The sequence below is a fragment of the Streptomyces nigra genome (assembly GCF_003074055.1).
Lineage (GTDB): Bacteria > Actinomycetota > Actinomycetes > Streptomycetales > Streptomycetaceae > Streptomyces > Streptomyces nigra.
This window is the reverse complement of record NZ_CP029043.1, coordinates 6,505,920-6,955,585: the sequence shown is the minus strand read 5'-3', so window position 1 is coordinate 6,955,585 and position 449,666 is coordinate 6,505,920. Positions and strand designations below refer to the sequence as shown.

Annotated in this window: 407 protein-coding genes, 2 tRNA genes, 13 pseudogenes and 1 riboswitch (2 of these 423 cut by a window edge); of the genes and pseudogenes, 195 read left to right on the top strand and 227 right to left on the bottom strand. The window is 73.0% G+C overall.

Annotation, left to right across the window (positions count from 1 at the left end):
* The 3 genes in view from treS to glgB are tightly spaced (at most 41 nt apart) and all read left to right on the top strand, a layout consistent with a single transcriptional unit that may run on beyond the window.
* Positions 1-1,199: the 3' portion of a maltose alpha-D-glucosyltransferase gene (treS, locus tag DC008_RS32005; protein WP_108709981.1), read on the top strand. Its footprint begins 520 nt before the window's first position; only the last 1,199 of its 1,719 coding nucleotides appear in the window; the start codon falls outside the window, past its left edge; the stop codon is at positions 1,197-1,199.
* 41 nt (positions 1,200-1,240) lie between these two features.
* On the top strand, positions 1,241-2,602 hold the full coding sequence (locus tag DC008_RS32000) for a maltokinase N-terminal cap-like domain-containing protein (protein ID WP_108709980.1): 1,362 nt from the start codon (positions 1,241-1,243) through the stop codon (positions 2,600-2,602).
* A 3-nt stretch (positions 2,603-2,605) separates the two neighbouring features.
* Complete coding sequence (gene glgB, locus DC008_RS31995; RefSeq protein ID WP_108709979.1) at positions 2,606-4,819, top strand: 1,4-alpha-glucan branching enzyme; 2,214 nt, start codon at positions 2,606-2,608, stop codon at positions 4,817-4,819.
* A gap of 16 nt (positions 4,820-4,835) precedes the next feature.
* On the opposite strand, the gene DC008_RS31990 is transcribed toward glgB, so the two are convergent.
* Positions 4,836-5,105, bottom strand: coding sequence for a DUF6480 family protein (locus DC008_RS31990; protein WP_108709978.1), 270 nt, complete (start codon positions 5,103-5,105; stop codon positions 4,836-4,838).
* A 151-nt stretch (positions 5,106-5,256) separates the two neighbouring features.
* On the opposite strand from DC008_RS31990, the gene DC008_RS31985 reads away from it, so the two are divergent.
* Positions 5,257-7,164, top strand: a complete 1,908-nt coding sequence (locus DC008_RS31985) for an AMP-dependent synthetase/ligase (RefSeq protein ID WP_108709977.1) — start codon at positions 5,257-5,259, stop codon at positions 7,162-7,164.
* Positions 7,165-7,182: 18 nt separating this feature from the next.
* On the opposite strand, the gene DC008_RS31980 is transcribed toward DC008_RS31985, so the two are convergent.
* Together DC008_RS31980 and DC008_RS31975 are read right to left on the bottom strand one after the other, a co-directional pair.
* On the bottom strand, positions 7,183-7,740 hold the full coding sequence (locus DC008_RS31980) for a fibronectin type III domain-containing protein (RefSeq protein ID WP_108709976.1): 558 nt from the start codon (positions 7,738-7,740) through the stop codon (positions 7,183-7,185).
* Between the two features lie 10 nt (positions 7,741-7,750).
* Positions 7,751-8,359, bottom strand: a complete 609-nt coding sequence (locus tag DC008_RS31975; RefSeq protein ID WP_108709975.1) for a hypothetical protein — start codon at positions 8,357-8,359, stop codon at positions 7,751-7,753.
* A 310-nt stretch (positions 8,360-8,669) separates the two neighbouring features.
* On the opposite strand from DC008_RS31975, the gene DC008_RS31970 reads away from it, so the two are divergent.
* The 4 genes from DC008_RS31970 to DC008_RS31955 all read left to right on the top strand — a co-directional run bounded on the left by DC008_RS31970 (position 8,670) and on the right by DC008_RS31955 (position 13,376).
* Positions 8,670-10,061: an NAD(P)/FAD-dependent oxidoreductase gene (locus DC008_RS31970; protein ID WP_164492403.1), complete on the top strand. Its 1,392-nt coding sequence runs from the start codon at positions 8,670-8,672 to the stop codon at positions 10,059-10,061.
* Positions 10,062-10,121: 60 nt separating this feature from the next.
* A complete protein-coding gene (locus DC008_RS31965; protein ID WP_108709973.1) occupies positions 10,122-12,365 on the top strand; it encodes an FUSC family protein in 2,244 nt (747 codons plus the stop codon).
* 33 nt (positions 12,366-12,398) lie between these two features.
* Positions 12,399-12,620, top strand: a complete 222-nt coding sequence (locus tag DC008_RS31960) for a hypothetical protein (RefSeq protein ID WP_108709972.1) — start codon at positions 12,399-12,401, stop codon at positions 12,618-12,620.
* Between the two features lie 300 nt (positions 12,621-12,920).
* Entirely contained in the window at positions 12,921-13,376 is a 456-nt protein-coding gene (locus DC008_RS31955) for a cyclic nucleotide-binding domain-containing protein (RefSeq protein ID WP_108709971.1), read from the top strand.
* Between the two features lie 3 nt (positions 13,377-13,379).
* Here the strand turns inward: DC008_RS31955 and DC008_RS31950 are convergent, their stop codons facing one another.
* Positions 13,380-14,678, bottom strand: coding sequence for an MFS transporter (locus DC008_RS31950; protein WP_108709970.1), 1,299 nt, complete (start codon positions 14,676-14,678; stop codon positions 13,380-13,382).
* Positions 14,679-14,757: 79 nt separating this feature from the next.
* Positions 14,758-15,372, bottom strand: a complete 615-nt coding sequence (locus tag DC008_RS31945) for a LysE/ArgO family amino acid transporter (protein ID WP_055624392.1) — start codon at positions 15,370-15,372, stop codon at positions 14,758-14,760.
* Between the two features lie 72 nt (positions 15,373-15,444).
* Between DC008_RS31945 and DC008_RS31940 the strand changes: the two genes are divergently transcribed.
* On the top strand, positions 15,445-16,347 hold the full coding sequence (locus DC008_RS31940; RefSeq protein WP_108709969.1) for a LysR family transcriptional regulator ArgP: 903 nt from the start codon (positions 15,445-15,447) through the stop codon (positions 16,345-16,347).
* Here the strand turns inward: DC008_RS31940 and DC008_RS31935 are convergent.
* Positions 16,344-17,054, bottom strand: coding sequence for a TetR/AcrR family transcriptional regulator (locus DC008_RS31935; protein WP_108709968.1), 711 nt, complete (start codon positions 17,052-17,054; stop codon positions 16,344-16,346). The genes DC008_RS31940 and DC008_RS31935 overlap by 4 nt on opposite strands.
* Positions 17,055-17,163: 109 nt before the next feature.
* Between DC008_RS31935 and DC008_RS31930 the strand changes: the two genes are divergently transcribed.
* Together DC008_RS31930 and DC008_RS31925 are read left to right on the top strand one after the other, a co-directional pair.
* On the top strand, positions 17,164-18,381 hold the full coding sequence (locus DC008_RS31930; protein ID WP_108709967.1) for a saccharopine dehydrogenase family protein: 1,218 nt from the start codon (positions 17,164-17,166) through the stop codon (positions 18,379-18,381).
* Between the two features lie 104 nt (positions 18,382-18,485).
* Positions 18,486-18,719: a WhiB family transcriptional regulator gene (locus tag DC008_RS31925; RefSeq protein ID WP_055624394.1), complete on the top strand. Its 234-nt coding sequence runs from the start codon at positions 18,486-18,488 to the stop codon at positions 18,717-18,719.
* 22 nt (positions 18,720-18,741) lie between these two features.
* Here the strand turns inward: DC008_RS31925 and DC008_RS31920 are convergent, their stop codons facing one another.
* From DC008_RS31920 to DC008_RS36125, 3 genes and pseudogenes are all read right to left on the bottom strand, one after another.
* Entirely contained in the window at positions 18,742-20,565 is a 1,824-nt protein-coding gene (locus DC008_RS31920) for a sensor histidine kinase (RefSeq protein WP_108709966.1), read from the bottom strand.
* Complete coding sequence (locus DC008_RS31915; RefSeq protein ID WP_108709965.1) at positions 20,562-21,266, bottom strand: response regulator transcription factor; 705 nt, start codon at positions 21,264-21,266, stop codon at positions 20,562-20,564. Before DC008_RS31915 ends, DC008_RS31920 begins: the two co-directional genes overlap by 4 nt.
* 44 nt (positions 21,267-21,310) lie before the next feature.
* Positions 21,311-22,047 (bottom strand): annotated as a pseudogene (locus DC008_RS36125) (L,D-transpeptidase family protein).
* An 89-nt stretch (positions 22,048-22,136) separates the two neighbouring features.
* Between DC008_RS36125 and DC008_RS31905 the strand changes: the two are divergent.
* The gene (locus tag DC008_RS31905) at positions 22,137-22,487 is read left to right on the top strand and encodes a DUF488 domain-containing protein (RefSeq protein WP_108709964.1); all 351 of its coding nucleotides are present in this window, start codon (positions 22,137-22,139) and stop codon (positions 22,485-22,487) included.
* Between the two features lie 55 nt (positions 22,488-22,542).
* Here the strand turns inward: DC008_RS31905 and DC008_RS31900 are convergent, their stop codons facing one another.
* A complete protein-coding gene (locus tag DC008_RS31900) occupies positions 22,543-24,216 on the bottom strand; it encodes an FAD-binding dehydrogenase (RefSeq protein WP_108709963.1) in 1,674 nt (557 codons plus the stop codon).
* A 16-nt stretch (positions 24,217-24,232) separates the two neighbouring features.
* Positions 24,233-24,874, bottom strand: a complete 642-nt coding sequence (locus DC008_RS31895) for a TetR/AcrR family transcriptional regulator (RefSeq protein ID WP_108709962.1) — start codon at positions 24,872-24,874, stop codon at positions 24,233-24,235.
* A 130-nt stretch (positions 24,875-25,004) separates the two neighbouring features.
* On the opposite strand from DC008_RS31895, the gene DC008_RS31890 reads away from it, so the two are divergent.
* The 4 genes from DC008_RS31890 to DC008_RS31875 all read left to right on the top strand — a co-directional run bounded on the left by DC008_RS31890 (position 25,005) and on the right by DC008_RS31875 (position 28,986).
* Complete coding sequence (locus DC008_RS31890) at positions 25,005-25,634, top strand: alpha-ketoglutarate-dependent dioxygenase AlkB (protein ID WP_108709961.1); 630 nt, start codon at positions 25,005-25,007, stop codon at positions 25,632-25,634.
* Positions 25,635-25,746: 112 nt separating this feature from the next.
* A complete protein-coding gene (locus tag DC008_RS31885) occupies positions 25,747-26,931 on the top strand; it encodes an acyltransferase family protein (RefSeq protein ID WP_108709960.1) in 1,185 nt (394 codons plus the stop codon).
* A 49-nt stretch (positions 26,932-26,980) separates the two neighbouring features.
* Positions 26,981-27,727, top strand: a complete 747-nt coding sequence (locus tag DC008_RS31880) for an MBL fold metallo-hydrolase (RefSeq protein WP_108709959.1) — start codon at positions 26,981-26,983, stop codon at positions 27,725-27,727.
* Between the two features lie 35 nt (positions 27,728-27,762).
* On the top strand, positions 27,763-28,986 hold the full coding sequence (locus DC008_RS31875) for a DUF4032 domain-containing protein (protein ID WP_108709958.1): 1,224 nt from the start codon (positions 27,763-27,765) through the stop codon (positions 28,984-28,986).
* Between the two features lies 1 nt (position 28,987).
* On the opposite strand, the gene DC008_RS31870 is transcribed toward DC008_RS31875, so the two are convergent.
* The gene (locus tag DC008_RS31870) at positions 28,988-29,860 is read right to left on the bottom strand and encodes a universal stress protein (protein ID WP_108709957.1); all 873 of its coding nucleotides are present in this window, start codon (positions 29,858-29,860) and stop codon (positions 28,988-28,990) included.
* A gap of 202 nt (positions 29,861-30,062) precedes the next feature.
* On the opposite strand from DC008_RS31870, the gene DC008_RS31865 reads away from it, so the two are divergent.
* From DC008_RS31865 to DC008_RS31850, 4 genes are read left to right on the top strand one after another with little or no spacing between them, the layout of a single operon-like run.
* Entirely contained in the window at positions 30,063-31,739 is a 1,677-nt protein-coding gene (locus tag DC008_RS31865) for an NAD(P)/FAD-dependent oxidoreductase (protein WP_108709956.1), read from the top strand.
* Positions 31,736-33,175, top strand: a complete 1,440-nt coding sequence (locus DC008_RS31860) for an ATP-binding protein (RefSeq protein WP_108709955.1) — start codon at positions 31,736-31,738, stop codon at positions 33,173-33,175. Before DC008_RS31865 ends, DC008_RS31860 begins: the two co-directional genes overlap by 4 nt.
* Positions 33,172-33,525, top strand: a complete 354-nt coding sequence (locus tag DC008_RS31855) for a UBP-type zinc finger domain-containing protein (protein WP_108709954.1) — start codon at positions 33,172-33,174, stop codon at positions 33,523-33,525. The genes DC008_RS31860 and DC008_RS31855 overlap by 4 nt, the downstream gene beginning before the upstream one ends.
* Before the next feature lie 54 nt (positions 33,526-33,579).
* Positions 33,580-36,519, top strand: a complete 2,940-nt coding sequence (locus DC008_RS31850) for an ATP-binding protein (RefSeq protein ID WP_108709953.1) — start codon at positions 33,580-33,582, stop codon at positions 36,517-36,519.
* Positions 36,520-36,554: 35 nt separating this feature from the next.
* Here the strand turns inward: DC008_RS31850 and DC008_RS31845 are convergent, their stop codons facing one another.
* From DC008_RS31845 to DC008_RS31830, 4 genes are read right to left on the bottom strand one after another with little or no spacing between them, the layout of a single operon-like run.
* Entirely contained in the window at positions 36,555-37,745 is a 1,191-nt protein-coding gene (locus DC008_RS31845; protein WP_108709952.1) for an SGNH/GDSL hydrolase family protein, read from the bottom strand.
* Positions 37,742-40,120 carry a glycosyl hydrolase family 95 catalytic domain-containing protein gene (locus DC008_RS31840; protein ID WP_108709951.1) on the bottom strand — a complete coding sequence of 793 codons (2,379 nt, stop codon included), beginning with the start codon at positions 40,118-40,120 and terminating at the stop codon, positions 37,742-37,744. Before DC008_RS31840 ends, DC008_RS31845 begins: the two co-directional genes overlap by 4 nt.
* Positions 40,121-40,179: 59 nt before the next feature.
* A complete protein-coding gene (locus tag DC008_RS31835; RefSeq protein WP_108709950.1) occupies positions 40,180-41,994 on the bottom strand; it encodes an alpha-galactosidase D in 1,815 nt (604 codons plus the stop codon).
* 24 nt (positions 41,995-42,018) lie between these two features.
* On the bottom strand, positions 42,019-43,206 hold the full coding sequence (locus DC008_RS31830) for an ROK family transcriptional regulator (RefSeq protein WP_108709949.1): 1,188 nt from the start codon (positions 43,204-43,206) through the stop codon (positions 42,019-42,021).
* Between the two features lie 217 nt (positions 43,207-43,423).
* On the opposite strand from DC008_RS31830, the gene DC008_RS31825 reads away from it, so the two are divergent.
* The 6 genes from DC008_RS31825 to DC008_RS31800 all read left to right on the top strand — a co-directional run bounded on the left by DC008_RS31825 (position 43,424) and on the right by DC008_RS31800 (position 50,649).
* Positions 43,424-44,656: a serine hydrolase domain-containing protein gene (locus tag DC008_RS31825; RefSeq protein WP_108710960.1), complete on the top strand. Its 1,233-nt coding sequence runs from the start codon at positions 43,424-43,426 to the stop codon at positions 44,654-44,656.
* A 111-nt stretch (positions 44,657-44,767) separates the two neighbouring features.
* Entirely contained in the window at positions 44,768-45,436 is a 669-nt protein-coding gene (locus tag DC008_RS31820) for an AIM24 family protein (RefSeq protein ID WP_108710959.1), read from the top strand.
* A 205-nt stretch (positions 45,437-45,641) separates the two neighbouring features.
* On the top strand, positions 45,642-46,811 hold the full coding sequence (locus DC008_RS31815; RefSeq protein WP_108709948.1) for a tetratricopeptide repeat protein: 1,170 nt from the start codon (positions 45,642-45,644) through the stop codon (positions 46,809-46,811).
* On the top strand, positions 46,808-47,851 hold the full coding sequence (locus DC008_RS31810) for a polyprenyl synthetase family protein (protein WP_108709947.1): 1,044 nt from the start codon (positions 46,808-46,810) through the stop codon (positions 47,849-47,851). Before DC008_RS31815 ends, DC008_RS31810 begins: the two co-directional genes overlap by 4 nt.
* Before the next feature lie 142 nt (positions 47,852-47,993).
* Entirely contained in the window at positions 47,994-48,953 is a 960-nt protein-coding gene (locus DC008_RS31805; protein WP_108710958.1) for a threonine/serine dehydratase family protein, read from the top strand.
* 157 nt (positions 48,954-49,110) lie between these two features.
* On the top strand, positions 49,111-50,649 hold the full coding sequence (locus DC008_RS31800) for a serine/threonine protein kinase (RefSeq protein ID WP_108709946.1): 1,539 nt from the start codon (positions 49,111-49,113) through the stop codon (positions 50,647-50,649).
* A gap of 4 nt (positions 50,650-50,653) precedes the next feature.
* Here DC008_RS31800 and DC008_RS31795 read toward each other — a convergent pair whose 3' ends face one another.
* The gene (locus DC008_RS31795; protein ID WP_108709945.1) at positions 50,654-52,078 is read right to left on the bottom strand and encodes a serine hydrolase domain-containing protein; all 1,425 of its coding nucleotides are present in this window, start codon (positions 52,076-52,078) and stop codon (positions 50,654-50,656) included.
* Between the two features lie 113 nt (positions 52,079-52,191).
* Here DC008_RS31795 and DC008_RS31790 point away from each other — a divergent pair, with 113 nt between their 5' ends.
* Positions 52,192-53,163 carry an LLM class F420-dependent oxidoreductase gene (locus DC008_RS31790; RefSeq protein ID WP_108709944.1) on the top strand — a complete coding sequence of 324 codons (972 nt, stop codon included), beginning with the start codon at positions 52,192-52,194 and terminating at the stop codon, positions 53,161-53,163.
* Between the two features lie 24 nt (positions 53,164-53,187).
* Here DC008_RS31790 and DC008_RS31785 read toward each other — a convergent pair whose 3' ends face one another.
* The 3 genes from DC008_RS31785 to DC008_RS31775 form a co-directional block, all read right to left on the bottom strand.
* The gene (locus DC008_RS31785; RefSeq protein WP_108709943.1) at positions 53,188-53,688 is read right to left on the bottom strand and encodes a DUF6328 family protein; all 501 of its coding nucleotides are present in this window, start codon (positions 53,686-53,688) and stop codon (positions 53,188-53,190) included.
* 90 nt (positions 53,689-53,778) lie between these two features.
* The gene (locus tag DC008_RS31780) at positions 53,779-54,762 is read right to left on the bottom strand and encodes an aldo/keto reductase (RefSeq protein ID WP_108709942.1); all 984 of its coding nucleotides are present in this window, start codon (positions 54,760-54,762) and stop codon (positions 53,779-53,781) included.
* A 23-nt stretch (positions 54,763-54,785) separates the two neighbouring features.
* Positions 54,786-56,018 (bottom strand): FAD-dependent monooxygenase, encoded by a 1,233-nt coding sequence (locus tag DC008_RS31775; RefSeq protein WP_425276570.1) that lies wholly within the window; start codon positions 56,016-56,018, stop codon positions 54,786-54,788.
* A gap of 358 nt (positions 56,019-56,376) precedes the next feature.
* On the opposite strand from DC008_RS31775, the gene melC1 reads away from it, so the two are divergent.
* A complete protein-coding gene (gene melC1 / locus DC008_RS31770) occupies positions 56,377-56,754 on the top strand; it encodes an apotyrosinase chaperone MelC1 (protein ID WP_108709940.1) in 378 nt (125 codons plus the stop codon).
* 34 nt (positions 56,755-56,788) lie between these two features.
* A complete protein-coding gene (gene melC2, locus DC008_RS31765) occupies positions 56,789-57,613 on the top strand; it encodes a tyrosinase MelC2 (protein ID WP_108709939.1) in 825 nt (274 codons plus the stop codon).
* A gap of 19 nt (positions 57,614-57,632) precedes the next feature.
* Here melC2 and DC008_RS31760 read toward each other — a convergent pair whose 3' ends face one another.
* Entirely contained in the window at positions 57,633-58,325 is a 693-nt protein-coding gene (locus DC008_RS31760) for a ribonuclease H family protein (protein ID WP_055624424.1), read from the bottom strand.
* A 41-nt stretch (positions 58,326-58,366) separates the two neighbouring features.
* Positions 58,367-59,167 carry a VOC family protein gene (locus tag DC008_RS31755; RefSeq protein WP_108709938.1) on the bottom strand — a complete coding sequence of 267 codons (801 nt, stop codon included), beginning with the start codon at positions 59,165-59,167 and terminating at the stop codon, positions 58,367-58,369.
* A gap of 152 nt (positions 59,168-59,319) precedes the next feature.
* Between DC008_RS31755 and DC008_RS31750 the strand changes: the two genes are divergently transcribed.
* A complete protein-coding gene (locus tag DC008_RS31750; RefSeq protein ID WP_208646138.1) occupies positions 59,320-60,324 on the top strand; it encodes a zinc-binding alcohol dehydrogenase family protein in 1,005 nt (334 codons plus the stop codon).
* 105 nt (positions 60,325-60,429) lie between these two features.
* On the top strand, positions 60,430-61,332 hold the full coding sequence (locus DC008_RS31745; protein WP_108709936.1) for an SGNH/GDSL hydrolase family protein: 903 nt from the start codon (positions 60,430-60,432) through the stop codon (positions 61,330-61,332).
* A gap of 7 nt (positions 61,333-61,339) precedes the next feature.
* On the opposite strand, the gene DC008_RS31740 is transcribed toward DC008_RS31745, so the two are convergent.
* A complete protein-coding gene (locus DC008_RS31740) occupies positions 61,340-61,822 on the bottom strand; it encodes a VOC family protein (RefSeq protein ID WP_108709935.1) in 483 nt (160 codons plus the stop codon).
* Between the two features lie 181 nt (positions 61,823-62,003).
* On the opposite strand from DC008_RS31740, the gene DC008_RS31735 reads away from it, so the two are divergent.
* Positions 62,004-62,726 (top strand): TetR family transcriptional regulator, encoded by a 723-nt coding sequence (locus DC008_RS31735; RefSeq protein ID WP_108709934.1) that lies wholly within the window; start codon positions 62,004-62,006, stop codon positions 62,724-62,726.
* A 178-nt stretch (positions 62,727-62,904) separates the two neighbouring features.
* Positions 62,905-63,318: a Zn-ribbon domain-containing OB-fold protein gene (locus DC008_RS31730; RefSeq protein WP_055624430.1), complete on the top strand. Its 414-nt coding sequence runs from the start codon at positions 62,905-62,907 to the stop codon at positions 63,316-63,318.
* Here the strand turns inward: DC008_RS31730 and DC008_RS31725 are convergent.
* Positions 63,300-63,716, bottom strand: coding sequence for a PPOX class F420-dependent oxidoreductase (locus tag DC008_RS31725; protein ID WP_108709933.1), 417 nt, complete (start codon positions 63,714-63,716; stop codon positions 63,300-63,302). The two genes, DC008_RS31730 and DC008_RS31725, sit on opposite strands and share 19 nt — an antisense overlap.
* A 148-nt stretch (positions 63,717-63,864) precedes the next feature.
* Here DC008_RS31725 and DC008_RS31720 point away from each other — a divergent pair, with 148 nt between their 5' ends.
* Positions 63,865-65,229, top strand: a complete 1,365-nt coding sequence (locus tag DC008_RS31720) for a S1 family peptidase (protein ID WP_108709932.1) — start codon at positions 63,865-63,867, stop codon at positions 65,227-65,229.
* Between the two features lie 79 nt (positions 65,230-65,308).
* On the opposite strand, the gene DC008_RS31715 is transcribed toward DC008_RS31720, so the two are convergent.
* Both DC008_RS31715 and DC008_RS31710 read right to left on the bottom strand, forming a co-directional pair.
* Positions 65,309-65,494 carry a hypothetical protein gene (locus DC008_RS31715; RefSeq protein WP_055624433.1) on the bottom strand — a complete coding sequence of 62 codons (186 nt, stop codon included), beginning with the start codon at positions 65,492-65,494 and terminating at the stop codon, positions 65,309-65,311.
* Positions 65,495-65,593: 99 nt separating this feature from the next.
* Positions 65,594-66,754, bottom strand: coding sequence for an ROK family transcriptional regulator (locus DC008_RS31710; RefSeq protein WP_108709931.1), 1,161 nt, complete (start codon positions 66,752-66,754; stop codon positions 65,594-65,596).
* 168 nt (positions 66,755-66,922) lie between these two features.
* On the opposite strand from DC008_RS31710, the gene DC008_RS31705 reads away from it, so the two are divergent.
* Genes DC008_RS31705 through DC008_RS31690 form a run of 4 tightly spaced genes read left to right on the top strand, consistent with a single transcriptional unit; the run spans position 66,923 to position 71,403 of the window.
* Complete coding sequence (locus tag DC008_RS31705) at positions 66,923-67,891, top strand: carbohydrate ABC transporter permease (RefSeq protein ID WP_108709930.1); 969 nt, start codon at positions 66,923-66,925, stop codon at positions 67,889-67,891.
* Positions 67,892-67,908: 17 nt separating this feature from the next.
* Positions 67,909-68,826, top strand: a complete 918-nt coding sequence (locus tag DC008_RS31700) for a carbohydrate ABC transporter permease (RefSeq protein ID WP_108709929.1) — start codon at positions 67,909-67,911, stop codon at positions 68,824-68,826.
* 10 nt (positions 68,827-68,836) lie between these two features.
* Positions 68,837-70,186, top strand: a complete 1,350-nt coding sequence (locus DC008_RS31695; protein ID WP_108709928.1) for an ABC transporter substrate-binding protein — start codon at positions 68,837-68,839, stop codon at positions 70,184-70,186.
* Positions 70,187-70,200: 14 nt separating this feature from the next.
* Positions 70,201-71,403 carry a Gfo/Idh/MocA family protein gene (locus tag DC008_RS31690; protein ID WP_108709927.1) on the top strand — a complete coding sequence of 401 codons (1,203 nt, stop codon included), beginning with the start codon at positions 70,201-70,203 and terminating at the stop codon, positions 71,401-71,403.
* Between the two features lie 43 nt (positions 71,404-71,446).
* Here DC008_RS31690 and DC008_RS31685 read toward each other — a convergent pair whose 3' ends face one another.
* The 6 genes and pseudogenes from DC008_RS31685 to DC008_RS36115 form a co-directional block, all read right to left on the bottom strand.
* On the bottom strand, positions 71,447-72,148 hold the full coding sequence (locus tag DC008_RS31685; protein WP_108709926.1) for a L,D-transpeptidase family protein: 702 nt from the start codon (positions 72,146-72,148) through the stop codon (positions 71,447-71,449).
* A gap of 129 nt (positions 72,149-72,277) precedes the next feature.
* Positions 72,278-73,075 carry an SDR family NAD(P)-dependent oxidoreductase gene (locus DC008_RS31680; RefSeq protein ID WP_108709925.1) on the bottom strand — a complete coding sequence of 266 codons (798 nt, stop codon included), beginning with the start codon at positions 73,073-73,075 and terminating at the stop codon, positions 72,278-72,280.
* Positions 73,076-73,587: 512 nt separating this feature from the next.
* A complete protein-coding gene (locus tag DC008_RS31670; RefSeq protein ID WP_108709924.1) occupies positions 73,588-74,502 on the bottom strand; it encodes an SDR family oxidoreductase in 915 nt (304 codons plus the stop codon).
* Positions 74,503-74,731: 229 nt separating this feature from the next.
* Complete coding sequence (locus tag DC008_RS31665; RefSeq protein WP_108709923.1) at positions 74,732-75,361, bottom strand: MBL fold metallo-hydrolase; 630 nt, start codon at positions 75,359-75,361, stop codon at positions 74,732-74,734.
* Positions 75,361-76,449: an S-(hydroxymethyl)mycothiol dehydrogenase gene (locus DC008_RS31660; RefSeq protein WP_108709922.1), complete on the bottom strand. Its 1,089-nt coding sequence runs from the start codon at positions 76,447-76,449 to the stop codon at positions 75,361-75,363. The genes DC008_RS31665 and DC008_RS31660 overlap by 1 nt, the downstream gene beginning before the upstream one ends.
* 103 nt (positions 76,450-76,552) lie before the next feature.
* A pseudogene (locus tag DC008_RS36115) lies at positions 76,553-76,870 on the bottom strand (MBL fold metallo-hydrolase); the annotation flags it as partial.
* On the opposite strand from DC008_RS36115, the pseudogene DC008_RS31650 reads away from it, so the two are divergent.
* Together DC008_RS31650 and DC008_RS31645 are read left to right on the top strand one after the other, a co-directional pair.
* A pseudogene (locus tag DC008_RS31650) lies at positions 76,859-77,015 on the top strand (MBL fold metallo-hydrolase); the annotation flags it as partial. The pseudogenes DC008_RS36115 and DC008_RS31650 sit on opposite strands and share 12 nt — an antisense overlap.
* A gap of 139 nt (positions 77,016-77,154) precedes the next feature.
* Positions 77,155-77,900 (top strand): annotated as a pseudogene (locus DC008_RS31645) (TSUP family transporter).
* A gap of 21 nt (positions 77,901-77,921) precedes the next feature.
* Here DC008_RS31645 and DC008_RS31640 read toward each other — a convergent pair.
* Positions 77,922-78,209, bottom strand: a complete 288-nt coding sequence (locus tag DC008_RS31640) for a metal-sensitive transcriptional regulator (RefSeq protein ID WP_055624445.1) — start codon at positions 78,207-78,209, stop codon at positions 77,922-77,924.
* Between the two features lie 62 nt (positions 78,210-78,271).
* Between DC008_RS31640 and DC008_RS31635 the strand changes: the two genes are divergently transcribed.
* A complete protein-coding gene (locus DC008_RS31635) occupies positions 78,272-78,859 on the top strand; it encodes a rhodanese-like domain-containing protein (RefSeq protein WP_108709921.1) in 588 nt (195 codons plus the stop codon).
* A gap of 33 nt (positions 78,860-78,892) precedes the next feature.
* A complete protein-coding gene (locus DC008_RS31630) occupies positions 78,893-80,647 on the top strand; it encodes an ABC transporter ATP-binding protein (RefSeq protein ID WP_108709920.1) in 1,755 nt (584 codons plus the stop codon).
* A gap of 52 nt (positions 80,648-80,699) precedes the next feature.
* Here the strand turns inward: DC008_RS31630 and DC008_RS31625 are convergent, their stop codons facing one another.
* Entirely contained in the window at positions 80,700-80,999 is a 300-nt protein-coding gene (locus DC008_RS31625; RefSeq protein ID WP_108709919.1) for a hypothetical protein, read from the bottom strand.
* A gap of 176 nt (positions 81,000-81,175) precedes the next feature.
* On the opposite strand from DC008_RS31625, the gene DC008_RS31620 reads away from it, so the two are divergent.
* Positions 81,176-81,541, top strand: coding sequence for a nuclear transport factor 2 family protein (locus tag DC008_RS31620; protein ID WP_108709918.1), 366 nt, complete (start codon positions 81,176-81,178; stop codon positions 81,539-81,541).
* Between the two features lie 49 nt (positions 81,542-81,590).
* Here the strand turns inward: DC008_RS31620 and DC008_RS31615 are convergent, their stop codons facing one another.
* Complete coding sequence (locus DC008_RS31615; RefSeq protein WP_108709917.1) at positions 81,591-82,763, bottom strand: alanine--tRNA ligase-related protein; 1,173 nt, start codon at positions 82,761-82,763, stop codon at positions 81,591-81,593.
* A 297-nt stretch (positions 82,764-83,060) separates the two neighbouring features.
* Between DC008_RS31615 and DC008_RS31610 the strand changes: the two genes are divergently transcribed.
* Positions 83,061-84,164 (top strand): YihY/virulence factor BrkB family protein, encoded by a 1,104-nt coding sequence (locus tag DC008_RS31610; protein ID WP_108709916.1) that lies wholly within the window; start codon positions 83,061-83,063, stop codon positions 84,162-84,164.
* Positions 84,165-84,174: 10 nt separating this feature from the next.
* Here DC008_RS31610 and DC008_RS31605 read toward each other — a convergent pair whose 3' ends face one another.
* Both DC008_RS31605 and DC008_RS31600 read right to left on the bottom strand, forming a co-directional pair.
* The gene (locus tag DC008_RS31605; RefSeq protein WP_108709915.1) at positions 84,175-85,173 is read right to left on the bottom strand and encodes a CU044_5270 family protein; all 999 of its coding nucleotides are present in this window, start codon (positions 85,171-85,173) and stop codon (positions 84,175-84,177) included.
* On the bottom strand, positions 85,166-85,714 hold the full coding sequence (locus DC008_RS31600) for an RNA polymerase sigma factor (RefSeq protein ID WP_108709914.1): 549 nt from the start codon (positions 85,712-85,714) through the stop codon (positions 85,166-85,168). The genes DC008_RS31605 and DC008_RS31600 overlap by 8 nt, the downstream gene beginning before the upstream one ends.
* A 106-nt stretch (positions 85,715-85,820) precedes the next feature.
* On the opposite strand from DC008_RS31600, the gene ctaD (DC008_RS31595) reads away from it, so the two are divergent.
* The 4 genes from ctaD (DC008_RS31595) to DC008_RS31580 all read left to right on the top strand — a co-directional run bounded on the left by ctaD (DC008_RS31595) (position 85,821) and on the right by DC008_RS31580 (position 91,076).
* Complete coding sequence (gene ctaD, locus DC008_RS31595; protein ID WP_108709913.1) at positions 85,821-87,452, top strand: aa3-type cytochrome oxidase subunit I; 1,632 nt, start codon at positions 85,821-85,823, stop codon at positions 87,450-87,452.
* On the top strand, positions 87,449-87,790 hold the full coding sequence (locus DC008_RS31590; RefSeq protein ID WP_108709912.1) for a hypothetical protein: 342 nt from the start codon (positions 87,449-87,451) through the stop codon (positions 87,788-87,790). Before ctaD (DC008_RS31595) ends, DC008_RS31590 begins: the two co-directional genes overlap by 4 nt.
* A 195-nt stretch (positions 87,791-87,985) precedes the next feature.
* Positions 87,986-89,218, top strand: coding sequence for a PP2C family protein-serine/threonine phosphatase (locus DC008_RS31585; RefSeq protein WP_108709911.1), 1,233 nt, complete (start codon positions 87,986-87,988; stop codon positions 89,216-89,218).
* Between the two features lie 244 nt (positions 89,219-89,462).
* Positions 89,463-91,076 carry an alpha/beta hydrolase gene (locus tag DC008_RS31580; protein ID WP_108710957.1) on the top strand — a complete coding sequence of 538 codons (1,614 nt, stop codon included), beginning with the start codon at positions 89,463-89,465 and terminating at the stop codon, positions 91,074-91,076.
* Positions 91,077-91,094: 18 nt separating this feature from the next.
* On the opposite strand, the gene DC008_RS31575 is transcribed toward DC008_RS31580, so the two are convergent.
* Positions 91,095-91,757 carry a TetR/AcrR family transcriptional regulator gene (locus DC008_RS31575; RefSeq protein WP_108709910.1) on the bottom strand — a complete coding sequence of 221 codons (663 nt, stop codon included), beginning with the start codon at positions 91,755-91,757 and terminating at the stop codon, positions 91,095-91,097.
* A 180-nt stretch (positions 91,758-91,937) separates the two neighbouring features.
* On the opposite strand from DC008_RS31575, the gene DC008_RS31570 reads away from it, so the two are divergent.
* Positions 91,938-93,191 carry a YncE family protein gene (locus DC008_RS31570; protein WP_108709909.1) on the top strand — a complete coding sequence of 418 codons (1,254 nt, stop codon included), beginning with the start codon at positions 91,938-91,940 and terminating at the stop codon, positions 93,189-93,191.
* Positions 93,192-93,231: 40 nt separating this feature from the next.
* Here the strand turns inward: DC008_RS31570 and DC008_RS31565 are convergent, their stop codons facing one another.
* Complete coding sequence (locus tag DC008_RS31565) at positions 93,232-95,223, bottom strand: elongation factor G (RefSeq protein WP_108709908.1); 1,992 nt, start codon at positions 95,221-95,223, stop codon at positions 93,232-93,234.
* 225 nt (positions 95,224-95,448) lie between these two features.
* Between DC008_RS31565 and DC008_RS31560 the strand changes: the two genes are divergently transcribed.
* The gene (locus DC008_RS31560) at positions 95,449-96,567 is read left to right on the top strand and encodes an XdhC family protein (RefSeq protein ID WP_108709907.1); all 1,119 of its coding nucleotides are present in this window, start codon (positions 95,449-95,451) and stop codon (positions 96,565-96,567) included.
* A 9-nt stretch (positions 96,568-96,576) separates the two neighbouring features.
* Here the strand turns inward: DC008_RS31560 and DC008_RS31555 are convergent, their stop codons facing one another.
* Positions 96,577-97,077, bottom strand: a complete 501-nt coding sequence (locus DC008_RS31555; RefSeq protein WP_108709906.1) for a metallophosphoesterase family protein — start codon at positions 97,075-97,077, stop codon at positions 96,577-96,579.
* Positions 97,078-97,401: 324 nt separating this feature from the next.
* Between DC008_RS31555 and DC008_RS31550 the strand changes: the two genes are divergently transcribed.
* Both DC008_RS31550 and rfbC read left to right on the top strand, forming a co-directional pair.
* Positions 97,402-99,324 carry a glycosyltransferase family 2 protein gene (locus tag DC008_RS31550; RefSeq protein ID WP_108709905.1) on the top strand — a complete coding sequence of 641 codons (1,923 nt, stop codon included), beginning with the start codon at positions 97,402-97,404 and terminating at the stop codon, positions 99,322-99,324.
* A gap of 3 nt (positions 99,325-99,327) precedes the next feature.
* Positions 99,328-99,933, top strand: coding sequence for a dTDP-4-dehydrorhamnose 3,5-epimerase (rfbC, locus tag DC008_RS31545; RefSeq protein WP_108709904.1), 606 nt, complete (start codon positions 99,328-99,330; stop codon positions 99,931-99,933).
* Positions 99,934-99,967: 34 nt separating this feature from the next.
* Here rfbC and DC008_RS31540 read toward each other — a convergent pair whose 3' ends face one another.
* The 6 genes from DC008_RS31540 to DC008_RS31515 all read right to left on the bottom strand — a co-directional run bounded on the left by DC008_RS31540 (position 99,968) and on the right by DC008_RS31515 (position 107,725).
* Entirely contained in the window at positions 99,968-100,771 is an 804-nt protein-coding gene (locus DC008_RS31540; protein WP_108709903.1) for a class I SAM-dependent methyltransferase, read from the bottom strand.
* Entirely contained in the window at positions 100,758-101,639 is an 882-nt protein-coding gene (rfbD, locus tag DC008_RS31535; protein ID WP_108709902.1) for a dTDP-4-dehydrorhamnose reductase, read from the bottom strand. Before rfbD ends, DC008_RS31540 begins: the two co-directional genes overlap by 14 nt.
* The gene (gene rfbB / locus DC008_RS31530; RefSeq protein WP_108709901.1) at positions 101,636-102,619 is read right to left on the bottom strand and encodes a dTDP-glucose 4,6-dehydratase; all 984 of its coding nucleotides are present in this window, start codon (positions 102,617-102,619) and stop codon (positions 101,636-101,638) included. The genes rfbD and rfbB overlap by 4 nt, the downstream gene beginning before the upstream one ends.
* Positions 102,616-103,683, bottom strand: a complete 1,068-nt coding sequence (locus tag DC008_RS31525; RefSeq protein WP_108710956.1) for a glucose-1-phosphate thymidylyltransferase — start codon at positions 103,681-103,683, stop codon at positions 102,616-102,618. Before DC008_RS31525 ends, rfbB begins: the two co-directional genes overlap by 4 nt.
* 84 nt (positions 103,684-103,767) lie before the next feature.
* Positions 103,768-106,224: a SpoIIE family protein phosphatase gene (locus DC008_RS31520; protein WP_108709900.1), complete on the bottom strand. Its 2,457-nt coding sequence runs from the start codon at positions 106,222-106,224 to the stop codon at positions 103,768-103,770.
* Between the two features lie 154 nt (positions 106,225-106,378).
* Positions 106,379-107,725, bottom strand: a complete 1,347-nt coding sequence (locus DC008_RS31515) for a S1 family peptidase (protein WP_108709899.1) — start codon at positions 107,723-107,725, stop codon at positions 106,379-106,381.
* Between the two features lie 757 nt (positions 107,726-108,482).
* Between DC008_RS31515 and DC008_RS31510 the strand changes: the two genes are divergently transcribed.
* From DC008_RS31510 to DC008_RS31490, 5 genes are all read left to right on the top strand, one after another.
* Positions 108,483-108,698, top strand: a complete 216-nt coding sequence (locus tag DC008_RS31510) for a hypothetical protein (protein WP_055624467.1) — start codon at positions 108,483-108,485, stop codon at positions 108,696-108,698.
* Positions 108,699-108,885: 187 nt separating this feature from the next.
* Complete coding sequence (locus DC008_RS31505) at positions 108,886-109,692, top strand: HlyD family efflux transporter periplasmic adaptor subunit (RefSeq protein ID WP_108709898.1); 807 nt, start codon at positions 108,886-108,888, stop codon at positions 109,690-109,692.
* Positions 109,689-111,914 (top strand): NHLP family bacteriocin export ABC transporter peptidase/permease/ATPase subunit, encoded by a 2,226-nt coding sequence (locus tag DC008_RS31500; protein WP_108709897.1) that lies wholly within the window; start codon positions 109,689-109,691, stop codon positions 111,912-111,914. The genes DC008_RS31505 and DC008_RS31500 overlap by 4 nt, the downstream gene beginning before the upstream one ends.
* A 1-nt stretch (position 111,915) precedes the next feature.
* On the top strand, positions 111,916-114,732 hold the full coding sequence (locus tag DC008_RS31495) for an NHLP bacteriocin export ABC transporter permease/ATPase subunit (protein ID WP_108709896.1): 2,817 nt from the start codon (positions 111,916-111,918) through the stop codon (positions 114,730-114,732).
* 71 nt (positions 114,733-114,803) lie between these two features.
* On the top strand, positions 114,804-115,817 hold the full coding sequence (locus DC008_RS31490) for a Ppx/GppA family phosphatase (protein WP_108709895.1): 1,014 nt from the start codon (positions 114,804-114,806) through the stop codon (positions 115,815-115,817).
* 142 nt (positions 115,818-115,959) lie between these two features.
* On the opposite strand, the gene DC008_RS31485 is transcribed toward DC008_RS31490, so the two are convergent.
* Positions 115,960-116,394 carry a protease inhibitor gene (locus DC008_RS31485; protein WP_108709894.1) on the bottom strand — a complete coding sequence of 145 codons (435 nt, stop codon included), beginning with the start codon at positions 116,392-116,394 and terminating at the stop codon, positions 115,960-115,962.
* 406 nt (positions 116,395-116,800) lie between these two features.
* Between DC008_RS31485 and DC008_RS31480 the strand changes: the two genes are divergently transcribed.
* On the top strand, positions 116,801-117,970 hold the full coding sequence (locus DC008_RS31480) for a lactate 2-monooxygenase (protein ID WP_108709893.1): 1,170 nt from the start codon (positions 116,801-116,803) through the stop codon (positions 117,968-117,970).
* On the top strand, positions 117,967-118,953 hold the full coding sequence (locus DC008_RS31475; RefSeq protein ID WP_108709892.1) for a 2-hydroxyacid dehydrogenase: 987 nt from the start codon (positions 117,967-117,969) through the stop codon (positions 118,951-118,953). Before DC008_RS31480 ends, DC008_RS31475 begins: the two co-directional genes overlap by 4 nt.
* A gap of 274 nt (positions 118,954-119,227) precedes the next feature.
* Here DC008_RS31475 and DC008_RS31470 read toward each other — a convergent pair whose 3' ends face one another.
* The 3 genes from DC008_RS31470 to DC008_RS31460 form a co-directional block, all read right to left on the bottom strand.
* The gene (locus DC008_RS31470; protein WP_108709891.1) at positions 119,228-120,838 is read right to left on the bottom strand and encodes an RICIN domain-containing protein; all 1,611 of its coding nucleotides are present in this window, start codon (positions 120,836-120,838) and stop codon (positions 119,228-119,230) included.
* A 293-nt stretch (positions 120,839-121,131) separates the two neighbouring features.
* Entirely contained in the window at positions 121,132-121,509 is a 378-nt protein-coding gene (locus tag DC008_RS31465) for a toxin Doc (protein ID WP_108709890.1), read from the bottom strand.
* Between the two features lie 3 nt (positions 121,510-121,512).
* On the bottom strand, positions 121,513-121,758 hold the full coding sequence (locus DC008_RS31460; RefSeq protein ID WP_055624477.1) for a hypothetical protein: 246 nt from the start codon (positions 121,756-121,758) through the stop codon (positions 121,513-121,515).
* A gap of 228 nt (positions 121,759-121,986) precedes the next feature.
* Here DC008_RS31460 and DC008_RS31455 point away from each other — a divergent pair, with 228 nt between their 5' ends.
* Together DC008_RS31455 and DC008_RS31450 are read left to right on the top strand one after the other, a co-directional pair.
* Positions 121,987-124,371, top strand: a complete 2,385-nt coding sequence (locus DC008_RS31455; protein ID WP_108709889.1) for a SpoIIE family protein phosphatase — start codon at positions 121,987-121,989, stop codon at positions 124,369-124,371.
* 82 nt (positions 124,372-124,453) lie between these two features.
* Positions 124,454-125,155, top strand: a complete 702-nt coding sequence (locus DC008_RS31450) for a DUF4232 domain-containing protein (protein WP_108709888.1) — start codon at positions 124,454-124,456, stop codon at positions 125,153-125,155.
* A gap of 9 nt (positions 125,156-125,164) precedes the next feature.
* On the opposite strand, the gene DC008_RS31445 is transcribed toward DC008_RS31450, so the two are convergent.
* The 5 genes from DC008_RS31445 to DC008_RS31425 all read right to left on the bottom strand — a co-directional run bounded on the left by DC008_RS31445 (position 125,165) and on the right by DC008_RS31425 (position 130,573).
* Positions 125,165-127,012, bottom strand: coding sequence for a ricin-type beta-trefoil lectin domain protein (locus DC008_RS31445; RefSeq protein ID WP_425276558.1), 1,848 nt, complete (start codon positions 127,010-127,012; stop codon positions 125,165-125,167).
* A gap of 449 nt (positions 127,013-127,461) precedes the next feature.
* Positions 127,462-128,430 carry an aldo/keto reductase gene (locus DC008_RS31440; protein ID WP_108709886.1) on the bottom strand — a complete coding sequence of 323 codons (969 nt, stop codon included), beginning with the start codon at positions 128,428-128,430 and terminating at the stop codon, positions 127,462-127,464.
* A gap of 40 nt (positions 128,431-128,470) precedes the next feature.
* Positions 128,471-129,052, bottom strand: coding sequence for a flavoprotein (locus tag DC008_RS31435; protein WP_108709885.1), 582 nt, complete (start codon positions 129,050-129,052; stop codon positions 128,471-128,473).
* Positions 129,053-129,097: 45 nt separating this feature from the next.
* Positions 129,098-129,352 (bottom strand): ferredoxin, encoded by a 255-nt coding sequence (locus DC008_RS31430; protein WP_108709884.1) that lies wholly within the window; start codon positions 129,350-129,352, stop codon positions 129,098-129,100.
* A 12-nt stretch (positions 129,353-129,364) separates the two neighbouring features.
* Positions 129,365-130,573 (bottom strand): cytochrome P450, encoded by a 1,209-nt coding sequence (locus tag DC008_RS31425; protein ID WP_108709883.1) that lies wholly within the window; start codon positions 130,571-130,573, stop codon positions 129,365-129,367.
* A 321-nt stretch (positions 130,574-130,894) separates the two neighbouring features.
* On the opposite strand from DC008_RS31425, the gene DC008_RS31420 reads away from it, so the two are divergent.
* Both DC008_RS31420 and DC008_RS31415 read left to right on the top strand, forming a co-directional pair.
* The gene (locus DC008_RS31420) at positions 130,895-131,518 is read left to right on the top strand and encodes a LysE family transporter (RefSeq protein WP_208646137.1); all 624 of its coding nucleotides are present in this window, start codon (positions 130,895-130,897) and stop codon (positions 131,516-131,518) included.
* An 88-nt stretch (positions 131,519-131,606) separates the two neighbouring features.
* The gene (locus DC008_RS31415; RefSeq protein ID WP_108710955.1) at positions 131,607-132,056 is read left to right on the top strand and encodes a nitroreductase family deazaflavin-dependent oxidoreductase; all 450 of its coding nucleotides are present in this window, start codon (positions 131,607-131,609) and stop codon (positions 132,054-132,056) included.
* Between the two features lie 63 nt (positions 132,057-132,119).
* On the opposite strand, the gene DC008_RS31410 is transcribed toward DC008_RS31415, so the two are convergent.
* Complete coding sequence (locus tag DC008_RS31410; RefSeq protein WP_235073730.1) at positions 132,120-133,091, bottom strand: cation diffusion facilitator family transporter; 972 nt, start codon at positions 133,089-133,091, stop codon at positions 132,120-132,122.
* A gap of 157 nt (positions 133,092-133,248) precedes the next feature.
* Here DC008_RS31410 and DC008_RS31405 point away from each other — a divergent pair, with 157 nt between their 5' ends.
* Together DC008_RS31405 and DC008_RS31400 are read left to right on the top strand one after the other, a co-directional pair.
* The gene (locus tag DC008_RS31405) at positions 133,249-134,262 is read left to right on the top strand and encodes a glutathione S-transferase family protein (RefSeq protein ID WP_108709881.1); all 1,014 of its coding nucleotides are present in this window, start codon (positions 133,249-133,251) and stop codon (positions 134,260-134,262) included.
* Positions 134,263-134,284: 22 nt separating this feature from the next.
* Entirely contained in the window at positions 134,285-134,587 is a 303-nt protein-coding gene (locus DC008_RS31400) for a DUF4235 domain-containing protein (RefSeq protein ID WP_055618843.1), read from the top strand.
* Positions 134,588-134,663: 76 nt separating this feature from the next.
* On the opposite strand, the gene DC008_RS31395 is transcribed toward DC008_RS31400, so the two are convergent.
* Positions 134,664-135,056, bottom strand: a complete 393-nt coding sequence (locus DC008_RS31395; protein WP_055618844.1) for a VOC family protein — start codon at positions 135,054-135,056, stop codon at positions 134,664-134,666.
* A gap of 90 nt (positions 135,057-135,146) precedes the next feature.
* Positions 135,147-136,118, bottom strand: coding sequence for a GlxA family transcriptional regulator (locus tag DC008_RS31390; RefSeq protein WP_208646039.1), 972 nt, complete (start codon positions 136,116-136,118; stop codon positions 135,147-135,149).
* 71 nt (positions 136,119-136,189) lie between these two features.
* On the opposite strand from DC008_RS31390, the gene DC008_RS31385 reads away from it, so the two are divergent.
* Positions 136,190-137,140, top strand: coding sequence for an NADP-dependent oxidoreductase (locus tag DC008_RS31385; RefSeq protein ID WP_108709880.1), 951 nt, complete (start codon positions 136,190-136,192; stop codon positions 137,138-137,140).
* A gap of 239 nt (positions 137,141-137,379) precedes the next feature.
* A complete protein-coding gene (locus DC008_RS31380; RefSeq protein ID WP_235073728.1) occupies positions 137,380-137,760 on the top strand; it encodes an anti-sigma factor antagonist in 381 nt (126 codons plus the stop codon).
* A gap of 9 nt (positions 137,761-137,769) precedes the next feature.
* On the opposite strand, the gene DC008_RS31375 is transcribed toward DC008_RS31380, so the two are convergent.
* Positions 137,770-138,720: a ribose-phosphate diphosphokinase gene (locus tag DC008_RS31375; RefSeq protein WP_108709878.1), complete on the bottom strand. Its 951-nt coding sequence runs from the start codon at positions 138,718-138,720 to the stop codon at positions 137,770-137,772.
* Between the two features lie 176 nt (positions 138,721-138,896).
* Between DC008_RS31375 and DC008_RS31370 the strand changes: the two genes are divergently transcribed.
* The 3 genes from DC008_RS31370 to DC008_RS31360 all read left to right on the top strand — a co-directional run bounded on the left by DC008_RS31370 (position 138,897) and on the right by DC008_RS31360 (position 141,673).
* The gene (locus tag DC008_RS31370) at positions 138,897-139,559 is read left to right on the top strand and encodes a DUF4230 domain-containing protein (protein ID WP_108709877.1); all 663 of its coding nucleotides are present in this window, start codon (positions 138,897-138,899) and stop codon (positions 139,557-139,559) included.
* A gap of 115 nt (positions 139,560-139,674) precedes the next feature.
* Positions 139,675-140,250, top strand: coding sequence for a VanZ family protein (locus tag DC008_RS31365; RefSeq protein WP_108709876.1), 576 nt, complete (start codon positions 139,675-139,677; stop codon positions 140,248-140,250).
* A gap of 190 nt (positions 140,251-140,440) precedes the next feature.
* Positions 140,441-141,673 carry a ricin-type beta-trefoil lectin domain protein gene (locus tag DC008_RS31360; RefSeq protein WP_108709875.1) on the top strand — a complete coding sequence of 411 codons (1,233 nt, stop codon included), beginning with the start codon at positions 140,441-140,443 and terminating at the stop codon, positions 141,671-141,673.
* 15 nt (positions 141,674-141,688) lie between these two features.
* Here the strand turns inward: DC008_RS31360 and DC008_RS31355 are convergent, their stop codons facing one another.
* Complete coding sequence (locus tag DC008_RS31355) at positions 141,689-141,925, bottom strand: hypothetical protein (RefSeq protein ID WP_108709874.1); 237 nt, start codon at positions 141,923-141,925, stop codon at positions 141,689-141,691.
* Between the two features lie 142 nt (positions 141,926-142,067).
* On the opposite strand from DC008_RS31355, the gene DC008_RS31350 reads away from it, so the two are divergent.
* From DC008_RS31350 to DC008_RS31340, 3 genes are all read left to right on the top strand, one after another.
* Complete coding sequence (locus DC008_RS31350) at positions 142,068-143,093, top strand: PHP domain-containing protein (protein ID WP_108710952.1); 1,026 nt, start codon at positions 142,068-142,070, stop codon at positions 143,091-143,093.
* Positions 143,094-143,418: 325 nt separating this feature from the next.
* Positions 143,419-144,381 carry an SDR family NAD(P)-dependent oxidoreductase gene (locus DC008_RS31345; RefSeq protein WP_108709873.1) on the top strand — a complete coding sequence of 321 codons (963 nt, stop codon included), beginning with the start codon at positions 143,419-143,421 and terminating at the stop codon, positions 144,379-144,381.
* Between the two features lie 84 nt (positions 144,382-144,465).
* Entirely contained in the window at positions 144,466-145,494 is a 1,029-nt protein-coding gene (locus tag DC008_RS31340) for an SDR family oxidoreductase (protein WP_108709872.1), read from the top strand.
* Positions 145,495-145,557: 63 nt separating this feature from the next.
* Here DC008_RS31340 and DC008_RS31335 read toward each other — a convergent pair whose 3' ends face one another.
* The gene (locus tag DC008_RS31335) at positions 145,558-145,803 is read right to left on the bottom strand and encodes a hypothetical protein (RefSeq protein ID WP_055618853.1); all 246 of its coding nucleotides are present in this window, start codon (positions 145,801-145,803) and stop codon (positions 145,558-145,560) included.
* Between the two features lie 56 nt (positions 145,804-145,859).
* A complete protein-coding gene (locus DC008_RS31330; RefSeq protein WP_108709871.1) occupies positions 145,860-147,134 on the bottom strand; it encodes an ROK family transcriptional regulator in 1,275 nt (424 codons plus the stop codon).
* A gap of 214 nt (positions 147,135-147,348) precedes the next feature.
* On the opposite strand from DC008_RS31330, the gene DC008_RS31325 reads away from it, so the two are divergent.
* The 3 genes from DC008_RS31325 to DC008_RS31315 all read left to right on the top strand — a co-directional run bounded on the left by DC008_RS31325 (position 147,349) and on the right by DC008_RS31315 (position 150,600).
* Complete coding sequence (locus tag DC008_RS31325; protein WP_108709870.1) at positions 147,349-147,843, top strand: FBP domain-containing protein; 495 nt, start codon at positions 147,349-147,351, stop codon at positions 147,841-147,843.
* Between the two features lie 186 nt (positions 147,844-148,029).
* Positions 148,030-149,280 (top strand): FUSC family protein, encoded by a 1,251-nt coding sequence (locus DC008_RS31320; RefSeq protein WP_208646037.1) that lies wholly within the window; start codon positions 148,030-148,032, stop codon positions 149,278-149,280.
* A gap of 108 nt (positions 149,281-149,388) precedes the next feature.
* Complete coding sequence (locus DC008_RS31315; protein WP_108710950.1) at positions 149,389-150,600, top strand: lactonase family protein; 1,212 nt, start codon at positions 149,389-149,391, stop codon at positions 150,598-150,600.
* Here the strand turns inward: DC008_RS31315 and DC008_RS31310 are convergent.
* Positions 150,568-151,290, bottom strand: coding sequence for a DUF2470 domain-containing protein (locus DC008_RS31310; RefSeq protein ID WP_108709869.1), 723 nt, complete (start codon positions 151,288-151,290; stop codon positions 150,568-150,570). The genes DC008_RS31315 and DC008_RS31310 overlap by 33 nt on opposite strands.
* 97 nt (positions 151,291-151,387) lie before the next feature.
* Positions 151,388-151,993, bottom strand: a complete 606-nt coding sequence (locus DC008_RS31305) for a TetR/AcrR family transcriptional regulator (protein ID WP_108709868.1) — start codon at positions 151,991-151,993, stop codon at positions 151,388-151,390.
* A gap of 108 nt (positions 151,994-152,101) precedes the next feature.
* Between DC008_RS31305 and DC008_RS31300 the strand changes: the two genes are divergently transcribed.
* On the top strand, positions 152,102-153,622 hold the full coding sequence (locus DC008_RS31300) for a cytochrome P450 (RefSeq protein WP_108709867.1): 1,521 nt from the start codon (positions 152,102-152,104) through the stop codon (positions 153,620-153,622).
* On the opposite strand, the gene DC008_RS31295 is transcribed toward DC008_RS31300, so the two are convergent.
* The 9 genes from DC008_RS31295 to DC008_RS31255 form a co-directional block, all read right to left on the bottom strand.
* Positions 153,584-154,414, bottom strand: a complete 831-nt coding sequence (locus tag DC008_RS31295) for a pentapeptide repeat-containing protein (protein ID WP_108709866.1) — start codon at positions 154,412-154,414, stop codon at positions 153,584-153,586. The genes DC008_RS31300 and DC008_RS31295 overlap by 39 nt on opposite strands.
* A 208-nt stretch (positions 154,415-154,622) precedes the next feature.
* A complete protein-coding gene (locus tag DC008_RS31290) occupies positions 154,623-155,369 on the bottom strand; it encodes a PIG-L deacetylase family protein (protein WP_108709865.1) in 747 nt (248 codons plus the stop codon).
* Positions 155,370-155,397: 28 nt separating this feature from the next.
* Complete coding sequence (locus DC008_RS31285) at positions 155,398-156,699, bottom strand: alpha/beta fold hydrolase (RefSeq protein ID WP_108709864.1); 1,302 nt, start codon at positions 156,697-156,699, stop codon at positions 155,398-155,400.
* A gap of 101 nt (positions 156,700-156,800) precedes the next feature.
* Positions 156,801-157,826 (bottom strand): LacI family DNA-binding transcriptional regulator, encoded by a 1,026-nt coding sequence (locus DC008_RS31280; RefSeq protein ID WP_108709863.1) that lies wholly within the window; start codon positions 157,824-157,826, stop codon positions 156,801-156,803.
* A 117-nt stretch (positions 157,827-157,943) separates the two neighbouring features.
* On the bottom strand, positions 157,944-158,264 hold the full coding sequence (locus tag DC008_RS31275) for an L-rhamnose mutarotase (RefSeq protein WP_108709862.1): 321 nt from the start codon (positions 158,262-158,264) through the stop codon (positions 157,944-157,946).
* A 15-nt stretch (positions 158,265-158,279) separates the two neighbouring features.
* Positions 158,280-159,362, bottom strand: coding sequence for a rhamnose ABC transporter substrate-binding protein (gene rhaS, locus DC008_RS31270; protein ID WP_108709861.1), 1,083 nt, complete (start codon positions 159,360-159,362; stop codon positions 158,280-158,282).
* Between the two features lie 32 nt (positions 159,363-159,394).
* The gene (locus tag DC008_RS31265; protein ID WP_108709860.1) at positions 159,395-160,387 is read right to left on the bottom strand and encodes an ABC transporter permease; all 993 of its coding nucleotides are present in this window, start codon (positions 160,385-160,387) and stop codon (positions 159,395-159,397) included.
* A complete protein-coding gene (locus DC008_RS31260; protein WP_108709859.1) occupies positions 160,380-161,420 on the bottom strand; it encodes an ABC transporter permease in 1,041 nt (346 codons plus the stop codon). The genes DC008_RS31265 and DC008_RS31260 overlap by 8 nt, the downstream gene beginning before the upstream one ends.
* Complete coding sequence (locus tag DC008_RS31255; RefSeq protein WP_108709858.1) at positions 161,417-162,934, bottom strand: sugar ABC transporter ATP-binding protein; 1,518 nt, start codon at positions 162,932-162,934, stop codon at positions 161,417-161,419. The genes DC008_RS31260 and DC008_RS31255 overlap by 4 nt, the downstream gene beginning before the upstream one ends.
* A 294-nt stretch (positions 162,935-163,228) precedes the next feature.
* On the opposite strand from DC008_RS31255, the pseudogene rhaI reads away from it, so the two are divergent.
* The 6 genes and pseudogenes from rhaI (at position 163,229) to DC008_RS31225 (ending at position 170,911) form a co-directional block, all read left to right on the top strand.
* Positions 163,229-164,388, top strand: a pseudogene (rhaI, locus tag DC008_RS31250) (L-rhamnose isomerase).
* Between the two features lie 110 nt (positions 164,389-164,498).
* Positions 164,499-166,535: a bifunctional aldolase/short-chain dehydrogenase gene (locus DC008_RS31245; protein WP_108709856.1), complete on the top strand. Its 2,037-nt coding sequence runs from the start codon at positions 164,499-164,501 to the stop codon at positions 166,533-166,535.
* Positions 166,532-167,980 (top strand): rhamnulokinase, encoded by a 1,449-nt coding sequence (locus DC008_RS31240; RefSeq protein WP_108709855.1) that lies wholly within the window; start codon positions 166,532-166,534, stop codon positions 167,978-167,980. The genes DC008_RS31245 and DC008_RS31240 overlap by 4 nt, the downstream gene beginning before the upstream one ends.
* Before the next feature lie 71 nt (positions 167,981-168,051).
* Entirely contained in the window at positions 168,052-168,807 is a 756-nt protein-coding gene (locus tag DC008_RS31235) for a (Fe-S)-binding protein (RefSeq protein WP_108709854.1), read from the top strand.
* The gene (locus DC008_RS31230) at positions 168,804-170,282 is read left to right on the top strand and encodes a LutB/LldF family L-lactate oxidation iron-sulfur protein (RefSeq protein ID WP_108709853.1); all 1,479 of its coding nucleotides are present in this window, start codon (positions 168,804-168,806) and stop codon (positions 170,280-170,282) included. The genes DC008_RS31235 and DC008_RS31230 overlap by 4 nt, the downstream gene beginning before the upstream one ends.
* Complete coding sequence (locus DC008_RS31225) at positions 170,279-170,911, top strand: LutC/YkgG family protein (protein ID WP_108709852.1); 633 nt, start codon at positions 170,279-170,281, stop codon at positions 170,909-170,911. Before DC008_RS31230 ends, DC008_RS31225 begins: the two co-directional genes overlap by 4 nt.
* 9 nt (positions 170,912-170,920) lie before the next feature.
* Here the strand turns inward: DC008_RS31225 and DC008_RS31220 are convergent, their stop codons facing one another.
* On the bottom strand, positions 170,921-171,490 hold the full coding sequence (locus DC008_RS31220; RefSeq protein ID WP_108709851.1) for a TetR/AcrR family transcriptional regulator: 570 nt from the start codon (positions 171,488-171,490) through the stop codon (positions 170,921-170,923).
* 124 nt (positions 171,491-171,614) lie between these two features.
* Between DC008_RS31220 and DC008_RS31215 the strand changes: the two genes are divergently transcribed.
* Positions 171,615-172,472, top strand: a complete 858-nt coding sequence (locus tag DC008_RS31215) for an AAA family ATPase (RefSeq protein WP_108709850.1) — start codon at positions 171,615-171,617, stop codon at positions 172,470-172,472.
* Positions 172,469-173,827, top strand: a complete 1,359-nt coding sequence (locus DC008_RS31210) for a vWA domain-containing protein (RefSeq protein WP_108709849.1) — start codon at positions 172,469-172,471, stop codon at positions 173,825-173,827. The genes DC008_RS31215 and DC008_RS31210 overlap by 4 nt, the downstream gene beginning before the upstream one ends.
* Here the strand turns inward: DC008_RS31210 and DC008_RS31205 are convergent, their stop codons facing one another.
* Positions 173,828-174,529, bottom strand: coding sequence for an SDR family oxidoreductase (locus DC008_RS31205; protein WP_055618876.1), 702 nt, complete (start codon positions 174,527-174,529; stop codon positions 173,828-173,830).
* 219 nt (positions 174,530-174,748) lie between these two features.
* On the opposite strand from DC008_RS31205, the gene DC008_RS31200 reads away from it, so the two are divergent.
* The gene (locus DC008_RS31200; RefSeq protein ID WP_108709848.1) at positions 174,749-175,726 is read left to right on the top strand and encodes an NAD(P)-dependent alcohol dehydrogenase; all 978 of its coding nucleotides are present in this window, start codon (positions 174,749-174,751) and stop codon (positions 175,724-175,726) included.
* A gap of 25 nt (positions 175,727-175,751) precedes the next feature.
* Here DC008_RS31200 and DC008_RS31195 read toward each other — a convergent pair whose 3' ends face one another.
* The 4 genes from DC008_RS31195 to DC008_RS31175 form a co-directional block, all read right to left on the bottom strand.
* A complete protein-coding gene (locus DC008_RS31195; protein WP_108709847.1) occupies positions 175,752-176,108 on the bottom strand; it encodes a cupin domain-containing protein in 357 nt (118 codons plus the stop codon).
* Positions 176,109-176,242: 134 nt separating this feature from the next.
* A complete protein-coding gene (locus tag DC008_RS31190) occupies positions 176,243-177,220 on the bottom strand; it encodes a threo-3-hydroxy-L-aspartate ammonia-lyase (protein WP_108709846.1) in 978 nt (325 codons plus the stop codon).
* Positions 177,221-177,269: 49 nt separating this feature from the next.
* A complete protein-coding gene (locus DC008_RS31185) occupies positions 177,270-178,010 on the bottom strand; it encodes an SOS response-associated peptidase (RefSeq protein ID WP_108709845.1) in 741 nt (246 codons plus the stop codon).
* Positions 178,011-178,602: 592 nt separating this feature from the next.
* Positions 178,603-179,559: a helix-turn-helix transcriptional regulator gene (locus DC008_RS31175; protein ID WP_108709843.1), complete on the bottom strand. Its 957-nt coding sequence runs from the start codon at positions 179,557-179,559 to the stop codon at positions 178,603-178,605.
* Positions 179,560-179,772: 213 nt separating this feature from the next.
* Here DC008_RS31175 and DC008_RS31170 point away from each other — a divergent pair, with 213 nt between their 5' ends.
* Positions 179,773-180,096, top strand: coding sequence for an ANTAR domain-containing protein (locus DC008_RS31170; protein ID WP_108709842.1), 324 nt, complete (start codon positions 179,773-179,775; stop codon positions 180,094-180,096).
* A 16-nt stretch (positions 180,097-180,112) separates the two neighbouring features.
* On the opposite strand, the gene DC008_RS31165 is transcribed toward DC008_RS31170, so the two are convergent.
* A complete protein-coding gene (locus DC008_RS31165) occupies positions 180,113-180,937 on the bottom strand; it encodes an SDR family oxidoreductase (protein ID WP_108709841.1) in 825 nt (274 codons plus the stop codon).
* A gap of 151 nt (positions 180,938-181,088) precedes the next feature.
* Between DC008_RS31165 and DC008_RS31160 the strand changes: the two genes are divergently transcribed.
* Together DC008_RS31160 and DC008_RS31155 are read left to right on the top strand one after the other, a co-directional pair.
* Positions 181,089-182,354 carry a cytochrome P450 gene (locus DC008_RS31160; RefSeq protein WP_108710949.1) on the top strand — a complete coding sequence of 422 codons (1,266 nt, stop codon included), beginning with the start codon at positions 181,089-181,091 and terminating at the stop codon, positions 182,352-182,354.
* A gap of 19 nt (positions 182,355-182,373) precedes the next feature.
* Complete coding sequence (locus DC008_RS31155) at positions 182,374-182,859, top strand: hypothetical protein (protein WP_108709840.1); 486 nt, start codon at positions 182,374-182,376, stop codon at positions 182,857-182,859.
* 16 nt (positions 182,860-182,875) lie between these two features.
* On the opposite strand, the gene DC008_RS31150 is transcribed toward DC008_RS31155, so the two are convergent.
* Positions 182,876-183,733: an MBL fold metallo-hydrolase gene (locus tag DC008_RS31150; protein WP_108709839.1), complete on the bottom strand. Its 858-nt coding sequence runs from the start codon at positions 183,731-183,733 to the stop codon at positions 182,876-182,878.
* Positions 183,734-183,975: 242 nt separating this feature from the next.
* Here DC008_RS31150 and DC008_RS31145 point away from each other — a divergent pair, with 242 nt between their 5' ends.
* From DC008_RS31145 to DC008_RS31130, 4 genes are all read left to right on the top strand, one after another.
* Positions 183,976-185,055, top strand: coding sequence for a carboxylate-amine ligase (locus DC008_RS31145; RefSeq protein WP_108709838.1), 1,080 nt, complete (start codon positions 183,976-183,978; stop codon positions 185,053-185,055).
* Positions 185,052-185,681 (top strand): hypothetical protein, encoded by a 630-nt coding sequence (locus DC008_RS31140; protein WP_108709837.1) that lies wholly within the window; start codon positions 185,052-185,054, stop codon positions 185,679-185,681. The genes DC008_RS31145 and DC008_RS31140 overlap by 4 nt, the downstream gene beginning before the upstream one ends.
* Before the next feature lie 192 nt (positions 185,682-185,873).
* Positions 185,874-187,586 carry an aa3-type cytochrome oxidase subunit I gene (gene ctaD, locus DC008_RS31135; RefSeq protein WP_108709836.1) on the top strand — a complete coding sequence of 571 codons (1,713 nt, stop codon included), beginning with the start codon at positions 185,874-185,876 and terminating at the stop codon, positions 187,584-187,586.
* A 32-nt stretch (positions 187,587-187,618) separates the two neighbouring features.
* Entirely contained in the window at positions 187,619-187,957 is a 339-nt protein-coding gene (locus tag DC008_RS31130; protein ID WP_108710948.1) for a hypothetical protein, read from the top strand.
* Positions 187,958-187,973: 16 nt separating this feature from the next.
* Here DC008_RS31130 and DC008_RS31125 read toward each other — a convergent pair whose 3' ends face one another.
* Positions 187,974-188,471, bottom strand: a complete 498-nt coding sequence (locus DC008_RS31125) for a hypothetical protein (protein WP_244221447.1) — start codon at positions 188,469-188,471, stop codon at positions 187,974-187,976.
* Between the two features lie 62 nt (positions 188,472-188,533).
* Here DC008_RS31125 and DC008_RS31120 point away from each other — a divergent pair, with 62 nt between their 5' ends.
* Positions 188,534-188,890, top strand: a complete 357-nt coding sequence (locus DC008_RS31120; RefSeq protein WP_108709835.1) for a hypothetical protein — start codon at positions 188,534-188,536, stop codon at positions 188,888-188,890.
* A gap of 10 nt (positions 188,891-188,900) precedes the next feature.
* Here the strand turns inward: DC008_RS31120 and DC008_RS31115 are convergent, their stop codons facing one another.
* From DC008_RS31115 to DC008_RS31105, 3 genes are all read right to left on the bottom strand, one after another.
* Positions 188,901-191,099 (bottom strand): S9 family peptidase, encoded by a 2,199-nt coding sequence (locus tag DC008_RS31115; protein ID WP_108709834.1) that lies wholly within the window; start codon positions 191,097-191,099, stop codon positions 188,901-188,903.
* The gene (locus DC008_RS31110; protein WP_108709833.1) at positions 191,072-192,856 is read right to left on the bottom strand and encodes an N-acetylglutaminylglutamine amidotransferase; all 1,785 of its coding nucleotides are present in this window, start codon (positions 192,854-192,856) and stop codon (positions 191,072-191,074) included. Before DC008_RS31110 ends, DC008_RS31115 begins: the two co-directional genes overlap by 28 nt.
* A gap of 273 nt (positions 192,857-193,129) precedes the next feature.
* Entirely contained in the window at positions 193,130-194,308 is a 1,179-nt protein-coding gene (locus tag DC008_RS31105; RefSeq protein ID WP_108709832.1) for a carboxylate-amine ligase, read from the bottom strand.
* Positions 194,309-194,656: 348 nt separating this feature from the next.
* On the opposite strand from DC008_RS31105, the gene DC008_RS31100 reads away from it, so the two are divergent.
* The gene (locus tag DC008_RS31100) at positions 194,657-194,965 is read left to right on the top strand and encodes a hypothetical protein (RefSeq protein ID WP_108709831.1); all 309 of its coding nucleotides are present in this window, start codon (positions 194,657-194,659) and stop codon (positions 194,963-194,965) included.
* A 15-nt stretch (positions 194,966-194,980) separates the two neighbouring features.
* On the opposite strand, the gene DC008_RS31095 is transcribed toward DC008_RS31100, so the two are convergent.
* The gene (locus DC008_RS31095) at positions 194,981-195,832 is read right to left on the bottom strand and encodes a universal stress protein (protein ID WP_108709830.1); all 852 of its coding nucleotides are present in this window, start codon (positions 195,830-195,832) and stop codon (positions 194,981-194,983) included.
* A gap of 648 nt (positions 195,833-196,480) precedes the next feature.
* The gene (locus DC008_RS31090) at positions 196,481-198,208 is read right to left on the bottom strand and encodes a sensor histidine kinase (RefSeq protein WP_108709829.1); all 1,728 of its coding nucleotides are present in this window, start codon (positions 198,206-198,208) and stop codon (positions 196,481-196,483) included.
* Between the two features lie 281 nt (positions 198,209-198,489).
* Between DC008_RS31090 and DC008_RS31085 the strand changes: the two genes are divergently transcribed.
* Positions 198,490-198,972, top strand: coding sequence for a pyridoxamine 5'-phosphate oxidase family protein (locus DC008_RS31085; protein ID WP_208646035.1), 483 nt, complete (start codon positions 198,490-198,492; stop codon positions 198,970-198,972).
* A gap of 21 nt (positions 198,973-198,993) precedes the next feature.
* Here the strand turns inward: DC008_RS31085 and DC008_RS31080 are convergent, their stop codons facing one another.
* Positions 198,994-200,067, bottom strand: coding sequence for an alcohol dehydrogenase catalytic domain-containing protein (locus DC008_RS31080; RefSeq protein ID WP_108709828.1), 1,074 nt, complete (start codon positions 200,065-200,067; stop codon positions 198,994-198,996).
* Positions 200,068-200,305: 238 nt separating this feature from the next.
* On the opposite strand from DC008_RS31080, the gene DC008_RS31075 reads away from it, so the two are divergent.
* Positions 200,306-200,719: an STAS domain-containing protein gene (locus DC008_RS31075; protein WP_108709827.1), complete on the top strand. Its 414-nt coding sequence runs from the start codon at positions 200,306-200,308 to the stop codon at positions 200,717-200,719.
* Between the two features lie 58 nt (positions 200,720-200,777).
* Here DC008_RS31075 and DC008_RS31070 read toward each other — a convergent pair whose 3' ends face one another.
* The 3 genes from DC008_RS31070 to DC008_RS31060 form a co-directional block, all read right to left on the bottom strand.
* A complete protein-coding gene (locus tag DC008_RS31070) occupies positions 200,778-203,159 on the bottom strand; it encodes a phosphoketolase family protein (RefSeq protein ID WP_108709826.1) in 2,382 nt (793 codons plus the stop codon).
* A gap of 114 nt (positions 203,160-203,273) precedes the next feature.
* Positions 203,274-204,146, bottom strand: coding sequence for a universal stress protein (locus tag DC008_RS31065; protein ID WP_108709825.1), 873 nt, complete (start codon positions 204,144-204,146; stop codon positions 203,274-203,276).
* 28 nt (positions 204,147-204,174) lie between these two features.
* Complete coding sequence (locus tag DC008_RS31060) at positions 204,175-204,999, bottom strand: universal stress protein (RefSeq protein WP_108709824.1); 825 nt, start codon at positions 204,997-204,999, stop codon at positions 204,175-204,177.
* Between the two features lie 479 nt (positions 205,000-205,478).
* Between DC008_RS31060 and DC008_RS31055 the strand changes: the two genes are divergently transcribed.
* Positions 205,479-205,943: a cyclic nucleotide-binding domain-containing protein gene (locus DC008_RS31055; RefSeq protein ID WP_108709823.1), complete on the top strand. Its 465-nt coding sequence runs from the start codon at positions 205,479-205,481 to the stop codon at positions 205,941-205,943.
* A 126-nt stretch (positions 205,944-206,069) separates the two neighbouring features.
* Positions 206,070-206,771: a response regulator gene (locus tag DC008_RS31050; RefSeq protein WP_108709822.1), complete on the top strand. Its 702-nt coding sequence runs from the start codon at positions 206,070-206,072 to the stop codon at positions 206,769-206,771.
* Between the two features lie 106 nt (positions 206,772-206,877).
* On the opposite strand, the gene DC008_RS31045 is transcribed toward DC008_RS31050, so the two are convergent.
* Positions 206,878-207,843: a pirin family protein gene (locus DC008_RS31045; protein WP_108709821.1), complete on the bottom strand. Its 966-nt coding sequence runs from the start codon at positions 207,841-207,843 to the stop codon at positions 206,878-206,880.
* Positions 207,844-208,020: 177 nt separating this feature from the next.
* On the opposite strand from DC008_RS31045, the gene DC008_RS31040 reads away from it, so the two are divergent.
* The 3 genes from DC008_RS31040 to DC008_RS31030 are packed head-to-tail and all read left to right on the top strand — an operon-like array spanning position 208,021 to position 209,388.
* Positions 208,021-208,530, top strand: coding sequence for a MarR family winged helix-turn-helix transcriptional regulator (locus DC008_RS31040; protein WP_108709820.1), 510 nt, complete (start codon positions 208,021-208,023; stop codon positions 208,528-208,530).
* Positions 208,527-208,991 (top strand): winged helix DNA-binding protein, encoded by a 465-nt coding sequence (locus DC008_RS31035; protein WP_108709819.1) that lies wholly within the window; start codon positions 208,527-208,529, stop codon positions 208,989-208,991. The genes DC008_RS31040 and DC008_RS31035 overlap by 4 nt, the downstream gene beginning before the upstream one ends.
* 49 nt (positions 208,992-209,040) lie before the next feature.
* On the top strand, positions 209,041-209,388 hold the full coding sequence (locus DC008_RS31030) for a tetratricopeptide repeat protein (protein WP_055618909.1): 348 nt from the start codon (positions 209,041-209,043) through the stop codon (positions 209,386-209,388).
* A 71-nt stretch (positions 209,389-209,459) separates the two neighbouring features.
* Here the strand turns inward: DC008_RS31030 and DC008_RS31025 are convergent, their stop codons facing one another.
* A complete protein-coding gene (locus DC008_RS31025; RefSeq protein WP_108709818.1) occupies positions 209,460-210,854 on the bottom strand; it encodes a PepSY-associated TM helix domain-containing protein in 1,395 nt (464 codons plus the stop codon).
* 142 nt (positions 210,855-210,996) lie between these two features.
* On the opposite strand from DC008_RS31025, the gene DC008_RS31020 reads away from it, so the two are divergent.
* Positions 210,997-211,644: a peptide deformylase gene (locus DC008_RS31020; RefSeq protein WP_108709817.1), complete on the top strand. Its 648-nt coding sequence runs from the start codon at positions 210,997-210,999 to the stop codon at positions 211,642-211,644.
* Positions 211,645-211,749: 105 nt separating this feature from the next.
* Here the strand turns inward: DC008_RS31020 and DC008_RS31015 are convergent, their stop codons facing one another.
* On the bottom strand, positions 211,750-213,183 hold the full coding sequence (locus tag DC008_RS31015; RefSeq protein WP_108709816.1) for a dihydrolipoyl dehydrogenase family protein: 1,434 nt from the start codon (positions 213,181-213,183) through the stop codon (positions 211,750-211,752).
* Positions 213,184-213,302: 119 nt separating this feature from the next.
* Between DC008_RS31015 and trxA the strand changes: the two genes are divergently transcribed.
* On the top strand, positions 213,303-213,689 hold the full coding sequence (trxA, locus tag DC008_RS31010) for a thioredoxin (protein ID WP_108709815.1): 387 nt from the start codon (positions 213,303-213,305) through the stop codon (positions 213,687-213,689).
* Positions 213,690-213,813: 124 nt separating this feature from the next.
* Here the strand turns inward: trxA and DC008_RS31005 are convergent, their stop codons facing one another.
* The 3 genes from DC008_RS31005 to DC008_RS30995 form a co-directional block, all read right to left on the bottom strand.
* Complete coding sequence (locus DC008_RS31005; RefSeq protein ID WP_108709814.1) at positions 213,814-215,250, bottom strand: aldehyde dehydrogenase family protein; 1,437 nt, start codon at positions 215,248-215,250, stop codon at positions 213,814-213,816.
* Positions 215,251-215,328: 78 nt separating this feature from the next.
* A complete protein-coding gene (locus tag DC008_RS31000; protein ID WP_108709813.1) occupies positions 215,329-216,507 on the bottom strand; it encodes a 4-hydroxybenzoate 3-monooxygenase in 1,179 nt (392 codons plus the stop codon).
* A gap of 211 nt (positions 216,508-216,718) precedes the next feature.
* Complete coding sequence (locus tag DC008_RS30995; RefSeq protein ID WP_208646034.1) at positions 216,719-217,393, bottom strand: TetR/AcrR family transcriptional regulator; 675 nt, start codon at positions 217,391-217,393, stop codon at positions 216,719-216,721.
* 99 nt (positions 217,394-217,492) lie between these two features.
* On the opposite strand from DC008_RS30995, the gene DC008_RS30990 reads away from it, so the two are divergent.
* Positions 217,493-218,056 (top strand): NADPH-dependent FMN reductase, encoded by a 564-nt coding sequence (locus DC008_RS30990; protein ID WP_108709812.1) that lies wholly within the window; start codon positions 217,493-217,495, stop codon positions 218,054-218,056.
* A gap of 73 nt (positions 218,057-218,129) precedes the next feature.
* Here DC008_RS30990 and DC008_RS30985 read toward each other — a convergent pair whose 3' ends face one another.
* Entirely contained in the window at positions 218,130-219,011 is an 882-nt protein-coding gene (locus tag DC008_RS30985; RefSeq protein ID WP_108709811.1) for an LLM class F420-dependent oxidoreductase, read from the bottom strand.
* A 205-nt stretch (positions 219,012-219,216) separates the two neighbouring features.
* Here DC008_RS30985 and DC008_RS30980 point away from each other — a divergent pair.
* Positions 219,217-219,674: pseudogene (locus tag DC008_RS30980) on the top strand (MarR family winged helix-turn-helix transcriptional regulator).
* A 61-nt stretch (positions 219,675-219,735) separates the two neighbouring features.
* The gene (locus DC008_RS30975) at positions 219,736-220,929 is read left to right on the top strand and encodes a CaiB/BaiF CoA transferase family protein (RefSeq protein ID WP_108709809.1); all 1,194 of its coding nucleotides are present in this window, start codon (positions 219,736-219,738) and stop codon (positions 220,927-220,929) included.
* Between the two features lie 21 nt (positions 220,930-220,950).
* Here the strand turns inward: DC008_RS30975 and DC008_RS30970 are convergent, their stop codons facing one another.
* Positions 220,951-221,658, bottom strand: a complete 708-nt coding sequence (locus tag DC008_RS30970) for an SDR family oxidoreductase (RefSeq protein WP_108709808.1) — start codon at positions 221,656-221,658, stop codon at positions 220,951-220,953.
* A 102-nt stretch (positions 221,659-221,760) separates the two neighbouring features.
* Between DC008_RS30970 and DC008_RS30965 the strand changes: the two genes are divergently transcribed.
* Complete coding sequence (locus tag DC008_RS30965) at positions 221,761-222,630, top strand: helix-turn-helix domain-containing protein (protein ID WP_108709807.1); 870 nt, start codon at positions 221,761-221,763, stop codon at positions 222,628-222,630.
* Here DC008_RS30965 and DC008_RS30960 read toward each other — a convergent pair.
* Positions 222,582-223,448, bottom strand: a complete 867-nt coding sequence (locus DC008_RS30960; RefSeq protein WP_108709806.1) for a fructosamine kinase family protein — start codon at positions 223,446-223,448, stop codon at positions 222,582-222,584. The genes DC008_RS30965 and DC008_RS30960 overlap by 49 nt on opposite strands.
* 131 nt (positions 223,449-223,579) lie before the next feature.
* Between DC008_RS30960 and DC008_RS30955 the strand changes: the two genes are divergently transcribed.
* Positions 223,580-224,167 (top strand): AMIN-like domain-containing (lipo)protein, encoded by a 588-nt coding sequence (locus tag DC008_RS30955; protein WP_234350706.1) that lies wholly within the window; start codon positions 223,580-223,582, stop codon positions 224,165-224,167.
* 330 nt (positions 224,168-224,497) lie between these two features.
* Positions 224,498-224,890, top strand: a complete 393-nt coding sequence (locus DC008_RS30950; protein ID WP_055618924.1) for a luciferase domain-containing protein — start codon at positions 224,498-224,500, stop codon at positions 224,888-224,890.
* 11 nt (positions 224,891-224,901) lie between these two features.
* Here the strand turns inward: DC008_RS30950 and DC008_RS30945 are convergent, their stop codons facing one another.
* The 5 genes from DC008_RS30945 to DC008_RS30925 form a co-directional block, all read right to left on the bottom strand.
* Positions 224,902-226,230, bottom strand: coding sequence for an enolase C-terminal domain-like protein (locus tag DC008_RS30945; protein WP_108709805.1), 1,329 nt, complete (start codon positions 226,228-226,230; stop codon positions 224,902-224,904).
* Between the two features lie 100 nt (positions 226,231-226,330).
* The gene (locus DC008_RS30940; protein WP_108709804.1) at positions 226,331-226,780 is read right to left on the bottom strand and encodes a TIGR03668 family PPOX class F420-dependent oxidoreductase; all 450 of its coding nucleotides are present in this window, start codon (positions 226,778-226,780) and stop codon (positions 226,331-226,333) included.
* A gap of 50 nt (positions 226,781-226,830) precedes the next feature.
* Entirely contained in the window at positions 226,831-227,097 is a 267-nt protein-coding gene (locus tag DC008_RS30935; protein ID WP_108709803.1) for a hypothetical protein, read from the bottom strand.
* Positions 227,098-227,271: 174 nt separating this feature from the next.
* Positions 227,272-228,162: an SDR family oxidoreductase gene (locus DC008_RS30930; RefSeq protein ID WP_108709802.1), complete on the bottom strand. Its 891-nt coding sequence runs from the start codon at positions 228,160-228,162 to the stop codon at positions 227,272-227,274.
* Positions 228,163-228,269: 107 nt separating this feature from the next.
* On the bottom strand, positions 228,270-228,665 hold the full coding sequence (locus DC008_RS30925) for an SseB family protein (protein WP_108709801.1): 396 nt from the start codon (positions 228,663-228,665) through the stop codon (positions 228,270-228,272).
* Between the two features lie 201 nt (positions 228,666-228,866).
* Between DC008_RS30925 and DC008_RS30920 the strand changes: the two genes are divergently transcribed.
* Together DC008_RS30920 and DC008_RS30915 are read left to right on the top strand one after the other, a co-directional pair.
* Positions 228,867-229,520 (top strand): phosphoribosyltransferase, encoded by a 654-nt coding sequence (locus DC008_RS30920; protein WP_108709800.1) that lies wholly within the window; start codon positions 228,867-228,869, stop codon positions 229,518-229,520.
* Between the two features lie 47 nt (positions 229,521-229,567).
* The gene (locus DC008_RS30915) at positions 229,568-230,149 is read left to right on the top strand and encodes a GNAT family N-acetyltransferase (RefSeq protein WP_108710945.1); all 582 of its coding nucleotides are present in this window, start codon (positions 229,568-229,570) and stop codon (positions 230,147-230,149) included.
* A 5-nt stretch (positions 230,150-230,154) separates the two neighbouring features.
* On the opposite strand, the gene DC008_RS30910 is transcribed toward DC008_RS30915, so the two are convergent.
* Positions 230,155-230,934, bottom strand: a complete 780-nt coding sequence (locus DC008_RS30910; RefSeq protein WP_108709799.1) for an SDR family NAD(P)-dependent oxidoreductase — start codon at positions 230,932-230,934, stop codon at positions 230,155-230,157.
* 101 nt (positions 230,935-231,035) lie between these two features.
* On the opposite strand from DC008_RS30910, the gene DC008_RS30905 reads away from it, so the two are divergent.
* A complete protein-coding gene (locus tag DC008_RS30905; protein ID WP_108710944.1) occupies positions 231,036-231,599 on the top strand; it encodes a hemerythrin domain-containing protein in 564 nt (187 codons plus the stop codon).
* 8 nt (positions 231,600-231,607) lie between these two features.
* Here the strand turns inward: DC008_RS30905 and DC008_RS30900 are convergent, their stop codons facing one another.
* The 3 genes from DC008_RS30900 to DC008_RS30890 form a co-directional block, all read right to left on the bottom strand.
* A complete protein-coding gene (locus tag DC008_RS30900) occupies positions 231,608-232,129 on the bottom strand; it encodes a hypothetical protein (RefSeq protein ID WP_055619519.1) in 522 nt (173 codons plus the stop codon).
* A 218-nt stretch (positions 232,130-232,347) separates the two neighbouring features.
* Positions 232,348-234,564 (bottom strand): catalase/peroxidase HPI, encoded by a 2,217-nt coding sequence (gene katG / locus DC008_RS30895; protein ID WP_108709798.1) that lies wholly within the window; start codon positions 234,562-234,564, stop codon positions 232,348-232,350.
* A gap of 30 nt (positions 234,565-234,594) precedes the next feature.
* Positions 234,595-235,041 (bottom strand): Fur family transcriptional regulator, encoded by a 447-nt coding sequence (locus DC008_RS30890; protein WP_108709797.1) that lies wholly within the window; start codon positions 235,039-235,041, stop codon positions 234,595-234,597.
* Between the two features lie 291 nt (positions 235,042-235,332).
* Here DC008_RS30890 and DC008_RS30885 point away from each other — a divergent pair, with 291 nt between their 5' ends.
* A complete protein-coding gene (locus tag DC008_RS30885; protein ID WP_108709796.1) occupies positions 235,333-236,706 on the top strand; it encodes an alpha-lytic protease prodomain-containing protein in 1,374 nt (457 codons plus the stop codon).
* Between the two features lie 61 nt (positions 236,707-236,767).
* On the opposite strand, the gene DC008_RS30880 is transcribed toward DC008_RS30885, so the two are convergent.
* From DC008_RS30880 to DC008_RS30860, 5 genes are read right to left on the bottom strand one after another with little or no spacing between them, the layout of a single operon-like run.
* Positions 236,768-237,841, bottom strand: a complete 1,074-nt coding sequence (locus DC008_RS30880; RefSeq protein ID WP_108709795.1) for a serine hydrolase domain-containing protein — start codon at positions 237,839-237,841, stop codon at positions 236,768-236,770.
* Positions 237,838-238,758, bottom strand: coding sequence for a DUF6895 family protein (locus tag DC008_RS30875; RefSeq protein ID WP_108709794.1), 921 nt, complete (start codon positions 238,756-238,758; stop codon positions 237,838-237,840). The genes DC008_RS30880 and DC008_RS30875 overlap by 4 nt, the downstream gene beginning before the upstream one ends.
* The gene (locus DC008_RS30870) at positions 238,755-239,729 is read right to left on the bottom strand and encodes a DUF6895 family protein (RefSeq protein ID WP_108709793.1); all 975 of its coding nucleotides are present in this window, start codon (positions 239,727-239,729) and stop codon (positions 238,755-238,757) included. Before DC008_RS30870 ends, DC008_RS30875 begins: the two co-directional genes overlap by 4 nt.
* Positions 239,726-240,433: a hypothetical protein gene (locus DC008_RS30865; RefSeq protein ID WP_108709792.1), complete on the bottom strand. Its 708-nt coding sequence runs from the start codon at positions 240,431-240,433 to the stop codon at positions 239,726-239,728. Before DC008_RS30865 ends, DC008_RS30870 begins: the two co-directional genes overlap by 4 nt.
* Before the next feature lie 29 nt (positions 240,434-240,462).
* On the bottom strand, positions 240,463-240,648 hold the full coding sequence (locus DC008_RS30860; RefSeq protein WP_086872279.1) for a hypothetical protein: 186 nt from the start codon (positions 240,646-240,648) through the stop codon (positions 240,463-240,465).
* A gap of 298 nt (positions 240,649-240,946) precedes the next feature.
* On the opposite strand from DC008_RS30860, the gene DC008_RS30855 reads away from it, so the two are divergent.
* The 4 genes from DC008_RS30855 to DC008_RS30840 all read left to right on the top strand — a co-directional run bounded on the left by DC008_RS30855 (position 240,947) and on the right by DC008_RS30840 (position 244,470).
* Positions 240,947-241,420 carry a carboxymuconolactone decarboxylase family protein gene (locus DC008_RS30855; protein ID WP_108709791.1) on the top strand — a complete coding sequence of 158 codons (474 nt, stop codon included), beginning with the start codon at positions 240,947-240,949 and terminating at the stop codon, positions 241,418-241,420.
* Between the two features lie 74 nt (positions 241,421-241,494).
* A complete protein-coding gene (locus DC008_RS30850; RefSeq protein ID WP_108709790.1) occupies positions 241,495-242,421 on the top strand; it encodes an RNA polymerase sigma-70 factor in 927 nt (308 codons plus the stop codon).
* A gap of 126 nt (positions 242,422-242,547) precedes the next feature.
* A complete protein-coding gene (locus tag DC008_RS30845; RefSeq protein ID WP_108709789.1) occupies positions 242,548-243,972 on the top strand; it encodes an amidase in 1,425 nt (474 codons plus the stop codon).
* A 51-nt stretch (positions 243,973-244,023) separates the two neighbouring features.
* Positions 244,024-244,470: a type II toxin-antitoxin system PemK/MazF family toxin gene (locus DC008_RS30840; protein WP_108709788.1), complete on the top strand. Its 447-nt coding sequence runs from the start codon at positions 244,024-244,026 to the stop codon at positions 244,468-244,470.
* Here DC008_RS30840 and DC008_RS30835 read toward each other — a convergent pair.
* Positions 244,455-245,279 carry a TIGR02452 family protein gene (locus DC008_RS30835; protein ID WP_164492401.1) on the bottom strand — a complete coding sequence of 275 codons (825 nt, stop codon included), beginning with the start codon at positions 245,277-245,279 and terminating at the stop codon, positions 244,455-244,457. The genes DC008_RS30840 and DC008_RS30835 overlap by 16 nt on opposite strands.
* A 313-nt stretch (positions 245,280-245,592) precedes the next feature.
* Between DC008_RS30835 and egtA the strand changes: the two genes are divergently transcribed.
* The 5 genes from egtA (at position 245,593) to DC008_RS30810 (ending at position 250,272) form a co-directional block, all read left to right on the top strand.
* The gene (gene egtA, locus DC008_RS30830; protein WP_108709786.1) at positions 245,593-246,924 is read left to right on the top strand and encodes an ergothioneine biosynthesis glutamate--cysteine ligase EgtA; all 1,332 of its coding nucleotides are present in this window, start codon (positions 245,593-245,595) and stop codon (positions 246,922-246,924) included.
* Positions 246,921-248,240 (top strand): ergothioneine biosynthesis protein EgtB, encoded by a 1,320-nt coding sequence (gene egtB, locus DC008_RS30825; protein ID WP_108709785.1) that lies wholly within the window; start codon positions 246,921-246,923, stop codon positions 248,238-248,240. Before egtA ends, egtB begins: the two co-directional genes overlap by 4 nt.
* Positions 248,240-249,031, top strand: coding sequence for an ergothioneine biosynthesis protein EgtC (egtC, locus tag DC008_RS30820; protein ID WP_108709784.1), 792 nt, complete (start codon positions 248,240-248,242; stop codon positions 249,029-249,031). The genes egtB and egtC overlap by 1 nt, the downstream gene beginning before the upstream one ends.
* Positions 249,028-249,990 carry an L-histidine N(alpha)-methyltransferase gene (gene egtD / locus DC008_RS30815; RefSeq protein ID WP_108709783.1) on the top strand — a complete coding sequence of 321 codons (963 nt, stop codon included), beginning with the start codon at positions 249,028-249,030 and terminating at the stop codon, positions 249,988-249,990. The genes egtC and egtD overlap by 4 nt, the downstream gene beginning before the upstream one ends.
* 66 nt (positions 249,991-250,056) lie before the next feature.
* The gene (locus tag DC008_RS30810) at positions 250,057-250,272 is read left to right on the top strand and encodes a dodecin (RefSeq protein ID WP_055618949.1); all 216 of its coding nucleotides are present in this window, start codon (positions 250,057-250,059) and stop codon (positions 250,270-250,272) included.
* Between the two features lie 12 nt (positions 250,273-250,284).
* On the opposite strand, the gene DC008_RS30805 is transcribed toward DC008_RS30810, so the two are convergent.
* Positions 250,285-250,776, bottom strand: coding sequence for a phosphatase domain-containing protein (locus DC008_RS30805; RefSeq protein WP_108709782.1), 492 nt, complete (start codon positions 250,774-250,776; stop codon positions 250,285-250,287).
* A 78-nt stretch (positions 250,777-250,854) separates the two neighbouring features.
* Between DC008_RS30805 and DC008_RS30800 the strand changes: the two genes are divergently transcribed.
* Complete coding sequence (locus tag DC008_RS30800) at positions 250,855-251,853, top strand: LLM class flavin-dependent oxidoreductase (RefSeq protein ID WP_108709781.1); 999 nt, start codon at positions 250,855-250,857, stop codon at positions 251,851-251,853.
* 55 nt (positions 251,854-251,908) lie between these two features.
* Positions 251,909-254,242, top strand: coding sequence for an ATP-binding cassette domain-containing protein (locus tag DC008_RS30795; RefSeq protein ID WP_108709780.1), 2,334 nt, complete (start codon positions 251,909-251,911; stop codon positions 254,240-254,242).
* On the opposite strand, the gene DC008_RS30790 is transcribed toward DC008_RS30795, so the two are convergent.
* Both DC008_RS30790 and DC008_RS30785 read right to left on the bottom strand, forming a co-directional pair.
* Complete coding sequence (locus tag DC008_RS30790) at positions 254,232-255,146, bottom strand: lysophospholipid acyltransferase family protein (RefSeq protein ID WP_108709779.1); 915 nt, start codon at positions 255,144-255,146, stop codon at positions 254,232-254,234. The genes DC008_RS30795 and DC008_RS30790 overlap by 11 nt on opposite strands.
* Positions 255,143-255,913, bottom strand: a complete 771-nt coding sequence (locus tag DC008_RS30785; RefSeq protein ID WP_108709778.1) for a GNAT family N-acetyltransferase — start codon at positions 255,911-255,913, stop codon at positions 255,143-255,145. The genes DC008_RS30790 and DC008_RS30785 overlap by 4 nt, the downstream gene beginning before the upstream one ends.
* A gap of 212 nt (positions 255,914-256,125) precedes the next feature.
* On the opposite strand from DC008_RS30785, the gene DC008_RS30780 reads away from it, so the two are divergent.
* The 8 genes from DC008_RS30780 to DC008_RS30745 are packed head-to-tail and all read left to right on the top strand — an operon-like array spanning position 256,126 to position 259,653.
* Positions 256,126-256,449, top strand: coding sequence for a gas vesicle protein GvpO (locus tag DC008_RS30780; protein WP_108709777.1), 324 nt, complete (start codon positions 256,126-256,128; stop codon positions 256,447-256,449).
* 37 nt (positions 256,450-256,486) lie between these two features.
* On the top strand, positions 256,487-256,963 hold the full coding sequence (locus DC008_RS30775) for a gas vesicle structural protein GvpA (protein ID WP_108709776.1): 477 nt from the start codon (positions 256,487-256,489) through the stop codon (positions 256,961-256,963).
* On the top strand, positions 256,960-257,718 hold the full coding sequence (locus DC008_RS30770) for a GvpL/GvpF family gas vesicle protein (protein ID WP_108709775.1): 759 nt from the start codon (positions 256,960-256,962) through the stop codon (positions 257,716-257,718). The genes DC008_RS30775 and DC008_RS30770 overlap by 4 nt, the downstream gene beginning before the upstream one ends.
* Positions 257,719-257,722: 4 nt before the next feature.
* A complete protein-coding gene (locus DC008_RS30765; RefSeq protein WP_108709774.1) occupies positions 257,723-257,986 on the top strand; it encodes a gas vesicle protein GvpG in 264 nt (87 codons plus the stop codon).
* Complete coding sequence (locus DC008_RS30760; protein WP_055618957.1) at positions 257,983-258,327, top strand: gas vesicle protein; 345 nt, start codon at positions 257,983-257,985, stop codon at positions 258,325-258,327. The genes DC008_RS30765 and DC008_RS30760 overlap by 4 nt, the downstream gene beginning before the upstream one ends.
* Positions 258,324-259,145 carry a GvpL/GvpF family gas vesicle protein gene (locus DC008_RS30755; RefSeq protein WP_108709773.1) on the top strand — a complete coding sequence of 274 codons (822 nt, stop codon included), beginning with the start codon at positions 258,324-258,326 and terminating at the stop codon, positions 259,143-259,145. Before DC008_RS30760 ends, DC008_RS30755 begins: the two co-directional genes overlap by 4 nt.
* Positions 259,142-259,363 carry a gas vesicle protein gene (locus DC008_RS30750; RefSeq protein ID WP_055618959.1) on the top strand — a complete coding sequence of 74 codons (222 nt, stop codon included), beginning with the start codon at positions 259,142-259,144 and terminating at the stop codon, positions 259,361-259,363. The genes DC008_RS30755 and DC008_RS30750 overlap by 4 nt, the downstream gene beginning before the upstream one ends.
* Positions 259,360-259,653 (top strand): gas vesicle protein K, encoded by a 294-nt coding sequence (locus DC008_RS30745; protein WP_108709772.1) that lies wholly within the window; start codon positions 259,360-259,362, stop codon positions 259,651-259,653. The genes DC008_RS30750 and DC008_RS30745 overlap by 4 nt, the downstream gene beginning before the upstream one ends.
* Positions 259,654-259,761: 108 nt before the next feature.
* Here the strand turns inward: DC008_RS30745 and DC008_RS30740 are convergent, their stop codons facing one another.
* From DC008_RS30740 to DC008_RS30730, 3 genes are read right to left on the bottom strand one after another with little or no spacing between them, the layout of a single operon-like run.
* Complete coding sequence (locus tag DC008_RS30740; protein WP_055618961.1) at positions 259,762-260,508, bottom strand: succinate dehydrogenase/fumarate reductase iron-sulfur subunit; 747 nt, start codon at positions 260,506-260,508, stop codon at positions 259,762-259,764.
* Positions 260,505-262,451, bottom strand: coding sequence for a fumarate reductase/succinate dehydrogenase flavoprotein subunit (locus DC008_RS30735; RefSeq protein ID WP_108709771.1), 1,947 nt, complete (start codon positions 262,449-262,451; stop codon positions 260,505-260,507). Before DC008_RS30735 ends, DC008_RS30740 begins: the two co-directional genes overlap by 4 nt.
* A 2-nt stretch (positions 262,452-262,453) precedes the next feature.
* On the bottom strand, positions 262,454-263,161 hold the full coding sequence (locus tag DC008_RS30730; RefSeq protein WP_108709770.1) for a succinate dehydrogenase: 708 nt from the start codon (positions 263,159-263,161) through the stop codon (positions 262,454-262,456).
* Positions 263,162-263,244: 83 nt separating this feature from the next.
* Between DC008_RS30730 and DC008_RS30725 the strand changes: the two genes are divergently transcribed.
* Entirely contained in the window at positions 263,245-264,132 is an 888-nt protein-coding gene (locus DC008_RS30725) for a LysR family transcriptional regulator (RefSeq protein ID WP_108709769.1), read from the top strand.
* 21 nt (positions 264,133-264,153) lie between these two features.
* Here the strand turns inward: DC008_RS30725 and DC008_RS30720 are convergent, their stop codons facing one another.
* From DC008_RS30720 to DC008_RS30680, 9 genes are all read right to left on the bottom strand, one after another.
* A complete protein-coding gene (locus DC008_RS30720; protein ID WP_108709768.1) occupies positions 264,154-264,933 on the bottom strand; it encodes an SDR family NAD(P)-dependent oxidoreductase in 780 nt (259 codons plus the stop codon).
* An 85-nt stretch (positions 264,934-265,018) separates the two neighbouring features.
* A complete protein-coding gene (locus tag DC008_RS30715; RefSeq protein WP_108709767.1) occupies positions 265,019-265,843 on the bottom strand; it encodes an alpha/beta hydrolase in 825 nt (274 codons plus the stop codon).
* A gap of 124 nt (positions 265,844-265,967) precedes the next feature.
* Entirely contained in the window at positions 265,968-268,655 is a 2,688-nt protein-coding gene (locus tag DC008_RS30710; protein ID WP_108709766.1) for an ATP-binding protein, read from the bottom strand.
* Between the two features lie 65 nt (positions 268,656-268,720).
* The gene (locus DC008_RS30705) at positions 268,721-269,599 is read right to left on the bottom strand and encodes an SDR family oxidoreductase (RefSeq protein WP_108709765.1); all 879 of its coding nucleotides are present in this window, start codon (positions 269,597-269,599) and stop codon (positions 268,721-268,723) included.
* 27 nt (positions 269,600-269,626) lie between these two features.
* Positions 269,627-270,634 (bottom strand): alcohol dehydrogenase catalytic domain-containing protein, encoded by a 1,008-nt coding sequence (locus DC008_RS30700; protein ID WP_108709764.1) that lies wholly within the window; start codon positions 270,632-270,634, stop codon positions 269,627-269,629.
* Positions 270,635-271,126: 492 nt separating this feature from the next.
* The gene (locus DC008_RS30695; RefSeq protein ID WP_235073662.1) at positions 271,127-272,029 is read right to left on the bottom strand and encodes a LysR family transcriptional regulator; all 903 of its coding nucleotides are present in this window, start codon (positions 272,027-272,029) and stop codon (positions 271,127-271,129) included.
* Positions 272,030-272,176: 147 nt separating this feature from the next.
* Complete coding sequence (locus DC008_RS30690) at positions 272,177-274,312, bottom strand: putative bifunctional diguanylate cyclase/phosphodiesterase (RefSeq protein WP_108710942.1); 2,136 nt, start codon at positions 274,310-274,312, stop codon at positions 272,177-272,179.
* Complete coding sequence (locus DC008_RS30685; RefSeq protein WP_108709763.1) at positions 274,309-275,121, bottom strand: SAM-dependent methyltransferase; 813 nt, start codon at positions 275,119-275,121, stop codon at positions 274,309-274,311. Before DC008_RS30685 ends, DC008_RS30690 begins: the two co-directional genes overlap by 4 nt.
* 248 nt (positions 275,122-275,369) lie before the next feature.
* Complete coding sequence (locus tag DC008_RS30680) at positions 275,370-276,350, bottom strand: SCO0930 family lipoprotein (RefSeq protein WP_108709762.1); 981 nt, start codon at positions 276,348-276,350, stop codon at positions 275,370-275,372.
* Positions 276,351-277,185: 835 nt separating this feature from the next.
* On the opposite strand from DC008_RS30680, the gene DC008_RS30670 reads away from it, so the two are divergent.
* Together DC008_RS30670 and DC008_RS30665 are read left to right on the top strand one after the other, a co-directional pair.
* A complete protein-coding gene (locus DC008_RS30670) occupies positions 277,186-277,950 on the top strand; it encodes a bestrophin-like domain (RefSeq protein WP_108709760.1) in 765 nt (254 codons plus the stop codon).
* Between the two features lie 197 nt (positions 277,951-278,147).
* A complete protein-coding gene (locus DC008_RS30665; RefSeq protein WP_108709759.1) occupies positions 278,148-278,678 on the top strand; it encodes a hypothetical protein in 531 nt (176 codons plus the stop codon).
* Between the two features lie 99 nt (positions 278,679-278,777).
* Here DC008_RS30665 and DC008_RS30660 read toward each other — a convergent pair whose 3' ends face one another.
* On the bottom strand, positions 278,778-279,266 hold the full coding sequence (locus tag DC008_RS30660; RefSeq protein WP_108709758.1) for a hypothetical protein: 489 nt from the start codon (positions 279,264-279,266) through the stop codon (positions 278,778-278,780).
* Between the two features lie 332 nt (positions 279,267-279,598).
* On the opposite strand from DC008_RS30660, the gene DC008_RS30655 reads away from it, so the two are divergent.
* On the top strand, positions 279,599-280,258 hold the full coding sequence (locus DC008_RS30655) for a class F sortase (protein WP_108709757.1): 660 nt from the start codon (positions 279,599-279,601) through the stop codon (positions 280,256-280,258).
* Between the two features lie 14 nt (positions 280,259-280,272).
* On the opposite strand, the gene DC008_RS30650 is transcribed toward DC008_RS30655, so the two are convergent.
* Entirely contained in the window at positions 280,273-281,124 is an 852-nt protein-coding gene (locus tag DC008_RS30650) for a polysaccharide deacetylase family protein (RefSeq protein WP_108709756.1), read from the bottom strand.
* Positions 281,125-281,233: 109 nt separating this feature from the next.
* The gene (gene lysX / locus DC008_RS30645) at positions 281,234-284,515 is read right to left on the bottom strand and encodes a bifunctional lysylphosphatidylglycerol synthetase/lysine--tRNA ligase LysX (protein ID WP_108709755.1); all 3,282 of its coding nucleotides are present in this window, start codon (positions 284,513-284,515) and stop codon (positions 281,234-281,236) included.
* A gap of 88 nt (positions 284,516-284,603) precedes the next feature.
* On the opposite strand from lysX, the gene DC008_RS30640 reads away from it, so the two are divergent.
* Positions 284,604-285,065 (top strand): universal stress protein, encoded by a 462-nt coding sequence (locus tag DC008_RS30640; RefSeq protein WP_108709754.1) that lies wholly within the window; start codon positions 284,604-284,606, stop codon positions 285,063-285,065.
* 46 nt (positions 285,066-285,111) lie between these two features.
* Here the strand turns inward: DC008_RS30640 and DC008_RS30635 are convergent, their stop codons facing one another.
* A complete protein-coding gene (locus tag DC008_RS30635; RefSeq protein ID WP_108709753.1) occupies positions 285,112-285,927 on the bottom strand; it encodes an alpha/beta fold hydrolase in 816 nt (271 codons plus the stop codon).
* Positions 285,928-285,984: 57 nt separating this feature from the next.
* Between DC008_RS30635 and DC008_RS30630 the strand changes: the two genes are divergently transcribed.
* Positions 285,985-286,458: a MarR family winged helix-turn-helix transcriptional regulator gene (locus tag DC008_RS30630; RefSeq protein ID WP_108709752.1), complete on the top strand. Its 474-nt coding sequence runs from the start codon at positions 285,985-285,987 to the stop codon at positions 286,456-286,458.
* Positions 286,459-286,540: 82 nt separating this feature from the next.
* Here DC008_RS30630 and DC008_RS30625 read toward each other — a convergent pair whose 3' ends face one another.
* The gene (locus tag DC008_RS30625; protein WP_108709751.1) at positions 286,541-287,686 is read right to left on the bottom strand and encodes a CapA family protein; all 1,146 of its coding nucleotides are present in this window, start codon (positions 287,684-287,686) and stop codon (positions 286,541-286,543) included.
* A gap of 212 nt (positions 287,687-287,898) precedes the next feature.
* Between DC008_RS30625 and DC008_RS30620 the strand changes: the two genes are divergently transcribed.
* From DC008_RS30620 to DC008_RS30600, 5 genes are all read left to right on the top strand, one after another.
* Entirely contained in the window at positions 287,899-288,444 is a 546-nt protein-coding gene (locus tag DC008_RS30620; RefSeq protein WP_055618981.1) for a sigma-70 family RNA polymerase sigma factor, read from the top strand.
* Positions 288,445-288,590: 146 nt separating this feature from the next.
* Positions 288,591-289,106, top strand: a complete 516-nt coding sequence (locus tag DC008_RS30615) for a hypothetical protein (RefSeq protein ID WP_108709750.1) — start codon at positions 288,591-288,593, stop codon at positions 289,104-289,106.
* Positions 289,107-289,257: 151 nt separating this feature from the next.
* Positions 289,258-289,911, top strand: a complete 654-nt coding sequence (locus DC008_RS30610; protein WP_108709749.1) for a zf-HC2 domain-containing protein — start codon at positions 289,258-289,260, stop codon at positions 289,909-289,911.
* 133 nt (positions 289,912-290,044) lie between these two features.
* Positions 290,045-290,455, top strand: a complete 411-nt coding sequence (locus tag DC008_RS30605) for a hypothetical protein (RefSeq protein WP_123954046.1) — start codon at positions 290,045-290,047, stop codon at positions 290,453-290,455.
* Positions 290,452-292,572 (top strand): caspase, EACC1-associated type, encoded by a 2,121-nt coding sequence (locus tag DC008_RS30600; RefSeq protein WP_108709747.1) that lies wholly within the window; start codon positions 290,452-290,454, stop codon positions 292,570-292,572. The genes DC008_RS30605 and DC008_RS30600 overlap by 4 nt, the downstream gene beginning before the upstream one ends.
* A gap of 8 nt (positions 292,573-292,580) precedes the next feature.
* Here the strand turns inward: DC008_RS30600 and DC008_RS30595 are convergent, their stop codons facing one another.
* Both DC008_RS30595 and DC008_RS30590 read right to left on the bottom strand, forming a co-directional pair.
* The gene (locus DC008_RS30595) at positions 292,581-293,444 is read right to left on the bottom strand and encodes an Fpg/Nei family DNA glycosylase (RefSeq protein ID WP_108709746.1); all 864 of its coding nucleotides are present in this window, start codon (positions 293,442-293,444) and stop codon (positions 292,581-292,583) included.
* Positions 293,445-293,478: 34 nt separating this feature from the next.
* On the bottom strand, positions 293,479-295,569 hold the full coding sequence (locus DC008_RS30590) for a SpoIIE family protein phosphatase (protein ID WP_108709745.1): 2,091 nt from the start codon (positions 295,567-295,569) through the stop codon (positions 293,479-293,481).
* Positions 295,570-295,736: 167 nt separating this feature from the next.
* Here DC008_RS30590 and DC008_RS30585 point away from each other — a divergent pair, with 167 nt between their 5' ends.
* A complete protein-coding gene (locus DC008_RS30585) occupies positions 295,737-297,158 on the top strand; it encodes a lipase maturation factor family protein (protein ID WP_108710941.1) in 1,422 nt (473 codons plus the stop codon).
* Here DC008_RS30585 and DC008_RS30580 read toward each other — a convergent pair.
* The 12 genes and pseudogenes from DC008_RS30580 to DC008_RS30525 form a co-directional block, all read right to left on the bottom strand.
* A pseudogene (locus DC008_RS30580) lies at positions 297,146-297,977 on the bottom strand (amidohydrolase family protein). The gene DC008_RS30585 and the pseudogene DC008_RS30580 overlap by 13 nt on opposite strands.
* On the bottom strand, positions 297,974-298,294 hold the full coding sequence (locus tag DC008_RS30575) for an L-rhamnose mutarotase (protein ID WP_108709744.1): 321 nt from the start codon (positions 298,292-298,294) through the stop codon (positions 297,974-297,976). Before DC008_RS30575 ends, DC008_RS30580 begins: the two are co-directional and overlap by 4 nt.
* On the bottom strand, positions 298,291-299,262 hold the full coding sequence (locus DC008_RS30570) for an aldo/keto reductase (protein WP_108709743.1): 972 nt from the start codon (positions 299,260-299,262) through the stop codon (positions 298,291-298,293). The genes DC008_RS30575 and DC008_RS30570 overlap by 4 nt, the downstream gene beginning before the upstream one ends.
* A complete protein-coding gene (locus tag DC008_RS30565) occupies positions 299,259-300,014 on the bottom strand; it encodes an SDR family NAD(P)-dependent oxidoreductase (protein ID WP_108709742.1) in 756 nt (251 codons plus the stop codon). Before DC008_RS30565 ends, DC008_RS30570 begins: the two co-directional genes overlap by 4 nt.
* Positions 300,011-300,334: pseudogene (locus DC008_RS30560) on the bottom strand (enolase C-terminal domain-like protein); the annotation flags it as partial. The pseudogene DC008_RS30560 and the gene DC008_RS30565, both read right to left, overlap by 4 nt.
* Positions 300,334-300,591 (bottom strand): annotated as a pseudogene (locus DC008_RS30555) (ATP-binding cassette domain-containing protein); the annotation flags it as partial. The pseudogenes DC008_RS30560 and DC008_RS30555, both read right to left, overlap by 1 nt.
* Positions 300,592-300,645: 54 nt before the next feature.
* Positions 300,646-303,654: an alpha-mannosidase gene (locus DC008_RS30550; RefSeq protein ID WP_108709741.1), complete on the bottom strand. Its 3,009-nt coding sequence runs from the start codon at positions 303,652-303,654 to the stop codon at positions 300,646-300,648.
* A gap of 36 nt (positions 303,655-303,690) precedes the next feature.
* Positions 303,691-305,691, bottom strand: a complete 2,001-nt coding sequence (locus DC008_RS30545; RefSeq protein WP_108709740.1) for an endo-beta-N-acetylglucosaminidase — start codon at positions 305,689-305,691, stop codon at positions 303,691-303,693.
* Complete coding sequence (locus DC008_RS30540; RefSeq protein ID WP_108709739.1) at positions 305,688-306,944, bottom strand: glycoside hydrolase 5 family protein; 1,257 nt, start codon at positions 306,942-306,944, stop codon at positions 305,688-305,690. Before DC008_RS30540 ends, DC008_RS30545 begins: the two co-directional genes overlap by 4 nt.
* A gap of 38 nt (positions 306,945-306,982) precedes the next feature.
* Positions 306,983-307,891, bottom strand: coding sequence for a carbohydrate ABC transporter permease (locus DC008_RS30535; protein ID WP_108709738.1), 909 nt, complete (start codon positions 307,889-307,891; stop codon positions 306,983-306,985).
* On the bottom strand, positions 307,888-308,781 hold the full coding sequence (locus DC008_RS30530; RefSeq protein ID WP_108709737.1) for a carbohydrate ABC transporter permease: 894 nt from the start codon (positions 308,779-308,781) through the stop codon (positions 307,888-307,890). The genes DC008_RS30535 and DC008_RS30530 overlap by 4 nt, the downstream gene beginning before the upstream one ends.
* A gap of 6 nt (positions 308,782-308,787) precedes the next feature.
* Positions 308,788-310,080 carry an ABC transporter substrate-binding protein gene (locus DC008_RS30525; protein WP_108709736.1) on the bottom strand — a complete coding sequence of 431 codons (1,293 nt, stop codon included), beginning with the start codon at positions 310,078-310,080 and terminating at the stop codon, positions 308,788-308,790.
* A gap of 267 nt (positions 310,081-310,347) precedes the next feature.
* Between DC008_RS30525 and DC008_RS30520 the strand changes: the two genes are divergently transcribed.
* Positions 310,348-311,358, top strand: a complete 1,011-nt coding sequence (locus DC008_RS30520) for a LacI family DNA-binding transcriptional regulator (protein ID WP_181890360.1) — start codon at positions 310,348-310,350, stop codon at positions 311,356-311,358.
* A gap of 1 nt (position 311,359) precedes the next feature.
* On the opposite strand, the gene DC008_RS30515 is transcribed toward DC008_RS30520, so the two are convergent.
* The 3 genes and pseudogenes from DC008_RS30515 to DC008_RS30505 all read right to left on the bottom strand — a co-directional run bounded on the left by DC008_RS30515 (position 311,360) and on the right by DC008_RS30505 (position 313,167).
* Positions 311,360-312,466: a serine hydrolase domain-containing protein gene (locus DC008_RS30515; RefSeq protein ID WP_108709734.1), complete on the bottom strand. Its 1,107-nt coding sequence runs from the start codon at positions 312,464-312,466 to the stop codon at positions 311,360-311,362.
* Between the two features lie 61 nt (positions 312,467-312,527).
* A pseudogene (locus DC008_RS30510) lies at positions 312,528-312,752 on the bottom strand (transcriptional regulator); the annotation flags it as partial.
* 88 nt (positions 312,753-312,840) lie between these two features.
* Positions 312,841-313,167 carry a glycoside hydrolase family 20 zincin-like fold domain-containing protein gene (locus tag DC008_RS30505; RefSeq protein WP_341867306.1) on the bottom strand — a complete coding sequence of 109 codons (327 nt, stop codon included), beginning with the start codon at positions 313,165-313,167 and terminating at the stop codon, positions 312,841-312,843.
* 353 nt (positions 313,168-313,520) lie between these two features.
* On the opposite strand from DC008_RS30505, the gene DC008_RS30500 reads away from it, so the two are divergent.
* Positions 313,521-314,864 carry an amidase gene (locus DC008_RS30500; protein WP_108709733.1) on the top strand — a complete coding sequence of 448 codons (1,344 nt, stop codon included), beginning with the start codon at positions 313,521-313,523 and terminating at the stop codon, positions 314,862-314,864.
* Between the two features lie 9 nt (positions 314,865-314,873).
* Here DC008_RS30500 and DC008_RS30495 read toward each other — a convergent pair whose 3' ends face one another.
* From DC008_RS30495 to DC008_RS30460, 8 genes are all read right to left on the bottom strand, one after another.
* On the bottom strand, positions 314,874-316,055 hold the full coding sequence (locus DC008_RS30495) for an SGNH/GDSL hydrolase family protein (protein WP_108709732.1): 1,182 nt from the start codon (positions 316,053-316,055) through the stop codon (positions 314,874-314,876).
* A 16-nt stretch (positions 316,056-316,071) separates the two neighbouring features.
* Complete coding sequence (locus tag DC008_RS30490; protein WP_055619014.1) at positions 316,072-316,650, bottom strand: TetR/AcrR family transcriptional regulator; 579 nt, start codon at positions 316,648-316,650, stop codon at positions 316,072-316,074.
* A 168-nt stretch (positions 316,651-316,818) separates the two neighbouring features.
* A complete protein-coding gene (locus DC008_RS30485) occupies positions 316,819-316,992 on the bottom strand; it encodes a hypothetical protein (RefSeq protein ID WP_108709731.1) in 174 nt (57 codons plus the stop codon).
* A 449-nt stretch (positions 316,993-317,441) separates the two neighbouring features.
* A complete protein-coding gene (locus DC008_RS30480) occupies positions 317,442-318,962 on the bottom strand; it encodes an SDR family NAD(P)-dependent oxidoreductase (RefSeq protein WP_108709730.1) in 1,521 nt (506 codons plus the stop codon).
* A 140-nt stretch (positions 318,963-319,102) separates the two neighbouring features.
* Positions 319,103-320,443 (bottom strand): wax ester/triacylglycerol synthase family O-acyltransferase, encoded by a 1,341-nt coding sequence (locus DC008_RS30475; RefSeq protein WP_108709729.1) that lies wholly within the window; start codon positions 320,441-320,443, stop codon positions 319,103-319,105.
* A gap of 237 nt (positions 320,444-320,680) precedes the next feature.
* Complete coding sequence (gene glgC, locus DC008_RS30470; protein WP_108709728.1) at positions 320,681-321,901, bottom strand: glucose-1-phosphate adenylyltransferase; 1,221 nt, start codon at positions 321,899-321,901, stop codon at positions 320,681-320,683.
* A 51-nt stretch (positions 321,902-321,952) separates the two neighbouring features.
* On the bottom strand, positions 321,953-323,104 hold the full coding sequence (glgA, locus tag DC008_RS30465) for a glycogen synthase (RefSeq protein WP_108709727.1): 1,152 nt from the start codon (positions 323,102-323,104) through the stop codon (positions 321,953-321,955).
* Positions 323,105-323,142: 38 nt separating this feature from the next.
* Positions 323,143-323,880: a (2Fe-2S)-binding protein gene (locus DC008_RS30460; protein ID WP_108709726.1), complete on the bottom strand. Its 738-nt coding sequence runs from the start codon at positions 323,878-323,880 to the stop codon at positions 323,143-323,145.
* A 221-nt stretch (positions 323,881-324,101) separates the two neighbouring features.
* Between DC008_RS30460 and DC008_RS30455 the strand changes: the two genes are divergently transcribed.
* Positions 324,102-325,130, top strand: a complete 1,029-nt coding sequence (locus DC008_RS30455; protein ID WP_108709725.1) for a DMT family transporter — start codon at positions 324,102-324,104, stop codon at positions 325,128-325,130.
* On the opposite strand, the gene DC008_RS30450 is transcribed toward DC008_RS30455, so the two are convergent.
* Complete coding sequence (locus DC008_RS30450; protein ID WP_108709724.1) at positions 325,120-326,322, bottom strand: transglycosylase family protein; 1,203 nt, start codon at positions 326,320-326,322, stop codon at positions 325,120-325,122. The two genes, DC008_RS30455 and DC008_RS30450, sit on opposite strands and share 11 nt — an antisense overlap.
* A gap of 290 nt (positions 326,323-326,612) precedes the next feature.
* Here DC008_RS30450 and gndA point away from each other — a divergent pair, with 290 nt between their 5' ends.
* The 3 genes from gndA to DC008_RS30435 all read left to right on the top strand — a co-directional run bounded on the left by gndA (position 326,613) and on the right by DC008_RS30435 (position 331,611).
* Entirely contained in the window at positions 326,613-328,052 is a 1,440-nt protein-coding gene (gene gndA, locus DC008_RS30445; RefSeq protein WP_108709723.1) for an NADP-dependent phosphogluconate dehydrogenase, read from the top strand.
* Between the two features lie 263 nt (positions 328,053-328,315).
* Positions 328,316-329,908: an alpha/beta fold hydrolase gene (locus DC008_RS30440; RefSeq protein WP_123954045.1), complete on the top strand. Its 1,593-nt coding sequence runs from the start codon at positions 328,316-328,318 to the stop codon at positions 329,906-329,908.
* Positions 329,909-330,000: 92 nt separating this feature from the next.
* The gene (locus tag DC008_RS30435; protein WP_108709722.1) at positions 330,001-331,611 is read left to right on the top strand and encodes an alpha/beta fold hydrolase; all 1,611 of its coding nucleotides are present in this window, start codon (positions 330,001-330,003) and stop codon (positions 331,609-331,611) included.
* A 407-nt stretch (positions 331,612-332,018) separates the two neighbouring features.
* Here DC008_RS30435 and DC008_RS30430 read toward each other — a convergent pair whose 3' ends face one another.
* The 10 genes and pseudogenes from DC008_RS30430 to DC008_RS30385 all read right to left on the bottom strand — a co-directional run bounded on the left by DC008_RS30430 (position 332,019) and on the right by DC008_RS30385 (position 342,197).
* Positions 332,019-332,363 (bottom strand): GNAT family N-acetyltransferase, encoded by a 345-nt coding sequence (locus DC008_RS30430; protein WP_108709721.1) that lies wholly within the window; start codon positions 332,361-332,363, stop codon positions 332,019-332,021.
* A gap of 28 nt (positions 332,364-332,391) precedes the next feature.
* Positions 332,392-332,814, bottom strand: coding sequence for an aspartate 1-decarboxylase (panD, locus tag DC008_RS30425; RefSeq protein ID WP_108709720.1), 423 nt, complete (start codon positions 332,812-332,814; stop codon positions 332,392-332,394).
* Positions 332,815-333,027: 213 nt separating this feature from the next.
* Entirely contained in the window at positions 333,028-334,722 is a 1,695-nt protein-coding gene (locus DC008_RS30420; RefSeq protein ID WP_244221446.1) for a SulP family inorganic anion transporter, read from the bottom strand.
* 11 nt (positions 334,723-334,733) lie between these two features.
* Positions 334,734-335,414, bottom strand: coding sequence for a GAP family protein (locus DC008_RS30415; RefSeq protein WP_108709718.1), 681 nt, complete (start codon positions 335,412-335,414; stop codon positions 334,734-334,736).
* A gap of 11 nt (positions 335,415-335,425) precedes the next feature.
* Positions 335,426-336,859 (bottom strand): DUF1254 domain-containing protein, encoded by a 1,434-nt coding sequence (locus DC008_RS30410; protein ID WP_208646032.1) that lies wholly within the window; start codon positions 336,857-336,859, stop codon positions 335,426-335,428.
* Positions 336,843-337,775, bottom strand: a complete 933-nt coding sequence (locus tag DC008_RS30405; protein WP_108709717.1) for an HAD family hydrolase — start codon at positions 337,773-337,775, stop codon at positions 336,843-336,845. Before DC008_RS30405 ends, DC008_RS30410 begins: the two co-directional genes overlap by 17 nt.
* Positions 337,776-337,823: 48 nt before the next feature.
* Positions 337,824-339,416, bottom strand: a complete 1,593-nt coding sequence (locus DC008_RS30400) for a DUF1254 domain-containing protein (RefSeq protein ID WP_244221445.1) — start codon at positions 339,414-339,416, stop codon at positions 337,824-337,826.
* Between the two features lie 222 nt (positions 339,417-339,638).
* Positions 339,639-340,060: pseudogene (locus DC008_RS30395) on the bottom strand (type VI secretion system ATPase TssH); the annotation flags it as partial.
* 2 nt (positions 340,061-340,062) lie between these two features.
* Positions 340,063-340,908 (bottom strand): aldo/keto reductase, encoded by an 846-nt coding sequence (locus DC008_RS30390; protein ID WP_108709715.1) that lies wholly within the window; start codon positions 340,906-340,908, stop codon positions 340,063-340,065.
* Positions 340,909-341,009: 101 nt separating this feature from the next.
* A complete protein-coding gene (locus DC008_RS30385; RefSeq protein ID WP_244221444.1) occupies positions 341,010-342,197 on the bottom strand; it encodes an MFS transporter in 1,188 nt (395 codons plus the stop codon).
* Between the two features lie 266 nt (positions 342,198-342,463).
* Between DC008_RS30385 and DC008_RS30380 the strand changes: the two genes are divergently transcribed.
* Complete coding sequence (locus DC008_RS30380) at positions 342,464-343,354, top strand: LysR substrate-binding domain-containing protein (protein ID WP_108709713.1); 891 nt, start codon at positions 342,464-342,466, stop codon at positions 343,352-343,354.
* A 63-nt stretch (positions 343,355-343,417) separates the two neighbouring features.
* Here DC008_RS30380 and DC008_RS30375 read toward each other — a convergent pair whose 3' ends face one another.
* Together DC008_RS30375 and uvrA are read right to left on the bottom strand one after the other, a co-directional pair.
* Positions 343,418-343,798, bottom strand: a complete 381-nt coding sequence (locus tag DC008_RS30375) for a DUF2267 domain-containing protein (protein WP_108709712.1) — start codon at positions 343,796-343,798, stop codon at positions 343,418-343,420.
* A 180-nt stretch (positions 343,799-343,978) separates the two neighbouring features.
* On the bottom strand, positions 343,979-346,447 hold the full coding sequence (gene uvrA / locus DC008_RS30370; RefSeq protein ID WP_108709711.1) for an excinuclease ABC subunit UvrA: 2,469 nt from the start codon (positions 346,445-346,447) through the stop codon (positions 343,979-343,981).
* 214 nt (positions 346,448-346,661) lie between these two features.
* On the opposite strand from uvrA, the gene DC008_RS30365 reads away from it, so the two are divergent.
* The gene (locus DC008_RS30365; RefSeq protein ID WP_208646030.1) at positions 346,662-347,783 is read left to right on the top strand and encodes a hypothetical protein; all 1,122 of its coding nucleotides are present in this window, start codon (positions 346,662-346,664) and stop codon (positions 347,781-347,783) included.
* A 229-nt stretch (positions 347,784-348,012) separates the two neighbouring features.
* On the top strand, positions 348,013-350,190 hold the full coding sequence (locus DC008_RS30360; RefSeq protein WP_108709710.1) for an FUSC family protein: 2,178 nt from the start codon (positions 348,013-348,015) through the stop codon (positions 350,188-350,190).
* 115 nt (positions 350,191-350,305) lie between these two features.
* Here the strand turns inward: DC008_RS30360 and DC008_RS30355 are convergent, their stop codons facing one another.
* Entirely contained in the window at positions 350,306-351,736 is a 1,431-nt protein-coding gene (locus DC008_RS30355; protein WP_108709709.1) for an endo-1,4-beta-xylanase, read from the bottom strand.
* A gap of 645 nt (positions 351,737-352,381) precedes the next feature.
* Between DC008_RS30355 and DC008_RS30350 the strand changes: the two genes are divergently transcribed.
* The gene (locus DC008_RS30350) at positions 352,382-353,863 is read left to right on the top strand and encodes a non-reducing end alpha-L-arabinofuranosidase family hydrolase (RefSeq protein WP_108709708.1); all 1,482 of its coding nucleotides are present in this window, start codon (positions 352,382-352,384) and stop codon (positions 353,861-353,863) included.
* Between the two features lie 243 nt (positions 353,864-354,106).
* Positions 354,107-354,919, top strand: coding sequence for an SAM-dependent methyltransferase (locus DC008_RS30345; protein WP_108709707.1), 813 nt, complete (start codon positions 354,107-354,109; stop codon positions 354,917-354,919).
* Between the two features lie 78 nt (positions 354,920-354,997).
* Here the strand turns inward: DC008_RS30345 and DC008_RS30340 are convergent, their stop codons facing one another.
* Positions 354,998-355,240, bottom strand: a complete 243-nt coding sequence (locus tag DC008_RS30340; protein ID WP_108709706.1) for a DUF5302 domain-containing protein — start codon at positions 355,238-355,240, stop codon at positions 354,998-355,000.
* A gap of 359 nt (positions 355,241-355,599) precedes the next feature.
* Between DC008_RS30340 and DC008_RS30335 the strand changes: the two genes are divergently transcribed.
* Positions 355,600-355,830, top strand: coding sequence for an SDR family NAD(P)-dependent oxidoreductase (locus DC008_RS30335; RefSeq protein ID WP_108709705.1), 231 nt, complete (start codon positions 355,600-355,602; stop codon positions 355,828-355,830).
* Between the two features lie 154 nt (positions 355,831-355,984).
* Here DC008_RS30335 and DC008_RS30330 read toward each other — a convergent pair whose 3' ends face one another.
* Positions 355,985-356,305 carry a deoxyxylulose-5-phosphate synthase gene (locus DC008_RS30330; RefSeq protein ID WP_108709704.1) on the bottom strand — a complete coding sequence of 107 codons (321 nt, stop codon included), beginning with the start codon at positions 356,303-356,305 and terminating at the stop codon, positions 355,985-355,987.
* A gap of 441 nt (positions 356,306-356,746) precedes the next feature.
* Here DC008_RS30330 and DC008_RS30325 point away from each other — a divergent pair, with 441 nt between their 5' ends.
* The gene (locus tag DC008_RS30325) at positions 356,747-359,722 is read left to right on the top strand and encodes a carbohydrate binding domain-containing protein (protein WP_108709703.1); all 2,976 of its coding nucleotides are present in this window, start codon (positions 356,747-356,749) and stop codon (positions 359,720-359,722) included.
* 43 nt (positions 359,723-359,765) lie between these two features.
* Here DC008_RS30325 and DC008_RS30320 read toward each other — a convergent pair whose 3' ends face one another.
* Together DC008_RS30320 and DC008_RS30315 are read right to left on the bottom strand one after the other, a co-directional pair.
* Positions 359,766-363,680 (bottom strand): glycoside hydrolase family 2 TIM barrel-domain containing protein, encoded by a 3,915-nt coding sequence (locus DC008_RS30320; protein ID WP_108709702.1) that lies wholly within the window; start codon positions 363,678-363,680, stop codon positions 359,766-359,768.
* 94 nt (positions 363,681-363,774) lie between these two features.
* Positions 363,775-365,712, bottom strand: a complete 1,938-nt coding sequence (locus DC008_RS30315; protein ID WP_167457960.1) for an ABC transporter ATP-binding protein — start codon at positions 365,710-365,712, stop codon at positions 363,775-363,777.
* 151 nt (positions 365,713-365,863) lie between these two features.
* On the opposite strand from DC008_RS30315, the gene DC008_RS30310 reads away from it, so the two are divergent.
* Entirely contained in the window at positions 365,864-366,628 is a 765-nt protein-coding gene (locus tag DC008_RS30310; protein ID WP_108709701.1) for a crotonase/enoyl-CoA hydratase family protein, read from the top strand.
* A 291-nt stretch (positions 366,629-366,919) separates the two neighbouring features.
* Positions 366,920-368,014, top strand: coding sequence for a mechanosensitive ion channel family protein (locus DC008_RS30305; protein WP_108709700.1), 1,095 nt, complete (start codon positions 366,920-366,922; stop codon positions 368,012-368,014).
* Positions 368,015-368,020: 6 nt separating this feature from the next.
* On the opposite strand, the gene DC008_RS30300 is transcribed toward DC008_RS30305, so the two are convergent.
* Entirely contained in the window at positions 368,021-369,586 is a 1,566-nt protein-coding gene (locus DC008_RS30300) for a M1 family metallopeptidase (RefSeq protein ID WP_108709699.1), read from the bottom strand.
* 245 nt (positions 369,587-369,831) lie between these two features.
* Here DC008_RS30300 and DC008_RS30295 point away from each other — a divergent pair, with 245 nt between their 5' ends.
* Together DC008_RS30295 and DC008_RS30290 are read left to right on the top strand one after the other, a co-directional pair.
* A complete protein-coding gene (locus DC008_RS30295) occupies positions 369,832-372,051 on the top strand; it encodes an NADP-dependent isocitrate dehydrogenase (RefSeq protein ID WP_108709698.1) in 2,220 nt (739 codons plus the stop codon).
* 203 nt (positions 372,052-372,254) lie between these two features.
* Positions 372,255-373,052: an N-formylglutamate amidohydrolase gene (locus tag DC008_RS30290; protein ID WP_108709697.1), complete on the top strand. Its 798-nt coding sequence runs from the start codon at positions 372,255-372,257 to the stop codon at positions 373,050-373,052.
* A gap of 9 nt (positions 373,053-373,061) precedes the next feature.
* On the opposite strand, the gene DC008_RS30285 is transcribed toward DC008_RS30290, so the two are convergent.
* From DC008_RS30285 to DC008_RS30275, 3 genes are read right to left on the bottom strand one after another with little or no spacing between them, the layout of a single operon-like run.
* On the bottom strand, positions 373,062-373,565 hold the full coding sequence (locus DC008_RS30285) for a hypothetical protein (RefSeq protein WP_108709696.1): 504 nt from the start codon (positions 373,563-373,565) through the stop codon (positions 373,062-373,064).
* Positions 373,562-374,200 carry an RNA polymerase sigma factor gene (locus DC008_RS30280; protein WP_108709695.1) on the bottom strand — a complete coding sequence of 213 codons (639 nt, stop codon included), beginning with the start codon at positions 374,198-374,200 and terminating at the stop codon, positions 373,562-373,564. Before DC008_RS30280 ends, DC008_RS30285 begins: the two co-directional genes overlap by 4 nt.
* The gene (locus DC008_RS30275) at positions 374,197-375,627 is read right to left on the bottom strand and encodes a S8/S53 family peptidase (protein ID WP_108709694.1); all 1,431 of its coding nucleotides are present in this window, start codon (positions 375,625-375,627) and stop codon (positions 374,197-374,199) included. Before DC008_RS30275 ends, DC008_RS30280 begins: the two co-directional genes overlap by 4 nt.
* A gap of 145 nt (positions 375,628-375,772) precedes the next feature.
* Between DC008_RS30275 and DC008_RS30270 the strand changes: the two genes are divergently transcribed.
* Positions 375,773-378,340 carry a CHAT domain-containing protein gene (locus DC008_RS30270; RefSeq protein ID WP_164492476.1) on the top strand — a complete coding sequence of 856 codons (2,568 nt, stop codon included), beginning with the start codon at positions 375,773-375,775 and terminating at the stop codon, positions 378,338-378,340.
* A 150-nt stretch (positions 378,341-378,490) separates the two neighbouring features.
* Positions 378,491-378,610 (top strand): annotated as a pseudogene (locus tag DC008_RS36500) (CHAT domain-containing protein); the annotation flags it as partial.
* Positions 378,611-378,623: 13 nt separating this feature from the next.
* Here DC008_RS36500 and DC008_RS30265 read toward each other — a convergent pair.
* Entirely contained in the window at positions 378,624-380,429 is a 1,806-nt protein-coding gene (locus DC008_RS30265; RefSeq protein ID WP_108709692.1) for a LuxR family transcriptional regulator AbsR2, read from the bottom strand.
* A gap of 96 nt (positions 380,430-380,525) precedes the next feature.
* Here DC008_RS30265 and absR1 point away from each other — a divergent pair, with 96 nt between their 5' ends.
* Complete coding sequence (absR1, locus tag DC008_RS30260) at positions 380,526-381,611, top strand: beta-glucuronidase AbsR1 (protein WP_108709691.1); 1,086 nt, start codon at positions 380,526-380,528, stop codon at positions 381,609-381,611.
* 97 nt (positions 381,612-381,708) lie between these two features.
* Here the strand turns inward: absR1 and DC008_RS30255 are convergent, their stop codons facing one another.
* The 8 genes from DC008_RS30255 to DC008_RS36370 all read right to left on the bottom strand — a co-directional run bounded on the left by DC008_RS30255 (position 381,709) and on the right by DC008_RS36370 (position 388,896).
* A complete protein-coding gene (locus DC008_RS30255) occupies positions 381,709-383,109 on the bottom strand; it encodes an NtaA/DmoA family FMN-dependent monooxygenase (protein ID WP_108709690.1) in 1,401 nt (466 codons plus the stop codon).
* A gap of 17 nt (positions 383,110-383,126) precedes the next feature.
* A complete protein-coding gene (locus tag DC008_RS30250) occupies positions 383,127-384,314 on the bottom strand; it encodes an LLM class flavin-dependent oxidoreductase (protein WP_108709689.1) in 1,188 nt (395 codons plus the stop codon).
* 87 nt (positions 384,315-384,401) lie between these two features.
* The gene (locus DC008_RS30245; protein ID WP_108709688.1) at positions 384,402-385,424 is read right to left on the bottom strand and encodes an ABC transporter substrate-binding protein; all 1,023 of its coding nucleotides are present in this window, start codon (positions 385,422-385,424) and stop codon (positions 384,402-384,404) included.
* A gap of 37 nt (positions 385,425-385,461) precedes the next feature.
* Positions 385,462-386,247, bottom strand: a complete 786-nt coding sequence (locus tag DC008_RS30240) for an amino acid ABC transporter ATP-binding protein (RefSeq protein WP_055619054.1) — start codon at positions 386,245-386,247, stop codon at positions 385,462-385,464.
* A complete protein-coding gene (locus tag DC008_RS30235) occupies positions 386,244-387,227 on the bottom strand; it encodes an amino acid ABC transporter permease (protein WP_108710936.1) in 984 nt (327 codons plus the stop codon). The genes DC008_RS30240 and DC008_RS30235 overlap by 4 nt, the downstream gene beginning before the upstream one ends.
* A 175-nt stretch (positions 387,228-387,402) precedes the next feature.
* The gene (locus tag DC008_RS35565) at positions 387,403-387,552 is read right to left on the bottom strand and encodes a hypothetical protein (protein WP_164492399.1); all 150 of its coding nucleotides are present in this window, start codon (positions 387,550-387,552) and stop codon (positions 387,403-387,405) included.
* Positions 387,553-387,582: 30 nt separating this feature from the next.
* Positions 387,583-387,690, bottom strand: a riboswitch (SAM riboswitch).
* A gap of 38 nt (positions 387,691-387,728) precedes the next feature.
* Complete coding sequence (locus DC008_RS30230) at positions 387,729-388,628, bottom strand: glutathione S-transferase C-terminal domain-containing protein (protein WP_108709687.1); 900 nt, start codon at positions 388,626-388,628, stop codon at positions 387,729-387,731.
* A gap of 169 nt (positions 388,629-388,797) precedes the next feature.
* Positions 388,798-388,896: a putative leader peptide gene (locus DC008_RS36370; RefSeq protein WP_333755522.1), complete on the bottom strand. Its 99-nt coding sequence runs from the start codon at positions 388,894-388,896 to the stop codon at positions 388,798-388,800.
* A gap of 152 nt (positions 388,897-389,048) precedes the next feature.
* Between DC008_RS36370 and DC008_RS30225 the strand changes: the two genes are divergently transcribed.
* Positions 389,049-389,789 (top strand): class I SAM-dependent DNA methyltransferase, encoded by a 741-nt coding sequence (locus DC008_RS30225; protein WP_108710935.1) that lies wholly within the window; start codon positions 389,049-389,051, stop codon positions 389,787-389,789.
* A 1-nt stretch (position 389,790) separates the two neighbouring features.
* Here DC008_RS30225 and DC008_RS30220 read toward each other — a convergent pair whose 3' ends face one another.
* The 9 genes and pseudogenes from DC008_RS30220 to DC008_RS30180 all read right to left on the bottom strand — a co-directional run bounded on the left by DC008_RS30220 (position 389,791) and on the right by DC008_RS30180 (position 397,692).
* Positions 389,791-390,249: an RrF2 family transcriptional regulator gene (locus tag DC008_RS30220; RefSeq protein WP_055619056.1), complete on the bottom strand. Its 459-nt coding sequence runs from the start codon at positions 390,247-390,249 to the stop codon at positions 389,791-389,793.
* Between the two features lie 72 nt (positions 390,250-390,321).
* Positions 390,322-391,578, bottom strand: coding sequence for an acyl-CoA dehydrogenase family protein (locus DC008_RS30215; protein WP_108709686.1), 1,257 nt, complete (start codon positions 391,576-391,578; stop codon positions 390,322-390,324).
* Between the two features lie 113 nt (positions 391,579-391,691).
* Positions 391,692-392,309: pseudogene (locus DC008_RS30210) on the bottom strand (LLM class flavin-dependent oxidoreductase); the annotation flags it as partial.
* Between the two features lie 44 nt (positions 392,310-392,353).
* Positions 392,354-392,911, bottom strand: a complete 558-nt coding sequence (gene ssuE, locus DC008_RS30205; protein WP_108709685.1) for an NADPH-dependent FMN reductase — start codon at positions 392,909-392,911, stop codon at positions 392,354-392,356.
* A 74-nt stretch (positions 392,912-392,985) separates the two neighbouring features.
* Positions 392,986-394,266, bottom strand: coding sequence for a sulfite oxidase (locus DC008_RS30200; RefSeq protein ID WP_108709684.1), 1,281 nt, complete (start codon positions 394,264-394,266; stop codon positions 392,986-392,988).
* Positions 394,267-394,301: 35 nt separating this feature from the next.
* Positions 394,302-395,066 carry an amino acid ABC transporter ATP-binding protein gene (locus tag DC008_RS30195; protein WP_108709683.1) on the bottom strand — a complete coding sequence of 255 codons (765 nt, stop codon included), beginning with the start codon at positions 395,064-395,066 and terminating at the stop codon, positions 394,302-394,304.
* 27 nt (positions 395,067-395,093) lie between these two features.
* A complete protein-coding gene (locus DC008_RS30190) occupies positions 395,094-396,044 on the bottom strand; it encodes an ABC transporter substrate-binding protein (protein ID WP_108709682.1) in 951 nt (316 codons plus the stop codon).
* Complete coding sequence (locus tag DC008_RS30185) at positions 396,041-396,568, bottom strand: GNAT family N-acetyltransferase (protein WP_108709681.1); 528 nt, start codon at positions 396,566-396,568, stop codon at positions 396,041-396,043. The genes DC008_RS30190 and DC008_RS30185 overlap by 4 nt, the downstream gene beginning before the upstream one ends.
* The gene (locus DC008_RS30180; protein WP_108709680.1) at positions 396,565-397,692 is read right to left on the bottom strand and encodes an LLM class flavin-dependent oxidoreductase; all 1,128 of its coding nucleotides are present in this window, start codon (positions 397,690-397,692) and stop codon (positions 396,565-396,567) included. Before DC008_RS30180 ends, DC008_RS30185 begins: the two co-directional genes overlap by 4 nt.
* A gap of 562 nt (positions 397,693-398,254) precedes the next feature.
* Between DC008_RS30180 and DC008_RS30175 the strand changes: the two genes are divergently transcribed.
* From DC008_RS30175 to DC008_RS30155, 6 genes are all read left to right on the top strand, one after another.
* The gene (locus tag DC008_RS30175; protein WP_108709679.1) at positions 398,255-399,259 is read left to right on the top strand and encodes an amino acid ABC transporter permease; all 1,005 of its coding nucleotides are present in this window, start codon (positions 398,255-398,257) and stop codon (positions 399,257-399,259) included.
* Positions 399,256-401,244, top strand: a complete 1,989-nt coding sequence (locus tag DC008_RS30170) for an FAD/NAD(P)-binding protein (protein WP_108709678.1) — start codon at positions 399,256-399,258, stop codon at positions 401,242-401,244. Before DC008_RS30175 ends, DC008_RS30170 begins: the two co-directional genes overlap by 4 nt.
* 85 nt (positions 401,245-401,329) lie before the next feature.
* Positions 401,330-401,431 (top strand): putative leader peptide, encoded by a 102-nt coding sequence (locus DC008_RS36365; RefSeq protein WP_309544710.1) that lies wholly within the window; start codon positions 401,330-401,332, stop codon positions 401,429-401,431.
* A 139-nt stretch (positions 401,432-401,570) separates the two neighbouring features.
* Positions 401,571-402,680, top strand: coding sequence for an ABC transporter substrate-binding protein (locus DC008_RS30165; protein WP_108709677.1), 1,110 nt, complete (start codon positions 401,571-401,573; stop codon positions 402,678-402,680).
* A gap of 42 nt (positions 402,681-402,722) precedes the next feature.
* Positions 402,723-403,520 carry an ABC transporter ATP-binding protein gene (locus tag DC008_RS30160; RefSeq protein WP_108709676.1) on the top strand — a complete coding sequence of 266 codons (798 nt, stop codon included), beginning with the start codon at positions 402,723-402,725 and terminating at the stop codon, positions 403,518-403,520.
* Entirely contained in the window at positions 403,507-404,418 is a 912-nt protein-coding gene (locus DC008_RS30155) for an ABC transporter permease (RefSeq protein WP_108709675.1), read from the top strand. The genes DC008_RS30160 and DC008_RS30155 overlap by 14 nt, the downstream gene beginning before the upstream one ends.
* On the opposite strand, the gene glpK is transcribed toward DC008_RS30155, so the two are convergent.
* Together glpK and DC008_RS30145 are read right to left on the bottom strand one after the other, a co-directional pair.
* Complete coding sequence (glpK, locus tag DC008_RS30150) at positions 404,408-405,949, bottom strand: glycerol kinase GlpK (protein ID WP_108709674.1); 1,542 nt, start codon at positions 405,947-405,949, stop codon at positions 404,408-404,410. The two genes, DC008_RS30155 and glpK, sit on opposite strands and share 11 nt — an antisense overlap.
* Positions 405,950-405,987: 38 nt before the next feature.
* Positions 405,988-406,755 carry an IclR family transcriptional regulator gene (locus DC008_RS30145; protein WP_108709673.1) on the bottom strand — a complete coding sequence of 256 codons (768 nt, stop codon included), beginning with the start codon at positions 406,753-406,755 and terminating at the stop codon, positions 405,988-405,990.
* A gap of 144 nt (positions 406,756-406,899) precedes the next feature.
* Here DC008_RS30145 and DC008_RS30140 point away from each other — a divergent pair, with 144 nt between their 5' ends.
* Positions 406,900-407,322, top strand: coding sequence for an ATP-binding protein (locus DC008_RS30140; protein ID WP_108709672.1), 423 nt, complete (start codon positions 406,900-406,902; stop codon positions 407,320-407,322).
* 87 nt (positions 407,323-407,409) lie between these two features.
* Here the strand turns inward: DC008_RS30140 and DC008_RS30135 are convergent.
* The 7 genes from DC008_RS30135 to DC008_RS30105 form a co-directional block, all read right to left on the bottom strand.
* Positions 407,410-407,483: transfer RNA gene (locus DC008_RS30135), tRNA-Pro, on the bottom strand.
* Between the two features lie 42 nt (positions 407,484-407,525).
* Complete coding sequence (locus tag DC008_RS30130; RefSeq protein WP_108709671.1) at positions 407,526-407,777, bottom strand: hypothetical protein; 252 nt, start codon at positions 407,775-407,777, stop codon at positions 407,526-407,528.
* A gap of 140 nt (positions 407,778-407,917) precedes the next feature.
* Complete coding sequence (locus tag DC008_RS30125) at positions 407,918-408,868, bottom strand: VOC family protein (protein ID WP_108709670.1); 951 nt, start codon at positions 408,866-408,868, stop codon at positions 407,918-407,920.
* A complete protein-coding gene (locus tag DC008_RS30120; RefSeq protein WP_108710934.1) occupies positions 408,865-409,920 on the bottom strand; it encodes a 4-oxalomesaconate tautomerase in 1,056 nt (351 codons plus the stop codon). The genes DC008_RS30125 and DC008_RS30120 overlap by 4 nt, the downstream gene beginning before the upstream one ends.
* A gap of 23 nt (positions 409,921-409,943) precedes the next feature.
* A complete protein-coding gene (locus DC008_RS30115) occupies positions 409,944-410,651 on the bottom strand; it encodes a 4-carboxy-4-hydroxy-2-oxoadipate aldolase/oxaloacetate decarboxylase (protein ID WP_108709669.1) in 708 nt (235 codons plus the stop codon).
* Positions 410,648-411,397 (bottom strand): PIG-L deacetylase family protein, encoded by a 750-nt coding sequence (locus DC008_RS30110; RefSeq protein ID WP_108709668.1) that lies wholly within the window; start codon positions 411,395-411,397, stop codon positions 410,648-410,650. The genes DC008_RS30115 and DC008_RS30110 overlap by 4 nt, the downstream gene beginning before the upstream one ends.
* A gap of 71 nt (positions 411,398-411,468) precedes the next feature.
* Positions 411,469-412,119 carry a GntR family transcriptional regulator gene (locus DC008_RS30105; protein WP_108709667.1) on the bottom strand — a complete coding sequence of 217 codons (651 nt, stop codon included), beginning with the start codon at positions 412,117-412,119 and terminating at the stop codon, positions 411,469-411,471.
* A 190-nt stretch (positions 412,120-412,309) separates the two neighbouring features.
* Between DC008_RS30105 and DC008_RS30100 the strand changes: the two genes are divergently transcribed.
* Positions 412,310-412,654, top strand: a complete 345-nt coding sequence (locus DC008_RS30100; protein ID WP_108709666.1) for a cupin domain-containing protein — start codon at positions 412,310-412,312, stop codon at positions 412,652-412,654.
* Here DC008_RS30100 and DC008_RS30095 read toward each other — a convergent pair.
* Positions 412,644-413,648, bottom strand: coding sequence for a LacI family DNA-binding transcriptional regulator (locus tag DC008_RS30095; protein ID WP_108709665.1), 1,005 nt, complete (start codon positions 413,646-413,648; stop codon positions 412,644-412,646). The genes DC008_RS30100 and DC008_RS30095 overlap by 11 nt on opposite strands.
* Before the next feature lie 133 nt (positions 413,649-413,781).
* Here DC008_RS30095 and DC008_RS30090 point away from each other — a divergent pair, with 133 nt between their 5' ends.
* On the top strand, positions 413,782-414,942 hold the full coding sequence (locus tag DC008_RS30090; protein WP_108709664.1) for a Gfo/Idh/MocA family protein: 1,161 nt from the start codon (positions 413,782-413,784) through the stop codon (positions 414,940-414,942).
* Between the two features lie 9 nt (positions 414,943-414,951).
* Here DC008_RS30090 and DC008_RS30085 read toward each other — a convergent pair whose 3' ends face one another.
* Both DC008_RS30085 and DC008_RS30080 read right to left on the bottom strand, forming a co-directional pair.
* Positions 414,952-415,563, bottom strand: coding sequence for a TMEM175 family protein (locus tag DC008_RS30085; protein ID WP_208646028.1), 612 nt, complete (start codon positions 415,561-415,563; stop codon positions 414,952-414,954).
* 75 nt (positions 415,564-415,638) lie between these two features.
* Positions 415,639-416,667, bottom strand: a complete 1,029-nt coding sequence (locus DC008_RS30080; RefSeq protein WP_055619079.1) for a LacI family DNA-binding transcriptional regulator — start codon at positions 416,665-416,667, stop codon at positions 415,639-415,641.
* Between the two features lie 106 nt (positions 416,668-416,773).
* Here DC008_RS30080 and DC008_RS30075 point away from each other — a divergent pair, with 106 nt between their 5' ends.
* Genes DC008_RS30075 through DC008_RS30060 form a run of 4 tightly spaced genes read left to right on the top strand, consistent with a single transcriptional unit; the run spans position 416,774 to position 420,810 of the window.
* Positions 416,774-417,940, top strand: a complete 1,167-nt coding sequence (locus DC008_RS30075; RefSeq protein WP_108709663.1) for a phytanoyl-CoA dioxygenase family protein — start codon at positions 416,774-416,776, stop codon at positions 417,938-417,940.
* 25 nt (positions 417,941-417,965) lie between these two features.
* On the top strand, positions 417,966-418,742 hold the full coding sequence (locus tag DC008_RS30070; RefSeq protein ID WP_108709662.1) for an SDR family oxidoreductase: 777 nt from the start codon (positions 417,966-417,968) through the stop codon (positions 418,740-418,742).
* A gap of 50 nt (positions 418,743-418,792) precedes the next feature.
* Positions 418,793-419,797, top strand: coding sequence for a Gfo/Idh/MocA family protein (locus DC008_RS30065; protein WP_108709661.1), 1,005 nt, complete (start codon positions 418,793-418,795; stop codon positions 419,795-419,797).
* Entirely contained in the window at positions 419,794-420,810 is a 1,017-nt protein-coding gene (locus tag DC008_RS30060; RefSeq protein WP_108709660.1) for a Gfo/Idh/MocA family protein, read from the top strand. Before DC008_RS30065 ends, DC008_RS30060 begins: the two co-directional genes overlap by 4 nt.
* A 31-nt stretch (positions 420,811-420,841) precedes the next feature.
* Here DC008_RS30060 and DC008_RS30055 read toward each other — a convergent pair whose 3' ends face one another.
* From DC008_RS30055 to DC008_RS30035, 5 genes are read right to left on the bottom strand one after another with little or no spacing between them, the layout of a single operon-like run.
* Positions 420,842-421,867: a Gfo/Idh/MocA family protein gene (locus DC008_RS30055; RefSeq protein WP_108709659.1), complete on the bottom strand. Its 1,026-nt coding sequence runs from the start codon at positions 421,865-421,867 to the stop codon at positions 420,842-420,844.
* 25 nt (positions 421,868-421,892) lie between these two features.
* Positions 421,893-422,795 (bottom strand): sugar phosphate isomerase/epimerase family protein, encoded by a 903-nt coding sequence (locus tag DC008_RS30050; RefSeq protein WP_108709658.1) that lies wholly within the window; start codon positions 422,793-422,795, stop codon positions 421,893-421,895.
* 1 nt (position 422,796) lies between these two features.
* A complete protein-coding gene (locus tag DC008_RS30045; protein ID WP_108710932.1) occupies positions 422,797-423,702 on the bottom strand; it encodes an ATP-binding cassette domain-containing protein in 906 nt (301 codons plus the stop codon).
* Positions 423,703-423,707: 5 nt separating this feature from the next.
* On the bottom strand, positions 423,708-424,787 hold the full coding sequence (locus DC008_RS30040; protein ID WP_108709657.1) for an ABC transporter permease: 1,080 nt from the start codon (positions 424,785-424,787) through the stop codon (positions 423,708-423,710).
* Positions 424,787-425,803, bottom strand: coding sequence for a sugar ABC transporter substrate-binding protein (locus DC008_RS30035; RefSeq protein ID WP_108709656.1), 1,017 nt, complete (start codon positions 425,801-425,803; stop codon positions 424,787-424,789). Before DC008_RS30035 ends, DC008_RS30040 begins: the two co-directional genes overlap by 1 nt.
* Positions 425,804-426,099: 296 nt before the next feature.
* Here DC008_RS30035 and iolC point away from each other — a divergent pair, with 296 nt between their 5' ends.
* The 11 genes from iolC (at position 426,100) to DC008_RS29975 (ending at position 438,588) form a co-directional block, all read left to right on the top strand.
* The gene (gene iolC / locus DC008_RS30030; RefSeq protein WP_108709655.1) at positions 426,100-427,059 is read left to right on the top strand and encodes a 5-dehydro-2-deoxygluconokinase; all 960 of its coding nucleotides are present in this window, start codon (positions 426,100-426,102) and stop codon (positions 427,057-427,059) included.
* A gap of 34 nt (positions 427,060-427,093) precedes the next feature.
* Positions 427,094-427,972, top strand: coding sequence for a Cgl0159 family (beta/alpha)8-fold protein (locus tag DC008_RS30025; protein ID WP_108709654.1), 879 nt, complete (start codon positions 427,094-427,096; stop codon positions 427,970-427,972).
* Positions 427,973-427,999: 27 nt separating this feature from the next.
* Positions 428,000-428,905, top strand: coding sequence for a 5-deoxy-glucuronate isomerase (gene iolB / locus DC008_RS30020; protein WP_108709653.1), 906 nt, complete (start codon positions 428,000-428,002; stop codon positions 428,903-428,905).
* An 8-nt stretch (positions 428,906-428,913) separates the two neighbouring features.
* Positions 428,914-430,791 (top strand): 3D-(3,5/4)-trihydroxycyclohexane-1,2-dione acylhydrolase (decyclizing), encoded by a 1,878-nt coding sequence (gene iolD, locus DC008_RS30015; protein ID WP_108709652.1) that lies wholly within the window; start codon positions 428,914-428,916, stop codon positions 430,789-430,791.
* A gap of 85 nt (positions 430,792-430,876) precedes the next feature.
* The gene (locus tag DC008_RS30010) at positions 430,877-432,370 is read left to right on the top strand and encodes a CoA-acylating methylmalonate-semialdehyde dehydrogenase (RefSeq protein ID WP_108710931.1); all 1,494 of its coding nucleotides are present in this window, start codon (positions 430,877-430,879) and stop codon (positions 432,368-432,370) included.
* Between the two features lie 36 nt (positions 432,371-432,406).
* A complete protein-coding gene (locus DC008_RS30005; RefSeq protein ID WP_108709651.1) occupies positions 432,407-433,192 on the top strand; it encodes a GntR family transcriptional regulator in 786 nt (261 codons plus the stop codon).
* 190 nt (positions 433,193-433,382) lie between these two features.
* Complete coding sequence (locus tag DC008_RS30000) at positions 433,383-434,183, top strand: glycosyltransferase family 2 protein (protein WP_108710930.1); 801 nt, start codon at positions 433,383-433,385, stop codon at positions 434,181-434,183.
* Positions 434,180-435,466: a glycosyltransferase family 2 protein gene (locus tag DC008_RS29995; protein WP_108709650.1), complete on the top strand. Its 1,287-nt coding sequence runs from the start codon at positions 434,180-434,182 to the stop codon at positions 435,464-435,466. The genes DC008_RS30000 and DC008_RS29995 overlap by 4 nt, the downstream gene beginning before the upstream one ends.
* A gap of 9 nt (positions 435,467-435,475) precedes the next feature.
* Positions 435,476-436,840 carry a lipopolysaccharide biosynthesis protein gene (locus tag DC008_RS29985; protein WP_123954044.1) on the top strand — a complete coding sequence of 455 codons (1,365 nt, stop codon included), beginning with the start codon at positions 435,476-435,478 and terminating at the stop codon, positions 436,838-436,840.
* Entirely contained in the window at positions 436,837-437,763 is a 927-nt protein-coding gene (locus DC008_RS29980; RefSeq protein WP_108709648.1) for a glycosyltransferase family 2 protein, read from the top strand. The genes DC008_RS29985 and DC008_RS29980 overlap by 4 nt, the downstream gene beginning before the upstream one ends.
* Before the next feature lie 6 nt (positions 437,764-437,769).
* On the top strand, positions 437,770-438,588 hold the full coding sequence (locus DC008_RS29975; protein ID WP_108709647.1) for a polysaccharide deacetylase family protein: 819 nt from the start codon (positions 437,770-437,772) through the stop codon (positions 438,586-438,588).
* 10 nt (positions 438,589-438,598) lie between these two features.
* Here the strand turns inward: DC008_RS29975 and DC008_RS29970 are convergent, their stop codons facing one another.
* The 3 genes from DC008_RS29970 to DC008_RS35560 are packed head-to-tail and all read right to left on the bottom strand — an operon-like array spanning position 438,599 to position 441,624.
* The gene (locus tag DC008_RS29970) at positions 438,599-439,411 is read right to left on the bottom strand and encodes a glycoside hydrolase family 16 protein (RefSeq protein WP_108709646.1); all 813 of its coding nucleotides are present in this window, start codon (positions 439,409-439,411) and stop codon (positions 438,599-438,601) included.
* Between the two features lie 3 nt (positions 439,412-439,414).
* Complete coding sequence (locus DC008_RS29965; RefSeq protein WP_108709645.1) at positions 439,415-439,798, bottom strand: hypothetical protein; 384 nt, start codon at positions 439,796-439,798, stop codon at positions 439,415-439,417.
* Complete coding sequence (locus tag DC008_RS35560; RefSeq protein WP_164492398.1) at positions 439,795-441,624, bottom strand: glycosyltransferase; 1,830 nt, start codon at positions 441,622-441,624, stop codon at positions 439,795-439,797. The genes DC008_RS29965 and DC008_RS35560 overlap by 4 nt, the downstream gene beginning before the upstream one ends.
* Positions 441,625-441,788: 164 nt before the next feature.
* Here DC008_RS35560 and DC008_RS29955 point away from each other — a divergent pair, with 164 nt between their 5' ends.
* Positions 441,789-442,673 carry an alkaline phosphatase family protein gene (locus DC008_RS29955; protein ID WP_244221443.1) on the top strand — a complete coding sequence of 295 codons (885 nt, stop codon included), beginning with the start codon at positions 441,789-441,791 and terminating at the stop codon, positions 442,671-442,673.
* A gap of 26 nt (positions 442,674-442,699) precedes the next feature.
* Here DC008_RS29955 and DC008_RS29950 read toward each other — a convergent pair whose 3' ends face one another.
* The 5 genes from DC008_RS29950 to DC008_RS29930 all read right to left on the bottom strand — a co-directional run bounded on the left by DC008_RS29950 (position 442,700) and on the right by DC008_RS29930 (position 446,634).
* The gene (locus DC008_RS29950) at positions 442,700-443,767 is read right to left on the bottom strand and encodes a GNAT family N-acetyltransferase (RefSeq protein ID WP_108709643.1); all 1,068 of its coding nucleotides are present in this window, start codon (positions 443,765-443,767) and stop codon (positions 442,700-442,702) included.
* 23 nt (positions 443,768-443,790) lie between these two features.
* Positions 443,791-444,822: an aminoglycoside phosphotransferase family protein gene (locus DC008_RS29945; RefSeq protein ID WP_108709642.1), complete on the bottom strand. Its 1,032-nt coding sequence runs from the start codon at positions 444,820-444,822 to the stop codon at positions 443,791-443,793.
* A 34-nt stretch (positions 444,823-444,856) separates the two neighbouring features.
* A complete protein-coding gene (locus DC008_RS29940; RefSeq protein ID WP_108709641.1) occupies positions 444,857-445,672 on the bottom strand; it encodes a DUF427 domain-containing protein in 816 nt (271 codons plus the stop codon).
* Positions 445,673-445,755: 83 nt separating this feature from the next.
* Entirely contained in the window at positions 445,756-446,418 is a 663-nt protein-coding gene (locus DC008_RS29935; RefSeq protein ID WP_115507282.1) for an NUDIX domain-containing protein, read from the bottom strand.
* Between the two features lie 142 nt (positions 446,419-446,560).
* Positions 446,561-446,634: transfer RNA gene (locus DC008_RS29930), tRNA-Pro, on the bottom strand.
* Positions 446,635-446,746: 112 nt separating this feature from the next.
* Between DC008_RS29930 and DC008_RS29925 the strand changes: the two genes are divergently transcribed.
* The 3 genes from DC008_RS29925 (at position 446,747) to DC008_RS29915 (ending at position 448,600) form a co-directional block, all read left to right on the top strand.
* Entirely contained in the window at positions 446,747-447,271 is a 525-nt protein-coding gene (locus DC008_RS29925) for a DUF309 domain-containing protein (protein ID WP_108709639.1), read from the top strand.
* Between the two features lie 75 nt (positions 447,272-447,346).
* A complete protein-coding gene (gene cobF, locus DC008_RS29920; RefSeq protein ID WP_108709638.1) occupies positions 447,347-448,120 on the top strand; it encodes a precorrin-6A synthase (deacetylating) in 774 nt (257 codons plus the stop codon).
* 108 nt (positions 448,121-448,228) lie between these two features.
* Positions 448,229-448,600 carry a hypothetical protein gene (locus tag DC008_RS29915; RefSeq protein WP_123954043.1) on the top strand — a complete coding sequence of 124 codons (372 nt, stop codon included), beginning with the start codon at positions 448,229-448,231 and terminating at the stop codon, positions 448,598-448,600.
* Positions 448,601-448,603: 3 nt separating this feature from the next.
* Here DC008_RS29915 and DC008_RS29910 read toward each other — a convergent pair whose 3' ends face one another.
* Positions 448,604-449,359, bottom strand: a complete 756-nt coding sequence (locus tag DC008_RS29910) for a cobalt-precorrin-6A reductase (RefSeq protein WP_108709636.1) — start codon at positions 449,357-449,359, stop codon at positions 448,604-448,606.
* A 105-nt stretch (positions 449,360-449,464) separates the two neighbouring features.
* On the bottom strand, positions 449,465-449,614 hold the full coding sequence (locus DC008_RS35555) for a hypothetical protein (RefSeq protein WP_164492234.1): 150 nt from the start codon (positions 449,612-449,614) through the stop codon (positions 449,465-449,467).
* Here DC008_RS35555 and DC008_RS29905 point away from each other — a divergent pair.
* Positions 449,604-449,666, top strand: the 5' end (the start) of a protein-coding gene (locus DC008_RS29905; RefSeq protein ID WP_244221442.1) for a hypothetical protein. The gene runs 1,359 nt beyond the window's last position; only the first 63 of its 1,422 coding nucleotides appear in the window; it begins with the start codon at positions 449,604-449,606; its stop codon lies off the right edge, out of view. The genes DC008_RS35555 and DC008_RS29905 overlap by 11 nt on opposite strands.

Below are 449,666 nucleotides of genomic sequence, written 5' to 3'. Positions count from 1 at the left end.
GCAAGCAGTACTACTTCCACCGCTTCTTCTCCCACCAGCCCGACCTCAACTACGAGAACCCGGCCGTGCAGGAGGAGATCCTCTCCGCCCTGAAGTTCTGGCTCGACCTCGGCATCGACGGCTTCCGCCTCGACGCCGTCCCCTACCTCTACGCCGAAGAGGGCACCAACTGCGAGAACCTCCCGGCCACACACGCCTTCCTCAAGCGGGTCCGGCGCGAGATCGACGCCATGTACCCCGACACGGTGCTGCTGGCGGAGGCGAACCAGTGGCCCGAGGACGTCGTCGACTACTTCGGCGACTACGCCTCCGGCGGCGACGAATGCCACATGGCCTTCCACTTCCCGGTCATGCCCCGCATCTTCATGGCCGTGCGCCGCGAGTCCCGCTACCCCGTCTCGGAAATCCTGGCGAAGACCCCGGCGATCCCGTCCGGCTGCCAGTGGGGCATCTTCCTGCGCAACCACGACGAGCTGACCCTGGAGATGGTCACCGACGAAGAGCGCGACTACATGTGGGCCGAGTACGCCAAGGACCCCCGCATGCGCGCCAACATCGGCATCCGGCGCAGACTCGCACCCCTGCTGGACAACGACCGGCACTCCATCGAGCTGTTCACCGCCCTGCTGCTCTCGCTGCCCGGTTCGCCGATCCTCTACTACGGCGACGAGATCGGCATGGGCGACAACATCTGGCTCGGCGACCGCGACGCCGTCCGCACCCCCATGCAGTGGACGCCCGACCGCAACGCCGGCTTCTCCACGTGTGACCCCGGACGGCTCTGCCTGCCGACGATCATGGACCCGGTCTACGGCTACCAGGTCACGAACGTCGAGGCGTCGATGTCCTCGCCGTCCTCGCTGCTGCACTGGACCCGGCGCATGATCGAGATCCGCAAGCAGAACCCCGCCTTCGGACTCGGCTCCTACACCGAGCTGAACTCCTCCAACCCGGCCGTCCTCGCCTTCCTGCGCGAGTACGAGGACGACCTGGTGCTGTGCGTGCACAACTTCGCCCGCTTCTCGCAGCCCACCGAACTCGATCTGCGTGAGTTCAGCGGACGCGTCCCCGTCGAACTGTTCGGCGGCGTCCGCTTCCCCGCCATCGGCGAGCTGCCGTATCTGCTGACCCTCGGGGGCCACGGCTTCTACTGGTTCCGGCTCACCCGAGTCGCATCCCGCATCGGCAGACGATCTTGAGTCTGAGCTTCGAGCGACTGCCGAGGAAAGGACGCGTCACCATGCAGAAGACCGCAATCGCCCGACCGGGCCGTACGGCCGACGCCGGCCCCATGGCGTCGCTCTCCGGCCTGCTGCGCGAATGGCTGCCGCGGCAGCGCTGGTTCGCCGGCAAGGACCGGCCGGTCACGGACCTCGCCCTGCTGTCCATGACCGAACTCTTCCCGGGCTGTCTGCACCTGCTGGTGCACGCCGGTCACTCGGCCGTCCCCTCCCCCGGCGGCGCCCCGCCGGCCGGTGACTGCTACCAGCTGCTGCTCGGCGTACGGCAGCACCCGTCGCCGCGGCTCGGCCGCGCGCTGATCGGCCGGGCGGAGGAAGGCCCGCTGGCCGGGATGACGGTCTTCGACGCGCTGCAGGACCCCCGCTCGGCACAGCTGCTCCTGGAGCGGCTGCGGCATCCCGGGGACGCGGGTCCGCTGCGCTTCGAGGGCGACCCGTCCGTGCCGGTGCCGGCCGGTCTCGTGCCCCGGCTGCTGGACGCGGAGCAGTCCAACTCCTCGCTGGTGTACGGCGACGCATTCATCCTGAAGCTGTTCCGGCGCATCCAGCCGGGCGTCAACCCCGATCTGGAGCTGTCCGGGGCGCTGGCCGGCCAGGGCTGCCGGCGGGTGCCGGCCCCGGTGGCCTGGTTCCGTACGACGCGCCCCTGGGAGGCCACGCTCGGGGTGCTCCAGCCGTTCCTGCGGGACGCCTCGGACGGCTGGACGCTCGCCCTCTCGGCGCTCGCCTCCGGTGACGACTTCACCGCCGAGGCGCGCCAGCTGGGCCGGGCGACGGCCGAGGTGCATCTGGCGCTGGCGTCGGCGTTCCCGTCCCGCGCGCACGGCGAGAACGGCCGGATGGCGGCGGCCATGACCGAGCGTCTGGAGCTCGCCGCGCACTTCGTGCCCGCGCTCCAGCCCCATGTCCCCGGACTGCGCACGGCCTTCGGCGCGCTCGCGGGCTGCGACCCGGGCCCGCCGGACCAGCGCATCCACGGCGACCTGCATCTCGGGCAAGTGCTGCGGGCAGGGCGGGAGTGGTTCGTCATCGACTTCGAGGGCGAGCCGTCCCGGCCGCTGGCCGAGCGGCGTGGTGTGCACTCCCCGGTGCGCGACATCGCCGGGATGCTGCGCTCCTTCGACTACGCCGCCCGGCAGCGCCGGCCGTGGCGTCCGGAGTGGGCGCGCCGCTGCCGCGAGGCCTACTGCGCGGGCTACGCGTCGCTCGCCGGATGGGACCCGCGCAAGAAGCACGGACTGCTCCGTGCCTATGAGACCGACCGCGCCGTGTACGAGGTGCTGTACGAGGCCCGGCACCGACCCGACTGGTTGCCCGTACCTATGGCGGCGATCGAACGCCTCGCCGTGAGAGGAGCCTGACCGATGGCCCTGCACGAGACCTCGCGCCCCGAGTCCGCCGGAGCGAGCCGGAGCCTGACCGCCCCGGCCCTGGATCCCGGCGACCGCGACCGCCTGCTGGCGGGCACCCACCACGATCCGCACGCCCTGCTCGGGGCGCATCCCGTCCCCGGCGGGATCGCGGTGCGCGCGCTGCGCCCGTTCGCGCGGGCGGTGAGCGTGCTGGTGGACGGCGAGCGCACCGCGCTGGTCTCGGAAGGCGGCGGGCTGTTCTCCACGGTGCTGCCGCTGCCGCGGATCCCCGCGTACACGCTGCTGGTGTCGTACCAGGAGGACGGCGGCGACGAGCACGAGACGCACGACCCGTACCGCTTCCTGCCGGCCCTGGGCGAGCTGGACCTCCATCTGATCCGGGAGGGCCGGCACGAGGAGCTGTGGAAGGCGCTCGGCGCCGAGCCCATGGAGCACCAGGGCGTGGCCGGCACCCGCTTCACCGTCTGGGCGCCGAACGCGCAGGGTGTGCGGGTCGCCGGGGACTTCTGCCACTGGGACGGGACGGCGTTCCCGATGCGGTCCCTCGGCGCGTCCGGGGTGTGGGAGCTGTTCCTGCCGGGCATCGGCGAGGGCACCCGGTACAAGTTCGAGATCACCTCCCGGTACGGCCACCGCTTTCTGAAGGCCGACCCGATGGCGCGGCGCGCGGAGGTGCCGCCGGACACGGCGTCGATCGTGCACGCCTCGCGCTACGAGTGGGGCGACGCGCGGTGGATGGCGCACCGCGGTGACGTCCCGGTGCACGAGGCCCCGTTCTCCGTGTACGAGGTGCATCTGCCGTCGTGGCGGCCGGGGCTGACGTACCGGCAGCTCGCCGAGGAGCTGCCCGCGTACGTCGCCGACCTCGGTTTCACGCATGTCGAGCTGATGCCGGTGGCGCAGCACCCGTTCGCGGGCTCGTGGGGCTACCAGGTCACCGGGTTCTACGCGCCCCTGTCCCGGCTCGGCGGTCCCGACGACTTCAAGTACCTGATCGACTCGCTGCACCGGGCCGGGATCGGCGTGATCATGGACTGGGTGCCGGCGCACTTCCCGAAGGACGACTGGGCGCTGGCCCGGTTCGACGGGGACCCGCTGTACGAGCCCGGGGACGCCCGGCGGGCCGAGCACCCGGACTGGGGGACCTTCGAGTTCGACTTCGGGCGGACCGAGGTGCGCAACTTCCTGGTGGCCAACGCGACGTACTGGTGCGAGGAGTTCCACATCGACGGCCTGCGGGTGGACGCCGTCGCCTCCATGCTCTACCTGGACTACTCGCGTGAATCCGGGGAGTGGGCGCCGAACGCCTACGGCGGTCGGGAGGACCTGGCCGCGATGACGTTCCTGCAGGAGATGAACGCGACCGTGTACCGGCGCAATCCGGGGGTCGTCACGATCGCGGAGGAGTCCACCGCGTGGGGCGGGGTGACCCGGCCGACGGACAGCGGCGGGCTGGGCTTCGGTCTGAAGTGGAACATGGGGTGGATGCACGACTCGCTGGAGTACATCGCCAAGGAGCCGGTGCACCGCAAGTACCACCACAACGAGATGACGTTCTCGATGGTGTACGCGTACAGCGAGAACTACGTCCTGCCGATCTCGCACGACGAGGTCGTGCACGGCAAGCAGGCGCTGGTGTCGAAGATGCCCGGCGACTGGTGGCAGCGGCGGGCGAACCACCGGGCCTACCTGGGCTTCATGTGGGCCCACCCGGGCAAGCAACTGCTGTTCATGGGGCAGGAGTTCGCGCAGGGCGCGGAGTGGTCGGAGGCGCACGGCCCGGAGTGGTGGCTGACGGACCCGGGGTACGCCTCGGCCGGCGACCACGTCGGGGTGCGCGATCTGGTCCGTGATCTCAACACCGTGTACCAGGCCACCCCGGCGCTGTGGCAGCGCGACACCGATCCCGCCGGCTTCCAGTGGTCGCTGGGGGACGCCGCCGACGACAACGTCTTCGCGTTCCTGCGGTACGACGCCGAGGGGGCGCCACTGTTCTGCGTCTCGAACTTCTCGCCCGTCGTCCGGCACGACTACGCCCTGTGGGTCCCGGACCACGTCACGGCGTGGCGCGAGACCCTGAACACGGACGCGGCGCGGTACGGCGGCAGCGATGTCACCAACCCCGGCCCGCTCAAGCCGGAGGACGGGCGGCTGCGGCTGACGCTGCCTCCGCTGGCCACGGTGTGGCTCACACCGGGTCTGTGACGGGCCCCGGTCCGGGTCAGAAGATCAGGATCAGGGCGTAGACGAGGAAGAACGCGGCGATCAGGGCCGTGCCGAGGAGGATCAGGGTCAGGGGGGCCTTGGCCCACCCGGTGGGCGGGTTGTGGGTCTCCCGGGGGCCCGCTCCGGACATGCTGCTCTCCGCGGGCGGGGTCTCGCCGGGCGGTACCGAGCCGCCCGGTTCGAGGCCGGTGGTGCGCTCGGGTTCCGGGTCGGGGTTGGGGGGCCGGCCCGGCTCTGGGTTCGGTTGGGGGGTCGCGTGTGTCATGCCCTCCGGGTTCCCCCATGCGGCCGAGATCACCGAACGACGTCAATTGTCAGATCAGGGCACCGCGCGCTCCCGGCTGGGCTAGATTCGGGCGACGCCGATAACAGAACTCATCGGTGGTGTCACACCCGGTACATACCAGGAGCAGCGCATGCGCGACCTCGGCCTCGCTCCCCCGCCCGTTCGCCCGCTGACTGGAGGGCTCGCCGACAGCCTCTTCGAGACGGCCGCCGCCGATCCCACGCTCCCGTTGCTCGCGCGCCGCCCCCACCCCTCCTCCTCCGTATGGGAGGAGGTGACCGCCGTGGAGGTGCGCGACGAGGTCACGGCTGTCGCCAAGGGCCTGATCGCGTCCGGGATCTCGCCGGGCCACCGGGTGGCCGTGATGGCCCGCACCCGCTACGAGTGGACGGTGTTCAGCTACGCGCTGTGGGCGGTGGGCGCCGAGGTGGTGCCGATCTATCCGACGTCGTCACGCGACCAGGTCGAGTGGATCCTCCGGGACGCCGAGTGCGTGGCCGTGGTGGTCGAGGACGAGCAGGCGATCATGACGGTCGGGTCGGTGTGCGGGACGCTGCCCCGGCTGCGGCATGTGTGGCAGCTGGACGCCGGCGGGCTCCAGCAACTGGTCGAGGCGGGCGAGTTCGTGCCGTTCGCGACGGTCGAGTCGCTGCGCCGGATCGTGCTGCCGGACTCCACCGCGGCGATCATGTACACCTCCGGCACGACGGGCCGCCCGCTGGGCTGCGCGCTCAGCCACCGGGGTCTCGCGAGCCCCTGCGACACGCTCCTCGCGGGCTGGGGCCACACGGTCGTGCCGCCCGGCGAGCGGCAGGGCTCGGTCCTCGCCTTTCTGCCGTTCTCCCATGTGTACGGGCTGCTGGTGCAGGGGCTGTGCATCCGCGGCGGGCTGCTGATGGGGCACGAGCCGGATCTCAGCGGGGAGGCGCTCGCCTCGGCGCTGCGGACGTTCCGCCCGACGTACTTCACGGCCGTCCCGTCGATCTTCGAGAAGATCTACAAGAACTTCCTGCGCACGGCGCAGCAGTCCGGCCGGGGCGCGCTGTTCGAGCGGGCCGCGGACACCGCGCGGGACTTCGCGGCGGCGCTGGAGCGCCACCGGCTGGGTGGCGGGCCCGGTCCCGGCTTCGATCTACGGCTGCAGCACGCCCTGTACGAGCGGACGGTGTACCGCAAGCTGCGGGAGGCGCTGGGCGGACGGATCTGCCGGGCGACGTCCGGCGGCTCCCCCCTCAACCGTGAACTGTCCCTGTTCTACGAGGGCATCGGCATCTATGTGAACGACGGCTACGGCCTGACCGAGACCTGCGGCGGGGTGACCGCGCAGCCGCTGGGCCGGGAGATGTCGGGCACGGTGGGCCAGGCGCTGCCGGGCGTGGACATCAGGGTGGCCGACGACGGGGAGATCCTGGTGCGCGGGCCCTCGGTGTTCCAGGGCTACGTCAACAACGAGGCCGCGACACGGGGCGCGCTGCGCGGCGGCTGGCTGGCGACCGGGGACCTCGGACGGCTGGACTCCGACGGCTATCTGACGATCACAGGCCGCAAGAAGGACGTCATCATCACGAGCAGCGGCAAGAGCGTCTCGCCGGCGCTCCTGGAGCAGCGGCTGCGGCAGCATCCGCTGGTCCACCAGGCCGTGGTGGTGGGTGACAACCGGCCCTGTATCGGGGCGCTGATCACCCTGGACCCGGAGTTCCTGGCGTTCTGGCGGGACTCCCTGGCGGCCCGCAGCGACGCGCGGGCCCGCGAGGCACGGGAGGAGAACGCGCTGCGGGAGGAGATCGGCCGGGCGGTGGCCGCCGCCAACAGCGCGGTGTCGCGCCCGGAGTCGATCCGGGTGTTCCGGGTGCTGCCGGAGCCGTTCGACGTGGCCAGCGGGCTTCTGACGCCGTCGATGAAGCTGCGCCGGGACGCGATCGTGCGGCACTACGAGGCGCAGATCGACGCGATGTACCAGGCGCGGTCGCGGATGCCCCGGGAGCATCTGTCGGACGACGTGGCGCACTGGGACGAGGGGGACAGCGTCTTCGGCTGAGTCCCGGTGGGCACGGGTTCACTCGCCCGTGGTCAGCCGGACGACGCCGGACCGCTCGCCGAGGACGAAGGCGCGGACGCGGTAGGCCGCGCCGCGCTCGCCCGGCAGCGGGAGGAAGTCGGTGGCCTCGGTGTCCGGGGCGAGCACGGCGACCGGGTCGTACCGGTCTCCGTCCCTGGGGCGCAGTTCCAGCAGGTAGCCGTCCTCGCCGCGTGCGCGGTCGGTCCAGGTGAGGTGCTGGGCGCCGTCCGGTCCCGGGGTCCGCTGAGGCCGGGTGGTGGGGCCCGTGTAGGGACGCAGCCGGTAGTGGAAGGTGGTGTGCGGCAGCAGGTCGGGGTGGCGGTAGGTGGTCACCTGCGGGGCCAGGTACTGGAGCACCGTCCAGGGACCGGCCTCCTCGGTGGCGAACTCCAGGACGTGGCCGGCGGCGCCGGGCCGGGTGTCCCGCCAGCGCAGGTCGACGTCGGTGGGGGTGGTGAGGGCGCCGGTCAGGGACAGGGCCGGGGGTGCGCCGGCGGAGCAGGCCGGCAGCGCCAGGATCAGCGCCGCCGGCACCGCGACGAGCCTTCCTCTCATACGGCGGCCGCTACTTGCGCCAGAAGCGGATGTTGCTCCACTCCACGGTGGCGGTGCCGTTGCCGCTGTTGGTGCGGTAGGCGCCGAACTTGTCGTAGAAGCTGCCGCCGGGGCTGGCGTAGGTGTGCTTGAGGGAGCCGTTGATGTAGGTGCGGTGCTGGGAGCCGACCTGGTGGACGGTGTTGACCCGGACGGTCGCGCCGACGGTCCCGGCGTTCGACAGGGTGGTGCCGCCGTGGACGGCGTACAGACGGCCGCCGCGTTCGACGGCGAGCATGAAGTACGGGCCGGAGGCGGATTCGTGGAACGTCTGCTTGAGGCTGATCCGGGTGCCGTTCAGGCCCGTGATGCGGAAGTAGCCCTCGAACTGGCGGGTGCCTCCGGTGTAGGTGGCGTAGCGGCGTTCAGCCCGTTGGTCGCCGCTCGCGGTGGAGCAGGTGAGCCGGAAGGTCAGGCCGTCGATCTGCCCGCAGCCCCGCTCCTGCTCGGTGAAGGTCGGTGACACGGACTGCCAGCCGCCGGGTTCGACCTCCGCGGCGGCGGGTGGTGCGGTGAGCAGCGCCGTGGCGCAGAGCGCGGGGGCGACGGCGAGGGTGAGGGTGCGCAGGCGTGGGAGCATCCTGCCTCCTGTCCGGGGTGGGGGGTGACCGCTCGGTCATGAGTGTGAACAGCGGTCCCGTATTTGGACGAGTGCTTCGGAAGGTAGGTCCGGACCAACGGACCGTCAAGAGGCCGCGCACGCACGTCTTTGCCGTCCGGACCGGTGTAGGCGGGAGCGAGCCGGGGCACAGTGGGCGGCGACGCGTTCATCTGCCTGCCGCGCCCGGCTGGCGGAAGACCCCGTGGCGCGATGGGATCGAGGCGTGCGAAGCAGCGATTCAGGGGCAGGCGAACGACATCGAGGCAGACCGCCTGGAGCCGCAGAAGGGATGATCAGCGTGACACGACCCAGGATCCTGGTGGTTGGCGCGGGCTTCGCGGGAGTCGGATGCGTGCGCCGGCTCGAACGCAGGCTCTCCCCCGACGAGGCCGAGATCACCTTGGTGACCCCGTCCTCCTTCCAGCTCTATCTGCCGCTGCTGCCCCAGGTGGCGTCCGGTGTACTGACCCCGCAGTCCATCGCCCTGTCCCTGCGCCGCAGCCGCAGGTACCGCACCCGGATCATCCCGGGCGGCGCCATCGGCGTGGACCTCGCGGCCAAGGTGTGCGTCGTACGCACCATCACCGACCGCATCGTCAACGAGCCGTACGACTACATCGTGCTGGCGCCCGGCAGTGTCACCCGCACCTTCGACATCCCGGGGCTCGTCGACCACGGGTTCGGGATGAAGACGCTGGCGGAGGCCGCCTATCTGCGCGACCACGTCATCTCGCAGCTCGACCTCGCCGACGCCTGCCAGGACCCCGCCGAGCGGGCCGCCCGGCTGCAGTTCGTCGTGGTCGGCGGCGGCTACGCCGGCACCGAGACCGCGGCCTGCCTGCAGATCCTCACTCACAACGCGGTCAAGCGGTATCCCCGGCTCGACCCGCGGCTGATCAAGTGGCATCTGATCGACATCGCGCCGAAGCTGATGCCCGAACTCGGCGACAAACTGGGCCGGGACGCGCAGGAGATCCTGCGCCGGCGCGGCATCGAGATCTCCCTCGGCGTGTCCATCGCGAAGGCCGGACCCGAGGAGGTCACCTTCACCGACGGCCGGGTGGTGCCCACGCACACGCTGATCTGGACCGCCGGTGTCGTCGCCAGCCCGCTGATCGGCACGCTCGGCGCGGAGACCGTCCGCGGCCGGCTCGCGGTGAACGCCGAGATGCGGCTGCCCGGGCACGACGGTGTCTTCGCGCTCGGCGACGCCGCCGCGGTGCCGGACGTGGCGAAGGACGAGGAGGGCGCGGTGTGCCCGCCGACCGCCCAGCACGCCATGCGCCAGGGCAAGGTCGCCGCCGACAACGTCATCGCGTCGATGCGCGGTCAGTCGCTGCGGCCGTACGAGCACAAGGACCTCGGGCTGGTCGTCGACCTCGGCGGGTTCGACGGGGTGTCCAAGCCGCTCGGCGTCGAGCTGAAGGGGCTGCCCGCGGTGGTCGTGGCCCGCGGCTACCACTGGTCGGCGCTGCGCACCAACGTCGCCAAGGCCCGCGTCATGACGAACTGGCTGCTCAACGCCGTCGCCGGGGACGATTTCGTGCGCACCGGGTTCCAGGCGCGCCGGCCCGCCAAGCTGAAGGACTTCGAGTTCACCAACGCCTATCTGACGCCGGAGCAGCTCAAGAAGCAGGTCGCCGCGCAGGGCGGGGGTGGGACCGCCGACGAGCCGGCGTAGCGGGGCGGCCGGGGCGCGGCCGACGACGGACCAGCGAGGCGGGGAAGTGAGCGGGACGGCGTGAGGACAGCGGAGGAGACGGTCCGGACGCGACTGAGGGACCGTGTCGCGGCCTCGGACCCCGGTCTGCTGAGACTGGCGGCGGCCCTGCGGACGGTGGGGTCGATCGCGCTGGCCGTCACGGTGCTCGCGGTGCTCGGCACCGATCTGCCGCACCTGGTGACCGGGGCGCTGGTGGCGATGGTGTCCACCTTCGCCATCCGTGAGAAGCAGCGATCCGGACAGGCGGTGACCCTGGCCCTGGGGCTGCCGGTGGCGCTGGCGTCGATGACGCTGGCGTCGCTGCTGCACCACCGGGTGCTGGCAGGTGACCTGGTCTTCGTGCTGCTGATCTTCTGTGCCGTGTACGGGCGCAGATTCGGCGACCGGGGCACCGGGCTCGGCCTGATCGGCTTCCAGATGTACTTCGTGGCCCTCTTCGTCGGTGCCACGCCCGGTCAGCTGCCCGAGCTGTACACCTCGGTCGCGGTGGGCTTCGGGTGCAGTGCGCTGATGCGGTTCGCGGTGATCCCGGAGACGCCGGTCGGGGTGCTCGAACGGCTGCGGGCCGCCTTCCGGGCCCGGATGGCGCAACTGCTGGCCGCGCAGATCGAGCTGCTGGACGCCGGTCCCGAGGAGGCGGACCGGGCGCTGCGGCGGGTGCGCGAGGGCACCGCGCGGCTGCACGAGACCGCGCTGCTGATCCAGGGGCGGCTGTCGGACGGCACCGCCGACGAGGCGGTGGCCCGGCTGGTCCAGCGGCGGATCGCGGACGCGGAGATCGCCGCCGAGCGGCTGGGCCTGTCGCTGCTGCGGGCGCGCGGCGCCGAGCGGGTGGACACGCTGGCGCTGCATCTGCCGGGCGCGCCGGTGCCCTCGGGCGGCCGGCAGCCGGTGCGGGAGGAGGCGACGGAGACGCTGCGCCGCGACCTGGACGCGCTGCGGGTCCTCGTGCTGCGGCCGGTCGAGGCGGCCGGCGGGACGGGCGTGGCCCAGCTGCGCAACCGGCTCCTCGGCTACCGCGACGAGGAGAACGTGCCCGTGGCGTCCCCGGCCGTGCAGGACGCGTTCCGCGCCGTCGGCGAGACCGCGCGGGCGGTGCTCGGGCTGCGGATCGCGCTGGGCGGGGCACAGGACGAGTCGGACGACTCCCCGGCGACGGCGCGTTCACGGGAGGAGCTGGACGCGGAGGACGCCGTCCTCGACGCGGACGAGGAGGAGGCCAAGGAGGAGCCGACCGGGCTGGAGCGGCGCACCACCCGGGCCGCCGTGCAGGTCGCCGTGGGGTCGCTGCTGGCCATGGTCGGCGGGGAGCTGCTGTCCCGGGACCGCTGGTACTGGGCGGTGCTGACCTGCTGGATCGTGTTCCTCAACACCGCCTCCACGGGCGAGATCCTGGTCAAGGGCTCACGCCGGCTGCTCGGCACGGTGCTGGGGGTCCTGGCGGGCATCGTGCTGGCGGGTGCCGTCGGACACCACACGTGGACGGCGTTCGCGGTGGTGCTGCTCTGCGTGTTCGCGATGTTCTACTCGGCGCCCCTGTCGTACACGCTGTCGTCGTTCTTCGTGACGGCGGCGCTCGGGCTGCTCTACACGCTGCTGCACACCTACAGCCTGTCGGTGCTGGTGCTGCGGATCGGGGAGACGGCGCTGGGCGCGGTGTGCGGGGTGATCGCGGCCGCGTTCGTGCTGCCGGTGCAGACGGACCGGCGGACCAACGACCTGCTCGCCACGGTGCTGCGCCGGCTCCGCGAGGTCACCGACAGCGCCGTGGAGCAGCTCAGCGGCGGGCCTCCCGGGGAGCTGATGGACCAGGCCCGCGACCTGGACCAGGCGCTGGCCGATCTGCGGGCCGCCGTGCAGCCGCTGACACATCCGGCGACGCCGCTGCGGGCCCGCAAGGAGACGGCCCGCTATGTCGTCGCGCTGCTCGAGACGTGCGCGTACCACGCGCGCACCCTGGCCGCGACGGCCGAGCTGCTGCTCAGCCGTCCCTCGGTCGTGCCCGACCCCAGGCTGCGCGCCGCGACCGGCCGGATCGGGCGGAATCTGGAGGCGATCGCCGCGCATGTCACCGAGGAGCACGCGGACGCGGCGATCGAGACCGGTTCGAGCATCGCCTCGCTGCTGGGTCCGAGTACTCCGCTCCCGCCTGGTCGGGGCCGGGTCACCGACCATGTGCTGCGCCATCTGCAGCGCCTGGACGAGGCGGTGACCGGTCTGGCCCGTCCGCTGGACGTACCGGTGAAGGCGTCGGAGGGATGAGCGCATCGGGCTTTCGCTGGGTAGGCGGTGTGCATGACCGATGTCGTGGACTCAGACGAACTGTTGCGGCGGATGCAGCGTGCCCGGGCGTGGGCCCGGCAGGAGGAGCGGACGTGGCGGGGGCGGAGCGAGCATCTGCGCGCCACCGACCCGGAGGGGGCGCGGGACGCCGCGGTACGGACGCTGACGTACGAGGCGGTGCTCACCGTGCTGGACGAGATCCTGACTCCGGGAAAGCACGCGGAGCAGCCGTGAGAGCGGGAGCCGAGTGAAACGGGTCACGTACCCCGGTCTCGATTTCCGAGACGCCGAAGAAATGGTTTACGGTTCATCCATACGTGGTCACGGGGTCGACCGCATCCGTCCCCCGTGAACCACCTCTGACAGCCCTGGCTGGCTTCCCCCGTCCAGCCAGGGCTTTTTCATGCCCTCGCACACGGTGCCCCAGGTCCGGGACCGGAAGGCCCGGCCGCCGAGGTGCCCACCGCCGCCGCAGCCGCTCCAATGGACGCAGGGAAACACCGGAATGCCGTTCGTCGGTGAGGAGCCCCTGCCATGACCAAAGCGATCAAACTGCTGACCGCCCTTCCGCCGCATCAGCGTGAGCGCCTGATGGCGCTGGCCCGGGAGACGTCCTTCGCGGAGGACACCCGGATCTTCGAGGCGGGCGGCACGGCCGACCGCTTCTGGGTCATCCGCTCGGGGGCCGTCACCCTGGACCAGAAGGTGTCGCACCTGCAGCGGATCACCGTGGCCAGCCTGGGCGCCGGCGACCTGCTGGGCTGGTCGTGGCTGTTCCCGCCGTACCGGTGGGACTTCGGCGCGGAGGCCTTCAGCCCGGTGCGCGCCTACGAGTTCGAGGCCGCGGCGGTGCTGCGGCTGTGCGACGAGGACACGGCGCTCGGGCTGACCCTGGTGCGGTACGTCGCCGAGATCCTCGCGCACCGTCTGGAGATGACCCGCGGGCAGCTCATGGAGCGGCACGCCCTGGCGCGGCGCAGCCTGTACTGAGCGTCAGACGCGGTAGCGGCGCAGCGCCGGCACCGCCGCGGCCAGGCCCAGCATGAGGAGGACGACCAGGAGGCCGCCGCCCGCCGTCGCGGCGCGCGGGCCGAACGCCGAGCCCGCCGTGCCGTGCAGGACGTCGGCCAGACGCGGGCCGCCCGCGACGACGACCGTGAAGACGCCCTGCATCCGTCCGCGCATCTCGTCGCTGGCGGCGGACAGCAGGATGGCCCCGCGGAACACCATGGACACCATGTCGGCGACCCCGGCCAGGGCGAGGAACACGACCGCGAGCCACAGGCTCCCGCTGAGCCCGAAGCCGGTGACGGCGACACCCCACGCGACGACCGAGCCGATCACCATCCAGCCGTGCCGGCGGGCCCGGGAGAAGGTGCCGGAGAACAGCCCGCCGGCCACCGCGCCGATCGGGATGGCCGCGAACAGCAGCCCGAGGGCGAGCCCTTCGCCGTACGAGCCGTATGTCTCGCTCGCGAGCTGCGGGAACAGCGCGCGGGGCATGCCGAAGACCATCGCGATGATGTCGGCGAGGAAGGACAGCAGCAGCACCTTGTGCAGCGAGATGTACCTGAAGCCCTCGGCGATCTCCCGGACCCCTGCGCGGCGTCTGACCGCGGCGGCCAGGGGCGGTAGCGCGGGCAGCCGGTACACCGCCCACACCGTGACGCACAGCGCCAGGGCGTCGAGGAGATACAGCTCGGGCAGGCCGACGACGGGGATCAGCACGCCGGCCAGCAGGGGTCCGACGACCTGGCCGGTCTGCATGACGGTCGAGCCGAGGGCGTTGGCGGCGGCCAGCTCGTCCTCCGGCACCAGCCGGGCGATCGAGGCGTTGCGAGCCGGGGAGTTGAGTCCCCAGAAGGCCTGCTGGAGCGCGAGCAGGACCATCAGCACCGCGACCGACTCCAGCCCGGCGGCGGCCTGGAGCCAGAACAGCACCGAGGTCACGGCTATCCCGATGTTGGTGATCAGCAGCAGCCGGCGCCGGTCCATGCTGTCCGCGATGGCGCCGCCCCACAGCGCGAACACCGTGAGCGGCACCAGCCCGGCCAGGCTCGCGGCGCCCACCCAGGCCGAGGAGCCGGTGATGTCGTAGACCTGCTTGGGCACGGCGACCGCGGTGAGCTGGCTGCCGACGGCCGTGACGATGGTCGAGGTCCACAGCCGCCGGTAGGCGGGGCGGCGCAGCGGCCGGGTGTCCATGGCCCAGCGGCGCCAGCCGCGGGGTGCGGCCGGGGCCTCGGAGGGTTCCTTCTCCTGCGGTGCGGTACTGCTCTCGCTGGTGTCCACGGGGTCCCTGGATGCTCGCTACATCTTTCTCGTCCGGGGATCACTATCGCAGCACCGGCCGGGCGGTCGGACGGGCGTCTCAGGTTCCGGCGATCAGGGAGGCGCCGAGGGCGATCATGGTGACGGCGATCACCGCGTCCAGCACCCGCCAGGCGCCCGGCCTCGCGAGGTGGCGGCTCAGCAGGCGGGCGCCGAAGCCGAGCGCGGCGAACCAGCACAGGCTGGCGACGGCGGCGCCGAGGCCGAACGTCCAGCGCAGCGGGCCCCGGTCGGCGGCGATGGTGCCGAGCAGGAAGACGGTGTCGAGGTAGACGTGCGGGTTGAGCCAGGTCATGGCGAGGCAGGTGAGCACCGCCCGCCGTCGTGAGCCCGCCGTGTCGCCGTCGGTGACGAGGGCGCCGGCCGGGCGCAGCACACGGCGGGCGGCCAGGACGCCGTAGCCGAGCAGGAACACCCCGCCGACCCAGGCGACCGCAGTCAGCACCCCGGGCCACGCCACGACCACCGCGCCGACGCCCGCCACGCCGAGGGTGATCAGGACCGCGTCGGACAGGGCGCAGATGCCGACGACGGCGAGGACCGCGTCACGGCGGACGCCCTGGCGCAGGACGAAGGCGTTCTGCGCGCCGATGGCGACGATCAGGGAGAGGCCGGTGCCGAATCCGGCGACGGCGGTGGTCAGGGCGCTTGTCATGCCGTCGACGGTAGGCAGACGATCTCCTGGCGTACAGCTAAAGATTCTTACGTATCCTTAGCCGTCGTGAAGATGGAGCTGACCGAGCTGCCGCTCGACCAGGTGCGGACCCTGCTGGCGGTGGTGGACGAGGGCACGTTCGACGCGGCCGCCGCCGCCCTGCATGTGACGCCGTCGGCGGTGAGCCAGCGGGTCAAGGCGCTGGAGCAGCGCACCGGGCGGGTGCTGCTGGTGCGGACCAAACCGGTGCGGCCGACCGAGTCGGGCCAGGTCGTCGTCAGGTTCGCCCGCCAGCTGGCCCGGCTGGAGCGCGACGCGCGGGCCGAGCTGGGCATGGACGGGACCGCCGAGGCGACGCGGGTGTCCATCGCGGTCAACGCGGACTCGCTGGCCACCTGGTTCCTGCCCGCCCTGACCCGGGTGCGCGAGGAGCCGCCGCTCTGCTTCGAGCTGCGCCGCGAGGACGAGAGCCGGACGGCGACCCTGCTGCGGGAGGGCCTGGTGATGGCCGCGGTGACCTCCTCGGCCGAGCCCGTCGCGGGCTGCTCCGTGCGGGCGCTGGGCCGGATGCGCTATCTGGCCGCCGCGAGCCCGGAGTTCACCGAGCGGTATCTGACCGGGCCACTGGCTCAGGCGCTGGCGCGGGCTCCCGTGATGACCTTCGACCGCAGCGACGACCTGCAGGACGCCTTCGTACGCGGGCTGCGGGACGGTGGCGCCGCGCACGCGGGGCCCACGCGGCACCGGATGCCGACCTCGGAGGGGTTCCTGACGGCCGTGCTCGCGGGACTCGGCTGGGGCCTGATCCCCGAGGTGCAGGCCGAGCCGCTGGTGGCGGAGGGGCGCCTGATCTCCCTGGCGCCGGACCGGCCGGTGGACGTCCCGCTGTACTGGCAGCAGTGGAAGCTGCACTCGCCCGCGCTGGTCACGGTGACGGAGGCGGTGCTGGACGCGGCGCGCGAGGCGCTGATCTAGGCGATGTGACAGGCGGCGAGGCGAGCCTCGGCCGCCTCCAGCAGCAGTTCCAGGGCCGTCGGATAGGCGCTGGTCACCATCTGCCGGGCCAGCAGCGGCGCCGCCTCGGCGATCCGGGGATGCGTCGAGCGGGGCAGCCGGGCGTACGTCGAACGCCACTTCTCCTCGTCGGCGCGCAGCGACGCGCTCGGCAGGGTCAGGGACGCCGCGTCCAGCGCGGCGAAGGCCAGCGTCTGGTCGATGAAGGCGTGGTAGAGGCGCACGGTGTCGGGCAGCGGGAACCCGGCGGTGCGCAGGATGTCCAGCACGGTCTCGTCGGCGGCGAGTTCGTTGGCCCGGCCCGTGACCCGGCTGGTGGTCAGCACGGCGGCGTGCGGGTGGGCGACGTATGCGGCGTGGATGCGGGTGCCGACGGCCCGCAGGTCGGCACGCCACTCCCCCGTGGGCTCCCAGCCCTCCAGCGCGCGGCCGATCAGGGCGTCCCCGATGGCCAGGGTCAGATCGTCCATGCCCCGGAAGTAGCGGTACAGCGTGCTCGGGTCGGCGTCCAGGGCCAGGCCGAGCCGGCGGGCGGTCAGTCCGGCGCTGCCGTGCTCGGCGAGCATCCGCAGCGCCGTGTCGACTATGAGGCCCTCCGACAGCACCGTGCCGCTCTTGGTGGGGCGACGCCTGCGCCGCTTCTCCTCCGGTACGACCGGTTTGGGCATGGCGTCCTCCATCCTTATGCCAACGGCATTGACCTTACGTGCCGGGGCGGCGTTGTATCCCACCCGGGGCCCCACCACGTCGTCCACCGTCAGTCGAGGGAGTCTTGTCATGCGTGTACTGCTCGTGGGAGCCGGCGGAGTGGGTACCGCCATCACCCGGATCGCCGCCCGGCGTCCCTTCTTCGAGGCGATGGTCGTCGCCGACTACGACCCGGCGCGCGCCGAGGCCGCCGTCGCCGCGCTCGACGGCGACGCCCGCTTCAGCGCCGAGCGCGTCGACGCGAGCGACGAGCCGGCCGTGGCCGCCCTGCTGGAGCGGCACTCCTGCGACGTGCTGCTCAACGCCACCGACCCGCGTTTCGTGATGCCGCTGTTCCAGGCCGCGCGCACCGCCGGGGCCACCTATGTCGACATGGCGATGTCGCTGTCGAAGCCGCACCCCGAGCGCCCGTACGAGGAGTGCGGCGTCAAGCTCGGGGACGCCCAGTTCGAGCAGGCGGCGGACTGGGAGAAGGCGGGCGCCCTCGCCCTGGTCGGCATGGGCGTGGAGCCCGGCCTGTCGGACGTGTTCGCCCGGTACGCGGCCGACGAACTCTTCGACGAGATCGACGAGATCGGGGTGCGCGACGGCGCGAACCTCACCGTCGAGGGCTATGACTTCGCGCCCTCCTTCAGCATCTGGACCACCATCGAGGAGTGCCTCAACCCGCCGGTCGTCTACGAGAAGGACCGCGGCTGGTTCACCACGGCGCCGTTCAGCGAGCCCGAGGTGTTCGACTTCCCGGAGGGCATCGGCCCGGTGGAGTGCGTGAACGTCGAGCACGAGGAGGTGCTGCTCATGCCGCGCTGGGTCGACGCGCGCCGGGTCACCTTCAAGTACGGGCTCGGCCAGGAGTTCATCGACACCCTGAAGACCCTGCATCGGCTGGGGCTCGACAGCACCGAGCCGGTGACCGTGCCGAGCGCCGACGGGCCGGTGCGGGTCTCCCCGCGGGACGTCGTGGCCGCCTGCCTGCCGGACCCGGCGACCCTGGGCGAGCGGATGCACGGCAAGACCTGCGCGGGCACCTGGGTGCGGGGCGTCAAGGACGGCAGGCCGCGCGAGGTGTACCTGTACCACGTGGTCGACAACCAGTGGTCGATGAGCGAGTACGGCTCCCAGGCCGTGGTGTGGCAGACGGCCGTCAACCCGGTCGTCGCCCTCGAACTCCTGGCCGGCGGCGCCTGGTCGGGGGCGGGCGTCCGGGGACCGGAGGCGTTCCCCGCCCGGCCGTTCCTGGATCTGCTCACCGAGTACGGCTCCCCGTGGGGCATGCGCGAACAGTGACCTGATTCCACGGGGTCCCGCCGGGTTTCACCGCGGGTCGACAGGCGACTCGAAACCGAGTAATTCCTCCACCGAGGGCACGTCGACGATCGCAGGTGACTTTGATGGACGACTGGCGAGACCACGCCGCCTGCCGCCATGAGGACCCCGACCTCTTCCATCCGATCGGCACGTCCGGGCCGACCCTGATGCAGACCGAGGAGGCGAAGGCCGTGTGCCGGCGCTGCCCGGTACGGGAGCCGTGTCTGCGCTTCGCGCTGGACATGGAGCAGTCCACCGGGATCTGGGGCGGCACGAGCGAGACGGACCGGCGGGCCCTGCGCCAGCGCGCCGGCTGAGCGGGGGGACCGCCCGGTCCCCTCACTCGGGCGGTTCCCCGGCGGGCAGCCGCAGCGTGAACACCGCGCCCTCCCCCGGCGCGCCGGCCGCCTCGACCGTGCCCCCGTGCGCGGCGGTCAGCTGCCGCACGATCGGCAGTCCGAGCCCGCTGCCTCCCGTACGGCGGCTGCGGGACTTCTCCGCGCGCCAGAACCGCTCGAAGACATGCGGCAGATCCTCCGGCACGATCCCGGTCCCGGTGTCGGCGACCTCCAGCACCGCCTCGTCGCCGTCCCGCCCGGCGGAGAGCGTGACCGTACCGCCGGACGGGGTGTGCCGCAGCGCGTTGGACACCAGGTTGCCCAGCGCCTGACGCATCCGGACGGGGTCGGCGTCCAGCCAGGGCGTTTCCCGCACGGCGGTGCGCAGCGTGACACCGGCCGTGTCGGCCGCGACCTGGTGGGCGGCGGCGACCTGGCCGAGGAGTTCGTCGGCGCGGACGGGCTCACGGTGCAGGCGCAGGGTGCCCGCGTCGGCGGCGGCGAGGTCCTGCAGGTCGTCGATGACCCGCTGCAGGACCAGCGCCTCCTCGTGCAGCGAGGCCAGCAGGGCGGGGTCCGGGTCGACGACGCCGTCCCGGGTGACCTCCAGCCAGCCCCGGATGTTGGTGAGCGGGCTGCGCAGCTCGTGCGCGATGTCGCTGACCATGGCCTTGCGCTGCGCCTCCAACCGCTCGCGGCGCTCGCTGAGTTCGTTGAAGGCGGCGGCGAGGACCCCCGTCTCGTCCCGGGTGGTGACGGGCACCCGCACATGCCGTTCGGGCGGCTCCTGGGCGGCGGCGGTCAGCGCGCGCAGCGGCCGGACCAGCCGCGTGGCGACCACCGCGGAGACCACGACGGTCACGGCGAGCACCAGCCCGGCGACGCCGACCACCTTCGCCTTGTTGACCGGTGACATGTCGAAGCGGACGGCGGTGGTGTCGCCACCGCCCAGGAACAGCTCCGCCACGGGAGCGACGTACGGGTCGAGTTGGGCCCGGCGGGCCTCGTCGACGCAGCGCTGTGCGGAGCCCTCGCCCCGCTGCTCGCCGCGGACGGACGGTTTGTTCGTGAGGTACCGGGGAGTGAGGCCGAGGCCGGTGACGTCGACGCCGATGGCATGCGGCGCCCGCCCCGCCGCGCCCTGCTTCCCCAGGCAGGCGGTGATACGGGTGGAGAGGTCGCCGAGGGCCTCGTCCTCGGTCGGGGTGGGGGTGTTGAGCCGTCCGTCGGCGCACTCCTCGGGGACCGTGCCGCCCGCGACGGGCCCGTCGTGGTCGGTGACGACCGGCCGGCCGCTCGGCGCGCGCACGATCACGGTGTCGTAGCCGTTGCGGGCGAAGCACTTCCGTCGCTGCCCGGCGAGCACGTCCAGCTTGGCCCGTTCGGCGGCGCTGAGCCGGTACGGGCCCACGGCCCGTGGGTCGACGCCGGTCCGCTGGGCGCCGCGCTCGGTGAAGGTGTCGACGCGCAGCGGGTCGACGGTGGCGGCGGCGCGCGGGGGCAGCGGGGTGCCGGATGCGGCCGAGTCCGCGACGACCGTACGGTCCCGGGTGGTCAGGGCGATCCGCCGGCCGGTGCGGTCGGCCAGCTCCCGTACGGTCCCTTCGACGCCCCGCCAGTCGGCGTGGGTCGCCGCGTATCCGCTGAGCCGGGCGAGGACGTCCATGTCCTCGGCGAGGACCTGCCCCTGCTCCTCGCGCAGCGCCCGGGTGGTGGTCGCCACCGCCAGCCAGGCGGTCGCCGCGACCGAGCAGACGGCGATCAGCACCGAGGCGACCAGCAGCCGGACCAGCAGGCGCTTGCGCCACGGGATGGGCCGGTTCATCCACGGCCCCCGCTGAGCTTGTAGCCGACGCCGAACACGGTCAGCAGGCGCGCGGGCCGGCGCGGGTCGGCCTCGATCTTCCTGCGCAGATTCATGATGTGGACGTCGACGGCCCGTTCGGTGGAGGCCCGGTCGGTGCCCCGGGTGCACTCCAGCAACTGCCGCCGGGAGAAGACCCGTTCGGGTTCGGCGGCCATGGCGAGCAGGATCTGGAACTCGGCCGGTGTGCACTCCACCGGCGTCCCGTCGCACCGCACCTCGTGCCGGACCGGGTCGACGCTGATCCCGGCGGCCCGGACGACGGGGTCCTCGCGCCGGCCGTCGGCGCGGCCGCCGCGCCGCAGGACGGTACGGATGCGGGCCATCAGCTCGCGGGGGCTGTACGGCTTGGTCATGTAGTCGTCGGCGCCGAGTTCCAGGCCGAGCAGGACGTCGTCCTCCGCGGACCGGGCCGTCAGCATCAGCACCGGGATGTCCGGGTCGTTGTCGCTCCGGCGCAGCACCCGGCAGACGCCGAAGCCGTCGATCACGGGCAGCATCAGGTCCAGGACGACGAGGTCGGGCCGCAGTCTGCGGGCGGCGTCGAGGGCGGCCGGCCCGTCGTGGACCACGGTCGCGGTGTGGCCCTCCGCGAGCAGGGAGCGCCGTATCAGCTCGGCCTGCATCGTGTCGTCCTCGGCCACCAGTACATGTGCGCACACGCGGCGGATCCTAAGCGGTCGGCGGGTACGGTCGGCGGGGGCGGTCAGCGGGCGAGCGAGGCGGCGTCGCCCATGACGACGACGGGGTGCCGGCCGGGGTCGAGCGTCCGCAGCAGGGCGCGCATGTGCGTGCGGGAGAGGCTGACGCAGCCCTGGGTGGGGCCGCCGTGGTCGACGTGCAGCCAGATCCCTCCGCCGCGCCCAGCGGCCGGGTCCAGTCGAGCGGGGTGGTGCCGGGCCGGCGGTTGTAGTCGATGGCGATGACGTAGTCGAAGGAGCCGGCGAGGGGTTCACCCTCGAAGCCGGTGCCGGTGGCGGTGAAGCCGCGCCCCTGGTCGTACGGCAGCCTCGTGCCGGGGTCGGGCCGCAGCCCCCCGGCGTCGCTGAGGGTGAACACGCCGACGGGTGAGCGCAGATCGCCGGCGCGGTGGTGGTCGGTCCAGCCGCGCAGCGCGTTGTGGGCCGGCCAGCGCTCGCCGGCCTTCCACCCGGTGCCGGTGCGTTCGTACAGGACGACGTCGGAGCGGGCGGAGTCCCTGCCGTGTCCCGTGACGACGACGGCCTGCCGGGCCTCGGCCGGGACCTGGGCCAGGGTCGTCGGGCCGAGGCCGGGGAGCTGCCGTGGGAGGGGGGTCGCCGTGGCGGTGGGCCGGGACGGGGCGGTCGTGGTGCGGTGGGGTGCCGGGGGCCTGTCGCCGGTCGTCGCCACCGCTCCGGTGCCGCATCCGGTCAGCAGCAGGGTGGTGGCCAGCAGGACGACTCGGGGCTTGTGCGGGATCATGTGACGACCCTGACGGACAGGTGTGAGGAACTCGTCAGGTCGCACACGGCGTGTCCGGCGCCGTCGCCCGTCCGAGAGAAAGGCCGGTCATGAGCGTTCGCGTCCGCCGCGTCCACGAGCCGCCCGAGCCGGGGGACGGTGTGCGGGTGCTGGTCGACCGGCTGTGGCCGCGCGGTCTGTCCAAGGAGGCGGCCGGGGTCGACGAGTGGCCCAAGGCCCTCACCCCGTCGACGGAGTTGCGCCGCTGGTACCACGCGGGCGAGGGCTCCTACGAGGAGTTCGCGGGCCGGTACGAGGCCGAGCTGGACGCGCCGGAGGCGGCCGATCTCCTGGCCCGGCTGCGCGAGACGGCGGGCGAGAAGGACGTGACGCTGCTGACGGCGTCGAAGACGCCGGAGACGAGTCACGCGGCCGTGCTGGCCCGCCTCCTGGAGGCGTGACGCCCGGGAGACGGGCCGGACCCAGCCCACTGCCGGGCCCAGCCCACTGCCAGGCTCAGCCCACCTGGCGGGCCGCCGCGCGTCCTGCCGCGCGTCCGGAGAAGAGGCAGCCCCCGAGGAAGGTCCCTTCCAGGGCGTTGTAGCCGTGGACACCGCCGCCGCCGAAGCCGGCGACCTCTCCGGCCGCGTACAGGCCGTCGATGGGGGTGCCGTCGGTGGCCAGGGCGCGTGAGTCCAGGTCGGTCTGGATGCCGCCGAGGGTCTTGCGGGTCAGGATGTGCAGCTTGACGCCGATGAGGGGGCCGGCCGCGGGGTCGAGGATGCGGTGCGGGGTGGCGACGCGGCCGAGGCGGTCGCCGATGTAGCGGCGGGCGTTGCGGATGCCCTGGATCTGGGCGTCCTTGCTGTAGGAGTTGCCGATCTGCAGATCGCGGGCCTCGATCTGGCGCCGGACGGTCTCCGCGTCGAGCAGCGGCTTGTCCGTCAGCTGGTTCATCTTGTCGACCAGTTGCTCCAGGGTCGGGGCGGTGACGAAGTCGGCGCCGTGGCGCAGGAAGGCGGCGACCGGGCCGGGGGCGCCCTTGCCGAGGACGCGCTCCTTGAGGAACCCGGCGCGGTCCTTGGCGGTGATGTCGGGGTTCTGCTCGGAGCCGGAGAGGGCGAACTCCTTCTCGACGATCTTCTGGGTGAGGATGAACCAGGAGTGGTCGTATCCGGCGATGTCCGCGTCGGTGCGCAGATGCCGGAGGGTGCCCAGGGTGTCGTAGCCGGGCAGGCAGGGGTCGGGCAGCCGGCGGCCCAGGGCGTCGAACCACAGGGAGGACGGGCCGGGCAGGATGCGGATGCCGTGGCCGGGCCAGATCGGGTCCCAGTTCTGGATGCCCTCGGTGTAGTGCCACATGCGGTCGCGGTTGACGAGGCGGACGCCGGCCTCGGCGCTGATGTCGAGCATGCGGCCGTCGACGTAGGCGGGGACGCCGGTGACCATCTCGGTGGGCGGGGTGCCGAGGCGCTCGGGCCAGTACCGGCGGACGATGTCGTGGTCGGCGCCGATGCCGCCGGTGGTGACGACGACGGCCTGGGCGGTCAGTTCGAACTCGCCGACGGCGTCGCGGTTGGAGGCGACTCCGCGCGGTGAGGTGTCGTCGGCCAGGACGGTTCCGCGCACGCCGCGTGCCGCGCCGCCCTCGACGACCAGCTCGTCCACCCGGTGGCGGTGGTGGAAGGTGAGCAGCCCGTCGCGCGCCGCCTGCTTCGCGTACCGCACGAAGGGCTCCACGACGCCGGTGCCGGTGCCCCAGGCGATGTGGAAGCGGGGCACCGAGTTGCCGTGTCCGTGGGCGCGCAGGTCGCCGCGCTCCGCCCAGCCGACGGTGGGCAGGAAGCTGATGCCGTGCCCGTCGAGCCAGCCGCGCTTCTCCCCGGCCGCCCACTCGACGTACGCGCGGGCCCAGCGCACCGCCCAGGAGTCCTCGTCCTCGAGCCGGTCGAAGCCCGCGCTGCCCTGCCAGTCGTTCCAGGCCAGGTCGAAGGAGTCCTTGATGCCGAGGCGCCGCTGCTCGGGCGAGTCGACGAGGAACAGCCCGCCGAAGGACCAGAAGGCCTGCCCGCCGAGGTTGGCGGCGTTCTCCTGGTCGACCAGGGCCACGCGGCGGCCCCGGCTGGTCAGCTCGTGCGCGGCGACGAGTCCGGCGAGTCCCGCTCCGACGACGATGACGTCGGCGTCCATGGCGACCGTCCCTTCCCTAGGCGGTGGTGCGCTGTCCGGTGGTGTCGCTGCCGTCGGTCAGCAGCGCGGTGAGCAGCCGGCCCAGCCAGGCGCGGGCGTGCTCGATGTCGCGGTCCAGCAGCAGCTGGGTCGTGACGCCGTCGTACGCGGCGACGACGGCGTGGGCGGCGCCGTCGGTGCCGCCGAGCACGGCGGGCAGTGCGGTATGGCCGCGGGCGCGGGCGAGCCGGTCGGCGATCGCGGCGCGCAGCCGGGCGCGGTGTTCGAGCAGGGTGGCGGCGACGGCGGGGTCCCGGGCGGCGTGCACCAGGAAGTCCGTCTTGACCAGCAGCCAGTCCCGGTCCAGGAGCAGCACCTCGGTGACCCGGTCCACGGCGGCGGGGACGTCGAGGCCGGGGCCGTCGACGGCGAGCGCCCCGGCGACCTGGTCGGCGATGAGGTCGGCGCGCTGCCGGTACAGGGCGAAGAACAGCTCGTCGAGGCTGTCGAAGTTGGAGTAGAAGGCGCCTCTGCTGTAGCCGGCGGCCTCACAGACCTCCTCGATGGAGACGTGTCCGAACCCCTTGGCGGCGAACACGGCGAACGCGGCGTCGAGCAGGTTGGCCCGGGTGCGGACACGGCGTCTGGTGACGCGCCTCGTCGTCTCCCCCACACCCATGCCGGACCTCCGTTCGATACGGGAATGTATCCGATACACCAACGTATCCAACAGGGGTGCGAAGCCGTCGCGGAGAAAGAGCGACCGCGCTATAGGAACAGATTTTCGATTAAGGGGTTACGCTGGATCCATGGCCACGCATCTCCAGGGCTCCCTGTTCGATCAGACCGACGAGCTGCGGCTCGGCTCCCTCGAAGGGATCCGCCGCACCCGGCTCACCCACGGCGCCTGGATCGACGTCCTGCCCGGCTGGCTCGGCGGGGCGGACGCCCTCTTCGAGCGGCTGGCCGCCGACGTCCCCTGGCGCGCCGAGCGGCGCACCATGTACGACCAGGTCGTCGACGTGCCCCGGCTGCTCTGCTTCTACGGCGCCGGCGACGCCCTCCCCCACCCCGTGCTGGACGAGGCGCGCGAGGCGCTGTCCGCGCACTACGCCGGGGAGCTGGGCGAGCCGTTCACCACGGCCGGGCTCTGCCACTACCGTGACGGCCGCGACAGCGTCGCCTGGCACGGGGACCGGATCGGGCGCGGCTCCCGGCAGGACACCATGGTCGCCATCCTGTCCGTGGGCGCGCCCCGGGACCTGCTGCTGCGGCCCGCGGGCGGCGGCGGCGAGACGGTCCGCCGGCCGCTCGGGCACGGCGACCTCATCGTGATGGGCGGCTCCTGCCAGCGGACCTGGGAGCACGCCGTCCCCAAGACGACCCGGGCCACGGGACCGCGCATCAGCGTGCAGTTCCGGCCGCACGGCGTGCGCTGAGGCGGAGAGGCGGCCGACCGAGGCGCACGCACGGGGGGCCGCCTCCGGCGGACGGTGCCGGAGGCGGCCCTTCCTCTGGGCGCGGGCAGGCCGGGTCGCCACACTGGGCCGGATGAGCGCCAAGCCGCCCGTGCCCGAAACCGCGTCCCGGCGCACCGAACTCGACACGCTCCGCGTGTGCGTCGTGCTCGGTCTCGTCCTCTTCCACTCCGCGCTCGTGTTCTCCCCGGACGACGACTTCTACGTCAAGAACGCGCGCACCACCGACGTGGTGACCGTGCTCGCCGGGTTCGGGGTCGTCTGGGCCATGCCCATGCTGTTCCTGGTCGCCGGGCTCGGCTCCCGGCACTCGATCCGGCGGCGCGGCCCCGCCCGGTTCACCCGGGAGCGGCTGCTGCGCCTCGGCGTCCCCCTGGTCTTCGGCACGCTCGTGCTGTGCCCTCTCCCCCAGTGGCTGCGGCTGCGGGCCGCCGACGCCGGCTACGACGAGCCGTACTGGCGTTTCTGGCCGCGCTTCCTCACCGTCCGCCCGGACCCGGCCGACTTCCCGTTCGTGCTCGACGGGGAGCACTTCGAGACCGGGCATCTGTGGTTCGTCGTGCTGCTGCTCACGTTCAGCCTGCTGCTCGCCCCGGTGGCGGCACCGCTGGCGGCCCGGAGCGGGCGCTGGGCGAGCGTGGTGGAGCGCCGCCCCGCGCTGCTTCTGCTGCCGGCGCTGCCGCTCGCCGCGATCGACGCCTTCCTCGGTATGGAGGAGGGCTTCGCGGGCTGGAACCGCTGGGCGTACCTGGTGTTCTTCCTGGCCGGCTTCACGCTCGCGGACGACCCGCGCGTGAGGGCCGCCCTGCGGCGGCTGGCCGCGCCGGTGGGGGTCTGCGGACTCGTCCTGTTCGCCGGGACCGCGCCCGGATTCCTCGGTCTGGACGAGCCGTTCACCGAGGCGAGCCCCTTCGCGTGGGCGACGCGGGCGCTGTTCGGGGCGGCGGGCTGGTGCTGGGTCCTGGCCCTGCTCGGCCTGCTGGACCGGCCCCGCACCGCCCGGCAGCCGTCGCGCGCGCTGGTGTATCTGGGGGTGGCCGCGCTGCCGGTCTATGTGCTGCACCAGCCCGTGGTGGTCGCCGCCGCCTACGGCGTGGTGGGCCTGCCGGGGCCGATCGCCGTCAAGTACGCGCTGATCGTGGCCGGTTCCCTCGTGGCGGTCCTCGCCCTGTACGAGCTGCTGGTGAGACGGACGCGGCCGACGCGGTTCCTCCTGGGCATGCGCACCGCCGCCCCTCGGCCCGGTTCGTCACCTTGATCTGCTTTGCTGTGCACGTCGGTCACGGACCTCACCACGCGGGACGATCATGCGGGCGGATGTACGGCACATCGCGGACGGCACCTATCTGGTGCACGGAAGCAACACCAACTGGGTCATCCTCACCGAGGGAGAGGCGGTCACCCTGATCGACACCGGGTACCCCGGGGACCGGGCGGCGCTCCTCGCCTCGCTCGCCGAGGTGGGCAGCGCGCCGGAGGCGGTCCAGGCGATCCTGATCACGCACGCGCACACCGACCATCTGGGCAACGCCGAGCATCTGCGCGCCACGTACGGCACGCCGGTGTATCTGCACGAGGCCGAAGTGCCGCACGCGCGCCGGGAGTTCCTGCACCAGGTCGGCGTCGGGACCGTGCTGCGCAACGGCTGGCGGCCGGGTGTGCTGCCGTGGGCCGTGCACGCGCTGCGCTCCGGCGGCACCGCGCACGTCCCGGTCGCCTGCCCCGAGCCGTTCCCGCGCTCCGGTCCGCTGGACCTGCCCGGCAGGCCGGTCCCCGTGCACACACCCGGCCACACCGACGGCCACAGCGCCTACCACCTGCCCCAGGCGGGCGTCGTGATCTCGGGCGACGCCCTGGCCACCGGTCACCCCACCTCACGGATCGAGGGCCCGCAGCTTCTGCCGGCGATGTTCGACCTCGACCGGGACCGGGCCCTGGCCTCGCTGGACGTGTTCGAGAAGCTCGACGGGGACGTCCTGCTGCCCGGCCACGGCCCGGCCCACACCGGTTCCGTCCGGGACGCGGCCCTTCAGGCGCGGGAGCGGGCGCTCTAAGGTGAGGTGATCGATCACCGGACCGAGGACGGCTCATGGCACTCCAGATCAGCGCGACGAATCCGGAGCACCCGGCCCTCCTGCTGGAGCTGCCCTGGCAGGTGCCGCTGGAGGAGTGGCCGGAGGACCTCCTGGTCCCGCTGCCGCGCGGCATCTCCCGGCACATCGTGCGCTACGCGCGCGCCGGCGACGAGGTGATCGCCGTCAAGGAGCTCGCCCACCGCCCCGCCCTGCGGGAGTACGAACTGCTCCGTGACCTGGACCGGTTGGGCATCCCGGCGGTCGATCCGCTGGCCGTGGTCACAGGCCGTACGGACGCCGCCGGCGACCCGCTGGAGTCCGTTCTGGTCACCCGGCATCTGGGCGGCTCGCAGCCGTACCGGTCGATGTTCGAGACGACGATGCGCCCGGCCACCATGCACCGGCTGATGGACGCGCTGGCCGTGCTGCTGGTCCGGCTCCATCTGGCCGGGTTCGCCTGGGGCGACTGCTCGCTGTCCAACACGCTCTTCCGGCGGGACGCCGGCGCCTACGCGGCGTATCTGGTGGACGCCGAGACCGGCGAGCTGCACCAGCGGCTCAGCGTCGGGCAGCGCGACTACGACCTGGATCTGGCCCGTGTCAACATCAGCGGCGAGCTGCTGGACCTGGAGGCGTCCGGGGCGCTGCACCCCTCCGTGGACCCGATCGAGTTCGGCGCCGAGATCTGCGCCCGCTACCGGTCCCTGTGGGAGGAGCTGACCCGCACCTCGGTGTACCCGGCGGGCAAGTACCACTACATCGAGCGCCGGATACGCCGGCTGAACGACCTCGGCTTCGACGTCGCCGAGATGCAGATCGGCCAGACCGGCGACGGCGCCTCGGTCACCTTCGTGCCCAAGGTCGTCGACGCCGGCCACCACCAGCGGCAGCTGCTGCGGCTGACGGGCCTGGACGCCGAGGAGAACCAGGCCCGCCGGCTGCTGAACGACCTGGAGAGCTGGATGGCCACCCAGGACGACCACGCCGACGGCGCCCGCCCCGAGGTCCTCGCCCACCGCTGGGTGCGCGACGTGTTCCGGCCGACCGTGCGGGCGGTGCCGCCGGAGCTGCGCGGCGCCATGGACCCGGCCGAGATCTACCACGAGCTTCTGGAGCACCGCTGGTACCTGTCGGAGCGGGCGCAGCGCGACATGGACTGGGACACGGTCGTCGAGGACTACATCACGACGATCCTGCCCAGGGCCCGCGAGACGCTGCAGCCGACCACGGCCGACTGACTCAGGCGTGCGGCACCACGGCGACCGGGCACGGCGCGTGGTGCAGGACACCGGACGCCACCGAGCCGATCCTGGCGCCCACGGCCGTGCGCCGGGCGCGCCGGCCCACGACGACCAGCTGGGCGCGGGCCGCGACCGACAGCAGCACCTGCCCGGCGCTGCCCATCTCGACGTGCTCGACGACGTGCACGTCCGGGAATCGCTCCCGCCACGGCCGCAGCGCCTCCGCCAGCGCCTTCTTCTCGTACGGCTCGAGACCACCGGCCTCGTCGAGGAGCTTCAGGGAGCCGGGGCTGTAGGCGAACAGCGGCGGCAGCGTCCAGGCCCGGACGGCGCGCACGGTGGCGCCGCGCGCCGCCGCCGTCTCGAAGGCGAACTCCAGGGCGCCGGCGCTGTCGTCCGCGTCGCCCTGCTGGCCCACGACGATGTCGTGCCCGGCGACCTCGGCCGAGGCCTGGTCGTCGGCCCGGACCAGGACGACGGGCCGCTCCGCCTCGGCGACGACCTGCTGGCCGACCGAGCCGAGCAGGAAGCCGACGACCGCGGCCCGGCCGCGGGTGCCGAGCACCAGCATCTCGGAGGCGGCCGTGGCGGCGAGCAGCGTCTCGACGGAGCCGCCGTCGACGACCTCGGTGGTGACGTCCAGCCCGGGGTACCGCTCGGTGACCGACCGCGCGGCCTCCGCCAGCCCCTCCCGCGCCCAGCCGGCCTGCGTGTCCGCGTCGACGTCGGCCATCGCCTCGTGCTCGTGGAACCGCCAGGCGTGCACCACGCGCAGGGCGAGCCCCCGGCGGACCGCCTCCCGGGCGGCCCAGGCGAGCCCCGCGAGACTCTCCTCCGATCCGTCCACCCCTGCCGTGATCGGGCGCGTCATCGCTGTTGCCTCCTGATGTCGTGGTGACGTCCGTCAGGCCCAGTCTTCACCACCCCTCCACCCCCGGGGCGCGGCGGGGCGGCCGCCGCGTACCTGAGCGAACCGCGCGGATCGAACATACGATGGCCGGGAGTCGACTCGGCGGCAGTGCCTCGTGGACACCCGCCGCCTCGTCGAGAACGACGCCCGGGGTGGGAGACGTATGACTCAGGCCGCCGACGCAGCGCGGACCGTCATCCTGACCGTGGACGACGACCCGGGGGTCTCCCGGGCCGTCGCCCGTGATCTGCGCCGGCGCTACGGCGAGGCGCACCGGATCGTGCGGGCCGAGTCCGGCGAGTCCGCGCTGGAGGCGCTGCGCGAGCTGAAGCTGCGCGGCGACCTCGTGGCGGTGATCCTGGCCGACTACCGGATGCCGCAGATGAACGGCATCGAGTTCCTCGAACAGGCCCTGGACGTGTACCCGGGGGCCCGGCGGGTGCTGCTGACCGCGTACGCCGACACCAGCGCGGCGATCGACGCGATCAACGTCGTGGACCTCGACCACTATCTGCTCAAGCCGTGGGACCCGCCCGAGGAGAAGCTGTACCCGGTCCTCGACGACCTGCTGGAGGCGTGGCGGCGCAGCGACTACCGGCCGGTGCCCAGCACCAAGGTGGTCGGGCACCGCTGGTCGGCGCGGTCCTCGGAGGTACGGGAGTTCCTGGCCCGCAACCAGGTGCCGTACCGCTGGTACTCGGCGGACGGCCCGGAGGGACGGCGGCTGCTGGCGGCGGCGGAACAGGACGGGCAGCGGCTGCCGCTGGTGGTGACCCCGGACGGCACCCCGCTGGTGGCGCCCGAGGCTCCGGAGCTGGCCGCGAAGGTCGGGCTCGCCACCACGCCGACCGCCGACTTCTACGACCTGGTCGTCATCGGCGGCGGTCCCGCGGGGCTCGGCGCGGCCGTGTACGGGGCGTCGGAGGGGCTGCGGACGGTGCTGGTGGAGCGGTCGGCGACCGGCGGGCAGGCCGGGCAGAGCTCGCGCATCGAGAACTATCTGGGGTTCCCGGACGGGGTGTCGGGCGCGCAGCTCACCGACCGGGCCCGGCGGCAGGCCGCGCGGTTCGGCGCGGAGATCCTCACCGCGCGCGAGGTGACGGGCCTGGAGGCGTGCGGCGCGGCGCGGGTGGTGCGGTTCTCGGACGGGTCGGCGGTCTCCGCGCACAGCGTGATCCTGGCGACGGGTGTCACGTACCGGCAGCTGATGGCGCCGGGCTGCGACGATCTCACCGGGTGCGGGGTGTACTACGGGTCGGCGCTGACGGAGGCCCCCGCCTGCCAGGGCCAGGACGTGTACATCGTGGGCGGGGCCAACTCGGCCGGGCAGGCGGCGATGTATCTGTCGCGGGGCGCCAAGTCGGTGACGCTGCTGGTGCGCGGCGAGTCGCTGGCGGCGTCCATGTCGTACTACCTGATCCAGCAGATCGAGGAGTCGCCGAACATCTCGGTGCGGACCCGGACGGTCGTCGACGAGGCGCACGGATCCGAACATCTGGAGCAGCTGACGCTGCGCGACCTGGACAGCGGGCGGACCGACCGGGTCGACGCGCAGTGGATGTTCGTGTTCATCGGCGCGGCCCCGCTGACGGACTGGCTGGACGGGACGGTGCTGCGCGACCGGCGCGGCTTCATCCTGGCGGGACCGGACCTGACGGAGGACGGGCGGCCGCCGGCGGGCTGGGAGCTGGACCGGCCGCCGTACCACCTGGAGACCAATGTGCCCGGGGTGTTCGTGGCGGGCGACGCCCGCTCGGAGTCCGCGAAACGGGTCGCGTCCGCCGTCGGAGAGGGAGCCATGGCCGTCATGCTCGTCCACCGGTATCTGGAGCAGTCATGAGCGAGGCGTGTCTGCCGTGCGAGCCCGCGGAGATCGGTTCGCTGTTCCTGTTCGAGAAGCTGACGCCGGAGCAGCTGGGCCGGCTGTGCGAGGCGGGCAGGGTGGAGCGGTACGAGCCGGGGCCCGTCTACACCGAGGGCGAACCGGCCACCTGCTTCTACGTGATGATCGAGGGCACGGTGGTGCTGTACCGCCGGGTCGGCGGCGACGACGTGGAGGTCACCCGCACCTCGCAGCGCGGGGTGTACGCCGGGGCCATGCAGGCGTACCTCGGCGACCGGGTGCGGCAGGTCTACAACAACTCGCTGCGGGTCACGGAGCCGACGCGGTTCTTCGTGCTGCCCTCCGACACGTTCGCGGCCATCATGCAGGAGTGGTTCCCGATGGCCGTGCATCTGCTGGAGGGGCTGTTCTTCGGTTCGAAGAGCGCCCAGCAGGCCATCGGGCAGCGTGAACGGCTGCTCGCGCTCGGCTCGTTGTCGGCGGGGCTCACGCACGAGCTCAACAACCCGGCCGCGGCGGCCGTACGGGCCACGGAGGGGCTGCGGGAGCGGGTCGGCAAGATGCGGCGCAAGCTCGGCATCATCGCGCAGGGCACCTACTCCCCTGAGGTGATGGCGAACCTGATCGAGATGCAGGAGCGCACCGCGGAGCGGGTCGCCAAGGCGCCCGCGCTGAGCCCGCTGGAGGCCGCGGACCGGGAGGACGCGCTCACCGACTGGCTGGACGACCACGACATCCCGGAAGGCTGGCGGATCGCGCCGACCTTCGTGCAGGCCGGTGTCGACGCGGACTGGCTGGACCAGGTGGCGGCGGCGGTCGACGAGGACATCCTGCCGAACGCGATCGGCTGGCTGAACTACACCGCCGAGACCGAGCTGCTGATGGACGAGATCAAGGACTCCACCGCCCGGATCTCGCATCTCGTCGACGCGGCCAAGCAGTACTCCCAGCTGGACCGGGCGCCCTTCCAGAACGCCGACGTGCACGAACTCCTCGACAGCACCCTGCTGATGCTGTCCGGGAAGATCGGTTCGCGGATCGAGGTCGTCAAGGAGTTCGACCGGACGCTGCCGAAGATCCCGGCGTACCCGGCGGAGCTCAACCAGGTGTGGACGAACCTCGTCGACAACGCGGTCTCCGCGATCAACAGCGCGGGCGGCGAGGGGACGCTGACCGTGCGGACGGCCCGGGAGAACGACCGGCTGCTCGTGGAGTTCCGCGACACGGGGATCGGCATCCCGGCGGAGATCCGCGACCGGATCTTCGATCCCTTCTTCACGACGAAACCCGTGGGCGAGGGCACCGGCCTCGGCCTGGACATCTCCTGGCGGATCGTGGCCGACAAGCACCACGGCGCCATCCAGGTGCGGTCCGAGCCGGGCGACACCCGGTTCCAGGTGCTGCTGCCGCTCACCACCGAGGAGGTCACATGACCGGCATCGACGGCGTCGACCCGAGCGTGCCGCCGAGCGGCAGCGGCTGCGGCGAATGCGACGCGGCGGGCGGCTGGTGGTTCCATCTGCGGCGGTGCGCGCAGTGCGGGCACGTGGGGTGCTGCGACAGCTCCCCCGCGAAGCACGCCACCGCGCACTTCCGGGAGACCGGGCACCCCGTGGTGCAGAGCTTCGAGCCGGGCGAGACCTGGTACTGGAACTACGCGACGGACGAACTGTTCGAGAAGGGGCCGGATCTGGCGCCCCCGGAGAGCCATCCGGCCGGGCAGCCGGCGCCGGGTCCCGAGGGGCGGGTGCCGGCGGACTGGGCGAAGAGGCTGCGCGGCTGAGCCCCCGCCGGAAAAGCCGGGGGCCGTGCGCGGGGCTGGTGGCAGGATGTGTGCGTGCCACAGCCCTCCTTCAGTACGCCGTTGATCGGCCGGAACCCCGAACTCGCCCGCCTGTCGGGGGTCCTGGAACGCGCCCGCGCCGGGGACGCCCGCGCGGTCCTGGTCGCCGGGGACGCCGGGGTGGGCAAGACACGGGTGCTGGGCGAGGCCGCGGGGCTGGCCGCCTCCGCCGGGACGACCGTGCTGACCGGGCACTGCGTCGACCTCGGTGACGTCGGGCTGCCGTATCTGCCGTTCACGGAGGTGGTGGGGACGCTGGCCGCCGACGAGCGGTTCGCGGACGTCCTCGCCGCCCATCCGGTGGTCGGCCGGCTGCTGGGGGGCGGTTCGGACGCCGTGCGGGACCGGCTGCGGCTGTTCGAGGGGTTCGCGGGGCTGCTCACCGACCTGGCGGACCGGGCGCCGGTGCTGCTCGTCGTGGAGGACCTGCACTGGGCGGACCAGTCGTCGCGGGATCTGCTGCGGTTCCTGCTCAGCCGGGGCACGCTCCAGCGGGCCGCGGGCGGCGCGCCCGGCCGACGGCTCGCCGTGCTGGCGTCGTACCGGGCGGACGATCTGCACCGCCGTCATCCGCTGCGGCCGCTGCTGGCCGAACTGGTGCGGCTGCCCGCCGTCGAGCGGCTCGAGGTGCGGCCCCTGGCCGATGTCGAGGTGACCGAGCTGGTGCGGGCCGTGCAGGACCGGCCGCTGCCGGACAGCACCGTGCGGCGGATCGTGGAGCGGGCCGAGGGCAACGCCTTCTACGCGGAGGAACTGGTCGCCGCCACCGACGGCGGGGGCGACGGGGTGCCGAGCGCGCTGGCCGACGTCCTGCTGATCCGGTTCGAGCAGCTGTCCGACACCGCCCAGCAGGTGCTGCGCACGGCGGCCGTCGCGGGGCGCCGCGTCGAGCACGACCTGCTGCGGGGCGCCGTGGGGCTGCCCGAGGACGAGCTGGAGGCGGCGCTGCGCGAGGCCGTCGGACGACAGCTGCTGCTGCCCGGCGACGGCGACACGTACGCGTTCCGGCACGCCCTCGCCCGGGAGGCCGTGTACGCGGATCTGCTCCCCGGCGAACGGGCCCGGCTGCACGGCGCGTTCGCCCGGCTGCTCGCCGGACGCGGCCGCTCCAGGGAGACCGCGGCGGAGCGCGCCCACCACTCCCGCGAGAGCCACGACCTGGCGGCGGCGCTGGCCGCCTCCCTCGAGGCCGCCGAGCACGCGCACCAGCTGGGGGCGCCCGCCGAGGAGCTGCGGCATCTGGAGACCGCCCTGGACCTGTGGGCGTCGGTCGAGCCGTCGGCGCGGCCCTCGGGCGAGGGCACGGACCGGGTGACGCTGACGCTGCGCGCGTCGGCGGCGGCCGCGCACGCCGGGGCCTCGCACCGGGCGGTCGCCCTCACCCGCTCCGCGCTCGCCGGCGTCCAGGACTCCGACCACGAGCTCGCCGCCCGGGTCCGGTACACGCTCGCCGGCAACCTGCTCGGCGTCGACAGCCTGACGGCGGCGTTCTCCTACAGCAGCGAGGCACTGGCCCTGATCCCGGCGGACCCGCCGTCGCGGACCTGGGTGTGGGCGGCGGCCACCCATGTCCTGGCGGCCCGCCAGGTCGGCGAGAACGAGACGGCGCTGCGGGTGGCCCGCCAGGCGCTGGCCGTGGCCGAGCGGCTCCAGGTGCCGGACGCCTGGGCGGATCTGCTGATCTCCCTGGCGGTGCTGGAGAGCGGCGGGCGCGGCACCCCCGAGGGCCGGGCACGGCTGCGGGAGGCCCGGGACGCGGCGCGCGGCGCCGGCAACGCGCCGGTGGAGCTGCGAGCCCTGTTCAACCTCGCCATCGGCTGCTTCGAGTCCGGTGAGCTGGAGGAGAGCGTGTCCTGGCTGCGGGAGGGCCTGGAGCGGGCCCGGCGCGCCGGGCTGTCGTCGTCACCGTATCCGCTGGAGATGCGGTATCTGCATCTGCTGGTGCTGTACACGCTGGGCCGCTGGGACGAGTGCGCGGCCTGCGCCGCCGAGGACGCCCCGGTGCTCCCGGCGGCGGGCGCGTTCGCGGCGGGCCCGGCGCTGTACGTCGCTCTCGCGCGCGGCGACGCGGACGTCGTGGAGCGGACGCGTCCGCTGGCGGAGGGGCCGTTCGACTGGATGGGCCGGCTGGTGGCGAGCATCGTGCTCACCGACGACGCGGCGCTGCGCGGCGACCCGGAGGCGGCGGTCGCGCGGATGCGTGCGGGGGTGGCCGATCTGACCGATGACGCGGGGACCCTGCCGGACGCCACGGTCCGGCTGGCCGCGCTCGCCCTCGCGGCCGTCGCCGACCGGGCCGCGACGCTGCGCCCGGGCGGTGACGCGGAGGAGCTGCGCCGGTGGACGGACCCGGCGACCGAACTGGTCGAGCTGGCGCGGACGACGGCCCACCGGGGCGCCGACGGCACCTCGCAGGGACCGGAGGGCAGGGCGTGGCTGGCGCGCGCGGAGGCGGAGTGGACGCGGGCGGTGTCCGGGCCGGACGCCGGGGCGTGGGCGAAGGCGGTCGAGGCGTTCGCCTCCGGCGACGGGTACGAGCGGGCGCGGTGCCGGCTGCGGCTCGCGGAGGCGCTGCTCGTGGCGGACGACCGGGAGGGCGCCGCGGCCGAGGCGGCGGAGGCCCGGCGGACGGCGGTACGGCTCGGGGCGGCCCCGCTGCTGGAGCGGGTGGACGCCCTGATCCGCCGGGGCCGGCTCGCGGAGCAGCGCGCGCCGGGCTCGTCCCCGCTGACGGCCCGGGAGCAGGACGTGCTGCGGCTCCTCGCCGCCGGCCGGAGCAACCGGCAGATCGGCGAGGAGCTGTTCATCGCCGGCAAGACGGCGAGCGTCCATGTCTCCAACATCCTCGCCAAGCTGGGCGCGGCGAGCCGTACGGAGGCGGTGGCGATCGCCTACCGGGAGGGCCTGATCGGCCGTGAGGAGGCCGTGGGCTGACCTCCCCGGTCGGAGATGCCGGTCAGAGATTCCGGTCAGGGCTCCCGGTCGCAGTCGAGCGCCGTCGGGTCGACGGCGTCGGCCATGGCCTGCATGCCCTTGTCGTTGGGGTGGAGGTGGTCGCCGCCGTCGAGGGCGGGCAGCATCCTCGCCGGGTCGTAGGGGCTGCGCAGGACGCGGTCGAAGTCGGTGACGGCGTCGAACAGCCCGCTCTCGCGCACGAACGCGTTGACCTCCTGCCGTACGGCCTCGGCGGCCGGGTCCCATTCGCCCCAGCCCTTGAAGGGGCCGACGGTGGCGCCGACGACGCACTTCCCGGCCGCGTGGGCCCGCTCGACGATCGTCCGGTAGCCCTCGATCATGTCCTCGGCCGTGACGCCGGAGTGCGCCTTGATGTCGTTGACGCCCTCGAAGAGGAACACGGTCCGTACGCCCGGCAGGGACAGGACGTCCCGGTCCAGCCGGTTCAGCGCGCTCTGCCCGGCGCCGTCGGCGAGGACCTTGTTGCCGGAGATCCCCTCGTTGGCGACGCCCTGCACGGGTGTGTCCATACGGTGCAGCCGGCGGGCGAGGTAGTCGGGCCAGCGGCGGTTGAGGTCGGTGCTGGACTGCCAGCCGTCGGTGATGGAGTCGCCGAGCGCCGCGACCGCGGCGGTGCCGGGCCGGGGCCGTACGGAGACGGCGTCCAGATACAGCCAGGAGCCGGTCGGTGTGGTCCAGGCGGCGCCGCTCTCCTCGGCGGTGTGGTCGCCGTCGGCGGTGTAGGAGGTCGCCATGGCCATCCCGTGGCCGGTGGCGGGTCCGGCCGCGTCCGGGCTGTGCAGGCTGACGACCAGGTCGGTGGCGGCGGGCAGCGAGCCGGGCAGCGGGTCGCTCCACGCGGTGGCGCCGGCCGGCAGGGTGACGGTGGGAGCGCCGCCGAAGGTGAGCCGCCGGTTGCTGCCCCGCCGCAGTTCGGCGCCCTGTCCGCGCAGGCCCGCGTGGACGCTGTCGAAGGTGATCGGCCGGTCGCCGAACGCGTTGGACAGCCGGATCCGCAGTCCCGCGCCGCCGACGCTGGTGTGCACGACGAGCCGGTGGCTGCGGCCCGCGACGCCGGTGCCGAGGGCGTCGGCGCTCGCCGCCCAGGTGACGACGTCGCGTGGGGCGGTGTCCGCCCGGGCGGGCGGGGCCGCGCAGACGAGCACCGCGAGCAGGGCGGCCGCCGCCGGAACCGCGCCCCTCACCGGGCGAGCCCGTCGATCGTGACGGAGGCACCCGGGCGCAGGGTGATCTGCCGGGTCCTGCCGTCGTGGGCGACGGTCGTGGTGCGCCCGCCGACGCTGCGGACGGTGACACGGGTCGGTTTCCCGTCCCGCCAGCGCAGGTCGACCTCGAAGCCGCCGCGCGCGGGGACGCCCTCGATACGGCCGGAGGCGGCCCAGGCGTCCGGGAGCGCGGGCAGCAGCTCGATGTGCCCGGGCCGGGAGTACAGCAGCATCTCGACCATGGCGGCGGGGGTGCCGAAGTTGGCGTCGATCTGGAAGATGCCCCGGCCGCGTTCCGCCTCGTAGATGTCGAAGAGGTTGGACGCGGTGCCGTTGCGGCCGTCGGTCGAGGGACGCAGGTTGTTCACGATCGACCGGTAGGCGTTCTCGGCGTTCTTCAAACGGGCCCAGCAGGCGCCGCGCCAGGCGTTGGCCCAGCCGAAGTTCTCCATGCCGCGCGCGGTGAGCAGGGCGGTGGCGCCCGCGACGAGGTCGGCCGGGGTGGAGCCGTCGGGGCGGATGCGGTCGCCGGGGAACAGATTGATCAGCGGGGACAGGTGCCGGTGCGTGGTCTCGCCGAGGTTGTCGGGGGACATCCACTCCTGGAGCCAGCCGGTGGTGGGGCTGACCTCCGGCAGATACAGCTTGCGGCGCAGGGCGGCGACGGTGTCCGCGAACGCGCGGTCCCGGCCGAGTGCGGCGGCGGCCGTGCAGAAGTTCCCGAAGAGCGTCCAGACGACCTCCTGGGCGTAGGTGATGCCGCGGGCGTCCTGCGGGCCGTGTTCCGGGGACCAGTCGTGGTCGTCCACGAGCACCTCCTTCGAGGTGCCGGGGAGGGTCACGGCGAGCAGCCGCGCCTCCCAGAACTCGCAGGCGCCCTTGAGCAGCGGATAGATCTTTTCCAGGTAGGCGCGGGAGCCGGTGTACTCGTAGTGCTCCCAGAGGGTGGTGCAGAGCCAGGCGTTGCCGGCCGGGTGCCACCACCAGCCGCTGCCGCCGTAGGGGTTGGTGGAGAAGGCGACGGCCCAGCCGGCGGTCCTGCCGCTGGTGTTGCGGAAGCGGTTGCGCGGGTCGTCGAAGCGCCGACGGGTGACGTCGGTCCAGGCGGGGAGCTGGGCGAGGCAGTAGTCGGCGAGGGCGTCGAAGCAGGCCGACAGGCCCGTGCGGTCGGCCATCCAGTAGTTCATCTGGATGTTGATGTCGGTGTGGTAGTCGCCCATCCAGTCCGGGTCGTTGCCGTCCAGCCAAAGGCCCTGCAGGCCCAGGGGGAGGCTGTCGCGCGAGCCGCTGATCATGAGGTAGCGGCCGAACTGGAGGTAGGCCGCCTCGAGTTCGGGGTCGGGTTCGGCGTCGCGGGCGCGGGCGTGCAGCCGCTCCCAGGTGTCGAGGGCGCGCTGGTCGGCGGAGGACGTGCCGAGGGAGAGCCCGAAGCGGCCGTACAGGGCGCGGTAGTCGGCGACATGGGTGCGCCTCAGGGCGTCGGCGGGTACGGCCGCGGCGGCGCGGGCCTTGGCGCGGGCGAGGCGCTCGGGGTTCAGGGAGGGGTCGCGGAACCCGGCGGCGGCGTCGGGCGCGTAGTCGGTACCCGCACAGACGACGACGGTGAGGTCCTTGCAGCCGGCGAAGTCGACGCGGGTGCCGCGGACGGTGACCTTGCCGCCGGTGCCGCGGGCCTCGACGGCGGCGCCGTAGCGCAGTCCGTTGGGCAGGGCGGCCCCGAAGGACCCGGCGGTGTCCGGCTGTTCGCCGTGGGTGCCGGTGAGCGTGATGCTGCCGGTGTAGCGGCCACCGCCGCTCTGGGTGAAGCGCAGGACGATGACGTCGTCGGGGTGGCTGGCGTACATCTCGCGCCGGTAGGTGACTCCGGAGCGGACGTAGGAGCTGGTGACCAGGCCCTGTGCGAGGTCGAGGGTGCGGCGGTAGCCGTCGACGGCGCCGAGCTCGTGGTCGGGGAGGTCGACGGTGAGCTTGGCGAGCAGGGTGAAGGAGCCGAAGTCGCCGCGGCCGTAGGGGAACTGGCCGTCCTGGTCGAGGGTGTCGTTGAGGCCGCCGGTCCACATGGTGGCGTCGGTGATCAGCAGCAGTTCGCGGCCGGGGTCGTTGCTCGCGAGGGCGCCGATGCGGCCGTTGCCGACGGGCAGTCCCTGTTCGATCAGGGAGCCCTCGTCGGCGGGGGCCTGCCACCACAGCCGCTCGAGGGCCGCGTCGGCGGGCAGCGGGACCTCGGCGGGGCGGTCCGCGGGGGCGGCGGAGGCGGTGAAGGCGGGCAGGCCGCCGAGGGCGGCGGTGAGGCCCGCGGTGGTGGCCAGGGAGAGGACGCCGCGTCTGCTGGGGTCGTGCGGGCTGGGATGCATGGGGGCTCCGGGGTGCGTCCGGGCCGGGGCCCGGCGCACGGCCGGGCCCCGGTGGGGGGTCAGAGGGAGGTCGGTACGTCGATCCGGTCGATGTCCGGCGCGTAGCCGGTCCCGCTGTCGAACGTGATCGTGTTGCTGCCGGCCTTGAGCTTCACGGGCACGTACACGCTGTTGACGGTTCCCCAGTCGCCGGTGGAGGCGAACCGGTGGGAGGTGCCGCCGCCCCCGTTCGCGGAGACGAGGACGGACCTCGGGTCGCCGCTGACATAGGCGACCTCGACCTGGTAGACGCCGGTCTCGGGGACGACCACGTCCTCGACGGTGACCTTGCCGCCGGTGTAGAGGTTGCCGACCTTGTGGCCGTCGGAGCAGGCGGAGCAGCCGGCCACGACGGCGTTGCCGGCGAGGGTGCCCGCCTCGGCCTCGTGGGCGGTCCAGGCGAGCCGGGTGCCGCGCGGGGTGACGGTGAACAGACGGGAGCCGTGCGCGGGGAGGGCCTGGGTGATCTTGTCGGTGCGGGTGCCGAGATTCTCCTTGTTCCACACGTCGCGGACCGTGGCGCGGCCCTTGAAGCCGAGGGCGGCCCAGTTCGCGGTGACGGCGGCGGGCGCGTCGGCGAGGTTGAACAGGGCGACGGTGTAGGTGCCGTCGGGGTTCTTCGCGGCCCACACCTGCTGGGCGTCGGACGTGGTGACGGGCTCGGCGGGCGGGGCGTCGCTCTGGTTGATCGCGATGACCTCGCGGTCGGTGAGCAGCTTCAGGCCGTAGGAGTCGAGCCGGGTGAGGTCGTCACCGGTGAAGAGGGGGGACTTGGCGATGGCCCACAGGGTGGCGTAGCTCTGCCGCTCGGCCTTGGTGAGGCCGTCCATCTCGCCGTTGCCGACGTTGAGGGAGTCGAGGTCGTTCCAGCCGCCGGGACCGGCGTGGTCGGTCCAGGCGGGGGCGTCGTCCCAGCGGTCGTCGACGGAGTTCTCCCAGGAGACCAGCGTGTTGCAATAGCACTCGACGTCGGTGTCGATGCGCCAGCCGTTGGAGTACTTCTTCCAGTCCTCGACGTGCCCGTAGTCCAGGGACCAGGACAGCTCCAGGTGGATGGGGCGGCCGGTGGACTCGATCGCCCTGTGCCAGGCGGCCACGTCGGGGACGTTGTCGTAGTTGTCGCCGCTCTTGAAAGAGCCGGGGCCGACGCCGTCGAGCTTGAGGAAGTCGTAGCCCCAGTCGGCGAACATCCGCGCCTGGGAGTCGATGTACTTCTGCGCGCAGGGGTCCGAGAAGTCGATCTTGTAGGCGCTGTCCCAGCCGTTGGTGGTGCGCAGGTCGTCGTACACGATGTCGCCGGTGGTGCAGCCCTCGGCGTTCCAGATCGGGTTCTTCCCGTCGCCGTAGGCGCCCTTCTCCAGGCCGACCGGCAGATAGATGCCGGCCTTGAGGCCCTTGGCGTGGATGCGGTCGGCGACCGCCTTCATACCGCTCGGGAAGCGCACCGGGTCGGCCTGCTGCCGGCCGTACTCGTCGAAGTGCGGCTGCCAGGACCAGTCCATCCACCAGCCGGCGTCGATGTTGACGTACTCGTAGCCGTACTTCTTCAGTTTGGCGGCCATGGCGTCGGTCTGCTTGAGGACGTTCGCCTCGGAGAGGTAGCTGTAGTCGCCTTTCGGGTTGAGGCCCGGGTACTTCGACGACTGCATGGTCCAACTGGTCCAGCCCATATAGGGCTTGGCGGCGACGGAGGGCGCGGCCGGGGCGGGCGGGGGCGCGGCGGCGGTGTCGGCCCGGGCGGCGGGGACGGCGGCGGTGACACCGGCGGTGAGCGCCAGCACCACGAGGGCTCTGAGGGCGCGTGCGGGCAGGGCGGAGTACGAGGATGACCGCATGGGTCGTACCTCCAGGGGGTCGGTTCAGCGGCTCGGGGGCTGGTCGTCGGCTCGGATGAAGGACTGGATCGCGGTGGCGGCGGCCCCGCGCGCCCACTCCTCGAAGGGCAGCGGGCGGGTCTTGACGTCGCACCGGGCGGCGGAGCCGAACGCGGCCGCGGCGAAGGCGTCGCGGATCTGTTCGGCGAACAGGTCGTAGGCGGCGAGGCCCTCGCCGGAGATGATCACGCGTTCGGGGCCGAGCAGATTGGCCACGGTGGCGATGCCTCGGCCGATGGCCTCGCCGGCCCGGGCGTAGGCGTCGCGCGCCGTGGAGTCCCCGGCATGCGCGAGGGCGACGGCCTCGGCGACTCCGGCGACCTCGACGCCCGCGGTGTCACGGATGCGGCGGAGGATGGCGGCGTCGCCCGCGATCGCCTCCACGCAGCCCCGGTTGCCGCAGTGGCAGGGCGGTCCGGCCGGATCGACGGTCACATGGCCGATCTCCCCGGCGACACCGTGGGCGCCGGCGACGACCCGGCCGTGCACGACGAGGCCGCAGCCGATGCCGGCGCCGACGGTGACCACGGCGAAGTCGGACAGTCCGACCCCGGCGCCGAACCACTGCTCGGCGACGGTGAGCGCGCGGACGTCGTTGTCGACGGTGACCGGCAGACCGGTCGCCTTTTGGAGGAGGCCGGCGAGGGGGATGTCCCGCCACTCCAGAAACGGCGACCAGCGGACGACGCCGGCCGCGCGGTCCACGTCTCCGGAGACGGCGACACCGACGCCGAGGACGGGGGTGCCCGACTTCTCGGCCTCCGTGCGCAGTTCGGCCACCAGGTCGGCGACCCGGGCCAGGACGTCCTCGGCCTCCCGTCCGGGGAGCGGGGCGTGCCGGGCGGCGCGGATCCGGCAGCACAGGTCGGTGAGGACGGCGATGATCTCGTCACCGGTCACCTTGACGCCGACGAACAACGCCCGGGAGCCGTCGACCCGCACCGGGTTGGCGGGCCGGCCGAGCGCGGGGCGGGTCTGCTCCTCCGCCTCCTCCACCAGGTATCCCGCCTCGATCAGCGGGCGGACCGCCTTGGTGACGGCGGCCGGAGACAGCCCGGCCCGGCGGGCCACCTCCAGACGGGTGATCGGCCCGTGGCAGAGGACCGTCGTGAAGATCTGCGCGGCGGCCGGCGTGTGCGCCGGGAACGTCTCGGCGTCGCGGATCGAGGACATGCCGGGAACCTAGAGTCATTATTTTCCGCCGTCAATAAAAGAAGCAGGATTGATTCGCGGCGGCCACTCGGCGCCCGACGACTCCCTCCCGGTGACGGAACATGTGTCCAACTGTGCGTCGTGCGCGGCGATCTGACGGCATAGGAGAAAGTTGTGCCGGACGCACACGATGATCGACGAACGCCGCTCCTCGGGGCGGCGACGGGAGGAACACCGGATGGTCTCAGCAACGGCGGCCAGGGCGACGGCAGCGGCGGCGGCCCTCGTGACGCTCATGACCTTGCCCGCCCACGCGGCGGTGCCCGGCACGCGGGCGGAGGCCCTGCCCGCGCCGGACGCCACGGGCGTGTGGAACGTGCTGCGCACGGCGCAGCGGCAGGGCGCGCCCGGCGCGATCGCCCGGCTCGACGACGGGGACACGGTCCGCTGGGCGGCCGTCGGGGTGGCCGACCGCGGGACCGGACGCGCCCTCGGCAACGCCGACCGGTTCCGCATCGGCAGCGTCACCAAGACCTTCTCCGCGGTCGTCCTGCTCCAGCTGGCCGACGAGGGGGAGCTGTCGCTCGACGCGCCGGTGAACCGCTATCTGCCGAAGCTGCTGCCCGACGACCGCATCACGGTGCGGCATGTGCTCAGCCACCGCAGCGGACTGTACGACTACACCAACGACATGTTCGCCAAGACGGTGCCCGGCTTCGAGGCCGTCCGCACCAAGGTCTTCACCTACCGCCAGTTGGTGAAGCGCTCGCTGGCCGAGCCCCGCACCACCGCGCCGGGCGGCGCGTACTCGTACTCCAACACCAACTTCGTGGTCGCGGGCCTGCTCATCGAGAAGCTGACCGGGCACCCGGTGCGGACGGAGTACCGGGACCGGATCATCGGCCCGCTGAAGCTGAAGGACACCTTCTACGTGCACCCGGGCACGAAGATCCCCGGCCGGCACGCCCGTGGCTACCTCACCCCGGACACCGCGGGCGCGGCGCTCGTGGACTCCACCGAGCAGACGGTGTCCTGGGCCCAGAGCGCGGGCGCGGTCATCTCCACCACGAAGGACCTGCACCTCTTCCTGTCGGCTCTGCTGGGCGGCCGGCTGACGTCCAGGGCGGGGCTGGCCGAGATGCGGCGAATGGTGCCGGCGGGCACCGGCCAGGCGTACGGGCTCGGGCTGCGGCGCCGCGATCTGTCGTGCGGGGTCTCGGTGTACGGGCACACGGGCGCCGTCCAGGGCTACTACACGGTCGCGTTCGCGTCGAAGGACGGCAAGCGCAGCCTGACGGCACTCGCCAACACGTCCAACAACGGCACGGTCCTCACCACGATGCTGGGCGCGCTGGAGTCGGCGTTCTGCGGCAAGAAGACCAAGGCGCGGACGCGGCCGCCGCGCGCCGAGCGCTACGAGGACGTGGCACCTTCGGTACCGGTGAACCGGCCTGTCACCGGCGGGTCCTGACGGGCGATCACCGAGCGGTCCGTCGGGTTGACCCGGCGGACCACCGTCGCGCACCGGCCGATTCCGCCGCGATCTTGGCGGAAGGGGGCCGTCCGGGACACGATGCCCGCCATGAAGGGTGACCTCTTTTCCAGCGAGCACATGGTCGGCCCCGCCACCGCGCCGGGCATGACCGTCGAGAACGCCAAGACCATCCGCTACGCGGTGAACGGCGAGATGCACGCCCGGCAGGGCGCGATGATCGCCTATCGCGGCAATCTGCAGTTCGAGCGCAAGGGCCAGGGCGTGGGCGGCATGCTCAAGCGGGCCATGACCGGTGAGGGCCTGCCGTTGATGGCGGTGCGCGGGCAGGGCGAGGCGTGGTTCGCGCACGAGGCGCAGAACTGCTTCATCGTCGAGGTCGAGCACGGCGACGAGTTCACGGTCAACGGCCGCAACGTCCTGTGTTTCGACGCCTCGTTGTCGTACCGGATAGCGACGGTGAAGGGGGCGGGCATCGCCGGGGGCGGCCTGTTCAACAGCGTCTTCACCGGGCAGGGCCGGCTGGGCCTGGTGTGCGAGGGGTCCCCGCTGGTCCTTCCGGTGTCCCCCGAGTACCCGGTGTACGTGGACACGGACGCGGTGGTCGGCTGGACGGCCGGGCTGCGGACCTCGCTGCACCGGTCGCAGTCGCTCGGCTCGATGCTGCGCGGCGGGTCCGGCGAGGCGGTGCAACTGATGCTGGAGGGCCAGGGGTACGTCGTCGTACGGCCGAGCGAGGTGACGCCCCAGCAGAGCTGAACCCCTGGCGCGAGGTGATCTGCGCCTCACGAGCAACCCCGCCCGATCCTTCGACGTCTTGATCGACGACAAGTGAAGCCCTGGCCTCCTCTTCCGGCCAGGGCTGGTTCTTCACGCTCTATACACGCCATGTATACACGTCACGTATACGCACCATGTATACACCGAGCGTATACATGACGTGTATGCCGATCGAAAGGCATCGATGTACGGCAAGGCTTTCGCCCCGGAGTACCAGGGCGCTCTGACCACCCTGTCCGTGAACGCGTCCCTCACCGACGTACTGGCCGCCGGCACCGAGCAGTTGAGAGCCGCCGAGCGGGCCGGGGAGCACGGTGAGGCGGCCCGTTCGGGCCTCGCGGTCGCCGAGGCGCACCGGCGGCTCGGGCAGGTCGCGGACGCCGAGCGGGCCTGGAAGAAGAGCTACCGCGCCGCCCGCTCGGCCGGTGACGAGGCGGCCATGGCCTGGGCCCTGTGGAGCGGCGGCACCCTGGCCCGCCAGCGCGGCGCGTTCCCGCTGGCGCGGCGGCTGCTCCAGCTCGCGGCGGACCTCGGCGAGCGCTCCGGTGACGTCGTGGTCCGCGGCTACTCGCTGGCCGGGCTGGCCGAGACCGGACGCATCCAGGGCGACTACGACGCCGTCCACCGGCTGCACGAGCAGCTGCTGGCCGAGGCCCGGCGGCGCGGCGAGGCCCGGCACACGGTGTGGGCACTGGAGGGCATCGCGCAGATCCACCGGAACACCGGGTCCCACGACACCGCGTACGCCCTGTTCGAGGAGGCCGCCGAGATAGCCGCGCGGGCCGAGGACCGGCGCGGGCACGCCTGGGCGCTGCGCGGCCTCGCCGATGTGGTCTCGGTGCGCGACGGCGACACCGAGCGGGCGCTGTCGCTGCTGTCCGAGGCCGAGGCGACGTGCCGGGCGATGCGGCTGACCAGCGCGCTGGCCTACAACCACAAGATGCGCGGCAACGTCCTCTACCGCGCGGGCCGGCACGAGGAGGCACGGGAGCAGTACGCGCTGGCGCTCGCGGAGTTCCGGGAGATGGGCGAGCCGCGAGGGGAGGCGCTGTCCCGGCTGGGACTCGCCAAGGCGCTGGCGCGGCTGGGGCGGGACCGCGCCGAGACGGCGGCCGAACTCGCCGACCTGGCCGGGGTGATGGACCGGATCGGGCTACGGCACGCCCGCGCGATGGTGGCGCAGGCCCAACAGGAGTTCTGCTCCGGCGAGCCGGCCGAGGCGGGCGCGGGTGCGGCGGGCGTCGGCGCGGAGGCGGCCGGCGCGGGCACGGGGACGGCCGGCGCGACCGCGGAGACGGGCGGCGTCGGCGCGGAGACGGCCGGCGTCGGCGCGGAGACGGCGGGCGTCCGGTGAGCGCGCTTCCGACGCCGGTCCGGGCGCCCGAGAGCGCCCCTCCGGCCGCCGCCGTCCACCGCACCCTGGAGCGGTGCCGGGCCCTGGTGGCGCCCGCGCTGCGGGACGCCGTGGCGGGCTCGCATCCCTGGGTCGGCGAGATGGCGGCCTACTCCTTCGGCTGGTGCGAGGTGGGCGGTGCGCCGTCCCGCTCCTCCGGCGGGAAGGGCGTACGGCAGGCCCTGGCCGTGCTCGGCGCCGAGGCGGCCGGCGCGTCCGGAGCGGCCGCCGTGCGGGGAGCGGTCGCGGTGGAACTGGTGCACGCCTTCTCGCTGTTGCACGACGACATCATGGACGGCGACGAGGCACGGCGCCGCCGGCCCACCGTGTGGAAGGCGTACGGCACCGGGCCCGCCGTCCTCGCCGGGGACGCGCTGTTCGCCCTCGCCGTGGAGACGCTCGCCGACGCGGGTGCCCCGGCGATGCGGCTGCTGTCGCGGGCGCTGCGGGACCTGGTGCACGGACAGGCCGACGACCTGCTGTTCGCGTCGCGCCCCTGGACCGGTCCGGAGCGGGTGCGTCTTCGGGAGTACCGGACGATGGCCGAGCACAAGACGGGTGCGCTGCTGGGGTGCGCGGTCGCGCTGGGCGCCGCCCTCGGCGGGGCGCCGCCCGCGACGGTGGCGGCACTCGACCGGGCCGGACGGCATCTGGGCGTCGCGTTCCAGGCCGTGGACGACGTCCTCGGCATCTGGGGCGACCCGGCGGTCACCGGCAAGCCCGTGCACGGCGATCTGCGCGAGCGCAAGAAGACCTTCCCGGTGCTGGCGGCGCTCGACTCCCCCGCCGCCGGCCGCCTGTCCGCCCTGCTGGAGTCGTCCGCCGCCCCGTCCGAGATCGCGGACCTGATCGACCGGGCGGGCGGGCGTACGGCGACCCTGGCGGAGGCCCGGCACCAGGCGGCGGCCGCCCGCGCGGCCCTGGACGCCGTACCCCTGGCACCCGGCCCCGCCGCCGAACTGCGCGCCCTGCTCGACTTCGTGATCCGCCGCGAGCAGTGAGCGCGACGCCGCCGGTCCCACCGCCGTCGACCGGCGGCACCCCGGGCACCCAGCCCCCGGGCCACCGGCTTGACCAGGGGCGGATCGCGAGGAAGGGTGCCAGACGGTGCGGGCGTCGGCCCGTACCGGAAAGGTGAGTGTCTTGATCGGGATCTCCGATGTCGAAGCCGCGGCCCACCTCGTCGCCGGGCATGTCGTCCGTACGCCTACCGTGTCCAGTCCGGGCCTGTCCGCCCTGCTCGGCGTGCCGGTGACGGCGAAGCTCGAACTCCTGCAGCGCACCGGCTCGTTCAAGGCGCGCGGCGCCACGGCGAAGCTGCTGTCGCTCACCGAGGCCCAGCGCGCGGCCGGGGTGGTGGCGGTCAGCGGCGGCAACCACGGGATCGCGCTGGCGATGACGGCCGCCGCCCTCGATGTGAAGGCGACCGTGGTCATGCCGCGCACGGCGCCCGCAAGGGCCGTCGAGATCGCCCGGGACGCCGGGGCGTCGGTACGGCTGACGGACGACATGGACGGCGCCTTCTCGCTCGTGACCCGGCTGCGGGACGAGGGCCTGACCCTGGTGCACCCCTTCGACGACCCGCTGGTGGTCGCCGGCCAGGGCACGGTTGGGCTGGAACTCGCCGAGGAAGCCGGTGAGTTGACGGACGTCGTGGTCAGCGTCGGGGGCGGCGGGCTGATCGCCGGTGTCGCGGTGGCGCTGCGGGCCAGGCGTCCGGACGTACGGATCTGGGGTGTGGAGACCGAGGGCGCCGAGGCGATGTCGGCGGCGCTGGCGGCGGGCGGCCCGCTGCCGGTGAAGCTGTCGTCGATCGTGTCCACGCTGAGCGCGCCGAGCGTCTCGCAGCTGACGTACGACCATGTGTCCGCCCTCGTGGACGAGGTGCTGGTGGTCCCGGACCGGGAGGCGGTGCGCGGGGTGCTCGACTTCGCCGAGCACGCCAAGGTGTGGACGGAGCCCGCGGCGGGCGCCCTGCTGCCGGCCGCGCGGCGGGTGCTGGAGCGGGTCGGGGACGGCGCACGGCTCGGTCTGGTGGTGTGCGGCGGCAACGCGACGACCGCGGATGTCGGCCGCTGGGCGGAGGATTTCGGCCTTCACTGAGCATTCCCGGCGGAATTCCCCTGCCTTTTCGAAAGCTTACTCCAGCGTCAGGAAAGCGGGGAAGAGAGAACGCCCTTTCCATGGCCTTTCGTTGAACGGACCGGGTGACGGCTCCCGTACTTCCTGTGAGATATGGGAGCCAGGTGTTCAGCGAGGGATGGCCATGGTCAAGGCACGCGTCTCCACTTCCGAGTCGGTCGCCGGACGGTACCGCCTCGTCGATGTCGTGCATCGCGAGACGAACCGGGTGAGCTATTCCGGCGAGGATCTGGAAACCGAACACGCGTGCCTTCTCACCCAGATCGGCCTGCCCCTCGACCAGGATGCCGACAGCGCACGGCGGGCGTCCTCCCGCATTCTGCGGACGTCGGAACGGATGGCGCTGCTGCGGCCCGGCCGGGTGGCCGCCGTCCTGGACGTCGTCGAGGACGCCGGGAGCCTGTGGATCGTCACCGAGTGGATCGAGGGCACGCCGCTCGGTGAACTCCTCACCCGGCAGGGCACGTTCGACTACACCCGGACCGCCCGGATCGGCCTGGAGCTGCTGGACGTCCTGGAGGCCGCGCATGTCGCGGGCATCACGCACGGCGAGCTGAGCCCCGGCCAGGTGTTCGTGGGCGAGGAGGACGCCGTCGTGGTCACCGGGTTCGGGCTGGCCGGCGCCACCCTCTCGCCGCGCCTCGCGGCACCGTCGTACGCCTCGCCCGAGCAGGCCCGTGACGAACGCGTCGGGCCCGCGTCCGACCTGTGGGCGCTCGGCGCGATCCTCTACTCGATGGCCGAGGGCCGTCCGCCGTACCGGGAGCGGGACCGGCCCGAGGCCACCCTGAAGGGCGTGGACCGGCTGCCGCTGCGCGCCCCGGTGCGGGCCGGCCCGCTCACCCAGGCCGTGCAGGGCCTGCTGCGCAAGGACTCCCGGGAGCGGCTGGGCAGATCCGTGGTCCGCGACGCCCTCGTCCGCGTCCTGCGCGAGGAGCCCGGGGCGGCCCTCGAGGACGAGGCGCGCCCCCGGTCCGGGGCCGGGCTCCTGGGCGGCGGACGCACCCTGCTGTTCGGTATGGCCCTGGCCGTGGTCACCGTCGCCGCGGCCGTCCTCGTCGCGACCGGTGGCGGCGACTCGGACGCGCCGGAGGCCGCCGCGAGTCCCACCCCGACCGCCGGGACGGGCGGCGGCGCCGCACCCGCGCCCAGCGCCCCGCCGTCGGACACGGGCACACCGAGCCCCGGCCTCCCCGCCGGCTACCGCACGTACACCTCCCCCGACGGCTTCTCCGTCGCCCTGCCGCAGGGCTGGAAGCCGCTGTCCACGACCCGGGCCGCCGATCTGGCGTACCGGGTGTTCCTCGGCACCGAGGACGACCCGCGCCGGCTCGCCGTCACCTACAGCGAGCGTCTGGAACCGGACCCGGTGGCCGTCTGGCGGGACGACGTGCAGCCCGCGCTGGCCCGGTCGGACGGCTTCCAGCGGATCGGGCAGATCGAGGCGACGACCTACCAGGGGTACGAGGCCGCCGACATGGAGTGGCTGTCGCAGAAGAACGGCGTCCAGGTGCGCACGTTCGGGCGGGGCTTCCTCCTGGACGACCACCGCGGGTTCTCGCTGCGCTGGTCGACGCCGGCGCAGGACTGGGACACCCCGGGCAACCGGGAGGCCCTGGACGTGTTCCTGCGGACCTTCCGGGTGCCCGGGGACTGAGCCGTCAGGCCGGGGCGCACATCCTGAGCAGGCGCGAGCCGTGCAGGGGCTCGGTGCGCCAGCGGGCGGTGAAGGCGCGCTCCTTGAGCGAGCAGGTCACCTCCAGGTGGTGCGGGGTCTCCAGGAAGGCGACGTCGAGGGCGAGGGTGTCGGCGTCGGTCCAGCCGCCGCTCACCGCGGTGGGCACCGGCCCCTCGGTGACCGTCCACCCGGGGCCGCCGAGCCGCACCCGCAGCGGTTCGCCGTCCTCGGTGAACGTCAACTCCCAGCCGCCGTCCCGCTCGGTGAGGTCGACGGCGCTCACCCTCGGCAGGGCCGCGTGGACCTCGTCGCCGGGGCTGAAGGCGCCGTGCCAGGACTCGGCCCGCTCCACGGGCGCCGGTTCGCCGGGGGCGGGCGGCAGGGCGAGGGCGGCCAGCCGGTGGGCCAGGGCCCTTTCGGCCTGCTCGGCGCCGTCCGCCGGGGCGCCGCCGAACGCGGGCAGCAGATGCTCCCAGACGAGGTTCAGCAGGCCCGGCATGTCCCAGGTGTCGGCGGTGGTCACCACCACCGCGTCGTGCTCGGGCAGCACCACGCAGAACTGGCCGAGGGCGCCGTCGCCGCGATAGCCGTGCCGGGACATCCAGAACGACAGGCCGTAGCCCCGCTGCCAGTCGTCGCCGGGCATCCCGCCGGCCGACGGGATCTGGGCGCGGGTGGCCTCGGCGACCCACTCCTCGGGCAGCAGCCGTTCGCCCTCCCAGACGCCACCGCGCAGATACAGCAGGCCGAGCCGGGCGACGGCGTCGGTGGTGGCGTGCAGTCCGCTGAAGCCGAGTTCGCGGCCGTCGCGGTGGCGCAGCCAGGCCACGTCGCCGATGCCGAGCGGGTCGAACAGGCGGGGCCGCAGATAGTCGGTCAGCGACTGCCCGCTCACCCGCTGGACCACGGCGGACAGCGTGAAGGTGGCGGGCTGGTTGTACGCGAACACCGTCCCGGGGTCGTGCGGCGGCGGCTCCAGCAGGAACCCGCGGACCAGGTCGTCGCGGTCGCGTTCCCGCGCGGCGAAGATCATGTCGGTGTCGTGCCCGGTGGCCATGGACGCCACGTGCCGCACCAGGACGGCCCGGCTGCGCGGGTCGGTGATCTCCGCGTCGAGCTCGGGGAAGAAGGAGATCACCGGGTCGTCGAGCCGGAGCAGCCCCTCGCGGGCGGCGATGGCGGCCGCGGTGGCCGTGAAGCTCTTGCTGATCGAGTAGAGCAGGTGCCGGCGCCCGGCGGTGTACGGCGCCCACCACCCCGAGGCCACGACGTGGTCGTGCCGCAGGATCATCAGGCTGTGCGGTTCGACGCCGGGGGCGGCGTCGACGGCGTCGAGGAAGGCGAGGACACCGGAGGCGTCGACACCCTGGGCGGAGGGCGGGCTCGAGGGCAGCGGGCGAACAGACATACGTGCATCCTGCACCGGCGCCCGGACCGGAGCGAAGGGTTTCGCGCCCCGCGTTCCGCGCCCCCGTCGGCCGTGCCCCGTTTTCGACCAGGGTGTCCGGGGACTCGGGCCCCATGGTGCAGATCGGATACACGATGATGACCGAACAGGCCGGCCCCCGTGAGCTGGTCGACCACGTGGTCCGCGCCGAGGAGGCGGGCTTCGACTTCTCCGTCACCTCCGACCACTACTTCCCCTGGCTGCGCTCGCAGGGGCACTCGCCGTACGCGTGGGCCGTGCTGGGCGCCGCCGCCCAGGCCACGTCCCGGATCCCGCTGATGACGTACGTGACCTGCCCGACGTTCCGCTACCACCCGGCCGTCGTGGCGCAGAAGGCGGCGACCCTCCAGCTGCTGTCCGAGGGCCGGTTCCGGCTGGGACTCGGCTCGGGCGAGAACCTCAACGAGCACGTCGTGGGCGGCGGCTGGCCGTCGGTGGACGTGCGGCACGAGATGCTCGAGGAGGCGGTCGAGATCATCCGGGCGCTCTTCGAGGGCGGGCACGTCAATCACCGGGGTACGCACTTCGACGTGGAGTCGGCGCGGCTGTGGGACCTGCCCGACGAGCCCGTACCCATCGGTATCGCGGTCTCCGGCGAGCGCTCGTGCCGACTCGCGGGCCGGCTCGCCGACCTGGTGATCGCCACCGAGCCCAAGCCGGAGCTGCTGTCCTCGTTCGACCGGCACGGCGGTACGGGCAAGCCCCGGGTGGGCCAGCTCCCGGTCTGCTACGACCCCGACCGGGACGCGGCGGTCAAACGCGCCCACGACCAGTTCCGGTGGTTCGGCAGCGGCTGGAAGGTCAACTCCGAGCTGCCGCACCCGGACTCCTTCGAGGGGGCCACGCAGTTCGTCACCCCGGACGACGTGGCGGAGGCCACCCCGTGCGGCGACGACCCGGACGCCTTCGTCGAGGCGGTCCGCCCGTACGCGGAGGCCGGGTTCACCGAGATCGCCCTGGTCCAGATCGGGGGCGACGCGCAGCTGCCGTACCTCGACTGGGCGCGTACGACGCTGCTGCCCGCGCTGCGGAGCGCCTTCGGCTGACCGGGCGCCCCCGTCCGCCGCCGCTCACTCGGTGTCGGTGTAGCGGCGGCGGGTCCACAGGGGCAACACGAACCAGCACACGATGTACCAGATGACGATGCCGGTGACGATCCACGGCACGGAGTCGTCGTGCGTGGCGACCCGCAGGATGAGCAGCAGCGAGGACGCCATGGTGATCAGGAGCAGAACCAGGCCGACCAGGGTCAGCCGGGACGCCCACTCCACGGCCTGGGGTTTGATCCGGCGGCCGGACACCAGTCGGTGCAGCGACACCGGGCCGATCAGGGTGCCGGTGGCGGCGGCCCCCACGACGACGGTGAAGATGTAGATCGACTGGTCCATGGACCGCAGGTCGTCGTACTTCGACGTGAACACGACGGTCAGCAGGAAGCCGAAGAGGATCTGCACGCCCATCTGGGCCACGCGCACCTCTTGAAGGAGCTCGACCCACATGCGGTCGGCCCGTTCGTCCTCGGTCTCGTTGCGTCCTCTGCGCCTGGTCGTGCCGTCCTCGGTGTCCGTCACCGTGTCCTCCCGCGTCCTGACGAGGCGAGCCCTCAGAACGCGGGTACCCGCTGGGCGGGGTCCTGTCCCGGCCCCCCGCCCAGTGGGGCCTCACCAGCGGCTCTCGACCTGGTCCTTGATCCGGCGGTCGTAGAGGTCGCGGATCGCGGTGAGCGTGTCCTCGCCGAGGTCCGGCAGCGCGGCGGCGGCCGCGTTGGCGCGGGCCTGCTCGGGCGAGCGGGCGCCCGGGATGACCGTGGTCACGCCGGGCTGCTGGACGATCCAGCGCAGCGCCAGTTGGGCCGGGGTCCAGCCCTGCGGGGCGAGCGCGGAGAACTCGGCCGCGGCCTCGACGCCGGTGGCGTAGTCGACGCCGGAGAAGGTCTCGCCCTGGTCGAAGGCCTCGCCGTGCCGGTTGTAGGTGCGGTGGTCGTTCTCGGGGAAGACGGTCTCCTTGGTGTACCGGCCGGACAGCAGCCCGGACGCCAGGGGCACCCGGGCGATGATGCCGACGCCCGCCTCACGGGCCGCGGGCAGCACCTCCAGGAGGGGCTTCATCCGGAACGCGTTGAGGATGATCTGCACGCCGGCCACACCGGGCCGGGCGATCGCGGCGAGCGCCTCGGCGCAGGTCTCCACGCTGACGCCGTAGTGCGCGATGCGCTCCTCCGCCACCAGGGTGTCCAGGGCGTCGAAGACCTCGTCGGTGGAGTAGACGGGGGTCGGCGGGCAGTGCAGCTGAACCAGGTCGATCCGGTCCGTGCCGAGGTTGCGCCGCGACCGGTCGTTCCAGGCGCGGAAGTTGTCCAGGACGTAGTTCTCGGGGATCTGGTCGACGCGGCGGCCCATCTTGGTCGCGACGAGGATGTCCAGGTCGGGCCGGTCGCGCAGGAACCGGGCGATGGTCTGCTCGCTGCGTCCGTCGCCGTACACGTCGGCTGTGTCGAAGAAGGTCACCCCGGACTCGGCCGCCGCCTCCAGCACGCCCTCGGCCTGCCGGTCGTCGACGTCTCCCCAGTCCGCGCCCAGCTGCCAGGTTCCGAGGCCGATGACGGACGCCCGCAGGCCCGCCCTGTCGAATGCACGCTGTTCCATGGCGTCAGTGTGTCATTCAGGATTCAAGTACGCGGAACGGACCCCTCCGAGTACGGCCTGACGGACCTGGCCTGCACGGTGCGCGCGACCCTCGGCCCGAGCCAGCGCTTGAGCCGCCGCAGCGTCTCCATCTGCCCGGCCGCCCGGTCGATCCGGTAGTACAGCTGCGGCGGCACATGGGGCAGCAGGGGCGAGTGGCGCTGCCCCAGCAGGGCGAACATCTGCTGCGGGGGCAGCTGCATGTACCGGGGCAGGTTCTCGTACCACAGGGCGCTGTAGCGGGCGGCGCTCTGGACGGGCAGCAGGGCCCGCCTACGCTCGTCCTCGTAGCGGGCGAGGGCACGCGGGAGCGTGGGCTGCTCGTACAGGGCGGCGGCCAGCGCCATGGCGTCCTCCAGGGCGAGTGTGGTGCCGGCGCCGATGGAGTAGTGGGTGGTGTGGGCGGCGTCGCCGAGCAGGACGAGGTTGCCGCGCTGCCAGGTGCGGTTGGTGAGGGTGCGGAAGTGCAGCCACTGGGCGCCGCCGGTGCCGGACGGGCGGCCGCGCAGGGGATGGCCCTCGAGGACGTCGGCGAACAGCTTCTCCAGCAGGGCCAGTCCGTCGGCCTCGCTCGCCCGGTGCAGGCCGAGCCCGGTGAAGGTCTCGGGGGAGCACTCGACGACACAGGTGCTGGCCCCGGGTCCGAAGCCGTAGCCGTAGCACCAGATCCAGCCGTGGGCGGTCTCCACGAAGGAGAAGGTGAAGGCGTCGAAGACCTTGCTGGTGCCGAGCCAGACGTAGCGGTTCCGGCCCATGCTGATCCGCGTCCCGAAGTGGTCGGCGTACTGCGCGCGCAGGGTGCTGCGCACCCCGTCGCACGCCACCACGAGGTCGGCGTCGGGCAGGGCGTCCGGGGTGATCTCGTGCTCGAAGTCGAGGTGGACGCCGAGCGAGCGGGCCCGGTCGGCCAGGATCTCCAGGAGCCGGTGCCGGCCGATGCCGTGGCCCTCGTCGCCGGGCTGGCGGGCCGTCAGGTCCCGGACATGGGCGACGCCCTGGTTCCAGCGGACCGAGCTCGCCTCGATGGCGCGGGCGGTCACGGGGTCCTGCGCGTGGAGCCGGTCGAGCAGACCGCGCCAGTAGGTGACGCCCCAGCCGTAGGTGGTGCCCTCCGGGTTGCGCTCGTGGACGGTGACGTCGTGGGACGGGTCCCGCAGCTTGAGCAGGATCGAGAGGTACAGCCCGGCGGGTCCGCCGCCTACGCACGCGACCTTCACACTCACCCCTATAAATGCACTAATCGGTCATTTCGGACCGCAGAGTAGCAGGAGGCGGGGCGGATTCCGCGCTGCCGTGGATCACGCCACTTTTCCGGGGCGGTTCCACCCACCGATCCCGGCGCGACGAGCGAAGGACCGCCGCCAAGGCGCCCCGCCGGAGAAGGAATTACCCGTTCCGCGCAGGTCGCACCCCACACCCGGGCAAGATCATCTTGGTTCAACCCTGCACGACATGTGCACACTTGTCCGGATCGGACCCAACCGCTCCCGCGCGGTTTCTCCCGCTCTCGTCCGGCCCGATAGGCATACGGAGTCACCACCCGAACGCATCATCGAACGCACCCGGGAGATCCGTATGCCCGAACTCAGCCGGCGTCAGGCGCTCACCACCGTCGCCGCCCTCGCCACCGCGGCCGGTGTCGCCGCCGCCCCCGCCACCGCCGCCCCGGCGGCCGCGGGCGGACACCACGATCCGCACTCCCCCGCCCCCTTCGACGAGGTCTACCGCGGCCGCCGGATACAGGGCCGCCCGGCGACGGGCGGCCACGCCCACCACGGCGCCGGCTACGCCGTGCACATCGACGGCGTCGAGCTGCATCTGATGCGCAACGCCGACGGCACCTGGATCAGCGTCGTCAGCCACTACGACCCGGTGCCCACCCCGCGCGCCGCCGCCCGCGCCGCCGTGGACGAGCTGCGGGGCGCGGCCCTGCTGCCCTTCCCCGCCAACTGAACCGCCGCACCCGCACCTTGGAGCACCAGCCGACATGACCGTCCGCAAGAACCAGGCCGCCCTGACCACCGACGAGAAGCGTCGCTTCGTCGACGCCGTCCTGGAGCTGAAGCGCAGCGGCCGCTACGACGCGTTCGTCACGACCCACAACGCCTTCATCCTCGGCGACACCGACCACGGCGAGCGCACCGGGCACCGCTCACCGTCGTTCCTGCCCTGGCACCGCAGATTCCTGCTCGAGTTCGAACGCGCCCTGCAGGAGGTGGACGCCTCGGTGGCACTGCCCTACTGGGACTGGACCGCCGACCGCTCGCTGCGTTCCTCGCTGTGGGCGCCGGACTTCCTCGGCGGCACCGGGCGCTCTCTGGACGGCCAGGTCATGGACGGGCCGTTCGCCACCCGGGCCGGCAAGTGGCAGATCACCGTCCGTGTGGACGGCCGTACGTTCCTGCGCCGCTCGCTGGGGACGGCCGTACGGGAGCTGCCCACCCGGGCCGAGGTGGAGTCGGTGCTGGCCATGCCGACGTACGACATGGCGCCGTGGAACAGCGCGTCGGACGGGTTCCGCAACCATCTGGAGGGCTGGCGCGGGGTGAACCTGCACAACAGGGTCCACGTCTGGGTCGGTGGGCACATGGCGACCGGTGCGTCCCCGAACGACCCGGTCTTCTGGCTGCACCACGCCTACATCGACAAGCTGTGGGCCGAGTGGCAGCGGCGGCACCCCGGTTCCGGCTATCTGCCGGCGGCCGGGACCCCGGACGTGGTCGACCTGAACGAGACGATGAAGCCGTGGAACGACACCCGGCCCGCCGATCTGCTCGACCACACCCCGCACTACACCTTCGACACCGACTGAGCGCCTGGCGCCCGGCCGGTCAGGCGTCGGCGGTACGGCACTCCGGGTGGCCCCAGCCCTGGGCGTTCTTCGCGATGGACTCCCCCGCCGCGTAGCCGCGCCCGCAGACGCACCGGCCGGGGAACTTGGCCTTGATGGTGCGCGCGGAGGAGCCGTTGCGCCGGGCGGGCGCGGCCTTGCGGCGCGGTGCCTTGGCGGCCGGCGTGTCCGGGGACGGCGGCGGCTCGGGCGAGCCGAGCGCGCTGCCCGCGGGCTCCTGCACGACGGCGGCCTGGCTGGCGGCTCGGTCGGCGAAGTCGTTGAGCGGGTCGCCGTCGACCTGGTGGGCGGGGACGTAGCGGAACTCCACGTCACGGCCGTCGAGCAGATCGTCGATGCGGACCACGAGGTCCTGGTTGGCGACCGGCTTGCCCGCGGAGGTCTTCCAGCCGTTGCGCTTCCAGCCGGGCAGCCAGGTGGTGACGGCCTTCATGGCGTACTGCGAGTCCATGCGGATCTCCAGCGGTACGTCAGGGTCGGTCGCGCTGAGCAGCCGCTCCAGGGCGGTGAGCTCGGCGACGTTGTTGGTGGCCTTGCCGAGCGGGCCCGCCTCCCAGCGCTCCGGTGCCTCCGCCGGGCCGGCCACGACCCAGGCCCAGGCCGCCGGCCCGGGGTTGCCCTTCGAAGCCCCGTCGCACGCGGCCACCACACGTTCACGCATGCGTCCGATCATGCCATGGGCCGGCGGCCCGCCCGGAATCCGATCGAGGTGGCTCAGGACACCTCGGTCGTCTTCGGCATCTCGCCCTCGGTCGTGGTGACGTCGATCACCGAGAAGTTGGCGCCCTGCGGGTCGGTCAGCGCGGCCATCCGTCCGAACGGCGAGGTCATCGGGCCGAACCGGAGCACCGCGCCCTGCTTGACCGCGCGGGCGACGGCGTCGTCGCAGTTCTCCACGGTGAAGTAGACGTTGATGTAGGAGGGGATCTCCGGCGGGAACTCCTCGGTCATCCGCATCCGGCCGAGGACCATGTCGTCCCCGATCGAGAAGACGCGGAAGTCCATCTCGTCGTCCTCCATCTGCCGGGCGGTGTAGCCGAACACGGCGGACAGGAACGCGTCCGCCTTCTCCGGCTCACGGGTGAAGACCTCGCCCCAGCAGTACGCTCCCGGCTCCTCCATGGGCGCCTCGAAGCCCACATGGGTGCCGGGCTGCCACAGGCCGAAGACGGCTCCGCTGGGCTCACGGGCCAGGCACATCGTGCCGAAGTCGCCGACCGCCATCGGCTCCATGAGGATCTCCCCGCCGTTCTCCCGGATACGGGCGGCGGTCGCGGCGGCGTCGGAGGCGGCGAAGTACAGACACCACTGCGACTGGCCCTCCTGCCCCGGCATCGGCGGTACGACCGCGGCGGCGGCCTTGTCCTGGGCGTAGGCCTGCGTGTAGTTGCCGTACTCGGACGACGACTCCCCGAACGTCCAGCCGAGGACGTCCCCGTAGAAGTTCTTGGCCCCCTCGAGGTCGCTGAACATCGCGTCGGCCCAGATGGGGGTTCCGTCAGGTTTCACGGCCATGGCTGCGGCCCTCTCCCGCTGGGTGGATGGTCCGGTCTCTCACGGTAGTCACGCTGCCGTCGGGCCGCGCGCCGAACGCGGAGTTCCGTTCCAGACTGGGAAAGGGACGGCGACCGAGTCGGCGGACGGGGTGCACGATGGCGGACGGGACGATGCGCGCGTGGTCGGTGACCGAGCCGGGGCCGCTCGACGGCGGCCCGCTGCGGCTGACGAGCAAGCCGGTGCCGGTGCCGGCCGACGACGAGCTGCTGGTCCGGGTCCGGGCGTGCGGGGTGTGCCGTACGGATCTGCACGTCACCGAGGGCGATCTTCCCGTACGGCGGCCCGGCGTCACCCCCGGGCACGAGGTCGTCGGCGAGGTCGCCGGGGCCGGCGCGGCGGTGCGCGGCTTCGAGCCCGGCGAACGTGTAGGGGTGGCCTGGCTGCGGCGGACCGACGGGACGTGCGCGTACTGCCGGCGGGACGCGGAGAACCTGTGCCCGGCCTCCTCCTACACCGGCTGGGACGCGGACGGGGGGTACGCCGCGTACACGACCGTGCCGGCCGCGTTCGCCCACCGGCTGCCGGGCGGCCTGGACGACGTGGACCTCGCCCCGCTGCTGTGCGCCGGGATCATCGGCTACCGGGCGCTGCGGCGGTCGGCGCTGCCGCCGGGCGGACGGCTCGGGCTGTACGGCTTCGGGGGCAGCGCCCATCTGTGCGCGCAGCTGGCGCTGGCCGAGGGCGCCACCGTGCACGTCCTCACGCGTGGGGCGGCGGCACGGCGGCTGGCCCTCGACCTGGGCGCGGCCTCCGCCGGGGACGCGTACGCGATGCCGCCCGAGCCGCTGGACAGCGCGATCCTGTTCGCCCCGGTCGGCGATCTGGTCCCGGTGGCGTTGCGCGCCCTGGACCGGGGCGGCACGCTGGCGATCGCGGGCATCCACCTCACCGACATCCCGCCGCTCGGCTATGAGCGGGAACTCTTCTACGAGCGCCAGGTGCGCAGCGTCACCGCCAACACCCGGGAGGACGCCCGTGAGTTCCTGGCACTGGCCGCGCAGCACGGGGTGCGGGCGACGACCCACCCGTATCCGATGTCCCGGGCGGACGAGGCGCTGCGGGATCTGAAGGAGGGGCGGTTCGACGGGGCGGCGGTGCTCGTGAACGATCTCTGACGGCCCGTCAAAGTCGCCTGTCCAGTGGCCTGTCGGGGGCTTCCGTATCGGGCACGGCTGTGCTTGCCTGGGGGCCCATTCGGTGTCCGGGGCGGGAGCCGCCGTATGCGCAGGCCGTGGTGCGTGGGGATCGTGCTCGGTGTCGCGCTGCTCGCCGGCTGCGGCGATCCGGCGTCCCGGCCGGGGTCCGCGCCGCCCGAGACGCCGGCCGCCTCCGCCACCACCCACCAGCGGGCGCCCGCCTCACCCCGGGGCGAGGCCAGGCCCGCGCCGGCGAGGCCGCCCACGGTGCTGTACCTGGGCGACTCCCTCGCCATGGAGGCGCAGCGGGTCCTCGGGCAGGAGGTGCGCCGGGAGCTGCGGGCGGACTACTCCGGCGCCCCGTACTCCGGCACCACGCTGTGCGACTACCTTGAGGGCACGGGCGCGCGGTCCCTGGTGCCGGCCGCGGACAAGGCGGCGGCGCTGGTGCGGCGGCTGCGGCCGGACTTCGTGGTCCTGCAGTTCTGGGGCAACTCCTGGGGCTACACGCCGTGCATGGGCGGCATCACCCATGACGCCTCGCCACGGAAGTACTACGCGCGCTACGCGGCCGACATGGAGCGGCTCGGCGGCCAGATCGAGGCCGCGCACGACGGGGCCCGGATCGTCTGGGTGCTCCAGGGGCCGGACCCGATCACGCCCGACCGCATCCGGCGCGTCAACGCCCTCTACGAGCGGCGGGCCGCCGCCTCCGGCGACCTCGTGGCCGACGCGGGGGCGGCGGTGAGCGCGGCCGGGGCGCGGCACACCTGGGTCCGGCACCTGCCGTGCACGCCCTTCGAGCGGGCCCATCCGCCGTACTGCACGGAGCCGGGCCGCGACCGCACGGCGCTGCACCGCGCGGACGACCATCTGCACTTCTGTCTGGCGCCGACGACCACGACGCCGAAGCCGTGCCCCGTCCGCTCCCCCGGCATCCTGCGAATCGCCCGGGAGATCACCGCCACCCTCCGCACCGCCCGGTGAACGGGGGTCACTCTCCGGCGTAGGCCCGCTCCAGGGCGGCGATGTCGAACTTGCCCATCGACATGAACGCCTTGGTGACCCGGGCGGCCTTCTCGGGGTCCGGGTCGGCGATCATGTCCTGCAGCCGGGCCGGGTTGACCTGCCAGGACACCCCGAACCGGTCCTTGAGCCAGCCGCACGGACCGGGCTGGCCGCCGTTCTCGGTGAGCCTGTCCCAGTAGTAGTCGATCTCCTCCTGGGTCTCGCAGGAGATCATGAAGGAGGTCGCCTCGCTGAACGTGAACTCCGGCCCGCCGTTGAGTCCGAGGAACCTCTGCCCGTCGAGGGTGAAATCGACCGTCATCACGCTCCCAACCGGCTGCATCGCGCCCTCCGGGTAGCGCGTGACACGGCCGACGCCGGAGTTCTCGAAGACGGAGGTGTAGAAGTGGGCCGCCTCCTCGGCCTGGCCGTCGAACCAGAGACATGTGGTGAAGCCGTCGCCTGCCATGGGGTACCTCCCGGGGGTCGTCCGCTGTCACGAGTGTCGACCGGCCGCCCGCCCGAAACTCATCGCTCGGCCGCGCGGATTCCTTCCCAGACGCCTTCCCACAGGCGGGAAGGCACTCAGTTCCCTCATCCCGGTGCACTGAGTGTCATATGAGTCGGCCGCGGGTGCTACGTTCGCGTTCATGAGCTCCACGAGCGCCGCGCCCGGCCGCGGCGAGAAGCCCCCGATGCGGGACGCCCTGGTCGCGGCGGCCTTCCGGCTGTTCCTGGAGCGGGGGTACGAACAGACCACCGTCGACGACATCGTGGCACTGGCCGGCGTCGGACGACGGTCGTTCTTCCGGTACTTCCCGTCCAAGGAGGACGTGGTCTTCCCGGACCACGAGCGGTGCCTGGCCGACATGGAGGCGTTCCTCGCCGCGGGCGACGCGACCGATGAGCCGGTACGCCGGGTGTGCGACGCGGCCCGTCTGGTGCTGGGCATGTACGGGGAGAACCCGACCTTCTCCGTGCAGCGCTACCGGCTCACCAAGCAGGTGCCGGGGCTGCGGGCCTACGAGTTGTCGGTGGTGCGGCGCTACCAGCGGGCGCTGGCCGGGTATCTGCGGGCCCGGTTCGCCGGCCGGTCCGACGGGACGCTGCGCGCGGACGTGATCGCCGCCGCCGTGGTCGCCGCGCACAACAACGCGCTGCGCTCCTGGCTGCGGTCGGACGGGCGGGGCGACGCGGGCGCCGAGGTGGACCGGGCGCTGGCGTATGTGCAGTCGACGTACGCGGAGGCCCCCGAGCCGCCGCGGGCCGCCGCGGCGGAGGCCGACGGCGATGTCGTGGTGGTCGTGTCCCGCCGTGACGCGCCGCTGTGGCGGGTGGTCAAGGAGCTGGAGACCGTACTCGGACACGGCTGACGGGGCCGTCCACACGGCCCCCGCAATCTTCTCGAAATCCAGGGAACGCAGTGCCTTTACGAGTGGCACTCAGTGCCATACTCTGAGGCCGTGCACGGCGGCACCGCGAGCCGCGCACAGGCGTGCCCGGGTCTCCGCGCACGCGGGATTTCCGGTCGAGCGCAGGGAGTTGAGCAGCGTGTATCACCACTCAGGCAGCGTGGCCGGCCGGATCACCGGCTCCGGGACCGGCGTGCTCGACGCGACGGACACGGGCACGGACGCCCTTCGCTATCAGCGCTGCACCTGGTGCGGCACCGCGATGTACCACCGGCTGCTCTGCCCGGTGTGCCAGGGCAGCGATCTGCGCACCGAACGCAGCGAGGGCGTCGGCACGGTCCGGCACTCCACCGTGGTGCACCGCAACACCCCCGCCGCGCGCAATGTCTCCCTGGTCGAGATGGCCGAGGGGTTCGTCGTACGCGGCCGGGTCATGGGCCCGCCCATCGGCATCCACAGCGGGGACCGGGTCCGGCTGTCCACGGCGAAGGACCCGGTGCGCGGCGAGCCCGTGTTCCAGCTGGTCGACGAGCCCTACCGCGCCTGGACCTGACCGGGCTCCGGCGCCGGGCCCGGTGTGATCCGCACGCCGACGGTGCCCTTCACACCCCGGCGCAGCCGGCTGCCGAGCAGGGTGAGGCGGCCCATGATCCCGTACTTGCGGGCGATGAGCCGGCGGTAGCGGGCGCTGGTCGCCTCGTCGCAGATCTCGGCGGTCGCCGGGACCTGCTCGCCGGTGGGGCGTCCGCGCAGGTCGCACGGGCCGATCAGGACGTCGGAGCGGGCCCGGATGCGCTTGACCTTCCAGGAGTCGGCGGCCGTCCAGGCGCCGAGGGCCTCCCCGTCCCGGACCACCCAGACCGGCGTGGGCACCCCGGTGCCGTTCTTGCGATAGCTGGTGATGAGCAGGTACTTGCCCGCTCCGAGCCGGTCCAGCGACGAGTCGTCCATGGCCGCAGTCTAAGGAGTGCGGCTCCGGAACGAGATCACCGGCACGGTGAACACGGCGGGGCCCGGGTGCGTATGAGTCGGCGGGTGCTCAACTCCGGGAGGGCCCCGCGGCGTTCGCGCCGCGCTGTACCTGGTTCGGGAGCCATGCATGAGGCACGCACGACGACGTCTCGTCCGGCGGGTGACACGGCTGGCGGCCGTCGGCGGACTCCTCCTCGGGGGGACGATGGTCACACGCGCCGTGGCGAGCGAGCCCGCCGGCCCCTCCGCGGTGCCGCGGACCTTCGCCGAGTCCGCCACGCCGGGCCCCGGGGGTGAGCTGGTCGCCCGTCTGGGCACCTCCCGTACGGCGGGCAGCTGGATCGGCGACGACGGCAGGCCGGTCGTCGCGGTCACCGACCAGGAGGCGGCCACCGCGGTCAGCGGGGCGGGCATGAAGCCGAAGATGGTCGAGCACAGCATGGACGAGCTGAAGTCGGCGACGGCGACGCTGCGTTCGGCGCCCCGCGTGGCCGGCACCGCCTGGGTCGTGGACTACCGCACCAATGAGGTCGTCGTCCGCGGCGACAGCACCGTCTCCGCCGGCGACTGGTCGCGGATGACGGACATGGCCGAGGACATCGGCGGCTTCGTCCGCATGGAGCGCACCGAAGGTACGTTCACCACCCGGATCAACGGCGCGCAGCCGCTGCTGTCGACGGCCGGGCGCTGCTCGGCCGGGTTCAACGTCACGGACGGGCGGCGCTTCTTCATCCTGACCGCCGGGCACTGCGGGCCGGACGGATCGGTGTGGTTCGCCGACAGCTCCGGCACCGACCAGATCGGGCGGACCGAGCGGCAGAACTTCCCCGGCGCCGACTACTCGCTGATCAAGTACTCGGCCGGCGACCCGGGCGCCACGCCGGACGTGGTGTCGATCGGTGGCGGCAAGGGCGTGCGCATCACGGGTGCCGCCGATCCGGCCGTCGGGCAGCGCGTGTTCCGCAGCGGCAGCACCAGCGGGCTCCGCGAGGGCGAGGTGACGGCGCTCAACGCCACCGTCAACTACCCGGAGGGGACGGTGACCGGCCTCATCGAGACGAACGTGTGCGCCGAACCGGGGGACAGCGGCGGGCCGATGTTCTCCGAGGGGGTGGCGCTCGGCGTGACGTCGGGCGGCAGCGGCGACTGCCAGTCCGGCGGTACGACGTACTTCCAGCCGGTGACGAAGGCGCTGGCCGCGCTGGACGTACAGCTGCTGGTGTCGGAGGAGGGCGGGAAGAAGGGCGCGGCGCCCGCGCCGGCACCGTCGCAGGGGGCGGGTGCGCCGGCCGACGCCTCGCCGGGGTCGTCGGTGCCGGTGACCGGTGAGCAGGCTGCCACGCTGCTGGCGCGGCTGGCGGACCCGAACAACGTGGGTCCGGGGCTGCTGGTCGTCGCGGGGAGCATGGTCGCCCTGGTGGCGACCCGGTTCATCCGGGCCGAGCAGGACCGCAGGGAGTACCGGCGGTACTACTCGGCGACCTGGAGCTGACGCGGGCCGGGAGAGGAGACCGCGAGGGCGGCTGGGGCGGGTCGCGCCGAGGAGGGGCGGGGCCCGCCGCGGCCGGCGGTCAGGCCGCCTTGGCCGGCTGGGGGGCCACCGCGGCCCACTCCATGACGAGGCGCTGGTACTCCTCGCGCTGCTCGACGCTCAGTGTCCCGCCCGCCCGGCGCCACAGCGCCCGGATCTCCTCGTTGACCTCGTCAGCCGACCTGTCGGAGGCGAATTCAACAGTGGTGGACATGTTGTGAAGCATACGATCCCGCAGGTGAAGGCGCTGTGAGTAAGCGCACCCAAGGCGGGCATATCGGACCGTGTCGCTGATCACGTCATCATCCGCCCCGGGGCGGCGGGTTCAGCGGTCGGCCGTCCCCAACACCAGGACCTGGATGGCGAGTACGGCCGCGCCACGGGCCCAGTCGTGGAAGTCGGACACCTTCGTCTCCAGCGCCACCGGGGCCGCCAGCGGGTGGCGTTGCGCACGCATGGTCCTCGTCACAGTGTCCCCGGCCACATCCATCAGGCCCACCCCCTCGCCCGCGAGCAGGATCTTCTGCGGCAGCACGAAGTTGGCGATCTGCGCGACCAGCGTGCCCAGCGCGCGGGCCGCCTCCTCGATCACCCGGGCGGGCATCGGCTCGCCCTCGGCGGCGGCCTGGAGGATCTCCTCCCAGCCGTGGTCGACGCCGGTGGCCGCCCGCACCTGATAGCGGATGTTCGGGATGGTCAGCAGCGAGACCGCGCTGCCGCGCGCCCCGTCGGGGGTGAGCGGGCCGTACGGGTCGAGGATCCAGTGCCGGCCGAACCCGCGGTCCTCCTCCGCGTACGGCACCCGCCGGCCGCCCAGCACCAGGCCGTAGCCGATCCCGGCGCCGATGGTCAGGACCACGAACCGGTCGAGGCCGCGCCCCGCGCCGAACCAGGTCTCGGCCTCGACGAGGGCGGCGACGTCGTTCTCCACGACGACCGGCAACCCGGTGCGTCGCGCGACGAGTTCGGCGAGCGGTACGTCGCGCCAGCCGAGGAAGGGCGACTCGCCGACGACGGAGCGGTTCTCGACGAGGCCGCCCACGCCGATGCCGATCCCCGCGATCCGGGGGTGCCGGGCGGCGAGCTCCTCGGTCATCTCCCCCAGCAGCTCCACGGCTTCGGCGGGCTCGCGGGTGGTGAGGGGCCGGTCGTGGCGGACGACGATGTCGCTGCGCAGGGTGGTGACGACGCCGTAGACGGTGTCCTCGGTGATCTTGAAGCCGAGGAAGGAGCGGGACTCGGCGACGACGTCCAGCGGCTGGGAGGGGCGGCCCTGACGGGCCTCCAGCACCTCGCCGGCCTCGGGGACCTCGACGAGCAGGCCCGTCTCGATCAGCGGCTTGGTCAGCCGGGTGACGCTGCCCGCGGACAGGTCGAGGCGGCGGGCCAGTTCGGTGCGGGACAGGGGCCCGGCGAGAAGCACCTCGATCGCCACCGCGCGTTCACCGGGGCTCAGCGGACGCCAGCTGTCGACTGCTGCGGTCATGGTCGTCAGACTCCCACATCCGTAATTTCTTTCTTCACGAAACCAACCAGGTCAGTCTATGGCCATCGCTCTGTCGGAAAGAAGATGTTCACCGACCTCTTGACGGCCTGATTCTTCCGCCACAAAAGTAAGTGCCCGAGGACGAGCCGCAGACGAGGGAGTCTCCCGATGACCATCGCCTCCAGCAGTCCCCCATCGCGTCTGCCCCTGGGCGACGCGAAGGGGGCAGGGACGGACCGGAGAACGGCACGGCGGGCGACGGCCCGCGAGGAACACGGGGACGGACGGCTCGCCGCCGTCTTCATCGCCCCGGCACTGCTGGGCTTCCTGGTCTTCCTGCTCTGGCCGACGCTGCGGGGCGTCTACCTGAGCTTCACCCGCTTCAACCTGCTGACGCCGGCGGAATGGGTGGGCCTGGACAACTACGTGCGGATGGTCCACGACCCCATCTTCTGGGACTCGATGGGAGTGACCGTCGAGTACGTGGTCATCAACATCGGCGTCCAGACGGTCTCCGCGCTCGCCGTCGCCGTCCTGCTGCAGCGGCTGACCCAGTCGGCGGTGCTGCGCGGGATCGTGCTCACCCCGTATCTGATGTCCAACGTCGTCGCGGGCATCGTCTGGCTCTGGATCCTCGACACCCAGCTCGGCATCGGCAACGAGATCGTCGCGGGCCTCGGCTTCGACCGCATCCCGTTCCTCGCCGACGAGACCTGGGCGATCCCCACGATCGCCCTCATCAACGTGTGGCGGCACGTCGGCTACACCGCGCTGCTGCTGTTCGCCGGACTCATGGCCATCCCGAACGACATGTACGAGGCGGCCAAGGTGGACGGCGCGAGCGAGTGGCGGATGTTCTGGCGGATCACGATGCCGCTGCTGCGCCCGGTCCTCGCGGTCGTCCTGATCATGACGGTGATCGGTTCCTTCCAGGTGTTCGACACCGTCGCGGTGACGACCGCGGGCGGACCCGCGAACGCCACCAACGTCCTGCAGTTCTACATCTACGGCGCCGCCTTCGGCCGCTTCCAGTTCGGGTACGCCTCGGCGATGTCCGTGGCCCTGCTGGTCGTGCTGAGCGCCATCACCGTCCTCCAGTACCGGCTCACCCGCGCCGGTCAGAGCGACCTCGGCTGAGGAAGGGAGACACCGACATGGCTGCCGTGGCAGACACCACGACCGTCCGGCGCGTACGGCGCCGGATCACTCCCGGCCGGGCCGTCGCCTGGGCCGTGATGGCCGCGATCGTGCTCCTGACGATGCTGCCGTTCTACTGGATCCTGCGCACCGCGCTGTCCTCGAACGACGCGCTCGCCGCCCACCCCGGCGACATCCTCCCGGTCGGCGCGACGACCGGCGGCTTCGAGCGGGCCCTCGGACTGCAGTCGGCCGAGGAGGCCATCGCCCAGGGCGGCTCGGGCGGCGGACTTGAATTCTGGCGCTATCTGGTCAACTCGGTGGTCGTCTCGACCCTGATCACCGTGTGCCAGATCTTCTTCTCCGCCATGGCCGCCTACGCCTTCGCGCGGCTGCGCTGGCGCGGCCGGGAGGCGGTGTTCGGGCTGTTCCTGGCCGGGCTGATGGTGCCGGCGATCTTCACGCTCCTGCCCAACTTCGTGCTCGTCAAGCAGCTCGGCCTGGTGGACAGCCTGCTGGGCGTGGCCCTGCCGACGATGTTCATGACGCCCTTCGCGGTGTTCTTCCTGCGTCAGTTCTTCATGAACGTGCCCCGGGAGGTGGAGGAGGCCGCCCTGCTGGACGGGGCGGGGAAGGTGCGGATCTTCTTCCGGCTGATGCTGCCGATGGCGTCCACTCCCCTGCTCACCCTGGGTCTGCTGACGTACATCACCGCCTGGAACGACTACTTCTGGCCGCTGATGGTGTCGTACAGCGACAGCTCGCGCGTGCTGACCGTGGCGCTGGCCATCTTCCGGGCGCAGACGCCGCAGACCGGCTACGACTGGTCCGGCCTGATGGCGGCCACGCTGATCGCCGCCCTCCCGATGCTCGTGCTGTTCGGCTGCTTCGCACGCCGCATCGTCGGTTCCATCAGCTTCACCGGCATCAAGTAAGGGGACGGGGATGCGACTTCACATACGGAGGGCCACGGCGCTGACCGGAGCGCTCCTCCTCTCCCTGGCCACCGGCTGCGGCCAGGACGGCGCGGCGGGGTCGGGCGGGAACACCGTGACGTACTGGCTCTGGGACGCCAACCAACTGCCCGCCTACCAGGCGTGCGCCAAGACCTTCGAGAGGCAGAACCCGGGCCTGAAGGTGAAGATCACCCAGATGGGCTGGGCCGACTACTGGACCAAGCTCACCGCGAGCTTCATCGCCGGCACCGAGCCGGACGTCTTCACCGACCACATCCAGAAGTTCGGCCAGTTCGCCGACCTGAAGGTCCTCGAACCGCTGGACGACCTCGGCCTCGACGACTCCGCCTACCAGCCGGGGCTCGCCGCCAACTGGCGCGGCCAGGACGGGCGTCGCTACGGCGCCCCCAAGGACTGGGACACCGTCGCCCTCTTCTACAACCGGAAGATGGTCAAGGAGGCCGGCCTCGGCACCGACCGGCTCAACAGCCTGGACTGGAACCCGGAGGACGGCGGCAGCTTCGAGAAGGCCATCGCCCGTCTGACCGTCGACCGCAACGGCGTGCGCGGCGACGAGAAGGGCTTCGACAAGCATCACGTGAAGGTGTACGGCATGGCGACCGGCGGTGCCGGCGACGCCGACGGGCAGACCACCTGGAGCCCGTTCGCCGCCTCCGCGGGCTGGCACTACACGGACAAGGCCCGCTGGGGCACCGAGTACCGGTACGGCGACAGGACGTTCCAGTCGGTGATCGACTGGTACTTCGGCCTGGCGGAGAAGGGCTATCTCGCGCCCTTCACCGACTACACCGACGGCGCCAACCCGGCCACCGCCCAGGTCGCCTCCGGCAAGGCGGCGACCGCGTTCGACGGCGCCTGGATGATCTCCAGCTACTACGGCGCCGAGGGCCTCGACGTCGGCACCGCGCCCACCCCGATCGGCCCGACCGGCAAGCGCGCCACCATGATGAACGGCCTCGCCGACTCCATCACGAAGAACGCCCGCAACAAGGAGGGCGCCAGGAAGTGGGTGCGGTACCTGGCCTCGAACGAGTGCCAGAAGACCGTCGGCCGCTACGGCATCGTCTTCCCCGCCACCCCGGACGGCACGGCCGAGGCGGTGGCCGCGTACCGGAAGAAGGGCATCGACGTGTCCGCGTTCACCGAACCGGTCACCGACAAGAAGGACTCCACGACCTTCTCCTTCCCGATCACCGACTACGCGGCGGACGTGTACGCGCTGGTCCGTCCCGCCATGCAGGACGTCTACGCCAACGACGCCCCGGTGACCGGTCTGACCAGGACCAACGACCAGATCAACCTCATCCTCGGCCAGTGAAAGGCACACACTCCATGACGTTCTCCCTCGGCATCGTCGGCGCCGGCCAGTTCTCCGGCCAGTTCGCCACGCTGTTCCAGGCCCACCCCGGTGTCAGCGACGTGTACGTCACCGACCTGCTGCCCGAGCGGGCCGAGCAGCTCGCCGCCGCACAGGGACTGGCCGGGACCTTCCCCTCGTACGAGGCGATGCGGGAGTCGAAGGCCGTGGACGCGGTCGCGATCTTCACGCAGCGCTGGACCCACGGCCCGCTGGTCCTCCAGGGCCTCGACGCCGGCAAGCACGTCTACTCCGCCGTGCCCATGGCGATCACCACGGAGGAGATCGCGGCGATCATCGACGCGGTCAAGGCGACCGGGCTGACGTACATGATGGGCGAGACCAGCCAGTACAACCCGGCGACCGTCCACGCCCGCAACCAGATCGCGGAGGGCGCCTTCGGGCGGCTCTTCTACGCCGAGGGCGACTACGTCCACGACATGGACCTCGGCTTCTACGAGGCCTACCAGTACAGCGGCGGCGAGAACTGGAAGGCGACCGCCTCCTATCCCCCGCTGCTGTACCCGACGCACTCGGTCGGCGGGGTGCTGGGCGCCTGGCAGACGCACGCGGTGAGCGTGTCGGCGGTCGGCGTCCTGGACGACCGGGGCGACGGCGTCTTCGACCGGTCGGTCAGCCAGTTCGACAACGACTTCTCGAACGCGACCGCGCTGTTCGAGGTCGCGGGCGGCGGTTCGTTCCGTACGAACGAGTTCCGGCGGGTCGGCTACCCGTCGCACATCAGGGAGTCCCGCTTCCGGTTCTTCGGGACCGAGGCGAGCATGGAGCAGCTGGCCACGGTCGCCCTGTGGCAGGACAAGAAGGGCGTCAAGGACATCAGCGAGCTGCTGGAGCCCAAGCAGACCCTGTCCCCCGACGACCCCTCGCTGCAGCACATCGCGCCGGAGCTGCGGGCCGCGTTCACGTCGGGTTCGGCGCCGGTGCACGACCGGGCCCGGCTGCCCCGGGAGTTCGACCACCTGCACAACGGGCACGAGGGCAGCCACCACTTCCTGGTCGACGACTTCGTGACCGCGGTGAACTCGCGCGGTCTGCCGTCGGTGAACGCGTGGGTGGCCGCCCGCTACACCCTGCCGGGCATCGTCGCGCACGAGTCGGCGCGGCAGGGCGGGGTCCGGCTGGACATCCCGGACTTCGGGGACGCGCCCGAGGCGTGAGCTTCGGGCGTCAGCGGTCCGCGAGCCGGGTGCCTGTCCTGACTCAGGTGCCCGGCTTGCGGCCGTACACGTAGACGTCGTCGCCGTTCTTCAGCAGCGACCAGTACTTCTTCGCGTCGGTCTTCGTCATGTTGACGCAGCCGTGCGAACCCGGCGGGTTCCACATGCTGACGCCGACCGAGTGGAAGGCCTGGCCGCCGTCGAAGAACTGGGAGTACGGCATCGGCACGTCGTAGATGCTCGACACATGGTCGATGTGCCGCCAGTAGATCTTCTTCAGGCCGGTGCGGGTCTCGTAGCCGTTGCGGCCGGTGCGGACCGGGACCGGCCCGTACACGAGCTTCTTGCCGTCCTGGATCCAGCTGAGCTGGAGCGTGAGGTTCACGCAGGCGATACGGCCCTTGTTGACGGGGCACTTGCCGTCCTTGTTCGGGTTCGTCCCGACGGCCTTCTGCTTGTTCATCAGGTTCATCACGCCCCAGGTGACCGGACCGGCGTAGCCGGCGTTGGGGGTGATGCCGTGCTTGGTCTGGAAGGCCTGGATGGCCTTGCAGTCGGTGGTGGACTGCTTGCCGTCGACCGGGCGGCCGAGGAACTTCTCCACCTGCTTCTGGTAGGGGCCGGCCGAGGTGGTGCAGCTCGGCGCGGCCTGCGCCGGAGCGGCGCCGAGCGCGAGCGAGAGCGGTGCGACCAGTCCGCCGGTGATGCCGAGTGCGACGGCGCGCCGTCTGCGTGTGTCCCCCATGGCCGGGCCCTTCCCTGACGTGTGTGTTTCGTGGACTACTGCTGCGTAGACACGTCTGGGGCGTGTTCGGTTGTGCCGTCGGCCGGGCTGTGACCGAACGGTGAGGTTACGGTCGGTGCCCGGGCCGTCTCACTCGTCGTCCCAGCCGCCCCGCGCCGCCCGGAACCCGGTGTTCACCGCGGTGAGACCGCCGTCCACGACGAGGGTGGTGCCGGTGATCCAGGCCGCGTCGCGGGACGCCAGGAAGGCGACGGCCGCGGCGATGTCCTCGGGCTCCCCGACCCGGCCCAGCGGGTACAGCGGGCGGATCGCCTCGAGGTCGGCGTCCCGCCCCTCCCAGGCGGAGGTGCGCACCGTGCCGGGCGTCACCAGGTTGACCCGCACCCCGCGGGCGGCCGCGTGACCGGCGAGGGTGCGGGTGAGCGAGCCCAGGCCGGCCTTGGCGGCGCTGTAGCCGTGGTTGCCGAAGTCCTGGAGGCCGTTGACGGAGCCGATGCTGACGATGGCGCCCCGCCCTGAGGCGGCCAGATGCGGCAGGGCGGCGCGGCAGCAGCGGTAGGTGCCGGTGAGGGTGATGTCGAGGTCGCGGTCCCAGGCGTCGTCGGGGCCGTCCTCGAACAGCGGGGTGTCGGGGGTGCAGGAGGCGGCGCAGTTCACGAGGACGTCGAGCGCGCCGAAGGCGGCCACCGCCGCGGCGACGGCCGCCTCCACCGCCGCGCGGTCGGCCACGTCGCAGGCCAGGGCCCGGGCGGTGTGGCCGAGGCCGCGCAGCCGGGCGGCGGTCTCCTCGACCTCCGGCCCGTCGCGGTCGGTCAGCAGGACGCGGGCGCCCTCCTCGGCGAGGCGGCGGGCGACGGCGGCGCCGATGCCGCGCGCGGCGCCGGTGATCAGGACTGCGTGGTCCGCGAAGCGCGTGGTGTCGGTCATGCTCGGAAACGGTAGTGCCGGAACGATCACACGGGCAGATGGCGTACGCGGATGTCCGCGTTCCTCCAGCAGCTCCCCGCCCTGCTGGGCGTCGTGTTCGGCGCGCTCGGCTCCTGTGCGGTCGTGGACCGGGGTGGCCGGGTGCGGTTCCGCCGGGAACAGGCGGCGCGCCGGGAGGAACGCCGGCTGACCGATGACGGAGTACGCGCAGTCGGCGCAGAAGACGGCCACCGTGCCGAACCGGGTCGCCGCGCGGCTCGGCACCGATCCGCATCCGGACCCGCTGAGCCTGGAGGAGGCCCGGCCGCGGCTTGCCGTGCGCCCGGACCCGTCCGGCGAAACGCTGAACCTACGAAAAGGCCGGGTGGCCCCCCGGAGCGCCGGCGCGAGCCACTGCAGCGGCAGCGGCGGGCCGCGAGGGCTGTTACGCGGCCCGCCGCGACGATCTGGGGCTGTTCGCCGGGGCACTCGGCGCCGGCCGCTCGCCGCGGCGGAGCCGGTGCCGGCACCGGTCAGCGGTAGCCGGTGGTGTCCGCCGGTTTTCCGGCGTCCTGGACCTCGGGCAGATAGCGCCAGGCGTCGGGGCGGCTGCCGTCGAGGTCGGTGAAGCCGTAGACACGGGCGAGCTGCCCGCTGGACAGGGACTGCCCGTTGAAGCGGGAGACGTCCGGGTCGGCGGCGAGGGCGGCGACGGCCCGGCCGACGTAGCGCGGGGTCTCGGAAATGGCGAAGTGCGGGACGCGGTCGAGGGCGTCGCGCCAGTTGTCCTCGCGGACCCCGAACACGTCCAGCATCATCTCCGAGCGCATCCAGCCGGGGGTGAGGGCGACGGCGGTGGCGCCGCGCCCGCCGACTTCATGGCCGAGGGCGAAGGCCATGCGCAGTACGGCCGTCTTGGCGAGGTCGTAGAAGAAGGAGTTGCGGTAGTTGTCGCGGTTGTACTCGGCGGTGCCGTCGGTCATCTCGACGACCAGGCCGCCGGGCCGGCGCAGCAGCAGGGGCAGCGCGTGATGGCTGGTGATGGCGTGGGTGTCGACGGCGAGGCGGAGCAGCCGCAGGCCGTCGTCGAGGTCGTGCTCCCAGAGGGGGCTGTCCCAGGCGAACAGCTTCTCGCCGCCCCAGATGTCGTTGACGAGGACGTCGAGCCGGCCCTGCTCCCTCTCGATGCGGTCGACGAGGGCGCGGACCTGGGCGGGGTCGAGGTGGTCGGCGGGGACGGCGATGCCGTGGCCGCCGGCCTCGGTGACCAGGTCGGCGGTGTCCTCGATGGTCTCGGGGCGGTCGTACTCGGAGCGCCGGGCGCGGGTGCTGCGTCCGGTGACGTAGACGGTGGCGCCCGCGGCGCCGAGTTCCACGGCGATGCCGCGTCCGGCTCCCCGGGTCGCCCCGGCGACCAGTGCGACCTTGCCTTCGAGCGGGTGTGACATGTCCGGCCTCCCATGGCCCCGATGTGCTGTGGGTTCGAGGGTGCCGGGGAAGCCGGACATCTTCTGTCGTGATTCATCGGGCGGTCGGGCGGCTCACCCTGTCGGACGGCCCATCCGGTCGGACGGCTCCCCCTGTCGGACGGCCCATCCGGTCGGACGGCCCATCCGGTCGGACGGCTCACCCTGTCGGACGGCTCATCCGGTCGGACGGCTCATCCGGTCGGGCGGCTCAGTGGCCCCGGTCGATCCACTCCTGCAGATGCGGTGCCTCGGCGCCGATGGTGGTCGGGTCGCCGTGGCCGGTGAGGACCTTGGTCTCCGGGGGCAGGGTGAGCAGCCGGTCGCGGATCGACTCGATGATCGTCGGGAAGTGGGAGTAGGACCGGCCGGTGGCACCCGGGCCGCCCTGGAAAAGGGTGTCGCCGGTGAAGACGACGCCGAGTCCGGGGTCGTACAGGCAGACCGCGCCCGGTGCGTGGCCCGGGGTGTGCAGGACGGTGAGGTCGGCGCCGGCCACCTCGATCACCTGACCGTCCTGGAGGTGGGCGTCGGGGTCGCGGTCGGGGTGGGTCAGCTTCCACAGCGGGGTGTCGTCGGCGTGCAGCCAGATGGTGGCGCCGGTGCGGTCGGCGAGGGCGGGCGCGGCGTCGATGTGGTCGTTGTGGGCGTGGGTGCAGACGATCCCGGCGAGGCGCCGGTCGCCGACGGCCTCGGCGATGGCGTCGGCGTCGTGCGCGGCGTCGATGACGAGCACCTCGTTGTCGTCGCCGACGAGCCAGACGTTGTTGTCGACGTCCCAGGTGCCGCCGTCGAGGGTGAACCGGCCGGAGGTGACGAGGCGTTCGATGCGGACGGTCATCAGAAGACCACCACCGAGCGCAGCACGTCCCCGTGGTGCATCCGCTCGAAGGCCTTCTCCACATCGGTGAGCTCGATGGTCTCGGTGACGAAGGCGCCGAGGTCGAGCCGGCCCTGGAGGTGCAGGTCGATCAGCATCGGGAAGTCGCGGGAGGGCAGACAGTCGCCGTACCACGAGGACTTGAGCGCGCCGCCGCGGCCGAACACGTCCAGCAGCGGCAGTTCGAGCTTCATCTCGGGCGTGGGGACGCCGACGAGGACGACGGTGCCGGCGAGGTCGCGGGCGTAGAAGGCCTGCTTGTAGGTCTCGGGGTGGCCGACGGCCTCGATGACGACGTCGGCGCCGAAGCCGCCGGTGAGTTCGCGGATCGCCTCGACGGGGTCGGTCTCACGGGAGTTGACGGTGTGGGTGGCGCCCATGTCGCGGGCCTTGGCCAGTTTGCGGTCGTCGATGTCGACGGCGATGATCTTCGCGGCTCCGGCGAGCCGGGACCCGGCGATCGCGGCATCCCCGACACCGCCGCACCCGATGACCGCGACGCTGTCGCCCCGGCCGACGTTCCCGGTGTTGATGGCGGCGCCGATGCCGGCCATCACGCCGCAGCCGAGGAGCCCGGCGACCTGCGGGCTGACGGCCGGGTCCACCTTGGTGCACTGCCCGGCCGCGACCAGCGTCTTCTCCGCGAAGGCGCCGATACCCAGGGCCGGGGAGAGCTCCTGGCCGGTGGCGGCGAGGGTCATCTTCTGCTTCGCGTTGTGCGTGTCGAAGCAGTACCAGGGGCGTCCGCGCAGACAGGCCCGGCACTGGCCGCACACCGCGCGCCAGTTGAGGATCACGAAGTCGCCGGGCGCGACGTCGGTGACGCCGTCGCCGACCGACTCGACGACGCCGGCGGCCTCGTGGCCGAGCAGGAAGGGGAAGTCGTCGCTGATGCCGCCCTGCTTGTAGTGGAGGTCGGTATGACAGACACCGCAGGCCTGGACCTGGACGACGGCCTCGCCCGGCCCGGGGTCGGGCACGACGATCGTCTCCACCCGCACCGGCTCGTCCTTGCCCGCCGCGATCACGCCGCGTACTTCCTGCGCCATGTGCTCCACCCTTCTCTGGCGGCTGTGCGTCCTGTGCCGACCCTAGTTGTGACTGATCGGTAACGGCACGGAGGCGGGCCCGTTCCCCGGTGTTCCGACTGCGGGTGTGGCCGAGGGTCGCCGGCGCCCGCAGGGCGAGACCGGTGTCGATGCGGACGCGGTCGCCGTCCGTGACGGGGGTCCGCTCGAACGCGACGCGGGCGGCGGCCGGGACGAGGTAGCGGGCGCCGGTGAGGCGGGCCGGCTCCAGGCCCCCGGACACATAGTCGTTGTGCACATGTGTCTCCACGACATGGGTGACGCGCGCACCGCGCCGCGCGGCGGCGGCGATCACCCGGTCGATGTCCCTCGGCGGATCGACGACGGCCGCGGCGTCCGCGCCACCCACCGGACAGCCGCGGTTGCCGAGTCCCCGCACCACACCTCGTACGTCCTGGAGGAGTCCGGTCGCGCGGTCGCCGTGCACCGGCGGCTCGCTGCTGATCGGCACCGTGGGCCGGCCCGACCTGGTCGAGCCCGCGCTCACCGCCCGGCCGGCGCGCGCCCGGTACGACTCCGCGCACCGGGGCGTGGACGTCGTGGACGTGCTCGGCGGTATGCGGGCCTCGGCCGAGGCGGGGCTGCCCGTCGTGGCGGAGGGCGCCGGCCGTGACCGGTAGGCGCCCGCGCGATCCCGTCACGCCCTGCGCCCCGGAACCGCTGTCGGTGAGCGCGCTCGTCCCGGGGCTGCTCGCGGGCGGTGTGACCGGACTCGCGCTCGGGGCGCTGGGCGGCGGCAGCATGCTCGCGGCGGCCGCGCCGATGTATCTGCTCGGGCCGGCCCCGGCACAGGCGGCCACCGCGAGCCTGGTCGTCGTGGCGGTCACCTCGGCGTCGGCCCTCGCGGCGCACGCCCGCCGGGGCACGCCCGCCGGCGGGCGGGCGCGCTGTTCGCGGTGGCGGGCCTGGTCCCCGCCGCGCTCGGCGGCGCCCTGTCCGGGGGACTGCCGGCCCACCTGCCGACCGGTGCCTTCGCGGTGATCGCCGCGGTCTCGGCACTGCGGATGCTCAAGCCGTCGGCGACGGTACGGCCCCCGGAGGTGCCGGTGCGGCGCGTGCGGGTCGTACGGGCCGGGGCCGGACTCGGCGCGGTGACCGGGGTGCTCGGGGTCGGCGGCGGTTTCCTCGCCGTACCGGCGCTGGCGGGTGTGGTGGGGCTGCGTATGCGGGCCGCCGTGGGCACCAGCCCGCTGGTCATCACCGTCAACGCGCTGGCCGCGCTGGGCGGCCGGGCGAGCTCCGCGGCGTCGGTCGCCTGACCGGCCGTGGGGCCGTTCGCCGCGGCGACGGTGCTCGGCGCCTGGGACGGCAGACGGCTGGCCGAGAAGGTCTCCGGCGGCACGCTCCAGCGGATCTTCGCGTGCGCGCTGCCGGCGGTGGCCGCCGTCATGCTGGCCGACGCCGTCCTGTGAGGGGCCGGCCGATGCGGCGATCTACGCCAGCGAGAGGAACAGCTTCTCCAGGCGGGCCTTCATCTGCTCCGTCGTCTCGCCGTTCGCGCGGCCCTTCTCCACGTCGGTCAGGCACTGTTGGAGGCCCGTCGCGATGATCGCGAAACCGGCCCGGTCGAGGGCGCGGGAGGCGGCGGCGAGCTGTGTGACGACGTCCTCGCAGTCCCGCCCCTCCTCGATCATCTTGATCACGCCGGAGATCTGTCCCTGCGCCCGGCGCAGCCGGTTCAGCACGGACTTGAGGTCGTCGCCCTCGAACTGAAGCTCCACGCTCACTCCTCCTTATACCCGTAGGGGTATATTACTCCCTTGCCCGAAAGGAACCCTCCCCCATGAACGCTCCCCTGACCCCCACCGCCCTCGGCATCGGCGAAGCCCGCGCCCGACTGCCGGAGCTCACCGTCGTCGATGTCCGCACGCCGGGCGAATACGCGGCGGGCCATCTGCCCGGCGCCCTGAACGTGCCCCTGGACCGGTTCCCCTCGGTCCTGCCGGCCCTGCGGCGGCTGCCCGCCGGGGAGCTGCTGGTGGTGTGCGCCTCGGGCGCCCGCTCGGAGAACGCCTGCCGGCTCCTCGCCGAGCAGGGGGTGACCGCGCTGACGCTGACCGGCGGCACCCAGGGCTGGGCCGCGGACGGGCACGCACTGCGTCGCCCCGAGTCGGGCGCGCGGGCCGGCTGGGCGATGGAACGTCAGGTCCGCTTCACGGCGGGCACGATCGTCCTGACCGGCCTCGCCCTGGGACTGCTGCAGCCCGCCTGGCTGTTGCTGTCCGCCGGTCTCGCGGGCGGCCTGGTCTTCTCGGCGCTCACCGACACCTGCGGCATGGCGGCCGTCCTCGCGCGGCGGCACCGCGCGACTGAGCCGTGGGCCCGCCGGGCCCGGAAAACCCCCTCGGGCGGGCCGGGCGGCCCGACGTAGCCTGAAGGCTCCGCCCGACCGCCGAGGAGCCCCGTGAGCATCGCCGAGACCGAGACCGCGCCGCCCACCTGGCGCCTGCTGCTGGGGTACGTCCGCCCGCACCGCTGGGCCCTGCTCACGGGCGCCGCGCTCTCCCTCCTCACCGGCGCCACCGGGCTGCTGCTGCCGCTGGTGGCACGGGACCTGATCGACGACCTGTCCCACGACCGGGCCATCGCCGGGGCGTTGCTGCTCATGTCCGCCCTGGTGGTGGCGAACGCGGCAGTGGGGGCGCTGGGTTCGTACGTGCTGCGCCGCACCGCCGAGTCGGTCGTGCTCGGCGCGCGGCGGGCCCTGTCGTCGTATCTGCTGCGGCTGCGCATCACCGCCGTCGACCGCACCGAGCCCGGCGATCTGATGGCGCGCATCACCTCGGACACGACCCTGCTGCGCGAGGTGACGACGGACTCCCTGGTGGGTCTGGGCACCGGCGGGCTCACGCTGGTGGCGACGCTCGTGCTGATGGGCGTGGTGGACCCCGTCCTGCTCGGGGTCACGCTCGCCGTGATCCTCGTCGCCGGCACGGTCCTCGGGGTCATCGTGCCGCGCATGAACCGGGCCAGCCGTCAGGCGCAGGACGCCGTGGGCGTGATGGGGGCCTCGCTCGAGCGCATCCTGGGCGCGCTGCGCACGGTCAAGGCGTCCGGTGCCGAGCACCGCGAGGAGCGGACGCTGCACACGGCCGCCGAGGAGTCCTGGCGGCAGAGCGTGCGGGCCGCCAAGTGGTCGGCCGCGGCGGGCAACACGGCCGGGCTCGCCCTGCAGATCGCGTTCATCACGGTGCTCGCGGTGGGCGGCGCCCGGGTGGCGACCGGCGCGATCGACGTGGGCACCCTGGTGGCGTTCCTGCTGTACGTCTTCTATCTGATGGCGCCGATCCAGCAGGTCGTCGGTGCGATCACGCAGTACCAGACGGGGTCGGCGGCGCTCGCGCGGATCCAGGAGGCGCTCAGCCTGCCCGCCGAACCGGCGGCCACCCCCGCCCCGTTGCCCTCCCCCGGCGCCCGTCCGGCCGCACTGGCCTTCGACGATGTGCGCTTCCGGTACGGCGACGACGCCCCCTACGTCCACCACGGGGTGACGTTCGCCGTGCCCGCGCAGGGCATGACCGCGTTCGTCGGCCCGTCCGGCGCGGGCAAGACGACGGTGTTCTCCCTCATCGAGCGGTTCTACGACCCGGAGTCCGGGACGATCACACTCGACGGCCGGGACCTGGCGGACTGGGAGCTGCCGGTGCTGCGCTCCGCGATCGGCTACGTCGAACAGGACGCGCCCGTCCTGTCGGGCTCCTTGCGCGACAATCTGCTGCTGGGCAACCCGGACGCGGACGACGCCGACCTGGCGGGGGTGCTGAAGACGACCCGGCTGGACGGCCTGGTGGCGCGGCTGCCGGGCGGTCTGGAGACGCTGGTCGGGCATCGCGGCACCAGGCTGTCGGGCGGTGAGCGGCAGCGGGTGGCCATCGCGCGCGCCCTGCTGCGCCGCCCCCGGCTGCTGCTCCTGGACGAGGCGACCTCGCAGCTGGACGCGGTCAACGAGGCCGCGCTGCGCGACACCGTCGCGGACGTCGCCCGGACGACGACGGTCCTGGTGGTGGCGCACCGTCTGTCGACGGTGACGATGGCGGACCGGATCGTGGTGATGGACGCGGGCCGGGTCCGGGCGGTCGGCACGCATCGTGACCTGGTGACGGCGGACCCGCTGTACGCGGAGCTGGCGGCGACGCAGTTCCTGGCGACGGCGGGCTGACCACGTATGAAGGGCCGCCCCGCGGGGACGGCCCTTCGTACGAGAACTTGGCCTACAGCGCGGGCAGCATCCTGGTGACCGGCGTGTCGACCGGGCGGAACTCCTGGGGCCGATTGGCCCGGCTCAGGTCCTTGAGCTGGTCGAGCCGGGTCAGCTGCTCGGACGGGCGGGGCATCCGGCCCTGGCGGTCCGCGGGGACGCCGCTCGCCGCGAGGGAGTCGAGCGTGGTCACCGCGTTCGGCAGGCCGGCGTCCGGGCCGGGCATCGGGGCCGCGTCCGCCAGGGGCGCGGCGAGACCGGTGAGACCGGCGGCCAGGCCGACGGCGGCTGCGATACGTCGTGTCGACTTCATGCCCGGCGCAACGCGGGCGGGCCTCACCCGGACACGGCCCGCCCGCGCCGCTCACCCGTCAGGCGGAGCGCGCGCGGCCGGGGTTGCCCCGTCCCGCCGGGCGGAGGACGCTCGAAGCAGAGGCCCTGGCGGCCGCGGCCCCCTTCGTCGTGCCGCGGGTCTCGTAGGAGGTCACCATGGGCACCAGCACCACCCCCTCGTTCGACACGGACACCCTGCGCCGGGCCGTGGAGGGGAACACCCCGGACACCCTTCTGTCGCTGTACACCGACGACGCCGAGATCCGGGTGGTCAACCGCAACGCGCAGCCCAGCAGCCCGAAGGTGCTGCACGGCCGCGACGAGATCGCCGACATGCTCACCGACGTCTACAACCGGGACATGACGCACAAGCTGGAGGGCTGCGTGGTCCAGGGCGACAACGCCGCCTACAGCGAGTCGTGCGAGTACGCGGACGGCGTACGCGTGATGTCCGAGTCGATGATCACACTGCGGGACGGCAAGATCTCGCGGCAGATCATCATCGAGGCGTGGGACGAGTAGCCGCTCCGCTGCATCGGGGCCCGGGACGCCCGTCCCGGGCCCCGCCCGGTCAGTCGGCCCGCAGGCCCGTGACTAGGTCCCGCGGCAGACCGTACGTGTCGTGCAGACGGCGGTAGTCGTCGTCGCTCAGCGGGCCGGAGAACTCCGGCCGGCCCAGCACACGGCGGCCCCGCCGCACCAGGTCACGGAACCGGCGCTCCTCCTCGTCCAGCACCCCGCGCACCTCGTCCGGCCCGGTGGGCAGCCGGAAGTGGTGCAGGGTGTGCCGCAGCGGCTCCTCCGGCAGGTCGGAGAGGGTGCGTGAGGGGTCGTCGCGCCACAGGGTGGTGAGGACCCGGCGGACGAGGCGGCGCAGGACGTAGCCGTGCGAGCCGGCCGACGGGCGGACGCCGTCGCCGATGACGACGGTGGCGGACCGCAGATGGTCGATGACGAGCCGGGTCCCTCGCTCGTCCAGGCTCCACAGGGGCGGCAGGTGCCGGGTCCAGGGTTCGAACAGGTCGGTCCCGTACACCGAGTCGCGGTCCTGGAGGAGCATCACCAGCCGTTCAAGCCCCATGCCGGTGTCCACGTTGCGCTGCCGCAGCGGATGGAGGGTGCCGTCCTCGGCGCGGTGGTGGCGCATCCCGACGTGGTTCCAGACCTCGACCCAGCGGGGGTCGGTGGTGGGGGTGCCCTGCGGCGGGGTGCCGGGGCCGCCGGTCCACACGAAGATCTCGGAGTCGGGGCCGCACAGTCCGGCCGGTCCGTGGGACCACCAGTTGTCGTCCCGGACCATCTCGACGGGCAGCCCCGACTCCCGCCAGGTGTCGAGGGATTCATGGTCGGGGCCGACCTCGTCGTTGCCGCCGAAGACGGTGACGTGCATCCGCTCCGGCGGGATGCCGAAGCCGTCGCGCAGCAGCTCGCAGCCCCAGCGCAGGCTCTGCGGAAGGCCGTAGTCGCCGAGCGACCAGGAGCCCAGCATCTGGAACACGGTGAGGTGGGTTCGGTCGCCCACCTCGTCGAGGTCGGTGGTGCGCAAGCAGCGCTGGACGCCGCTGAGGCGCCGCCCGAGCGGATGCGGCCGGCCCTCCAGATGCGGGATGAGGGGGTGCATGCCCGAGGTGGTGAACAGGACGGGGTCGCCGGGCGACGGAAGGAGGCTGCCGCCGTCGATCCGGAGGTGGCCGCGCTCCTGGAAGAAGTCGGTGAAGGTGCGCATGATCTGGTCGGTGTCCATCACGGAGGGTCCTTCGGGTCGTGGAGACCGGAAAGAGCCGCGAGGCGCGGTGCGACCGGGCAAGGGCAGCACACACCGGCGGCCGTTTCCGGCCGCCGGGGAGAGTGGGATCAGGCGCGGGCAGCCGGGGAGCCGGTCGCTCGCGCGGCTGCGGTGTGTCGGTGCCCGTTGCCCTTCATGGGCCCGACGTTAACAGTGTGCGATCCGCTGGTCACCGTATTTTCCGGAGGCGGGCGAACCGGGCGATTCCGGTCCGCGGGTGTGCGTGAGCCCGACCGGGCCGGATACCCGGGGGGCATGACGCGACGACTCACATCGAGGCACACGGAGCCCGGGGAACAGGCCGCTGAGCGGCCGGACCCGGGCGAGGGCGGGCGGGGACAGGGGCCGGAGACCGGGGCGGAGACCACACAGGAGCGGTTCGGCCCGGATCCCCAGGTGGAGGGGCGCGCCCCGGACTCGCCCACCGACATGCCCAGGCGGTCGTGGTTCGCGGCGCTCAAGGGCACCCTGCGGGAGTTCAAGGACGACGAGCTGACCGACCGCGCGGCGGCCCTGACCTACTACGGCGTGCTGTCGCTGTTTCCGGCCCTGCTGGTGCTGGTGTCCCTGCTCGGGCTGGTCGGCAAGTCGGCCACCGACAAGGTGATGGAGAACATCGAGAAGATGGCCCCCGGCTCGGCCCGGGACATCCTCACCGGCGCCGTCGAGCAGTTGCAGGGCAACGGCGGCCTCGGTTCGATCATGGCCGTGGTCGGCATCCTGCTGGCCGTGTGGTCGGCGTCCGGCTATGTCGCCGCCTTCATCCGCACGGCGAACGCCGTCTACGACATGCCGGAGGGCCGCCCGATCTGGAAGGTGCTGCCGGTCCGGCTCGGGGTGACGGTGGCGCTGATGGTGCTGGCCGTGATCAGCGCGCTGATCGTCGTCTTCACCGGGTCGCTGGCCAAGGAGGTCGGCAGCACGCTGGGCATCGGGGACACCGCGCTGACGGTCTGGGCGATCGCCAAGTGGCCGGTCCTGGCGATCCTGGTCACCACCATGATCGCCCTGCTCTACTGGGCGTCCCCGAACGCCAAGGTGCGCGGCTTCCGGTGGATCACGCCGGGCAGCGCCCTCGCCCTGGTGATCTGGCTGATCGCCTCGGGCGGCTTCGCCGTGTACGTCGCCAACTTCGCGTCGTACAACAAGACCTACGGCACCATGGCCGGCGTGATCGTCTTCCTGGTGTGGCTGTGGATCGGGAACCTGGCGATCCTGCTCGGCCTGGAGTTCGACGCCGAGGCGGTGCGGCAGCGCGCGATCGCCGGCGGGCATCCCCCGGAGGAGGAGCCGTACGCGACGCCGCGCGACACCACCGCGTGGGACGAGCAGGACAAACGCCGGCTGCGCAGCCCCTGATCCGCAGAGATCAGCGCATCCAGGCGCTGTACGCCATGACGTCCCCCGGCCTGACCCCGTATCGCGGGTCGGCCCGGGTGAACGTCGTCTCCAGGCCGAGGACCGCGCCGGTGCGCGGGTCCATGATCAGCAGATGGGCGAGGCCGCGTTCCTCGTAGGCGTAGGCGAGCCCCTGCCGGCCGAGCCGGTCGGTCACCCGGCCCGCCGGGCGCAGGCCGTCGGTGCCGGCGAGGAGTTCGGCCAGGGCGGCGGACTCGCGGGCGCCCAGGGTCCAGTTGTCGAGCAGCAGCTCCACGGCGTAGAGGAGCGCCCCGGTGCGGAGCCCGTCGGGTTCAACGGCGGCCTCCTGGAGCCAGGCCCGCAGCCGGGTCGCGTCACGCGGCGGCGGGGACTGGGGCGGGGCGTCGCTCCAGCTGCGCGGATAGGTGCGGCGGCTGACGACATGCCCGTCCTCGCCGAGCCGGGGCCCGCCCTCGTCGTCGCGCAGGACGGGGCGGCCCGGGTGGGTCGGGTCGGTCGCCACCACGAGCTCGGTGTGGCTGCCGTCGGGTTTCCAGCGCACGATCCGCTCCTCGGGGAGGGTGATCGGCGGCTTGTCCTCGCTCATGGCGAGGCTCCACGACTGCACATGGGTGCCCTTGCGCAGGGCCTGCCCTCCGACGGCCGCGTCCGCGCGGGCCCGCCGCGCCAGCTCGTCGAGGGACACCGGGGTGGTGTCGGCCCGTACGACGAGGGGGCGGGGGGCGGCCACGGCGGGCGAGGTCGCGGTGCCGCCGACGACGAGACTGAGGGTGACGGCCGCGGCGACGGCGGCCAGCACCGCCCAGGCCGGCCGGGAGCGGACGACGGGGCGCAGCCCCGGCCACCGGAGACGGCGGCGGGCGGGCGGCTCGCGCCGCAGATCGGCGAGGAGGCGTTCGGCCCGCTGGTCCAGAGGGCCGTCGCCGAGGCGCGGATGGTCGGCCGGTACCGGGTCGGCGGCGCGCAGGAGGTCGAGTTCGTCAGCCATGGTGCTGCTCCTTCGTGGCTGTCGTACCGGTCGTGAGGGTGGGGCGGAGCCGGTCGATCTCGGCCTTCAGCCGGTGCCGGGCCCGGTGCAGCCGCATCGACGCGGCGCGCCGGCCGCAGCCGAGGACCACGGCGATCTCCTCGACGCCCAGCTCCTCCCAGGCCGCGAGGCGCAGCACCTCCTGGTCGGACGGGGACAGCCGGGCCAGCGCGTCGTGCACCCAGGCGCCGGGCGGCTCGGCGTCGGGGCCCGCCGCGATGTGCCGGCCGTGCGCCGCGTCGTCGTTGCCGAGGCGGTCGACCAGCCGGCGCCGGCGCCCGTAGCCGCGTACCGCGTTGGCGAGGCAGTTGCGTGCCACGCCGTACAGCCAGGGCAGTGGGGCGTCCGGGAGGTCGTCCCGGCGCCGCCAGGCGACGGTGAACACCTCCGCCACCACTTCCTCCACCTCGCTCGTCCGGCCGTCCAGTCGCCGCGCGACATAGCGGCTGACCGCCCAGTAGTGCTCGCGATAGGCAGCGGCGAAGATCTCGTCGTTGCTCATGCTCCGTTCGTGTCCGGCACCCGCCGGATCGTCACACCCTCCCCCGGTGATTCTCGTCGCCCCGGCCGAGTGTGACGCTCGGGCCCCCCGCGGACACAGGCGGGGTGTGAAAAGGATCAGAGACATCAGGGGCGTCCGGGCCGTGCGGTGGCTGACGACGACCGACCACAAGACGATCGGCACGCTGTACCTGGTCACGTCGTTCGTGTTCTTCGTGATCGGTGGCGTGATGGCGCTGGTCATGCGCGCCGAGCTGGCCCGGCCCGGTCTGCAGATCATGTCGAACGAGCAGTTCAACCAGGCGTTCACGATGCACGGCACGATCATGCTGCTGATGTTCGCGACGCCGCTGTTCGCGGGCTTCGCGAACTGGATCATGCCGCTGCAGATCGGCGCGCCCGACGTGGCGTTCCCGCGGCTGAACATGTTCGCCTACTGGCTGTACCTGTTCGGCTCGCTCATCGCGGTCGGCGGGTTCCTCACCCCCGACGGCGCGGCCGACTTCGGCTGGTTCGCCTACAGCCCGCTGTCGGACGCGGTCCGCTCGCCGGGCATCGGCGCCGACATGTGGATCATGGGTCTGGCCTTCTCCGGCTTCGGCACGATCCTCGGCTCGGTCAACTTCATCACCACGATCATCTGCATGCGCGCGCCGGGCATGACCATGTTCCGCATGCCGATCTTCGTGTGGAACGTGCTGCTGACCGCGGTCCTGGTCCTGCTCGCCTTCCCCGTGCTGGCGGCGGCGCTCTTCGCGCTGGAGGCGGACCGCAAGTTCGGCGCCCACATCTTCGACTCGGCCAACGGCGGAGCGCTGCTGTGGCAGCACCTCTTCTGGTTCTTCGGACACCCGGAGGTGTACATCATCGCGCTGCCGTTCTTCGGCATCATCAGTGAGGTCATCCCGGTCTTCTCCCGCAAGCCGATGTTCGGCTACATGGGCCTGATCGCGGCGACCATCGCCATCGCCGGTCTGTCCGTGACCGTGTGGGCGCACCACATGTACGTCACCGGCGGAGTGCTCCTGCCGTTCTTCTCCTTCATGACGTTCCTCATCGCCGTACCCACCGGCGTGAAGTTCTTCAACTGGATCGGCACCATGTGGAACGGCTCGCTGAGTTTCGAGACGCCCATGCTGTGGTCCTTCGGGTTCCTGCTGACGTTCGTGTTCGGCGGTCTGACGGGCGTCATGCTGGCCTCTCCCCCGCTGGACTTCCCGACCTCGGACACCTACTTCGTGGTGGCCCACTTCCACTACGTCATCTTCGGCACGGTGGTCTTCGCGATGTTCGCCGGCTTCCACTTCTGGTGGCCGAAGTTCACCGGCAAGATGCTCGACGAGCGCCTCGGAAAGGTCACCTTCTGGACGCTGTTCATCGGCTTCCACGGCACCTTCCTGGTCCAGCACTGGCTGGGGGTGAACGGTATGCAGCGGCGCATCCCGGACTATCTGGCGGTGGAGGGCCTGACGGCACTCAACACGCTGTCGACCGTCTTCTCGTTCGTGCTCGGCCTGTCGTTCCTGCCGTTCTTCTACAACGTCTGGAAGACGGCCAAGTACGGCAAGCCGGTCGGCGTCGACGACCCCTGGGGGTACGGCCGTTCGCTGGAGTGGGCCACCTCCTGCCCGCCGCCGCGGCACAACTTCGTCGTCCTGCCCCGGATCCGCTCCGAGTCCCCGGCGTTCGACCTGCACCATCCGGCGCCCGTGCCCGAGCGGGAGGTGGCCGCGCTGTGAGCGTCACGGACCGGTTCCTGAACGACATCGAGGGGCATCTGCTGCTCGCCGCGACCCGCGCGGAGGGCCGTACGGCCGCCGAGCGGTTCTGCGAGCCGCTGCACTGGCTGACGCTCGCCCAACGCGAGGAGGTGGAGCGGCGGTTCGAGGAGGAGTATCTGACGCTGGCCCGCGCCTCCTGGCAGCGCACGGCGGACCGGGCGGGCGAGCTCCGCGAGGAGTACCGGACGGCGTACCGCGCGCTGCGGCGCCGGCTGGTCATGGCGTGGCTGGCGGCCTGCGCCCTCGAGACCGGTGCCCTGGCCGTGTGTCTTGCCCAGCGTCTCTTCACCCCCTGACGCCCGCCGGGGGGTCGCGCGTCCTACCACGTGTCCGGTGTGCCGGGGAGGAGAGCCGCGAACACACCCCTCTTCCGCCCGTGCCGTGTCTCATGGGGCAGGGCGCCCCGGACGCCGCCGGGGCGCCCACCTGGATTGACACGGCTCGTCGCGGATCCCAGGCTGGACCTGGGGCGACGCGGAAGGGATCAGGGCGTGCTCAGTGAACGCAGTGAACTTCCGCGGTTGCTGACAGCGGTCGAGAAGGCGGCTCCGGTGGACGCGGCCGAGGTGATCGCCGAAGACCTTCGGCGGCGTTTCGACGCCACGAGAGTCTCGTTCCTCATCGTCGATCTGACCGGGAACGCGGTGGCACGGCTGTCCACCGCCGGAGCGATCGACAGCGGGCGGGAGAGGGAGCGGATCCCCTTGCTCGGCAGCCTGTACGAGCGGGTGATCCGCACCCAGAGGCCGTACCAGGAAGCGGCCGGCCCGGGGCACCGGGTCGTCGTACCGGTCACGAACCGGGGCGACGCCATCGGACTCCTGGAGCTGCTCCTGCCGGTGCCGCCCGACGAGGAGGTCCTGGCCGAGGTCGCGGAGACCGCGCACGTCCTCGCCTACGTCGTGATCGCCAACGGGCGTTTCACCGATCTCTACACCTGGGGCAAACGCTCCCGGCCCCCCACCCTGGCGGCGGAGATCCAGTACCAACTGCTGCCCGCGTCGCTGTCGTGCGAGGCCGCGCAGTTCTCCTTGTGCGGGCACCTGGAACCCTCCGAGGACCTCAGCGGCGACACCTTCGACTACGCCGTCGAGCGCGACACCTTGCACCTGTCGGTGACCGACCCGATGGGTCACGACCTCAACGCCGCCCTGGCCGCCACGGTCCTGGTGGGAGCCCTGCGCGGGGCCCGCCGCGCCGGAGCAGGACTGGTCGAGCAGGCCGACCGGGCGGACCAGGCCCTGCGGGAGCACGCCCGGGGTCATGCCACGGGGCAGCTGATGCGCATCGACCTCCACACCGGGCGGGCGCAGCTCGTGAACGCCGGTCACCCCTGGCCCCTGCGCCTGCGGGAGGGCTCGGCGAAGATGATCCCCTGCGAGGTCGATCATCCGTTCGGACTGTCCGTGCCCGTGTCCCACCCCTACCGCGCCCAGGAGGTCGATCTGCGTCCGGGCGACCGGCTGCTCATGCTGACCGACGGCATGCTGGAGCACCAGGGCGCACAGGTCGATCTGCCGGCTCTGCTGGAGGGGACGCGCGACCTGCATCCGCGGGAGGCCGCGCTGACGCTGACGCGTGCGGTCGCGCAGGCCGCCGGAAGCCGGCTCGAGGACGACGCCACCGTGATGTGCCTGGACTGGCACGGCCCGCAGGAGACCCAGCGGCACGTCAGTTCCGGCGCGGACACCCACCAGGCCTCGGCCGCCCGCCCGCACCTGTAGTTCCGGGACGCGTGCGCCCGCCGCTGTTCGGCGGGGCGGACTGTTCATGACGTACGTGGCGCTGCGCCGCAAGGTCGTGTTCCGGGTGGAGGGGACCGGTGTGCTCCTCGGCGGTCCGGCACCGGTGGGGGCGTCCCCCGTCCGGGTGCGCAGCGGGTGCCCGCCCGTCCCGGCGGTGGTCAGGTGGGTCCAGACCACGGGGCCGGACGGTGGCGGCCCCGCACCGGACGTCAGAGGAGACCAGATGCCAGGGGCCATATCCGGCCGGCGCGGCCGTGCGGCGTGGTGTGCCGCGCTGCTGTTGCCGTACGTCCTGCTCACCACCGGCGCGGCCGCACCCCAGCCGGTCCGGGGCGGGGACACCGCCGCGCCGACGCTGGACTGGCGGCCGTGCGAGGAACCGGAGCAGCGCGGTTTCGAGTGCGCGACGCTGAGGGTTCCGCTCGACCACGACCGTCCGGACGGCGAGACCATCGACCTCGCCGTGATCCGGCACGCGGCCACCAGTCCGTCCGAGCGGATCGGTTCGCTGTTCATGAACCCCGGCGGGCCCGGCGGGCCCGGCACGGACGCGCTCCCCTCCTTGTACGACCGGTTCTTCCCCGCCGAGTTGCGCAAGCGCTTCGACATCGTCAGCTGGGACCCGCGCGGCGTGGGCCGCAGCACCGCGGTGCGCTGTTTCGCGAGCGCCGAGGAGGCGACGGCGTTCTGGGCGCGGCAGCCCGCGGGGTTCCCGGTGGGCGAGAAGGAGCGGCGGGCCTGGTTCGCCGGCCGGGCCGAGCTGGCCGACAACTGCAGGCAGCGGGCCTCGAAACTGCTGCCCCACGTGTCCACCCCCGACACCGCCCGCGATCTCGACCGGCTGCGGCAGGCCGTCGGGGACGACCGGCTCCGGTACTGGGGCCTCTCGTACGGCACGTTCCTCGGCTCCGTGTACGCCAACCTGTTCCCCGACAAGGTGGGCCGCGTGATCCTGGACGGGAACGTCGATCCCCGTAACTACGTGGGCGGCGCGATGGACGGCGAACCGCGGCTGACCACGTCGCTGCGCATGGGATCGGATCTCGGTTCCGCCGACACCTTCGAGCAGTTCCTCACGCTGTGCGGTCAGGCGCCGACGACCGGCTGCGCGTTCTCCGCGGGCAGCCCGGAGGCGACCCGTGAGAAGTACACCGCCCTGATGGAACGGCTGCGTGGCCGGCCGGTCGGGACCTGGACCTACGCCAGGGCCGTGTCGGAGCTGCGGCAGCACCTCTACTTCGTGGAACCGGGGTGGGCGGCCGCCGCCGACATGCTGCAGGCACTGTGGCAGGGACGCGCACCGCAGGAGTCCCCGCCGCCTCCGCCCGGGAAGTACCCCGGGACCGAGCAGGAGGCGGCCGTGGTCTGCTCCGAGAGCCCCAACCCGCGCGAACTCGGCCGCTATCCGGAACTCGAGACGTTCGCCGCGGCGCGCGCGGGGGACCTCGGCCGGCGCTGGGTGTGGGACTACCAGTGGTGCGCGCGGTGGCCCGCCACCGCGGCCGACCGCTACACCGGTCCCTTCGACAGGCGGACCGCGCACCCGGTCCTGGTCGTCAACCCCGTCTACGACCCGGCCACGTCGTACCAGGCGGCCGAGGCCATGACGAGCCAGCTGGGCGACGCCCGGCTGCTGACCCTCCAGGGCTACGGGCACACGGCCCTGCTCAACCCCAGCACCTGTGTGAACGACCACGCCGTGCGCTACTTCACGACGGGCGCCCTGCCGCCCGTCGGGGCCACCTGCCGTCAGGACGAGCCGCCCTTCGGCGTCAGGCCGAAGGGAGGCATCGCGGCGGGCGGCGGCGCACTCGCCGAGGCCCGCGACGGCCGCTGAGGCAGAGGGCGCGGCGGCTCACGGCCCCAGGGGCGGTGGGCCGGCCGGCTGGAGGATGCCGAGCAGGAGGCGGACCAGTTCGTCGACGACCTCGTCGAGGGTCGCCTCCACCCAGCCCGCGCTCCAGTCGTGCAGGAGTCCGTTGACGCTGCCGATGAACGCCGTCACGGCGAGGCGGTAGTCGCGGGGCGCCGCCTCGCCCCGGGCCACGGCGGACGCCACCTCGGCGCACACCAGGTCCACCCAGCGGGCGCGGCGGGCCAGGCGCTGCTCCTCCAGTCGGGGGCTGACGCCGATGATCTCGACGAAGGTGATGCGGATACGGCGGGGGTCGGCGGTGACGTTGGCCGCGTAGGCGCGGAAGATCGCCGTGGCGCGTTCGGCGAGCGGCAGCGGCCCGGCGTCGGCCGCCGCGGCCAGGACGGCCTCCTCCGCCCAGCCGTTGACCTGGAGGTGCAGCGCGGCCAGCACGTCTTCCAACGTGCGGAACTCCTCGTAGAACTGACGGGTCGACAGCCCTGCCGCCATGCTGAGCGCGGCGACGGTCGTGCCCCGGTACCCGGGGGTGTCGCCGAACAGCTGGAGTGCCGCGTCGAGGAAACGGCGCCGGCGCTCGGCCTGACGTTCCGCGGCCGACCTGCCGCCGTAGCGGCCGGTGGGCGCCTTGAGCCTGCCCGCCACGCTGTCCTCCCGCCGCCGCGCCGATCCCGGGCCCAATTTTGTCGTGTACGCAGTCTTGTGGAGAAGGGCACCCCCTCCTTACTTTTCAGTAAGTTGATTCTGAAAGCAAAGGTGTTCAGATTCACGACAGTTCCGGCACGCCCCACTCATGACGCCCCACCTCAGAGGAAGAGAGCAGTCATGCCTGCCATCAGATCCAGGCACCTGTGCTCCGTGGCCGCCGCCCTCGCCCTGACGGTCGCCGCTCCCGCGTCCGCCGCCTCAGCCGCCGAACCGTCCGCCGCCGCCCTGCGGGAGGTGCTGTTCGTCGGCAACAACTGGGACGGCACCGCCGAAGTCATCAAGTCCTCCGGCGACTTCGCCAAGATCGGCCGCATCGATGTCATCCCCGACAAGGACGCGCGGATGGCGGAGATCAACGCCAACCCGATCAAGTGGATCTACTTCATGGCGATCCGCAACAGTGTCGGCGAGGGCCACGACCAGTTCGTGGACGACATGTACTCCACCCCGGACGGGAGGTCCGTCGTCGTCTCCCGCCCCAGCTTCGCCGACGTGGTCTCCCTCGACCTCGCCACCGGCGCCGTCAACTGGCGCTTCCCCGTGTCCGGTTACCGGGCCGACCACATGGCCGTCTCCCCCGACGGCAAGCGGGTCGCCGTCTCCGCGTCCACCTCCAACACCGTGCACGTACTGGACATCGAGACGGGCCGGGAGCTCGGCAAGTTCGCCACCGGCGACAAACCGCACGAGAACATCTTCACCAAGGACGGCAAGTACATCTACAACATGGCGATCGGCGACGTGAACACCCAGACCGACGCGCCCTGGCTGGACTGGACGAAGGGCGACCGGCGCCTCACCGTCGTCGACGCCACCACGTACAAGCAGGTCAAGGTCCTCGACATGCGGCCCAAACTGGACGACCTGGGCCTGCGGGACCACTCCGACGCGGTGCGGCCCGCCGTGTTCTCGCCGGACGAGTCGAAGCTGTACTTCCAGGTGTCGTTCTTCAACGGCTTCTTCGAGTACGACCTCGCCACGGACCGGATCACCCGGACGAAGACCCTGCCGAAGAACCCGGCGACCAGCGACGACCGCACCACGTTCGTCAACGACTCCCGCCACCACGGCATCTCGATGAGCCCGGACGGCACCAAGCTGTGCGTGGCGGGCACGATGGACGACTACGCCACCGTCGTCGACCGCGCCACGCTCACCGAGGGCCCCCTCGTCACCGCGTCCAAGCCGTACTGGGCCACGGTCAGCGGCGACGGGAAGTCCTGCGTGGTCTCCGAGAGCGGCACCGACCAGGTCACCGCCATCGACTTCGCCACCGGCAGGAAGCAGGTCTCCGTGCCCGTCGGGGACCACCCGCAGCGGGTCCGGCTGGGCCACGTCCAGTCCGACTGGACCAGCCCCTCGGGCCGCTGATCGGCCCGGAACGCTCGGCACCGCGCCCCCGGGTAGGGGCTCACACCCCCACCCGGCGGGTCAGGTTCAGCAGGTACTCCTTGCGGTTCAGGGGGTTGAGGTCGGTGCGCGGGCGGCGGGGCACCGCGCCGGGCGGGGCGGGGGCGTAGTGGTCGAAGGCGGTCTCCAGCTCGGCCTCGCCGCGGGTCAGGCCGGGCAGCCGCTGCTCCAGCGCGTGCACATGGGCCGCCGGCACCGTGCCCTCCAGCTCGCAGACCGTGCCGCGGGTCGTGGTGGTCGCCGGGACCGCGCGCAGCCCGGCGAGGGCGGGCAGCAGCGCCGCCAGGGTGTCGGCCGGGGTCTCCAGCCGGAACCGGTGCACGGGCTCGTGCACCCGGGTGCCCGCGCGGCGCAGCGCCTCCATGAGCACGAGCGGGGTCAGCCCCCGGAAGTCGTACCCGGTGCTGGACATGCTCTTGTCGAAGCCCTGGTGGGCGTGGCTCTGCCGGGGCGAGTAGCCGGAATGCGTCATCGTGACCACGCAGTCGGGGATCCGCCAGCCGTACAGGCCCTGTCCGAGGGTCTCGCGCACGGTGTCCTCGACGGCCTTGAAGAAGGCGTACGGCATGGAACCCAGCTCGACCTCCAGGCCGAAACGCACACCGGTGCCGGGCGGGGCGGGTGTGACGCGCAGGCCGACCGTGGCCAGGAACGGGTTGCCGTCCTTCTGGTTGAACGCGGCCGCCTCGCCCTCGCCCAGCGGCCGTTCGACGCACAGCGGGGTCGTCTCGCGGAACGTGACGCGCAGTCCGGACTCCTCGGCGAGCGTGGCCTCGATGACCTCCTTCTGCACCTCGCCGTACAGGGACACATGGGTCTCCTGCCGCACCTCGTCGTGGCGCAGCCCGATGAGCGGGTCCTGTTCGGCCAGCCGGGTGAGCGCACGGTGCAGGGCCCGGCGGTCGGTGCCGTCGGCCGGGTCGACGACCGTCTCCAGGGTGGGCGGCGCGAACAGGTGCCCGTGCGTCGTGGGGGGTGCGCCGAGGGCGTCGCCGATGCGGACGTCGGCCAGTCCCCAGAGGCGGGCGATCCTGCCCGCCCGCACCTCGTCGGCCCGGGCGTCGGTGCCCCCGTCGAAGACGCTCACGGCGGTGACACGGGTCTCGGCGCGGGAGCCGTCCTCGCCGGCCGGCGGGCCGAAGGGGACGCGGTCGCGGACGCGGAGGGTGCCGGAGAACAGGCGCGCGTAGGCGATCTTCTCGCCCGCCGGACCCCGTTCGACCTTGAAGACGGTGCCCGAGAGCGGCCCGCCGGGGTCGCCGTCCGCCGGGGGCAGGAGGTCCCTGATCCCGGTGATCAGCGCGTCCACGCCGGCCCCGGTGTGGGCGGAGCCGCAGTACACCGGGTGGGCGAGGGCCCGCCGGGTGCCGTCGGCGAGGGCCGCGCGGACGTCGTCCGGGGACACACGGTCCTCGACGTACGCGGTGAGCAGGGAGTCGTCCAGCTCGGCCAGCACGTCCAGCGCGTCCGGGCCGGGGGCGGCGGGGACGAAGCGGGCGGCGCGGGTGCCGAGGCCGTGGGCGGTGCCCATCGGGACGACGGCCGGGGTCAGCCGTTCGCGTACGGCCCGCAGCACGCGGTCGGGGCAGGCGCCGCGCCGGTCGATCTTGTTGACGAACACCAGGGTGGGGATGCGCAGCCGGCGCAGGGTGCGCATCAGTACCCGGGTCTGCGGCTGGACGCCCTCGACGGCGGAGACGACCAGGACCGCGCCGTCGAGCACCCCGAGGACCCGCTCCACCTCGGCGATGAAGTCCGGGTGGCCGGGGGTGTCGATGAGATTGACGGTCGCGTCGCCGAGGGCGAAGGAGACGACGGCCGACTTGATGGTGATGCCGCGCCGGCGCTCCAGCGCGAGGGTGTCGGTCCGGGTGTTCCCGGCGTCGACGCTGCCGAGTTCGTCGATCACTCCCGCGGAGTGCAGGAGGCGCTCGGTCAGGCTGGTCTTACCGGCGTCGACATGGGCGAGGATCCCGAGGTTCAGTACGTGCACGAAGCGTCATGTCCTTTTGCGAGGGAGTGGTTCCTGCCTGGGGGGACATGGACGCTCGGCGCATGATGGCTCCTGGTTCCTCTCCGTCGGTCGTTCGTGCCGGATCAGTGCAGCAGAACGGCGCTCGGGCGGCAACGGGTTTTGCGACCGGCGCGCGGCGGCACCCGGTGCGATCGTGGTGGTGCCGAAAGGTGCCCTGCGGGGCGGCGGTGAGAGGAGCGGGCGATGCGGGAGATCCTCCCGGTGGCCGCGGGCTGGTACACGGCCGGGCTGCCGTTCGGGCTGGCCACGGTGGTCGCCACCAGCCGCAGCGCCCCGCGCGACCCCGGCGCGGCGATGGCCGTGGGCCCCGGGGACGAGGTCGTGGGCAGCGTGTCCGGCGGCTGTGTGGAGGGGGCGGTCTTCGAGCTGGCCCAGGAGGTCGTGGCGAGCGGCGAGGCCCGCCTCGAGACCTTCGGGTACAGCGACGCGGACGCCTTCGCGGTGGGGCTGACCTGCGGCGGTGAGATCACACTGCTGTTGCGCCCGGTGACGTCCACGAGCGATCCGGTGTTCGGCGAGGTGGCGGGGTCGGTGGCGGCGGGCCGCCCGGTGACCGTGGCGACGGTGGCCGACGGGCCCGCGCCGCGCGGAGCCTCGCTCGCGGTGTGGCCGGACCGGGTCGCGGGGACGCTGGGGGCGTCCGGCCTCGACGCGGCGGTCACCGCCGACGCGCGCGGTGAACTCGCCCTGGGGGCCACGGGGATGCGGCACTACGGGCCGCACGGCGAGCGGCGCGAGGACGCGGTCGCCGTCTTCCTGCACTCGTTCGCGCCGCCGCCGCGCATGCTGGTGTTCGGCGCGATCGACTACGCGGCGGCGGTGGCGCGGATCGGTGTCTTCCTCGGCTACCGGGTCACGGTGTGCGACGCCCGCCCGGTCTTCGCCACACCGGAGCGGTTCCCGGCGGAGGCGGAGGTGGTCGTCGACTGGCCGCACCGCCACCTCGGCCGTACGGACACCGACGGGCGCACGGTGATCTGCGTCCTCACCCACGACCCGAAGTTCGACGTGCCGCTCCTGGAGGTGGCGCTGCGCCGGCCGGCCGCGTACATCGGGGCGATGGGCAGCCGCCGTACGCACGACGACCGGATGCGGCGGCTGGCCGAAGCGGGGCTCGGCGAGGCCGAGTTGGGGCGGCTGCGCTCACCGGTCGGGCTCGACCTGGGCGCCCGTACGCCCGAGGAGGTCGCCGTGTCCGTGGCCGCCGAGATCGTCGCGCTGCGCTGGGGCGGCAGCGGGAGGCCGCTGACCGCGACGGACGGGGCCGTCCATCCACGGCGGGACGGCCCGCCCGGCGGGTGACGCGAGAGGTCAGCGGCGCGGCAGCCGGTGCAGCTCCACGTCCGTGAGGGCGCCCGCGTCGACGGTCGCCGTCATGTACGTGCAGTACGGCTGGCGGCGCCGGTCGGTGGGGGAACCGGGGTTGAGCAGCCGCAGCCCCGTGGCGGCCGTCGTGTCCCAGGGGATGTGGCTGTGCCCGAAGACGAGGACGTCGAGGTCGGGGAAGCGGGCCGCGCACCGCGCCTCGCGGCCCTGGGCGGCGCCGGTCTCGTGGACGACGCCGAAGCGCAGCCCGCCGAGTTCGGCCCGCGCGACCTCGGGGAGGCGGGCCCGCAGCCCGGGCCCGTCGTTGTTGCCGTACACGGCGACGAGCCGTGCGCTGCGGCTCTCCAGCAGGTCCAGCGTGGCCGTGTCCACCCAGTCCCCGGCGTGGAACACCACGTCGGCGTGCGGGAGTTCGGCGAGCAGCGGCTCGGGCAGGGCCTTGGCGCGCTTGGGCAGATGGGTGTCGGACATCAGGAGCAGACGCACGCCGCCAGGCTAGGGGCTGTCCCGTCATTCCCGGTGGATCAGCGCGCGGCGTCAGATGCGGTGCATCGCAAGGCGGAGGGCCGTCCGCATACCGGATGTATGCGGACGACCCGACAACGCGGCGAGGTGCCGTAGCCGGCGCCGCGCGCCCGCCGGGAATGACGGGACAGCCCCTTGACCGGCGCCCCTGGGCCGCGCCGGGACTCCCCGCGCCTCCCGGGTGTCGTCCCGTACCGGACGAATACGGTGCACAGGGCTGGCTTCCGGCCACGAAGGCCGTAACCTGACGCAAACGCCCGGCGACGGGAGGGGGCTCGGAGGCCGATGCCGGTCAAGGTGAGCGTGGTCGTCCCCGTGTACAACCCCGGGGCGCACATCGAGGAGTGCGTGGCGTCCCTGCTGCGGCAGTCCCTGCCGCCGGACGAGTACGAGGTGATCTTCGTCGACGACGGCTCCACCGACGGCACCGGGGAGCGGCTGGAGGAACTGGCCGCCGCGGACCCCCGGGTGAGGGTGTTCCACCAGCAGAACTCCGGCTGGTCGGGCAGGCCGCGCAACGTCGGGATCGCCGCCGCGCGCGGCACCTACGTGATGTTCGTGGACAACGACGACCATCTGGGCGACGAGGCCCTGGAGCGGATGTACGCCTACGGCACGGCCCATGACGCCGATGTGGTCGTCGGCAAGATGGCCGGGCGGGGCCGGGGGGTGCCGGTGGAGCTGTTCCGCCGCGATCGCCCGCGCGCCACCGTGGCGAACGCCCCGCTGATCGACAGCCTCACCCCGCACAAGATGTTCCGCCGGGCGTTCCTCGACGCGACCGGTCTGCGCTTCCCGGAGGGCCGACGGCGACTGGAGGACCACGTCTTCGTCACCGAGGCGTATCTGCGGGCGGGCAACGTCGCGGTGCTCGGCGGCTACGTCTGCTACTACCACGTCCGGCGCGACGACTCCTCCAACGCCGGTTTCCAGCGCATCGATCCGGCCGGCTACTTCAAGAACCTCCGCGAGGCCCTGGACGTCGTCGAGCGGTACACCGAGCCCGGTCCGCTGCGGGACCGGCTGTTCCGGCGGTGGCTGCGGGTGGAGATGGTCGAGCGGATGCGCGGGCGCCGGCTGCTCGATCTGCCGCCCGACCACCGGCGGGAGCTGTTCACGCAGATGCACGAGGTCGTCGTGGAGCGCTTCGGGCCGGGAGTCGCGGCCGGGCTGCAGCCCACGCAGCAGATCGTCGCCGCGCTGATCGCCGCCGACCGCTACGACGCCGTGGAGGAGTTCGCCGCCTGGGAGGGCGGCGTCGCCCTGACCGCGCACCCCGGCCGGGTGGAGTGGGAGGACGGCGTGCTGAAGGTCGGGTTCACCGCCGAGTACACCGTCGCGGGGGCGCCGATGACCTTCTCCCCCGGCTCGGCCCCCACGCCGCTCGACGGGCCGCCGGAGGACCTTGCGGCGGCCGTGGAGTGGGTCGGCGCGGACACCGTGGCCCGGTTCGGGCAGGCCGGCGCCGATCTCCTGCTGCGCGAACGCGCGGGCGGCGCCCAGTACTTCCAGCCGGTGGAGGTCACCCGGGAGCGGGTGCCGGCGGGCGACGGCGACCGGTTCCGGCTGGTGCTGCGCGCGCGGGCCACGGTCGATCCGGCCGAACTCGCCGGTGCCGGGCTGTGGGACTCGGTGGTTCGGGTCAAGCTGGGCGGCTGGACGAAGGAGTGCCGGCTGGGCCCCGCGCCCGGCACGGACCGGCCCGCCCCGTTGGCCGCGCTGTCGGGCGGTCGTACGGTCCTGCCGTACTGGACGTCCCCGCACGCGTGTCTCGCCCTGGACGTCGACCGGGCCACCCGGCGCGTCGGGCTCGGCACGCTCACCCCGGACGACGCCGACGTCACGGACGGCCGTTTGCGCGTCCGGCTCCCGCTGCACGTGCCCGGCGGCGGCGTCGAGGCGTACCTGCGCCTGGAGGCGTCCGGCACCCGTCGCGACGTACCGGCCGTCCTGAGCCCGTACGGCACGGGCGCCCTCCTCGTCGCGGACGTGCCGCTCGACGGGCTGCGCGGCGGGAGGTGGCGCCTCGCGCTCGGTGTACCGGGGGCGCGATTCCTTCCGCTGCCCGTCGCCCTCCGGGTGCGGGCCGGGGGTGCCCGCGTGGTCCGGGCGCCCGGCCGGGGCCCGCTGCGGCGGCGACTGCGCGCGACGACGCTGGGGCGGACGGCGGCCCGGCTGCGTGCCCGGGTCCGGGCCCGGAGGGGGTGACGGATGCGGCCCCTCGGGATCGACGGCGCGTGGGTCCTCGAACCCCAGGTGTTCGAGGACGACCGGGGCACGTTCCACGAGTGGTACCGGGGTGAGGAGTTCCGCGAGGCCACCGGTCACGACCTGGCCCTGGCGCAGGCGAACTGCTCGGTCTCCCGGCGGGGCGTGCTGCGCGGCCTGCACTACGCGGACGTGCCGCCCGGACAGGCCAAGTACGTGACGTGTGTGCGCGGCGCCGTCCTCGACGTGGTGGCCGACATCCGCGTCGGCTCCCCCACGTTCGGGCAGTGGGAGGCGGTGCGTCTGGACGACGGCGGCCGGCGTGCGGTGTTCCTCGCCGAGGGGCTCGGGCACGCCTTCATGGCGCTCACCGACGACGCCACCGTGGTCTACCTGTGCTCGACCGGGTACGACCCGCGCCGCGAGCACACCGTCGACGCCCTCGACCCGGCGCTCGGCATCACCTGGCCGGACGGGCTCACGCCGGTCCTCTCCCCGAAGGACGCGCGGGCCCCCTCGCTGGCCGAGGCCCAGGAGGCGGGGCTCCTGCCGTCGTACCAGGCGTGCCGGGAGCGGTACGCGCGGGCGCGGGGTGGGGAGCCGGGCTGAGGGCGCCTCAGGGCACCGAAGGGCCACCGGGGGGCTACCGGGGGGCGACCGCCCGTTCCACCGCCGCGCGCAGGGGCTCCCAGCCCCGGGTGCGCGGCAGGCCCAGGCGCCGGGCGCGAATCAATGGGCCCCAGAAGCCCGCGTCGAGCAGGGTTCGCGGGGCCACCGCGCCGGTGCGGTCGAGGACGGTCTCGGGGACCTTCTGGGGGTCGGGGACGTCGTACTCGGCGACGATCTCGTCGTACCGGTCGCGCAGCACGGTGCTGCGGGGGTCGGCGCCGAGGACGACGAGCTGGCCGGTGGGCCGGGTGTCGACGGGGACGGCGAGCAGGTCGGGGCGGTGCCGGGCCAGGATGTCGGCGAGTTTGAAGACGTCGCCGGTCCAGGCGTCCGTGTGCCGGTCGCGGGCCGCCTCGTCGGTGGTGCGCGGCAGCATGTCGTCGAAGACGATCACGCTCGTCCAGTCGGCGTACCGCTCGATGTTCATGAAGTCCCGCAGCGCGTACTCGAACAGGTGCATGCCGTCGATGAACGCCAGGTCGATCACGGGGCGGCGCCAATGTCCGAGCGGGTGACGGCCGCGGCGGAGGTTGCGCAGCGGGTGCCGGCCGCCCTTGAGGTGGATCAGCGGGTCGGGGCGGGCGAAGAAGTCGTCGCTGGTGGCCCGGACGAGGTGGACGTCGCAGCGGAGTTCGGTGACGACCTTGAAGGCGGGGTCGACGGCGACGCTGGGTACGCGGGACAGGCGCAGGCTGCGGCCGTCGTTGACGCCGATCTCCAGATAGGTGCGGTTGCCGCTGACCTTGTGCAGTTCCTTCAGGAACTCATGGCGTTTCACGAAGGGTCTCCTCGCGGATCTCGGGCAGGGCTTCGTGCAGGGCGGCGCGCCAGTCGCGCGGCGGCGGCAGGCGGAGCCGTCGCAGCCGGCCGTGCGCGAGGACGCTGTACGCGGGGCGGGGCGCGGGCCGGGGAAAGGCGGCACCGCCGACCGGGCGCACTCGTGCGGGGTCGGCGCCGAGGCCGGCGAACACCTCGCGGGCCAGCTCGTACCAGGTGGCCTCACCGGCGTTGGTGGCGTGCAGGACGCCGGTGACGTCATGGCCCACGCGCGGGCCCAGCCGGACGAGGGTCCGGGCGAGGTCGGCGCTCCAGGTGGGCTGGCCGCGCTGGTCGTCGACGACGTCGACGGTGTCGCGGCTCGCCTCCAGCCGGATCATGGTGCGCACGAAGCTGGGGCCGTGGACGCCGTACAGCCAGGCGGTACGCACCACCGCGGCGGCGTGCGGGAGTTCGCCGAGCACGGCCCGTTCCCCGGCGAGTTTGGTGCGCCCGTACGCCGTGCGGGGGCCGGGCGGGTGGTCCTCGGGGTAGGGGGCGCGGGCGTCCCCGGCGAAGACGTAGTCGGTGGAGACGTGGAGCAGCCGGGCGCCGTGCGCGGCGCAGGCGCGGGCGAGGACGCGGGGGCCTTCGGCGTTGACGCGCAGGGCGTGTTCCTCGTCGTGCTCGGCGTCGTCGACGGCGGTGTAGGCGGCGCAGTTGACGACCAGAGCGGGCCGGTGGGCGGCGAGGGCGCGGTCCACGGCGGCGGGGTCGGTGATGTCGAGGGCGGCGCGGCCGAGCGCGGTCACCGGTTCGCCCTGCGCGCGGAGTGCGGCGGCCGTGTCCCGGCCCAGCAGGCCGCCCGCCCCGGTGACCAGCCACCTCATCCCCCTGCCTCCTCCCCCGCGCGCCGGGTCAGCGGCTCCCACCAGGCGCGGTTCTCGCGGTACCAGGCGACGGTCTCGGCGAGACCGGTGGTGAAGTCGCGGCGCGGCCGGTAGCCGAGTTCGGTGCGGGCCTTGGTCCAGTCGACGCTGTAGCGCAGGTCGTGGCCCTTGCGGTCCTCGACGTGCTCCACGCGGTCCCAGCCGGCGCCGCAGGCGTCCAGCAGCAGTGCGGTCAGCTCCTTGTTGCTGAGTTCGGTGCCGCCGCCGATGTTGTAGGTCTCGCCGGGGCGGCCCCGGGTGCGGACGAGTTCGACGCCGTGGCAGTGGTCGTCGACGTGCAGCCAGTCGCGGACGTGGCGCCCGTCGCCGTACAGGGGCACGGTGTGCCCGTCGAGGAGGCGGGTGACGAAGAGCGGGATCAGCTTCTCGGGGAACTGGCGCGGGCCGTAGTTGTTGGAGCAGCGGGTGACGCGCACGTCGAGGCCGTGGGTGCGGTGGTAGGACAGGGCGAGCAGGTCGGCGGAGGCCTTGGAGGCGGAGTACGGCGAGCTGGGCCGCAGGGGGTCGTCCTCGCGGGCGGAGCCGGTGGCGAGGGAGCCGTAGACCTCGTCGGTGGAGATGTGCACGAAGGGGCCGACGCCGTGCCGCAGGGCGGCGTCGAGGAGGACCTGGGTGCCGACGACGTTGGTGAGGACGAAGTCGCGGGCGCCGGTGATCGACCGGTCGACGTGGGACTCGGCGGCGAAGTGCACGACCTGGCCGGCCTCCGCCATCAGCTTGTCGACGAGGGCGGTGTCGCGGATGTCGCCGCGCACGAACGTCAGCCGGGGGTGGTCGGCGGGCAGGTTGTCCCGGCTTCCGGCGTAGGTGAGCTTGTCCAGCACGGTGACGTGGGGCGCGTCGGCGGAGCGCCGGGCGAGCAGGGCGCGGACGTACGCGGAGCCGATGAAGCCGGCGGCGCCGGTGACGAGGACGTTCATGTGTGGATCTGCACCTTGCTGTGGTCGCCGAGGACGAGGCGGTGGGCGCTGGGCACACTGGGCGCGGGGGTGACCTCGACATGCCGGCCGATGAGGGAGGACTCGATACGGCCCACGCCGTGGATGGAGGAGTCCCGCAGCACGATGGAGAACTCCAGTTCGCTGTCGGCGACATGGCAGTTCTCCGCTATGGACGTGAACGGGCCGACGTAGGAGTCCTCCACGACGGTGCCGGAGCCGACGACGGCGGGGCCCACGATGCGGGAGTTGACGATGCGCGCCCCCTCCTCGACGACGACCCGGCCGACGGTCTGCGACCGCTCGTCGACCTCGCCGTCGATCCGTCGGGTGAGCCCTTCCAGGACGGTCCGGTTGACCTCCAGCATGTCGGCGACGTTCCCGGTGTCCTTCCAGTAGCCCTCGATGACGGTGCTGCGTACGTCGGCGTGCGCGTCGATGAGGTGCTGCAGGGCGTGGGTGATCTCCAACTCGCCGCGCCAGGACGGGGTGACGGCGCGGACGGCGTCGTGGATGACGGGCGTGAACAGGTAGACGCCGACCAGGGCCAGGTCGCTCTTGGGGTGCCGGGGCTTCTCCTCCAGGCCGACGACCCGTCCGTCGGGGTCGAGTTCCGCGACGCCGAAGGGGCGGGGGTCCTTGACCCGGGTGAGCAGGATCTGGGCGTCGGGGCGGGTGCGCCGGAACGCGTCGACGACGCCGGTGATGCCGCCGACGATGAAGTTGTCGCCGAGGTACATCACGAAGTCGTCGTCGCCCAGCCAGTCACGGGCGACGAGCACGGCGTGCGCGAGACCCAGCGGACGTTCCTGCGGGATGTAGGTGACGTTCAGGCCGAACGCGGAGCCGTCGCCGACGGCGTCCTGGATCTCCCGGGCGGTGTCGCCGACGATCACACCGACCTCGGTGATGCCGGCCGCGGCGATCGATTCCAGCCCGTAGAACAGCACGGCCTTGTTGGCGACCGGGACCAGCTGTTTGGCCGAGGTGTGCGTGATCGGCCTCAGGCGCGTACCGGCGCCACCGGACAGCACGAGAGCCTTCATCTGCTTCACCATAGCCCCGATTCCGCCGATTTGAGGCTGTCGGGACTGGCTTGTTCTGGGCGCCCCCGGCGGTTCGTGCCGGTGTCATCCGGAGAGCGCGAGCTCGCACCACACCTGCTTCCCGCCGCTGACGGGCACGGTCCCCCAGGCCGTCGTCATCGCCTCGACCAGCAGGATGCCGCGTCCGCCGGTGGCCTCCCAGCTGATGCTGGTCGGCCGGACCGGGGTGCGCGGCGAGGAGTCGGCGACGGCGACGCGCAGCCTCCGGCCGACCAGGGTGAGGTCGAGGCGCACCTGTCCGTCGGTGTGCACGAGGGCGTTGGTGACGAGTTCGGACACGACGAGCAGGGCGGTGTCCCGGTCCTGCGGCGGCACCTGCCAGGCGCGCAGGGTGCGCCGGGTGAACCGGCGGGCGTGGCCGACCGCTTCGGGGACCCGCCACACGGCCCACGTCTCACGCAGCGGCCGTACGGCCATGCCGTCGTAGCGCATCAGGAGCAGGGCGATGTCGTCGTCGCGGTGCGCCCCGACGAGCAGCCCGTCGGCGACGAGTCCGAGGTGGGCGGGGTCGGCGACGGAGAGCGCGGCGGCGAGCCGTTCGATGCCGGTGTCGATGTCGGCGTCCGCGGACTCCACGAGGCCGTCGGTGGTGAGGGCGAGGACGGTGCCGGGGCGCAGCCGCAGCGGGCTCATCGGGAAGACGGCTTCGCGCAGCACGCCGAGGGGCGGGCCGCCGTCGGCCTCGGCGACCTCGGTGCCGCCGTCCGGGTGGCGCAGCACGGGCGGCGGATGTCCGGCCCGTACGCACCAGGCGGAGCCCTCCTCCAGGTCCACCTCCACATAGCAGCAGGTGGCGAAGAGGTCGGTCTCCATGTCCATCAGCAGCCGGTTGGCGTGGTGGACGACGACGTCGGGCGGGTGTCCCTCGGCCGCGTAGGCGCGCAGCGCGGTGCGCATCTGGCCCATGAGGGTGGCGGCGGCCGCGCTGTGCCCCTGTACGTCGCCGATGACGAGGGCGACCCGGTGGTCGGGCAGCGGGATGACGTCGTACCAGTCGCCGCCGACCTCGAGCCCGGCGGTGGTCGGCAGATAGCGGGCGACGGCCTCGGCGCCCGGCAGCCGGGGCAGCCGGCGGGGCAGCAGCTGGCGCTGGAGCATGCCGACGAGTTCGTGCTCGGCGTCGAAGGCACGGGCGCGCAGCAGCGCCTGGCCGGCTAGCCCGGCGGAGGCGGTGAGCAGGGCGCGTTCGTCGGGCCCGAACTGGTGCGGGGTGTCCCAGCCGATCAGGCACGCGCCGGCCATGGTGCCGCTCGCGGGCAGCGGGAGCACGGCGAGGCCGCCGGGGCCGACGTCGGCGAGGGCGGGTTCCAGCGGGGCCCCGGCCGGCCAGATCTGGGCGCGTCCCTCGCGCAGGGCGGCGGCGAGCGTCGGCATGGCGCGCACGGGTGCGTCGGGCCACTCGGTGCGCCATTCCAGGCGCCACAGCGCGGGCCAGGACTCCGGGTCGGGCGGGTCGAGGACGGTGACGACGAGCCGGTCGTGCTCCAGTTCGGCGAGCGCGATGCGGTCGGCGCGCAGGGGTTCGCGCAGGGCGGTGACCACGGCGTGGCTGACGTCGCGGACGGTCCCGGCGGTGGCGAGGGCGGCGGCCAGGCGCTGGACGCGGGCGACGTCGGTGACCTCGGGACGCAGGGTGGAGGCGTCGGCGACGGTGCCGACGAGCCGGGCGGGCCGGCCCTCGCCGCCGGGCAGCAGACGGCCGCGCAGCCGCAGCCAGCGGGGCGGTCCCGCGGGTTGCTCGACGCGGAACTCCAGTTCCCGGTCGCCGATGGACATGTGGTCGGCCTCGACGACGGACATCAGCGCGGGCAGGTCGTCCGGGACGGTCAGGCCCAGCAGGGTCTCCACCTTGCCGTCGAAGGCGGCAGGGGTCAGCCCGAACAGCCGCAGGAGGTCGGCGCCGACCTCGACATGACCGCTGTCCACGGCGAGGCTGAACGCGTCGGGGGGCAGTTCGCCGCCGGTCTCGGCGACGGGCGGGGCGGGCAGGGTGACGGCGCCGGCGATCAGTTCCAGACACTCGCGTTGCGTGTCGTCGAAGCCGTCGGGGTGCTCGGTGACGGCCAGCAGGCACCCGGTGGCGCCCTCGCCGCGGACGGGCAGCGCGGCCAGGAAGTGGTCGCAGGCCGGTGTGCGCCGGGCCTCCGCGAAGCCGGCGAGGTCCCGGGGGCCGAGCCAGACGGGGCGACCGGTGCGGTGGGCGTCGGCGGCCGGGGAGGGACCGTTGAGGGTGTAGCCGTCCCGCAGGCCGTACAGGGACCGGGGCACGCCCGCGGACTCGTTGACGCAGAGCAGTTCGCCGGCGTCGTCCGGGGTGTAGAGGGCGGCCAGGGAGGCGCCGCAGAAGACGAGCGCCTGTTCGAGGACCCGGCGCGACCGCCCGGCCGGATCGGGCTCGGCGGCGAGTGCCTTCAGGACGTCCTCGACACGCCTGTTCCCCGTCCTGCCCCGCGTAGCGCCCTCTCCGACCACGTTCGCCATTACAGCGCCGATACGCCACGTGCGCAGCCCCTGTGACGGTTCCGCGCGGCCGGGGCGGCGGGACGGCGAACGGCGGTCCGGCCCTCCCGCCGGAGGGCCGGACCGCCGTCGTGCCCGGGTGGATCACGCGGATCCGTTCAGGGGTGCCCCCGCGTCAGTTCCCGACGCCGTTGCCGACGATCTCGCCGAGGCCGTGGCCACCGCCGTTGGCGTTGCCGTTCGCGGCTCCGTTCCCGGCGTCCTGGCCGGCACCCGCGTCCTGGCCCGCTCCGGCCTCCTCGCCGGCGCCCGCACCCGCGTCCTGGCCGGCTCCGGCCTCCTCGCCCGCACCGGCGCCCGCGTCCTGACCGGCTCCTGCGTCACCGGCGCCCGCTCCGCCCGCGGCGTCGCCGTTCAGGGTGGCGCCGACGGCCGCGAGGGCGGTCGTCACCGGCTGGAAGAAGGTCTCGCCGCCGACGGTGCAGTCGCCGCTGCCGCCGGAGGTGAGGCCGATCGCCAGTCCGTCCTGGGTGAACAGGGAGCCGCCGCTGTCGCCGGGCTCGGCGCACACGTCGGTCTGGATGAGCCCGGTGACCGTGCCCTCGGGGTAGTTCACGGTGGCGTCGAGGCCGGTGACCTGACCGTCGCTCAGACCGGTCGTGCTGCCCATCCGGAAGACCTGGAGGCCGACCGTGGCGTCCGCTGCCTGACTGATCGGGACCGTCTGCTGGCCGAGGTTGACCTCGCTGGGCGCCTGGGTCGCCGGGTCGTCGTACTTCACGAGCGCGAAGTCTCCGGCACCCGGGAACGTGGCCTGGTCGACGGTGGCGATGGGCTGCCCGCCCTGGGCGTCGGACCACTGCTCGGCCGCGACCCCGCAGTGACCGGCGGTCAGGAAGGCCGGGCTGCCGTCGCCCGCGGTGACGTTGAAGCCCGCGGAGCAGCGCGCGCCGCCCGCGAAGATGGCGTCGCCGCCGGAGAGGAAGGTCTTGAAGGTGCCGGCCGACTTCTTGACGCTCGCCACGCCGGAGCCGAGGCTCTCGACGGTGGACTCGAGGCGGTCCCAGTTCCGGCCGGTGACCGTGCTGTCGGCGGTGACGACGATCTTGTTCGTTCTGGGGTCGACCGCCCACGCCGTGCCGGGGATGGTCGCCTCGGACTTCAGGGTCTGCGCGCCCGTCTTGAGCTCGGCCAGGCTGTTGGCGACCTCACGGACCTTGGCGCCCGCCTTCTTGGCCTGCACCACCACCTCGTTGTCGTCGCCGTTCACGACGTTCACCACGAGCTGCTTGCTGCCGGCGTCGTAGTACGAGCCGGCGAAGGAGTCGCCGAGCAGTCCCGCGAGGCGCGAGGCGAGATCCGAGGCGTCCGCCGCCTTCAGGGTCTTGGGGGCGGCTGCGGCGTCCGGTGCGGCGTCCTGCGACGCGTTGGCGTTCGGCAGAAGGATCGCCGCCGCTCCGAGCGCCGCCACGCCGCCCGCGGCTATCGCGGCCTTGCGCTTCGGCATTCGCTTGTGACTCAAACTTCTCGACCTCCTGGGGGACGGGGTCTGCTGCCGCCGTTCGTCCGGCGGCTGTTTCTCGGGCGCCTGGTTGGCAGTTGGTACGCGCCGGGCGGCCGGAGTGTTCAACTCCGTTCGCAGAAGCGTCGTTCGGGGTGCCGGAGCGGCCACGCGCCAGGCGCGGATCTCGGGGTGCCGAAGCGGCCACGCGCCGGGCGCGGATCTCGGGGTGCCGAAGCGGCCACGCGCGGGAGCGCGAATGGGTGTCTGCGGGGCGAGAGGCGGACCCGGTTCGGGCAGACACCGTCCGCAGTCGATCGATCGCGGTCAGTCGCGAATCAGGAGCGGAATCCCAGCTTCAGTGAATCTGCACATTCAATACTCAACCAAGTCACCGTGGGCCGGGGTTCCGCACCGGGCGCTACCGCCGGTCACCCCCTTGGGGCCGGAGTGTCGCTTTCGCCGCCGTCCCCGCCGGCGCCCGGGGGGCAGGCGCGACAGCCGGTACGCGCCGATGCTGTGCGGCATGTGAAGAAGTCGCCGACAAGACGTGACCGCCCCTGCACGAATTCCCACACCGGGCCCTCAAGTGCCCTGACAGAGCATGCGTTTGATTGGAAGCCCGCACCCGCCCCGTGCTTTGATCCATCGCACCGCGGGGGCCGCCAACGGCTTTCCCGGAAACGGGGCGCCGGGCGCCTGCGGTCGCGGCCGTCATCTGTCCCCAGAGGGGGCCGCTCCCCCTTGTGAAATACCCATTAGGAAGGGAAGTTCCACCATGAACTCCACCCCCCAGGTTGCGACCGTCGAGATCTCCGACGCCGAGCTCGACAACGTCTCCGGCGGCCTGCAGGTCAACGCCGTGAACGGTGCCCTCGACGCGGTCAACGGCATCGCCCCGGTGTCCGGCCTGCTCAACACGGTCGTCGGCACCGTGGAGGGTGTCACCGGCCTGAACACCGCCCCGGTCACGGGCCTGGTCGCCGGTCTCTGATCGCGCCTTTCGTACCACCGAGTCCCGGAGCCGTCACCCGGCTCCGGGACTCTTGGGCGTCACAAAACAGGAAATCCCCTGAACGAAAAGCAGGAACGAAACTCCGTGAAGGGATTTCAGCCCCGCCCCGCAGCACGACCGGTATTCACATGCCGGTCTCCACTCATCCGCAGGTGAGGGAAATTCCGTGCAGTTCCGCCAACAGGCCCTCGCCAAGCTTCAGTCGCCGGAGGAGCTCGACCTTCCGGTGCGCTTCGCCCGCCCGCAGGGCTGGCTCGTCCTCTGTGTGACCGTGGTCGTGATGGCCGCCGCGTCCGTGTGGGCGGTGACCGGTTCGGTCGCCTCCACCGTCAGCGCGCCCGCCATCCTCACCCACGGCCAGGGCAGCTACATCCTGCAGAGCCCGGTCGCCGGGCAGGTCACCTCCGTCGTCGCCGAACAGGGCCGCCGGCTTCCCGCGAACGCCCCCGTCCTGAAGGTCCGTACCGCCCGCGGCGAGACCGTCGTGCGCACGGTCGCCCCGGGCCGGATCACCGCGCTCGCCGCGACCATCGGGCAGATCGTCCAGACCGGCGCGAACGTCGCCGCCGTCGAGAAGGTCGCCCGCGCCGGGGACCCGCTGTACGCGACGGTGTACGTCCCCGCGGAGAACGCCGCCGCCATCCCCGAGCGCGCCGCGGTGGACCTCACCGTGCAATCGGTGCCGACCCAGGAGTACGGCGTGCTGCGCGGCCATGTGAAGTCGGTGGACCGCTCCGTGCAGTCGCCGCAGCAGATCGCCGGGTTCCTCGGGGACACCCAGCTCGGCGAGCAGTTCACCAAGGAGGGGCGCCCGGTCGCCGTCCTCGTGAAGCTGGACCGCAAGGCCGGCACGAAGAGCGGCTACGCCTGGTCGTCCGCCGACGGGCCGCCGTTCACCCTCACCTCCATGACCCTGGCCGAGGCCTCCATCCGGCTCGCCGACCAGCGTCCCGTCGACTGGCTGCTGCCATGAGCACCCCACAGCAGACGCGCGGCCGACGCCGCGCCGCCGCACCCCCGAAGCGTCCCGTGCCCAAGGGCCGGGCGAAGACCGTCCGCACCCCCACCGTGCTCCAGATGGAGGCCGTCGAGTGCGGCGCCGCCTCCCTCGCGATGGTGCTCGGCCACTACGGCCGGCACGTCCCGCTGGAGGAGCTGCGGATCGCGTGCGGTGTCTCCCGGGACGGCTCGCGCGCCAGCAATCTGCTGAAGGCGGCCCGCGGCTACGGCCTGACCGCCAAGGGCATGCAGATGGACACGGCCGCCCTCGCCGAGGTGAAGGCGCCGGCCATCCTGTTCTGGGAGTTCAACCACTACGTCGTCTTCGACGGCATGGGCCGCCGCTTCGGCCGCCGGGGCGTGTACGTCAACGACCCCGCCAAGGGCCGCCGTTTCGTGCCCATGGAGGACTTCGACGGCAGCTTCACCGGGGTCGTCCTCGTCATGGAACCCGGCGAGGGCTTCACCCGGGGCGGACGCAAGCCGGGTGTGCTCGGCGCGATGCCCGCCCGGCTGCGCGGCACCGCGGGCACGATGCCCGCGGCCGTCCTCGCGAGCCTGCTGCTGGTGGCGGTCGGCGCGGCGGTGCCGGCGCTGAGCCGCACCTACATCGACATGTTCCTGATCGGGGGCCAGACCTCCCTGCTGGGCACGCTGTTCGCGGCCATGGGGACCTGTGTCGCGCTGACCGTGGTGCTGACCTGGCTGCAGCAGGCGAATCTGCTGCGCGGCCGGATCATCTCCTCCACTCTGTCCAGCGCCCGCTTCCTGCGCCATCTGCTGCGGCTGCCGGTGACGTTCTTCTCCCAGCGCAGCCCGGCCGACCTGGTGCAGCGGCTCCAGTCGAACGACGCGGTCGCCGAGACGCTGGCCCGCGACCTCGCGGCGGCCGGTGTGGACGCGGTCGTCGTCGTCCTCTACGCGGTTCTCCTCTACACCTACGACCCGCAGCTGACGTTCGTCGGCATCGGTGTCGCCCTGCTGAACATCGTCGCGATGCGGGTGGTGATCCGGCTGCGGGCGACCCGTACGGCGAAGTTGCGCGCGGACAGCGCGCGGCTGACCAACACCGCCTACACGGGTCTGCAGCTGATCGAGACGATGAAGGCGACCGGCGGTGAGGACGGCTACTTCCGCAAGTGGGCCGGGCAGCACGCGACCACGCTGGAGGAGCAGCAGCGCCTCGGCGTGCCCAGCGCCTGGCTCGGCGTGGTCGCCCCCACCCTCGCCACGCTCAACAGCGCCCTGATCCTGTGGATCGGCGGCATGCGCGCGATCGAGGGGGGCATCTCCGTCGGTCTGCTGGTCGCCTTCCAGGCCCTGGTGACCCGGTTCACCGCCCCGATCACCCGGCTCAACGGCGTCGCGGGCCGCATCCAGGACTTCGCGGCGGACGTGGCCCGGCTGAAGGACGTGGAGAACTTCGAGGCGGACCCGCTCTACGGCCGCCCCGGCGCGGGCGAGTCCACCCGCCGGCTGCACGGGCATGTGGAGCTGGAGAACATCACCTTCGGCTACAGCCCGCTGGACAAGCCGCTGCTGAGCGGCTTCGACCTGACCGTCGGACCGGGCCGGCAGGTGGCGCTGGTCGGCGGCTCGGGCAGCGGCAAGTCGACCGTGTCCCGGCTGATCTCGGGTCTGTACGCCCCCTGGGAGGGCGTCATCCGGATCGACGGCCGGCGGATCGAGGACATCCCGCGCGGGGCGCTCGCCGCCTCCGTCTCCTTCGTCGACCAGGAGGTGTTCCTGTTCGAGGGCACGGTCCGGGACAACGTGGCCCTGTGGGACCCGTCCGTCCCGGACGAGGCGGTGGAGGAGGCGCTGCGCGACGCGGCCCTGTACGACGTGGTGATGCGCCGCCCCGGCGGTATCCGCAGCCGGGTCGAGCAGGACGGCCGGAACTTCTCCGGCGGGCAGCGCCAGCGGCTGGAGATCGCGCGGGCGCTGGTGCGCCGCCCCAGCATCCTGGTGCTCGACGAGGTGACCAGCGCGCTCGACGCCGAGACCGAGCTGGTCGTGATGGACAATCTGCGCCGGCGCGGTTGCGCCTGTGTGGTGATCGCGCACCGGCTGAGCACGGTCCGCGACAGCGACGAGATCGTGGTGCTCCAGCACGGCACGATCGTCGAACGCGGACGGCACGAGGAGCTGGTGGCGCTCGGCGGCGCCTACGCGGCCCTGGTCAAGGAGCGGTGAGATGACGGCCGTGAACGAGGGGGACCTCGTCCTCGACGCGCTCGGGCAGCTGGGCTCGGCCCTGGACTGCGCGGGCTTCAACCGCCTGGACCTGGAGGGTCCGCAGGTGCTGTGGCTGGTGGCGTCCGGCGCGGTGGACCTGTTCGCGGTGGACGCCGGCGAGCAGGGCCACTGGCACCATCTGGGCCGGCTGGAGGCGGGTTCGCTGCTGCTGGGCCCGGTCGCGGGACCCCAGCACACGCTGGTGGCGCGGCCGTTGCGCGACTGCGTGGTGCACCGCATCGGGCTGCGCGAGCTGTACCAGCCCGCGCACACCCAGACCTGGTCGTACGACGAGTACGGCAACCCGCAGTACGTCCCGCCGCAGACCAGCCCGCTGGAGTACGCGCTCGCGCTGGGCGTCGGCCGCAGCCTGTCCATCCTGTTCCAGGCGCCGATGGCCACGGAACGGGCGGCCGAGGTGACGGACGACGACGTCTTCTGGATGCAGGTCCCGCCGGGCAGCGTCCAGTACGGCTCGCTGTACGGCGCCGAGGCGGCCGCCGACCTGCTGATGGACCCGGCGGTCTGGCAGTCGATGGTGGACCAGCAGTACCGCCTGCTGACCACGCTGGACCGGTGGATCGAGCAGCTGGAGCGCACGCACGAGACGCGTACGGCCGCGGGGATCAAGGCCGGTGAGGCGGTCCGCGCGCAGGCCGACCAGACGCTGCTGGCGTCCATCGGCAAGCGGGGCGGCAAGCGCACGACGGCCGCCGACGCGGACGCCGGGTACGCGGCCTGCAAGATCGTCGCCGAGGCGGCCGGGATCACCCTGTCCGAGCCGGCGCAGGGCGGCACCGAGAGCGACCGGCTCGACCCGGTCGAACGCGTCGCCCTCGCCTCCCGGGTGCGGACCCGGTCCATCCGTCTGGAGGGGCGGTGGTGGCGGGACGACATCGGTCCGCTCGTCGGCCATCGCGCCCTGTCCGGTGCGCCGGTGGCGCTGCTGTGGCGGCGCGGCGGCTATGTCGCGGTGCATCCGGCGACGGGCCGGGAGACCCCGGTCGAGAAGGCCAACGCGGAGGAGTTCGAGCCGCGCGCGGTGATGTTCTACCGGCCGCTGCCCGACCGTCCGCTCGGCCCGCTGCGGCTGCTGCGGTTCAGCATGCGCGGCACGGGCGGCGACCTGGTACGGCTGCTGCTCAGCGGGCTGGTGACGGTCGCGATCGGCGCGCTGGTGCCGGTGGCGACCGGCAAGGTGCTCGGCGAGTTCGTGCCGAAGGCGCAGACCGGGCTGATCGTGCAGGTGTGTCTGGCCGTGATGATCAGCGGGGTGGTGGCGGCGGCGTTCATGCTGCTGCAGAACCTGACGATCCTGCGGCTGGAGGGCCGGATCGAGGCGATCCTCCAGCCGGCGCTGTGGGACCGGCTGCTGCGGCTCCCCACGAAGTTCTTCACCGAGCGCTCCACGGGTGAGCTGGCCAGCCAGGCGATGGGGATCAGCGCGATCCGCCGGCTGCTCGCCGGGGTCGGGCCGGTCGTGGCGCAGTCGGTGACGGTCGGCGCGATGAATCTGGCGCTGCTGTTCTGGTACAGCGTGCCGATGGCCATGGCCGCGATCGGCATGCTCGTGGTCATCGCGGCGGTGTTCCTCGGGCTCGGGCTGTGGCAGGTGCGCTGGCAGCGCCGGCTCGTGGTGCTGAGCAACAAGCTGAACAACCAGGCGTTCCAGACGCTGCGCGGACTGCCGAAGCTGCGGGTCGCGGCGGCGGAGAACTACGCGTACGCGGCGTGGGCGGAGGAGTTCGCGCGCAGCCGGGAGCTCCAGCAGCGGGTGGGCCGGATCAAGAACCTGACGGCGGTGCTGGGCGCGGTGTACCTGCCGCTGTGCACGCTGCTGATGTTCATGCTGCTGGCCGGTCCGGCGCGCGGGTCGATGTCGGCGGCGGCGTTCCTCACCTTCAGTACGTCGGTGACGATGCTGCTGACCTCGGTGACCCAGCTGACCGGCGCGTTCGTGTCGGCGGTGTCGGCGCTGCCGCTGTTCCAGGAGATCGAGCCGGTGCTGCGGGCAGCCCCGGAGGTACGGTCGGGCAGCACCCGCCCTGGCCCGCTGACCGGTGCGATCGAGGCGCGCCGGCTGTCCTTCCGGTACTCGGACGACGGCCCGCTGGTCCTGGACGACGTGTCGTTCGAGATCCGGCCGGGCGAGTTCGTCGCGATCGTCGGCCCCAGCGGCTGCGGCAAGTCGACGCTGCTGAGGCTGCTGATCGGCTTCGACAAGCCGGTGTCGGGCAGTGTGCTGTACGACGGGCAGGACCTGTCGGCGCTCGACCAGTCGGCGGTGCGCCGGCAGTGCGGGGTGGTGCTGCAGCACGCCCAGCCGTTCACCGGGTCCATCCTGGACGTCATCTGCGGCACCGAGCCGTACACGCCGGAGGAGGCGATGGCGGCGGCCGAGATGGCGGGGCTCGCCGACGACATCCGGCGGATGCCGATGGGCCTGCACACCATCGTGTCGGGCAGCGGTGCCGTCTCCGGCGGCCAGCGCCAGCGGCTGATGATCGCGCAGGCGCTGATCCGGCGGCCTCGCATCCTGTTCTTCGACGAGGCGACCAGCGCCCTGGACAACGAGACGCAGCGCACGGTCATCGAGTCGACCCGGGCGCTGAACGCCACGCGTGTCGTGATCGCGCACCGTCTGTCCACGGTGCTGGACGCGGACCGGGTCATCGTGATGGAGGACGGCAAGGTCGCCCAGCAGGGACCGCCGGCGCAGCTCCTCGCGGACACGGGTGGGCGGCTGCACGAACTGGTGCGGCGCCAGATGGCCTGAAGGACGGTGCCGGTGGCGGGGAATCGCTCCCGGCCCGGTGACGATCACGGTATGGGGGTACTTGCCGACCCATGCGTATCAGCGTCGTGGATGTGGGATCGAAGACGGTCCGCCTGGTGGTGGCCGACGCCCAGGACGGCGCGCCGCTGCCCGTGCACACGGAGAAGTGGCGGCTGCGGCTGTCGGAGCTGGTCCGGCCGGGCGATCCGGTCCCGGAGGAGGCGGTGGAGCGGCTCGTCCACGCCGTCGACGCCGCGAGCCGCACCGCCGACAAGTGGAGGGCCGAGGTACCGCTGGCGTTCGCGACCGCGGTGGTGCGGTCGGCGCCCAACCGCGCCGAGGTGCTGGCCGCCGTGCGCCGGCGGACCGGGGTACGGCTGTGCACGCTGCCGGGCGAGCTGGAGGCGGAGCTGACGTTCCTCGCGGCGCGGCGCTGGATGGGCTGGCGCTCGGGCCCGCTCGCCCTGCTGGACATCGGGGGCGGGTCCCTGGAGGTGGCGTTCGGCCGGGGCCGGCTGCCCGACTTCGTGGCGTCGCTGCCGCTGGGCGCGGCCCGGCTGACCCATGAGTACCTGGTCGGCGAGGGCCTGCCGGATCCGCGCCGGGTGCGGGATCTGCGCCGCTCGGTCCGCCATCAGCTGCGTGACGTGGCGGCCCGCATCCGCTGGGAGGGTCCGCACACGGCCGCCGCGACCTCGCGTACGTTCCAGCAGCTTGGCAGGTTGTGCGGGGCGCCCCCGGGCCGGCACGGCCCGTTCGTGGAGCGGCGGATGGCGCGGGAGGACCTGCGGGAGGCGGTGCGCCGGCTGTCGACGCTGACCGCCGCCGAGCGGGCCCAGCTGCCGGGCATCTCGGCGCCGCGGGCGGACCAGAGCCTGGCGGGCGCTGTGCTCGCGCACACCGCGATGAAGCTGACGGGTCTGGAGGTGGTGACGATCTGCCCCTGGGCGATCCGGGAGGGGATCATGCTGCGCCATATCGAGGACGGCCCGTCCTGGTGGACGGATGTCACCGGCCGGGACCCGGAGCCCGCGGCGGACCGGCCGACGCCGCTGCGCATCGCGGCCGCACCCATGACGAGGTGAACGCCCGGGTGCCGGTCGGGCGGCCCCACTCCGCCCGGCCGGCACCCTGTACGAGGTCGCACCGAACCCCTCGGCCGTGCTCGCACTCCCCATCCGCGAGCCCGGACCGCACTGCACGGGGTCCTCGGGTGCTACCCCGGTCTCAGAACGCGAAGAGGCTCGTCCCGTAGGACCCCTTCACGCATTCGTTGGCGAACGTCCGCTCGTAGGAGACGCGCTTGCCCTGCCAGACCCCGTCCACGGTGACGACGACGGGGTCGTACTGCTTGGTGCACATCACCCCTTCGCTCGCCCTCAGGGAGTCGAAGTCCCCGTTGAGGCCCCGCAGTTCGGCACAGGCCGCCGCCGGGGCGGGATGGGTCCCGGAGGCGGTCGGGGCGCAGCTCAGGGTGACCGCGCGCGCCGGGGAGGCGAGGGCGGCGGTGTCTCCGTGAGCGAGCGTCAGCACCAGGGCCGAGGGGGCGTAGAGCGAGGCGGGGGCGGCGTCGGGGGCGGCCAGCGCGGACCCGGTGAGGGGTCCGCAGACGGCGGTGGCCGTCAGAGCGAGGGTCGCTGCCCAGCGCGCGGTGTTCCGCATTGTGTGCATCCTTCCGCTTGGTTCGAGGGTGTGCCGGCTCCGGCGCGATCGGTGCCGGAACGACGAGCGGGAGTCTGCCGAGTCCGCCGCCGAAACTCACATCGACACCACGGGTTTCAGTAACCTTGCGTATTGAATCAGTGGCGTGAAGTAACGGTGTTCGAACGTTCCAATGCCGGAACGTGGCCATTCCTGATCGGTCGAAGTCCCCTGATGGCCGATTACCGGAGGGTCATTAATAGGCCTGAAACATTCCGGTTGGGGGCCTCCGGTGGAGGACCGGAGGGGCGCCGTGGACGCGATACGACCCCGCGCGCCGGTCCGCGCCCCCCGCTCCCCCGCTGCCCTACCGGCCGGTATGGTCTGCCTGCAGCGCGGTCTCAGCGACGAGAGGCGGGTCGAAGGCATGGGCGGACACTGGGCCGACTTCCAGTACGAGATCTATCTCAACGGCATGTCAGGGGCGGTGCCCCGGCTGCCCACCGATCTCACCCGGCTGGAGGAGCTCACCGAACAGCGCCTCGGCCCCGGCCCCGTGGGCTATGTGGCGGGCAGCGCCGGCGCCGGCAGCACCGCGCGCGCCAACCGGGCGGCCCTGGACCGCCGCCGGATCGTCCCCCGCATGCTGCGCGACGTGCACGAACGCGACCTGTCCGTGGAGGTGCTGGGCCGCACCCTGCCCGCCCCGCTGGCGCTGGCCCCGATCGGCGTGCTGTCGATCATGCACCCGGACGCCGAGAGCGCCGCCGCCCGGGCCGCCGCCGCGCGGGGTGTGCCCTTCATCCTGTCCTCCGCGTCCAGCACCCCGCTGGAGCAGGTGGCGGAGGCGATGGGCGACGCCGAACGCTGGTTCCAGCTGTACTGGCCGAAGGACCCGGAGGTGGCGCGCAGTTTCCTGAGCCGCGCCAAGGCCGCCGGGTACACCGCGCTCGTCGTCACCCTGGACACCCCGATGCTCGCCTGGCGGCCCCGCGATCTCGACCAGGCGTATCTGCCGTTCCTGCACGGCGTCGGCACGGCCAACTACTTCTCCGACCCCGCCTTCCAGGCCGGTCTGGCCAAACCCGTGCACGAGGACCCGAACGCCGCCGTCATGCGTTTCGTCGGCATGTTCTCCGACCCCGCGAAGACCTGGCCCGACCTGGCGTTCCTGCGGGAGAACTGGGACGGCCCGATCGTCCTGAAGGGCATCCTGCACCCGGACGACGCCCGGGCGGCCGCCGACGCCGGGATGGACGGGGTCATCGTCTCCAACCACGGTGGACGGCAGGTCGCCGGCTCCATCGGCGCGGCGGACGCCCTGCCCGGTGTCGTCGAGGCGGTCGGTGACCGGCTGACGGTGCTGTTCGACAGCGGCGTGCGCACCGGCGACGACATCTTCAAGGCCCTCGCCCTCGGCGCGCGGGCGGTCCTCGTCGGACGGCCGTACGCGTACGGGCTCGGCCTCGACGGACAGGCGGGCGTCGAGCACGTCATCCGCTGTCTGCTCGCCGAACTCGACCTCACCCTCGCCCTGTCCGGGCACGCCGGCCCCGGCACGGTCGGCCCCGGCGACCTCGTGGAGAGCGCCGTATGAGCGCCGCCCGCGAGGTCCTCGCCGTCGTCCCGCCGCACGTCGGCGGCCGGGGCGTCGGCGCCGGTCTCGCCGCGCTGCTGCCCGGCGACGCGCACGTCACCGTCGTCGAGGCGGCCGACGAGGACCCGGCCGCGCTGCGCCGCGCCCAGGTCGTCATCACCGCACTGGCCCCGGTGACCGCCGAACAGCTCGCGGCGGCGCCGGAGTTGGAGCTGGTGCAGTGCGCCAGCCACGGCTTCGACTACGTCGACGTGGCCGCGGCCCGGGAGCGCGGCATCCCGGTGTGCACGATCGGCTCCAGCGGCGCCGAGGCGCAGAACGTCGCCGAGCAGACCTTCGCCCTGATGCTGGCCCTGGCCAAGCAGCTGGTCCCCGGCCACCTGGCGCTCGTGGAGGCCGAGTGGGCCCTCCCCCTCCTCCAGGGCTCGCTCACCGAGCTGTCGGGCAAGACCCTCGGCATCGTGGGCCTCGGCCAGATCGGACGTCAGGTCGCCCGGCGCGCCGCCGCGTTCGACATGGACGTGGTGTACGCCGGCCGCAGGCGGGCCGCGCCCGAGGCGGAGGCCGCGGCGGGTGGGGCCCGGCATGTGCCGCTGGACGAGCTGTGCCGGATCTCCGACTACGTCTCCCTGCACGCCCCGCTCAGCGAGGAGACCCGGCACCTGCTGGACGCCCGGCGTCTCGCACTGCTGAAGCAGTCGGCGTTCGTGATCAACACGGCGCGGGGCGGCCTGATCGACCAGGACGCCCTCGCGGAGGCACTGGAGCGGGGCGCCCTCGCCGGGGCGGGCATCGACGTCTTCGACCCCGAACCGCCCACCCCGGCCCTGCGGTTGCTCCGTGCCCCGAACGTGGTGCTCTCCCCGCACGTCGGCGGCGTCACCCGCGAGACGATGGTCCGCATCGCCCTGGCGGCCGTCCGCAATGTGACGGACTTCCTCGCGGGCGCCACCCCCCGCGACGCCGTCGACGGGGCACCCTAGGTCGTGTCCGCAAAGTCCCGTCGTTCGCCCGTAGGGCGGGCCGAGCGGTGTCCGGTGCGTGCTCTCGGTGTACCGGGCGGACTCCCGCGTACTGGTTGTACGCGGGTGGCCGGCCGGTGCGGCGAGTGGGGGTCCCCCCTGCTCGAAGAGCTTGGGGGAGCGTGCCGGGCGCCGGGCGGCAGGCGGGACTTTGCGGACACGGCCTAGGGTCTTTCGTTCGGATCAGGCCGGACCCCCCGGCCTGATCCAAACGAGAGGCCCTACGGGACAGCCCTTAGGCGTCCCCGTGCCCCAGACCCACCGACCGGGCCCCCGGTGGCCCGACCGCCGCGCTGGACAGGGTGCCCGGTGTCGGCGATGTCGGCGGGTCCGTCAGCCAGCGCTGGGCGTCGGAGCGGTCGCGGACCTTGACGACGATGTCGGCGGCCGCGTCGGGAGCGGCCGCCGCCAGGGCGAGCTGTTCGTCCCAGCGGGGCAGCACCTCGCCGCGCACGGTCAGGTCGTAGCGCACGTCCTCGGCGCGCCCGGAGTCGCCGGGGGCGCAGCGGCCCAGGATCACCACCCCGGCGTCCGCGCGCGAGTCCAGACACAGATCGGGGTCGGCCGCGCTGCGCAGCCGTCCGTCCTCGTCGTACGACCACTTCTGGGCGATGTCGTCGGAGCAGGCGGCGAGTTCGGTCCCGGCGCCCGGTCCCGGCTCGCCCTGGACGCCGAGGCACAGGTCGGCCGCGGCGTTGCGCAGCCGGGTGCGCTCGGGCACGTTCGGGAGCTGGGCGGCACCGGGCGGCGCGGAGGACACGGCGGGCGGGAGCCGGGTGCCGGCGCCGCCCGCCGTGGCGGTGGCCGCGGGGTCGACCCCGTCGTCGTCGGTGAGGAGCCCGGCGACGAGCAGCAGCGCCAACAGCCCGGCGGAGGCGACGCCCACACCCGTGAGCACCGTCCGCGTGGACCGGGGCGGCCCGGCCAGTCTGCGAACCTGCGCGGGAACGCGCGGGAGCAGCCGGCGGCGGGCCGCGCCGTGCCGGGCGCCGCCACGGGTGCGGGAGGGCGCCCGGCCCGGACGGGTCTCGAGATAGCGGCGCGCGCCCCAGCCGAGGACGCACTCGGCGATGAGCACCCCCAGCCCGCCCTCGAAATGGCTCAGTTGTTCGGCCGCGGTACGGCAGTAGCGGCACTGCGCCAGATGCGCCTCCACATCCGGCAGCAGGGCGCCGCCCCGGCGAATGGGGACGTCGAGCAGGCGGTTGTAGAACCGGCAATCCTTCGTCGGTGCGAGTTCCCGATGGGCATGTACACAACCTTCACGGAATTTGTCTCGCGCCTGTTCGAGTGCGGCCCTCGCGGTAACGGGATCGAGGCCGAGCAGCCCGGCGGGGACATTCAGCGGTTCCGCCTCGACCTCGGTGTGCCAGAGCAGACATCGGGCAAGTCCGGGAAGCGCCTGGAATGACCGGTCGGCGAGCCGCCGATTTTCCGGCGTCAGGGACTTCGCGGTCCGCATACCGCGCCCACCCGAGGGTTTGGCCAGTTCCGGCACGACTCCCGTTATTCGTTCGTCCGCGGACCACTGCCGGACCGTGTCCCGGACTGCCACGAGCAGCCGGGGACGCAGGGCGGCGGCCGGTTCGCCCAACGCCAGGCGGTCGAAAACCTGGTGGAAGGCGGCGGCGGTGACCATGTGCGAGGCGACGCCCGCCGGGGCGGCCAGACAGATCACGGCGTAGGCGTGGACCGGGTCCCAGTGCCGCGCCATGAGCAGGGCGACGGAGGGCGCGGCCTCACCGTCCGTACGGCCCCGCAGCCGGGCGGCGAGACCTTCGTCGGACTCCTCGGGCACCCCGCCCGGTGGCGGATAGGGAGGTCGAGGGGGGTGGGGGGTGGGCACTGAACGGATTCCTTCCCGCGCGGCAGGACACAGAAGTTCCGATCGCCGAAAAGGGAGCGAGCGACGTGCCGTGGACCTCTTCGGCAGGATCGAGGGAGCGGAAATTCCGCGACGCCCGTCCGCACCGATTCTCCGCGGAACGCATGAGCCCCCGGCCTATTCCACTCCCACGGCATTCACCCTTGCACAGTGCACTCAGGCCCAACAAGGCACTTGGGCAACATCAGCCCCGATTGAAATAAAAGTCAGAAGCGCCCGTGGCGCGCCCCGGAAAAACGGACCTCGCGAAAGGGTCAGATCTGCCAGGACCGCAGCCGGTCGGCAGCGCCGTACACGTCGGTCTTGCCGGACATCAGATCGCGGGCGAGGTCGACCAGGGCGCCGTAGGGCGGGTCGATGCCGACGCCGCTGACGAACATGTAGGCCACGGCGGAGGCGCAGGCGAAGCGGGCGTTGGCCGAGGGCAGCGGCTTGAGCAGCACGAGGGTGTGCAGCAGCGCGGCGGCGCGCCAGGCCGGGTCGGAGTCGACGCCGAGCCGGGGCGGGTCGACCCGGTGCCGGGCGACGGCGGCGACGAGCGCGGAGAAGTCGTTGACGGTGGGCTGGTCCGGCAGGACCTCTTCATGTCGCTGGAGCAGCCAGGGCACGTCGATGTGGATGACGGACGCCATGGGTCAGGCGGCCCGTCCGGCGCCACCGGCCGGCGGCTCGTCGTCGGGAAAGGCGGCCGCGAACTCCTCGGCGTGCGCGGCGAAGAACGTGCGGAACGCCTCGGCGCCCTCCTGCAGCGCCCGATGCCGGGCTATGTCCGCCGCCGCGGCCTCCCGTACGAGCGCTTTCATCGAGGTGCCGCGTTCCTTGGCGATCTGCCGCAGGTCCTCGAGCTCACGATCGCTGAACTCCACGTTGAGAGCAGGCATGACCTTACGGTAGCGCCAGGGGTACTCGGCCGTAAATCCCCGCAGGTCAGAGCTGGCATATGCCGGTACCGGCCGGGGCGGGCGGGTGCGAAGCCCCGCGGCAGGCGCGGGAGCCGGGCGGCCCGGACGGGGGCGGCCCCGGGCGGGCGGGATGTCGCCCGGAGGGCCTAGGCTGGGGCGCGAGTGACACGCTTGTTCACCGTGAGTGTGCACGTGGGAGCTGCGACCATGAGCCCGGATCACCCGGTCGACGAGGCCATGACGGCCCGGGCCGTCATCGACGCCGACGGCCTGCTCGTGGAGTGGAGCGCGGGGGCGGAACGCCTCCTGGGCCACTCGGCGGCCGAGGTCCTCGGACGCCCAGCGGCGGACCTGCTGGCCGAGGCCGGCGCGGACGGCACCGCCGCGCCGGACCGCGACCGGTGGGACGGCGTCGTCACCCTGCGCCGCCGGGACGGCGGCACGCTCCCCGTGTGGGTGCTCGCGCACCGGCTGCGCTGCCCGCAGGAGGGGCCGGACCGGTGGCTGGTGGTCACCCCCCTCGACCCGGACGGCACCCGCAAGCACGACGACCCGCTGGACGACGTCCTCCTCCTGGACTCCCCCTGCGCCATCGTCATCTACGACGAGCAACTGCGGGTGCACAGCGTCAACTCCGTCATGGCCGAGGTGCTCGACCTCCCCGCGGAGAACGTGCGCGGTCTGCGCACCCACGAGATGACGGGCATGGCGCTCGGCAACGACCTCGAGGGCCGGCTGCACCACGTGCTCACCACCGGCCGCGGCACGGCCGTACGCACATATGTGCCGGTCGGCGGCGATCGCACGCTCAGCTGGCTGGCCCGGATGGCCCCGATCCGCGACACCCTGGGCCGGGTGCGGGGCGTGTCGGTCGCCGCGCACGACTTCACCGAGCAGCACCAGGCGCAGAAGCGGCTCCAGCTGGTGAACGAGGCCAGCGTGCGCATCGGCACCACGCTCGACGTGACGACCACCGCCCAGGAGCTGGCGGACATCTGTGTGCCCGCCCTCGCCGACTTCGTCAGCGTCGACCTGCTGGACCCGGCCGAGCACGGTGAACTGCCCGAGGGGCGGCCGGTGGCGCCGATCGGCCTGCGGCGGACCGCTCACCGGATCATCGACTCGGACGGCGGCGGAGTCGTCGTGGTCGAGCCGGGGCAGCTGGACCACTACCCCGCCACGTCGCCGCAGGCCGACGCGCTGCTCGCGGGCCACACCATCGTCGCGTCGGACGCGACGGGCGACCTCGACCAGTGGCTCTCCTGGGATCCACAGCGCGCCGACCACATCAAGAAGTACGGCATCCACACGTCGATGTCCGTGCCCATCCAGGCCCGCGGCACCACCCTCGGCGTGGCGGTGCTGTCCCGGTTCGCGAACCCGCAGGCGTTCAGCCCGGACGACGTGCTCCTCGCGGAGGAGGTCACGGCGCGCGCCGCCGTCTGCATCGACAACGCCCGCCGCTACTCGCGGGAACGGGAGACCGCGTTGGCCCTCCAGCGCAGTCTGCTGCCGCGCAGCCTGCCGCGCACCGCCGCGCTCGAGGCGGCCTCCCGCTATCTGCCGGCGGCACGCTCCGGTGTGGGCGGTGACTGGTTCGACGTGATCCCGCTGTCGGGGATGCGGGTCGCGATGGTCGTCGGGGACGTCGTGGGGCACGGCATCCAGGCGTCGGCGACGATGGGCCGGCTGCGTACCGCCGTACGGACGCTCGCGGACATCGACCTGGCGCCGGACGAGCTTCTCACCCACCTCGACGACCTGGTCGTGCGGCTGTCGGAGGAGGCCGGCACCGACGGGGTCTCCGGCGAGGTCGGCGCGACCTGCCTGTACGCCATGTACGACCCGGTGTCGCGGCGCTGCACGCTGGCCCGCGCCGGGCATCCCTCGCCCGTCATGGTCCCGCCCGGCGCGGGGCCCGTGGAGATCGACCTGCCCGCCGGCCCCCCGCTGGGCCTGGGCGGGCTGCCGTTCGAGTCCGCCGAGGTCGAGCTGCGCGAGGGCACGGTCCTCGCGCTCTACACCGACGGCCTGATCGAGACACGGGAACGGGACATCGACGCCAGCCACGCGCTGCTCTGCCAGGCCCTCGCGGCGTCCTCCGATTCCCTCGACGAGACCTGCGACCGGGTCCTGCACACCCTGCTTCCGCCGGGCGGTGCCGCCGACGACGTGGCGCTGCTGGTGGCGCGCACCCAGGGGCTGCCGGCGTCCCGCGTGGCGACCTGGGACATCCCCTCCGACCCGGCGCTGGTGGCGCCGATCCGCAAGCAGGTCGTGGAGCAGATCGAGCGCTGGAACCTGACCGAGGCCACGTTCACCGCCGAACTGGTGGTGAGCGAACTGGTCACCAACGCGATCCGCTACGGGATGCACCCCATACGGCTCCGGCTGATCCACGACGCCACGACCCTGATCTGCGAGGTGTCCGACACCAGCCACACCGCCCCGCATCTGCGCCGCGCGAAGACGTACGACGAGGGCGGGCGGGGGCTGCTGCTGGTCGCTCAGCTCACCCAGCGCTGGGGCAGCCGGCACACCGCGGACGGCAAGACGATCTGGGCGGAGATCGGGCTTCTCGGCGAGACGTGAGCCCGCCCCCAGTCGTGACTCCGCGCCCCCAGGACGTGACTAGGCCCCGGGAAAACGGGGATGCCTCTCAGACATGGGAGCAATGGGACGTGCATCGGATTCCCCCCACTCGACCCGCGGCCGCCCGGGGCGCCGCGCCGCTCTCCCGGTGACCGCCGCCGCGCTGCTGTGCGTGCTCGCCGCGTGCTCGGACGGCGGCGGCCCGTCGGACCCGGAGCCGACCCGGACGCCGTCCGGCACCACCGAGGGCGCGACCACGGCCCCGCCGGGTACGGCCGACGGCACGGGCCCGGCGGCCACGGCGGGCACCATCACGCCCGGCACCCCGGACACGGAGAGCCCGGTGACCCAGTCGGGCGCCGCAGCACCCCGCTGTCACACCTCCGACCTGCGCGCACGTCTGGGCCGCCCCAGCCCGGGGGCCGGGCAGCGCAACTTCCCGATCGTGCTGACCAACCGGGCCGACCGCACCTGCACCGTGCGCGGCTATCCGGGCGCCGCGTTCGTGGACGCCGACGGCAGGCAGCTCGGCCCCGACCCGAGGCGCTCCCCCGACACCCCGGCGCCGGTCACGCTCGCGCCCGGTGCCAGTGCCTGGGCCGGACTGACCTTCGCCAGCCCCGAGATCAGCGGCGCCCGTACGGCGCGACCGAAGGACCTGCTGGTGACACCACCGGACGAACGGGACCCGCTGCGGATCCCGTGGACGGCCGGCGAGGTGCCGGTGGGCGGCAACGAGTCCAGCGTCTTCCTGACGATCCTTCAGCCGGGCACCGGCGGCTGACCGCGGGGTTCAGCGGTGGCCGCCGCCGTGTCCATGGCCGCCGCCCCGCGCCCCGCCGTTCCCGTTCCCGTTCCCGTTCGCCTTCCTCGCGGACCCCTCCCTGGACGGGGGTGCGGCGGGGGTGGGCGAGGCGGGGGTGGCGCTCCGCCCGGTCTCCGGGGCCCAGGTGACCGTCTCCAGCGCGGAGGTGGTGCGCGCGGTGTCGACGGCCCAGTGCTGGGCGTCGCTGTCGTCGTCGCGGCTCTTGAGGACCAGGGCGCCGGAGCCGTCGGTGGCCGCGGGGCTGAGGGCCAGTTCCTGGTCGAAGCGCGGCACCAGGCTGCCCTGGAGGGTGAAGTCGTAGCGGATGTCGTCGCCGCCCGCCGAGCCGGCGCCCGCGCAGGGGGCGAGCCGGACCGAGTAGCCGAGGTGCGAGTCGAGGCACAGGTCGGGGTCGGCGCCGCTGCGTATCAGCCCGTCCGTCTCGTACGTCCACTGCTGGGCGGTGCCGGGGGCGCAGGTGGTCAGTTCGGTCTCCGCGCCCTCGACGGCCCGGCCGCCCACGACGCCGACGCACAGCCCGGATCCGATGTTGTGGAGCCGGCCCCGCAGATCGCCCTTGGCCGCCTCGGCGGCGCCCGCCCAGGACGGGTTGCGGCTGGGGGTGTTCTTCTCGGGGCTCGGGGTGCCGGAGGGCTGCCGTTGACCGGCGGTGGGCACGGTGGTGTCGTCGGTGCCGCCGTCCGAGCCGGCCGCGGACCAGATCACCAGGGGCAGGACGACCAGGGCGCTGACGGTCGCGACGGCCGCCGACAGATTGCGCCGCCGGGCGGCGCGGCGGGCCACCTTCAGGGCCACACGGCCGGTGCGGGCGCGGGCGCCGCGGCTCGCGGGCCCGGTGCCCTCGCGGCGGGCGCCGGAGCGACGGGCGGCGCGGCGGCCGGCGCGTGGCCCGGGCATGCCCGCGGGGTCCGTGGGCGCCACGGAGGTGAAGGCCGACGGATGGGGGCGGGCGGCGGAGGCCGCGGCGCCGGTGTCGGCGAAGAACGACTCGCCGGCGATCGTGCCCGCGTCCGGCGCGAACACGGAGGGCTGCGCGCCCGGGCTCACCCGGGCGATCAGATAGGCCCGCGCGCCCCAGCCGAGCACGGACTCGGCGAGGGCGACGCCCATTCCACCGTTGAAGAGGTCCAGTTGGGCGGCGGTGTCGCTGCAGTGCGCGCAGCGGTGCAGATGGGCGCGCAGATCGGGGTCGACGTCGACCCCGCCACGACGGTAGGTCACGTCGAGCATCCGCAGGTACTGGCGGCACTCGTGCTCGGGGGCGAGTTCACGGTGGACCTGGAGCAGTTCCTCGCGCAGCCGGTCCCGGGCGCGTTCCAGCTCCAGGCGTCCCGTCTCCGGGTCCATGCCGAGGAGCGCGGCGGGTACGGACGCCGGTTCGGCCTCGACCTCGGTGTGCCATAGCAGGCAGCGGGCCGCCTGGGGCAGCCGCAGGAAGGCCTCGGAGAGCAGGCGGCGGTTCGCCGGCGGCAGCAGCCGGTCGGCGGTCCCGGTGCCGTCGGCTGCGGAGCGCAGTCCGGGGTGGAGGAGTTCGCGGCGGTGGTCCGCGTCCCATTCGGTGGCGATCCGGCCGACGGTGACGAGGAGTTGGGGGCGCCAGGCGGCCGTCGGCCCGGTCTGCCGCAGGGTCTCGCCGAACAGACGGGTGAACGCCGCCGTGGTCAGCATGCCCGCGGAACGGGTGTCGGCGGTGCACAGCCGTGCGTAGGCGAAACCCGCCTCCCAGTGCCGGTCGAGGAGTTCACCGACCGGGTGCAGCGCCGGTGCCGCTCCCGTCCACTTCTTGAGTTCGGCGCTCAGTTGAGCGTCCGTCACTTCAAAGAAGCGGGCGGCGCCTGGTGAATTCGACAGGCCTGCGTCATGCACGGGGGCATTCCTCCGGAGGGCACTGCGGCTTGATGGTCCATACCAATGGGTATGCTCCGGGTGCGGCTCTGGTGAAGCGCGAGGCGTAAAGGAGCGAGGCACACCTTTGCACAGGTCAGGGACCGAGAACAAGCCGCTCTCCTATTGTGCACCGGGCCTGTGACGGTCAGTGTTCGACGCATTGTCAATAGACGAGTCATCCGTATTGCGGGCTATCGGCGAAGCAATGGGAAAACGGATTCACACGACACTCCGCCGACTTCATCGCAAACCATTGAACCGCCGCGGCACGGCATTTTCCGCTGGTCATACGGACGAAGGCGCCTTCACCGGGCCTTCACAACCGGGGTGCCAACCATTGCGTGGCCCGGCACGAAGGCGCCTGTCCGTGAGCCCGCTCAGTGCCCGATGACCGGATGGGGCGCGTACGGCTCCTGGAGCGCCGCCAACTCCTTGTCGCTGAGCTCCAGTTCGACCGCGGCGACCGCGTCCTCCAGGTGCCCGGGGCGGGCCGCGCCGACGATGGGCGCCGTCACCGTGTCCTGGTGCAGCAGCCAGGCGAGGGCCACCTGGGCGCGCGGCACACCGCGCTCGTTCGCGACCCGGGTGACGGCCTCGACGACGACCCGGTCGCTGTCGGCGTAGAGCCGGCTGCCGAACTCGTCGTGGGTGCTGCGGTCGGTGGCGGTCCCCCAGTCCCGGGTGAGCCGGCCGCGGGCCAGCGGGCTCCACGGCAGCACACCGACCCCCTGGTCCGCGCAGAGCGGCAGCATCTCGCGCTCCTCCTCACGGTAGAGGAGGTTGTAGTGGTTCTGCATGGACACGAACTTCGTCCAGCCGTGGCGCCCGGCGGTGTACTGCATCTTGGAGAACTGCCACGCGTACATCGAACTGGCCCCGATGTAGCGCACCTTGCCCGCCTTCACCAGGTCGTGCAGCGCCTCCATCGTCTCCTCGACCGGGGTGTGCGGGTCGAAGCGGTGGATCTGGTAGAGGTCGACGTAGTCCGTGCCGAGGCGGGCGAGGCTGTGGTCGATCTCGGTCATGATCGCCTTGCGGGAGAGCCCGGCGCCGTTCGGCCCGGCGTGCATCCGGCCGTGGACCTTCGTCGCGAGGACGATCTCGTCCCGGCGGGCGAAGTCGCACAGCGCCTTGCCGACGATCTCCTCGCTGGTGCCGTCGGAGTAGACGTTGGCGGTGTCGAAGAAATTGATCCCGGCGTCCAGCGCCTGCCGGATCAGCGGCCGCGACGCCTCCTCGTCGAGGGTCCACTCGTGCGCGCCGCGGTCCGGGATCCCGTAGGTCATGCAGCCCAGACAGATCCGCGACACGTCCAGGCCCGTCGAACCGAGCTTCACGTACTGCATCGTTGCTGCTCCTGCCGTCGGGAAGGGTTACCCGGCGAGCCTACGGCGCTCCCGGCCCGGTCAGCAGGTCCAGCGCCCGCTCCCAACCGAACTCGGCCCGTACGCCGTCCGGGCCGGGTTCGCCCGTGTACGGCTCGCCGATGCGCACCCCCATGCCGCGCAGCCGCTCCAGGCTGTCCCGGTAGGCCGGGTGGGCGGCCAGCGCGTCGGCGACGCAGGGCAGGACGGCGACGGGGACGCCGAGACCGGCCGCCTCGCACAGGGTGCCGAGGGCCAGGGTGTCGGCGATGCCCGCCGCCCACTTGTTGATCGTGTTGAAGGTGGCCGGCGCGACGGCGACGGCGTCCGGCGGCGGGAACGGGCGCGGGTCGGCCGGGGTGCGCCAGGCGGAGCGGATCGGCCGGCCCGTCAGGGTCTCGACGGCGGTGGTGTCGAAGAAGCCGTTCAGGGCGGCCGGGGTCGCGATCACCCCGACCTCCCAGTCCCGCTCCAGCGCGGCACCGACCAGCTTGTCCACCTCGGCCGCGATCCCCGCGGCGCAGACGACGACGTAGAGGAAGGGCTTCCCGGGTTTCCCGGCTTCTCCGGCCGGCGTCCCTCCGGCCTGCGTCCGCTCGGTCATCCGGGAACCCTACTCAACGGCCGGCCGGGCCCGTACGAGGGGCCGTCAGCCGACCGCCTCCGTCACGGTGATGGCGCTGACCGGGCAGGCTCGGACGGCCTCCCGGACCATCGGGTCGCCGGCGCCGTCCTCGCGGCCGGGGATCAGCTCGCTGAAGCCGTCGTCGTCCTGCGTGAAGACGGCCGGGGCGACCAGGGCGCACTGCCCGGCGCCGACGCAGAGGTCGTGGTCGATGTCGATACGGGTCCCGGAGGCCGCGCCCGGGGTGGTCTCGTGTGTCTCATGCGTGTCGTTGTGCATGACCGGAGCCTCTTACCAGGTCACGGGGAGTTCCAGCATCCCCTGGATCGTGTCGCCCGGTTTGAACGGGATTTCCTCCGGGGGGACCGTCAGGCGGAGCCCGGGCAGGCGGTCGAACAGGGTGCGCAGGGCGATCTCCATCTCGGCGCGGGCCAGGTTCTGCCCGAGGCACTGGTGGATGCCGAACCCGAAGGCGACGTGGTGCCGGGCCGGGCGGTGCAGGTCCAGGGTGTCGGGTTCGGGGTAGACGGCCTCGTCCCGGTTGATGACCGACGTCGAGAAGATGACGCCGTCGCCCGCGCGGATCGTCTCCCCGGCCACCTCGATGTCCTCGACGGCTACGCGCAGCAGGCCGTCCGCGATGGACAGCATGCGCAGCAGCTCCTCGACGGCCGCGGGCACCAGGTCCGGGTGGGCGCGCAGCTCGGCCAGCCGCTCGGGGTGCCCGAGCAGCGTGAAGGTGCCGAGCGAGATCATGTTGGCGGTCGTCTCGTGACCGGCCACGAGCAGGATGATCGCCATGGCGATGAGCCCCTCGCGGTCCAGCTCGCCCTCGGCCAGGCGCTGGTGGACGAGTTCGTCCAGGACGCCGTCGCCGGGCGCGTCCTGCCGCTGCTTGCGGTCGATCAGCTCGTCGAAGTAGGCCTCCATACGGGCGCGGGCGTCCATGGAGTCCTCGGCCGTCGGGCCGCGCAGCAGCCGGCGTGACTGCTCCTCGAAGAAGTCGTGGTCCTCGTAGGGCACGCCGAGCAGGGCGCAGATCACCATGGACGGCACCGGCAGCGCGAACGCGGTGACGAGATCGGCGGGCGGGCCGCCGGCGATCATCGCGTCGAGGCGTTCGTCGACGACCTGCTGGATCCGGGGGCGCAGCGCGGTGGCGCGCTGGAGGGTGAAGCTGGGGACCATCATGCGCCGCTGGACGCGGTGTTCGGGGTCGTCGACGCCCAGCAGGGCGGTCCGGCGGCGCCGGATCCGGGCGATGCGTTCCGTGGTGGCGGGGAACTCCGGCCGGGTGGGGTCGGTCGAGAGGCGGGGGTCGGCGAGCAGGGTGCGGGCGAGGCGGTGACCGGTGACCGTCCAGACGAGGCGGCCGTCGTAGAGACGGGCGCGGGCCAGCGGGCGGGTGTCGCGCAGCGGGGCGTAGGCGGCGGGCGGGTGGTACGGACAGGTCCGGCTCTGGGGAAAGGCGACGGTGGGGGTTTCCGTCATGTCCGTCATGAAAAGACCTCGCAGACGAAGGGTGTCGTGCCGATCTTCATTAGATGCCCGGGGCACCTAAAGGACGACGTCAAGTTCGGCCAGAACAAGCGGCACCGGAAAACTGGCCGGGGATGATCGCACAAGGCTTCGCCCAAAAGGCACGGAGAACGCCGCGCGCCCGGGCCCGGGGGAAATTGGCTTGTCGCCGGCCGGGCGGCGCCAGCAGAATCCGGCCATGCCGAAGAACATCGCCTTCCTGCCGCTGACGTCCGCCGCCGTCCTTCCGGTGCGGTCCCAGCAGCAGCCCGGCCGACCGTGGGGACCGACGCCTCCCACGTCGTGACCGCCGCGCTCGTCGCGGGCCTGCTGGCCGGCTACGGCATCGCCGTACCCGTCGGCGCGGTCGCGACCTATCTCGTCTCCCTGACGGCCCGTACGTCCCTGCGCACCGGTGTCTGCGCCGCCCTCGGCGTCGCGACGGCCGACGGGCTCTACGCCCTGCTGGCCACCGTCGGCGGCTCCGCGCTCGCGGGCGCCCTGCGGCCGTTCACGGTGCCGCTGCGCTGGGCCTCGGCCGTGGTGCTGGCGGTGCTCGCCGTGTGGGGCGCCGTCACCGCCGTACGCCACTACCGGGCTCAGCGGCTCGCCACCCGGTCCGCTCCCCCGCCGCCCGGGCCCGGCCGCGCCTATCTGGCGCTGCTGGGCATCACCCTGCTGAACCCGACCACGGTCGTCTACTTCACGGCCCTGGTGCTCGGCACCCGGACGGCGGACACCGTGCCGGTGACCGCCCAGGGCGTGTTCGTGCTGGCCGCGTTCGCCGCGTCGGCGAGCTGGCAGATCCTGCTCGCCGGGGGCGGCGCCCTGCTCGGCCGGGTGCTGACCGGGCACCGGGGGCGGTTGGTGACCGCGCTGCTGTCGAGCGCGGTGATCCTGGCGCTGGCGGTGCGGATGGCGGTGTAGACGGCGGGTCCGGAGCCGGATGACCGGTCACTGTGCGACTGTTGCAGGGAGTGTTCAGTTCCACGTATCCGACGATGGGATGGATGTCATGCCTCTCGAGGGCGAATACGAGCCCAGCCCGAGCAAGTGGGTTCGCGACCAGGTGGAGTTGTACGAGCGTTCCGGCGGTACCGAGGGCACCACGCTCATGGACACCGGGCTGCCCGTCATCGTGCTCACGACCCGTGGCGCCAAGAGCGGCAAGATCCGCAAGACGCCCCTGATGCGCGTCGAGCACGAGGGCCGCTACGCCGTGGTCGCCTCGCAGGGCGGGGCGCCGACGCACCCGGTCTGGTACCACAACGTGAAGGCCGAGCCGCATGTCGAGCTCCAGGACGGCCCGGTGAAGCAGGACATGAGGGCCCGTGAGGTCACGGGCGCCGAGAGGGCCGAGTGGTGGGAGCGGGCCGTCGCCGCCTACCCGCCTTACGCGGACTACCAGAAGAAGACGGACCGGGAGATCCCGGTGTTCGTCCTGGAGCCGTTCGACGCGAAGTGAGCACGGCCCGGAAATTTCTTCCGGGCCGGGCGTATGAACGGGCGCGGGCGGGGCACACGGTCGTCAGGCCCCGCCGCGTTCCCCCGTCGCGGCGGGGCTTCCCTGTGCCTCGCGCGCCGACCGCTCGGTGATGTCGAGGAAGATCTCGTCCGCCTCGGCGATCGTGTGGCCGATGGACCGCTTGATCCGTACGGCGACCTCCTCGACCCGCTCGCTGTCCAGGCCCGGCATGAGGTCGATCCGCGCCGCCACCAGCGCGCTCTCCAGCCCCGTCTTCATCGTGAACAGCGCCTCGACACTGTCGATCTCGGGCTGCGCCTCCAGCAGGGCGCAGATGCGGGCGGCCGCCTCCGGGTCGGCCGCCTCGCCGATCAGCTGGTCGCGGGCCTCGCGCCCCAGCCGGTAGGCGACGAAGACGAGCAGCGCGCCGATCGCCATCGACGCCGACGCCTCCCACACCACCTGCCCGGTTGCCATGTGCAGCGCCATGCCGGTGAAGGCGAGGGTCACGCCGACCACCGCCGTGCCGTCCTCGGCGACGACCGTGCGCAGCGCCGGGTCGCGCATCCCGTCGGCGAGGCCGCCCTGCTTGCGCACCTGGTGCAGCGCCCGCACCAGCGACACGCCCTCGGCGAGGAAGGCGACTCCGAGGACGATCATGCCCGCCACATAGCCGCCGAACGACTCCTCGGAGCCGCCGCGCAGGGCCTCCACGCCCTGGTAGACCGAGAAGCAGCCGCCCATCACGAAGATCCCGACGGCCGCGAGCAGCGACCAGAAGAACCGCTCCTTGCCGTAGCCGAAGGGGTGCCGGGCGTCCGCGGGGCGCCGGCTGCGGCGCAGCGCGGCGAGCAGGAACACCTCGTTGAGGCTGTCCGCCACGGAGTGTGCCGCCTCCGACAGCAGGGCGGGCGAGTGGGCGAGGAGCCCGCCGACGGCCTTGGCGACGGCGATGACGAGGTTGGCGACCAGGGCCACGATGACCGTGATCCTGGTCCTGCGGTCGGATTTCGGGGTGTCCGTATTGCTGCTCACCTATCGGCGACTGCCCCGGCCCGACCCGTCCACACCGTGCAGTCGGCCGAATACGGGGGACTCGGTGGGAGCCGGGGCGTTCGGGCGGCCCGCCGCATGGCGGACGTGAACCGAGGAACCCGGCCTCGGACCGGGCGGCCTGCGGAAGGGAGCGATCATGAGCGGCGGGGGAAACACCGCCTACGGCCGGAAGGCGTTCCAGCGGTCCAGGGCGCACTTCACGGACCGGATCACGAGGGACGGCCGGGACGGATGGCCGGTCGAGGCGGGCCGGTACCGGCTGGTCGTCAGCCGCGCCTGCCCCTGGGCGAGCAGGGCACTTGTCTCCCGGAGGCTGCTGGGACTGGAGAAGGCCCTGCCGCTGGCGGTCGCCGACCCGGTCCAGGACGACCGGAGCTGGCGGTTCACACTGGACCCCGACGGTCGCGACCCGGTGCTCGGCATCCGCTTCCTCAGCGAGGCGTACGACCGCCGGGAGACGGACTACCCGGGCGGTGTCAGCGTCCCCGCGATCGTGGACGTGCCCAGCGGCGAGCTGGTCACCAACGACTACCAGCGGATCACGCTCGACCTGGCGACCGAGTGGACGGACCTGCACCGCGAGGGCGCGCCCGACCTGTACCCGGAGCCGCTGCGCGACGAGATCGACCAGGTGATGGCCGAGGTGTACGAGGACGTCAACAACGGCGTCTACCGGGCGGGCTTCGCCACCGGGCAGGAGGAGTACGAGCGGGCGTACCACCGGCTCTTCCGGCGGCTGGACCTGCTGACGGAGCGGCTGGCGGGCCAGCGGTACCTGGTCGGGGACACGATCACGGAGGCGGACATCCGGCTCTTCACCACACTGGTCCGTTTCGACGCCGTCTATCACGGTCACTTCAAGTGCAACCGCTGGAAGCTGACGGAGAACCAGGTGCTGTGGGCGTACGTCCGTGATCTCCACCAGACCCCGGGGTTCGGCGACACCGTCGACTTCGACCACATCAAACGGCACTACTACCAGGTCCACACCGGGATCAACCCGACCGGCATCGTCCCCGTGGGGCCGGATCTGTCGGGCTGGCTGACCGAGCACCATCGCGCGGAGCTGGGCGGGAGGCCGTTCGGCGACGGGACACCGCCCGGGCCGGTTCCCGAGGCCGAGCGGGTACCGGCGCACGCGCGTCCCTGAACGACGAAGGAGGCACAGGCACATGGGCAAGAAGAAGAAGGCGAAGCTCCCCCTCGCCTACAAACCGCTGGGGTTCGCACTGGGCTGGGGCACCGGCTGGATGGCTGGGCTCGCCTTCCGCAAGACGTGGATGGCGCTCCGGCACGAGGAGGACGCGCCGGACGCCCTGGACCAGGACCGCGGCTGGGGGGAGATCCTGCTCGCCGCGGCGGTCCAGGGCGCCCTGTTCGCGATGGCCCGCAGCCTCGCGGACCGCGCCGGCGCCAAGGCCGTCGAACGCTCCACCGGCGTCTGGCCGTCCGGCGAGAAGGGCGGACGCGACTGACGGCCCGGTGCGAGGCCCCCGGAGTGTGTCCTCGGGGGCCTCAGCCCTGTCGGGGTCCTCAGCGCTGTCGGGGTCCTCAGCCCTGCTTGGGCGCCGTGCCCGGCGTGCGGCGCAGGGTGAAGGAGTGACCGGCCGGGTCGGAGAAGCCGCGCTCCTCGTACGGTCCCGGCGCGTCCTTCGCCTCCACGGGCCGGCCCCCGAGGCCGACGATCCGGCGCTCCGCCTCGTCCAGGTCCTCCACCACGAAGTCCAGGTGCGCCTGGAGGGAGTTCTCGGGGCGGGGCCAGCTCGGCGGGGTGGCGTTCATGTCGCGGCGGAAGGCCAGCCGGGTGCCGTCGGCACCCTGGATCTCCACCCGGTTGGCGGTGGCGTCGGTCTGCTCGCCCTCCAGCAACTCCTTGTAGAACACGGCGAGTTTCTCCGGCTCGGCGCAGTCGAGCACGACGTAGCCGGCTTTCACCAGCGGCATGGCTCCTCCGAAGGATCCGGGGCGCGGTCTGCCCGCCGCCCTCTGTCCTACGTCTGACCCGCCGGGGCGGTTTCAGTCCGTGCCGGCATGTCAGCGGAGGGTGGCCGTCTGGAAGGTGCGCCGGTATGCCTGCGGGGAGACCCCGATGGCGGCGTGCAGATGCTGGCGCAGCGAGGCGCCGGTGGCGAAGCCGACCTGCGCGGCGATCTGGTCGACCGCGAGGTCGGTGGACTCCAGAAGGTGGCGGGCGCGTGCCACGCGCTGCTGGATCAGCCAGCGGCCGGGGCTGAGGCCCACCTCGTCGCCGAAGCGGCGGGCGAAGGTGCGCCGGCTCATCCGGGCGTGCCGGGCGAGGTCGGTCAGGGTGAGCGGCTCGTCCAGGCGCTCCAGGGCCCAGGCGCGGGTCGCGGCGGTGCTCGCGGCCCCGCTCTCGGGGACCGGCTGCTCGATGTACTGGGCCTGGCCGCCGTCGCGGAAGGGCGGTACGACACAGCGCCGGGCGACCGCGTTGGCCAGTTCGCTGCCGTGGTCGGTGCGCACGATGTGCAGGCAGACGTCGACGCCGGACGCGGCGCCGGCCGAGGTGAGGACGCGGCCGTCGTCGACGAACAGCACGTCCGGGTCGACCTCGACCCGCGGGTACATCCGGCGGAACGGCTCGGTGACCTGCCAGTGGGTGGTGGCCCTGCGTCCGTCGAGGAGACCGGCGGCCGCCAGGACGAAGGCGGCCGTGCAGATCGAGACGATGCGCGCGTCCGGGCGAATCAGGGCGAGCGCGCCGGCGAGCTCGGCGGACAGCTCGGTGGGGATGTACTGCGTGGCCATGGAGGCGACGACCACGGTGTCGGCCGTGGCGAGGATCTCCGGGCCGTGCTCCACGCCGATGGTGAAGTCGGCGTTGCTGCGCACAGGGTGGCCGTCGACGCTGCAGGTCAGCACCTCGTAGCGGCCGTCGGCGGCGCCGAAGATCCGGCTGGGGATGCCCAGCTCGAAGGGGTACACGCCGTCCAGCGCCAGCACCACCACCCGCTCGACCCCTGAGGGGGCCCGTCGCACGCTCATGGCACGATCATATCGAAGGTTGGCAATCGTGCCATTTTCCGGAGCGCCCGGTCCGGGCAGGCTGAGGAACCATGAGCACAGAGCACACGATGCGAGCCATCAGCCAGAACGTCCTCGGCGGCCCCGAGGTCCTCCAGGAGGTACGCCTCGAGCGGCCCGCGCCGGGCCCCAACCAGGTCCTGGTCCGGGTGCGCGCCGCCGGCGTCAACCCGACCGACTGGAAGCACCGGGCGACCGGCGGCTTCCTCGGCGACCCGCCCTTCGTCCTGGGCTGGGACGTCTCCGGCGTGGTGGAGGCGACCGGCATCGGCGTCGCCGCGTTCCGGCCCGGCGACGAGGTCTTCGGCATGCTGCCCTATCCGTACGGGCACGGCTCGCACGCCGAGTATGTGATCGCGCCGGTCCGGGCGCTGACGCACAAGCCGTCCGTGATCGACCACACGCAGGCGGGCGCGCTGCCGCTGGTCTCCCTCACCGCCTGGCAGGCGCTGGTCGAGCACGCGGAGCTGCGCCCCGGTCAGCGCGTGCTGATCCACGCGGCGGCCGGCGGGGTCGGGCATGCGGCCGTGCAGATCGCCAAGGCCCGGGGCGCGTACGTGATCGGCACGGCGAGCGCCGGCAAGCACGGCTTTCTGCGGGAGATCGGCGCCGACGAGGTGATCGACTACCGGGAGACCGACTTCGCCGAGGCCGTGAAGGACGTCGACGTCGTCCTGGACACCCTCGGCGGCGAGACCGCCGTGCGTTCGCTGCGCGTGCTGCGGCCGGGCGGCGTCGTCGTCTCGATCATCCCGGTCGGGTCGGACGAGTTCCCTCAGGAGGCCGAGCGGCTCGGGGTGCGGGCCGTCCGGATGCTCGTCGACGCGGACCGCGCCGACCTGCGCTCCCTCGTGGAGCTGATCGAGCAGGGCCGGCTGCGCGCCACGATCGAGCGGACGTTCCCGCTCTCCGCCGCCGCCGAGGCGCACGCGCTCGGGGAGAAGGGCCGGACGACGGGCAAGCTGGTCCTGACCGTCGACTGACCCACCCGGCCCCAGCACCGACCGCCCGGCCGGCGCCCGTGAACCGACGGGTGCCGGCCGGGCGGTGCGCCGTGTACGGGCGCCCGGTGACGGGTCGGTCATCCGGCGCAACTTGTGTCGCAAATCAAAGACATATGTCAATCGAACATGCTCAGATTCGCTCGATCGAGGGTAACTTGCAGTGCGGAGGCCGGACTTGGGCACCCGCAGCAGGGGATCGGGTTGGAGGCGATGTGGTCGTGCGGCAGGAACCTGCGCCGTTCAGCCGGTATCTGCGCGCCCACCGCCACCGGGACCATCTGGTCCTGGAGCTGCTCGGCGAGATCGACATCGCCGCGGCCGAGGAGATCGGCCCCTATCTGGACCGGGTGACGTCGGACCCGGACGTACGCCTCGTGATCGACCTGCGGAACGTGGACTTCTTCGACTGCTCCGGGCTGCGCCTGCTCTACCGGGCCCGCAGCCGGGTGCTCGACCACGGCGGCCGGCTGCACCTGGTGTGCACCCAGCCGCTGATCCTGCGCGTTCTGCGGATCACCGGCCTGTCCAAACTGCTGCCTCCGCATCCGACGCCGGACGCCGCCCTCGACACCGCGGGGACCACGTCCGGCACCGGCTGACCGCCTCCGTCAGTCCTCCGGCGCGTCGAACAGGGCGCTGACGGACTCGCCGTTGTGGATCCGGCGTACGGCCTCCGCGAGCGCCGGGGCGATCGAGAGGACGCGCAGCTTGTCCGTGCGCTCCTCCTCGGGGACCGGCACGGTGTTGGTGCAGACGATCTCCAGGACGTCCGGCTGCTCACCGATGCGCTTGAGCGCGCCGGCCGCGAACAGCCCGTGCGTACACGCCACCCGGATCGAGCGCGGGTTCAACTCCCTCAGCCTGTCGAGCAGCTCGAGGACCGTGCTGCCCTTGGCGATCTCGTCGTCCAGGACGATGACGTCCCGCCCGCTCACCTCGCCGATCACCGAGGAGATGCTGACCCGGTCGTCCGCGAACCGCTGCTTGGCGCCGGCGGCCACCCCGGCACCGATCATCCGGGCGAACGCGGCGGCCTCCTTGGCGTTCCCGAGGTCCGGCGAGACGACGGTGGTCCGGCTCAGGTCGTACTGCCGGAAGTGCGCGGCGAGTTCCCGCAGGGCGTGCAGGTGGTCGACGGGCACCGAGAAGAAGCCGTGCACCTGGGGCGCGTGCAGGGTCATGGCGAGGACGCGGCTCGCGCCGGCCGCCACCATCAGATCGGCGACGAGCCGCCCGCCGAGGGAGATCCGGGGCGCGTCCTTCTTGTCGGAGCGCGCGTAGGAGTAGTGCGGCATGACGACGGTGATCCGGCCCGCGGACGCACCCCGCGCCGCGTCGCACATGAGCAGCAGCTCGACCAGGTTCTCCTGGACGGGCCGGACCAGGGGCTGGATCAGGAAGACGTCCCGTTCCCGGCAGTTGGCCTGGAGCTGCACCTCCAGGCAGTCGTTGGCGAACCGGCTGACCCGGGTGGGGCTGAGGGGCACCCCCAGCTGGGCGCAGACCTCCGCCGCCAGTTCCGGATGGGCACTGCCGCTGAACACGGCGATCTCTCGCACGATCTGCTCCTCGCATGATCATTACGGGTGGCGGGCCACATGCTACTGAGATTGCAGAAACGTTGATTCGGTGTCCGGGCGCCGGCCGTGCCCCGGCGTGCCCCGGTCCGCGCCCAACAGGCCGGTCCAGCAACGGATTCGGGGGTATCCGCTGTGCAGGAAGGAGGGACGTCGACATGACGACTCCCATCAAGCGCATCAACCGGCGCACCCCCCGCTGGGCCAAGGCGACCGGTGCCGTGGTCCTGGTGCTGGCCGTGTTCTTCGCCGGGATCCGGCTGAGCGTGCTCCCGGGGCTGAAGGACCTGTTCGGCGCCGAGACCCGGGACCGGTCCGGTCCCGCGCTGCTCCAGTCCATCCAGGACATGAGCCGCTACGACGCCGCCTCCGGCAACTTCCAGATCGTCGTCGACCTGGAGAAGGACGCCAAGTTCCTGCCCGACGCCGTGCGCGGCACCCGCACCCTGTACGTCGGCGCGGGCACCGTGGACGCCTATGTCGACCTCGGCAAGGTCGGCGAGGACGACGTCACGGTCGACGAGGACCGTACGTCCGCCACACTGCGTCTGCCGCACGCCGTGCTCGGCCGGCCGGCCCTCGACCCCGACCGCTCCTACGCCGTCTCCAAGCAGCGGGGCCTGCTCGACCGCCTCGGCGACCTCTTCTCCGACAACCCGAACGGCGAACAGGCCGTGCAGAAGCTGGCGGTGCGGCACATCGGGGACGCCGCGAAGAAGAGCGGACTGACGGCGCGGGCCGAGAAGAACACCACCGACATGCTGAGGGGGCTGCTGCGCTCCCTGGGCTTCGAGGAGGTGAAGGTGACGTACGGGCGGTGAGGAGCGGATCCGGGCCCCCGGAATCCCGGCACCGGCGGCCGAAAGCGACCGCATCCCGGGGCGGTCCGGGGGTAAGCGGGGGACCACGTACAGACCTTGACGAGTGGAGGACATGATGGCCGGTGGGACCCTGCGTTCGCGTGTCGCGTCGCGCATCGGCACCCCCAGGACGCCGGGCGCCGCCGGCTCGGGACGCGAGTCCTCCGGCGAGGAGCGCCGCGATGGCGGGCGCGGTCCGCTGCGGCTGCTCGCCCGCTGTCTCGCGATGGCGCTCGCCTTCGCGTTCATGGTGGCGTTCGCCGTGGTGCTGGCGAAGCTCACCCTGCAGCCCTCCCCCGCGTCGGAGAGCCTGACGCACACCAATCTGCACCCCGGGCGGTCGCTGCGCGCCTATCTCGACCAGCCCGAACTGCGGGACGCCGTACGGCAGATCGGCGGCAATCTGCTGCTGGGCGTGCCGTTCGGCGTGCTGGTGCCCATCGTCGCCCCGCGGACCCGGGGGGTGCTGCGGGTGCTGCTGCTGACGGCGACGGTCATGCTGCTGGTGGAGTTCGCGCAGGGCGCGCTGGTGACGGGCCGCGCCTTCGACGTGGACGACGTCATCCTCAACACCTCGGGCGCGCTGATCGGTTACCTGCTGCTGGGCCGGCGCATGAGCCGTGCGGTGCACGCCCGGCGGGCCCGCGCCTGAGCCGCCCCCCCCCCCACCCCCCACCGCCCCGCCCCCGGTCCCGCCGGGCGCGGGGCGCACTCATGTCCACTGGTCCGTACCAAAGTATTGACGCCCCCTTAACTCACTCCTTAAATCAAGTGGCGACACCTTCACCCCCCACCACGGTCGACGCACCCGTCCAGCGGGGCGTCGCACGGAAGGGAGCACGATGGCCTCCCCACGGCTGATCCGCTCTGCCCTGCTCGCCGCCCTCTCGGCGGTCCTGGTCGCGGCCGCCGCGATCGCGCCCGCCCAGGCGGAACCACCCCGTGCCGCGGCCGCCGCGGTCGTCTTCTCCGACACCTTCGACGGTCCCGCGGGCGCCGCCGTCGACGGGTCGAAGTGGCAGATCGAGACCGGCGACAACGTCAACAACCACGAACGGCAGTACTACACCTCCGGCAACAAGAACGCGGCGCTGGACGGCCAGGGCCATCTCGTGATCACGGCACGGCGCGAGAACCCCGCCAACTACCAGTGCTGGTACGGCACCTGCCAGTACACCTCGGCCCGGCTGAACACCTCCGGCAAGTTCACCGCGCAGTACGGGCACGTCGAGGCCCGGATGAAGGTGCCGCGGGGGCAGGGCATGTGGCCCGCGTTCTGGATGCTCGGCACGCCGGTCAACTGGCCGGACTCGGGTGAGATCGACATCATGGAGAACGTCGGTTTCGAGCCGTCCACCGTGCACGGCACGATCCACGGTCCCGGCTACTTCGGGTCGGGCGGCATCGGCGCCGGATACACCCTGCCGAACGGGCAGGCCTTCGCGGACGCCTTCCACACCTTCGCCGTCGACTGGGCGCCGGACTCCATCACCTGGTCCGTGGACGGCAACGTCTACCAGCGGCGCACGCCGGCCGATCTCAACGGCAAGCAATGGGTGTTCAACCGGCCCTACTTCCTGATCCTCAACCTCGCGGTCGGCGGCTACTGGCCCGGCGACCCGGACGGCTCCACCGTCTTCCCGCAGCAGCTGGTCGTGGACCATGTCTCGGTGACCACGGGCGACACCCCGACCGGCGGCAACACCGTGCGCGGGCTCGCCGGCAAGTGCATGGACGTGGCGGGCGCGAACACCGCCAACGGCACCCCGGTCCAGCTCTACGACTGCAACGGCACCGCCGCCCAGCGCTGGACGTCCGGCTCGGACGGCACGCTGCGCGCGCTCGGCAAGTGCCTGGACGCCACCGGCAACGGCACCGCGGACGGCACACCGCTGCAACTGTGGGACTGCACGGGAGGCGCCAACCAGAAGTGGACCGTCTCCGCGGCGCGCGACATCGTCAATCCGCAGGCCGACAAGTGCGTGGACGCCACCGGGAACAGCTCGGCCAACGGCACGCGGCTGCAGCTGTGGACCTGCTCCGGCGGAGCCAACCAGAAGTGGACGGTGGGCTGAGCGCGAGCGGTCCCCTCAGTGGTGGTGCCAGGTGAACTTGTCGCCACCGACCCAGCGGACCACGTCCGGGTCGTCGAGGTCGTGGACCGTGATGCCGTAGAGGGCGGCGGTGGTGAGGACGTCGGTGATGGTCCTGGCCTCACAGACGATCTCACCGTCGATCTCCATGATGCGGAACGGGGGCTTGCCCGGCTGAACCCCGAGCACCATGATCCGCGGCTGTGCGATGTGCGGGCTCGCGCTTTCGGTCATGCATAGAGCGTAGGACGCCGGACGCGTCGGCGAATCCCTCGGACGCCCGGGAGGCGGAGCCCGGGCGCCCGTGGTACCTCCCTCCGCCGTCGTCGCCGTGCGGCGCCGGCGGTGCCGGGGAACCCTGGAGGAGGAGGTGCCGATGGATCCCGTGGAGGCGTTGAACCGGATCGCCTTTCTGCTGGAGCGGTCCCTGGAGCCGACGTACCGCGTCCGGGCGTTCCGAACGGCCGCCCGGGTGCTGGGTGAGCTGCCCCCGGAGGAGGTCCGGGCGCGGGCGGAGGCCGGGACGCTGGAGTCCCTGAAAGGCGTCGGCCCCAAGACGGCCGGCGTGGTGCGCGAGGCCCTGGCAGGACAGGTGCCCGCCTATCTCACCGACCTGGAGAACCGGCCCGCCGCGGGACCGCCCGAGGGGGGCCGGGAGCTTTGGGAGGCGCTGCGCGGCGACTGCCATCTGCACTCCGACTGGTCGGACGGCGGCAGCCCCATCGAGGAGATGGGGCGCACGGCGGCGGAGCTCGGGCACGAGTGGGCGGCGCTCACCGACCACTCGCCCCGGCTGACCGTCGCCCGCGGGCTGTCGGCCGGGCGGCTGCGCGAGCAGCTGGACGTGGTGGCGGAGCTGAACACCCGCTGGGCGCCGTTCCGGCTGCTCACCGGTATCGAGTGCGACATCCTCGACGACGGCTCCCTGGACCAGGAACCGGAACTGCTGGAGCGCCTCGACGTGGTCGTGGTGTCGGTGCACTCCAAGCTGCGCATGGACGCCCGCTCCATGACCCGCCGCATGATCGCGGCGGTGCGCGATCCGCACGCGGACGTCCTCGGGCACTGCACCGGCCGTCTGATCACCGGGCGGGGACGCCCCGAGTCGGAGTTCGACGCGGACGCGGTGTTCGCCGCCTGCGCCGAGTCCGGGACGGCGGTGGAGATCAACAGCCGGCCCGAGCGGCTGGACCCGCCCCGCCGGCTGCTGCGCCGGGCGGTGGCCGCGGGCACGCTGTTCTCGATCGACACCGACGCGCACGCCCCGGGACAGCTGGACTGGCAGCGGTACGGCTGTGCGCGGGCCGAGGAGTGCGGGGTGCCCGCCGAGCGGGTGGTGACCACCTGGACGGCCGACGAGCTGCTGGCGTGGACGCACGGCAAGGAGCGCTCCCGGGCGTGACGCACCTCACCGCCGCCGGCGGCACGACCAGGAACATCCCCCCATGGTTCACCGTTGAACCAGCCGTGGGTGCGGATGGGACAGTGTCCCCGGGCCTCACCATTCGCCCACAGGGAAGATCGTTCGGCTGAAGCCCTGTGGAGCCATTCGCCGAGAGGCGACCGCCATGCGCACCCACCCTCGATCGCCCCGACCGGATTCCCCCGTCCGGCCGGGGCTCTTTCCTGTGTCCGGAACCGCCGCCCCGGAGCCGCCGGCCGCCACAGACTCGCCGTGACGGCGAGCGCTTGACTTCGAGAGCACTCCCATTCGTAGCGTTCTGGACATGAGCACTGCACAGCACAAGATCGGCTCCGGCTTCGGGGCGACCAGCACCGCCGACGAGGTGCTCGCGGGCATCGACCTCACCGGGAAGCTCGCCCTCGTCACGGGCGGCTACTCCGGGATCGGCCTGGAGACCACCCGGGCCCTCACCCGGGCGGGCGCCCACGTCGTCGTCCCCGCCCGCCGCCGGTCCACCGCCGAGGAAGCGCTGACCGGGGTCACCGGCGTGGAGGTGGACGAGCTCGACCTGGCGGACCTGGACAGCGTCCGCGGCTTCGCCGAGCGGTTCCTGGCCGGCGGCCGGACCATCGACATCATGATCGACAGCGCCGGGATCATGGCCTGCCCGGAGACCCGGGTCGGACCGGGCTGGGAGGCGCAGTTCGCCACCAACCACCTCGGCCACTTCGCCCTGGTCAACCGGCTGTGGCCGGCGATCGAGCCGGGCGGCGCCCGGGTGGTGTCGGTGTCCTCGCGCGCCCACCACTACTCCGGCATCCGCTGGGACGACGTCCACTGGCGCGAGGGCTACGACAAGTGGCAGGCCTACGGCCAGGCCAAGACCGCGAACGTACTGTTCGCCGTCCAGCTCGACCGGCTCGCGGCGGACCGCGGCGTCCGGGCCTTCGCACTGCACCCCGGCGGCATCCTCACGCCCCTCCAGCGGCACCTCCCCCGCGAGGAGATGATCGCCAACGGCTGGATCGACGAGGACGGCAACGAAATCCCCCAGCCCGGCTTCAAGACGCCCGAGCAGGGCGCCGCGACCCAGGTGTGGGCGGCGACCTCCCCTCAGCTGGCGGGCCTGGGCGGCGTGTACCTGGAGGACTGCGACATCGCCGAGCCCGCCCCGGCCGACGGCGAGCGCGTCGGCGTGAAGGACTGGGCGACCGACCCCGGGCAGGCGGCCCGGCTGTGGGCCCTGTCCGCGGAGCTGACCGGGGTGGACGCCTTCGCCGGGTGAGCCGGGTGAGCCCGGTGACAGCGTGCGCGCGGGCGCACGGGGTACTCGGGCGCTCCCGTCCCCACCCTCCGGGAGGAGTCGCAGGTGAGCAGCGGACCGGAACGCAGGATCGTCGTCACCGGAGCCACCGGCAACGTCGGCACCAGCGTGGTGCGGCTCCTCTCGGAGGACCCGGAGGTCGGGTCCGTCGTGGGGCTGGCCCGCCGCAAGCCCGACGTGGGTCCGGCGAAGACCGAGTGGACGGCGGCCGACCTGGCGTCGCGGCACACGGATCTCGCGGGCGTCTTCGCGGGTGCCGACGCCGTCGTCCATCTGGCCTGGGCCTTCCAGCCGACGCACGACCCGGCGACGACCTGGCGCACCAACGTCCTGGGCAGTCTGCGCGTGTACGAGGCGGTGGCCGAGGCGAAGGTGCCCGCGCTGATCCACGCCTCGTCCGTCGGCGCGTACTCGCCGGGCCCCAAGGACCACCCCGTCGACGAGTCGTGGCCGACGCACGGCTGGCCGGACGCCGCGTACTGCCGGGAGAAGGCGTATCTGGAGCGGACGCTGGACACGTTCGAGCGGGAGCACCCCGAGGTCCGGGTCGTCCGGATGCGGCCGGCGTTCCTGTTCAAGCGGGCGTCCGCGAGCGAGCAGCGCCGTATCTTCGGCGGCCGGTTCCTGCCGGGGCCGCTGCTGCGCCCCGATCTGCTGCCGTTCCTGCCCGATGTGCCGGGGCTGCGCGTCCAGGCCCTGCACACCGACGACGCGGCCCACGCGTACCGGCTCGCCGCGCTGTCGGACGTGCGCGGCGCCTTCAACCTGGCGGCCGATCCGCCGGTCGACGCGGAGCTGCTCGGCGAGATGCTCGGCGCCCGCCCGGTCCGCCTCCCCCGGACGGCGGCCCGATCGGCGATCGCCGCGGCCTGGGGGCTGCGGCTGCTCCCGGCGTCCCCGCACCTGTTCGACGCGGTCCTCCGGGTGCCGCTGATGGACTGCTCCCGGGCCCGTACGGAACTGGGCTGGGAGCCGACCCGTACGGCGCCGGAGGTGCTGGAGGAGTTCCTGCGGGGCCTGCGCGAGGGCGCGGGCGCGGACACGGCCGGTCTGCGGGGCCGGAAGGTCGGCTGAGCATGACAGCGCGAGGGCCCCGGTCGAAGCCGACCGGGGCCCTGCCGCCATTGGCCCTGGCCTCTAGCCCGCCGACTCCTCCGGGGCCGGATGCTCCGGGTGCACCGCGCCCGTCTGGGTCTCGCCCTGCCGGCCGGTGCCGGCCTCGTCCGTCTCGGGGACGTCGTCCGACTCGGACTCGGAGGCGTCGCGGGTGGGCCCGACGGGCACCTCCCACGGGTCCTCCCCGTCGCGCGCCTGCTGGTCCGGCAGGTCCCGGGGGATCGGGTCCGGGCTCTCGCCGGGTGCCTCTCGACGGTGGTCGTCCATGGTGCGCCTCCCGCGTGTCGAACGCTGCGAGTACCGTCCCCCGGCCGGGGCAAACGTCAGCGCGGCACGGACTGCGCCCGGGCGGCGCCGGGCTCCGGCGCGGGGCCGGGGCGGCGGCCGCCGTGCGCGAAGAAGTCGGCGAGCGGCAGGATCGCGGCGCCCACGGTCACCGCGTCCGGGCCGAGCCGGCCCAGCTCGATCCCGACCTTCTCGGCCGGGTGCCGCAGCGAGTAGGACGCGGCGTGCCGGCGGACGGCGGGCAGGAAGCGGGTGCCGAGCTGGAGACCGGCCCAGCCGCCGATCAGGATGCGCTCCGGCTGGAAGAGGTTGATCAGGTCGGACAGGCCCGCGCCCACGTACTCGGCGGTCTCCTCCAGCAGGGCGAGCGCCACGGGGTCGGCCGGGCTGCCGTCGGCCGGGTAGGCGCCGGAGAGCATCACGGACAGCGCGGTCTCCTCGTCGGCGCCCTCCGGGGCCGTCCCGCCCGCCTCGTACCAGCGGGCGAGCAGCGACTCGGCGCCCGCGTACGCCTCCAGGCAGCCCAGGGCGCCGCAGCGGCAGCGCCGGCCCCTCACCCGTACCGTCAGATGGCCCCACTCGACGGCCCGGCCGTGCTCCACCTCGGGGGTGACCAGGCAGGCGCCGACGCCGGAGCCGAAGAGGACGACGAGCGCGTTCCCGGCGCCGCGCCCGGCGCCGAACCACATCTCGGCCTGGCCGAGGGTCCGGGCGCCGTTGTCGATGAAGTAGGGGACGCTGTCGGGCAGTTCCGAGCCGTCGCGGAGCAGCCGCTCCAGCGGGACGGCGTCCCAGCCGATGGTCTGGCCGTGCACCACGGCGCCGAGTGCGGGGGTGCGCTCCACGATGCCGGGGACCCCTATGCCGACGCCGAGGAGCCGCTCGGGCGCGATGGCGGCGTCCGCGAGGACCTCGGCGATGCCGTCCCGCACATGGCGGACGATGCCGTCGACCTCGTAGCGCTGCTGCTCCAGCGGGCGTTCGGCGCGGGCGAGTTCGGTGAGGGTGAGGTCGAACAGGCCGATCCGCACCCGGGTCTCGCCGACGTCGACGCCGATCATGTGGCCGCTGCCGGGGGCGACCCGCAGCAGGATGCGGGGCCGGCCGCCGTCGGAGTCGACGCTGCCGGCCTCCTCGACCAGGCCGTCCCCGATCAGCTCGGCGACGACGTTGCTGACGGAGCCGGAGCTGAGTCCGGTCGCCGGGCCGAGCTCGAACCGGCTGAGGGGGCCGTCGAAGTAGAGGCGCTGCAGTACGGCGGTACGGTTGCCGCGTCTGAGGTCCCGTACCGTGCGTCCGTTCCGCCCCGCCATGCGGCTCCCTTCCGACCTGCCGTGCCCCGCCCCGATGGATCCGCCTCCATTGTGAACCACGACGTCAGCTGCTCGGCCCGCCCCCGGTCCGCGACCCGGCTGCGGTCCGCGACCCGGCTGCGGGAAATTCGCTGGCCCCGGTCCGCTGCCCTGCCTAACCTAGGCCTGAACCTAGAGCCCCTAGGTTTTTCACCGAGCACCCCTGGAGGCTCCCATGAGGTCACTTACCGAGCAGGACATCCGCGACTCCTTCGTCAACTGCTCCAAAGGCGAGGCGAAGCGCCTGTCCGTACCGCGCGACCTGGACGAACGTCCCTGGGACGACCTCGACTTCCTCGGCTGGCGAGAGCCGGGCGCGCCCGACCGCAGCTATCTGGTGGCCGAGCGCGGAGGCCGGCCGGTGGGCATCTCGCTGCGCTTCCCGTCGCAGCAGCGCGGCTTCACGCACCGCAGCCTGTGCTCGCTGTGCCTGACGACGCACCCGGGCGGCGGCGTGTCGCTGATGACGGCCCGCAAGGCCGGGCCCGCCGGGCGCGAGGGCAACTCGGTCGGCCTGTACATGTGCACCGATCTGGCCTGTTCGCTCTATCTGCGGGGCAAGAAGGTCCCCACGTCGGGCGGGCGGTTCGAGGAGAGCCTGACCCTGGAGGAGCAGATCGCCCGCACCACCGGGAATCTGCACGCCTTCCTCGACAAGCTGGGCGCCTGAGGGCCCGCCCCTCCCCCACCGTGAACCCGCCCTGAACCCGTTCGGCCGACCGCCGGGGCGGGTGTCGGCGATCACCGGCCCCGCCTCTTGCTGTGGCGCGGTGGCTGCGACCACCCTGGGGTTTCTTGCGGATCATCATGTTCCGCAAGCGGTGTGCGGGGACGGTGGAAGGGGAACAGCCCAAGGATGCGTGAGGCACGTGAGGGGCAGTGGTCCCGCGAGCGACTGGCCAAGGTGCTCCGGGACCCGGTGGTGGTGCAGACGCTGCGGTCGGCGGCCGCGGCGACGATCGCGTACGTCATCGCGCTGCGCCTGAGCCCCGAGGCGGCGCCGCTGACCGCCCCCCTGACGGCGCTGCTGGTCGTGCAGGTCACCTTCTACGCCACGCTCACCAACGGCATCCGGCGGGTGAACTCCGTCGTGGCCGGCGTGCTGGTGGCCATCGCGTTCAGCCTTCTGGTCGGTCTGACCTGGTGGAGCCTCGGCCTGCTGATCGTGGCGGCGCTGGGCGTCGGGCATCTGGTGCGGGTCCACGAGTACGTCCCCGAGGTCGCGATCAGCGCGATGCTGGTCCTCGGCGTCACGTCCGTCGGCGACGTGGCCTGGGCCCGGGTCCTGGAGACCCTGATCGGCGCCGTGGTCGGCCTCGGTTTCAATCTGCTGCTCGCGCCGCCCGTCTGGGTGGACGAGGCCGGCGAGTCCCTGGGGGATCTGGCCCGGCGGCTGCGGCAGTTGATGCTGCGCATCGGCGAGGAGGCGGCCGGCCGGCAGCCGTACGAGCAGGCGGCGGCCCGGCTGCACGAGGCGCGCCGGCTCGACCACGACATCATCGAGGTGGACGCGGCCCTCCGGCAGGCCGAGGACAGCCTGCGCCTGAACCCGCGGGTCCGAGAGGGACTGCTGCACCGGGTGGTCCTGCGCACGGGTCTCGACACCCTGGAGATCTGCACGGTGGTGCTGCGGGTGCTCGCGCGCAGCCTGACCGACCTCGCCAAGGACCGTGAGCCCGACTCGCTGTTCGAGAAGGAGACGGGCGCCGTCCTCGACCAGTTGCTCTCCGAGATCGCCGACGCGGTGGTCAGCTTCTCGGTGCTGGTCACCACCCATGTGAGCAGCAACGCCGACGCGGCCGAGTCCCGGCTGTCCACGGAGCTGCGCACGGCGGCCGGCACCCGCGACCGGCTCGCCCCGCTGCTGCACGAGGAGGCGCAGCGCCGCCCGGAGCACTGGCAGCTGTACGGCGCCGTCCTGACCGAGGTGAACCGGATCATCGACGAGATGAACACCGAGCACCGCTCGCGCCGGCTCCTGGAGGAGCTGGACCGGGTCTCGCAGGAGCAGCGCGCCAGGATGCCGCGGCTGACCCGGATCCGTGAACGCATGGGAATCCAGGAGAAGCTGTGGAGCCGTACGGGGGTCAGCGGGCGCTCGCGTTAGCCGTGGGGTTTCCGTGACGCGCGCGACGGCCGGTACCGTCCTTGCGCCGGGCGGGTGCCGACCGCCAAGGTGGTCTGGACCACGACGACCGACGGACCTGAGGTGGACATGGGCACGGGTGGGCTGAGCAGGCGCGGATTCGTGGGGGTGCTCGCGGGGACGGCCGCCGGCGCGGCACTGCCGGCGGTCACGGGCTGCGACGGTACGCCCGCTCCCGCGGACACTCCGGCCGGGCGGGCGTCCACGCCCGGGCCGCGTCCCAGTCCCCAGGGTGAGAGCCGGGCGCCCTCCGGGCCGCGCCCCCTGTACCTCGGCACCTACACCTCGGCCGACGGCGGCGGGCAGGGCATCGGTGTCGCCACGTACGACCCGGTCACGGGCCGGGTGTCGGGCGACGGGACGATCACGGGCGTCCCGGATCCGTCGTATCTGGCCGTCCATCCGGACGGGCGGACGCTGTACGCGGTGAACGAGCGCGACGACGGTGCCGTGACCGCCGTCCGGCCGGCCGACCGGAAGGTGCTGGGGAGCCGGAGCACCGGCGGTTCGGCGCCCTGCCATCTGTCGGTGCATCCGAGCGGGCGCTGGCTGCTCAGCGCCAACTACGGCACGGGCAGCGTGGCCGTGCACCCGATCGAGGCGTCCGGCGCGCTCGGGGAGCGCAGCGATCTCGTGACGCACTCCGCGCCGCCGCCCGGTCCGGACCAGGACGGCCCGCACGCCCACCAGATCGTCACCAGCCCCGACGGCGGCCATGTGCTCGCCGTCGACCTGGGCACGGACACCGTGTACACGTATCGCCTCGACACGAAGGCCGGGAAGCTCACCGAGGTCTCCCGGGCGCGGGCCGCGTCCGGTGCGGGGCCGCGCCATCTGACGTTCCACCCGGACGGGCGGTACGCCTATCTGGCGAACGAGATCGACAACACCGTGGCGGTCTGCTCGTACGACCCGGAGACGGGGCGCCTGACGATCGGCCCGGGGCAGGCCACGGGATCGGGGTCGGGCACCAACTACCCGGCGCAGCTCGCCGTCGCGCCGGACGGACGGCACGCGTGGCTGGCCAACCGGGGGCACGACAGCCTCGCGCGCTACGCGGTGGAGGAGGACGGCGCCCGGCTGCGTCTGCTCGGCACGGTGCCGGTCGCCGGCGACTTCCCGCGGCAGATCGCGCTGTCCCCGGACGGCAACCTGCTGTTCGCGGCGAACCAGAAGTCGGGTGCCCTCGCCGTCTTCCATGTCGACGCGGCCAACGGCGGTCTGCGGCTCGCGGGTGAGCCGTTCGCGTCACCCGTCGCCGTGTGCGCGCTGCCGCTGTAGCGTCCGCGGGCAGCCGCCGGCGGCCTGGGCGAGCAGGGCGTGGACCCGTTCGGTGAGCTGGGCGAGGTCGTCGGCGGGCCGGTGGAAGGTCAGCCGTACGTCGCCGTGGGTACGGGCGCGTTCGATCCGCAGGGTGAGACCGTGCCGGTCGACGGCCAGGGGCTGCACCCGGACCGCGCCGTGCAGGCTGCCGGGGTCGACGAGCCGGGTGAGGCGCTCGACGGCGTCCGGGTGGCAGTCGGCGAGATGGGTGAGCAGCCGGGCCTCCGCCTCGGCCAGCGGGTCGGGCCGGGCCTCGGCGAAGTCGGCGAGGTCGACGACCACGGGTCCGGAGGGCCGGCGCAGCACCACCCGGGCGGGCCGGAAGGCCAGTTCGTCCCCCTCGGGCGTGAACCAGCCGGACAGCCAGAGCCGGGCGCGGATCCGGCCGCGTACGGGCACGGGGGCGACGTCGGCGAACTCCAGGACGGCGGAGGGCTCTCCGCGCGGCGCGCAGAGCGCGGCCGTGCGCAGGGCGCTGTCCTCCGGCACGGCCAGCAGCAGCCGGCCGTCGTCGGTCACCCGGTGCGCGCCGACGAACTCCTCCCGGCAGGCCTCCGCGGTCACCGCGCAGGACCACGCGGCGGCGAGCACCGAGCGGGCCTGTTGCGCCGCGGACGGTGCGGCCGTCCAGGTCTGGCTGTCACCCATCCCCAACCTCCTCTTAGGTAAGCCTTGCCTAACCTATCGGAGATCGGGCCGCCCGCCAACCGGCCCCGCCCGGCCAGGTGTCCGGTTTCCCGCGAGGTCAGGAGGCGAGAACCCCCAGCAGGGCGCGGACGCACAGGTCCCGCACCTGCTCCCGGGTCAGATCGTCGCGCCGCAGCCACTCCAGGCAGACGGCCGTGGTGAACGCCAGCCAGCCGCGCACGGCGAGGCGGACCTCCGGGCGTTCCCCTGCGGGGCCGAACTCGGGATCGGCCGCCAGCGCCTGAAGGATCTGCTTCTCCTGCGCGGCCAGGGCTCGCCGGTAGACGGTGCGCACGGCCTGGTCGCCGGCCGCGTCGGCGCGGTGGAAGGCGCGGTAGCCGTGGGCGTGGGCCTCGACGTAGCCGAGGAACGTGTCGAGGCTGGCCGCCAGTTGCTCGCGCACCGGGACGCCGGGCTCGGCCGCCGTCATCCGCAGCATGCGCTCGCTCTCCCGCTCGACGACGGCCGCGAAGAAGTCACGCTTCGTCGGGAAGTAGTGGTACAGCAGCCCGCGCGAGACGCCGGCGATCTCCGCCACCTGCTCGATCCGCACCTCGTCGTACGGGTGCTCCGAGAACAGCCGGGCGCCGACGGCGAGGAGCTGGGCCCGCCGCTCCTCGGTGCCGAGCCGGCGGCGTGCGCGCTCCCCCTGATTCCCGGCCATGCGCGCACCTTACTTGACGGGCCTTCCGCGGCGGGCCCAGACTGAGGCGCGCTATTGAACTCACGTACAACGAGCCTCAACTGCCGCCCCACCGAGGGAGATCGCGTCATGGCGGAGACGACGACCGGCACCGGTCTGCCGAAGGGGTTCCGCAGTGCCGAGCAGGGCTGGCCGGAGCTTGAACGCATACCCCACCCGCCGTACCGGGTCCCGCTGCTCGGCGACGTCGTGGGCGCGAGCCGGCACACCCCGCTGCAGGACTCGCTGCGTCTCGCCCGCCGGCTCGGGCCGATCTTCCGGCGCCGGGCGCTCGGCAAGGAGTTCGTTTTCGTCGCGGGCGCGGCGCTCGCAGCCGACCTGGCGGACGAGTCCCGTTTCGCCAAGCACGTCGGCCTGGGCATCGCCAACCTGCGGCCGGTCGCCGGGGACGGGCTGTTCACGGCGTACAACCACGAGCCGAACTGGCAGCTCGCCCACGACGTCCTGGCACCGGGGTTCAGCCGGGAGGCCATGGCGGGCTACCACCCGATGATGCTCGACGTGGCCGCCCGGCTGATGGAGCACTGGGACCGGGCGCGGGACGCCGGACGGCCGGTCGACGTGCCCGGCGACATGACCAAGCTGACCCTTGAGACGATAGCCCGCACCGGGTTCGGCCATGACTTCGGCTCCTTCGAGCGGACCCGGCCGCATCCCTTCGTGACCGCGATGGTCGGCACCCTCACCCACGCCCAGCGGCTGAACGCCGTACCGGTGCCGTTCCTCATGCGGCGGGCCGCGCGGCGCAACGACGCCGACATCGCGTATCTGAACCGCACGGTCGACGATCTGATCCGCGCACGCCGCGAGAGCGGGGCGGGCGACGGGGACCTGCTGGACCGCATGCTCGCGACCGCGCACCCCGAGACAGGCGAACGGCTCTCCGCGCTCAACGTCCGCCGCCAGGTGATCACCTTCCTCGTGGCCGGTCACGAGACCACCTCGGGCGCGCTCTCCTTCGCCCTGCACTACCTGGCCCGGCACCCCGGCATCGCCGCGCGCGCCCGCGCCGAGGTGGACCGCGTCTGGGGCGGCACGGAGGCGCCCGGGTACGACCAGGTGGCGCGGTTGCGTCTGGTGCGCCGGGTGCTGGACGAGGCGCTACGGCTGTGGCCGACGGCGCCGGCGTTCGCCCGGGAGGCCCGCGAGGACACCGTGCTCGGCGGGACGCATCCGATGCGGCGGGGGGCCTGGGCGCTGGTGCTGACGCCGATGGTCCACCGCGACCCGGAGGTGTGGGGCGCGGACGCGGAGCGCTTCGACCCGGACAGGTTCGCCCCGCAGGCGGTGCGATCGCGGGCGCCGCACACCTTCAAGCCGTTCGGGACGGGCGCGCGGGCGTGCATCGGACGGCAGTTCGCGCTGCACGAGGCGACGCTGGTGCTGGGCCTGCTGCTGCGCCGGTACGACTTCCACGGCGAGCCCGGGTACCGGCTGCGGGTCACGGAGCGGCTGACGCTGATGCCGGAGGGGCTGCGGCTGCAACTGGAGCGGCGGACGGCCACGCCCGCACCCTCACCCGCCGATGCGGGGGCCGTCGAGGAGCCGGGGTCAGCCCTGCGCTGTCCAGTGCGCGGGGCGGGTGACTGAGCCGGGCAGCCGGGTCCCTGCACTCCCCCGGGCCGCGTTCACCTGCGGCTGGGTCAGGAAGAAGGCGTCCGTCAGATCGGCGTCGGTGAGATCGGTGTCGCGCAGGTCCGCGCCGATGAGGTCCGCACCCCGCAGATCGGCGCCGGTCAGGTCGGCCGCGATGAGGAAGGCGCCGCGCAGGTCTGCACCGCGCAGATCGGCGCCCCTGAGGCGGGCGCCCATCAGGTCGGCGCCCCGGCGGTTCTTCCCGCGTCCGCGCACCCCCGCGCGGGCCAGCTCGCTGGTGCGCAGCAGCAGGACGTTGACCTGCTGCCGGTGGGCCGCGACATCGAGCGCGGCCAGTTCGTCCGGGGTGCCCCGGGTGAGCTTCTCGGTCGTCTCCAGGAGCGCCCGCAGGTCGGTGCGCAGCGGGCGGGCGGCGGGCAGGGACAGCGCCTCGGTGAGGTACCGGAGCAGTTCGTGCAGCTGGCGGACGACGGGGAACACCTCGGACATCCGCCGGACGCGGCCGGCCGGGCCCGTGCGCCAGTCCTCCCCGCCGAAGGTGACCTGGGAGACCTTCTGGCCGGCGCCGAAGCAGTCGTAGACCGTGCACCCGGTGAAGCCCGTGTCCCGCAGCCGGGCGTGGATGCCGCAGCGGTGGTCCTCGCGGAGGTTGCGGCAGGGTGTCCCGGCGGCCTTGTCCACGGCGAAGTCCGCGGAGGCGGAGAAGGGCAGCGCGACACAGCACAGCCCGAAGCAGTTGGCGCAGTCGCCGCGCAGGTCGGCGAGGGCACCGGAGGGTTCTTGCATGCCGCCCAGCCTAATCGCCACACCGAAACGGCCGGCGCGTCGCCGGGTCGTACTCACCGATGCCCCTCCGACTCGGCACCGCCCGGCTGACGTTGCCGCCGTGGACCGAGCCGGGCATCGCCGCCCATCGCACGCTCGTCGCCGAGCGGGGTGCCGGGACACTGTCGCGAACCGGTGTGGCGCGCGCGGTCCCTGCCGAAGGACGGTGTCAGCCGCGAGGGAAGAGTTCGAAGGCCACCGCCGGGCGGCCGCCGAAGCGCTCCCCCGTCGCGGTGGCGTTCGCGGTGAGGAAGCGGCGGGCGTAGGTCTCCGGGTCCTCGTCCGTCAGCGCCTCGATATAGGCGCGGTGCTCGAGCAGGGAGCGCACCGCGCGGTCGAGCCCCGCGGAGGCGTCCACCGCGTGCGTCGGGGAGCTGGAGCCCGCGACGGCGACCCAGCGGACGCCGTCCCAGGGGTCGAGGCCCCGCTCGGTGAGCTCGGGGAAGATCCAGCGGTTGCCCGCGTCGCCCGCCGCGTCCAGGGTGGCCCGGCCGACCGCCACATGGTCCGGTGTGTTCCAGGCGACGCCGCCCCAGGTGTCCCGGTGGTTGAGGGTGATGACCAGCTCGGGCCGGTGGCGGCGGATCGCGGCGGCGATGTCGCGGCGCAGCGCGGTGCCGTACTCGATCACGCCGTCCTTGTGGTCCAGGAACTCGACCGCCGAGACGCCCACGACCGCCGCGCTCGCCCGCTGCTCGCGCTCGCGCAGCGCGCCGCACTTCTCCGGCTCCAGGGTGTCGATGCCGGCCTCGCCGCGGGTCGCGAGGACGTAGGCGACCTCACGGCCCGCGTCGGTCCAGGCGGCGACGGCCGCGGAGCATCCGTACTCCAGGTCGTCCGGGTGGGCGACGACGGCGAGGGCCCGCTGCCAGTCCTCCGGCATCGGCTCCAGCTGAGGGGGCGTCGGCTCGGTCATGCCCGCACCCTAACCCGGGGGCGGCGCCTCACGCCTCGTCACGGGCGAGGGCGAGCAGCCGGTCCAGTACCCGGGGGCCGCCGGCGCGGACGCCGTCGTGCTCGAACTCGTCGGTGACCCAGGTGCGCAGTCCGCGGATGGCGCGGGCGGTGGCCAGGGAGTGCGCGGTGTCGACGTACATGTCGTCGTGGTAGACGGCCGCCGCGACCGGCACCTCGTTGACGGCGAGGCGCGCCGGGTCGTACAGGGGCGTCCAGTCGGTGCGGGCGGCGAGGATCTCGGCGGTCTCGCGCAGCGGGCGCAGCGCCGGGTCGCAGTCGAACATCCAGGGGTGGATCGTTTCGCCGGTGAAGAGCAGCGGCCCGTCGCCGGCGAGCGTCTTCGCCGCGTCGAACTGCGGGAACTCGACGCGCACCCGCTCGGCGGCCCAGGCGGTGGGCCGGGTGTCCTGGCCGTAGATCGCCTCGTGGACGAGCGCGTACAGCGGATGCCCGGCGTACGACAGCAGGCCCTGCACCTCCTCCTGGAACGCGTCGGAGAGGACGGTCCCGGCCGGGGTGCGGACGAAGGCGTCCTCCAGAAGGTAGTGCAGCCGGTGGCTGCCCTCGCTGCCGCCGAGGAGGATGCCGAGCGACTGGAAGGCCTCGGCGGTCAGCCGGTAGCCGTTGGGCAGGACGACGTCGTGGGCGAGGAGGTGGTCGGCGATCCGGCGGGCGCGCTCGACGTCCTGCGGGTAGCGGGCGTAGTGCGCGGCGACCTTGCGCTCGATGCGCGGGTAGGCGGCCCGGTACACGTCGTCGGCGTGCGCGTCCAGGGACGGCAGCCCGCCGGTGATGACGGCGGCGGTCAGCCCCTCGGGAGCGGTGGACAGATAGTTGACCGTGCAGAAGCCGCCGAAGCTCTGGCCGAGGACGGTCCAGGGGGCGCCGCCGGTGACCTCCCGGCGGATCAGCTCGCAGTCGCGGACGATCGCGTCGGAGCGGAAGTGCGTGAGGTAGTAGGCCTGTTCGGCGGGGCCGCCGCGCAGCGGGAGGGTCTGGCGGTTGGCGGGCGTGGAGTGCCCGGTGCCGCGCTGGTCCAGCAGCAGGACCCGGAAGTCCTTGAGCGCGCGGCCGAGCCAGGCGCTCTTGCCGACGAAACGGTTCGCTCCGAAGCCGGGGCCGCCCTGGAGGTAGACCAGCCAGGGGAGGTCCTGGTGCGCCTTGTCCCCGGCGACGACCTCCCGGGCGAAGAGCTCGATCGTCTCCCCCGTGGGGTGCGCGTGGTCGAGCGGCACGGTGAAGCGTCGGTCGGTGAGGACGACGCCGGGCTGGCGGTAGCTGACGGACAACGGTGCTCCCGGTACGGAGGTTTTTTCGGGCGCGTCCCAGTTCAGCACATGTTCGTCCGGCAACCGAGCCCTGGGATCATGAAATCGTACTGAACGACGGATCAGCGGGCGGCGAGCGAGGACCGGCGGACGACGAGTTCCGGCTGGAGGACGACCCGGCGGTGCTCGTGCGTCCGGGCGCCGGTCTGCGCCTCGGTCTCCTCCAGCAGCATCTCCGCGGCCAGCGTGCCCATGGTGACGGCGGGCTGCCGTACGGAGGTCAGCGGGACGGCCGCGGCGGCGGCGAACTCGATGTCGTCGTAGCCGACGATGGCGAGGTCGTCCGGGACGCCGACGCCCGCCGCGTACATCGCCTGGAGCACGCCGAGGGCGAGCAGGTCGTTGGCGCAGAACACGGCGGTGGGCCGTTCGGCGAGGCCGAGCAGGCGGGCTCCCGCGTCCCGGCCGGCGGCGACGTCGAGCCGCTCGGTGGGCAGCTCGCGCAGATGCCCGGGGCCGAGGCCGGCCTCCTCCAGCGCGTTCAGGGCGCCGGTGCGGCGGTCGCGGACCTGGGTGAGGCCGGGCGGGCCGCTGACGTAGGCGATGGAGCGGTGCCCGGCGTCCACGAGATGACGGACGGCGAGCGCCCCGCCCGCGACGTCGTCCACGGAGACCGAGCACTCGGTGGTGCCCTCGGCGACCCGGTCGACGAGGACGAAGGGGATGTCGTGCCGCCGGAACGCCTCGATGTTGCGGCCGGTGGCGTCGGCCGGGGTGAGCAGCACGCCCCGCACCCGCTGCTCGGCGAAGAGGGACAGGTAGTCGGCCTCCTCGCTCGCGCTCTGCGCGCTGTTGCAGACCATCACGCCGAGCCCGGCGTCGCGTGCCGTCCGCTCGGCGCCGCGCGCCACGTCGACGAAGAAGGGGTTGCCCATGTCGAGGACGAGCAGGGCCATGATCCGGCTGCGGCCCGCGCGCAGCTGGCGGGCGGACTCGCTGCGGACGTAGCCGAGGCGGTCTATCGCGGACTGCACCCGCGCCCGGGTCTCGGTCGCGACCGACTCCGGGCGGTTGATCACGTTGGAGACCGTGCCGACGGACACTCCGGCGGCGCGGGCGACGTCCTTGATACCCACCGACTGGGCCATCGGGCAGGAACCTCCAGAAAGACGGGACACGACAGGGGCGGCGGGAAGGGTCCTCACATTACCGTCATGCCGCCCACGACGACGGTGGGCGGGCGGGCGGCCGGAGACCGGTCCGGCTCAGGCCAGATGGAAGACCTCGGTGAGCGGTCTCATGGCCTCGTCGGGCCGGGCGCCGTCCAGCGACTCGAAGAACGGCGCCATCTCCGCCTGCCAGCGGGCGTTGACGTCGGTGGCCTCCATCCCGGCCACGGCCGCCGAGAAGTCTTCGGTCTCCAGATAGCCGACGAGCAGGCCGTCGTCCCGCAGGAAGAGCGAGTAGTTGCGCCAGCCGGTGGCCGAGAGGGCGGCGCGCATCTCCGGCCACACCCAGGCGTGCCGCTGGCGGTACTCGTCGAGACGGTCCGCCCGGACCTTGAGCAGGAAACACACGCGCTGCATCGACGCCCCGCGGTCTCAGAAGTCGTACTGGTCGATGTTCTCGGCGTCGAACACGGTCGGCTTGCCGAGGCTGATCACGCCGTCCTTGCCGATCGTGTACTCGCCCATGCCGCCGGCGGTGAAGGTCTCGCCCTCCTTGCCGGTGATCTGCCCGGAGGCCAGGGCGACGGCGGTGCGTGCGGCCAGTTCGCCGAGCTTCGCCGGGTCCCAGAGCTCGAACGCCTCGACGGTGCCGTTCTTGACGTACTTGCGCATGTCGTTGGGGGTGCCGAGGCCGGTCAGCTTGACCTTGCCCTTGTACTTGGAGCCCGACAGGTACTGGGCGGCGGCCTTGATGCCGACGGTGGTCGGGGAGATGATCCCCTTGAGGTTCGGGTACTCCTGGAGCAGGCCCTGGGTCTGCTGGAAGGACTTCTGCGCGTCGTCGTCGCCGTAGGCGACCTTGACCAGCTTGACGTCCTTGTACTTGGGGTCCTTCAGCTCCTCCTTCATGAAGTCGATCCAGACGTTCTGGTTCGTCGCGGTCTGCGCGGCGGACAGGATCGCGATCTCGCCCTTGTAGCCGATCTGTTCGGCGAGCAGTTGCACCTCGGTACGGCCGAGGTCCTCGGCGGACGCCTGGGAGACGAAGGCGTTGCGGCAGTCGGGCTTGGTGTCGGAGTCGTAGGTGACGACCTCGATGCCGTTCTTCATGGCCTGCTTGAGCGCGGTGCACAGGGCGCCCGGGTCCTGCGCGGAGACGGCCATCGCGTCGACCTGTTGCTGGGTGAGCGTGTTGACGTAACTCACCTGCCCGGCGGTGTCGGTGGCGCTGGACGGGCCGACCTCCTTGTAACTGGAGCCCAGTTCCTTCAGGGCCGCCTCGCCGCCCTTGTCGGCGGACGTGAAGTACGGGTTGTTGACCTGCTTGGGCAGGAAGCCGACGGTCAGGCCCTTCTTCAGCTCGGCGTTCGGGTCGGCCTTGCCGGCGGACGCGTTGGAGCCGCCCTCGTTCTTGACGTCCTCCTTGGTGGTGCCGCCGCAGGCGGTGGCGGCGAGGGCGAGCGAGGTGACGGCGGCGAGGGCCGCGCAGGTGCGGCTCAGGGACGACTTGCGCATGGCGGTGGGTCCTTTACGGGGAAGGGCTGGAGTTACGGGGTCGGAGTCGAGGCGGCTCTACGGCCCGCCCTCGCCACGGAGATCTGGCGCGCGACCCGGGGGCCGAGCACGGAGAGCACGAGCAGGACGCCGGTGACGACGATCTGCGACTGGGCGGAGACGTCCTTCAGGCTCATGACGTTCTGCAGGGCACCGAGCAGGAACACGCCGGCGATCGCACCGCCGAGCGTCCCCTTGCCACCGTCGAAGTCGATCCCACCGAGCAACACGGCGGCGACGACGGACAGTTCGAGGCCGGTGGCGTTGTCATAGCGAGCGCTGGCGTAGTGCAGCGCCCAGAAGATCCCGGTGAGCGAGGCCATCAGGCCCGTCACCGTGAACAGGATCAGCTTGTGCCGCTTCACGCGGATCCCGGCGAACCGGGCGGCCTCCTCGTTCGCGCCGATCGCGAACAGCGACCGTCCGAACGGCGTGGCGTGCAGCGCGACGACGGCGATCGCGAACAGCACGAGGAACGGCAGGAAGGCGTACGGGACGAAGGTGTCGCCGATCCGGCCGGCCGCGAAGTCCAGGTACTGCGTGGGGAAGTCGGTCACCGCGTCCGAGCCGAGCACGATCTGCGCGATGCCCCGGTAGGCGGCGAGGGTGCCGATGGTGACGGCGAGGGAGGGCAGGCCCAGCCGGGTCACGAGCACACCGTTGACCAGGCCGCAGACCACCCCGAGCAGCAGGCAGATGGGGATGATCGTCTCGATCGCCATGCCCTGGTTCCACAGGGCGCCCATGACGGCCCCGGACAGGCCGGCGGTCGAGGCGACCGAGAGGTCGATCTCCCCGGAGACGACCAGCAGGGTCATCGGCAGCGCGATGAGGGCGATCGGGAGGGTGTTGCCGATCAGGAACGACAGGTTGAGCGCGTTGCCGAAGCCGTCGACGGTGCCGAAGGACAGCAGGAGCACGACGACGAGGAGGGCTCCGACCACCGTGTCCCAGCGGACGGCGCGCGCGAGGGGGAAGTCAGCCATGGCGGGCGTTCCTCTTCTTGAGGGCGGTGGCCACCCGCAGCGCGACGATCCGGTCGACCGCGATGGCGAGGATGAGCAGGATGCCGTTGATGGCGAGCACCCAGACGGAGCTGACGCCGAGGGCGGGCAGCACGCTGTTGATCGAGGTGAGCAGCAGCGCCCCGAGTGCGGCGCCGTACACGCTGCCGGAGCCGCCGGTGAAGACGACGCCGCCGATCACGACCGCGCTGACGACGGTGAGTTCGTAGCCGCTTCCGGTGCCGGAGTCGACGTTGCCGAACCGGGCCAGGTACAGGGCGCCGGCGAGTCCGGCGAGCGCCCCGCAGACCGTGTAGGCGCCGAGGATCCGCCGGCGCACCGGGATGCCGGCGAGGCGGGCGGCCTCGGGGTTGGAGCCGAGGGCGTACAGCTCGCGTCCGCCGCGGAAGTGCTTGAGGTAGTACGCGGTGACCACCAGGACGGCGAGGGCGATCAGGGCCAGCCAGGGCACGGCCGACACCCCGCCGGAGCCGAAGTCGACGAAGCCGTCGGGGAGGGCGGAGGCGACGATCTGGCGGGAGCCGACCCAGATGGAGTCGACCCCGCGGATGATGTAGAGGGTGCCGAGTGTGACGACGAGGGCGGGGACCTGGCCGAGGCTGACGAGCAGGCCGTTCAGCAGGCCCAGCCCGACGCCCATGAGGACCGCGAGCAGCACGGCGACGACCGGGTTCCCGCCGTCCTGGAGGTAGAGGCCGGCTGCGAAGGCGCTGATGCCGAGGGTGGAGCCGACGGACAGGTCGACGTTGCGGGTGATCACCACCAGGGACTGGCCGGTGGCGACCAGGACGAGGATGGTGGCGTTCAGCAGCAGGTCCTTGATGCCCTGCTCGGTGAGGAACTCGCTGTTGCCGAGCTGGGTGACGGCGATCATCACCAGGAGGACGGCCAGGATGGCGAACTCGCGCATCTTGAACACACGGTCGACCAGACGGGTGCCGCTGGATGCGGGGACGTCGGTCACGGGGGCCTTGTCGGGGGTGGTCACCGTCATGCGGCGGCCCTCCCGGTGGCTGCGGCCATCACGGTCTCCTCGGTGGCTTCGGAGCGCGGGAGTTCGGCGGTGAGGCGTCCCTCGTGCATCACGAGCACGCGGTCGGCCATGCCGAGAATCTCGGGCAGGTCGGAGGAGATCATCAGGACGGCGACGCCGTCGGCGGCGAGTTCGCCGAGCAGCCGGTGCACCTCGGCCTTGGTGCCGACGTCGATGCCCCGGGTGGGTTCGTCGACGATCAGCACCTTGGGGCCGGTGGCGAGCCACTTGGCGAGGACGACCTTCTGCTGGTTGCCGCCGGACAGGGTGGCGACGCTGTCGGCGATCCGGGCGTACTTGACCTGGAGCTTGACGGCCCAGTCGAGGGAGCGGCTGCGTTCGGCGCCGCGGTCCATCAGACCGGCCCGGACGGTCGAACCAAGGCCCGTGAGGCCGATGTTGCGCTCGATGGACAGATCCATCACCAGGCCCTGGGCGCGCCGGTCCTCGGGGACGAGGGCGAGCCCGTTGGCCATGGCGGTGGACGGGGCGCCGCTGGTGAGGGGCCGGCCGCCGACGTGGACCTCGCCGGCGTCCCAGCGGTCGACGCCGAAGACGGCCCGGGCGACCTCGGTGCGTCCGGCGCCGACGAGCCCGGCGAGGCCGACGATCTCGCCGCGCCGTACGTCGAAGGAGACGTCGGTGAAGACGCCTTCTCGCGTCAGCCGGCGCACGCTGAGGGCGACTTCGCCCGGGGTGACGTCCTGCTTGGGGTAGAGCTCGTCGAGGTCGCGGCCGACCATCCGGCGTACCAGGTCGTCCTCGGTCATGCCGTCGACGGGCTCGCTGGCGACGAAGGCTCCGTCGCGCAGGGTCGTGACCCGCCGGCAGATCTCGAAGATCTCCTCCAGCCGGTGGGAGATGAACAGGACGGCGGCGCCCTGGTCGCGCAGGGCGCGGACCACGCCGAAGAGCCGGGCGACCTCGCTGCCGGTGAGGGCGGCGGTCGGCTCGTCCATGATCAGCACACGGGCGTCGAAGGAGAGGGCCTTGGCGATCTCGACGATCTGCTGGTCGGCGATGGACAGGCCGCGCGCGGGGCGGTCGGGGTCGAGCGCGACACCGAGCCGGGCCATCAGGGCCGACGTCGCCTCGCGGGTGGCCCGGTGGTCGATGCGGCGGAGGGCGCGCCGCGGCTGGCGGCCCATGAAGATGTTCTCGGCGATCGACAGGTCCGGGAAGAGGGTCGGCTCCTGGTAGATCACGGCGATGCCGGCGTCGCGGGCGTCGCCGGGTCCGTGGAAGACGACAGGCGTGCCGTCGAGCAGCACCTGGCCGCTGTCGGGCCGGTGCACCCCGGCGAGCGTCTTGATCAGGGTGGACTTGCCGGCGCCGTTCTCGCCTGCGAGGGCGTGCACCTCCCCGGGGAACAGCTCCAGGGAGACGTCCCGCAGGGCGCGGACCGCGCCGAAGGACTTGGAGACGTCCCTGAGCGCCAGAACCGGGGCCGGACCCGTGGTGGACGGGTGGGTCATTGGGGGCTCCTCGACGACACCGGCGGGACGGGCCGCCCGGAAGTCGTGAAAGGTTTCAACTCGGTTGCCGGGACGTTAGGCACGGACCCCATGTCACGTCAATGGGTGCGTGGCGAAATATTGCGGGGCGGGTTGATCGCAGCCACGTCACGGGGAAGCCGCGGCGGCACGGGGGTTGACACCCCTGCGGCAGGCTCATACGTTCCCGTTCTGAATCGTTTCATAGTGCCGTCACGGTGAAACGGTCCGCCGCTCCCCCCATCGATCCAGGTCCCGACGTCACAGGAGCCCTCAGTGACCGAGCTCGCCGCGGTGAAGGCCGCACTCAAGTCCCAGGCCGTCGAAACGCCGTCGTGGGCGTACGGGAACTCGGGGACGCGCTTCAAGGTCTTCGCCCAGCAGGGCGTGCCGCGCTCGCCGTGGGAGAAGCTGGACGACGCCGCCCAGGTGCACGCGTTCACCGGGGTGGCGCCCACCGTCGCCCTGCACATCCCGTGGGACCGGGTCGACGACTACGCCGCGCTGGCCCGGCACGCCGAGGACCGCGGACTGCGGCTCGGCACGATCAACTCCAACACCTTCCAGGACGACGCCTACCGGCTGGGCAGCGTCTGCCACCCCGACGCGGCGGTCCGCCGCAAGGCCGTGGACCATCTGCTGGAGTGCGTCGACATCATGGACGCCACCGGGTCCCGGGATCTGAAGCTGTGGTTCGCCGACGGCACCAACTACCCCGGCCAGGACGACATCCGCGCCCGCCAGGACCGGTTGGCGGAGGCATTGGCCGAGGTGTACGGGCGGCTCGGCGAGGGGCAGCGGATGCTGCTGGAGTACAAGCTCTTCGAGCCGGCCTTCTACACGACCGACGTCCCGGACTGGGGGACGGCCTACGCGCACTGCCTCAAGCTCGGCCCGAAGGCCCAGGTCGTCGTGGACACCGGCCATCACGCGCCCGGCACCAACATCGAGTTCATCGTCGCGACGCTGCTGCGCGAGGGCCGGCTCGGCGGGTTCGACTTCAACTCGCGGTTCTACGCCGACGACGACCTGATGGTGGGCGCCGCCGACCCCTTCCAGCTGTTCCGCATCCTGCACGAGGTGGTGCGCGGGGACGGGTTCGGCTCCGGTGTGGCCTTCATGCTCGACCAGTGCCACAACATCGAGGCGAAGATCCCGGCGATCATCCGGTCGGTGATGAACGTCCAGGAGGCCACCGCGAAGGCCCTGCTCGTGGACCGCGCCGCCCTGGCCGACGCACAGGCCGCCGGCGACGTCCTCCGGGCGAACGCCGTGCTGATGGACGCGTACAACACGGACGTACGGCCGCTGCTGCGCGAGGTGCGCGGGGAGATGGGGCTGGACCCCGATCCCCTTACCGCGTACGCCCGTTCGGGGTGGGCCGAGAGGATCGTGGCCGAGCGGGTGGGGGCGAGCAGGCGGGGTGGGGGGCGTAGGCGTCTGCCGGGTTCTGTTTCATCGCGGACCGCGGGCTCGTGGGGGCTTGCCGCGCACCCCCGCCCCTGGAGGCGCGTTCCGCTCACCCTCTTTTCAAGGACTGGTTGTCATGGTTCACCGTGAAGTCGCCGCTCTGCTCGCTCGCTCTCGTCGGCTGGGGGCCGATCCCCGGAACACCAACTACGCCGGGGGGAACGCCTCCGCCAAGGGGCGGGAGGTCGATCCCGTCACCGGCGGTGACGTGGAGCTGATGTGGGTCAAGGGGTCCGGAGGCGACCTCGGGACACTGGCCGAGGACGGGCTCGCCGTGCTGCGCCTGGACCGGCTGCGGGCGCTGAAGGACGTCTACCCCGGTGTCGAGCGCGAGGACGAGATGGTCGCCGGGTTCGACTACTGCCTGCACGGCAAGGGCGGTGCCGCGCCCTCCATCGACACCGCCATGCACGGGCTGGTCGACGCCGCGCACGTGGACCATCTGCACCCGGACTCCGGGATCGCGCTGGCCTGCGCGGCCGACGGGGAGAAGCTGACCGCCGAGTGCTTCGGGGACACCGTGGTGTGGGTGCCGTGGCGGCGGCCCGGGTTCCAGCTCGGCCTGGACATCGCCGCCGTGAAGGAGGCCCACCCGCACGCGATCGGCTGTGTGCTCGGCGGGCACGGCATCACGGCCTGGGGCGACACCTCGGAGGAGTGCGAGCGCAACTCCCTGCACGTCATCCGCACCGCCGAGGCCTTTCTCGCCGAACGGGGCAGGGCCGAGCCCTTCGGGCCCGTCCTGGAGGGGTACGAGGCACTGCCGGAGGACGGGCGGCGGGAGCGGGCGGCGGCGCTGGCACCGTATGTGCGGGCCGTCGCCTCCCAGGACCGGCCGCAGGTCGGGCACTTCGACGACTCGCCGGCCGTGCTGGACTTCCTGGCCCGTGCCGAGCATCCGCGGCTCGCCGCGCTGGGCACCTCCTGCCCCGACCACTTCCTGCGCACCAAGGTGCGGCCGCTCGTCCTGGACCTGCCGCCCACCGCGCCGCTGGAACAGGCCCTGGCCCGGCTGACCGAGCTGCACACCGCGTACCGCGAGGAGTACGCCGCCTACTACCGGCGGCACGCCCGGCCCGACTCCCCCGCGATGCGCGGGGCGGACCCGGCGATCGTGCTGATCCCCGGGGTCGGCATGTTCAGCTTCGGCAAGGACAAGCAGACCGCCCGGGTCGCGGGCGAGTTCTACCTGAACGCCATCAACGTGATGCGCGGCGCCGAGGCGGTCTCCCGGTACGCGCCGATCGAGGAGGCGGAGAAGTTCCGCATCGAGTACTGGGCGCTGGAGGAGGCCAAGCTCCGCCGGATGCCGCCGCCCAAGGCGCTGGCGACCCGGGTCGCGCTGGTCACCGGCGCGGGCAGCGGCATCGGGAAGGCCATCGCGCACCGGCTGGCCGCCGAGGGCGCGTGCGTGGTCGTCGCGGACCTGAACGGCGAGAACGCGACCGCGGTCGCCGAGGAGCTGGGCGGCCCCGACCGGGCCGTCGCCGTGACGGTGGACGTGACCGACGAGCAGCAGATCGCCGCGGCCTTCCGGACGGCCGTCCTCGCGTTCGGCGGGGTCGACCTGGTCGTCAACAACGCGGGCATCTCCATCTCCAAGCCGCTGCTCGAGACCTCGGCGCGGGACTGGGACCTGCAGCACGCCATCATGGCGCGCGGCTCCTTCCTCGTGTCCCGGGAGGCGGCCCGTGTGATGACCGCGCAGGGACTCGGCGGCGACATCGTCTACATCGCCTCCAAGAACGGTGTGTTCGCCGGCCCGAACAACATCGCGTACGGCGCCACCAAGGCCGACCAGGCCCATCAGGTGCGGCTGCTCGCCGCCGAGCTCGGTGAGCACGGCATCCGCGTCAACGGGGTCAACCCGGACGGCGTGGTGCGCGGTTCGGGCATCTTCGCGGGCGGCTGGGGTGCCCAGCGGGCCGCGGTGTACGGCGTGGAGGAGGCGAAGCTCGGCGAGTTCTACGCGCAGCGGACCCTGCTCAAGCGGGAGGTGCTGCCCGAGCACGTCGCCAACGCCGTGTTCGCGCTGACCGGCGGCGAGCTGACCCACACCACCGGCCTGCACATCCCGGTCGACGCCGGTGTCGCGGCCGCCTTCCTGCGATGAGCGCGGACGTGCGGGCGTACGCGGCGGTCGACCTCGGCGCGTCCAGCGGGCGGATCATGGTCGGCCGCGTCGGCCCCGGGAGCCTGGAGCTGACGGAGGCGCACCGCTTCCCGAACCGGCCGGTGCGGGTGCCCGAGGGCCTGCGCTGGGACGTCCTGGGCCTGTACGCGGGGGTGCTGGACGGGCTGCGGGCGGCAGGGCAGGTCGACTCCGTCGGCATCGACAGCTGGGCCGTGGACCACGGGCTGCTGGACGCGGACGGGGCGCTGCTCGGCAACCCCGTGCACTACCGGGACACCCGCACGGACGGGGTCGCCCGGACGGTGTGGGAGACCGTGCCGGCGGACGAGCTGTACGCGGCCACAGGACTGCAGTACGCGCCGTTCAACACCCTGTACCAGCTGGCGGCCGCCCGGAACTCCGTCCAACTGGCGCAGGCAGAGCGGCTGTTGCTCATCCCCGACCTGATGGCCTACTGGCTCACCGGCGACCAGGGGACCGAGCTGACCAACGCCTCCACCACCCAGCTGATCGACCCACGCACCCGGGACTGGGCGTACGGGCTCGCCGACCGGCTGGGCGTGGACCTGAGCCTGTTCGCGCCGCTGCGGAGTCCCGGCGACCCGGCGGGGGTGCTGCGCGCCGAGGTGCTGGAGGAGACGGGGCTCGCCGGGCCGGTGCCGGTGACCGCGGTCGGCTCGCACGACACCGCCTCCGCGGTGGCCGCCGTACCGGCGGAGGGCGAGCGGTTCGCGTACATCTGCACGGGCACCTGGTCGCTGGCCGGGCTGGAACTGCGGGCCCCGGTCCTGACGGAGGAGAGCCGGGCCGCCAACTTCACCAACGAGCTGGGCCTGGACGGCACGGTCCGCTATCTGCGGAACATCATGGGGCTCTGGCTGCTCCAGGAGTGCCTGCGGGCCTGGGGCGACCCCGAGTTGGACGGGCTGCTGCGGGAGGCGGCCCGGATGCCCGCGCTACGGTCGGTCGTGGACGCGGGCGACGCCGCGTTCCTGGCGCCGGGCCGGATGCCTGAGCGGATCGCCGGGGCGTGCCGGGCGTCGGGGCAGCCGGTGCCCGAGACGCCCGCCGAGATCACCCGCTGCATCCTCGACTCGCTCGCGCTGGCACACCGGAGGGCCGTCCAGGACGCGCAGCGCCTCGCCGGTCACCCGGTCGACGTCGTGCACGTGGTCGGGGGCGGGGCGCGCAACGCCCTGCTGTGCCGGCTGACGGCCGACGCGTGCGGGCTGCCGGTGGTCGCCGGCCCGGCCGAGGCCGCCGCCCTGGGCAACGTCCTCGTCCAGGCGCGGGCCCACGGGCTCGCCGGCGATCTGGACGGGGGGCGGCGCCTGTTGCGCCGTACGCAGCCGCTCGCCCGGTACGAGCCGGGCGGGGACCCGGCGCGCTGGGCGGCGGCGGAGGCCCGGCTCGCCCGGCCGTGAGCGGGTCTCCCCGTGAGCGTGTCGCCGCACTACCCTGCACTCGTCCGATGACCGACCCCGAAGGAGCCGCGATGCGTGTCGCCCTGTTCCTGACCTGTGTCAACGACACGCTCTATCCGGACACCGGCCGTGCCGTGGTGAAACTGCTGACCAGACTGGGCGTCGACGTCGACTTCCCGATGGCGCAGACCTGTTGCGGGCAGGCCCACTACAACACCGGCTACCGGCATGAGGCGGAGCCGTTGGCGCGGCATTTCTCCGATGTCTTCGGGGAGTACGACGCGATCGTCACCCCGTCGGGCTCGTGCGGGGCGATGGTGCGGGAGCTGTATCCGCGGATGGGCGAGCGGGCCCGGGCCGAGGGGCGCGGCGACTCGCTCGCGGCCACGCTGGCCCCGGTGGTGCCCCGGACGTACGAGCTGACGGAGTTCCTGGTGGACGTGCTGGAGGTGACGGACGTCGGGGCGTACTACCCGCACCGGGTGACGTACCACCCGACCTGTCACGGGCTGCGGTCGCTGGGGCTCGGCGAGCGGCCGCTGCGGCTGCTGCGGGCCGTCGAGGGCCTGGAGCTGGCCGAGCTGCCGGGCGCGGAGGAGTGCTGCGGCTTCGGCGGCACCTTCGCGCTGAAGAACCCGGACGTCTCGGCGGCGATGGGCGCGGACAAGGTGCGCAACGCCGCGTCGACGGGCGCCGAGGTGCTGTGCGCGGCCGACAACTCCTGTCTGATGCACATCGGCGGCACCATGGCCCGGCTGCGGACGGGGATGCGGCCGGTGCACATCGCGGAGATCCTGGCGAGCACGAAGGAGGACCCGGCCGTATGAGTGGCACGTTCGTCGGGATGCCGGCGTTCCCCGAGGCCGCCCGGGAGGCGGTGCACGACGCGACGCTGCGGGGCAATCTGCGGCACGCCACGCACACCATCCGCGCCAAGCGCGCCAAGGCGGTCGCCGAGGTGTCGGACTGGGCGACGCTGCGGGAGGCGGGCAAGCGGATCAAGGACCACACGCTGCGCCGTCTGGACCGGTATCTGGAGCAGTTGGAGGAGTCGGTGACGGCGGCGGGCGGCACCGTCCACTGGGCCGCCGACGCCGACGAGGCCAACCGGATCGTGGCCGATCTGGTGAAGGCGACCGGCGAGTCGGAGGTCGTCAAGGTCAAGTCGATGGCCACCCAGGAGATCGGGCTGAACGAGGCGCTGGAGGCGGAGGGCATCCGCGCCTACGAGACCGATCTCGCCGAGCTGATCGTGCAGTTGGGCAGGGACCGGCCCTCGCACATCCTGGTCCCGGCGATCCACCGCAACCGCGGTGAGATCCGGGACATCTTCCGCCGCGAGATGGGCGAGTGGGGCCGGCCCGCCCCCGACAGGCTGACGGACACGCCCGCCGAGCTGACCGAGGCCGCCCGGCTGCATCTGCGGGAGAAGTTCCTGCGCGCGAAGGTGGGGATCTCCGGCGCCAACTTCATGGTGGCCGAGACCGGCACCCTGGTCGTCGTGGAGTCCGAGGGCAACGGGCGGATGTGCCTGACGCTGCCCGAGACACTGATCTCGGTGGTCGGCATCGAGAAGATCGTGCCCACCTGGCGGGACCTGGAGGTGTTTCTGCAGACCCTCCCCCGCTCCTCCACCGCCGAGCGCATGAACCCGTACACCTCGATGTGGACCGGCACCACCGACGGGGACGGGCCGCGCGCCTTCCATCTGGTGCTGCTCGACAACGGGCGCACCGACACCCTCGCCGACGAGGTGGGCCGGCAGGCCCTGCGCTGCATCCGCTGCTCGGCCTGCCTCAACGTGTGCCCGGTGTACGAGCGGGCCGGCGGGCACGCCTACGGCTCGGTCTACCCGGGCCCGATCGGCGCGATCCTCAGCCCCCAGCTCCGGGGTACGGGGAGCGAGATCGACGCGTCGCTGCCGTACGCCTCGTCGCTGTGCGGTGCCTGCTACGAGGTGTGCCCGGTCGCCATCGACATCCCCGAGGTGCTGGTGCATCTGCGGGAGCGGGTCGTCGAGGGCGGCCAGGTGACCTCGCGGGGCGACAAGGTGGTCCTCAAGCCGGCGAAGGGGCACGCGGCCGAGCGCGCGGCGATGCGGGCCGCGCGATGGGCGTTCAGCCGTCCGGCGGCTCTGCGCACCGGCCAGAGGCTCGCCTCGCGCACCCGGCGGCTGCATCCGCGGACGCTGCCGGGACCCGGCCGGGCGTGGAGCGGGACGCGGGATCTGCCGCAGGTGCCGGCGGAGCCGTTCCGGGACTGGTGGCTGCGGACGAACGGCGGAAAGGACGGAGCGAAGTGAGCGCCAGGGAACGGATTCTGGGCCGGGTGCGGCGGGCGCTGGCGGATGTGCCGCCGGGTGAGGACGCGCCGGTCGAACGGGACTATCTGCGTCAGCACGGGAAGCGGACCGTCGAGGAGACGGTGGACCTGCTGGCGGAGAACCTGGCGGACTACCGGGCGATCGTGCACCGCGCGGACGCGGAGGAACTTCCGGACCTGATCATGCGGTTGCTGGCCCAGCGCGGACCACAGTACGTGCTCGTGCCGCCGGGGCTGCCGCCGGAGTGGCTGTCGGCCGCTGATCCCACGCGCGTGCACGACCGCGAGATCAGCACGGCGCGAGAGCTGGACAAGGTGGAGAGCGTGGTCACCGGCTGCGCGGTCGCGATCGCCGAGACCGGCACCATCGTTCTCGACGGCTCCCCCGACCAGGGCCGCCGCCGCATCACGCTCGTCCCCGACCACCACATCTGTGTCGTGCGGGTCCCGGAGCAGGTCGTCTCGTCCGTCCCGCAGGCGCTCGAACGCCTCGACCCGGCCCGCCCGCTCACCTGGATCTCCGGGCCCTCGGCGACCAGCGACATCGAGCTCGACCGGGTGGAGGGGGTGCACGGTCCGCGCACCCTGGAGGTGGTGCTGCTGGGCTGACGGCGGCCGTCAGTCCACTCCGGAGGTGTCCAGGAGCAGGGTCACCGTGTCCGTGGTCAGACCGTCCAGAGTCTCGACGCCCGCTCCGGCCCGCGCGTTGGCGCCGTCGAAGACCAGCATGAGCTGACGGGACAGCAGGTCCGGGTCGCCGGCGCCGCCCTGTTCGGCCTGGGCGCGGAAGTAGTCGCGCATCCCGTCCTTGGCGCCCCGGGCGACCACACTGGCCGGGTGGTCGGGGTCCTTCAGCTCGACCAGCGCGGCGAGGTAGGGGCAGCCCAGATAGGCGGGCTCGGCCGCGCTCTTCTCCAGCTGCTCGAACACGTGCAGGATCCGCTCGCGCGGGGTCCCGGGCTCCTGCTCGGGCAGGATCAGGTCGGCCTCGTACGCGGGGAGCCGACGCTCCAGACTGGCCGCCAGGACCTCGTCCTTGGAGGCGAACAGCTGGTACATGGACCGCTTCGAGACCCCGGCGGTGCGGCACAGCGCCTCGACGCCGATGGACACTCCGTCGCGGTAGAAGAGCTCGCCCGCCGCGTCGAGGAGCCGGTCCCGCGTGGACGCCTTGTCTGATGTGGCCATACCCGGGAGGGTACCGCGCGAAGGACCGCGAGGAAACCGATCGGTATACCATCTTCCGGCACCCGGAACGGTCGTGGCATCATCTACTGAACAAGCGCTTGGACAGCTCCCCTCGGAGGCCCCGTTGTTCACTTCCGTCGACGACGTCTCCGCGCGTCTGGCCGGGACCGGCTACCTCGCCTCGCCCGCCGTCGCCACGACCGTCTTCCTCGCCGACCGGCTCGGCAAGCCGCTGCTGGTGGAGGGCCCTGCGGGGGTGGGCAAGACCGAACTCGCCAAGGCCGTCGCCGAGGTGGCGGGCGCCCGGCTGGTACGGCTGCAGTGCTACGAGGGGGTCGACGAGTCCCGGGCGCTGTACGAGTGGAACCACGCCAAGCAGCTGCTGCGGATCAGCGCGGGCCGCGACGAGACGTGGGACGAGACCCGCACGGACATCTTCAGCGAGGAGTTCCTGCTCACCCGGCCGCTGCTGACGGCCATCCGGGGCGACGACCCGAAGGTGCTGCTGATCGACGAGACCGACAAGGCCGACGTCGAGGTGGAGGGCCTGCTCCTGGAGGTGCTCGGCGACTTCCAGGTGACGGTCCCGGAGCTCGGCACGATCGCCGCGACCCGCCGGCCGTTCGTGGTCCTCACCTCCAACGCCAGCCGGGAGCTGTCCGAGGCGCTGCGCCGCCGCTGTCTGTTCCTGCACATCGGCTTCCCGGACGAGGAGCTGGAGCGCAGGATCGTCCGGCTGAAGGTGCCCGGTCTCGACGAGGCGCTGGCCCGCTCGCTCGTCCGGGTGGTGGGCGCGCTGCGGGCCATGGACCTGCGCAAGGTGCCGTCGGTCGCCGAGACCATCGACTGGGCGCGCACCCTGCTGGCCCTCGGCGCGGGCACGCTGGACGAGACGGTCGTCCAGGCCACCCTCGGGGTGCTGCTCAAGCATCAGGACGACGTGCTCAAGGCGACCGCCAAGCTCGACCTGGACGCCCTGTGACCACGCCCGCGGGGGTGGCCGGGCGGCTGACGTCCCTCGTGGGCGCGCTGCGGGCGCACGGCGTGCGCATCGGCACCGGCGAGAGCGTGGACGCGGCCCGGGCCGTGGAGGCGCTCGGCCTCGCGGACCGGGAGCTGCTGCGCGAAGGTCTGGCCGCCACGCTGCTGCACGGCACCGGGCAGCGGCAGGTGTTCGACCCGGTCTTCGACCTGTACTTCCCGCGCGGCGTCGGGGGCCCGGAGCAGCCGGCCGCGGGCCGCGAGGATCTGCGGGAGCGGCTGGCGGAGGCGCTCGCCGCCGACGACCGGGCGCTGATGCAGCGGCTCGCCGCCGAGGCGGTCGACGGGTTCGGCGGCTACGGCTCGGCGCCGGAGTCGGACGGCTGGTCGTCGTACCAGACGCTGGAGCGGCTGCGGCCGCAGACGCTGATGGCGCGGGTCCGCGACGACGTGCGGGCGCGGGGCGGCATATCCGGGTTCACCGACCGGTTGCTGGAGGACGAGATCCGGCGCCGGATCGACGCCTTCCGGGCGATGGTGGCCGCCGAGGCGCGGCGGCGGGTGGCCGAGCGGCGCGGCCGGGACGAGATCGCCCGCCGGGCGGTGCGGCCGACCGCCGACCGGGTCGACTTCCTGTTCGCCGGCCGGGATCAGCTGGCGGAGCTGCGGCGGACGGTGCAGCCGCTCGCCCGCAAGCTCGCGACCCGGCTGGCCGCCCGGCGCCGGCGGGCCTCCCGGGGCAGCATCGATCTGCGCCGGACCCTGCGCGGTTCGCTGTCGACGGGCGGGGTGCCGATGCGGCCGGTTCTGCGCCGGCGCCGGCCCGCCCGGCCCGAACTGGTGCTGCTGTGCGATGTGTCGGGCTCGGTGTCGGGCTTCTCGGACTTCACGATGCTGCTCGTACAGGCGCTGCACGACCAGTTCTCCAAGGTGCGGGTGTTCGCCTTCGTCAACCGGGTCGACGAGGTGACCGGACTGCTGGTGCACGGGGCGGCCGACCCGGAGGGGCTGGGCGCGCGCATCCAGAGCGAGGCCGGTGTCACCGGCTACCACGGCAGCAGCGACTACGGCATGGCGCTGGGCGAGTTCGCCGAGCGGTACGAGACGGCGGTCGGACCGCGGACCACGGTGTTCGTCCTCGGTGACGCCCGCACCAACATGAGCGACCCGAATCTGCCGGCCCTGCGCGGGATCGCCCGCCGGGCGCGCCGGGTGTACTGGCTGAACCCCGAGCAGCGGTCCCGCTGGGGCACCGGCGACTCCGCCGCTCCCGCCTACGCCGAGCTGGTGGAGATGCACGAGTGCCGCACCGCCCGGCAGCTCAGCGCCCTGGTGGGGCGCCTGCTGCCGGTGTGATCAGGCGGCGAGCTGCCCGTAGAGAACGGCCGGGTCGGCGGCCAGACCGGCCTTGACCTGCCGGGAGATGTCGTCGGCGAGCACCTCGTAGGCGTCGGCCTCGATGCCGTCGAGCGCCTGCGCGGCGACGCTGTCCGCGGTGACCTTGGGCGCGTCGATGTGGGCGGTCAGATCGGTGTCGACGTAGCCGACGTGCAGACCGGTGACCTCGATGCCGCGCTCGCGCACGTCGAGCCGGAGCGAGTTGGTCATCGACCACAGGGCGGCCTTCGAGGCGCTGTAGGAGCCGGCGATGCCGAGCCACGACAGCACGGAGTGCACGTTGAGGATGTGGCCGCCGCCGTTGCGCTCGATGACGGGGACGAAGGCGCGGGTCACCAGGAGCGGCCCGTAGAAGTTGGTCTCGAACTCGCGCCGGACGTCGTCGACGGGCGTGTCCAGGAAGTTCGCGTTGACCGAGGCGCCCGCGTTGTTGATGAGCAGGGTGACGTCCTGCGCCTGCTCGGCCGCGGCGGCGACGGACGCGGGGTCGGTCACCTCCAGGGCCAGCGGCACGGCGTCCGGGTGCGTGACGGTGCGCGGATCGCGGGCGGTGGCGTACACCTTCTTGGCGCCGCGCTCGTACAGGGCGGCTACCAGGGCGCGGCCGATGCCGCGGCTGCCTCCGGTGACCAGGGCGACGGATCCTTCGATGGCGGTCATGGGTCTCTCCTCGGAACGGGGTGCGCGTCGGGCGACCCGCACGGAAACCGATCGGTTTCCACGTGCCTCACAGTAAACCGATCGGTTTCCGGTGGCAAGCGGTGTGGTCGATGTCCCTGCCACCGGTCGTCGGCGGCCCCGGGGAGAAATCAGGGTGCGCCCCGGATGGCCGGGCCCCGCGCGCTTTCCTACGCTCGGCGTGAGTGGAGGGGGGATCCCATGAAGGCAGTGGTCCAGGACCGGTACGGGTCGGCGGACACCCTGGAGTTCACGGACGTCGACCGGCCGGTGCCGGGCGCCGGCGAGGTCCTGGTGCGGGTGCGGGCCGCGTCCGTCAACGCCCTCGACTGGCACTTCATGCGCGGCGACCCGCTGATCGGGCGCGGCATGATGGGCTGGCGCCGGCCGCGCACCCGCATCCGGGGCCGGGATCTCGCGGGCGTCGTGGAGACGGTCGGCACCGGGGTCACGGGGCTCCAGCCCGGCGACGAGGTGTACGGCGAGGCCGACGGCACCTTCGCCGAGTTCGTGTGCGCCCGCGCCGACGAGATCGGACCAAAACCGGCCGGCCTCACCTTCGAGCAGGCCGCGGCCGTACCCCTGGCGGGGAACACCGCGCTGATGGCGCTGCGGGACGTCGCCCACGTCCAGAAGGGGCAGAGCGTGCTGGTCAACGGCGCCTCGGGCGGCGTCGGCACCTTCGCCGTCCAGCTCGCCAAGGCGTACGGCGCCGAGGTCACCGGGGTGTGCAGCGCGCGCAACGCCGACCTGGTCCGCTCACTGGGGGCCGACGACGTCGTCGACCGCGCCCAGGAGGACTTCACCCGGCGGTCCCGGCGCTGGGACGTGGTCCTGGACCTGGTGGGCAACCGCTCGCTCGGCGATCTGCGGCGCGCCCTCGCCCCCACCGGGACCCTGGTGCTGTCCGGCGGCGGGGTCTACGAGGGCGGCAGTGTCGTCGGGCCGATGGGCCTGTTCTTGAAGCGGCGGGTGGTGGCACCCTTCGCGGGCGGGCAGCGACTGCGGGAGGTGTCGGCCCGGCAGAGCCGTGCGAACCTGGCGGCCCTGCGGGAGCTGGCCGAGTCGGGGAGGGTCGCCCCGGTCGTCGAGCGGACCTACGAACTGGGCGAAGCGGCCGAGGCGATCCGGTATGTGGAGGTCGAGCACGCGCGCGCCAAAGTCGTCATCACCGTCTGACGCCCCGGCACACGCCGTCGCCCGCCTACTTCTTCGCGAACTCCCGGGCCGTCTGGCCCTGGAAGTCGAAGACGACGACCTGCTCGTCGCCCACGACCCAGGCGTCGTGCCCGGGCGTGCACACATAGACCTCGCCGGGGCCCACCTCGGTCTCGGCACCCTCGTCCATGTGGATGTGCAGCCTGCCCTGGAGGACATAGCCGTTGTGGTGCATCTGGCAGGTGTCGGTGCCCGCGATGGGCCCGACCGACTCGCTCCAGCGCCAGCCCGGCTCCAGGGTGGCCACGGCGAAGTCCAGGTCGCTCAGGTGCACGGCCTCGATGTGGCCGCGGGGGAAATCACGCCGCTCATCGGGCTTGTCGAGCGTCTTCACTTCCAGCATGGCGCGCTCCCTTCGGGCCGCGTCCCGCGCACGCGGCCGGTCCGGTCGCCCCGTCGGCCCTGGGCGCCGCCGTCGGCGGCCGGCCCTCTACCACCCCATGGTCCGCTTCTCCCACGGGGCTCGCCAGCCGGGATTCAGGCGCCCGGCGCGCACAGTTCGGCGAACCGCGCGGCGTCCACGTTGCCGCCCGAGACGATCACACCGACCCGGCGCGGCAGCGGTCCTGTCCGCCCGGCGAGCAGGGCGGCGAGCCCGCTGGCGCCGCTCGGCTCGACCACGATCCTCAGGCGCTCGAAGGCGAACCGCATCGCGTCGCGGATCTCGTCGTCGGAGACCAGCGCGATGTCGTCGACCAGCCGCCGGTTCACGGAGAAGGTCAGCTCCCCCGGGATGTGCACGGCCTGTCCGTCGGCGATGGTGCGGGGCACCGGGACGCCGACGCGCCGCCCCTCGGCGAGGGAGCGCCGGGTGTCGTCCCCGGCCTCCGGCTCGACCCCGGTCACCCGGATCCCCGGGTACAGGGCCTTGGCCGCCGTGGCGCTGCCGGCCATCAGCCCGCCGCCGCCGACGGGCACCAGCAGCATGTCCACCTCCCCCGCCTCCTCGAGCAGTTCGAGGGCGGCGGTGCCCTGCCCGGCCATGATGTGCGGGTGCTCGTAGGGCGGGATCAGGGTCAGGCCCCGCTCGGCGGCCAGCGCCTCCGCGATCGCCACGCGGTCGCCGGTGTAGCGGTCGTAGGTGACGATCTCGGCGCCGTAGCCCTCGGTCGCGGCCCGCTTCGAGGGCGGGGCGTCCTCGGGCATGACGATCACCGCGGTGGTCCCGAGCTCACGGGCGGCGAGCGCGACGGCCTGGGCGTGGTTCCCGGACGAGTAGGCGGCTACGCCCCGGGCGAGCTGCTCCGGGGTCAGCCGGGACACCGCGTTGTAGGCGCCGCGGAACTTGAAGGCACCGACCCGCTGGAAGTTCTCGCACTTCAGGAACACCTCGGCGCCGACGCGTCCGTCGAGCGTGTGCGAGCGCAGCACCGGCGTGCGGTGGGCCACGCCCTCGAGCCGCGCGGCCGCGTCCCGTACGTCGTCCAGGGTGACCGTCGGGGTGGTGGTCGTCACGCGTGCCCTCCAGCGGGGGTGAGGTCGGTCGTGCCCGGTGATCCCGACCCTACGTCCGTTCCTCCACCAGTTGGGGGCCGTTGTTGCGGACGCTGTTGACCGCCGTGGAGACGGGGCGGGCGGCCAGATGGCCCTCGGCCGGCTGGACCAGCAGGGCGCGCAGGTCGTCGGTGGACTCGTGCCGGGGGTCGAGCCAGGTGTCGTAGTGGTCGGGCGGGAGGGCGAGCGGCATCCGGGGGTGGACGCGTCCGGCCGCGTCGGTGGCCTCGGTGGTGATGATGGTGCAGCTCAGCAGCCAGGCGGCCGGGTCGTCGTCGTCCTTGACGGCCGGGTCGCGCCAGAACTCGTACAGCCCGGCGAGGGCGAGGACACCGCCGTCCTCGGGGTGGATGAAGTACGGCTGCTTGCGCACCTTCCCGGACGTCTCGTCCCGGACCTGCTCCCACTCGTAGAAGCCGTCCGCGGGGAGCAGGCACCGGCGCTTGACGAAGGCGCGGCGGAACGCGGGCTTCTCGTGCACGGTCTCCACCCGCGCGTTGATCAGCCGCGCGCCGGTCCGCGGGTCCTTCGCCCAGGACGGCACCAGGCCCCAGCGCAGCGGGCGCAGCATCCGCGCAGGCGGGGCGTCCTCGCCGGCGCCGCGCGGCCGGCGTTCCAGGACGGCCCAGACGTCGTCGGTCGGGGCCACGTTCCAGCTGGGTTCCAGGGCCTCCTCCGGGTGCCACTCGGTCACCCGGAACAGCTGGGCCAGGTCCTCGGGGCTGCGGGTGGAGGCGTAACGGCCGCACATGGGGCCACTGTGCCACGGGCCCGCCGTACGGTCCTGATGAGCCGGACCGGGCCGAACGGTTCATCTGCCCGCGCCGGGCGTTTCCCCTCGGCGCGTCGAGGAAACCCGGCCGTCGTGCCGGGGCGGAGCGCCGGACGGCCCTGAGAGCTCCGAACAAAAGTGGAGTCCGATCATCTCGCGGCGTCTGGTGCGTGCGATCGCAAGGCGCCGGAAGCCCCTGGTAGCGGGGCTACCAGGAGATTTCGGCAACGCGGCGAGCGTGCGGGCCAGGCGTCGCGAGCCGGGCTCCCCTTTTGTTCGGAGCTCTCAGGCCCGCAGGCCTGATGCACTGGCCCACCGAGCCGGCGCGCGGCCACGACGTCATCACCCGCGTCCAGAGCGTCATCGGCCGCGAAGGCGACGCCGGACATCGCCAAGGGGATGCTCGCGCAGCACGCGGATGTCAGTGTCGCCGAGGCCGCGCGGCTGCTCCACGCGTATGTGACGCTCCGCCGGCTGCGGCTGACCGACACCGCGCGCCCTCGTGGCGCGCGAGCTGGACCTGTCCGAGGTCGTGGAGGGCCGGCGCCTGCCCGGCGCCCCGTGAGCGCGGTCAGCCGCGCAGGGTGTGCGACGGGCTGGTGCCGTACATGTCCCGGTAGAGGGACGCGAAGCGACCCGGGTGCGGGAAGCCCCAGCGCGCGGCGACGGCGCCGACCGAAGTGTCGTCGCCGGGCCCGGCCGCCAGCAGATCGCGGTGCGCGTGGCTGAGGCGGACCTGGCGCACATAGCCGAGCGGTGTGGTGTCCAGGTGCCGGCGGAACGCGTACTGCAGGGTCCGGACGGTCACATGGGCGGCGGCCGCGATGTCGGCGACGGTGATCGGCTCGTGCGCATGGTCGTCTATGTAGGCGATGGCCCGCCTGAGGGTGGCCGAGTGGGCGTCCACGCGATCCTGGGCGGTGGGGTCGGTGTGCGCGTTGTTGGGGAAGGCCGCCAGCACGCTCGCGGCGAGGAGCTGGGTGCCGGCCGAGACGACCAGCGGCTCGGTGGCCGCGGCCGGGTCGCCCAGCACATGGTCGCGCATATAGATGATCGTCTGCCGCAGCCGCTCGGCGGCGGCCGGGGTGTGCGGCCGGTGCCCCGTGAGCCGGACGGGCTCCAGCAGCGTCCTCCCTGAGCCGGCGGCGACCTGGTCGAGCAGGCCGGGCTCGAGCATGGTGATGTTGTAGCGGGCGTCGCGGATCCGGCCCGCGAACGGCAGGTCCGGCGGCGCGAACATCACCACGTCGCCGGGTCCGAAGTCGTCGCGGACGCCCTGGAAGACATGGTCGCGGACGGTTCCCTCATGGACGACGCACAGGCAGATCCGGCCGAGCGGTGCCACCGAGTACGTCATCTCGAAGTCGAGGTCCAGCTCGTCGACGCTCACCGACGCGCCCGCGTCCCGGCGGATACGGGCCCGGCTGGACTCGGGGGTGGTGCTGCCGATGCTCATGCGGGCGTAGGCGCGACAGAGGAACTCCTCGGTCGCCTCGAGGTCATCACTGTCGAAGGTCAGCGAACCCATGACGCCCTTCTGCCCTGCGTACCGCCGGCGAACCGGTCCGTCGGCCGGACGCCTTCGACTTCGACTTCGACTTCGACTTCGACTTCGAAGGATCCCATTTCGTTTTCCGTACAGCCACCACTGCGAGAATTCGTTCCCTGCACCCTCTTCGACGCGGATCGGGGGGAGCGTGTCAGTAACGGCACGACTGACCTCCCGGAGAGCCATTTCGCCATGTCAGAGCAGGTGGAGAGCGACGAGACGATCGCGGCGCTGCGGGAAGAGGTCGCGCAGCTCCAGCACGCCGTCTTCTCGCACGCGATCGTGGACCAGGCGATCGGCGTGGTGATCGCCTACGGCGGGGTGCGTCCCGACACGGCCTGGGACGTCCTCAAGGAGGTCTCCCAGCACACCAACACCAAGCTGCGGGAGGTGGCCGAGCACATCGTCCGCTGGCCGCACGACGGACAACTGCCCGAGGACCTGCGCTCCGCCCTGACCGCCTCGGTGAGCCGGGTGAACCCGCACCACCGGGTGGTGCAGCCGACGAGCCCCTGACGGCCCGCCCGCCCCATCAGGGGCGGCGCCAGGAGTCGTCCGGCAGATGGGAGCCGGCCTGCGGGCCCATCCGCAGCATGCCGCCGTCGACCGCCCACGAGGCGCCCGTGACGTAGGAGGCGTCCGGACCGGCGAGGAACGCGATCACCGCCGCGACCTCGCGTGCGTCACCGGGACGCCCCAGAGGCACGCCCGGCCTGCTCTCGTGGGACACGTCGGTGTCGGTCTGGCCCGTCATCGGCGTCGCGATCTCGCCCGGCGCGACGGCGTTCACCGTGATCCCGTGCTCGGCCAGCTCCAGCGCCATCACCTGGGTGAGCAGCCCGAGCCCGGCCTTGGCCGCGCAGTAGGGCGCCGCGCCCACCCGCGGCTGATGCTCGTGGACGCTGGTGACGTTGACGATCCGGCCGCCGCTCCCCTGCCGGATCATGCGGTGCGCGGCCCGCTGCGAGCACAGGAAGGGCCCCATCAGGTCGACGTCGAGGACATCGCGGACCGTGTCGTGGTCCAGTTCCAGGAACGGCGTCATGGTGCCCGTCCCCGCGTTGTTGACCAGCACGTCGATCCGGCCGAGCGAGCCGGCCAGCCGGTCGACCACGTCGGCGGCCCCTGGCAGCCGGGTGAGGTCCAGCTGCTCGACGGCGGCCCTGCGGCCGGTGGCCCGGACCTCGTCGGCGGTGCGCAGCGCCCCCTCGCGGTCGGTGTGCCAGGTGATGCCGACGTCCATGCCGGCCTCGGCGAGACGTACGGCGGTGGCACGGCCGATCCCGGAGTCGGAACCGGTGACGACGGCCACCGGGGTGACGCCGTCGCCGGGGCTGTCCTCGTGCTGTGATCCCATCGGGGCTCCACACGTCGCGTCCTGCACCGGGCCGATGAGCCGCCGGCGTCCTGAGGAGGCTCCGCGTACCCCGCCCCGCACGGGCCATACCGGGCGCCCGGGTGGTCCCGGTGCGGCGTTTCCGGTGGGGGCCGCCGGGCACCCGGCCCGCATGCATCTCGGTAGCGCCCCGATCGCGGACAGCTCACTGGCCCTGCTGGCCAAGGGATACGCCTGGCTCCCCGACCGCCGGGCCCGCACCGCGCGCTCGCTCGTCCGGGCCCGGGTGATGGGCCGGCACACCGTCGCCCTGCGGGGCCCGGAGGCGGTGCGGTTCTTCTACGACGAACGGCATGTGGCCCGCCGGACGGCGTTGCCCGGCCCGGTGCTGAGCACGCTGTTCGGCCACGGGGCCGTGCACACCCTGGACGGCGCGGAGCACCGGGCCCGCAAGGGCATGTTCCTGGACCTGCTCACCGGGCGGGAGGCCGTGACCGGGGTGGTGGAGAGTGTCGGCGCGGCCTGGGACGAGGCGGTGCCGACCTGGTGCGCGCGGCCGTCCGTGGTCCTGTTCGACGAGGCGAGCCGGGTGCTCACCCGGGGCGTCTGCCGGTGGGCCGGCGTCCCGGTGGACGACGTGGACGGCGTGGCCCGCGACCTGGTCGCCATGGTCGACGGGTTCGCCACGCCCGGCCCGCGGCACTGGCGGGCCCGGCGCGCACGCTCCCGGAGCGAGGCCTGGCTGTGCCGTCTCGTGGAGGACGTCCGGGCCGGCACCGCGGGCGCGCCCGAGGGGTCCGCGCTGGACGTCGTCGTCCGGCACCGCGACGCCGACGGCCGGCCGCTGGACCCGCACACGGCCGCGGTCGAGCTGCTCAATGTGATCCGGCCGACCGCCGCGGTCGCCTGGTTCGTCACCTACGCCGGGCACGCGCTGCACCACCGGCCGGAGGTCCGGGAGCGGCTGGCGCGGGACGATCCGGCGTACGCCGTGGCGTACGCCCACGAGCTGCGGCGCTTCTACCCGTTCGCGCCGTTCGTCGGCGGCCGGGCCACCACCGATCTGGAGTGGGAGGGCGAGCCGATCCCGGCCGGCACGCTGATCCTTCTCGACCTGTTCGGCCAGAACCACGACCCGGACCTGTGGAGCGACCCGTACACCTTCGACCCGGAGCGGTTCCTGGGCCGGACGCCCCGGCGCGACGAGCTGGTCCCGCAGGGCGGCGGCGACCCGGCGGCGGGCCACCGGTGCCCCGGCGAGGACATCACGGTGGCGCTGCTGTCGGTCCTCGCGCCGCGGCTGGCCCGGTTGGAGTACCGGGTGCCCGGGCAGGATCTGCGGATCCCGCTCAACCGGCTGCCGTCGCGGGTGCGCAGCGGCCTGGTCCTGGAAGCCGTCCGCGCGCCGGTCCCGGCGCCCGACGCGGTGCCCGCCTGAGGCGCCGGGAGGAGACCTGATGAACACGTCTCTGCTGGGGATCTATCTGAACGACCATCTGGCCGCCGCCACCGGGGGCGCCGAGCGGTCCCGGTACATGGCGCGGTCCGCCTCCGGGACGGGCCTCGGGTCGGCCCTGGAGCCGTACGCCGAGGAGCTGGCCGAGGACCGGGCCGCGTTGATCGGGCTCATGGAGCGCCTCGACGTGCCCGTGCGGTCGTACAAGGTCCGGGCGGGCCGGCTGGCCGAGCGGCTGGGCCGGCTCAAGGGCAACGGCCGCATCGTCCGCCGCTCCCCGCTGAGTTCCCTGGTGGAGCTGGAGGCGCTGCGGCTGGACGCGGAGGGCAGGGCGGCCCTGTGGCAGACGCTGCGGGACCTCGCCGACCGCGACACGCGCCTCGACCCGGATCTGCTGGACCACCTCCTGGAGCGGGCCCGGCATCAGCAGGGCGCCCTGGAGGAGCTGCGCCGCCGCCAGATCGGCCCGGCGCTGCTCCCCGTGTGACGACGCCCGGGGCCGCTTACACGGACGAAGGCACCGCGCCCCTCGCCGCCGGCACGAGGAGGCGCTGGCCGTGCCGGCAGGGCATCAGCCGGTCGGACAGGCCGAGCGACCGCACCTCGTCGAGGAACGCGGACAGCGGGGAGCGCATCACCGTGTAGTCGTCGTAGTGCACCGGCAGGATCCGGTGCGGGGCCAGACGGCGGGCCAGTTCGGCGCCCTGTGCGCCGTCCATGGTGACCACGAAGCCGCCCGGCAGGGTCGTCCCGCCGAGGTGCAGGACGGCGAGGTCGGCTGCCGGGAAGTGCCGGGTGATCTCGTCCAGGCCGTCGTACAGGAGGGTGTCGCCCGAGAGGTACAGCCGCACCCTGACCGGACCGCCCTCCGGGCCGAACTCCAGCATGCTGCCCATCACCGGGGGCAGCAGCGCCCGCAGGGCCGCGTTGCCCGCGTGCCGGCCGGGCAGCGCCGTGATCCTCACCTGTGCGCGGCCGTTGGTCAGGGCGAGCCCCCGCCAGGTCCGTATCCCCGCCGTGCGGGGGAAGCGGTGCAGGACCCGCAGCCGGCGCGCGGCGTGCGGGGTGGTGACCACCGGCACGGTGTGGTCCAGGTACCGGCTCGCGCGCCGGTCCCAGTGGTCGCCGTGCAGATGCGAGAGCACGATCCCGTCCAGCCGGGGCAGGTCGCGGCCGTCCAGGGCGGGCTCGGTCAGCCGGCGGCTCCACAGGCCGTACCCGAGGTGGGCGTACTGGCCGCGGTGCAGGAAGTTGGGATCGGTGAGCAGGGTGAGACCGCCGTAGCGGATCACCAGGGTGGCGTTGCCGACGAAGTGGAGGTCGACCGCGTCGTCGGTGGTGTCGTCGCTGAGCGGCGTCATGACCGTCCCGTCCGGCGGGGCCCGGAGGCCGCCCCGCCTCGGCAGGCGTTCCCGACTCCTCCGGACCCACCGCAGTACCCCCGCCGGGCGCTGATCACTACCCGCGTGTCGCGTACTCGGCCCTCGGCGGTTTCCGGTGCGGTTCGCGCGGCACTCGTCACCCGGTGGGCGTGCGCCCGGCTGCGGGGCGGGCCACCGTGGAGACAGAGGCTCCGGCGACGGGGCGGAACAGAAAGCGACCGATGACGACGATCGGTGTGGAAGAGGAGTACCTGCTGCTCGACCCGGTCACGGGCCTGCCCGTGCCCGCGGCCGACAAGGTCCGCGCGGCGGCGGGCCTCGCGCCCTTCGTGGGCGACCAGGAGGTGCAGAGCGAGCTGCTGCAGGCCCAGGTCGAGGTGGCGACCCCGGTCTGCGAGACGCTGGAGGAGGCGGGCGGGCATCTGCTGCGGCTGCGGCACGCCGTCGGCGCGGCGGCCGAACGGTACGGCTGCCGGCTCGCGCCCTGCGGGACGTCGCCGCTGCGGCACGGGCGGCCGGTGGCCGTCACGGACAAGGCCCGCTACCGGGCGATGCGCTCGCAGGCGCCCCAGCTGGTGGCGGAGCAGCTGGTCAACGGCATGCACGTCCATGTGGCCGTCCCCGGCCGCGAGGAGGGCCTGCAGGTGATGAACCGGCTGCTGGTCTGGCTTCCGGTGCTGACGGCCATGGCGGCGAACTCCCCGCTGTGGGACGGCCACGACACCGGCTTCGCCAGCTGGCGCACGGTGGTGTTCGACCGCTGGCCGGTCAGCGGGATGCCGCCGTACTTCGCGGACGTGGCCGACTACGACCGGCGGGTGCAGCGGCTGCTGAAGAGCGGTCTGATCGCGGACGTCGGCCAGCTGTACTGGCTGGTGCGCCTCTCGGCGAGCTATCCGACGATCGAGGTGCGCTGCCTGGACGTGCAGTTGCGCCCGGACGACGCGGTCATGTTCGCCGGTCTGGTCCGCGCCCTCGTCCGTACGGAACTGGCGTCGGTCGAGGCCGGGGCGCCCGCGCCCGACGTCGCGCCGGAGCTGCTGCGGGCCGCGCTCTGGCATGCCGCCCGGCACGGTCTGAACGGCACGCTCGTCGACCCCCACGGCGAGACCCGGCGCGCCGGTGACGTGCTGTACCAGCTGCTGCGGCATGTCTCCCCGGCCCTGGAGGAGGCCGGCGACACCCGGATGGTGTCGGGTCTGGTCCACCGGCTGCTGCAGGACGGGACCGGCGCCGACCGGCAGCGCGCCGCCCTGAACGAGGGGGGCCTGCGGGCCGTGACGGAGCTGATCGTCGGATGAGCGGGACGCCCGCGCGGGGGCGCCGGCTGCGCTTCGACGGCTGGATCGCCGGTCTGGGCACCACGTCCGGGGTGCGGATCGTCGTCGGGCACTGGCCGCGGTCGCCGTTCGGCCCGTTCTCCGACGTCATGCTCGAACGGGCCGACGGGGAACGGCTGTTGCTTGCGCCGACGCCCGAGACGGCCGACTTCGTCGGGGCGACCTACGCGTTCGACACCGTGCGGGTCGTCCCGGTCGAGGTGACGGTCGCCGGCCGGGTGTGGACGGTCGCCGCCGAGCCGTTGCGGCTGCGGTTCACGACCGGCGGGCGCAGCACGCTCGGGCATCTGCTCCGGGCCGTTCCGGGCGCGCTCGCCGGACGTCCCGCCTGGAGCGCCCTGACGGACCGTCCGGCCCGGGTGCTGATGCCGGGCGTACGGACCCGGGGCAGCGCCGGGGGCGGGCGCCGCGAGTGGTACGGCGCCCGGGACCTGCGGCCGGTGACGTCGCTGTCGGCCACCTTCGAGGGCCGCGACCTCGGCGCCCTGGCACCCGTGGAGCCGCCGGTGCGCTTCGGGTTCGGTTCGGTGCCGCGGCGGCCCGCCGTCACCCGTGTCACGACCACGGTGGAGCTCGGCGCCGGGTGAGTCGCCCCAGTCGGCGCGACACGCGGGGGTCCCCCCGGACGAATGGATCATTGGGCCGTTCGACGCACCAAGGACGGATGGGGCGCCGCGAGGACGGGCGGACAGGACTAGGTTCCGCAAGGCTGGTGACCTCTCCCAGCGCGAGCCTCGCGGCCGTCCGCCCGTCAACGCCTGTGCCGATTGCGAGATCTGATGGCGACCCAGACCGAACCCGTGTCCCCGGTACCCGCGGCGGAGCGCCGCAGCAGAGGAGAGGTGGTCATCAACTGGGTGACCACGACCGACCACAAGAAGATCGGTCACCTCTACCTGATCACGTCGTTCGTGTTCTTCCTGATCGGTGGTCTGCTGGCGATGCTCATCCGGGCGGAACTGGCCCGGCCCGGACTGCAGATCATGTCGAACGAGCAGTACAACCAGTCGTTCACCCTGCACGGCACGATCATGCTGCTGCTGTTCGCGACGCCGACGTTCGCCGGGTTCGCCAACGCCATCATGCCGCTGCAGATCGGCTCCCCCGACGTCGCCTTCCCCCGGCTCAACATGCTGTCGTACTGGTTGTTCGCGCTGGGCGGCCTGATCGTGATGGGCAGCTTCCTCACACCGGACGGCGCGGCCGACTTCGGCTGGACGGCCTACACCCCGCTCAGCGGTGGCGAGCGCACCACGCACGTGGGCGGCGACCTGTGGATCATGGGCTTGGCCCTGTCCGGCTTCGGCACGATCCTCGGCGCGGTCAACTTCATCACCACCATCATCTGCATGCGCGCGCCCGGCATGACGATGTTCCGGATGCCGATCTTCACCTGGAACGTGCTGCTCACCTCGGTCCTGGTGCTGCTCGCCTTCCCCGTCCTCGCCGCCGCGCTGCTGGTGCTGGAGGCGGACCGGAAGTTCGGCGCCCAGGTCTTCGACCCGGAGAACGGCGGCGCCATCCTTTGGCAGCACCTCTTCTGGTTCTTCGGGCATCCCGAGGTCTACATCCTGGCGCTGCCGTTCTTCGGCGTCGTCACCGAGATCTTCCCGGTGTTCGCCCGCAAGCCGGTCTTCGGCTACATGGGTCTGGTGGGCGCGACCATCGCCATCACCGGTCTGTCCGTGACCGTGTGGGCCCACCACATGTTCGCCACGGGTGCCGTCCTGCTGCCGTTCTTCTCGTTCATGAGCTTCCTCATCGCCGTCCCCACCGGGGTGAAGTTCTTCAACTGGATCGGCACCCTGTGGAAGGGCTCGATCTCCTTCGAACCACCCATGCTGTGGGCGGTGGGCTTCCTGGTGACCTTCCTCTTCGGCGGTCTGACCGGCGTCCTGCTCGCCTCGCCCCCGCTGGACTTCCACGTCACCGACTCCTACTTCGTGGTCGCCCACTTCCACTACGTCGTCTTCGGCACGGTCGTCTTCGCGATGTTCGCCGGGTTCAGCTTCTGGTGGCCCAAGATGACCGGCACGATGCTCGACGAACGACTGGAGAAGGTCCACTTCTGGACGCTGTTCATCGGCTTCCACACGACGTTCCTGGTGCAGCACTGGCTCGGCGCGGAGGGCATGCCCCGCAGGTACGCCGACTACCTCGCCGCCGACGGCTTCACCGCCCTGAACACCGTGTCCACCATCGGCTCGTTCGTCCTGGGCCTGTCCACGCTGCCGTTCCTCTACAACGTCTGGAAGACCGCCCACCAGGGCAAGCGGGTCGAGGTCGACGACCCCTGGGGCTACGGCCGTTCGCTGGAATGGGCCACGTCCTGCCCGCCACCGCGGCACAACTTCTACACCCTGCCGCGGATCCGCTCCGAGTCCCCGGCCTTCGACCTGCACCACCCGGCCATCGCCCAGCTGGACCAGAAGGAGTACGCCGGCAAGCGCGATGTGCTCGACGCCGAGGGCCACGAGGGTTCGCAGCAGTGAGGTACGGCCGGCACGCCGCGACCGGAGGCGAGGTGGACAGCGCTGTCGCCGACGAGGCCGCGGGATATCTGCTGGTGCACGACCACCATGTCCAGGCGTGCCGGGAGGCGGCGGAGCTCTGCGAGCGCCTGCCGTGGCTGACGACCGCTCAGGCGGAGGACGTGTCCCGGCACTACGTCCAGCAGCGTGTCGGCCTCACCCGGCGGATGCTGCGCGCCACCGTCGAGCGGACGGAGCAGCTGCGCGGGGAGTACGAGGCCCGGTACGCGGAGCTGCGGCGGGAACTGCTCCGCCGGCACGCGCTCGCCGCGTGCGCCCTCGTGGCCTGCGTGGGCGGGGCGAGCGGGCTGGTGTGCCTGCTCGCCCGGTGACGGCGTGGCCGGCGGCTCAGCGGGTGTGGGCGGCCTCGCGGGGCAGCGGCCCGGCGTCCGTCCGGCGGCCGGGGTGGGCCGCCGCGTGGCGTTGTCCCGGCCCCAGGCCCTCGCGGGCGGCGAGCGCGTCGGCGACGAGGCCGGTGGCGAAGCCGTAGACGATCTTGTGCAGCAGGTCCACGACGAGTTCGGCGCGGGGCCAGGTGGCGGGCGGGGCGCCGACGCCGGTGGCGTTCTCCAGGATCTGGACGTTGGTGACACGGACGACGGTGAACTTGGCGGAGGCGGCCGGTCCGCGCAGTCCGGCCCGGGCCATCACCGAGCGCGGTACGCCGAGGAGGGCGGCCCGGCCGAAGTGCATGGCCCAGTGCACCGGAAGCGGCCGGCGTCCGACCTGGTGGCGCCGGCGACGGCGGTCGTGGTGGGAGCCGGCTGGTACGCGGCGCGGGGGCGGGCGCTGCGGGCCGCGGCACGCCGCCGGGGGGAGGCGTTCGACCCGCGGAACATCCCGCATTGTGCACAGAATATCGGGTAGTCCGACTATGGACCGATTGCCGCGGAAGGGACTGAGCCGTGATGCTGTCTCACACACTCGAGCGAGGCGTACTCGTCATCACGGTGCACGAGGACCCCGGAATCGGCGGGCGGGCCGCTCTGCTCACCCAGGTCAGCGATCTGGTGCAGGGGATCAGGCCGTCCTCCGTGGTGATCGTCCTCGACGAACCGGCGGCGACCGAGGCGGCGATCAGCGTGGTGCTGCGGGTCCACCGGCTGTGCAGCCACCTGGACCTGGTCACCTTCGTCGCCACGCACAGCGCCCCGGCCCGGCGGCTGCTCGACGCCAACGCCGACACCCACGGCATCCGTCTGGTCATCCACGCCCGCGCGCACACCGCCATCGCGACCGCCACCGCGCTGACCACGGCGGCCTGACCTGTGCCGGTCACAGGTGCAGGTGGCTCTGCAGCCAGTCGGCCGCGGCCCGGCGGAACAGCCGGCGGTTCTCCGCCCGCAGGAAGTCGTGCCCCTCGTCGCGCAGCGTCAGCAGTTCGGCCTCCACGCCCCGTTCCCGCGCCGCCCGGATGAACTGCTGGGACTCCCCCGGCGGCACATTGGTGTCGTGTTCGCCGTGGACGGCGAGGATCGGGGCCCGCAGCGCGTCGATCCGGCTCATCGGCGACAGGCTGCGCAGCAGGTCGCGGTCGCGTTCGGGGTGCCCGTACTTGTGCGCGGCGGACTCCGCGATCCACGGCTCGGTCCCGGCGAAGAAGGTCAGGAAGTCGGACATCCCGCACACGGCGACCGCGGTGCGGAACAGGTCCGGGTGCCACACGACGGACGCGAACGTCAGATAGCCGCCGTACGAACGGCCCATGACCGCGAGTCGGGTCGGGTCGGCGGGGCCGGCGACGACGGCGTGGGCCGCGCAGTCGGCGACGTCGTTCAGCGCCGCGAAGCGGCCCGCGCCGAGGTCGGCGTCGACGAACGACCTGCCGTGTCCCAGGGAGCCGCGCACATCGGGCGCGAAGACGTCGAGGCCGCGCCCGAGGATCTCGTGGTAGAGCGGGTTGAAGACCGGCCGTTCCTGTTCCTCGGGGCCGCCGTGCAGATGGATGACACAGGGCGCGGGGACGTCCGGGCCGCGTCCCGGCGCCCTGTAGTACCAGCCGCTCAGCGGCAGCCCGTCGCGTGCCGTGAGCCGCAGCGGGACGGGGCGTACCGGCGGGCGGCCGGGCGGCACGGCGTCCTCGTCGCGGGCCGACCAGGGGGTGCGGACCGAGGCGACACCCTCGTGGGCCCACCAGACGCCGGGGCGGCGCTGCGAGCCGGACATGGCCAGCAGCAGCCGGCCGGGGCCTGCCGTGGCGACCCGGGTGACGACCTCGTGCGGCAGCGGGACCGGACGGAGCGGGCCCAGGGTGCCGGGCTCCTGACCTGGCGGGGCGGTCTCGACGACCTCCAGTTCGTTGGCGCCCTGCACGTTCCAGGCGAGGACCGCCGTGGTGCCGTCGGCCGCGATGGTGAGCAGTTCCAGGTCGCTGCCCTCGCGCTCCGCCAGGAGGGACGCTCCGCGCGGGGCGCCGTCCTCGTCCAGGTCGACGCCGACGAGTCCCGCGAACTCCCGGTCGGCGTTGCTGCGCAGCCACAGGGTGCGCGCGTCGGAGGAGAACCGTCCGATCCACGGATCGCCGTCGGCGACCGGCAGCACGAAGGTCGCCTCCCCGTCGGCGGTGCGCCGGACCACCGCCTCCCGGCGCCCGCGCGGGCCCCGGCGCAGCAGCACAAGACGGCCGTCCCGGCTGAGGTCGCACACCCGGAGGGACGCCGCGTGCGTCTCGGTCGAGAGCAGCACCGGGGACGCCAGGCCGTCGGGGTCGATGAGGTAGACCGACAGACCGCCGTCGGAGCGTACGGCCCGGTCGACGGGGGTCATGAGGAGGGCGGGGGCGCCGTCCTGGGGCGCTCCGTCCACGGCGTCGTGGGCGACGGGGCCGAGGAGGGTGGCGTGCCCGTCCCGTTCCGGCCACTCGGCCGCCGTGACGGGGACGCCGCCCTCGTGGTCGGGTCCTGCGGACGCGGGCGCCATGCCGGCGGCCACGGTGACGGCGACCGTCGAGCCGTCGTGCGCCCAGCGGCCCAGATAGGCGGAGCCCGCCGGGTCCGCGCCGGCCAGCAGACGGCGTCCGGAGCCGTCGGGGCGTACGCACAGGACCCGGGTGTGCTCACCGCCGCCCGGCGCGGTCGTGTACGCGATCCAGCGGCCGTCCGGCGACCAGGACACCTCCTTGACCGGGTCCGGCGAGGCGTCCAGGAGCCGTACGTCCTCGCTGTCGACGGGGCCCGCCCAGAGCTGGGGGACGCCGCCGCGGTCGCAGATGAAGGCGACCTGGGCGCCGGCCGGGTCCGCCGAGGGGTACCAGCAGCCGTGGGCGCGCAGCCGGGTGACGGCGTCGCGCGGGCCGCCCGCCCCGGGCAGTTGCATCGACTCCGGCGCGGCGGTCCGGTCGGCGGCGGCCCACTCCCCCGCCCGGCCCTCTGCCTGCCACGCGGAGGGCGGGCCGGGGTCCGGACGGGGCGCGAGGAGCCGCTGCGCCGGGCCGCCGCCGGGGCCGGTCACTTGATTCCGTGCGTCTGCAGCCATATCTCCAGCAATGCGATCTGCCACAGGGCGTTGTTGCCCCGCCGGGTCCGGTGCGCGTCGGGCGCCGCCAGGAGTTCGCTCACGTAGGACGGGCGGAACAGGCCGCGCCGCCTGGCCTCGGGGGCCTCCAGGGCCTCGCGCACCCGCTGCAGGACGGGGCCCGCCATGTGCCGGATGGCGGGCACCGGGAAGTAGCCCTTGGGCCGGTCCACGACCTCGACGGGCAGCAGCTTGCGGCCCGCCGCCTTGAGGACGCCCTTGCCGCCGTCGGCCAGCTTGAGCTCCGGTGGGCAGGCCGCCGCCAGTTCCACCAGTTCGTGGTCGAGGAAGGGCACCCGGGCCTCCAGGCCCCAGGCCATCGTCATGTTGTCGACACGCTTGACCGGGTCGTCCACGAGCATCACGTGGGTGTCCAGGCGCAGGGCGGCATCCAGCGCGGTCTCGGCGCCGGGGACCGCCATGTGGGCGTCGACGAAGCGGCCGGAGACGTCGTGCCCGGGGACCAGGTCCGGGCGCAGGATGCGAGCGACGTCGTCGTGGGAGCGGTCGAAGTAGACGTCGGCGTAGCGCCGCGGCTCGTCCTCGCGGGTGGTGTCCGCGAGCCGCGGGTACCAGTGGTAGCCGGCGAAGACCTCGTCGGCGCCCTGGCCGCTCTGCACGACCTTGACCTCCTTCGACACCTGCTCGGCGAGCAGATGGAAGGCGACGACGTCATGGCTGATCATCGGCTCGCTCATGGCCTCGACTGCGCCCTCGAGGGCCGTCGAGACCCGGTGGGAGGGGACCATCAGCCGCCGGTGGTCGGTGCCGAACTCGCCGGCCACCAGGTCCGAGTACGCGAACTCGTCGCCCTCCTCGCCGCCCTCCGACTCGAAGCCGACGCTGAAGGTCTTCAGGCCGCGCTGCCCCTCGTCGGCGAGCAGCGCGACGATCAGGCTGGAGTCGAGGCCGCCGGAGAGCAGGACGCCGACCGGCACATCGGCGACCATGCGGCGGCGCACGGCCGTGCGCAGCGCCTCCAGCACCGCGTCCCGCCATTCGTCGGCGCTCATGCCGGCGTATTCGTCGCGGCGGGTGTACGACGGCTGCCAGTAGCAGTGGTCGCGGTGCGTGCCGTCCGGCTCGACGACCCGCACGGTGGCGGGCGGGAGCTTGCGCACGCCGTTGAGGACGGTGCGCGGCGCGGCGACCGTGGCGTGCCAGCTGAGGTACTGGTGGAGGGCGGCCGGGTCGAGGGAGGTGTCCACGTCGCCCGCGGCGAGAAGGGCGGGCAGGGTGGAGGCGAACCGCAGCCGGCCCGGGGTGCGGGCCAGGTACAGAGGCTTGATGCCGAGCCGGTCGCGGGCCAGGACGAGCCGGCCGGTGCGGTGCTCGGCGATCGCGAAGGCGAACATGCCCTTGAAGTGGTCGACGCAGTCGGTGCCCCACTGGCGGTACGCCTTGAGGACGACCTCGGTGTCGGACGTCGACTCGAAGCGGTGCCCGAGGGCCCGCAACTCCTCGCGCAGCTCCGGGTAGTTGTAGACGCAGCCGTTGAAGACACCGGTGAGTTCGCCGCGGGCGTCGGTCATCGGCTGGGCCCCGCGGTCCGTCAGATCGATGATCTTCAGACGGCGGTGGCCGAGGGCGACGGGGCCCCGGTGCCAGGTGCCCTGCCCGTCGGGCCCGCGCCCCTCGAGCTGTTCATTCATGCGTTCGACAGCCGTCGGATCGGCCGGCCGTCCGTCGAACCGGATCTCCCCGCTCAGCCCGCACATGCCGTGACGCCTCCCTTCCGGGCGTCCGCCTCGGCACGGGAGGACGCGGCACGGGAGGACTCGGCACGGGAGGACGCGGCACGGGAGGACGCGGCACGGGAGGACGCGGCACGGGAGGACGCGGCACGGGAGGACGGAGGAACCGGCGCGCGGCCTGCGGCGGCGGCACCGGCGGTGACGGAACGCATGGGGGGATCCTCTCTGTTCGGGGACAGGACGGGCGCCGTACGGGGGCGGGGCGCGCCGAAGCCGCGGCCGCCGCCCGGCGGCGCCTCAGCGACCGACGACGTCCGGGGCCTCGGGGCCCGCGAGCGGACGGGTCGGCGCCACGACGGTCCGGGACAGTCCGGCGCGGGCGGGCCGGCGGCCGCCGCGCTCGCCGCGGGTCTCGGCGATCAGCATGTCGACGCAGCCCAGCAGGTCCTCGCGGCGTGCCGTGCGGCGCATCCGGCGGGCCGCGGAGCCCTCGGCGAGGGTCTCCTCCGCCAGCTCGCGGACGGTCCCCCAGTCGCCGTGCGCCTCCAGCGCGGGGCGCAGCCGCAGCAGCAGCTTGCGGACGACCTGGCGCGCGGAGGCCTCCCGGTGGGTCTCGGGGTCGACCAGGGTGCCCTCCAGGCCGGAGCGGGCGGCCCGCCACGACGCACCCCGCAGCCACTCGTGCCGGCTGGCGCAGCCGGGGGTGCCGCGCTTGCGGAGCCGGGCCCGGGCCTCGGTGACCAGGGCGCGGAACAGCCCGGCGATCAGGACCACGGTCTCCGCGCGCGGGCAGGCGTCGCAGATGCGCAGCTCCAGGGTGCGCAGATGGTCGGAGGGCCGGACGTCGTAGTAGACCATCCCCGTGTCGCTGATGACCCCGGCCCGTACGAAGTCCTCGACCGCGGCGTCGTACTCGGCGGCGCTCTCGTAGCAGCCGGGCGGGCCGGCGGTGGGCCAGCGCTGCCACAGCAGGGTGCGCCAGCTCGCGTAGCCGGTGTCGGTGCCCTGCCAGAACGGCGAGCTCGCGGACAGCGCCAGCAGCGCGGGCAGCCAGGGCGAGACCTCGCACATGACCCGTACGGCGGTGTCGCGGTCGGGGACGTCGACATGGACCTGGGCGCCGCAGATCAGCTGCTCGTCGGCGACCCTGCGGTACTCCTCGGCCATGTGCCGGTAGCGGTCCTCGGCGGTGGGGTTCGCTGAGGCGGCGGGGGCGAGCGGGGCCGTGCCGGAGGCCACCACGGCGAGTCCCAGCGAGGAGGCTGCCGCGTCCAGCTCCCGGCGCATACCGGTCAGGTCGGCGTACAGATCCTGCAGGGACGTGTGCACGGCGCTGTTGGCCTCGACGGTGCACGGTTGCAGTTCGGTCGTGAAGGTCTGCCCGGGCAGGCGCCGCAGCACCGCGTCGGCACGCGGTACGAGCAGCCCGCTCTCCACCTCCAGGACGTGGAACTCTTCCTCCACACCGATGCGCATGGTCACGGTCTCTCCTAGGGATCCGAACTCCTGCCCGGCGGGGGAAGGGGGTTTCCCCTCCGGGCGGTCCCGGGTGGTTGTGGTGTGCTCTGGGTTCCCCGCACTTCGGCGCACAATCCCGGCACCGCACGGGTGCGCCGCCTGCGTCGCAGGTGAGCGCGCCGGAGGGCCCGCCGGCACCCCGCACCCACGCGGTGTCCCGGCCGGCGGACCGACCCCCTGAGGGGGCCCGGCACCCGCGAGCGACCATGGCTCCACCTTGCCCGCAGGACGGCCGTCCCGCACGGCGCGGCCCTCGCCGGGCCGGGGTGGTTGGGCGGCGCCCGGCGGGGGAACCCGGGGCGCACCATGGGACGTGCGAAGAACTACGCCGTGGCCGCCTCCGGGCAGTGGACCGACGAGGAGGAGGGCAGGCGCCGCCTGCCCTCCGGTGAGGTCCACGCCTGGGAGCCCGGCATGAACCAGACCGTGTGCGGCCTCTCCCTCAGCCGCTCCCAGCTGTCCCGTTTCGCGGGGGTGCGCTGGCCGGACATCCTCCCGGAATCGGGCGGCGCCGCCGACCGCGTCCAGCGGGTGTGCCCCCGCTGTGCCTCGGTGGCGGGGCGCCGCGGAGCCGACGCGCGACCGCGGTGGCAGCGCGTCGACCCTCGCCCGTAAGGGCCCGGGCCCGCGTCAGGCCAGCTGCGGGACGATCGCGACCGGGCACTGGGCGTGGTGCAGCAGGGTGTGGCCGACCCGGCCCAGCTGGAGGCCGAAGTGGTCGTGCCTGCGGCGTGCGCCCAGGACCACGAGGTCGGCCGCCGCCGAGCGGTCCACCAGGACGGTCCGTGCCGGGCCCTCGACGGTCGCACGGCGCACCCGGACGGCGGGGTGTGCGGCGAGCGGGGCGCGCAGCGCGTCGTCCAGCAGGGCCGTCGCCCTCCGCTCGGGGTCGTCGGGCGCCTCGCCGATCGGCGCCCCGTGCCGCCAGGCACGTACGGCGTCCAGGGTGCATCCGCGCGCCTCCGCCTCCCGGACGGCGAAGCCGGCCGCCCGCTCACCGGTGACGGCGTCCCCGACGCCGAGCAGGATCCGTTCGTGCAGGCCGACCACGCCCGCGTCGTCGCCCCGCACCACGATCACGGGGCACCGGGCCCGGGCCGCGACTCCGAGGCTGGCGGAGCCGAGCAGCAGACCCTTCAGCTCGCCGCGGCCCCGGTCGCCGACCACGAGGGCGTGCGCGTTGGCGCCCTCGTGCAGCAGGCCGTCGACGGCCTCGGCGGGCAGGATGTCCGTGGTGATCCCCAGTCCGGGGGCGCGCCGCGCGGCCCGCTCGGCGGCGGAGGCCACGAGGTGCTCCGCGAGGACGCGTTCCGAGAAGCGTCCCGCGCCCAGCGTCGGCACGGCGCCCGCGTAGCGTTCCCAGAAGGAGGCGTGCACGAGCCGCAGGGTCAGTCCGTGGCGTACGGCCTCGTCCACGGCCCAGTCGACTGCGACCAGGCTGGGACCGGAACCGTCGACGCCCACGACCAGGGGGAGTGTCATCGCCCTCACCGCCTTCCGTCCGGCCGCCCGGCCGGACAGCCGAGGGCTTTCCGATCCCACCGTCACTCGGGAGGGTGCGGGGGCACGAGAGGCGGACGGGCAGTCGCCGCCGGAGACCGGCCCCAGGGCGAGGGCCGGGCGGCCCATGCCCGGCCGCAAGCCGCTGGGCGGACGGCGAGGGCGTTGACGTGCCGGGCCACTGGGGCGGACGCACGGGAGACGCGTGCCGCCGGGCGGACGGCAGCGGCATTCGCGTGCCGGGCCACGCACGCCCACGCACGGGAGACGCATGCCGCCGGGCGGACGGCAGCGGCATTCGCGTGCCGGGCCACGCACGCCCACGCACGGGAGACGCATGCCGCCGGGCGGACGGCAGCGGCATTCGCGTGCCGGGCCACGCACGCCCACGCACGGGAGACGCGCGCCGCTGGGCGGACGGCAGCGGCATTCGCGTGCCGGGCCACGCACGCCCACGCACGGGAGACGCGCGCCGCTGGGCGGACGGCGCGGGACTCGCCGCACCGGCCGGACGGGACACCGACGCCGTCGTCCGGCGGGGAGAGCCGGACCCGCCCGGGCCCGGCGACAAGGGCGACCACGGCGCGCGCATGCCGGCCACGCACGCCTACGTACGGGAGACGCGTGCCGCTACGACGACGGCAATGGGACCCACCACAGCAGGTGGGTGCCGCCGGCCTCCGGGGTGCTCAGCTCCAGGTCGCCGCCCGGCTGCCGGGCCCGTTCCGCCATGTTGCGCAGCCCGCTGCGGCGTCCGCCCGGCGGGATGCCGACGCCGTCGTCCGTCACGGAGAGCCGGACCCGGCCGGGCTCGGCGACGAGGGCGACGTCGGCGCGATGAGCGTGTGCGTGCCGGGCCACGTTCGTCAGGGCCTCCGACAGCACGGCCACCACATGGTCGGCGATCTCCCGGGGCACATCGGTGTCGACCAGGCCCTCCATCCGGACGCTCGGCACGAAGCCCAGCACCGGCGCGGCCTCGCCGACGACCCGCACCACACGGGCCCGCAGCCCCGACCCGGCCCCGCCCTCGCGTGAGCGCAGCCCGAAGATCGTGGACCGGATGATCTTGATGGTCTCGTCGAGGTCGTCCACGGCCCGCACGACGCGTTCGGCGGCCTCGGGGTGCTCGATGAAGCGGCCCGCGCTCTGCAGGGTCATCCCTGTCGCGAACAGTCGCTGGATAGCCAGGTCGTGCAGGTCGCGGGCGATCCGGTCGCGGTCCTTGAGCACGGCGACCTCCTCGGCGTCCTGCCGGCGCTGCGCCAGCTCCATCGCGACGGCGGCCTGGGCGGCGAACGCCTGGAGGGTCTCGGTCTCCGACGGCGAGAACACGGTCCGGCCCGCCTCCCGCCCGAGCAGCAGGACGCCGCGCACCTCGCCCTCCGCGGTGCCGATGGGCACGGCCACGGCCGGGCCGAGTCCGGCGAAGCGGGGCGGCTCCGGGGAGACCCGCGGGTCCTGGCAGACGTCCGTGCTGGTGACCGGCACGGCCTCGGTGAACGCCATCCCCATCAGCGTCGACTCGACCGGCAGCACAAGGCCCTGGTGGGCCTCGGCGTCCAGTCCGACGGCGATCTCCACGGAGAGGGTGCCGGTCTCCTCCATCGGCATCCCGACCGCGGCCAGGGCCGAGCCGGTGATCTCGCCGGCCCGCTCGGCGATGAGCCGCAGCACCTCGGCACGTCCCCCGCCGGACAGCAGTGTGTGGGTGATCTCCGCGGTGGCCCGCAGCCAGCGCTCCCGCAGCCGGGATTCCTCGTACAACCGGGCGTTGTCGATGGCGACACCGGCCGCGACGGCCAGTGTCGACAGCACCGACTCGTCCTCGCCGTCGAACTGCGCCCCGCCCCGCTTCTCCGTGAGATACAGATTGCCGAACACCTGGCCGCGGACCCGGATCGGGACGCCCAGGAAGGTGTTCATCGGCGGATGGTTCGGCGGGAAGCCGTACGACGCCGGATGCTCGGAGATCTTCGTCAGGCGCAGCGGCTCGGGGTGGCGGATCAGCTCGCCGAGGATGCCGTGACCCTCCGGGAAGTGCCCGATCCGGGCGATCTGCTCCTCGCTGACCCCGACCGTGTGGAACGCGGACAGGTGCCTGCCGTCGGGGCTGATCACGCCGAGCGCGGCGTACTCGGCGTCGACGAGGACGGCAGCGGCCTCGACGATGCTGTACAGGGCCTGTTCCAGATTGAGGTCCCGGCCGACGGAGAGCACCGCCTCCAGCAGGCTGTGCACCCGGTCGCGGGTGCCGCGGGCCGCGTCCAGACGCGCCTGGAGCTCCTCCAGCAACTCGTCCAGCCTCAGCTGCGGCAGTCGGATGCGTGCCTGCCGCGGCGTCTCGGCGCTTCCCACCTGCGTCTCCTCCGGCTCCGTGGGCGGTCGGACTCGGCCGCTCCGGACGAGGACCACGCTACCGGCGACCGGCACGACCCTGCATGGAATCAGCCGTGCGCGGCCACCCCGTGCGCCGGTGCGCCGGTCCGGGGCCGTACGGGCCCCCGGCAGGGCCCATCGGCCCTGGCGCCGGGCGGCTTCGCGAGGGATGGTTGAGGCAGGAGCGGCACCGATCCCCCGCGGTGTCGCTCCGTGCGTGCAACGACATGACGCGCCACTCACTCCGACGGAAGCCCGCGATGGTTCACGACGACAGCCGGCCGGCCCCCGTGGGGCCGCGCCGCCGCATCGAGCTCGACGGCGCGGAGGCGCTGCGACTGCTGGGCAGCGTCTCGCTGGGCCGGATCGTGTTCACCCGGCACGCGCTGCCCACCGTCCGCCCGGTCAACCACGTCCTGGACGGCGGGGACATCGTCATCCGCACCCACGACGGCGCCGCGCTCACCTCCCGCACCGAGCGCGCCGGGGACCCCGGGGTGGTCGTCGCCTACGAGGCGGACGCCATCGACCCGCACACCCATCTCGGCTGGAGCGTGGTCGTGACCGGCTACGCCCGTCTGGTGACCGACCCGGAGGACCTGGCGCGCTGCCGACGGCTGGTGCGGCCGTGGGTGGATCAGGCGCTGGACCATGCGATGGACCAGGCGGTCCGGATCCGCCCCGACCTGGTCACCGGCATCCTGCTGACGGCGGACGGCCACGACGCCCCGGCCGGGGTCTGAGGCTTTTCCCGCCCGGCTTCCTCAGGCGGCGTCGACCGGCAGGATCTCGTCGTGGTGCGGGCCGCCGAGGACCACCTTCAGCGCCCCGGTGTCGGCGGCGCCCGCGAACACGTCGTACGCCTCCTGCATCTCGTCGAGCAGGAAGGTGTGGGTGACGAGTTCGGCGGTGGGCAGGCGGCCGGCGGCCGTCATCCGCAGCAGGGTCGGGGTCGAGTAGGTGTCGACCAGGCCCGTGGTGATCGTGATGTTCTTGATCCAGAGGTCCTCGAGGTGCAGGGTCGCGGGGGCCCCGTGGACGCCGACGTTGGCGACGTGCCCGCCGGGGCGGACCATACGGGTGCACAGCTCGAAGGTCTCCGGTGTGCCGACCGCCTCGACGACGACGTCCGCGCCGAGCCCGCCGGTCAGGTCGGCGACCAGCTGTTCCGGCGTCTCCCGGGCGTCGGCCACCGCGTCGGCGCCGAGCGCGCGGGCGGCCTCCAGCCGGGCCGGGGCCAGGTCGACGGCCACGATCCGCTCCGGCGAGAACAGCTTCGCCGTGGCGACGGCCGCGAGTCCGACGGGCCCCGCGCCGACCACGACGACGGTGTCGCCGGGCCGGACCCGCCCGTTGAGCACGCCCACCTCGTACGACGTCGGGAAGATGTCGGCCAGCAGGACGGCGGCCTGGTCGGACAGGCCACCGGGAAGCGGGTGCACGGACATGTCCGCGAACGGGACCCGGACGTACTCGGCCTGGGTGCCGTCGATCAGGTGGCCGAGGATCCAGCCCCCGCCGCCCCGGCACTGGCCGTACGCCGCCTGCCGGCAGGACGCGCAGCGCCCGCACGCGGTGATGCAGGACACCAGCACACGGTCCCCCGGGCGCACCGTCCGTACGTCGCCGCCGACCTCGACGATCTCGCCGACCGCCTCGTGCCCGAGGACCGTGCCGGGGCGGACCTCCGGGACGTCGCCCTTGAGGATGTGCAGGTCCGTGCCGCAGATGGTGACGGCGCCGACGCGGACGACCGCGTCGGTGGGTTCCTTGAGGGCCGGATCCGGGATCTCCTCCCAGGCGGCCTTGCCGGTGCCGTGGAACACGTAACCCTTCATGGCACTCCTCACCCCACTCGTCCGATGGCGGGACGCGAGCCGGGGGCGCCGGACGTCCCGCATCTCCAGCTTGACCCGGATGGGCGAGGCCCGCACGGGCCGGACGGGTCCGTCGCACGGCACGCCCGGCCCGGCCCTCCGCCCCGCCCGGACCTGCGGGACTCCGGGACCGGGGGCCCACCCGGTGGGGCCGTTCGGCCCTGTCGCCCACCCGCCCCGAGGCGGTTCCATCGCTTGTATGTCCGAGAACCGCACAGGACTCGCCGTCACCACCGCGGGGCGCTCCCCCGACGAGCCCGACGAGCCGACCGTCGTGACGCTGCGCGGTGAGATCGACCTCGGTACCGCGACCCCGCTCACGATGCGGCTGGACGCCCTGACGTCGGGCCCGTCCCCGGATCTGGTCCTCGACCTGCGCGGCGTGACCTTCATCGACTGCGCCGGCCTGGGTGTCCTGTGCCGGGTGCGCAACCGGGTCAGCGCCCGCGCGGGCCGGCTCCGGCTGGTCAGCGACAGCGCCCGCTTCCGGGGCATGCTCCGCCTCGTGGATCTGGACGAGGCGTTCGAGATCGCCGCCGGGCTGCCGGACGTGACGTCCCGGCCGGTGGTGGACGTGGGCTCGGGCGCCGACGCGCGGGACGCCGTGCGCTGAGCGCCTGCGCGGGGATGGGGCCGGTGGCCGTCGATGTCACCGGCCCCGCACCGCCTGCTCAGGCGTTCCAGGACCAGTCGGCCACCTCGGGCAGATCGGTGCCGTGCTCGCGGATCCAGGCGTGGTGCCGGGTCCGGGCGTCCGCCATGGCCTGCCGTACGGCGGCGGCCCGTACCGCGAGGCCGGGGACCCGGTCGACGACGTCCATGACGAGGCGGTAGCGGTCCAGGTCGTTGCGCACCACCATGTCGAACGGCGTGGTGGTGGTACCCGACTCCTTGTAGCCGCGGACATGCAGGTGGGGGTGGCCGGTACGGCGGTAGGTGAGCCGGTGGATCAGCCAGGGATAGCCGTGGTAGGCGAAGATCACCGGCTTGTCCCGGGTGAACAGTCCGTCGAACTCGAAGTCGGGCATGCCGTGCGGGTGCTCCTCGTGCGGCAGCAGCCGCGTCATGTCGACGACGTTGACGACGCGGACGGCGAGCTGCGGCAGATGGCGGCGCAGCAGCTGGGCCGCGGCCAGCACCTCCTGGGTGGGCACGTCGCCGGCGCAGGCGAGGACGACGTCCGGTTCGCCGCCGTTCTCGGTGCCGGCCCACTCCCAGATGCCGGCCCCGCGCGCGCAGTGGGTGCGGGCGTCGTCCATGGAGAGCCAGTCGTAGCAGGGCTGCTTGCCGGCCACGACGACGTTGACGTAGTCGCGGCTGCGCAGGGCGTGGTCCGCGACGGACAGCAGGGTGTTGGCGTCCGGCGGCAGATAGACCCGCACCACCTCGGGGCTCTTGTTGAGGACGTGGTCGACGAAGCCGGGGTCCTGGTGGGAGAAGCCGTTGTGGTCCTGCCGCCACACATGCGAGGTGAGCAGGTAGTTGAGGGAGGCCACGGGGGCCCGCCACGGCAGCCGGCGGGACGTCCGCAGCCACTTGATGTGCTGGTTGACCATCGAGTCGACGATGTGCACGAACGCCTCGTAGCAGGAGAACAGCCCGTGCCGGCCGGTCAGCAGATAGCCCTCCAGCCAGCCCTGGCAGAGGTGTTCGGACAGCACCTCCATGACCCGGCCGTGCCGTTCCAGATGCTCGTCGACGGGCAGGATGGCGGCCTGCCACGCCTTGCCGCTGGCGTCGAAGACGGCGTCGAGGCGGTTGGAAGCGGTCTCGTCGGGGCCGATGACCCGGAAGTTCCGGCGGGCCCGGGTGTCGCGCATGACCCGCTCCAGCAGGTCGCCGAGGACGCGGGTCGGCTCGTGCAGGGTCGCGCCGGGCTTGTCGACGGGCACGGCGACGTCGTCCAGGGACGAGATCGGCAGCTCGTGCAGGAGGAGGCCGCCGTTGGCGTACGGGGTGGCGCCCAGGCGCCGGGAGCCCTCGGGCACACAGGCGAGCACGTCGGCGACGGGCCGCCCGTCGGCGTCGAACAGCTCCTCGGGCCGGTAGGAGCGCAGCCACGCCTCCAGCTGCCGCAGGTGCTCGGGGTTGTCCCGGACGCCGGCGAGCGGGACCTGGTGGGAACGCCAGGTGCCCTCCACCGGCAGCCCGTCGACCTCACGGGGACCGGTCCAGCCCTTCGGGGTGCGGAGCACGATCACGGGCCAGCGGACGCGCTCGGCGACGCCGTCCTCGCGGGCCGAGCGCTGCATCAGGGCGATCCGGTCGAGCGCGGTGTCGAGGGCGCGCGCCATGTCCCGGTGGACGGCGGCGGGGTCGTCACCGCCGACATGGATCGGCTCGTGGCCGTAGCCCCGCAGCAGTTCGTCGAGTTCGGCCTGGGGCAGCCGGGACAGCACGGTCGGGTTGGCGATCTTGTAGCCGTTGAGGTGCAGGATCGGCAGGACGGCGCCGTCGTGGACCGGGTCGAGGAACTTGTTGGAGTGCCAGGAGGCGGCGAGCGGCCCGGTCTCCGCCTCGCCGTCGCCGATGACACAGGCGACCAGCAGGTCCGGGTTGTCGAAGGCGGCGCCGTACGCGTGCGCCAGCGAGTAGCCGAGCTCACCGCCCTCGTGGATGGACCCGGGCACCTCCGGCGCCACATGGCTCGGCACCCCGCCGGGGAACGAGAACTGCCGGAACAGGCGCTCCATGCCGGGCGCGTCCCGGGAGACGTCCGGGTAGTGCTCGGCGTAGCTGCCGTCGAGCCAGGAGCCGGCGAGCACCGACGGCCCGCCGTGCCCCGGCCCCCAGACGCACAGGGTGTCGAGGCCGCGGGCGGAGATCACCCGGTTGAGGTGGGTGTAGACGAGGTTGAGGCCGGGTGACGTGCCCCAGTGCCCGAGGAGGCGCGGCTTGATGTGCTCGGGGCGCAGCGGCTCGGTGAGCAGCGGGTTCGCCATCAGGTAGATCTGCCCGGCGGCCAGATAGTTGGCGGCCCGCCAGTGCGCGTCCAGCGTGCGCAGTTCGTCGTCGGAGAGTGCCGTGGAGCGGTGAGGGTCCACCTGGGACATGAGAGGTCTCCGTGGTCGTCGGTTCGGCTCGCGGTGCGGTGGTCGTGGGCGGTCTGTGGGGGTGCTGTCTCGCGGGTGCGCCTGTCCTGGCACGGGTGCGCCTGTCCTCGCATTTCACTCCGGCCCGGGGACGACGGCGACCGGGCAGGCCGATCGGTGCAGCACGCCGTGCGCCACCCGGCCGATGTGCGGCCCGAACGGCCGGTGCCGCCGCTCGGCGCCGACGACCAGGAGGTCGGCCGCGTACGAGGCGTCCGCGAGGACGGTCCGGGTGTGCCCCTCGGCCGCGCGGCGCCGGGCGACGACACCGGCCGGGACGTCGCACAGCGCCTTGTCCAGTACCTCGGTGGCCCGCAGCTCATGCGCATGCGGGTGGTCCCCTACGGCCGGCGAGGGGTCCGGGGTCTCGCGCGCGGGCTGCCGCCAGGCCCGTACGGCCTCCAGGACCGCGCCCCGCGGGCGGGCCTCCTCGGCGGCGAAGCGCACGGCGGCCGAGGTCGCCGATCCGTCGCCGACACCGACGACCACACGGCCGTACGGGCGGACCCGGTCGGCGTGCTCGGGGCGGACGACGATCATCGGGCAGTGCGTGTGGGCGGCGACCGTCAGACTCACCGAGCCCAGCAGCGCCTCGGCGATGCCGCCGCGCCCGCGGCTGCCGGTCACCAGCAGGGCGGCGGTACGGCTCTCGCGGACCAGCACGTACTCGGGTTCCTCGGCGACGGTGACCATGGCGAGCGGTACCCCGGGGTGCCGGGCGCGGGCGCGGTGGGCGGCGCTGTCCACGATCTCGACGGCGTCCACCCGCTCGGGCGGCCCCTCCAGGTCACCGGCGAGGGCGGCGCCCTCGTACCGGCCCCACCGGGAGGCGTACACCAGCCGTAGCGGCGCCCCGCGCGACGCGGCCTCGTCCGCGGCCCGGTCGACGGCACGCAGGGCGGCCTCGGAGCCGTCGACACCGACGACGACGGGCAGCGGTCGGTTCATGGTGGTGCGCTCCTCAGGTACGGGATGGTCAGACGTGGGGGACCACGGCGACGGGGGCGGTGGCCCGGTGCAGGACGGCGTGGGCGACCGGCCCGAGGCGGGCTCCGAACCCGTCGCGGACCTGGCGGCCGATGACGACGAGGGACGCCTCGCGGGAGAGGTCGACGAGATGGGCGCCGGGTGTGCCGCACAGGTCCTCCTCCGCGACCGGTACCTCCGGCAGCTTCTCGCGCCAGGGCCGCAGGATCTCGCCGGGCGCGAGGGCCCGGCGCAGGGTGCGGGGGCGGGGGCCGGCCGAGGGCGGTTCGCCCTCGGGGCGGTGATCCCCGTCGTGCACGATCCGCAGGGTGGTGCCGCGCCGGGCGGCCGCGGAGAAGGCGAAGCCGATGAGCCGCGCGTCCGGGTGAGCGAGGTCGAGACCGAGGACGACGGGCGTACGGCTCTCCGTGTCGTCGTGGTGACCGGTGCCCTCCCGGACGAGGACGACGGGCCGTTCGGTGCGGGCCAGGACGGCGTGGGCGACCGAGCCGGCGAGGAAGCCCCCGACCCGGCCGGGCGCGCGCGAGCCCAGGACGAGCAGGGCGGCGTCCCGCGCCAGGTCGGCCAGCACGTCGGCGGGCTGCCCGGCGAACTGCTCGGCGCGGATGGCGAGGCCCGGGTGACGGGCCGCGAGGGCGCCGGCGGTGTCACATGGCCAGGCGGTGCGGGTGGGGTGGTCCGACCCCCGGACGTGGAGCAGGTGCAGGGGCAGCCCGAGCATGCGGGCCTCGCGGGCCGCCCACTCGGCCGCCGCGCGGCTCGCGCGGGAGCCGTCGCAGCCGACGGTGACACAGAGCGTGACGGTGCGTGTCATGTCTCCCCTCCTGAACCGGGCACCGGGCCCCGCGGGCGGTCCGGGCAACGGTCGAATCCTGAGCCGGGCGCCGCTCCCCCGGTCCTCGCGGGCGGTCCGGACCACCGTCGGCAGCCGGAACCGGACCGTGCCGGGCGGTGCGGTGGGCAGCGCCGGGCCCACCGCACCTCCTCTCCCCCCGGTCGGCACGGCGAGGGGCCGGGGCGGACGGGTGGGGCCTGTGGTGAGCGAGCGCGGGCCCGGTGCCGTCCGCCCTGCCTCACCCTGACGGGTCCCGGGCGCCGCCGCCGGATGCCGAAGGTCCGCGCTTCAGGGCCCAACGGCCCTTCCGCGGCGCCCAATCGGCGTGTTCCCCTCCATCGGGAGCGACGGGAGCCGGACGGCCGGCGGGATGGGGCCCAACGGCCCTGGCGCCCCCGGTGGCGGCGGGCGGACGCTGGCAGTGGGGAAAGTCCCTGGTCGTCGTCGGGAGGCACGCCATGATCACCACCCCTGCTCCCAGCATGACGCGCGCCCTGGACGCGGAGCAGCGGCAACGACTCATGCTCCTCGCCCGCGAGGTCTCCTTCCCGCAGGGCGCGCGGATCTTCGAGGAGGGCGCACGGGCCGACCGGTTCTGGATCATCCGCACCGGCACCGTCGAGCTGGACATGCGGGTGCCGGGCCGCCGCCCGGTCGTCATCGAGAGCCTGCGGCACAACGAACTCCTCGGCTGGTCCTGGCTGTTCTCCCCGCATGTCTGGCACCTGGGCGCGGAGGCGACGACACCGGTGCGGGCGTACGAGTTCGACGCCGGGGCCGTACGGTCGCTGTGCCGGGAGGACCCGGCGCTCGGCCAGGCGGTGTCCCAGTGGGTCGGCGACGTCCTCGCCCACCGCCTGCGCTGCGCGCGCTCGCGGCTGCTGGACCTGTACGCCCCCTACGGCGCCGGGACCGCCGTCTGACCGGCGACCGGGGGTGGTGTCCGACGGGGCCGGTCGGCCCTGGTGCATCCGGCCCCGGCGAGCGATGATCGGTTGGAGAGCGGTCGTGCCGACCGCCGCCGGGTGCCGTCGGATCAAGGAAGCGTCATGACCGAGTCAGGAACGTTCACGGAGCAGAACCCGATCCGCGTGTTCCTCCTGGACGATCATGAGGTCGTACGACGGGGCCTGACGGATCTGCTCGAGGCCGAGCCGGACATCTCGGTGGTCGGCGACGCGGACACCGTCGAACACGCGCTCGTCCGGGGCCCGGCGCTGCGCCCGCATGTGGCGGTGCTGGACGTCCGGCTCCCGGACGGCGACGGCATCACGGTCTGCCGGGAGCTGCGCAGTCGGATGCCGGAGCTGGCGTGCCTGATGCTGACGTCGTTCGACGACGAGGAGGCCCTGCTCGACGCCATCATGGCGGGCGCCTCGGGCTATGTCCTCAAGCAGATCAGGGGTTCCGACCTGGTCTCCGCGGTCCGCACGGTCGCCTCCGGGCAGTCCATGCTGGACCCGGCGACGACGGCCCGTCTGATGAGCTCGCTGCGCGCCGACCCGGTGGAGACCCCGTCCGTCCCGCCGGAGCTCGAGGGCCTGTCCCCCCGGGAGCGGGACATCCTGGCCCTGATCGGCGACGGCCTGACCAACCGCGAGATCGGCAAGAAGCTCTACCTCTCGGAGAAGACGGTCAAGAACCACATCTCCCGCCTCCTGGCCAAGCTCGGCGTCCAACGCCGCGTCCAGGCGGCGGTCCTGGCCTCCCACCTGGAACACCCGGAGCCGATCGACCGCTCCGCACGGTAATTCGAATATCGCGAGTATCCCCTGATCGCCCACGGTTTCGACGCCGGCCTGGAGCCGCTTTCCTCTCGGCAGACTGTCCGGTACGGCAGCGAGACTCACGCCGCGGTCAGCGCACGCGTCCCCGCGGTTTCAGCGGCGTCGCCGGCAGGTTCGGGGCCGGGAGCGGGTCTCCGTCGTAGCCCTTCACCTCGCCGAAGCGGGTGCCTTCCATCCAGTCGCGGCGGGCCTGTTCGATCTCCTCCTGGGTGCGGCCGATCCAGTTCCAGAACATGATGAGTTCCTCCTCGAACGGCTCGCCGCCGAGGAGCATCAGCGCCGCGTCCGACTCGGCGCGCAGCGGGAGTTCGGTGCGGCCGCAGCCGAGGTACAGCATCGAGCCCGGCAGCACCGGCACGCCGTCCACATGGGCCTCGCCGGACATGGACAGCACGGCGTACTCGAAGTCCGGCTCCAGCGGCAGGCGTACGTCGGCACCCCGGCTCAGCGCCAGGTCGGCGCCCACGATCGGGGTGTACGCCGTGCCGGGTGATCGTGCGCCGTCGAGGTCGCCCAGGATCAGCGTGGCCCGCAGACCCGGCGCCGTGACGACCGGCAGGTCGGCGTGGTGCTCGAAGTGCGGGTCGGTGTGGCGATGGCCGTCCGGCAGGGCGACCCAGAGCTGGGCGCCGTGCAGAAAGCGGGCGTGCGAGCGCGGGCTCTCCTCCGAGTGGCTGATCGCCCTGCCGGACGTCATCAGGCCCAGCTCGCGCGGTCGAATCGTCTGAAGGCTGCCCGTGGAGTCGCGGTGCAGCACCTCGCCCTCGTGCAGCCAGCTCACCGTCTGCAGACCCATGTGCGGATGCGGGGGCACCTGCATCCCGGGCTCGTCGGCGATGTCGTCGGGGCCGTAGTGGTCGACGAAGCACCAGGCGCCGACCATCCGCCGGCCCAGGTTGGGCAGCAGGCGGCGGACCTCGGTGGACTCTCCGAGCCGTACCCGCCGGGGGCTGAGGAGTTCGCGGACGGGCTCCGCGACGACGAAACCGCGGCCGCCGCAGACCGAGGGCACCGCCTCGCGATCAAGATTGCTCATGGCGCCCAAACTAACCCCGTCGGGGGCGCTCCGTCAGTCCGTCGTACGGGCTGTCTTGCCGAGCGGCGGTGCGTGGCGGGGGTTGCTCCGGGGGGCTCCGGGCCGCTCCGGGTTGCTCCAGGGGGCTTCTCCCGAAAATAGTAGCCATGGATATAGTAGCCATGTACTGTATCTGCCATGAGCAAGGGTTCCCGTTCCATGAACGCCACCCCCGGCTTCCTCGTGTGGCGGCTGTCGACGAAGTTCCGGGTCGCCGTCGACCGGGCCGTGACCCCGTTGGGGCTCACCCACGCCCAGTACGCCGTCGTCGCCTCGCTGTACGGGATGCGGCGTGAGGGCGAGCGCCCCAGTCAGCGGCGGCTGGCCGACCACACCGGGCTGGAGCCGCTGTACGTCTCCAAGCTGGCGCGTTCCCTGGAGAGCGCCGGCCTCGTCGAACGCACCCGCGACGCCCGTGACCCCCGCGCGGTCCAGCTCACGCTGACCGAGCAGGGCGTGGAGCGGACCCGGAAGGCGATCGAGGTCGTGCGGGCGCTGCATGAGCAGCTCCTCGCCCCGCTCGGCGGGCTCGACAGCGACACCACGCGGGAGTTCAGCCACATCCTGGCGGCCCTGCTCGACGCGCCTCTCGATCCGTCGGCCCTGGACGGCGAGAACGACAGCCGGCACGACAAGGAGCAGTCATGACCACCTCCACCCCTCCCCGTCTCGACCCCCGTGTCATAGCCCTCGCCCACTACGCGAGCCGCGCTCTCCTGGAGCAGGTTCTGGCCCGCCACGGCGCCACGTTCCAGCAGTCCGTCACCCTGCGCGCGGCCGCTGCCGCCGGTGGGCCGGTGGAGCGCGACCGGCTCGTCGGCGAGGTGGTCGGTTCGCTCAAGTGCGAGCCCGCGGAGGCCCGTTCCGTCGTCGACGGGCTGGTCAGCGCCGGCCTGCTGGCCGCCGACGGGCCGACCGCCGTGCGCGTCACGGACGCCGGGCGCGAGCTGCAGGCCGCGACGTCCGCCGAGACCGCACCCATCACCGCCCGCGTCTACGCGGACCTGCCCGAGGAGGACCTGGCCGTCGCGGGTCGGGTGCTGACCCTCATCACCGAGCGGGCGAACCGGGAGCTCGCGGCCCTGACCCAGGACGCCGCCAACGGTTAGTGGAATATTCAACCACTCAGGCCGGTTGACGCGCTCGAAGGAGGTCAGAGTGGAGACGACGTACTACGACCACGGAACACCGACCGAGCGCTGGGAGCGGGCGCGGATGTTCTTCGACGCCAAGGACTACGCGAGCGCAGCGCGGGTCCTCGGCAGCCTGGTCGAGGAGGTGCCGGAGCAGACGGGACCGCGGCTGCTGCTGGCCCGTGCCTACTACCACTCGGCCCAACTGCGCCGCGCCGAGGACGAGTTGCGCGTCATCGTGGAGCGCGACCCGGTCGAGCAGTACGCCCGGCTGATGCTGGGCCGTACGCTCCAGCGCCAGGGGCGGCACGAGGAGGCCGAGCCGCACATGCGCCTGGCCTCGGCCCTGGCGGGCGACTTCGAGCAGGTCTGAGACCGGCGGCGGCCAAAGCCGCCGGCAGGGGCCCGGACTCCGTACCTACGGAGGCCGGGCCCCTCTTCTCGCTACGCCTCCTGGGCACTTCCCCGCCGGTACGCGATCTCGCCCAGTACGGCGTCCACCGCGACGAACGCCGCCAGTGGGATGCCGAGCAGCGGGACGACGTAGCCGAGCGCCGCGACCAGCGCGGCCAGGGGGACGAGGATGCGCGGGGGCACCTGGCGCCAGGCGCCGCGCGGGATCGGACGGCCGAACGACGAGCCCCGGCCGCGCTGCCACCACATGCGGTAGCCCCACACGATCAGCAGGATCAGTGCGAGCGTCAGCGCCATCAGGGCGATCTGGTTGACCAGCCCGAACAGCACGCCCGTGTGCAGGTCGATGCCCCAGCGGGTCAGCTTGGCGAGCACCGGGTGGTCGTCGAACCGCAGGACGTCCGTGACCTCGCCGGACGCCGGGTCGACCGCCACCGCGTCCTGTTTCGTCGGCCAGCTGCGCTGCACCTGCCGGACCACATAGGCGGACGAGGCGTCGGCGGGCGGCACGATCTCCACCGGGTCGGACAGGCCCTCGGAGCGGGCGGCCGCCAGGACCTTGTCGAGGCCGACGCCCTGGCCCTCGCCGCCGCCGGTGCCCGCGGTGCCGCCATGGCCGCCGTGGTCGCCGCCCGCCGACGCCGAGACGGACGGGGTGGCCTGCCTCAGGGCGGTGCGCAGGTCGTCGATGTGGGCGCCGGTGTACGTCGACCAGGTCAGGCCGGTCGCCGACAGGAAGAAGAATCCGAGGGCCGCCCAGACGCCGACCGTGCCGTGCAGGCCGAGGGTGCGCCGGCGCCCGCCGGTGCCGCGCACCTTGCGCAGGGCGCGGCGGCGGGAGAACCACAGCACCAGTCCCCCGGCCGCGATCACCCACAGCCAGCTCGCGGCGAGTTCGCTGTAGAGCCGGCCCGGCTCACCGAGGTGCAGGTCGCGGTGGAACTCGTCGATCCAGGTGCGCAGCGGGAGGGCGCCGGTGGAGCCGTACTGCTCCAGAGCGCCGCGTACTTCGGCGGTGTACGGGTCGACGAACACGGCCAGCGTGTGGTCGGCGTCGACACCGTCGACCCCCGAGAGCATCACCCGGGTCGATTCGTCGTCGGCCGGTGAGGGCCGTATGGCCGCGACGGCGCCCTCGGGGTGGGCCTCGCGGGCGGCGGCGACCTGCTGCGACACCGGCAGCTTCGTCCCGCCGGCGGGGACGTACATCTCGTGGGCGTACAGCAGTCTCTCGGCCTGGAACGCGCCCGCGTACAGGAATCCGGTCGCCGCGGCGACGAGGAGGAACGGGGCGACGAGCACACCGGCGTAGAAGTGCAGTCGCAGGACGAGCGGGCGCAGGAGTGTCCAGCCGCGGCGGGACGGGGCCGGGGGATCCGTGGCGTCGGGCCCGGGGGCGGGGGCGGTCGTGGGGGCGGTGGACATGGGTGGAACTCCGGGGGGTGGACGGTCGTTGCTCTGGCGGTCCGGTAGTCGGACCGGCGAGCCCCGGAGTTCCCGGCACGTCAAGTGACCTGCGGCACAGTGGAGTTCAGGGGGTGCGCGGGGCGCGTGGCATGCTGGGGCGATGGCACCTCCGAACGAGCACGCGTCCCTCGCCGAGCAGATCGAGCGGCTTCTCTCCGCCGGGGGCCCGCTGCCCGTCGTGGCGGCCGGCGATCCGGTGCTGCGGCGCCCGGCCGCGCCGTACGAGGGGCAGTTGGGCCCCGCGCTGCTGGCCCGCTTCGTGGAGGCTCTGCGGCTCACGATGCACGCGGCTCCCGGCGTCGGGCTCGCCGCGCCACAGGTGGGGGTGGGGTTGCGGATCGCGGTGATCGAGGACCCGGCGCCGGTCCCGGACGAGGTGCGCGTGACGCGGGGGCGCGTCCCGCAGCCGTTCCGGGTGCTGGTCAACCCGTCGTACGAGGCGACCGGGCCGGCGCGGGCGGCGTTCTACGAGGGCTGTCTGAGCGTGCCGGGGTACCAGGCGGTCGTCGCCCGGCACGCCGAGGTGCGGCTGCGCGGCGAGGACGAGCACGGGCAGGCTGTCGACGAGGTGTTCACGGGGTGGCCCGCCCGGATCGTGCAGCACGAGACGGACCACCTCGACGGGGTGCTCTACCTGGACCGGGCGGAGACGCGTTCGCTCGCCTCCAACCAGGCGATGGCCGAGCTCTGGGCCGAGCCCGCCCCGATCCAGGCGGCACGGGCCCTCGGCTTCGGCCTGCCCGACTGACCGCGTAGCCGGACCCACCCAGCCCGGCTGACCGCGATGCCGGGCCCGCCCGGACCGGGTGGCCGGACCCGGCCCTGACCGCCTCGCCCGACCCCGCCGACCGCATCAGCTGTCCCGGTACGTCTCCAGCAGCCGCAGCCACACCTCGCTGATCGTCGGGTACGACGGGACCGCGTGCCACAGCCTGCTGATCGGCACCTGGCCGACGACCGCGACGGTCGCCGAGTGGATCAGCTCGCTGACGCCCGGGCCGACGAACGTCACGCCGAGCAGGATCTCGCGTTCCAGGTCGACGACCATCCGGGCCTGCCCGCGGTAGTCCTCGCCGTAGAGATAGGCGCCGGCGGTCCAGGAGATGTCGTAGTCGACGGCCCGCACCCGGTGTCCGGCCTGCTCGGCCTCGGCCAGGGACAGGCCCACCGCGGCGGCCTCGGGGTCGGTGAAGACGACCTGCGGGACGGCGCCCTGGTCGGCGGTGGCGGCGTGCGCGCCCCAGGACCCGGTGTCCAGCTCCGCCGTGCCGGAGGCGCGGGCGGCGATGGCCGCGCCGGCGATCCGGGCCTGGTACTTGCCCTGGTGGGTGAGGAGGACGCGGTGGTTGATGTCGCCGACGGCGTACAGCCACTCGCTGCCCCGGACGCGCAGGCTGTCGTCCGTCGCCAGCCACGAGCCCGGCTCCAGACCGACCGTCTCCAGGCCGATGTCGTCGCTGCGCGGGGCGCGCCCGGTCGCGAAGAGGATCTCGTCGGCCTCGATGCGCTCGCCCTGGTCGGTGACGACGACGACCGTGCCGTCCTCCCGGGTCACCGACGTCACGAACGTCCCGGTGCGGACGTCCGCACCGGCCTCGGTGAGGGACTTCGCGACCATCTCGCCGACGAAGGGCTCCATGCGGTTCAGCAGGCCCTTGCCGCGTACGAGGACGGTGACGCGGGAGCCGAGGGCCTGCCAGGCGGTGGCCATCTCGGCGGCGACCACTCCCCCGCCGACCACGACGAGCCGGCCGGGCGCGGCCTGGGCGCTGGTGGCTTCGCGGCTGGTCCACGGCTTGACCTGGTCGAGTCCCGGCAGGTCGGGCACGACGGCCCGGCTGCCGGTGCACACGGCCACGGCGTGCCGCGCGGTGAGCACCTTCCGGGTGCCGTCGGGGCCGGTCACCTCGACCGTGCGGTCACCGGCGAGGCGCCCGTGGCCGCGGTAGAGGTCGGCGCCGATGCCGTCGAGCCAGCCGACCTGCCCGTCGTCGTGCCAGTCCTTGGTGACCTCGTTGCGCCGGGCGAGCACCCGGGCGGTGTCGAGGGGGCCCTGGACGGCCTCGGCGAGGCCGGGCAGGTGCCGGGCGTCGGACTGGGCGATGACCGGCCGCAGCAGCGCCTTGCTGGGCATGCAGGCCCAGTAGGAGCACTCGCCTCCGACCAGTTCGCTCTCCACGACCGCGGTGGTCAGACCGGCGGCGCGGGTGCGGTCGGCGACGACCTCCCCCACCGGCCCGGCTCCGAGCACCACGACGTCGTACGCGATGGAATCCGTTTCCGTCATGGGGTCAGTCTTACGGGTGGTGTGCCGACTGGCCACAGGGGTACGCGCGCGGAATACACGGCCCTGCGGCCGTGTTGTCGCCCACGCTTCGCCCGGACACCCAGGAAGAGGGATACGCCATGAGCAGCACCATGGAGCTCACCAAGGAGAACTTCGACCAGACGGTCACGGACAACGACTTCGTCCTGATCGACTTCTGGGCGTCCTGGTGCGGTCCGTGCCGTCAGTTCGCCCCCGTCTACGAGAAGGCGGCCGAGGAGAACCCCGACCTGGTGTTCGGCAAGGTCGACACCGAGGCCCAGCCGGAGCTGGCGCAGGCCTTCGGGATCCAGTCGATCCCGACGCTGATGATCGTGCGGGACCGGGTCGCCGTGTTCGCCCAGCCGGGTGCCCTGCCGGAGGCCGCGCTGGCCGACGTCATCGGGCAGGCCCGCAAGCTCGACATGGACGAGGTCCGCAAGGCCGTCGCCGCCCAGCAGGAGCAGGCCGGGCAGAACGGCGAGTGACGGGGCGGTGAGGGCCGGTCCGGGGCGCCGCGCGGGTTCCGGGAACGGAAACCCGCGGGCCGGCGCCCGACCGGACCGGACCCATCGATCCGGCCGGACCGGACCCATCGAAAGGACCGCCCGATCAGAACGGGTAGCCCGCCACATCGCCGCGCACCGTCGTCCAGCGCACGTCGGTGAACGCCTCCAGATTGGCGTCGCCGCCGAAGCGGGCGCCGGTCCCGGACGCGGCGACCCCGCCGAACGGGGCGACGGCCTCGTCGTTCACCGTCTGGTCGTTGATGTGCACGATCCCGGTCGGGATGCGCTCGGCCAGGTCGAGGCCCCGGGCGGCGTCGCGGGTGACGATGCCCAGCGAGAGTCCGTACGGGCTCGCGGCGGCCAGGGCGGCGGCCTCCTCGGCGTCGGCGAAGGAACGCACCGGCGCGACCGGCCCGAAGACCTCCTCGGCGTATGCCGGGGTGTCGTCGTCGACGCCCGCCAGGACGGTCGGGCGGTAGAACAGCCGCTCGTGCGTGCCGCCCGCGGCCAGCTTGGCGCCCTGCGAGGCGCTGGCGTCGACCAGCGAGCGGACCTTGTCGAGCTGCCCGTCGTCGATGAGCGGGCCGAGGTGGACCTGGTCGCGGTGCGGGTCACCGACGGCGAGCGAGTCGGCCTTGGCGGCGAGGCGTTCGACGTACTCCTCGTACAGCGACCGGTGTACCAGGTGCCGGCCGGTCGTCATACAGATCTGGCCCTGATGGAAGAACGATCCCCAGGCGGCCGTGGAGATCACCGCGTCGAGGTCGGCGTCCTCCAGCACGACCAGGGCGGAGTTGCCGCCCAGTTCCAGATGGGCGCGCTTGAGATGCCGTCCGGCGGCCTCGCCGACGGCCCGGCCCGCCCCCGTGGACCCGGTGAAGGAGACGACGGGGACATGCGGGTCGGCGACCAGCGCCTGCCCGACCTCGGCGCCGCCCGGCAGCACGTGCAGCACGTCCTCGGGCAGCCCGGCCTCGGCGAAGACGGCCGCCAGGGCCAGACCGCCGCACACGGCCGTACGCGGGTCCGGCTTGAGGACGACACCGTTGCCGAGGGCCAGCGCGGGCGCGACGGACCGGATGGACAGGATGAGCGGCGCGTTGAACGGCGCGATCACCCCGACGACCCCGACCGGGACCCGGGGCGTGTACGACAGGCGGGGCGCCTCGGTGGGCAGGACCTGTCCGGCGGGGCGGGAGGCTAGGGCGGCGGCCTCGTAGCACTCCTGGGCGGCGACGTGCAGTTCGAAGTCGGCCTTGCCCGGGATGGAACCGGACTCGCGGACGAGCCAGGTGCGCAGTTCGTCGGCGTGGGCCGCGAACAGGTCGCCCGCCTTGCGCAGGACCGCGGCCCGTGCGAAGTGCGGCAGGCGGGCCCATGCGCGCTGGGCGCCGTGGGCGGCCCGTGCGGCGTCGGCGACGTCGTCCGCACCGGCCAGGGTGACGGTGGCGAGGGTGTCGCCGGTGGCGGGTTCGGTCACGGTGTGCTCGCCACCCGACAGGGGGCGGGGCTGCCAGGTTGCGGGGTCGAGCAGCGGCATGGCGACTCTCCGTTCGATCACCGGCGGGTTCGGGGGGCGGTCACAAGGGGCTGGTGCGGTCGCAGGGGGCGGGGGCGGTCACAGGGGCAGCGGAAGTCCCGTGTAGTTCGCGGCGAGTTCGGCGGCCGCGTCACGGGATCCGGTGATCCGGCGCAGCCGTGCGAGCTGCGTCCGGTGGTCGAAGGCGTCCTCGTCGGCCCGGGTGTGCAGCATCCTGGTCATGTCGTCCGAGAACCGGACGGCCTGCCACACGCGCCGGAGGCACAACTCGCTGTAGTGGTCGAGGATCCGGGAGTCTCCCGTGCGGTGCAGCTCTTCGAGTCCGCGGGCCAGGACCCGGACGTCGGAGACGGCGAGGTTGAGTCCCTTGGCGCCGGTGGGCGGGACGATATGGGCGGCGTCCCCGGCCAGCAGGAGCCTGCCGTGCCGCATGGGCTCGTGCACGAACGCCCGCATCGGCGTGACCGACTTGGCCGTGACGGGGCCGCGCTGGAGCGTCCAGTCGCCGTCGACGGCGAAGCGGGCGGCCAGTTCGTCCCAGATCCGGTCGTCGGGCCAGTCTCGGACGTCGGTGCCCTCCGGCACCTGGAGGTAGAGCCGCGAGACCGACGGTGAGCGCATGCTGTGCAGCGCGAAGCCCCGTTCACTGCGTGCATAGATCAACTCCTCGCAGGACGGCGCCACTTCGGCCAGCACCCCGAGCCAGGCGTACGGGTAGGAGCGCGCGTACGACCGCCCGGCGCCGACCGGCGGCACATCCCGGGAGATGCCGTGGAAGCCGTCGCAGCCGGCCACCCAGTCGCAGGTAAGCGTGCGTTCACGGCCCTCGTGCCGGAACCGTACGACCGGGGAGGCGCTCTCCGGCTTCTCCACGGCCAGCGCCTCCGCGCCGAACAACAGCGGCGGCCCTTCGGCCAGTTGGAGCGCGACGAGGTCCTTCACGATCTCGGTCTGCGCGTAGATCGTGACCGTGCGGCCGCCGGTCAGGGAAGGGAAGTCCACTCGGTGGCGTTCGCGGTCGAAACGCAGTTCGATGCCGTGGTGGACCAGGCCCTCGGCGTCCAGCCGCTCGCCGGCACCGGCCTCGTGCAGTGCGTCGACGGTGCCCTGCTCCAGCATCCCGGCGCGCTGGCGGCGCTCGACGTACTCCCGTGAACGGCTCTCCAGCACCACGCAGTCGATCCCGGCCCGGTGCAGCAGCCGGGCGAGGAGCAGCCCGGCGGGACCACCGCCGATGATGCCGACCGTCGTGCGCATGCACGCCTCCCTGACGTCGACGCCGTGCGCCCGCGCGCGGATCGGCCGAAGCCGCGGTGCGCCGGGGTCACCGCGGGTCGGCCGGCTCCGCGCGTCCACGGCCGGACGGCAGTTCGAGGTTGACCGTGCTCAGCCTAGGCGGCGGCAGCCGTCGGGGCATCAGGTCGTCGGCACGATCTTGGCGGTCCCTCACGGAATCCGCACGGCCGCGTCAGGACTCGGTGCCGGTGACCCGGGCCACGAGGTCGAGCCAGCCCTTCTCCAGCCGCTCCAGGGGCATACCGCGCTGCCGGGTCAGATGGCTGATCAGGGCGGGGTCGAGGAAGGACAGGAGCGTGTGCGCGAGCAGGTCGCAGTCGGCGCCGGGCTGGATCTGCCGCAGCAGCATCGTGACGTGGGCCTGCAGGGCCTGCTGGGAGGGGTGGGCGAAGCGCCGGGCGGGGTCGGGCTGGGCCGCGAGCTGCAGGTCCAGCTGCTCCGCGGAGCGGTAGAGCACCGCGAGGCCGAAGGCGCGCAGCCGCTCGACCGGGGGTGCGCCGGGGCCCAGCGGGGGCGGGCCGCCCATGAAGTCCGCCTGGAGGGTGCGCGCGGAGTGGTCGAGCAGCGCGGTCAGCAGGCCGGTGCGGTCGCCGAAGCGGCGGAAGACCGTGCCTTTGCCCACACCGGCCGCCGTGGCGACGGCCTCCATGGTGACGCCGGCCGCGCCGTGCTCGGCGATCAGCCGGGAGGCGGCCTCGAGCAGCCGGGCGCGGTTGCGGGCCGCGTCCGCGCGCAGGCACGGCTCGTCGGGAGCGGTGCCCACGTCGAGCAGCGGGGGTGCGCCGAGGGATTCCTCCGGCTGCGGGAAGGGCGGCAGAGCGGCGGACATGAAGCCAGCGTAAGGCATCGGGAATGAAACTGGACCGCAGTCCGCTTAGGATGCTAGAAGTTAAACGGACCCCGGTCCGGATCGTTTCGGCAGTGTTTCAGCATCCTTGGAGTTCGCATGTCTGTTCGCATCCTCGCGCTCGTCGGCAGCCTTCGCGCCGGTTCGCACAACCGTCAGCTGGCCGAGGCGGCCGTCAAGCTCGCTCCCGAGGGCGCTGAGGTCGTGCTGTACGAGGGCCTGGCCGACATCCCCTTCTACAACGAGGACATCGACGTCGAGGGCGGCGTCCCCGCCGCGGCCGCCAAGCTGCGTGAGGCCGCCCAGTCCGCCGACGGCTTCCTGCTCTTCTCCCCCGAATACAACGGCACCATCCCGGCCGTCCTGAAGAACGCCATCGACTGGCTGTCCCGCCCGTACGGCGCCGGCGCCTTCGGCGGAAAGCCGGTGGCCGTGATCGGCACCGCGTTCGGCCAGTACGGCGGTGTCTGGGCGCAGGACGAGGCCCGCAAGGCCGTGGGCATCGCCGGCGGCAAGGTGCTGGAGGACGTCAAGCTGTCCATCCCCGGCTCCGTGACCCGCTTCGCCGAGACGCACCCGGCCGACGACGCCGAGGTCGCCGCGCAGCTGGCCGAGGTCATCGCGCACATCCACGGTCACGCCGGCGAGAAGATCGCCGCCTGACGACCGTCCACCTGACGACCGTCCGCCGAGAGGGGCCGGAGCCGAACGCTCCGGCCCCTTCGGCATTCCCGTGTCAGCCCAGCTCCGCCAGCCGGGCCGCGGCGGGAGCGGCGAAGTCCTCGGCGAACGCCGCCGGCCGTCCCGTGCCCGGCGAGAGGATGACCGTGTCGATCCCGAGCGTCGCGTACGCCTCCGCCTCCCGGGTGAAGGCGTCGAGATCGCCGCGCTCGGCGGCCTCCCCGCCGTAGAGGACCGTCCTGCGGATCGCGTCGTAGTCACGCCCCTCGGCGTCGCAGTGACCGCGCAGCACGTCGAGCTTGTGCGCGACCTGCTCGGGCTCGGTGGCGAAGAGGTTGCACGCGTCGGCGTACCGGGCGACCAGCCGCAGCGTCTTCTTCTCGCCGCCCCCGCCGATCATGATCTCGGGGCGGGGCGCCGAGAGGGGCGCCGGGACGTTCAGGGTCTCGGCCAGCCGGTAGTGCCGGCCCTCGAAGGGGCCGTCGGCCTGCGGGTCCCACATCCGCAGACAGATCCGCAGCGTCTCCTCCAGCCGCTCGAACCGCTCGGCGAGCGGCGGGAACGGCACGCCGAGGCCCACGTGCTCCCGCTCGTACCAGGCCGCGCCGATGCCCAGCGTGGCCCGGCCGCCGGACAGCACGTCGAGCGAGGTCACGATCTTGGCCAGCAGGCCCGGAGGACGGTACGTCACCCCCGTCACCAGCGCCCCGAGCCGCACCGTGGAGGTGTGGGCCGCGAGATGGCCGAGGGTCGTGTACGCCTCGAGCATGGGGTCCTCGGCGCGGTCGTTGAACTCCATCTGGAACCAGTGGTCCATCACCGAGAGCCAGCTCAGCCCGCCCGCCTCGGCGGCGGCGCCCACGGCGGCGAGTTCGGCGCCGAGGGCGGGAGCCCCGCCGGGGTGGTCGAAGCGGCTGATGTGCAGACCGACCCGCATGTCACTCCTCCGTCCGCCGGACCCGGTGGCCCGGCCCGGACGACGCTAGGCGCTGGAGTCCGCTCCAGGTCAAGGTCACGAACATGGGCCCGGGCACGGGCACGGGAATGCCCGGTGCTTGCGTACGCGCTATAGCCGCATCAGCGGGAAATCGCGCTGATGTCCTATCCTGGAAGCACTCACCGCGTACGGAGGAATCGGGGCCATGACAGCGACGGATCCCGCACTCACCGCCCTCGCCCAGGGGTGGTGCGTCCTCTCCCTGCTGCACGGCAGGATCGAGGCCCACATCGAACGCGCCCTGCAGAACAACCACGACCTCAGCGTCCGCGAGTACTCCCTCCTCGACGTCCTCAGCCGCCAGCACAACGGCGAAGGCGGCCACCTGCAGATGAAACAGGTCGCCGACGCCGTCGTCCTCAGCCAGAGCGCCACCACCCGCCTCGTCACCCGCCTCGAGGACCGCGGCCTGCTTTCCCGCTACCTCTGCCCCACCGACCGACGCGGCATCTACACCGACGTCACCGACGCCGGACTCACCCTCCTCGCCGAAGCCCGCCCCACCAACGACAAGGCCCTCCGAGAAGCCCTCGACGAAGCCGCCCGCAACCCCGAACTCGCCCCCTCGTCCGGGCCGTCGAGTCCCTGCACGCACCCGTCTGACCTGCTCCCCCCGCCGGCCCGCCATTGACGCGATCTTCGGCGGGGCCGTACACATGGCGTCATGAGCACCCCGCGCCTCCCTCTCGCCGGCATCACCGTCGTCAGCCTCGAACAGGCCGTCGCCGCGCCCTACGCCACCCGGCAGCTCGCCGATCTCGGGGCGCGGGTGATCAAGGTGGAGCGGCCCGGGGAAGGGGACTTCGCCCGCCGGTACGACACGACGGTGCACGGACTGTCCAGCTATTTCGTCTGGCTGAACCGCTCCAAGGAATCCCTCACGCTGGACCTGAAGTCGCCGCGCGGCCGGGAGATCCTGCACGGGCTGCTGGACGGCGCCGACGTCTTCGTGCAGAACCTCGCGCCGGGTGCCGCCGACCGGCTCGGCCTCGGCACGGCAGCGCTCACCGAGCACCGGCCCCGTCTCATCCCGTGCACGATCTCCGGCTACGGCACCTCCGGACCGTGGGCCGACCGCAAGTCGTACGACCTGCTGGTGCAGTGCCAGACCGGTCTTGTGTCGCTGACCGGGGACGCCGGGAGCACGGCCCGCGTCGGGATCTCCGTGGCCGACATCGCGGCCGGCATGTACGCGTACAGCGGCATCCTCACCGCCCTGTTCACCCGCGCCACCACGGGCGGGGCCCATCCGGTCGAGGTGTCCCTCTTCGAGGCGCTGGCGGAGTGGATGGGACAGCCCGCCTACTACACGGAGCACGGCGGCACCCAGCCCGAGCGGCTGGGCACCCAGCACCCGACGCTCGCCCCGTACGGCGCGTTCCCGGCCGCCGACGGCCGGCAGGTGCTGCTGTCCATCCAGAACGAACGCGAGTGGGCCGCGCTGTGCGCCCGGTTCCTCGGGCGGCCCGAACTGACCGACGACCCGCGGTTCGCCACCAGTTCGGCCCGTGTCGCGCACCGCGACGAGGTCAACGCCGTCGTGGCCGAGCGCTGCGCCCGCTCCGCCGCCGAGGAGATCCTCAAGGAGCTGGAGGACATCGGCATCGCCTGCGCGGGCGTCAACGACGTCCCGGCCTTCCTGGAGCACCCGGTGCTGGCCGCCCGCGGCCGCTGGGGCGCGGTGGAGGTACCGGGCGGCGCGAGCGTCCGCGCCCTGCTGCCGCCGGCCGACCTGGTGGGCGTCCCCGCCCGGATGGACCCGGTGCCGGCGGTCGGCGAGCACACCGACGCGATCCTCACCGAGCTCGGCCGCACGCCCGACGAGATCGCGGCTCTGCGCGCCGACGGCGTCGTCTGAGACACCGGACGCGCGGCGGCCTCACCAGGGCAGCGGCCCGTCGATGCCGAAGTAGCCGCCGGTCGGGCCGTCGGGGCCGACCTGCGCCATCCGCACGATGATCTCCGCGCCCTCCTCGACGGTCTGGGTGCCGGTGCGCCCGTTGAGGTCGGTGGCGGTGAAGCCGGGTTCGACGGCATTGATCCGCAGGCCCGGGAACGCCTTGGCGTACTGCACGGTGATCATGTTGACGGCCGTCTTGGAGGACGGGTAGGCGAGGGCCTGGTAGAAGTGCGCCGGTGAGTCGGGGTCCGAGAGACCGGCCAGCGAGGCGAGTCCGCTGCTGACGTTCACCACGACGGGTGCCGGGGAGCGCCGGAGCAGGGGCAGGAAGGCGTGGGTCACCCGCACGACGCCGAAGACGTTCGTCTCGTACACGGTCCGCATCTCGTCGGCGGTGGTGTCGCCGGCCGGAGGCACGCTGTTGCCGGGACCGCGCAGCTCGATACCCGCGTTGTTGACCAGCACGTCGAGCCCTCCGTCGGCCTCGACGGTCTTCGCGGCGGCCTGGACCGAGGCGTCGTCGGTCACGTCGATCAGCAGGAACCGCGCGCCGATCCGTTCGGCGGCCGCGCGGCCCCGGTCGGCGTCCCGGGCGCCGACGTACACGGTGTGGCCGGCCTCGACGAGCCGGCGTGCCGTCTCGAATCCGAGTCCCTTGTTCGCTCCGGTGATGAGTGTCGTCGTCATGCGCCCAGCCTCCCGCGCGGCCAAGGGCACTGCCAGCAGTCCCGTCTTCCTGGGACTGCCGGTACCAGGCACCCACCCGGCGGACGGTGTTGACTGGGAGGCATGACGGCGACGGAACTCGGGCAGGCCCTTCGCCGCTGGCGGGACCGGGTGCCCCCGCAGGCCGCGGGGCTGCCACCGGGCGGGCACCGCAGGGCGGCCGGGCTGCGCCGTGAGGAACTGGCCCTGCTGGCCGGGATCTCGGCCGACTACGTCACCCGGCTCGAACAGGGCCGGGCGAGCAATCCCTCCGCGCAGATCGTGGAGGCCCTGGCGCGGGCGCTGCGGCTGTCGGCGGACGAGCGCGCGCATCTGTTCCGGCTGGCGGACCTGGTGCCGCCCGGCCCCGAGACGGTCCCCGGTCATCTCACGCCGAGCGTACGGCGGCTGCTGGACCGGCTGAGCGGGACGCCGGTCGGCGTCCACGACGCGGCCTGGACGCTGCTGGAGGCGAATCCCCCGTACGCCGCCCTGATGGGGGACCCGGGGGCGCTGCGCGGCTTCGAACGCAACGGCGTGTGGCGGGCGTTCCTCGGTCCGCGGGGCCGCGTGCGGCACACGGAGCGCGAGCGGCGGGACTTCGAGGCGGGGATCGTCGCCGATCTGCGCGCGACGGTGAGCCGGTATCCGGCGGACCCCCGGCTGCGGGAACTGGTGGCGCGGCTGCGGGAGCGCAGTCCCCGCTTCGCCGAGCTGTGGGAGTCGGGCGCGGTCGGCCGGCACGAGACGGGCCGCAAGGTCGTCGACCACCCCGAGGCCGGCCCGCTCACCCTGGACTGCGACATCCTGGCCGTGACCGGCAGCGATCTGCGGCTGATGGTCTACACGGCGGAGCCCGGCACCCCGGACGCCGAACGCCTCGCCCGGATTTCCTCCGGTCTCCCTTACTGCCGTAGGACAGCCCGGGCGGTGGTGAGGGCCTGTTCGGCGTAGCCGCGGCCGAACAGGACGGCATGGACGAGGAGCGGGAAGAGCTGGTGCACGCCGACACGTGCGGTCCAGCCGTCGGCGAGCGGCGTGTGCCGTCGGTAGCCGTCCAGGACGCGGTCCAGATGGGGGCAGCCGAAGAGCTGGAGCATCGCGAGGTCGGTCTCGCGGTGCCCGCCGTGGGCGGCGGGGTCGATCAGCCGGACGTGCCCGTCGGCGCCCCACAGGACGTTGCCGTTCCACAGGTCGCCGTGCAGCCGGGCGGGAGGTTCGGCGGGGCCCGCCAGTTCGGGGAGCCGGTCGCAGACCCGCTCGAACACGGCCGCCTCGGCGGGGCTCAGCGTCCCGTCGTCGACCGCCAGGCGGACGTACGGCAGGACGCGGTGCGCGGCGTACCAGGCGGGCCAGTCGGGGCCGGTGGTGTTGCGCATCGGGGCGCGGCCGATGTACGCGTCCTCGGGTCCGCCGGGTGGGGGCGCGCCGAACGCGAGGGCGCCGGCGGCGTGCAGGGCCGCCAGGTCCCGGCCGAACCGTTCGGCGGCCTCGGCGCCGGGCCGTCCGGTGGCGACCCGGTCGGTGACGAGCCAGCGCGCGTCGTGGCCGTGCACCCGTGGGACGCGGACCGTGCCCGCGTCGGCCAGCCAGCACAGTCCCGCGGCCTCGGCACGGGCGGCCCGGTCGTCGTCGGCGCGCTTGACCATGACCACGCGCCCGTCGTCCAGGGTGACTTCGGTCAGTGCCGAGGAGAGGGAGCGTTCGCCGGTGGCGGCGAGCCCGGTGAAGTGCGCCGCCGCGGCAGCCGGGGTGTCGAGGGCGCTGTGCACGGGGCCCAGGGTACGGCGTGCGCGGCACGGCTCCCCGTCGGCCGGACCACGAAATTCCGGCCCCGGTGCAACCTTTGCGTCAAGTCGGTTGTCTCCTCAGATATCAGGCACTTCACCTCTCTGGGGACACAATGGGACGAACAAGAATGGCGTGGGCGGCGACCGCCGCGCTCGTGGTCGCCACGTCGGCCGTGGCGGCCGTCCCGGCCGGGGCCACCACGACCACCACCACCGCGAAGGCCACGGCCTGCCCCACCGGTTGGGGCAGCCTGGCCGAGACCCGCTCGAAAGCCACCATGAAGCCGGTGACGAACGTCAGGACCGGCCGGCACGCCTGCTTCGACCGCATGGTCGTCGACGTCCCCGGCGCGGCCACCGGGCGGCTCGGCTACACCGTCCAGTACGTGGACCGCATCCACCAGGACGGTTCGGGGCGTCCCGTCACCGTCGGCGGCGGGGCCGTCATCGAGGTCCGGGTCAACGCGCCCGCCTACGACCCCGACAGCGGGAAGCCCACGTACCCGGCCCGGGCCGGCCAGCGGCTGCCGGGCGTGAACCTCACCGGGTACCGGACCTTCCGGGACGCCCGGTTCGTCGGCAGCTTCGAAGGGGACACGCAGATCGGTCTCGGCGTCCGGGCCCGGCTGCCGTTCCGGGTGTGGGTGACGGACGGCCGGATCGTCGTCGACGTCGCGCACAACTGGACCGGCGCGCGCTAGGGCGTGTTTCGAAAGTGGCGTCGTTCGCCCGTAGGGCGGGCCGAGCGGCGTCCGGTGCGTGCTCTCGGCGCGCCGGACGGGCTCCCGCGTACTGGTTGTACGCGGGTGGCCGGCCGGTGCGGCGAGTGGGGGTCCCCCCTGCTCGAAGAGCTTGGGGGAGTGCCGGGCGTCGAACGGCAGCCGGGACTTTGCGGACACGACCTAGGACGCCCCTTGCGCATGGCACGCCGCCCGCCGCCCCGGCCGCGGGCGGCGTCGTGCGACCTCACACGCCGATTACGGTTCGTCCAACCTCTGGTTGCCGGGCCATGATCGCGCGACTATGGGGCCATGACACTGGCCCAACGCGCCATGGAACGCCTGGAAGTCTGGCCCGACCTCAGTGCGGGTCCGGCCGGCTGCGGCGCGGGGCGGGCACTGCGCTCCGCCCACAGCGAGATCGTGCACTTCCACTCCGACCGGGAGGTGGATCTGCATCTCACCCTGCCCGCGATCCAGCGCTTCGGGCGGGGCCTGTGGGAGACCACGGCGGTGCGGCTGGTTCCGGGGTCGCGCTGGGTGACGCTGCATCTGGGCTGCGAGGCGGACGTCGACCTGCTGATGAGCCTGGTCAGTGTCGCCCTGAAGGCACATCAGGGCGGCCCGCCGACCGACGTCTCGGCGCACTGGGCGGCGTGCAACTTCCGCCGGGTCACCGTGCTTCCGCGCGCCGAGGCCGGCTGACGCACGCCGGTTCAGCGTACGAGACAGGGCCGCTTGGGGTCGAAGGTCCAGCCGTCGATCAGATGCCGCATCCCGGCGGCGTCGTCCCGCCCGGACAGGCCCTTCTCGCGGTGGAGTTCATGGGCGGCGAGCAGCCGGTCCCGGTCGAGCCGGACGCCGAGCCCGGGGGTGTCCGGCACGGCGACCTCGCCGCCGGTGATCGTGGGCGGTTCGACGGTGAGCCGTTCGCGGCCCTCCTGCCAGATCCAGTGCGTGTCCAAGGCGTTGTACTCCCCCGGCGCCGCCGCGCCGCAGTGGGCCATCATCGCCAGCGAGATGTCGAAGTGGGTGTTGGAGTGGCACCCCCAGGTCAGCCCCGTCTCATGGCACAGCTGGGCGACGCGTACCGATCCCTGCATGGTCCAGAAGTGCGGGTCGGCCAGCGGGATCGACACCGACTGCAGGGCGAGCGCGTGGGTCAGCTGACGCCAGTCGGTGGCGACCATGTTGGTGGCGGTGGGCAGCCCGGTGGCCCGGCGGAACTCGGCGAGGACCTCCCGGCCCGAGTAGCCGCCCTCCGCCCCGCACGGGTCCTCGGCGTAGGCCAGGGTGCCCACGAGCGGGCGGCACAGCTCGACGGCCTCGCGCAGCGACCAGGCGCCGTTGGGGTCGAGGGTGATCCGGGCGTCCGGGAAGCGGTCCTTGAGCGCGCGGACCGCCTCGACCTCCCGTGCGCCGGGCAGGACACCGCCCTTGAGCTTGAAGTCCTGGAAGCCGTACAGGGCGTGGGTGGCCTCGGCCTGCCGGACGATCGCCTCGGGGGTCAGCGCCTGCTCGTACCGGATGCGGTACCAGTCGACCGGTGAGCCGGGGTCGCGGACGTAGTCCAGTCCGGTGCGGTCGGCGTCCCCGACGTAGAAGAGGTAGCCGAGCATGCGGACCGAGTCGCGCTGCCTGCCGTCGCCCAGCAGGGCGGCGACCGGGACCTCCAGGTGCTGCCCGAGCAGGTCCAGCAGGGCGGACTCGACGGCCGTGACGGCGTGCACGGTGGTGCGCAGGTCGAAGGTCTGGGCGCCCCGGCCGCCCGCGTCACGGTCGGCGAACTCCGAGCCGATCGCCCGCAGGACCCGCTTGTGGTCGCCCACACGGGCGCCGACGACCAGCCGCTCGGCGTCGCGCAGGGTCCGGGTGATGGCCTCGCCGCCGGGCACCTCGCCCAGTCCGGTACGCCCTTCGGAGTCCTCCAGGACGACGACGTTGCGGGTGAAGTAGGGCGCGTGCGCGCCGGACAGGTTGAGGAGCATCGCGTCCCGTCCGGCGACCGGGTACACGGACATGCGGGTGACGACGGGCTGGGTCATGACGGGACGCCGTTCTGCGGGTGCTGTCTACATATGCAGACGCAGGTTACGTTCATGGACGGCACAGGGTCAATGGCCCTGTGGCCCCTCGGGTGATCCGTCAGCTCGCGGGCGCGGCCCGCCAGCCCGTCCAGTGCAGGACGGACACCACGATGACCGGCCCGTGCGGGGGCCGTTCCGCGTACTGCGGGTACTTGCCGCGCAGCAGGTCCGCCGCCTCCACACACCGCGCGCGGGTCTCCTCGTCGGGGGCGTCGGGTTCGAGGACGCGGGCGCCGCCGTCCGCCCGCACCCACCACAGTTGCTCCCAGTCGTCCTCGTACCGGTCCGCGAGCAGACAGACGGCCGGGTGGACGGCGATGTCGTGCAGCCGCGCCGGGCGGGGGGTGCGCTTCGGCTTGTGGTCGATGGCGGTCACCACCTCGTCGCCGCGCAGCGCGAAGACCACCGGCACCAGGTGCGGGCGCCCCGACGGGGCGATCGTCGCCAGCCGGGCGACCCGTGCCGCGGCGAACCGCTCGCGCGCCTCGTCCTGCTCCATGTCCGGCATGACGGCTCCTTCGGACGCGGCCTGCCCGGCCGTCGGCGCGGGCCGCGGCGTCATGTGTCGGGCGACGCCTCCGCGGTGTCGTCCGACGCGCTGTCCGAGCCCTGCGGCGCGGTCCAGTCGTACGGTCCGCCGCCGCGCCACTCGATCAGTTCGGGGTCGTCGACGGCCCGGTCCTCGGCGGGCAGGCCCGCGCGGTGGACCAGGTCCATCACGTCGAACAGGCTGTACGCGGTGCCCGTGGGCTCGCCACGGATCGTCACCGGACGCCCACCGTCCGGTTCCGGCGGCTGCACCACCACGAGGGGACGCGTGCTCATGACACCACCATGCGCTCTCGACGGCCGCCGCGCAGCCCGGCGTACCGGACGGTCAGTCGGACGGCCCAGCGTCCGGTGGCGGGTCTGCTGCCAGTCATGCCGCCGCCCTACCCACGGACACGGGACCCACACCCGGCGGCGGGTGAGAATCCCGTGTGCGCGAAAAGCGAGCGGTTACGGCAGCGGGGTGCCGCCTGTCGCGTTGACGATCTCCGCCGTGATGAAGCTGGCCTCCTGGGAGGCGAGGTGGACATAGGCGGGGGCGAGCTCGGCGGGCTGGGCCGGGCGGCCCATGGGGCTCTGCTTGCCGAACTCGGCCGTGTCGGGCAGCGTCGCCGGTATCAGCGGCGTCCACACCGGGCCCGGCGCCACCGCGTTGACCCGGATGCCGCGCTCGACCAGCATCTGGGCCAGCCCCTGGGTGAAGGTGACGATCGCGCCCTTGGTCGTGGCGTAGTCGAGCAGATGCGGGCTGGGCTTGTAGGCCTGGACCGACGTCGTGTTGATGACGCTGCCGCCCTTGGGGATGTGCGGCACGGCGAACTTGGTCAGCCAGAACATGCCGTAGAGGTTGGTGCGCATCACGCGGTCGAACTGCTCGGTGCTGATCGCCTCGATGCCGTCCGGCTGGGACATCTGGTAGGCGGCGTTGTTCACCAGCACGTCGATCCGCCCGAACTCCTCGACGGCCCGGTCGATCAGGGCCCGGCAGTTCTCCTCGTCCCTGATGTCGCAGGAGACGGCGACCGCCTTGCGGCCGGCCTCCTCCACCAGCTGCGCGGTCTCGCGGGCCTCGTCGGCCTCCTCGTCCAGGTACGTGAACAGCACATCGGCGCCCTCGCGGGCGAAGGCCAGCGCGACGGCCCGCCCGATGCCCGAGTCGCCGCCGGTGATGACGGTGGCACGGCCCTCCAGCCGCCCCGATCCGCGGTAGGTGTCCTCGCCGTGGTCCGGCGGCGGGTCCATCGGGCCGGTCCAGCCGGGGTGCGGCTGGTCCTGCTCCGGGAACTCCGGCTGCGGATGCTGGGTGGCCGGGTCTTGCTGAGTGTGCTGCGGGTCGGTCACGACGGCCTCCTGGACCGGTGGAACGGGCGTGGTGCGGGCCCGGGTTCCCGCTCGGCCGAAAGCCAAAAGCGATCAATCCGGGCGTCCCCCGGACGCGCGTGTACGGCTCAGGCGTCGTCGTCCCGGTCGAGCAGTGCCCGTACGCCCTGAGCCGTCAGCGCCAGCTGTTCGGGCGAGCCGGCGTCGATGACCAGGGAGAGTTCGTCGGAGGGCCAGCCGTGGGCCAGCGCGCCGAGCCGGACCGTGTGGTGCCGGTGGGTCTGCGGCATGGCCTCCGCCAGCCGGGCCGAGGAGGTGAAGACCGGCACCAGGGAGGTGCCGTCCTGCTGTTCGAACACCGGGAGCGTCAGGGCCGCGGGGCCCGGGCCCTCGCCGTCCGCCGCGGCCGGCACCAGCACCTCGCTGTCCGCCAGCGTGCTCAGCGCCGTCTGGTCGGCGCCGTTCTCCACGACCGTGCGCAGGGCGTCCTGCGTGGCCGAGGCTGAGTGGTCGAAGTCGGTCATGGCGCGTCCCCTCGCCTGGGAGTCGCCGCGGACCGGGGCACGGGCGGGCCGTCGCCCGGTACGCGGCCGGACGCACCGGGTACCCCCGGCCCGGCACCATATGTGGCCGTGGGCGGCATATGTGGCCGTGGGCGGCGCGTCCGGCGTTTCGCCTACGGCGGTCCGGGCACCCGGCGCCCGCGCCGACGCCGAGGAGGCACCATGTCCTTCCGCGACCGCACCCACGCCGGCCGGGAACTGGCTCTGCGGCTGACCGAGCGGGCCGGTTCCGGTGATCCCTTCGACCTCGTCGTGCTGGCTCTGCCGCCCGGCGGGGTGCCCGTGGCGGCCGAGGTGGCCCGCGCGCTGCACGCCCCGCTGGACGTCCTGGTCGCCGGGGAGATCAGCACCCCGGTCCGGCCGGAGACCACGATCGGGGCGCTCGTCGCCGACGACCCGCCCCTGTACGACCGCACCAGCCTGGCCATGATGCATCTGTCCGAGGACCGGCTCGGGGACATCGTGGTGAACGAGCGGAACGCGCTGCACCAGCGCGAGTACCGCTATCGGGGGCGGCGCCCGCTACCGTCCGTGGAGGGCCGCACGGTCGTCCTCGTGGACGACGGGCTCACCACCGGGCTGACCGCCACCGCGGCGCTGCGGTTCGTGCACCGGCACGGGCCCGCGCGGCTGGTACTGGCGGTGCCGGTCGGCAACCCGCGCACGGTCGCCGCGCTGCGGGCCGAGTGCGACGACCTCGTCTGCCTCGTCCAGCCGCCGCGACTGCACGCGGTCGGCGAGTGGTACGAGGACTTCGGCGTCGTCCCCGACGAACAGGTCACCGACACGCTGGAGGCGTTCCGGACCCCCGCCTGAGGCGGACCGGCTGCTTCCCCTGGGGCGGGCGTGGCATCGTGCCCGTCATGGAGTTCGATGTGCGCCCCGCCGAGGTCTTCGAGGACGTCCGCACCCTGATCGGCCCCAAGTCGCCCACGGCGTCGGTCTGCTGGTGCCTGAGCCACCGCCTCCCGGCGAAGGTCGAGAAACAGCTGCGCGGCCCGGAGCGCGGCGCGTACGTCGCCGAGCTGTGCCGCGCCGACCCGGCTCCCGGGGTGCTCGCCTACGACGGGGACGAGCCGGTCGGCTGGGCGGCGGTGGCCCCGCGCGCGGACACGGCGTACGCCCGCAGCCGTACGATCCCGCACCTCGACGAACTGCCGGTGTGGTCGCTGTGGTGCCTGCGGGTCCGGCCCGGCCACCGCGGGCGGGGTGTCACCCACGCACTGATCGCGGGGGCGGTCGCGTTCGCCCGGGACCGGGGCGCGCCGGTGTTGGAGGCGTACCCCATCGACAACGGCGACAACGGGGACGCCCGGGTCGACGTGACGATGGCGTACGCCGGGCTGCGCCGGAACTTCGAGCGGGCCGGCTTCCTGTACGCGGCCGACACGACCTCCGTCCTGGCCGGGCACCCCCGGGTGCTCATGCGGCTCGATCTGCGCTGAGCGCCTCAGTGGACGGAGAAGCCGCCGTCCACGCAGAGGGACTGCCCGGTGACATAGGCGGAGGCCCGGCTCGCGAGGAACACGGCGGCGCCCGCGAAGTCCTCGGCGAGGCCGTTGCGGCCGATCAGGGTGCGCGCGGCGAGCGCGGCGACCTTCTCGGGGTCGGACGACAGCCGGGTGTTCAGCGGTGTCATCACGAACCCCGGCACGAGCGTGTTGCAGGTGACACCGTACGGCGACCACGCCTCGGCCTGGGAGCGGGCCAGCGATTCCAGGCCGCCCTTGGAGACGCCGTAGGCGCCGCTCTGCACGAGGGCCCGGTGGGCCTGCTGGGAGGTGATGTGGATGATCCGCCCGAAGCCCCGCTCGGCCATGCCGGGGCCGAACCGCTGCCCCAGCAGGAACGGCGCCTCCAGGTTCACGGCCATGGTGGTGTCCCAGACGTCCTCGCCGAGCTCGCTCAGCGGCGGGCGCAGATTGACACCGGCGGAGTTGACGAGGATGTCGGGCTCGCCGAAGATACCGGCGGCCTCCTCGGCGGCCGCCCGCACACCGTCCCGGGTGCTCAGGTCCGCGCTGACCCAGGCGGCCCGGCAGCCGTGCGCCTCCAGGCCGGCGACCGTGGCGGCGAGCTCCGCCTTCCGGCGCGCGACGACCACGACGCGGGCGCCGGCCCGGGCCAGGGCCTCGGTGATGGCGCGGCCGATGCCGGAGCTGCCCCCGGTCACGACGGCGACCCGGTCGTCCAGGGAGAACAGTTCGGAGAGGTAGGTCTGCGAGGTCATGACCGCACCCTACGGGGGCCGTGTGAGCCGGACCGGGGCGGGCACTCGAGGTCCGCGGCGGCCCGGCCGGGGCTGCCCGTCGCGGACCGGAGGTGGAGAAGATGGGGCACGGCGGGAACGTCATCGACGAGCTGATGACCGATCACCGGGAGGTCGAGGAGCTCTTCGGCCGGATCGAGGCTCTGCCGCCCGGTGACAGCAAGCGGAAGCTGTACGCCGACCAGGTCACCATTGAGCTGATCCGGCACTCGGTGGCCGAGGAGCAGTATCTGTACCCGGCGGTCCGGCGGCATGTGGAGGGCGGCGACGCGATCGCCGACAGGGAGATCGAGGACCACGCCGAGGCCGAGCAGATCATGAAGGACCTCGAGGGCTGCGATGTCGGGGACACCGCGTTCAACCGGCTGGTCAACCGGCTGACGACGGAGGTGCGCGCGCACATCGCGGACGAGGAGCAGAACCTCTTCCCGAAGCTGCGGGCGGCCTGCCCTCCGGAGGCGCTCGACGAGCTGGGCGACAAGGTGCGGATGGCGAAGAAGACGGCGCCGACCCGGCCGCACCCGGCGGCCCCGGACAAGCCGCCGGCGAACAAGCTGCTGGCGCCGGGGACGGGGCTGGTCGACCGGCTGCGCGACGCGCTGTCGGGCCGCGGCAAGAAGCCCTGAGCCCTCGCTCAGGCGATCAGGGCGGGACCGGTGCCGAGGCGTTCCCGCAGGGCGGCGCCGTGCAGGGCGGCCACGGGGGCCACGAGGTCGGGGTGGCGCAGCAGCGCCGCCGCCTCGCGGTCGTACGGATCGGGTGAGACCAGCCGGCGGAACTCGGCGGGCACCGCGGTGGCGTGGCCGACCTCGGCCGTCGCGGCCACGGCCTGCCGGGCCAGCTCGGGGTCGGTGAGCAGGCAGGCCGCCCAGCTCGCCACGACCTCGTCGACCCAGGTGCGCCAGGCGCTGTCGGCGTCGTCGGGGGCGGAGTCGGCGCCGGTGATCCAGTCGAGGCTCGCGGAGCCGCCGGGTCCGGCCATCGACACGAGCGCGACGTCCGTCGGGGTCGGGTAGCGCAGCCAGGCGGCGACGGTCACGGCCTGGCGGGCCTGGACCTCGCCGAGGGCGTCGGCGAGCGCCCCGCCGCAGGCGGGGTAGGAGCGGATCAGCCACTGGGTGGTCGCCGCTATGAGCGGGGAGAGATCTGCGAGCACTGCCGGACCGTCCGAGACGCTGACGAGGTACGGGAACGCGCACACCGTAGCTCCGCACCCGGGGCCGGGGACATGGCCGCGGCCACGTTCCCCCCGTGGTCTCCCCCACACCTCACGACGCCGGTGAAGCCCGTCACAGCGGTGGGCCCGTCCGGACGCGGGGAGGCCCGGGCCGGCCTGCGCGGCCGGCCCGGGCGTCCCGTCGATCGGTCCGGTGATCAGACCAGGTCGTACCGGTCGAGGTTCATGACCTTGACCCAGGCGTCGACGAAGTCCTTCACGAACTTCTCCTTGGCGTCGTCGCTCGCGTAGACCTCGGCGAGCGCGCGCAGCTCGGAGTTGGAGCCGAAGACCAGGTCGGCACGGCTGCCGGCCCACTTCAGCTCACCGGTGGCGGCGTCCCGGCCCTCGAACGTGGTCTGGTCCGAGGACGTCGACTTCCACTCGGTGCCCATGTCGAGCAGGTTGACGAAGAAGTCGTTGGTCAGGGCGCCCGGGGTCTCGGTGAAGACACCCAGCTGCGACTGCTGGTGGGTGGCCCCCAGCACGCGCAGGCCGCCGACCAGGACGGTCATCTCGGGGGCGCTCAGCGTGAGCAGGTTGGCGCGGTCCAGCAGCAGGTACTCGGCCGGGAGGCGGTTGCCCTTGCCGAGGTAGTTGCGGAACCCGTCGGCCGTCGGCTCGAGCGCGGCGAACGACTCGACGTCGGTGTGCTCCTCCGTCGCGTCGACGCGGCCCGGCGTGAACGACACCTGGACGTCGAACCCGCCGTCCTTGGCGGCCTTCTCGACCGCGGCGGAACCGCCGAGGACGATCAGGTCGGCCAGGGAGACCTTCTTGGCGCCGGTGTTGAAGTCGCGCTGGACGCCCTCCAGGACCCGCAGGACCTGGGCGAGCTGGTCCGGGTCGTTGGCCTCCCAGCCGCGCTGCGGCTCGAGGCGGATACGGGCGCCGTTGGCGCCGCCGCGCTTGTCGCTGCCGCGGAACGTCGAGGCCGACGCCCACGCGGTGCTGACGAGCTGGGAGACGCTCAGGCCGGACTCGAGGATCTTGGCCTTGAGGACCTCGACGTCCGTGGCGTCGATGGGCTGACCCTCGGCCTCGGGCAGCGGGTCCTGCCACAGCAGCGTCTCCGCGGGGACCTCGGGGCCGAGGTAGAGGGACTTCGGGCCCAGGTCACGGTGGGTCAGCTTGTACCAGGCGCGGGCGAAGGCGTCCGCGAACTCCTGCGGGTTCTCGTGGAAGCGCTTGGAGATCGGGCCGTAGACCGGGTCGAAGCGCAGCGACAGGTCGGTGGTGAGCATCGTGGGCCGACGCTTCTTCGACGGGTCGTGGGCGTCGGGAATGATCTCCTCGGAGTCCTTCGCGACCCACTGCTTGGCCCCGGCCGGGGACTCGGTGAGCTCCCACTCGTAGCCGAAGAGGATGTCGAAGAAGTCGTTGGTCCACTGGGTCGGCTTGGTGGTCCAGGTGACCTCCAGGCCGGAGGTGATCGCGTCGCCGCCCTTGCCGGTGCCGTGGGTGGACTTCCAGCCCAGGCCCTGCTGCTCCATGGCGGCGGCCTCGGGGTCGTTGCCGACGGCGTCGGCCGGGCCGGCGCCGTGTGTCTTGCCGAAGGTGTGGCCACCGGCGATGAGGGCGACGGTCTCCTCGTCGTTCATCGCCATGCGGCGGAACGTCTCACGGATGTCGCGGGCCGCGGCGATCGGGTCCGGGTTGCCGTTGGGGCCCTCGGGGTTGACGTAGATGAGGCCCATCTGAACGGCGCCGAGCGGATTCTCCAGCTCGCGGTCGCCGCTGTAGCGCTTGTCGTCGAGCCAAGTGGTCTCGGGACCCCAGTAGACGTCCTCGTCGGCCTCCCAGACGTCGGCGCGGCCGCCGCCGAAGCCGAAGGTCTCGAAGCCCATGGTCTCCAGGGCGACGTTACCGGTGAGGATCATGAGGTCGGCCCAGGAGATGGACTGGCCGTACTTCTTCTTGACGGGCCACAGCAGACGGCGGGCCTTGTCCAGGTTGCCGTTGTCCGGCCAGCTGTTCAGGGGGGCGAAGCGCTGCTGGCCGCGGCCGGCGCCGCCGCGGCCGTCGCTGATGCGGTAGGTGCCGGCGCTGTGCCAGGCCATACGGACCATCAGCGGGCCGTAGTTGCCGAAGTCGGCGGGCCACCAGTCCTGCGACTGGGTCAGCACCTCGGCGATGTCACGCTTCACGGCGTCGAGGTCGAGGGCCTCGAAGGCCCTGCGGTAGTCGAAGTCCTCACCGAGCGGGTTGGCGACGACGGGGTCCTTGGCAAGGATCTTCAGGTTGAGCCGTTCTGGCCACCACTGGCGGTTTCCGCCGCCCTGGGTCGGGTGCGCGGCGCGATCGTGCGCGACGGGGCAGCCGCCTGTGCCCTCCGCCTTCGCATCGGTGACGATCGCATCGGAGTTCTCAGCCATGGGAAACCTTCCGGACTTGGACTGGGTGAATCACAGTGCGCGGGGCGCACCGGTGGTGGAGCAGTCGGGGCACAGGCCCCAGTAGATGACCTCGGCCTCGTCGATCGCGAAGCCGTGGTCGTCGGAGGCGGTCAGACAGGGCGCCTCGCCGACCCCGCAGTCGACGTCGGCGACGACACCGCACGAGCGGCAGACGACGTGATGGTGGTTGTCACCGACGCGGCCCTCGAACCGGGCGGGGCTGCCGGCCGGTTCGATACGGCGTATGAGTCCCGCCGCGGTGAGGGCGTGGAGTCCCTCGTACACGGCCTGGAGCGACACATGGCCCACGCGGTCGCGCACCCCCGAGGCGATGGCCTCGACGCCGAGGTGGTCTCCGGCGCGGACGGCCTCGAGCAGGGCGACGCGCGCGGCGGTCACCCGCAGGCCGGCGCCACGGAGCTCCTCGGCGGGGGTGGGAGTCCGGGCTGCGCTCATGACGCACAACCTATCGCGCTAAACACGAACGACTCAAGAAAACGAACGATGAAAGTCTAGGGACACGCAGGAGCCGGGGATCGATGCCGGAAAGGGTCCGCGCTGGACCCGCGAACGGCCGGCCTTCGCGGCCCCCCACCCTGCTCCCGACCCCACCGCCGCTGGTGCACATGACACGCCACGGAACCCCCCAAAGCGCTAAAAAGCATCTCTTCTGACATCTACTGATCTCTTCTCGTCAAGGCCTCCACTCGTCGCAGATGCAAGCGAACTCGATGGAGGTACTCACGCATGCTCGGCAGACCCACGGACGGCCGCCGCGCCGCCCTGACCGCTCTCGGCGTCCTCGCCGTCACCGCGATGACCACGGCCGCGGCCACCGCCCCGCCTCCCGCGCCGCTGCCCGCGTCCACCGCCGCCCAGACGGTCGGGGCCGACAAGCCCCCGGCCCCGGTGCTGCGCGCCCTGGAGCGGGACCTGAAGCTGACCCCCGCGCAGGCGGCCGAGCGCCTGGTGAACGAGGCCGAGGCGGGCGTCCGCGCGGGTCGGCTGCGCCTGTCCCTCGGGCAGCGCTTCGCGGGCGCCTGGCTGACGGGGACGACCGCGGCCGAGCTGACCGTGGCGACGACGCACTCGTCGGACGTGTCGGCGATCGAGGCGCAGGGCGCGAAGGCGGCCGTCGTGCAGCGGCCCCTCGCCGACCTGCGGGCCGTCAAGGAGAAGCTGGACAAGGCGGCCGCCGAGGCCGGGACGAAGGAAGCCCCGGTCTGGTACGTGGACGTGCCGTCCAACCGCGTCGTCGTCCGGGCGGTCCGGCGCGCGGCCGCCACCTCGTTCATCAAGGCCGCCGGTGCCCAGAACGCGGGCGTCGCCGTCGTCGTGTCGGCCGAGCGGCCCCGGCCGCTGACGGACCTGGTGGGCGGCGAGGCCTACTACATCGAGGGCTCCGCCCGCTGCTCGATCGGGTTCTCCGTCACCAAGGGCGACCAGCAGGGCTTCGCCTCGGCGGGCCACTGCGGCGAGCCGGGCAACAGGACCACGGGCGTCAACCAGGCCGCGCAGGGCGAGTTCCAGGCGTCGACGTTCCCGGGGAAGGACATGTCCTGGGTCGCCGCGAACAGCGACTGGACCGCCACCGCCGACGTCAAGGGCGAGGGCGGGCAGAAGACCCAGGTCACCGGGTCCGTGCAGGCGCTCGTGGGCGCGTCGATCTGCCGTTCCGGGTCCACCACCGGCTGGCACTGCGGGACGATCCAGCAGCACGACACCAGCGTCCGCTACTCCCAGGGCACGGTCGACGGGGTCACCCGGACGAGCGTGTGCGCCGAGCCCGGGGACTCCGGCGGCCCCTACCTGTCCGGGTCGCAGGCCCAGGGTGTGACGTCGGGCGGCTCGGGTGACTGCACCAGCGGCGGCACCACCTACTACCAGCCGGTCAACCCGATCCTGAGCGACTTCGGCCTGGTCCTGAAGACGGCCACCGCGCAGAAGGGCACCCAGGCCCCGCAGGACGAACCGGCGAACGACCAGTGGGCGGCGGGCCGCGTCTACGAGGCGGGCAGCACGGTGACCGTCGGCGGGGTGCGCTACCAGTGCCTGCAGAGCCACCAGGCGCAGAGCCGGTGGGCGCCGGACGGCACCCCCGCCCTCTGGCAGCGGGTGTAGCCCGTAACGCAGGACGCACCGCGGCCGGTGCGGGGCACTCCCCCGCACCGGCCGGTGTGCGTCAGTCCTCGGCGAGGAGCGCGTACGCCGTGGGGACGAACGGGTCGCGGGCCCGGTAGCGGCGGGTGCACAGCGCGACCAGCGCCGTCCCGGTGTCCGGCCGGAAGCCGAGGAACGCCTGCTGGCCGAGGGTCGCCCCGCTGTGGAAGTACATCGGACCGCCGTCGGTGGGGTGCTGGAACCACGCCACCGTGTGTACGTGGACATGCCCCCGGCCCCTCCGCAGCACGGGGGTGCGCACGGCGCGCAGCGCACCGGCCAGCGGGGAGCCGGCCGGGTCGAGGTGCGCCTCCAGGAAGGTGAGCAGGTCGTGCGGGGTGGCCCGGACGGCACCGGCCGCGTCGAAGCCGCCGGCGTCGAAGGGGAGGACGGGGGTGCGGCCGTCCTTGCCGTGCCCGGTCGCGTCGGTCTTCGGGTCCTCCGGACGCGGCGCGGTGCCGGTCAGACCGAGCGGGCGCAGCACTTGGGCGGCGAGCAGCTCCTCCCAGGGCGTGCGGGTGACGGCGGACAGGGCGTGCCCGAGCACGGCGACCCCGAAGTTGGAGTAGTGCCAGCGGGTGCCGGGCCGGTGCCGGGGGCGGTGGTGCAGGAAGGCGTCGACGACCTGTTCGGCGGGGTAGCGGCCGTACGGGTTGGTGCGCCAGGCGGGCAGCGCGCGGACGTAGAAGCCGGGAGGCAGGGCGGGCAGTCCGGCGGTGTGGGTGACGAGGTGCGCGAGGGTCGCGGGGTCGGCTCCGGCGGGCCGGCCCGGCCGCAGACAGGCGGCGGCCGGCTCGCCCCCGGTGAGCAGGCCGCGTTCGACGAGCCGCGCGAACAGCAGTCCGGTGAACGCCTTGGAGGCCGAGCCGATCTCGTAGCGCAGGTCCTGCCGGGGCACCGCCGGGGACACAGCGGTGCCCCCGCAGTGCAGGGTGCGGCGGCCGTCGCGGGACAGCGCGAAGACGACGTCGGGGGCGTCCACGGCGTCGACGGCCCGCACCAGCCGCTCGGTCGTGCCGTCGTCCGCGAGGGGTGCGGCGGCCCGCGGAGCGGTGTCCTGCGCCGGGCCCGGCCAGGGCGTGGCGGGCGCGGTCATGCGGTGGCGCGGGTGAGTTCGGAGAGGGCCCGGGACGTGGCCAGCACCGAGGCGAACGCGGCGACCAGCGTGGGGTGGTACACGAGGTCGAACACCTCGTCCGGGTCGCCCTCGGGCATCGACCGTACGGCCGGCATGGCGCCGTCGGCCTGCTGCGCGGCGGCGAAGCCGGCCCAGGCCCGCTCGTCCAGGGTGGGGCGGGGCAGGCAGGCGTCGACGACGAGGAGTTCGCCGAGCAGGTCCCAGCGTTCCAGGTCCAGCCAGTCGTCGATCCAGACCGGCAGCCAGGCGGCGAGGTAGTCGGCGATGTGCGGCGGCAGGCCTTCGGGACGGGCACCCCAGTCGGTCAGATGGAACACGGTGTGGGTGACGTCGTAGGCGATGTGGCCGCTGACGGTCCACGGTTCGGGGGTGTGGCCCAGCCAGGTGGCGCCCGCGAGATCGGCCTCGGGGGTGCGGGGGGCGAGGCCGAAGCGGCGCTGGAACGCGGCGAGCCCGAGCCGCCGGTTGGGGTCCACCTCCAGGGCCGACCAGCTCTCCAGCCGGTGGTAGAGGCGCACCGCGCGCTCCACCTCGGGTTCGGTGTACCCGAGTTCCTTGTACGGCAGGTACACCTCGAACGGGATGGGCGACAGTGGTTCGGTCCGCTGGCCGCGGGCCAGCATCCGGCCGCCGTCGAGGGTCTCGCGCCAGGTGTGGTCGAGGAGCCGGCGGGCCAGGTCGGCCTGCCGGGACCCGGCCACGCCCTCGCGGAACAGCACCCGGCAGATCAGGGCGAGTTCGCCGACCGGTTTGAAGCGGTCCAGGAAGCCGATCTCGGGGTCGACGTCGGTTTCGAGGCGGAAGCCGTCGCGGTGCGCCCACAGCCACTCCAGGGCGCGGACGCCGACGGTGTGCATGAGACGGGGGTCGGTCATCCGGGCACTCCTTGTCCCCTGTACCGGTGGTGTCCGCCGGTTCCGGCGGCGGCCACGGCGGTCAGGCGGGTGAGGCACTGCGCGGCGGCGAAGGCGGCCATGAGCGTGGAGTGGTAGCAGTGCAGGAAGTCCGGCTCCCGGTCGCCGCCGAGGTCCGGGTGGTCCTGCTGCGGCAGCGCGCCCGACTCGCACTGGGCCCCGGCGATCCGGGGCCAGGCGGCGCGCAGGGTCTTGAGGTCGGGTGGGTCCGGCAGACTCGCCGCCACGACGAGCAGCTCGCAGCTCAGGTCCCACATCCCGGCGTCCAGGCAGGTGTCGAGCCAGGCGGGCAGCCAGTGGCCGAGGTAGCCGGCCAGGTCGGCGGGGACGGCGTCGGGGGCGCGCCCCCAGTCGGTGAGGTGGAAGACGACGTGGGTGAGCGCGTATCCGGCCGAGCGCTCGAACGTCCAGGGTTCCGGCAGACCGCCCAGCCAGGTGTGCCGCAGCACCTCCCCGGCGTCCTCGGCCCGGCGGATGCCGGCGCGCCGCTCGGCCTTGAGCACGCCGAGCCGGCGGGTCGGATCCTGCTCGGTCAGCCGCCAGCCGCGGGTGCGGGCGGTGGTGGCGGCGGACGTCTCGTACCCGGGGTGCCGCAGCCCGGCGGAGGCGAAGACGGAGTAGATCTCCAACGGGTAGGTGGCGAAGGGCTCCAGCCGCTGCAGCCGTGGGAAGAGTTCGCCCTGGCCGGTCTGGCGCCAGGCGTACCGCAGCAGTTCGGCGGCCGTCTCGTGCAGTGGGTCGCCGGCCGGGGTGTGCGCGCACACGCTCGCGCAGGTCTGGGCGAGTTCCCCGAGTGGTTTCCAGGTGGCGTCGACCTGTCCGTCGGCGGCGAGCGCGCCCTCGCCCAAGGCGAACTCGTCGCGGTGGGCGGACAGCCAGGCGAGCGCCGCGGCGCCCACCTCGTGGATGCGCGCGACGTCAGTCGGCGTCATACGAGTGCTCCGGCCGCCCGCATCACCCGCGCGGCCTGCACCTGGAGCGCGACCCGGGGGTCGGTGCCGCCCATCAGCTCCACGAAGTCGAGGCCGGCTTCGAGGCCGAGCGTGTCCGGCACCCCGTCGACGAGGGTCAGCCAGCGTCCCGCTCCGGCCGCCTGCTGCCAGTCTCGGCGGCGTACCGCCCGGACGAAGCCGCGGGCGAGGTCCACGGGACGGCCGCGGGCCACGCGGAGCACCGCGCTGTCCTCCCCGGGTACGGCCAGGGCGGCCAGGACGGCGAGTTGATGGGTGAGGACCTGCCACGTGGCCGTCTCCAGCCAGTCGGTCCCGGGTTCCCCGGCGTCCTCGCCGGGCGGGGCGGGCAGGGGGGAGCCGAGGCGCGCGAGGGTGCGGCGCATCGCCCAGTGGCTCCAGCGGACGGTGGGGGCGGCGTCGGGGCGGGGCGGATAGGCCTCCGCCGTACGGCGGAAGGCCTCGAGTGCGTCGGGTGCGGGCGGGGCCGGGAACAGGACGTGCGGAAGCAGCAGATCCGCTCCCAGGACCCGCACCGCCGCGAGGGTGAGGCTCCCCTCGACGTCGTCCATGGCCGAGGTGCCGGACATGCGCACATGGTCCCCGCCCCGGAGGGCGGAGACCACGTCGGACGCAAGGTCCTGCACCGCGCCCTGCAAGAGGGCCGAAGTGCCTGACTGCTCCATTCAGCGTGCTCCTGTCGGTTCGCCGGTCCCTAGCCCTTCTTGGGGCGGGGGGTGGGCGGGGACAGCAGCAGCTGGGTGTCTGCGGAGAGCAGCGCCAGGGCGGCGCACTCCCGGCTGTCGCGGAACACTCCGTCGGGCTCGGCGGGGTCGAGTGCCGCGTCGAGGTCCGTCCGGACGCCGGTCGTGTCCTTGGTCGCCTTGTCCATGGAAGGCATATCACCATCTCCTCTGGGGTCAGCCATAGCCTCCACAACCCAGATGACCACATCGCCACAGAGCGCGCATCTTTTCCCACAAGTGCACATAGGTCACTTGTTCAACATTTCGGATCATGGGCGGGCGGGGCCTGACGGACGGCCGAAGGTCCCTTTGGCGGGCGGGAGTTGGTCAACCTGATCGCCCAAGTGCGGCCTGCCAGGTGGGCGGTGACGCACGCCACACCGCCCCCATGTCACATCCGCGGCTCCGGATCGGTCAGGGAGGTGTATCCCCTCTCTACTTCGGGAGTTCACAGTGGAACCGCGTCTCGACTTCTTCGGCAGCCCTCTGGCCGGCAAGGTGCTCCGGCACGTCAACTCCGCGGGCAAGGCGATCTCGGACTCGTCGCTGCCCGGCACCGTCCAGGAGCTGGTGAAGATCCGCGCCAGCCAGATCAACGGCTGCGGCTTCTGCACCGACATGCACACCAAAGACGCCGCGCACGCCGGCGAGACCGCCCAGCGCCTCCACCTGGTCGCGGCCTGGCGCGAGGCCACGGTCTTCACGGACGCCGAGCGCGCCGCCCTCGAACTGGCGGAGCAGGGCACCCGGATCGCCGACGCGTCCGGCGGTGTCACCGACGAGGCGTGGGCCCGGGCCGCCAAGCACTTCGACGAGGAGCAACTCCTCGCGCTGATCTCGCTGATCGCCCTCATCAACGCCTACAACCGCGTCAACGTCATCAACCGGCAGCCCGCCGGGGACTACCAGCCGGGCCAGTTCGGCTGACCACACACGCCGTGGTCCGCCGGGGCGCCCCGGCGGACCACGCCATAGCATGGTGGTCTGGGGCTGGAGGCACGATGCGCGACCGGGACGACAGCGGACCCCTCGACCGCGCCGCGGACGACCGGGACTCGCTCGAGCACGCGATGAAGGACTTCGTCGCGGCCCGCCCCCAGCTCTTCGGCATCGCCTACCGCATGCTCGGCAGCGCGGCGGACGCCGAGGACATCCTCCAGGAGACCTGGCTGCGGTGGCAGCGCGCCGACCGCTCCGGCATCCGGGAACCCGCCGCGTTCCTGACGACGGTCACCACCCGGCTGGCCATCAACTCCACGCAGTCCGCCCGGAAGCGGCGTGAGACGTATGTGGGGCCGTGGCTTCCGGAGCCGGTCGACACGCGTGCCGATCCGCAGCTGGGCGCGGAGCGGGCCGAGGCGGTCGATCTGGCCGTCCTGCTCCTGCTGGAGAAGCTCAACCCGCGCGAACGGGCCGCCTATGTGCTCCGGGAGGCCTTCGACTACCCGTACGAGCGGATCGCGGAGATCCTGGAGACGGGCGAGCCCCACACCCGTCAACTGGTCAGCCGCGCCCGGAAGCATCTGAAGGCGGCACGCCGGGAGCCGGTGAGCGACAGCGCGCACCGGCGCCTGCTGGAGACGTTCCTGGAGGCGGCGCGCACCGGCACGCTCACCGCGCTGGAGGAGCTGCTCGCCGAGGACGTCGTCAGCTACGCCGACGGCGGCGGGATGCGCGGGGCGTCCAGGGTGCCGGTCGCCGGGCGGGAGCGGGTCGCCCGGTACCTCGCCGCGTTCGCCCCGCGGTTCTGGCCGCGGTCGCGGGTGCGCTGGGTCGAGGCGAACGGCAGGCCGGCGGTGCTGGTGTGGCGCGAGGGCCACCCGGTGGCGCTGCTCTGCGCGGATGTCTCTGACCGTGGCATCGAGCGGCTGATGTGGGTGATGAACCCGTCGAAGCTGGCGCCCTATGTGGCCGCGGTCGCCGCCTGACGGCCCGTCCGCGCGGGTGGCGGGTGCGGTTGCCAGGTCCTGGGAGCCACACCGGGCGAAAACGTTTCGCCGGGGCCCGCCGGAGGTTACCGTTCGGTAGACATCGTCGTCCCGGAGGTGCCCCGTATGACGCCCGACCGTGCCGCAGGTCTCGTGGAGTCCGCCCGCGCGCTGGCCGAGGGGGAGGTGACCTCGCAGGCTCTGGTCGCCGACGCGCTGGCGCGTATCGAGGCCACGCAGGGGTCCCTCAACGCGTTCCGGGTGGTCCGGGCCGAGGCCGCCCTCGCCGAGGCGCGGGCGGCGGACGAGCGGCTGGCGTCCGGTGAGCGGCTGCCGCTGCTCGGAGTGCCGGTCGCGGTGAAGGACGACATGGACGTGGCGGGCGAGCCGACCGCGTTCGGCTGCCGAGGGGAGTTCCCGCCGGTCGCCGAGGACGGTGAGGCGGTACGGCGGCTGCGCGCGGCCGGGGCCGTGATCGTCGGCAAGACCAACACCTGTGAGCTGGGGCAGTGGCCGTTCACGGAGGGGCCCGCCTTCGGGGCGACCCGCAACCCCTGGGACCCGGAGCACACCCCGGGCGGCTCGTCCGGCGGCTCGGCGGCGGCGGTCGCGGCCGGTCTGGTGCCGGCGGCGCTGGGCTCGGACGGCGCGGGCTCGGTCCGCATCCCGGCCTCCTGGACGCATCTCATCGGCATCAAGCCCCAGCGCGGGCGCATCTCGACCTGGCCGCGCGGCGAGTCCTTCAAGGGCATCACCGTCAACGGCACCCTCGCCCGGACGGTCGCCGACGCGGCCCTGCTGCTGGACGCGGCCGCGGGCAACCACCCGGGCGACCCGCACCGGCCGCCCGCCGTCGACGCCTCGGCGGCCGCCGGCCGCGACCCGGGACGGCTGCGCATCGCGCTCTCCCTCAAGCCGCCGTTCACCGCCGTGCCCGCTCGGCTGCTGCCCGAGGTGCGGGCGATGGTCGTCGAACTGGCTGCCCGGCTCGCCGAGTTGGGCCATCACGTCGAGGAGGCCGACCCGCCGTACGGCAGGATCGGGCTGACGTTCGTGCCGCGTGCCACGGCGGGCATCGCCGAGTGGGCGGCCGACGTGCCCTCCCCCGCGCTCCTCGACCCGCGCACCCGGAGCGCGGTCCGGCTGGGCCGGCTCCTCGGCGGGCCCCCGCTGCGGGCGGCCCGGCGCGCCGAGGCGGTCCTGCACCGCCGGATCGGCCGGTTCTACGAGACGTACGACGTCGTGCTCGCGCCGACCACCGCCGCTCCCCCGCCCCGGATCGGCGCGCTCGCCGGGCTCGGCGGCTTCGCCACCGACCGGGCCATGATCGCGGCCTGCCCGTACGCGTGGCCGTGGAACGTGCTGGGCTGGCCCGGCGTCAACATCCCGGCCGGATTCGTGGGCGGCCTGCCCGTCGGCGGCCAGCTCCTCGGTCCCGCGCACAGCGAGCCGCTGCTCATCTCCCTCGCCGCGCAACTGGAGTCGGAGCTGCGCTGGCACGAACTGTGGCCCCCGCAGCGGGGCGAGACGGCCCCGGTCGCGACCGGCTGACCCTTCTGACCCTCTGGCCAGGGCTGTACGGACAGCCCTTAGGGTGCCTGCGTGAACACGTACACCGAAGAGAACGTCCCGGGCCGGCACGGCCGTACGGCGACCACCGAGGCCGATCCGCGCGCGGTCGGCAAGGTGCGCACCGAGTACTCGCCCGCGCACGACGGCGACCCGGACCCCGGGGAGATCGTCTGGACCTGGGTGCCCTTCGAGGAGAACGACGGCCGGGGCAAGGACCGCCCCGTGCTGGTGGTGGCGCGGGAGGCCGCCGGGACGTTCCTCGCGGTGCAGCTGTCCAGCAAGCGGCACGACGGCGACCGTGAGTGGGTGGCGATCGGCAGCGGGCCCTGGGACCGCACCGGCCGGGACTCCTGGGTGGGGGTCGAGCGGGTGCTGCGGCTGCACGAGGAGGGGATGCGCCGGGAGGCGTGCGCCCTGGACCGGGGCCGCTTCGACCTGGTCCGGCGCCGGCTGCACGAGCGCTACGGCTGGACCTGACGCTCCGGGAAGGTCCGGGCGAACGCCGCGCGCGTGGCGCTGTCCGGGGTGCGGTCGAGGATGCCGAACACCACGTGCTCGAACGCGGAGTCGAACCGTCCGCCCGGTCCGAGCAGGCCCCGGAACGCCTCCGCGACCCGCGCCGGGTCGTTCTGGAAGACGCCGCAGCCCCAGGCGCCGAGCACCAGCCGCCGGTAGCCGTGCGCGGCGGCGACCTCCAGCACCCGCTCCGCGCGTCCGGCGAGCGCGCTGGGCACCTCGCCGGCGCGCTCGGGGGCCGTACGCCGTACGACGCCCGCGTTCGGGGCGGCGGCGGTCAGGAAGCCGGCCTGATACGGCTCGGCGAGGAGACGGCCCCGGTCGTCGCGGAAGACGGGCACTCCGGGCGAGTGGATGACGCGGTCGGTGTAGAAGGGGTCGCGCCGGGCGCGGTGGTGGTCGTAGAAGCCGGGCGCCGCCCGCAGGCACGTGTACAGCGCGGAGGCGCGGCAGAGGGCCTCCTCCTGGGCCTGCGCGCCGTTCAGGAAGCCGCCGCCGGGGTTGCGCGCGGAGGCAAAGTTCAGCACGGCGGTGCCGGCGCCGAGGCGGCGGGCCGCCTCCAGGCTGGACTCCCCCGTGACCTCGAACGACGTGGTCACCGGGGCCGTGTCCGGCACGGGGACCGGCTCGGGGCCGTACATCCGCGTGCCCGCGCGGGCCGCGTCGACGGCGGCGGCGATGGACACCTCCCGGCCGTCCGGCGCGCGGTAGCCGCCCGCCGCCACGATCTGCTCGGTCTCCTTGGCGACACCGCGCAGGCGCGCGCTCATGGCGCCACCCCCGTGCGCGCCATGAACCCGCGACCGCGCGGGCCGCTCGTGCTCTCCCCCGTCGTGCTCACGTGAGCATCCTGGGCGATGCTGGGACTGCGCCGCAACAGGAATTTCGGCGGGCCGGCGGTCGTCGACCACGGCCGGGAAAGCCGCTGCCCACACCGGAGAAACGGAGATTACGGACCCGGAACACACCGAGTACGCACTCTTGTGCGAGTCGTCGTGAACGTCTTGGGTGGGACGAGTGTGCCGCCCCGGCCCGCGAGATCCGAGGGCCGGTGGCATCGTGGACTCTCAGGAGGATCCCGATATGTCCGACTCGGTCAGTGGCTGTACGGAGCGTTCCCGCACCGCGGTCACCGAAGCCGAAGTGGAGGCCCTGGTCCGGGGCATCTGCTTCAAGACTGGCCCGCCCCGCACGCTCGGGGTGGAAGTGGAATGGATAGTGCACGAGCTGCGCGACCCGCGGCTCCCCGTGCCACCGGAACGACTCGAAGCGGCCTACGCCGCAGTACGCTCCCTGCCCCTGAACTCGGCTCTCACCGTGGAGCCCGGCGGGCAGCTGGAGCTGAGCTCACCCCCCGCCGGTTCGCTCACCGAGTGTGTCGGCCTCGTCTCCGCCGATCTGGCCGCCGTCCGCACCGTACTGCGCGGACTGGGACTCGGCCTCGCCGGACTCGGCACCGACCCCTGGCACCCCCCGCGCCGGTTCCTGCGCGAGCCGCGCTACGACGCCATGGAGAAGGTCCTGGACCGCGGGGGTCCCGCAGGCCGGGCCATGATGTGCACCTCGGCCTCCGTGCAGGTCTGCCTGGACGCCGGGTACGAGGAGCCCGGACCGCTGGGCCACGGCCGGCGCTGGTGGCTCGCCCACCAGCTGGGCGCGGTCCTCGTCGCCGCCTTCGCCAACTCCCCGCTCGCCGGGCGGGAACCGACCGGCTGGCTCTCCACCCGGCAGCGGTTCTGGATGGACATCGGCCCGGACCGCGCGGGCGCGCCCCCGTTGAACGGCGACCCGCGCGCCGGCTGGGCGCGGCACGTGCTGGACGCGCCCGTGATGTGCGTACGCCGTGAGGACGGTCCGTGGGAGGTGCCCGAGGGGCTGTCCTTCCGTGAGTGGACCCGCTCGGGCGCGCCGAGGCCGCCCACCCGGGAGGACCTCGACTACCACCTGACGACGCTGTTCCCGCCGGTCAGACCGCGTGGCCATCTGGAGCTGCGCATGATCGACGCACAGCCCGGCGACGACGGCTGGATCGTGCCGCTCGCCGTGACCGCCGCGCTCTTCGACGACCCTGAGGCGGCCGAGACCGCCTACCGGGCCGTGAAGCCGCTCGCCGAGCGGGCGCTGTCCCGGCCCGCGCCGCACAACCCGCTGTGGGCCCGTGCGGCGCGCTCGGGCCTGGCCGACCCGGAGCTCCACGAGGTGGCGGTGCTCTGCTTCACGACGGCCCTGGAGGCCCTGCCCCGGCTCGGCGCCGGCACCGAGATCACGGACGCGGTCGCGGACTACCTCGACCGCTATGTCGCCCGGGGCCGCTGCCCCGCCGACGATCTGCTGGACCGGCACCACGGCACGGACCACCCCCGCTCCCGGCCCCGCTCGCACGCGGGGACCCCGCACGGGAAGGACACCCCATGACCGACCCCGCCCTCGACGCCGAGACGCTCCGCGAGCGGGCCCTGACCACCCTGACCACGGCCCGTGCCCGGACGACCCTGCTGACCAGCTGCGTCGACGACCCGGACCTGACCGCCCAGCACTCGCCCCTGATGTCCCCGCTGGTGTGGGACCTCGCCCACATCGGCAACCAGGAGGAGCAGTGGCTGCTCCGGGCGGTCGCCGGACGGGACGCGATGCGCCCCGAGATCGACGGCCTCTACGACGCCTTCGAGCACCCGCGCTCCGAACGCCCCTCGCTGCCGCTGCTCGCGCCGGCCGAGGCCCGCGCCTACGCCTCCGAGGTGCGCGGCCGGGTCCTCGACCTGCTGGAAGGCACCGCCTTCCACGGGACGCGGCTGACCGAGGCCGGTTTCGCGTTCGGGATGATCGCGCAGCACGAACAGCAGCACGACGAGACCATGCTGATCACCCATCAGCTCCGCAAGGGGCCGCAGGCCCTGACCGCCCCCGACCCGGACCCGGCGCCCCCGTTCACCGGCCCGCCCGAAGTCCTGGTCCCCGGCGGCCCGTTCACCATGGGGACGTCCACCGAGCCCTGGGCGCTGGACAACGAACGCCCCGCGCACCGGCGCGAGGTGGCGCCCTACTGGATCGACACGACGCCCGTGACGAACGGTGCCTACCAGGCGTTCATCGACGACGGCGGCTACGACGACGAACGCTGGTGGACACCGGACGGCTGGGCGCACATCCGGCAGCACGGCATCCACGCACCCCTGTTCTGGCACCGGGACGGCGGGCAGTGGCTGCGGCGGCGCTTCGGCGTCACCGAGGTGGTGCCGCCCGACGAGCCGGTGCTGCACGTGTGCTGGTACGAGGCCGACGCCTACGCCCGCTGGGCCGGACGCCGGCTGCCCACCGAGGCGGAGTGGGAGAAGGCCGCCCGCCACGACCCGGTCTCCGGCCGCTCGACCCGCTACCCGTGGGGCGACGCCGACCCGGCCCCCCGGCACGCCAACCTGGGCCAGCGCCATCTGCGGCCCGCCCCGGCGGGCAGCTACCCGGAGGGCGAGTCGCCGCTCGGCGTACGGCAGTTGATCGGTGACGTGTGGGAGTGGACGGCGAGCGACTTCCTGCCGTACCCCGGCTTCCAGGTGTTCCCGTACAAGGAGTACTCGGAGGTGTTCTTCGGGCCGGAGCACAAGGTGCTGCGCGGCGGTTCGTTCGCGGTGGACGAGGTGGCCTGCCGGGGCACCTTCCGCAACTGGGACTACCCGATCCGCCGGCAGATCTTCTCCGGGTTCCGCACCGCCCGTTCCGCCGAGGGCGCCTGATGTGCCGTCATCTCGCCTACGTGGGCCCCGGGGAGCCGCTCGGCCGGCTCCTCGTGGAGCCCCCGCACGGCCTGTACCGGCAGGCCTGGGCGCCCCGGCACCAGCGGTACGGCACCGTCAACGCCGACGGTTTCGGGGTCGGCTGGTACGCCGAGGAGGACCCGGTGCCGGCCCGGTACCGGCGTGCCGGGCCGATGTGGGCGGACCCGTCGTTCGCGGACCTCGCCCGCGTCGTGCGCAGCACCGCGCTGCTCGCCGCCGTACGGGACGCGACGGTGCCGGGCGCCGACCAGGAGGCCGCGGCGGCCCCGTTCGCCGCCGGCGCCTGGCTGTTCAGCCACAACGGCGCCGTGAAGGGCTGGCCCGGCTCGCTTGCGCCCCTGACGCCGACGCTGCCCGCCGTGGAGCTGCTGTCCATGGAGGCCCGCAACGACTCGGCGTTCGTCTGGGCACTCGTCCTCGCCCGGCTGCGCGACGGCGACGGCCAGGGGCAGGCGCTGACCGACACGGTCCTGGAGGTCGCCGAGGCGGCCCCCGGTTCCCGGCTCAACCTGCTCCTCACCGACGGCGCGACCATCACCGCGACCACCTGGGGCGACACCCTCTGGTATCTGCGCCGGACCGGCGGCGGCACCGTCGTGGCCTCCGAGCCCTACGACGACGACCCGCACTGGCAGGAGGTCCCCGACCGCACCCTGCTCGCCGCGAGCCGCACCGACGTCCTCCTCACTCCGCTCAAGGAACCCAGCGCCGCCCCGGCCCCCGCACCACGCAAGGAGCCCCGCACGTGAGCCCGTTCCGTATCACCCGCACCCTCCCCGAGGACGCCACCTCGGCCGCGCTGCGCGCCGACGTCCTCGCGGGCCTGACCAGCACGCCCAAGACGCTGCCGCCGAAGTGGTTCTACGACGCCCAGGGCAGCGAACTCTTCGAGAAGATCACCGAGTTGCCCGAGTACTACCCGACGCGCGCGGAGCGGGAGATCCTGACCGGCCGGGCCGGTGAGATCGCCGCCGCCACCGGTGCCCGCACCCTGGTCGAGCTGGGCTCCGGCTCGTCCGAGAAGACCCGGTACCTGATCGACGCCCTGACCGGCCTGCACACGTACGTCCCCGTCGACGTCAGCGAGAGCGCCCTCACCCAGGCCGGGCAGACCCTCGTCGCGGAGCGGCCGGGGCTGGAGGTGCACGCCCTGATCGCCGACTTCACCGCCGGCCTGGACCTGCCCGACACACCGGGCCCCCGCCTGGTGGCGTTCCTCGGCGGCACCATCGGCAACCTCCTGCCACCGGAGCGCGCCACGTTCCTCGCCTCCGTACGGACGCTGCTGTCCCCCGGCGACGCGCTGCTGCTCGGCACCGACCTGGTCAAGGACGAACGGGTCCTGGTCGACGCCTACGACGACGCGGCCGGGGTGACGGCCGCCTTCAACAAGAACGTCCTCACCGTGATCGACCGGGAGCTGGGCGCCGACTTCGACCCCGGCGCCTTCGACCACGTGGCGGTGTGGGACCCCCGTCAGGAGTGGATCGAGATGCGGCTGCGCGCCCGTACCGCGCAGACCGTGAAGGTGCCCGCGCTGGACCTCGCCGTGGACTTCGCGGCGGGCGAGGAGATGCGCACCGAGGTGTCGGCGAAGTTCCGCCGGGACGGGGTGCGCGCCGAACTGACGGCGGCCGGGCTCGAACTGACCCACTGGTGGACGGACGCCGCGGGCCGGTTCGCGCTCTCGCTCAGCACACCCCTGTGACGGACGGCTCGCGCGATGCCCCGCGGTGGGGCACGGTGGAGTGACGCGTGTGAGAGGAGCACCCACATGTCGAACCACACCTACCGGGTCACGGACATCGTCGGCACCTCGCCGGACGGCGTGGACCAGGCCATCCGCAACGGCATCGCGCGGGCCTCACAGACCCTGCGGAACCTGGACTGGTTCGAGGTGACCGACGTACGCGGCCAGCTCGACGACGGTGACATCGCGCACTGGCAGGTGACGATGAAGGTCGGCTTCCGCCTGGAGGAGTCCGAGTAGGGGCATCTGCCCTCAGGTGCGTCCCTCGCGCTCCTGTGCCTCCTCCAGGGTGGTGGACGGGGCCGTCCAGCGCGCCAGCACCACCCTGAAGCCGGCCCGTTCTGCGTCCTCGCACACCAGCTCGTCGTCGTCCACCAGGACCCGGATCTCCCGGGTGCGGGCGAGGCGGCGCAGGATCTCCAGCTTGGCGCGCCGGGCGGGCCTGCGGTCGTCGTCGCGGCGCATGTGCAGGTCCCCGTCGGGCAGACCGTGCGCGGCGAGCCAGTCGAGCGTGTCGCGCCGGCAGCGGGCGGGCCGGCCGGTCAGGTAGACGATCTCGCACTCCTTCGCGCTCTCCCGGGCCAGCGCGATGCCCTCCTCGAGCGGCGGGTCCTGGGGCGCGGCGGCGAAGAAGCCGTCCCAGTCGCGGGGCTTGCGCTCGAGGAAGTGCTGGCGGTGGCCGGTGTCGGCGAGGGTGTTGTCCAGGTCGAACACGGCGAGCGGACGTCGGCTGCTGTCGGTCACGTCCGACAGCGTACGGTCCGGGTGTGACGCGGTGCCGCCCGGCAGGAATCTCCGGCGCCCGCGTGTGTTGAACCTTGTATGAGCTCCGTGATCGCCTCGACCCGTTTCTCCGTCCTCGACCGTTCCCGCACGCGGGAGGGCCGCACGGCCCCGGAGGCGCTGCGGGACACCGTGGCGCTGGCGCGGGTGGCCGAGAAGCTCGGCTTCCATCGTTTCTGGGTGTCGGAGCACCACGGGGTGCCCGGGGTCGCGGGCTCCGCTCCGACGGTGCTGGCCGCCGCCGTGGCCGGGGCGACGCGCACGATCCGGGTCGGCACCGGCGGGGTGATGCTGCCGAACCACCGGCCGCTCGTGGTGGCCGAGCAGTTCGGTGTGCTGGAGTCGCTGTTCCCGGGGCGGATCGACATGGGGCTGGGCCGTTCGGTGGGCTTCACCGGCGGGGTGCGCAAGGCGCTCGGCCGGGACAAGGAGGACGCCGAGGACTTCGCGGGCCAGTTGGAGGAGCTGCTGGGCTGGTTCCGCGGGACCTCGCCGACGGGGGTGCACGCCCGGCCGCCGGAGGGTCTGACGGTGCCGCCGTTCGTGCTGGCCATGGGCGAGGGCGCGGACATCGCGGCCCGCGCCGGGCTGCCCATGGTGATCGGCGACCTGCGCGACCGTGAGCGGATGCGGCGCGGTGTCGACCGGTACCGGGAGCGGTTCCGGCCGTCGCCGTGGGCGTCCGAGCCGTACGTGGTGATCTCCGGCACCGTGGCGGTGGCCGCCACCCCCGAGGAGGCCCGCCGGCTGCTGGTGCCGGAGGCGTGGTCGATGGCGTACTCCCGGACGCACGGCACCTTCCCGCCGCTGCCGCCCGCCGAGCGCGTGGAGGCGCTGTCCCTGTCCGGCCGGGAGCGCGAGTTCTACGAGCGGGGGCTCGCCGGGCATGTGGCGGGCACCGAGGAGCAGGTCGCGCACGAGCTGGAGACGGTGCTGAAGGAGACCGGCGCCCAGGAGGTGCTGGTGACGACCAGCACGTACGACCGGGAGGCGCTGGTGGACTCCTACCGGCGGCTCGCCCGGATCGTCCACTCCTGACGGGTTGCCTAGGCTGAGGAGCCCTGTCCCCGCCCTTCTCCCGGAGCACCGCCCCATGCACTCCCCGCACGACCCCTACGTCCGCGTCCGCGGCGCCCGTGAGCACAACCTCCGGGGCGTGGACGTCGACATCCCGCGCGATGTGCTGGCCGTGTTCACGGGGGTGTCCGGCTCCGGGAAGTCGTCGCTGGCCTTCGGCACGATCTACGCCGAGGCGCAGCGCCGCTACTTCGAGTCGGTCGCCCCGTACGCCCGCCGGCTGATCCATCAGGTCGGCGCGCCGAAGGTCGGGGAGATCACCGGGCTGCCGCCCGCCGTGTCGCTCCAGCAGCGCCGCTCCGCGCCGACGTCGCGGTCCTCCGTCGGCACGGTCACCAATCTCTCCAACTCCCTGCGGATGCTGTACTCCCGGGCCGGCGACTATCCGCCGGGCGCGGAGCGGCTCGACTCGGACTCCTTCTCGCCGAACACCGCCGCCGGGGCGTGTCCGGAGTGCCATGGGCTGGGCCGGGTGCACCGGACGACCGAGGAGTCGCTGGTGCCCGACCCGTCGCTGTCGATCCGGGAGGGCGCGATCGCCGCGTGGCCGGGGGCCTGGCAGGGCAAGAACCTGCGCGACATCCTCGACGCGCTGGGCTACGACGTGGACCGGCCGTGGCGGGAGCTGCCGGCCGAGCAGAGGCAATGGATCCTGTTCACCGACGAGCAGCCGGTCGTCACGGTCCACCCGGTGCGTGACGCCGACCGCATCCAACGCCCGTACCAGGGCACGTACATGAGCGCCCGGCGGTACGTCATGAAGACGTTCGCGGACTCGCGGAGCGCGACGCTGCGGGCCAGGGCGGAGCGGTTCCTGACCGCCGCGCCCTGCCCGGCGTGCGGGGGCAGCAGGCTGCGGCCGGAGGCGCTGGCCGTCACTTTCGCGGGCCGGACGATCGCCGAGCTGGCCGCGCTGCCGCTCGTCGAGCTGGCGCGGACGCTGGACGGCGGGGGGTCGGAGACCGCGCGGGTGCTGACCGGCGATCTGAAGGCCAGGATCGCGCCCGTGCTCGAGCTGGGCCTCGGCTATCTCAGCCTCGACCGGGCCACTCCCAGCCTGTCGGCGGGCGAGCTGCAACGCCTGCGGCTGGCGACGCAGTTGAGGTCCGGGCTGTTCGGGGTGGTGTACGTCCTCGACGAGCCGTCGGCGGGGCTGCACCCGGCGGACACGGAGGCGCTGCTGCGGGTGCTGGCCCGGCTGAAGGAGTCCGGGAACTCGGTGTTCGTGGTCGAGCACCACCTCGATGTGATGCGGGGCGCGGACTGGCTGGTGGACGTGGGGCCTCGGGCCGGTGAGCACGGCGGGCGGGTGCTGCACAGCGGGCCGGTGGCGGAGCTGGCGTCGGTCGCGGAGTCGGCCACGGCACGGTTCCTGTTCGACGAGGCCCCGGCGGCGAGGCGCGAGGTGCGGGCGGCGCGGGGCCGTCTCACGGTCGGGCCGGTCACCCGGCACAACCTGCGCGAGGTGACGGCCGCGTTCCCGCTCGGGGTGTTCACCGCTGTCACCGGGGTGTCGGGGTCGGGCAAGTCCACGCTCATCGGCGAGATCACCGAGGAGCTGCCGGGTGTCGGCCGGCTCGTCTCGGTCGACCAGCGGCCGATCGGCCGTACGCCGCGCTCCAACCTCGCGACCTACACGGGTCTGTTCGACGTCGTGCGCAGGGTGTTCGCGGGCACCGACGAGGCCCGGGCGCGGGGGTACGGCGCCGGGCGGTTCTCCTTCAACGTGGCCGGCGGGCGCTGCGAGACCTGTCAGGGCGAGGGGTTCGTCAGCGTGGAGCTGCTGTTCCTGCCGAGCACGTACGCGCCGTGCCCGGAGTGCGGCGGGGCCCGCTACAACGCGGAGACGCTGGAGGTGCGGTACCGGGGGCGCAGTGTCGCCGAGGTGCTGGACCTGACGGTCGAGGCCGCCGCGGACTTCTTCGCCGACACCCCGGCCGTGGCCCGGAGTCTGGCCACGCTCCTGGACGTCGGGCTCGGCTATCTCCGGCTGGGCCAGCCCGCGACCGAGCTGTCCGGCGGCGAGGCGCAGCGCATCAAGCTGGCGAGCGAGCTGCAGCGCGGCCGGCGCGGACACACCCTGTATCTCCTGGACGAGCCGACGACCGGACTGCACCCGGCCGACGTCGAGGTGCTGATGCGTCAGCTGCACGGCCTGGTCGACGCCGGGAACACCGTGATCGTGGTCGAGCACGACATGTCCGTCGTCGCGGGCGCCGACTGGGTGATCGACCTCGGCCCGGGCGGCGGCGACGCGGGCGGCCGGATCGTGGCGGCGGGCACCCCGGCGGAGGTGGCGGCGACGGCGGACAGCGCCACGGCGCCGTATCTGGCGCGCGTCATGCCGTGACTCCCACGCGGGGCACCCCGTCTCCCGCCGGGACGGCCTCCCCGGCGAGGACGGCGTCCCCCGGTGTCCCCACCGCCCTCTCGGCCGCCCCTGCCAGCGCGCGGCGGTCGGTCGTGGCGCCCGGCACGAGGGGCGCCCGTACCTCCACCTCCGCGCTCAGACCCCGGGCCCGGACCACCCGCCAGACCGAGGCGAGCAGCGTGTCGTCGCCGACGAAGGCCGGGAGCGTGGCGGCCGGGCCGCCGGTGACCCGGTAGCGCAGACGTACGGGCAGGACGGGGACGTCCGCGTCCAGGGCGGCCTGGAACGCGGCCCGGCGGAAGCGGCCACCGCTCCGGCCGCACCAGGTGCTGCCCTCGGGGAACACGACGACCGCCGCGCCGGAGCGCAGTGCCCCGGCGATCCGGGCGACCGTGCCGTGCAGCGCGCGGATCCGGTCCCGGTCGATGAACAGGGCACCGCCGAGGGCGGCCAGCCGGCCGGCGACCGGCCAGGAGCGGATCTCCGACTTGGCGAGCATCCGTGCCGGGCGGACGGCGGCCAGCAGGGGGATGTCCAGCCAGGACACGTGCCGGGCGACGATCAGCACGCCGGTGCCGGTCGTGGCCGCGCCGTCGATCCGGACCCGCAAGCCTGCGGCCCGGACCACCCAGCGGCACCAGTGGCGGACGGGGCCCGGCGGCACGCGGGCGCCGAGCGGCGCGGTGGCCAGACGCACGGTCAGGCCGGCGGCCAGCAGAAGCAGCAGGGCCGTCACCCGCAGAACGGCCCACGGCAGGGCCCGCGTCCGTGCCGCGGGCTCGACGCAGATGCGCGGGGTGCAGGGGGCGCTCGGACGCCACACGGTCCCGGTGTCGGCGGCGTGCGCGTGGACAGGGGCGGCTCCGCCCGTCGGGGCCGTCATGCCGGGACGAGGGAGAGGAAGTGCCGCAGATAGCGCGGGTCCATCCGGCGCATCGACAGCAGCACGTACAGGTCGGCCACCCCGAACTCGGGGTCGTGTGCGGGTTCACCGCACACCTGGGCGCCCAGGCGCAGGTATCCGCGCAGGAGGGCGGGGAGTTCGACGCGCCGGGCGGGTGCCGGGGAGACCGGCCGCCAGGGCCGCAGCGGCCGTACACGGTGCTCCGCGGGGGCGAGGTGCCGGGTGCGGACCCGGTCCCAGGTGGCGGCGGCGAGGGTGCCGCCGTCGGCGAGCGGGATCGAGCAGCAGCCCGCCAGCCACTCGTGGCCGCGGTCCACCATGTAGCGGGCGATGCCCGCCCAGATCAGGCCGATCACGGCGCCGTCGCGGTGGCCGGGGTGGACGCAGGAGCGGCCGACCTCGACCAGGTCCGGGCGGATCGCGTCGATCGCGGTGAGGTCGAACTCGGTCTCCGAGTAGAGCCGTCCGGCGACGGCGGCCCGCTCGGGCGGCAGCAGCCGGTAGGTGCCCACGACCTGCCCGGACGACTCCTCTCGGACGAGCAGGTGGTCGCAGTAGGCGTCGAAGGCGTCGATGTCGAGCCCCGGCAGCGGGGTGGCCAGCGAGGCCCCCAGCTCGCCGGCGAAGACGTCGTGCCGCAACCGCTGGGCGGCGCGGACGTCCTCCTCGTCGCGGGCGAGCCGGACGGTGTAGCGGGTGGGTGCCGTGGGCTGCGGGGGACGGGCGAGCGTGGAAGCGCCGGTCATGGCTCTCTCCTGGTCACGGGGCCGGTGCGGCGGGGACGGCCGCGCGGTGTCGCGCGGTGCGCCGACCCCGTTCTCCCGAGCGCGGCTGACCTGCGTGTGTCCTGCGCGGGGAGCCGGGATGTGGGGTGGCTGAACGGCTCGCGCCGGACCGGCGGGCCCGGACGGCGTAGCTGAGGGCGCGCGTCCGGGCCGATGTGGCGAGAGTGGGGTCCATGACCGAATCGGGAACCGGCGAGCGCCGCAAGGGTTCCGCCTCGTCCGCCACGCGCCGCCGTACCGTGCGGGGTGCCGGAGGGGCCGCCCGCAGTGCCGCCGAGGCGCTCACGGAGCTGATCGGGCACCCCCTCGAAGGGGTGTCCGCCGTCTGCCGCGGTGAGGACGGCGGCTGGGTCGTCGACGTCGACGTGCTCGAACTGGCGCGCATCCCCGACACCACCAGTCTGCTCGCGACCTACCAGGTGGAACTGGACCAGGGGGGCGAACTGCGGCAGTACCGGCGGATCGCACGGTACCGGCGCGGCGCCCAGGACCAGTGACCGCGCGCACGACCGCTCGACGGGAAGGACCTCCCGCATGACCGTCCACACTGACGAGATCGTCTGCGCGCCTCGCGCCGGCAACGTCTACGACGTACTGGAGCTGATCCTCGACCGCGGCATGGTGATCGACGTCTTCGTGCGCGTCTCACTGGTCGGCATCGAGATCCTCAAGATCGACGCCCGTATCGTCGTCGCCAGCGTCGACACCTATCTGCGTTTCGCCGAGGCGTGCAACCGCCTCGACCTGGAGCGCGACCCGCGCTCCAAGACCGTGCCGGAGCTGTTCGGCGGGCCGGTCGCCAAGACGATCGGCAAGGCCGGCGCCAAGCGCACCGCCCGCTCCCTGACCGACAAGGTGCGCGACGTGCTCGGCCCGGAGGACGAGACACCCGAGGAAGAGGCGGCGGAGGATGCGGCGGAGGATGCCGCACCCGCCCGCCGGCCCGCCCGCAAGCGCCGCAGTGACGACGACCGCCCGCGGCCCAGGCGCCGCGCGGCCGAGGAGGAATGACCGTGACGGCCACCGCCGCCCCCACGACCACCGGCACGCTGTACGTCTACGGCATCGCCCCCGAGGGCGCCCGTCCCCCGCGCACCCCCGGGGTGGGCGGCGCCCCGGTGCGGCTGCTGGCCGGGTCCGGGCTGTGCGCGGCGGTCTCGGACGCGCCGGCCTCCCTGCGGGCCCGGCGCCGGGACCTGACGGCCCACCAGGCGGTGCTGACGGAACTCGCCGAGCGGGGCCCGGTGCTGCCGATGCGGTTCGCCGTGCTCAGCGCCGGCCCGGAGGAACTGCTCGACCGGCTCAGCACCCACAAGGCCCATCTGGCGGCCCAGTTGGACGGGGTGCGGGACTGCGTCGAGATGAACGTGAAAGGTGCCGTGGTGCCCGGGCACTTCGCCGATCTCGTACGCCGGGACGGCTCGCTGCGGGCGCTCGCCCGCCGGACCCGGCAGCGCCCCGGCTACGAGGCGAACGTACGGCTCGGCGAGGCACTGGCGAAGGGGGTCGCGCGAGAGGCCCGTGGCGCGGCCCGGGAGGTGCTGGCCCTGCTGGCCCCGCTCGCCGTGCGCACCGCGCAGGGCCCGGTCGACGACGAGCAGGTGCTGAGCACGTCGTTCCTGGTCCGCGCCGCCGACGAACAGCGCTTCCGGGAGGCCGTGACCGAGCGGGCCCGCGCCGTCGGCGACCGGCTGGCGCTCAGCCTCACCGGCCCGCTGCCCTGCTACAGCTTCGTGGACCCGCCGTCCGCGCCGGCCGGGCGGTGACCCGGTGGGACTCCTGACCGAGATCCTGCTGCTGCCCGTGGCCCCCCTGCGCGGCACGCTGTGGGTCGCCGAGCAGCTGCGCCGGGAGGCCGAGCGCCAGGCGTGCGATCCGCGCTGGGTGCAGGCCCGGCTGGCGGCGCTGAACCGGGACCTGGACGACGGGCTCATCGACGAGGCGGCCTTCGAGGCGGAGGAGGAACGGCTGCTCGCGCGCCTCGGCAGCCCGGTCCACCACGGCGGGCTCCCGCCGGACGGAGGCGCCCGGTGACCGACCTGTCCACCTGGCCGACGGGCTTCGATCCGCAGCCCGCCGGGCCGTCCGGCGGAAGCCTCGCGGATCTGCTGGAGCGCGTGCTGGACAAGGGCATCGTCATCGCGGGCGACATCAAGATCGACCTGCTCGACATCGAGCTGCTGACCATCCGGCTGCGCCTGTTCATCGCCTCGGTGGAGACCGCGAAGAAGGCGGGCATCGACTGGTGGGAGACGGACCCGGCGCTGTCCTCGCGCGCCGCGCGGGACGCCCTCGCGGAGGAGAACGCCCGGCTGCGCGCCCGCCTGGAGGCCCTGGAGGAATCCGACCCCGACACCACGGAGGTGACCCGATGAGCACGCTCCCGGCCGGCCGGGCGACGACGGCGGAACCCCGCACCCTCCTCTGCGTCTTCGCGGTGACGGACTCCCCCGTGCCGCCGGACGTGCTCGCGCGGACGCCGGGCCACGACGGCGGCGGCCCCCTGCGCACCCTGGCGGCGGGTGAGTTCCACCTGGTCGTGCAGGACGTGCCGGCGGCGGAGTACGGCGAGGAGGCGCTGGCGGAACGGCTGAACCGGCCGGACGCGCTGGAGCGCTGCGCCCGCGCCCACCACCGGGCCGTGGAGGCGGCGGCGAGCGCGGGTCCCGCCGTGCCGCTCCCGATGGCGACGCTGTATCTCGACGACAACAACGCGGTCCGGGCCGTGACCGCCCGGGGGGCGTCCCTTCGGGCCCTGCTGGAGCGGCTGCGCGACCGTACGGAGTGGGCGGTGAAGGTGCACGGCCCGACGGCCGGGGGTGCCGCCGACGGGGAGGGCGCGGCCGACGGGCGGTCGTATCTGCGCCGGGCCAGCGCCCGCCGGCGGACCGAGCGCGAGACGCGCGAGCAGGCCCTGGCCCGGGCCCGCACCGTCGACCGGGAGCTGCGCCGGTACGCCGTCGCCGCGACCCGGCACCGGCCGCAGAGCGAGCGGCTGACCGGCACGAACGTGCCGCAACTCCTCAACGCCGCCTATCTGGTGGACGACGCCCGCCGCGAGGAGTTCACGCAGGCCGTCGGCCGGCTGGCCCGCGAGGCCTCCGGCACCGGTCTGGAGGTCACCGTGTCGGGGCCCTGGATCCCGTACTCCTTCGCCCGGCCGGAACCGGACGCGGTGGAGGTGGTCGCATGAGCGTGCCGGTGCCGTGGGAGGAACCGGAGCCGTACGCGCCCGTCGGGGTGCCCCTGGTCGATCTGCTCGACCGTGTGCTGGCCACCGGGGTCGTGGTCAGCGGCGACCTGGTGCTGGCCATCGCCGACGTTCCGTTGGTGCGGATCTCCCTGCACGCTCTGCTGGCGTCGGTGAGCGAGCGGGTGCCCGCGCCCTGGCCGGACAGCGGGCCCCTGTGACCACGCAGCGCGCCCATGCCGTGGACCTCGACCCGGAGCGGGTCACGAACGATCTGGCGGCCCTGGTCCTGACCGTGGTGGAGCTCCTACGGCAGCTGATGGAACGGCAGGCGGTGCGCCGGTTCGACGAGGGGACGCTGACCACCGAGCAGGAGGACCGGCTGGGCACAGCGCTGATGCTGCTGGACGAGCGTATGGACGAGCTGTGCGAACAGCACGGGCTGGAGCGCGGCGATCTGAATCTGGACCTCGGCCCGCTGGGCCACCTGCTCGCCGATCCGGGCCGGTGACCCGGAGACCACGAGAACACCAGACGGGACCGGGAGGAGCACCTCTCCCGGTCCCGCCCGTCCGCACCGCTCGGCGAACGTCTCGTAGGGGGCCGCGCCCCGAAGGTGTTACCGCTTGGCCTTCCGGGTCGCCCGCAGCCACTCCTTGTTCATGCTGGTGATGGACATCAGCGGGATGCCCTTCGGGCAGGCCGTGGCGCACTCGCCGGTGAGGGTGCAGCCACCGAAGCCCTCCTCGTCCATCTGCGCCACCATGTCGAGCACACGGGTCTCGCGCTCGGGGGCGCCCTGCGGCAGCACGTTCAGGTGGTTGACCTTGGCGGACGTGAACAGCATCGCGGCCCCGTTGGGGCAGGCCGCCACGCACGCGCCGCAGCCGATGCACTCGGCGTGCTCGAAGGCGAAGTCGGCGTCCGGCTTGGGCACGGGGGTGGCGTGCGCCTCGGGGGCCGCGCCGGTCGGCGCGGTGATGTAGCCGCCGGCCTGGATGATCCGGTCGAACGCCGTGCGGTCGACGACGAGGTCCTTGATCACCGGGAAGGCCGACGCCCGCCACGGCTCGATGTCGATGGTGTCGCCGTCCTTGAAGGACCGCATGTGCAGCTGGCAGGTGGTGGTGCGCTCGGGGCCGTGGGCGTCGCCGTTGATGACGAGCGAGCAGGCACCGCAGATGCCCTCGCGGCAGTCGTGGTCGAAGGCGACGGGGTCCTCGCCCTTGAGGATGAGCTCCTCGTTGAGGGTGTCGAGCATCTCCAGGAAGGACATGTCGGAGGAGATGCCGTCCACCTCGTACGTGGACATGGCGCCTTCGGCTTCGGCGTTCTTCTGCCGCCAGACGCGCAGGGTGAGCTTCATGCGTAGCTCCGCTGGGTGGGGTGGACGTACTCGAAGACCAGGTCTTCCTTGTGCAGGGTCGGAGCCTCGCCGGTGCCGGTGAACTCCCAGGCGGCCGCGTAGGCGAACTCGTCGTCCCTGCGGGCCGCTTCGCCGTCCGGGGTCTGGGACTCCTCGCGGAAGTGGCCGCCGCAGGACTCGGTGCGGTGCAGCGCGTCGAGGCACATCAGCTCGGCGAGCTCCAGGTAGTCGACGACGCGGTTGGCCTTCTCGAGGGACTGGTTGAACTCCTCGCCGGTACCGGGGACCTTGATCCGCCGCCAGAACTCCTCGCGGATCTGCGGGATGCGCTCCAGCGCCTTGCGCAGCCCGGCGTCGGTGCGGGCCATGCCGCAGAACTCCCACATCAGTTCGCCGAGTTCGCGGTGGAAGGAGTCCGGCGTACGGTCGCCGTCCACCGCGAGCAGCAGGTTGAGCCGGTCCTCGGTCTCGGCCAGCACCTCCTGGACGGCGGGGTGGCCGTCGGTGACCGGCTCGTGGTGGGGGTTGCGGGCGAGGTAGTCGTTGATGGTGGCGGGCAGGACGAAGTAGCCGTCGGCGAGGCCCTGCATGAGCGCCGAGGCGCCGAGGCGGTTGGCGCCGTGGTCGGAGAAGTTGGCCTCGCCGATCGCGAACAGGCCCGGGATCGTGGTCTGCAGGTCGTAGTCGACCCACAGGCCGCCCATCGTGTAGTGCACGGCGGGGTAGATTCGCATGGGCACCTCGTACGGATCCTCGTCGGTGATCCGCTGGTACATGTCGAAGAGATTGCCGTACTTGGCCTCGACGGCCCCCCGGCCCATGCGCTGGATGGCGTCGGCGAAGTCCAGGTAGACGCCCTGGCCGCCGGGGCCCACTCCCCTGCCCTCGTCGCAGACGTTCTTGGCGGCGCGGGAGGCGATGTCGCGGGGCACCAGGTTGCCGAAGGACGGGTAGATGCGCTCCAGGTAGTAGTCGCGCTCGTCCTCGGGGATCTGGTGCGGCGGACGGGTGTCGCCCTTGGCCTTGGGCACCCAGATACGGCCGTCGTTGCGCAGCGACTCGCTCATCAGCGTCAGCTTCGACTGGTGGTCGCCGGTGCGCGGGATGCAGGTGGGGTGGATCTGGGTGAAGCAGGGGTTGGCGAAGTAGGCACCGCGCCGGTGCGCCCGCCAGACGGCGGTCGCGTTGGAGTTCATGGCGTTCGTCGACAGGTAGAAGACGTTGCCGTAGCCACCGCTCGCCAGCACGACGGCGTCCGCCAAGTACGTGGAGATCTTCCCGGTGATGAGGTCCCGGGCCACGATCCCGCGCGCCCGTCCGTCGACGACGATCAGGTCGAGCATCTCGGTACGGGGGTGCATCTCGATGTTGCCGGCCGCGATCTGCCGGCTGAGCGCCTGGTAGGCGCCGAGCAGGAGCTGCTGCCCCGTCTGGCCGCGGGCGTAGAACGTCCGCGACACCTGGACGCCGCCGAAGGACCGGGTGTCGAGCAGACCGCCGTACTCGCGGGCGAACGGCACGCCCTGCGCGACGCACTGGTCGATGATCTCGACGGAGATCTGCGCGCGGCGGTGCACGTTGGACTCGCGGCCCCGGAAGTCGCCGCCCTTGACGGTGTCGTAGAAGAGACGGTGGATGGAGTCGCCGTCGTTGCGGTAGTTCTTCGCGGCGTTGATGCCGCCCTGCGCGGCGATGGAGTGGGCGCGGCGCGGGGAGTCCTGGTAGCAGAACTGGACGACGTGGTAGCCCTGTTCGGCGAGCGTGGCGCCGGCGGAGCCGCCCGCGAGGCCGGTGCCGACGACGATGACGGTGTGCTTGCGCCGGTTGGCGGGGTTGACCAGCTTGGCCTCGAAACGGCGCTTGTCCCAGCGCTCGTTGACCGGACCGGCCGGGGCCTTGGTGTCGGCGACGGGCTCGCCGGTCGCGTAGTCGGTGTAGGTCATTCTCAGCTCACCACTCCGGTCATGACGCCCACGGGTACGGCGATGAAGCCGGCCGTGAGCAGCAGCGCGAGGACGTTGGCCGTGGCCTTCAGGGCGCGGTCGCGGGTGCGGCTGCCGGCGCCGAGGGTCTGGGCGGCGCTCCAGAAGCCGTGCCGGATGTGCAGTCCGACGGCGAGCATCGCCACGATGTAGATGACGTTGCCGTACCAGGTGGAGAAGGTGTCCACGACGTTCTGGTACGGGCGGCCCTCCTGGAAGCCGCCGGAGTGCACGGTGCCGGTCGTCAGGTCCAGGAGGTGCCAGACGATGAACAGCGCGAGGATGACGCCTCCCCAGCGCATGGTGCGGGTGGCGTAGGAGGCGCGCGGCTTCCTGTGCACGTAGCGGGTGGGACGGGCCTTGATGTCGCGGCGGCTGAGCTGGTACGCCGAGACCGCGTGGGCGACGACGGCGACGACCAGGACCACGCGGACGAGCCAGAGCGTCCACTCGTAGTGCATGAACGGCTCGCCGACGGTGCGCAGCCAGTGCGCGTAGTGGTTGAAGTCGCCGGCGCCGAAGAAGATCTTCAGATTGCCGATCATGTGGACGACCAGGTACAGCAGCATGATCAGTCCGCTGACCGCCATCACGGTCTTCTTGCCGACGGTCGAGTCCCACACCGTGCGCGCGAAGGACGGCCGTCGGTCCGTCCGCGTTGCCAGAGCCATGAGAAGGACGCTAGGGCCGAACAGGCCGATCGGTCCAAGACATGGTGCGCCTCGTTTCAATAGGTGCGACCTATGATGGCTGGATGCAGTTCCAGCAGCTCCAGTACTTCGTGGCGGTCGCGGAGACCCGGCACTTCACCCGCGCCGCCGATCTCGTGCACGTGGCGCAGCCCTCGCTGTCGCAGCAGATCAAGGCGCTGGAGCGGGAGCTGGGCGCGGACCTGTTCCTGCGGGCCCGCGGCAACATCACGCTGACGGACGCCGGGGAGGCCCTGCTGCCGCTGGCCCGGCGCATCCTGGCCGACGCCGACACCGCCCGGCACGAGGTGCAGGAGCTGGTGCAGCTGCGCGGCGGCCGGGTCAGGCTCGGGGCCACGCCGAGCCTGTGCACGGGGCTGCTCCCGGACGTGCTGCGCGCCTTCCACGACCGCTACCCGGGCATCCGGCTGCTGATCGAGGAGGGCGGTTCGCACGACCTGGTGCGCGAGCTGGCGCGCGGCGCCCTCGACCTGGCGCTCGTCGTGCTGCCCCTGCCGACGCCCTCCCCCGCGCTGACCACGGTGGAGCTGCTCCGCGAGGACCTGGTGGTGGTGTCCTCACCGGAGGCGCCCGCCCCCGGCGGCCCCGGCCGGCGCACGGTACGCATCGCCGACCTGGAGGGCGAGCGCCTGGTGATGTTCCGGCACGGCTACGACCTGCGCGAGCTGACGGTGGCCGCGTGCCGCGCCGAGGGCTTCGAACCGGACTTCGCGGTCGAGGGCGGCGAGATGGACGCCGTCCTGGGCTTCGTCCGGGCGGGGCTGGGCCTCGCCGTCGTCCCGCGCATGGTGGCCGCCCGGTCGGGCCGGGGCCTAAGGGTGACCCCGCTGGCCCGGCCCGGCCTGCACCGCACGATCGCCCTGGCCCACCGCAGCGACGTGGCCCCGCCCCGGGCCGCACGCGAACTGCAGCGGATGCTGCTGGAGCGCTGAGCGGCCCGGGCCCTCCGCCGCTCACCAGGTGGGGATGTAGCCTCCGTCGATGATCAGATCGCTGCCGGTGATGTTGCGGGAGCGGTCGCCGGCGAGGAAGACCACGAGGTCGGCGATCTCCGCGGGCTGGGAGAAGCGGCCGGTGACCGTGGACTTCGAGGCCTGGGCGACCACGTCGTCCGGGGTGATGCCCGCGGCGTCCGAGACCGTCTGCGCCACTCCCCCGCCGCCCAGCCACAGCTCCGTCTCCACCGGCCCCGGGCTGACGGTGTTGACACGGACGCCCTTCGGGCCGACCTCCTTCGACAGCGCCTTGGAGAACGCCACCAGGGCGGCCTTGCCCGCGCTGTAGTCGATGACCAGCGGCTCCGGGAGGGTGGCGTTGACGGAGCCGACCGTGATCACCGAGCCGTCGCCGGCGTCCAGCATCACGGGCAGCGCGGCCCGGGTGACCCGTACGGCCGCCAGCAGGTTGAGGTCGATCGTGCGGCGCCACTCCTCGTCGCCGACCGACAGGAAGCCGCCGGGCCGGGCGGGTGCCGTGCCGACGTTGTTGACCAGGATGTCGACGCGTCCGCCCGCCGCGGCGACGAGTTCCCCGGCCGCCTCCGGCTCGGCGAGGTCGACCGGCACCCAGGTCACCGACCCCTCCTCGGCCAGGGTCTTCAGGCGTTCCGAGGTCGAACGCGACCCCGCCACGACATGGGCGCCGGCCTGGACGAGTGCCTCCACGATCGCCAGTCCGATGCCCTTGCTGGCACCGGTGACGACGGCGGTCCTGCCGTTCAGTTCGCTGTTCATGGTGTTCGACTCCTGTGCTGGGAATGCGATGTCGCTGGGAATGCGAAGTCGCGGGAGGGGATGCGATGTCGCTGGGGATATGAGGTCAGGCGTGTGCGGTGTCGTGGCCCTGGATGCCCTGCCGGTCCAGCCAGTCCAGCGTGTACTCGGCGACGGCCCGCCAGCCGTGGTCCACGGTGAGCGAGTGGCCGCGGTCGGGGAACTGCTTGAGTTCCGTGACGGCCGGCGAGTCGCCGTAGAGCTTGTAGGCGGAGCGGGTCACCACGTCCGGGACCGTGTGGTCGGCCTGTCCGGAGATCAGCAGCAGCGGGCCCCGGTCGGGGTTATGGGTGGCGACCTCGGCGGGCGAGTGCCGGGTGAAGGCCGCGAAGGCCGCCTCGAACAGCGGGCGGCCCGGCGAGGGGACGGTGAACCGCTCGTGCAGGGCGTCGGACTCGGCCGGCTCCAGCGCGTTGCCGAAGCCGAAGCGGAACTGCGCCGGGGTCAGGGACACCGAGCGTTTGCGGTTCGCCGGGTTGCCCAGAACCGGGAAGCCGGCCCGCAGCTGGGCCGGGGGAAGCGCCCTGACGCCCTTGATCTGCGCCGGGTCGACGGCGACCGCGGCCCGGGCCAGGCCCTTCCCGAGCAGCTTCTGCGCGATCAGCCCGCCGAAGGAGTGGCCGATCAGCACGGGCGGGGCGTCGAGGGAGCGGATGATCCCGGCGTAGTGGTCCGTGACGTCGTCGATGCCGAGCCCGGCGACGGCCTCGGGGTGCCGGCGCGCCTCCGCGACGGTGGCGGCCTCGCCCGGCCAGCCGGGAGCCAGCGGCGCGTACCCGCGTTCGGTGGCGAGGTCGGCCCAGGACTGCCAGGACGAGGCGTGCAGCCACAGCCCGTGGATGAGGACGAGGGGGGTGCGCGAGGTGGCCATGACCGGCTCCTGGACGTCGGGACCGCCGGGGGGCGGTGCGTTGTCTTCACAGTGCCGCGGCGGTCGCCCGGGCCGATTGAGTCGAATGACTGTCGTCGGTGACCGTGGCCCGGAGCACACGGGGTCAGGTCCCTTCGAGGGCGTCCCGCAGGGAGGCGCGGGAGGAGATGCCGAGCTTGGGGAAGACCCGGTAGAGGTGGGCGCCGACCGTGCGCGGGGAGAGGTAGAGCCGGGCGCCTATCTGCTTGTTGCTCAGGCCGCTCGCCGCGAGTTCGGCGATCTGCCGCTCCTGGGGGGTGAGGGCCGCGCCGGTGGCGGCGCTCCCGCCGGGCAGCCCGGCGGCGCGCAGCTCGGCCCGGGCGCGGTGCAGCCAGGGGGTGGCGCCGAGCCGTTCGAAGGTGTCGGCGGCCAGGCCGAGAGCGGTCCGGGCCGCCACGCGTTCACGGGCGCGGCGCAGCCACATGCCCTGCTCCAGCCGGATCCGGGCCAGCTCGAAGGGGAAGTCGGCCCCGGCCGGATGGGTGACCGCCCGCTCGAACAGCGGTCCGGTGTCGGAGTCGTCGGCCGTCATCGCCAGCGCCGCGGTGGTCACGAGGTCCAGGCGCGGGGAGACGGCCGGGAGGCCCTGGTCACGGGCGGCGAGGGCGTGCCGGCGGGCCTGGTCGAGGCGTCCGGTGTGCACGGCGGCCTCCACCAGGTCCAGCAGGGTGCGCAGGGCCTGCTGGGAGTACGGGGTGAAGGTGCCGGGGACGGTGAGGCCGCTGACGTACGTGTACGCGCTCTCGTAGTCGCCGGTGGACAGGCCCAGGGCCGCGCCGGTCGCCTCGGCGAGCTGGGTGAGGTGGCCGACGCCGCGTGGGCGGGCCCAGCGGTCGACGCGGTCGACGGCCGCTCGGGCGCTGTCGGTGTCCCCGCGCCAGGCCGCGAGCAGACCGAGGAAGCCGTGGTACTGGTGCTCGAACAGCCGGTAGCCGTGGGTGACGGTGAGGGCGAGCCCGCGGCGGCCGGTCTCCTCGGCGGCGTCCCACTCGCCGCTGGAGATCTGGTCGAGCATGACGAGCTGCAGCAGCGTCATCGCGTTGGTGACGGCGCCGCTGCCCGTCTCGCGTTCCGCGACCCGGCGCACCAGCGTCCGGTGGTCGGCGAGCGCGTCCAGGTAGTACGCGGCCACGCCGTGCCGCATCACGTCCCACGGCTGGCCGTCACCGAGCTCGCCGAACGCGGCCAGCACCCGGTCGCGCGCCCCGGCCCCCGTGCGGGCGACGTCGCCCCAGGCGTCCCGGTAGAGCGGGGTGGGTCCGCCGACGCGGTCCCCGTCCCGGTCGGTCAGCGCGTCGCTCACCCGCCACAGGGCGGGGTCGGCGGAGAACATGCTGACGCCGAGCAGCAGGTTCAGCAGCCGTGCGCGGATCTCGTCGTCGGCGTCCGGCGGGAGCGCCCTCAGTTCCGCGGCCAGCCTGCGGTGGGCGGAGCGGACGTCGCCGTCCTCGTAGAGCACGCTGTAGGCGTACGTGATCACGGCGGTCGGCGAGGCGTCCGTTCCGGCCAGCTGGTCGGAGGCCGCGCGCAGTTCGCGTGCCTGGTCCAGCAGCGCGGACTGGGCGGCGACGAAGGCGGCCTCGCCCAGGCGGCGGGAGCGCTCGGCCACCGTGGGACTGAGTTCGGCGGCCCGGGTCAGCAGGGTGAGGGCGGCCGCCGAGCCGCCGCGCGCGGTGGCGGAACGGGCGGCGCGCTCCAGGACGACGGCGACCGATTCGTCCGGGTCGACGGTGGCCGCCGCGAGGTGGGTGGCGTGGCGTTCGAGTTCCCCGCGGTGCAGCCGGGCCAGGTCGGCGTGGGCGGCCCGGCGTTCGTTGGGCGTGGCGGACTGCAGCAGGGCGGAGCGGACGAGCGGGTGGCGGAAGACCAGGTCGCCGGTCCCGGAGTCGGTGGTGAGCAGGCCGAGTGCCACGGCGTCGTCGACGGCGCGCAGCGGGCGGCGGGCCCGGCCCGGCAATGTGCCGGTGCCGTCGAGCGCGGCCCGCAGCAGCTCCGCGCGCTCGGCCCGGCCGAGGCCGGTGATCCGGTCGCCGTACAGCCGCTCCAGCCGCCGGGACAGCGGGAGTTCGAGTCCGTCGGCGGGGCCCGCGGCGGCGGGCAGCTCCAGCAGGGCGAGGGGGTTGCCGCAGGCCTCGTCTAGGATCCGGCGCCGGACCGGCGCGGTCAGGCCGGGGCTGGTGGTGTCCAGCAGCCGTGCCGAGGCCTCGGCCGACAACGGGGGCACCGTCAGTTCGGGCAGCCCGGAGCCGTCCCACGGTGACGGCGTGTCGGCCCGTGTCCCCACTGCCATGTGCACGGCGTGTCCGGACAGCCGCCGGGCGATGAACCGCGCCACCTCCGCGCTCTGCGGATCCAGCCAGTGCGCGTCGTCGGCCACGAGCAGCAGCGGTACGTCACCGGAGGCCAGGGCCAGCAGATCCAGGACGGCGACGCCCAGGGTCATCACGGACGGCGGCTCACCCGTGCTCCGCCCGAAGGCGATGTCGAACGCCGCCCGCGTCGCCGGCTCGAGCGCGCCGGCGTCGGCCAGCAGCGGATGCAGCAACTGGTGCAGCCCCGCGAACGCCAGTCCGGCCTCGGCCTCCACTCCGGCGGCGCGGACGACGCGCTGCCCCTGGCCGGCCGCTCGCTCCGCCGCCACGTCCAGCAGCGCGCTCTTGCCCACCCCGGGCTCGCCGCGCAGCACGAGCGCCCGCCCCTCGGCGGCGTCGACGAACGCCTTCAGCTCGCCGATCTCCCGCTCCCGCCCCACGATCGGACCCGCATGCCCCATGGGCTCATGCTGCCCCTTGTGAGGCCGGGCCGCCGCCCGAACGGCCGCGGCCTCCGCGGTGGGCGTCAGACGCGGGGGGTCAGCAGGTCCGGCATGCCGATGCGGTTGTAGAACTCGGCGCGGACGGCGTCGGCCACGTCACTGACCCGCTGGGAGCCGTCGTCGGCCGGGTCGATGGTGGTCCGGAACGGCCGCTCGCCCTTGGCCGTGCCGACGATACGGACGATGGCGCGGGCGACGTCCTGGACGTCGGCGTCTTCCGGTGCCAGGGCGGCGAGCGCCTTGCCGACGTCGTCCATCAGCCCGCCGTACAGGGCGTCGTAGGCCTCGGCGGTGGCCGTGTCCGACGGGTGCATCGCGTGGGCGAAGTGGTTGGTGCCGGAGGTGAAGGAGCCGGGGACCACGAGGGCCGTGTCGATGCCGAAGCGGCTCAGTTCGACGGCGTAGCTCTTCGCGAGGTGGTCCATGGCGGCCTTGGCGCCGAAGTAGGGGCCGAGGTACGGCGGGGTGCCGCCGTAGGTGCTGGACGAGCCCACCCACACCAGCAGGCCGTCCCGGCGCGCGCGCATCTGCGGGAGCACGGCCCGGTTGACGCGCTGGGTCGACACGACGTTGGTGTCGTAGATCTCGGCGATCTGCTCCGGGGTGAAGGACTCCGTCGGGCCGAGGACCATGTGCCCGGCGTTGTGGACGACGACGTCGATCCGGCCGGCCTGCGCGACGGCCGCGTCCACGGACTCCTGGCTGGACACGTCGAGTTCGAGGGGGCGCAGGTCGACGCCGTGCTGTTCGGCGTAGGCGCGGGCGTCGGCGACGGCCGGGGCGTTGCGGCCGGTGGTCTGCCGGATCCCGGCGTGCACGGTGTGGCCGGCGTCGGCGAGGGCGCGGGCGGTCAGGGCGCCGAAGCCGCTGGAGGCGCCTGTGACGAGGACGGTGTAGGGCATGGCTGACTCCTTGGGACGGGGGGCCGGTCAGGCGAAGGTGATCACACTGCGGCCGTGCGCGGAGCCGTCGGCCATCGCGTCGAGGACGTCCGGCGCCTGGTCGAGGGTGATCGGGGTGACCTCGGGGAGGATGTCGTGGGCCGCCGAGAAGGCCAGGGTGTCGCGCAGGTCGTGCGGGGAGCCGGACGGCGAGGCGGCCACGTGCAGCCGGTTGAGGATCATCGGCTGGGTGGGCAGGGTCAGCGGCTCGGGGCCGTAGCCGAGCAGCAGCAGGGTGCCGTCGGGGGCGATGCCGCCGAGGGTGGCGGCGGCCGCCTCCGTGGAGGGGGCGGCGTTGAGGACGACGTCGGCGCCGCCCCACGCCTTCAGGGCGTCCGCCGGGTCGGAGTCGGCGGTGGCGACGAACAGGTCGGCGCCGAGCGCCTTCGCCTGGTCCTCGCCGCGCCGCGACCGGCCGATCACGGCGACGCTCGCGCCCATGGCGACGGCGTACCGCACGGCGAGGGCGCCCACGCCGCCGAGACCGACGACCGCGACCCGTGAGTTGGCGGTGGTCCCGGCCTGCCGCAGCCCGTTGAAGGCGGTGAGGCCCGCGCACATCAGCGGCGCCGCGGCCACCGGGTCGAGGCCGTCCGGCAGCGGGGTGACGAACCCGGCCTTGAGCAGCACGTACTCGGCGTAGCCGCCGTCGGCCACCACACCGGTGACCCGCTTGCGCGGGCAGAGGATCTGGTCGCCGCGCACGCAGTAGTCGCAGTGGCCGCAGGAGTCGTAAAGGAACTGTCCGCCGACGGCCGTGCCGACCTCGGGGAAGGTGACACCCTCCCCGACGGCGGTCACGACGCCGGTGATCTCGTGCCCGGGCACCACGGGGTACCGGGCGAAGGGGTAGTGGCCGCGCAGCAGGCTCAGATCGGAGAAGCAGACACCGCAGGCGGTGACCTTGACGAGGACCTCGCCGGCGGCGGGGTGCGGCAGGTCGAGGTCGTCCAGGGTGAGGGGGAGATTCGCGCCGGTCGCTACGGCAGCACGCATGGCGGGCTCCAAGGGAGTTCGGGAGGGAGGACGCCGGTGAGGTCCCGGCCCTTCCGAGTCTTGGGGCCCGCTTTGGCGGCGTCCAATGCCGGTCCTGAAGGGATTGATGCCGAGGTTGCATGGCCGCAGGCCAGGGCGGTGTGCCCGGCGGCACGTCCAGCCGGGGTGCCGGCCTGCCGCGGCACCCCGCGTCCACGGGGGATGCCGGCTTGCGGCGGCGCTGCGGGTCCGGGCGGCATGCCGGCCGCGACGGCGGCACTGCGCTCGACGCGGGAAACCGGCCGCGACCGCGGCACGCCGCGTCCACGGGATGCCGGCCCACGGCCGCGGCACCGCAGGTCCAGGGATGGCGGCCCGCGACGACGGCACCTGAGTCCGCACGGTGCGCCGGCCTCGGGCTGCGACACGGCGGGTTCCGGCGGGTCACCAGCCCGCGTCGACCACGCCGCACGTCTCGGCGGAATGCCGGCCCGCGACCGCGACACCGCAGGTCTACGCCGGATGCCGGCCCGCGACGGCGGCGCGGGCCGTCTCCACGAAGCCGCTCACCACGGGTGAGCGTCGCCGGGTCGGCCAGGCCAGTGCCACCTGGCCGGGCGGTACGCCGGTGACGGGTACGTAGGCGATGTCGGACCGGGGGAACGCGGCCGCCGCGGACCCCGGGACGAAGGCGATCCCGCGTCCGCCCCGGACGTAGCCCAGCAGTTCCTCCATGTCGTGGAAGGCGGGGCCGTGGTCGGGCCGGGTGCCGTCGGGGCGGGGGTCGGCGTTCCAGACGGCCGACCACGCCTCGCTCGCCTCGGCGTACTCCAGGACCCGTTCGCCGGCGAGGTCCGCGAGGGCGACCTCGCCGTCCCGCGCCCGGGGATGGCCGGCGGGCAGGACGGCGTTCAGGCGCTCGGCGTAGAGCGGCAGGAGGTCCACGCCGTCCGTCTCCAGCGGCGGCCGGACGAACGCGACGTCGACGCCGCCGTCCAGCAGGGTCCGCGCCTGGCTCCACCAGCGCAGCCGCACCAGTTCGACGGAGACGTGCGGGAAGCGTCCGGAGAACGCGTTGAGCGCCGGGCCGACGTCCGTGCCCAGCATGAAGCCGACGACCAGCGCGTCGGATCCGGCGCCGATCCGGCGGGCCCGTTCCTGGGCGGCCTCGGACGCGGCGAGCAGCGCCTTGGCGTCGTGCAGGAACTGCTCGCCGGCCGGGGTGAGCGCGACCTCGCGGGTGCTGCGGGTGAACAGCTCGACGCGCAGCTCGTGTTCCAGCTGGCGCACCTGGCGGGACAGGGCGGGCTGGGTGACGTGCAGGGCGACGGCCGCCTGCCCGAAGTGCCGGCGCTCGGCCACCGCCACGAAGTAGCGCACCTTGCGCAGGTCCAGATCGATCGGCCTGTCGCGCATGGCCGGACCCGCCTTTCCGGCGGCCTCCTCGGACCCGGCGCCGCCGTCCGCCTCTTCCCGTTCACGCTATACGACGGCGGGGGTGCCGGGCCGCCGGGCGTCCGGCAGCCCGCCGGCGCCAGGAACGGCACCGGCGCCGGCGCCGGATCACCCCGTGGCGTCGACCAGCGCCAGTTCGTGCAAGCGGTCCGGCGGGCCCGGGCGGGCGTAGTACCAGCCCTGCGCGGTGTCGCAGCCCAGGATGCGCAGCTGCTCGGCCTGCGCGCCGGTCTCCACGCCCTCCACCGTCACCGCGAGGTCCAGGCTGTGCGCCAGGGACACGATCCCCTCGACGATCTTGAGGTCGACGGGGTCGGCGGGGAAGCGCTGCATGCTCTGCGTGAACGAGCGGTCCAGCTTGAGGACGCTCACCGGCAGCCGGCGCAGATTGGCGAGGTTGGAGTAGCCGGTGCCGAAGTCGTCGAGGGCGATGTCGACGCCCATCTCGGCCAGCCGGCGCAGCGGCTTGAGCAGGGCGTCGTCGGCGCCGATGAGGGCCGACTCGGTGACCTCCAGGCAGAGCGCGTCGGGCTGCACGCCCGCGCGCTCCAGGATGTCCACGGTGTCCTGGACCAGGCCGGGGTGGGTGAGCTGGCACGGCGACAGATTGACGTTGATACGGAGCGGTCCGTCGTCGTGGTACCGCTCCCGCCAGGCGCGTGCCTGACGGACCGACTGCTCCAGCACCCACCGGCCGAGCGGCACGATCAGGCCGGTGTGCTCGGCGAGCGGGATGAACCGGTCCGGGCCGAGGATGCCGTGCTGCGGGTGCAGCCAGCGCACCAGGGCCTCCGCGCCGCGCACACTGCCGTCGCCGAGGTGGACCAGCGGCTGGTACTCGATGAAGAACTCGCCCCGGTCCAGGGCCGTCGGCAGCGCCGTGGTCAGCCCGTGCCGGGTGATGGCGCGGGCGTCGGCCTCCGGGTCCGCCAGCTCGAAGCGGTTGCCGCCCGCCGACTTGGCCCGGTACATGGTGATGTCGGCGCTGCGCAGCACCTCCGCCGCGCTGCGCTCCCCGGCCGGGCCCTCGACGATGCCGATACTGCCGCGCACGGTCAGTTCCCGGCCGTCGACGCTGATCGGCGCGAGCAGGGCGTTCATGATCCGGGCGGCGAGTTCGTCGACCTCGCGTTCGGTGCCGGGGCCGGTGGTGAGCGCCACGAACTCGTCGCCGCCGAGCCGCGCGACCATCTCGCCGGGCGCGGTGGCGCAGGACTGGAGCCGGTCGGCGACCTCGACGAGCAGCCGGTCGCCGGCCGCGTGGCCGAGGCTGTCGTTGACGGTCTTGAAGCCGTCCAGGTCGAGGTAGCAGAGGCCGAAGCGCTGCCCCTCGCCGGCGACCAGCGCCTTCTCCAGCCGCTCGAAGAAGAACGTGCGGTTGGGCAGGCCGGTCAGGGCGTCGTGGGTGGCCTCGTAGCGCAGCCGCAGATTGAGCAGCCGGCGCTCGGTGGTGTCCTCCATGAGGGCCAGCTGGTACTGCGGGGCGCCGTCGGCGTCCCGCAGCAGCGAGACCGTGAGGTTGGTCCACAGGACGGTGCCGTCGGGGCGGTAGAACGCCTTCTCGAGGTGGTAGTGCTCACGCTCGCCGCGGACGAGTTCCTCGTAGAGCTTCCAGGTCTGCGGGGCGTCCTCGGGGTGGGTCCAGTCCCGGACCTTGCGGGACTGCATGGTCTGCGCGGAGACCCCGAACATGCGTAGCAGCGCGCCGTTCACCTGGAGGATGTTGCCGTCCAGGTCGGCGATGCCGATCCCTATGGCCGCGCCCTCGAAGACCGCGCGGAACCGGGCCTCGGTGGCGTGCAGGGCCTGGGCGACCACGCCCTGGGCCTTGAGGGCGGCCGCGGAGATGGCCTCCTGTTCGGCGAGGGTGCGGGCGCGCAGCGCCTGGGCGTACCCGGCGGCCATGGCGTGCTGGAGCCGTGCCGAGCGGGCCCTGAGGTCCTCCTGGTCGCCGTCGCCGCCGCAGTAGAGCACCAGATAGGCGTCGACGCAGTCCAACGAGCGGCTCAGCGCCTCCGGGTCGGTGCAGTGGGCGTCGACCAGGGCGGCGCCGACCGCCTTGCCCTCGTCGGCGTCGAAGGAACGCGCCCGCAGGGCGTCACTCAACCGCCGGGCGAGCGGCATCAGTTGTTCCTCGAACTCCGGCCGGGTCGACGACGTCGAGGTCACCGGGAAGACGGCCCGGCTCCAGATCGTCGCGAACCGGCGCAGTCTGTCCTCCGGCTCGTCGGCCCCCGCGCTCACGCCGTACGCCCCACGCCGGCGAACCCGGAATGGGCCCATCGGTCGTCGTCCTCCGGTTCGGTGTCCGGGCGCCAGAGCGGCATCGGCACCAGTCCGGGTTCCACCATGTCGTACCCCTCGAAGAACCGCGCGATCCCGTCGCGCGAACGCATGATCAGCGGGTTGCGGATGTCCTCGTACACGTCGACCGTGCCCTTGGCCCGCTCCTGGGACAGCGGGATGTTCTCGTACGAGGCGTGCGTGAGCACCAGCATGCTGCCGGGCGCGAGCGCGTCGCGCAGCTCGGCCACCGCTCCGTACGGATCGTCCTCGTCCTCCACGAAGTGCAGTATGGCAACGAGAAGCAGCGCGACCGGCCGGTTCAGGTCGATCAGTCGCCCGACCTCGGAACTGGACAGGATGTCCTGGGGCTTGCGCAGGTCCGCGGCGACGGCTCCGGTGTCGTCGTTGCCGGCCAGGACGGCCTCGCTGTGGGCGACGGCGACCGGGTCGTGGTCGACGTAGACCACGCGGGCTCCGGGGTGGGCCGCCTGGGCGACCTCGTGGACGTTGCCGAACGTCGGGATGCCGGAGCCGATGTCCAGGAACTGCGTGATGCCCTCGTCGACGGCGAAGCGCACCGCGCGCCGCATGAACGCCCGGTTGGCCTGCATGATCTTGGGCAGGCCCGGCATGAACTCCATGGCCTTGCGGGCCGCTTCCCGGTCGACCTCGAAGTTGTACGACCCGCCCAGGTAGAAGTCGTAGATGCGCGAGACGCTGGGCACCGTGATGTCGATGCTCCGGGGGGCCCAGGCGGGGCGCTCCATCTTTTCTCCAACACGTAGGCGATCCGGTGTTCGAGCTGAGGCTACTGATCGCCCGCCAATGGAGCGAGCAGAAACGGAAATTGACCATCCGTTCCCGGTCACTGCCGCTGGCACGTGCCGTTCCGGCGCCCCACGCACTTCCCGTGAAAACGACCGATGCACGGCACAGGGGTCCGCCCCCTGAGCGGTGGGCTTCAGGGGGCGGACCGGGGCCGTGCGCGCGGATCAACCCTGGGGAGGTCTGATCCTCACTTCTCCGACGCGCCGACCGGCTTGCCGTCGGGGCGGATGGCGAACCAGGTGCCGCCGACGCCCTGACCGTTGGTGTCGCCGGGCTTCTTGTCACCGGCGAAGGTGTAGATCGGCACGCAGTCGATGGTCTGCTGCCTGATCCCGTCGGGCCGGTCGAAGACCACGTAGCCCTGGCCGCGCGGACCGGAGCCCTTCAGGTCGATGCCCTTGGTGTCCTTGGCGTCCACCGGCTTGATGACCGGCCACTTCTGCAGGCACTCGCCGGTGCAGGCCGTCTTCATCGGCCAGGGCGAGTCCTTCATGAAGCGGTAGACCGTGTGCCCGTTGCCGTCGATGACGATCTCACCGAGCTTGGGGTCCTTGCGGGTGGACAGGCCCGGCAGATCGCTGGTCTGCGCACCGGCGCCGCCCTGGGCCTTCTTGCCGTCGGGGGCGAGCGCGTACCAGGTGCCGCCGACGCCCTGGCCGTTGACGTCACCGGCGTTGATGTCCTTGGCGAAGCGGTAGGCCGGCCAGCCGTCGACGGTGAGCTGCTTGGTGCCGTCGGACCGGGTGACCGAGCCGAGGAGGGCCTTGTCGATACCGGCGCCGGCCTCGACGTCGTCGGCGGGGACCGGGGGCCACTTCTTGGCGCACTCGCCGTCACAGTTGGACTTGGCCGGGTCGGCCGTGTCCTTGTCGAACCGGTAGAGGGTCAGACCGCCGCTGTCGGTCAGCACCTTGCCGAGCTCGGCGTTGGTGGACACGGACAGTTCACCGGCGGTGGAGGTCTGCGCGCCGATGCCCTCCTGGCCGGGCGCGCCGGCGTCGGCACCGCCGAGACCGGTGCCCGCGGAACCGTAACCGCCGCCCGTGGCGGCCGTGGCTCCCACGTTCTGACTCGCCGGCGGGGTGGTCTCCTGGCCGCATGCCGTCGTCAGCGCCAGCAGCGCCACGGCGCTCACCGCGAGCGAGGCGCTCCGCCACGAGGTCTTCATCGTCAACTCCCCAGACTCACAAGGGTGTCGCAGCGCCCTGCTGCGCCGCCGCACGACGAGGAGTACGCAGCGGAACCCCGTCCGTGTTCAACGGGCGGCCGAAATTCTTTCGGGAACCTGTGAAACACGGGCGGGCCGCCCGTCCCCCGTTCGGGGCAATCCCTCCGTTCCTCGGCGTGTGGCGGTCGGCGGCGACTCAAGATCTTCGTCGTGCACGGACCCGAACCCAGACGATCCACCCTTGCCGCACGGCTGTTGCCCGTGGTGGCGCTGACCTGGCTGCTGGTGACGGCGCCGGCCGGGACGGCGGTGGCCGACGCCTGCGCCTACGCCGACACCGGGCCCGGCGGCGTCCAGGCGGTGGCGGTCGCCGGGAGCCTCACCTGGCCGACCCCGCCGCAGTGCCCCCCGCCGACACCCACACCCACGCCGACGCCGACGCCGACACCGACACCCGAGCCACCGCCACCGCCTCCGACTCCGCCTCCGCCTCCGCCACCTGAGCCGAAGCCCGAGCCCAAGCCGACGCCGAGGCCGACACCCGAGCCGGAACCGACGCCCCGGCCCGCGCCCCCGCGGCCGGCGCCCCCACCGACCCCCACGCCCACACCCCCTCCGGCGCCCGCTCCCGCACCGCCGAAGCCCAAGCCGAAACCCCCGCCGCCCGCGCCCGAGCCCAGCCCGACCCGCGTCCACTACCCGCCGCACCGCGCCACCCCGCGACAGCAGGCGGCGAGCGGCGCCACGTCACCCCTGACCTTCGTCCTGCTGATCGCGGTTCCCGCCATCGCCGCGGTCGCGGCCCTGCGCCCACGCTGACCCCTGGAGGATCCCCTTGCCGGAATGGCTTGTTCTCACCCTCGCGATGCTCGCCGCCTGCGGTGTGGTGGTGATCATCACCCTCGTGCGGCACCGGAGGGCCCCCGAGGACGAGGACCCCTCCGAGACCCCGGACGTCATCGAGTACATGACGATGTGGATCGGCGTCGTGTACGCCATCGTCCTGGGCCTGGCCATCGCGGGCGTCTGGGAGGGCCGCAGCGCCGCCCAGGACCACGTCCAGGCGGAGGCGGTGGCGCTGCACGAGATCTCGGAACGGGTCCGGGTCTATCCGCCCGAGATCCGCGACCGTATTCGGGACGATGTCAACGCCTATGTCGGACACGTCGTCACCACCGAGTGGAAGACCATGGCGGACGACGGCGACCTCACCGACCGCGGCACCGCGCTGCTCCAGCGCCTCCGCGAGGACGTCACCGACTACGAGCCGCGCACGGACTTCGAGGCGCAGGCCTACCAGCCGCTGGTCGACCAGGTGACGGCGGCCGACCAGGCGCGGATCGCCCGCGGCGACTCCACCGGCGCGACCATGCCGGGCGTGGTGTGGTTCGGGCTGCTGGCCGGGGCGGTGGTCACCATCGGCATGGTGTTCGCCCTGCAGATCCGGCGCACCCCACGGGAACTGGTGCTCGCCGGGCTGTTCTCCGCGCTGATCGCCTTCCTGCTCTTCCTTATCTGGGACTTCGACTCCCCGTACAACCACGGGGCCGCCGACGCGGCACAGCCGTTCCTCGATCTCTTCCCGGACGCGAGGGACTGAGGCGCCCTCGTCCCGCAGCACGCCGGGGGACGCACGCCGCCGCACCGGCCGCGTCGCCCGGCCGCAGCAACGCGTTCCCCTGCCCGGCCCACATGGTTGCCCCATTCGTACGACAGCGATCGCGCAGGTGTGCGCCCGTTCCTAGCGTTCCGGACATCGAGGTGCATGTCCGGCGCCTCGGGGACGGGAGGAACACCATGCGAGCGATACGCGTCGCGTCGGCCGCACTGCTGGGCGTCAGCGCCCTCGTCGTGTCCGCGCCCGCCGCCCACGCGAGCGGCGACAGTTCCGGCTTCTGGGCGAGGGTGGTGCCCGGCACCGTGGAGCCCGGCGGCCGGGTGCGGCTGCACGCCAACGGCTGCGACCAGAGCGTGACGGTGTCGTCCGGGGTGTTCGACACGGTCGTGATCCCCCGGTGGCGGACCACCGCCAGGGTCACCGTCGACCGGGACGCGAGGCGGGGCGCGGTGTACGAGGTGTCCTTCTACTGCGGCACGTTCTGGCAGAGCGCGGACCTGCGGATCGCCGGTGGCAGGCCCGATCCTCATCCCCGTCCGGACCACCCGGCCCACCCGGGCCACCCGGACAAGGGGGTCAAGGCCGGTGCGGGCGGGAGCCTCGCCGGGTTCGACCTCAAGGAGATCGGTCTGGGGGCCGCCCTGATCACCGGTGCGATCGGCACCGCGTACCACCTCTCCCGCCGTCGCGCCGACGAGAGCGACGCCTGACCCCGCTCCCCCGTCACGGCCTTCGCCCCGGTCCCCCTCTCGTGGGGGGCCGGGGCGGAGGTCTGTGGACGTGCGTGCGGCGGTCGAGGGGGTGGCCGGTCAGATCTGCCTCTCCGCCCGGCGCCGCATCCAGAACAGGCCGCCGCCGGCGAGGGCCGCGGCGATCAGCCCGCCGCCGATGGCCATGTCGGTGGGCGTGGCGCCCGTCGACGAGCTGCCGCCGAGACCGCCGCGGACACCGCCGACGACGGTGAAGGCCGCCGGGTTGGTCAGGGTCCGCCCACCGCAGTTGACGGTGATGCTGTGCGAGCCCGGACGGGCCTTGTGGTTGACGGTCGCGGTGCCCCGGGCGGTGCCGCCGCCGGTGGGCGACAGCGTCGTGGGCCGGAACGCGTCCGAGGTCGCGGTGCCGCCGGAGTGGCAGCCGTCGACAGTGATGGTGAGCTGTCCGCCGCGGGCGATGACGCTGGGCAGCGCCCTGATGTTGCTGGGGCCGGGCATGCCGTCCCGCGCGACGGCCGCCGGGGCGGCGACGCCGAGAGCGACGACCGCGGTGGCAGCGGCCGCCAGGGTACGTGTGGTACGCATGTGATCCTCCGCGGAAGACGCCCCGGGTCCCGTCCCCGGTCCGATCGGCGAGAAAGCGCCTCCCAGAAAGACCCTCAGTTGCCGTTCCCGGGGCCGCATTTCGGCGCTGGTCCGTCCTGGTGAGGGGACACGCCGGGCGACGGCCCCGCACAGTGGATCACCGCAGGTCACACACCGTCAGAATTTCTCGGGGGCCCGCACCCCGTATGGCGCACCGAAAATCGCCGGGCCACCCGTTCGTCTCTGCCCCGTCGCCGGGCGGCCGCGCGGGACTTAGCGTTCCGGTATGCGCGAAGGACGCGGCGACGGCCGGGTCGAGAGGGGTTGTACCGATGTCTGGGTCCGAGCAGCAGGAAGAGGAGGAGCGGCGCAGGACGCGCGCGCCGTGGGGCGTGATAGCGCTGGTGCTGCTGACCGGTCTCGCGCTGATCCGCAACGGGTCCGGCGAGTTCGACGTCGGCCCGCCCCAGCCGGCCTCGGCGGCGGCGGCCGACAGCCGGCTGCCCGGCCGGCTCGCGCAGTCCGTGAAGCCGCTGCCGTACGCCATGCCGAACCAGGTGCGGATCCCGGGCATCCGGGTGGACGCGCCGATCATCCCGGTCGGCCTGGACGCGGACGGCTGGGTCGCCGCTCCCCCGCCGGAGGACCCGAACCTGGCGGGCTGGTTCACCGGTTCCGTGACGCCGGGCGAGAAGGGCACCGCCGTCGTCGTCGGCCATGTCGACAACACGCGGGGGCCCGCGGTGTTCTACGGGCTGGGTTCGCTGGAGAAGGGCAAGCGCGTCGAGGTCGTCCGCGAGGACGGCAAGACGGCCGTGTTCCAGATCTACGGCATCGAGGTGTTCGAGAAGAACGACTTCCCGGGCGACCGGGTGTACGCCTCGAAGGGCACGGCCGAGCTGCGGGTCATCACCTGCGGCGGCGGCTTCTCCAAGCAGACCGGCTACGACGGGAACGTGGTCGTCTTCGCCGGCCTGGTCGGGGTCCGCTGAGCGGTTCGGCGGTGTCATACGAGCCGCCGGTCGGGGACGGTCGGGTGGTACCCGGCGTCCAGCAGTTCCGGCAGATAGGCGCGCAGGGCGGCGACGCTCTGCGAACGGTCGCCCCCGGCGTCGTGCGAGAGCACCACGACGCCGGGGGCGGCGCCGTCCCGGACCCGGTGGACGATCCGGCGGGTGCCAGGCTCGGTCCAGTCGAGGGTGTCCACGGTCCACGCCAGCGGCTCCATGCCCAGGTCGGCGCCGAGCTGGAAGGCGGTGCGGTTCCAGGCGCCGTAGGGGGCGCGGAACCAGGCGGGGCGCTCGCCGCAGGCCTCTTCGACGACGTCGCTGGTGCGCTCCATCTCCGCGCGCATCCGGCGGCGGCCGAGCCGGGTGAGCAGGGGGTGCGACCAGGTGTGGTTGCCGACGACGTGGCCCTCGTCGGCCATGCGGGCCACGAGGTCCTTGTTGTAGTCGGCCATCTCGCCGCACACGAAGAACGTGGCCCGGACGTCGTAGGCGCGCACGGTGTCCAGGATGTGCGGGGTGTAGCGGGGGTCGGGGCCGTCGTCGAAGGTCAGCAGCATGGTGCGGCCGCGGGCCGGCATCCGCAGCAGCGGCGCGCTCCGTACCAGGGGCCGGTGGGGCGCGGATTGGGGTGCGCCGTAGCCGGTGAGGGGCTGGAGGCGGTAGGAGTTCGGCTTCCGGGCGGGGTGCGCCTGGGGGCCGGCGGCCGGGGCGGCGGCCCGGACGGGGTCGCCGTCGCCCGCGACGGTCGCGAGGACTCCGGCGGTGCCGGCGGCCGAGACGGCGGCGGCGCCGGCGAACAGCAGACGGCGGCGGGTGAGCAGACGCGGGGGCAGCTGATCCTTCGTCATGACTCATGGGTCGCCCGGCCGCGGACCGGCGCACCAGTGCGGCACCGGGACGGCGGCATCGAAGCACCCGGGCGGCGGAGCCTTCCGGGATCAGACACCCCGGCCCCGGTCAGCGGCGGCGGACGAGCGGGAAGGGCAGGGTCTCGCGGATCGTGAGGCCGGTGAGGAACATGACGAGCCGGTCCACGCCGATGCCGAGCCCTCCGGTGGGCGGCATGGCGTACTCCAGGGCGTCGAGGAACTCCTCGTCCAGCTCCATCGCCTCGGGGTCGCCGCCGGCGGCGAGGAGCGACTGGGCGGTGAGGCGCCGGCGCTGTTCGACGGGGTCGGTGAGTTCGGAGTAGGCGGTGCCGAGCTCGGTGCCGAAGGCGACGAGGTCCCAGCGTTCGGCGAGCCGGGGGTCGTGGCGGTGCTGGCGGGTGAGCGGGGAGACGTCGGTCGGGAAGTCCTTGTAGAAGGTGGGCAGCCGCGTCTTCTCCTCGACCAGCCGTTCGTACATCTCCAGGACGACGTCGCCGTGGCCGTCGTCGGCGGTGTAGGGCACGCCGACGCGGTCGCAGTGCCGGTGCAGCCGGAGCAGTTCGGTGCCGGGGTCGATCTCCTCGCCGAGCGCCTCGGAGATCGCGCCGTACACCGTCTTGACCGGCCAGCGCCCGGAGATGTCGTACTCCTCGCCGTCCTTGCGGGCGATCTCCGAACCGAAGGCGGCGCGGGCGCAGCCCTGGATGAGGTCGCGGACGAGGTCGAGCATCACGTCGTAGTCGGCGTACGCCTGGTAGGCCTCCAGGATCGTGAACTCGGGGTTGTGCTTGTAGTCGACGCCCTCGTTGCGGAAGGTTCGGCCCATCTCGAAGACCTTCTCGACGCCGCCGACGCAGAGCCGCTTCAGATACAGCTCGGGCGCGATGCGCAGATAGAGGTCGAGGTCGTAGGCGTTGATGTGGGTGGTGAAGGGGCGGGCGTTGGCGCCGCCGTGGATCTGCTGGAGGACCGGTGTCTCGACCTCCAGATAGCCGCGGTCGAGCAGGCCCTGGCGCAGCGCCTGGACGGCGGTGGAGCGGGCGCGGACGGTGTCGCGGGCGGCGGGGCTGGAGACCAGGTCGAGGTAGCGCATCCGGACCTTGGTCTCGGGGTCGGCGAGGCCGCGGCGTTTGTCGGGCAGCGGGCGCAGGCACTTGCCGATCAGCTGCCAGGAGGTGACGAAGACGGTGGGTTCGCCCTTGTCGCTGACGCCGGCCCGGCCGGTGGCGCTGATCAGGTCGCCCATGTCGCAGTCGGCGGTGAAGCGGTCGAGGGCGGCGCCGGACCCGGACCGGGTGAGGGCGAGTTGGTGGTCGCCGGACCAGTCGCGCAGCACGGCGAAGACGAGTCCGCCGAAGTCGCGTACGAGCATGACCCGGCCGGCGACGGTGACCTGCTGGCCGGGCGGGATGTCGGCGAGGGCGTGGGTGCGCCCGGGGATGCCGACGGGGTAGGGGTCGACGCCCGTCTCGCGCAGCCGGTCGAGGGTGCGGTGCCGGATGCGGACCTGTTCGGGGAGTCCGGCGTCGGGCGCGGCCGCGGCGGCCTCGTCCCCTCCTTCGAGGCCGAGTGCCGCGAGCGAGGGCAGACCTTCGGTGGTCGCCGGGCGGGGCTCGTGCCGGGGGCGCCCCCTGCGGTGCAGCTTGCGCAGCGACGGTACGGAGACGAAGCCCTCGGCGATACCGGAGGCCAGGCCGATCCGGGCGAGGGAGGCGGCCTCGCCGTAGCAGAGGAAGCGCGGGTACCACTGGGGGTGGTACTTGGCGTTGGAGCGGTACAGCGCCTCCAGCTGCCACCAGCGGGAGAGGAACAGCAGCAGGCGCCGCCACATCCGCAGCACGGGCCCGGCGCCGATCCGGGCGCCCTCCTCGAAGACGGAGCGGAAGACGGCGAAGTTCAGCGAGATCCTGCGGATGCCGAGCTTGGGGGCGGCCGCGCACAGCTCGGCGACCATGAACTCCATGACGCCGTTGGGGGCGCGGCGGCGGTCGCGGCGCATGAGGTCGAGGGAGACGCCGTCGCGGCCCCAGGGCACGAAGGAGAGCAGCGCGATCAGGTCGCCGTCCTCGTCGAGGGCCTCCACGAGGAGGCAGTCGCCGTCGGCGGGGTCGCCGAGGCGGTCCAGGGCCATGGAGAAGCCGCGTTCGGTCTCGGTGTCCCGCCAGGCGTCGGCCTTCTCGGTGATGTCGGCCATCTCGGCGGCGCCGAGGGTGGCATGGCGGCGGACGCGGCAGTGGGCGCCGGTGCGCCGGACGCGGTGGACGGCCTGCCGGGTGACGCGCATGTCGCGGCCGTCGAGGTCGAAGTCCTGGACGCGCAGGACCGCCTCGTCGCCGAGTTGGAGGGCGCCGAGTCCGGCGCGGGCGCAGGCGGTGGCGCCGGCCTCGGAGGCGCCCATGACGGCGGGCGCCCAGGCGTAGCGGCGGGCGAGGTCCTGCCAGGCTGCGATGGCGTGCGGCCAGGCCTCCCGGTCGCCGACCGGGTCCCCGCCGGCGAGGCAGACGCCGGCCTCGACGCGGTAGGTGACGGCGGCCTTGCCGCTGGGCGAGAACACGACGGCCTTGTCGCGGCGGGTGGCGAAGTAGCCGAGGGAGTCCTGGTCGCCGTAGGCCCGAAGCAGGGCGCGGATGCGTTCCTCCTCGTCGCCGTGCAGGGCGGCCTCCATGCGCTGCGAACGGAACAGGGTCGCGGCGGCGTTGAGGAGGGCGAGGGCGCCGAACAGGCCGAGCACGAAGGACAGGGAGCGGGGCGGCCGGCCGTCGTAGCTGGTGCCGGAGACGAGGCCGCCGCAGACCCGGTCGGCGGCCCAGGCGAGCCGCTGGCCCTGCGGGAGGGTGCCGGGGAAGAGCTCGACCAGGCCCCAGCCGATGAGGATGCCGACGGCAAGTCCGGCGACGAGGACGCCGAGGGCGCGGCGGACGGCGGCGCGGCGGGACTCGGCGTAGAACTCCCCGCGGGCGGCGATCAGCAGCGCCAGGGCGAGCGCGCACACGACGAGCGAGGGGACGGAGTCGGCGTAGTCGCCGACGACCGTGCCGATGAGGTCGCTGAGGACGAGCAGGCCGAGGTAGACGACGACCAGCCACCAGGCGACCTTCTTGCGGGCGGCGGTGGCGGCGGCGAGCAGGAAGAGGAAGACGGCGTAGGCCAGGTTGGCGCTGACGGGGACGATGTTCTGGTCGAGGGCGCGGACGACGGGGCGGAGCGCGGTGCGCAGCGGCGGGATGAGGGCCAGCAGTACGCAGAACAGGCCGAGGGCGCCGAAGAAGGTCGCGAAGCCTTGCGGGACCTTGCCGAGGACCCTGTGTCCGGGCGGCCTCGTCGAGTCCGTGGCGCCCTTCCCCCGGGCGGTCTCCACGGTGGCAGTCATTCTTCGACTCTAGGAACGCGGCGGGCTCCTCGCCCGTCGAGCGGCCTGCCCGGCGGCCGGAGCGGGGGCTTCCGATAGCCTCCGTGGCGTGACGGAACAGCACGCGCAGCAATTCGAGCGGGGCACCGACGGTCCCAAGGTCATCGTGGTCGGCGTGGACGGCTCGGAGTCGTCGCTGCGTGCTGCGGCCTACGCGGCCGGGCTGGCCCGGCGGCAAGGGGCGCTGCTGGCCCTGGTGTACGTGCAGCCGGTGGTGACGGCGGGGGTCGCGCTCGGGGCGCCGGTCGCGGAGACGACGGACGAGATCGCCGAGGAGCTGATCGCCTATCTGCGGGAGCAGACCGAGCGGGTGAAGGGGATATTCGATCTGCGCTGGGAGTTCCACACGTTCCGCGGGGACCCGTACGGCGGCCTGGTGAAGGCGGCGGACGAACTCAAGGCGGACGCCGTGGTGGTGGGCGCCTCGGAGCAGGCCGGGCACCGGATCGTCGGCTCGGTGGCGGTACGGCTGGTCAAGGCCGGGCGCTGGCCGGTGACCGTGGTGCCGTAGCCGCCACCGGTGGCCGCCGTGCCGTAGCCGCCGTGCCGGGCCGCTGTCAGAGGGTGCGCAGGAAGTCGAGGACGATCGCGTTGAAGTCGTCCGGCTTCTCCATGTTGAGGTAGTGGCCGACGCCGTCGACGGTGGCGGTGCGGCCGTGCGGGACGGCCCGTGCGAGCCGTTCGGCGGCGTCGAGCATGTCGGCGGGTTCCAGGGAGCCGTTGAGGGCCAGGAGCGGGACGTCGAGCTTGGGCAGCCGGGCCCAGGAGCCGGTGACCGGGACGAGCCGGTCCTTCTCGTCCGGGGTGTGCTTGGAGATCGTGTGCAGGGCCATCTCGCGCAGCCGCCGGGCGATCTCGGGGTCGACGTCGGCGGCGTCGCGGTGTTCGCCGGGGAGCACCCGCAGGAAGGCGGTCAGCCAGCCCTCGATGTCGCCGGCGCCGAGGGTGCGCGCGTACTCGGCCTGGATGCCCCGCGTCCACGGGTCCGTGTAGGTGAAGTCGCCGGTGGCGGCGCCGCAGGTGACCACCGCCCGGACCAGGTCCGGGTGTTCCAGCGCGGTGTCGATGGCGACGACGCCGCCCATGGAGACGCCGACGAGGACCGCGGGGCCGGTGCCGAGGTGGCGCAGCAGGGCGGCGAGGTCGTCGGCCCAGCGGAAGGGCTTGGTGGCATTGGCGGAGAGTCCGTGGCCGCGTACGTCGGGGGCGATCACCCGGTGGTGGGCGGCGAGCGCCGGTATCTGATCGGCGAAGGCGCGGTGGTCGACGTATCCGGGGTGGATCAGGACGACGGGGTCGCCGGAGCCGGTGTCGAGGTGGGCGAGGTCGCCGTCGGCCGAGGGGAAGAAGCTGGGTTCCACAGCAGCTGTCATGACAACCAAGGTGTCATCTTCTCGCCGTTTTGACAACCGAGGTGTCATGATGGGCGGGTGAACGACACCGGCAAGCCCCTTCCCCCCGACGAGCTGGGCCGCCGGCTCACCGAGGTCTTCGACCTGGTGGGCCCGCTGTACCGGCTGACCCAGCGCAAGGTCGAGCAGGGCGAGGCCGTCGAGGGCCTGTCCGTCACGGTCCGGGCGGTCCTGGACCTGCTGCACAAACGGGGGCCGCTGACGGTCCCCTCGATGGGCCGCGCCCTGGCGGTGAGCCGCCAGTTCGTGCAGCGCACCGTGAACGAGGCGGCCGCGCAGGGGCTGGTGGAGAGCACCCCCAACCCGGCCCACCAGCGCTCCTCGCTCATCCGGCTCACCGACACCGGCCGCGAGGCGATCACGGCCGTGCTCGCGCGCGAGCACCGGGCGCTGCGCGAGACCGGCGGCGAACTGACCGACGCCGAGGTGACGGGGTGCGTACGGGTCCTCGGCGAGCTGCTGCGGCTGATGGAGCGCGCCGACGGCGGCTGACCCCGGCCTCCTTCGCCAACTCCGCCCCCCCCCCGCCGACGCGGCTACTTCCCCATCTCCAGGCCGCCCTCCGCCGACGCGGCTACTTCCCCATCTCCAGGCCGTCCTCCGCCGCGCCCCGGCTGAGGACGACGTCCCGGATGCGGTCGCGCACCCCCCGCAGGTCCGCGCCGCCCGCGACGGCCCGGTTGAGGTCGACCGTGCGGCCGGCGTCGACGTCGAAGAGCTGCGGGAGGAACTCCGCCTTCGCCACCTCCCAGCGGCCGCCCTTCTCCTCGGGCGGCTCGAAGGTGAAGCGGCCGAGCGTGGACTCGTTGCCGCGCGGGTCCTGCACACCCTGGTCGTTGTACATCGGGCCGGCGATCTGGTCGCCCATGCCGTAGACCACCCAGGTACCGTTGACCTTCTCGTAGGCCTGTGGGACATGGGCGTGGGTGCCGAGGATCAGGTCGATGTCGGGGCGGTCGCCGGTGCGCGCGGCGGTGAGGTCGCGGGCGAGGGTCAGCTGCTCCTCGTCTGGGGCGTCCTGCCACTCGGTGCCCCAGTGCAGGGACACCACGACGACGTCGGCGCCGGCCTTGCGGGCGGCGCGGGCGTCCGCGACGACCTTCTCCTTGTCGATCAGGTTCACCGCCCAGGGCTGGCCGGGCGGCAGCGGCAGATCGTTCACCCCGTAGGTGTACGACAGATGCGCGACCCGGGCCGGTCCTGCCCGGAACACGGTCGCGGTGCGGGACTCGCCCTCGGAGCGGGCGGTGCCGGCGTGCTTCACCTTCGCCTCGTCGAGGGCGTTCAGTGTGCGCAGGATGCCGGCCGCGCCGTCGTCCAGGCTGTGGTTGGAGGCCGTGGAGCAGCCGTCGTAGCCGGTGGTGGCGAGAGCGCGGGCGACCTCCGGCGGCGACTTGAACAGGGGGTAGCCGGTGTACTCGCCGTTCTCGCCGTAGACGGTCTCCATATGACACAGCGCCAGGTCGGCGGCGGAGACGAGGGGCTTCACCCCGGCGAGCATCGGACGGAAGTCGTACCCCTTGCCTCCGGCGTCGAAGCGCGCGCGGTCGATGACGGACGTGTGCGGCAGCACGTCGCCGGTGGCGACGAGTGTGAAGCCGCGGGGACCGGCGGAGGGGCCCGGTCGGCCCGCGACCTCGCGGTTGTGGGCCTGGCAGGCGGCGCCTGCGGCGAGGACGGCTGTGACAGCGATGGCCACAAGCCGACTGCGTGCGATCATCAGCTCACCCCTTGTGGTCGTATATACGCATCAAATAGGTACGAAGCGGGACACCATCGCAAACAATTCGGCCACTCCGATTAGCCCGTCCGCGCATCGGCCGCAGGCGGAAGGGACCGTTCACCGCACCGTTCACCGACGCGATCGACCGTCCGCCGCAGGTCCGTGCGCACGCCCTGTCCCCCGTCGCGGGCCTGCGCTGCGATACGGCCATGACGGCCGGAATGACCCTCACGAACAGGACGACCGCCGAGCACGAGCTCGCCGCACTGCAGCGGGAGCACGGCCGGCCCCTCTTCGCGCTCCTCCTCCGGCTCTGCGACGGAGACCGGCAGCGCGCCGAGGATCTGGTGCAGGAGACGCTGGTGCGCGCCTGGCAGCATCCCGAGGCCCTGCGCGCCGACGACTTCGACTCCGTCCGCCCGTGGCTGATGACCGTCGCCCGGCGGCTCGCCATCGACGCGCGACGGGCGCGGCAGGCGCGGCCGGCCGAGGTCGGCGACGCGGTCCTGGAGAACGCCCGCGTCATGTCCGACCACGCCGAGCGGGCCGCCGAGGTGCTCGACGTCCGCGAGGCTGTGAAGACTCTCACTCGCGAGCACCGTGACGTCCTGGTGCTCGTGTACTTCCAGGGGGCGAGTGTGGCGGAAGCGGCGCAAACCCTCGGGATTCCGCCCGGTACGGTGAAGTCGCGCGCCTACTACGCGCTCCGCGCCCTGCGCAGGGTGCTTCCGGGATACGCGCCCGACCTGCGGTGAAACCGAAGGCTGAGTCAAACCTCCGTAAAGCGCCTTGCTGAACACCCCGGTTGAGTAATCGGCTGTCCCCATCCGTGTTCCGGATAGGGCAACGGCCCACGACCCCGGGGTGGGGCGACGCACCCACCGGAGGAAGGCAGGAAGGGATGCTGCACACAGGTCAGGAGAGCACGGACGGCACAGGCGGCGGTGAACTCACCGTCCCCATGGCGTGGTTGTACGCCGAGTACATCGCCGACGAGCTGCTGCGCACCGGTGATCTCATGCCACCGACGTCCTTCGAGTTCCGCGCCGGCCGCGACGCGCTGGCGCTGACCATCTTCCTGTCGGACACCGACGGCGAGCTGTCCGGCATCCGGGTCGTCACCCAGCTGGAGACCTGGCTCTCCCTGACCGCCTACGACCAGCCGTGGCAGTACTGGGTGCGTGAGCGGATGACCGAGCTGGCGGCGCAGGCCGCCGAGTCCGGGGCTCCCGCGCCCGATCTGCGGCTCGCCGAGGCGGCCTGGCGCTGGCTGCAGGAGACCGAGTTGCTCGCGCCCGATCTGAACGCGGTGCCGGGAGGCGGCAGCGTGTCCGGTGAGGACGAGGGGCCCAAGGTCTGGACGCCCGCCTGGCAGCTCGGACTGCCCCTGGGACACCTGGCCATCCACCTTTTCTGAGAAGTTCTCCCCCGGGACCAATCCTCGGCGCCCACCGCTCCGAATCCCTTGGTTGCGAATCTGTGTGTGGCTTGAGTGTTTCGGCCGTCCGGTGCGTACCAATGGGCGCACGGAGTAACACACCCCACACCCAACGGCACGAGGATTCGGCATGAGGTCCCTGGAGAGGCATCGCGACGTCGCCGCGTACGCGCTCGGCGTGCTCAGCGAGGCGGAGGCGTTCCGCTTCGAGGACCACCTCATGGAGTGCCCGCAGTGCACGGCACACGTGACCGAGTTCGGGCCCGTCACCCGCCAGTTGATGCTGTACCGGCGGTCGACGCCGCGGTTCGTGCACCCCATGGCGCAGCCCGGCCCGCAGATGCTGAACCGGCTGCTCGACGCGGTGGCCGTACGGCATCGCGCGGCCCGTCGGCGCACCGTCTACGCGCTGGCCGCCTCGGTGGTGATCGCGCTGGTCGGACCGGGCGTCGCGCTCATGGCGAGCGGCGAGGAGCACACCCGTCAGGTCGTCGAGGCCACCGACGCGCGCTCCGGCGTGTGGGCGCAGGTCAGGACGGAGAACGAGGTCTACGGCACCCAGGTCGAGCTCAAGGTGAAGGACGGCGCCGGCCCGCGCGCCTGCCATCTGATCGCCGTCGGCCGTGACGGCGCGGAGGAGACGGTGACCAGCTGGTCGGCCGCCCACCACGACGCCCGCGAGAACACCATGAAGGGCGCCTCGGCGATGCAGGCCGACGAGATCGCACGCTACGAGGTGCGGACGGCGGACGGCGAACACCTGGTGACGCTGAAGGCCGGATGACACCGGTTGAACGGTGAAGTTCCGTCAGCCCCGCGCCCTGTGCGTGCAGTTGCCGCACCCCTGTGAGCAGCGGAAACTGTAAGAAGGACGGGGAGCCACCGTTCGCTGTGAACACCGCGAAGGGGCTGATCCGGTGGAACGCATCATGCGCATCGACCTCAGCGACGCCGAAGCCGATCCCGAGCGGGTGGCGGAGCTGACCGGCTATCTGCGCGAGGAACTGCTCCAGCTCGACGTGGACCGCGTGACGGCCGTCCCCGGCGGACCGGCACCGCCCGGCGCGCGGGCCGTGGACGCCGCCCAGCTCGGCGCGCTGCTCGTCACGCTCGGCACCTCCGTCACCGCCCTGAACCAGGTGGTCACCGTGCTGCGGGACTGGTTCGGCCGGGTCCGGCGCGGCACCCGCGCGGAGAGCCGTCCGGCGCTGCGGCTGGTCATGGACGACGACGTCCTGGAGATCTCGGAGGCCTCCGACGAGCAGGTCGCCCAGGCCCTCGAGGCCTTCGTACGGCGCCACTCCGCCACCACGGAGGCCCGGCCATGACGGACACCCGGCATGCGCTGATCATCGCCAACGAGCGGTACGACGATCGGGCCCTGAAGCAGCTCAAGGCGCCCGGTCACGACGCCGACGCGCTCGCCGAGGTCCTCGGCGACCCCCAGATCGGCGACTTCGACGTGGACGTCGTCAGCAACCAGCCCTCGTACGTCCTGCGCCGGCGCATCGAGCACTTCTTCTCCGACCGGCGCCGCGACGACACCCTGGTGGTGCACTTCTCCTGCCACGGGATCAAGAGCGAGTCCGGCGAGCTGTACTTCGCCGCCAGCGACACCGAGCCGCTGCTGCTGGAGGCGACCGCGGTGCCCGCGCAGTTCGTACGCCGGTGCATGTCCCGCAGCCGGGCGGGCCGGACCGTGCTGTTCCTGGACTGCTGCTACGGCGGGGCGTTCTCCCGCAGCTCGTCCGGCGTACGGTCCACCGGAGACGTGAACGTCCTGGACTCCTTCGCCACGGAGAGGCCGGCCGGGGGGCGGGGCTGGGCCGTCATCACGGCGTCCAGCTCCATGGAGTACGCCGTCGAGGGCGGAGACCTCACCGAGGACACCGCCCCGCGGCCCTCGGTGTTCACCGGCGCCGTGGTGCAGGGCCTCGACACCGGCGAGGCGGACCTCGACGCGGACGGCGAGATCTCCCTGGACGACCTGTACGACTACGTCTACGACCGGGTGCGGGGGCAGAACCCGCACCAGACGCCGGGCAAGACCGTGGAGATGCAGGGCGAGCTGCATCTCGCGCACAGCCGGCGCCGGCGCCAGGTCGTGATCGCGCCCGAACCCATACCGGCGTCCTGGCGGACCGCCCTCCACAGCAAGAACCACTTCACCCGGCTGGGCGCGGTCGCCGAACTGCGCTACCGCCTGCAGAGCGAGACCCTGCCCGTCGCCGAGGGCGCGCGGCAGGCACTCCTCGACGTCGCCCACAACGACATGCGCCAGGTCGCGGACACCGCGAGCGCCCATCTGCGGGAGATCCGCCTCCAGCCGTCGACCGGCCGCCTCGACTTCGGCCGGCTGCTCCAGGACGCGCCCGTGCCGCACAAGACGGTGACCCTCGGGGGCCTGCCCCTCGCCCGCGCGTTCGTGGCCCAGCCGACGGAACCCTGGCTGCGGCTCACGGAGACGGACGACGGCCTGGACGTGACCGTCGACCCGGCGGCCGAGGGCCGGCTGAGCGCGGACATCCTGCTGAAGGGGGTGGCCGACGAGACGGTGATCCACGTCGAGGCGGAGCTGCCGGCGGCACCGGCCGACGCGAAGGCCTCCGGTCAGGGGCACGCCCGGGCGACGGCGGCCCCGGCTCCGGACCAGGCACGCGCCCACTCGGCGGTGCCCCCTGGTGAGCGGCGCGTCCCGTCCACCGCCGACGCCCCGCACGAGGCCCCCGCGCACCCGGCCGCCGATACCCCCGTGATCCCGTCCCCCGGCGCGCCGCCCTCCCCACCCGCCGGCTCGGAGGCGGCACACGCACGCGCGGCCGACGAGACACGGCTCGCCCCGTCCCCCGATGCCCCGCCCCGGACACGGCCCCGACCGGCCGATGGCGCCCCGCACACCCGGCCCTCCGGCGGCACCGATCGCCACAACGCCGAGACGCAGGTCGCCCCGGCCGGCATCCCGCCGCGGCCCCCAGAGGCGCCGCGGAGGCCCGAGGGGGCGCCGCGGAGGCCCGAGGGGGCGCCGCGGAGGCCGGAGAGGGCTCGCGCCCCGGCGCCCTTCCGGCGGGCCGTCGTGATGGGCGGGGGCGCGTTGGTGGCCGCCCTTGCCGGGGTGGGCACCTTTGTCGCGGCCGCGGTCTCGGGGGTGCGGGCCGTGCGGGACTTCGCCGACGCCGGTACGGGGGACGCGCGGTCGCTGGGCTCCTTCGTCGAGGGGACCGGCACCGTGCCGTTGCTCGTCGCCTCGGTCCTCACCGCCGTCGTCGCGCTCGTCCTCGGCACCGTCGCACGCCATGATCTGCGGGCCCGGCCGGAGCGGTACACGCAGGGCTCCACCGCGCTCACGAAGGCCCTCACCTCGCCGGCGCGCTGGCTGGCCGTCCCAGCCCTGGTCCTGGCCGTCCTCGCCTTCGTCGCATGGCTGGCCACGCGCAGCCTGACCTGAGACGGGGGCTACTTCAGGAGGCGGGACAGGCGGCGGTCCGCCAGGGGTTTTCCGCCGGTCTGGCAGGTCGGGCAGTACTGGAGCGAGGAGTCGCTGAAGGACACCTCGCGGATGGTGTCGCCGCACACCGGGCAGGGCTCACCCGTGCGGCCGTGGACGCGCAGACCGGTCTTCTTCTCCGCCTTCAGCCGTCCGGCCGCGATCCCGCGCGAGCGCTCGACCGCCTCGGTGAGCGTGGTGCGCAGCGCCTCGTACAGGCGGCTGACGTCCTCGGGCGTCAGCGAGGCCGCCAGCTTGAACGGCGACATCTTCGCCGCGTGCAGGATCTCGTCGCTGTAGGCGTTGCCGACCCCGGCGATGAGGCTCTGGTCGCGCAGGGCGCCCTTGATCTGGCGGCGCTCGCCCTCCAGCAGGGCGGCGAAACGCGCCTCGTCGAAGTCGTCCGCGAGCGGGTCGGGGCCGAGCCGGCTGACGCCGGGCACCTCCTGCGGGTCCCGGACGACGTACACCGCGAGCCGCTTCTGGGTGCCGGCCTCCGTCAGGTCGAACCCGGCGCCGGTCTCCAGCGCGACGCGCAGGGCGAGCGGCCCCTTGCCGGGGCGCGGCACACCGCTGGGCAGCGGGTCCTTCCAGTGCAGCCATCCCGCTCGCGCCAGATGGGTGACGAGACGCGGTCCGCCGTCCGTCTCCAGGTCGAGGAACTTGCCGTACCGGTGCACGGCGGTGACGCGGTGGCCCTGCAGCGCGTCGGCGGGCGGGTCGTACGTCTTCAGGACGCTGATCGCGACGGGCAGCACCCGGACGATCTCATGGTCGACCAGGTGCTCGGTGAGGAAGTCCTTGAGCGCTTCCACCTCGGGGAGTTCCGGCATACGTCCAGAGTGCCATCCGCCGCCGACAACGCCGTCAGTCCCGCTCCGGCACCACGAACTCGCACCAGACGGCCTTGCCGCCGCCCCGCGCCTCCACGCCCCACACGTCGGTCAGCAGGTCGACCAGGAGCAGGCCCCGGCCGGACACCCCGGACTCCCCCGCCTCGCGGCGCCGGGGCAGCGCGCTGGAGGAGTCCTCGACCTCGACGCGCAGCCGGCGTTCGGAGCCGGCGAGGACCCGCAGGGTGACCACGGCGGCGCCCTCGGTGTGCATGAGGGCGTTGGTGATCAGCTCGTCGGCGACCAGTTCGATCTCGTCGGCGCGGTCCCCGGCGCTCCAGGCGCGCACGGCGGCGCGGATCATGTGCCGGGCGCCGGTGAGCGCCTCGGGGTCGCCGGGGGCGACGTGCTGCTGGAGCCGTCCGCCGGCCTGCGGGGTGTCCAGGACGCGGCGGCGCAGCAGGAGCAGGGCCACGTCGTCGTCGCCGCCGCGTTCCTCGGCCACGTCGATGAGCCGGTCGGCGAGTTCCCGTACGTCGAGCGGTCCGGCGCTGATGAGGTCGCTGAGGGCGTGCATGCCGTCGTCGAGGTCGTCGCCCGGCAGTTCGACCAGGCCGTCGGTGCAGAGCAGGAGGGTGTGGTCGGCGTCGAGCTCCAGGGTGCCGACCGGGTACTCCAGGCTGCCGAACTCGGCGGACAGACCGAGCGGCAGCCCGCCCTCGACGGCCACGCGCCGGCAGGTGCCGTCGGGGGCGCGCAGCATCGGGTCGATGTGGCCGGCGCGGACGACCTGGACGACCCCGGTGGACAGGTCCGCCTCGGCGTACAGGCAGGTCGCGAAGCGGTCGGTGTCGAGTTCGTGCAGGAAGACGGAGGCGCGGGCCATGACGGTGGCGGGGGTGTGGCCCTCGGCGGCGTAGGCGCGCAGCACGATGCGGAGCTGGCCCATGACGGCGGCGGCGTGCGTGTCGTGCCCCTGGACGTCGCCGATGACGGCGCCGACCCGGCCGCCGGGCAGCGGGATCAGGTCGTACCAGTCGCCGCCGATGTCCCGGCCGAGGCTGCCGGCGGCGCCGGCCGCGCGGTAGCGGACGGCGACCTCGGCGCCGGGCACGCTGGGGATGGTGCGCGGCAGCATGGCCTGCTGGAGGCCGGTGGCGAGGTCCTTCTCCTGTTCGTAGAGCATGGCCCGCTGGAGGCTCTGGGCGATGCTGCTGCCGAGCGCGACGAGGACGTTGCGGTCCTCGGCGGAGAATCCGGCCCGGTCGCTGTAGAGCAGCCCGATGGCACCGATCGGGCGGGCCTGCGCGATCAGCGGCATATAGGCGGCGGAGGTGATGTGCAGATCGGTGATGTGCGGCCAGAGGATCGGGTAGCTCTCGGCGAACTCCTCCGGTGACTCGATGAAACGGGGGCTGAGGGTCCGGACGACCTCGCTCATCGGGTACTGCTCGTCGATCCGGGTGACGAGGGTCCCCGGGACGAAGCTGCCCGACGGGCCCTCGGCGACGAGCCGGATGCGGCTGCCGGCCTCGAGGAGCCCCATGACGAGGCTGGTGGCCCCGAGGTGGGTGAGGCCCTGGGTGTCCTTGAGGATGTCGATGACGTCCTGGACGGTGCGGGCGTGCGCGAGGGCGGCGGTGGTGAGCTGGACGACGTTGGTCTGCTGCCGGCGCGCCTCGTCCGCGGCGGCCTGTTCACGCCGTTCCTCGCTCTCGGCGAGCTCCTCGGTGGCGTCGCGGACGATGCCGATGATGCGGCGCGGCCGGCCGGTCTCGTCGCGCCGGATGTAGCCCTGGGTGTGGGTCCAGCGCAGCGTGCCGGAGCGGGTGCGGATGCGGAAGTAGGCGCCGTAGTTCTCGCTGCCGTCCTTCAGGGCCTGGGAGACCAGGGTGTCGAGGCGGAAGCCCTCGGTCGTCGGGACGCGGACGGCGAGGCTCTCGGGGTGGCCGTCGTATTCGTCGGGGCGCAGGTCGAAGACCTCGTGGGCCTGGGCGTCCATGTGGAACAGCCCGCTGTCCAGGTCCCAGTCGAAGCTGCCCATGCGGTTGAGCGCCAGGATCGGTTCCGGGTGGGTGGGCCAGTCGTCCGGGAGTGACAGGGCGCTCGCTCCCCGATCAACCATGCGCCCACCTTGCCAGCATTTGTCCGATTCTTCGACCGGGGCGGCGGGAGGGGGCCGTGGGCGGCGCGCGAAGGAGTGACAGGCGGCGCGGCAGGTGTGGCGGGGGCGCCACCATGGCAGGGCGAGAGCATGGCGGGGCACGGGGACCGGGAGTGGAGGGCGCGGCCGTGGACTGGTTCGTCGCACCGGAGTACGAGACGAGTCGGCTGGTGTTCCAGCGCGCCCTGGCCGGGGTGTATCTGGTCGCGTTCCTGACGGCGGCGCTGCAGTTCCGGGCGCTGCTGGGCGAGCGCGGTCTGCTGCCCGTGCCGCGCTTCGTGGCGCGGGTGCCGTTCAGGGCGGCGCCGAGCCTGTTCCAACTGCACTACTCGGACCGTTTCTTCGCCGGCGGCGCCTGGGCGGGCTGCGCGGTGTCGGCGGCGCTGCTCGCCGGCATGGACTCCCTGGTGCCGCTGTGGGCGGCCCTGCTGCTGTGGCTGGTGCCGTGGCTCCTGTATCTGTCGATCGTGAACGTCGGCCAGACCTGGTACTCCTTCGGCTGGGAGTCCCTGCTCCTGGAGGTCGGCTTCGCGGCGGTCTGGCTGGGCAACGACGAGGTGGCGACCCCGGTCGTGGTGCTGTTCCTGCTGCGCTGGATCCTGTTCCGGGTCGAGTTCGGCGCGGGGCTGATCAAGATGCGGGGCGACGAGTGCTGGCGGAAGCTGACGTGTCTGGACCACCACCATGAGACCCAGCCGATGCCGGGGCCGCTGAGCTGGTTCTTCCACCATCTGCCGAAGCCGCTGCACCGGGTCGAGGTGGCCGCCAACCACGTCACCCAGCTGGTGGTGCCGTTCCTCCTCTTCACCCCGCAGCCGGTCGCGACGGCCGCGGCGGCCCTGATGATCGTCACCCAGCTGTGGCTGGTGCTGTCCGGGAACTTCGCCTGGCTGAACTGGATCACCATCGTGCTGGCCCTGTCGGCGGTCGCGTTCCCCGCCGATGCGCCGGACCGGCCGGGCGCGCCCCTGTGGTACGAGGTCACGGTCCTCGTGGTGGCCGCGCTGCTGGTCGGTCTCAGCTACCGCCCGGTGGCCAACATGATCTCCCGCCGCCAGGTCATGAACCGCTCCTTCGACCCGCTGCACCTGGTCAACACGTACGGCGCCTTCGGCAGTGTCAGCCGGGTCCGCCACGAGGTCGTGATCGAGGGCACCCTCGACGACACTGCGCGCGAGGACTCGGAATGGCGGGAGTACGAGTTCAAGGGCAAGCCCGGTGATCCGCGCCGCTGGCCCCGCCAGTTCGCCCCCTACCATCTGCGGCTGGACTGGCTGATGTGGTTCGCCGCGCTGTCGCCGTCGTACGCGGGGTCGTGGTTCGGGACGCTGCTGGAGCGGCTGCTCGAGAACGACCGCGCCACGCTGCGACTGCTGCGCCGCTCACCGTTCCCACCGGACGAGCCGCCGCGCTTCGTCAGGGCCCGGCTCTTCCGCTACCGCTACACGACATGGCGGGAGCTGCGGGAGACGGGCGCGTGCTGGGAGCGGACGTTCGTACGCGAGTACCTGCCGCCGACCCGGCTCGCGGGCAGCGCTCACAGGCCGTAGACGCGGACGGCCGCGCGTTCGAAGATCTGACCGCGGTCGGCCGGGGCGGTGAGGGCGCGCCGCGTCGAGCACCTGCCCGTAGGAAGCCGCCAGGGTGCACACGGGCCAGTCCGAGCCGTACATCAGCCGCGCGGGTCCGAAGGCGTCGAGGACGGTGTGGGCGTACGGGCGCAGGTCCTCGACGGTCCAGCGGGTGTGGTCGGCCTCGGTGACCATGCCGGAGAGCTTGCAGACGGTGTTCGGCAGCGCGGCGAGCGCGCGCACCGCCGACTCCCACGGCTCGCGGGCGCCGGAGGCGATCGGGGGTTTGCCCAGGTGGTCGAGGACGAAGGGCAGGCCGGGGTGGCGGACGGCCGCCTCGACGCAGGCCGGGAGCTGGTGGGGCAGGACGACCAGGTCGTGGACCAGCCCGGCCTCCTCCAGTGCGGTGGGACCGCGCCGGACGTCCGGGCGCAGCAGCCACCCCGGATCGGGTTCGGCCTGCACCTGGTGGCGTATCCCCTTCAGATACCGGCCGCCGGGCAGCTCCCGCAGCCGGGCCAGTTCCGCGGCGACGTCCGGGCGGGTGAGGTCGGCCCAGCCGACGACCCCGGCGATCAGTTCGTGGCGTTCGGCGAGCGCGAGCAGCTCGGGGGTCTCCTCGGGAACGGTCACGGACTGGACGACGACGGTATGGCCGACCCCGGCGGCCCGCGCCTCGGGAAGCAGGTCGCCGACGCCGAAGTCCCGGCGCAGCGGCGCCAGTTCGGGGCCGGTGATCCAGTCCTGGTCGCGCACGGACAGGTCCCGGACGTGGTGGTGGGCGTCGACGATCGTCACGGCAGCTCCCACACCACCGGCAGGCCCGCGACGGCGTCGGCGCCGTCGCGGGAGTAGTCGTGCACCACGTCGAGGAGCTGGGCCATACGGGCCTGCCAGGCCACGTTGACGGGCAACTCCTCCAGTTCGGCGAGGAGACGGCCGTGGTCCTCGCACTCCAGGACGTGGAAGAGGTCCTGCTCGCTGCGCCAGATCGTCCAGGAGGTCGCGCCGGCCGCCCGGATGGCGTCCGTCAGCTCCTTCGGGACGTCGCGGTGGGCGGCTTCGTAGGCGTCGACGCGGTCGGCGCGGACCCGGGTGTGCAGGGCGACTCTCATGGGGATGCCTCCTCGGACAGCAGACCGGACTCGAGCAGTTCCCGCCAGAACTCCCCCGGCACGGGCGTCGCGAACTGCTCGGCGCAGTCCGCCACTTCGGCGGCGGTCCGGGCGCCCACGAGGACGCTGGCGACGGCCGGGTGGGCGGCGCAGAAGGCCAGGGCGGCGGCCCGCACGGTGATGCCGTGGCGCCCGGCGAGTTCCTTGATGCGCAGCGCCCGCTCGACCAGGGGCTGCGGTGCCTGGGCGTAGTCGTAGGTCGCGCCGGGCTTCGGATCGGCCAGGAGACCGGAGTTGAAGGCGCCGCCGACGACGACGGAGGTACGGCACTCGACGGCCAGCGGCAGCAGGTCGTCCAGGGCACTCTGGTCCAGCAGCGTGTAGCGGCCGGCGCACAGCACCACGTCGACGTCGGTGTCCATGACGAAGCGGGTCAGCATGGCGGTCTGGTTCATCCCGGCGCCGATCGCGCCCACGACGCCCTCGGAGCGCAGCTTCTCCAGCGCCGGATAGCCCTCGCGGAAGGCCTGCTCGCCATGGTCGTCGGGGTCGTGGAGGTAGACGACGTCGACCCGGTCGAGGCCGAGCCGCTCCAGGCCGGCCTCCAGGGTGCGCTGTACGCCGTCCGCGCTGAAGTCCCATACGCGGCGGCGGTCGGCGGAGACGGCGAAGCCGTCGGCCAGGTCGTCGCCGGTGGCACCGGGCACGGGCTCCAGCCGGCGGCCTACCTTCGTCGAGATCGTGTACGCGTCGCGCGGGTACCGGCGCAGGGCGGCACCGAGGCGGCGTTCGGACAGGCCGAGTCCGTAGTGGGGGGCGGTGTCGAAGTAGCGGATGCCCGCGTCCCAGGCGGCGGCCACCGCCTCGTGCGCCTCCTCCTCGCCGACCTCGCGGTAGAGGTTGCCGATGGCGGCCCCGCCGAAGCCGAGCGGGCTGACCTGGACGCCGGTGCGGCCGAGCCGGTTCACCGGGCCACCTGCCTGAGGCGCAGTCCCTGCATGCCGCCGTCGACGGCGAGGGCGGTACCCGTGGTGGCGCCGGACAGCGGGCTCGCCAGATAGGCGATGGCACCGGCCACCTGGGCGGCGGAGACGAGCCGTCCGGTGGGCTGGCGGGCCTCCAGCGCGGCGCGTTCGGCGGCCGGGTCGGGTGCCGCGTCGAGCAGCCGCCCGACCCACGGGGTGTCCACGGTGCCGGGGTTGACGCAGTTCACACGGACGCCCTCGCGGACGTGGTCGGCGGCCATGGCGAGGGTGAGGGCGTGCACGGCGCCCTTGGACGCGCTGTAGAGGGCGCGCTGCGGAAGCCCGGCGGTCGCCGCGATGGAGCAGGTGTTGACGATCGCCGCGTGCGCGGAGGCCCGTAGATGCGGGAGCGCGGCGCGGGCCACGCGGACCATGCCGAGGACGTTGACGTCCAGGACCCGGTGCCATTCGGTGTCGTCGTTGTCCTCGACGGTGCCCTGGGCCCCGACGCCCGCGTTGTTGACCAGCACGTCGAGTCCGCCGAGCGCGGCCACGGCGTCGGCGACGGCCGCCCGGACGGAGGTGTCGTCGGTGACGTCGGCGCGGTACGCGAGCAGCGGCTCGTCGACGGAGGACGGGTCGAGGTCGAGGACGGCGACGCGGGCGCCGCGCTCGGCGAGGAGGTCGGCCGTGGCCCGGCCGATGCCGGAGGCGCCTCCCGTCACCAGCGCCGTGAGTCCCTCGAAGTCGCTCATGCCGTGTGCTCCTTCCGCTGTGTCTGGAGGCCGGCGGCCCGGAAGGCGCCGCCCGGGTAGGAGTACCGCGCCAGGGACTCGGGCCGCATGGCCGCGGAGAACCCCGGCGCGGTGGGTGCCGTGCAGTGACCTTCCCTGATCATCACCGGGTCGAGGAAGTGGTCGTGCAGATGGTCGACGTACTCGATGACGCGGTCCTCGGTGGTGCCGCTGACCGCGACGCAGTCGAACATCGACAGATGCTGGACGAGTTCGCAGAGCCCGACCCCGCCGGCGTGCGGGCGGACGGGGACGCCGAACTCGGCGGCGAGCAGCAGGAGTCGCGGGGCACACAGGCGACGCCGGGGTCGAGGGCGGCCCGCACCTCGCCGAACGGCAACCGCTCACCGTCGAGTCGTGCGGTGCCGCCGGTCGGGGTGTGCAGCCCCGCGAAGGACTCCGCCGGCTCCACCTTGCCGCTGCCGCTGATCCCGGCGAGTCCGACGCCCTCGCCGCGGCGGACGGTCAGGTCGACGTCCGTGTACGCGGGTGAGGTGAGCCCGCGCGCTTCGAGCAGGACGAGGGCGTCCGGGTCGACCTCCCCCACGAGATCGTGCCCGCCTTCGGCTGACGCCTCCCGCCGGGGGCGGTGTCACGCTCGCCGCAGCCGCAGCGTCACCAGCTCGAAGGGCCGCAGCCGCAGCGCCACCCGACGGCCCTCGTACGCCGGCGTCTCGGGAAGCGGGCGTTCCAGCAGGTCCGTCGCCGTCACGTCCGCCACCTCGAAACCGGCCGTCAGCGTGGCCCGCACCCGGCCGCCGTGCGCCTCGTGGAGCCGGACCACCACGTCCCCGCTGCCGTCGTCGGCCAGCTTGACGGCCGTGACCACCACGGCGTCCCGGTCGACGGTCACCAGCGGGGCCACCTCCCCGGCTCCGGCGAGGCGCCGCTCGGGCAGGTTGATCCGCCAGCCCTCCCGTACGGCGTCCCCGATCCCGGCGCCCGCGACCAGCGCGTGCCGGAAGCGGTGCACGCCCTGGTCGGTCTCCGGGTCGGGGAAGCGCGGGGCGCGCAGCAGCGAGACCCGGACGGTGGTGGTCGTCCCCAGGTCGCCGTCGGTGCGGACCGTCCGGGTCACGTCGTGGCCGTACGTCGAGTCGTTGACGACGGCCACGCCCCAGCCGGGCTCCTCGACGTGCACGAACCGGTGGTTGCACGCCTCGAACTTGGCGGCCTCCCAGCTGGTGTTGGTGTGGGTGGGCCGGTGGAAATGCCCGAACTGCGTCTCGGACGCGTAGCGTTCGGCGTGCACGTCGAGCGGGAACGCGAGCTTCAGGAACTTCTCCGTCTCGTGCCAGTCGACCTCGGTGTCGAACAGCACCCGCCGCTCCCCCGGCGCCAGGGACAGCCGCTGGGTGACGCGGGAGTCGCCGAAGGACCGCACGATCCGCACCCCGCCGTCGACGGCGGTGATCTCGTCCACGTCGGTGAGGTCGGTGACGGTGTGCCGGTAGAACGCGTCGACGTCCCAGGCGTCCCACATGTTGGGGAAGTCCGGGTGGAGCTGGAGGAGTCCGGCCGCGCCGCCCGGCGCCACCGTCTCGCGGTCGGCCTCGGCGTCGTACGCGGAGACGACGAGGCCGCGTGCGTCGATCTCCACCCGCAGCGTGCCGTTGTCGAGGACGAAACCGCCGTCCGGGCGCGGAGTGACGGCCGTACGGCCCTCGGTCGCCGGTGTCCGCGCGCCGCCCGCCGGTACCCCGGCGCGGTCGTGCGGCGCGGCGTTGAAGACGAGGTCGGCCGTGCCCTCCCCGGCGAGCGCGCGCTGGGCGGCGTCGATGATCGCCTCCAGCTCACCGGCCAGCCGGGCGTACGTGGCGCGGGCCTCGCGGTGCACCCAGGCGATGGAGGAGCCGGGCAGGATGTCGTGGAACTGGTGCAGCAGCACCGTCTTCCAGATCCGGTCCAGCTCCTCGTACGGGTAGGGGAAGCCGGTGCGCACCGCGGCCGTCGCCGCCCACAGCTCCGCCTCGCGCAGCAGATGCTCGCTGCGCCGGTTGCCCTGCTTCGTCTGTGCCTGGCTGGTGAGGGTGGCCCGGTGCAGCTCCAGGTACAGCTCGCCGACCCAGACCGGCGCGTCCGGGTACTCGGCCTCGGCCTTGCGGAAGAAGGCGTCCGGGGTCTCCCAGACGACGGTCGCCGAGCCCTCCAGGTCGCGCAGCCGGGCCGCCTTGGCGATCATCTCGCGGGTCGTGCCGCCGCCTCCGTCGCCCCAGCCGGTGGGCGCCAGCGAGTGCCGGGCGCGGCCCTTGTCCTTGAAGTTGCGGGCCGCGTGGGCGATCTCGCTGCCCTTCATCGAGCAGTTGTAGGTGTCGACGGGCGGGAAGTGGGTGAAGATCCGGGTGCCGTCGATGCCCTCCCACCAGAACGTGTGGTGGGGGAACTTGTTGGTCTGGCTCCAGGAGATCTTCTGCGTCAGCAGCCACTTGGAGCCCGCCGCCTTGATGATCTGCGGCAGTCCCGCGGCGAAGCCGAAGGTGTCGGGCAGCCAGGCTTCGTCGTTCTCGATGCCGAACTCGTCGAGGAAGAACCGCTTGCCGTGCACGAACTGCCGGGCCATCGCCTCCGAGCCGGGCATGTTGGTGTCCGACTCCACCCACATGCCGCCCGCCGGCACGAACCGTCCGTCGGCGACGGCCTTCTTCACCCGCGCCCACACCTCGGGCCGGTGCTCCTTCACCCACGCCCACTGCTGCGCCTGGGACATGGCGAAGACGAAGTCGGGCTCGTCCTCGACGAGCGCCGTCATGTTGGAGGTGGTCCGGGCCACCTTGCGCACGGTCTCGCGCAGCGGCCACAGCCACGCCGAGTCGATGTGCGCGTGCCCGACGGCGCTGATGCGGTGGGCGGAGGGCACGGCGGGCGCGGCGAGGACGTCGCCGAGGCGGGCGCGGGCGGCGGCCGCGGTGCCGTTGACGTCCTGGAGGTCGAGGGCGTCCAGGGCCCGTTCCACGGCCCGCAGGAGGTCCCAGCGGCGGGCCGAGTCGACGGGCAGCTCGGCCATCAGCTCGCCGACCACCTCCAGGTCGACGACCAGCTGCCAGACCTCCTCGTCGAGGACGGCGAGGTCCATCCGGGTCAGGGTGTACTGCGGCTCACTGCCCGCGGTCTCCTTGTCGCCCAACTGGGTCGGCAGGAAGGGGTGGTAGTCGAGGATGACCGGGTTGGAGGCGGCCTCGATGTGCAGGCGCACCTCCTCGCCGCCCTCGGCGGGCGCGGCGACGCGCACCCACTGGTTGCGGGGGTTGAGGCCCTTCACGGGGGTGCCGTCGGGCCGGTAGACCAGGCCCTCGCACTGGAAGCCGGGCATGTTCTCGTCGAAGCCGAGGTCCAGCAGCGCCTCGACGGTCCGTCCCGCCCATGCCTCGGGGACGGTGCCGGTGACCCGGAACCAGCTGGTGCCCCAGGGGGCGCCCCAGCGGGAGCCGACCTGGATCGGCTCGGGCGCCGCGGCGAGCCCCTCGGCGACGGGCACCGGCTCGTCCGGCGCGTGCCACACGGCGACGTCCAGCGGTATGGACTCCGGGTACACGGCGGGGCGGATGCGCTCGTCGAGGACGCGCTTCAGGCGGGCTTCGACCAGGGTGCGGTCGTCATGCATGGGGGATGCTCCATCGGTAGGTCGTCCGGGCGGGTGTCACCAGCGGTGGGTCACGGTCACGGGGGCCGACGTGGTGTACAGCTCCCCTACGGCGCGCAGTTCGAACCGTGCCGCCTTCTCGCCCGGTTCGGGCCGCAGCCCTCCGGCGAAGAAGGCACGCTGGCAGGTGCCGCCGAGGAATCGCCGGGTGCCGTCGGGCAGCACGCGGTGCAGGGTGTGGTGACGGGTCTCGCCGGGCGCGGTGTTCCAGGCGAAGCGCAGATCGCCGCCGGACGCGGCGGTGACGCGGAAGCCGGAGGGGGCGGCGGGCGTGGGTGCCGTGTCGTGCACGGCGATGCCGCCGAGCCGCCAGCGCACGGGACCGCCACCGGCCGGCGTGAGCCGCACCCCGAGGGCGTGCAGGGTGCCCTTGAGCCCGGTGAGCCGTACGGTCGTGGTCGTCCAGCCGCCGGCGGCGGGCACGGAGTGGTAGGTGTACGGCGGTGACGCCCCCGGGGTGGCGGGGTCGGCGGTGGCGACGGCGAGTTCCACGTCGACGTTCCCGGCGTCGGTGCGGTGGGTCAGTTCGACGACGGTGTCCCGGGTGAGCGGCAGCCGGGTCGCGTACAGGTCGAGGACGGCGGGCCGGTCGAGGTCACCGGCGACGAGCACGCTGGATCCGCCGTGCCACGCGTCCTCGAAGTCGAAGGCCACGGTGGGCCGTTGCCCGTCGGTGCGGACGACCCAGCGGCGGGAGGGCAGCCGGTCCTGGAGCCCGAGGTGGTTCCAGGGCGTGTCCGAGGTGACCGTCCCCTTCTCGTACCAGCGCAGGCCGTGCCCGGTGTTGAAGACGCTGGCGAACGGCAGCCGGGTCACCGTGGACCGGTCGGCGACGGATACGGCAGGGGCCCGCCAGCCGTCGGTGCCGTCCGGGCGGGACGGGTCGAGGGACCGTCCGGTCCAGAAGCGGTCGTCGGCGGCGTGGAAGTCGCCCGGTGTCCTGCGGTCGGCGGGCAGGTGGTTGCGGGTCCACTCGGGCCGGTAGAAGCCGAGCGACACGACGTGGGACCGGTCGCGCGGCACGATGGCGTCCCAGTCGACAGACGTGTTCCAGCCGTTGGACTCGACGTCGACTCCCGCCCACAACTCGTGCCGTTCCCGGCCGAGTTGTTCCGCCCGCTGCCCGGACGCGTCGAGCTCGGCGGGGGTCCAGCGGAAGTCCACGAACATGTCGTCGGCGGCCCGGAAGAACGGCTCGTTCTGGGCGTTGAGCGCCCCCTGCCAGCTCACCGAGCCGCTCACGGTCATCGAGTCGTACCAGGTGACCCGCTGTCCCTCGGCGCGGGCCCGGGTCCGCAGCTCCCGGAGGAAGCCGAGCATGTCCGCGCCCAGCGCCGGGTCGCCGCCGCCGGTCTCGGCGTTGACGAACCAGCCGTCGAAGCCGTACACCTTCGCCACCTCGACGAGCTTCGCGGCCAGTGGGTACCGGCCCGCCGCGTCCTTCTGCACCAGGTCGCGGGTCCACCGCAACTGGCCGCCATAGGCGACGGGCGGCAGGAAGACGTTGCCGAGGACGGGCACGCCGTGCCGGTGGGCGGCGTCCACGATCGGGGCGTTCGGCGCGAGGATCAGGCCCTCGCCGGAGGAGCCGCCCCAGAACACCAGCTCGTCGATGTACGCCCAGTGGGTGAGGGCGTAGTAGTCCGCGGTGGCCGCCCCCTGGGACGGGTTGCTCGCGGTGTGCCCGAAGGACACCAGGGACTGGATCCGGGCCTGGTCGGCGCGGGCGGTCGGGTTGGCCGGGGCCGGGGTGAAGCGGGGGGCGAGCGGGACGGTGGAGGCGTTGAGGGCGAGGTCGGCGTCGTCGGCCGGGCGCCAGGACTTCAGGCTGCGCCAGGTGATCCCGGGGCCGGGTGTCCCGTCGGGCAGGGAGTCCGGGTACCAATAGGACGCGTACGGCGGGCCCGCGGGTGCCTTCCCGGCTGCCTGGGCGGGGAGCGACGGCAGGAGTGCGGCGGTGGCGCCGGCGATGAGGACGGTCCGTCTGGTGGGGTTCACGAGCGGGTGCCTCCTTGGGGGGTGGGGAGTACCTGATCGGGAGCGACGACCTCGGTGATGCCACGTGCGGTGAGGTGGGCGGGGTCGTCCGCGCGGGTGTCGAGGACGGTGGTGGGGCGGGCGCCGTCGGCGGTGAGCCGGAAGAAGGCGTCGAAGACGGGGCCGCCCGGGGCGCAGAGCGAGCGGCGGGCCGGATCGGCGGGGACGGTCAGGGCCGTGGTGCGCGGGGCGGGCGTGCGGGGTGTCGCGCGGGCCGCGCGCTCCAGCACCCGGGCGGTGTCCTTCGGCGTGCGGTCGTTGGTCAGCAGACCGAGGCCGTACTCGAGGTCGGGGAAGTCGGCGAGATCGCGGGACACGTCGTGGGAGCACCACCAGGTGACGCCCCACAGGCCGGGGCAGTCCAGGGCGTTGGCGACGGTCGCCTCGGTGAACGCGGCGGCGTGCTCGGGCGGCACGAGGGGCGCGGGCGCGCCGACCTCCTGCAGCCACACGGGGCGGTGCGGATCGTCGGCCCACGCCTTGCTGAGCTCGATCAGATAGGCGGCGTGGTGCTCGGACGGGACGGAGGCGCGGCCGTGGCGCTGGGCGGTGCCGTTGAACACCCAGGAGTGGACGGCGGTGACGGCGCCGTGCCGCGCGGCCTGACCGGGGGTGAACGGCTGGTCGTCCTGGTACCAGGTGGCGTCGTACTCGGCGTGCAGGTGCAGCCGGCCGGGGGCGCCCTCCTCGCAGGCGGCGAGCATCCGGGTGAGCCAGCGGTCGATGTCGTCCTCGGTGGCCCGGTCGGGGTCGGGGTGGGGGCCGGCGGAGAACTGGTTGACCTCGTTGCCGAGGGTCATGCCGAGGAAGTTCGGGCGGTCGGCGAGGGCGGCGGCGAGGGCTCGGAGGTAGGCGGCCTGGCCGTCGAGGACGTCCGGGTCGGTGAAGAGGTTGCGGCGGTGCCAGGTGCGGGTCCAGGCGGGCAGGAAGTCGAAGCTGCTGAGGTGGCCCTGCAGACCGTCGACGTTGACGTCGAGGCCGCGTTCGGCGGCGGCGTCGACCAGCTCGACCAGGTGCTCGACGGCACGTCCGCGGATCAGGGTGCGGTTGGGCTGGAAGTACGGCCACAGCGGGAAGACGCGGATGTGGTCCAGGCCGAGCGCGGCGATGGAGTCGAGGTCGGCGCGCACGGAGTCCGGGTCGAAGTCCAGCCAGTGGTGGAACCACCCTTCGCTCGGGGTGTAGTTGACGCCGAAGCGGACGGCAGAAGGCATGCGTGTCCTTGTGACGGAGGTGCGAGGGAAGTCGTGGTTCAGCCCTTGACGGCGCCCTCGCCGACCCCGCGGAAGAAGTAGCGCTGGAGGCAGGCGAACAGGGCGATCAGCGGGGCGACGGCGATGATCGTGCCGGCGGCGACGAGGCGTTCGTCGTTGGCGAAGGTGCCGTGCAGATAGTTGAGGCCGATGGTCAGGGTGAACTTGGACGGGTCGCTGAGCACGATGAGCGGCCACAGGAAGTCGTCCCAGGCGCCCATGAAGGCGAAGATCGCGACGACCGCGAGGGTGCCCTTGACGGACGGCACGGCGACGCGCAGGAAGCGCTGCCAGACGTTGGCGCCGTCGACGAAGGCCGCCTCCTCGATCTCGTAGGGCAGGTTGAGGAAGGCGTTGCGCATCAGCAGCACGTTGAGGGCGCTGACGCAGCCGGGCAGGACGACCCCGATGAGGGTGTTGTTCAGGCCGAGGTCCCGCATGGTGGTGAACTGGGCGATGATGATGCCCTCCACCGGCACCAGCATCGCGAGGATGAACGCGAGCGTGGCGGCCGTACGGCCCCGGTAGCGCAGCCGGGCCAGCGCGTAGCCGGCGAGCGCCGCGCCGACGCAGTTGGTGACGACGTTGGCGGCGGCGACCTTCAGCGAGTTGAGGGCGTAGTCCCAGACGGGGATGGTGTCGGCGACCCGTTCGTAGTTGTGCACGGTGGGGTCGGCGGGCAGGAACCGGGGCGGGGAGCTGAAGATGTCCTCGGTGGGGCCCTTGAGGGACGTCGACAACTGCCACAGGAACGGCCCGACGGTGAGCGCGAGCACCCCCAGCAGGAGCAGATAGCGCAGGGCGAGCTCCCAGACGCGGACGCGCCGGCCGTGCTCGTCCGTGATCCGGGGTTCGCGCGGGGCGGCCGGCCGTGCGGGGGCGGAGGGCGCCTTGTCGACGACGGTCATGACGCGTCCTTCCGGTCGGCGCGCAGCACGAGCAGCATCAGGGCGACGGTGACGACGAAGACGACGACGGAGATCGCAGAGGCGTAGCCGACCCGGCCGGTCAGACCGGTGCCGGTGCGCTGCACGAGCATCACGAGGGTGGTGTCCTCGCCCGCGGGGCCGCCGCTCGGCCCGGCCATCAGGTACACCTCGGAGAACACCTTGAACGCGGCGACCGAGGACAGCGCGCCGACCAGGACCATGGTGGAGCGGACGGCGGGCACGGTGACGGTGAGGAAGCGCCGGACGGCACCGGCCCCGTCGACGGCCGCGGCCTCGTGCAGCTCGCGCGGCACATTGGCGAGCGCGGCAAGGTAGATGATCATGTAGTAGCCGAGGCCCTTCCAGACCGTGACGGCCATGGCGGACAGCAGGAGCAGCCACTGGTCGCTGAGGAAGCCGACCCGGCCCACGCCGATGGCCTCCAGCAGGGAGTTCACCAGGCCGCGTTCGTCGAGCAGCCACACCCAGATCAGTCCCACGACGACGATCGAGGCGACGACCGGGGTGTAGAAGGCGGACCGGAAGAAGGTGATGCCGGGGATGTTCTTCTGCACGAGCAGCGCGAGCAGCAGGGGCAGGACGACGAGGGCGGGGACGACGCCGAGGACGTACAGCGTGCTGTTGCGCAGCCCGATCCAGAACATGTCGTCGTGGAGCAGTTCGCGGAAGTTGGCGAGCCCGACGAACTCCCCCGGGATCAGGGTGCGGCGGTCGGTGAAGGCGTTGACCAGGGTGGAGACGAACGGGTAGAGGATGAACGCGCCGGTGATCAGCAGGCCCGGGGCGGCGAACAGCCAGGGGCTGGACGGCAGTTGCCGCCGCACCCGGGACACGGTCGGGCTGGCCATGGTCGGCTAGCCCTGCTGCTGGAGGAGCCGGTCGCAGGCCGCGACAGCGTTGTCGAGCGCTTCCTTCGGGCTCTCCTTGCCCTGCAGCGCCTTGGCGACCTCGTTGCGCAGCGCCGTCTTCATCTGCTCGCTGAACAGCACGGGCGTGTAGTTCACCGCGTTCTTCAGCGACTTGGCGGCGGCGACCCGCACGCGGGTCTCGTCGGTGCCGTCCTCCTTGGTGAAGTACGGGTCGTCGAGGGAGCCGGCGGTGCTGGGGAAGATGGCGACCTTCTTGGCGAACGACATCTGGTGCTCGGCGTCGGTGACGTAGTGCGCGAAGGCGACCGCGGCGGGGGTGCGCTTGGTCTGCGCGTTGACCATCACGCCCATCACGTACATGTTGACGTGCCCGGTGCTGGTGATCTGGTCCGTGATGCCGATGTTCTTGTACAGGTTCGGCGCCTGCTTCTTGAAGTTGCCGAGGTCGAGCGCGCTGCCCGGGTTCATGGCGACGGCCCCGGTGAGGAACTTCTTGCCGGACGACTCGGGGGTCGCGGTCAGCGCCTGCGGGTCGAGCGCCTTGGCGTCGTACAGCTCCTTGTACTTGGTGAGGAGCTGTACGCCCTTGGCGTCGTTGAACGCGAAGGCGGTGCCCTCCTTGTTCATCAGCGGGACGCCGTAGCGGCCGAAGTCCTCGATGGTGGGGACGTTGGCGAGGGTGGCGACCTTGCCGTCCGTCTTCTCCGCCATGGTGAGGGCGGCGTCGAAGACCTCGTCGTACGTCTTCGGCGGCTGCTCCGGGTCGAGCCCGGCCTCCTTGAACAGGGTCTTGTTGTAGAACAGCGGGCCGGTGTTGAGGTACCAGGGGAAGGCGTACGTGCCCTTGAGGCCCGGCACCTGGTGGCTGGCCCAGGCCCCGTCCAGGTACTCCTCGCGGTACTTCCCGGCGGCCTTGTCCAGGTCGAGGGCGAGGCCCGCCTTCGCGAGCGGGGCGACGAGGTCGGGCGAGACGTTGACGACGTCGGGGAGGGTGCCGCCCGCCGCGTCGGCGCTGATCTTGTCGGCGTAGCCCTCGGCGGGCTGGTCGATCCACTTGACCTCGGTGCCGGGGTACTTCTTCTCGAAGTCGGCGATCAGGCCCTCGAAGTAGTCCTTGAAGTTGGCGCGCAGGTTCCAGGTCTGGAAGGTGATGTTCCCTTCGACCTTGCCGGAGGCGTCGGCGCCGGCGCTGTCGCCCCCTGACGAACCGCAGGCGCTGAGGGGCAGCGCGACACAGACGGCGAATGCGGCAGCGAGGGCTCTACGGGAGAGGGGCACCGTGAACCGGCCTCCTTGATGGGCGGGTTGGTGGGACGAGGCAGACCCTGCACGCCGTCGCGCGGGACCGTCAATGGCTCTCGCACAGCTAATTGCATTAGTGACTAATGCGCATTAGACGTTCCGAGCTGAACCGCATTAGGATCAGGGCACTGAACCGCATTAGTGCGCACGGTCGCGCGAAGTGCGCACTCTGGCGACGGCGATGGACGGGGGATCACGATGACGGCGACTCCAGGCAGACGGTCACCGGCGCGGCGGCCTACGATGAAGGACATCGCGCGGCATGCCGGGGTCTCGCAGAGCGCCGTCTCCTTCGCGCTGAACGGGCGGCCCGGGGTGGCCGACGACACCCGTGAGCGGGTGCGGCGGGTCGCCGAGGAGCTGGGCTGGCGGCCCAGCACGGCGGCGCGCGCCCTGTCCGGGGAGGGCGCGGCGACGGTCGGTTTCGTGCTGGCGCGCCCCGCCGACAAGCTGGGCGTGGACTCGTTCTTCCTGCATCTGGTCTCGGGCATCCAGGAGGTGCTGGCGGAGCGGCATCTGGGCCTGCTCTTCCAGGTGGTGGAGGACGTCGCCGACGAGTGCGCGGTGTACCGGCGCTGGTGGGCCGAGCACCGGGTCGACGGCGTCCTGGTGGTCGACCCGCGCACCGACGACCCCCGCCCCGGCCTGCTGGACGAGCTCGGCCTGCCCGCCGTGGTGATCGGCGGCGCCCCGGACGACCGGCACCCCGGTCTGTCGACGGTGTGGGCGGACGACGCGGCCGCGATGGCGTCCGTGGTGGAGGGCCTGTACGCCCTCGGCCATCGGCGGATCGTGCATATCGCCGGGCTGCCGGGGCTGGCCCACACCGAACGCCGGATCCGTACGCTGCGGGCCGAGGCCGGGCGGCTGGGCCTGTCCGGGGTGCGGTCGGTGACGACGGACTACTCCGACGCGGAGGGTGCGGCCGTCACACGCCGGGTGCTCGAGGGGCCCACTCCCCCGACGGCGCTCATCTACGACAACGACGTGATGGCCGTGGCGGGCACCGCCGCCGCGGCCGAACTCGGCTTCTCCGTCCCGGCGGACGTCTCGGTGGTGTCCTGGGAGGACTCCGCGCTGTGCCGCATGGTCAAGCCGTGGCTGTCGGCCCTGTCCCGGGACAGCGTCGCGTTCGGCCGTACGGCGGCCCGCGAACTGATCGCCCTGCTGGACGGGGGGTCGGCGCGGGCGGTGGGGGTGCCGGTGCCGCGTCTGATCCCGAGGGAGAGCACGGCGGCGGCGCGGGGCGCGTGACTCAGCGGCGCAGCCCCTGAAGCCCCTCGTACGCCGCCGTCACGATCTCCATCCCCCGGGTGTCCTCGGCGGGTTCCCGCATCTGGTGGGTCACATAGGCCACGACCAGCCGGCTGTCGGGCTCGATCATCACCAGGGACCCGCCCCAGCCGCCCCACCCGCACGCGTTCCCGAACAGGCCGTACCCGAGTCCCCAGCGCGTCGGCATCCCCAGCACCCGGTCGTCCCCGTCGAACTGCACCTCGCGGGCGCGGTCGCAGCCGGCCCGGGACAGCACCCGTACGCCGTTCACCTCTCCCCCGCAGGCCAGGACGGACTGCACCAGCGCGACCGAGCGGGCGTTGCCGTAGCCGCTCGCGGCGGGGATCTGCGCGCGGCGCCAGGCCGTGCTGTTGCCGTCCCGGACGCGCATGCCGTTCCCCGCCTCGGAGCCCGCCGGATCGCCGGGCGCGCTCGACGTGTAGTCCTCGTCCCGTCCCGCCGGAGGGATCGCCGGGGCGACCCGGTGGTCGTGCTCGGCGGGGAGGCCGATGTGGAAGTCGGCGCCCAGCGGCCCGGTCACCTCGGCGGCGAGGAACTCCCCCACGCTGCGGCCGGTGATCCGGCGCAGCACCTCGCCGACGAGGAAGCCCTGGGTGAGCGAGTGGTATCCGGCCGCGGTGCCCGGCTCCCACCGGGGCGGTCGCGCCGCCAGCCGCGCGGTGACGGCGGGCCAGTCGTAGAGGTCCTCGACCGACCCGTCCCAGTCGGGCAGCCCGGCGGTGTGCGAGAGCAGATGCCGTACGAGCACCTTGTCCTTGCCCGCCGCCGCGAACTCCGGCCAGTACGTGGCCACTGGCGCGTCCGGGTCGAGTGCGCCCCGGTCGATCAGGACGAGGGCACACAGGGCCGTCATCGTCTTGGTCACCGAGAAGACGTTGACGAGGGTGTCCCGCTCCCAGGGGGCGGTGCGGTCCGCGTCCGCGTGTCCGCCCCAGACGTCCACCACCGGCTCGCCGTCCACGAAGACGGCGACGGAGCCGCCCGCGTCACCGGCGTCCAGCATCCCGGCGAGCGCGTTCGGGACGGCGAGGAAGAGACGGTCGTATGTGCCCTGGATGTCGGCCATGCCCTCCATCCACCCGCACGGCACGGCTCCGGTCAACCGGATTCGAACACCGGCCGCCTCCTCAGGAAGCGGGTTCCAGCACCACGCAGCAGCGGCCGGGCGCCAGGCACGCCTCGTAGCCGGTGTCGCCGGAGGTGGCGAGCGCCCCGCGTAACAGATGCAGGCTCATGCCGCACACCGTCTCGACGTGCTTGCGCGCCAGAAGGTGGAAGGGGCAGTTCCCGAGGACGACGGTGTCACCCTCGCGGCGCGGCTCGAAACCGTGGCGCTCCAGCAGGTCGGCGACACCCGCCGCCGTCGGGTGCTCAGGTGCCACAGGGCGGGGGTGCGGTGGTCCGGCGGGTACTGCGTGAGCCGGCCGTCGTCGGTGACGCTCAGGGTCGTCCGAGGAGCTGGAGGACCGTGCGGGTGCCGTAGAAGGCACCGGTCTCGGTGGCGGCGGTCACCGACAGCCGTGCGCCGGACCGCAGTTCGTAGCCTTCGGTGTTGAGGGAGGCGCGGTCCGGCCGGACGTCGATCACGATGTCGCCGGTCCGGGCGCCGCCGCGCACCGCGGGCACGGTGCCGTGTCCGGCGGCGCGCAGGTCGTCGGCGAGGGTGCCGGCGACGCGCCGCTCCTCCTGGCCGTCGGCCACGAGGCGGGTGGCGCGGGTGTGGCGGTAGTGGCCAGGCCCCGGGGTCCAGTCGGTCGGCGCGGGCACCGTGACCGGTGTGGCAGGCTCCTGCCTCGCGGCGGCCGGCAGCGGAGCCGTGAGCACCAGCGCCAGCGCCGCGAGGACTCCGGCCGTTCTCCAGCGTCCCCTCGTCGGACCACCCCCATGCGTCGGATGGCTGATCCTTGAACCGGGTCCAGGGGCTGTCAATGGGCCCGGAGAGCGTCGAGTTGACGTATTGGCCGGAGGACAGGCAGGTCAGCGGGGTACCGGCCGCGGGCACCGCCGCGAAGAGTCCAACGACACCCTCGCGAATGTCCAAGCCCGGGACCCTCTCGACGGCGGGCCCTGGGAGGGGCAGAGTTCTCCTGAATACTCGCGAGTATGCAGGAGGAGCGCCCGTGACCAGCTGGGTCGGCCGGACCGCCGCCGAGATCGCCGCCGCCGTACGCGAGAAGCAGGCCACACCCCGGGAGGTGGTGGCCGAGCATCTGGCCGGGATCGAGCGGCTCGACGGGCGGGTGGGCGCCTTCCGGGTGGTCCGCAGGGAGGCGGCGCTCGCCGAGGCCGACGAGGTGGCCGCCCGGCCCGACCTCGCCGAACTGCCCCTGGCCGGCGTGCCCGTGGCCGTCAAGGACAACCTCGCGGTGCGCGGCGAGTCGCTGCGGGTGGGTTCGGCGGCGACACCCGACACCCCGGCCGGCGAGGACCATGTCACCGTGGCCCGGCTGCGCGCAGCCGGCGCGGTGGTCGTGGGTCTGACGAACGTGCCGGAGCTGTGCGTCTTCGGCACCACCGAGGGCGTGCACGGCACGGCCCGCAACCCCTGGGACACCTCCCGCACGGCGGGCGGTTCGTCGGGCGGCAGCGCGGCCGCGGTCGCGGCGGGCCTGGTGCCGCTCGCCCTCGGCAACGACGGCATGGGGTCCCTGCGCATCCCGGCGGCCAACTGCGGCCTGGTCACCATCAAGCCCGGCACCGGAGTGGTCCCGGCGGGCATCGGCGACGGCGACTGGTTCGGGATGTCGGAGAACGGCCCCCTCGCCACGACCGTCGAGGACGCCCGGCTGATGCTGTCGGTCCTCGCCGGCCGCGCGTCGGCGGCCCCCGAGACGCCGGACACCTACCGGATCGCGGTGTCGCTGCGCAGCCCCATCGCCGGCGTCACGATCAGCAAGCCGTACGCGAGTGCCGCCCGGGAGGCGGCGGCGCTGCTGATGAAGGCCGGCCACCAGGTGCGCCGGGCCGATCCGCCGTACCCGATGTCGCTGGGCGTCACCGCGCTGACGCACTGGACGGCGGGCACCTCCGTGGACGCCCAGGGCCTCGACACCGGGCTCCTGACCCGCCGGACGCGGGTGCACGCGGCCGTGGGCCGGCGCTTCGTCGGCCGGGCCCGCACCGGCGGGGACCGGGAGCGGCTGCGCACCCGGCTGGAGCCGTTCTTCGCCGAGTACGACGTCCTGCTCACCCCGGCCCTCGCCCGCCGCTCCCCGCGGTCCGTGCCGTGGCACGAGCGGGGCTGGCTGCGCAATGTGCTGGCCAACACGAACTACTCGCCGCTGACCCCGCCGTGGAACCTCACGGGCTGGCCGGCGATGGCCGTGCCGTTCGGTACCCTGCCGTCCGGAGCGCCCACCGCGGTGCAGCTGGTGGGGCGCCCCGGCTCCGAGGCGGCGCTGCTGGCGCTCGCGGAGCAGGTGGAGCGGCTGCGCCCGTGGCGCAGGACGGCCCCGCTGGACTGAGGCCCCGGCTCACAGCTCCCGCGCGAACGGCCCTCCGTCGCCGAAGGCCAGCTTGGCGAACCGCTCGCCGATACGGCGGTGGGTCGTCGCGTCGGGGTGCAGATCGTCGGGCAGGGGCAGCTCGGCGAAGTCGGCCTCGCCGTACAGCTCGCGGCCGTCGAGGTGGTGCAGGTGCGGGTCGTCGGCGGCCCGCTCCCGCACGATCCGGGACAGCTCGTCCCGGATGACGTTCAGCGTCAGCTTGCCGGACGCGCGTTCCGCCGGGTCGCCCATCGCCACGAACCGCAGCCGGCCCTCGCGGAGCCCCTCGACGTCCGGGGCGCAGGGCCCGGGGGTGTCCTCGTGGATCGGGCACAGGATGGGCGAGACGACCAGCAGCGGTGTCGTCGGGTGCCCTTCGCGCACGGTGTCGAGGAAGCCGTGCACCGCGGGCCCGAAGGCACGCGAGCGCATCAGGTCGAGGTTGACCAGGTTGATGCCGATCTTGAGGCTGATGAAGTCGGCCGGGGTGTCGCGCAGGGCGCGGGCGGTGAACGGGTCGAGCAGGGCGCTCCCGGCCAGCCCCAGATTGACCAGCTCCACATCGCCGAGGGCGGCGGCGGTGGCGGGCCAGATACCGGTGGGGCTCGCGGCGTCCGAGCCGTGGCTGATGGAACTGCCGTGGTGCAGCCACACCTTGCGGCCGGGGTCACGCGCGGGCTCGACGGGGGCGTCGGTGCGCAGGGCGATCAGCTCGGTGGTCTCGTTGTGCGGGAGCCAGATCTCGACGTCCTTGTCGCCCTCGGGCAGCGGGTCGAAGCGGACGGTTCCGGCCGGTCCCGGCCGGTGCTCGTCGGTGCCCGTGGTCATGTCGACGACCACGACGTTGCCGCCGTCGACGCTGCCCTGTGCGGCCAGGCGGCCGTCGACGAGCAGGTCGTACACGCCGGCGGGCCGCTCGGGCACGCCGACGTAGCTGCGCCGGGTGCGCAGGGCGTCGAGTTCGACCCGGGTGGCCCGGGTGCGGAAGACGAGCCGTACGCCGGACGGATGCGACTCGGCCATGGCCAGCTGCCCGTCGGTGTTCTGCGCCCGGGCCCGGGCGGGCAGCCGGTGCGGCAGCAGCCCCTGCTCGGTCCGCTCGGTGTCGAGGGCGCCGCGCAGCAGGTCCGCGGTGACGGTGGTGGTGATCCAGTCGTGCTCGGTGGTCATGTCCTCAGCCTGTCGATCAGGAGGTGGGCTCGGTGGGCCAGTTGCGCAGCAAGGAGTCCAGGGCGTCCAGGATCCGGTTCCAGGTCTCCTCGGAGTCGGGCGCGCTGTGCCGGAAGCCGCCCGCCGACTCCAGGCTGGAGTACCCGTGGAAGACGCTTCCGAGCAGCCGGACGGCGTGTGTCGCGTCCGGTTCGGTCAGGTCGTAGCCGCGCAGGATGGCCCGGGTCATCTGGGCGTGCCGGGGGCCCGCGCTCGCGGCGGCCGTCTCGGGGTCCAGCGGCATCCGGGCGGCGGCGGCCCGGCCGGGGTGCTCGCGCTCGTAGTCGCGGTAGACGTTGGCGAAGGCGACGAGGGCGTCCTTGCCGGCGCGTCCGGCGACGGCGTCGGCGGCCCGGTCGGCCATCTCCTCCAGCGCGAACAGGGCGATCCGGGTCCGCAGGTCCTGGGTGTTCCGCACATGCGAGTACAGGCTCGCCACCTTGACACCGAAGCGCCGCGCCAGTTCCGACGCGGTGACCTGGTCGAAGCCGATCTCGTCGGCCAGCTCGGCGCCGGCGCGGACCAGCCGGTCCGGAGTGAGTCCTACGCGTGCCACAACGATCCTTCCACTTGCCTTAAGCGAGTATGCATCCACCTAAAGCGTTTAGGCAAATGGATGAACGGCGAAGGAAACGGAAGGGATGCTGGATCGGCGCCGGACATGGCGGAGCCGCGGCCGGTCGTCGGCCGCGGCTCTCCGCGTTCGGTGGGTGGTCCCGCCCCGTCAGTCGACGCTGGGCAGGATGTGGGGTTCGGCGAGGTCGTCCTCGTAGCCCGCCAGCCGGATGGGGGCGGACCGGGCCCACACGTCCAGGCTGCCGATCTCCTTGGTCCCGCGACCCGCGCGCTCCGTGCGTTCCTTCGGGCGCTGTTCGCCGTTCGTCTTCTCAGGTGTCACCGCGCACTCCTTCTGTGTCGGATCACCCTCGGGGGCGGGCCGGCCTGACTGCCATCCGGTTCCTGACGCCCCTTCGGGTCCAGCTCAACGTCGACTCGGACGCGGTGGCGTCGGTAACTGGTGTGCAAGCAGGCCGTTGTGCACCGGCTTGTCCCGGGACGGACCATGGGTGTGGGTTGGGACCCTGTGGCGCTGTCCGTCCGCTCCAGATTAACCAAATGAGCGCATGCCTGCTCGATGGGGCTGCAAACAACGTGTAAATCTCCGGAGTCGACCGGTAGTCACCCGGCCGTCATTCCCTGTTTCGCTGCCGTACACGGCATTTGTCCGTCACCCGTTCGGCGCAACGCGGCTCCGATCCGGGGCTGCCCGCACCTCGAGCCCGGGGAGGACCCGCCCGGATCAGGCCAACCCGCCCCGAATCACCGCGATTCGAGGCGGGGCCGGGATCACCACTTGCCGGGCGCGTAGTCCTTGAGGAAGACGCCGTACACGTCCTCGCCCGCCTCGCCGCGCACGATCGGGTCGTAGACCCGGGCCGCGCCGTCGACCAGGTCGAGCGGGGCGTGGAAGCCGGCCTCGGCGAGCCGCAGCTTGTCGTAGTGCGGGCGCTCGTCGGTGATCCAGCCGGTGTCGACAGAGGTCATGAGGATGCCGTCGGCCTCGAACATCTCGTGCGCGCTGGTGCGGGTCACCATGTTCATCGCGGCCTTGGCGGCGTTGGTGTTGGGGTGCCCGGCGCCCTTGTAGCCGCGCCCGAAGACGCCCTCCATCGCGGAGACGTTCACCACGTACGCCCGTCCGCTCGACGCCTTCCGCGCGGCCTCGGCCATGGTCGGCCGCAGCGCGCTGATCAGGATGAACGGCGAGGTGTAGTTGCAGAGCTGGGTCTCCAGCAGCTCGACCGGGGAGATCTGGTCGATGGTCTGCACCCAGGTGTTGGAGTCCACGACGTCGGGGACCAGACCGCCGGCGTCGATGGCGGTGCCGTCCAGGTGCCGGGCGACACTGGCGTTGCCGGCGACCAGGGCGAGGTCGGCGACCTTCTGGGCGTCGAGGCCGCTCGCGCCGACCGGCAGCGCGGTGAGACCGTCGACCGCGCCCGAGTTGAAGGCGCCGATGACATGGTGGGCGGGCAGCTCGCCGGCGGGCAGCGGGGCGCTCTCGCCCTCGACCAGCGCGGCGTACGCGGAGGGCAGCCGGCGCACGGTCTGGGTGGCGTTGTTCACGAGGATGTCGAGCGGGCCGGCCTCGGCGACCTGCTCGGCGAGGGCCACGGCCTGCGCCGGGTCGCGCAGGTCGATGCCGACGACCTCCAGGCGGTGGATCCAGTCCGCGGAGTCGTCCATCGCCTTGAAGCGGCGGATGGCGTCCTTCGGGAAGCGCGTGGTGATCGTGGTGTGCGCACCGTCCCGCAGCAGCCGCAGGGCGATGTACATGCCGATCTTGGCGCGGCCGCCGGTGAGCAGGGCGCGCTTGCCGGTGAGGTCGGCCCGCGCGTCCCGCTTCGAGCGGTTCAGCCGGGCGCAGTCCTGGCAGAGCTGGTGGTAGAAGTAGTCGACCTCGACGTACCGGGTCTTGCAGGTGTAGCAGGAGCGCGGGCGCTGGAGTATCCCCGCGATCCGGCCCTCCTCGGTGCGGGAGGACGGCAGCAGGCCCTCGGTCTCGTCGTCGATGCGCTGGGCCGAGCCGGTCGCGGTGGCCTCGGTGACCGCCTTGTCGTGCGCGGTCTTCGCCGCCCGGCGCTCCTGGCGGCGGCGCTGCTTGACGGTGCGGTAGACGCCCGCGGTGGCCCGGCGCACGGCGATCGCGTCGGGGTGGTCGACCTCCAGCTTGTCGAGCTCCTCGAGCACGCTGAGGCAGACCGCCAGCCGCTCCGGGTCGATGCCGGGGCCGTACACGACGTCGTCGCCGGGCTCCTCCCCGGCCCCGGTCCTGATCGCCGTCGAGCCGTCCTCTGTCACCGTCATCGCCGCTGCCGTTCCCTGATCACCCGCGGCGCTCCGGTCGCGCTCGCTTTCGAACGCGGAATTGTACGGAGCGCCGGGCCCGTCCTCCAAAATTCCGGCCCCTCGACCGGAATCCGGCGAAGCGGGCGGGGTGCGGACGATCAGGGATCGCAGACGGCGATCAGCCCGGCGACCTCCTCGGAGACGGCCCGGGCGAGCACGTCGAGGTCGGGTACGGCCTGCGCGTCGGCGACCAGACCGAAGTGCACACCACCCCGGTACGTCGAGATCGCGACGGCCAGGGACTGGCCGCGGGCCAGCGGGGCGAAGGGGTAGACCTCGGTCACGGCGTGGCCGCCGAGCTTCAGCGGGATGCCGGGCAGCGGGACGCTGGTGACGAGGATGTCGAACCAGAGCCGGGCGGCCTGGGCGACCAGCGGCCCGCCGAAGCGGTGCCCGAGCGCCGGCACATGGTCGGCGAGCAGGGCGACGGCGCCCGCTCCCCGGTGGGGGCCCGCGTCCTTGTTGCGGTCCATCGCGGTACGGACCGTCGCGAGGCGGCGCAGCGGGTCGGGCTCGTCCACGGGGAGCGGCATCAGATAGCCGGAGAGCCGGTTGCCCTGCGGGTGCGCGGTGCGCGGGCGGCGCCGGGAGACCGGGATCAGGGCGCGGGGTGCGACGCCCTCGCTGCCGTCGCCGCGCTCGTCGAGCCAGCGGCGCAGCGCTCCGGCGACGACCGCGATCAGGACGTCGTTGACGGTACCGCCGACCGCCTTGCGGACGAGGTGCACGTCGTCGATGTCGAGCACGACCCCGGCGGTACGGCGGGTGCCGCTCGGCTCGGCGGTGAGCGCGGCCGAGGAACGGGTGGCGAGGGTGGACACGGCGACGGACGCCCCGATGTCCAGGGCCCGGCCCACGTCGGACACGGCGCCGCGCACCAGGTCGGGCAGCCTGCGCACATCGGGCACGCGGCTGCGCGCGGGCTCCTCGGGGCGGGGCCGGCGGGCGGGCAGGTCCATCGGGTCGAGGACGGCGGCGGCGAGCGTCAGCGCCCGCAGCCCGTCGGCGAGGGCGTGGTGGAACTTGAACAGCACGGCGAACGACACCCCGTCCTCGCCGGGCAGCACATGCGCCTCCCACGGGGGCCGGCCGCGCTCCAGGGGGCGCTCCATCAGCCGTCCGGCCGCCGCCTGGAAGTCGGCGGTCGGGGCGTGCAGCCGGACGTGGTCGAGCGGGTCGAAGTCGGGCGCGGGCTCGCGGGTGGCGCCGCCGAAGGAGAACGGCGCCCGCAGCAGCCCGCTCGGCCGCCAGGCGTCACGGATGCGCATGCGCAGCCCCGGCACGGCGGCGGCCCGGGCGGCGAGCAGGTCGGCCGCGTGGGCGCCCGCGGTCGGCGTGTGCGCCGCGAACACACCGAGCGCCCCCAGGTGCATGGGGTGTTCGGCGGACTCGATGTTCCAGAACGCCAGGTCGAGAGGTGCGAGCAGGTCGGAAGTCAATGGCTTGCCTCGCGTCGGCGAAGGGTGGATCTGAAGTCAATCGCTGACTGACGATTACAGTCAAGTACGATCAGGCTACGCACAGTTAACAGCAGATTAAGTCCCGCCTCTCATGAAGGCGGCGGACAGCACGGAACAGCAGCGGACTCATGGTGCATACGACGTCACTCCACCACAGGGAACGGCACCGGGCATCCCGTGCGCGTCACCCGGGAGGCGTCATGACGCGGCCGTCGGCTACGAGACCCGCTGGCCCTTGCCGAGCGCGATCACACCGCCCTGCGAGACCGTGTACAGCTCCACGTCCCGGTCCGGGTTGACCCCGATCGTGGCGCCGGGCGGGACGTCGACGTTCTTGTCGAGGACCGCGCCGCGCACCACCGCGCCCCGCCCGATGTGCACGTTGTCGTGCAGCACCGACCCCTGCACCACCGCCCCCGGGTCGACCACCACCCCCGGCGACAGCACCGACCGGGTGACCTGGCCCCGGATGAGGCAGCCCGCGCTGATGATGGACTCGCCGGCGATGCCGCCCGCGTTGAACCGGGCCGGTGACAGCTGGCCCGAGTGGGTGTAGACGGGCCAGCTGCGGTTGTAGAGGTTGAACGCGGGGCGCTCGGCGATCAGGTCCATGTGCGCGTCGTAGTACGCGTCCAGGGTGCCGACGTCCCGCCAGTAGCCGCGGTCGCGGCTGGTCTCGCCCGGGACGTGGTTGGCGCTGAAGTCGTACAGCTGGGCCTCGCCGCGCTCGGTGAGCTGCGGCAGGATCGAGCCGCCCATGTCGTGCACGGAGTGCTCGTCCTCGGCGTCCCGCTGGAGCGCCTCGATGAGGGCCTTCGTGGTGAAGACGTAGTTGCCCATCGAGGCGAAGATCTGCTCGGGGTCGTCCGCGAGACCCGGCGGGTCGGCCGGCTTCTCCAGGAAGCGGCGCACGGTCTGCCCGTCCGGCCCGGGGCTGATCACCCCGAAGGACGAGGACTGGGCGCGCGGCACCCGGATGCCCGCCACCGTGACGCCCGCGCCGCTCTCCACGTGCTGGGCGAGCATCTGGCGCGGGTCCATGCGGTACACGTGGTCGGCGCCGAAGACGGCGACGTACTCGGGGCGTTCGTCGTGGATCAGGTTCAGCGACTGCAGGATCGCGTCGGCGCTGCCCAGGTACCAGCGCGGGCCGAGCCGCTGCTGGGCGGGGACCGGCGTGACGTAGTTGCCGAGCAGGCTCGACATCCGCCAGGTCGTGGTGATGTGCCGGTCCAGCGAGTGCGACTTGTACTGCGTGAGGACGCAGATGCGCAGGATGCCGGCGTTGACGAGGTTGGACAGGACGAAGTCGACGAGCCGGTAGGTGCCGCCGAAGGTGACCGCCGGTTTCGCGCGGTCCGCGGTCAGGGGCATCAGGCGTTTGCCCTCCCCGCCCGCCAGAACGATGCCGAGTACCGAAGGTCCACCACCACGCATGGCCGCTCCCCTCACCCCTGGTTGATCCCAGCCTGCCCGGAGCCGCGCGCGCTAAGCCTGTTTCAGGATCTCCCCGTACAGCCGGACCGTGCGGCGGGCCACGGCGTCCCAGCCGAACTCCCCCACCGCGCGCTCCCGCCCGGCCTCGCCCATCCGCCGGGCCGTCTCCGGGTCCCCCGCCACCGCGTCCAGGGCCCGCGCGAGACCCGACTCGAAGTCGTCGTCCAGCGGGACGAGAAGCCCCGTCACCCCGTCCTCGACGACCTCCGGTATGCCGCCGACCCGCGAGGCCACGACCGGCGTCCCGCAGGCCATCGCCTCCAGATTGACGATGCCCAGCGGCTCGTACACCGAGGGGCACACGAACACGGCGGCGTGTGTGAGGAGTTGGATGACCTCCGGGCGCGGCAGCATCTGCGGGATCCAGTGCACGCCCGCCCGCACCCGGCTCAGCTCCTCGTACAGATCGCGGAACTCCCGGTCGATCTCCGGAGTGTCGGGGGCGCCCGCGCACAGCACGACCTGGACGGCCGGGTCGATGTGCCGGACCGCACGCAGCAGTTGCGGCACGCCCTTCTGGCGGGTGATACGGCCGACGAACAGCACGTACGGGCGGTCGGCGTCGAGTCCGAAGCGGGCCAGGGCGTCGGTGCGGGGGTCGGGCCGGTACAGGGCGGTGTCGATGCCGTTGTGCACGACGTGGACGCGGTCCGGGTCGAGCGCCGGGTAGCAGCCGAGGATGTCCTCGCGCATGGCGCCGGAGACGGCGATCACCGCGTCGGCGGACTCGACGGCGGTGCGCTCGGCCCAGCTGGACAGGGCGTAGCCGCCGCCCAGTTGCTCGGCCTTCCAGGGCCGCAGCGGTTCCAGGGAGTGGGCGGTCAGCACGTGCGGGATGCCGTACTGGAGCTTGCCGAGGTGACCGGCGAGGTTGGCGTACCAGGTGTGGGAGTGGATCAGTTCACGGCCGTCGAGGGCGGCGGCCATCGCCAGGTCCACCGAGAAGGTGCGCAACGCGTCGTTGGCGGTGTCGAGGACCGGCCAGGGGCGGTGCCGTCGGACGCCCACCGTGCGGCCCTCGCCCCAGCAGTGCACCTCGAGGTCGACGAGCTCCCGCAACTCGCGGGCCAGGAACTCGACATGGACGCCCGCGCCGCCGTACACGTCCGGCGGGTACTCCCGGGTCAGCAGTCCCACTCGCACCCGGAACCCCCTGTCTCAGCGGCTGGTTGTCCTCATGGTCACCCAGATGGGGCGTGCGGGGAAGAGCGCGGGGGCCGGATGAGGCAGCAGTCGCCGCACAGGCCGCCGCCGGGCACCCGGTAGTAGAGGCAGCAGCTGCGGCGCCGGAAGGAGACCCCGGTGAGGGTGCCGGTGCCGGCCAGGAGGGGGTGGGCGAGGAGCCGGGCGGTCAGGTCGCGGGTCCGGGCGGCGGCGTCGGGGCGGCCGTGGGCGCGGGCCCAGCCGTCGAGCTGCCGGGCGGCGCCCGCGAGAGCCGATCCGGCGTTGCCCCACAGCAGCCCCCGGGCCACCCGGTACCGCCGGCCCAGCGCGTCCGCCAGCGGCTCCAGATGCCCGTGCAGGACGACGACGGCGACCGTGTCCGGGTCGGCGGGCCGGGCGCGGACCTCGCCGAGCCACAGGTCGTCGGGGGCGCCGGCCCCGGGGTCCCAGCGCAGCGTCTCGGGGTCGAGGTCGGGGACGGCCCCGTAGAGCGCCGTGCAGCCCAGGGCGACCGACCACAGACGGGCGGCCAGGCCCTGCTGCGCGACGGATGCGGCGACCCGTTCCTCCGGGGTGCGCAGGGCGTTCGCGACATGCCGGATCCGCAGGTCCAGGGCGTCGCCGTCGGCATACGCGCGGGCCAGGACGGTCCCGGTGCAGGGCGCGGTGGCACGGGTGCGCAGCACGGAGAAACCGCCGAGCGGGCGGAGCGCGTCGAGGCCGGGGTCGAGGTCCACGAGGAGCAGTAGTACCAAGCCCGCCCGGCGTCCCCGTATCCGGGTGTCTCGGGGTGTCCCCCACACTGACACCCGACCCGAGGATGAGACCGGCCCTCTCGTACTCCATCAGCAGTACGACACAGTGGGTGCTCTGGGACGACGACGGGAAGAGCCGCGCACGGCATCGTGTTGGTCATGATGGCCGACCGTTCGCCGCGCCGGGGTCACGGCCCCCGCCCTCCGCAGAGGAGCCGCCCATGAGCGCCCTCGCGTTGTCCGTGCTGCTCTCCCTGGTCTCGGCCGTCGCCTACGCGGGCGGCGCGATCGTGCAGGAGCGGGTCGCGGTGTCCTCCCCGGGTGAGCAGTTCGCGCCGATGCGCCGGCCGGGCTGGTGGGCCGCGGTCGGGCTGAACGGCCTCGGCGGTCTGCTGCACGTGGTGGCGCTGGCGTTCGGTCCCCTGAGCCTGGTGCAGCCCCTGGGCGCCCTGACGATCGTGTTCGCGCTGCCGATGGCGGCGCTCTTCGTGGGCCGGAGGGCCGGCGCGACGGCCTGGCGGGGCGCCCTCATGGCGACCGTGGGCCTGGCGGGCCTGCTGTCCCTGGTCACCGCCTCCCCCGCGCAGTCGCTGGCGACGGCCGAGCGGGTGGCCGTGGCCCTGGTGACCGGCGGGCTCGTGGTGGCGCTGATGATCGCGGGCCGGGCCGCCCACCGGCATCCGGCGGTGCGCAGCACCCTGCTCGCGACCGGGTCCGGCATCGCGTTCGGCATGTCCTCGGTGTTCACCAAGGTCGTCGCGGTCGACTGGGACGGCGCGGTGTCCGTCGGCGACCTTCCGGCACTGGCGACCATCGGCGTCTTCGCCACGGCCGGTCTGCTGCTGTCGCAGGCCGCCTACCGGGGCGCGGGCCTGGCGGCGCCGCTGGCCACGCTGACCGTGGTGAACCCGGTGGTGGCGGCCGCCGTCGGCCTCACCCTGTTCGGCGAGGCCTTCCGGTACGGCACGACGGGGACCGTGCTCGCGCTCGGCTGCGGGGTGGTGGCCGCGGGCGGCCTGATCCTCCTGACCACCGAGCGCCTCGCGCACACGCCGGCCGCGGTCCCCGCGCCGGCGCGCGAGGACGTCGTCGTCCCGGAGGCCCTCGAGGACCTGCTCGTCCCGGCCGAGGCGGCCCGGGCGTCGTACGGCGACGCGGGCGCGCCGCCCGTGTGCCTGTACGGCCTCGTCCACGGCTCCTACGACCCGCCGCCCGGCCTGGACCGGCAGCGGGTCCGGGTCACATCCTGACGCCGCCCGCGCGCAGATAGGCGACCGGGTCGACGTCCGAGCCCCAGCCGGGCCCCGTGCGCACCTCGAAGTGCAGATGGGGGCCCGTGCTGTTGCCGGTGGACCCGGAGCGCCCGATGCGCTGGCCCGCGGTCACGGGCTGCCCGTCCTTGACGGAGATCGCGGAGAGATGGGCGTACTGGGTGTAGCGGCCGTCGCCGTGCCGGATGACCACCTGGTAGCCGAACGAGCCCTCCCAGCCGGCGCTCACCACCGTCCCGGCGCCGACGGACCGCACGGAGGTGCCGGTCGGTACGGGGAAGTCGACGCCCGTGTGGTAGCCCTTCGACCAGGACGAGCCCGCCTTGCGGTAGGGCGTGCCGGTGCTCGCGCCGACGGGGGCGACCATGGTGCCGCTGCTCTTGGTGACGCGTTCCTCGCGGTCGGTGGACGGCTTGTCCCGGGTGGTGGAGGATTTCTCCCGGTCGGTGGCGGGTTTCTCGCGCTTCTCCCGCTTGTCGCGCGACGGTTCGGCGGCGGGCTCGCGGGCCGGGGTCTTCGGCTTCGGGGCCGCCTTGCCGCGCAACGCGAGGCGCTGGCCGGGCAGGATCAGGTCGGGGTCCGCGCCGACGGTCTCGCGGTTCGCGGCGTACAGGCCGCGCCAGCCGCCCCGCACCTTCCGCTCCTCCGCGATCCGGGACAGCGTGTCCCCCGGCACCACCGTGTACATCTGGGCCTTGCCCGCGCGGGACTGGGGCGTGGTCTGCGGCTGGACGTCCCGGACGGACGTCCTCTCGGCGGTGGCGGCGGCCGGTCGGACGTCGGGGCTCTCCCCGCCCCGGGTCAGCCCCGCGCGGCCGGAGCACACCGGCCAGGCGCCGGGCCCCTGTCCGTCGAGCACCTTCTCGGCCACGGCTATCTGCTGGTCCCTGGTGGCCAGGTCGGCGCGGGCCGCGTACCGGGTGCCGCCGTACGCCTCCCAGGTGGACTGGGCGAACTGGAGGCCGCCGAAGTAGCCGTTGCCGGTGTTGACGTGCCATCGGCCGGTGGACTCGCAGGCGGCGACCTTGTTCCAGGTGTCCAGGTCGGCGGCCTGGGCGACGCCGGTGCCGATGAGCGGGAGGGCGATCCCCGCGCCGCCCGCGGTGACGGAGAGCGAGGCGCGGTTGATCCTGTTCGGCTGGTACCGGCGGTGCCGGCCGCGTACGGCCATGGAGGAGCCCCCCTCGACGTGCGTCAGGAGGGGCAAAAGTAAGCGCCGCGAACAGGCCATGACAAGACGGCAAATCAGCCTCCTGTTCACGCCAAGTGGCGCGGAAGGGGCGCTCTTTGGGGAACAGGCGGTACGGCTGAGTGCGCCGGGGCGTTCCGTGCGTATGTGCCTGCGACATCGCGCCACCCTGATGTGCGGTCGCCGTACCGGCACGTCAGGATGGACGAGGGGCAATACTGGCGGGCGTGAGTGGCACCGCTGCCATATCGAGATCACTAGGAGCCAACGGCATGAGCACTTCGGCGCAGATCGGCGTCACGGGTCTCGCGGTCATGGGCCGCAACCTCGCCCGCAACTTCGCCCGCAACGGCTACACGGTCGCGGTGCACAACCGTACGCCGGCGCGTACCCGGGCTCTGGTGGACGAGTTCGGCGGCGAGGGCGACTTCATCGCGGCCGAGACCGCCAAGGAGTTCGTGGCGGCGCTGGAGCGCCCGCGGCGGCTCGTCATCATGGTGAAGGCCGGTGAGCCGACCGACGCCGTGATCCAGGAGTTCGCGCCGCTGCTCGAGCCCGGCGACATGATCATCGACGGGGGCAACGCGCACTTCGCGGACACCCGCCGCCGCGAGCGCGACCTGCGCGAGCAGGGCATCCACTTCGTCGGCATGGGCGTCTCCGGCGGTGAGGAGGGCGCTCTCAACGGGCCCAGCATCATGCCGGGCGGCCCGAAGGAGTCGTACGACTCGCTGGGCCCGATGCTGGAGAAGATCTCCGCGAAGGCGAAGGACGGGGCGCCCTGTGTGACGCATGTCGGCCCCGACGGCGCCGGGCACTTCGTGAAGATGGTGCACAACGGCATCGAGTACGCCGACATGCAGCTCATCGGTGAGGCGTACCAGCTGCTGCGGGACGTCGCCGGGTACGAGCCCGCGCAGATCGCGGAGATCTTCCGCACCTGGAACCAGGGCCGTCTGGACTCCTACCTGATCGAGATCACCGCCGAGGTGCTGTCCCACGTGGACGCGGCGACCGGCAAGCCCTTCGTGGACGTCGTCGTCGACCAGGCCGAGCAGAAGGGCACGGGCCGCTGGACCGTGCAGATCGCCCTCGACCTCGGCGTGCCGGTGTCGGGCATCGCCGAGGCCGTCTTCGCGCGGTCGCTGTCCGGGCACGCGGCGCTGCGCGAGGCGTCGCGCGGACTGGCCGGGCCGAAGGCCGCCCCGCTGGGCGAGGCGGAGGCCGCCGCGTTCGCCGACCGGGTCGAGCAGGCGCTGTACGCCTCGAAGATCGTGTCGTACACGCAGGGCTTCCACGAGATCGACGCGGCCCGCGACGAGTACGACTGGGACATCGACCTGGGCGCCGTCTCGGCGATCTGGCGCGGCGGCTGCATCATCCGCGCCGCGTTCCTGGACCGTATCCGGGCCGCCTACGACACCCGCCCCGACCTGCCGAGCCTGCTGTCGGACGAGACGTTCGCGCAGGAGATCGCCGACGCGCAGGACGACTGGCGCGAGGTCCTGATCGCCGCGACCCGCCAGGGCGTGCCCACGCCGGGCTTCGCGGCGGCCCTCGCCTACTACGACGCGCTGCGCGCGGAGCGCCTGCCGGCCGCGCTCACCCAGGGGCAGCGGGACTTCTTCGGCGCCCACACCTACCGCCGGACCGACCGGGACGGCTCGTTCCACACGCTGTGGGGCGGGGACCGCTCGGAGGTGTCGGCCTAGCGGTTGTCCAGGGGCTTTTGAAAGCCTCTGGCCTCCGCCTGTTCCGTCGCGTCGTCCGCCCCGCACCCGGTCAGCCCACCGGTGTGTGGGGCGGACGGCTGTCCGGGTGAGGCGGACTGCCCGAGTGGCGTTCCCGAGTGGTGGGCGCCCGGCCGCCCGCCGAGGCTGGCCTACGCCGTGCCCGCCACGATCCATGAGGGCGGACGGCGCCCTCCGGTGTCGACGACGCCGGTGTGGCCGGGACGTTCCAGAGACGGGATCACATGGCCGAACAGGACTTCGGAACGGGCTGCCCGGCGCCGCGCGGCCGGACCCGGCACCGGGGACGCGCGCGCTCAGGCGCGGCCCTCGTCACGGCGGGACTGGCCTTCCTCGCCGTCCTCGCCCCCACCCCGAGCGCCGCCGGCGGGGGCGCACCCCGGCCGCTGGTGCCGGCGCGCTTCGTGCCGGGCCCCTGCCCGACGACACCGGAGCCGGTGCCCGGCCGGTGCGGGTACCTGGAGGTGCCCGAGAACCGTGCCCGGCGCGGCGGCCGTAGCGTCCGGCTGACCGTGGCGATCGTCCCCGCCGCCTCTGGACGGCCCGCAGCGGACCCCGTGGTCTTCATGACGGGCGGCCCCGGAGCCGACGCGATCAGCGACATCCCGTTCCTGATCGACTCGGGCGTGAACCGGGACCGAGACCTCATCGTCATGGCGCAGCGCGGCACCCTCCACTCCCGGCCGAACCTGGCCTGCCCGGAGGTGGACCGCTTCTACGCCGAGGCGGTCGGGCTGCGCTACGACGCGCCCTCGACCGGCCGCCGCCTGGTGCAGGCGACCCGGGCGTGCCGGGACCGCCTCACGGCCTCCGGCGTCGACCTGAGCGCCTACAACACCACCGAGAACGCCGCCGACTTCGCCGATCTGCGCCGGGCGCTGGGGATCGAGCGGTGGAACGTCTACGGCTACTCCTACGGCACCGATCTCGCGCTCACCTATCTGCGCCGGCACCCCTGGGGCGTCCGCTCGGTCGCGATCGACTCCGTGGTCCCGCCGCAGGTCGTCAGCCTGCCGTGGACGTGGGACAGTGCCCGCGAGGGCATCAACACGATCTTCGCCGCGTGCGCGGCCCAGCCCCGGTGCGCGCACCGCTACCCCTACCTGCGGCGCACGCTGACCGAGCAGGTCCGGCGGCTGGAGGCGCGGCCGCTCACGGTGATGGCGGCACCGCCGTCCGGGGGTGCGCCGGTGCGGGTCGTCCTCGACGGGGGCGCACTGGTCAATCTGCTCGTCGCCAACGCCGTACCGGCCGTCGACGTGCCCGCGGCCCTGGACGAGCTGGCGCACGGCGACCCGGAGCGGTTCGCGCGGGCCCGCGCGGCGGGCGCCACCCCGGTCGTCGGCGAGTTCGCGCACGGGCTCACGCAGTCGGTGGCCTGCGCCGAGTGGGTCCCCGGGTACTCGCGGGCGGACCTGCTGCGGGCGGGCCGGCGGGCGTTCCCCGGCTGGCCGGACAGCGTACTGGCACAGGCACCGCAACTGCCGTTCGAGCACGACGTGTGCCGCGTCTGGAACGTCCCGGACCGGACCGCCGTCCAGCGGGTGACGACGACGAGCGCGGTCTCGGCGCTGGTCCTGTCGGGCACGTTCGACGCGAAGACCGGGGCCCGCTGGGGCGCCTACGCGGCCCGCACCCTGTCCCGCTCGACGACGGTCCGCATCCCCGGCGTCGGGCACTGGGTGGTCCCGCAGTCGCCCTGCGCGCAACGCGTCCTGGCGTCCTTCCTGACCCGCCCGACCGGGCCCGACACCCGCTGCGTGGCGGGGCTCGCCCCGAAGCCGGTCACCATCACTCCCCCACCGAAGTCCGCATGAGCCGCCCCTCACCCCCCACCGAGGCGGCGTGATCCGCCCTCACTCCCGCACCGAGGCGGCGTGATCCGCCCTCACTCCCGCACCGAGGCCGCATGAGCCGCCCTCACTCCCCCACCGGAGCCCGTATGACCGTCGCCCGCCCCCACTCCTGGCTTCCGGCCGCGCTCGCCGCGGCCACCGCCGGCGTTCTCGTCACCGGTCTCGCGGTGCCGCCCGCCCACGCCGGCGGCGACGGGCCGGCCCCGCTCGGCACGGTGGCCCGCACCGCCGGGCACGCCCGCTACACGCCGGGCCCCTGCCCGCGGACCGCCGACCCGGTGCCCGCCCTGGAAGGCGCCCGCTGCGGCACGCTGACGGTGCCGGAGAACCGGTCGCGGCCCGGTGGACGCCGGATCACGCTCGAGGTGGCGATCGTCCCGGCGGTCGAGCGGCGGGCGTCCGACCCGATCGTGTGGTTCGCGGGCGGCCCCGGCGACGACGCGGTGTCCGAGGCGCAGCTCGCCGTGAACGGCGGTCTGAACCGCGACCGGGACGTCGTCTTCATGTCGCAGCGCGGCACCTACTCCGCCGAACCTGCCCTCACCTGCCCGAACATCGACGAGTTCAACGCCCGCGCGGTGAGCCTCGTCCACAACGCCCCCTCGACCGGCCGGCTGCACGTCCGGGCGACCCGGGAGTGCCGGAACCGGCTGGTCCGCCTCGGCGCCGACCTGCCCGCCTACGACACCTCCGAGAGCGCCGCCGACTACGCGGACCTGCGGGCGGCCCTCGGCCTGCGCTGGTGGAACGTCTTCGGCATCTCCTACGGCACCGACCTCGCGCTCACCTATATGCGCCGGTACCCGCAGGGCGTCCGGTCCGTCGGCATCGACGGCGTCCTGCCGCCGTCCCTGGCCGGCGCGAGCCTGACCTGGAGCGCGGCACGGCAGGGCTTCGACGGCCTGTTCCGCGCCTGCGCCGAGCAGCCGGCCTGCGCGCGCCGCTACCCGAACCTGCAGGCGACGTTCGAGCGCCTGGTACGCCGGTCGGAGGCCCGCCCGATCACCACGACCGTACGGGTCCCGGACCGGCCGTCCCCGGTGAAGGTCGTCCTGGACGGCGGTGTCCTGGTCAACTGGCTGACCTCCGCCACGCACCTGGCGGCGGGCGTGCCGCGCTCCATCGACGCGCTGGCCCACGGCGACCCGACGCGGATCGCCGAGCAGTGGGCGGGCGGCAAGCTCAGCCCGCAGGCCGTCGGACGGCTGGCCCACGGCCTGGCGTACGGCGTGTTCTGCCGGGAGTGGACGCCGTACGAGACCGAGGCCGACGTGATCCGCGCGGGCCGCCGGGCGTTCCCGTCGTTCCCGCGCTCGGTGCTGGCCAACGCGCCCCAGCTGCCGTTCCTGCACGACGACTGCCGTGCCTGGGACGTGCCGCCGGCGCCCCCGTCGATCCGGAACGTGACACGCAGCTCCATCCCGACGCTCGTGATGTCGGCCGGTTTCGACGCGCAGACCGGCGCGAGCAACGGGGCGTACGTCGCCCGCACGCTGAGCCGGTCCACGGTGGTCACGGTGCCCTACGTCGCCCATGTCGCGTTCGCGGAGTCTCCGTGCGCGCAGTCGATCACCGTGTCGTTCTTCCGGTCCCCGACCGCGGCGGACCGGTCGTGCCTGGCGACCGTACGCCCGCCGCGGTTCGAGATCGCGCCTCCCTCGTAGGGCCGGCGGTCAGCTGAGCGGCGGCCCGGGCTCGGGGTTCGGCACCGGCTCGGGCCCCGGCGGAATGGGCGACGGGGACGGCCCCGGCGGCACCGGGTCGGGTGGAGTCGGCGGTCCCGGCGGCACCGGGTCCGGTCCGGGCGGCGGGCCCGGCGTGGGCGGAGGCGGCCCGGGCGTGGGCGGCTGGGGAGCCGGCGGGGGCTCCGGGGGCGGGACCGGGTGGGGCTCCGGGTGGGGCGGCTCCGGGTCCGGCGCCGGTCCGGGTACCGGGTCCGGATGCGGGTTCGTCATGGCGTCCTCCAGCCACTCGACGCGGGTCGGCTCTGGACTACTGCCCCGCCTACCCGGGGCGGGCGCGGACAGTCACCCGCCCGCACCACGCACGCTCCGGACGAGCTCCGGGACCGTCAGAACCGCCCGGGATGCGCCCGCAGCCAGTCCTTCGCGGCGGCGAGCAGCTCCGGGTCGGCCGCGGGGGCCTCGTCCGGGTGCCGCTCGGCCCACTTGACGACGTACGGGCAGAGGGGTGCGACGACGACGCCCTCGCGCTCCGCCGTCCGGTACAGCTCGCGGGCGAGGGAGCCGGCGATGCCCTTGCCCTCGTGGGCGGGCTCCACGATCGTGTGGACGGGGACCAGGGCGCGGGACGGTTCGTCGAGGACGAAGTACTCGATACGGCCGACCACCTCGTCGCCCAGGACCGCCTCCAGGCGGCCCGCCGCCCGGTCGTCACGGATCTCGGTGTCGCTCATCGCACGCTCCTGCTCCTGCTCCGGGGACTCAGGCCACCGGCACGGCTTGCGGGCTGCGCTCCTGGTCGGAGCCCGGCACCGGCTCGGACGGGTCCGCGCCGAGGGCGACGATGCGGTTGGCGCCGTCCACGTGCACGACGCGCGGCTCGAACTCCCGCGCCTCGGCGTCGGTCATCTGAGCGTAACTGATGATGATCACCAGGTCGTCGGGGTGGACGAGATGGGCGGCGGCCCCGTTGATCCCGATGACGCCGGACCCGCGCTCACCCTCGATGACGTAGGTCTCCAGACGGGCGCCGTTGGTGATGTCGACGATGTGGACGAGCTCACCGGGCCACAGATCGGCGGCGTCGAGCAGATCCGCGTCGATGGTCACCGATCCCACGTAGTGCAGGTCGGCCTGGGTGACGGTGGCGCGGTGGATCTTGGACTTGAACATGGTGCGCAGCATTTTCAACTCCTGGAAGACGGCTCCCTGCCGGCTTTGTGCAGGTCAAGGGCGGTCTTCACTGTACACGGGCACACGTCGGAGTCGACGGTTGTGAGGAACATCGCCCAGGGGGTGTGACGTGGGGCAAACACTCCGACGACCAGAGCAGTGGACCGCTACGGCCGCACCGCGCGAACCTCCCCGGGAGAGGCGGGGGCGAGAGGGTGCCTGCCGTCACCCGTCGGATGACGTGTCGGTCCTGGCGGCCTCGACCGCCTCCCGCACGGTGGGATGGATGTGTCTCAGCTCCGCCCCGGCGTCCGCGGTGCGCAGCACGTCCCTCACCTGGCCCACGTCGCGGGCGAGCAGCAGCCGGACCCCTCGGCCCGCCAGTTCCCCGGCCAGCTGGTCGAGCATGCGGACGGCGCTGACGTCGATGAAGGGGACGGTCTCGGCGTCGATCACGACCGCCGTGGCTCCGTCCCTGCCGGCGGCCTTCGCCACCGTGGACCGGATCCGCTCGGCGTTGGCGAAGTAGACGCCCCCCTCGACGCGCAGCACCACCACCCCCGGGATCCTGCGGCTCTCCCGGTGCCGGTCGAGCGCGGTGAAGTGCCCGTTCCCCGGCAGCTGCCCCAGTTCGCTGACGACCGGGCGCGAGGAGCGGTAGAGGAGCAGGAGCAGGGAGGCGCCGATGCCGATGAACAGGCCGGGCAGCGTGTCGAAGACCATCACCCCGAGCATCGCGGCGACGGCGGCGAGGAAGTCGGGCCGCGCGGCGACGCCGTAGTCCTGGCCGAGCCTGCGGGTGAAGACGCGGTGGAGGGCGGCCAGCGAGGCGAGGTCGACCAGTTCGACGACCGCCGCGATCACCACTCCCGCGAGCACCGCCTCGGGAAGCTTCTCGAAGAGGCCGGTGAGGAAGAGGAGCGTGATCACGGTCAGGGGGGCGACGAACACACCGGACAGCTGGGTCCGTGCGCCCGCCGACCAGTTGACGGCGGTCTTCGAGAGGCTGCCGTTGACGACCATGCCGCTGGACAGGCCGGCGCCCAGGCCCGCGGCGCCGAGCCCGATCAGCTCCCGGTCGGCGTCGATCTCGTAGTGGCCGCGGACGGCGTAGTCCTTCGCGGCCCCGAGTCCCTCGGCGAAGGCGACGAGCAGCACGCCGACGCTTCCGGCGGCGAGAGCGCCGAGGTCGGCGAGCGAGACGTCGGGGAAGCCGAACGAGGGCAGCCCGGTGTCGATGTCGCCGACGACAGCGACGCCGTGGTCCTCGAGATCGAAGACCGCCGCCACCGCGATGCCCAGCGCCACCGCGATCAGCGAGCCCGGCACGATCGGGGCGATCCGCTTGAGGGCGAGGATCAGCAGGAGACTGCCGGCACCGACCAGGACCGTGAGGCCGCTGGTCGCGCCGAGGTCGCCGATCAGGGCCCAGATCTTCTCGAAGAAGTCCCCCGATCCGCCCTCGACACCGAAGAGTTTCGGCAACTGGCCCGCGATGATCGTCAGTGCCAGGCCCACGATGAAGCCCTTCAGCACCGGCTCGGAGATGAAACTCGCGAGGAAGCCGAGGCGCAGCAGTCCGGCGAGGAGCGCCGCGATGCCCACCGTGACGGCCAGGGCCGCCGTCAGCGCGGCGAAGTCCGCGCCGGAACCTCCCGCGACGTCACCGACGACCGCCGCCGAGAGCGCCGCCGTGGCCGCCATCGGCCCGACCACCAGGTGCCGGGAGCTTCCGAAGACGGCGTAGAGGATCAGGGCGGCGGGCGCCGCGTAGAGGCCGACGACGGGCGAGACACCGGCGATCGTCGCGTAGGCGAGCGCCTCGGGCACGAGGATCGCCCACACCGTCACCCCGGCCAGGGCGTCCCGGCTCAGCCACTGCCACCGGTATCCCCGCAGGGAGGGGAACAGCCGGGGCACGCTCGCCCTCATCAGGAGGAGAGATCACTGATGGCGTTGCCCACCAGCTTCGCGGCGAAGAGCAGGCAGATCACGGCCATGATCGCCGTGTTGTTCCGCTCCATCCAGAGCTTGAGACCGTCGAGGATGTGCTTCGAGCGCTCCTTGAGGGCGAAGTAGAGCACGACCGGCGCTCCGGGCCCGAGCGCTCCGAGGACGACGTAGACCGCGAGCGCCACGGCCTGGGCGCCGGCGGAGGCGTCCGTGCGCGCGATCGCCGACGCCGCGGCGATCGAGAGCAGCAGGTTCTTCGGGTTGACGGCGGACAGCGCTGTCCCGAGGGCCAGCGCCTTGACCGGGGTGAACGAGTCGACGGTCTTCATCCACTTCGGCAACGTCACCTCCTCCTCGTCGCCGCGCGGCCGGCCGCGCCACTCCCTCACCGCCACCCACAGCAGCAGCACGCCGAGCGCCAGGTCGAGCGCGCTGACCCAGTCGGCCGGCTGCCCCTGGTCGCTCGTGCCGGCGCCGCCCGAGACCAGCAGCACGATCGTGCCGACCAGGGCCAGGCCAAGAGCCCAGCCCAGGAGCAGCGCCGGTCCGTTGGAGCGCGCCCTGGGGGTGGCGAGCATCAGCACCACACCGATGATCGGGAACGCGCTCAGCGCCACGGCGACGCCGTAGGACAGAATCTGACCGATCGCCTCACCCACGGCCCACTACCTCACACCGGTTCGATCTCGCCCGGCCGCCAGCTCTTGTCGAACCAGCTCTCGAGCGGGCCGTAGAGCCGCAGCATCACGAAGAATCCCTTGCCGGGTACGGTCTGGACCCAGTTCGCCTCCCTGCCCTCCGGCGCGGTCGGGCCGAAGTGGATGACCGTGTCGCCGTTGCTCTCGGGCCGGACGCCTCCCGACTCGCTGTTGACGCTCGGGTAGGGGTGGTCCGTGCGCAGCAGCGAACGGGTCTGGGGGTCGTAGGCGGTGACGGCCCAGAAGTTCTTCACCGGGATGCCGCTCGGCAGCGTGACCGTGTAGTGCCGTCCGCCGTCGAGCCACTCGCCTGTGGAGTCCTCCGCCGTGTAGGCGTACTGCGATCCGGTGCCGACGGGTGCCGTCACCATCGCCGGCGAGGAGGCGGTCGCGAAGTAGTAGAACACCGCCCGGGAGTCGAGCAGGCGGGCGCCGTCCGCCGACAGGAACTCGTAGCTGCGCGTGGGGAACGGGGTCATCCACGACCCGTCGGGGTAGTAGTAGAAACCCGGGTCACGCGGCTTGAAGGCCAGTGTCCGTACGACGCCCGCGGCGACCCTGGCGGCGGTGTCGAGGATCGAGCGCAGACGGTCGTCCGGCCGGAAGGGCGTGCCGCGCACGATGCCGAGCGCGGCGAGCTGACCGGCGCGCTCGGGGTCGAGCGACTCGGCCGGCTCGGCCTGGACGATGGTGTCGATCTCCTCGAAGAAGGAGAAGTCGTTCGCGTGGATCGTGTTGAAGTCGGAGTCCGCCCAGTTGACGAAGCGCTGCTCGGGCGGGTCCGCCGCGGCCGAGAGGGGGTAGATCCGTGCCGTGAGCAGGCTCTCCGTGCCCCCCAGTGCGCGCAGCAGCACCCAGGAGCCGTACGTCGCCGGCCGTACGACGAAGTAGCCGTCGGGGACGTCGCCTTCGTAGCCCGGAGGCAGGAAGAGGTACCTGCCTCCTTCTCCCCGGTCGGGCCCGGCGATGCCCATGTCGGTGACGTAGCGCTGCCACATGTCGTCGACGATGCACAGCGAGTTCGCCGGCGCCTCGATCACGGTGGGGCCGTCCTCGTCGAGCGCCAGGAAGGTCATCCCGTAGGTGGTCTCCGTGTTGCCCGTGAGCAGGACCGGCGCCGAGGTGCAGCGCGGGGCCGTGTAGCCGATCGTGCGGGAGTCGACGCCGATGCTCCGCAGTCCGCGTCGCATCGCGACCATGGAGGCGCCGGGCACGCAGTTGAGGAACGCCTCGATCCCGCGCAGCAGATCCAGGGTGTCGTAACTGCGGTCTACCGTGTCGGGCAAGGGCATGCCGTCGAAGAACTCCCATGCTCCGAAGACCGTCTCCAGCCGATCCGGACACATGATCGACGCGAGGGTCTCGGGTGATGTGCCCGGGCTGGGGGCGTCACTGATGTGAGGCACTTGGCTTCTCCTGAGTGAATCGTTCTGTGAGCACCGCGTTCCAGTCGTTCTTCATGCTGACCGTCGTCCACCCGGACCTCTCGGCCGTCGCGCGCGCCCGCTCCGCACAGTCGGCGTAGGCGTACTCGCGGACGTCGTCGTCGTGGACGACGAGCAGGGCGAACCGCGCGGACCGCAGCATCTCGACGTCCACGTCGTCGTTGCCCGCCGCGAAGCCCGGCAGCCGGCCGGTGCGGGCGAGGATGTACTCCGGTTTGCCGGGCCCGAGCGCGAGCGGGCCGTGCGGGGTCGCCCGACGGACCAGCACACCGTCCCTGTAGGCGAACTCCGGCGCCGAGCCGATCACGTTCTCCCTGGGGATGCCCCAGGTGTCCTCGCAGATCACCCGCATGAAGTCACGCCCGCCGCCCGAGCAGACGAACAGGCGCCAGCCGTACGACCTGAGGTAGTCGAACAGCTCCAGCATCGGCCGGTAGACGAGGCCGGCGTACGGTGCTCCGAAGCGGTCGTGGCGCCAGGAGGCCAGGTACCGCGCGGCATCGGCCTCGTACTCCGCGAGGGTGGTGCCCTCCCAGGCCGCTCCGACGGCCTCCACCATCGACGCCACCGCGTCGGGGTCCTGTTCGTTCAGCGCGCGGAGGTACGACTCGTCCCGCTCGGCGATCTCCCGGTAGGGCCGCCGGTCGGCCAGCGACGGGTCCTGCTCCAGCCGCGCGGCCAGTTTCCCGAGGACGAACGCCGTCTGCACCGGCGCGGGCTTCTCGACCCACAGGGTTCCGTCGTTGTCGAACACGGCGACCCGCTCCCGCGGCGGAACGAAGCCCGGCGAGCCCTCCGCCGCCGCGGACGTCACGAACCCGACGATCGCCCGTTTCGCGGCACCGTCGTTCCAGCTTCCCAGCGGGGTCGTGTCCATGCGCGTCACCGTTCGGTTCGTCTGTTGTCCCAGCGCCGTCGGGCGACGTCAGCCCACCGCCTCGATCTCACCCGGCCGCCAGGTCTTGTCGAAGAACGGCTGCAGCGGGCTGTAGAAGCGCAGTACCACGAACCATCCCCGGCCCGGTGTGGTCTGGATCCAGTTGCCCTCGGGCACACCGTCGGGCCGGTCGGGCCCGAAGTGCACCGTGGTCGTGCCGTCCGGGCCGGGGACCGCCGCCGGGGTGGGATAGGCCTGGCTGCCGGCCCGGGGGAACCGCTGCGGGGTGTCGAGCATCGACCGCGTCTGGTTGTCGTAGACGGTGACCGACCAGAACTTCGCGGCGGGAATGTTCGGCGGAAGCACGAGACGGTAGTACTTGCCGCCGTCGAAGGCCCGCTCCTCCTGATCCGCGAGGGCAAACAGGTACTGGGAGCCGACGCCGGGCAGCGGCGCCGTGAACGCCGGACTGATGCCCACGCCCAGGTACCACCACCAGGTCCGCAGGTTGAGTTTCCGGGCGCCGTCGTTCGGGCGGGGCTCGACGCCCTTGTCGGTGATGTTCGCGGGCGGGGTCAGGAACTCGTGGCCGGACACCAGCAGGCCGTTGAGCCACCGGGAGGAGACACCGTAGTAGTGCGCCCCCTCGGCCGGACGCGGACTGAAGGCGAGGGTACGGGCCGTGGCGTTGCCGACCGCGGCCGCCTCGGTGAGGATCTCCCGCATCCGCGCGTCCGGCTCGAAGGACCTGCCCTTGACGATGCCGACCGCGGCCAGCGCGCCGGCGATCTCGGGGTCGAGCGCCTCGGCCGGCTGGTCGTGCACGAGTTCGCTCGCGAAGTCGAAGTACGTCGCGTCCGCGGGCGGGACCATGTTCACGGGCAGTCCGGTGCCCTCGACGAAGCGCGGCGGGTCGGGCCTGTGCAGCGCGGCGGTCCAGGTCTCGGCGGTCCATGGCAGCGGCGGGGCCGTGCCGCCGGTGACGATCTCCCCGATGCTGGTTCCGTAGAGGCCGGGGACGTAACGGTAGATGCGCACGCCCTCCTTGATCCGCTCGACCGCCGGCTTCGGGTCGTCGCCCTCCAGGAAGGCCCGACCGCCCAGGATGAGCCGCGTGGTGCGGGTCCGGAGCGTGAAGAACCCGCCCTCGGGCAGAGGGCCCTCGTGGCCGGGTGGCACGAAGAGGTACTTGCCGCCCGCTCCGCGGTCCGGACCGGCCATGCCGGGGTCCGTGACCCAGCGGAACCACATGTCATTGAGGAAGCAGAGGGCGAAGGGTGGCACCTCCACCACCAGCGGGCCCTCGGTCAGGTCGAGGAAGCTGACGAAGTAGACGGTGTCGGCGTTCCCGGTCAGCACGAGCGTCTTGGGATCCATGAACTCCGAGAAGAGCAGGACGTCGTGGTCCTGGATTCCGGCCTCCAGGAACCCCCGGCGGGCCGCCCACAGGCTGACGCCGGAATACGCGTCGAGGAACGCGCTGACCGCGCGCACGTGGTCCGCGTGGTCGTAGAGGCGGTTCGCGGTCTCCTCGGTGGGTACGCCCAGCGGGAACTCCAGGGTGCCCAGGTGCGTCTCGACCCGCTCGGGCGTCGAGATCGACTCCATGACCCGGGGTGAGATCTGTGCGGTGCGCTGCAAGGGATCGCTCCGTTCTCGGAAATATGCCGCCCTGTCGACCATGTGCCTCACCTGCCTCGGACCACCACCGCGGCTAGGCCATCGGAGGGCCTCGGAGTGGAGCGATGCTTGGTCCGGTCAACGGCCGGACGTGGAGGAACGACGCCGGGCAGTGCCGTGCGGAGTCGTTCCCCGCCCCGGGCCGACGGGTCCCGTTCCCGGCCGCAGGGTGGTCCTCACACGGCGACCGCGGGCCTCGTCGACGAGGTCGATGGCCTTGTCGGGCAGGAACCGGTCCGTGATGTAGCGGTGGGAGAGGGTGGCGGCGGAGACCAGAGCCGTGTCCTGGATCTTCACCCCGTGGAAGATCTCCAGGCGTTCACGCAGCCCGCGCAGGATGGAGACGGTGTCCTCCACACTCGGCTCGTCGACCAGCACCTGCTGGAAACGACGCTCAAGAGCCGCGTCCTTCTCGATGTGCTTGCGGTACTCGTCGAGGGTGGTGGCGCCGATCATGTGGAGTTCACCGCGGGCGAGCTCGGCTTGAGCATGTTGCCCGCATCCATGGCCCCCTCCGCGGCACCCGCCCCGACGACCGTGTGCAACTCGTCGACGAAGAGCAGGATGTGCCCCCGCGCCGCCTCCACCTCCGACAGCACGGCCTCCTTCAGAGCATCTCCAGGGGTGTGGCCGGGGTGGGCGGCGGGAACGCCTCGTCGAGGATTTCGAGCGCCTCGGTGGGAAGGCGGAGGTCCACCGCGCCGCGGTTCTCCCGTACGTGGTCGGGCGATCCGGAACGCGGGATCGCGGACACCCCCTGTTCCAGCGCCCAGGCCAGTGCCACCTGGGCCGGTGTAGCTCCGAGGGCCCGGGCCACGGCACCCAGTGCCTCGGCTCCCAGGATCCGCCCCTGCTCGATCGGGGAGTAGGCCATGACCGCCACCTCGGCCTCGCGGCACCAGGGGAGCAGATCCCACTCGATGCCGCGCCGGGAGAGGTTGTACAGCACCTGGTCGACGGCCACGGCGTCGCCGCCGGGGAGGGTGGCCAGCTCGGTCATGTCGGCGACGTCCAGATTGCTCACGCCCCAGTACCGGATCTTCCCCGCCTCCATCAGGTCGGTGAATCCCGACAGGGTCTCCTCGAGGGGCCACCGTCCCCGCCAGTGCAGCAGGTACAGGTCCAGCCGGTCCGTACCGAGCCGCCGCAGGCTGCCCTCGCAGGCGGCGACGGTGCCCTTCCGGTCGGCGTGTCCGGGCAGCACCTTGCTGACGAGGAAGACCTCGTCCCGCCGTCCGCGGAGGGCCTCCCCGACGAGTTCCTCGGCCGCTCCGTCGCCGTACATCTCCGCCGTGTCGACGACGGTCATCCCCAGGTCCACGCCCAGCCGCAGCGCGGCGATCTCCTGTTCACGCCGGCCCGGGTCCTCGCCCAGGTACCAGGTGCCCTGTCCTGCAGCCGCGATCTCCTCACCGGAGGGGAGCACGATCGTTCTGGCCGATTCCGCGGACATCCCGGGCCTCCCGTCTGCCGCGGATCCGTGGCCCGCGCACCCGCACCGGGTGCCCAGCGGCACGCCTCCCAGACAGCCGCGCCGCATACGCCGCGAGGAGGTCAGGAGGGGGGTGCGGACCTCGCCGGGAGCTCGCCCGGACCGGGTGCCCGATCCCGCAGCGCGACGACCACCGACACGACGGCGCCGCAGGAGAGGACCGTCGCGAAACCGATCATCGCGTTCTGGACGGCGAAGTACCGCAGGGCGATGCCGAACAGGACGGACGGCAGGCCCATTCCCAGGTAGGCGACGACGAAGAACACGGCGAGGACCCCCGCGCGTGAGGCGGGCTCGGCCACCGCACCGGCGCGTTCGACACCTCCCTTGAACAGCAGCCCGGAGCCGGCTCCCGACAGGGACACGGCGACCAGGTAGAGCCAGAGCGCCGGATGCTGGAGGGCGACGGCGCACAGGACCAGCCCGACCGGGAAGACCACCGCCCCCACGGTCAGGAGCCGGGGCAGTGGGAGGCGGCCCAGCACCAGCTGGGCGGCCGCCGCGGAACCGAACATGAGGAAGGCCGCCAGGCCGACCACGAGGTGCGAGTCGGTGTGCAGGCTGCCGTGGAGCACGCTCGCCCCGAGGGAGGAGATCAGGCCGAGGATCGCGAAGGCGAAGGCGCCCAGCGCGCCGGCCGCGCCGAACGCCCGCCGGCCGCCGGGGCGCAGGACGAACCTGCTGGACGGTCGGGCCACGGGCAGCTCCAGGTCCACGGTCTCCGGGGTGCACAGCACCAGCGCCAGGCATACCGCCATGGCGAGCGTGAAGATCACCTGGACGGTGATCAGGGGCGCGGGAAGCCACTCGGCGACGGCTCCGGCGACCAGGGGGCCCGAGGCCAGGCCGCCGAGGTTGGCGGCGGTGGCCACGACGCCGGGCAGCACCGAACCCGTCCGGTCGGGACGGACGTCGTGGTAGAGGTCGTGCAGATACGTCGTCGCGGTCGAGGCCATCAGCCCCAGTCCGACACCGTTGAGGACCCGGCCCGCGATCAGCCCCGGCAGGTCCCGCCACACGATCAGTACGACCGACGCGAGGATGCCGACCAGCAGCGCCGGGACGATGATGCGCCGCCGGCCGAGCCGGTCCGACAGGTGTCCCAGCCCCAGGAAGGCGCCCGCCGCCCCCACGACCATCGAGGCGTACGCCACCGTGACCGTGGTCGCGCCGAAGTGGTCCCGGGCCTCGTACAGCGGCCACAGCGGGGTCGGCGCGGTGCCGAAGGCCATCAGCACGGTGAAGGCCACCGCCACGAACCAGAAGCCGGTCGCGTGCGAGGCACGGCGCCGGCCGGGGGCGCGGGGCGGCAGGTCGGCGCGGGCGAGTGCCTGGATGTGGTGGGTCGGGTCGCCGGGAGCCTCGGCTGCGGGACGGCTCAGCGGCGTCGGTGCGGCAGGCAGGGGTACCCCTCCTCGGACGGAAGCGGATGACGCCTTCCATCCTCCTCACCAGCCAGGATCAATGCCAGCGAATGTTTTTGCTGAGGTCGAGCAATGCGGGAGATACTTCTCCTGTGGAGCTACGTCAGCTGGAGCACTTCATCGCGGTCGCCGAGGAGCTGAGCTTCACGCGCGCCGCCCGTCGGCTGCACGTGGTGCAGTCGGGGGTGTCCGCCGCGATCCGCTCCCTGGAGCGCGAGCTCGGCTGCGCGCTGTTCGAGCGCACGTCGCAGCGGGTCCGGCTCACCGGGGCGGGCGCGGCGCTGCTGCCGGAGGCCCGCGCCACCCTGCACGCCGCCCAGGCGGCCCAGGACGCCGTGCGTGCCGCCCAGGACACGCTGCGCGGCGCGGTGAACGTGGGCGCGATGGCCTCGGTCGAGGTGGTGGACCTGCCGGCGCTCCTCGGGCAGTTGCACGCGCGGCATCCGGCGATCGACGTCCGGCTGCGGCTGGCGACGACCGGCTCGGAGGGACTGGCGCACGCGCTGCTCGGCGGAGACCTGGACGTGGCCTTCCTGTCGCTGCCCGAGCGCAAACCCGCCGGGATCGACGCCCGCGAGCTGGCCACCGTGCCGCTCGTCCTCGTGGTGAACGCCGCCCATCCGCTCGCGCAGCGGGGGGAGTTGACGCTGGCGGACCTCGCGGAGGAGCCCTTCGTGGACTTCCCGCCGGGCTACGGCAACCGCGAGGTGGTCGACCGGGCGTTCGCGGCGGCGGGCGTCGTACGCCGGGTGGCCCTGGAAGTGCCCGACATCGACATGGGGGCGGCACTCGTCCGGCACGGTCTGGGCATCGCCTTCCTGCCCGCGTTCGCCGTTGCCCGCACCCCCGGCCTGCACGTCCTGGACGTCCACGGCACCGTGCTGCGCTGGAGCATGCATCTCGGCACGTCGTCGACCCGGCGGCCCAGCTCGGCTCTGCGGGCGCTGCTCGACCTGGTCGACCTCCACGTCCTCGCCCTGTGACGCCCGGGCCCCGGTGTGACCCTCACGCCACGACGGCCTCGAGGGACCGGCGATCCGCGGATGTCACCCGGCGGATTCGACGGCCTGGGAGAAGTCCGTGCCGAGCTGCGACATCAGGTCGGTGAACTCCTTCTCGCTGATCGCCTCGCGGAGCACGGCCAGGACGGTGCGCACACCACGGTCGGCCTCCTCCTCCTTGAGCATGGTGCGTTCGGCGACGCGTCGCACGCTGTCGGTGTGCCCGAAGCGCTCGATGCGATCCGTGGTTCCCCGGCGCACCGCGTCCGCGAGGCCCTCGGGGAGTTCGGTGACCAGGCCCCTGGCCTCCCCCGGGCTCAGCCGGTGGGCCAGCGTCTCGAGCGTGGCCCAGGTCAGGTCCGCCGCCTCCTCGCGGCCCAGTCCGGTGCGCTCGGCGACGGTACGGACGAATTCCCGCTCATCCATGGGTCGCCCTCCTTCCCTGCTGCGTTGCGACGATCGGCGCGGACCCCTGCAAGCCTGACACGCCGTCCCGGCCCGCGCCCGCCCACGGACGGCGGTGACCACGACGCGACCGCTCACGCCGGGGTGCGGGACTGCTGCGGCGGGTCGGATCCCGCGGTTGCCGCAAAGGGCTTCTGGCCGTCAGGAGCGTGTGAGCCGGGCCGCGAGATAGGGCGCGGTGGCGCTGCGACGGGCTTTCGCCACCTTGGCGGGCGGGCCCGCCGCGACGACCCGGCCGCCCGCGTCGCCGCCGCCGGGGCCGAGGTCGATGACCCAGTCGGCGGTGGCGATCGTGTCCAGGTCGTGCTCGACGAGGACGACCGTGTTGCCCGCGTCGACGAGGCGGTGCAGCTGTCGCAGCAGCAGCGCGATGTCAGCGGGGTGCAGCCCCGCCGTCGGCTCGTCCAGCAGGTAGAGCGCGTGCCCGCGGCGGGCCCGCTGCAGTTCGGTGGCCAGTTTGATGCGTTGCGCCTCACCGCCGCTGAGTTCCGTCGCGGGCTGGCCCAGCCGCAGGTATCCCAGTCCCACCTCACGCAGCGTCTCCAGACTGCGGGAGGCGGCCGGGACGGAGGAGAGGAACGTGGCGGCGGCGTCGACGGACAGCGCCAGCACTTCCGCGATGTTCTTGCCGCGGTAGGTGACTTCCAGCGTCTCGGCGTTGTACCGGGCACCCTGGCAGGTCGGGCACGGCGCATAGGTGCCGGGCAGGAACAGCAGTTCCACCGCGACGAACCCTTCGCCCTGGCAGGTCTCGCACCGCCCCTCGGGCACGTTGAAGGAGAACCGTCCGGCCGAGTAGCCGCGCGCCCTGGCCTCGTCCGTCGCCGCGTACAGCTTGCGCACGGCGTCGAACATCCCCGTGTAGGTGGCCAGGTTGGACCGGGGGGTCCGGCCGATGGGCCGCTGGTCGACCAGGACCAGCCGGTCGAACGACTCGACCCCCGACGCGTCCTGGACGTCGATCTCCAGCTGTGCCTCGTCGGGCTCCTCGGGCACGAGTCCGAGGTGGCCGCGGACGACCTCGGCGAGCACCTGCGTCACCAGCGTCGACTTTCCGGAACCGGACACGCCGGTCACCGCCGTCAGTACGCAGAGCGGTACGTCGACGGACACGTCGCGCAGATTGTGGCGGGAGACGCCGCGCAGGTGCAGCCAGCCGTGCGGTGCGCGCGGGCGGTGATCGAGCGGCTGGGCCCGCCCGAACAGGTACTGGCTCGTGGCCGACTCCCCGACCCGCTCGAGACCGGCGACCGGGCCGCTGTACAGCACGCGTCCGCCGCCCTCGCCCGCGCCGGGACCGATGTCGACGACCCAGTCCGCCCGCCGTACGACGTCCATGTCGTGCTCCACGACGAACAGGGAGTTGCCCGCCGCCTTGAGACGGTCCAGCACGTCCAGCAGCGGTTCCGCGTCGGCAGGGTGCAGGCCGGCGGAGGGTTCGTCGAGGACGTAGACGACGCCGAACAGCCCCGAGCGCAGTTGGGTGGCGATGCGCAGGCGCTGCGCCTCGCCGGGCGACAGGGTCGTCGAGCGGCGCCCGAGGCTGAGATATCCGAGGCCCAGACCGAGCAGTACCTCGATCCGCGCGACCAGATCGCCGCAGATCCGGACCGCGACCTCGGTCGTCTCCCCGGATCGGGCGGTCGACGTGGTGGCGTCGGCCTCGGACCGCTCGGCGACCGGCCGCAGCAGTGCCACGACCTCGGTGAGCGGCTTCGCGTTGATCTCGGCGATGGAATGTCCGGCGAAGGCCACGGCGAGCGCCTCGGGCCGCAGTCCGCTGCCGTGGCACTCGGGGCAGGGCACGCTTCTGACGAACCGGAGCGCCCGTTCGCGCATCTTCTCGCTCTTGGAGTCGGCGAGGACGTGCATGACGTGCTTGCGGGCGCTCCAGAACTTGCCCTGGTAGCCGTAGTCGATGCGGTCCTCCTCCGGCTCGATGTACACGGAGGGCTGCTCGTCCGTGTACAGCAGCCAGTCGCGGTCCTTCTTCCGGAGTCTGCGCCAGGGCCGGTCGATGTCGATTCCCAGGCCGTTCACGACACTGCGCAGGTTGGCGCCCTGCCAGGCGCCCGGCCAGGCGGCGATCGCCCCTTCGCGGATGCTCAGCGAGGGGTCCGGGACGAGCAGGTCCTCGGCGACGTCGTGCACGACGCCCAGTCCGTGGCACCGCGGGCAGGCGCCGGCCGCGGTGTTGGGTGAGAACGACTCGGCGTCCAGCCGTGCGGCCCCGGGCGGGTAGGTGCCGGCGCGGGAGTACAGGATGCGCAGCAGATTGGACAGGGTGGTGATGGTGCCGACCGTCGAGCGCGAGCTGGGTGATCCGCGGCGCTGCTGCAGGGCCACGGCCGGGGGCAGTCCGGTGATCTCCTGCACGTGCGGTGCGCCGACCTGCTGCAACAGCCTTCGGGCGTACGGTGCCACGGACTCGAAGTAGCGACGCTGCGCCTCCGCGTAGAGCGTGCCGAACGCGAGCGAGGACTTGCCCGAGCCGGAGACCCCGGTGAAGGCGACCATGGCGTCCCGTGGAACGTCGACGTCGATGTTCCGCAGGTTGTTCTCGCCGGCGCCCCGGACATGCACGTAGGGGTCGGACGCGTCCTTGTTCACCGTTCCTGAGTACCCGATCGCGCTGGGAACCGCGCGACAGGCGGCGTCACCGGGCCCGGCTCACCCGCAGGTCCTGCACGGACGAGGACGCGGAGATCTGACCTTGCCGCCTGCGCCTGCCGACAGTGTCAGCGTGTCACGGGGCGGGCCGCGTCACCTCGGGGGCGATGCTGTGGGCACGTGCGATCGCGGGGGCAGCCGACGAGAAGGAGTCATGCGGGTGTCATTCCAGGGCGTTACGGTCGTGGCTCTTCTGGCGGATCCGTACGCGCCGACGGAGATCGCGCAGCGCTTGGCCCGGACGCTTCCTGATCGGCTCGCCGACAAGTCGGGCCAGGCACGACGGTTCGACGTCGAGGTGGTCAGTGAGCCCTTCACCGCAAGAACCGAGGATCCGCCCACCTTGATGCAGCGGATCATGGACCGTGGAAGGGAGGGGAACTGGGACATCGTCGTGGCCCTCACCGACCTTCCGCTGCACTCGCACGGGCGCGAGATCGTGGTGGATCTGAGCCACGAACACGGCTTGGCGCTGGTGTCTCTTCCTCCGCTGGGGGGCTTCCGGCTGCAGACAAGGGCCCAGCAGGCCGTGGAAGAAGCAGTGCTCAGCTTGACGAGCCCACGGGCCACCGGGCCTGAGTGGGCTCCGGGAGGTCAGCCGCTGCGTGGGCCCTTCATCGGTCGTCTCACGCCTATCCATCCGGGTCAGGTCGGTGCGGAGGACATGGCCGATCTGCGGTACGTCGTCAGCGGGCCGCGCGGTTACCTGAGGGTGCTCCTCGGTATGGTCCGCGCCAACCGGCCCTGGCGGTTGGTGCCGGACTTGTCGAAAGCCCTGGCGGCCGCACTCGCCACGGGGGCCATCGCCACCCTGGACTCCACCATCTGGAGCCTGGCCACCTCCCTGGGCACGCCACGCCTGGTGATCGCCATGGTCGGGTCCGTCGCTCTCATGATCGGCTGGCTGATCGTGGACGCGAACCTGTGGCATCGAACGGACGAGGTTTCGCCGGAGGCGAGGAAGACGGCGGTCCTCTACAACACCTCCACGGTCCTGACGGTGGGTATCGGGGTGCTGGTCTGCTACGCGGGTCTGATGGTCATCAACTTGGTGTGGGCGCTGTTCATCCTCACCGATCGTGTGTTCACTTCCGCGACACAGACCCCGCTGCACACCACGGATTACTGGACGCTGACCTGGTTCGTCGCTTCGGTCGCCACGGTGGGCGGCGCGCTGGGATCGGGCCTGGAGAGTGACGAGGCGATCCGGGCAGCGGCCTACTCCAAGCGCGAACAGGAGCGTCGCATCCTGCTGCAGGACGGCCACGGTGACTAGCGGGTGACCTCAGCCAGAGATGTGCCCTCGGTCGGTGGTCGTCCGGGTCCGGAGATTCGCTGATCGGTCGGTGCGTGGTTGTTTCGCCTCGGGCGCACAGGGGGACCCGGACGCAACGCCGCCTGAGCGCCGAAGCTCCGCCTGTGTGGGAGGTTTCCATGCACGAGGGCTGCCGCACCTCGACCAGGCCGACGCGACCCGGCAGGGCGTTCCGGCCGTGCGGACACCCGTGACGTGGCTGCGGGCCTTCGGGGACGTCGTGCGATCCGGGCTCACGGTCGAGGAGACGCGGCTGGAGCCCCTGCTCGCCCTGCGTGCGGCCGCCGGGGTGGCGCTCGTCGTCGGGCCGACGCTGTGGCTGGTCTCCCCCGCGTACGCCGCGTCCGCCGCTCTCGGCGCCTACTCCGCGGGCGGAGCAACCTTCCAGCGCAACTGGCGTCCGCGCAAGGTCGTCGCGCTCGGCGCGGGCGCGGGTCTGGCGCTCAGCACCTTCGTGGGCTACCTGGCGGCGGGGCGACTCGTGACGTTCCTCCCGCTGCTCGCCCTGTGGGCCTTCGTCGCGGGAATGGCATGGGCCGTCGGATCGACCGCCGGGATCGTCGCGGCGACGACCGTGGGCAGCATGCTGGTGACCATCACCCTGCCCACGAGCGTCGGGCGGGCTCTGGAGCACGCCGGGGTCATCGCGCTCGGAGGCGTGGCGCAGGCCGTGCTGATCCTGCTGTTCCCGATCCGGCGTTGGGGCGCGCACCGCGACGCGCTGGCCGACGCGCTGGCCGCCGTGGCCGACTACGCCCGCCGGCTGCGGCACGACCCGACCGCGCCGTTCGACCCGGAGCCGCTGATGACGGCCCGGGACGCGGCCGCCGTGACGCCGTCCCAGGCCCGCACCCGTCCTCCCGTCCTGCACGGCCCCCGGGGACTCGCCGAGCGCATTCGGCCGGTCGTCGCGGCGCTCGCCGACCCGGACGTGGGCGCCCCGGCCGAGGGACCCGGGCGGGACCGCGCGCGGGAGTTGCTCGACGCGGCCGCCGACGTCCTGGACGCGGCCGCCCGTTCGATCCGACACGGCATCCCTGCCGAGGTGCGGCCCGAGAGCGCGGACGTCCTGCGCGTCGACGAGGAGCACGAGGTGCTGGAGGGCCCCGCGCGGCAAGCCGCCGAACGGCTCGTGGAACTGCTCGGCGAGGCGTTGGACATCGCCGGGAGCGGCGGGGCGCGCGCCGAGGCGCCCACGCCGCCCGATCCCGCCGGCGCCCAGTTCCTGGTGCGCCCGACCCTGTTCAAGCTGGTCCCGGTCGTCGTCGTGGCGGTCCGCCGTGAGCTCCACCGGGACTCGCCCGTGTTCCGGCACGCCGTCCGCCTGGCGGCGGTGGCCACGGTCGGCTATCTGATCGCCGCCCGGCTGCCCCTGGGGCACGGCTACTGGGCGCCCATCGCCTCGGTGATGGTGATGCGGCCGGACTTCCACCGGACGTACGCGCGTGCCGTGGCCCGTCTCGCCGGGACCCTGGTGGGGGTGGCGCTCGCCACCGGTGTGGTGCGGGCATTGGGCACGGACGCCCACCTGTCCGCCGTGCCGGCGGTCGTCTCGGCGGGCCTGTCGTACACGCTGAACCGTACCGGCTACGCCTACTCCCAGTGCTTCACCGCCGCGTACGTCGTCTTCCTGCTCGGCATGGGCGGCCAGGCATGGGAGCAGACGGTCCCGGAGCGGGTGGTGCTCACCCTGCTCGGCGGGGCCCTGGCCATGCTGGCGTACGTGGTGTACCCCGCGTGGGAGACCCCCCGGCTGCCGGGCCGGCTGGCGGACTGGCTCGCCGCCGACGGCCGCTACGCGGCCGCCGTGCTCCGCAGCCACGCCCGACCGACCCGGGAACATCGCGCGGACATGCGCAGGGCGCTGCTGGCGAGCAGGGACGCACGGGCCGCCTGGCAGAAGGCCTATGAACAGGCAAGACGCGAACCGGTCGGCCCCCGCGGCCTGACGTCGCGCGAGGCGGAGGACGCGCAGGAGGCGCTCAAGCGGTTCGGCCGGGCGGCGATGCTCATGGAGAGCCACGTCCCGCGGGCCGACAGCCGTTTCGCCTCGGAGGCGGAGCGGCTCGCCGAGGCCCTGGAGGCGGACACCGAGCAGGCGGCCGAGGATGTGCGCGAGCACAGGAACCCGGACTGGGGGCGCGTGGAGGAGGCGCTCCACGCCTGGCAGGGCAGCGCCCTCGGCACCGGAAGCCCGGTCGTGCGGCGCGAGGCTGAACTTGAGAAACGGGCCTTGGAGGACCTCGCGACAGCCGTGAGCCGCACGCCCCTGGAACGGGACGTCGGCCCGGCTCGCGAGGAGCAGCGGGTGCGGGCGACCCTGGCCGCGGAAGATGACGGACCAGGGCCCGCGCACCCGGGCGGGTGACGGCGCGGCGACGGACAGCGCCCGGGAGTCGGCTTTGTGCCGGCCGACCGGACCCCTGGACGGGCCGCCGCCCTCACGACGGCGGCCCCGGGCCATGTGGCTGAAGGCCCGTGTGTCAGGTGCGGGTCCAGCGCTGGTTGGAGCCGCCCGAGCAGGCGTAGAGCTGGATCCTGGCGCCGTTGCCGCTGCCGGCCGCGTCCAGGCAGCGGCCCGACTGGACGCCGACGATCGAACCGTCGGAGTTCAGCCGCCACTTCTGGTTGTCGCCGCCCCAGCAGCTGTAGATCTGGACCGAGGCGCCGTTGCCGGTGCCGGCGGCGTCCAGGCACTTGTTGCCGTAGACCCGGATCTCACCGGAGTCGGTCACGGCCCACTGCTGGTTGCTGTTGGAGTGGCAGTCGTACAGCTGGACGCCTGTGCCGTCGGTGGTGGAGGCGTTGGGGACGTCCAGGCAGCGGCCCGAGGCGACGCCCTTGATCTGGCCGCCGTCACCGGTCGGCGGGGGCGTGGTGGTGCCGCCGTTGAGCGCGTTCAGGACGGCGGAGTACGCGGCCTTCTTGCTGCCGTCGTTGTTGAACAGCAGCGGCGTGTCACTGGCGCGCCAGGAGTCGCTGTCGCGCACGCCCCAGACGGTCACGCCGAGGCAGCGCGAGACGGCCAGGCAGTCGTTGACCACGGCGGCGTACGTCGAGGACGAGGCGCCCTGGATGTCGAGCTCGGTGACGGCGACGTCGACGCCGAGGGCCGCGAAGTTCTGCAGCGTGGTGCGGAAGTTGCTGTCGTACGGGCTGCCGCTGTTGAAGTGCGACTGGAAGCCGACGCAGTCGATCGGCACGCCGCGCGACTTGAAGTCCTTGACCATGTTGTACATGGCCTGGGTCTTCGCCCAGTTCCAGTTCTCGACGTTGTAGTCGTTGTAGCAGAGCTTGGCGGACGGGTCGGCGGCGCGCGCGGTGCGGAAGGCGACCTCGATCCAGTCGTTGCCGGTGCGCTGGAGGTTGGAGTCGCGGCGGGCACCCGAACTTCCGTCGGCGAACGCCTCGTTCACGACGTCCCACTGGGCGATCTTGCCCTTGTAGTGCGCCATCACGCCGTTGATGTGGTCGATCATGGCCTGGCGCAGCGAGCTGCCGCTGAGGCTCTGCATCCAGCCGGGCTGCTGGGAGTGCCAGGCGAGGGTGTGTCCGCGGACCTCCTTGCCGTTCTGCACGGCCCAGTTGTAGACGCGGTCGGCCGAACTGAAGTTGAACTGGCCCCGGTTCGGCTCGGTGGCGTCGATCTTCATCTCGTTCTCGGCGGTCACCGAGTTGAACTCGCGGTTCGCGATCGAGGTGTACGTCGAGTCGCCGAGCTTGCCCGAGGCGATGGCGACGCCGAAGTAGCGGCCGCTCTGTGCCGCCGCGGCACCGAGGGTGCTCTCGGCCGCGTCCGCGTTCGTGGGCGGGACGAGTGCGGCCGTCAGCCCGAGGACGCCGGCGGCCAGCGCCAGCAGCGGGGTTCGGAGCTTCTGACGGACGGCGGCTCTGGGAAGGGCTTGGATGCCCATGGGGGTGCCTCCTTAGCGGTTCTCACGGAACGACCGAAGAGCAGGGGAAACCGAGGAACGGACGTGCTGGGGGGAGCGCAGCGGCCTGGGCCGGTCGGCGGGGCGGTCCACGGCGGGTGATGCGGGGATCCGGTGGTGCGGCTCGGACTTCGGGAACCGAGGTGTTCGACATTTCGCTCCTCGGCCGGTTGCCCAGACAGATCATTGGGGGCTTGACAGGGAGTCGTCAACCCATACGGCATGGATTTTTTCCGACTGTCGAGCGAAAGTTTCGCCCCTGACTTTCCGTCGACTATCGCCCTTTCGCACGCGCGGCGGACAGCCCCCGCCCCCTGGGCGCCGGGTCGCGACCGGACTCCCATACCTCCTGGCCAGAGCACCCAACTCCCGCTCCCGCACGGGTGATCCGGCGCCCTGAGGGACGCCTCCGAGCACGGTCACCCCCACACCGTCAGACCCACGAACGCGACAGCGTTTTGCAGCCAGATCGGCGAAACACCTTGACCGCGGAGCGTCGTATTCCTAGCTTGTGGCGCCGGAGATCCTGGGAGCGTTCGAAACTTTCGAATCGTTTGCGCGCTCCCGCACCATGGCTCGGCGGTTCGTCGGCGGCACCCACACTTCCCCCCTCAAGGAGGCTCTCCGATGTGGTCACGCATCCTGCCCGCGGTGCGCCCGAGACGCCTGCTCGGCGTCCTGGCGCCCTTGTTGCTGCTGACGGCGTTCCTCGGCGCCGAGCCGGCCGCGGCGGCGACCGTCGACACGAACGCCTGGTACGTCCTGGTCAACCGCAACAGCGGCAAGGCCCTCGACGTGTACAACCTGGCCACGAACGACGGCGCCCGGATCACCCAGTGGTCGAGGAACGACCAGAACCAGCAGCAGTGGCGGTTCATCGACTCAGGCAACGGCTCCTACCGGATCGCGTCACGCCACTCCGGCAAGGTGCTGGACGTCTACAACTGGTCGACCGCGAACGGCGGTTCGATCGTCCAGTGGTCCGACCAGAACGCCGCCAACCAGCAGTGGCGGCTGGCCGACAGCTCGGACGGGTACGTACGCCTCGTCTCGCGCCACAGCGGCAAGGCACTCGAGGTCCAGGGCGCCTCCACCGCCGACGGCGCGAACATCGTCCAGTACGACGACTGGGGCGGGACCAACCAGCAGTGGCAGCTCGTCAAGGTCGGCTCGGACGGCGGGGATCCCGGCGATCCCGATTCCTGCGACCTGCCGTCGAGTTACCGCTGGAACTCGACCGGCGCACTGGCCCAGCCCCGGCAGGGATGGGTCTCGCTGAAGGACTTCACCGTCGCCCCCTACAACGGCAAGCAGCTCGTCTACGCGACCACGCACGACACCGGGACCCGCTGGGGTTCGATGAACTTCGGTCTGTTCGGGGCCTGGTCGGAGATGGGCTCGGCGAGCCAGAACGCGATGAACAGCTCCACGGTCGCCCCCAGCCTCTTCTACTTCGCGCCGAAGAACATCTGGGTGCTGGCGTACCAGTGGGGCGGCACCGCCTTCTCCTACCGGACGTCGACGGACCCGACCAACCCCAACGGCTGGTCGTCCGAGCAGGTGCTCTTCTCCGGAAGCATCTCCGGCTCCGGCACGGGACCCATCGACCAGACGCTCATCGGTGACGGCACGAACATGTACCTGTTCTTCGCCGGGGACAACGGCAAGATCTACCGGGCGAGCATGCCGATCGGGAACTTCCCCGGCAGCTTCGGCTCGACCTCGACCGTGGTCATGAGCGACACGACGAACAACCTGTTCGAGGCGCCGCAGGTCTACAAGCTCCAGGGCCAGAACCGCTACCTCATGATCGTCGAGGCGATCGGCTCACAGGGCCGGTACTTCCGGTCCTTCACCGCCACCAGTCTCAGCGGCTCCTGGACCCCGCAGGCCGCCTCCGAGAGCAACCCCTTCGCCGGCAAGGCCAACAGCGGCGCCACCTGGACGAACGACATCAGCCACGGCGAGCTGCTGCGCACCAGCGCCGACCAGACGATGACCGTCGACCCCTGCCATCTGCAGCTGCTCTACCAGGGCCGCAGCCCGAACTCCGGAGGTGACTACGGCCTGCTGCCCTACCGCCCGGGTCTGCTGACCTTGCAGCGCTGAGAAGGCCTTCTCCGAGGGGAGGCGGTGCGGCGGGTCCGGTGTCAGGCCGGGCCCGCCGCACCGTCCTGTGGAACGAGGCAGCGGCGGACCAGGTCCAGCGTGCGCTCCGTGACCGTGTGGCGATGTCGTGCGCGATCTCGGCCGCCACCTCGGCCCCCCCCCGGGAGGGAGGAGCACAATGAAGTCCGCCGCGAATTCCCGTACTTGATCACTTCGATCACCACGGTGTGTGAAGCTGCCCCCATGGAATCCTCGGAATCTTCGCCTGCCGACATCGTGGCCAGGCTGCAGACCGATCGCCCGCACTCGGCGCGGGTGTGGAACTACCTGCTCGGCGGCAAGGACAACTACCCCGTCGACAGCGAGGTCGGGGACGTCATCCTGTCGACGTTCCCGGAATTCGCCGCCGTCGCCCGGCTGCAGCGGCGGTTCCTCGCGCGGGCCGTGCGCTTCCTGGTGCGGGAGGCCGGCGTCCGGCAGTTCCTGGACATCGGGAGGGGCCTGCCCACCGCGGACAACACGCACGAGCTGGCCCAGCGCATCGCGCCCGAGAGCCGCATCGTCTACGTGGACAACGACCCGCTCGTCCTGGTGCACGCCGAGGCGCTGCTCACCAGCAGCGAGGAGGGGGCCTGCGCCTACGTCGACGCGGACGTCCGCGACCCCGAGCGGATCCTGGCCCAGGCTGCCAAGACGCTCGACTTCAGCCGCCCGGTCGCCCTCACCCTGCTGGGCATCATGGGGCAGATCTCGGACGACGACCGGCCGGGCGACCTGGTGAGCGCCCTGCTGGCGGGGCTGCCCGCGGGCAGCTGGCTGGCGCTGAGCGACGGCACGAACACCAACGAGGCGCTGAACACGGCGGTCGCGGCGTACAACCACCAGTCGGCGAACACCTACCACCTCCGGTCGCCGCAGGAGATCGCCTCCTACTTCGACGGCCTGGACCTGGTCGAGCCAGGGGTCGTCGCCACGGCCTTCTGGCGCCCGGACCCGGACGCGCCCGAGACCGACGCGCCCGACGTCTCCGTCGCCGGCGTCGCGGCCAAGCACTGATCGGACGGACAGCGAGTCCGAAGAGAAGAAGGGGGCGCCGGCCACGGGCCGGCGCCCCCCTTCTTCTCTTCGGCGGGATCAGCCGCCGCTCTTCCGGCGGAACGACCGCTGGCTCGCGGCCGGGCCGTGAGCGCCGCGCACCTTCGACGCGTTCGGGTGGCCGGCGACCTCGGCCGCCTCCGCCTGCGCGCCGCGCCGGCGGGCGAGGGCTTCGCGGAACTTGGCCTTCAGGTCGTAGGCGCCGTCGGCGTCCGGCGTCAGGGAGGACTTCTCGGCGTCGGCCGGTTCCGAACCTTCCGTGGCGGGCTGCTCTGCGGTCATGGTGACCTCCTGGGTTCGGGGGACGGGCGAGCCCAGCTTGTCATGCCGGGACACCCCGAGGTGCGCTCGCCCGGCCGGACGAGGCCATGCCCCGTCATTCCGGCCACATAGCAGGAGCGTTCAGGCCACCGGGCCCCCGTAGCGGCCGCCGACGAGCCCGCGCATCACCGCGAAGACGTACGAGCGGTGCGGCACCCCGGGCCGGCTCGGGGCTGCGTCCGCCCGGTGACCTGGTCCGGCGGCCGTCCGGGCAGTGCGCCGCCACGTTTCACCTCCGACCCGCCGGGTCGCCCGGCGCCGGCGGGCGCCCCGCCCGGGAACCCGTCGGCCTGCCCCCCGACGGCGGAGGGAACACACGCATGACCTCGCACGACGCCCCCGGCACGGCCCTCGCGACGGGGGCCTCCTCCGGCATCGGATGGGAGTACGCGACCCGGCTGGCCGGACGCGGCCGGAAGGTGGTCCTGGTCGCCCGGCGGGCCGAGCGCCTGGAGTCTCCGACCCAGGTACTGCGTGCGGCGCGCGCGACGGGCGTCGAGACCCTGGTGGCGGATCTCGCCCGCCCCTCCGACCTGGCCCGGAGGCGGTGACGCGCCTGGCGACGGCGGAGCTGGACCTGCGCCGGGGGTCGGGCGGGCGGGTGGCGGCGCGTTATCGGGAAGCAGGTACGGAAGCGCGCCGGGCTTCCTGGCCCCGGCCTCCCGTGACCACTAGGCCGCTCACGGCTTCCGCCATGGCACACCCCTAGCCCGCGAGCGCCCGTGCGAAGGGCTCGCCCGTGCGGCGGGCGTACGTCAGCCGTTCACGTACCTCCCGCAGGGTGCGCGGCCGGTACCCCGGCCCGCCGCAGCAGCTCTTGTGGAAGCCGACGCCCGCGTGCAGCAGAACGCTGAGCACGCGCCACGCGTCACGGTCGCGGCGCGGCGGCGGGGCGAAGGCCGATCCCGCGTGGATCAGCGGCCGGGCGCAGCGCGGGCAGATCCGCTGGGGCCGGTCCCGGTCGTAGGGCTGCTTGTACGAGGCCCTGCAGGGGAGGCAGACGAACGCGGTTTTGCCGTGGGACATGCCGTCAGGGTAGGCGCCTCCCCCTGACGTACTCGACAGGTTTTCGGGGCGGCGACCCCGCGCCAGGCACGAGTCGCCACGCCGCTCAACTCCCGTTCACACGGCGCAAGTTCTTTCATCCATCTTGCAACGATGCTACGTTCAACGGCACTTCCGGTCCGGCGGGCCGGAGGGACGGGGCGCCTCCGTACCCTTACGCGCCCGGCCCGCCGGACCGGTTGACCCGTCGATGACCTCGACGGGTCAAGGTCCATGTGCCGGATCCCTTTACGGTGAGGTCATGCGCAGGTAACCTCCCAGCGCCTGCAAGACGTTGCTGAAGCTTTCAGAAGTCTCACGGCATCTGCAGGTACCCATGCATCGGGATCCCGAGGCGCGTCGGGTCTGCGGTGTGCGTCCACGAGGAGCGGTCACGCTCCCCTGACCTCACTGGAGACGCACATGAGACGACGTCACCGGCCGCGCGTCCGCGGCTGGACCGCCGGCGCCCTGTCGGCGGGACTCCTCGCCCTGGCCGCCGTCACCCCTGAACCGGCGGTCACGGCCCTCACGGAGACGGCCACCGCCGGCAACACCGCCACCGTCTTTTACTCCACCAAGACCCGCGACTGGTCCACGACCTACCTCCACTACGCCCCCGACGGCGGTTCCTGGACGACCGTGCCCGGCACCCGTATGGAGGCCGCCTGCGCGGACTGGGTGAAGCTGACCGTCGATCTCGGTGCGGCCACCGGGCTGCAGGCCACCTTCAACGACGGCTCCGGCACCTGGGACAACAACGCCGGCCGGAACTACGCCCTCGGCACGGGGAACATCACCGTCAAGGACGGTGTGATCGCCCACTCCGACCCCTGCGCCGGCGGTGGGGAGCCGGGTGACGGCAACGAGGCGACCGTCTACTACTCCACCCGCACCCTCGGCTGGACCACCGCCAACCTCCACCACCAGCCGTCCGGCGGCTCATGGACGACGGTCCCCGGCGCCGGTATGCAGGCCGCGTGCGCGGGCTGGTGGCGGAAGGACGTCGACCTCGGGACGGCCACCTCCATGAAGGCGGCGTTCAACAACGGCAATGGCGTGTGGGACAACAATGGCGGCGCCGACTACACCCTGCCCACCGGTGTCACCACGGTCGCCGAGAACAAGGTCACCCCGGACGCGGACGACCCCTGTGCCGACGAGGCGCCCGATACACAGGCCCCGACCGCGCCCACCGGAGTGACCGCCCGTGCCGACGGCGTCTCCGTCGTCCTCACCTGGGAGCCGTCCACCGACGACACGGGAGTCACCGGGTACCAGGTCACCCGTACCGGCGGCACCCGGGGCGAGGTCGTGTCCGACGTCGGTTCCACCGTCTTCTCCGACACCGGCCTCGAGGAGAACACCGCCTACTCCTACACCGTCCGGGCCGTGGATGCCGCCGGGAACGTCTCCGCGGCCTCGCCAGCCGCGACGGCCACCACCGGCACCGAGCCTTCAACTCCCGCGACCGGTACGCCCCTCGGCACCGACCCGCGCAAGGACCCCATCTACTTCGTCCTCACCGCCCGCTTCAACGACGGCGACCCCGCCAACAACCGGGGCGGCAGCCAGCACGAGAAGTCCGGCAACGCGGCCGACGACGACCCGATGTTCCGGGGTGACTTCAAGGGGCTGGTCGACAAGCTCGACTACATCAAGGGGCTCGGCTTCTCCGCCGTCTGGATCACCCCGGTCGTCCTCAACCGCTCCGACTACGACTACCACGGCTACCACGGCTGGGACTTCTACAAGGTCGACCCGCGCCTTGAGTCCGCCGGGGCCTCGTACCAGGACCTCATCGACGCGGCCCACGCCAAGGGCATGAAGATCTACCAGGACGTCGTCTACAACCATTCCTCCCGCTGGGGCGCCAAGGGCCTGTTCACCCCGACCGTGTACGGGGTGCGCGACGCGCAGTGGAGCTGGTACTACGACGAGAAGCAGGCCGGGTTCGAGTACGACGGGCTCACCGTCGAGCCCAAGAGCGGCAAGTCGTACTACAACGGCGACCTGTGGTCGACGGCCGAGCCGTCCGGCAACACGTGCCTCAACTGGGGCGTCCCCACGGGCGGAAAGAGCCCCGAGGGCTACACGCTCTACAACTGCCAGTGGCCGAGCCCGACGTCCGGCATGTTCCCCAAGGCGCTCTACCACCAGTGCTGGATCGGCAACTGGGAGGGCGAGGACTCCCGTTCGTGCTGGCTGCACGAGGACCTGGCCGACTTCAACACCGAGAACGCGCAGGTGCAGAACTACCTCATCGGTGCCTACGACAAGTACATCGACATGGGCGTCGACGGCTTCCGTGTCGACACCGCCGTACACATCCCGCGCACCACCTGGAACCGCCGCTTCCTGCCCGCCGTCCAGGAACGGGTCGCTCAACGTCACGGCGCCGAAGCCGCCCGCAATTTCTTCGTCTTCGGCGAGGTCGCCGCCTTCGTGAACGACAAGTGGAACCGGGGCTCGGTCAACCACTCCGCGCAGTTCTACACGTGGAAGGAGCGCAGGGATTACAGCGCCGACGACGCGAAGGCGGCGCTGGAGATGTACGACTACGAACAGCAGCAGGGCACGGGCAACCAGCCCACGTCCAGGAACGCGTTCCTGGACGGCAACAGCTACCACGCCCCCGACCACAGCCGCGCCTCCGGCATGAACGTCATCGACATGCGGATGCACATGAACTTCGGCGACGCGAGCAACGCCTTCCACAACGGCAAGGACTCCGACGACAGTTACGACGACGCCACGTACAACGTCGTCTACGTCGACAGCCACGACTACGGGCCCGACAAGAGCAGCGAGCGCTACGCGGGCGGCACCGACGCCTGGGCCGAGAACATGTCCCTGATGTGGACCTTCCGGGGCATCCCGACCCTCTACTACGGCTCGGAGATCGAGTTCCAGAAGGGGAAGAGGATCGACTGCGGCCCGAGCTGCCCGCTGGCCACGACCGGCCGGGCGTACTACGGCGCCCACCTCGCCGGAGAGGTGAAGGCCTCCGGCTTCTCGCAGATCGAGTCCGCCTCCGGAACTGTCGCCACCACGCTCCAACAGCCGCTGGTGAAGCACGTACAGCGACTCAACCAGATCCGCCGAGCCGTCCCGGCACTCCAGATGGGCCAGTACTCCACGGCCGGCATCAGCGGCGACATGGCCTTCAAACGCCGGTACACCAGCGGCGGCACGGACAGCTTCGCCCTCGTCGCCGTCTCGGGCGGCGCCACCTTCACCGCCATCCCGAACGGCACCTACCGGGACGCGATCACCGGCGACACCCGCACGGTGACCACCGGCACCCTCACGGTGCCCGCCCCGGGCAGGGGCAACCTCCGCGTCTACGTCCTCGACGGCCCGGGCAAGGTCGGAGTCGACGGGCCCTACCTGAAGTGAGCCGGGTGGCCGGCGGGGGTCTGCCGCCGGCCACCCCGCCCCGTCACTCCAGTGCGGTCGGCCGGCGCGCTGCGCGCATGGCCTCCGATACGTCCGCCAGCGGGCGCAGGCGGTACGTGTAGGAGTAGTCCCGGTCGGCGAACAGCTTGTATTCGTCGTGGGTGTGCGCGCCCCAGCTGTCGTCGCCGCCGACGCCCATCTGGTGGTGGGCGATGCGCAGGACGACCTCGTCGCGCGGGGTCAGCTGGTAGGCGTGGCGGGCGCCGGTCGAGAGGTCCTCGGGGGTGAAGTGGGAGGCGTTGACCTCGACGAGGGGTTCGCCGGTGACGAGGAGGCCCGGGCCGTGGCCGCCGGTGAGGGCGATCCAGCGGACGTCGGTCCGGTTGCCGTTCTCCTGGGGGCGCAGATAGGGCGTGCCCTGGCCGGAGACGGTGCCCGAGTGGAGGCCGACGTCGGTGGCGTGGTTGCGGTCCCAGTGGTTCTCCTCGGGGCCCCGGCCGTAGTACCGCAGCTTCTCCAGCCGGGCGGGCAGGAGCAGCAGCGTGCCGACCTCCGGGAGGTACGGCAGGGAGGCCGCGCCCGGGTGCAGGGTGTTGTCGACCTTGATCTCGCCGTTGCCGAAGACCGTGTAGGTGGTCGTGCAGGTCGAGGGCGTCGTCGTGGGCAGGGTGCCTGCCACCTTGATCTGCACCGCCCGGTCGCGCAGCCTGCGCACGGTGACTTCCGTGACCTCGCGGCGGGCGCCCGCGTCGCGCCAGGTCTGGTTACGGGTGTGCTGGCCGTTGCCGCGGTCGTTGTCGGTGGGGGCGCGCCAGAAGTTCGGGGCGGGGCCGGAGACGATCAGCGGGGCGCCGTCCGCCTCGTAGGAGGTGATGACGCCGGTCGATTTGTCGATGGTGAGTGAGAAGCCCCGGCCCGTGGCCGAGATGGTCTTCTCGTCTTCCGTGTGGCGTAGAGCGGGGACCTTCGCCAGCGGGACCGGGGTCACCCCGGGGGCGCCCCCGTCGACCGGGATCTGCTTCTTGGCGATCTCGAAGCCGGGGGCAGCCCATTTCGTGCGTTCCCGGGTCGTGAAGGAGAGGCGCAGGAAGTACTCGGTGCCGGGGGCCGGGGTGCGCGGTACCTCGAAGGGCACGGTGATGCTCTTGCTGGAGAGCGGGGCCACGTCCAGTTGGGACCGGCTCAGGCGGCCGTGCTGGACTGTCTCGCCGTCGGCCAGCAGTTCCCAGCGGCCTTCGAAGGAGCTGAGGTTGGTGAACAGGTACTCGTTGGTGAGGACGAGCGCCGAGCCGGGGGTGAGCGTGTCTCCGTCGGCGGGGACGGCGTCGATGGCCTGGTAGACCTGTTTGACCTCGGCCGACTTGCCGGTCAGCTGCCGGTCGGCGGTGACGATGCCGTCCCCGGAGAACGCCCCGTCGTTGGGGATGTCGCCCCAGTCACCGCCGTACGCGAGGAAGGTCTTCTCGTGGGGCCGGCGTTCGGTGACCTGGACGGTGGCCGCGTCGAACCAGAACCGTACGCCGTCGTCGCCGCTCCCCCGCCCCCCGTCGGCCAGTTCGGCGGCGCTGAGGGCGCGGGCGTACACGCGGGCCCGGCGTACGGTGCCGCTGAACTCGCGGGTCGGGTTGTCGACGTCGGTGCACAGGGAGAGCGGCGCGGTGTTGTTCGCGGGGCGGCGGGTCGTCGTGCGGGTGGCACGGACCTGTCCGTCGACGTACAGGGTGAGGGTGCCGGCGGCCGCGTCGAAGACACCCGCGATGTGGTGCTCGCGGCCGGTCCAGTCGTCGGGGAGTGCCCAGTTCACGGTGGTCCACTGGCCGTCGGCGTGGAGGAAGAACTCCAGGGTGCGGTCGGTCTGTTTGAGGGCGTACTGGGTGTCGCCCTTGGCGATGACCGGCTGGTGGCCGCCGGTGTGGCGGGGCGTGATCCACGCTTCCAGGGTGAGCGAGCCGGTGAGGTCGAGGCTGGTGTCGCGGGCGAAGACGGTGCCGCCGGAGACGCCCTCGGATCGGGTGAACGTGCCTGCGGGGGCCATGAGTTGGCCCTGCAGGGCCGTCGGTCCTGACTCGGTGAACAGGGTGCGGGCCGGGGTGGGCCACTTCAGGGCCTGGTCGGCGAAGTCCCAGATCCAGCCGCCCTGGAGGACGTCGTGGCGGCGTACGACGTCCCAGTACTTCTTGAAGTTGCCGTTGGAATTGCCCATGGCGTGCGAGTACTCGATCATCACGTACGGCCGCCGGTCGGCGGTGTCGGCGGCGCGCGCCTCGACGCGTGCGGGGCTCTCGTACATGGCGGAGCGGATGTCGCTGACGCCGGGCCGGTCGTCGCCTTCGTACTGGATGACGCGGGTGGGGTCGTAGGAGCGGATCCAGTCGTGCATGGCGCGGAAGGTGCTGCCGCCGCCGGCCTCGTTGCCGAGCGACCAGATGACCACGGAGGCGTGGTTCTTGTCGCGGTGGACCATGGCGCGGGCGCGGGCCACGCAGGCCGTCGTCCACTCGGCGTGGTCTCCGGGGTACCGGTCGCGGATGCCGTGGGTCTCCAGGTTGGTCTCGCCGACGAGGTACAGGCCGTACTCGTCGGCGAGTTCGAGCCACTGGGGGTTGTTGGGGTAATGCGAGGTGCGGACGCTGTTGATGTTCAGGCGCTTGATGATCTCGATGTCCCTGACCATGTCGGCGCGGGTGAGGGCCGAGCCGTGGACGGGGTGCATCTCGTGGCGGTTGGTGCCGCGGAAGGAGACCGGTTTGCCGTTGACGCGCATCAGGCCGTCCTTCAACGCGAAGTCCCGTACGCCGACGCGGTGGGAGAGGGTCTCGACGACCTTGCCCGCGGGGTCGCGCAGACGGAGCACGGCCGTGTAGAGGTACGGGTCCTCGGCCGACCAGAGGCGCGGGCGGGGTACGGGCCTCGCCGCCTCCGCTGTCTGCTCGCCACCGGCGTCCAGGGTGACGGTCTGCCGCAGCGGCCGTGTCCACACCGGGTGCCCGTCGGCGTCGTAGAGCTGGGTCTCCACGGTGTGCTCGCCGGCGCCCTGTCCGCCGTAGTCCCGCACGCTCGCGGTGACGGACAGCTCGGCCGCCTTGTAGCCGTCGCTCAGCGGTGTCGTGAGGCGGAAGTCGCGCAGGTGGACGGGCGGGGTGGAGTACAGGTACACGGACCGGAAGATGCCGCTGAGGCGGATCATGTCCTGGTCCTCGAGCCAGTCGCCGTCGGAGTAGCGGTAGACCTCGACGGCGATCTGGTTGGTCCCCGGCTTCAGATACGGCGTGATGTCGTATTCGGCGGGGTCGTAGGAGTCCTCGTGGTAGCCGACGAGCTTGCCGTTGATCCAGACGTAGTGGGCCGACTTCACGCCCTCGAAGTGCAGGAACGTACGGCGTCCCGACCAGTCGCGGGGGACGGTGAAGGTGCGCCGGTACTGGCCCACCGGGTTGTAGCGGGTGGGGGCGGCGGGTGGCTGCGCGTCCTCGCCGAGGCCGTTGGGGCCCCACCAGGGGTAGGTGATGTTGACGTAGATCGGCCGGTCGTAGCCGTGCAGTTGCCAGGCCGACGGGACGGGGATCGTGTCCCAGTCGCGGTCGTCGAGGTCGGTGCGGTGGAAGTCGGTGTCCCGGTCCTCGGGCCGCTCGGCGTGGGCGAACTTCCAGGTGCCGTCCAGGCTCAGGCGGTACGGCGACCGCGTGCGGTCGGCCGCGAGGGCCTGCCGGACGTCGCCGTACGGCATGAGCGTGGTGTGCGGGGGCTCGGCGCCGACCTGGAAGAGGCCCATGGCGCCGTTCCACTCCGGCGGCCCGGCCTCGGCGCCGCCCCCGTCGGCCGCGTACGCCGCGGCGGAGGAGCCGGAGACGGCGAGCGCGCCGAGCAGGGCGGCGCCGCCCTCCAGCAGACGGCGGCGGCTGACCGGGACACGGGACAGGGGCGACGGGCCGGCGGGAGTGGGGGGCGTGATCGGCATCGACGGCGGCCTTCCTCTGGACGACAGTGCGGCGCTGCACGGTGGTGAGGGAGCGTCAGATCATGTGTGGTGCTGTGGGGAAACCGAACGCACCCTAGGTCGCGGACCCCGTGGAAGCAATGATGCTGTCGATGTCTGTTGGTTCCTGAGGGGTGTGTGCGCCGACCTTGGCCGAAAGCGGTTGCTGGAACTGGGTGCGGTACAGCTCGGCGTAACGCCCGCCGGCCGCCAACAGCTCCTCGTGCGTGCCGCGTTCGGCGATCCGGCCGTCCTCGACGACGAGGATGAGGTCCGCCGTACGCACGGTGGACAGCCGGTGGGCGATGACGAGGGCCGTGCGTCCCTCCAGCGCCTCGGCGAGGGCCTCCTGGACCGCCGCCTCGGAGGTGTTGTCGAGGTGGGCGGTGGCCTCGTCGAGGACGACGACGCGCTGGCCCGCCAGGAGCAGCCGGGCGATCGTCATGCGCTGCCGTTCGCCGCCGGACAGCCTGTAGCCGCGCTCGCCGACGACGGTGTCGAGGCCGTCGGGCAGGGAGCGGACGAGGGTGTCGAGACGGGCACGGCTCAGCGCGTCCCACAGCGCGGTGTCGTCCGCGGCGGGGCGGGCCAGCAGCAGGTTGGCGCGGACGGTGTCGTGGAAGAGGTGGCCGTCCTGGGTGACCATGCCGAGTGTGGCGCGCAGCGACGTGGCGCTGAGGTCGCGCACGTCGACCCCGCCGATGCGTACGGCGCCCTCGTCGACGTCGTACAGACGGGGCAGGAGCTGGGCGATGGTGGACTTGCCGGCGCCGGACGAGCCCACCAGGGCGACCGTCCGGCCGGGTTCGGCGCGGAAGGAGACGCCGTGCAGGACCTCGTCGCCGCCGCGGGTGTCGAGGGTCGCGACCTCCTCCAGGGAGGCGAGGGAGACCTTGTCCGCGGCGGGGTAGGCGAAGCGCACGTCGTCGAACTCGACCGCGACCGGGCCGTCGGGGACGTCCCGGGCGTCGGGCTTCTCCTCGATGAGCGGCCGCAGGTCGAGGACCTCGAAGACGCGCTCGAAGCTGACGAGCGCGCTCATGACCTCGACCCGCGCTCCGGCGAGCGCGGTCAGCGGCGCGTACATCCGGGTCAGCAGCAGGGCGAGGGAGACGACCGCGCCGGCGTCCAGGGTGCCGCGCAGCGCGAACCAGCCGCCGAGGCCGTAGACGAGGGCGAGAGCCAGGGCGGAGACCAGGGTGAGCGCGGTGATGAACACGGACTGCGCGGTGGCCGTGCGCACGCCGATCTCGGCGACGCGGCGGGCGCGGGCGGCGAACTCCTCCGACTCCTGTTCCGGGCGTCCGAACAGCTTGACCAGGGTGGCGCCGGGCGCCGAGAACCGCTCGGTCATGCGGGTGCCCATGGCCGCGTTGAGCGTGGCGGCCTCCCGCTGCATCCGGGCCATGCGGTGGCCCATGCGCCGCGCCGGGATCACGAAGACCGGGAGGAGGACGAGGGAGAGCAGAGTGATCTGCCAGGACAGGGTGAGCATGACGGCGAGGGTGAGGACCAGGGTGACGAGGTTGCTGACCACGCCGGACAGGGTGTTGCTGAAGGCGCGTTGGGCGCCGATCACGTCGCTGTTGAGGCGGGAGACCAGCGCGCCGGTGCGGGTGCGGGTGAAGAAGGCGACCGGCATGCGCTGGACGTGGTCGAAGACGGCCGTCCGCAGATCGAGGATGAGACCCTCCCCCAGCCGGGCCGACAGACGTCGCCCCAGGATGCCGAGGGCGGCCTCGGCGACCGCGATCAGGGCGATCAGCAGGGCGAGCCGGACGACGGCGGCCTCGTCCCCGCCGCGGACGATGGTGTCGACGACGTGCCCGGCGAGGACGGGGGTGGCGACGGCGAGCAGCGCGGTCAGCACCCCGAGGACGACGAAGAGCGCGATCCGGCGGCGGTGCGGGCGGGCGAAGGCGGCGATGCGGCGCAGCGTGACGCGGCTGAAGGGGCGGCGTTCCCGTTCGGCGTTCATGACGCTGTGCAGCTGGGTCCAGGCGGTGGTTTCCATGCTCATAACAGGGAACCGTAGGACCTCGACCAATGTTGAGGTCAACGCCGACACAGGACGGGACGGGTGTGCGGGCGCCCCCGGTGGTAGGCGGCCGGAGGGCTCAGTACCGTACGAGATCCGTTGCCACGGACAGGGAAAGGACCCCGCCATGCCGGTCCGCGTCGAGCGTCAGGGGCACGTCACCACCGTCGTCCTCTCCCGTCCGGAGGTGCGCAACGCCGTGGACGGGCCCACGGCCGCCGAGCTCGCCGCGGCCTTCCGGGAGTTCGAGGCGGACGACGGGGCGCGGGTGGCGGTGCTGTGGGGTGAGGGCGGCACGTTCTGCGCGGGCGCGGACCTGAAGGCGATGGGCACCGAGCGGGGCAACCGGGTCGCCGAGGACGGCGACGGCCCGATGGGGCCGACCCGGCTGCGGCTGTCGAAGCCGGTGATCGCTGCGATCTCGGGGCACGCCGTGGCGGGCGGGCTCGAACTGGCCCTGTGGTGCGATCTGCGGGTCGCCGAGGAGGACGCCGTGTTCGGGGTGTTCTGCCGCCGCTGGGGCGTACCGCTGATCGACGGCGGCACGGTACGGCTGCCCCGGCTGATCGGCACGAGCCGCGCGATGGACCTGATCCTGACGGGACGCCCGGTGCCGGCGGCGGAGGCGCACGCCATCGGACTGGCCAACCGGGTCGTGCCGGTGGGACGGGCCCGCGCCGAGGCCGAGGAACTGGCCGCCGCGCTCGCCGCGTTCCCGCAGGAGTGCCTGCGGTCGGACCGCGCCTCGGTGCTCGACCAGGAGGGGCGAGACGAGGAGGCCGCGATGCTCGGTGAACTGCGGTACGGAGCGGGCGTGTTGGAGCGTGGCATGGAGGGTGCGGCGCGCTTCGCGGCGGGCGCCGGGCGGCACGGGTCGTTCACGGAGCACTGACCGGCACGGGCGTCGGGCGCGCGCCCCCCGCGTGCCCACTGTGCGAGGGGCGTACCCCCTCGAAGACGGCGGGCCGTCCGGGGAGAATGCCCGGAAACGGCCCGTGCGACCGCAGCCCGGCACGAACTGGTGTGCGTGATACGGCAGGATGAGCCCGCGCGCCGGACACGGGGGACGGGGTGGACGGCGCGACGGCACATCGCGGAATCGAGCAGGGGACAACGTGACGACACCTCATATCGCGCCGTCTGGGACGGCGTTCGCCGCAGCCTTCCTCCCCGGGGGTGACCGGTGAACCGCACGCTCACGGTGGACGACCTGGTGATGGGCGGGATCGCGCTCGCGGCGGGCCTGCTGGCTGCCCTCGCGCTGCGGATCCTGTTCCGCTGGCTGCGCAAGCACGCCGACCGCACCCGCTGGAGCGGTGACGACCTGATCGTGGACGTGCTGCGGACCGTGGTGCCGTGGGCGGCGTTCCTCGGCGGCGCGGCCTCGGCGGGAGCGGCGCTGCCGCTCACCCGGACCGTGCAGCGGCACGTCAACCAGTCGCTGACGGTGGTGCTCATCTTCGTGGTGACGCTGGCGGCGGCGCGCGGCATCGCCGGGGTGATGCGGTCGGTCACGCAGTCCCGCCCGGGGGTCGCCGGTTCGGCCACGATCTTCGTCAACATCACCCGGGTGCTGGTCCTGGCCATCGGGTTCCTGGTGGTCCTGCAGACGCTGGGCATCTCCATAGCGCCGATGCTGACCGCGCTGGGCGTCGGTGGTCTCGCGGTGGCGCTGGCCCTGCAGGACACCCTGGCGAACCTGTTCGCGGGCATCCACATCCTCGCCTCGAAGACCGTCCAGCCCGGCGACTACATCCGGCTCGCCAGCGGCGAGGAGGGCTATGTCGAGGACATCAACTGGCGCCAGACGACGGTCCGGGCGCTCTCGAACAACCTGATCGTCATCCCCAACGGGGAGCTCGCCAGGACGAACATGACCAACTTCATGCGTCCCGAGCAGGAGTTGACGATCCTGGTCCAGGTCGGTGTGGCCTACGACAGCGACCTCGAGCAGGTCGAGCGGGTGACCGCCGAGGTGGTCGCCGAGGTGATGAAGGACGTCGAGGGCGCGCTGCCGGATCATGAGCCGGTGATCCGCTTCCACACCTTCGGCGACTCGCGGATCGGCTTCACCGTGATCCTGGGCGTCGGCGAGTTCAGCGACCAGTACCGGATCAAGCACGAGTTCATCAAGCGGCTGCACCGGCGCTACCGCCGCGAGGGCATCCGCATCCCGGCGCCCACGCGGACGGTGGCGATCCAGCAGGGCACGGTGTCCATTCCGCAGCAGCGGGTGCCCGGGGAGGCGGACGAGATCGCTCCCGTCCGCCTCGACTGACCGTCGCTACAGGGTCGCGGAGTTGTCGTGGCTCCGGGCCGTCGAGCGGCGGCCCGGGGCGAGCGAGGCGCTGACCGGGGTGACCGTCCAGTCCGGGTGGCCGGGCATCCTCGGCGTCTTCGTGCCGTACAGCCAGTCACGCAGGAAACCGCTCAGGTCCCGGCCCGCGACCTCGGAGGCGACCGCGATGTAGTCGTCCGTGGACGCCGTGGCGTTGCGGTACCGGTCGAGGAAGGTGCGCTCCAGGGCGTTGAAGGTGTCCTCGCCGACGAGGTTGCGCAGCGCGTACAGCACGAGGACGCCCCCGAGGTACCGCTGGCTGTCGAAGAGGTTGGCGGCGTTGGGGGCCGCGACCGGACCGGAGTCGCGGCGCCACTGGTCGCCCTGGGCGTAGGTGTGCTTCATCCGGGCCTCCAGGGTGGTCAGCCCCAGGGAGTCGGCCCAGCCGCGCTCGTAGCGGTAGAGCAGGCCGTAGAAGTCGGCGTGGCCCTCGTTGATCCAGAGGTCGGCCCAGGTGGCGGGGCTGACGCTGTTGCCGAAGTAGGAGTGGACCAGCTCGTGCATCATGTGCGAGCCGATCTTGGACTCCTCCTGCAGGAGGTAGTTCGGCTTGTAGATCGTGAGGGTCTGGGTCTCCAGGCCGGTGAAGTCGAAGGCGTTCGGGGCATCGGAGTTGCAGGGCAGCAGCCCGTACGTCTCGAAGGGGTACGCCCCGAGGCGGGCCTCCAGCCACTCGACCAGTCCCGGGGTCAGCGCGAGGGCCGGCTCCAGCGCGGCGGCGCGGGCGACCGGGACGACGTCGCGCAGCGGCAGCCCGTGCGGGCCCTGCCGCTCCTTGACCACATAGTCGCCGACCGTGATCTGCACCAGCTCGGTGGCCATGGGCTCGCGCGAGCGGTACGTGTACGCCGTACGGCCGCCGGACAGCGTCTCGGTGCGGACGAGCAGGCCGCTCGCGACGCCGCGCAGACCGGCCGGGACGGTGAGGCGGAAGGTGAAGTCGGCCTTGTCCAGCGGGTGGTCGTTGCACGGGAAGACAGTGTGGGCCAGGTTGGGCTGGCAGCAGACCGCGAACCCGTCCAGCGTGTCGACCCAGCCGGTGAGCGGCTGCGGGATCCGGCGCGGGTCCGCCGTGTACTCGACGCACACGGTCGTCCAGGTCTTGTCCGGCAGCGGCCGGGCGGGCGTGACACGCAGCTTCTCGGCCACCTGCTCGAACGTGGCCGTACGGCCGCCGACGCGGACGGAGCGGATGTCCAGGCCGTGCGAGTCCAGGGAGAGACGGGACAGCGCCTGGGTGGTGCGGATCTTCAGGGTGGCCTTCGCGTCGACCAGGCGGGTCGCGGCGTCGTAGGAGAAGTCCAGGTCGTACGCGGCGACGCGGTAGCCGTCGTTGCCCAGGGCCGGGTAGACGGGGTCACCGAGGGTCTCCGGGCCCGGTGTGCCGGTCTTCTTCGTGGCCGCCGGCTCCCCCGCCGACGGTACGGCCTGGGCCGAGGGCGCGCCGGCCAGGGCCGCCGCGGTGCCGATGAGGGCGGCCGCGGGGGCCGTCACTCGGGTGCGATATCTCATGGTCCGCCTTCGCTCGGGCGGCCGGGTGGTCAAGGCCGGCCGCCGTTCGGTGATCTCCCTACATGACTGCCGGATCACGCGATCGGGTTGCACGGAGCGCATCCGTCCGTTTGCGTGGATCCGGACGGGGACCGCACGGACCCCGCACCGGCATCCGGCGCCCGTGGCCGGACCCCTGTCGAGGACGGGCCGGTCACGAGATATCTTGATGTCGAGCAATGTTGCAGACGTGGAGCGGAGCACCGGTGACTGACTCGACCATCATCTATACGCACACTGACGAGGCCCCGGCCCTGGCGACGTATTCCTTCCTGCCGGTGGTCCAGGCTTACGCCTCGCAGGCGGGCGTCCCCGTGGAGACGCGGGACATCTCGCTGGCCGGACGCATCATCGCGGTGTTCCCGGAGTACCTGACCGAGGACCAGCGCATCCCGGACGCCCTCGCCGAGCTCGGTGAGCTCGCCAAGACGCCCGCCGCCAACATCATCAAGCTGCCGAACATCTCGGCGTCGATCCCGCAGCTCAAGGCCGCCATCGCCGAGCTCCAGGGCCAGGGCTACGCGCTCCCGAACTACCCGGACGACCCGAAGACCGACGAGGAGCGGGAGATCCAGGCCCGCTACGACAAGGTCAAGGGCTCCGCGGTGAACCCGGTCCTGCGCGAGGGCAACTCCGACCGCCGCGCCCCCGCCTCGGTCAAGAACTACGCCAAGACCCACCCGCACCGCATGGGCGCCTGGACCCCCGAGTCCAAGACCAACGTGGCGACCATGGGCGAGGACGACTTCCGCTCCACCGAGAAGTCCACCGTGATCTCCGAGGCCGGCGCGCTGCGCATCGAGCACGTCGCCGAGGACGGCACCACGACCGTCCTGCGCAAGTCGGTCCCCGTCCTGGAGGGCGAGGTCGTCGACGCGTCCGTGCTGCACGTGGCCCGGCTGCGCGAGTTCCTCACCGCGCAGATCGCCGAGGCCAAGGCGCAGGGCGTGCTGTTCTCCGTGCACCTGAAGGCCACGATGATGAAGGTCTCCGACCCGATCATCTTCGGTCACGTGGTGCGCGCCTTCTTCCCGAAGACCTTCGAGCGTCACGGCGCCGACCTCGCCGCCGCCGGTCTGTCCCCCAACGACGGCCTGGGCGGCATCTTCAAGGGCCTGGAGTCGCTGGCGAACGGCGCCGAGATCAAGGCGTCCTTCGACGCCGAGCTGGCCGAGGGCCCGGCCCTGGCGATGGTCGACTCCGACAAGGGCATCACCAACCTGCACGTGCCGTCCGACGTCATCGTCGACGCCTCGATGCCGGCCATGATCCGCACCTCCGGCCACATGTGGGGCCCGGACGGCCAGGAGGCCGACACCCTCGCGGTGCTGCCGGACTCGTCGTACGCCGGTGTCTACCAGGCCGTGATCGACGACTGCCGCGCCAACGGCGCCTACGACCCGTCGACGATGGGCTCGGTCCCGAACGTCGGCCTCATGGCCCAGAAGGCCGAGGAGTACGGCTCCCACGACAAGACCTTCGAGGTCAAGGCCGCCGGCACGGTCCGTCTCGTGGACCGGAACGGCAACATCGTCCTCGAGCAGCCGGTCGCCGAGGGCGACATCTTCCGCGCCTGCCAGACCAAGGACGCGCCGATCCGCGACTGGGTGAAGCTGGCCGTCACCCGCGCCCGCGCCACCGGCGACCCGGCCGTGTTCTGGCTGGACGAGGACCGCGCCCACGACGCGCAGCTGATCGCCAAGGTCCGGGAGTACCTCCAGGAGCACGACACCGCGGGCCTGGACATCCGCATCATGTCCCCGGTCGAGGCGACCAAGCTGTCGGTCGAGCGCATCCGCCGCGGCGAGAACACCATCTCCGTCACCGGCAACGTCCTGCGTGACTACCTGACCGACCTCTTCCCCATCCTGGAGCTGGGCACCAGCGCCAAGATGCTGTCGGTCGTCCCGCTGATGGCGGGCGGCGGCCTGTTCGAGACGGGCGCCGGCGGCTCCGCGCCGAAGCACGTCCAGCAGCTCATCAAGGAGAACTACCTGCGCTGGGACTCCCTCGGTGAGTTCTTCGCGCTGGTGCCGTCCCTGGAGCAGTTCGCGACGGCGACGAACACCCCGAAGGCGAAGGTCCTCGCCGACACCCTGGACCGCGCCACGGCGACCTTCCTCAACGAGGACAAGTCCCCGACCCGTCGCCTCGGCGGCATCGACAACCGCGGCAGCCACTTCTACCTGTCCCTGTACTGGGCGCAGGAGCTGGCGGCCCAGACCGACGACGCCGACCTCGCCAAGGCCTTCGCCCCGCTCGCCGAGACCCTCGCGGCGAACGAGCAGAAGATCGTCGAGGAGCTGAACTCCGTGCAGGGCAAGCCGGTCGACATCGGCGGCTACTACCAGCCCGACCCGGCCAAGGCCGCCGCGGTCATGCGCCCGTCCGCCACGTGGAACGAGGCGCTGGCGTCCCTCGGCTGACGCGCCCGCCGTACCGATTCCGCCCCGGCCGGTCCTCCGGCCGGGGCGGAGCCGTGTCCGGAGGCGGAGGGCTCGAAGGGGCCTGGCGCCGGCGGGCGCGCCGGGGCCGTGGCCGAACGGCGGAGGGCTCGCCGGGGGCCGTTGTCAGTGGCGTGTGGCACCTTGATCGTCGTACACACCGACAGCACCTTTGGAGCAAGCGCATGACCGTCGTGCCGCCCGCCTTCGACCACCTCCCCGGCGACCCGGGATCCCCGGTGATCCTCCACGTACCGCACTCCTCCCGGGAGATACCCGCCGACGTGCGGTCCGGGATCGTCCTGGACGACGCCGCCCTGGAGCGGGAGCTGGACCACATCACCGACTCCCACACCGCGTCGATCGCCGAGGCGGCGGCCGCGGCGGCCGAAGTCACCCCCTGGCGGTTCGTGAACGGGCTGTCCCGGCTGGTCGTCGACCCCGAGCGGTTCCCGGACGACCGGGAGGAGATGCTGGCCGTCGGCATGGGGGCCGTCTACACGCGGACCACGCACCGGGAGCCGCTGCGGCCCGCCGGCACCGACCCCGAGCCGCTGATCGAGCGGTACTTCCGGCCGTACGCGCAGGCCATGACGGAGGCGGTCGCCGGGCGGCTCGCCGCCACCGGGCGGGCCGTGATCATCGACGTGCACTCGTACCCCACCGACCCGCTGCCCTACGAGCTGCACGGCGACGGCCTCCGGCCGCCGGTGTGCCTGGGCACCGACGAGTTCCACACGCCGCCCGAGTTGCTCGCCGCCGCGCGCGAGGCGTTCGCGCCCTGCGGACAGACCGGGCTGGACAGCCCGTTCGCGGGGACGTACGTGCCGCTGGAGTTCTACGGCAAGGACCCGCGGGTGTCCGCCCTGATGGTGGAGATCCGCCGGGACACGTACATGACGGAGCCGGGCGGTCCGGCCGGCCCCGGACTCACCCGGCTCGCGGGCGCGCTGGCGGCGCTGGTGGACGCCGCGACGCGCTGATCCGCCGGCTCAGGCCCGCGTCCACTCCGTGACGACGACCTCCGCGCCGGTCCGCAGCCGCAGGGCGAACGGGCCGGTGAGGGGGGTGTCGGCGGCGAAGCGGCCCATGGCGTCGGCATCGAGCGGTGCGGCCGTCCGCGGGCCGCCCAGCACCTCGATCCGGGCCGGCTGCGGCGGCAGCACCTGGCCCATGAGGCCGTGCGCGGTCACCTCCACGTCGACGGTCACCTCGCCGGCCCGGAAGGTCAGCATCCGCGGCACGTCCGTGGCGCCCCGCACCGGGATGGCGTCGACGACCGAGTCGAACGTCAACTCCGCGATCCGCGCGTCCAGATCATGCAGCGCGAAGGCCGCGACGGCGATCTCCCGCAGCTGCGCGGGCACGGGGTCGAGGATGGCGGCCGCCTCGCGCAGCTCGGCCTCCAGCGCGCTCTCGTCGAACCCGTGGTCGTCCGACGCGCCGTCGTCGAAGGGCTCGTCGTCCCGCGTCTCGTCGTGCAGGTCGTCGTTCACAGCACCCCCCGTGCGTCGAGTCGGGCCCGCAGCCGGCGCAGACAGCGCTGGCGCAGCGGTCCGATGCTGCCGACGGCGATGCCCATCGCCGCCGACACCTCCTGGTAGCTCGGCGGTGGCGACGCCATCAGCACCCGCAGCAACTGGCGGCAGCGGTCGCCGAGTTCCTCGAACTCCTGCCACATCCGGCGGATCCGCTCGCTCTCGGCGGCCGCCTCCTCCGAGTCGAGGACCGACTGCTCGGGCGTGCGCTCCTCGCTGACCCGGTCGAGCAGCTGGGGATCGCTGGTCACGGTCAGCCGCCGTAAACTCCTGAGGACCTTCAGGCTCTCGTGCCGCGCGGTGCTGGCCAGCCAGGACCCGGCCTTCTCCGGTTCCCGGATCCGCCCGAGGTTCTGGGCGAACCGGAACCACACCGTCTGGTACACCTCGTGGGCGTCGGCGTCCCCCAGCCGGTGTGCGCGCACCACCGACCACACCAGGGGGCTCAGCCCTTCCACGAGCGCCTTCCAGGCCGCCGCGTCGCCGTCCACGGCGGACCGGACCAACGCGCCGACGTCTGCACGGTCCACAACCCCACCCCTCGTGTACGACACGTCATCGTACGCCGCGGAGGGGGCCGTTCCGACCGTCATGACCGGGCGGCCGGAGGGCCGACGGGCACGGGGCGCCAGGTCGCGGGACGCAGGGCGGGCACGTGCGCCCCCCGCACCTCCGCGTAGCCGGCGGCGGCCGCGAGCATCTTGTACCGGGCGACGCGCGGGTCGTTCTCCTGCTGCGCGGACATGTGCGCGGAGATCATCCCGGCGACGAGCGGTGTGGCGAACGAGGTGCCGCTCCAGTACGCGTGGCCGTCGAACATCACCTGGTCGGGCTTGGCGCCGGGGTCCTGCTCGCTGAGCACGCCGGTGTGGCGGGGCGACTGGCAGGTGCAGGAGTAGCCGAAGCCGTAGCGGCACGCGTCGTACGTGGAGTGCTGGTAGACGTACGGCACGGGCCGGTCGAAGCCGGTGAGCACGCTGGTGAGGCGCTCGCCGGGAGCGTACGCCTTCACCCAGGCGCCGTGGTTGCTGAAGCAGGCGCCGAACTCGCCGTCGGCGCGCAGCGCTCCGACCGACAGCACCGCGTCCTGGTAGTCGGGCAGGTCGGCGTAGGCGGCGGGCCAGAAGGGCGTGGCGCTGCCGTTGTTGCCGGCGGCGGCGACGAGCAGGGTGCGCTGCTCGCGCAGTTCGCGCATGAACGCCTCGACGCCGAGCAGTCCGTCGGTGCGGCCGTTGGAGGTGCCGGCGGAGAGGCTGAGGATGTCGGGCCAGCCGCCCTCGTCGACGGCCTCGAAGAGCTTCTCGCCGAACTCGGACTCCAGGATGGCGCCGGCGTCGTTGAGGGTGTTGCGCACGGTGATGGACGTGTTGGGGGCGACGGCGGCGACGAGGCCGGCGATGAACGTGCCGTGTCCGACGTACTGCTGCAGGACGCCGTCGTCGTCGCACTCCTGGATCTGGAGGTCGCCGTCGGTGTGGGCGAGCAGCGCGGAGGACCGGAAGTCGTTCATGAGCCCGGTGTCGACCACCAGCACCCCGACGGCGCTGTCCGCGTCACAACTCCCCTCCACCGGAGCGGGGTTGAGTTCCTCGCCGCGATCGACCGGCACGGGTTCGTCGCCCGGGCAGGAGTTGACCGCGATCGACACCAGGTGGTTGCGGCTGACGAGGCGGCGCCCGGCGCGGCCCTCCACCTCCCGCAGGGCGCGCAGGGCGTGCGCCACGGGCCGGTCGGCGCCGCGGTCGCCCTCGCCCGGGTCGCCGACCTGGATACGGGTGATGCCGGAGCGGTTGGCGCGGGGGCCCGCACGGCGCACATGGTCCTGCACCAGCTCGGGTTCGGCGGTGAAGTGCGCGCGCACGGTGTCCTCGACGAGGGCGGCGTCCTCACCGTCCCGGACCAGCACATAGCCCTTCTCGTAGATGAACTCGGCCGAGTCGTCCGGTCCCATCGCGAGGGGGACGTCGGGCATGGAGCGCTGGATCTGCTCGAACTGCTCGTGGAATCGCTGTGGTGCCATGGATGTCCTCCCGAGGGGCGACGGTCGTCAGTCAGAGCGAGGGGGCGGCTGATTGATACAGCGACAAACCGTGTGGCACGGTTCCGGGGCAACTACCATCCGTGGAGTGACAGCGGGAAGCGACTCGGTTCTCGAACTGCTGCCGATGGTGTTCGCCGCCCCGAACGACGCGCTGGCGAGGGCGGAGGGTGTGCTCGACGCCGATCCGTCGCCGTTGCACGCCTCCGTGGCCCATCAGGTCATCGGTATCTGGCAGCGCGACTGGGGCGACATGCGGATCGCCCTGCACCACCTTCGGCGTGCCCGGGATCTCGCGGCGCGCGCGGAGTCCGCCGAACGCGAGGCCGACGTCCTGGCGGCGCTCGGGGTCGCGTCGGTGCACGCGGGGCGCACTCAGCAGGGGCTGGCCGCGCTGGAGCGCGGGGTGGAGCGCGTCAGCGGGCATCCGCGCGCCCGCGTGCTGTTCCGGCGCGCGTACGCCCGCTGGGTGCTGGGGCACCACCGGGAGGCACTGGAGGACGTCCGGCGGGCGGTCCCCGTACTGCGGCAGGCCGACGACGTCATCTGGACGGCGCGGGCGCTGACGCTGCGGGCGACCGTGCATCTGGCGCTCGGCGCGGTGGACCGGGCGGACGCCGACTTCACGGCGGCCGAGACGCTGTGGGACACCACCGGCCAGGAGCACGACAAGGCGGACGCGGTGGAGAGCCGGGGCCTCGCCGCGTTCCGGTCGGGCGACATACCGGCGGCGCTGCGGCTGCTGGACGAGGCCGAGGAGCGCTACGCCAAGCTCGGCACCCCGACGTTCATGCTCAGCATCCGGCGCTGCGAGGTGCTGATGGCGGCCGGTCTTGCACCGGAGGCCCTCGCCGAGGCGGACGCGGCGATCGCCGTCCTCGACGGCATCGGCGGCCAGTCCACCCGCAAGGCCGAACTGCTCCTCGCGGCGGCGACGGCGGCCCGGCTCGCGGGTGACGCGCACACCGCCATCGCCCGCGCCGACATGGCCGTACGGCTGTTCACGGGGCAGCGGCGGCCCTGGTGGGAGGCGCACGCGCGGCTGGTGCTGATCGAGGCGCGGGTGGCCGCCGGGCGCAGTTCTGGCCGGCTGGTCGCCGACACGGCGGCGGTCGCCGAGCGGCTGGCCTCCTTCGGGGCGCCCGCCGCCCCGGAGGCGTCGCTGCTCGCGGGCCGGATCGCGCTCGGCCTCGGCTGGCGGGCCGACGCCGAACGCCATCTGGCGCTCGCCGCCCGCAGCCGGCGCAGTGGGCCGCCGCTGGCCCGGATGACGGGCTGGGCGGCGCAGGCGCTGCGAGCCAGGGCCGCCGGATCGGGACGCGGGGTCCTCGAGGCATGCCGACGGGGACTGGACGTGCTGGACGCGCACCGGATGACGCTGGGCGCCTCGGAGCTGCGGGCCCGCGCGAGCGCGCAGGGCGCGGAACTCGCGGCGCTGGCGCAGCAGGCCAGCCTGGAGACCGGCGGGCCGCGCCGGCTCCTGGTGTGGAGCGAGCGGTGGCGGGCGACGGCGCTGTCGGCGCCCCCGACCAGACCGCCCGCCGATCCCCAGCTGCAGAGCGACCTGACGGCGTTCCGGGAGATCGCGGCGCGCGCCGAGGCAGCCCGGATGGACGCCCGCCCGATACCGGCGCTGGATCGCGAACAGCGGCGCCTGGAACGGGAGATCCGCGCCCGGACCCTGCACATGCGGGGCGACGCCCCGGGCGACGGGCACCGCTTCGACCCGGGGCGGCTGCTGGACCGGCTCGGCGACGACGTACGGCTGGTGGAGCTGGCCGTGCTGGACGGGCGGGTCCAGGTGCTGCTGTGCGGGCAGGGGCGGGTGCGCCGGTTCGAGGCCGGGCTGCTCGCGGAGGCGGAGGTGGAGGCCGAGCACGTCCAGGCCGGGCTGCGCCGGCTCGCGCATCCGGGGGCGGAGGCGCGGCTGCCGGTGGTGGAGGCCGCCGGGCGGCGCCTGGAGGAGCTGCTGCTGGGGCCCGCCGCGGCCCAGCTCGGCGACGGTCCCCTGGTGGTGGTGCCGCCGGCCCGGCTGCACCGGGTGCCGTGGGCGCTGCTGCCGTCGCTGCGGGAGCGGGTCGTGAGCGTGTCGCCGTCGGCGACGAGCTGGCTGCGCGCCCGGGAGACCGAGCCGCCCCGGCGGGGCCGGCATGTGCTGGTGCGCGGGCCGGGGCTGGCGACGGGCGGCGCCGAGGTGCCGCATCTGGCCGTCCGGTACGGCGGCGCGGTCGTCCTCGAACACGCCGACGCGCGGGTGCCACGGGTGCTGGAGGAGCTGGACGGGGCGGAGCTGGCGCACATCGCGGCGCACGGCGCCTTCCGGGCCGATAGCCCGCTGTTCTCGTCGCTGCGGATGGCGGACGGCCCGATCGTCGTGCACGACTTCGAACGGCTGGACCGCAGCCCGTACCGGATCATTCTGTCCTGCTGCGACACCGCCCGCTTCGCGTCGGTCGGCGCGGACGAACTGCTGGGCCTGGTCACGGCGTTGCTGCCGCTGGGCACGGCAGGTGTGGTGGCGTGCAGCGCACCGGTGAACGACGCGGCGGTGGTGCCGCTGATGCTGGCCCTCCACAAGGGCCTGGGCGCCGGACTGTCCCTGGCGGAGGCGCTGCGCGACGCGCGGGCGGCACTGCCGGACGACGCACTGCACCGGGCGACGGGGTGGGCGTTCACCGCGTTCGGGGCGGCGTGAGGGCGAAGCCGGTTCGAGGGCCTGGGCGCCGGACTGTCCCTGGCGGAGGCGCTGCGCGACGCGCGGGCGGCACTGCCGGACGACGCACTGCACCGGGCGACGGGGTGGGCGTTCACCGCGTTCGGGGCGGCGTGAGGGCGACGCCGGTTCGAGGGCCTGGGCGCCGGACTGTCCCTGGCGGAGGCGCTGCGCGACGCGCGGGCGGCACTGCCGGACGACGCACTGCACCGGGCGACGGGGTGGGCGTTCACCGCGTTCGGGGCGGCGTGAGGGCGAAGCCGGTTCAGGCCGAGCGCGCGCCCCGCGCCGACACCAGCCACGGCAGGGCGCCCCGGTCGCCGGCGCCGAGGCGGGCGTAGGCGCTGTAGAGGTGGTTGCCCACCGTGCGGACGGACAGGGTGAGTTTCTCGGCGATCTCGCGGTTGCTGAGACCGACGGCCGCCAGGTCCACGATCTGCCGTTGCCGGGCGGTGAGTTCACCGAGGGCCAGCCCGGACAGCGCGGGTGTCCGGGCGCCCTGGCAGCGGCGGGCGAGCGCGACCGCGCGCGTGCGTGAGGTGCGGGCGTCACGGGGATCCCGGTGCAGCCGCGCCGCCTGCGCGTGCGCCTCGGCCGCGAACAGCAGGAAGCCGCGCGCCTCCAACCGCTCGGCCACCCGGTCCAGCGCCTTGCTGTCACCGCGCGCCAACGCCTCGGCGTGTGCCGCGAAGACCCCGGTGAGACGGCCCGCGGCCCGCCCGGGAGCGCCGAGGCGTACGGCGTCGTACGCGTCGTCCTCGACGGCTCCGGACGGGCCGGCCGCCGCCGGACGGGTGACCGCCCCACCCCCGTGGGGGCGGCCACCCGCGATCGTGGGCACGGCCGGGACGTCGCCCGACTGTGCCGCGACGAGGGCCAGTTCACGCCGGCAGGCCGGGTCGTCCCCGGCGCCGCGCAGCCCTTCCCCGGCCCAGGCCGCCGCCTCCCGCAGCTCGCCGCGCAGGCGCGCGTAGCGGGCGCGTACGGCCGCGTATCCGGCCGGCAGCGGCGCGTCCTCCGCGACCAGCCACTCCCCCACCGGGGCGGTGACGGTGCGGACGTCCGCCCGCTCGATACGGCCGAGGAGCGCCGCACGCTCCTCCTCCAGGGCGGGGCCCCAGTGGTCCGGCGTACGGGACAGGCGCCGCGCCCGCAGCCGTCCCGCCGTGGCCCGCAGGACGGGACCGTGGAGAGGGTGCGCGAGCCGGACGGCACCGCCGTCGTCCACGTGGACCAGCCCGTCGGCCTCCAACTGCTCCAGCGTGTGCGGCTCGAGGCCGTCCCGCTCCGGGTCGAGCGGCGACGGCTCGGCGAACGCGAGGCGCCGCAGCGTCTCCCGCTCCCCGGGGCACGACCGGTCCAGGACCCCGGCCGCGCGCTCGCGCACGGTCGCGGTGACCGGCAGCGGCCCGCGCCACGCCCAGGTGTCCGTGCCGTCGACCCGGCTGAGCAGACGGCCCTCGCGCAGTGCGTCGACCAGGTCGCGCAGCAGCCGCAGGTCCCCCTGGCACAGGTGGTGCAGCCGGTTCACGGTGAGCGGCTCCAGGTCGGCGCCGGGTACGCCCGCCAGCAGCCGTGCGGTGTCCTCCCGGTGCAGCGGCTCCAGGGTGAGGCGCGGCAGCAGGTCGCCGGTCCACAGCCGGGAGACGGCGGCCGGTGCGGGCGCGCCGTCGGTGGTGACGACGACGAGCCGGATGCGGCCGTGGACGGCCAGTTGGTGCACGAGGGCGGCGGATGCCTCGTCCAGCAGATGCGCGTCGTCGACGACGAGCAGCCGTTTGTCGGACAGACGCCGGTGGGCGCCGTGCAGGGAGGCCGTCTCGGGGACGAGGTGCGCGAACGCGGCGAAGCGCAGATGCCGGGTCGCGGGAGTGCCCGCCACGCGGGCGCACCCGGTCGCGCGGGTGGCCTCGGCGACGAGCCGGGTCTTGCCGCAGCCGACCGGCCCGCTGACGACGAGACCGTCCCGGCCGGCGCCCAGCGAGGCGCGCACCAGGTCGAGTTCGCTCTCCCGGCCGGTGAACGGCCAGGGCGGATCCAGGGTCCTCGCCGCGCGTTCGTAGCTCGTCACGGTATGAGGAGCACCATGACTCAGGTCTGATACAGGGGTACTTGAGTAGCCCTCGACTCAGGCGCCCGGGGCGCCGCGCCGGGCACCCTGGGGCGCATGACCGCTCGCTACTGCTCCCTCGCGCAGCAGTCGGCGCCCGCCTTCGCACCGGGGCTGGCCGCCGGGCGGCTCCACGCGCTCGTCAACGGGCACCGTATGTGGGTGAACGGCACGGTGCTGCACTACCACTTCTTCGACCGGGACTCCGACACGTCCGCGATCCCGGACCCCGGCACGGGCCGGACCCGGCCGGTGTCGTGGGTGGGCGGCAAGGACCAGCGGGACGTCGTACGCGAGTGCTTCCAGGAGTGGAGCGGCCTCGGGATCGGGCTGTCGTTCGTGGAGGTGGCCGACCGGTCGGAGGCGGAGCTGCGGATCGGGTTCCAGAGCGGCGACGGCTCCTGGTCGACCGTCGGCCGGGACGCGCTGCGGGTCGGTGTCGACGAGCGCACCATGAATTTCGGCTGGGATCTGACGGCGCCCGGGGAACGCGGGACGGCCCTGCACGAGATCGGTCACGCGCTGGGCATGCTGCACGAGCACCAGAGCCCGTTCGCCGGGATCCACTGGGACGACGAGGCGGTCTACACGGATCTGGCGGGGCCGCCGAACTTCTGGAGCCGGGACAAGACGTACTTCAACATCCTGCGCAAGCTGGACGCGAGCGAGGTCAACGGCTCGGTCTGGGACCCGCACTCGATCATGGAGTATCCGTTCTCTGCGGGGCTGATCCTGGAGCCCGAGCAGTTCCGCGCGGGTCTGAACCCGCCGGGGGTGCTGTCGGCCGCCGACAAGGAGTTCGTCCGCCGCTGGTACCCGCCGGCTCCGGTGCGCGAGCCCCGCGAGCTGGTGCCGTTCCGCTCGGTCCCGCTCCGGCTCGGGCCCGGCGAGCAGGCCGACTTCACCGTCGAGCCCCCGGAGACCCGCGCGTACACGGTGGGCACCTTCGGGGACGCCGACACGGTCGTCGTCCTCTTCGAGGAACGCGATGGCCGCCCCCGCTATCTCGCGGGCACGGACGATGGTGGCACCCCACACAACGCCACCGTGCGGACCCGTCTGGTCAAGGGCCGCCGCTATGTGGTCCGGGTCCGTATGTACTCGGCCTGGGGGTCCGGCGAGACAGCCGTCATGTGCTGGTGACCCATAGGTGAGCCACCCACAGTCCAGCGCCGGGGGGAACGGCCCGGACGCCGCCTTCGGGGGAGGGCGACGTCCGGGCCGACCGGTGCCGGGCGGGTCAGGACGCCTGGCGTTCCTCCGTCTCCGTGTCCGGGTGGGCGAGGCCCAGGTGGTCGCGGAGGGTCGGGCCCTCGTAGTCGGTGCGGAAGACGCCCTGCTCCTGGAGGAGGGGGACGACCTTGTCGGCGAACTCGTCGAGGCCGGTCGGGGTGAGGTGCGGGACCAGGATGAAGCCGTCGCTCGCGTCGGACTGGACGTACTCGTCGATCGTGCGGGCCAGTGTGGCCGGGGAGCCGACGAAGTTCTGCCGGTTGCCGGTGTGGATGACCAGGTCGCGGATGGACCAGTTGTTGGCTTCGGCGAGGGCGCGCCACTCTCGGGCGGTGGCCATGGGGTCCCGGTACATACGGACCTGGGCGCGGCCCTGGGCGATGTGGTTGTCTCCGACGTCCGGGTCGACGTCGGGCAGGGGGCCCTCGGGGTCGTACGAGGAGAGGTCGCGGTTCCAGACGAACTCGAGGTGCTTGAGGGCGGTGGCGCCGCTGACCTGCTGGCGGCGTACCTCGCGGGCGAGTTCCTCCGCCTCGGCGTCGGTGTCGGCGAGGGCGAAGGTCGCCGCGGGAAGGATGAGCAACTGGTCCCTGCGGCGGCCGTACTTGGCGAGGCGGGACTTGACGTCGGTGTAGAAGGCGCGGCCCGCCTCCAGGGTGCCGTGCCGGCTGAAGATGGCGTCCGCCTCGGCGGCGGCGAACTCGCGGCCCTCCTCGGAGTCGCCGGCCTGGAAGATGACGGGCCGGCCCTGGGGTGAGCGCGGAACGTTGAACTGCCCGTGGATGTCGAAGTGCTGCCCGGTGTGGGTGAACGAGCCGGCCTTGGCGTCCTTGAGGAACGTCCCGGTGTCCTGGTCCGCGATGATCTCGTCGCCGTGCCAGGAGTCGAAGAGCTCCTTGGCGGTGGCGAGGAACTCCTTGGCGCGGGAGTAGCGCTCTTCCTGCGGCAGAAAGCCGCCGCGGCGGAAGTTCTCGCCGGTGAAGGCGTCCCAGGAGGTGACGACGTTCCAGGCGGCGCGTCCGTCGGAGAGATGGTCCAGGCCGGCGAACTGGCGGGCGACCTCGTAGGGCTCGTTGAAGGTGGAGTTGATGGTGCCGGTGAGCCCGATGCGTTCGGTGACGGCGGCGAGCGCGGTCAGCACGGTGAAGGTGTCGGGGCGTCCGACGACGTCGAGGTCGTAGATGTGGCCGCCCTGCTCGCGGAGCCTGAGGCCTTCGGCGAGGAACAGAAAGTCGAACTTGGCGCGTTCGGCGGTCCGGGCGAAGTGCGCGAAGGAGCTGAACTCGATATGGCTGCCGGCCCGGGGGTCGCTCCACACGGTCGTGTTGTTGACGCCGGGGAAGTGGGCCGCCAGATGGATCTGCTTCACCGGGCGCCGAGGCTTCGAGGAGGTGGTGGGGCTGGTCATCGGTGGGTCCTTCCGGCTCAGGCGGCGGCGCAGCGGTTGGCGGGCCGGGCGAGGCCGAGCAGGCCGCGCAGCGTGTCGGCCTCGTAGGCGCGGCGGAAGGCGCCCCGGCGCTGGAGTTCGGGCACGAGTCCGCGGGTGATCGCCGGGAGGTCGTGGCCGGCGACGGCCGGTCGCAGCCGGAAGCCGGTGAGGCCGGCGGTCTCGAACTCCTGCAGGAGGTCGGCGAGTTCGGCGGGACTGCCCGCGAAGATCCGGGCGTCGCTGGTGTACGGCTCCCCGGCGAGCGTGTCGAGGCGTTCTTGGCGGGCGCGTGCGGCGGCCGGGTCGCCGTCGAGGAACACGACGAGGTCTCCGAAGATGTGCAGGGGCTCGTCGGCCCGGCCCGCCGCCCGCTGTTCGGCGCGGACCTCGCTGACGATGGCCCGGGCGCCATCGGTGTCGAACGGGGTGACGTAACCGATGTCGGCGGAGCGGGCCACGAGCCGGTAGGGCACGGTCTCGTGGGCGAGGGCGCTGACGATCGGCTGGCCCTGGGGCGGGCGCGGGGTGATGGAGGGGCCCTTGACGCTGAAGTGGCGGCCCTCGAAGTCGATGTAGTGGAGCTTGTCGCGGTCGATGAAGCGTCCGGTGGCGGTGTCGCGGATCTCGGCGTCGTCCTCCCAGCTGTCCCAGAGACGGCGGACGACCTCGACGTGGTCGGCGGCCTCGTCGAAGAGCTCGTGGACGGCGGGGGTGTCGTACCGGTCGATGCGTCCGAGGGTGCGGCGGCCGAAGTGGGCGGCCTCGTTGGGGCGCGCGGTGATCTGGACGCGCAGGCCGGCCCGGCCGGAGCTCACATAGTCGAGGGTGGCGATGGCCTTGGATATGTGGAACGGCTCTGTGTGGGTGGCCACTACGGTCGGCACCAGACCTATGTGCTGGGTCAGCGGGGCGACACGGGAGGCGATGAGGACGGCGTCGAGCCGGCCGCGTACCTGGTCGGTGCGCCCGTCCGGGTCGAGGAAGTGCGAGGACTGCAGGCCCAGGCCGTCCTCGAGGGTGACGAGGTCGAGCAGGCCCCGTTCGGCCTCGGTGATCAGGTCGGTCCAGTAGGCGGCGGTGAACAGGTCCCGGGGGCGGGACACCGGCTCCCGCCAGGAGGCGGGGTGCCAGCCGGTGCCGTCCAGGGCGACGGCGAGATGCAGGGGTGTGGGGTTCGCGGACACGGTCGGTGCCTTCCTGGTGGTCCGTACGACGGCGCCGGGCCCTCCGCCGCAGAGGAGGGGAGGGCCCGGCGCCCCGGGGATGGGTCGTCAGGAGTTGTCGAGCGGCAGGCCGGGCGGGTTCACCTCCGCCTTCTCCACGGCCTCGCCGGAGAGGTTCCACGCGGCGAGCCACTTCGCGTACTGGCCGTTGTCGATGAGGTGGTTGATCGCCTCGGCGAGGGGCTCGGCGAGTCCGCTGTCCTTCTTCGCGGTCGCGGCGATCAGTCCCTGCAGGGTCGCCCCGGCGCCGGAGAACTGCCCGGCGATCCTGGTCGCCTGCGGCGTGCCGCTGGTCTGGGTGACGTGGTACGAGAGGTTGGGGCTGGGCCCGAAGTAGGCGTCGATCTTGCCGCTGCTCAGGGCCAGGTAGGTGCTGTTGGTCTCCTGGAAGTACTTGACCGTCAGCTTCTTGCCCTCCTTCTCCAGGCGGTTCTTCCACTCCAGCAGGATGCGTTCCTGGTTGGTGCCGGCGCCGACCGAGACGGTCGTGCCGGCGAGCGTCCGGTAGTCGCCGTCGAAGCGGAACTTCGAGTCCTTCGGCGCCTCGAAGGCCAGGTCGTCCTTGCGGTAGGAGGCGAACTCGTACTTGCGCTTGCGCTCCTCGGTGTCGGTGATGTTCGAGAAGCCGACGTCCACCTTGCCGCTGTCGATGCCGACGAAGAGGTTCTCCCAGGTGAACCGCTTGACCTCGGGCTTCAGTCCGAACACGGCGGCAACCAGGCGGGCGAGGTCGATCTCGGAGCCGGTGAGGGTCTTCTGGTCGCTGCCCACGAAACCCAGGGGCGGCGACCCGGAGGGCAGCGTGCCGGAGCCTATGACGAGTCGTCCGCTCTTTCTCAGGTCTGCGGGGAGCTTGGCGCTGATGGACTTCACCTCGGACACCTTGAGGGTGGTCTCCTTGGCGGCCCCGTTGGAGAGCCGGCCGACGGTGACCGTGCCGGCGGCGTCGGAGGTCGCCGTCGCCGCGTCGCTGTCTCCGCCGCAGGCGGTGAGCCCGGTGGCGAGGGTGGCGGCGGCGGTCGCCGCGGTGATGCCGCGGAGCAGGGCACGACGGGTGACGCGGTGGCGCATGACTGTCCTTACGTGATGGGTGAACAAGGGGCGGGGGTCAGAGGACCTTGCTGAGGAAGTCCCTGGTCCGTTCGTGCCGGGGGGCGTCGAGGACCTCGGAGGGCGGGCCCTGTTCGACGATCCGGCCGCCGTCCATGAAGACGACGCGGTCGGCGATCTCGCGGGCGAAACCGATCTCGTGGGTGACGATGACGAGGGTGGTGCCGCTGGTCGCCAGGTCCTTGATGACGGCGAGCACCTCGCCGACGAGTTCCGGGTCGAGGGCGGAGGTCGGCTCGTCGAAGAGGATGACGCCGGGGCGCAGCGCGAGGGCACGGGCGATGGCCACCCTCTGTTGCTGCCCGCCGGACAACTGCCGTGGGTAGGCGCCGGCCTTGTCGGCGAGGCCGACGCGGGCGAGCAGGTCGCGGGCGAGTTCGAGCGCGGCGGGTTTGGCGAGCCGGCGGGTGGCGACGGGGGCGGCGGCCACGTTGTCGAGGACCGTCAGATGCGGGAAGAGGTTGAAGTTCTGGAAGACGAAGCCGATCCGGCCGCGCTGGGCGAGGATGGCCCGCTCGCCGAGTTCCTTGAGGCGGGTGCCGTGCCGGCGGACGCCGATCGGTTCGCCGTTGAGACTGACGTGCCCGATCTCCGGTTTCTCCAGGTGGTTGATGACCCGCAGGAGGGTGGACTTGCCGGAGCCGGAGGGGCCGAGGATCACGGTGACCTCGCCGGGCCGTACGGTCAGGTCGACCCCGTTGAGCACGCGGTGGGCGCCGTACCACTTGTGCACGTCGTGCACCTCGACGGTGGCGGGCGCGTGGTCGTCGACGGCGGTGCTCATACGGCGGCCTCCCGGCGGACGCGGGCCCTCAACTCGGTGACGGAGGACCGCAGTTTCTGGAGCGGGGTCGGCGGCAGGGAGCGGGTGGCGCCCCGGGCGTAGTACCGCTCGACGTAGAACTGGACGACGGAGACGACGCTGGTCAGGACGAGGTACCAGACGGTGGCGACCATGAGCAGCGGCACGATGTCGCCCGGGTAGGTGGAGCCCATGGACTGCGCGGCGCCGAACAGGTCGAGCAGGGACACGTAGAAGACCAGCGAGGTGCCCTTGATCAGGCCGATGAGCTGGTTGACGTAGTTCGGCACGATGGACCGCAGCGCCTGCGGGAACACGATCCGGCGGAACTGGTAGCCCTTCGGCAGCCCGAGCGCGGCGGCGGCCTCGTGCTGGCCCTGGTCGACGGAGAGGATGCCGCCGCGGACGACCTCGGCGGCGTACGCGGACTCGTGGAGGCTGATGCCGACGACCGCGATGACGAGGTCGGTGGCGAGCGCGGACTCGTCGAAGGTGAGGAAGGCGGGCCCGAAGGGGACGCCGAGGCTGAGCGTCTTGTAGAGGGCGCTGAAGTTGTACAGGAACAGCAGGACGACGATGAGCGGGATGGAGCGGAACGCCCAGACGTACGCCCAGCTGACGGCGCGCAGCACGGGGCTGCGGGAGAGCCGGGCGAGCGCCAGCAGCACGCCGCCGAGAAGGCCCAATACGGCGCTGTAGGCGGTGACTTCGAGGGTGACGAGGAGGCCGTCGACGATGGTGGGCCGCAGGAACCAGTAGCCGAAGCGGTCCCACTGGTAGAACGGGTTGGTCACCAGGCCGTGGACGAACTGGGCGGTGAGGACGAGGGCGACGGCGGTGGCGATCCAGCGGCCGGGGCGCCTGAGCGGCAGCACGCGCTGGGCGGTGAGCGGTTCGGACGGGGTGGCGGCGGGCCGCGGCGCCTCGGCCAGGGAGACGGCGGCGCCTGGGGGTTCACTCATGGAGGGCTCCGGCAGGAGTCGGAAGGCCCCGGAGGACGCGGACACCTCGGCCACGGGCACGGCCGTTCGACGGCGGGGCCGGGGAGGGGGAGGACGCACGGTCACCGGGGGCGGGCGGACGACGGCACACCGCCGAAGCGGTGGGTGTCGGGGGTGCGGTGCCGCGGAGGAGAGATCAGCCGCGGCGGCGGGCACAGCCCGGTGCGGTACACAGTGCGCTGTTGACGCGGAGCAGATCGACGGCCCGGTCGGCGGCGAACAGGGTGGCGTACGCGTGGACGCGGCCGCGAAGGCGGCCGGTGGCCGTCCTGGGGGCTGCGTCCATGGCGTCACTCACTCTTCCGGCCGCCGGCGGCCTGCGCGCTTACCGAAGTCATCCGGTCCGGTCGTCACCTGGGGCACCCCACCGCGATGCGAGGGTTGCCGGTCAGCGAGCCAGGGCTTGTCGCTGACGCTCATGACCGATCTGGGCCGTAGTCAATCCAGTTGAACGAGGAAATGTCAACGGCGGTCCACGGAGCGGGACGGCTCCGCGGGGGTCCTGGTCGTGTGGGCCGCCCAGTCCAGGATCTGCACGGCGGCTCCGGCGGCCTCCAGGCCCCGGCAACGGGCGTGGTGACGGCGGGAGATGGCGTCCAGGTCGAGGTGGGCGCCGAACGCCGGGTGGGCGGCGAGCCGGCGGGCGTAGCCCCACAGGGCGGGGTGGGCGGCGATCCGCTCGACGGCGGCGGCGTCCAGATGGTGCCGGTGCACGGTGTCGAGCTGGACGAGCGTCACCCACAACTCGACGTCGGCGGCGGTGATCTGATCCCGGATCATGTGGGTGCGGCCGGTCAGCCAGCGGTCGAGCGCGCCGAGGGAGCGCAGCAGGGTCTCCAGGGCGGCCTCGCGCTCCGCCTGTCCGGCGCCGGCCGTGCCCGCGTTCTGCGCGGCCTCCTCGATGTCCCGCGCGCACATCCGCTCGACCGCGTCGATCTCGGACTCGGCGCCGCACGGGTACAGGCTCGCGCGACAGCCGCCGAAGTGCCGGTCGAGGTCGCGCATGATGTCGGGGGCGTGGGTGCTCACGATGCGCCCGGACCAGTCGTCGCTGAGGACCGGCGCGAGGGCGGGGCCGGGGTAGCGGTGGGCGCTGGCCTCGTAGAGCGGGCGCAGCGCGCTGTGCCCGCTGTCGGGGCAGTCGGGGACGGCGGGCAGGAAGGACGCCGGGCAGGTGTCGCCGAGTTCGAGCAGGCTGTGCGCGACGGCGATGCGCAGACCGTCCGGACAGGCGGTGGACAGATGGAGGCGGTAGCGGCGCGGCACGGCGTAGTGGCCGCTGCGCGCGTCGCTGCCGATACGTCCGCGGAAGGCGGGGGCGGTCCGCGTGGCCGGGTGTGCGGCCGACGGTGCGACGGTCATGGCTCTCCCCTGGGCAGGCGTGTGGGCATACGGCTGGGCCGGCGGGTGGCGTCCTGCGGGCGTGGACGTCCGGCGGGCGTGGGCATGCGGACCGGCGGTCGGAACGGGGCGTGCGGGCCGGCCTGCGGACCGATGCGGGGCGACGGTGGCTCGGGGCCGCGCTCAGAGGTCAGATCGCGCTGCAGACACGCTGCAGGTCGATGTGGCGGCGGGAGGTGAGAAGGGGCGTACGGGTCACTCGACCGGTGACCGTCCTGGCGCGCCCCATGCTTCCCTACCTATTCACTAGGAAACTTATGGTGAGTGTCGGTCCGCGCGTGGCCGGCGTCAAGAGGGCGTCCGCGGATCGGTCGCCCGGCTCCCCTCCCCCGCGGAAAAACCGAGTGCCCCGCGAGGACCGCCGGCAGTACGGTGCGCGGCGTGACCGATGACGACGGATACTTCGGAGAGCCCATCGCGGCCCGCTACGACGACCCCTCGGACGACATGTTCCAGCCGGAGGCCGTGAACCCCGCGGTCGACCTGCTGGCGGAGCTGGCCGGTGACGGCGCGGCGCTGGAACTCGGCGTCGGCACCGGCCGGATCGCCCTGCCGCTCTCGGCGCGGGGCGTGCCCGTGCACGGCATCGACATGTCGCGGGCGATGGTGGCGCGGCTGCGCGCCAAGCCCGGCGGCGACGCGGTGGACGTGACGATCGGGGACTTCGCGACGACCCGGGTGGCGGGCGAGTTCGCCGCCGCCTATCTGGTCTACAACACGATCAACAATCTGACGACGCAGGACGCCCAGGTCGACTGTTTCGTGAACGCGGCCGCGCATCTGCGTCCGGGCGGCTGCTTCGTCGTCGAGGTGGGGGTGCCCGAGCTGCGGCTGCTGCCGCCGGGGCAGACAGCGGTGCCGTTCCGCATCAGCGACACGGGCTGGGCGTTCGACACCTACGACACGGCCACGCAGGCCTTCAGTTCGAACTACGTGACGATCGTCGACGGCCGTGCGGAGCACCGCGCCATCCCGTTCCGGTACGTCTGGCCTGCGGAGCTGGATCTGATGGCGCGGCTCGCCGGTCTGCGGCTGCGGGACCGGTGGGAGGACTGGAAGCGGACGCCGTTCACCGGCGAGAGCTGGCAGCACGTGTCGGTGTGGGAGAAGCCGGCGCGCTGAGCTACGGGTTGGTCCACGCCTCCGGGTCGTCCGCGAGGCGCAGGACGTCGTCGGGGAGCTTCGCCGCGGCCACGTCGGCCAGGGTGACCTCGCCGAGGATCTTGCGGACGTTCGCACGCACGGCGATCCACAGCGGCAGGAGCGATTCGGCGGGGCCGATGTAGGACAGGTCGGGCGGGCGGACGCCGCGCACCGAGACCAGGGGGCCGTCGGCCACCCGGATGACCTCGGCGATGGCGATGGCGTCCGCGGGCCGGGCGAGCCGGTAGCCGCCCTTGCCGCCGCGCTGGCTGACCACGAGGCCGCCGCGGCGCATGTCGCCCAGGATGCCCTCGAGGAACTTGTGCGGGATGCCCTGGGCGTCGGCGATGGCCTCGGCCTTCAGCGAGGTGTCGTCGCCGGCCGCGGCCAGCTCCAGTGCCGCCCGCACCGCATAGTCCGCCCTGGCCGAGATCCGCATACGGTGATTATCCCTCACGGGTCCCCCGCCCTCATCAGCCGGGCCGGGGCTCCGGTACCGGCGGGCCGGGGGTCAGGCCGGCAGGGTGAACGGCGGGTGCGCGCCGTTGAGGAAGTAGTCCCCGATCTCGCGCATCCGGTGGGCGACCGGCTCGCGCAGGGTGTGGGTGCGGGTGTCCCGCCAGAACCGGTCGAGGCCGTGCCGGGTGAGCGCGGCGGCCGCCCCGATCGCCTCCAGCGCGCGGCTGGTGATCTCCTGCGCGGCCCGGGAGGCCGCGGCCTCGGCGGCGCCGGCGAGGACGGCGATCTCCGCGCACTCCTCGTCGTCGAGAGCCTCCCCCCGGTCGAGCCCCTGGATCAGGGCGTCCACGGCCTGGTCGGCGAGGGCGGACGCCGCCCGCGCGGCGACCGCGAGTTCGCCGTACGCGGTGAGCGCGTACGGGTCCTGGGCCGGGCCGCCCGGCCAGGGCTGCGCGGAGAACGGCTGCCAGGGGGCCCGTACGACCCGTCCGTGCTCACGGACTTCGCCGAGCAGCCCCTCGGCGACGCCGAGACAGAAGTGGGCGGAGACCAGGCGGGCGGCCGGCGCGGACAGCCCGGCGAACGGCGACAGCGCGCCGTCGTCCGCGGAGAGCGAGCCGAGCACGTCGTCCGCCGCGACGGGGACCCCGTCGAAGCCGACGCCGCCGCCCGCCGCGAGCCGCTGCCCGAACGTGTCGCCTGCGCCCGCGCCGAGGACGCCGGGATGCGCGGGGTCGACCAGGACGGCGACGGGTTCGCCGGTGCCGGGCACGGCGGCGCGGACGACGAGCCGGTCGGCGACGCCCACTCCGGTGTCGTACCGCTGGTGGCCGTCGAGGAGATACCCGTGGGCCGTCGGGGTGAGCATGAGCGGGGGTTCCTGGGAGGCGATGCCTCCGCCCCAGCACCACTGCCCGGCCGCGGAGGCCCGCTCGATGCGGGCGGCCCGCTCGGGTCCGCCGAAGAACCGGGCGGTGGAGGAGAGGAAGTAGTGGTTGCCGAGGAGGCGGCCGATGGCGCCGTCGGCGGCGGACACGGTCCGTACGACGGCGTAGGCCGTGCGCCAGTCCGCTCCCCCGCCGCCGTGCGCGGCCGGGACGAGCAGGGTCAGCAACCCCGACTCGCGCAGCCGGGCCACCTCGTCGTGCGGCGGTTTGGCGGCCTGCTCGCGCTCGACGGCGTCGGTGGCGAGGTCGTCCGCCAGATCGCGGGCTATGTGGGGCCAGCCGGCGGGTGCCGGCGCCGGTGCGGAGAGGTCCCGCCCGGCGCTGCCGGACACGGAGGCCGGGTCCGGTGGGGCGATCGTCATGGCGTCATCCTCACTCGCTCCGCGGACCAGGGTCAACACTTCCCTAGTGATTCGATAGGAATTGTAGGGAACGTGTCCGGATCCGACCGCACGGCGTCTCACCATGCGGCCGCTCACCGTCCCGCGAACGGCACTTGAGGGGCCGGCGCCGCCGTCGGAGCGCCCCGGAACGGATGCGTCCACAGCCCCCGCGCCGCCAGCCGCGGCAGCACGTTCTCCCCGAACCAGTACGCCTCCTCCAGGTGCGGATAGCCGGACAGCACGAACTCGTCGATGCCGAGCGCGTGGTACTCCTCGATGCGCTCGGCGACCTCGTCGTGGCTGCCCACCAACGCCGTGCCGGCGCCGCCCCGCACCAGCCCGATACCCGCCCACAGATTGGGGTGGATCTCCAGGTCGTCGGCGCGGCCGCCGTGCAGGGCGAGCATCCGGCGCTGTCCCTCGGACTCGCTGCGGGCCAGCCCGGCCTGCACGGCCCGGACCGTCTCCGTGTCGAAGCCGTCGAGGAGCCGGCGCGCCTCGACCCACGCCTGCTCGGCGGTGTCCCGGGTGATGACGTGCAGCCGTATGCCGAAGCGAAGTTCGCGGCCCTGCTTCCCGGCCAGGTCCCGCACCCAGGCGATCTTCTCCGCGACGGCGGCCGGCGGTTCGCCCCAGGTGAGATGGACGTCGGCGTGCCGGGCGGCGATCTCCCCGGCGAGGGGCGATCGTGGTGGGGGTCGCGGCGGGCGGACCTGCGTTCGGCCCGCGGCCGAGCGGTGGGCGGGACCGGTGCTCAGCCCGCGGTCGCCAGCAGGGCGGGGCGTCCGCCGAGCGCGAGTGAGAACTGGTCGGTGACCTGGGCCAGCGCCTCGGCGGAGGCCGGCGCGACCGTGAGCGTGCCGTCGTCGGCGGCGGTGATGTCCTTGTCGAGGGTGAACCAGCCCGGAGTGATGTGGGCGGGCCCCATGGAGTTGAGGACGGGGCGCAGGGCGTAGTCGATCGCCAGCACATGTGCGGTGGTGCCACCGGTGGCGAGCGGGAGGACGGTCTTGCCCGCGAGGGCGTACTGCGGGAGCAGGTCGAGCAGGGCCTTCAGCACACCGGAGTAGGCGGCCTTGTAGACGGGGGTGCCGATGACGACACCCTCCGCCCGCTCGAACAACTGGGTGGCCTGGACGATCGCGGGGTGGGCGAAGTCGGCGTGCAGCAGGGCCTCGGCCGGCAGGGTGCGGACGTCGAGGGGTATCACCTCGTGGCCCTGGGCTCGCAGCCGGTCGTCGAGCAGGCGCAGCAGCCGGGCGGTGCGGGAGGTGGCGGACGGGCTTCCGGAGACGGACAGGACGGTGGCCATGACGGGACCTTTCGGAGGTGGGGCGGGGAGGATCGGCGGTCCCGGGCGGGCGGGGCGGCCCGGGACCGGGGCGGTCAGATCACGGCCACCGGGTGGCGGACCACTGCGTCGAAGAGATAGCCCTGGGTGTTGGGCACGGACACGTCGGGCTGGCGCCGTCCGGCGGTGTCGGTGGCGCGGGCCAGCAGGTGCGTGGCGCCGCGGCCGGTGGGCCGCCAGGGCACGGACCAGCGGGTCCAGGTGCCGGCGCGGGGCCGGTCGTGGAGATCGGCGCGCCGCCAGGTGGCGCCGCCGTCGGTGCTGACGTCGACGCGGGCCACGCCGCCCGCGCCCGACCAGGACCGGCCGCGCAGCACATGGCCGCGGCCCGCCGCGAAGGTGGCGCCGTCGGCCAGTTCGAAGGCGCTCTTGAGGGTCTGCCGGGTGAGCGGGGCGCTGCCCTCCGGCGGGTGGGCGGGCCCGAACAGCCGGTAGAACCGGGTGTTCCAGGGTGAGAACAGCGGCTGCGCGGACACCTGGATGTCGCCGACCCACTTGATGGACGCGATCCCCACCCAGGAGGGCACGAGGACCCGTACCGGATACCCGTGGTCGTACGGCAGGGGCTCGCCGTTCATCTCGTAGGCGAGCAGGACGTCGTCGAGGGCCTTGGCGAGCGGCAGCGGCCGGCGGACCCGGCCGAGGCTCTCGCCCCCGCTGACGTACTCGGCGTCCAGGCCGCGCGGCTGCACGTCCACGGCGTGCCGCACCAGCCCGGCCCGGCGGAGCACGTCGGCGAGGCGGACCCCGCGCCAGCGGGCCACGCCGATCGCGCCGAGCGTCCAGGCGGTGCCGCTCACCGTCTCGCCCTGCTGGGTCGTGTAGTGGCCGCGGCCGTTGCCGGCGCACTCCACGAACGCGGTCCGGGTGGCGGACGGCAGTGCGCGCAGGTCGTCGTCGCCGAACTCGACCGGCCGGTCCTCGGCGGGTGTGCCGCGCAGTCCGTCGCCCCACAGCCGCAGCCGCCAGTCGGCGGCGTCCAGGACGGGGGTGGCGGTGTGGTTGCGGACGAAGAACCGGTCGTTGGGGGTGTGGTGGCCGGTACCGCGCAGCGCCTCCCAGCGGGTCTCGGCGTTGGTGCCGCGCTGGATGAACCACTCGGGCGGCAGCGGCTTGACGATCGGGCCCGCGGCGGCGTGGGCGGTGCGGGGCGCGGGCAGCGTGGTCGCGGCGGCGGTGGCGGCGAGCAGGGTGAGCATACGGCGCCGGCTGACGCCGTCGGCTCTGGCGTCTCCGGCCAGCCACTGGCGCAGCCGGCGGCGGTCGTAGGCGGTCTCGTCGGGGCGGGCGGCGGGGGTGGTGCCGGGCGGAGTCATGGCGGGTCCTCCTCGAAGGGGCGGGGACGGAGGGGTCAGAGGACCTTGGACAGGAAGGCGCGGGTGCGTTCCTGCCGGGGCGCGTCGAGGACGGCCGCCGGAGGCCCCTGTTCCACGACGAGTCCGTCGTCCATGAAGACCACGGTGTCGGCGACCTCGCGGGCGAAGCCGATCTCGTGGGTGACGACGACCATCGTGGTGCCCGTGCCGGCGAGGTCCTTGATGACGTCAAGGACCTCGCCGACGAGTTCCGGGTCGAGCGCGGACGTCGGCTCGTCGAAGAGCAGCACCTTAGGTTCGAGGGCGAGCGCGCGGGCGATGGCCACGCGCTGCTGCTGCCCGCCGGAGAGCTGCCGGGGGTAGGCGTCGGCCTTGTCGGCGAGGCCGACCCGGTCCAGGAGCCGGCGGGCCGTCTCCACCGCCGTGCCACGTGGCACGCGCCGCGCGGAGACGGGGGCCTCGACGAGGTTGTCCAGGACGGTGAGATGCGGGAAGAGGTTGAAGTTCTGGAAGACGAACCCGATGCGGGTGCGCTGCCGCAGGACGTCCTTCTCCTTCAGTTCGTGCAGCTTGTCGCCGACGCGGCGGTAGCCGACGAGTTCGCCGTCGACGCTGATCCAGCCCCGGTCGACCTTCTCCAGGTGGTTGATGGTGCGTAGCAGCGTCGACTTGCCGGAGCCGGACGGGCCGAGGACGACGGTGACCTCGCCCTCCCGGACCCGCAGGTCGATCCCGCGCAGGACCTCCAGCGGCCCGAAGCTCTTGTGGACGTTGTGGACGTCGATCATGACGTCGCTCATGGGTCCTCCCCTGTCTCCGCGGGCCGGTCAGGCGTGTTCGGGCGGGTTGATGCGCGAGGCGTCGATCGCGGAGGCGGTGGTGCCCCACTTGCCGAGGATGCGCCGGTAGGTGCCGTCCTCGATGAGGTGGTCGACGGCGGCGCGGAACGCCTTGGTGAGCGGGGAGCCCTTCTTGAAGGCGAAGCCGACATCGAGGCGGTGGTACTCGCCGAGGAAGCGGGTGTGGGAGGCGGGCTGGGCCGCCTGGTACCGCAGTCCGTTGATGGTCGACATGATGACGTCGATCCGGCCCTGCTGGAGCGCGGTGAGCGTGGCCGCGTTCTCCGAGTAGACCTTCACGTCGTACGGCTTCTTGCCGGCCTTGGCGCACACGTCCTTCTGGGCGGTGAGGGTGGCCTCGAAGGTGGTGCCGGCGCCGGTGCCGATGGTCAGCCCGCACAGCTGCTTCAGATCGGTGACCTTCTTGACGCTGTCGTTGTCGTCCTTGACGGCAAAACCCTGGCCGTCGTTGATGTAGGTGACGAAGTCGATCGTCTTCAGGCGTTCGGTCGTGACCCCGAAGTTGCCGGTGCCGACGTCGTACTTGCCGCTGCCGAGGGCGGGCAGGATCGTCTCGAAGGAGGCGTCCTGGCGCTCCAGTTTCAGGCCGAGGACCTTGGCCACGGCGTCGGCAAGGTCGATGTCCTGGCCCGCGGGCGCCTTGTCGGCGCCGTTCGGGTAGTACGCGCCGGGCGGGAAGCCTATGGAGCTGCCGATCTTGAGGGTGCCCGCCTCGCGGACCCCGGCGGGCAGCAGGGCGGCGACGGAGTCCACCTCGCGGACGGCGGCGACCGGGTCGTCGGTGGGCGCGGGCGAGCCCTGGGCGCCCACGGCCGCGCTGCCGGTGTCGCCGGTGCCGCAGGCCGTCAGCGTGAGCAGGGGCAGCAGGGCGAGGGCGGCGGTGGCGCGCAGCGGTGTGCGCGGGGGGCGGTGGGTCACTGGTCCAGGGCCTTTCCGGGGGGTTCCGGCGCGGTGGGGTGCGGGGTGAGGTGTTTCTCGAAGGGCAGCGGGCCGATGGTCTCCGGGTCGGCCCTGGTGTCGAACAGCGGTGTGTAGCCGGTGGCGAGGTAGAGGCCGCGGGCTTCGGGCTGGCGGGGGCCGGTGGTCAGGTAGACGCGCCGGTATCCGCGTTCGCCCGCCTCGCGCTCCAGTTCGGCGACGACCCGGCGGGCGAGGCCGCGCCTGCGGTGCGCGGAGTGCGTCCAGATCCGCTTCAGTTCGGCCGTGTCCGGGCCGTGGCGGCGGAAGGCGCCGCCCGCGACGGGCTCGCCGCGCTCCAGGAGCAGCAGGAGCAGGCCGCCCCGGGCAGGGGTGAACTCCTCGTCGGGATACCGGGAGATCTCGGCGTGCGCGTCCTTGCCGTAGCGGGTGGAGTACTCGTGGGCGAGTTCGCTGAGCAGGGGTCCGACCCGTGGGTCCGAGATCGGGACGTGGACGACGGTCAGTTCGGGGGCGGAGGTCATCCGGTCACCGCCGTCAGGGTGCGGGGGCCGCGGGCGGCGCGCTCGGCGTCGCGCTTGGCGACCTCCTCGCGGACGATCGGGATGACGTACCGGCCGAAGTCGATGGCGTCGTCGAGCAGGTCGTAGCCGCGTGCGGAGAGGATGTCGACGCCGAGGTCGTAGTAGTCGAGGAGGGCCTGCGCAACCGTCTCGGGCGTGCCGACCAGGGCGTTGGAGTTGCCCGCTCCCCCGGTGGCGGCGGCGGTCGGCGTCCACAGGGCGCGGTCGTAGCGCTCGCCGGCCTCGGCGATGGCGATCAGCCGCTGGGAGCCGGTGTTCTCGGGCGTCTCGCCGCGGTGGTGGCGGACGACCCCGGAGGTACGGCGTTCACGGATGGCGCCGACCGTGCGGTGCGCCTTCTCCCAGGCCAGTTCCTCGGTGGGGGCGATGATCGGGCGGAAGGCGACCTGGACGCGGGGGACGTCGGTGCGGCCCGCGGCCTTCGCGGCGGCCTTGACGTGCTCGATCTGCTCGGCGGTCTTCGCGAGGGGTTCGCCCCACAAGCAGTAGATGTCGGCCTCGGCGCCGCCGGCCGCGTACGCCGCCGGGGACGAGCCGCCGAAGGAGACGCCGGGGCGGGGCTGCTGGACGGGGAAGACGTCGCTGACGAAGTCGTGGAAGCGGTAGTGGTCGCCCTCGTGGTCGAAGGGTTCGCGGGTGGTCCAGATCTTCTTGACGATCCGGATGTACTCGCGGGTGCGGGCGTACCGCTCGTCCTTGGTGAGGGTGTCGCCCTCGCGGCCCTGCTCGTGGTCGTTGCCGCCGGTGATGAAGTGGACGGTGAGCCGGCCCTCGCTGATCTGGTCGAGGGTGGCGAACGTCTTGGCGGCGAAGGCCGGGTAGGAGACGTTGGGCCGGTGGGCGAGGAGGATCTGCAGGCGCTCCAGACGGCTCGCGATGTAGGCGGCGGCGGGCGCGGGGTCGGGCGATCCCGATCCGTAGGCGAACAGCACCCGGTCCCAGCCGTGCTCCTCGTGGGCGCGGGCGAGCCGGAGCGTGTACTCCTTGTCGAACGCGGGGCCGGAGCGCGGCGTGGTTTCGGATCCGTCGTTGGTGGCGGCGATGCCGAGGAACTCCACGGGCATGGATGCGTGCCTTTCAGCGGGGGCGGCGGCCTGCGGGGCAGGCGGAACTGCCCTGCGGCGGCGCGCGGGTGAGAGACCGTCAGATCGACGGAGGGGTACGGGCGTGACGACGACGGACGTCGATGGAGAGGGAGCTGCGGCAGCGCGCGTGAGAGGAGAGCTCGGCCCGCGACGGGGTCACCGAGGGAGGGAAGGGCCGGTCAGGCGGCCCGCTGCCGTGTCAGGCGCAACACGCCGCGGACCACACCCGACCGAAGTCGATGTGATCGCGCGTGACCAAGCGCTGCTGGGCAGTCATGGGGACAATTGAGCAGTACATCGTCCGGCCCGTCAAGCAGCGCCCGTATGCCGGACCGGGCCGGACCCCGCGCGTTCCCGCCCTGTTGACAGGGCGATGCCAGGGGCACATACGATCGAACCGGACCGGCTGTGCGCTGTACGGCAGCCTCTCCGGCCGCGTTGAGGGACGCGGCGAGCGTGACGACACCGGACGACCCCGGCACCCCCGTGCGTGCCGGTGGTCACCCACGCCCGCGTTCCCCTCCTCCCGGAGAGCCCTCCCATGGTCACCTCGCCCGAAGTCTCCTCCCGCCCTGCCGCGAAGAGCCCCGCCGCCTCCCCACCACCGGACGCCGACCCGCGGATCGTGCCGCGCCGGCACACCGGCCGGTGGCTGACCGCCGGCCTCGCGCTGCTGCTGTTCGCGATGGTGGTGAACTCCGTCGCCCGCAACGACGCCTTCCAATGGGACGTGGTGGGCCGGTACTTCACCACGACCGCCGTCCTCGACGGGCTGCTGCTGTCGCTGTGGCTGACAGCCCTGGTGATGGTGCTGGGCTTTCTGCTCGGCACCGTGCTCGCGGTGATGCGGCTGTCGGCGAACCCGGTGCTGCGCACCCTGAGCTGGGGCTATGTGTGGATCTTCCGGTCCACGCCGCTGCTGGTGCAGCTGCTGTTCTGGTTCAACATCGGCGCGCTCTATCCGACGCTCGGCCTCGGCATCCCGTTCGGCCCGCAGTTCCTCACCGTCAAGACTGTCGACCTGCTCGGTCCCACGCTCACCGCCGTCATCGGCCTCACCCTGCACGAGAGCGCGTACGCGGCCGAGGTGGTGCGCGGCGGCATCCTGTCCGTGGACGGCGGGCAGACGGAGGCCGCGCAGGCGCTCGGGCTGAGCCGGGGCCGTACGCTGCGGCGGATCGTGGTCCCGCAGGCGATGCGCTCCATCGTGCCGACCGCCGGGAACATGCTGATCGGCACGCTGAAGGGCACCAGCATCGTCAGTGTGCTCGCCGTGCACGATCTGCTGTACTCGGTGCAGCTGATCTACAACCAGACCTACCAGGTCATCCCGCTGCTCATGGTCGCCACGCTGTGGTACATCGCGGTGACGACGGTGCTCAGCGTGGGGCAGTTCTACGTCGAGCGGTACTACGCGCGCGGCAACTCCCGTGCCCTGCCGCCCACTCCGCTGCGACGGGCGCGGGACCAGGTGCGTCTGCTGCGGCGCCGGCTGGGCGCGGCGACCGCGTCCGACGCCCGCCCGGCGATCGGCGGTGACCGGTGAGCGCTTACTCGTCAAGCGGCTCCGACACGGCGGTGCTGGTGGTCGTGGGCGCGGGACCGCGTGCCACGGGGCTGCTGGAGCGCATCGCCGCGAACGCCCCCGAACTCTGGGACGGGCGAGGCCGGTTGCGGATCCATCTGGTCGATCCGCATCCGCCGGGGCCGGGCCGGATCTGGCGTCAGGAGCAGTCCGCGCTGCTGCGGATGAACTCCATGGCGGAGGACGTCACCATGTTCACCGACGAGTCCTCCACCCTCGACGGACCCGTCCGGCCGGGGCCGTCGCTGGCCGAGTGGGCCGCCCAGTTCTCCGGCAAGGGTCCGCGCCACGCGCCGTACGCCGAGCCCGCCGACCCGGACGTCCTGGCCGAGCTGCGCACCCTCACCGGCTCCGACTTCCCGACCCGGCGGGCCCAGAGCGCCTATCTGGACTGGGTGTTCCGCCGGGTGCTGACCGAACTGCCGCCCGGGATCACGGTCGAGTGGCACCGCACCACGGCGACCGCCGTCACCGGCCCGCCGGACGGGCCGCAGGAGGTGCGTCTGGCCGGCCGGGCGGACCCGCTCGTCGCCGACGCCGTGGTTCTCGCACAGGGGCACCTCGGCTCGACGCCGGCCGACGAGCACCGCGCCCACGCGGAGTTCGCCCGCCGCCACGGTCGTTTCCATCTGCCGCCGGAGTTCTCCTCGGACGCCGATCTGTCCACGCTGCGACCCGGCGAGCACGTCGTCCTGCGCGGCTTCGGGCTGGCCTTCGTCGACCTGATGGCGCTGCTCACCGAGGGCCGCGGCGGCACGTTCCGCACCGAGGCCGACGGCTCGCTCACCTATCTGCCGTCCGGCCGGGAGCCGGTCCTGCACGTCGGCTCGCGGCGCGGGGTGCCGTACCACTCGAAGACGCGCTACCGGCTCCAGGGACCCCGGCCGCCGCTGCCCCGCCACTTCGGACCGGAGGCCGTCGACGCGCTGCTCGCCGAGGGCCGCCCGTTGGAACTGCGGCGCGATGTCTGGCCTTTGATGGCGAAGGAGATCGGCTTCGGCCACTACCACGAGCTGTTCCACGCCCACCCCGGGCGTACGACGCTGCCGTGGGCGGAGTTCGCCGCCGCCTACGACCGTCTCGGCTGGTACGACGAAGCCATGGCCGACCTCGTCGCACGGGCCGTGCCCGATCCGGCGGACCGGCTGGACTTCGAGGCGCTTGACCACCCGCTGGACGGGTTGGCGTTCTCGACGGCGGAGGCGTTCCAGGAGCATCTGCGCGGCCATGTGGCCGCGGATGTCGCCCGGCGCGAGGACCCGGCGTTCAGCGCCGACCTCGGGGCGTTCCTCGCGCTGCTCTCGGTGTACGGGCAGCTGCCGCGCCTTCTCGCCGCCGGACGGCTGACCGCACGGTCGGTCGCGGCGGAACTGGACGGCTGGTGGCACGGGTTCTTCAGCTTTCTGGCGTCCGGGCCGCCCGGCTTCCGGCTGCGTCAGCTGCTGGCCCTCTCGCGCGCCGGGATCGTCCGCTTCCTGGGCGCCGGCGTCCGGGTCGGCACCGACGAGGAGACCGGCACCTTCACCGCGTCCAGTCCGACGGTGCCCGGGCACACCGTCCACGCGACCGCCCTGATCGAGGCGTATCTGCCGGGCCCCAGCCTGGAGCGCACCGAGGACCCGCTGCTGCGCGGGCTGCATCGGGCGGGCGCGCTGACCGAGGAGGTCGTCGCCGACGCCGGGCACCGGCACCGCTCCGGGCTGCTGGCCGTGGTGCCCACGGACGGCCATGTCCTCGACCCGTCCCTCGGCGGTCCCCACCCGCGCCGGATCGCGCTCGGCGCTCCGACGAACAGCCGTGCCGTCGCCGCGTTCGCCCGTCCCCGCACCGACGCGCCCGGTTTCCGGCAGAACGACGCCGTGGCACGCGCTCTTCTGCGCGCCCTGCGCGCCGCCCCCGTGACCAGCGACATCTCGGATGATGAGAGAGAAGTGTCCATCATATGAAAAGCCTCTTGGGGTAGCGCCCACCTTCTGCCACGATCCCCATCAACCAGGTAGGAAAACTATGGATCTGCGGGGTGGGGTGGCCATGAGTGCGCACGACCACGCAGACCTGTGCCGTCTGCTGCTGACCTCGCGCCGGCACATCGACTTCGCCCGCACGTCCAGCGCCATCTGTCGGAAGCGCTGACGCCCCGCGCGGGACCAGTCCGCACCGTTCCTGGGTCACACCCCCCGCCGCCCCGCCGTCCGGGCCGGCGCTCCGCCGCGGCGCCCGATCTGCGCGCCGCCGCCCTTACCTGCTCACTCATCCCTGAGAGGACACCTCCGTGTCTGCCGCACGCCCGCTCACCACCCTGCGCACCGTCGCCGTCATCGCGGCGCTCCCCCTGCTGCTGACCGCCTGCGGCTACGGCGCCGAATCCTCCGACGACAGCGGCAAGCAGGCCGAGGTCGCGGCGGACGCCAAGAAGCTCTCCGCCGACACGGTGAAGATCGGCTACTTCCCGAACCTCACCCACGCCACCGCCCTGGTGGGCGTCCAGGAGGGCCTGCTCCAGAAGGAGCTCGGCGGCACCAAGATCGAGCCGTCGACCTTCAACGCCGGCCCGTCCGAGATCGAGGCGCTCAACTCCGGCTCCATCGACATCGGCTGGATCGGCCCCTCCCCCTCCATCAACGGCTACACCAAGGCGCAGGGCAAGAACCTGCGGATCATCTCCGGTTCGGCCTCCGGCGGCGTCAAGCTCGTCGTGAACCCGAAGAAGATCAAGTCCCTGAAGGACGTCAAGGGCAAGAAGATCGCCACCCCGCAGCTGGGCAACACCCAGGACGTGGCGCTGCTCAACTGGATCTCCGAGCAGGGCTGGAAGGTCGACGCCGAGAGCGGCAAGGGCGACGTCTCGGTCGTCCGCACCGACAACAAGATCACCCCGGACGCCTACAAGTCCGGTTCCATCGACGGCGCCTGGGTTCCCGAGCCGACCGCCTCGAAGCTGGTCGCCGACGGCGCGAAGGTGCTCCTCGACGAGTCCGAGCTGTGGCCCGACAAGAAGTTCGTGATCACGAACATCATCGTGTCGCAGAGCTTCCTGAAGGAGCACCCGGACGTCGTCGAGGCGGTGCTGCGCGGCTCGGTGAAGACCAACGAGTGGATCAACGCCAACCCGGACCAGGCGAAGGCGTCCGCGAACAAGGCGCTGGAGAGCCTGTCCGGCAAGGCCCTGCCCGCGAACGTGCTCGACCCGGCGTGGAAGTCGATCGCCTTCCTGGACGACCCGCTGGCCGCGACCCTCGACACCCAGGCCGAGCACTCGGTGGCGTCCGGCCTCCTGGACGAGACCGACCTGAAGGGCATCTACGACCTCCGTCCGCTGAACGAGGTCCTGAAGGCCGAGGGCAAGGACGCGGTCGACGACGCCGGTCTCGGCGTCAAGTAACCGCACCCCCACATCCGTTCAGTCCCCCAGGAGGTGACGACCATGGCCACCACAACGGCCCCGACCGAGAAGGTCGCCGAGGACGTCCCGGCGGCGCCCCGAGCCGCCCGGATCGAGCATGTCTCGAAGTCCTTCGCCGGCCCGGCCGGGCAGCAGCTCGTCCTCGACGACATCACCCTCGACGTCGCCCCCGGCGAGTTCGTCACCCTCCTGGGGGCTTCCGGCTGCGGCAAGTCCACCCTGCTCAACCTGGTCGCCGATCTCGACCGGCCCAGCGCGGGCACCATCAGCACCGACGGCCGCCCCGCCCTGATGTTCCAGGAACACGCCCTGTTCCCCTGGCTCACCGCCGGCAAGAACATCGAACTCGCCCTGAGACTGCGGGGCGTGGCGAAGGCCGAGCGGCGCGAGCGCGCCGAGGAGCTGCTCGAACTGGTCCGGCTGAAGGGCGCGTACGGCAAGCGGGTGCACGAGCTGTCGGGCGGTATGCGCCAGCGCGTCGCCCTGGCGCGGGCACTCGCGCAGGACAGCCGGCTCCTGCTGATGGACGAGCCCTTCGCCGCGCTGGACGCCATCACCCGGGACGTCCTGCACGACGAACTCACCCGCATCTGGCGGGAGACCGGCGTCTCGGTCCTGTTCGTGACGCACAACGTCCGCGAGGCGGTGAAGCTGGCCCAGCGGGTGGTCCTGCTGTCGTCGCGGCCGGGGCGGGTGGCGCGGGAGTGGAGCGTCGGCATCCCGCAGCCCCGCCGTATCGAGGACGCCGCCGTGGCCGAACTGTCCGCCGAGATCACCGAAGAACTGCGTGGGGAGATCCGCCGCCATGGCCGGCACTGACAACGGCGTCGACACGAAGGTCGACACCGGCAAGAGCGGCACCGAGGACCTGGCCGGGCTGGAGGCCGGGCTCGACGCCCTGGACTCGGTGCAGGTCCGGCGCACCCCGCTGCGCGAGACCCTGGTCCGCAAGGTGCTGCCGCCGGTCACGGCGGTGGCGCTGGTCCTGGCGGTGTGGCAGGTGCTGGTCTGGGCGGAGATCGTCCCCACCTACAAGCTGCCCTCGCCGTCCGAGGTGTGGGGGGAGGTGCGGGACGCCTGGCTCCAGGGCACGCTGCTCGACTACATCTGGACGTCGGTCTCGCGCGGTCTGCTCGGCTTCCTGCTGGCGCTCGCGATCGGCACCCCGCTCGGCCTGATCGTCGCCCGGGTCCGTTTCGTGCGTGCGGCGATCGGCCCGATCCTGTCCGGGCTGCAGTCCCTGCCGTCGGTGGCCTGGGTGCCGCCGGCCGTGCTGTGGCTGGGCCTGAACAACTCGATGATGTACGCGGTGATCCTGCTGGGCGCGGTGCCGTCGATCGCCAACGGGCTCGTCGCGGGCATCGACCAGATCCCGCCGCTGTTCCTGCGGGCCGGGCGCACCCTGGGCGCCACGGGGCTGCGCGAGGCCCGGCACGTGGTGATGCCGGCGGCGCTGCCCGGCTATCTCGCCGGACTGAAGCAGGGCTGGGCGTTCTCCTGGCGCTCGCTCATGGCCGCCGAGATCATCGCCTCCTCCCCCGACCTGGGCGTGGGCCTCGGCCAGCTCCTGGAGAACGGGCGGAACAACAGCAGCATGTCCCAGGTCTTCCTGGCGATCTTCCTGATCCTGCTCGTCGGCATCGCCATCGACCTGCTGATCTTCAGCCCTCTGGAGCGCCGGGTGCTGCGCGGCCGGGGCCTGCTGGTCACTCGTTGACGGAGGGCCCGCGGCTCTGCGGGCGCGGGGGAGTACGGACCCAGCCGAGCGAACGCTCGACGGCACGCTGCCAGGATTCGTACTCCCACTCCCGCCGTTCGGCGTCCATGTCGGGCAGCCACTGAGCGGCCCGGTGCCAGTTGCGCCGCAGGACCGCCAGGTCCGGCCAGTACCCGGCGGCGAGCCCGGCGGCGTAGGCGGCGCCCAGCGACACCGTCTCGGCGACCAGCGGCCGTACGACGGGCACGTCGAGGACGTCGGCGAGGATCTGCATGAGCAGATGGTCGGAGGTCATGCCGCCGTCGACCTTGAGCTGTTTCAGGGCGAGCGCGGAGTCGGCGTTCATCGCGTCCACGACCTCGCGGGTCTGCCAGCCGGTGGCCTCCAGGACGGCCCGCGCGAGATGCCCTTTGGTGATGTACGAGGTGAGGCCGACGATCACACCACGGGCGTCGCTGCGCCAGTGCGGGGCGAACAGGCCGGAGAACGCGGGGACGATGTAGCAGCCGCCGTTGTCCTCGACGGTGCGGGCCAGCGTCTCGATCTCGGGGGCGCTGTGGATCAGGCCGAGCCGGTCGCGGAACCACTGCACGAGGGAGCCGGTGACGGCGATCGGGCCCTCCAGCGCGTACACCGTGGGCTGCTCGTCGATCTTGTAGGCGACCGTGGTGAGCAGACCGTGCTCGGAGCGCACCAGGTCGGTGCCGGTGTTCATCACCAGGAAGCTCCCGGTCCCGTACGTGCACTTCGCCTCCCCCGGCGAGAAGCACGTCTGCCCGAACAGGGCCGCCTGCTGGTCGCCCAGGGCGGCGGTGATCGGGACGCCGGGAAGTACGGCGCGGGCCTCGCCGTAGCGCTCGGCGGAGGAGCGGATCTCCGGCAGCATCGCGCGCGGCACCCCGAAGAAGTCCATGAGCGCCGGGTCCCAGGTGAGGGTGCGGATGTCCATGAGCATGGTGCGGCTGGCGTTGGTGGCGTCGGTGATGTGCAGTCCGCCGTCCTTGCCGCCGGTGAGGTTCCAGATCAGCCAGCTCTCGATGGTGCCGAACAGCACCTCGCCGTCCTGGGCGCGCCGCTCCAGCCCGTCGACATGGTCGAACAGCCAGCGGATACGGGGCGCGGAGAAGTAGGTCGACGGGGGCAGCAGACAGTGGTCGAGGAAGAAGTCGTCGCCGGGGTCGCGGCGCAGCTCCTCGACGTAGGGGGCGGTGCGGGTGTCCTGCCAGACGATCGCGCGGCCCAGCGGGACACCGGTGCGCGGATCCCACAGGACGGTCGTCTCACGCTGGTTGGCGATCCCGACGGCGGCGATCCGGTCGGGTGTGACCTGGGCGTTCGCCAGGGCCTCGGGGACGACGCGCTGGAGGTTGCGCCAGATCTCGACGGCGTCGTGCTCGACCCAGCCGGGCTGCGGGAAGAACTGCTGGTGCTCGCGCTGGGCGACGGAGACCAGCCGTCCGCCGTGGTCGAACAGGATGCACCGGGTGGAGGTGGTGCCCTGGTCGATGGACATCACATACCGCTCCACCATGATCGGCCCTCCTTCCGCCGTGTCGTGGGTGCCCGGCCCTACCAGCGGGCCGCGCCGAGATCCCTGGAGATCGCGCGCGCCGCCTCCCGCAGCACGGTGATCAGGGCCGGCTGGGGCCGGCCTTTGGTGTCGCAGATCCGCTCGACGGCGCCTGACACGCCGATCGCTCCCACGACGAGCCCTCCCTGTCCCCGGATCGGGGCGGCGATCCCGGCCTCCCCCATGCTCATCTCCTGCACCTCGGCACCCCAGCCGAGGTCCCGTATCTCGGCGAGCGCCCGGTGCAGCTCCGAGAAGTGGACGAGGGTGTGCCGGGTGTAGGCCTCGGGCTCGGTCTCCAGCAGCGGCTCGACGGGGGCGGCGCCGAACGCCAGCAGGACCTTGCCGAGCGAGGAGGCGTGCAGCGGGAGCAGCGCGCCGACGTCGAGGGTCTGGAGGGTGTCGTCGGGCCGGAAGACGTGGTGGATGACGAGCACCCTGCCCTCCAGGGGGGTGCCGAGCCGTACGGCCTCACCGCTGCGGGCGGCGAGGGCGTCGGCCCAGTTGATCGAGCGGGATCGCAGTTCGTTGACGTCGAGGTAGCTGGTGCCGAGGTGCAGCAGGGCCGCCCCGAGCTGGTACTTGCCGGTCGCCGGGTCCTGTTCGACGAAGTCGACGTGCTGCAGGGTGCGCAGGATGCCGTGGGCGGTGCCCTTCGCCAGGCCCAGGGAGGAGGCGACCTCGCCGAGGCCGAGCCGGCGGGAGCCGCCGGCGAGGAGACGGAGGATCGCCGCGGCCCGCTCGATGGACTGGACGGGGCCGGCCATGCGTCGAGCGTAGTCCGATTTATCCCTGGAGGGACTCTCGTTCGGTAATGCCGACCCGGGTTCGTTGACCGGATTGCTTCGCCTTTCTACCGTTTCATATCACGCCCGCTTTCCGCCGGCAGGCTTCCCCGAGGAGGAGGACCGATGATCACTGCGCAGCTGCGTGCCGCGCCTTCGGGGGAAGTCGAGCACCTGTTCAGCCTGCCGCACACGCCGGGAGCGGTGGGCGGCATACGGCGCCGGGTCCGCGATGTCCTGGCCGACTGGAATCTGCCGGCGGACGCCGCCGCGGACGTCCTGCTGGTGGTCTCGGAACTGATCACGAACGCGGTCGTGCACGCCCTGCCGCCCGCGACGCTGCGGGTCTCCCGCGATCAGGGGGACACCTGTGCGGCGGTCCGCGTCGAGGTGACCGACACCGGCCCCGCGGCCCAGCCGTCCGCGGTCGACCCCGACGAGCACGGCCGGGGCCTGGACATCGTCAGCACGCTGTCCGAGCGGTGCGGGGTACGGGTGCAGCCCGGCGGGACGTGCCGGTGGGCGGAGCTGCGGGTGACGGAGGGCTGACGCAGCCGAAGGCGGGCGCGCACAAAGGCCCCGCGGGTATGCGAAAGGGCCCCCGCGGACTCTCGCCCGCGAAGGCCCCGTACACCGTCGGGACGACAGGATTTGAACCTGCGACCCCTTGACCCCCAGTCAAGTGCGCTACCAAGCTGCGCCACGTCCCGGTGTCCGTCACACGGCGAACCGTGTGATCACGCAGGTCAACCCTACCTCATGGGCGGAGCCGCGCCGACGGGCGGCTCCGCCGGGCACACGGGCGCATCCGGGTCGGCCATGGGGTGCGCGGGTCGGCCCGCCGGACCCCGGGCGGCGATGCCGCGCGGACCCTTGTTCGGACTCCAGGACATGCCCCCGACGAACCCCGCCATCAGTACGGTCACCAGGGCGACCACCCACCACGGCAGGCCCGCCTTCGCCATGTAGGCGACGACCGCCACCAGCGCGAGAAGTGCCACCACGTCCGCTCCCCCTTCAGACATACCTCACAGGCCCCCGTGGTCCCGGGAGCTGCCACGCGTCACGGCGGGCATATGACGCAACAATACGCGATACCGTCGTACAACCCACTTCGGACCATCTGTACATATGACGGGCCAGTTCATATGACAGGCGGGGTCCCGTGAGTGTGGAAGGACTCGATGGTCTTCAGGCCCCAGGCCTGGCCCTTCTTCCGTTCCTCCTCGGTCCAGGTGATCAGCGGCCAGTCGGGGGCGAGGACGAGGCGGGTCAGCGGGTTGCACAGCTCGATCCGGTTGCCGCCGGGCTCGTACACGTACAGGAAGAACGTCTGCTGGATGGCGTGCTTGTGCGGGCCGGTCTCGATGAACACCCCGGTGTCGATGGCGAGATCGGCGGCGCGCAGGACGTCCTCACGGGTGTCCGTCGCGAAGGCGATGTGGTGCAGCCGTCCGGAAGCGCCCGTCCAGTCCTCGGTGTAGACCACGTCGTACGACTTGTCGGTGAAGGTCAGCCAGCGGGCGGCGATCCGGCCGGAGTCGAGTTGGATCTGCTCGGTGGGGCGGGCCCCGAGCACGTGTTGCTGGAACTCGCCACTGGCGAGCACGTCCGCGGCGAGGAAGTTGACGTGGTCCAGGCGCCGGACGCCGACACCGCGGTTCGGCTTGGCCTGGGGCTGGTTCTTCAGGGCGGGGCGCAGATGCGCGGGCGCCCGGTGGTGCTCGCTCTCCCAGTACAGGGCGTGCTCGTGGCCGTCGGGGTCGGTGGTGAGGTAGAGCCTGCCGAGGCCGGGCTCGTCCTCCACCCAGGTGCCGGTGCCGCCGGCCTTCTCGACGGCTTCGACGCGGCGGTCGAGCGCCTCCTCGCTGGAGGTGCGCAGGGCGAGCCGGCCGATCCCGGGGCGGTCGCGGGCGGTGAGGACCAGGCTGTGGTGCTCGTAGTCGTCGAAGGTCCGCAGATACACCGCGCCGCCGTCCTCGCCGTTCATGGTGAGGCCGAGGTAGTCGGTGAAGAAGGTGACGCTGGCGTCCAGGTCGGGCGTGAACAGCTGGGCGTGGCCGAGGTGGGCGATGTCGCCCAGCGGCGGGGTCATCGGGGGCCTCCGGGTGTCGCGGCGGGGCGGGGGAAGACGGTGCCGTCGAAGATCTTGCGGGCGGTGCGGAGGACGGCCGTGCGGCGGGCCGCGGGGCGGCCGGCGGCGTCCGTGCCGAGGCCGCACTCGAGGTCGAGGTGGCCCGTGGGGTGCTCGACACGGACGCGGTCGCCCGTGGCGGGGAGCCGGGCCAGGTCCGCGCCGACCGCGCCGTCGAGCCGCAGTCCGGCGGCGACACTCGCGGCGCCGAGCACACCGATCGAGGGGTGGCAGCGGACGGGGATGAACGTGCGGGTGGTGACGGTACCGCCGTGCCGGGGCGGCGCGAGCAGCGTGAGCTTGGGGACGGGCGCCGTGGACACGTCGCCGAGGCCCATCCATACGGCCGCCTCGCGGCGCACGGCGCGCAGCCGCTCGGCGAGCGCGGTGTCCTCCTCCAACTCCCGGGGTGTCTCGTAGCCGGTGACGCCCAGCGAGGCGGCGGCGATCAGCACGGTCGGCATGCCGTTGTCGACGCACGTGACGGGGACGCCGGCGGCGCGGTCGCGGACGTTCCCGGTGGGCAGCAACGGACCCGCACCGGGCGGGAACTCGATCACCACGGGGGCGGCCGTGCCCGGCACTCCGGAGATCTCGGCGTCGCCCGTGTACCGCACCCGGCCGCCCGGGGTCGGGAAGGCGGCCGTGGCCAGGTCGCCGGAGTTGACCATGCGGATCCGGACGGAGGTCTCCCGCTCCCCCGCCGGGACGAGTCCGCGCTCCACGGCGAACGGGCCGACCCCGGCGAGGAGGTTGCCGCAGTTCTGACGCTCACTCACCTCCGGTGCGTCCACGGCGACTTGGAGGAAGAGGTAGTCCACGTCGGCCCGCGGGTCGGCGGAGGGCGACACCACCGCCACCTTGCTGGTGAGCGGGTGCGCGCCGCCCAGCCCGTCGATCTGGCGCCCGTCGGGGCTGCCCATGATCCGCAGCAGCAACGCGTCGCGCGCCTCGGCGTCGGCGGGGAGGTCGGCGGCCAGGAAGTAGGCGCCCTTGGAGGTGCCGCCCCGCATCAGCAGACAGGGCACGCCCTCGGTCACGGCCGCACCCCCTCCTCGTACTCCTCGTACGTGCGGTGGACGACGCCGAGCCGGGCCAGGGTCTCGCGCAACCCGTAGCGGTCCAGGCCGAGTTCGCCCTGGAGGAACGCGGCCCTGGTCGCGGCCTCCTTGGCCTCGCGGGCCTCGGCCCGATCCACCGTCGCCCGGGCCCGCTCGCGCGGGACGACGACCACCCCGTCGTCGTCGGCGAGGATGACGTCGCCGGGTCGGATCACCTGGCCGCCGACGGCGACGGGCACGTTGACCGAGCCACCGGTGGCCTTGACGGTGCCCTGCGCGGAGACCGCCCGGGACCAGGCGGGGAAGCCCATGTCCCGTAGCGCCTGAGTGTCGCGGATGCCGGTGGTGAGGACCACACCGCGCACGCCGCGCCGCTGGAGAGCGGTGGCGAACAGCTCGCCGAACAGGCCGTCCGTACACGGTGAGGTGGTGGTGACGACCAGGAGGTCGCCCGCGCCGCACTGCTCCACGGCGGCGTGGAGCATCAGGTTGTCCCCGGGCCGGCTCAGCACGGTGACGGCGGTGCCGGCGACGCGGACGCCCTGCTGGACGGGCCGGATGTCCGGGCCCAGCAGGCCGGTGCGGCCCATGGCCTCGCTCACCGTCGCCACCCCGAAGCCGGCCAGCGCGTCGACGTCCTCGAGGTCGGCCTTCGGCGGGCCGGTGACGATCACGCCGCTCATGCCAGCTCCTTCGCGATCTGCGGGTAGGACCGCATGTACGCCTCGGCCAGGGTCCGGTGGGCGAGTCCCAGGTTGGGTCCGGCGTTGCGCCGGAGCTGCACGCCTCGGCGCACGGCGAGGTCGGTGTAGTAGTCCCACAGGTGCCGCTGGGCGGCCAGGCACTCCATGGCCTTGCGTTTGGTCTCCCAGACCTCGGTGATGTCGAGCAGCACCTCGGGCCGGAAGCCGCTCATCTCCGGCTGGTGCGGCTCGAAGCAGAAGACGGGCGGGGCGCCGATGACCTCGCCGTCGGCGGGGTAGCCGATCGCCTGGGCCAGGATCCGGGCCTGCAGTGCCATGCGGTGGGCGGCCGGGTGGTCGCCGTTGTACGGGTCGTCGGCGGGATGGGTGAGCACCGCATCCGGCTGGGTAACCCGGTACAAAGCCACCAGCCGGTCGGTGAGTTCGGGGGTGGGGAGCAGCGGGTGGTCGCCGGCGTCCAAGAAGCGGACCTCGGCGCCGAGGGTGGCGGCGGCGCGCTCCGCCTCGTCCCGGCGCAGTGCCTTGATCTGCGCCAGGTCCTTCCCCTCGCGCCAGGCGCGGGCGGACTCGCCGCGTTCGCCGAAGGTCAGGCAGGCGATGGTGACCTTCTCGCCCCGCGCGGCGGCCAGCGCGATCGCTCCGCCGGCCCGCCAGACGAAATCGCCGGCGTGCGCGGTGACGACGAGCGTCGAGCGCGGGGTCGTGGGGGCGTGGGCATGCGTCATGACTGCTCCTCCTCCGGTGACAGGGGTGCGCCCGCCCCGCGCGCCGGCTCAGCGCGGCCGTCGGGTGCGGCTCACTCGCGCAGCGCCTCGATGACGCCGGCGAGGTGGGCGCGGACGGCCGCCTCGGCCGCCTGCGGGTCCCGGGCCCTGATCGCCTCGATCATGGCCAGGTGTTCGTCCAGGGAGTGCTGCGGACGCCCCGGTCGCAGCGCCAACTGGAAGCGGTGCCGGACCAGTTGGGCGTTGAGCCGCTCCAGGAGCTCCACGGCCGTACGCTGACCGGAGAACTCGCGGACCTTGGCGTGCAGTTGCTGGTTCAGCTCGGAGTACGTCATCGGTTCGCCGTCGGCGACGGCCTTGGTCATCGCCCGGCCGAGCTCGTCGAGTTCGTCCAGTTGCGCGTCGCTCGCGACGACGGCGGCCCTGGCCGCGCAGAGCCCTTCCAGCACCATGCGGCACTCGGTGATGGCGACCGCCTCCTCGACGGTCACCAGCCGTACGCGTGAGCCCCGGTTGCGGATCCGCTCGACGAGTCCCTGGGCCTCCAGGTCGATGAGTGCCGCGCGGATGCTGGCCCGCGTCACACCGAACCGCTCGGCGAGTTCGTTCTCCACCAGTCGCTGGGCCGGGGCCATCTCGCCCTGCAGGATCGCCTCCCGCAGCCGTGCGAGCGCATGCTGTTTGGCCTGCTCCCCGGTGCTCGGACGGGCTTCGTTCGGCATGTGCTCCCCCTGGGTGAGTGCCTGTCGAACGTAAATCCAGCCAGACAGGATTGTCAACAATTTTGTACGCGGTCCGTTCGCACGCCGGACGACCTGCGGTTCGGGCGCGACGGAGTGTCCGCCCGGCCCCTCCAACGCCCCACACTCTGTCCGGGCCGGGCGGCCGTCGGCCGGGTCTAGGGTCGGCCGCATGACGCACAGCTTCGTTCTCCACATCCCCGACGCCGAGCTCGAACCCGAGCCGCTGGCGCCCGAGCAGATCGTCTCCGGGACGCCCGAGGTGACCGGGAAGGTGGTGTGGGAGTCCCCCGACGGACGTCAGGTGCGGGGCATCTGGCAGATCACGCCGGGCGTGGTCACCGACACCGAGGCCGACGAACTCTTCGTCGTCGTCAGCGGTTCGGCCACCATCGAGGTCGAGGGCGGACCGACGCTTCGGGTCGGGCCCGGCGACATGGCCGTGCTGCGCGAGGGCGACCGTACGACGTGGACCGTGCACGAGACGCTGCGCAAGGCGTACGCGATCAACCTGTGAGCGGGCGGCCCGTCGTGCCCCGGACCTCCAGCGTGGGCGCGGCGAGCCGGACCCCGCCCGCTCCCCCGGTGCCGGCGAGCCGGTCCAGCAGACAGCGGGCGGCGCGCCGGCCGACCTCGTGGCTGGCGTTGTCGACCGTGGTCAGCCAGACGTGCCGGAGCCGGGCGATGCTGGTGTTGTCGTAGCCGACGACGGACAGGTCGCGGGGCACCCGCAGCCCCGACTCCTCGGCGGCCGACAGCGCGCCGATGGCGCAGATGTCGTTGACGGCGAAGACCGCCGTCGGCCGGTCCGGGCCGCTCAGCAGCCGGACCGTCGCCCGGTAGCCGCCCTCCTCGGTCATGTCCCCGGTCTCGACGAGGGCCCCGTCCGCCATGCCGTGCTCGCGCATCACCGTCTCGAAGCTGCGCCGGCGCAGCTCGCCGACCGCCCCGTAGCCCGCGATGTGCGCGATCCGCCGGTGACCGAGGCCGATGAGGTGCTCGGTGACCAGACGGGCGCCGCGCTCGTCGTCGTTGGCGACCACGTCCACGCCCGCGGGGGCCGGCTCGCGGGCCCCGGCGACCACCACGGGCAGACGTGCGGCGGCCTCGGCGAGCGCCGCCGGGTCGGGCAGCGTGCCGACCACGACCAGCCCGTCGACGCGCAGGTCCAGCAGGGGGCCGGCGGGGTCCTGGCCGGTACGGCGGTTGAGGCGGGCGTCGGCCAGCAGCATGTGCAGGCCGTTGTCGTGCAGCAGGGAGTTCAGGCCGTCGAGCAGGTCGACGAACCAGGGGTTGCGCAGGTCGTTCAGCAGGACGCCGACCGTGCGGGTGCGCTGTTCGCTGAGGCTGCGCGCGGCGGCGTTGGGCCGGTAGCCCAGCTCGCGCACGGCCCGCAGGACGGCCTCGCGCTTCTCCGCGCGCACCTGCTCCGAGCCCCGCAGCACCAGCGAGACCAGCGACTTCGAGACGCCGGCGCGGTCGGCGACGTCGCGGATGGTCGGCTGTCTCATGGGGATGGACCGTTCCATGCGTCCAGGGGGCTTGTCAAAGGGTGACGCCACGCGGGACGGGGGTTGACACCGTTCAGCGCGTCGCCCCATGGTGGCCCGGACAGAAAATGGACCGGTCCAATGAAGGGCTGCAATGGTGGACACGCTCGGCGTCGCCGTCGTCGGATTCGGCTGGATGGGGCGCGTGCACACACAGGCGTACGCCCGCCTCCCGCACCACTACCCGGACCTGCCGCTGCGCCCGGAGCTGGTGACGGTCGCCGAGGAGGTGCCGGGCCGCGCCGAGGAGGCCGCCGCGCGCTTCGGGTTCGCCACGGCGACCCGGGACTGGCGCGAGGTGGCCGCCGACCCGCGCATCAAGGCGGTCAGCGTCACCGCGCCGAACTTCCTGCACCGGGAGATCGGCGTCGCTATGGCCGAGGCCGGCAAGCACCTCTGGATCGAGAAGCCGGTCGGGCTGACCGCCGCCGACGCCCGGGCCGTGGCCGACGCGGCCGCCCGGGCCGGCGTGCACAGCGCCGTCGGCTTCAACTACCGCAACGCGCCCGCCGTAGAGGCCGCCCGCGACCTCGTCGCGTCCGGCGAGATCGGCACCGTGACGCATGTGCGCATCCGCCTGTTCAGCGACTACGCGGCGCATCCGCAGGGCGCGCTGACCTGGCGGTACGAGCGTGAACGCGGCGGCAGCGGCGTGCTGGGCGACCTCGCCTCGCACGGCGCCGACCTCGCCCGCTTCCTGCTCGGCGACATCACCGCGCTGACCGCCGACACCGCGGTCTTCGTCCCCGAGCGGGCCCGTCCGACCGGCGCCACCGCCGGGCACACCCTGGCCACCGGCGAGCTCGGCCCGGTCGAGAACGAGGACTACGTCAACTGCCTGCTGCGGTTCGCCTCCGGCGCGCGCGGGGTGCTGGAGGCGTGCCGGGTCTCGGTCGGCGAGCAGAACAACTACGGCTTCGAGGTGCACGGCACCCGGGGCGCGGTGTTCTGGGACTTCCGCCGCATGGGCGAACTGCGGGTCAGCCATGGCACCGCCTACCAGGACCAGCCGGTCGCCACCGTCCATGTGGGGCCCGGCGACGGCGAGTTCGGCGCGTTCCAGCCGGGCGCGGCGAACGCGATGGGCTACGACGACCTCAAGGTGGTCGAGGCGTACCGGTTCCTGCGCTCGATCGCCGAGGACACGCCCTACGGGGCCACGCTGGACGACGCGGTGCGCAGTGCGGCCGTACTGGACGCGATGGTGCGCTCGGCGGACAGCGGCAGTTGGGTGGACGTGGCCGCGGAGGGCTGAGGGCCCGCGTCAGCGCGCCCGCTGGGACCGGCGGCCGATCAGCACCTTGATGGGAGCCATGGCCGCCCAGAGCCACATGGCGCCCGGGCCGTACGCGAGGGCGAGGGGCACGCTGGCGACGAACACGACCACCGTCACCGCGAGGTCGAGGACGAACAGCCGGAACCCCTCGGGTGGTCCCGCCGGGCCGCGCAGCCAGGGGCGCCGGGCCAGCAGGACGACCACCGCGAGGTCGGCGGCGCCGAGGGCGGCCACCGTCGCCGCGTACACGGCGACCGACTCGGGCTCCCGGCCGTACTCGGCGAGGAGTTTCGTGGGGAACGGCAGCAGGGCCGCGACGCCCAGGCCCAGGATCGACAGCCCGATCAGCTGCCCGTCGACCTGCCGGACATAGCCGAGGATCCGCCGGTTCTCCCGCCAGAACGCGCCGAGCACCAGCACGCTCAGCGCGTACGCGGCGAGGTTCGGCAGGAGCTCGCGCAGGGCGTCGGCGTACTCGTCGGAGGGCAGGTCCGGGGGGACGGAGAAGTCCAGGACGAGCAGGGTCAGGGCGATGGCGAACACGCCGTCGGCGAGCGCCACCAGCCGCTCCGGGCCGCCGTCCGGGATCGAATTCCACATGCGCCCGACGGTAAGGGCTGTCCCGTGATTCCCGGCGGGCGCGCGGCGTACACGCCCGGGCCTGCCCCCGGGCCGTCACCCGATGGGCGCCGGCATGTTGTACGGCGTCACGACCTGGATGGCGGACGGCACCGTCGGTCCTGCCGGGGGCAGCGCACCGTGCGCCCGCATCACCACATGGCACGCCTCGCGCAGATCGTGCCGCAGGTCGTGGTGGAGCACGACGGACAGTCGGTGCTCGCGCAGCAGCCGCGTGTTGTCCTCGTCGAGGTCGTGGGCGACGAACACCGCGCACTCGCGGCCGAGGTCCTCGAAGGCGCGCAGGGTGGCGATGTTCCCGCCGCCGATGGAGTAGACGGCACGGATGTCCGGGTCGCGGTCCAGCGCGGCCCGCACCAGGTCGTACTGGGTGGCGTCCAGGCCCTGGCCCTCGGCGATCTCCACGAGGGTGCGGTCGGGGTGCAGGCTCCGCATGGCGCTGCGGAAGCCCATCTCGCGTTCCTCCTCGTTGCGGAAGAACCCGCTGCTGAGGCTGGTCAGCACATTGCCGGGCCGGTCCCCCAGCCACTGGCCCATCAGATAGGCGGCGGTGGCGCCAGCGGCGCGGTTGTCGATGCCGACGTAGGCGAGCCGGGCGGTGGCGGGCAGGTCCGTGACCAGGGTGACGACGGGGATGCCTGCGTCCACGAGCCGGGCGACGGCGGCGGTGACCTCGGGGACGTCCGGGGCCTTGAGGATCACGCCCTGCGAGCCGCGCCGGGCGATGCGGTCGAGCGTGCCGGTCAGCTCGGCGACCGGGCCGGTCTCCCGGAAGTGGAAGCGGGAGCGCACGACGGCCGGGTGCAGGGACGGCAGTTCGGCCTCCAGGGCCGCGCGGACGGCCGTGGTGAACCGCTGCGGCGCCTGCACCACCATGTCGACCATGAAGGTACGGCCCTGGAGGCGGACCTGGGTGCGCTGGCGGTCCAGGTCGGCGATGGCCTGGTGGACCTCGCGCGCGGTGCTCTCGCGCACCCCTGTGCGGCCGTTCAGGACCCGGTCGACCGTGGCCTCGCTCAGACCCGCCTGACGTGCGATCTCCCTGATCGGGAAGGGGTGGCCCATACGACGGCTCCTGAGGGGTTTTTGATGGCTTCCTGCTGGTTGTTCGAGGTGATTGTCAGGACAAGAATGGCATCACCGAGCCGCCCCTGTCATCGAGAGGACGACGATGTCTCTCACTTCCGCGCACCGCCAGGTCTGGCTGTCCGAGCGCGACTGCGATCTCGCGGACCTCCGCGAGCTGGTCGAACGGACCACGGACCGCGCCGACTACCCGCACGCCCGTGCCGTGGAACAGGGCGTCCTGCTGTACGACAGCGACCGTCTGCGGGCGGCCGGCGACCCGCGGGAGGTGCGCGCCGAGCTGGTGCGCGCGCTCGCGGACGGGCCCGGCATCGTGGTCCTCGAGGGCGCCTTCCCCGACCCGGTGGTCGTGGACCGGCTGACCGCGGTGTTCGACGCGCTCATCGCCGAGCAGCGCGCCTCGGGCGCCGCCGCCGGGGACCACTTCGCCAAGCCCGGCGCCAACGACCGGATCTGGAACGCCCTGGAGAAGGCCGCCCTGTACGACCCGGCCGCCTTCGCCGACTACTACGGCAACGACATGCTGGCCCTGGTGTCGAGCGCCTGGCTGGGCCCCGGCTACCAGGTCACCTCGCAGGTGAACGTGGTCAACCCGGGCGGCGCCGCGCAGACCGTGCACCGCGACTACCACCTGGGCTTCCTCTCCAACGAGGTGGCGGCCGCCTATCCGGCGCACGTGCACGCCCTGTCCCCCGTGCTCACCCTCCAGGGCGCGGTCGCGCACTGCGACATGCCGGTGGAGTCCGGGCCGACGATGTACCTGCCCCACTCCCAGCGTTACGAGCCCGGCTATCTCGCGTGGCGGCTGCCCGCGTTCCAGGAGTACTTCGAGACGCACCACGTGCAGCTCCCGCTCGCCAAGGGCGACGCGGTCTTCTTCAACCCGGCGCTGTTCCACGCCGCCGGCACCAACCGCTCGGCGGACATCCGGCGCACCGCCAACCTGCTGCAGGTGTCGTCGGCGTTCGGGCGGGCCATGGAGACCGTGGACCGCGAGGCCGTGGCGAACGCCGTCTACCCCGTGCTGCTGGCCCGGCTCGCCGCGGGCGCCGGCGCGGACTGGGCGCAGAACGTGATCGCGGCGAGCGCCGAGGGCTACCCGTTCCCCACGAACCTCGACAGCGACCCGCCGGTCGACGGGCTGGCCCCGCCGTCCCAGGCGGATCTCGTCCGGCGGGCGCTCGCCGAGGGCCTGCCGCCCGAGGCGCTGCGCGCGCAGCTGCGGGCCGGCGCCGAGCGGCGCACGAGCTGACCCACCGAAAGGACCCGGAACACCCATGGGACTTCTCGACGACAAGGTCGTCCTCGTCAACGGCGGCAGTCAGGGCGTCGGTGCCGCCGTCGCCCGGGCCGCCGTGCGCGAAGGGGCGGCCGTGGCCGTCACCGGGCGCCGCGCGGAGCCCGGCGAGGCCCTGGTGGCCGAGCTGACGGCCGCCGGCGGCCGGGCGCTGTTCGTGCGCGCCGACCTCGCCGACGCCGAGCGGGCCAGGTCCTCGGTCGCCGAGGTCGTCGCCGCGTACGGCCGGATCGACTGCCTGGTCAACTCGGCGGGGCTGACGTCCCGGGGCACGCTCCTGGACACCACGCCCGAGCTGTTCGACCAGCACATCGCCATCAACTTGAAGGCGCCGTTCTTCGCCATGCAGGCCGCCGTGGCCGACATGGTGACGCGCGGGGAGCCCGGCACGATCGTCAACATCATCACGTCCTCCGCGCACGGCGGACAGCCGTTCCTGGCGCCGTACGTCGCCGCCAAGGCCGGGCTGATGGGCCTCACCCGCAACGCCGCGCACGCCCACCGCTGGGACCGCGTCCGGATCAACGGCCTGAACATCGGCTGGACGGCGACCGAGGGCGAGGACGTCACCCAGAAGACGTTCCACGCCGCGTCCGACGACTGGCGGGAGCAGGCCGCCGCCAGGCTGCCGATGGGCAAGCTGGGCCAGCCGGACGAGATCGCCGACTTCGTGGTGTTCCTGCTGTCGGAGCGGTCCGGGGTGGTCACCGGCTCGGTGATCGACTGGGACCAGAACGTCCTCGGCGGCCTCGACTAGCAGCACCCTCCCTCTCCCCGTACTCCCCCGCTCGACAAGGAAGTTGAAGCATGCGTATCGGAATCCTCGGCCTCGGCCGTATCGGCGCCTTCCACGCCGAGACCCTCGCCGGTCTCGACGTGGTGGACTCCCTCGTCGTCACCGACCCGTTCACGGACGCCGCCAAGGCAGCCGCGGAGCGGTTCGGCGCCGAGGTCGTGGACTCGCCGCAGGCCCTGCTGTCGGCCGGTGTGGACGGCATCGTCGTCGCCGCCGCGACCGACGCCCACCCCGCGCTGATCCTCGCCGGGGTCGAGGCGGGCATCCCGGTCTTCTGCGAGAAGCCCGTCGCCCGCACCATGAGCGAGGGCGTCCAGGTCCTCAAGGCCGTCCAGGACAAGGACGTGCCGATCCAGATCGGCTACAACCGGCGTTTCGACGCCGGGTTCGTCGCCGCGCGCGCCGCCGTCACGAGCGGTGAGCTGGGCGCGCTGCACACCGTGCGGTCGACCACGCTGGACCCGGCGCCGCCGCCCGCCGCGTACATCGCCGCCTCCGGTGGCATCTTCCGCGACTGCTCGGTGCACGACTTCGACATCATCCGCTGGGTGACCGGGCGCGAGGTCCGTGAGGTGTACGCCGTCGGCGGCAACAAGGGCGCCGACTACATCGCGGACGCGGGCGACGCCGACACCACCGGCGCGATCCTCACCCTGGACGACGGCACGATCGCGGTCGTGTCCAACTCCCGCCACAACGCGCGGGGTTACGACGTACGGATGGAGATCCACGGGTTCGAGGACTCCATCGCGGTGGGTCTGGAGGACAAGCTGCCGCTGCGTTCCGTGGAGCCCGGCGTGACCTTCCCCGCGGGCACCCCGCACGACTTCTTCATGGACCGCTTCACCGACGCCTACCGCGCCGAACTCACCGCGTTCACCGAGGTCGTGGCCGGCTCCCGGCCGTCCCCCTGCACCGTGGAGGACGCCCTGGAGGCGGGCTGGATCGCGGACGCCTGCACGCTGTCGCTGCGGGAGCACCGCCCGGTGACGATCGAGGAGGTGCGACGGGCGTGAACGGGTCCGTGCCGGAACCATTGCGCGTCGGCGTCCTGGGCGCGGCACGCATCACCGAGCGCTCCCTCGTGGGTCCGGCCCGCGCGGGCGGCCATCGCCTCGTCGCGGTGGCCGCGCGTGACCGGTCCCGCGCCGAGGCGTTCGCCGCCGCGCACGGCGTCGAGCGGGTGGCCGGCTCGTACGCCGAGCTGCTGGCCGACCCGGACGTCGAGGTCGTCTACAACCCGCTCGCCAACGGGCTGCACGGCCCGTGGAACCTCGCCGCGCTCGCGGCCGGCAAGCACGTCCTGACGGAGAAGCCGTCGGCGAGCGACGCCGAGGAGGCGGACGAGGTGCGCCGGGCCGCCACGGCGTCCGGCACGGTCTTCATGGAGGCGTTCCACTACCTGTTCCACCCGGTCACCCGCCGGCTGCACGAACTCCTCGCCGGGGGTGAACTGGGCACGCTGCGCCGGGTGGAGACCCTGGTCGCGATCCCGGCCCCGGACGACACCGACCCCCGCTGGTCACTGGCGCTGGCGGGCGGCGCCCTGATGGACCTCGGCTGCTACGGACTGCACGCGACACGGATGCTGGCCCCCTGGGCGGGCGGGGCGCCCCGGCTGCTGTCGGCCCGGGCCGGCGAACGGGCCGGGGCGCCCGGCGTCGACGAATGGCTGGACGCGGAGCTGGAGTTCCCCGGCGGGGCGCGCGCGTCGGCCCGCTGCCACATGGCGTACGGCACGCTGGAGATGAGCTGCCGGATCGTCGGCTCCCGGGGCGAGGCGTTCGCCCCGAACTTCGTGCTGCCGCACCAGGACGACCGGGTCGTGATCCGCACCCCCGAGGGCGAACGCACGGAACACCTCGGCACCCGCTCGTCGTACACGTACCAACTGGAGGCGCTGGCCGCGCGTCTGCGGCACGGGGCACCGCTGCCCCTGGACGCGGACGACGCGGTGGAGACGATGACGCTGATCGACGCGTGCTACCGCGCGGCGGGCCTCCCGACCCGGCCGCGGACCACGCTCTAGGAACGGCATGACGGCGCGGGGGCCCGCGCCGTCATGTCCCGTACAGCGCCGGCCGTTCCGCCAGTTCCACCGGCACCCGGCCGCCCTCCGTCAGGGCCCGTACGCCCGCCGCGGACACCGCCGCGACGGCGTAGCCGTCCCAGGCGCTCGGGCCCGTCACCTCGCCCCGGCGGGTGGCGTCGACCCAGGCCTGGACCTCGCGGTCGTAGGCGTCGGCGAAGCGTTCCAGGTAGTCCTGGGCAACGGTGCCGCCCCAGTGGCCTGCGGTCTGGGTGACCAGGGCGTGGCCGTCGCCGACGCGGGCGGTGCCGCGTTCGCAGACGACCTCGGCCTGGACCTGGTAGCCGAAGCCGCAGTTGACGAAGATCTCGACGTCGACGACGGCTCCGCCGTCGGTCTCGAAGACGACGAACTGGGGGTCGCGGACCCCGTTCGGGGCGTCGCCGGACGGGGTCGGGGTGTGCACGGTGACGGCCGTGATCTCGTGGCCGAGGAGCCAGCGGGTCACGTCCATCTCGTGGGACACGGAGTCCTCGATGAGCATCGAGGAGGTCCAGCCGGGTGGACTCGCCACGTTGCGGTGCCGGTTGTGCAGCAGCAGCGGGCGGCCCAGCCGGCCCGTGTCCAGCAGCGCCTTCAGCCGCGCGTACTCGGCGTCGTAGCGCCGCATGAAGCCGACCTGGATCCGGCGCCGGCCGAGGGAGCACTCGGCCTCGACCACGCGCAGCGCGGCGGCCGGGTCCGGGGTGAGGGGCTTTTCGCACAGCACCGGCAGGTCGTGCGCGAACGCCGCCATGAGCGCCGCCTCGTGGGCGGGGCCGGGTGAGGCGACGACGACCGCGTCGACGTCGGGCGAGGCCATCGCGGCGGCGAGGTCGGTGTGGACGGCGCAGCCGTCGATCCGGGACGCGACGGCCTCGGCGCGTCCCCGGTCGACGTCCACCACGGCGGTCACACGGGCCCCGCTGACGGTCTCCTCGATACGGCGCACATGGTCGGCGCCCATCTTCCCGGTGCCGATGACGGCGACGCCCAGTTCGTCCGGACGGTGGGTCATGCGTTCGGCCGTCCTCTCGGGGGCGTCAGGCGCCGCAGGACCTCAGGAACCTGCGGGTGCGGACCGCGATGGGCAGGGGCTTGTCCGGCTCGCAGGGGTACATGTCCTGCTCGACGATCGCGAACAGGTCGACGTCCAGCTTCTGCGCGGCCTCCAGGACCGGGCCGAGCTCCGGCACGCCGGCCGGGGGCTCGCACATGACGCCGCGGGCCACGGCGGGTCCGAACGGGACGCCGTTCTTCACGACGTCCGCGAGGATCTCCGGGTCCACCTGCTTGAGGTGCAGATAGCCGATGCGCTCGCCGTAGGTCTCGATCAGCTTGACGCTGTCGCCACCGCAGTAGGCGTAGTGCCCGGTGTCCAGGCAGAGGTTGACGAGGTCGGCGTCGGTCGAGTCGAGGAACCGCTCGACGTGGGCCTCGGTGTCGATGTGGGTGTCGGCGTGCGGGTGCACGACGATGTCCAGCCCGAACCGCTCGCGCACCTCGTGGCCGAGCCGCTCCATGCCCTTGGTGAGGTGCCCCCACTGCTCACTGGTGAGCTCGTAGGGCTCCAGGATCTCGGCGGTCTTGTCGTCGCGCCAGAAGGACGGGATGACGACGAGGTGCTTGGCGCCCATGGCCTGGGTCAGCGAGGCGACCTCGGTGACGTGCTCCCAGGTGGAGTCCCAGACGTCGGGGCCCCGGTGCAGTCCGGTGAAGATCGTGCCGGCGGAGACCTTGAGGCCGCGCCGGATGATCTCGTCGGTCAGCCGGGCCGGGTCGGTGGGCAGATAGCCGTACGGTCCCAGCTCGATCCAGTCGTAGCCGGCCTCGGAGACCTCGTCGAGGAAGCGGTCCCAGGGCACCTGGACGGGGTCGTCGGGGAACCAGACGCCCCAGGAGTCGGGGGCCGAGCCCACCCGGATGCGGTCCAGCGGTGCTGGCATGTCAGGACTTCCCTTCCGAGGAGGCCACGGGTGCGGTGAGGGCGTCGGCTTCCGGCAGCTCCTCCACGTCGACGCCGCGGACCTGCGACAGCTCGTGCTTGAGGGCGGCGAGTTCGGTGCCGCCGGCCATGTGGTTGGTGAGCTCTTCGAGGCTCACCTCGTCCCGGGAGGCGTTGAGCTCCATGGTGCCCAGGCGCAGGACGCTGAAGTGGTCGCCGACCATATAGGCGTGGTGCGGGTTGTGGGTGATGAAGATGACGCCGAGGCCGCGGTCGCGGGCGGCGGCGATGTACTTCAGCACCACACCGGACTGCTTGACGCCGAGGGCCGCGGTGGGCTCGTCCAGGATGAGGACGCGGGCGCCGAAGTAGACGGCGCGGGCGATGGCCACGCACTGGCGCTGGCCGCCGGAGAGCGTGCCGATGGGCTGCTCCAGGTCGTCGAGGACGATGCCCATGTTGCGCAGTTCCTCGTCGGCGGTCTTCTTCATCCGCTCGATGTCGAGGCGGCGCAGGGGCCAGGGGCCCTTGGTCATCTCGGAGCCGAGGAAGAAATTGCGCCAGACGGGCATCAGCGGGACGACGGCGAGGTCCTGGTACACGGTGGCGATGCCCCGGTCGAGGGCCTCGCGCGGGGTGGAGAAGCGCACCGGCGCCCCGTCCACCAGGAACTCTCCCTCGGTGTGCTGGTGCAGCCCGGAGATGATCTTGATGAGGGTGGACTTGCCGGCGCCGTTGTCGCCGAGGACGCAGGTGACCTGGCTGGGGAAGACCTTCAGGTCGACGCCGTGCAGGGCGCGGATGTTGCCGTATGACTTGCCCGCGCCGCGCAGTTCGACGAGCGGGGCGTCCCCGCCGGGGGTCTGGTCCTTCACGGCACTCCGCGTGCCGGTTCCTTCGGTGGTCATGTCGGTCACCTCCTGGTCGCCGTGCGCTGGACCCACTGGTTGATGAGGACGGCGCCGAGGAGCATCACGCCGAGGAACGCCTTGAACCAGTCGGGGTTCCAGCCGGCGTAGACGATGCCCTGCTGGACCATGCCGAACATGAAGGCGCCGAAGACCGGGCCGATGGCCGAGCCGGCTCCGCCGGTGAGGAGACAGCCGCCGATGACCGCCGCCGCGATGTAGATGAGCTCCTGTCCGACGCCCTCGCCGGACTGCACGGTGTTGAACGAGAACAGCTGGTGCATGCCGACGAACCAGGCTCCGAAGCCGACCAGCATGAACAGCGAGATCTTGGTGAACGTCACGGGGACGCCGACGGCCCGGGCGCTGTCCTTGTTGCCGCCGACGGCGAAGATCCAGTTGCCGTACTTGGTGCGGAGCAGCACCCAGGTGGCGAGGGCCGCGAAGACCAGCCACCACACGACGGTGATCTTGACGTTGACGTCGCCGATCTCGAACGACGAGGCGAAGATCGCCTTGGCCTGGTCGAAGCCGTCCATGTCGCTGATGTCGTCGGTGGCGACGTTGCCGGTGATCAGCTTGGTCACCGCGAGGTTGACGCCCTGGAGGATCAGGAAGGTGCCCAGGGTGACCAGGAAGCTCGGCAGCCCGGTCTTCACCAGCATCCAGCCGTTGAAGAGGCCGACCGCCAGCGAGACGACGAGGGCGACGATCACACCGACCCAGACGTTCATGGTCAGCTGGTAGCTGACCATGCTCGCGGTCAGGGCGGAGGTGACCACGGCGACGCCGGCCGACAGGTCGAACTCGCCGCCGATCATCAGCAGGGCCACGGGCAGCGCCATGATCCCGATGGTCGACGACTGGTACAGGATGTTCGCCATCGAGCTGCCGTCGCGTACGGCCGGCGCCGTGGCCAGGAAGAACACCAGCACCGCGACGGCGCCGAGGAAGACGCCGACCTCGGGCCGGGCGAGCAGCCGCAGCGCCAGGGGGCGCCGGGCGGTGCGCCCGTCGGTCTCCTTGCCCGGGCCGGGGGCCGGCGGTGTGGTCACCGCCGGCTCAGCCTGTCGGGTCATGCTCATCACCGAGTGCCCTTCGCGGCGAACTTGTCGATGGTCTCGACGTTCGTCTTGTCGACGAACGCGGGTCCGGTCAGCACCGGCGCCTCGCCGCCGCCCATGTAGTTGCCGTTGTTCTTGTACAGCCACAGGGAGTCGATCGCCAGGTATCCCTGGAGGTAGGGCTGCTGGTCGACGGCGAACTCGATGTCGCCCTTGCTGATCGCTCCGGTCAGTTCCTTGTTGAGGTCGAAGGTCGCGACCTTGGCCTTGCTGCCGGACTCCGCCACCGACTGCACCGACGTCAGCGCGAACGGGGCGCCGAGCGCGACGACGTAGTCGATGTCGCTGTCCGTCTTCAGTTTGGCGGTGATCGTGGACTTGACGCTCGGCATGTCCGTGCCGTTGACGTTCAGGGTCTCCAGGGAGCCCTCGAAGGTCTTTTTCACACCGTCGCAGCGCTGGGTGAGGCCGATGTTGCCCTGCTCCTGGATGACACAGACGGCCTTCTTGGCGCCGGACTCGTTGAGCCGCTTGCCGAGGGCCTCGCCGGCCACCGTCTCGTCCTGCCCGAAGAACTCCGTCAGGCCGAGCTTCTGCCACTCGCTGACGCCGGAGTTCAGGCCGACTACGGGGATGTTCTGCGCCTTGGCCTTGTTCACGACGTCCTTGAGGGCGTCCGGCTTGGCCAGGGTGATCGCGATGCCGTCGACCTTCTGGTCGATGGCGTTCTGCACCAGGTTGGCCTGGCTTCCGGCGTTGGGGTCGGCGGAGTAGATGAGCTTGATGTTGTCCTTGGCGGCGGCCGCCTCGGCGCCCTTGCGGACGATGTCCCAGAAGGTGTCGCCGGGCGACTGGTGCGTCACGAGGGCGACCGTCATACGGGGCGTGTCGGCCTTGCCCGCAGAGGCGTTCGCCCCGCCCTCCTCGGACTCCTTGCCGCCGGAGCTGCTGGAGCAGCCTGCGAGGGTGAGCGCGGCCGCGGCGGCCACGGCCACGACGGAGGCCAGCTTGCGCGAGCGGGGGTAAGAGCGGTCCATCTTTCCAGCACCTCACTGTGCGACGGGTGTGCGACGGGGGGAAAGGGTGATCACCGGGTTACACGGTCCGGACCTTCCCTGGGCCGGGCAGTGTGCCGTGGAACACGACGGTTGCGCTGGGACGGGATCAAATCCCTAGATGCGCTCGCTGTCAATACTTTGTTAAGACATCATTTCACGCTCAGGTCCGAATGTAAGTACAAACTATTGACAGCGTCGGCCTCCGCGTCCTACACCTGGGAGGCGGCAGGCCCCTCGGGACCCGCACCCCCTGTCCAGCTCTAGGAGCGTCACGCATGGCCGAGACAGCCAAGCCCTTCGACTTGATCACGATGGGAAGAATAGGAGTCGACCTCTACCCCCTGCAGTCCGGCCTCCCTCTGGAGCGGGTGGAGACGTTCGGCAAGTTCCTCGGCGGATCGGCCGCGAACGTCGCCGTCGCCGCCGCCCGGCTCGGCCGCGAGACCGCCGTGATCACGCGCACCGGCGCCGACCCGTTCGGCGCGTACCTGCACGAGGCGCTGAAGGACTTCGGCGTGGACGACCGCTGGGTGACCCCGGTCGCCGCCCACCCGACCCCCGTGACGTTCTGCGAGATCTTCCCTCCCGACGACTTCCCGCTGTACTTCTACCGGCAGCCCAAGGCCCCCGACCTGGAGATCCGCACCGACGAGCTGGACCTCGACGCGATCCGCGCGGCCCGGGTCTTCTGGATCACCGGCACCGGCCTGAGCGAGGAGCCCAGCCGTACGGCGACCCTCGCGGCCCTCGCCCATCGCGCCGAGGCCGGCACCACGGTCTTCGACCTCGACTGGCGCCCCATGTTCTGGCGCGACCCCGACCAGGCCCGCCCGTACTACGCCGAGGCACTGCGGCACGCCACGGTCGCCGTCGGCAACCTCGACGAGTGCGAGGTCGCCACCGGCGTCCGCGAGCCAGAGGCGTGCGCCCAGGCGCTGCTCGCGGCCGGCGTCGAGCTGGCGGTCGTCAAGCAGGGCCCCAAGGGCGTGCTGGCCGTCCACCGCGACGGCACCCGGGCCGAGGTGCCGCCGGTCCCGGTCGAAGTCGTCAACGGGCTGGGCGCGGGCGACGCCTTCGGCGGCTCCCTCGTCCACGGCCTGCTGTCCGGCTGGGAGCTGGAGAAGGTCATGCGGCACGCCAACGCCGCCGGCGCCCTCGTCGCCTCCCGCCTCGCCTGCTCCTCCGCCATGCCCACCGGGTCCGAGGTCGAGGACCTCCTCGCCCGGGCGTCATGAGCGCCCGCCGAGCCACCCCTGAACGGAGTTTTCGTTGAGTCTCTCCATCCCCGACCTCACCGCGGTCAGAGCCCGGCACCCCGAGGCGATCGCGGAGGCCGCCGCCCGGCGGGTGCGCCGCCCGCTGATCGGCGCGAGCGGGCGCCTGATGATCGTGGCCGCCGACCACCCGGCCCGCGGCGCCCTCGGCGTCGGCGACCGGCGCCTCGCCATGGCCAACCGGGCCGATCTCCTGGAACGCCTGTGCGTGGCGCTGTCCCGGCCCGGCGTCGACGGGGTCCTGGCCACCGCGGACATACTCGAGGACCTGCTGCTCCTCGGCGTCCTCGACGGCAAGGTCGTCATGGGCTCCATGAACCGCGGCGGTCTGGCCGGGGCGTCCTTCGAGATGGACGACCGCTTCACCGGGCACCGCGCCGAGGACATCGAGCGGATGCGGTTCGACGCCGGCAAGCTGCTCGTCCGGATCGACCTCTCCGACCCCGGCTCGCTGACCACCCTGGAGTCCTCGGCCCACGCCGTCGACGCCATGGCCGCACGCCGGCTGCCGCTGTTCGTCGAGCCCTTCATGTCCCGGCGGATCGACGGCAAGGTGCGCAACGACCTGTCCGCCGAGGCCGTCACCCGCTCGATCGCCATCGCCTCCGGCCTGGGCGGCACCTCCGCCTACACCTGGCTGAAGCTGCCGGTCACCGAGAACCCCGACCACATGGCCGAGGTCCTGGAGACCTCCACGCTGCCCGTGGTCCTGCTCGGCGGCGAGGTCGGCGGCGACCAGGAGGGGGCGTACGAGCGCTGGCGCAAGGCGCTGCGGCTGCCGACGGTCCAGGGCATGGTCGTCGGCCGCTCGCTGCTCTACCCGGCCGAGGGCACTGTGGAGACGGCCGTGGACACGGCCGTCGGCCTGTTGTGACACGCACTGCGACGCGGAGGAACGACTGTGACGCTCGATGACGCGACGACGTACCACCTCCCCGCGGGAAAGGCGCTCGGCGGCCCGTACGTCGTCGACGTCACCCCCGAGAAGGCCCGCTGGGGGTACTCCAGCCTGCGGGTCCTGGAGCTGCCGCCCGGCGGCACGCACACCTTCGAGACCGGCGACAGCGAGTGGATCGTGCTGCCGCTGTCCGGCGGCTGCACGGTGACGGCGACCGACGACTTCGGCCACGACACCTTCACGCTCACCGGCCGCGACAGCGTGTTCGCGGCCGTCACCGACTTCGCCTATGTGCCGCGCGACGCCCGGGCGGCCGTCACCTCGCCGGGCGGCGGACGGTTCGCGCTGACCGGCGCCCGCTGCACCCGGCGGCTGCCCGCCCGCTACGGACCGGCCTCGTCGGTGCCGGTCGAGCTGCGCGGCACCGGGAACTCCTCCCGCCAGGTGAACAACTTCGGCGCGGCCGGGGTCTTCGAGTGCGACAGGCTCATCGCGGTCGAGGTCATCACGCCCGGCGGCAACTGGTCGTCGTTCCCGCCTCACAAGCACGACGAGCACCGGCCCGGCGAGGAGTCGGTCCTCGAGGAGATCTACTACTTCGAGTTCGCCCATCACGACGGCATCCCCGGCCTCGGCTACCAGCGCGTCTCGCCGTCCGGCCACGGCCGCGGCACCGACGTCCTCGCGGAGGTGCGCGACGGCGACGTCGTGCTGATCCCCGACGGCTGGCACGGGCCGTCGATGGCGGTGCCCGGACACCACATGTACTACCTGAACGTCATGGCGGGCCCCGAGGAGGAGCGCGCCTGGTTGATCTGCGACCACCCCGACCACGCCTGGATCCGCGGCACCTGGCCGGACCAGCCCGTCGACCCCCGTCTGCCCCTCTACACCGCCCCGTCCCAGTGAGGTCACCGATGAGCTCATCCACCGTCCGACTGACCGTCGCCCAGGCGCTGGTGCGGTTCCTGTCCGTTCAGTACACCGAGCGCGACGGTGTCCGGCACCGGCTGATCGCCGGCACCTGGGGCATCTTCGGGCACGGCAACGTGGCCGGCGTGGGCCAGGCGCTGCTGGAGGCGGGCGAGGAGGCCATGCCGTACCACCAGGGACGCAACGAGCAGTCCATGGTGCACGCGGCCGTCGGCCACGCCCGCCAGCGCAACCGGCTCTCCGCACAGGCGGTGACGACGTCGATCGGCCCCGGCGCCACCAACCTGGTCACCGGCGCGGCCCTCGCCACCATCAACCGCCTGCCGGTCCTGCTGCTGCCCGGCGACTACTTCGCCTCGCACGCCCCGGACCCGCTGCTCCAGCAGCTGGAGCACCCCGTCGAGGCGGACGTGTCGGTCAACGACACACTGCGCCCGGTCTCCCGCTACTTCGACCGGATCACCCGCCCCGAGGCCCTGATCCCGTCCGCGCTGCACGCCATGCGGGTGCTCGCCGACCCCGCCGAGACCGGCGCGGTGACGCTGGCCCTCCCCCAGGACGTCCAGGCGGAGGCGTACGACTGGCCGCTCGAGTTCCTCGCCGAGCGTGTCTGGCCCGTACGGCGTCCCGCGCCGGACCCGGCCGAGCTGGCGGCGGCCGTCGAGGCGATCCGCTCCGCGCGGCGCCCGCTGCTCGTCGCGGGCGGCGGCGTGCACCACAGCGAGGCCGAGGACACGCTGCGGGCGTTCGTGGAGGCGACCGGCGTCCCCGTGGCCTCCACACAGGCCGGCAAGGGCTCGCTGCGCTTCGACCACCCCGCCGACCTCGGCGGCATCGGCCACACCGGCACCTCGGCCAGCGACGACCTGGCCCGCACCGCGGACCTGGTGATCGGCGTCGGCACCCGGTACACCGACTTCACGACGGCGTCCGGCACGCTCTTCCAGAACCCGGACGTACGGTTCCTGAACCTCAACATCACCGGCTTCGACGCGCACAAGCTGTCCGCGCGGACGCTGGTCTGCGACGCCCGCTCCGGGCTCACCCTTCTCACCGAGGCGCTCGCCGGGCACCGCGTGGACGCCGCGTACGAGGCCGAGTACGGGGCCGGCCGGGAGCGCTGGGACGCGGTCGTCGAGGCCGCCTACCTCGCCGACGACGACACGGCCGTGCCGACACAGACCCAGGTGCTGGGCGCGCTCGACGCGGTCGTCGGCGACGACGACGTGGTGATCAACGCGGCCGGTTCGCTCCCCGGCGACCTGCACAAGCTGTGGCGCGCCCGCTCGCCGCGCCAGTACCACCTGGAGTACGGCTACTCCTGCATGGGCTACGAGATCCCGGCCGCGATCGGCGTCCAGCAGGCGGCGCCGGACACCCCGGTGTGGGCGCTGGTCGGCGACGGCACGTACCTGATGATGCCGACGGAGATCGTGACCGCGGTGCAGGAGGGCCTGCCGGTCAACGTCGTCCTCCTCCAGAACCACGGCTACGCCTCCATCGGCGGTCTGTCGGCCGAGACCGGCGGCGAACGGTTCGGCACCGCCTACCGCTACCGGGCGGCCGACGGCAGCTTCACCGGCGCCCCGCTGCCCGTGGACCTCGCCGCGAACGCGGCCAGCCTCGGCATGGAGGTGCTGCGCGCCAAGACCGTGGGCGAGCTGCGCGAGGCGCTGGCCGCGGCCCGCGCCTCGGACCGGCCGACCTGCGTGTACGTCGAGACGGACACCACCCGGGCGACCTCGCCGGGCGCCGAGGCGTGGTGGGACGTGCCCGTCGCCGAGGTCGCCGGACGCGAGGCCGCCGTCGAGGCCCGCGAGCGCTACGACCGGCAGGTCACGGCCCGCCGCCACCACCTCTGAACCTTCCTCCCCCGCCCCACCCCCGAAAGGCCCGCACCTCATGACGACCTCTGCGTCCCCGAAGTCCCCGGACACCACGACGGTCCTGACGACCTTGTCCCACTGGATCGACGGCAAGCCCGTCGAGAGCACCTCCGGCCGCTACGGCCCCGTCTACAACCCGGCCACCGGCGCCCAGGAGAAGCAGGTCGGCTTCGCGACCGTGGCCGAGGTCGACGCGGCGGTCGCCTCGGCGCGGACGGCGTTCGAGAGCTGGGGCACGTCGTCCCTGGCCCGGCGCACCGCGATCCTGTTCAAGTACCGCGAGCTGCTGGACGCGCACCGCGACGAGCTGGCCCGGCTGATCACCGCCGAGCACGGCAAGGTGCACTCCGACGCGCTCGGCGAGGTCGCGCGCGGCATGGAGATCGTCGAGCTGGCCTGCGGGATCTCCGTGCAGCTCAAGGGCGAGCTGTCGACGCAGGTGTCGACCCGGGTGGACGTGGCCTCGATCCGGCAGCCGCTGGGCGTGGTCGCCGGCATCACGCCGTTCAACTTCCCGGCCATGGTGCCGATGTGGATGTTCCCGCTGGCGATCGCGTGCGGCAACACCTTCGTGCTGAAGCCGTCCGAGAAGGACCCGTCGGCGTCCCTGCTGCTGGCTCGGCTGGCCTCCGAGGCGGGGCTGCCGGAGGGTGTGCTGAACGTCGTGCAGGGCGACAAGGTGGCCGTGGACCGGCTGCTCGAGCACCCGGACGTCGAGGCGGTGTCGTTCGTCGGCTCGACGCCGATCGCGCGGTACATCCAGCTGAAGGCCGTCGAGCACGGCAAGCGGGTGCAGGCCCTCGGCGGCGCCAAGAACCACATGCTGGTGCTGCCCGACGCCGATCTGGACCTCGCGGCCGACCAGGCGATCAACGCCGCGTACGGCTCGGCGGGCGAGCGCTGCATGGCGGTGTCGGTCGTGGTCGCGGTCGGCGGCACGGGGGACGAGCTGGTCGCGAAGATCGCCGACCGCGCCCGGAACCTGCGTGTCGGCCCCGGTGACGACCCGGCCTCCGAGATGGGCCCGCTGATCACCCGTGAGCACCGCGACAAGGTGGCGTCGTACGTGGCGTCGGCCGCCGCGCAGGGCGCCGAGGTCGTCGTGGACGGCACCGGCCACACGGTCGAGGGCCACGAGGACGGCTTCTTCCTCGGCGTCTCGCTGCTGGACCGGGTGCCGCTGACGGCGGACGCGTACCGGGACGAGATCTTCGGCCCGGTGCTGTGCGTGGTGCGCGCGGAGACGTACGAGGAGGCTCTGAAGCTCATCAACGACTCCCGCTGGGGCAACGGGACCGCGATCTTCACCCGTGACGGCGGCGCCGCCCGCCGCTTCCAGCTGGAGGTGAAGGCGGGCATGGTCGGCGTGAACGTCCCGATCCCGGTGCCCGTCGGCTACCACTCCTTCGGCGGCTGGAAGGACTCCCTCTTCGGCGACCTGCACGTGTACGGCAACGACGGGATCGCCTTCTACACCCAGGGAAAGGTGATCACCACGCGCTGGCCGGACCCGTCCGACGGCGGCATCAACCTCGGTTTCCCCAGCAACTCGTAACCCGGCAGTTCCCGACCCGACAGGGAGGTTCGTCCCATGGCCAGGACCCGCGGCGCCGCCCGTGCCGGATCCGTCTCCGCGCTGGACCCGCTGGGCTTCGCCCTGGACCGGGGCAGTCCGGTGCCGCTGTACCACCAGCTCGCGCAGCAGCTGGAGGCGGCGATCGCCCACGGGTCGCTCGCCCCGGGCGACCTCCTGGGCAACGAGGTCGACCTGTCGGTGCGGCTGGGCCTGTCCCGGCCCACCGTCCGGCAGGCCATCCAGTCCCTGGTCGACAAGGGCCTCCTTGTCCGGCGGCGCGGGGTGGGCACACAGGTGGTCCACCGCCAGGTGAAACGCCCCCTGGAGCTGAGCAGCCTCTACGACGACCTGGAGGCGGCCGGGCAGGGCCCGACGACCCGGGTCGTCCGCAACGAGCGCGTCCCGGCCCCGGCCGACGTGGCCGCCGCCCTGGGCATCGCGGAGGGCGCCGAGGTCACGGTCCTGGAGCGACTGCGCAGCACGCACGGCCACCCCGTGGCGATCCTGTGCAACCACCTGCCGGCGGACCTGCTCGACCTGGACACGGCCCGCCTCGAGGCGACCGGCCTGTACCGGATGATGCGGGCGGTCGGCATCACCCTGCACAGCGCCCACCAGACGGTCGGCGCCCGCCGCGCCACCGCCGAGGAGGGCACCCGCCTCGACGAACAGGAGGGCGCGGCCCTGCTGACGATGCAGCGCACGGCGTACGACGACACGGGCCGGGCGGTGGAGTACGGCACGCACATCTACCGGGCTTCGCGGTACGCGTTCGACTTCCAGTTGATGGTCAGGAGCTGAACCGGCCACCCCGTCGTGTTCTCCGGCCCCGTCGCCCCGGCGGCGGGGCCGTCCGGCTGTCCGACGGCTCCCCCGCTTGACCATTTGCCCGATAAGAGCAGAATATTCACTTAGAAGATGTATACGACGTAAGCGTATGGCGTCGACGTACACCGGGCATCCGCCGCAGCACCTCCGCGGAGACGGCATCATGAAGACGAACAGCTCCCGCCTCGACCACCGGACCGCCCTCCTGACGCGGCCGGACGACCACCCACTGCGCCGGGCGGAGGACCGACCGCCCCCGCGCGCAACCGTGAGCCTGGTGGTGCCGGCTTTGAACGAGGCGCGCAACATCCCCTGGGTCTTCTCCCAGATCCCGGACTGTGTGGACGAGGTGATCCTCGTCGACGGCTCCTCGGTCGACGCGACCCTGCACATGGCCCAGGACTGTCTGCCCACGGTGCGCAGCGTCCCGCAGCGGGGCCCCGGCAAGGGCAACGCGCTGCGCACCGGCTTCGACGCCGCGACCGGCGACCACATCGTCATGATGGACGCCGACGGCAGCATGTCCCCCGGCGAGATCCCGCACTTCCTGCACTTCCTGGACCACGGGTACGACTTCGTGAAGGGGTCCCGGTTCATCGCGGGCGGCGGCTCCCTGGACATCACCCACTTCCGGCAGTTCGGCAACCGCGTCCTGCTGGCGGCCGTGAACCGTCTGTACGACGCGTCGCTCACCGACCTCTGCTACGGCTTCTGCGCCTTCCGCCGCAGCTTCCTGGACGACCTCGACCTGCACTCCTCCGGCTTCGAGATCGAGACCGAGATGATCACGCACGCCCTGTGCTCCGGGCTGCGTATCGCGGAGGTCCCGAGCCTCGAACTGCCGCGCCGCAGCGGCCGGTCCAATCTGCACGCCATCTCCGACGGCCAGCGCGTCCTGCGCACGCTGCTCGCCGAGCGGCCGGCGGCCTGGAAGGCGGCGCGGGCGGAGCGGGGCGCGGCATGAGCGTCACCCGGCTGCCCCTGCCGGCCCCGTCCCGGCACACCGCGGCGGGCGCCCGGCGCCCCGAGGCCCCGTACACCCCGGTCGACGTGGTCGACATGGACCTGGCGCGGCCGCACGAGTTCCGTCCCCCCGGCGGCCAGGGCTCGGTCCGCCCCCGTGCACCGGTCCTGGCGCTGGTGCGGCTGCCGGGCCATCCGCTCGGGCTGGTCAGCGCGACCGGCGGCCCCGACAACCCGACCGAACTGTGGCTCGCCCTGGCCGAGGCCGCGAGCCGGCATCCGCACACCGCAGCGGCCGGGTCCCGGACCGGCACCCCCTCCTTCGCGAGACCGCCCGCCAGCGTCATCGTCGCCACGCACAACCGCCCAAAGATGCTCCGACAGTGCCTCGACGCGCTGCTGCGCACCGAGTACCCGTGGTTCGAAGTGATCGTCGTGGACAACGCCCCGGCCGACGACGCCACCGCGCGGCTCGTCCTCGGCGCGTACCGGCATCGGCTGCGCTACCTCAGGGAGCCGCGGCCCGGTCTGGCCCACGCCCACAACAAGGGCCTCGCGGCGGCCCGCGGCCACATCGCCGCGTTCACCGACGACGACACCCTGGTCGACCCGCACTGGCTGCCCGCCCTCGTGGAGGGCTTCGCGCACGACCCGGCGACGACCTGTGTCACCGGTCTGATCGTCCCGGCCGAGCTGCGCACGCCCGCCCAGAACGCCCTGGAGCGGCACGGGCAGTTCGCGAAGGGGTACGAGTTCCGCACCTTCTCGCTGAGCCGCCCGCCGGACGACCCGCTGTTCCCGTTCACCGCCGGCCGCTTCGGCTCCGGCACCAACATGGCCTTCCGGGTGGACGCGTTGCGTGCCCTCGGCGGCTTCGACCCGGCGACGGGCGTGGGCACCCCGGCCCGCGGCGGGGACGACCTCCTGGCCTTCTTCCGGGTCCTGGCGGCCGGTCAGACCCTCGCCTACCAGCCCGACGCGGTCGTCTGGCACCGCCATCGGCGCACGCACGACGCCCTGGACCGCCAGGCGTTCGGCTACGGCGCCGGGCTCGGGGCCTATCTGACGGCCGCCCTGCTCCACGAGCCCCGTATGCTGCCCGCCCTGCTGCGTGCCCTGCCCGGAGGCGTCCTGCTCGCCCTGACCCGGACGCACGACCGGATGACCGAGGACACCGCCTGGTCCCGGCGGCTCGCCCTGCTGGAGCTGCGCGGACTGCTGTACGGGCCCTTCGGCTATCTGCGCAGCCGCCGGCTCAACGGCGCGGACGCCGCACCGGACTGAGGAGAGGCCGTGTACGCCTCACGCGACGTCAGGGAGGCCGAGCGCGCCGGCGCCCCGGCCGGCACCCCCGCGACCGGTGGCCGCCGCTCCGTGGCGACGGCGGTACGGGCCGGGGTGGCACGGGTGCTGCCCAGCGAGCCGTTGGTGCGCAACGGCCATCTCCTGGCGATCGGTTCACTGGTCAACGCCGGAGTCGGCTCCATCTTCTGGCTGTTCGCCACCCACTGGTACGACGACGAGGACATCGGGCTCAGCTACTCGGCGCTCTCCGCCTCCCTGCTGCTGGCCAACATCGGCCAGCTGAACCTGAACGACTTCCTGATCCGCTTCCTGCCGTGCTCGGGCCGGCACACCCGCAAGCTCCTGCTCGCCAGTTACGCCGTGAGCGCCGCATGGAGCGCCCTGGTCGCCGTCGTCTTCGTCGCCCTCGTCCCGGTCCTCGCCCCCGACCTGGACTTCCTGCGCCATCCGGCGCTGGGCGCCTGCTTCGTCGCGGCGACCGCCGCCTACACGATCTTCGTCCTCCAGGACGGCGCCCTCACCGCCCTGCGCCGGCCGGGCTGGGTGATCGCCGAGAACATGGTCTTCGCGGCGGCCAAGATCCTGCTGCTGGCCGGTGGTGCCCTGCTTGCGGTGCGCTCCGGCATCCTGGTGTCGTGGGCGGGCGCCCTGTTCGTGTCGCTGCTGGTCGCCAACTATCTGCTGCTGCGGCGGGCGGTGCCGAGCCACGAACGGGACAACCCCGAGTCGGCGCGCCCGCCACGGCTGCTGAGCTACGCCGCGGCCGACTACGCCGGTTCGCTGTTCCGGATGGCCGCGTACACCCTGGTGCCGCTGCTCGTGCTCAACTCGCTGGGCCCGGACCAGAGCGCCTGGTTCTCGCTCGCCTGGATCATCGGCTACGTGCTGTTCCTGGTGGTGCGCAACATGGGCAGCTCCCTCGTCGTCGAGGTGGTGCGCCGGCCCGAGCGGCTGGTCGACCACGGGCTGCGGGTGCTGCGCCACTCCGGGACGCTGCTGGCCGCCGGGGTCTTCGTCATCGTGGTCGGCGCCCCCTGGATCCTCGCCCTGTTCGGACCGGGCTACGCCGAACACGCCACCACCGTGCTGCGACTGCTGGCCCTGGCCGCGCTGCCCAACCTGCTGTTCAGCGTGGCCGTGGACGTGCTGCGGGCGCGCCGGCGCATGCGTCTCGTCGTCGGCCTCCAGGTCGCGCTGTGCGTCCTGGTCCTCGGGCTGTCCTGGCTGCTGCTGCCGGTGCTCGGCGTGACGGGTGCCGGGGTCGCATGGCTGCTCGCCGAGTGCCTCGTCGCGGCGCCGCTGCTGATCTGGCGGTCCCGCTGGCTGGTGCCCACCTTCGGGAGTACCTCATGAACACCGCACCGAGCCTCTCCGTCGTCGTGTGCGCGTACACGCTCGACCGCTGGGACGATCTCCGGGCCGCCATCGCCTCGTTGGAGTCCCAGCGGCACCCCCCGGACGAGATCGTGCTGGTCGTCGACCACTGCCCCGCCCTCCTCCGGCGCGCGGCCGAACGGCTGACGGCGGCCCGGGTCGTCGCCAACCGGGAACGCAGAGGGCTGTCCGGGGCACGCAACACCGGGGTGCGGACCGCCGTGTCGGAGGTGGTGGCCTTCCTGGACGACGACGCGGTCGCCGAACCCGCGTGGACGGAACGCCTGCTGAGCAGATACGCCGACCCCCGGGTGGCCGGTGTGGGCGGACTCGTCGCGCCGTGGTGGCAGTCCGGGCGCCCCGACTGGTTCCCGCCCGAGTTCGACTGGGTGGTCGGCTGCTCGTACCGGGGGCTGCCCGAGGAGCCCTCCCCGGTGCGCAACTTCATCGGGGCCAACATGTCCTTCCGCAGGGCGCGGCTGCTCGCCGCCGGCGGCTTCCGCACCGACCTCGGACGGGTGGGCACCCGGCCGCTGGGCTGCGAGGAGACGGAGCTGTGCCTGCGGATCACGGCCCGCGACCCCGACGCGCTACTGCTCTACGACCCCTCGGCGGCCGTCCGCCACAAGGTGCCTGCCGGACGCGCCAGTTGGTCGTACTACCGGTCGCGCTGCTACGCGGAAGGGCTGTCCAAGGCCGCGGTGGCCCGGCACAGCGTGGGTGCCACCGCGCTGTCCAGCGAGCGGGCCTATCTGCGCTCGACCATCCCGCGTGCCGTCCGCGACGCCCTGCGCCCGGGGCGGATCGCGCCCGCCCGGACCGTGGCCGCGCTCTCGCTGGGCGTCGGCGCCACCGCCGCGGGGTACGCCGTGGGGTCCGTGCGGGCACCCCTGGCGAGGTGATCCGGCGTGCCGTGCCACCCCGTCCCCGTCTTCGTGTACCACTCGGTCTGCGCCGACCCGCCCTCCTGGATCGCGCCGTTCACCGTGCGGCCCGGCGACTTCGCCGACCAGATCCGGCTGCTCGCGGACGCCGGGCTGACCGTGGTCCCGCTGCGCAGCCTCGTGTCGGCGTTGCGGGGCGGCCCGCCGCTGCCACCCCGCCCCGCCGTGCTCACCTTCGACGACGGCTTCGCCGACTTCCGCTCCGTCGTGGCGCCGCTGCTCGCCGCGCGCGGACTCCCCGCGACCCTGTACGTCGTCACGGACGCCCTCGGCGCGGCACGTGCGGGCGCGTTCCCGCCCGCCGCCATGCTGACCTGGCGGGACGTCGCCGAACTGGACGCGGCCGGCGTCGAGATCGGTGGGCACACCCGTACGCATCCGCAGCTGGACGTGCTGCCCCGGCACCGTGCCCGGGCCGAGATCGAGGACTGCAAGGCCCGCCTCCAGGACGAACTGGGTCACCGCGTGGACGCGTTCGCCTATCCGCACGGGTACTCCAGCCGCTCGGTCCGTGACCTCGTGCGGGAGGCGGGCTGGACGTCGGCCACCGCCGTCCGGCACGGCTTCAGCTCGACCGAGGACGAACCGTTGCGCATCGCCCGGCTGATGGTGCGCGCCGACACCGGCCCGGAGCGGTTCCGGTCCTGGGCGCGGGGTGCCGGAGCGCCGGTCGCGCCGTTCCCGGAGCGGCCCCGCACCCGGGCGTGGCGTGCCTACCGGCGGCTGCGGGCCGGTGTCGGCCGCCCCTACCCGGCGCTGCCGCGCCCCGCCGCGCCGCCCTGAGCGCTCGCGGTCACGGCTGCCAGACCCGCACCCAGTCCACGGCCATCCGGGCCGAATCCACCGAGGCGGGCGGCGAGTCGGGGACTCCGACAGCCAGGTTGAGCAGCATCTCCATGGGGACGTGCGGGATCCGCTCCGGTTCGGTGACCCGGAACCGCCGCACCCCGTCCACGTACCAGCTCAGCTCGTCGGAGGTCCACAGCAGCCCGAACTCGTGGTAGCCGGCCGGGAAGTCGACGGGTCCGAAGGAGCCCTTGGCGCGCTCGTCGGCCTCCGGTCCCTTCCAGTGCGCGTACATGGAGACCTCCTGGGTGGTCCCGAGGAACTCCATGATGTCCAGTTCGGGGGGTGTGAACCGGGACGCGGGCATCAGCCAGAACGCCGGGAACATCCCCGCCTCACGCGGGATGCGGATGGCGGCCTCGAAGTAGCCGTAGGTGAACGTCTCGCGCGGGTCGCCGTACCAGTCGTCGCGGCCGGTGGAGATCATCCCGGACCGCCAGGGGTACGTCGTGCCGTCGCTGCCCCGGGTGGCGCGCCGCTCGGCGCTCAGGGTCAGGGCGCCCTGTCCCACGGTCACCTGTCCGGGCAGGTACCACTGCTCCTCGTCGTTGCCCGCGTTGGTGCAGCCGTCGCGGTTCCAGTCGTAGCAGGTGGCCCAGCGGTCCGTGTCGAGGCGCCCACCGTCGAACTCCTCGCGGAACACGACCTCCCAGCCGTTCGGTACGGGTGCTTCCGCCGCCGGTGCCCCCTCGCTCGCGCAGGCCGCCGCGAAGAGCAGTCCCAGGGCGACCAGTGCGGTCCACAGCCGGCGCGGTCGCATGCCCTACCGCCGATCCCCGGGCAGCAGCGCCAGGAGGGAGGTGACGGCGGCCAGGGCGATCAGCGCCCGGATCATGGTGAACACGCCGATGAGATACAGGGCCACGGTGACGACGGCGGTCAGGCACGCGCTGAGCACGAGGGTCAGCAGACAGGTCTCCAGGAGCGCGGGCCAGCCCGCGTCGGACCGCGACGCGAGCCCGGTCCAGCGCACGGCCGCGGCACCGGGGCCCAGGAACAGGAACGCCGTGGTGACGAAGACCCGTATCACGGACCCGTCCGGCGCTGCGGCGGCCACGGCCGACGCGACCCACCCGGAGAGCGCGAGACCGAGCCGCACCCACCGCCCCTCGACGCTCCGCGCCACCCGCGCGCGCAACACCGTCATGGCTGTTCCCAGTTGTCCGGGTTCTGGTAGCGGTAGACCACGGCGTCCTCGTTGCGGTACACGGGCACGAAGCCCCAGGTCTCCGACATCTGCCGGGAGAGCCGCCGCATCGTGTCGGCGGGCAGGGTCCCGTTGAGGTACAGCTCGGCCTCCTGGGCACGGCTCAGCAGGATGTACGCCGGTTCGAGCACGGTGGCGCCCTCGATGAACGGCTCCAGACCGCGCAGCGGGTTCTCTGCCACCTCTCTCAGGTCGTCGGTGTCCTGCTCGTTGAGCTGGATGCGGGGGTGCAGGTCGTAGTTCATGTCCAGGCCGGGGACGTCCGAGGTCAGCGTGACGATCAGCGATCCGGGCGGCGTGGTCGCCGTGATGAAGTGGGCCGCCGCCACCTCGTCCTTCGTGAAGCTGTTCGCCGACTCCTTGCCGTAGTAGCCGAACAGCAGTCCGCCGAGCATGGCGAGCAGCACCGGCCAGACGGCCAGCGCCCGCAGACGGGGCCGGCGGTCCCAGCGGAACAGCAGGGCTGCCACCATGAACGCCGCGGCGGGCAGCGCGAACAGATAGGCGCGGAAGATCATCTCGCCGCCGTAGGCGTTGGCCGCGAGGACGGGCAGCGGGGCCAGGACGAGCAGCGGCATACCGGTGCGCCGGGTCCAGGGGCGGGCCACGAAGGCGACGGCCGCCAGCAGGAAGACGGCGGCGGACAGCCCGCGGTCGATCCAGGACACCAGGATCTGCCCCGGCGCGGCGTCGCCGAGGGCGGCCAGCCCGGAGGCCACGTTGGAGTCCGGCTCGGTCAGCGCGTTCACGAACTCACCGAGATGGCCGAAGACATAGGGCCGCGCGACGGTGGTGTCCCACAGGACGGTGAGCAGGACGGCCGAGCACAACGCGGGGACCGCCACCCGGCGGTTGCGGCGCGGGATCGACAGCGCCACCAGCGCGGTGACCATCATCAGCGGGGTCAGTGGGTGGGAGCAGACGATCGCGGCCTGGATCAGCACGACGGCCGCGAGCCGGCCGAGCGGCCAGCCCGCGGCGGCGGGTTGTGCGGAGCGGTCCGCCGCCGACGGCAGTTGCCGCAGGACCAGCGCGATCATCGTCACGAAGAGCAGGAAGGCGAACGCCTGGGGCGCGAAGTAGTCCTGCCCCACCCAGGAACACGAGTAGTAGACCCAGACGGCCCCCCAGATCAGCCTGCGGTCCCGGGTCACCGCGCGATAGGCCAGCAGCAGGGGCGCGAGCAGCAGGACGTTGAGGACCGGCGGGGCCCACACGGCGTACCCGAGGGCGGACTCCAGTCCGGTCGCCTGCACCACCAGGGCGTTGAGGTGGAAGAAGCCCGGCCACTGGTCGTAGACGTCGAGTTGCTCGGCGCCGGGTACCCGGCCGTCGTTGCGGATCATCGCGTCGACGACGGCGACGTGTTTCCACGCCCAGCCGTACCGGAGCGTGGGGTAGAGCAGACAGGGTGTGGCGTGCAGGACGGCGATGAGCCCCAGCACATAGGCCGCGAACCAGCCCCCCGGAGTGCGCCGGTCGGACAGGGCGACACAGAAGCCGGTGACGAGCAGGCCGAGGGCGACCCAGAACAGCACGGGCAGCACCTGGAGCAGCCCCAGGTCGTCCATCCGGTCCAGCCGCACGCCACGCAGGGAGAGCAGCCACAGCAGAAGGGCGACGGGCAGGGGGACACGGGCCGCCCAGTGCAGCGTCCTGGAGCGCGGAGAGACTGTTCGGGCGACCGTTGAGCCACCGGACAGACGCGCCTCGGCGCTGGAGTGCGGCGCCGTCCGGTCGTTCGTCAGCGTCGAACGCCTGCCCATCAGGACGCCTCCCGCACAGCGACTCACACCACCTCTTTGAGGCATTAGTGCTAGAAATCAGGATAGTTCCGTTTGATGTACCCGGCAGCGTGCGACGGCTGAGAGGTGGGACGCGCGCACCGGCCGTCTCTCACCGCAGCCGTCCCCCGTCCGGAAGGAGCGCTGTGAGACCACGAGTGAGGCCGTCCGGCCGGCCGGGCGGCCGTACCAGGGCCCTCGTCGCCGTGTCCGCCGCGCTGGCCGTGCTGGCCGCGGGCTGCGGTGGCTCCGACGACGACAGCGGCGGTGTGCCCCGGCCGGACCACGTCGTGGTGGTCATCGAGGAGAACCGCAGCTACGAGAGCATCATCGGCTCCGCGCAGGCGCCGTACCTCAACCAACTGGCCCGCGAGGGAGCCAACCTCACCCAGTTCTTCGCCATCACCTACCCGAGCCAGCCGAACTACATCGCCCTGTTCTCGGGCTCGACGCAGGGCGTCAAGAACAACGACTGCCCGCACGACTTCCCGGGCCGCAGCCTCGGCTCGGAGCTGCTCCAGGCGGACCTGACCTTCACGGGTTACGCGGAGGACCTGCCGGAGGTGGGCTACCGCGGCTGCACCAGCGGCGCGTATGTACGCCGGCACAACCCCTGGGTGAACTTCACCAGCCTGCCGGCGTCCGTGAACCGGCCCTTCACGGACTTCCCGAAGGACTACTCGAAGCTGCCGACGGTGTCCTTCGTGGTGCCGAACCTCGACAACGACATGCACGACGGGAGCGTCCGCCGGGCCGACACCTGGCTGCGGGACAACCTGGGCGACTACGTCCGCTGGGCGAAGGCCCACGACAGCCTGCTTGTCGTCACCTGGGACGAGGACGAGGGCGGCGGCGACGAGGACAACCGGATCCCGACCATCGTGGTCGGCGAGCAGGTCGAGCCGGGCGATCACGACCAGCCGAACAACCTGTACGGCCTGTTGCGGACGATCCTGGACGCCTACGGCCTCGACCCGCTCGGGCACAGCGCCGACGCCAAGCCCCTCGACATCTGGAAGGACGCGGACTGAGCAGCCGGGACACGGGCCGAGCGGCGTCAGGCGTCCTGGAAGCGGATGACCCGTTTCACCGTCTCCCGCAGCGCGTGCTCGGCGGCGGACAGCGGCAGCCGCTCCCTCAGGCACCGGGGGCTGCTCAGGCTCGCCGCCCCGAAGTTCGCCTTGTAGTGGGCGAGCGAGGACCCGGGGGCGGAGTCCCCCATGTCGTACCGGTCGCAGCCCGCCGCGCACGCGTCCTCGATGGCGAGGTGGTGCAGCAGGGCGTTGGCCCGGCAGGGGTGGGCGAGCTCGCGGTCCATGGCGCCACGCCAGTACTTGGCGTGGCGCGCGTGCCGCAGTACGACGATCGACGCGCAGGGCATCCCCTGGTACCAGGCCACCCAGATGGCGCAGGACTCCCCCAGCCGTTCCGCCACCGTGGCGAGCCGGCTGTCGGGGAAGTCCCGCCGTCTGCGCAGCCGGGCCAGCGCCAGCGGCTCGTGCTGCCGGCCGGCCCAGCGTTCGATCGACTTCTCGTACAACCCGTAGAAGACGGGTGCGAGTCGGCCGGTGCGGTCCACCTCCACCTCGACGTCCATCCGCTCGGCCCGGCGGACGTCCCGGCGCACCTGGCTGTGGTAGCCCCGCCGTACGGAGTCGATGCCGCCGGTGAGGTCCACGACCTGGGTGGTGTGCGGTTGGGTGCGGAACGCGGCGGGGGCGGCCGCCGCCCACATGTCACCGTCGCCGGGGCGCAGGCGCAGGCCCACCCGGAACGCGGGCTCGCGGAGGAGGTCGGCGTAGACCGCCCGTGCCGTGCCGGGTACGGCGTCGCCTTGGACTACGGGCCCCCCGATCCCCCATCCGCCGGGCCAGGACTCCAGGGCGTCGAGCGGCCCGGGCCGGTGGGTGCCGGTCAGCGGGAGGACGACCCGGGTGCCGTCGTCGAACTCGTAGAGCCGGCCGGCGTCCCGGTGGTGGCCCTCGGCGCACAGGCAGTCGAGCCAGGCAGGTGTCTGGGTGACGCGGCAGTCCGGGTCCCCGGCCGCGATCTCCCACCAGAGGCCCCGGGGGACGGGAGTGGTGACACGGGCTGGGACGGTCCGGACACCGGAGCGGGTGTGCACGTCGGCCTCCTCTCGGACGGACGTCAGGGCGTGCCGCGGGCGGCCACCTCGTCGAGCACGGGCACCACGTTGTCGGCGACCCAGCGCCGGCTGCGGCCGTAGCGGGCCGACTTGCGCGCGTTGCCCGCGACGTGCCAGAGCCAGGTCAGCAGGGTGAGCGCGACCTGTCCGCGCGGATCCGGGCCGAGTGCGCCGGCCTCGGCGAGCAGCCTCCGGTCCCCGGGCGGCAGGGCTCCCGCGCGGACGACGTCGGCGACGACGTGCCCGAACTGCCGGCGCTCCCGCTGGTGCCGCAGGGTCAGGACGAAGGTGTGGCAGTCGAGCACGCACGGCCCGTCGGGGACGGCTCCCGCCCAGTCGATGAGCCCGCACACCGTCCCGCGCCGGTCCGTCAGCACGTTCCCGGGGTGGAAGTCGCCGTGGGTCCAGCCGACGAGCAGAGGGCGGCCGGCGAGGTCGTGGGCCAGGCGGTCCCGCACGGCGCCGAGGGCGTCGGCGCCCCGGCCCCGGCCGCACCAGGGGATCTCGTCGGCGAGCACGGCCACCCGTCTGTCGACCCAGTCTTCGAACGGGTCCGTGGCCTGCCCGGCGTGTCCGGTGGCCCGGTGCAGCCGGCGGATCTCCTCGAGCGCGGACAGCGCGACCGGGCGGGCCAGCCACGGTGAGCGCCGCAGCAGTGTGTCGGCCGGGACGCCGGGCAGGCGGCTCTCCACCACGAGCGAGGGACGCGGGCCGTCCAGGCGGCACAGGCGCAACGCGGGCACCAGCCGCCGCCAGTCACCGAGGCGCTCGTCCGCGGCCAGGCTCCGGACGGTGGCGCACTCGTCCGTGAGCGAGTCCGTCGCCCGTGCGCTGCGCGGGTGCTTCACCAGGGCGGGCGGGTCGCCGTCGAGCTCGAACACGAGCAGGTCGGAGAAGGTCCGGCGGGCGGCGCGGGCCCTGTCGGCGCCGAGCGAGTCCGCCAGGGCCAGCGCCCGCCGGGTGTCGGCGGGGCGGGTCAGGAGTCCCGCGGGGCGCAGGGGCAGCACGCCCCGCAGCGTCCGGGTGAGCGTCATCCGGCCCCCTCTCGGCCGGCCGGCGGGGTCTCTCCTACCGGGTCCGGGACGGGGTCAGCGTGTCGCTGAACGGCGTCCGGGGCCGCTGGAGGCGTTCGCCGTCCAGGGTGATGTCGACCGCTTCGTTGTAGAACGCCAGCAGCCCCTTCACGGCGGCCGCGGGGGCCAGCGGGTCGGGGTAGCTCCACAGGATGTTCCGGGGGACCTCGCCCTCGCCGCGCCAGGTCCAGTACTCGGCCGTGCCCTTGTACGGGCACCCGGTGCTGTGGTCGGTCCGTTCGAAGAGGTCGAGGCGGACGTCCTCGCGCGGCAGGTAGTAGCGCGTGGGCAGCCCGGTCTCGAAGAGCAGCACCGGGCGCCGGGTGTCGGCGACGACCGTCCCGTCGATCTCGACCCGGACATGGCGGCTGCTGGGGAGGGCGTCCACGCGTTTGTGCGGGTCGCGCGGGTGGATGAAGATCTCTTCCTCCTCCTCGTACCAGTGGTCGAGTCCGCTGCCCCGGCGCCAGAACCACTCGAAGGAGATGTGCCCGGCGAGGTCGGCGGCGGGGAACGTCCAGGCCGCGTTCTCCAGGAGTTCGCCGCCGGTCAGGAGGTCGTAGAAGATCTGCGATCCCGTATGGCGGCCGGGGGTGGGGTTGCGGGCCGGCTGCAGGAGGTCGGTGCGGACCTCCTCGCGCGGGAAGCTGTAGCACGGGACGGGGACGTCGGGCTCCCAGACCAGGACCGGGTGCCTGCTGTCGACGACCGTGACCTCGCCCTTGCGGCCGCGGACCCAGCGGTCACTGGGCTCCCACAGGAGACCTTCCGGGGTCGTCCGCACGGACCGCTCGGTCGGGAACAGAGGCATGCCACTCTCCTTCGGCTCCTCTTCGGAGCGTACCCCCGGCCCGGCCGGTCAGCAGGGCGGGCCGGGACGCGGGGGCTGGGTGGTCACTTCGCGAACGGCCCCTCCAGGGCCGCCCATTGCAGCAGCATGATCGTCTTGGCGTCGGCGATCTCCCCCGTGCGGATCATCTCCAGGGCCCGCCGGAACGGCAGTTCGACGATCTCGATGTCCTCGCCCTCCTCCTCCAGTCCCCCGCCCTCGTGGGTGCGGGTCGACGGGCCGTACTCGGCGGCGTAGAAACTGACGCGTTCGGTGACCGAGCCGGGGCTCATGTACACGTCGAAGACATGCTGGACGGCGCCGATGGTGTGCCCGGTCTCCTCGACCACCTCGCGGCGCACGGCGATCTCAGGGTGCTCGTCGTCCTCGTCGAGCAGTCCGCCGGGGGTCTCGACCAGCATGCCGTCGGGGTGGCCGTTGACGTAGACGGGGAAGCGGAACTGGCGAGTGAGGAGGACGGTTTCGCGCGCGGCGTCGTAGAGCAGCATCGTGGCCCCGTTGCCCCGGTCGTGGGTCTCGCGCTGCTGGGTGGTCCAGGTGCCGTCGGCGTGCTGGAAGTCGAAGGTGGTGGTGCGCTCGACGTACCAGTGGCTGGACAGCAGCTGCACGTCGCGGACCCGGACCCGGGGATTGCCGGTGAGGTCCCGGCCGGCCCGGTCGAGCCCGGTGCGGCCGCGGCGGTCGGGGGTGTCGATACCGGCGGTCATCGGGCACCGGCCGGGTGACTGAGCGAGTTGGTCATGGGGCGATTCCACCATCCCGGCGCCGCCCGCGCCGCCACACCGATCATGCCGCCGGAACGCGAACAGCGGGCCCGCCGCGTACGGCGAGACCCGCTGATCGAAACCGTCGGGACGACAGGATTTGAACCTGCGACCCCTTGACCCCCAGTCAAGTGCGCTACCAAGCTGCGCCACGTCCCGGTGCCTGCCGCACGGCGTACCGCGCGATCGGGCGGACAGCACTTTACCCCACTCCGTCCCGACGCCGAAGCGGGCGTCCGTGTCGTACGGGCGGGGAGGGACAATCGGGTGCATGGGCAGCACATCGTCGGAACGAGGACAGGCCGGGGAACGCGATCGGGACCCTGAGGGGCGGGCGCGCAACGCCCGGCCGCGGGACGGGCTGGGGCGGCCCCTGCCGTACGGCGCGGACGGGGTCGACCGGCAGCCCGAGGGGGTCGTGCGCACCCCGGCGGAGACCGTCGCCGAGGCGCAGGAGCTGCTGGACGCGGGGAAGCCGTTCCACGCGCACGAGGTGTTCGAGGACGCCTGGAAGTCGGGCCCCGAGGAGGAGCGGGCCCTGTGGCGGGGGCTGGCCCAGCTCGCGGTGGGCCTCACACACGCGGCGCGCGGCAACACCACCGGCGGGGCCCGTCTGCTGCGGCGCGGCGCCGGCGCCGTGGAGGAGTGGACGGCGGTGACCGGGGAGCCCCGGCCGTACGGCATGGACCCGGCCGCCCTGACGGCGTGGGCCCGGCAGCTGGCGGACGAGGTGGAACGGGACGGCGGGCCCGTGGACGCGGGGGCGCGGGCGCCCCGGCTGCGGGGGGCCGTGTAGGGCGGGACAGCGCACCGATCGGGCCGCCTGGGACGCGGTGTCCGGCCCCTCGGACAGGTGCGGCAGACTCGGGGCGTGCGAACCATTCATGTGATCGGCATCGGCGCGGGCGACCCGGAGCAGCTGACGCTGCAGGCGGTCCGGGCGCTCCGCGATACGGACGTGTTCTTCATCCTCGACAAGGGCGAGGTGAAGTCGGACCTCACGGGGTTGCGCCGGGACATGCTGGACGCGCACGTGCCGGAGGGGACGTACCGGATCGTCGAGGCACGGGACCCCGACCGGGACCGCTCCGCCGGGGGCGCCGCCTACTCCCCCGCGGTCGGCGACTGGCGCAGCGCGCGGGCCGGGATCTACGCGCGGCTGATCGCCGACGAGCTGGGCGAGGACGAGACGGGCGCCTTCCTGGTGTGGGGCGACCCCGCGCTGTACGACAGCACGCTCGCCATCCTGGAGGAGGTGCTGGCGTCCGGGACGGTCGCCTTCGCCTACGACGTCATCCCCGGCATCAGCAGCGTCTCCTCGCTGGCCGCCCGGCACCGCACCGGCCTGAACCGGGTCGCGCGGCCCGTGCAGATCACCACGGGGCGGCGGCTGGCCGAGGGGTTCCCGGACGGGGTGGACGACGTGGTCGTCATGCTCGACGCGCATCAGCGCTTCCGGCAGTACGCCGACGAGGACCTCGACATCTACTGGGGCGCCTACCTGGGGACGCCCGACGAGATCCTGGTTTCAGGCCCGATCGCCGAGGCGGCGCCCCGTATCGAGCGGCTGCGGGCGGAGGCCCGGGAGCGCAAGGGGTGGATCATGGACACCTATCTGCTGCGCAGGAACCCGCGGGAGCGGTAGCGCGGGGCGGCCGGCGCGATCCGGTCGGGTGAGGGCGAGTCCAGTCGAATGGGGGGCAGGTCCATGGGGCACAGCCGCGGGCGCGCGGGACGGATCGTGCGAGGGGTCGTGGCCGCCGCAGTGGTCGCCGGGCTGGTGGGCGGCTGCTCGTCGGACGGCTCCGACGGCTTCGGCGACTCCGGAGACTCCGGTGCCTCGGAGATGGACCGGGCGTGGCAGGAGAACTACTGCAGGGAGCTGGGCTCTTGGCAGCGCGCCAGGAACTCCGCCACCGAGGAGGGCGCCGAGTCCGGTGCCGTCCCGGACGGGGACGCGGTCGTCAGCGCCGCGCGGCAGTTGCCCAGCGCCGCGTACGAGGGCGCCGGTGACGACGGGAGCATGCTCGACGTCACCGTCATGGCGGTCCGCGGCGATACGAACGCCGAGGGCGAGGCCGTCGCCTACTGCTCCGCCGCGGGCTTCGAGACGCTGACCAGGTGACGGTCACACGGTCCGGTCGTCCAGGCCGAGCCGTTCCAGGACGCCCCGCACGTCCGGTACCGCCTCCACTCCCTCCGGGAGCGCGGGGCGGCGTACGACCACCACGGGGAGGCCCAGCCGGCGGGCGGCCGTGAGTTTGGGCGCGGTCGCCGCGCCGCCGCTGTCCTTGGTGACGAGGACGTCGATGCGGTGGTCGCGCAGCAGCTCCGTCTCGCCCGGCACCGTGAACGGGCCGCGTGCCGGCAGCACTTCGGTGTGCGGGGGCATGGGCGGCTCGGGCGGTTCGACGCAGCGGACGACGAACCGCTGACCGGTGAGGTGGGCGAAGGCGGCCAGGCCGAGGCGGCCGGTGGTCAGCAGCACCCGGTGCCCGAGATCCGGCAGAAGCGCGGCGGCCTCGGCGAGTGAGGCCGCCTCGTGCCAGCGGTCGCCGGGCTCCCGGCGCCAGCCGGGGCGTCGCAGCACGACGGCCGGCACGCCCGTCGTGCGCGCGGCGCGCACCGCGTTCGCGGTGATCGACACGGCGAAGGGGTGCGTGGCGTCGACGACCGTGTCCACCTCCTCGGCGCGCAGCCACGTGGCCAGGCCCTCGGCGCCGCCGAAGCCCCCGACGCGTACGTCGCCCGCGACCGCGCCGGGGCGGGACACGCGTCCGGCGAGCGAGGTGGTGACGCGCACGCCGGGGCGCGCCGCGAGGGCCGCGGCGAGTTCACGCGCCTCGGTGGTGCCGCCGAGGAGAAGGATGTGGCGCGGGGACATGGGGCGAGCGTACGAGGTGGGCGTCCAAGGTGTGTCGGCGCCCTGACGTCGGACGAACACTATGAACACAACGGCCGGACCGTGGTGGGCGTGTCCTCCCGCTCCCTAGCATCGCCGCGCACGGCTCGACGACGCGTCGGCGTGGCCGAGGACGAGTGCGAAGGCGAACGCGAGGGCGAGGAGCAGCGTCTTGGACTGGACGACGAGAACGCAGGCAGTGATCCGCAGATCGGTCCCGGTCCCGGTGACGGCCACCCGGCGCACCGCGCTGGCCGCCGTACTGGCGGGGACGCTCGCCGCCGGGCTG

What these genes read in the sequence shown, in the direction of transcription:
- DC008_RS32000 (WP_108709980.1), top strand. Translation starts at nt 1,241, where the DNA reads ATGCAGAAGACCGCAATCGCCCGACCGGGCCGTACGGCCGACGCCGGC.
- glgB (WP_108709979.1), top strand. Translation starts at nt 2,606, where the DNA reads ATGGCCCTGCACGAGACCTCGCGCCCCGAGTCCGCCGGAGCGAGCCGG.
- DC008_RS31990 (WP_108709978.1), bottom strand. Translation starts at nt 5,105, where the DNA reads ATGACACACGCGACCCCCCAACCGAACCCAGAGCCGGGCCGGCCCCCC.
- DC008_RS31985 (WP_108709977.1), top strand. Translation starts at nt 5,257, where the DNA reads ATGCGCGACCTCGGCCTCGCTCCCCCGCCCGTTCGCCCGCTGACTGGA.
- DC008_RS31980 (WP_108709976.1), bottom strand. Translation starts at nt 7,740, where the DNA reads ATGAGAGGAAGGCTCGTCGCGGTGCCGGCGGCGCTGATCCTGGCGCTG.
- DC008_RS31975 (WP_108709975.1), bottom strand. Translation starts at nt 8,359, where the DNA reads ATGCTCCCACGCCTGCGCACCCTCACCCTCGCCGTCGCCCCCGCGCTC.
- DC008_RS31970 (WP_164492403.1), top strand. Translation starts at nt 8,670, where the DNA reads ATGATCAGCGTGACACGACCCAGGATCCTGGTGGTTGGCGCGGGCTTC.
- DC008_RS31960 (WP_108709972.1), top strand. Translation starts at nt 12,399, where the DNA reads ATGACCGATGTCGTGGACTCAGACGAACTGTTGCGGCGGATGCAGCGT.
- DC008_RS31955 (WP_108709971.1), top strand. Translation starts at nt 12,921, where the DNA reads ATGACCAAAGCGATCAAACTGCTGACCGCCCTTCCGCCGCATCAGCGT.
- DC008_RS31945 (WP_055624392.1), bottom strand. Translation starts at nt 15,372, where the DNA reads ATGACAAGCGCCCTGACCACCGCCGTCGCCGGATTCGGCACCGGCCTC.
- DC008_RS31940 (WP_108709969.1), top strand. Translation starts at nt 15,445, where the DNA reads ATGGAGCTGACCGAGCTGCCGCTCGACCAGGTGCGGACCCTGCTGGCG.
- DC008_RS31935 (WP_108709968.1), bottom strand. Translation starts at nt 17,054, where the DNA reads ATGCCCAAACCGGTCGTACCGGAGGAGAAGCGGCGCAGGCGTCGCCCC.
- DC008_RS31930 (WP_108709967.1), top strand. Translation starts at nt 17,164, where the DNA reads ATGCGTGTACTGCTCGTGGGAGCCGGCGGAGTGGGTACCGCCATCACC.
- DC008_RS31925 (WP_055624394.1), top strand. Translation starts at nt 18,486, where the DNA reads ATGGACGACTGGCGAGACCACGCCGCCTGCCGCCATGAGGACCCCGAC.
- DC008_RS31920 (WP_108709966.1), bottom strand. Translation starts at nt 20,565, where the DNA reads ATGAACCGGCCCATCCCGTGGCGCAAGCGCCTGCTGGTCCGGCTGCTG.
- DC008_RS31905 (WP_108709964.1), top strand. Translation starts at nt 22,137, where the DNA reads ATGAGCGTTCGCGTCCGCCGCGTCCACGAGCCGCCCGAGCCGGGGGAC.
- DC008_RS31900 (WP_108709963.1), bottom strand. Translation starts at nt 24,216, where the DNA reads ATGGACGCCGACGTCATCGTCGTCGGAGCGGGACTCGCCGGACTCGTC.
- DC008_RS31895 (WP_108709962.1), bottom strand. Translation starts at nt 24,874, where the DNA reads ATGGGTGTGGGGGAGACGACGAGGCGCGTCACCAGACGCCGTGTCCGC.
- DC008_RS31890 (WP_108709961.1), top strand. Translation starts at nt 25,005, where the DNA reads ATGGCCACGCATCTCCAGGGCTCCCTGTTCGATCAGACCGACGAGCTG.
- DC008_RS31885 (WP_108709960.1), top strand. Translation starts at nt 25,747, where the DNA reads ATGAGCGCCAAGCCGCCCGTGCCCGAAACCGCGTCCCGGCGCACCGAA.
- DC008_RS31880 (WP_108709959.1), top strand. Translation starts at nt 26,981, where the DNA reads ATGCGGGCGGATGTACGGCACATCGCGGACGGCACCTATCTGGTGCAC.
- DC008_RS31875 (WP_108709958.1), top strand. Translation starts at nt 27,763, where the DNA reads ATGGCACTCCAGATCAGCGCGACGAATCCGGAGCACCCGGCCCTCCTG.
- DC008_RS31870 (WP_108709957.1), bottom strand. Translation starts at nt 29,860, where the DNA reads ATGACGCGCCCGATCACGGCAGGGGTGGACGGATCGGAGGAGAGTCTC.
- DC008_RS31865 (WP_108709956.1), top strand. Translation starts at nt 30,063, where the DNA reads ATGACTCAGGCCGCCGACGCAGCGCGGACCGTCATCCTGACCGTGGAC.
- DC008_RS31860 (WP_108709955.1), top strand. Translation starts at nt 31,736, where the DNA reads ATGAGCGAGGCGTGTCTGCCGTGCGAGCCCGCGGAGATCGGTTCGCTG.
- DC008_RS31855 (WP_108709954.1), top strand. Translation starts at nt 33,172, where the DNA reads ATGACCGGCATCGACGGCGTCGACCCGAGCGTGCCGCCGAGCGGCAGC.
- DC008_RS31840 (WP_108709951.1), bottom strand. Translation starts at nt 40,120, where the DNA reads ATGCATCCCAGCCCGCACGACCCCAGCAGACGCGGCGTCCTCTCCCTG.
- DC008_RS31835 (WP_108709950.1), bottom strand. Translation starts at nt 41,994, where the DNA reads ATGCGGTCATCCTCGTACTCCGCCCTGCCCGCACGCGCCCTCAGAGCC.
- DC008_RS31830 (WP_108709949.1), bottom strand. Translation starts at nt 43,206, where the DNA reads ATGTCCTCGATCCGCGACGCCGAGACGTTCCCGGCGCACACGCCGGCC.
- DC008_RS31825 (WP_108710960.1), top strand. Translation starts at nt 43,424, where the DNA reads ATGGTCTCAGCAACGGCGGCCAGGGCGACGGCAGCGGCGGCGGCCCTC.
- DC008_RS31820 (WP_108710959.1), top strand. Translation starts at nt 44,768, where the DNA reads ATGAAGGGTGACCTCTTTTCCAGCGAGCACATGGTCGGCCCCGCCACC.
- DC008_RS31815 (WP_108709948.1), top strand. Translation starts at nt 45,642, where the DNA reads ATGTACGGCAAGGCTTTCGCCCCGGAGTACCAGGGCGCTCTGACCACC.
- DC008_RS31800 (WP_108709946.1), top strand. Translation starts at nt 49,111, where the DNA reads ATGGCCATGGTCAAGGCACGCGTCTCCACTTCCGAGTCGGTCGCCGGA.
- DC008_RS31795 (WP_108709945.1), bottom strand. Translation starts at nt 52,078, where the DNA reads ATGTCTGTTCGCCCGCTGCCCTCGAGCCCGCCCTCCGCCCAGGGTGTC.
- DC008_RS31790 (WP_108709944.1), top strand. Translation starts at nt 52,192, where the DNA reads ATGGTGCAGATCGGATACACGATGATGACCGAACAGGCCGGCCCCCGT.
- DC008_RS31780 (WP_108709942.1), bottom strand. Translation starts at nt 54,762, where the DNA reads ATGGAACAGCGTGCATTCGACAGGGCGGGCCTGCGGGCGTCCGTCATC.
- melC1 (WP_108709940.1), top strand. Translation starts at nt 56,377, where the DNA reads ATGCCCGAACTCAGCCGGCGTCAGGCGCTCACCACCGTCGCCGCCCTC.
- melC2 (WP_108709939.1), top strand. Translation starts at nt 56,789, where the DNA reads ATGACCGTCCGCAAGAACCAGGCCGCCCTGACCACCGACGAGAAGCGT.
- DC008_RS31760 (WP_055624424.1), bottom strand. Translation starts at nt 58,325, where the DNA reads ATGATCGGACGCATGCGTGAACGTGTGGTGGCCGCGTGCGACGGGGCT.
- DC008_RS31755 (WP_108709938.1), bottom strand. Translation starts at nt 59,167, where the DNA reads ATGGCCGTGAAACCTGACGGAACCCCCATCTGGGCCGACGCGATGTTC.
- DC008_RS31750 (WP_208646138.1), top strand. Translation starts at nt 59,320, where the DNA reads ATGCGCGCGTGGTCGGTGACCGAGCCGGGGCCGCTCGACGGCGGCCCG.
- DC008_RS31745 (WP_108709936.1), top strand. Translation starts at nt 60,430, where the DNA reads ATGCGCAGGCCGTGGTGCGTGGGGATCGTGCTCGGTGTCGCGCTGCTC.
- DC008_RS31740 (WP_108709935.1), bottom strand. Translation starts at nt 61,822, where the DNA reads ATGGCAGGCGACGGCTTCACCACATGTCTCTGGTTCGACGGCCAGGCC.
- DC008_RS31735 (WP_108709934.1), top strand. Translation starts at nt 62,004, where the DNA reads ATGAGCTCCACGAGCGCCGCGCCCGGCCGCGGCGAGAAGCCCCCGATG.
- DC008_RS31725 (WP_108709933.1), bottom strand. Translation starts at nt 63,716, where the DNA reads ATGGACGACTCGTCGCTGGACCGGCTCGGAGCGGGCAAGTACCTGCTC.
- DC008_RS31720 (WP_108709932.1), top strand. Translation starts at nt 63,865, where the DNA reads ATGAGGCACGCACGACGACGTCTCGTCCGGCGGGTGACACGGCTGGCG.
- DC008_RS31715 (WP_055624433.1), bottom strand. Translation starts at nt 65,494, where the DNA reads ATGCTTCACAACATGTCCACCACTGTTGAATTCGCCTCCGACAGGTCG.
- DC008_RS31710 (WP_108709931.1), bottom strand. Translation starts at nt 66,754, where the DNA reads ATGACCGCAGCAGTCGACAGCTGGCGTCCGCTGAGCCCCGGTGAACGC.
- DC008_RS31705 (WP_108709930.1), top strand. Translation starts at nt 66,923, where the DNA reads ATGACCATCGCCTCCAGCAGTCCCCCATCGCGTCTGCCCCTGGGCGAC.
- DC008_RS31700 (WP_108709929.1), top strand. Translation starts at nt 67,909, where the DNA reads ATGGCTGCCGTGGCAGACACCACGACCGTCCGGCGCGTACGGCGCCGG.
- DC008_RS31695 (WP_108709928.1), top strand. Translation starts at nt 68,837, where the DNA reads ATGCGACTTCACATACGGAGGGCCACGGCGCTGACCGGAGCGCTCCTC.
- DC008_RS31690 (WP_108709927.1), top strand. Translation starts at nt 70,201, where the DNA reads ATGACGTTCTCCCTCGGCATCGTCGGCGCCGGCCAGTTCTCCGGCCAG.
- DC008_RS31685 (WP_108709926.1), bottom strand. Translation starts at nt 72,148, where the DNA reads ATGGGGGACACACGCAGACGGCGCGCCGTCGCACTCGGCATCACCGGC.
- DC008_RS31680 (WP_108709925.1), bottom strand. Translation starts at nt 73,075, where the DNA reads ATGACCGACACCACGCGCTTCGCGGACCACGCAGTCCTGATCACCGGC.
- DC008_RS31670 (WP_108709924.1), bottom strand. Translation starts at nt 74,502, where the DNA reads ATGTCACACCCGCTCGAAGGCAAGGTCGCACTGGTCGCCGGGGCGACC.
- DC008_RS31665 (WP_108709923.1), bottom strand. Translation starts at nt 75,361, where the DNA reads ATGACCGTCCGCATCGAACGCCTCGTCACCTCCGGCCGGTTCACCCTC.
- DC008_RS31660 (WP_108709922.1), bottom strand. Translation starts at nt 76,449, where the DNA reads ATGGCGCAGGAAGTACGCGGCGTGATCGCGGCGGGCAAGGACGAGCCG.
- DC008_RS31635 (WP_108709921.1), top strand. Translation starts at nt 78,272, where the DNA reads ATGAACGCTCCCCTGACCCCCACCGCCCTCGGCATCGGCGAAGCCCGC.
- DC008_RS31625 (WP_108709919.1), bottom strand. Translation starts at nt 80,999, where the DNA reads ATGAAGTCGACACGACGTATCGCAGCCGCCGTCGGCCTGGCCGCCGGT.
- DC008_RS31620 (WP_108709918.1), top strand. Translation starts at nt 81,176, where the DNA reads ATGGGCACCAGCACCACCCCCTCGTTCGACACGGACACCCTGCGCCGG.
- DC008_RS31615 (WP_108709917.1), bottom strand. Translation starts at nt 82,763, where the DNA reads ATGGACACCGACCAGATCATGCGCACCTTCACCGACTTCTTCCAGGAG.
- DC008_RS31610 (WP_108709916.1), top strand. Translation starts at nt 83,061, where the DNA reads ATGACGCGACGACTCACATCGAGGCACACGGAGCCCGGGGAACAGGCC.
- DC008_RS31605 (WP_108709915.1), bottom strand. Translation starts at nt 85,173, where the DNA reads ATGGCTGACGAACTCGACCTCCTGCGCGCCGCCGACCCGGTACCGGCC.
- DC008_RS31600 (WP_108709914.1), bottom strand. Translation starts at nt 85,714, where the DNA reads ATGAGCAACGACGAGATCTTCGCCGCTGCCTATCGCGAGCACTACTGG.
- DC008_RS31580 (WP_108710957.1), top strand. Translation starts at nt 89,463, where the DNA reads ATGCCAGGGGCCATATCCGGCCGGCGCGGCCGTGCGGCGTGGTGTGCC.
- DC008_RS31570 (WP_108709909.1), top strand. Translation starts at nt 91,938, where the DNA reads ATGCCTGCCATCAGATCCAGGCACCTGTGCTCCGTGGCCGCCGCCCTC.
- DC008_RS31560 (WP_108709907.1), top strand. Translation starts at nt 95,449, where the DNA reads ATGCGGGAGATCCTCCCGGTGGCCGCGGGCTGGTACACGGCCGGGCTG.
- DC008_RS31550 (WP_108709905.1), top strand. Translation starts at nt 97,402, where the DNA reads ATGCCGGTCAAGGTGAGCGTGGTCGTCCCCGTGTACAACCCCGGGGCG.
- rfbC (WP_108709904.1), top strand. Translation starts at nt 99,328, where the DNA reads ATGCGGCCCCTCGGGATCGACGGCGCGTGGGTCCTCGAACCCCAGGTG.
- rfbD (WP_108709902.1), bottom strand. Translation starts at nt 101,639, where the DNA reads ATGAGGTGGCTGGTCACCGGGGCGGGCGGCCTGCTGGGCCGGGACACG.
- rfbB (WP_108709901.1), bottom strand. Translation starts at nt 102,619, where the DNA reads ATGAACGTCCTCGTCACCGGCGCCGCCGGCTTCATCGGCTCCGCGTAC.
- DC008_RS31525 (WP_108710956.1), bottom strand. Translation starts at nt 103,683, where the DNA reads ATGAAGGCTCTCGTGCTGTCCGGTGGCGCCGGTACGCGCCTGAGGCCG.
- DC008_RS31520 (WP_108709900.1), bottom strand. Translation starts at nt 106,224, where the DNA reads ATGGCGAACGTGGTCGGAGAGGGCGCTACGCGGGGCAGGACGGGGAAC.
- DC008_RS31510 (WP_055624467.1), top strand. Translation starts at nt 108,483, where the DNA reads ATGAACTCCACCCCCCAGGTTGCGACCGTCGAGATCTCCGACGCCGAG.
- DC008_RS31500 (WP_108709897.1), top strand. Translation starts at nt 109,689, where the DNA reads ATGAGCACCCCACAGCAGACGCGCGGCCGACGCCGCGCCGCCGCACCC.
- DC008_RS31495 (WP_108709896.1), top strand. Translation starts at nt 111,916, where the DNA reads ATGACGGCCGTGAACGAGGGGGACCTCGTCCTCGACGCGCTCGGGCAG.
- DC008_RS31490 (WP_108709895.1), top strand. Translation starts at nt 114,804, where the DNA reads ATGCGTATCAGCGTCGTGGATGTGGGATCGAAGACGGTCCGCCTGGTG.
- DC008_RS31485 (WP_108709894.1), bottom strand. Translation starts at nt 116,394, where the DNA reads ATGCGGAACACCGCGCGCTGGGCAGCGACCCTCGCTCTGACGGCCACC.
- DC008_RS31480 (WP_108709893.1), top strand. Translation starts at nt 116,801, where the DNA reads ATGGGCGGACACTGGGCCGACTTCCAGTACGAGATCTATCTCAACGGC.
- DC008_RS31475 (WP_108709892.1), top strand. Translation starts at nt 117,967, where the DNA reads ATGAGCGCCGCCCGCGAGGTCCTCGCCGTCGTCCCGCCGCACGTCGGC.
- DC008_RS31465 (WP_108709890.1), bottom strand. Translation starts at nt 121,509, where the DNA reads ATGGCGTCCGTCATCCACATCGACGTGCCCTGGCTGCTCCAGCGACAT.
- DC008_RS31460 (WP_055624477.1), bottom strand. Translation starts at nt 121,758, where the DNA reads ATGCCTGCTCTCAACGTGGAGTTCAGCGATCGTGAGCTCGAGGACCTG.
- DC008_RS31455 (WP_108709889.1), top strand. Translation starts at nt 121,987, where the DNA reads ATGAGCCCGGATCACCCGGTCGACGAGGCCATGACGGCCCGGGCCGTC.
- DC008_RS31450 (WP_108709888.1), top strand. Translation starts at nt 124,454, where the DNA reads ATGGGACGTGCATCGGATTCCCCCCACTCGACCCGCGGCCGCCCGGGG.
- DC008_RS31440 (WP_108709886.1), bottom strand. Translation starts at nt 128,430, where the DNA reads ATGCAGTACGTGAAGCTCGGTTCGACGGGCCTGGACGTGTCGCGGATC.
- DC008_RS31435 (WP_108709885.1), bottom strand. Translation starts at nt 129,052, where the DNA reads ATGACCGAGCGGACGCAGGCCGGAGGGACGCCGGCCGGAGAAGCCGGG.
- DC008_RS31430 (WP_108709884.1), bottom strand. Translation starts at nt 129,352, where the DNA reads ATGCACAACGACACGCATGAGACACACGAGACCACCCCGGGCGCGGCC.
- DC008_RS31425 (WP_108709883.1), bottom strand. Translation starts at nt 130,573, where the DNA reads ATGACGGACATGACGGAAACCCCCACCGTCGCCTTTCCCCAGAGCCGG.
- DC008_RS31415 (WP_108710955.1), top strand. Translation starts at nt 131,607, where the DNA reads ATGCCTCTCGAGGGCGAATACGAGCCCAGCCCGAGCAAGTGGGTTCGC.
- DC008_RS31405 (WP_108709881.1), top strand. Translation starts at nt 133,249, where the DNA reads ATGAGCGGCGGGGGAAACACCGCCTACGGCCGGAAGGCGTTCCAGCGG.
- DC008_RS31400 (WP_055618843.1), top strand. Translation starts at nt 134,285, where the DNA reads ATGGGCAAGAAGAAGAAGGCGAAGCTCCCCCTCGCCTACAAACCGCTG.
- DC008_RS31395 (WP_055618844.1), bottom strand. Translation starts at nt 135,056, where the DNA reads ATGCCGCTGGTGAAAGCCGGCTACGTCGTGCTCGACTGCGCCGAGCCG.
- DC008_RS31390 (WP_208646039.1), bottom strand. Translation starts at nt 136,118, where the DNA reads ATGAGCGTGCGACGGGCCCCCTCAGGGGTCGAGCGGGTGGTGGTGCTG.
- DC008_RS31385 (WP_108709880.1), top strand. Translation starts at nt 136,190, where the DNA reads ATGAGCACAGAGCACACGATGCGAGCCATCAGCCAGAACGTCCTCGGC.
- DC008_RS31370 (WP_108709877.1), top strand. Translation starts at nt 138,897, where the DNA reads ATGACGACTCCCATCAAGCGCATCAACCGGCGCACCCCCCGCTGGGCC.
- DC008_RS31365 (WP_108709876.1), top strand. Translation starts at nt 139,675, where the DNA reads ATGGCCGGTGGGACCCTGCGTTCGCGTGTCGCGTCGCGCATCGGCACC.
- DC008_RS31360 (WP_108709875.1), top strand. Translation starts at nt 140,441, where the DNA reads ATGGCCTCCCCACGGCTGATCCGCTCTGCCCTGCTCGCCGCCCTCTCG.
- DC008_RS31355 (WP_108709874.1), bottom strand. Translation starts at nt 141,925, where the DNA reads ATGACCGAAAGCGCGAGCCCGCACATCGCACAGCCGCGGATCATGGTG.
- DC008_RS31350 (WP_108710952.1), top strand. Translation starts at nt 142,068, where the DNA reads ATGGATCCCGTGGAGGCGTTGAACCGGATCGCCTTTCTGCTGGAGCGG.
- DC008_RS31345 (WP_108709873.1), top strand. Translation starts at nt 143,419, where the DNA reads ATGAGCACTGCACAGCACAAGATCGGCTCCGGCTTCGGGGCGACCAGC.
- DC008_RS31335 (WP_055618853.1), bottom strand. Translation starts at nt 145,803, where the DNA reads ATGGACGACCACCGTCGAGAGGCACCCGGCGAGAGCCCGGACCCGATC.
- DC008_RS31330 (WP_108709871.1), bottom strand. Translation starts at nt 147,134, where the DNA reads ATGGCGGGGCGGAACGGACGCACGGTACGGGACCTCAGACGCGGCAAC.
- DC008_RS31325 (WP_108709870.1), top strand. Translation starts at nt 147,349, where the DNA reads ATGAGGTCACTTACCGAGCAGGACATCCGCGACTCCTTCGTCAACTGC.
- DC008_RS31320 (WP_208646037.1), top strand. Translation starts at nt 148,030, where the DNA reads ATGCGTGAGGCACGTGAGGGGCAGTGGTCCCGCGAGCGACTGGCCAAG.
- DC008_RS31315 (WP_108710950.1), top strand. Translation starts at nt 149,389, where the DNA reads ATGGGCACGGGTGGGCTGAGCAGGCGCGGATTCGTGGGGGTGCTCGCG.
- DC008_RS31310 (WP_108709869.1), bottom strand. Translation starts at nt 151,290, where the DNA reads ATGGGTGACAGCCAGACCTGGACGGCCGCACCGTCCGCGGCGCAACAG.
- DC008_RS31305 (WP_108709868.1), bottom strand. Translation starts at nt 151,993, where the DNA reads ATGGCCGGGAATCAGGGGGAGCGCGCACGCCGCCGGCTCGGCACCGAG.
- DC008_RS31300 (WP_108709867.1), top strand. Translation starts at nt 152,102, where the DNA reads ATGGCGGAGACGACGACCGGCACCGGTCTGCCGAAGGGGTTCCGCAGT.
- DC008_RS31295 (WP_108709866.1), bottom strand. Translation starts at nt 154,414, where the DNA reads ATGCAAGAACCCTCCGGTGCCCTCGCCGACCTGCGCGGCGACTGCGCC.
- DC008_RS31290 (WP_108709865.1), bottom strand. Translation starts at nt 155,369, where the DNA reads ATGACCGAGCCGACGCCCCCTCAGCTGGAGCCGATGCCGGAGGACTGG.
- DC008_RS31280 (WP_108709863.1), bottom strand. Translation starts at nt 157,826, where the DNA reads ATGGCCCAGTCGGTGGGTATCAAGGACGTCGCCCGCGCCGCCGGAGTG.
- DC008_RS31275 (WP_108709862.1), bottom strand. Translation starts at nt 158,264, where the DNA reads ATGCAGCGCGTGTGTTTCCTGCTCAAGGTCCGGGCGGACCGTCTCGAC.
- rhaS (WP_108709861.1), bottom strand. Translation starts at nt 159,362, where the DNA reads ATGCGCAAGTCGTCCCTGAGCCGCACCTGCGCGGCCCTCGCCGCCGTC.
- DC008_RS31265 (WP_108709860.1), bottom strand. Translation starts at nt 160,387, where the DNA reads ATGGCTGACTTCCCCCTCGCGCGCGCCGTCCGCTGGGACACGGTGGTC.
- DC008_RS31260 (WP_108709859.1), bottom strand. Translation starts at nt 161,420, where the DNA reads ATGACGGTGACCACCCCCGACAAGGCCCCCGTGACCGACGTCCCCGCA.
- DC008_RS31255 (WP_108709858.1), bottom strand. Translation starts at nt 162,934, where the DNA reads ATGACCCACCCGTCCACCACGGGTCCGGCCCCGGTTCTGGCGCTCAGG.
- DC008_RS31245 (WP_108709856.1), top strand. Translation starts at nt 164,499, where the DNA reads ATGGTTCACCGTGAAGTCGCCGCTCTGCTCGCTCGCTCTCGTCGGCTG.
- DC008_RS31240 (WP_108709855.1), top strand. Translation starts at nt 166,532, where the DNA reads ATGAGCGCGGACGTGCGGGCGTACGCGGCGGTCGACCTCGGCGCGTCC.
- DC008_RS31235 (WP_108709854.1), top strand. Translation starts at nt 168,052, where the DNA reads ATGCGTGTCGCCCTGTTCCTGACCTGTGTCAACGACACGCTCTATCCG.
- DC008_RS31230 (WP_108709853.1), top strand. Translation starts at nt 168,804, where the DNA reads ATGAGTGGCACGTTCGTCGGGATGCCGGCGTTCCCCGAGGCCGCCCGG.
- DC008_RS31220 (WP_108709851.1), bottom strand. Translation starts at nt 171,490, where the DNA reads ATGGCCACATCAGACAAGGCGTCCACGCGGGACCGGCTCCTCGACGCG.
- DC008_RS31205 (WP_055618876.1), bottom strand. Translation starts at nt 174,529, where the DNA reads ATGACCGCCATCGAAGGATCCGTCGCCCTGGTCACCGGAGGCAGCCGC.
- DC008_RS31200 (WP_108709848.1), top strand. Translation starts at nt 174,749, where the DNA reads ATGAAGGCAGTGGTCCAGGACCGGTACGGGTCGGCGGACACCCTGGAG.
- DC008_RS31195 (WP_108709847.1), bottom strand. Translation starts at nt 176,108, where the DNA reads ATGCTGGAAGTGAAGACGCTCGACAAGCCCGATGAGCGGCGTGATTTC.
- DC008_RS31185 (WP_108709845.1), bottom strand. Translation starts at nt 178,010, where the DNA reads ATGTGCGGCCGTTACGCCTCCACCCGCAGCCCCGAGGACCTGGCCCAG.
- DC008_RS31175 (WP_108709843.1), bottom strand. Translation starts at nt 179,559, where the DNA reads ATGGGTTCGCTGACCTTCGACAGTGATGACCTCGAGGCGACCGAGGAG.
- DC008_RS31170 (WP_108709842.1), top strand. Translation starts at nt 179,773, where the DNA reads ATGTCAGAGCAGGTGGAGAGCGACGAGACGATCGCGGCGCTGCGGGAA.
- DC008_RS31165 (WP_108709841.1), bottom strand. Translation starts at nt 180,937, where the DNA reads ATGGGATCACAGCACGAGGACAGCCCCGGCGACGGCGTCACCCCGGTG.
- DC008_RS31160 (WP_108710949.1), top strand. Translation starts at nt 181,089, where the DNA reads ATGCATCTCGGTAGCGCCCCGATCGCGGACAGCTCACTGGCCCTGCTG.
- DC008_RS31155 (WP_108709840.1), top strand. Translation starts at nt 182,374, where the DNA reads ATGAACACGTCTCTGCTGGGGATCTATCTGAACGACCATCTGGCCGCC.
- DC008_RS31150 (WP_108709839.1), bottom strand. Translation starts at nt 183,733, where the DNA reads ATGACGCCGCTCAGCGACGACACCACCGACGACGCGGTCGACCTCCAC.
- DC008_RS31145 (WP_108709838.1), top strand. Translation starts at nt 183,976, where the DNA reads ATGACGACGATCGGTGTGGAAGAGGAGTACCTGCTGCTCGACCCGGTC.
- DC008_RS31140 (WP_108709837.1), top strand. Translation starts at nt 185,052, where the DNA reads ATGAGCGGGACGCCCGCGCGGGGGCGCCGGCTGCGCTTCGACGGCTGG.
- ctaD (WP_108709836.1), top strand. Translation starts at nt 185,874, where the DNA reads ATGGCGACCCAGACCGAACCCGTGTCCCCGGTACCCGCGGCGGAGCGC.
- DC008_RS31125 (WP_244221447.1), bottom strand. Translation starts at nt 188,471, where the DNA reads ATGCGGGATGTTCCGCGGGTCGAACGCCTCCCCCCGGCGGCGTGCCGC.
- DC008_RS31120 (WP_108709835.1), top strand. Translation starts at nt 188,534, where the DNA reads ATGCTGTCTCACACACTCGAGCGAGGCGTACTCGTCATCACGGTGCAC.
- DC008_RS31115 (WP_108709834.1), bottom strand. Translation starts at nt 191,099, where the DNA reads ATGGCTGCAGACGCACGGAATCAAGTGACCGGCCCCGGCGGCGGCCCG.
- DC008_RS31110 (WP_108709833.1), bottom strand. Translation starts at nt 192,856, where the DNA reads ATGTGCGGGCTGAGCGGGGAGATCCGGTTCGACGGACGGCCGGCCGAT.
- DC008_RS31105 (WP_108709832.1), bottom strand. Translation starts at nt 194,308, where the DNA reads ATGCGCATCGGTGTGGAGGAAGAGTTCCACGTCCTGGAGGTGGAGAGC.
- DC008_RS31100 (WP_108709831.1), top strand. Translation starts at nt 194,657, where the DNA reads ATGGGACGTGCGAAGAACTACGCCGTGGCCGCCTCCGGGCAGTGGACC.
- DC008_RS31095 (WP_108709830.1), bottom strand. Translation starts at nt 195,832, where the DNA reads ATGACACTCCCCCTGGTCGTGGGCGTCGACGGTTCCGGTCCCAGCCTG.
- DC008_RS31085 (WP_208646035.1), top strand. Translation starts at nt 198,490, where the DNA reads ATGGTTCACGACGACAGCCGGCCGGCCCCCGTGGGGCCGCGCCGCCGC.
- DC008_RS31080 (WP_108709828.1), bottom strand. Translation starts at nt 200,067, where the DNA reads ATGAAGGGTTACGTGTTCCACGGCACCGGCAAGGCCGCCTGGGAGGAG.
- DC008_RS31075 (WP_108709827.1), top strand. Translation starts at nt 200,306, where the DNA reads ATGTCCGAGAACCGCACAGGACTCGCCGTCACCACCGCGGGGCGCTCC.
- DC008_RS31070 (WP_108709826.1), bottom strand. Translation starts at nt 203,159, where the DNA reads ATGTCCCAGGTGGACCCTCACCGCTCCACGGCACTCTCCGACGACGAA.
- DC008_RS31065 (WP_108709825.1), bottom strand. Translation starts at nt 204,146, where the DNA reads ATGAACCGACCGCTGCCCGTCGTCGTCGGTGTCGACGGCTCCGAGGCC.
- DC008_RS31060 (WP_108709824.1), bottom strand. Translation starts at nt 204,999, where the DNA reads ATGACACGCACCGTCACGCTCTGTGTCACCGTCGGCTGCGACGGCTCC.
- DC008_RS31055 (WP_108709823.1), top strand. Translation starts at nt 205,479, where the DNA reads ATGATCACCACCCCTGCTCCCAGCATGACGCGCGCCCTGGACGCGGAG.
- DC008_RS31050 (WP_108709822.1), top strand. Translation starts at nt 206,070, where the DNA reads ATGACCGAGTCAGGAACGTTCACGGAGCAGAACCCGATCCGCGTGTTC.
- DC008_RS31045 (WP_108709821.1), bottom strand. Translation starts at nt 207,843, where the DNA reads ATGAGCAATCTTGATCGCGAGGCGGTGCCCTCGGTCTGCGGCGGCCGC.
- DC008_RS31040 (WP_108709820.1), top strand. Translation starts at nt 208,021, where the DNA reads ATGAGCAAGGGTTCCCGTTCCATGAACGCCACCCCCGGCTTCCTCGTG.
- DC008_RS31035 (WP_108709819.1), top strand. Translation starts at nt 208,527, where the DNA reads ATGACCACCTCCACCCCTCCCCGTCTCGACCCCCGTGTCATAGCCCTC.
- DC008_RS31025 (WP_108709818.1), bottom strand. Translation starts at nt 210,854, where the DNA reads ATGTCCACCGCCCCCACGACCGCCCCCGCCCCCGGGCCCGACGCCACG.
- DC008_RS31020 (WP_108709817.1), top strand. Translation starts at nt 210,997, where the DNA reads ATGGCACCTCCGAACGAGCACGCGTCCCTCGCCGAGCAGATCGAGCGG.
- DC008_RS31015 (WP_108709816.1), bottom strand. Translation starts at nt 213,183, where the DNA reads ATGACGGAAACGGATTCCATCGCGTACGACGTCGTGGTGCTCGGAGCC.
- trxA (WP_108709815.1), top strand. Translation starts at nt 213,303, where the DNA reads ATGAGCAGCACCATGGAGCTCACCAAGGAGAACTTCGACCAGACGGTC.
- DC008_RS31005 (WP_108709814.1), bottom strand. Translation starts at nt 215,250, where the DNA reads ATGCCGCTGCTCGACCCCGCAACCTGGCAGCCCCGCCCCCTGTCGGGT.
- DC008_RS31000 (WP_108709813.1), bottom strand. Translation starts at nt 216,507, where the DNA reads ATGCGCACGACGGTCGGCATCATCGGCGGTGGTCCCGCCGGGCTGCTC.
- DC008_RS30995 (WP_208646034.1), bottom strand. Translation starts at nt 217,393, where the DNA reads ATGCCTTACGCTGGCTTCATGTCCGCCGCTCTGCCGCCCTTCCCGCAG.
- DC008_RS30990 (WP_108709812.1), top strand. Translation starts at nt 217,493, where the DNA reads ATGTCTGTTCGCATCCTCGCGCTCGTCGGCAGCCTTCGCGCCGGTTCG.
- DC008_RS30985 (WP_108709811.1), bottom strand. Translation starts at nt 219,011, where the DNA reads ATGCGGGTCGGTCTGCACATCAGCCGCTTCGACCACCCCGGCGGGGCT.
- DC008_RS30975 (WP_108709809.1), top strand. Translation starts at nt 219,736, where the DNA reads ATGAGCACCCCGCGCCTCCCTCTCGCCGGCATCACCGTCGTCAGCCTC.
- DC008_RS30970 (WP_108709808.1), bottom strand. Translation starts at nt 221,658, where the DNA reads ATGACGACGACACTCATCACCGGAGCGAACAAGGGACTCGGATTCGAG.
- DC008_RS30965 (WP_108709807.1), top strand. Translation starts at nt 221,761, where the DNA reads ATGACGGCGACGGAACTCGGGCAGGCCCTTCGCCGCTGGCGGGACCGG.
- DC008_RS30955 (WP_234350706.1), top strand. Translation starts at nt 223,580, where the DNA reads ATGGGACGAACAAGAATGGCGTGGGCGGCGACCGCCGCGCTCGTGGTC.
- DC008_RS30950 (WP_055618924.1), top strand. Translation starts at nt 224,498, where the DNA reads ATGACACTGGCCCAACGCGCCATGGAACGCCTGGAAGTCTGGCCCGAC.
- DC008_RS30945 (WP_108709805.1), bottom strand. Translation starts at nt 226,230, where the DNA reads ATGACCCAGCCCGTCGTCACCCGCATGTCCGTGTACCCGGTCGCCGGA.
- DC008_RS30940 (WP_108709804.1), bottom strand. Translation starts at nt 226,780, where the DNA reads ATGCCGGACATGGAGCAGGACGAGGCGCGCGAGCGGTTCGCCGCGGCA.
- DC008_RS30935 (WP_108709803.1), bottom strand. Translation starts at nt 227,097, where the DNA reads ATGAGCACGCGTCCCCTCGTGGTGGTGCAGCCGCCGGAACCGGACGGT.
- DC008_RS30925 (WP_108709801.1), bottom strand. Translation starts at nt 228,665, where the DNA reads ATGACCGACTTCGACCACTCAGCCTCGGCCACGCAGGACGCCCTGCGC.
- DC008_RS30920 (WP_108709800.1), top strand. Translation starts at nt 228,867, where the DNA reads ATGTCCTTCCGCGACCGCACCCACGCCGGCCGGGAACTGGCTCTGCGG.
- DC008_RS30915 (WP_108710945.1), top strand. Translation starts at nt 229,568, where the DNA reads ATGGAGTTCGATGTGCGCCCCGCCGAGGTCTTCGAGGACGTCCGCACC.
- DC008_RS30910 (WP_108709799.1), bottom strand. Translation starts at nt 230,934, where the DNA reads ATGACCTCGCAGACCTACCTCTCCGAACTGTTCTCCCTGGACGACCGG.
- DC008_RS30905 (WP_108710944.1), top strand. Translation starts at nt 231,036, where the DNA reads ATGGGGCACGGCGGGAACGTCATCGACGAGCTGATGACCGATCACCGG.
- katG (WP_108709798.1), bottom strand. Translation starts at nt 234,564, where the DNA reads ATGGCTGAGAACTCCGATGCGATCGTCACCGATGCGAAGGCGGAGGGC.
- DC008_RS30890 (WP_108709797.1), bottom strand. Translation starts at nt 235,041, where the DNA reads ATGAGCGCAGCCCGGACTCCCACCCCCGCCGAGGAGCTCCGTGGCGCC.
- DC008_RS30885 (WP_108709796.1), top strand. Translation starts at nt 235,333, where the DNA reads ATGCTCGGCAGACCCACGGACGGCCGCCGCGCCGCCCTGACCGCTCTC.
- DC008_RS30880 (WP_108709795.1), bottom strand. Translation starts at nt 237,841, where the DNA reads ATGACCGCGCCCGCCACGCCCTGGCCGGGCCCGGCGCAGGACACCGCT.
- DC008_RS30875 (WP_108709794.1), bottom strand. Translation starts at nt 238,758, where the DNA reads ATGACCGACCCCCGTCTCATGCACACCGTCGGCGTCCGCGCCCTGGAG.
- DC008_RS30870 (WP_108709793.1), bottom strand. Translation starts at nt 239,729, where the DNA reads ATGACGCCGACTGACGTCGCGCGCATCCACGAGGTGGGCGCCGCGGCG.
- DC008_RS30865 (WP_108709792.1), bottom strand. Translation starts at nt 240,433, where the DNA reads ATGGAGCAGTCAGGCACTTCGGCCCTCTTGCAGGGCGCGGTGCAGGAC.
- DC008_RS30860 (WP_086872279.1), bottom strand. Translation starts at nt 240,648, where the DNA reads ATGCCTTCCATGGACAAGGCGACCAAGGACACGACCGGCGTCCGGACG.
- DC008_RS30850 (WP_108709790.1), top strand. Translation starts at nt 241,495, where the DNA reads ATGCGCGACCGGGACGACAGCGGACCCCTCGACCGCGCCGCGGACGAC.
- DC008_RS30845 (WP_108709789.1), top strand. Translation starts at nt 242,548, where the DNA reads ATGACGCCCGACCGTGCCGCAGGTCTCGTGGAGTCCGCCCGCGCGCTG.
- DC008_RS30835 (WP_164492401.1), bottom strand. Translation starts at nt 245,279, where the DNA reads ATGAGCGCGCGCCTGCGCGGTGTCGCCAAGGAGACCGAGCAGATCGTG.
- egtA (WP_108709786.1), top strand. Translation starts at nt 245,593, where the DNA reads ATGTCCGACTCGGTCAGTGGCTGTACGGAGCGTTCCCGCACCGCGGTC.
- egtB (WP_108709785.1), top strand. Translation starts at nt 246,921, where the DNA reads ATGACCGACCCCGCCCTCGACGCCGAGACGCTCCGCGAGCGGGCCCTG.
- egtC (WP_108709784.1), top strand. Translation starts at nt 248,240, where the DNA reads ATGTGCCGTCATCTCGCCTACGTGGGCCCCGGGGAGCCGCTCGGCCGG.
- DC008_RS30810 (WP_055618949.1), top strand. Translation starts at nt 250,057, where the DNA reads ATGTCGAACCACACCTACCGGGTCACGGACATCGTCGGCACCTCGCCG.
- DC008_RS30800 (WP_108709781.1), top strand. Translation starts at nt 250,855, where the DNA reads ATGAGCTCCGTGATCGCCTCGACCCGTTTCTCCGTCCTCGACCGTTCC.
- DC008_RS30795 (WP_108709780.1), top strand. Translation starts at nt 251,909, where the DNA reads ATGCACTCCCCGCACGACCCCTACGTCCGCGTCCGCGGCGCCCGTGAG.
- DC008_RS30790 (WP_108709779.1), bottom strand. Translation starts at nt 255,146, where the DNA reads ATGACGGCCCCGACGGGCGGAGCCGCCCCTGTCCACGCGCACGCCGCC.
- DC008_RS30785 (WP_108709778.1), bottom strand. Translation starts at nt 255,913, where the DNA reads ATGACCGGCGCTTCCACGCTCGCCCGTCCCCCGCAGCCCACGGCACCC.
- DC008_RS30780 (WP_108709777.1), top strand. Translation starts at nt 256,126, where the DNA reads ATGACCGAATCGGGAACCGGCGAGCGCCGCAAGGGTTCCGCCTCGTCC.
- DC008_RS30775 (WP_108709776.1), top strand. Translation starts at nt 256,487, where the DNA reads ATGACCGTCCACACTGACGAGATCGTCTGCGCGCCTCGCGCCGGCAAC.
- DC008_RS30770 (WP_108709775.1), top strand. Translation starts at nt 256,960, where the DNA reads ATGACCGTGACGGCCACCGCCGCCCCCACGACCACCGGCACGCTGTAC.
- DC008_RS30755 (WP_108709773.1), top strand. Translation starts at nt 258,324, where the DNA reads ATGAGCACGCTCCCGGCCGGCCGGGCGACGACGGCGGAACCCCGCACC.
- DC008_RS30750 (WP_055618959.1), top strand. Translation starts at nt 259,142, where the DNA reads ATGAGCGTGCCGGTGCCGTGGGAGGAACCGGAGCCGTACGCGCCCGTC.
- DC008_RS30740 (WP_055618961.1), bottom strand. Translation starts at nt 260,508, where the DNA reads ATGAAGCTCACCCTGCGCGTCTGGCGGCAGAAGAACGCCGAAGCCGAA.
- DC008_RS30735 (WP_108709771.1), bottom strand. Translation starts at nt 262,451, where the DNA reads ATGACCTACACCGACTACGCGACCGGCGAGCCCGTCGCCGACACCAAG.
- DC008_RS30730 (WP_108709770.1), bottom strand. Translation starts at nt 263,161, where the DNA reads ATGGCTCTGGCAACGCGGACGGACCGACGGCCGTCCTTCGCGCGCACG.
- DC008_RS30725 (WP_108709769.1), top strand. Translation starts at nt 263,245, where the DNA reads ATGCAGTTCCAGCAGCTCCAGTACTTCGTGGCGGTCGCGGAGACCCGG.
- DC008_RS30720 (WP_108709768.1), bottom strand. Translation starts at nt 264,933, where the DNA reads ATGAACAGCGAACTGAACGGCAGGACCGCCGTCGTCACCGGTGCCAGC.
- DC008_RS30715 (WP_108709767.1), bottom strand. Translation starts at nt 265,843, where the DNA reads ATGGCCACCTCGCGCACCCCCCTCGTCCTCATCCACGGGCTGTGGCTG.
- DC008_RS30710 (WP_108709766.1), bottom strand. Translation starts at nt 268,655, where the DNA reads ATGGGGCATGCGGGTCCGATCGTGGGGCGGGAGCGGGAGATCGGCGAG.
- DC008_RS30705 (WP_108709765.1), bottom strand. Translation starts at nt 269,599, where the DNA reads ATGCCCTACACCGTCCTCGTCACAGGCGCCTCCAGCGGCTTCGGCGCC.
- DC008_RS30700 (WP_108709764.1), bottom strand. Translation starts at nt 270,634, where the DNA reads ATGCGTGCTGCCGTAGCGACCGGCGCGAATCTCCCCCTCACCCTGGAC.
- DC008_RS30695 (WP_235073662.1), bottom strand. Translation starts at nt 272,029, where the DNA reads ATGCGCGACAGGCCGATCGATCTGGACCTGCGCAAGGTGCGCTACTTC.
- DC008_RS30685 (WP_108709763.1), bottom strand. Translation starts at nt 275,121, where the DNA reads ATGGAGCGCCCCGCCTGGGCCCCCCGGAGCATCGACATCACGGTGCCC.
- DC008_RS30680 (WP_108709762.1), bottom strand. Translation starts at nt 276,350, where the DNA reads ATGAAGACCTCGTGGCGGAGCGCCTCGCTCGCGGTGAGCGCCGTGGCG.
- DC008_RS30665 (WP_108709759.1), top strand. Translation starts at nt 278,148, where the DNA reads ATGCGAGCGATACGCGTCGCGTCGGCCGCACTGCTGGGCGTCAGCGCC.
- DC008_RS30660 (WP_108709758.1), bottom strand. Translation starts at nt 279,266, where the DNA reads ATGCGTACCACACGTACCCTGGCGGCCGCTGCCACCGCGGTCGTCGCT.
- DC008_RS30655 (WP_108709757.1), top strand. Translation starts at nt 279,599, where the DNA reads ATGTCTGGGTCCGAGCAGCAGGAAGAGGAGGAGCGGCGCAGGACGCGC.
- DC008_RS30650 (WP_108709756.1), bottom strand. Translation starts at nt 281,124, where the DNA reads ATGACGAAGGATCAGCTGCCCCCGCGTCTGCTCACCCGCCGCCGTCTG.
- lysX (WP_108709755.1), bottom strand. Translation starts at nt 284,515, where the DNA reads ATGACTGCCACCGTGGAGACCGCCCGGGGGAAGGGCGCCACGGACTCG.
- DC008_RS30635 (WP_108709753.1), bottom strand. Translation starts at nt 285,927, where the DNA reads ATGACAGCTGCTGTGGAACCCAGCTTCTTCCCCTCGGCCGACGGCGAC.
- DC008_RS30625 (WP_108709751.1), bottom strand. Translation starts at nt 287,686, where the DNA reads ATGATCGCACGCAGTCGGCTTGTGGCCATCGCTGTCACAGCCGTCCTC.
- DC008_RS30620 (WP_055618981.1), top strand. Translation starts at nt 287,899, where the DNA reads ATGACGGCCGGAATGACCCTCACGAACAGGACGACCGCCGAGCACGAG.
- DC008_RS30615 (WP_108709750.1), top strand. Translation starts at nt 288,591, where the DNA reads ATGCTGCACACAGGTCAGGAGAGCACGGACGGCACAGGCGGCGGTGAA.
- DC008_RS30610 (WP_108709749.1), top strand. Translation starts at nt 289,258, where the DNA reads ATGAGGTCCCTGGAGAGGCATCGCGACGTCGCCGCGTACGCGCTCGGC.
- DC008_RS30600 (WP_108709747.1), top strand. Translation starts at nt 290,452, where the DNA reads ATGACGGACACCCGGCATGCGCTGATCATCGCCAACGAGCGGTACGAC.
- DC008_RS30595 (WP_108709746.1), bottom strand. Translation starts at nt 293,444, where the DNA reads ATGCCGGAACTCCCCGAGGTGGAAGCGCTCAAGGACTTCCTCACCGAG.
- DC008_RS30590 (WP_108709745.1), bottom strand. Translation starts at nt 295,569, where the DNA reads ATGGTTGATCGGGGAGCGAGCGCCCTGTCACTCCCGGACGACTGGCCC.
- DC008_RS30575 (WP_108709744.1), bottom strand. Translation starts at nt 298,294, where the DNA reads ATGAGAGTCGCCCTGCACACCCGGGTCCGCGCCGACCGCGTCGACGCC.
- DC008_RS30565 (WP_108709742.1), bottom strand. Translation starts at nt 300,014, where the DNA reads ATGAGCGACTTCGAGGGACTCACGGCGCTGGTGACGGGAGGCGCCTCC.
- DC008_RS30550 (WP_108709741.1), bottom strand. Translation starts at nt 303,654, where the DNA reads ATGCATGACGACCGCACCCTGGTCGAAGCCCGCCTGAAGCGCGTCCTC.
- DC008_RS30540 (WP_108709739.1), bottom strand. Translation starts at nt 306,944, where the DNA reads ATGCCTTCTGCCGTCCGCTTCGGCGTCAACTACACCCCGAGCGAAGGG.
- DC008_RS30535 (WP_108709738.1), bottom strand. Translation starts at nt 307,891, where the DNA reads ATGACCGTCGTCGACAAGGCGCCCTCCGCCCCCGCACGGCCGGCCGCC.
- DC008_RS30530 (WP_108709737.1), bottom strand. Translation starts at nt 308,781, where the DNA reads ATGGCCAGCCCGACCGTGTCCCGGGTGCGGCGGCAACTGCCGTCCAGC.
- DC008_RS30520 (WP_181890360.1), top strand. Translation starts at nt 310,348, where the DNA reads ATGAAGGACATCGCGCGGCATGCCGGGGTCTCGCAGAGCGCCGTCTCC.
- DC008_RS30515 (WP_108709734.1), bottom strand. Translation starts at nt 312,466, where the DNA reads ATGGCCGACATCCAGGGCACATACGACCGTCTCTTCCTCGCCGTCCCG.
- DC008_RS30495 (WP_108709732.1), bottom strand. Translation starts at nt 316,055, where the DNA reads ATGACCACCGAGCACGACTGGATCACCACCACCGTCACCGCGGACCTG.
- DC008_RS30480 (WP_108709730.1), bottom strand. Translation starts at nt 318,962, where the DNA reads ATGACGGTGACAGAGGACGGCTCGACGGCGATCAGGACCGGGGCCGGG.
- glgC (WP_108709728.1), bottom strand. Translation starts at nt 321,901, where the DNA reads ATGCGTGGTGGTGGACCTTCGGTACTCGGCATCGTTCTGGCGGGCGGG.
- DC008_RS30455 (WP_108709725.1), top strand. Translation starts at nt 324,102, where the DNA reads ATGAGCGCCCTCGCGTTGTCCGTGCTGCTCTCCCTGGTCTCGGCCGTC.
- DC008_RS30450 (WP_108709724.1), bottom strand. Translation starts at nt 326,322, where the DNA reads ATGGCCGTACGCGGCCGGCACCGCCGGTACCAGCCGAACAGGATCAAC.
- gndA (WP_108709723.1), top strand. Translation starts at nt 326,613, where the DNA reads ATGAGCACTTCGGCGCAGATCGGCGTCACGGGTCTCGCGGTCATGGGC.
- DC008_RS30440 (WP_123954045.1), top strand. Translation starts at nt 328,316, where the DNA reads ATGGCCGAACAGGACTTCGGAACGGGCTGCCCGGCGCCGCGCGGCCGG.
- DC008_RS30435 (WP_108709722.1), top strand. Translation starts at nt 330,001, where the DNA reads ATGAGCCGCCCTCACTCCCCCACCGGAGCCCGTATGACCGTCGCCCGC.
- DC008_RS30430 (WP_108709721.1), bottom strand. Translation starts at nt 332,363, where the DNA reads ATGAGCGACACCGAGATCCGTGACGACCGGGCGGCGGGCCGCCTGGAG.
- panD (WP_108709720.1), bottom strand. Translation starts at nt 332,814, where the DNA reads ATGCTGCGCACCATGTTCAAGTCCAAGATCCACCGCGCCACCGTCACC.
- DC008_RS30405 (WP_108709717.1), bottom strand. Translation starts at nt 337,775, where the DNA reads ATGGACACGACCCCGCTGGGAAGCTGGAACGACGGTGCCGCGAAACGG.
- DC008_RS30390 (WP_108709715.1), bottom strand. Translation starts at nt 340,908, where the DNA reads ATGTCCGCGGAATCGGCCAGAACGATCGTGCTCCCCTCCGGTGAGGAG.
- DC008_RS30375 (WP_108709712.1), bottom strand. Translation starts at nt 343,798, where the DNA reads ATGGATGAGCGGGAATTCGTCCGTACCGTCGCCGAGCGCACCGGACTG.
- DC008_RS30365 (WP_208646030.1), top strand. Translation starts at nt 346,662, where the DNA reads ATGCGGGTGTCATTCCAGGGCGTTACGGTCGTGGCTCTTCTGGCGGAT.
- DC008_RS30355 (WP_108709709.1), bottom strand. Translation starts at nt 351,736, where the DNA reads ATGGGCATCCAAGCCCTTCCCAGAGCCGCCGTCCGTCAGAAGCTCCGA.
- DC008_RS30350 (WP_108709708.1), top strand. Translation starts at nt 352,382, where the DNA reads ATGTGGTCACGCATCCTGCCCGCGGTGCGCCCGAGACGCCTGCTCGGC.
- DC008_RS30345 (WP_108709707.1), top strand. Translation starts at nt 354,107, where the DNA reads ATGGAATCCTCGGAATCTTCGCCTGCCGACATCGTGGCCAGGCTGCAG.
- DC008_RS30340 (WP_108709706.1), bottom strand. Translation starts at nt 355,240, where the DNA reads ATGACCGCAGAGCAGCCCGCCACGGAAGGTTCGGAACCGGCCGACGCC.
- DC008_RS30335 (WP_108709705.1), top strand. Translation starts at nt 355,600, where the DNA reads ATGACCTCGCACGACGCCCCCGGCACGGCCCTCGCGACGGGGGCCTCC.
- DC008_RS30330 (WP_108709704.1), bottom strand. Translation starts at nt 356,305, where the DNA reads ATGTCCCACGGCAAAACCGCGTTCGTCTGCCTCCCCTGCAGGGCCTCG.
- DC008_RS30325 (WP_108709703.1), top strand. Translation starts at nt 356,747, where the DNA reads ATGAGACGACGTCACCGGCCGCGCGTCCGCGGCTGGACCGCCGGCGCC.
- DC008_RS30320 (WP_108709702.1), bottom strand. Translation starts at nt 363,680, where the DNA reads ATGCCGATCACGCCCCCCACTCCCGCCGGCCCGTCGCCCCTGTCCCGT.
- DC008_RS30315 (WP_167457960.1), bottom strand. Translation starts at nt 365,712, where the DNA reads ATGGAAACCACCGCCTGGACCCAGCTGCACAGCGTCATGAACGCCGAA.
- DC008_RS30310 (WP_108709701.1), top strand. Translation starts at nt 365,864, where the DNA reads ATGCCGGTCCGCGTCGAGCGTCAGGGGCACGTCACCACCGTCGTCCTC.
- DC008_RS30300 (WP_108709699.1), bottom strand. Translation starts at nt 369,586, where the DNA reads ATGAGATATCGCACCCGAGTGACGGCCCCCGCGGCCGCCCTCATCGGC.
- DC008_RS30290 (WP_108709697.1), top strand. Translation starts at nt 372,255, where the DNA reads ATGACCGTCGTGCCGCCCGCCTTCGACCACCTCCCCGGCGACCCGGGA.
- DC008_RS30280 (WP_108709695.1), bottom strand. Translation starts at nt 374,200, where the DNA reads ATGACGGTCGGAACGGCCCCCTCCGCGGCGTACGATGACGTGTCGTAC.
- DC008_RS30275 (WP_108709694.1), bottom strand. Translation starts at nt 375,627, where the DNA reads ATGGCACCACAGCGATTCCACGAGCAGTTCGAGCAGATCCAGCGCTCC.
- DC008_RS30270 (WP_164492476.1), top strand. Translation starts at nt 375,773, where the DNA reads ATGGTGTTCGCCGCCCCGAACGACGCGCTGGCGAGGGCGGAGGGTGTG.
- absR1 (WP_108709691.1), top strand. Translation starts at nt 380,526, where the DNA reads ATGACCGCTCGCTACTGCTCCCTCGCGCAGCAGTCGGCGCCCGCCTTC.
- DC008_RS30255 (WP_108709690.1), bottom strand. Translation starts at nt 383,109, where the DNA reads ATGACCAGCCCCACCACCTCCTCGAAGCCTCGGCGCCCGGTGAAGCAG.
- DC008_RS30245 (WP_108709688.1), bottom strand. Translation starts at nt 385,424, where the DNA reads ATGCGCCACCGCGTCACCCGTCGTGCCCTGCTCCGCGGCATCACCGCG.
- DC008_RS30240 (WP_055619054.1), bottom strand. Translation starts at nt 386,247, where the DNA reads ATGAGCACCGCCGTCGACGACCACGCGCCCGCCACCGTCGAGGTGCAC.
- DC008_RS30235 (WP_108710936.1), bottom strand. Translation starts at nt 387,227, where the DNA reads ATGAGTGAACCCCCAGGCGCCGCCGTCTCCCTGGCCGAGGCGCCGCGG.
- DC008_RS35565 (WP_164492399.1), bottom strand. Translation starts at nt 387,552, where the DNA reads ATGGACGCAGCCCCCAGGACGGCCACCGGCCGCCTTCGCGGCCGCGTC.
- DC008_RS30230 (WP_108709687.1), bottom strand. Translation starts at nt 388,628, where the DNA reads ATGACCGTCGCACCGTCGGCCGCACACCCGGCCACGCGGACCGCCCCC.
- DC008_RS36370 (WP_333755522.1), bottom strand. Translation starts at nt 388,896, where the DNA reads ATGGGGCGCGCCAGGACGGTCACCGGTCGAGTGACCCGTACGCCCCTT.
- DC008_RS30220 (WP_055619056.1), bottom strand. Translation starts at nt 390,249, where the DNA reads ATGCGGATCTCGGCCAGGGCGGACTATGCGGTGCGGGCGGCACTGGAG.
- DC008_RS30215 (WP_108709686.1), bottom strand. Translation starts at nt 391,578, where the DNA reads ATGACGATCGCCCCACCGGACCCGGCCTCCGTGTCCGGCAGCGCCGGG.
- ssuE (WP_108709685.1), bottom strand. Translation starts at nt 392,911, where the DNA reads ATGGCCACCGTCCTGTCCGTCTCCGGAAGCCCGTCCGCCACCTCCCGC.
- DC008_RS30200 (WP_108709684.1), bottom strand. Translation starts at nt 394,266, where the DNA reads ATGACTCCGCCCGGCACCACCCCCGCCGCCCGCCCCGACGAGACCGCC.
- DC008_RS30195 (WP_108709683.1), bottom strand. Translation starts at nt 395,066, where the DNA reads ATGAGCGACGTCATGATCGACGTCCACAACGTCCACAAGAGCTTCGGG.
- DC008_RS30185 (WP_108709681.1), bottom strand. Translation starts at nt 396,568, where the DNA reads ATGACCTCCGCCCCCGAACTGACCGTCGTCCACGTCCCGATCTCGGAC.
- DC008_RS30180 (WP_108709680.1), bottom strand. Translation starts at nt 397,692, where the DNA reads ATGCCCGTGGAGTTCCTCGGCATCGCCGCCACCAACGACGGATCCGAA.
- DC008_RS30175 (WP_108709679.1), top strand. Translation starts at nt 398,255, where the DNA reads ATGGTCACCTCGCCCGAAGTCTCCTCCCGCCCTGCCGCGAAGAGCCCC.
- DC008_RS36365 (WP_309544710.1), top strand. Translation starts at nt 401,330, where the DNA reads ATGAGTGCGCACGACCACGCAGACCTGTGCCGTCTGCTGCTGACCTCG.
- DC008_RS30160 (WP_108709676.1), top strand. Translation starts at nt 402,723, where the DNA reads ATGGCCACCACAACGGCCCCGACCGAGAAGGTCGCCGAGGACGTCCCG.
- DC008_RS30155 (WP_108709675.1), top strand. Translation starts at nt 403,507, where the DNA reads ATGGCCGGCACTGACAACGGCGTCGACACGAAGGTCGACACCGGCAAG.
- glpK (WP_108709674.1), bottom strand. Translation starts at nt 405,949, where the DNA reads ATGGTGGAGCGGTATGTGATGTCCATCGACCAGGGCACCACCTCCACC.
- DC008_RS30145 (WP_108709673.1), bottom strand. Translation starts at nt 406,755, where the DNA reads ATGGCCGGCCCCGTCCAGTCCATCGAGCGGGCCGCGGCGATCCTCCGT.
- DC008_RS30140 (WP_108709672.1), top strand. Translation starts at nt 406,900, where the DNA reads ATGATCACTGCGCAGCTGCGTGCCGCGCCTTCGGGGGAAGTCGAGCAC.
- DC008_RS30125 (WP_108709670.1), bottom strand. Translation starts at nt 408,868, where the DNA reads ATGACCCCGCCGCTGGGCGACATCGCCCACCTCGGCCACGCCCAGCTG.
- DC008_RS30120 (WP_108710934.1), bottom strand. Translation starts at nt 409,920, where the DNA reads ATGCGGGGCGGCACCTCCAAGGGCGCCTACTTCCTGGCCGCCGACCTC.
- DC008_RS30115 (WP_108709669.1), bottom strand. Translation starts at nt 410,651, where the DNA reads ATGAGCGGCGTGATCGTCACCGGCCCGCCGAAGGCCGACCTCGAGGAC.
- DC008_RS30110 (WP_108709668.1), bottom strand. Translation starts at nt 411,397, where the DNA reads ATGACGCATGCCCACGCCCCCACGACCCCGCGCTCGACGCTCGTCGTC.
- DC008_RS30105 (WP_108709667.1), bottom strand. Translation starts at nt 412,119, where the DNA reads ATGCCGAACGAAGCCCGTCCGAGCACCGGGGAGCAGGCCAAACAGCAT.
- DC008_RS30100 (WP_108709666.1), top strand. Translation starts at nt 412,310, where the DNA reads ATGACGCACAGCTTCGTTCTCCACATCCCCGACGCCGAGCTCGAACCC.
- DC008_RS30095 (WP_108709665.1), bottom strand. Translation starts at nt 413,648, where the DNA reads ATGAGACAGCCGACCATCCGCGACGTCGCCGACCGCGCCGGCGTCTCG.
- DC008_RS30090 (WP_108709664.1), top strand. Translation starts at nt 413,782, where the DNA reads ATGGTGGACACGCTCGGCGTCGCCGTCGTCGGATTCGGCTGGATGGGG.
- DC008_RS30085 (WP_208646028.1), bottom strand. Translation starts at nt 415,563, where the DNA reads ATGTGGAATTCGATCCCGGACGGCGGCCCGGAGCGGCTGGTGGCGCTC.
- DC008_RS30080 (WP_055619079.1), bottom strand. Translation starts at nt 416,667, where the DNA reads ATGGGCCACCCCTTCCCGATCAGGGAGATCGCACGTCAGGCGGGTCTG.
- DC008_RS30075 (WP_108709663.1), top strand. Translation starts at nt 416,774, where the DNA reads ATGTCTCTCACTTCCGCGCACCGCCAGGTCTGGCTGTCCGAGCGCGAC.
- DC008_RS30070 (WP_108709662.1), top strand. Translation starts at nt 417,966, where the DNA reads ATGGGACTTCTCGACGACAAGGTCGTCCTCGTCAACGGCGGCAGTCAG.
- DC008_RS30065 (WP_108709661.1), top strand. Translation starts at nt 418,793, where the DNA reads ATGCGTATCGGAATCCTCGGCCTCGGCCGTATCGGCGCCTTCCACGCC.
- DC008_RS30055 (WP_108709659.1), bottom strand. Translation starts at nt 421,867, where the DNA reads ATGACCCACCGTCCGGACGAACTGGGCGTCGCCGTCATCGGCACCGGG.
- DC008_RS30050 (WP_108709658.1), bottom strand. Translation starts at nt 422,795, where the DNA reads ATGCCAGCACCGCTGGACCGCATCCGGGTGGGCTCGGCCCCCGACTCC.
- DC008_RS30045 (WP_108710932.1), bottom strand. Translation starts at nt 423,702, where the DNA reads ATGACCACCGAAGGAACCGGCACGCGGAGTGCCGTGAAGGACCAGACC.
- DC008_RS30040 (WP_108709657.1), bottom strand. Translation starts at nt 424,787, where the DNA reads ATGAGCATGACCCGACAGGCTGAGCCGGCGGTGACCACACCGCCGGCC.
- DC008_RS30035 (WP_108709656.1), bottom strand. Translation starts at nt 425,803, where the DNA reads ATGGACCGCTCTTACCCCCGCTCGCGCAAGCTGGCCTCCGTCGTGGCC.
- iolC (WP_108709655.1), top strand. Translation starts at nt 426,100, where the DNA reads ATGGCCGAGACAGCCAAGCCCTTCGACTTGATCACGATGGGAAGAATA.
- iolD (WP_108709652.1), top strand. Translation starts at nt 428,914, where the DNA reads ATGAGCTCATCCACCGTCCGACTGACCGTCGCCCAGGCGCTGGTGCGG.
- DC008_RS30005 (WP_108709651.1), top strand. Translation starts at nt 432,407, where the DNA reads ATGGCCAGGACCCGCGGCGCCGCCCGTGCCGGATCCGTCTCCGCGCTG.
- DC008_RS30000 (WP_108710930.1), top strand. Translation starts at nt 433,383, where the DNA reads ATGAAGACGAACAGCTCCCGCCTCGACCACCGGACCGCCCTCCTGACG.
- DC008_RS29995 (WP_108709650.1), top strand. Translation starts at nt 434,180, where the DNA reads ATGAGCGTCACCCGGCTGCCCCTGCCGGCCCCGTCCCGGCACACCGCG.
- DC008_RS29980 (WP_108709648.1), top strand. Translation starts at nt 436,837, where the DNA reads ATGAACACCGCACCGAGCCTCTCCGTCGTCGTGTGCGCGTACACGCTC.
- DC008_RS29970 (WP_108709646.1), bottom strand. Translation starts at nt 439,411, where the DNA reads ATGCGACCGCGCCGGCTGTGGACCGCACTGGTCGCCCTGGGACTGCTC.
- DC008_RS29965 (WP_108709645.1), bottom strand. Translation starts at nt 439,798, where the DNA reads ATGACGGTGTTGCGCGCGCGGGTGGCGCGGAGCGTCGAGGGGCGGTGG.
- DC008_RS35560 (WP_164492398.1), bottom strand. Translation starts at nt 441,624, where the DNA reads ATGGGCAGGCGTTCGACGCTGACGAACGACCGGACGGCGCCGCACTCC.
- DC008_RS29945 (WP_108709642.1), bottom strand. Translation starts at nt 444,822, where the DNA reads ATGACGCTCACCCGGACGCTGCGGGGCGTGCTGCCCCTGCGCCCCGCG.
- DC008_RS29940 (WP_108709641.1), bottom strand. Translation starts at nt 445,672, where the DNA reads ATGCCTCTGTTCCCGACCGAGCGGTCCGTGCGGACGACCCCGGAAGGT.
- DC008_RS29935 (WP_115507282.1), bottom strand. Translation starts at nt 446,418, where the DNA reads ATGACCGCCGGTATCGACACCCCCGACCGCCGCGGCCGCACCGGGCTC.
- DC008_RS29925 (WP_108709639.1), top strand. Translation starts at nt 446,747, where the DNA reads ATGGGCAGCACATCGTCGGAACGAGGACAGGCCGGGGAACGCGATCGG.
- DC008_RS29910 (WP_108709636.1), bottom strand. Translation starts at nt 449,359, where the DNA reads ATGTCCCCGCGCCACATCCTTCTCCTCGGCGGCACCACCGAGGCGCGT.